The following is a 452,685-nucleotide window of genomic DNA, read 5'->3' as shown; positions in this document are numbered from 1 at the left end:
CGCCCGGCTCGGCTTCGCCGCGCGCGGCCTGGTTTACCTGCTGGTCGGCTGGTTCGCGCTCGACGCCGCCCGCCGCGGCAGCGCGCCGGTCGACAACCAGCAGGCGATGGGCTCGCTCGCCGAAAAGCCGCTCGGCCACGTCCTGCTCGCCCTCATCGCGCTGGGGCTAGCTGGCTATGCGCTGTGGCGCTTCAGCGAAGCAGTGCTCGATCCGGACCGCCGCGGCACCGATGCCAAGGCAGTGATCGAACGCGTCGGCTTCGGCTGGAGCGCGGTGGTCCATCTTGGCCTGGCATATTACGCCGCGCGGCTCGCCCTGGACCTCACCAGCGGCAGCGCCGCGGGCAACAGCGACGCGCGCGCCCGCGACTGGTCCGGGTGGATCATGGACATGCCCGGTGGCCAGTGGCTGCTCGGCGCGGTCGGCCTGCTCCTCGTCGCCGGTGCCGGTGCGCAAGCCTGGAAGGGCTGGAGCAAGCGCTTCGCCAAGGATCTGAGCGGCGACGTGCCGGTTCCGCGCTATGTCTGCCTCGCCGGCCAGATCGGCTACATGGCCCGCGCGCTGGTGTTCCTGCTGGTCGGCTGGTTCCTGCTCGCCGCCGCCTGGCACGCCCGCGTCTCCGAAGCTGGCGGCACCGTCCAGGCGATGCGCACGCTGCGCAGCCAGCCCTACGGCCCGTGGCTGCTCGGCCTGGTCGCCGCGGGGCTGATCCTGTTCGGCGTGTACAGCCTGGTCGAGGCGCGGTTCCGGCGGATACGCGTCGGGAACTGACGCGCCGCCGAAGGCGACTCGGTGCCGGCCCTCAGGCCGGCACCGCCACCTTTCGGCACGGCACGCCCAGCCGCGCACTGGCGCTGACGATCAGTGCGTCCTGAATGCGCAGCACCTGCTCGACGACCGCGTCGGAAAGCGCGCGGGTGAACTCGACGCCGAAACGCCGCCCCTCGACCCAGGCGACTCGGCCCGGACCCAGCGGCAGGCTGCAGCGCAGCTGCACCTCCTCGCCCAGTACCGGAACCGCCTCGCCATAGACCAGCGCACCGCTGGTCGACAGGTTGAGCAAGTGGACGCGCGACTCGTCGCCCCTGCTGCGCATCTCGGCCGGCTGGAAAAGCTTCGATCGCGGCGCCTGGCGGCGCTCTTGGTTACGCGAAGACATGATGTACCCCCTCAAGAAGCAGCCATAATCGCATATCGTCCTGCTCCGGTTCCTGGAAATTGAAGGTTAACTGGACCTTGTCTTCCTTGTTGGTCGATTATTTAGTTGCCAGTCCGTAATGACTTGCCAGCCGATCCAGCGCCAGTCCCAGCACGAGCTTCCCCGCCCGCGCCGGCCAGCCGAGCGATTTCTCCGCCACGGCCAGCCCCTCGCCCGCGCACACCACGCGCCACATCACATCCTCCAGCCCCGGGCCCACCGCCGCCACCGCGGCATCGAACCGCCGCTTGGCCGAGATCTGCGCCAGGCTCGGGTCCAGCGCTTCCGACGCGCCGCGCCTCCCGGGCGCGCGCGGGCTGGTGTCCCACCGCATCGTCACGCGGGCGCCCAGCGACGCGGTCTCGTAATCGGCGCGCAGCCGCTCCCCCGCTTCGAACTGCCGCGCATCGATATGCCCGCGCGCGCGCAGCCACGACAGCGGCGACTCCGCCACATTGACGCGCACGCGCCGCTGGCCCGCCCGCGGCGGCGCCGCCTGCACCCGTCCGTCTTCCCATCCCCGATCGACCAGCTCGCGCATCTTTCTTCTCCGTCCGAGTCGCTTTCTCTTGCCACACAGGCTGGTGTGTAGGAAAACGAAAAACCAGATGGGTTAAAAGGGGCGTTTGATGATCACTGCGATACGCGAAGTCCGCCGCGCCAAGGGTCTGACGCTGGAGGAGGTCGCGGCGCGCTGCGATCCGCCGACCACCGCCCAGACCGTCGGCCGGCTGGAAACCGGAACGCGCACCGTGTCGGTCGGCTGGCTCAACCGCATCGCCGCCGCGCTCGGCGTCGACTCCGCCGATCTCGTCCGCCTGCCCGAGCGTCCCGACATCGCCGTCGCGGCCACGCTCGACGCCAGCGGCGCGCACGCGCCGCGCCGCGCCGCCTCGGTCGTCCCGCCCAAGAGCGCGCCGGGCATGATCGCCGTCACCGTCACCGGCGCGGCCGGTGATTATCGCGCCGGTGACGAGATCTGGTGCCAGCCGCTCGATCCCGCGCATTTCGGCAAGGCGATGAACCGCGACGTGCTGGTGCCCCGGCCCGCCGGCCGCTTCCTGTTCGCCCGGCTGATCGGCCGCGAGGGGGGCAAGCTCCACTTGCTGCCGCTCGGCGCCGGCAGCCGCCAGCAGGTCGTCACCGACCCGGCCTGGATCGCGCCGGCCCAGCGCCTCGTCCGCACGCTGTGACGCCGCGGCCGTCCGGCCCACGCTCGGGGTATGTCGATGGGGAGGATGGTGGGCGCTGACGGGCTCGAACCGCCGACCCTCTCGGTGTAAACGAGATGCTCTACCAACTGAGCTAAGCGCCCTCGCTCCCGCCGATGCCAAAAGACTGCCGCCGGGGCAAGTCCCTCGTCACACCAGCGGCAGTCCCGCGCGCTTCACTGCCCCGGCATAGCTCTTCATCCCCTCGATGCCTTTCGCGCTCAGCCCGATATAGGCCCGCCGCCGATCGCTGGGGTCCGCCTGGCGCTCGAACAGCCCGGCATCGTGCAGCGTGCCGATCCAGCGCAACGCGGTGGTCGGCGGCACCGCCGCGGCGATGCACAGGCTCGATACCGACACCCGCCGCCGCTCCAGTCCCGCCGCGAACAGGTCCAGCAGCATGTCCCAGGCCGGGTCGGCGAACAGCTCGCTCCCGAAGAACTGGCCGCGCATCCGCCGGGCGCGGATTACCGCCCGCACCTGCGGCGCGTCGATGTCGACGGCGGCGGCCTCGTCGCCCGGCCCGCGATAGCCGCTGACCGGCCCCCGCACGCCCGCATGCTGCTGCCGGGCCTCTTCGCGGACCAGCCGTCCCAGCGTGTCGGCCAGCCGCGCGACTTCCTCGTGCAGCCGCTGGAACGGCATCACGTCGGCGTCGCGCGACACGTCATGCACTTCGCCGCGCGCCATCCACTTGGCCGCCGTGACCGCCGCGACCCGCTCGCTGTCGCTTGGCATGCACAGCAACTGGACACGCGGGCCCGACAGCAGCGCCGCAGCCGCGTCGATCTGCTCGGGCAGCACCGCCGCCACGATCCCCAGCGACCGCTCGCGCGCCATCGTGTCGGCGCGCGCCAGCACCACGTCCAGCAGCGGGTCGGGCACCCCAGCAGCCTCGATCAGGATCACGTCGGCAACGCCATGGCCGCCAAAGTCATGCGCCGCTGCGGCAAAGGACAGCGGCGGACGCGTCTCGCACCCCGCCAGCGCAGCGGCATGCAGCGCGGCGCGCGCGCCCTCGGCCGCATCCGCGATCACCAGCGCGCGCGGCGCGCTCACGTCATATCCGCGCGCAATCCCCTCGTTCAGCATCGCCAGCTTCCCCCTTCGCATGGCCGAAGTTCATCATCTGTTCTTAACTTGCAGCAATATCCCGGCGTGGCTGAGTCGGAACGCCTCCACTTCGGACGTTCGGCGCGGCGATCCGGATGCTATGGTTAACGACGCATCCATTACGGAGCGATCACAGCACGTCCCCGGGCTCAACCAGAGGCTCATCCTGCGCGGGAACCCGCCTCGCCAGCAGATCCTTCGCCGCACTCGCCACGCCGCCCGACCACATCGCCAAGATCACGCTGGCGATCACAGTCCCAACCACCAGCATGGCGACGACCTGCACCGGCGTCGGCGACACGCCCGGCAAACCCATCGGCTGGAACATCGTCATCCACCGCCCGCCACGGCCGATCGCCTCGCCGCTCTGCAGCCCCAGCGCGACCAGCGGCACGACCGCCAGCGTCAGCACCAGCATCGTCATCAGCGCGATCAGCACATAGGCGCCAAGCAGCGACCAGAAATGCCCGCGCGTCAGGTCCCACGCCGCGTCCAGGCTGATCCGCCGCCGCACCAGCACCAGCGGATACACCACCGACAGCCGCACCAGCACGAACACGATCAGGCACATCAGCCCGACCCCGGCCGCAAAGGTGAGCGCCGTCGCGACACCCGCGTTCCCGCCCGACAGCAAGCCTGCAAGGCTGCCCAGGAACACGATGCCAAGCCCGCCAATCAGCCCGAACACAAGGCTCAGCACATACAGGATCAGAGTCAGGCCGATCATCCGGACCTCGTCCATGCTCAGCCGGAGCGAGGCGAGGCCGCGATCCTCGGGCCACAGCACCGCGCGAAACGCCGCCGCCGACAGGATGGTCGACAAGGCGAGCGACAGGAAGCCGAAGAGCACGCTGGCGGCGAACCCGCCCGCGCCGAAACCGCCCGCAGCCCATTGCGCGGCCAGCCCCGGCTCGGCAGCACCGATCACGCGCAATTGCGCATAGTTCAACACCGCGCCGCCGACCGCCGACAGCGCGCCCCAGCACAGCACCGCCCCCGGCCTGCGCCGCATCAAGTCGAACCCACCGCCGACGATCGCCCCAATGTTCGCCATGTTTCCCCCTTTTGAAGCCGCTCTCGAGGGCTTGCCCCAGGCCCGTCAGTCGAGCGACTTGACGATCTCTTCCACCATCTTCTTCGCGTCGGCCAGCAGCATCATCGTGTTGTCGCGGTAGAACAGCTCGTTGTCGACGCCGGCATAGCCCACGCCCCCCATCGATCGCTTGATGAACAGCACGGTCTTGGCCTTCTCCACGTCGAGCACCGGCATGCCGTAGATTGGCGACGACTTGTCCGTCTTCGCCGCCGGGTTGGTGACGTCGTTTGCGCCGATCACGAAGGCGACATCGGTCTGCGCGAATTCGGAGTTGATGTCTTCCAGCTCGAACACGTCGTCATAGGGGACGTTGGCTTCGGCCAGCAGCACGTTCATGTGCCCGGGCATCCGCCCCGCCACCGGGTGGATCGCATATTTCACCCGCACGCCATGCGCCTTGAGCTTGTCGCCCATCTCGCGCAGCGCGTGCTGCGCCTGTGCCACCGCCATGCCATATCCGGGCACGATCACGACCTGCTCGGCCTGGCTCATCAGGAACGCCGCATCCTCCGCCGATCCGCGCTTCCACGGCCGGTCGCTCGCCACCGCGCCTGCCGGGCCGCCGCTGTCGCCGCCGAAGCCGCCCGCGATCACGCTGATGAAGCTGCGGTTCATCGCCCGGCACATGATGTAGCTCAGGATCGCGCCCGACGATCCCACCAGCGCGCCGGTGATGATCATCGCGCTATTGTGCAGCGTGAACCCCATCGCCGCCGCCGCCCAGCCCGAATAGCTGTTGAGCATGCTGACCACCACCGGCATGTCCGCCCCGCCGATCGGCACGATCAGCAGGAAGCCGATGACGAAGCTCAGCACGGTGACCGTCCAGAACGCCGTGGGCGACTGCGTCTGGGTGAAGCTGGCGATCAGCGCGACGATTGCCACCAGCAGCCCCAAATTGATCGCGTGGCGCATCGGCAACAGGATCGGCTTGCCGCTCATCGTGCCATTCAATTTGAGGAAGGCGATCACCGATCCCGAAAAGGTGATCGCGCCGATCGCCACGCCCAGCGCCATCTCGACCCGGCTGACCGGGTGGATCGATCCGAACGGTTCGCCGATCATCGGCACCACCATCTCGGCGATCCCGAACGCTAGCGGATTGAGGAACGCCGCCGCCGCAACGAGCACCGCCGCGAGCCCCACTAGGCTGTGGAACGCCGCCACGAGCTGCGGCATCGCGGTCATCGCGATGCGCCGCGCCGTCACCAGCCCGATCGCCGCGCCGATCCCGATCGCGGCCAGGATCTCGCCGATCGAGAGCCAGTTCGGCACCATGGCGCCGACCGCGCCGACCGCGTCGGGCACGCCCGCCATCGGGACGTGCGTCACCAGCGTAGTCACCACGGCGATTGCCATGCCGATCATGCCCAGGCGATTGCCACGCTGGCTGGTCACTGGGCTCGAGAGCCCGCGCAGCGCGAGGATGAAGCACACGCCCGCGACGAGATAGGCCAGCGCTACCCAGGGATTGGCTGAAACGGCATGGTCCATCTCAGCGCACCTTCTTCTTGTACATCGCCAGCATGCGCGCGGTCACCGCAAAGCCCCCGAAGATGTTGATGCTGGCGAACACCACCGCAAGCAGCCCCAGCCACTTGGACACCGTCCCGCCACTCCCCAGCCCCGAAGCCGCCGCCGCGATCAGCGCGCCGACGATGATGACCGAGGAAATGGCATTGGTCACCGCCATCAACGGCGTGTGCAACGCCGGCGTCACCGACCACACCACGTAATAGCCAACGAAGCACGCCAGCACGAAAATCGACAAAATCGCGATGAAGTCCATATTCTACCTTTCGTCGTCGAGCCGCTGCGCGGCTCTTTCGACGATGCCGCGCATCACGGCATCGCAGTCGCGCAGCACCTCGCTGGCCGAGATACGCATTACATCCAGGCCGCGTCGCCGGAACCAGCCGTCCCGGGCGGCATCACGAGCCGGGCGATCTCCACACCCATGCGTGCCGCCATCGACCTCCACGACCAGTCGCGCCGCATGGCAATAGAAGTCGGCGACATAGGGTCCGGAAGGATGCTGCTTACGAAACTTCAGCCCCCCAGGGCGCGACCGCAGCGCCGTCCAGAGCATCACCTCAGGTAGCGACATTTCCCCGCGCAACTGCTTGGCAAGCAGCGTTGCTTGAGCCGTACCCTGCAACATCAAATCCTCCCCTGGAAGGGGAGGTGGCGCGCGCAGCGCGACGGAGGGGTATCTCCATCCGCCAGCAGGGCACGCGCCACAAACGTCGACACCCCTCCGTCAGCCCTGCGGGCTGCCACCTCCCCTTCCAGGGGAGGATTGTTCACGCGAGCAGCCTCGGGTGCACCACTTGGCCGCCCCGCGTCAGTCGTATCGCGTCGCCGATCTCCTCGTCGAGCACCGGCCGCCCGGCCTCCTTGTCCCAGAACGCGTTCAGGAAATTGAACAGGTTGCGCGCGAACAGCGCCGACGCGTCCGCCGCCAGCCGCGACGGCACGTTGCGGTGCCCGACGATCTTCACGCCGTGCCGCGTCACCACCTCGCCCGCGACCGCCCCCTCGACATTGCCGCCCTGCTCGACCGCAAGATCGACGATCACGCTGCCGGGGCGCATGCTTGCCACCTGCGCGTCGCTGATCAGCCGCGGCGCCGGCCGCCCGGGGATCAGCGCGGTGGTGATCACCACGTCCTGCTTGGCCAGGTGGCTGGACACGAGCGCCGCCTGTGCCGCCTTATATTCGTCCGACATCTCGGTGGCATAGCCGCCGCTGCCTTCGCCTTCGATCCCGGCGACATTCTCGACGAAGATCGGCTTGGCGCCCAGCGACTGGATCTGCTCGCGGGTCGCTGCGCGCACGTCGGTGGCCGAGACCTGCGCACCTAGCCGCCGCGCGGTGGCGATCGCCTGCAGCCCGGCGACGCCGACGCCCATCACGAACACCCGCGCCGCGCTGATCGTGCCCGCCGCGGTCATCATCATCGGAAAGGCGCGGCCATATTCGGCGGCGGCGTCCAGCACCGCCTTATATCCGGCCAGGTTCGACTGCGACGACAGGATGTCCATCGACTGTGCGCGGGTGATCCGCGGCATCAATTCCATCGCCAGCACCTCGGCGCCCAGCGCGGCGTAACGGTCCACCCGTGCGCGCTCGCCGAATGGATTCGCCTGCGCAACGATCCAGGCGCCGGGCTTCAGTCCCGTCAGGCTGTCCGGGTCCGGCCCCTGCACGGCGAGCACGATCTCGGCGTCAACAAGAGCGTCTATCCGCCCACCGATCGTTGCGCCCGCATCGGCATAGGCCTGATCGGCGATCGTCGCGCCTTCTCCCGCGCCCGCTTCCACCGCGATCTGCGCGCCGAGCGCGGTCAGCTTCTTCACGGTCTCGGGCGTGGCGGCGACCCGCCGCTCGCCGCCCGCATTTTCCTTCAGGACCGCGATCTTCACCTCAGCTCGCGATCAGAAAGACGACCAGCGCCGCCAGCAGCACCGCCACGGCGGTGCCGCGCATCATCAGGACCGTGAATCCGGAATAGGTCGCCGCGTGCGCTTCGATGTCCGTGACATCACCCGTGTCCGCCATCCATCATCCCCTTGCTCTTCCGTTGGGGCGGAGCTTAGCGCCGCCACCGCCTGCCCTCAAGTCCGCGAGAGCGCTCGCGGTTCCCGCCGGACTTAAGCCGGCATTTACGCATGACGCGTAGACGATGTGACTTGATTTGGGACATTCGGGACACGGGAACGCATGCGATGACGCGGAACGGCCAGCGCCTCCTGATGCTGATCGACGACGAACCGGCCCAACGCCGGCTGGTCGCCGCGATCGCCGCGCGTCGGGGATGGCGAACGATCTGCGTCGGCGACGACGAGACCGCGATCGCCACCTTGGGCACGCCCGACGGCATGGCGCTCGATGCGATTCTGCTCGATTCCGCCGCCTCGGATGCCGACACCGCCGCGCTGCTCGGCGAACTGCGCGCCCGCCGTCCGCAGCTGCCGATCCTGGTGCTGACCGCGAACAGCTCGGTCTCTGCCGCGGTCAGCGCGATGCGCGCCGGTGCCACTGACTTCCTGGTCAAGCCGCTCGCCTCCGAACGCCTGCTCGCCGCGCTCGACGCCGCGGTCGGTGGTCAGGGCGACGGCGAGCTTCGCCCCCTCACCGAGAAGCTTACCGCGAGCCTCGGCTTCGACGAGATCGTCGGCTCAGCGCCGCAGTTCCGCGCCGCGCTCGCCATCGCCGCCAAATCCGCACGCGCCCGCGTGCCGGTGCTGATCGAAGGCGAAAGCGGCGTCGGCAAGGAAGTGGTGGCCGAGGCGATCCACGCCGCCTCTCCCCGCAACAAGAAGCCGATGGTCACGCTCAACTGCCGCGCCATTCCCGCCAACCTCGTCGAATCGGAACTGTTCGGCCACGAGAAGGGCGCGTTCCCCGGCGCGTTCGAGCGCAAGATCGGGCGGTTCGCCGACGCCGATGGCGGCACGCTGTTCCTCGACGAGGTTGGCGAGATGCCGCTCGACGCGCAGGTCAAGCTGCTGCGCGCGCTCCAATCGGGCGAGATCCAGCCGATCGGCGCGCGCCATGCCCGCGAAGCCGACGTTCGTGTCCTGGCCGCCACCAACAAGAGCCTGACCGCCGAGGTCGAGGCAGGGCGCTTCCGCGAGGACCTGTATTACCGGCTGAACGTTGTCCAGGTAACGATCCCGCCGCTCCGCGAGCGGGTCGGCGACATCCCCGCGCTCGCCCGTCACTTGCTTGCGCGCATTGCAGAGCAGCCGGGCCTTCGCGAACTGGGCATCACCGACGACGCGCTCCAGCTGCTCCAATCCTATGAATGGCCGGGCAATGTCCGCCAGCTCCAGAACGCGCTGTTTCGCGCCGCGGTGCTGTGCGACGGCGATGGTCTCACCCGCGCCGACTTCCCCCAGATCGCCCAGCTTGCCGCCGGCCGGCCAGACGTCGCCGGGCCGGCGCAGCTCTCGGGCAATGCCGGCGTCACTCTGTTCCGCGCGGACGGCAATCTGCGCGCGCTCGAGGAGATCGAGGCCGACGTCATCCGCCTCGCCATCGGCCATTATCGCGGCCGCATGACCGAAGTCGCGCGCCGCCTCGGCATCGGCCGCTCGACACTGTACCGTAAGCTCGGCGAACTGGGGATCGATCAGAGCGCCGCGTGATCGCGCTCAGCGTATCGCCGCCAGCCGCGCTTTGGCGATGTGCCAGCGCGTCTGGCTCGCTGGCGCGCCGGTACCTTCGACCACGCGATGCAGCGTGTAGCGTCCCCGAAAATGCTGGCGGCGGCCGTTCTTGAGCACTGCATAGACCTCGACCGGAACATCGACCCAGCGCTGGCTCATGCCCGCGTCCCCATCGACCGGCGTGCCCGTCACGACGCGGCTATGCGCCGTCGTGGCAAAGCCCTGGCGGAACTGGGCGAAGCGCTTGCCGCTCGCCTGTCCCTCGCCATCCCAACTGCGATAGGCCGTCGCGAAGTCGCCGCGCTCGATCGCCGCATAGTAGCGCTCGATCACTCGCCGTGCCGCAGCCGGACTGGTGTCGACCGGCTGCGCGGCCGCAGGCGCGGCGATCAGGGCCAGCAAGGCGAGTACGCGCATCGTCAACTCCTCGGACTAGCGAACAGAAGCGCGCGAGCCCCTGCCGCGTTCCTCAGCGCGCGATCAGCGCCGCGTCCTTGCACCCGCGCCAGACCCGGAGCGCCTGCCCGGTTTCGAACACGTCGTGAACCCGGATCAGCTGCGCGCCCAACTCCGCACCCTTGATCGCCAGCGCGATCGATCCACCCAGCCGCGCATCCGCCGGCGCCTCGTTCGACAGCGCCCCGATCATCCGCTTGCGGCTGGCGCCCAGCACGATGCCGCAGCCGATCCCGTGGAACAGCGCTAGCCCGTTGAGCAGCGCGAGATTGTCCTGCAATCCCTTGCCGAAGCCGATGCCCGGATCGATCAGGATCTTCGCCCGGTCCACCCCCGCCGCCGCCACCGCGGCGACCCGCGCCTCCAGCCAGTCATAGACCTCGACCAGCACGTCGCGGTATCCGCTGCCGCCATGCGGACCGCTGGCGGGGTCCGGCGAGTGCATCAGCACCACCGGGCAGCCGGCCCGCACCACCACCTCGAGCGCGCGTTCGTCGTGGAGCAGCGCCGCCACGTCGTTGACGACATGCGCCCCCGCCGCCAGCGCTGCTTCCATCACCGCCGCCTTGCGGGTGTCGACCGACACCGCCGTGCCGCTGCGCGCCAGCCGCTCGATCGCCGGCACGACGCGGGCGATTTCGTCGCCTTCCCACACGCTTGCCGAGCCCGGCCGCGTCGATTCGCCGCCGATGTCGATGATCGCCGCGCCGGCCACGCTCATGTCGACTCCCACCTGCGCAGCGCCGGCGGGATCGCCGACATGGTGCACCCCGTCGGAGAAGCTGTCCGGCGTGACGTTGAGGATCCCCATCACCTGCGGCTGGTCGAGCCGCAGCACCCTCTCGCCCAGCTCGAGCGGCGCGCGCGGCGCGGTGATGCGCGCCGAGATCGCCGCCAGCCGCTCGTCAGCGGCAACCTGCGCCAGCGACACGTCGCGCTGCGCCACGCGGCGGCCGCCCTCGACCGCAATCAGCTCGTAGCCCGCAAACCAGCTCAGCCCGCCCGCAAGCCGCGCCGCCTCGCCATCGCGCCCCACGGGCGAATCGACGAACCGCGTGGGACGCAGGTAAAGCTTGGCGGAAGCGGGGATGGTCATGCCATGCCTCTACGCAATCTCCGCCGGCACTGGGAGGCGCTAACGCTCAGGGCTGCGTCGCGAGCAAATAGGTCTGGCGGATCGTGTCGATCGGCTTCAGCTTGCCCTCGACCTCGTGGTGCCAATAGGTCCAGCCATTGCACGACGGCGCACCCTGCAGCGCCGCGCCCAGCTTGTGGATCGATCCCGCCTCGTCGCCGCAGCGCAGCGACCCGTCCGCCCCTACGACTGCGACATGCTTGCGCTTGGCATCGGTCAGCACCGCGCCCGGCGCCAGATAGCCATTCTCGACCAGCTGCCCGAACGCCACCCGCGGCGCCGCCTTGGGCGCCTGCATCGTCTTCAATGCCGATTCGTCGAGCGGCAGCGCCGCGGCGATGCGCTCCATCGCCGCATCGACATAATCCAGCTCGCGCTCGATGCCGATCCAGTGCCGCCCCAGCCGCTTGGCAACCGCGCCGGTCGTGCCGGTGCCGAAGAACGGATCGAGCACCACGTCGCCCGGCTTGGTCGACGCCAGCAGGATGCGGTACAGCAGCGCCTCGGGCTTCTGGGTCGGATGCACCTTGTGCCCGTCCTTCTTCAGCCGCTCCTGCCCGCCGCAGATCGGGAATTCCCAGTCGCTGCGCATCTGCAGCTCGTCGTTCAGCGTTTTCATGCTGCGATAGTTGAAGGTGTATTTCGCCTTCTCGCCGGTCGACGCCCAGATCAGCGTCTCATGCGCGTTGGTGAAGCGCGTGCCCTTGAAATTGGGCATCGGATTGGCCTTGCGCCAGATGATGTCGTTGAGGATCCAGAAGCCCAGGTCCTGGATCGCCGATCCCACCTTGAAGATATTGTGATAGCTGCCGATCACCCAGATCGTGCCGTCATCCTTCAGGATCCGGCGCGCCTCGGCCAGCCAGTCGCGGGTGAACTTGTCGTACACCGCCAGGCTGTCGAACTTGTCCCAATGATCGGTCACCGCGTCGACATGGCTGCCGTCGGGGCGATTGAGATCGCCGCCCAGCTGCAGGTTATAGGGCGGATCGGCGAAGATGCAGTCGACCGACTTGGCTGGCAGCGAGCGCATTGCGGCGATGCAGTCGCCCATCAGGATCTGGTCGAGTGGAAGCTCCGCCGGCGCCACCGGGGCGGCCGCGCGACTCCGCGTCCTGACCTTCTCCAACACGCCCATTCCGTCTGCCCCCATTGCCCAGTCGCGCGATGTCGCCGGGGGCGGACTCCGCCGTCAAGCAAACATTGGTTAACCCGAATGCCTGCCAATTCATGCGGATGGCGGAACATTCGGGCACTCGCCCAGATGTTGAGTCAAGAAGTTATCCACAGGCTCAACCGCTGGTGGTGTGACTCAAAAGACTCAGTCTGTCGAGTTATCCACAGGCGCGACAGGTTCGAGCGGGCCATCGGCTCGGCCGCTCGCAGCTACAAACCGCCCACAGCTTTATCCACAGCGTTGTCCACTGAACTGCCCCCAGGCGCTGCGTTCGGAGCGAATCACGCGCGCATCGGTTGAGCTGCCGAACCTGGAGGAAGCCGATGCTCGAACATGTCCCCCACTGGCTGGGCAGCGCGCTCAAGAACCTGCGCGCGGGGCCCGAGAAGCTGGCGATCGCCCATTCCGAGCTCGGCAGCTTCGAATCGCTCGATCTCGCCAGCCCCGCCTTCGCCAACGGCGCCCGCCTTCCGGAACGCTTCACCGCCGATGGCGAGGGCGTGTCGCCGCCGCTCTTCTGGACAGGCGTGCCCGAAGGCACCGAGCGGATGGCGCTGATCGTCGAGGATCCCGACGCGCCGGCACCCCAGCCGCTGGTCCACGCCGTGATCTGGAACCTGCCGCCGCACGACGGCGAGTTGAAGGAAGGTATGATCCGGGCCGATGGCGAGGGCAGCATCCGGGGCAGCGATGTCGGCCGCAACAGCTATCTCGGCGAAGGCTGGCTGCCACCCGATCCGCCCACCGGCCACGGCGAACATCATTACGCCTTCCAGCTGTTCGCGCTGGGGCCGGGCCCCGACCTCGCCACCAATCCGGGCCGCGGCGCCATGCTCGAAGCCATGGCCGGCCGCGTCCTCGCCGCCGGCCTGCTCACCGGCACCTATTCGCGCGGCGAGGAAGCACCCACCGGCCTGGTAGGCGCCGCAGCCCCGGCGTGACGCCCGTTCGCGGCATACGCCTGTTTTCCTCCGTCATCCCGGCCTCGAGCCGGGATCCCGCTCCTTCTGTAGGCGTGAACAAGCGGGACCCCGGCTCAAGGCCGGGGTGACGAAGAAGAAACCAATCCTCCCCTGCAAGGGGAGGTGGCGCGCGCAGCGCGACGGAGGGGTGTCCCGGCTGGTGAGCGCATACGCCATCGCCACGTGGACACCCAGACGTCACCCTGCAGGGGGAGGATCAAGGCCTCAACCGTTCACCACCGTCCCGCCATTGGGATGCAGCACCTGGCCCGACATGTAGCTGGCATCCTCGCATGCCAGGAACAGGAACGCCGGCGCCACTTCGTTGGGTTGGCCGGGACGCCCCATCGGCACGTCCTCGCCAAAGCTTTCCAGCTTGTCCGGGCTCGCGCCCCCCATCGGGTTGAGCGGCGTCCAGATCGGTCCGGGCGCGACCGCATTCACGCGAATGCCCTTTTTGATCAGGTTCATCGACAGGCTGCGGGTAAACGCAGTGATCGCACCCTTGGTCGAGCTGTAGTCGAGCAGTTCGGGCTCCCCCTGGTACATCGTGACCGAGGTGCAGTTCACGATCGCCGCGCCTGCCTTCAGATGCGGCATCGCCGCCTGCACCATGAAGAACTGGCCGAAGATGTTGGTCTGGAAGGTGCGCTTGAGCTGCGCCTCGGTGATGTCGGTGATCTCCTTGTCGGGATGCTGCTCGCCGGCATTGTTCACCAGCACATCGATGCGCCCGAACTTCTCGAACACCTGCGCCACGGCGGCGTTGCAGAAATCCTTGTCGCCGATGTCCCCGGCGATGGTCAGTGCCTCACGTCCTTCGCCCCGCACGATGTCGGCGGTCATCTGCGCATCGTCATGCTCGCACAGATAGAGGATCGCGACATGCGCGCCTTCGCGGGCATAGAGCGCGGCGACCGCGCGGCCAATGCCGCTGTCGGCGCCGGTGACGATCGCCACCTTGTCCTTGAGACGGCCCGAGCCGGGATAGCGCGGCTCCCAGTCAGGCTTGGGTTCGAGGGCGCTCTCGTGTCCGGGCAGCGCATCCTCGTGGATCATGTCGATGGTTTCGGTTTCGCTCATCGGCTTCGCTCCTGAAGGGATCTGCCGAAGAAACCGGTGCGGAATGCCCGAAGTTCCTCGCTTTGGCTTGGGTTAGTGAAGCAGGGTTCAGCCGAACAAGGCCGAACCCTGGGTGCCTGTGACCAGGATGGTCGCGGCGGTCAGGCCGAACGACACCGCCCCGATCAGGATGCTGCGGAACATGGTGATACCTCCCGTGCTTGCCTGCATGATCATGCGATCGGAACGACGGGGGTGGAGAGCACGACCAGCGCAACGGTGAAGAACACTGCGCCGAGAGCGGCGACCGAACGATGAAGCGAGTCGAGACGTGCAGTCATGATGTATACTCCCTGAAGTGCGGCCCCGAACCGTTCGGCTGCCGATATTCGCTACTTTGCAGGGAGTGTGCCAGTTTGCTAAGTGCTTGAAATTGTTACGCCGGTAGAGTTTGCGAACGGAGAGTTAGCAATCTCTGCGCTGACACTTGGCAAAACCTGCCAATGCATGGGGAGCCGTTCAGCCGATCCGCAGCCGATTTCGCCCGGCCGACTTCGCAGCATATAAAAGCCGGTCCGCCCGGTGGAAGGCGGTGCCCAGTCGTTCCGTGTTCTCCGCGCAGGTCAGCCCGGCGGAGAAGGTGATCTCGCCAAGCGGTGCGTCCGTTTCTCGAAGCCGGTATCGCTTGGTGGAAACCGTCGTGCGCGCCGTCTCCATCAGCGCGCGTGCCGCGTCCACCGTCACGCCGGAAAACAGGATCGCGAACTCCTCGCCGCCGTAGCGGGCGACGAGATGGCCTGGGCAGCTCTGGCTCAGCGCCTCGCCGATCGCCTTGAGCACTCGATCACCGACCGCGTGCCCGAAGCGGTCGTTGACCGACTTGAAATGGTCCACGTCGCAGACCGCGATGCACAGCGTCTCGCCTGCCGCCGCCTGGACCGTGAAAGCTTCCTCGAACGCCCGGCGGTTCGGCAATTCGGTCAGCGGATCGCGGCGGGCATTGTCGCGCGCCTCCTCCAGCTTCTCGCGCAACTCGCTTGCCTCGCGCGTCGCCGTCTCCAACTGCGCTTCGGCGGTACGGACGCGGGCGATCATCGTCGCGGTGATCCGGGCTATCTGACTGGCCGCCAGCGCTTCGCCCTTGCCGAGATCGGTCGAGAGCGTCATCGCCGCGGCGCTCGCGGCCAAGTCGCGGCCGAAACCTTCGGTCTCGACGCGCATCGCGGTCACCATGTCGGCGAAACCCTCGACCTGCATCTGGGTCCGCGCGACGAGACCATCGGCTTTCTTCGCCGCATCGGGTCGCTCCTGCGCCTGAACGTCGAGGTTCATCGCATCGACATCGCTTTGGCTGATCCGGACGCCGCTTTCCGTCAAAGCCTCCACGGCACGGGCGACGGGCCCCTTGGGCGAAGCGATCAGGTGATAGGCGAAGGCATAATTGGCGGGCGTGGGATCCAGCCGATGGTCGCGCAGGAACGATCCCACGCGATCAAACAGACTGGCGGTCCCCGCCTCCTCGGTCATGCGCACGGCCCTAGCTGCGGCCATAAGTCTCGAAACCCCTACCGTTTTCCGGCTCTCTTGCGGTCCCGTCCGCATATCTCTGGGATCGGGGATAAGGGCGAAACGCTAAAATCTGGTGAGCGGCTGCAGCCGCAATTCACCGCCGCTTCTGCGCGTAACCTCGGACTGCCTCCAGCGTCAGCCGCACATGGCCTGCAGGGCTCATGTCGCTATGCGCGAACACGACACGGCCGTTCGGCGCGATGACGTAGCTCGTCCTGCTGGTGATCGCGGTGGCGCTGCCATCCGGCTTCTTGAGCAGCACATCGTAGCTGCGAACAACCTGGGGGCTGGCGGCGGCAACCGCGAACTTGCCCGCGCAGTGTTCGGCCGAGAATTTCTGGAGCTGATCGACATTGCCGGCGGTCATGCCGATCACCGTTGCGCCGGCCTTGGTGAAATCAGGCAGCGCCTCGGCAAAGGCGTGCGCCTCTGCATTGCACCCGCCGGTGTAGGCGGCCGGGAAGAAATAAAGCACCACCGGCCCCTTCTTCAGTGCCGCGGCAAGATGGACGCTGACGGGCTTGCCCGCGACCGCACCATTGGCAGTGAAGTCAGGCGCCCTGGCGCCCGGGGCGAGTGCCGCTTCCAGCGGCATGGAGAGAGGAAGCAGCAGGGCGGCGAGCAACAGGCGCTTGCGCATGAGAAAGTCTCCTTGAACGCGCCGGATTACCGGGTCAGCGCGATCCCGATCCTGGCATGGGTATCGCTTCGGCGATAGTCGTCCAGCGTCTCGGCATGGCCGGCATAGGCTTGGCCGAACAGATAGAAGCCGATACCGCCACCGATCGGCGCCAGCGGATAGGATGCGAACAGCTCGGCCGAGCCCTTGCCGGTCTCGACGTTGCCACGGGCGGTCAACGAAAGCTTGAACCCGTCCTTCTGCTGGATTGCGGCGGTCAGCGCGGTGTAGCCATAATAGTCGGGAACATCGTGCGCGGCACCGCTCGAACCCACATAGAACCAGGCCATCGGCGCCACGTCGAGCCGCCAGTCGTTCCCCAGGTCGAACTGCTTCTCGACCCGCGCGAAGATCCTGTTGAGGTCGACCGAGTCGAGATCGCCCCGCCCGTTCGAATCGTGCCGCCAGCCGATCGCGACGCGCGTGGTGTCGTTCAACGCGGAGTCGGTATAGACTTCGGGGCTGTAGATCGTTGAGCGGAACGGGCCCGAAGGCTGGTCGATCGCCCAGAACATCGTCTGGGTATAGGCGAAGCGCAGGTTGCCGAGCTTGGCCGGCGCGTCCTCGGCGAAGGGACGGAAGCTGAAGCTCACCTGGAGCTTGCCGCCGGAGTCGCCAAGCCCGAACGCGCCGTAGGTCGGCTCGTGCGGCTCGAAACGGTCGGTGAAAGCGGCGGACGTGCCGGTCGAGCTTTGCACCACCGTCTCTTCCGCGGGAATTCCCGCGGGCGAATGTTGCCCGGAAGGGGGCACGGTTACGGTGGCGATCCCGACCGGGATGTACCGCGCCTTGGCGAAGCCGCCCGGTGCGATCGTCCGGGTAGGTCCCGGTGCCCGTTCGAGCACCAGCCGGCTGCCGTCCGCGGCGGTGAGTTCGATCTGGCGGGGGCCGGCGTCCGCGACCGGGGCTTCGGTTTCGTTGATCAGAAACACCTCGACCCCGCGCAACGCCGCCTGTTCGGAATCGGGCTGCGTGGGCACTGCCCGGATCTGGGCGGAAGTTGGCGTAGCGGCGATCAGGCCGGCAAGAACGAGCATCGAGCGCATCGCCGCGAGGACTGGCAGCGCTTTGTGACCTTGGCGAGTCTAAATCGGCTGGCTAGGGCAAGGCATGGCCGTAACCGACGCAGACATCGCCCTCGCCCTTCGCCTCGCGGATGCCGCCGGCGCGGCGATCCGCCCGCGCTTTCGCGCCGAGCACGGCCTCGAGGCGAAGGAGGATCAGTCGCCCGTTACGCTCGCCGATCACGAGGCCGAAGCGGCCATGCGCAAACTTATCATCGCCGAACGTCCCATGGATGGCATCATCGGCGAGGAATTCGGCGTCCGCGAAGGCACCAGCCCTCGGCAATGGGTGCTGGATCCCATCGACGGCACCCGCGCCTTCATATCCGGCCGCGCAACTTTCGGCACTTTAATCGCCCTCATAGAAAACGGCTGGCCGCTGTTCGGCATCATCGACCAGCCGATCATCAACGAACGCTGGCTGGGTGTGATGGGGCGTCCGACATTGTTCAACGGCAAGCCGGCAAGCACGCGCCGCTGCCGCGAGCTGAAGCAGGCGATCCTCGGCACGACCTCGCCCGCGTTATTCACCGACGACCAGCTTCACGCATTCGAGCATCTCGATGCGGAGGTGATGAGCACCGTGCTGGGCGGCGATTGCTACGCCTATGGCTGCATCGCCAGTGGCTGGATGGACGTGGTGGTCGAGGCCGGGCTCAAGCTCCACGACTTCGCCGCACTGGTGCCGGTAGTCGAGGGAGCCGGCGGCCGCATGTGCGACTGGCAAGGCGACCCTCTACATGCGGGCAGCAACGGCGAGGTGATCGCAGCGGGCGATCCTGCGCGCGTCGAAGAGATACTCGAAATCTTGGCCTGTCGAGGGCACTGAGCCCGCCTCCACGCGGGCGCGGCGCTTCAGAAGATGCCGAGGAACTTCTTACGCTGCTCCTTGCGCTCGCCCTTGCTGCGCTTGCCATCTTCGGATTTGGCAGTGGTTCCCTTACCAACGTCGTCGCGAGGCCGGCCTTTATCGTCGCGCTGAGCGCGCGCGTTCGCGCCGGCAAGGACTGGGCCGCAGGCCGCATCCTTTGCGTCCCCGACGTCGACGAAAGCCGCCACTGCCGCAACCGGCGATGCGACCAGCGCCAGCCCCAAACCGACGCCAGCGCGGGCCAGCAGTTCGGGAGTTATCACGTTGATCGAAGGCTGAGAGAAATAGCCGCCGATCCCCACCGGAGATTGTCCGGCAAAGAGGCTGAACTTCTTCGAGTCGGCCCGAAAGGCGAGGTCGAGCGTCTCGTTCTTGAAGGAGAAGCCTCCGCGGCCGAGCATCACGTTCTTGCTCGTATCGATCAGGATGGGATCGGCGGCGGCCACGCCGTTCCGAACGGTGAAGCCCAGCAGCCCGCAATTGATCTGCACCGGTTCCTTGAGCTTCTTCTCGAACATCTTCTGAACGAAGGTGCCGACATCGATTTCCGAAAGCTGGATGTTGCGGGTCCAGAAGCTGCCCTTGGGCAAGATGATGGCGATGCGGCCGTTGGAGTTGGCGAGAGAGTCGCGCACGCTGTTGCCGACCCCCGTCATCTTCACCCGGGCCTTGACCGTGCCGCTGGTGCCCGCCTCCTCCACGCCGAACCCGGCGAGCAGGACGCCCATCGGCGTGGGCGAGAGGCGGATGTCGTAATCGGTAAAGACCGGGTTGCGCCGTGCGTTGATGATGATGTCCGAGGTGACTGTGCCACGCGCCAGGCTGAAATTGAGCGGGCTCAGCTTCAGCAGCCTGTTGTTCAAGGTCAGGCCTAGTTTGATGTTCGACATCGGCAGCCGGTTGGCGCGCACGCGGTTGACGTTCCAGTTGACGCGCGCGTCGAAGTTTTTGAGCGCTTCGATACGCAGTGGAGCGTCGGGGAGAATGCGCGGCGCACCGCCGACGCGCTCGATGGTGCCGGCCCCGCCCTGCGCCTCGATCTTGTCGGGATTGTAGCCGATGAAGGGAGCGGCATCGATGATGTCGAGCGTGCGGGTGGCAAGATCCGCGGTGAGCAACAGGCGCGGCTGCTTCATTGCGACGGTGAAACGTCCGCTTAGATCGCTGTCGCCGAACCGCCCTTTGAGGCGAGTAAATCGCCATTCGTCGCCGCGCCTGGTAACCGCGGCGTTCATCCGATAGCTGCGCGTGTCAGGAACCGCGATGCCGAACATCAGGAAGATGTCGGCCAGGTTGCGGCCGCGCATGATCATGCGCAGGTCCGCGCCTTCCAATTGGGTGAATCCAGGCAACGTTCCGGCAAGGTCGACGCTGGTACGCACAGCCTCCGCGTGGAGCTGAAGCTTGTTCTCGCCGCCGGAGACCGTCGCGTTGGGGGACAGCAGCGAGCCCGACATGGTGAAGCGCGTGCCCCGCGCAGTGCCGTTTCCGTCGAAGCGGATGCTGTTCTCGACCCGCGTGTCGCGTGCTTCCACGGTGTGGACGCGGATGGCCGCTTCGATCCGCATCCTGGGATCGAGATAGCGGACCATCGTGCCCTGGACGATGCCTCGCCGGATCGCCGGCAACTCGAACGGGTCGCCGCCTTCGTCGCCGGACTTGAACGTCCAGGTGTTACGCCGCCCCGCCCTGTCCCACTGCAGGTCGACATGGGCGTCCTGCAGGCCCAGCCAGTTGAACCGGTATTTGTGTGTGACGATGCTCCAGGTGGAGATGCGGCTGTCCACCTTGGCGGCCGAGAAGAAGTTGCCGCGGCCGGCCCAGTCCGGGTTGGACACGGTGATGCGCTCGGCCACGAACTTCACGTTGATCGGCGCGAAATAGAGCTGGAAGTCGCCTGCCACTTTGACCTGGCGGCCGCTCTGCGACGAAGCGATCCGCTCGAAGCTGTGCTTGAGGAACCGGCCCTTGGTGACGAACAGGATCGTCCAGGCTAGTACCAACAGCCCAATCACGGTCGCAACCGCCGACAGAGTGGCGGCAAGCGGCGTCCCGAGCGCACGGCGCGGCCGTCCCGCCGCGGACGGAGCCGGTGCAGGGTGCGTTGCGGTGGGGGACGGAACGTCTTCGGCCATGAGGGCGTAAATCCCGTGACGCAGGTGAGTTCCGACTCAGTTGCATTGCGGCAAGGCTTCGGTTATGCGCCCGCCTTTCCGCGATCGAGGGACCGTCCGGCTATCAAGGGCTGCCGCGGCTGTCTGCAATCGTCGAACCATAAGGAGACGAAAATGCCCAAGCTCAAGACGAAGAGCGGCGTTAAGAAGCGCTTCAAGTTCACCGCCACCGGCAAGGTGAAGCATGGAGTCGCCGGCAAGCGCCACCGACTGATTTCGCACAACGCGAAGTATATCCGTACCAATCGCGGCACTTCCGTGCTGGCCGATGCTGACGTCGCGCGCGTTGTCGCGTGGGCGCCGTACGGCCTGAAGTAAGGGAGGCCTAGAACATGGCACGCGTAAAACGGGGTGTTACCACCCGCGCCAAGCACAAGAATATCCTGGAACAGGCGAAGGGCTATCGTGGCCGTCGCAAGAACACCATCCGCATCGCGCGGCAGGCCGTCGAAAAGGCCGGCCAGTACGCGTATCGCGACCGCAAGGTTAAGAAGCGGACGTTCCGGGGTCTCTGGATCCAGCGCATCAACGCCGGCGTCCGCGCCGAAGGTCTGACCTATTCGCAGTTCATGCACGGGCTCAAGCTCGCCGGCATCGAACTCGACCGGAAGGTCCTGGCCGACATCGCAATGCACGAAGGTGAAGCGTTTACCGCCATCATCGCGCAGGCGAAGGCGGCTCTGCCCCAGGCCGCCTGAGCGACCTGTAGCAGTTGAGCGACAAAGGGGCGTCGGTGGCAACACCGGCGCCCTTTTTGTTGCCTCACCCGTCACCCCGGCCTTGTGCCGGGGCCCACCGGGAAGCTGGGCGAGAAGCAAGAGGCGCTTAGCGTCTCGCGTGAGGCACCGTGGATCCCGGCACGAGGCCGGGGTGACAAAGAGGACGGGCAGAAATGGCACTCCACACCTGGTGGCTTTACGTCACCGCCGTGTTCCTGATCGCCGGCACCCCCGGCCCGAACATGCTCCATGTGATGGTGCAGAGCATCCACCACGGCCCGCGCCGGGCGCTGTTCTCGATGGCTGGGCTGATGAGCGCGGTGCTGCTGTGCCTGGTCGCCTCCGCAATGGGGCTGGGCGCGCTATTGAAGGCGTCGCCGCGGGTGTTCGACGTGCTGCGCTATGCCGGCGCCGCTTATCTTCTCTGGCTGGGGATCAAGGCATGGCGCGCGCCGGTGAGCGCCGGCACCGACGCCGATCCGCATACCCGCCCCCGCGCCGGTGCACTCTACGTCGCGGGGCTGGGCACCGGTTTGTCGAACCCCAAGCTCATCATCTTCGCGGCCGCGCTGTTCCCGCAGTTCCTCGACGTGAGCCGCCCCTTCTGGACCCAGTTGGCGATCCTGGTCGTCAGCTTCGCGGTGATCGAGGGCGGCTGGTACGTCACGTACGCGCTTGGTGGCCGCTCGCTGGCCCGCTGGCTGGCACCCGCACACCGCCAGCGACGGTTCAACCGCGCGACGGGGGTGATGTTCATCGGCTTTGGCGGTGCGTTGCTGCTGAGCCGGGTATAGGCTTGACGCGACGCCGCGACTGGGGTTCGGCCCTTCACGACATAACGAACGGAATGCGATGACCACCGATCTGAACCAACTTCGCCACGACCTGGTCGCGTCGATCGACGCGGCGGCGGGGCTCGACGCGCTGGAGGCGATCCGCGTCCACGCCCTCGGCAAGCAGGGTGCGGTCACCGGCCTGCTCAAGACGCTGGGCGGCATGAGCCCCGAGCAGCGCCAGGCAGAAGGTCCGCGCATCCACGGCCTGCGTGAGGCGGTGACCGGCGCCTTGACGGCACGCAAGGAATCGCTGGAGGCGGCGGCGCTGGACGCCCGGCTCGCATCCGAACAGCTCGACATGACCCTTCCGGTCGACGGCGTGCCCGCAGGCAGCATCCACCCGGTCAGCCAGGTCATGGACGAACTCGCCGAGATCTTCGCCGACCTGGGCTTTGCGGTGGCGAGCGGCCCGGAGATCGAGGACGACTGGCACAATTTCACTGCGCTCAACATCCCCGAGACGCACCCCGCGCGGGCGATGCACGACACCTTCTACCTCGCGGGGGAGCATGAGCGGCCGATGGTGCTGCGGACCCATACCTCGCCGGTGCAGATTCGCACGATGATGGCCAACAAGCCGCCGATCCGGATCATCGCGCCAGGCCGCGTCTATCGCAGCGACAGCGACGCCACCCACACGCCGATGTTCCACCAGATCGAAGGGCTGGTGATCGACAAGGGCATTACCCTTGGCCATCTCAAATGGACGCTGGAGACCTTCCTCAAGGCGTTCTTCGAGCGCGACGACATCGTGCTGCGCCTGCGCCCGAGCTATTTCCCGTTCACCGAGCCCAGCGCCGAAGTCGATGTCGGCTTCACCTGGACCAACGGCAAGCGCGTGATCGGCGGCAGCGGCGATGCCGTCGGCGGCGGCTGGATGGAAGTGCTCGGCTCCGGCATGGTCCACCGCAAGGTGATCGAGGCCGCCGGGCTCGACCCCGATGAATGGCAGGGCTTCGCATTCGGGACCGGCGTCGACCGGCTGGCAATGCTCAAATACGGGATGGACGATTTGCGGCCCTTCTTCGACGGCGATCTGCGCTGGCTCAAGCATTATGGCTTCTCGGCGCTCGACGTACCCACGCTGAGCGGGGGAGTGGGCGCATGAAGTTCACGCTGAGCTGGCTCAAGGAGCATCTGGAAACCGAAGCCTCGCTGACACAAGTCGTCGAGGCGCTGACCCGTGTCGGACTCGAAGTCGAAGGTGTCGAGAACCCCGCCGAGAGGCTGACCGGCTTCCGCGTCGCGCGCGTGCTCACCGCCGATCGTCACCCGCAGGCCGACAAGCTCCAGGTGCTGAGCGTCGACACCGGCGACGGCGCACCGCTCCAGGTGGTGTGCGGCGCCCCCAACGCGCGCGCCGGGCTGATCGGCGTGCTCGGGCTTCCCGGCGCAACCGTGCCCGCCAACGGCATGCAGCTAAAGGTCTCGGCGATCCGCGGCGTGGAGTCGAACGGCATGATGTGCTCGACGCGCGAGCTCGAGCTCGGCGAGGATCATGACGGCATCATCGAATTGCCGCAGGATGCGCCGGTCGGGACCGCCTTTGCCGACTATGCCCAGCTTGGCGACCCGGTCATCGACGTGTCGATCACGCCGAACCGCCAGGATTGCATGGGCGTGCGTGGCATCGCCCGCGACCTTGCCGCTGCCGGCCTCGGCACGCTCAAGCCGCTCCAGGTATCGCCGGTGGACGGCGAAGGCGCCGGTCCCGACGTCCGCACCGAGGATGCAGGCTGCCCGGCCTTCTTCGCGCAGAGCGTGTCCGGCGTCACCAATGGCGAGTCCCCCGAATGGATGCGCCGCCGCCTGACCGCGATCGGGCAGAAGCCGATCTCCACGCTGGTCGACATCACCAATTATGTGATGATCGACCTTGGCCGTCCGCTGCACGTCTATGACCGCGCCACGCTCAAGGGCGGTCTGGTTGCGCGCAAAGCCACGGCGGGCGAGCAGGTGCTGGCGCTGAATGGCAAGATCTATACGCTCGACGAGACGGTGACGGTGATCGCCGATACCGAGACCGTGCACGACATTGGCGGGATCATGGGCGGCGAGCATTCGAGCGTGCAGCCGACCACCACCGATGTGCTGATCGAGTGCGCGTACTTCGAACCCGAGACCATCGCCCGCACCGGCCAGAAGCTCGCGCTGACCAGCGACGCCCGCCAGCGCTTCGAACGCGGTGTCGACCCGGCGTTCCTGGAAGACGGCCTCGCCATCGCCACCCGGATGGTGCTCGACCTGTGCGGCGGCATCGCCAGCGGCATCACCCATGCCGGCCAGCCGCCGGTGGCGACGCGGACGATCGCCTATGATCCCGCGCTTGCCGAGACTTTGGGCGGCCTTGCCGTGGATCGGGATCGCCAGCGCGACATCCTCACGCGCCTCGGTTTCACCGTGGGCGACGACTGGCAGGTGGTGATCCCCACCTGGCGCCGCGACGTCGACGGCCCGGCTGACCTGGTCGAGGAAGTGATCCGCATCGAAGGCATCGACAATGTCCCTTCGACCCCCTTGGAGCGCACGCCCGGCGTCGCGCGTCCTACCGCCACGCCGGAGCAAAAGCTCGAGCGCAAGCTGCGCCGTACCGCCGCCGCGCGCGGCCTTAACGAAGCGGTGACCTGGAGCTTCATCTCCGAACGCGACGCCGCGGTGTTCGGTGGCGGCGCGTGGACGCTGGCCAACCCAATCAGCGAGGACATGAAGGTCATGCGGCCTTCGCTGCTGCCCGGGCTGCTCGCAGCGGCCGAGCGCAACCTGAAGCGCGGCGCCACCAGCGTGCGGCTGTTCGAGCTCGGCCGGCGCTATCTTGCGGACAAGGAGCGGCTGACGCTGGGCGTCGTCCTCGCCGGCAGCCGCACCCCACGCGGGTGGCAGAACGGCAAAGCGCAGGGCTTCACCGCCTTCGAGGCCAAGGCCGAGGCACTGGCGCTGCTCGAAGCCGCCGGCGCGCCGGTGGCCAACCTCCAGGTCATGGGCGAGGCGGGCGGCGCCTATCACCCCGGCCAATCGGCCACGCTGCGGCTTGGTCCAAAAACCGTGCTAGCCGCGTTCGGCGCGGTGCACCCCAGCGTCGCCAAGGCGTTCGACCTGGCTGGCGACGTCGTCGCAGTGGAACTGTATCTCGATGCGCTCCCAGCCAAACGCGGGACGGGGTTCATGCGCCCCGCCTTCACGCCGCCGGCGCTGCAGGCGGTGACCCGCGACTTCGCCTTCCTGGTGCCCGAGGCACTGGTCGCCGGGGATCTGGTGCGGACCGTGAAGGGCGCCGACAAGGCGCTCATCACCGATGCGCGGCTGTTCGACGTGTTCGTCGGCCAGGGCGTGCCCGAGGGGCAGAAGTCGCTTGCAGTCGAAATCACGTTGCAGCCGGGAGAGAAGAGCTTCACCGACGCCGACATCAAGGCGGTGACCGACAAGGTCGTGGCGGCGGCGGCCAAGCTCGGCGCGATGTTGCGGGGCTGATGTGATCGAGCGGTTCCTCGACGGACTTGCGGCGAAGATGGAGGAGCCGCTCGACACCCGGTACATGATGATCGTGCTGCCGGAGGATCTCGATCCGATGGAGCGGCATCTGCGGTATAGCGTCTCGCTCGACGCCGAACTGCGGCTGGCCGGGCTGGGATGCAGCGAGGGCGGCGCGGCGATGCTGAGCGAAGCCGACGTGGACGGCGGACGCGAGGTGCTGTTCACCGTGGTGGATGTCGACGCGACCGACATCGACCGGGCTCGCGCATTGCTGCGGCTGCATCTGCCGGAGCTGGGCTGCCCGCGCGGTACGCTGGTGCAATACGACCAGCTGGAGGACCGCTATGATGGCGAACGCTGGCTGCTGGCGCAGCCGCTGAGCGTGATCGAGGAATAGCGACAGGGCGTGCCGCCGCCTGGCCGATCCTAATCTAAGTGACTGAAAGCGTTTGGAACTGTGCCTTTGAGAGCCGCGTTTTCAGGCGGTCTGTTACGGAGGTTTGGCATGGCACAGAAAGGCGCGGGCGGTAACCCGGGAGCGATCACGACCAAGGGCGGCGACGGTGCGCGCGGCAGCCTGGGCACCGGGCGCGGTGGCGGGTCGGACACGGGTGCGAAGAAGACCGCCAACAAGAAGTCGCCCGAGGACGGCGACAATGCCGGGCAGAAAATCAGCGGGGCCTAGGCCCACACGGCTGTCGCGGGTGCGTCACCGGGTGTAGCGGCGGCGCACCAGATGAAAGACCAGCCCCAATACCGCCGCCGCGGCGAGGCCCGGCAGGACAAGATGGGCGGTGTCGCGGATGCGGCCGAAAGCGGCTTCGATGGCCTGGCCGAACCAATAACCGAGCGCGACGAACAGCAGGCCCCAAAGAGCCGCAGCGGCGGCGTTGAGGAGCAGGAAGGTGCGGGTGCGCAGCCGGGTGGTGCCGATCGCGATCGGGCTCACTGTGCGGAGGCCGTACAGAAAGCGGAAGGCGAAGACGAACGCGACGGGGTGCTTGTCGAAGGTGCGCAGCGCACGGGCGAAGGCGGGGCGCTGCTGCATCCGCTGGACGCGCGGGTGATCGCGAAAGCGGCGGCCGAGCAGAAAAAACAGCTGATCGGCGACGAAAGAGCCACAAGCCGCGGCGGCGGCTGCCGGCCAGAAGGGCATCAGGCCTTGATGCACCATCGTGCCGCCTAGGAGGACGATCGTCTCGCCTTCGATGCCGGCTCCCAGGAACAGCCCGACCAGACCATAATTCGTGATGATCTGTTCGAGCGTCATCGGAAAGCCTTGCCGGTTGGCGTCTTGGACGCAGTGCCGGCGCAGGAAGGACTCCTTGCGCCGGCACTGCGGTTACCAGATGCGGACGCGGTCCGCAGGGGCGAGATACTGCTTCTGGCTAGGGTCGATCTTCCAGGCGGCATACCATGCGTCGACGTTGCGCAGCGGGTTCACCGCGCGGATCTGACCCGGCGAGTGCGGATCGCTGACCAGTTGCTGGCGGAGTGCCTCGTTGCGGAACAGCGTACGCCAGACCTGGCCCCAGCCGAGGAAGAAGCGCTGATCGCCGGTGAAGCCGTCGATCACCTTGGCCCGCTTGCCGTTCAGCGAGGTGTGATAGGCGTCGAGCGCGATCAGCACGCCGCCGAGATCGCCGATATTCTCGCCCATCGAGGCGCGGCCGTTGATGTGGACGCCGGGGAGCCCCTCGAAGCTATAGGCCTCGTACTGAGCGCCGAGGCGGACAGCCTGCGCCTCGAACTTGCTGGCATCCTCGGCGGTCCACCAGTCGCGCAGCACGCCGTTGCCGTCGGACTTGCGCCCCTGATCGTCGAAGCCGTGGCTGATCTCGTGCCCGATCACCCCGCCGATCCCGCCATAATTGACAGCGTCGTCCGCCTTGGGATCGAAGAACGGGGGCTGGAGGATCGCGGCGGGGAAGACGATCTCGTTCTTGACCGAGTTGTAATAAGCGTTGACCGTCTGCGGGGTCATTCCCCACTCGGCCTTGTCGACCGGCAGCGCGATGCGGTTGCGGCGGTAATCCCATTCGAAGCGGCTCGCGCGCTCGGCATTGCCGACCAGGTCGCCGGGCTTGACCTCGAGCGCGGCATAATCGCGCCACTTCTCCGGATAACCGACCTTGACGGTGAAGCCCTTGAGCTTCGCTTGAGCCTGAGACTTGGTGGCGGGACTCATCCAGGGAAGATTGTCGATGCGCCCGGCAAGCGCGACGCGCAGATTGGCGACGAGCGTGTCCATCTTCGCCTTGGAGGCCGGCGGGAAGTAGAGCGCGACATAGTCGCGGCCAATGCCCTCGCCGATCGCCCGCTCCGTGAAGGCGACCGCGCGCTTCCAGCGATCGCGCTGTTCGGGCTGGCCGTTCAGGAACTTGGAGCGGAATTCGAACTGCGCGTCGACGAAGCGCTTGGAGAGCAGCGGCGCGATGTCGTCGGCGGTGCGGAACGCCTGCCACGCCTTGAGCGTGTCAAGATCGGTGTCGGCATAGAGCTTGGCGATCGCCGGGAAGGCGGTGTTCTGCGCCACGATGATACGCTCTGCCTTGGCGATGCCCGCAGCGTTGCGGAAGGCGTCCCAGGGGAAGCCAGGCGACTGCGCCTGGAGCTCGGCGAGAGTCATGAGGTTGTAGGTCTTGTCGCGGTCGCGGCTCTGGGCGCGGGTCCAGTGCGCCTGGGCGAGCTTGGTCTCCATGGCGACGACAGCGCCAGCAGCGGCCTCGGCATTGGGCCAGCCAGCCATGGAGAGCATCTGCGCAACATATTGGCGATAGCGCGCGACCTGAGGGGCGAACTTGGCGTCGAGATAGAGTTCGCGGTCACCCAGGCCGAGGCCGGACTGGCGGAGATAAAGGGCGTACGTGTCGGGTTGCTTGGCGTCGTCATTGACGCCGGGCGCGAAGAAGCTGGCGCCGAAGCCGCCGAGCGACGCGCCCATCAGCCGGGCGATGTCCTGTTTGGAGGCGGCGGCCTTGATCGGCTGGAGCCGCTGGGTGAGCGGCTGGGCATCAAGGCGCTCGGCAGCGGCTTCGTCGAGATAGCCGCTGTATAGGATCGCCGCCTTCATCCGGTCGGGATGCGCAGTATCGGCGGCGTCGTAGCCCGAGATGAGGCTGCGCAGCCGCATTTCGGACAAGTCGCGCAGCACCGCGAAGGCGCCGTAGGACGAGCGGTCGCCGGGAATCTGGGTCTTGGCGGCCCAGCTGCCGTTGACGAAGCGGAACCAGTCGTCGCCGGGCTTCACGCTGCGGTCCATGCCGGCGATGTCGAAACCCCAGGCGCCATAGCTGGTGGCGGCGGTGGAGTCTGCGGCGGGAGTGGCGGGCGCAGGTGCCGCCTGCTGGCTGATTGCCGGGGCGGCGAGCGCGGCGGCAGATAGCGCAGTCGCCAGCAGGATGTGCTTCAGGTTCAAGGAATCGTCTCCGGAATCAGGCGCTTATCCGCCTTACCCGGGCAATCTACACAGCCGCGGGAGCTTGGCAATCGGCCCCGCGCGTCACCACAGCACGCCGGCCTTGTCGGGGACCATCGGCTGGGGCGCCTCATCGCCGATCGACTGGAGCAAGTCGATCTCGATCGTGCGGCACATCGCCGCGAGCGGCAGGTCGTGCACCGTGTTGGCAAACGGGTCGACCAGATCGTCGCCGATCGCGAGCACGATCAGGAACATCAGCCCGGCGATCGTCGAGCCGAGCGGGGTGGCGATGCCGAGCGATTCGACCAGCCCGATCGGCAGCAAGATGCAGAACAGGTGCGTGAAGATCGTCGGGAAGAAACGGTACTGATTGGGCAGCGGTGTGTTCTTGAGCCGCTCCATTCCGCCTTGGGCATTAGCGATGTCGACCAGCACGCCTTCCATCGCAGTCTGCTGGATGGTGTCGATCCACCCGTTCTGCCGCGCCAGGTTGATGCGGCGGCTGGTGCCGTCGACGATGCCGTTGGCGACGTTGGTGCGTGCAAGCGCGAAGTCCGCCTCGCCGCGCGACAGGAAGCGGTGCACCTCCTGGTCGACCGGCTGGCGGCGCAATTGGCAGCGAAGCGCGTTCACATAGGCGATCTGGCGCAGCACGATGGTGCGCTTCATGTCGCGCGCCTCGCCATCGGGCAGGAAGTTGCGGGCCTGCCGCGCAAGGTTGCGGCTGGCGTTGATCATCAGCCCCCACAGCCCCCGCCCCTCCCACCAGCGCTGGTACGCCGAGTTGCTGCGAAAGCCGAGAAACAGCGCAAGCGCCGAACCAAACAGCGTCAGCGGCAGCGAAGGCGCGCGGAACGGCAACAGGATATAGGTAACGGTGACGATCACGTCCCACACGAACAGAAGCGCGAGCGGCTTCCATATCTCGCGGACCACTTGTTTGAACGACGGGGCGGCGGTGACGATCATGGCAGGATTATACGCATGTTTGGACGAACGGCTCCCGGCTCAGGACTGTTCGGCCGCGGGCAGAGTGCCGGCGTTCGACATGGCGGCGGCGGTGCCGGAGACCGGGCGCAGCTCGAACCATTCGGGACGGTCGATCGCGACCAGGAAGGCAAGCGTGGCGAGACCGAAGGCGAGCATGATCAGCGATGCGCGGAGCTGTTCGAACAGCGACTTCTTGTCTTTGGACTGCATGGGCGACCTCGTTCTTCGTTGGGACGTTCGATCTAGGGGCGCTGACCTGTCGATGTATGTGCGGGACGTAACGTAGTTTTGCTGCGGTGCAGCGAACTGGGGGCATTCAGTGCGTGGCTGATATGGAGACGGGTTGCGCGAGCTGCGATAGCGGGTAAACAGCGGGCCATTCGCAAGGACCCGGTGTAATTCCGGGTGGCTCTTCTGGCCGCCGATCCGCCAGACAACCGCACAAGTGCTCAGCGATCCACCGCTCTCTCGCAGCCGCGTGGTGCTTGTGCCGAATGCATGGTTCTCCTCATGACCGATACGCTGTCGCCCGCCCGCGCAGAATGGCTTCCGAGCGGCGTTCAGGCGCGCCGCGACATCCTGGCGGGCATCGTCGTCGCGCTAGCGCTGATCCCCGAGGCGATCGGCTTCTCGATCATCTCCGGCGTCGATCCGCGCGTCGGGCTCTACGCCTCGGTGGCAATCGCGATCGTCATCTCCTTCCTAGGCGGGCGACCCGGGATGATCTCGGCAGCAACCGCCGCAGTGGCAGTGGTGGTGACCCCGCTGGTGCGTGACCACGGCGTCGATTATCTGTTCGCCGCGACGATCCTCATGGGGGTGATCCAGATCGCGGCCGGGCTGCTGCGGCTCGACCTGCTGATGCAGTTCGTGTCGCGATCGGTGATCACCGGCTTCGTCAACGCGCTCGCCATTCTGATCTTCCTCGCGCAGGTGCCGCAGCTGATCGGCGTGAGCTGGCACAGCTATGCCATGATCGCGGCGGGGCTGGCGATCATCTACCTGGTGCCGCGGGTGACCAAGGCGGTACCCTCGCCGCTGGTGGCGATCCTGGCGCTGGCGGCGATCAGCATCGGCATGGGCCTGCCGGTGCGGACCGTCGGAGACATGGGACAGCTCCCCCAGGGACTGCCCAGCCTGGCACTGCCGCACGTGCCGCTGACGCTCGAGACGCTGCGGATCATCCTTCCCTTTTCGCTCACGATGGCAGCCGTGGGCCTGCTCGAGTCGCTGCTGACCGCGCAGATCGTCGACGACATGACCGACACCGACAGCGACAAGCGCCGCGAGTGCATGGGCCAGGGCGGCGCCAACATGGTCGCGGCGCTCATTGGCGGAATGGGCGGCTGTGCGATGATCGGCCAGTCGGTGATCAACGTGACTTCGGGCGGGCGGGCGCGGCTCTCGACCTTTACCGCCGGTGCGTTCCTGATGTTCCTGCTGGCGGTGCTCGGCCCCTGGGTCGGGCAGATCCCGATGCCGGCGCTGGTCGCGGTGATGATCATGGTGTCGATCGGCACCTTCAGCTGGAACTCGATCCTCAATCTGCGCCGCCACCCGCCGACATCGTCGGTCGTGATGCTGGTGACAGTAGGAGTGGTGGTCGCGACGCGCGACCTGGCAGAGGGCGTGCTTGCGGGGGTGCTGCTGTCGGGGATCTTCTTTGCCGGCAAGGTGCGGCGGATGTTCGCGGTCGAGCGTGACATCAGCGAGGACGGCGGGACGGTGACGTATCGCGTCACCGGCGAGATCTTCTTCGCCTCGGTCGACCGCTTCACCCGCGCGTTTCAGGGCGAGGCCGGTGCGCGCGTCCTGATCGACGTGTCGGATGCGCATTTCTGGGACATCTCCGGCGTGGGCGCGCTCGACAAGATCATCGCCAGGCTGCGGCGCGACGGCAGCGAGGTCGAAGTGACCGGATATAACCGCGCCAGCCGCGACATCGTCGATCGCTTTGCCCTGCACGACAAAACCGGCGTCGAAATGGGTGTGGTGCCGCACTGAAAAGCGCATGTTGGCGGTTGGCGGCTGCCCGTGCGATCCCCATAGATCGGTGCGCACAATCAGGAGTTCGAGCATGCCGACAGTTTTGGTGACCGGCGCGACCGCGGGAATCGGCGCGGCGACGGTCCGTGCGTTCGTGGCCGCGGGCTGGCATGTGATCGCCACCGGCCGCCGGAAGGACCGGCTCGACTCGCTGACGACGATCATCAGCGAGAACCGCATTCATCCCCTCGCCTTCGACGTGCGCGACGAAGCGGCGCTGGATGAGGCGCTCGCTTCGCTGCCCGAGCCGTTTCGCGACATCGACTTGCTGGTCAACAATGCCGGGCTGGCGCTGGGCACCGAGCCTGCACAGGACGCTAAGCGGTCCAACTGGCAGACGATGATCGACACCAATATCAGTGCGCTGGTGACGGTTACCCACAAGCTCCTGCCGCAGCTGGTGGCGCGCAAGGGCGGGATCATCAACCTGTCGTCGGTGGCGGCGAGCTACCCCTATGGCGGCGGCAATGTGTACGGCGCGACCAAGGCGTTCGTGCGCCAGTTCAGCCTGAACCTGCGGACCGACCTGCTTGGCACCGGCGTCCGCGTGACGTCGATCGAGCCAGGCATGGTCGAGACCGAGTTCACGCTGGTGCGTACCGGCAGCCAGGAAGCGTCGGACAAGCTGTATGGCGGGGTGAACCCAATGACTGCGGAGGACATTGCCAAGACGATCCTGTGGGTGGCCGAGCAGCCTGCGCACCTCAACATCAACACGCTGGAGCTGATGCCGGTGAACCAGGCGTTTGCGGGCTTCGCAGTGCACCGCGATAGCTGATCCTTGTTAGAAGGCTGAACCGCTTTCCCTTCGCTTCGTTGGCCCGGACGAAGGGAGAGCGGCCTTGAAGATCCATCATTTGAATTGCGGGACCGATTGCCCGCTGGGTGGCGCGCTGTTCGACGGACGCAGCGTCGGAGTGACCGGGCGATTGGTATGCCATTGCCTGCTGCTCGAGACCGACGCGCATGGGCTGGTGTTGATCGACACCGGCTATGGCCTGCGCGACGTGGACCATCCCCATCGCGACCCCGCCCGGATCACCCGCGCGATGCGGACCATGCTCAACATCCAGCTGCGCGAGGAAGATACCGCGCTTCGCCAGATCCAGGCGCTGGGGTTCACCGCGCAGGATGTGCGGCATATCGTGCTGACGCATCTCGACTTCGACCATGCCGGCGGGCTGGAGGATTTTCCCTTCGCGACCGTGCATGTGATGGACAAGGAGTTCGCCGCCGCGACCGGGCCGCGCACCGGCTTCGTACCGCGCAACCGCTATCGCCCGGCACAGTTCGACGAGGTGCAGAACTGGCGCCACTATGCGAGCACGGGGGAGCCGTGGTTCGGGTTCGACGCGGTGCGCGGGCTGGAGGGACTGCCGCCCGAAATCCTGATGGTGCCGCTGCCCGGGCATACTTGGGGGCACGCAGGCGTGGCGATCGACCGCGGGCGCGAAGGCTGGCTGCTCCACGCCGGCGACGCCTATTTCTACCGCGGCGAGATGCGGCAGGCCAAGCGGCACTGCACGCCCGGGCTGCGCGGGTATCAGACGCTGATGGAGGTTTCGCGCGAGCACCGCATGGCGAACCAGGCGCGGTTGCGCACGCTCTCGATCGAGCAAGCGGACGCGGTGAAGCTGGTGTGCGCGCATGATCCGGTGGAGTTCGAGCGGGCGGTGGCGGGGAAGTTGATGTAAGTCGCCCTCAACTCCTCCCCATGCCGGGGAGGATTGGGCACCGAACCCGGTCGAGGCGTTTACGCCTCCATGATCGTCTTTCTCGACTTCGAAGCTTCGTCGCTGTCCAAGCACAGCTATCCGATCGAAGTCGGCTGGGTGTTCGAGGATGGTCGCTCCGAGGCGCATCTGATCCGGCCCGCACCCGAATGGACCGAATGGGACCCGGCTTCCGAGGCGATCCACCATATTCCGCGCGCGCAGCTGGAGCGCGACGGCACACCGCATGACCACGTCGCGGCGCGGATGATCGACATGCTGGCCGGGCACGAATTGTTCGCCAGCGCACCTTCGTGGGACGGCAAGTGGCTGAGCACGCTGCTGCGCGCGGCGGGGCTGCCGCGGCATAGCCTGAGGCTGCGCGACAGCGACGATTTGTTGCTGGAGACGGCGCGCGAAGCGCTGCGGCCGCGAGTGATTGCGGCGCGGCTGGAGGAGGAAGCGGCCAATCTGGTGGCGCTTGCGCAAGTGCGTGCGGCGGATGCGCCGCCGGCACACCGGGCGCTGGCCGATGCCGCGGAGGAGCGCGAGCGGTGGCTGGCGGTGCGGGCTGCCGGCCAAGCCGTGGGATAGGCCGGCGGCTTGCTCCGAGGCGTGGCAGGGGGTAGCGACGCGCCATGACAGACTCGGCCATGCCTCTGAACTACGTCGACACGCATATCGACGCCGCGCTCGATCGCCTGTTCGCGCTGATGCGCGTGCCTTCCATCTCGACCGATCCGGCTTTTGCCGAGCATTGCCGGACTGCCGCGCAACTGCTCGCCGACGAGCTGAGCGGGCTGGGCTTCGACGCGCGCGTGGCGCCGACGCCGGGGCATCCGATGGTGGTGGCGCATCATGACGGCCCGGAGAATGAGCGCGCGCCGCACGTGCTGTTTTATGGCCATTATGACGTCCAGCCAGTCGATCCGATCGAGCTTTGGCGGCGCGACCCCTTCGATCCGGCAATCGAGACGCGCGCCGATGGCGCGAAGATGATCGTCGGGCGCGGCGCATCGGACGACAAGGGCCAGCTGCGCACCTTCCTCGAGGCGTGCCGCGCCTGGAAGGAAACCGTTGGCACGCTGCCATGCCGGGTGACCATCCTGTTCGAAGGCGAAGAGGAATCGGGTTCGGAAAGCCTGGAGCCGTTCCTCCACGCCGCGGCGGACGAGCTGAAGGCGGATTTCGCGCTGATCTGCGACACGTCGATGTGGGACACCGAGACGCCCGGGCTGACCATCGGCCTGCGCGGCATGGCCGGGGGCCAGGTGACGGTGCACGGCCCGAGCCGCGACTTGCATTCGGGGCTGTATGGCGGCCCGGCGCGCAATCCGCTCCAATTGCTCGCGACGATCCTGGCCGATCTGAAGGATGCCGAGGGCCGGGTGACGCTGGACGGCTTTTATGACGGCGTTCCCGAGCTGAGCGCCGACGTGCAGGCGAGCTGGGACGCGCTGGGCTTCGATGCCGCGCAGTTCCTGGGCGATGTGGGGCTGAGCGTGCCCGCCGGCGAGACCGGCTATGGCGCGCTCGAGCAGAGCTGGGCGCGGCCGACCGCCGAGATCAACGGGATGTGGGGCGGCTATATCGGCGAAGGCTTCAAGACCGTGATCCCGGCCGAGGCGCATGCCAAGCTGAGCTTCCGGCTGGTCGGCGACCAGGATCCGGACCAGGTCTGGGACGCGTTCCAGGCGCATGTCCGCGCGCGGCTGCCGGCCGACTGCACCGCCACGTTCAAGGCACGCGGCGGATCGCGGGCGATCAGCCTGGCCAGCAACAGCGCGCCGGTGGCCGCCACGCGCGCGGCGCTGGATGCCGAGTGGGGCAAGTCCGCGCTGCTGGCGAGCGGCGGATCGATCCCGGTGGTCAATTCCATCAAGACGGTCCTGGGGATGGACAGCGTCATGGTCGGCTTCGCGCTCAACGACGACCAGATCCATTCGCCCAACGAGAAATACGACCTGAAGAGCTTCCACAAGGGCATCCGATCCTGGGTGCGCATCCTGGAACGGCTGGGCGCGATGCAGGCTGCGGAGACGCAGGAGGCCGTGCCCGCCTGACGCGCGGGATGCTTGACAGCATGGCCCGGCGCGGCGGATAGGCGGGACATGGTTCCCCTTTCGTTCGCCGGTCATGAGTTTCGCGCACTGGCGCAGGGCGCGCTGTATTGGCCGGCGCGCGGCGCGCTGCTGGTCGCCGACCTGCATTTCGAAAAGGGCAGCTGGTTCGCGAGCAAGGGGCAGATGCTGCCGCCTTATGACTCGCTGGCGACGCTGAGCGAACTCACGGCGCTGGTCGAGCGCGTCGCGCCGCGCGAATTGTGGTGCCTGGGCGACAGCTTTCACGATTCGGCGGGATGCGAGCGGCTGCCGGCGCAGGCGCGCACGATGCTGACCGGGCTTACCGGGCGGCTCGACTGGCACTGGATCACCGGCAATCACGACGCGGCGCTGGTCGATCATTGCGGCGGGACGATCCATGACGAAGCCGTGATCGACGGCGTGGTGCTGCGCCACGAGGCCGATCCGCGCGACCCCCGCCCTGAACTTTCGGGGCATTTCCATCCCAAGCTGCGCGTGACGGTGCGTGGGCGGCAGATCGCCCGGCGCTGCTTCGTGGCGACGGGCACCAAGCTGATCCTGCCGGCTTTTGGCGCGCTGACCGGCGGGCTGGACGCGCATCATCCCGAGATCGTCCGGGCCGTGGGCACCGGCGCGCAGGCGCTGGTGGCGCTGGAAGACCGGCTGCTGCGCTTCCCGATCGCCGCCTAGGGCGTGGAAGCGGGCGCGCGGGGCTTGTTGCCCTCGCAGGTGACCGGACCGGGGCCGCTGGTGGTGCAGCGAGGATGGCCCGATACCAGGATCGCGCCGGTGCCCAGCGCGGTGGCGCGCGCGGTATAGCGGACGCCGACGCGGATGCCGCCATCGCCCTGCGCGACGAGATCGGCGTCTTCCGCCGTGAGCGCAGCAGCGTCGAAACTGCCGGTGCCCAGGTTGCGGACGCGCAGGCGCGCCGATGCGCCGGCGAGGGACATGGCGCCTTCCCCGGTCAACGTGGCGCGGACGTCGTCGGCAAGCAGCGACGCGACGTCGAGCGTGCCGAGCGCGTTGACTGCCAGATCGAGGCGGCTGGCGCGAAGCTCGGCGATGCGGACCTTGGCGCCGCCGGTGATCGTCACGGCGCGCAATGCGGGTGCGCCGATCCGGATTTTCGCGAGGCCCGCCGAGCGGGCGCCGCCGGTCACGCCGGTATTGACCACCAAGGTGCCGGCATCGACACGGATCGAGAGCGCGTCGAGCGTGCGGCGGTCCCCGATCGCCGCCGCGCGCGGCGATCCCGCGACGACTTCCACTTCGAACGGCCCCTCGACGCGGAGCCGATCGAAGCTGGTGATCATGTAGCTGCGTTGTTCGGCCGGAGCGGCGGCGGCGAGCGTCAGCAGGGGAGCCAGAGCGAGGATGCGCATGCCGCAACCCTTGCGCGGGGCGGCGGACCGCGCAAGCGCGGATCAGCTGCAGCGCGCCTCGCCGGCGCCGAGCGCGCTGGTCTTGCAGCGCGCGCCGCCAGTCAGCTCGACATCGCCCGAACCGATCAGCGAGACCGAGACATCGCCCTTCACGCGGCCGCGGAGGCTGCCCGAGCCGGCGACCGACACGTCGCCGCTGGTGGCGGTGAGCCCGGTGGAATCGACGTCGCCCGAGCCGGCGATATTGACCACCAGCCGCTGCGTGCCGCCGGCGACCTTCATGTTGCCCGAGCCGGCGATCGAGAGCTCGGCGTCGGTCGCCTGCATCGCGCCGATCACGAGATTGCCCGAACCGGCGATCGACGCATCGACATCGCCTTCGACCCGGTCGACGCTGAGATTGCCCGAACCCGCGATGGTAGTGTCGCTGATCCGCGGGGCGACGACATGGATGCGCACGGCGCCATTGTCCTTGCCGAACCAGGTGCTGCCCTTCTCGCGGCCGATCCGCAGATCGCCATTGACGACCCGGATGTCGAGAGTATCGAGCACGGCCGTATCGCCCTCCGCCGTGACCGAAAAGCGCGGGCCGACCTTCACGTCGACATCGTCGGGGCCGCGCAAGTCGATGCTGTCGAAATTGGCGACGCTGAAGCTGCGCGTGCCGCCGGTTCCCTGCGGCTGGGCGGCATGGCCTTCCTTGCGCTCGGCATTGGAATGGCAGGCTGCCAGCGGCAGCATCGCGGCGATCAGCAACAGGCGCATGGTATCTCCCCGGACGTGTGTTGACAGCGCAATACACCAGGTGCGCGGCAAAGAAAAGGGCGGCCGTTGCGGGCCGCCCCTTCCGATCACGCGGTCCGCGGCTCAGGCCGGGACCTTGTCCTTGTTCCAGATCGCTGCGGACTTGCGCAGGATATCGAGAATCTTGTTGAGCGCGGCCGGCTCGTCGGTCTCTTCCATCGCGGCAAGCTCGCGGGCGAGGCGCGAGGCCGCACCTTCGAAGATCTGACGCTCGGAATAGCTCTGCTCGGGCTGGTCCTCGGCACGGAACAAGTCGCGGACCACTTCGGCGATCGACACCAGATCGCCCGAATTGATCTTCGCTTCATATTCCTGGGCGCGGCGCGACCACATGGTGCGCTTGACCTTGGGCTTGCCCTTCAGCGTCTCGAGCGCTTCACGCAACGTCTTGTCGCTCGACAGCTTGCGCATGCCGACGCTCTCGGCCTTGTTGGTAGGCACACGGAGCGTCATCTTTTCTTTTTCGAAGCGCAGGACGTACAGCTCGAGCTGCATGCCCGCAATTTCCTGCTTCAACAGTTCGACAACACGGCCTACGCCGTGCTTGGGGTAAACGACATAATCGCCGACATCGAAGGACAGCGCCTTGGCAGCCATGTGCGAGGAACCTTTCGTGTAACCGGCCCCGAACTGTTGCGGTGTCGGTCCGCCGCGCTCTTAGGCGGCGGACAGGCGTTTCCGGGGCGACTCGTATTCTTCTCCGGGCGGAGGCGAAACTCGCCTACGTCGTGGCCCATTTAACACGGCCGTAATAAAATTACCAGCCAAAGGTCACCGTTCGCGCAGGAAAATGCGCGGTTCGGCACCCGGCAATGGTCAAGCGCGGCCCGTGGCGGACCGTCAAGCAGCGTCAGGAACCGCTGCCGGGCTCCGCCGAGAAATACTTGTCGAACTTGTCGGTTTCGTTCTTCATCGCGTCGGCATCGGCGGGCGCCTCGCCCTTCACGGTGATGTTGGGCCACTGCTCCGAATAGGTGCGGTTGAGCTCCAGCCACTTTTCCAAACCGTTCTCGGTATCCGGAAGGATCGCCTCGGCCGGGCACTCGGGCTCGCACACGCCGCAATCGATGCATTCGCTGGGATTGATGACGAGCATGTTCTCGCCCTCATAGAAGCAGTCGACCGGACAGACTTCGACGCAGTCCATGTACTTGCACCGGATGCAGGCGTCGGTGACGACATAAGTCATGGGTGTGCGGGCCTCTGCTCGAACGTCTTGAAGGCCGCCCTGCTATGCGCGGGCGGGTGTTCCGTCAATCGGATGCGGCATCCTGCGACACGTTTGCACCCTCGCCCGCACCGCTGACAAGATCCTGATAACAGGCGCGGCCTTCGGCGGGAGGGCCGCGGCGCGCCGGCAGCTGCTCGACTCGGACCACGCGGATCGCGCCATATAGCGGGAAAGCCAGCACCGATCCGACATGCACGGGTGCCGCCGAACGTTCGACCCGACGCCCGTCGATCCGCAAGGTGCCCTTTTCCGCAATCGCCTGCGCGGCGCTGCGAGTCTTCACCAGTCGCGCGAACCATAGGAAACGATCGACACGCATGGTGCCGGACTTATCCATCGCGCAGTCCGGCTAGCGCGGCGAAGGCGTTGTTGCTGGGCGGCGCCTGGGGCTTGGCGACGGGAGTCAGCCCCTGCCAGATCCAGCGTGCAGGCTCGCCTTCCTGCGTCTTGGCGGTGCGAAAGCCGAGTTGTGCCATCAGCCGGGCAAGCGTTTCGGGCTTCACGCCGATCGACGTGGCAAGCGCAGGATCGGGGGTGAAGGGCTTGCGTCCCTGACGGCTGTCATGCGCGGCACGGGCGATACGCTCGACCAGGTCGACGCGCACCGCCTGAGGGCCTAGCGGGCGGAAGCCGTGCGGCAGATCGGCGCCCGGAGCGCTGCGGGGCAGGACGGTGGCGCCGTCGCGCGGCGCCTCGGCCAGGCCCATCAGCTCGCGTCGCCAGCGCCCCGCGGCGGGCTTGAGCAGTGCAGGGGCGAACAGGTCGAGCGTGCCGATGGTGATGCCGATCTTGCGCAGCCGCTTGCGGGCGTCGCCGTCCAGCGCCTCGACCAGATGCGCAGCGGCGCGGCGCGGCATCAGCCCGCCGGCATCGAGCAGGGCATGGGCGAGCGCACGCAAGGGAGCACCGGCCTGCGCATCGCGCAGCGTCGCGTCGAGGTTGGCGAAGACGGGCAGATGCCGAGACAGTTGCTCGGCGAACCAGCGCTCCAGCCGCGCTTGCACTGCAGCACGCAAGGGCGCGTCGAGCACGCCGAGCGCGCGGTCGAGCACGATCTTGGGGCGCGCAATGCTGGCCCCGGTCTTGAGCTCGGCGACGCCAGTGCCGTTCCAGCTGAGGATAGTGCCGACCATCGACAGCGCCTGATCCTCCACCTCGGCCAGCGCCTCGCCGCGGCGGCGAAGCTCGCTCGCCAGGCGCTTTTCAGCGGCGGCCAGCAGCATGCGCTTGTCGGCGGCGCGTGCATCGGGCGCGACGGTGAAGCGGAAGCCGGCGAGCTTGCCGAGCGGATGCTCCTCGACCGTCACTTCGCCTTCGGGCCCGATGGTGACAGGAAGGTCACTGGCATCGGCACCGATCTGACGGAGCAGCACGGTGGTGCGCCGGTCGACGAAGCGCTGGGTCAGGCTGGCATGGAGTGCGTCGGACAACTTCTCCTCGACGCCGCGCGTGCGCTCGGCCCAGTGGAGCGGATCCTGCAGCCAGTCGGGGCGGTGGGCGATATAGGCCCAGCTGCGCGCGGCGGCGATGCGGCCGGCAAGGACCTCGACGTCGCCCGCCATGTTGTCGAGCCGCTGAAGCTCGTCGGCAAACCATTGGTGCGGCACATGGCCATTGCCTTCGGAAAGGTGCCCGAAGACGCGGCCGACGAAGCGCGCGTGCGGATCGGCGCCGAGCTTCCGGAAATCGGGCAGGCCGCACGCTGCCCAGAGCCTGGCGACCATGCGCGGCGAGCGGACGCGATCGCGGACCCAGGTCTCCTCCGCCAGCCGCTTGAGCACCAGCAGGTCGATCGCCTGGGGTGCGGGGCGGAGCACCTCCGCGTCGGGCTTCGCCTCCAGGCTGGCGATCAGCGCGTCGATGCTGGCATGATCGGGCTGACCCTGCCGCCAGAAGAGATGTTCCAGCCGGGCCACTTGATGCCCCTCGATCGCCAGCACTTCCTCCGGCGCGAAGGCGCTTGGGCCTTCCTCACTGAGCGCGCCAAAGGTGCCGTCGCGCTGATGGCGGCCGGCGCGGCCGGCGATCTGTGCCATTTCGGCGACCGTCAGGCGGCGTTGGCGGCGACCGTCGAACTTGTGGAGCGAGGCGAAGGCGACATGGGCGACGTCCATGTTGAGCCCCATGCCGATCGCGTCGGTGGCGACGAGATAGTCGACCTCACCGGCCTGAAACATCGCCACCTGCGCATTGCGGGTGCGTGGGCTGAGCGCGCCCATTACCACCGCTGCGCCGCCACGCAGACGGCGCAGCGCCTCGGCCACGGCATAGACTTCCTCGGCGCTGAACGCGACGATCGCCGAGCGGCGCGGAAGGCGAGAGAGTTTCTTCGCGCCGGCGTAGCTGAGCGTCGAAAAGCGCGGGCGCCCGATCACCTCGGCGTCGGGCACCAGCGCCTTGAGCATGGGCTTGAGGCTCTCGGAACCGAGGATCATCGTTTCCGCGAAACCCCGGGCGCGCAGCAGGCGGTCGGTGAAGACATGGCCGCGCTCTGGATCGGCGCCGAGTTGGGCCTCGTCGAGGCCGACGAACGCGACTTCGCGTTCGAGCGGCATGCTCTCGGCGGTGCACAGGAACCAGCGCGCCTTCGGCGGCAGGATCTTTTCCTCGCCGGTGATCAGACCGACATTTTCGACGCCCTTCATCTTGACCACGCGGTCATAGACTTCGCGCGCGAGCAGCCGCAGCGGGAAGCCGATCATGCCGCTGGCATGGCCGCACATCCGCTCCACCGCGAGATGGGTCTTTCCGGTGTTGGTCGGGCCCAGCACGGCGGTGATGGGAGAACGCGCGAACTGGCTCATGTCCCGCACAAGATCGTTCCGAGTCAGCCCTTAAGCAACACCCCCTGATTGCCGAAAAGCGTTAACCTTCTAACTTTTAGCCAGATTTGTTGTGGCATCTTCCTTTTATCGCAGGCCCGAACCGGCTCGGCGTATGGAAGCTGCATGCTTTGGCTGCTTAATTTGACTTTAAGCCCGTTGCTCCACAGTGATTCGCCTCGAGCCGGGGGTTGCGGCTACAGCGTAACGAGTGGGGGCGTGACGCCTTGTTCCTGCGGAACGACCATGAACTGAATCCAGGTGGCGGCGGCACGGCAGCGTTGGCGCGTGCGCATGTGCCCGCCAGCGTGAGCACTGCTCTGATCGTGCGGCCGCGGATCGGTACGTTCGACCTCGCGCCGGACCTGGGCGCGCAGATCGGTTCGTTGACCTGGTTCCGCGGCGTTGCGACTTGTATCGGCCTGTGCACGCTGACCTGGCTGTTGGCGCCTGGCCTCGAGAACCCGATATATGGCAGCGTTCCCGCGCCCTTGAAGGGCGCCGATTGGGAAGCCGCCCAAGCCCAGGCGATCAAGCCGCTGGGCCAGGGCGCCACCACCGGCTACCGCGTCGCCGCGACGCGGCTGGTAGCGCCGCTGACCGACACGCCAGAACGGCCGATCCTGGAATCCACCGCCAAGCTAGCTTCGGGCGACGCTCTGCTGGGCGTGTTGCAGCGATCCGGAGTGGGCAAGGCCGATGCCGCACGGGTCGGCTCGCTGGTAACCGAAGCCTTGGCGTTGGGCGAGATCCAGCCCGGCACGTTGCTGGACCTGACGCTGGGCCGCCGCGCCGACAAGACGCAGCCGCGGCCACTGGAAAAGCTCGCCTTTCGTGCCAAGTTCGACCTGAAGCTGGAGGTCGCGCGCGGCGGCAGCGGGCTTTCGCTCAAGCAGATCCCGATCGCGATCGACCATACGCCGCTGCGCATTCAGGGCGCGATTGGCGGCAGCCTGTACCGCTCGGCTCGCGCTGCCGGCGCACCGGCCAAGGCAGTCGAGGCCTATATCAAGACGCTGGCGAGCCGCGTCCCGGTTTCGGGTCTCGATTCCGGTTGCAAGTTCGACATCATCGTTGGCCAGGCACGTGCCGAAACCGGCGAAGTGCAGCTGGGCAACCTGATGTATGCTGGGCTGTCGGGCTGTTCGAGGAAAGTGCAGCTTCTGCCGTGGCAAACCGGCGGCAAAACCGAATGGTTCGACGGGCTGGGCCGCGGCAACAGCAGCGGCATGATGGCGATGCCGGCGCCCGGCCGCTTCTCGTCGAGCTTCGGCATGCGCAGGCATCCGATCCTCGGCTATGTCCGCATGCATCGCGGCGTGGACATCGCCGCACCCTGGGGCTCGCCGGTGTTCGCCGCAAGCGACGGAACCGTGCAGGTCGCCGGACGCAGCTCGGGCTATGGCAACTTCATCAAGGTGAACCATGGCAACGGCTTCGGCACCGGCTATGGCCATCTCAGCCGGATCCTGGTGCACAGCGGTGAGCATGTCCGCAAGGGCCAGCAGATCGGCGCGGTCGGCAATACCGGCCTGTCGACCGGTCCGCACCTTCATTACGAGATGTACAAGAACGGCGTCGCGGTGAACCCGCGCTCGGTGTCGTTCAATTCGATGCGCCAGCTAAGCGGCGACGATCTGGGCGCGTTCCGGGCGAAGCTGAGCCATTTGCTGGCCGTGCCGATCGGCCGGGGCGCGCAGAAGGACGAGGACTGAGGCTCGTTAGAGCCGGTCGTTCCGGTTCAGGGGTGTCGTGCCGGCCGATCGCTGATCGACAGTGCGTGGCGCCGAACCCTCACCCCTACCCTCTCCCGCAAGCGGGAGAGGGAGAAGCGGTCCTACTTTCCTTGCGAGCGCCAGCGGCGGATGGTGCGGTCGAGCATCTGGTCCTCGCCGCCGGTCTCCCGCCATAGCTGCGAGAAGAGCGGATCTTCGGATGCCGGGCGCTTGGATTCCTCGAGCGCATCAAACAGCAGGCGCACCGGAGTGGAGACGCCCTCTCCCACCGCGATGCATTCGCGGTTGCGGAGCGCCGGGATCGAGTCGAGGAAGCCGCGCGCGCCCTCAGGCATCGCCGCGCGCACGAATGCCTGGTCGCGCTCGTTGTTGAGGCGCATCGACAGAATGGTGCCGCATTGAGAAAGCACGCCCTCGGCTAGGTCGGACGGGCGCTGCGTGATCAGGCCGAGCGACACGCCGTACTTGCGGCCTTCCTTGGCGATGCGGCTGAGGATGCGGCCAACCGACGATCCGTCGGCATTACGTTCATTGGGCACATAGCGGTGTGCTTCCTCGCACACGAGCAGCACCGGCCGCTTGGACTCACCGCGCGACCAGATCGCGAAGTCGAACACCATGCGTGAGAGAACGGCGACGACCACGGAAGTGATCTCGCTGGGCACGCCCGATACGTCGATGATCGAGATGGGCTTGCCACCCCCCGGGAGGCGGAAGATGCGCGCCAGGAATGCGGCCATCGAATCGGCTACCAACATGCCGGAGAACATGAAGGCGTAGCGCGGGTCCGATTTGATCTCGTCGATCTTGCTGCGCAGGCGCAGATAGGGCGCAGTGTCCGTCGCCTTGTCCATCTTGCCCATTTCCAGCTGGAGGATCTGAGTAAGGTCGGACAGGAGGTACGGGATCGGCGCGTCCACGGTGAGCTTGCCGATCTCGGCGGCAAGGCGGTTCTTGCCCTTGGCGAGCAACAGGCACTTGGCGAGGATGTCGGCATCGACTTGGCGGTCAGCACCGCGCGTGGTCACGAAGACCTCGCAATGCTCCTCGAAGTTCATCAGCCAGTACGGCATCTGCAGGTTGGAGACGTCGAACAGGGCGCCCGTCGTCTTGAACGCGCTGGCATATTCGCCGTGCGGATCGATCATGACGATGTGCCCCTGCGGCGCCAGTTCGCATATGCGGTGCAGGATCAGCGCCGCGGCAGTCGACTTGCCGGTGCCGGTAGAGCCGAGCAGCGCGAAGTGCTTGCCGAGCATCGCGTCGATGTACAGCGCGGCGCGAATATCCTTGGTCGGATAGACGTTGCCGACCTCGATATGGGCACGGTCCTCTGCGGCGTAGATCTGCTTGAGATCCAGCGTCGACACCGGGAAGATCAGCGCGCCCGGCGTCGGGTAGCGGGTGACGCCGCGGCGAAACTTGTAGAGCTTGCCGGTGAGCTTCTCCTCATCGCCTTCGCCGAGGAAATCGATCTGAGCGACGATCCGATCGCCGCTGCCATCGAGCTTCATCGAGCGGACATTGGCGATCAGCCAGGTGCCCCCCACGCGCACCTTGACCTGACTGCCCATCTGTCCGGCATGGGCGACCGCGGCATCGCTGCTGCCCGCGAGTGCGTCCAGTTCGGCAGGGTCGAGCATGATACGGCTGGACGAGCCAGCGACTTCGATGACGGCACCGATCGGCTTCAGCACGCGCGCCGACAACGCCTCCCCTGCAGGGTGTGCGTTCGCCGGATCGAAAACGCGTCCGCCGAAATGACCGTCCATCGGATACTCCCACACGATTCGGCAGAGTTATGACGTCGGGAAGTAAAGATTGGGTTTGGTTAGCGCGCTAGAAGCGGCGCCATAAGGCGCCAGCACCCCAGCCGAGCAGCACCGACAAGAGCACCGCGGTCAGTCCATAGGCCAACGAGTGGCGGTCGGCCGAGCGAGCGACGAAGCGCTCGAACCCGGATTTGCGGATGTCGATCGGCCGCACCGCCGCGGCGAGTACCCTGCCGTCGCGGATAAGAAAGGTCTCGGCGGTGAACTTACCGACGGGAACGCGTGCCGGGATGTGGAGCCGGGCGCGATAAAGTACCCCGTCGGTGATCTCCACCGCCCTGGAGGCTTCGTAATACAGGCCGCGGCGGCTGCGCAGGTCGACCATTCCGGCGTCGAACCGGGACTGGACGTCGGGGGAGGCACCCGAGGCTGGGGAAAGCTGGAGGCTGTCGAGGCCCAGCTCGTAGATTGCGCGGGTACGGTCGTCGACCAGCTCGCGGACCGGTCGCGACGATGCGATGGCATAGAAACTGGGTGCCGACCGATAGCGCATGCGATCTGCGTTCACCCAGATGCCCGCGAACTTCTCCTTTTCGCGGACAAGCACCGATTCGGTCGGTCCCTTCACCACGATGACGATGTCGGCACCCGCACGGTTATGATCGGGTGCGGGGCTGTCGGGATAGAGAATGGCACCGAAGAGCAGCAGCTCGGCGCCGGTGAAGCTGTAGGCTATCTCGATAGCGCGCTGCGACACGTCTGGAACGAGCACCGGCTGCGCCTGCCCCATCAGCAAGGGCGCGGCGGCTACCGCAAGCCACGCCCGCCTCATGACAATTCGACCGAGTAGATTTCATCCGGCCGCCAGACGAGGCCGAGGAACATCCGCAGGGCGACGATCAGCACCATCACGGCGAGGGCAAGGCGGAGATATTCGGGCCGCATCTTCTGGGCGAAGCGTGCGCCGAGCTGGGCGCCGGTGACCGAGCCGAGCAGCAGCAATGCCGCGAGCACGATGTCCACCGCCTTGGTGGTAGTCGCGTGGACCAGAGTCGCCGCGGCAGTGACGAACAGGATCTGGAACAGCGAGGTGCCGACCACCACCTGCGTGCCCATGCCGAGCAGGTACAGCATGGCCGGCACGAGGATGAACCCGCCACCCACGCCCAGCAACACTGTCAGCACGCCGGTGCAGAAGCCCAGGATCAGCGGCGCCAGTGGCGAGATGTACAGCCCCGACCTGTAGAAGCGCCACCGTAGCGGCAGCATCGCCACCAGGGGATGATGGCGCCGCTTCCGCGGCTTGGCAGCGCGAGCACCGCGTGCGACCCGGACGGCGCCGACCGATTCCTGAAACATCAGCCCGCCGATCGACCCGAGCATCAGCACGTAGAGGATGCCGATCACGGTATCGATCTGGCCGCTTGCCTGAAGCATGGTGAACAGCCCAGCGCCGGCGATGCTACCGAGGACGCCGCCGACGACCAGCACCGCGCCCATATGGACGTCGACGCCGCCACGGCGGAAGTGCGCGAACACCCCCGACACGCTGGCCCCGGTTACCTGGCTTGCCGCAGATGCGGCCGCCACCGTGGGCGGGATGCCGTAGAAAATCAGCAGCGGAGTCGTCAAAAATCCGCCGCCGACTCCGAACATGCCGGAGAGCAGCCCGACGCCCAGACCCAGGGCGACGATGACGAGCGCGTTCACCGACAGATTGGCGATAGGGAGGTACAGGTCCATTGCACGCGGAGATACCGTGTTTGGCCCCGCTTGCAAAAGCCGCACGCGATCCGGATGGCCGATCGGCTAGAAGTCGCCCCCGAGGGTGAGCGCCAGGCCCGAACCCGGGCGGGCATCGCCGGCGACACGCTGTCGCCAATCCAGTGCCATTCGCACCGATCGGCCCCTGATGGGCACTCCCACGGTCACGGACGGTCCGACATCCAATCGTGCGGCATCACGTTGCGCCGCACCCCATAGGCCGGCACCGACCGCAAGCCTCAAGGGCCCAACGCGACCGACCCGTCGCGTGAGGCGCGCCGCACCATCGGCATAAGGCTCGATCCGGTCGCGGCGGATCGCGCCTGCCTGCCCGTAGCTCTCCAGGTGAAAGCTGGGGGCGATCTCGCCATCGGTCCCCCCGACGACCCCTGCGCCGAAACCTCCGCGCGTTCCATCCAAACCGACGCGGCGCTCGATCACCAGTCGCAGCGGCGCTCGGCTGGGTTGCCATTCGAGCCCGAGTGCGGCCTCCGCGCCACGGCCGCGCATCGGGGTGGTAGCACGTCCAAAAGCGGCGATGCGCGCAGCTGGCGCGATCAGCCACGCCACGCGGACTCCCGCCTGGCTTCCTCCGAGCTGGCCACCGCCAGGAGCTGCGCCCAGACCCGCACCCGGGCGCACTACGGCCCAGGCGCTTACCGACCACCGGTCCGGCGAAGGTGGCAGGCTGGCGGGTTGCGCAAGGAGCGTCGGCGACGGAGTGGGTATCGAGGCGCCGAGGATGATCCGCGGCAATCCTGGCGCCGTCTTTCCAATGAATGTGATGAGGGCGCGAGATGGCTTTGCGAAGGCGCGGGTGGGCGTGGCAAGTTGGGTGGAGACGAGCGCCTTCGATGATGGCAGCGTCAGCGCCGGCGCCCGTTCGGCTGGGAGTGTCTCCACGGGGCGAGGCATCCGAAGCCGCGGTCGCGCTTCTGCCGATAGCGGCAAGGGAGACAATGCCTTTAGCCCGTCGGGCAGCGAAGCGCCGTCCGGCCAGCGCTCTACCGTGCGGAACCCGATCCACCCGCTCAGGATCAGCGCCAGAAAGCGCAGCGGCCGGCCGCGGCCGGTCACGCTTCGGCAAGCTTCGTGTCGTCCGGAAAGTGATGCGCGGTCTTCTCCCATCGCGGCGCGCCACCCGCCAGGATGCCGAGGTACAGGAACAACGCGCGCCTGGCGGCGAGAAGCGCAATGTAGTTGGCCACCATGGTGCGTGGCACCGACAGGGCGGCTTCGCGCCATCCATAAGCGCGGTACACGAACAGCGCCCGCACCGCCGTCCGCCAGGCAAGCAGCAGCGCGTTGAGACGCAGGACCCAGGCGAGCGCGGGCGGCACGTTCGGACCAGCACCGCCGAAGAGCGCATGCCCGGTCCAGGACAGCCCCCACAGCACCAGGGCGCAATAGGCGACCACCAGCACCGGGATCGCCAGCGTCGTCCGCCGGTCGCGCATCCGCATCCAGTGATCACCAAGGTGCCGGGGCGGTGCCCAGCCCGTCCGGTCCCAGCCGGCAAGCGCGATTCCAGTCATCCACCGCGCCTTTTGTCGGACCGCCGCATGTACCTGGTGCGGGAAATACGCCCGGACGGCGACGAGATCGCCCGTATGGGGATCCGCCACCCGCGCGAGGATCGTTCGCCCGCCCATTGCGCCGATAGATAGCCCAAGCTCATAATCCTCGGTGAGACTGGAGGCGTCGAACGGAATGCCGCCGCGGTCTGAGGCGATCGCATCGATGAAGTCCCGGCGGATAGCGCAACCTACACCCGCGAGCGGAAGTCCCGCGCCGATCGCCTGGCGCACCAGCAGCTGCTTGCCATGGGCTTCCGCGAACTCATCAAGATAATGGCCGGACACGAACAGCGAGCGCGGATGACGCAAGGGTAGCACCGGGATCTGCACGGCGGCGAAGCGATCGAGCAAGCCAGCCACGACCGCGAGCTCGCGCGGATGCACCACATCCTCGGCATCATGGAGCATGACGGCGGCGAAGCGATCGCCGTCGCGCGCTTCATCCGCCCTCATGGCGAACCAGATGGCGTTGAGGCAATCGGCCTTGGTGGTCGGTCCAGGCGTCGGGCCGATGACCATCCGCACCCGGGGATCGGCGGCCATTACGTCGCGTACGACTGCAATCGTCTGCGGATCGTTCGGGTAGCAGCCGACGTAAATCCGATAATCGGCATAGTCGAACCGCGACAATGTTGCCCGCAGCATCTGCCCGATGACAGCGGACTCATCCCAAGCCGCTAGAAATATCGCGATCCTCGCGGGCGCAGGCTGCAACTCGGATAAAGCGGCGACCGGTCCTCGTCGGGTAGAAGTCGGCAGCCGCAGTATCAGCAACCGTATACCAAAGATGATATCGACCAACAAATCATCGATACCACCCAAGATGAACCACACAGCGGCAAACAGCGTTGCCTCACGTGCCGCAGCATCTACGACTGTCATGATCATGGTCCGCCCCTCGACCGTTGATCCGATTCGGAGGCTATTTATCTCGCCAGTCCCGCGTCGTAGCAAGTCGATTCACGCGCCAGGTATTACATCTGTCTATTTCGGACATATTACATGGCTTAACGCGGCGGTCCGTATCTTGATTTCGAGTCGTTTGCGGGGGCGAGAGAAATCACGAAAAGCCGTGGCTGCCGGACCGAATTGCTTAGCAGCGCGTTAGGACCACCGGTCCTTACCCTTTTGGACTGTGTCGAACAGGACACCGGCCGCGCCGCCCGCATCGGCGCGGCCGAATCCCCGGGCGGCGGACACCGCCCGGGTGCACCACTTACCAGTAAAAGCCGGGCAGAACGTTGACGACGACCCCGCGGCGCGTGTCGATCAGCAGCACGTCATTATAGTGACGCACCCAATTCTGGTACCGACCCGCACGCGGCAGGTGATAGCGCCAAGGATCGGCGATCACATACCGTCCGCCATAATATGGCGCACCGATGCGGGCCCCTGGGCGAAAGCGGGTGTAGCGGAACGGGGCATTCCAAGCACCGCGGGCGAACACGGTGCGATTGTTGGAACGGTAGCCGCGCCAATCGTCACGGCCCCAGTTGCGGTTCCGGTCGCGCAAATCCTCGCGATACTCGCGGTGCGCTTCGCGTACGTCGCGCCGCTCCTCGCGGATATCGCTGCGATCGCCGCGGCGGTACGCGTCTCGCAACTCGCGGCGTTCCTCGCGAATGTCCTGGCGGTCGCCACGCAGCTCGCGGCTGGACTGAGCGCTGGCAACGCCCGGCATCGCTGCGGCAGGCAGTGCGACGGCGGTGAGCAATGCCGCCGTGATGAATTTCCTCATGTCATCCTCCTTGCATGACACCGGCGGTTTCGCCGGCACCCCGCGTTCCTGGAGGATCGACGCTGAACGACGCGGGAACGCAACCGTCAGCTATGAGACAGGAAGATTATTGGCCGCCGCCCCCGCCGCCAGCGCCGCCCCCGCCACCCATGCCGGGTGCACCGACGGTGCCGATATTGCCGAACAGGTCCTCGAAGAACCCGCGCTCGCGGCCCAGCGTCGGCGTGGTCTTGCCGTAGGTCCCCACGTTCGCAATCAGCTTTTCGTCCATACGATCGACGCCCAGGACGTTGCCCGTGTCATCGAATCGCACGCGCAGGGCCATCTGCGTGCGCGCCTTGGGATCCTGAAAGCCGAAGTTGCTGCTGTCGCGAGAGACGTAATACCATTCGCCCTTGTTGAACTGGCTGGTCAGGGTCGGCTGGCCCAGCGTCTGCAGCACCGACTGGCGATTGTCGATGCCGGGCTGGATGGCGTCGACCAGCTCCTTGTCCACGACATAACCCTGATGCGTACGGGTCGGCGTGCAGGCAGCAGCGCCCAAGGCAGCGGCGAGCAGCGCGGTACTGGCGGCCAGGCGGACGGGGTTCGGCATCAGAGTCTCCAGACGATCTACGCGACAGCACGCGCGTGCGGATTGCATCGCACGCCATTCGCCTCAATATGCAGCAAAATGCGGCCAAACAAGGCCGCTTCCCGTTCAGGTGGACAAGACACGACGATGCGCATGTTCCAGCGGCTGTTCGGCAAGCCAGACCGCGGCACCGCTCCGCTTCTCTACGATCAGGTCGTGGCGCTTGGCCGCGCGCCTCACTGGTATCGCGAGGGTGCCGTCCCCGACACGATCGACGGGCGCTTCGACATGATCGCGGCGGTGCTGGCGATGGTGTTGCTCCGACTCGAAGCCGAGCCGGAAGGGATCGCATCCAGCACCGTGCTCGCCGAGTGCTTCATCGAAGACATGGATGGGCAGTTGCGCGAGATCGGCATCGGCGATGTCGTCGTCGGCAAGCACATGGGCAAGATGATGGGCATGCTCGGCGGACGTCTGGGCGCGTTCCGCACCGGACTGGCCGAAGGATCCTTCCGCGCCGTGATCGACCGCAACGTGTATCGCGGGCACGTGCCGGACGAGGCAGCGCGCGCGCATGTCGAGGGGCAGTTGCTGGCGCTTCGCGACCGGCTCAACGCCACCTCCCTTTCCACTTTGACCGCTGGCGAGTTGCCCCGATGACCTCCGACGCTGTGAACCCCGAATTGTCGCGCCCTCTCCGCCTCGACCAGATCGGCGCAGGCGAAAGCAAGGTCGATATTCATGCCGAGCCCGAGGAACGCGCTGCGCTCGCCCGGCGGTTCGACATCGTGTCCGTCGAGAGACTGGAAGCGCAGTTCACCTTGCGCCGGGATGCCGCCGGCGTGGTCGCCCGTGGGCATGTCTCCGGCGCGGTTACTCAGGCATGCATCGTCACCGACGAGCCGCTGCCGGTGCGTATCGAGGAAGATTTCGCCATTCGCTTCGTGCCCGAGCCGAGCGATGGCGCGGCGGGCGAAGATGAGTTCGAGTTGAGCGCCGACGAGTGCGACACGGTATTCTACACCGGCGGCACCATCGATCTGGGCGAGGCGGCCGCCGAAACGCTTGCCCTGGGTCTCGATCCCTATCCGCGCAGCCCCAACGCCGCCGCGGCGTTGCGCGAAGCCGGGGTGATCAGTGAGGAGGAGGCCAGGCGCCAGGCGGCGGAAACGGGCCCGTTCGGCGGTCTAGCTGCGTTGAAAGACAAGCTGGGAAAAGCTTGAGCGCCGGCCGCGCGGCCAGACCGCTTAAGTAGAGCTCCGCACGGGAAACGCCCGGGCCGGTACTGTTCCGAGGCGCATTTGTCCCGGATCGCGTCCGCGACGGCCCTCGGCCATATAGCAGGGGTTCCGAGGGCGCAGCTCTTCGGGTCGCACGGGAGCCGGATGGCCGCGAGGCTGTCCGGCTCTTTTCGTGTCAGCGCTCGCGTGTCGCGGCGAAGGTCACCTTTGAATAACGGTCGGCGATATAGCCGACCTCCCAGGCGGACTTCGCAAGGAACACCGGATTGCCGTCGCGATCCTTGGCCATCGCCCCGCGATTCAGCTCGGCGAACTCCTTGAGCGCGGCCGGATCGTCGCTGGAGATCCAGCGCGCGGTCTCGAACGGCGCCATCTCAAGCCCTGCCGCTACCTTGTACTCGGCATCGAGCCGGCTGAGTAGCACGTCCAGCTGGAGCTGTCCGACCACGCCGATGACCCAGTTCGAGCCGATCTCGGGATAGAAGACCTGGGTCACGCCCTCTTCCGCCATGTCGTCCAGCGCCTTGCGCAACTGCTTGGTCTTGGTCGGATCCTTTAGCAGCACGCGGCGCAGGATCTCGGGCGCGAAATTTGGCAGGCCGGTGAAGCGCACATCCGCCTTTTCCGACAGCGTGTCGCCCACGCGCAGCACACCGTGATTGGGAATGCCGATGATGTCGCCGGGATAGGCTTCGTCGGCAAGTTCGCGCTCGCGGGCAAAGAACAGGATCGGCGAATGGATCGCGATCGGCTTGCCGTGCCCCGTGGGCGTCAGCTTCATGCCGCGCTTGAAGGTACCCGACACCAGCCGCATGAAGGCGATGCGATCGCGGTGATTGGGGTCCATGTTCGCCTGAACCTTGAACACAAATCCGGAGACCTGGCCGGCATCCGGCGCGACTGGCGCGGGCTCGGCAGGCAGGGCGTGCGGCGGAGGCGCGAACTCGGCAATCGCCTCGATCAGCGAATCGACTCCAAACTCCTTGAGCGCGGATCCGAAATACACCGGCGTCAGATCGCCGTTACGGTACGCTTCGCCATCGAATTCGGGGTAGCCTGCCTGGGCCAGCTCGACATCGTCGCGCAGCTTGGCGAGGTTTTCAGGACTGACGATTGCGTCGAGCTGTGGATCGTCGAGGCCGCTGGTCTGGATCACCTTGCCCTGGAACTCGCGGCTGTCCCCTTCGGGAAGCAGCAGGCGGTTGGTGGCGAGGTCGAAGATCCCTTCGAACGTGCCGCCCATGCCGACCGGCCAGGTCATCGGCGTAACGTCGAGCTGGAGCAGGTTCGCCACTTCGTCGAGAATGTCGAACACCTCGCGCCCTTCGCGGTCGACCTTGTTGACGAAGGTGATGATGGGGACGTTACGAAGCCGGCAGACCTCAAACAGCTTCCGTGTCTGGCTCTCGATGCCCTTCGCGACGTCGATCACCATCACCGCCGAATCGACGGCGGTGAGAGTGCGATAAGTATCTTCGCTAAAGTCTTCGTGGCCCGGCGTATCGAGCAGATTGAAGGTGATCCCCTGCCGCTCGAACGTCATCACCGAGCTGGTGACCGAGATGCCGCGCTGCTGCTCGATCTTCATCCAGTCCGAGCGGGCGCGACGCGCCTGGCCGCGCGCCTTGACCTCGCCGGCCAAATGAATCGCGCCACCGAACAGCAGCAGCTTTTCGGTGAGCGTGGTCTTGCCCGCGTCAGGATGGGAGATGATCGCGAAGGTACGGCGGTCTTGGGGGGAAGGCATCGCGGCGCTGTAGCGGTTCACGCCGCCAACGTCACCTGCATGCTGAACGTCCGCGCCTCGGCCGGTTCAAAGCGAAGCATGCCAGGCTTGTCCCATATTTCGCCGTCGAAACCTTCGGGGTCAGCGATGCCGTGCCACGGCTCGACGCAGATGAACCGCGCCCCGGGCTTGGTCCAGATGCCGAGCTTCGGCATGCCTTCGAAGCCGATGTCCAGCCCTGGCCCGCTGCCGCCGTCATAGCGCAGCTTGCGGCTTTCGAGTTCGGTCCAGACCAGCGCGTCATGGGCGAACAAGGCATCGTCTAGCGGCAATTCGCGGGCATGCAGCGGCGACGGAAGTCTTTGCGGGCCGATCAAGCCGCCCGGCACGATCGCGGCGAGTCCGGCGGGCTCCGGCTTTTCGAACAGTATCCGGTGGGCCTCGCGCGGAAGGCCGAACGGCAACGGCCAGGCAAAGGCCGGATGGAAGCCGAAGCTGGCCGGCATCGGCCGGTCGTCACGATTGGTGACGGTCACGTCGATCGCCAGCGTCGCGCCGTCGAGCGTGTAGGCCGCGTCGAACGTGAAGGCGAACGGATACACTGCGCGCGTTGCATCATTGTCGGTCAGCCGTAGCACTGCCCGCGACGCACTTTGCGCCGCGACTTCGAACGCCTGTCGCCGGGCGAAGCCATGCTGCGGCAGGGCATATTCCTGACCATCGAGCCGATATCGATCCCCGGAGAGCCGTCCGACGATGGGGAACAACAGCGGCGCCCGCCCGGTCCAGAAAGCGGGGTCGGCATCAGTCATCAGCTCTCGTCCGCTGGCGTCGCGCAGGTGCGACAACTCCGCGCCGAACGGGTTGATGGCGGCGCTAAGCTGGTCCGAAGCAATCTCGATCATCGCGAAGTCGGTCATGGAAGCTCCTTGGCGCTGCAAATGATTTTGGCGGTGCCCGGCCCGCGAGCGCCGCGCGTTTACTATCATAGCTATATGGCCAAAGCCCTTTTCTACCTGCCGGTGGTCACCCCCTGGTGGTTCGACAACAACGTTGCCCCGCTGATCAAGAGCCTTGCCACCGAGGCTGAGGTCCACATCCTCGTACCGCCGTTGTGGCGAAACACCGGCATCGCGCCTGAACAGCTGAAGGGGTTCGATTCAACGCCCGGGCTTCATTGGCATATCGTCGAGGGGGATAGTCACGCGTCGCTCAGGACATACCCGGCGGATCCAGACGGCCTGGTTCAGTTCGTCCATTCCATCGGACCTGATTACGTCCTGTGCAGGAGCGCGGATGTCAGCCTGCGCTTTCCCCGGCAAGGTGGTCCACCTTCTCGAAGCGGGCGCGAACCCGTTCGTTTCTCCGTCCGCGAGCATCATCCTTCAGCAAGATGTTCGGGATTGGCACACCAAAGCCAGCGTTCGGCATGGATGTTTGACCGCAGGATGGGCGGCGGCGTCTCCGACAGGTTCGTACCGAAGATTGTTGCTGGTGCACCCGACAAGATTCGAACTTGTGGCCTCTGCCTTCGGAGGGCAGCGCTCTATCCAGCTGAGCTACGGGTGCGTCCGCCAAGCGCCTAGCAAAGGCTGGCAGGTGGCGCCAGTCGATTTATGGTTGCTCGACAGGCTTCGATGCGCGCGGGGTGCGGGTCGTGGGCGGCGGCGTCTTGGGCTTGTAGGGGCAAAGGTCGACGACGGCGCAGCGCCAGCATTCCGGCGTCCGCGCCTTGCACGTGTAGCGGCCGTGCAGAATCAGCCAATGATGCGCATGCAGCCGGAAAGGCTGCGGCACTGCTTTTTCGAGCTTCAATTCGACCGCAAGCGGGGTCTTGCCGGGAGCGAGGCGGATGCGATTGCAGACGCGGAAGATGTGCGTGTCGACCGCGAAGGTCTCGCGTCCAAAGGCAGAATTCAGCACGACATTCGCCGTCTTGCGGCCGACGCCCGGCAGCGCTTCGAGTTGCTCGCGCTCGGCAGGCACTTCGCCACCATGCTGCTCGATCAGGGCGCGGCTCAGCGCAAGAACGTTTTTGGCTTTGGTGTTGTAGAAATTGATCGTCTTCAGCCGGTCGCGCAGCGTCTCTTCACCCAATGCCGCCATCTTCTCGGGCGTGTCGGCTTCGGCGAAGAGCCGACGCGTCGCCTTGTTGACACCGGCGTCGGTCATCTGGGCCGAGAGCACCACCGCCACCAGCAGCGTGAAGGCGTTTACCGATTCGAGTTCGGTTTTGGGGTGCGGATTGTCTTCGGCGAGGCGTGCGAAGAATTGAACGACCTCCGCCTTCTTCACACGCCGAGAACCTGATCCATCGTGTAGCGGCCGGGAGCACGGCCGGCGAGCCAGAGCGCGGCACGCACCGCGCCCCGGGCGAAGATCGCGCGGTCGTCGGCGCGGTGGATGAGTTCGATCCGCTCGCCGGCGGTGGCGAAGACGACGGTGTGATCGCCAACCACCGATCCGCCGCGAAGCGACGCCATGCCGATCGTGCCGTTAGCGCGCGGGCCGGTCAGCCCGGCGCGCCCTTGCACGCCGGCTTCGCTCAACGTCGTGCCAATGCCCTTGGCTGCGGCCTCCCCAAGCATCAGCGCCGTGCCAGAGGGGGCATCGGCCTTGTTGCGGTGGTGCATCTCGACGATCTCGATATCCCAGTCGGCACCGAGCCGTGCCGCGGCTTCGCGCACGAGGTGCGAGAGCAGGCCGATACCCAGCGAGGTATTGCCGGTCTGGAGTACGGCGATGTCGCGCGCAGCTTCGTCGATCAGGGCGTGGTGCCGGGCGCCAAGCCCGGTGGTGCCGATCATGATCGGGGTGCCGGCGGCTCGCGCAGAGGCCAGATGCGCCTCCAAAGCCGCAGGAGCGGAGAAGTCGACCAGCGTATCGGCCTTGCGGGCAAGTGCGTCGGCGTCCCCACCCATATCGCACCCGCCGGCGACTGGCGCGTTCAGTTCGGGCGCGACCTCCGCAATCGCCTGTCCCATCCGTCCCATGCTGCCAAAGATACCGATGCTAGTCATGGCCGCGCTTTTGCACCAGCGAACGGCCAAGCGACAGGGTTATTCGTCCTGGTCCTTCTTCTTGCCGAACGGCATCTTGAGCGAGAACATCACACCGGGAACGCTAGCGCCGGGAAAGGTCCGCTGCACCGCCTGCACATCGGCCTTGCCAACCCCGCGAAGGTCGAATTCGGCCCGCAGCGGCTTTTCGCGGTAGGGATCGGCCTCGATGGTGCGGACGCGCAAACGGTCGGGATCGGCCTTGCCGCAGACCACCACGTCCTCACCCGCTACCGGCTGGCAGCTGCGTTTGGGCAGGACCGGCGGGATCGTCTCGTCCCCGCCCGGAAATGCCCTGGGTCGGTCCTGCACGGCGGACGAAAGCAGCAACGCGACAATCAGCATGACCCGGCGTCCCCAGCGGTTCAGCGGGGAAGCTGCGGGGCGATTGCGGCAGCGGCGTGGCGACCGGCCCAGCGACCCACTACCTTTGCAGCCATGGGCGACATTCAGAACATCGTGATCCTCACCGGCGCCGGCGTGTCAGCCGAGAGCGGCGTGGCTACCTTTCGCGGTCCGGGCGGGCTGTGGGAAGGGCATCGGGTCGAGGATGTCTGCACGCCCGAGGCGCTGTGGCGGCAGCCCGAGCTGGTGCACCGCTTCTATGATGACCGGCGCGCGAAGCTCGGCACGGTTCAGCCCAACGCCGCGCACGAGGCGCTGGCGCGGCTGGATGCCGAGTGGCCGGGCGGGCTGCTGCTGGTCACGCAGAATGTCGACGATCTGCACGAGCGCGCCGGATCGACGCGCATGATCCACATGCATGGCGAGCTTACTTCAGCGCTGTGCGCTTCGTGCGGGACGCGGGTGCCGTGGCAGGCGCCGCTTCCTCCCGGCACCCCCTGCCCCGCCTGCCAGATGGCGGCACTGCGGCCCGACATCGTGTTCTTCGGCGAGATGCCGTACCATATGGACGCGATCGAAGCGGCGTTGGCACAGGCTGACCTGTTCGTGTCGATCGGAACCTCAGGCGCGGTCTACCCGGCCGCGGGGTTCGTGCGGACCGCCAAGCATCACGGCGCGCAGACGCTTGAGCTTAATCTTGATCCCTCGGAGGGTAGCATCTGGTTCGACGAGAGCCGGATGGGCACAGCCGGCACGCTGGTGCCGGCCTGGGTCGAAGGCGTGCTGAGCAGCTGAGCGGCTATTCGACCCAGTCGAGCCCGATCTCGCGGTAGAGCGAGCGGTCATTCTCCCAGCCCGGCTTCACCTTGACGTGCAGGTAGAGGTGCACCGGAACTCCCATGACCCGCGACAGCTCGGCGCGGGCGCGGGCGCCGATTTCCTTGATGCGCGTGCCGCCCTTGCCGAGCACGATCGCGCGCTGGGTGTCGCGCTCGACGAGTATCTGCTGGTGGATCTCGACCGAGCCGTCCTCGCGCTCACTGTACTTCTCGGTCTCGACTGCCGAGGCATAGGGAAGCTCGGCGTGAAGCTGGAGATAGAGCTGCTCGCGGGTGACTTCGGCGGCGAGCATGCGGTCGGTGGCATCGGAGACCTGATCCTCGGGAAAGTGCCAGGGCGCCTGGGGCATGCGCGCGGCGAGCGCTGCCTTCATCTCCTCGACGCCGTCGCCGGTTTGCGCCGAGACGAAGAAGGTCTCCTCGAACGCGAATGCCTCGTTAAGCTTGGCGGCGTGGCCGAGCAGGCGCGGCTTGTCGGCGACATCGACCTTGTTGAGGATCAGGATCTTGGGCTCGGGACGCGCGGCCAGGCTCTCGATGATCGCCTGGACCTTGCTGCCGACGCCGGCCTTGCCGTCCACCACCAGTGCAATCACATCGGCATCCTTGGCGCCATCCCAGGCAGCGGCGACCATCGCTCGGTCGAGCCGCCGCTCTGGCGTGAAGATGCCGGGAGTGTCGACCAGCAGCAGCTGGGTCTCATCTTGGATCGCCAGGCCCATCAGCCGGGTACGCGTGGTCTGCGCCTTGGGCGAGACGATCGCGACCTTCTGCCCCACCAGAGCATTCACCAGCGTGGACTTGCCGGCATTCGGCGCGCCGACGATCGCGACCAAGCCGCAGCGTTGGGTTTCAATGTTCATACATGCATTCCTAGCGTTCCCTCCCGCTGCCGGGAGGAACGTGTCACTTTTCCAACTGCTTCAACAGCGCTTCCGCCGCTTCGGTTTCGGCTTCCTGCTTGGAGGTGCCTTCCCCCGTCGCCTCGGCGAACTTGCCGATAGCAACCTTCACGGTGAAGCGTGGGCTGTGGTTCGGGCCGGAGCGGTCCACGACCTCATATTCGGGCGCGCGCCGGTTCTGCGCCGCAGCCCATTCCTGAAGTGCCGATTTGGGGTGCTTCGGCGCCTTGGCATGGATGTCGACGCGATCGCTCCATGCCTTGCGTATGAAGTCTCGCGCGGCCTCCAGGCCCTGTTCCAGGTAGAAGGCACCGATCAGCGCCTCCATCACGTCACCCAGCACATTGTCGCTGTCGGCGGCGCCGTCATCGCGCGCCTGCTTGCCCAGGCGGAGATGCGGCACCACACCCATTTCGCGCGCGACTTCGGCACAAACGGGACCGGTCACCAGCGCGTTGAGGCGGCGGGACAATGCGCCTTCAGGCTCCTGGGGAAAGCGCTCGAACAGCCATTCGGCGATGCACAGCCCCAGTACCCGGTCGCCCAGAAACTCCAGCCGCTCGTAATTGTCGGCGGCCTGGCTGCCATGAGTCAGTGCCCGCTCATAGCTGCTCAGAGCAGCGGGCTTGCGGCCGAACGTCTTGGCAAGCCAGTCCGCCAGCGTCGGCGTACTCAGAAGCCTTCTCCGATCCGGTTCCAGCGCGCGGCGGTGAACCAGGTCCACGGGAGCAGCCAACTGGCGCTGCCATCGGTCGACCAGAAGTTGACGATCGCCTTACCCTCGATGTTCTGGAGCGGCACGAATTCGATGCCGCCCTCTTCATGGCTGAAGCGGCTGTCCATCGAATTGTCGCGGTTGTCGCCCATCATGAAGACGTGGCCGGCGGGCACGGTGTAGACGCCGGTATTGTCCTTGGGCAGCATGCCCTGGTCGAGCACGTCATATTGCTTGCCGTTCGGCAGCGTCTCGCGGAAACGCGGGATCGCGCAGACGGCGTTGCCCTGCGCATCGATCTGCTCGAACTGCGGCTGGCAGCGCTGAAAATTGGGCGTGATCGGCAGCACGAAATTGGCGACATGCTGCTTGGGGACCGGCTTCCCGTTCAAGATCAGCTGGCCGTCGACCATCTGCACGGTATCGCCCGGCAAGCCGATGACGCGCTTGATCCAGTCCGTGTCGTTGCCCGGGGGCGCCTTGAACACCACCACGTCGCCGCGGGCGGGCGTGCCGGGGAACACCCGGCCCGGGATCAGCGGAAGGCTCCACGGCAGCGAGTGCTTGGAATAACCGTAGTTCCACTTGGTGATGAACAGATAGTCGCCGATCAGCAGCCGCGGCAGCATCGATTCGCTGGGGATCGAAAAGGGCGAAAAGATGAAGCTGCGCACCACGAACACGATCAGCGCCAGCTTCACCAGGAAGGAAGCGAGATCCTTCCATTCCGACTTGGGCTTCGCCGGAGTCGAGGCCGCGCGTGCGGGCTGGTCGTTGGGCTCGGCAGGAGGCGCGTTTTCCATGAGGCTGCTCTGCTTGGGCTGAAGGGTGGCGTCAAGCCGATGAATACGGGTGGCCGCGACCGTTTCGGGCGCGTAGGGGCGTGCGGCAGATGCTGCCCTACAGGAGATGAACATGGCATTGCCCGACTGGTCGCCCATCCGGAACCTCGAGCGCCGCACGCTGGCGCAGTTGTTCGAGGGCGATGCCAACCGCGTCGCCACGCTGTCGGCAGATGTGGCGGGCATTCATTTCGACTGGTCGAAGACGCATCTCACGCCCGAGGCGGTTCAGGCTTTCGCGGCGCTCGCCGAACAAATGGGGCTGTCGGCCAAGCGCGACGCGCTGTTCGCGGGTGAGGCGATCAACGTGACCGAAGGCCGCGCGGTCGAGCACACCGCGCAGCGCGGCGAAGGATCACCTGAGAGCGTCTCGCTGGCAAAGGGCTTTCACGCCCGCATGCGCGCGCTGATCGACGCGATCGAAGCCGAGGCGCTCGGCCCGGTGCGGCACATCCTGCACATCGGCATCGGCGGCTCGGCACTGGGGCCTGAGCTTCTCGTTGACGCGCTGGGACGTGAGTCCGACCGCTATGACGTGGCGATCGTGTCGAACGTCGACGGCGTGGCGCTGGAAGAAGCGGTCAAGAATTTCGATCCTGCCGCGACCATCGTCGCGGTCGCGTCGAAGACCTTCACCACTACCGAAACGATTTTGAACGCCGAGAGCGCCCTGGCCTGGCTGGCCCAGGGCGGCGTCGAGGATCCCTATGGCAAGGTGATCGCGCTGACCGCCGCGCCGGAAAAGGCAATCGAGTGGGGCGTCGACGAGACCCGCGTGCTGCCTTTCTCCGAGTCAGTCGGCGGGCGCTATTCGCTATGGTCGTCGATCGGCTTCCCGGCCGCGCTGGCGCTGGGATGGACCGCGTTCGAAGAAATGCTGGAAGGCGCCGCCGAGATGGATCGCCACTTCCGCCTGACGCCGCTGGCGCAGAATGCCCCTGCCCTCGCCGCGTTCGCCGACCTCTATTACACGCAGGCGCTGGGCTGCGAGACCCGCGCGATCTTTGCCTATGACGAGCGGCTGCGGCTGCTGCCCTCCTACCTCCAGCAGCTGGAGATGGAGTCGAACGGCAAGCGCGTGACCGCCGAAGGCCAGCCAGTGGATTGGCCGACCGCGCCGATCACCTGGGGCGGCGTCGGCACCGACGCGCAGCATGCGGTGTTCCAGCTGCTCCACCAGGGCACGCGGCTGGTACCGGTGGAGTTCGTCGGCGTGATCGAAGCGGGCGACGTGCTTGCCGAGGATCATCACCGCCAGCTGCTGCTCAACATGTTCGCGCAAGGCGCCGCGCTGATGGCCGGACGCGACGCCGAGGACAAGGCGCGCGCCTATCCCGGCAACCGCCCGTCCTCGACGCTGCTGATCGACGACCTCGATCCGCGCACGCTGGGTGCGCTGCTCGCCTTCTACGAACAGCGCACCTTCGTGAACGCGGTGCTGCTGGGCATCAACGCGTTCGACCAGTTCGGCGTGGAGCTGGGGAAGGAAATGGCCAGGGCCGCCGACCAGGGCGGCACCTTCGACGCGTCGACCACCGATCTGATGCGCCGGGCATTCGGCGCATGAGCGACGAGGACTATGTCTATGACGAGGCGAGCGGGGAATGGGTCCCCGCCGGCCAGGCGGCTGCAGCGGTGGACACCGGGGACGCGGTCGAGGTGCGCGATTCGGTCGGCAACCTTCTGCAGGACGGCGATCAGGTCACGCTGATCAAGGACCTGACCGTCAAGGGTGCGGGCCAGACGCTGAAGCGGGGCACGCTGATCAAGTCGATCCGGCTGACCGGCGATCCGCAGGAAATTGACTGCAAGTATGACGGCATCAAGGGCCTGGTGCTGCGCGCGGAGTTCGTCCGCAAGCGCTGAGCCCGGCTCGCATTTCCCGTCACTTCCACCCATATCCCGTGCTCACGCGAAGCAGGATTCAAGGATCGCCATGGCCGACTATGACTATGACCTATTCGTCATCGGCGCAGGATCCGGCGGCGTTCGTGCCTCGCGCGTATCGGCGGCATATGGCGCCCGGGTGGCGGTTGCGGAGGAGTACCGGGTCGGCGGCACCTGCGTCATCCGCGGCTGCGTGCCCAAGAAGCTGCTGATCTTCGGCGCGCACTTCGCCGAGGATCTGAAGGACGCGCGCCGCTTCGGCTGGGACGTGCCCGACTGCCGCTTCGACTGGGCGACGCTGCGCGACAACGTGCTGGCCGATGTCGACCGGCTGAACGGGCTGTATACCCAGACGCTGCACAACAACCAGGTCGAGGTCTTCAACGAGCGCGCGACGGTCAGCGGGCCGAACGAAGTGACGCTGGCGAGCGGGCGCAAAGTCTCGGCCAAGCACATCCTGATCGCCACCGGCGCGCATCCGCTGGTGCCGGAATTCCCCGGCAGCGAGCTGGGGATCACCTCGAACGAGGTCTTCCATCTCGACAAGCTGCCCAAGCGCGTCCTCATCGCCGGCGGCGGCTATATCGCCAACGAATTCGCCGGCATCTTCAACGAGTTGGGCAGTCACGTCACGCTGGTGAACCGCACCGACGTGATCCTGCGCGGCTACGACCATTCGATCCGCGACCGGTTGCTGCAGATCTCGATCACCAAGGGCATCGATTTCCGGTTCCATTCCGAGTTCCGCAAGATCGAACAGATCGAAGGCGGCGCGTTGCGCGTCGAGCTGAGCAAGTTCGAACCAATCGAAGTCGATTGCGTGCTGTTCGCCACCGGCCGCAAGCCCAACACCGCGGGCCTGGGGCTGGAGGAAGTCGGAGTCGAGATCGACGACATGGGCGCGGTCAAGGTCGACGACGAGAATCGCAGCTCGGTGGAGAGCATCTTCGCAGTGGGCGACGTCACCAACCGCGTGCAGCTGACGCCGGTGGCGATCCGCGAGGGCCAGGCGTTCGCCGACACGATCTTCGGCAACAAGCCGCACAAGGTCGATTACAGCTGCATCCCGAATGCAGTGTTCAGCCACCCGCCCATGGCCGGCGTCGGCATGACCGAGAGCGAGGCCAAGAACAAGCTGGGCTCGATCGCGGTCTACCAGTCCGATTTCCGGGCGATGAAGAACGTGCTCGCCGACCGCAACGAGCGCGCGCTGTACAAGATGGTGTGCGAAGGCACGACCGGGCGCGTGGTGGGGCTCCACATGATCGGTCCCGATGCGCCCGAAATCCTGCAGGCCGCTGCGGTGGCGGTGAAGGCGGGGTTGACCAAGGACGCGTTCGACCAGACGGTGGCGCTGCACCCGACGATGGCCGAGGAGCTGGTGCTGCTGAAATAGCGGCCTGGCTCGACGCGGCGCGTAGAAAGCGTGTTATTCCCCGGCGAAGGCCGGGGCCCAGTATGGATGCGGTTTGTGAGGTGGCTTTGCGCCTCCAACGGGTGGCAGCTGGGCCCGGCCTTTGCCGGGGAAGTGCTTGACCCCTAGGACTCCTGCGCGAGTACCGCGTCCGCATGGTCGCGCGGGACGTCACCGGCGCCACGCGACAGCCAGACGGTCGCCGCCAGGTCCCAGGTGACGTTGCCGACGGTGCGCATGATGTCGGGCAGCGTCTCGACCGCGACCAGCAACCCGAGCGGCGTGATCGGCGCGCCGATCGTCGCCGCGACCGGGGAAATGGCGCTGACATAGCTGACCGTGCCGGGCAGGCTGACCGACCCCAGCGAAGTAAGCGCCGCGACCACTGCGCCGACCATCAGGGTGGCGGGATGCAGCGGTACGCCGAACCATTTGGCGACATAGATCGCCACTGCGAAGTTCATCGCCGGGCCGGTCGCGCGGAAGATCGCCACTGCCAGCGGCAAGGTGACGCCGGACACGGCTACGGGAACGCCGACCGCGGCGGCGCCCTCGATCATCACCGGCAGCGTCGCGAGCGACGATTGGGTGCTGATCGCCACTGCCTGGCTGGGCATCGCGGCGCGGATGTAGCGGCCCAGGCCCACCCTGCCGCCGATCACCGCCACGGGATAGGCGAGGACCGCGATGACCAGGCCGACGCTGGCGACGATCAGGATATAATGGAGCAACGCGCCGAACGCGCCGGTGCCCGCCTTCGCGCCGACGACTAACGCCAGCGCGAATACCCCGACCGGACCGATCCACAATACCCAGTCGATCACCACCAGCATCACGTCGCGGATGGCGACGAAGAAGTTCGTCAGCAGCGTGCGGGCCTCCTGGCCGACCCGCGTGATGGCGAAGGCGAAGACCAGCGAAAAGATGATCAGCGAGATGAACGCGTTCTCCGCCGCCGCCTTGACGATGTTGGCCGGGATGATCGCGGCCAGAAACTCGCCGAGCGGGGGCACCGGGCCGATCTTCTCGGCGTTGGTCAGCGCAGCGCGCAGGCTGGCCGCAGATTCCTGGGGCAGCGGCGCGATCTGGAGGAACAACGGCGTCAGCAGCCCGGCGATGGCCGCCGACAGGAACAGCAGGAGGACGTAGAGCGCGATCGCGCGTCCCGCCAGCCGGCCCGCCCGCGCGGCCTCTGCCGTCGCGGTGACGCCGGTGACCAGCAGCGCAACGACGAGCGGGACGATAGTCATCTGCAGCCCGTTGAGCCATGCCTGCCCGACCGGCTGCGCCCAGCCGGCGACGGTGAGGCCGGTTTGCGGCGAATAGGCCGCGAGCATCGCGCCGATCGCCAAACCGACCAGCAAGGAAAGAAGAATACGCGTCGGTTGCGACATGCTCGCCCTTTGAGGTTTTCGCCGCTATCACGGCGGGCACATAACGCGACAAGGGCGTGAGAACGCACGATATGGCAAGAAAATATTTCGGCACCGACGGGATCCGCGGCGCCACCAACGCATCGAACATGACCGCGGCGATGGCGATGAAGGTCGGCATGGCTGCGGGTTGCCACTTCCTGCGCGGCGACCACCGTCACCGCGTGGTGATCGGCAAGGACACGCGGCTGTCGGGCTATATGCTCGAAAACGCCATGGTCGCCGGCTTCACTAGCGTCGGCATGGACGTGGTGCTGGTGGGGCCGATGCCGACCCCGGCGGTGGCGATGCTCACCCAGGCGATGCGCGCCGACATGGGCGTGATGATCTCGGCCAGCCATAATCCCTATGCCGACAATGGCATCAAGCTGTTCGGCCCCGACGGCTTCAAGCTGTCGGACGCCGACGAGCTGGCGATCGAGGCGCTGATCGATGGCGATGTACAACTCGCGCCGTCGAGCGAGATCGGCCGCGCGCGGCGGGTGGACGATGCCGGCGGGCGCTATATCCATTTCGCCAAGTCGACCTTTCCCGCGGATCTGCGGCTCGACGGCCTCAAGATCGTCATCGATTGCGCCAATGGCGCGGCCTATCAGGTCGCGCCCTCGGCATTGTGGGAACTCGGCGCCGAGATCATCGCGATCGGCGTCACCCCCAACGGCAAGAACATCAATGACGGTGTCGGCTCCACGTCGCCGCAGACGCTGTGCGAGACGGTGGTCGCATCGGGCGCGCATATCGGCATCGCGCTGGACGGCGACGCCGACCGGCTGATCGTAGTCGACGAGACCGGCAAGGTGGTCGACGGCGACCAGCTGATGGCGCTGATCGCCGGCGGCTGGGCGCGCCAAGGCCGCCTGGCCGGCGGCGGGCTGGTCGCGACGGTGATGTCCAACCTCGGGCTGGAGCGGCATTTGTCGGCGCAGGGGCTGGGGCTGATCCGCACCAGCGTCGGCGACCGCTACGTGCTCGAGAAGATGCGGAGTTCGGGCTATAATGTCGGCGGCGAGCAGTCGGGGCACATCATCCTGTCCGACTATGCCACCACCGGTGACGGTCTGGTCGCGGCGTTGCAGGTGCTGGCCGAAATCGTCCGCGCCGGGGCGCCGGCCAGCGAAGTGCTGCACCGGTTCGACCCGCTGCCGCAGCTTTTGAAGAATGTGCGATTCCAGGGCGGCAAGCCGCTCGACGATCCGCGGGTGAAGGACGTGATCGCCGCTGCCGAAGCCGAGCTGAACGGCAATGGCCGGCTGGTGATCCGCGCCTCGGGCACCGAACCGGTGATCCGAGTGATGGCGGAGGGCGACGACCAGGGCCAGGTGGAGACGGTGGTCGACCGCATCTGCAACGCCGTGCGCGAGGCCGCGGCCTGATGCTCGAAATGCGCCCCGATTGCGAACGCTGCGGCGTCGACCTGCCGCCGGACGAGGCGGGCGCGTTCATCTGCTCGTTCGAATGCACCTTCTGCGCGGAATGCGCCGACCGGCTGGACGAGCGCTGCCCGAATTGCGGCGGCGAGCTGCTCGACCGCCCGGCGCGCGTCGACGACGCGCTCGAGCGTCATCCCGCTTCCACCCAGCGCCGGTTCCAGGGCTGATACCATGACGCCACGCGTGCTGATCATCGCGGGATCGGATTCAGGCGGCGGCGCCGGGATCCAGGCCGACATCAAGACCATCACCATGCTGGGCGGCCATGCCATGACCGCGATCACCGCCTTGACGGCGCAGAACACGGTGGGGGTACAGGCCGTGCACGCGGTGCCTACCGACATGGTGCTGGCACAGATCGATTCGGTGGTGCGCGACATCGGCGTCGATGCCGTGAAGATCGGCATGATCGGATCGGCGCGGACTGCGCTGGCAGTCGCCGAGAAGCTGGCCGAGCTGCCCGGCGTGCCGGTGGTGTTCGATCCGGTGATGGTCGCCTCGACCGGCGCGCGGCTGGCCGACGAAGCGACGATCGTGGCGTTCGAGCGGCTGATGGACCGCGCCACGGTGGTCACCCCCAACTTGCCCGAGCTGGAGGCGCTGGGCCGCGATCCGCTGGAACTGGTGCGCGCGCATGGCTGCGCGGTGTTGGTCAAGGGCGGTCACCGCGCCGGGGCCGACGTGACTGATCGGCTGTATTCGGTCGATCCCGAGGATCCGCCCGAGATCGCCTGGACCGAACCGCGGATCGAGACCGATGCGACGCATGGCACCGGCTGCACGCTGTCTTCGGCGATCGCCTGTGGATTGGCGCAGGAATGGGATCTGCCCGAGGCAGTGACGCGCGCGCGCCGGTTCGTGCGGATCGCGATGCGCGAAGCCCCGGGGCTTGGTCGCGGGCATGGCCCGATGGGACAGCAGGCGGTGCGCCTCGACAGCAATATGAGCTTTTTCGAGCCGATGCTGAACCAGGTGACCGTGCCTGCCACCGACCTGGCCGCCAGCGAGCGCTTCTATCGTCTCCTCGGCATGCGCCAGGTGGTGCGCGCCAGCCCACGCTATGCCCGGTTCGAGACCGAGGGCGGCGCGACGTTCTCGGTGGCGACCGACCCGGTCTATACCGCGCCGGTGGTCTATCTCGAGTGCGGCGACCTGGACGTGACCGTCGCCTATCTCCAGCAGCAGGGCGTCAAGTTCGACCAGGAGCCGCGCGACGAGAAATGGGGCTGGCGCGAGGCGCGGCTGACCGATCCCGCCGGCAATGCCATTCGTCTCTATCAGGCTGGCGAGATGCGGCGCTTTCCGCCATGGCGGCTGGACGATGCTTAAGCGTGCCGGGCCTGACCTGAAGTTCGAACGTAGATACAAGCGCTTGCACAAGGGGCTTGTTGCCGGCGTCGATGAGGCCGGGCGCGGTCCGCTGGCCGGGCCGGTGGTCGCCGCCGCTGTCGTGCTCGACCCCAAATGCATCCCCGAGGGAATCGACGATTCCAAGGTGCTGACCGCGGCCAAGCGCGCCGACCTGTGCGCGCAGCTGCTCGCCTGCGCCAAGGTGGGCGTGGGCATGGCCAGCGTCGAAGAGATCGACACGATCAACATCTTCTGGGCGACGATGCTGGCGATGCACCGCGCAGTGGACGCGCTCGGCTTCCGCCCTGCCTTCGTGCTGGTCGACGGCAATCGCTGCCCCGACTGGGACCATCAGAGCCAGGCGGTGGTGAGCGGCGACGCGCTGTGCCTGTCGATCGCCGCGGCATCGATCGTCGCCAAGCATCGCCGCGACGGCATCATGGAAGAACTCGACGCGCTGCACCCGGGCTATGGCTGGAAGTCGAACAAGGGCTATTCGGCCAAGGTCCACCAGGAAGCGTTGCGCGTCCTGGGGCCGACGCCCCACCATCGCCGCAGCTTCGGGCGGGTAGCGCAAGCCGAGCTGGATTTCGGCCCGGCGATCGCGGCGGAATAGGCCGCCCGCTGTTCCCGGCGAAGGGCGGGGAACTGGCTGACCCTCAATCGATCTTGTCGAGCTGCCTGAGCAAGGCATCGAAGCTGTCGTCCGCTTCGGGCTCGCGGAAGCTGGCGTCTAGCGCAGTGGCCATCGCGGTGGCGCCGAAGCCGAGCCGGCGCTTGGTGCTTTCCAGCAGCGCGAAGATCGACACCCGCTTGCCCTGACGCGCGCGGATGAGGTCGCCGCCGGGGAAGGCGACGCCGATGCGCAGCCCGGCCACCGACGAGGCGTTGCGCAGGGTGCGGCGTGCCGAGGTCCAGACATGGCCGACCACTTCGCGCCCCTCGACGGCCCCAGGCTCCTGGATCGCGGTGAGACGGTGGAGCGTGTAGAGGCCCAACAGCGCGGAAAGGAGGAAGAAGAACTCCCAGTGCGTGAACACCAGCCCGAACAGCGCATTGGTGCCGCTGGGGCTCACCCATTCCAGGTTGAGGCGTAGCTGGCGCTTGGCGAAGAAGTCCGCCGCCCAGCCGCCGACGATCGGCGCCGAGCCGGCTGCGACGGCACTGATCAGCGCATTGGCCGCCATGTAGCTGGTGGCGATCCCCTCCGGGCTCAGCTTCATGACGATGTTGCCCGAAGCAAGGCCGACCCCCGCCCCGGCGGCGCCCATGACGATGTGCAGCACGACCAGATAAGCGGAGCGCGCAGTGGTGCTCTCGAACTCGCTGGCGAAGGCCATGCCGGCGATGCACAGCAGGAACAGCGGGGTCGCGACCGACAGCACCGACTTGTTGGCGAAGCGGTCGCTGAGCTGGCCCCAGCCACGCACCACGCTGACGCTCGCCAACTGGCTGACGACAGTGAGGATCAGCACGAAGCTCATCGAAAAGCCGAGTTCGCGGACGAAATAGACCGTAAAGAACGGCGTCGCGAGGTTCACCGCGAACTGCCAGCTGGCGAGATAGCGCAGCATGTTGCGGAAGTTGCGGTCCTTGAGCGGCTGGAGCAGCAGCTTGTATAGCGATGCGGTGGGGCCACCGCGCGGCATCTGCGGTTCGGGCACCATTGCCAGGAAGGCAGTGCTGATCAGCCCGAAGACGAATCCGACCAAATAGAGGGCCGAGTAGATGCGGTCGCCCAGCGCGTGCGAGCCATCGGCCCATTCGAGCGCCACGGCCGCGCCAACCGTCGCGACCGTGCTGACCAAGGTTCCGTACACGCCGCGCCGCGCGAAGAAATGGCCCAGCCGCTCGGGCGGGAGCAGGTCGCGCATCCAGCTGTTCCAGCTGCACGCGCCGACCGCGTTCAACCCATAGTGCAGCAGCGCGGCGGCGAGCAGCACGCCGGCCGCGACATCGCGGTCGGGAATGAACGGGACAGCGGCATAAGTCGGCAGCGCCAGCCGCGCGAAGAACACGCAGGTGACCGAGATCAGCCGGCGGCGGCGCAGCCGCTCGACCAGCTTCACAGTGGGCGCCTGAAGGATCTGCGTGAGCAGCGGAATGGCCGCGAGCAGGCCGATCTCGCTGTTGGTCGCGCCGATATGGATCGCCAGCGCCAGCAGCACCACGCCCGAATTGAGCGCGCCGATCGCGGTTGCGGCCGCGGCGTCGATCAGCAGGTGACGGGCGGCCCTTTCGCGTTCCTCGGGCGTGATCGAGGATTGCGGTGCGAGCATCTCGATGTTCCGTCTCCCCGGTTGAAGGGCCCCAACCGGGGCCTTGCCGAAGCGTTCCCTAGCTGCACGACCGCGACGCCGCCGCCCCGCAAAACCCCGGGTCAGGACGCGCCCGTTACAGGTCGAGCTTCTCGTAATCGGCAGGCGGGGCGATGCCTTCCATCCGCTCGGACAGCAGCGGGCGGAAGCTCGGGCGGCTCTTCATGCCGATATACCAGCGTTTGGCCTGGTCGTGGCTCTTCCAGTCGATGCCGCCCAGATAGTCGGCGATCGAGATCTGCGCGGCGGCGGCGAGGTCGGCGAGGCTCATCGTCGCACCGCCCAACCATGTGCGGTGATCGAGCAGATAGTCGATATAATCGAGATGGCCGACCGCGGCCTTCATCGCCGCGCGCAGCACCTGCCCATCGGGTGACTGCTTGTAGACCAGCCGTTTCAGCATCCGTTCCTGAAGCAGGGGCGCGGTGATCTCGCTGAAGAACTGCGTGTCGAACCAGATGGTCAGCCGGCGTATCTCGGCGCGGTCGACGGCGGTGCCGTTGAGCATCGCCGCCTTGTCGACCGTTTCCTCGAAAAACTCGCAGATCACCGCCGAATCGATCAGCGTGACGCCGCGTTCGGTGTCGACCATCACCGGCACCTGGCCGGCGGGGTTGAGGTCCATGAACTCGTCGCGGCGCATCCACGGGGATTCACGCACCGGCTCATACGCGACGCCCTTTTCGCCCAGCAGCAGGCGAACCTTACGCGAGAAGGGGCATAGGGGGAATTGAAGGAGCTGCCACATGCGGTTCTATTGAGCCGCGGCGCGCGGCGCGTCCAGCGCTTCCGCGCATCAATCGCCCGCGTCGAGCATCGCAGTCAGCGGCGCCAGCGCGGCCTGGAGGCGGGCAGCAGTCCGGCCGAGTTCGTCGCCCATCGCCAAAGCGTCGTTGGCGACAACACCGGCGGTCCGGACCGCGTCGCGGGTGCCGGCGTGCAGTTTGGCCTGGAACTGGGGATCGCGGCGGCGCTGGACATCGCCCAGCGTGTCGTTCGGGCGTACATCGCCTTCGGGGTCGACATACCGGGCGAGCGGACCGACACGGGTGTCGAGGACGATGCCTGCGACCTGATCCACCATCATCGCGACACCTTCCTGGACGAGCGGATTGCTCAGCGCACGCGCGGCAGCTTGCGCCTTGCTATCGGTCTGCGCAGCGGCAGGCGCGGCGATAGCGCAGAGCGCTGCTGCGGCAATGGAAAGGGAACGCATACCATTCTCCCGAGTCGGCAGGATGTGCATGTACATGCATTCCAGCGGCTTAGCACCGGATGAACGAACACGCTCGCGATCTTCTCCGCTGGGGAATGCCGGCCCATCGGCACTCAGATCCAAAGACCGGCGGGTGACGCCCGCCGGCTCCCGTCTGTCGCTTACCCTACCGTCATTCGGCCGGCTTCATCCAGCCGTGCATGGTCATCCAGCTGGCGAAGGCGTTGAACCAGCCGGTGCTGGTCGTCGTCTTTGGATACATGCCAAAGCCGTGCCCGCCCTGTTCGTAGAGGTGGAACTCGACGGGCCTCTTCGCCGCCTTCCAGGAGTCGATCAGGCCGAAGCCGCCGTTCGCGAAAAAGGGATCGTCGGAAGCCAGTGCCACGAAGAGCGGCGGCGCGTCGGCGGGAACGGTGACGCTGGCGAGCGGGCCGTAGATGTTGGCGATGAATGCCGGCTTGGCATCCTGTCCTGCCATCGCGGTAGCCATGGTGAGCATCGCACCGGCAGAAAAGCCGACCATGCCCACGCGGTTCGGGTCGACGCGCCATTCGGTCGCACGGCGTCGGATCAGCGCAAAGGCAGCCCGCGCGTCGGCAATCTGCGGCGCAAGGCCGGCCATCATCTGCTCGGGATTGGGCCGGGGCGGGCGTGCCGCGGTGGTGGAGAACATCTCTGCCATCGATTTCTCAAAGGCAGCCATCTCCCGCGGGGTTTGGTTCAGGCGATATTTGATGACGAAGGCGGCAACACCCTTTGCGGCAAGCGCCCTGGCGACGTCCCAGCCTTCATTTTCCATTGACAGGGTGCGGAAGCCGCCGCCGGGCGCGACGACTACCGCCGTGCCGGTCGCCTTGGCAGGATCGGGGAGGAACGGCGTGAGCGTCGCGACCACCACGTTGCGGGCGAAGACGCTGCCATATTGGCTGTGCCAGGATTCGGGCGTGTTTCCGCCCGGAAGCGGACCGGTGCCAAGCTCGATTGCATTAGGCTGCGCCGGGATCTCGATCGGGCGCATCTTGTCGTCCTGCGCGAAAGCCGGGACGGACAGTGCACAGGCGAGTGCAGCACCGACCAAGGCGGCACGCCGCCGGAGGAAGCTGCGCGGGCTGCCTGATGCTCGCTGGTTGATGCTGTTCGCCACTAGACCTCTCCTGTCGTTCAGCCCCGTTTGCTTGGGCTCTCTATGTGTTTGCGGGTCACCTGCTGCGCTGAGTGAGCTGCGATCCTGCATTGGCGAGCGCGATGTACATGGCGCCTTCGGGCACGACATATTCGTTCTCGCCCCAGAAGAACGGCCAGTCGTCACGGTTCTCCGGATAGTCCGGCTTGAGCAGCAGGACTCCGGGCACCACGCCGCCGGGGATGAAGGAGAAGTCGGCGCGGTTGCTGCCATAGGCCACTTCCTTCGACACCGCGCCCACGCCGGAGACGAAGGAGCGATCCGACGCCGGGTGATGCCCGTGCAGGAAGTCGAGCGCGCGCGTCACCGGCGCGGTGTCGACGATATCCGGAAAGGCCCGATGCAGCGCATAGGCGGTCAGGCCGAAGTTCAGCACCGCGCCGCTGCCGGCCCAGCCGCCGGTGGTGATGGGCACGCCAAAGGGATTCTCTTTCAGCGCCGCCTGCGCCTTGGCGGCCCATTCGCGGGCTGCGGGCTCGAGTGCAGTTCGGTAGCTCGCCGGCATGTACGGGATGGCCTTGGCCATGGTCGTCGCGGTGAAGGCGAAGCTTCGCAGCATCGCTGGCGTCAGCGCCTGCACGCGCTCGGCATAGCGCTTGTCGCCAGTGGAGACGAGCAGCTCCACCGCGGCAGTGAATTCCTCCACCTCCAGCGGGCCGCCGGTGGTGTTTCCATGCTGGAACATGTCGGGCGCGTGGCTGTGCTCGTCGGTCCAGATCTTCTGCGCAAGGTCGAGGCAGCGCTTGGCGAAGGCCGCATCGCGGTCCTTCCAGGCCCGGTAGCTCGCGGCGAGCGCGGCGGCCGAGCCATAGTCGAGCGCCGACGCCTTGCTGGTGAAGGCCCAGCGATCGTCGGGCGTGCCGCTGCGCCCGCCCTGCTTGTCATAGGCCTGCTCGTACGGCTTGAGCTTCGGATCATAGATGAGCCCGTCGGTCTTGCTCGCGGCGTCGCCCAGATGGGTATACTGGCCGACATCGGGCTCGACGATGCCGTGGATCGCATGGCCGACCGCAGCATATTGTGCGAGCAATTGCAGGCTGCCGTGACGGATCTGTTGGAGGATGTCCGGCGTGCCATCGGGCACATGGATCTCCACCCGCCGCGTGGCCCAGTCGACCGATACGGTATCGCGGTCGATCCCGAAGGTCTCCCATGCGTCGACCAATTGGCGGATCACCTGATATTGCGTCTGGGTGCGGATGTCGAAGTCGCCGGCATCGAGCCAGCCGCCGACCGCCAGGCCCGGGATATGCTCGCCGGGCTTGAAGGGCGTGTCGGTGGTCGGGCCCTGGCGGTACAGATCGATGTGCTCGTGATCGAGCGGCGCCTGACGGGCGTCGTCACGATGAGGGTCGCCATGCCAGACGCGGTAGGCCTCGTTCACCGCGACATGATCCATGGCGATCGGAAAATAGACGTCGTTGGTCAGTTTCCAGCTATCGTGCAGCACGCCGGCTTCGATCGGGAAAGGCGCGGTGCGGGTATCGCCATATTCGATCGCGTAGGTACCGGGCGCGGTGACCTTGCTGAAGTCCAGCTGCACATAGCGGTAGCGCAGGTAAGTGCCCCACTCGCGCGCGGCGAGCGAACCCACGGCCGTGAACGTACCGGCGGCATTCAGTTTCAGGAGCCGTGGCTGGAGCTTGCGGCGGTCGTCGCGATCCAGCTCGACGGTCGCGATCTTGGCGCCGCCCGGCGTATAGCCGACCTGCGAGTGGCCGATCACCGGCGGGCGCAGCCAGCCCGGCACGCTGTTGGCGTCCAGCGTCCATTCGATCACGCGACCGGTGCGTCCGCCAGGCAGCAGCTGGCGCGCCACGAACCAGCCATTCTGCGCCTGGTTACGGCCGTCGAAGAGGGAGACGCTGCCCTCGCGCGTGGCGATGCTGACGCGCCGCGACGGATCCTCGGGCGCCAGTACCAGGCTGCGCCCGGTGGCGAAGGGAAGCGGTTCGGCGCCGGGCCCTTCGCTCCGGCCGCTGGCCAGGTTTCGCTCCGAAGTCAGCGTCATCAGGTCCGCAGGATAGCGCGGGAAGAGTGCTGCCTTCCCGTCAGCGGTGTAGCTGTGGCGGAAATACGCCGACGGGACGAACTCGAGGTTGAGCCCGGCCTTGCCCACCTGTTGAGCGGGGAGAGGCTGGTCGAGCAGCACCGACAGGATGATGCTGCCCCCGCGGCGTTCTGCCCGCACGGTGTACTGAAAGTCGGGGTACTTCATGACCGCTTCGATCACGCCGTTGGCCTTGTCGACGCGGCGGCTGACGAATGCGGCGGCCGGATCCCACTGGCCGGGTGTGGCGGCGAGACGGACATCCCCATTGGTGGCGGTGCGAATGCCCTGCTGGATCAGTTCGACGCCACTGATCTTGGCATCGGCGAACAGCCCTTCGTTGACGTTCGAGAAGACGAGCCAGTTTACTCCTGGAGCCTCGAAATAGTCCGACCTGTCCAGCCGCAGGGTTTCTTGCGCAAAGGCCGGCATGGCCGATGAAAGAAGCGCGGCAACAACCACGGCCTTACGACGCAAGCGCATCGGCTATCCCCTCTGATATTCTTCTTATGTGAGCGGTACCATAGCCGGCGGTTTGCGGTTGGCAACGCCCTGCTTCTATTCCGGCAGATCAACTCCAGACCGCGCCGGGCTGTTCGGGGAGGCGGCAGTGGTTCGGACGAGTGGGCGCCGCGCGCTTGTCAGGGAACGGCGATCTCGAAGGTGCCGACCGGCAGGCGAGCCTCGTCCGCCAGGTTGGTGGCGGGAGCGTCCGCCCAGGCATAGCGCACCCGCGCGACCGGCTTGCCATCGCCGCTGACGAGGACATCGCTGCCGCTGGTTCTGGCCGATGCGTAGCGGCAGCTGCCGGGGCCCGTGCCGCAAAGCTCGAAGCCGATCGCCTGGTCCGAACTGGCGGTGCGCAGCGTGCCCTTCACGCCGGTGAAGTGCAGGCGGACATTGGCGCCCTGGCGCTCGGCCGACGCAATGGCAGGACCCGAACGGCCCTCAGGCGCGCCGGCGAGCGCCGCGCGCATCGCCTGGGCGAGCCGCTGCCCGACGAGACGCTTCTCTCCCGGATGAATGTCCGCCGCGTCACCGATGTCCAGCGTCACGGCCATGCCGACATGCGGGTCCGCCACGGCGACCCGGCGCTGCGCGTCGCGTACATCGCCCCAGCCGCTTTCCGAAGGCGCGCTGGCGGGCGTGCCATAATTGGCGAGCTGGGCGATGACGAAGCCGGTCGCCGGGCTGCCGAAGCGCGTGCGCCAGTCCTCGATCAGCGCGCGCAGGCGGCGATCATAGCCCGGGATGCCGGTGTCGGATTCGCCCTGATACCAGGCGACGCCGGCGAGGCGGATCGGCCCGAGCGGGGCGATCATCGCGTTGAACAGGGTGCCCGCGCCGTTGATGTCGTCCCACGGCACGCGCGGCGCGCTGCCCGGCACGCGCTTGGCGATGGCGTAGCGCCACTCGGTTCCAAGCGGCACACTGGTGCCATCGGCAAAGGTCAGCCGCATCGCTTCCACCGGGCCGAGCATGCCGCCGAACGCGTAGACGTCGTCATCGTTGACGGTGATGACGTTGCGGCCGGGCTTGAGCGTGCCGGCGGGGAGGACGTAGACGCGCGGTGCGCCGGCCAGGCTGGTGCCGCCGACACCGACGCCGTTGACCCAGCTGCGGTCGGCATCGTCGATCATCCCGAGCGACAGGGTCGCGGCACCGCGCGCCTGCGCCTGGGTGAGCTCGACCGTGCGCTGATACCAGAGCATGCCGTTATAGTCGGCCAGTTCGGGAACGCCCCAGCTTTCGAAATTGGTGAAGGCGGGAACAGGCCGCCATTCGAGCGCTGCCCCCGGCTGCCAGGGTTCCTTTCCGGCTGCGTCACCGGTACCCGCGCGCCACCAGCCTTCCCAGATGGCCGAGGTCCGGCGCGTCGCCGCGACCGGATCGCGCGCGTAGAGGGCGAGCAGGTCCGCCTGGTCGCCAAGGCCGCCCTTGCGCAGGGCCGCATCGCTCATCCAGGCGCTGATCCGCGAGCCGCCCCAGCTGGAATGGATCGCCCCGACCGGCACGTCGGAATCCCGGCGCAGCGACTGAACCATGTACAGGCAGGCCGCGGAGAAGTTGTACGCGGCTTCGGGGCTGGCGATTTCCCAGGCGGGCACCGTGTCGAACTGGCTGGCGGGCGTGACCGCGGTCTTCTTGGCGACCGTCAGCAGCCGCAGCCGGGTATCGAGCGGCGGATGCGCTTCCGGGAACAGGCTCTGCGCCTCGCGGACCTTCATCTCCATGTTGCTCTGGCCCGAGCACAGGAAGACGTCGCCGATCAGGATGTCGTTGAGGATCGTGGCGCCGCTCGCGGCAGCCAAAGTGAGGGTGTAGGGGCCACCGGCAGGCAGTGCCGGGAGCTGCGCCTTGAACCGCCCGTCGCGGTCGGCGGCGATGCTGACGCTGCGCCCTGCCAGGCTGATCATCACCGTCTCGCCGGGGCTCGCGCTGCCGGCCAGCGTAATGGGCTGGTCACGCTGGAGGATCGCATGGTCGCCAATCGCGCTGTCGAGCCGGGGCTGGGCATAGGCGCCGGAGGCCGTGAGCAGTCCGGCCAGCAAGGCGGCGAGCGCGGTGGGTCGGCTGGGCATCGTTTCGCTCCGCGGTTCAGATTGGCTGGAGGCCATGTTGGACGATCTTGTCGATCAGCACATGGTGGTTTGGCAAGCCATGCAGCGAGCGACAGGCATAGCTTGTTCTAACTCCATAGTCTGCGATTTACCCCAGAGCGCCCCAACCCGAAGGCGAGCCGCCGCCAAGGATCAACTGAGGCTCCGTCACGCGCGATTGCCGCATGTCCGTGCTCAACTCCAAGATGCCGGCAGCCGTCGCCCAGGCAGTCGCGCCTGCTTCCACGAGCCTCGCCGCGTCGGCAAAGATCGTCGCGTCGAAGGCAGATCCATCGTCGCCACTCAGCGACGCCAGACGCAGGTCGCGCCCCGACCAGAATTGCCGCACGTCCACATGGCCTGGCAGACTGCGACGGCCTGAGAAGTCGACGAGCCCGGCCAATTGGGCGGCGCCGTCGGCCTCTGAAGACATCGCCATGACCGTCGATGGCAGCATGGCGGACGGTGCGAAGTCGCCATCCGAAAATCGAAGGAAGTCGATGTTCTGAACCGTGTCGGTGCCGTCACGGCCCGTGATCGTATCGGTTACCTGATAGATCCCGTTGCTCAGGGCGGTGACTTGATACTCCACTGCCGCACCGGCATAGGAGGCGATGTCGGTACCTCCATCGATCCCTTCAGCGACTGTCTCATACAGCCGGACGTTGTCGAGCGACGCACCGGCGTTGTTCTCAGAACCGGTGCCCACAAACCGAAGCGTGTTGCCACCGGCTGCGGCGGTCACGTTGAAGGATTCGCCGACCATCGAACTTCCAGTTTCGCTGCCGTAAGAGGCCAGAAGCGCGCCGTTCCAGTAAACCTGCAAGCCGCCGCTCGCCCCGGCGCGGTTCGCATGATCGAATTGAAGACGAAGCACCTGTCCGTCAGCGAGGCCCTGGAAAGCCTGGCTGACATCCATGTTGCTGCCGGCTCCTCCGCCCGAGTCCATGTCCAGCCAATACACGCCCTCGGTCGGCGCGACGCCGTTCCCGGAATTGGCCTGCTCGAAGGGTTGGCTGTTCGCCTTGGCCCAACCGGGCAGGCTCGAATTCGCCATGCCCCAGCTGCCGCTGCCGCTGACGGTTCCGGACTGCTCGAAGCTGCCGTTGACGACGAGGTTGGAGCCGACAGGAACCAGGCCCCCTGTCGTTGCCGATCCTCCCTGGATCGTGTCGTTGCCGGCACCGCCCTCCAGAACGTCGTCGCCCAGTCCACCGGCCAGGATATCGTCGCCTTGCTGCCCGTGCAGCGAGTCCGCGGCCGAGGAGCCGGTAATCCTGTCGTTCCCCTCCAGCGCCCAGATCTCGCCACCTGCGGCGGGCAGCTGCACGACATCATCGCCGTTCGTGGTCCCCTGCAGCAACGCGTCGACGGCGGCCTCGCTGAGGATCGTTCCGTCCGCGAATTCGAATTGCGAGATGCCCGCGTCGCGCCAGGTCTGGTTCTCGATCAGTATCGACCCGGTTCGATTCTTGAAGGTGAGCCGGAGATGGCTGCCGTCCGACGTTACTCTCGAGGCGATGATGTCGGTGGCCGCGATCCCCGCGCCGAAGACCAGCCTGTTGAAGCTCCCATACCAGCCGACATAATCGTTGATGACGTCGTCGCCGTCCCCGGCAGCATAGACGAACGTGTCGTCCCCTTCATGACCGACAAGGCGGTCATTGCCCAGGCCGCCGATCAGCACATCGTTGCCCTGCCACCCGTTCAGGACGTCGTCGCCTGCGTAGCCGTTGATCGTTTCGCCTTGCCCGCTTCCATCTATGGTCTCGGCGGCGGATGTGCCCTGCGAGGCGAAGAAGGCAGCGTTGAGGTAGGCCGCGTCCCAAGCCGTGCCGTCCGCGAACTGGACCAGGTCGATGCCCCACTCACGACCGCCATAGAATTGATTGTCGAGTGTGATCGAGCCACCGGCCTGACCGAAGCTAAGCACCAGATCACCGTTGTCGCTGGATCGGCCGAAACTGACCTCCAGCGGAGTGACGGTGCCACTGATCTGCACGACGTTCCAGCTGCCGTAATAGTTCGTGTATTCGCTTATGACATCATCGCTGCCGTCGGCGGCGTAGAGGTAGGTGTCGTCCCCGTCGCCGCCCTCCAGCCGATCGTTGCCGCTTCCCCCATTCAGCGTGTCGTTACCGCCATTGCCGCGCAAGATATCGTTGCCCGAGCCGCCCGCCAGAGGATCGGCGAAGCCGCTGCCGTCGATCACGTCGTCGCCGGAGGTCGCCTGGCTCGCAAAGAACATGGTGTTGATCGTAGTGCCGTCCCACTCCGTTCCATCGGCGAAGTGGATGAGATCGATGCCCCATTCCCTGCCGCCGTAGAGCTGGTTGTCGAGCGTGATCGACCCGCCACCCGCGAGGGAAAGGACGATATCGCTGCCATCGAGGGCCGAGCGCGAAAAGACCACGTCGCCGGCTGCGATCCCCGCGCCGATCTGCACCGTGTTCCAGCTGCCATAATAGTTGGTATAGTCGCTGAGGAAGTCGTTGCTTCCATCAACGGCGTAGAGGAACGTGTCGTCCCCGGCGCCACCCTCGAGCCGATCGTCTCCCGAGCCGCCGTCGAGAACGTCGTTGCCGTCATTGCCGCGCAGGATGTCGTTACCCGCTCCGCCGTTCAGGGGATCGGACTGCCCGCCGCCGTCGATGATGTCGTCGCCCGCGGTCGTCAGTGAAGCAAAGAACCGGGTGTTGATCGCAGCCGCGTCCCACTCCGTCCCATCGGCGAAGTGGATGAGATCGATGCCCCACTCCCTGCCGCCGTAGAGCTGATTGTCGAGCGTGATCGACCCGCCGCTTGCGAAGGAAAGGACGATGTCGTTGCCATCAAGGGCCGAGCGCGAAAAGACCACGTCGCCGGCCGCGATCCCCGCGCCGATCTGCACCGTGTTCCAGCTGCCATAATAGTTGGTGTAGTCGCTGAGGAAGTCGTTGCTTCCATCAACGGCGTAGAGGAACGTGTCGTCCCCCGCGCCGCCCTCGAGCCGATCGTCTCCCGAGCCGCCGTCGAGAACGTCGTTGCCGTCATTGCCGCGCAGGATGTCGTTGCCCGCTCCGCCGTTCAGGGGGTCCGACTGGCCGCCGCCGTCGATGATGTCGTCGCCCGCGGTCGTCAGCGAAGCGAAGAACCGGCTGTTGATTGCAGCTGCGTCCCACTGCGTCCCATCGGCGAACCGGAGCAGGTCGACACCCCATTCCCTGCCGCCATAGAGCTGATTGTCCAAGGTGATGGAACCGCCGTCGCTAAAGGAGAGGACGATGTCGTTGCCGTCGTTCGCGGAGCGCGAGAAGCCCAGGTCGCTCACTCCGATCCCGGTTCCAAGCTGGACGACGTTGTAGCTGCCCCAATAGTTCGCATAGTCGCTGATGAAGTCGCTACCGCCTCCGGTGCCGTAGTTGTAGACGTCGTCGCCCTCGCCGCCCTCAAGGCGATCGTTGCCGATGCCGCCGTCGAGGGTATCGTTGCCGCCTTGGCCGCGCAGCGTGTCGTTCCCGGCTCCGCCGAACATCTGATCGGCCAGCGAGGTCCCGTCGATCACGTCGTCTCCGGCCGTCGCTGCGCCGCTCGTCATCAGGTTGGCGAGATCCGCCGCGCTCCATACGGTCCCATCGGCGAACTCGACGAAGTCGAGCGTCCATTCGCGGCCACCGGTGATCTGGTTCGTAAGCGTGACGCTGCTTGAACCCCCTTTGACGCCCAGCACCATGTCATTGGCGTTGGTCGTGGAGCGCCGCACGGTCACGTCCGCAACCGCGATGCCCGCGCCGAAGACGAGGCGGTCGTCGCCGCTTCCCCAGTAATTCACATAATCGGAGATGACATCGTTTCCGTCGCCGATTTCATGGATGTAGGTGTCGGCGCCGCGGCCGCCCTCCAGCACGTCGTTGCCCAATCCACCGTCGAGAAGGTCGTTCGTGTGGAAGCCGATCAGGCGGTCGTTCCCGTCGGTGGAACGGAGCAGTTCTGCCTGGATGTCCAGCTTGGTCTTGGTCGTGCCATCGGCGAAGACGAAGTTCTCGACATCCCACCACGTTGCACCGCTCGTGTCCGTGATCGTCGTCCATTCACCGCCGACGGTTACGCTATCGCTGGTTCCTGCAATCGTGATGGTAAGTGCGTCGCCACTCCGGCTGAACTGCAGATCGCTCCAGCTCACGTCCGGAGTGAACCTCAGGGTATCATCCTCTGAGAGATTGCCGTCCGTCAGCGTCTCGCGGATCTCATCATGGCCATAGCCGCGGCCGAACACGTACGTGTCGCCTCCGTCGCCGCCTTCCAGCACGTCGTTGCCGGCCCCACCGTCTATCGTGTCGCCGGTCATGAACCCGAGGATGTGGTCGTCACCGGCGGTCCGAAGGCCCTCCAGGACCACCTGCTGGATCTCCTGTCGCACCAGCGTGGTGCCGTCCGCGAAAAGGAAACGATCGACGTCCTGCCAGGTGAACCAGCTGCCGTAGTTGAACTGGCCGCTTATCTTGAGGGTGTCCTCCGTGCCGAGCACCGTGATCAGGAGATCGTTGCCCGAGCGGGTGAAACCCAGGTCAGCCAGCGTGATCCCGGGCCCGAAGCGGAGTTCGTCGTCTTCGGACAGGTTCGCGGTCGTCAAGGACTCGCGAATCTCGTCATGGCCGTAGCCGCGACCGAACACGTAGATGTCGGCACCGTCACCGCCTTCGAGAATGTCGTCACCGGCGCCTCCGTCCAGGACGTCGGACCGGAAGGTGCCGACGAGGTGATCGTTTCCGGACGTGCCTCCAAGCATCGCCGCGGCGATCTGGACGTTGGTGAGCGTGGTGCCGTTCTCGAAGACGAACGATTCCACATCCTGCCATGCGAACCATTCGGCGAAGCTGAACTGACCCGCGATTCTCAAGGTGTCACTGGAGTTGGCGATCGTAATGACCAGATCGTCGCCATCGCGTGCGAAAGCGAGATCTTCCGGCAGCACGCCAGGACCGAACACGATGGTATCGCCTTCGCCCACATTGGTGTTGGACACACCCTCGACGATCACATCCCGCCCCGAACCTCTCCCGAACCGATAGGTATCGCTGCCGTTGCCGCCCTCGAGGATATCATCGCCGGCACCGCCATCTAGGATGTCGTCGCTGTCGAAGCCGACCAGATGGTCGTTTCCTGACGTGGCGGTGAGCAAGCGGACCTGAACGTCGTTCTTCGTCCACTCGGTCCCATTTGCGAAGCGGAACAGCTCGACATCGTTCCAAGTGAACCAAGCCGAATAGCTGAACTGTCCCTCTATGGTGAGCGTGTCGCCGCTACCGGCAAGCGTGAGGATCAGGCTATCGCCAGCGCGCGACAGCAGCACGTCCTCTGGCAACACGGTCGCCCCGAAGGCGACTATATCCTCGTCCCCATAGAGCACGTTGGACACGCTTTCGCGTATCGTGTCATGGCCCGACCCCACCCCGAACGCATACGTGTCGCCGCTTTCGCCGCCGATGAGCACGTCGTTACCTGCGCTTGCTTCGAAGCGGTCTGCGAGGGTGAAGCCCTGCGTGACGTCGTCGCCGCTAGTGGTGAAGCTTGCGATAACCCGGCGGTTCAGATCCTCCCACGTCCATATGGTGCCATCGCCGAACCGCACCTCTTCCACCCGGCTGGTCGGTATCGCCCCGAACACGCCGGTCTGGACGTAGTCATCCTGGCCCGCAAGGATCACCCGATCGCCGGAGCTGCCGATCACCAGCGTGACGGTCGTGCCATCGCGCTCGAAGGTGATGTCCGCCGGGGCGATCCCGGTGCCCAGCACGAGTTTGTCCACCGTGCTGTCGACCTGCAGAAAGCCATCGCCGATGAAGGTCTGGTTGTCGTCGCGGATCGTGTCCCTGCCGTCCCCGGCATTGAAGACGTAGGTGTCGCCCCCGGCACCGCCCGAGAGCAGATCATCGCCGCGTCCGCCGACGAGCCGATCTTCGAGGATGTCTCCCCGCAGCCGGTCGTTTCCGTCGCCGCCGGTGGTCACCACGGCCGTCACGTCCTTCCAGGAGAGACGGATGCCGTTCGCAAACTCGAACCACTCGACGCGGTCGAACCATTGCGCCCCAAGCACGCCTGTCTGGAAGCTGTCGAACTGGCCGACCACCGTGATCGTCTCGCCGGTTGCCGAATTGGTGACCGTCAGATCGGTGCTGTCGTAGGAACGGGCGAAGACAAGCGTAGCAGGGTCGATGCTGGCATCGAATTGCAGCGTGTCGGCCCGGACGGTGAGGCTTATACCGCCCAGGCCGACGCTCACGTCGATGTAGCGCGCCCGCTCGTCGATCCTGTCGTTTCCGGCGCCAGCACTCCACACATAGGTGTCGGCTCCGTCCATTCCGACCAGAAGGTCGTCCCCGGCGCTCGCGCCGAACACGTCGTCGTCGCCAAACCCTAGCGTCTGGTCTGCTCCCGCCGTGGTGGCCTGGCCGATGAGGAGCTGCTGAAGGTCCTTGTTCGACCATGCCTCGCCATATTCGCGGAATGCAAAGGCCTCGATCCGGCTGTTGAGCGCGAACTTGTCGTTATATCCAAGGACGGAATAATTGAACTGCCCTTCGATCAGCACCGTCTGTCCGTTCGTGCCGATCGTGACCAGGAGGTCGTCACCCTGCGCGCCGGAGCGGGAGAATAGGAGATCGCCCGGAGCGACGTTGTCGCCGAAGACCAGGACGTCGGCCGCGCGAAGCAGGACAGTCGACTGGATGTCGGAGATCACGTCGTGACCTTCCCCGCCATTCACCACGTAGAGATCGGCGTCGTCCCCCCCTTCAAGACGGTCGTCCCCGAGACCTCCGAGGAGGACGTCGGAATGCATCGTGCCGATCATGTGGTCGTCGCCGTCGGTGCCCGTTCCCACGGCGCTCATGATTTCGGGCGTCTCGAAGACCGTGCCGTCGGCGAACTGGATCTCCTCGACGCCCTTGTTGGTGCTCAGAAGCACGTCCGACGACAAGGGCACGACTGGTGCGAACTGGCCCGTCACGCGGATGGTCTCGCCTGTCGCGTCTACGGTGACCAGCAGGTCGTTGCCGTCGCGGGCAAGCGTCACGTCGCCAGGGTTGAGGAAGGCGAAGCGGATGCGATCGCCCGCCGGCTTCGCCTCCTCGTCGTTGATCGTGACGTGGCCTACGTCTCTGCCGAACAGGTAGACGTCCTGTCCGCCACCTCCAGTGATGCTGTCCGTGCCGCCACCTGAGACATAGATCGCTGCCTCAGCAGCATTGCCGCGGGAAAGGGTGTCGTTGGCTGCACTCCCGATCCTCAGGTCTCCGATGCCCAGTGCTCCTGACAGGGCCGCAAAATCCAGAGGCTGCGCAACACCGTCCATCGCCCGAAGGAGCTGAACGGCGATGAAGTCCGATCGGACCAGGTTGGCATCGGTCCGGCGCATGCCGTCCGCCATCGCCCCGAGCAGAGGAGCCCAGCCCTCCCATTGCTGAAGCGCCTGCTGCGGATCAGCAGGGAGATCGGCCAGCAAACCTGCATACAGGTCTGCGAGCGCGCTCGGAGTTTCTGCCACGAGCAGGTCGAGATCCTCGCGATAGCGAATGCCGGCGAACGCGTCGGCCATCGGGCCCTGCACGATGAGCCGCAGCGTCAGCCGCGTGACCTGATCCGACCAGAGCGCCTCAATTTCCTCGAGATTGTCGGTCTGCACGGTGCCCGCGCCATCGCGCGGCATCAGTGCGTAGCCGCTGTATTTCTCCAGGAAGGCGAGCTTGCGAGCGTCGAACCCGTTCGTGCCGATCGCGTCTGCCGCAACGCTCCCCACCCCGCTCCACGCGTAGAGGATGGCTTCCGCATTCGCCTTCAGGGTGCTCAGGTCATTGGTGGTGAGTGCAACGAAGTTCCCGACGAGCCCGCGGAGGGCCGGATCGCCCGTCATCGCGACTCTCAAATCCTTCAGCTCTCCGAAACCCTTGAGCTGCGGAAGTGCCGCGGCGGCGGCGCTGACCGCGCCATCCCCGAGCCAGCGGCTGGCGGTCTCGTTGATCTGGAACGCGACGTCGGCAACGCCTCGCGTCGTACCGTCCGCCCGCGTGAAGCTTCCGGTGCGAGCGATTGCGTTTCCGCCGACCGCCGTTGGAGACCCGGGTGCTGCGCTCGCAAGCGAAATGGAAACGATTCCGAGTTCGGCCAGCGACTTGAGCTCGCCGGTGTCCGAGACGCCATCCTGGTCCAGGTCCTGCCACACGCGCAGGCTGGCGTAGACAGAATCCGATCCGTCGATCCTGCCATCCGCATTCGCGTCGAACGCCGCGAGTGCAGTGAAACCCGACAGGGTTCGGTTGCCGAACAGCTCGGTGACGTTGTCGATCTTGCCGTTGCCGTCGGCATCGAGGGCGAGCAGGCCATCGTCGCTGCGCACCCATCCGGTCCGCTCGCCAAAGCCATCCGCATCAAACTCGAAATAGGCGTGGCTATTCGCCTCGGTGGTAAGCTCAAATCCGTCACCGTCGAGATCCAGCACCAGCGGATCGAAGCCGCCAAGTCCCACCCCGAAACCGGCCTTCAAGGCCAGATTCACGAACTTCTCGATGCGGCCCAGGGACGCGCCCGAGCCATCCCCTACCCCGGCTTCGAAGACCGTGATCCCCGCCGTTCCGACGCCGCTGTCGAGATCCATGTGGTAGTCATGCACCACACCCGGCGCCGTCTGCCCCCAGAGGTCGATCAGCAGATTGCCGCCAGCGTCCAGCTTGTAGCGGGCGAATTTCATGGTCGCGACGTCGATGAAGAACGCCGCGGTCGTCAGCAGCGAACTCCCGACGACAGGGAACGCCGCCAGCAGGGTCGAGAAAGGCGACCAATATGCCGTGCCCCCTTCCATCCACCACTGCTTCACGCCCCCATAAAGCGAGATGCCGCCATAGCTTGCCACGTCTTGGCTCTCGCCATCCTCAACATGGGTGTTGGACCGAATTTCGAACCGATCCGAGCCCGTGCCGCCGTAGAGGTGCGACTCCCATCCGCCGCCAACGAGCAAGTCGTTGCCGCCTCCTCCGTAGAGTGCGGAATACCCTTCGCCGTCCTCCCGCCTTCCTCCATTCGCGATCAAAGCATCGGAGTAATCCGTGCCGATCGCCGAGTTGGCCCCTTTTATCTGGATGTCGGTCGACTCGAATGCCACGCCTGCGAGCGCTCCGACCCAGCCCAGCAAGCCGCGATCCTTGGTCTGGTCCAACCCGACAGCATTCCCTGTGCCAAGGTTGAAATAGATGCCCGTGGTCAAATCGGAGGCATCCACTTCGTCTTGATGGAACGCGACGGCGGCGCCGCCCATCTCGACTATGGGTCCCGCTCCATCGAAATCGTCCAGGTCACCTTTCAACGTGAGTCGGTCGGATTCCTCGGTGAGTTCGATGCGCTCGATGCTGACGGCGCGGTCGACCTCGCCGCCCGTGGTCAGTTCAAAGGTCGCGCGGTCCTGATCGTTGGTAGGGGCGATCGGAGTCAGCGTGAGTTGCACCCCGCCCGATCCTGCTTGCAAGCCCAGATCCAAAGTGTCGGTTCCCGCCCCTCCCGCATAAAAGTCGGCCCCGGGACCACCCTCGAACACGTCATCACCGTCTCCGCCGGCGAGGATGTCATCGCCCGCACCCCCGATCAGCTTGTCCTTGCCACCCCCGCCGTAGATGAAATCATCGGAGCTCGAGCCCGTGACTTGATCTGCACCTCCTCCGGCTACGAAGAGCGTCAAGCGATCACTGGGAGCGCCAGCGGCCCGCCCGGGGATCGTGCCCACGAACGAAGTATTGGTTAGCTGGAAAGCCACACGGTCGATCAACTGATCAACTGGTTGCCCGGACAGGCCCTGCCGGTCCGCATACCAGCGCAATCCCGACGTCAGGTCCGATCGGATCTGGGCGGCGCCGCCCGAGACGATCTGGCTCAGATCGAGCCGCAGCTCGGACAAGGCCCTCGCGATCAGTGTCTCTCGGCCAACTATGGATGTGTGAGCAGCTCCCTTGCTCCACAGCGCATCTGAAAAGTCGACGGTGAGAACGTCGTCGTTGTTGGTCACGACGCCCTTGGTGGCCGTGGCATCCTGGCCGATAAGGACCTTACCTAGGGAGAGCTTGCCTGCATATTGAACCAGGATGTCTGCAATCGACTGAGCCGATCGAGAGAGCGATGTCGAGACATCTCCGAGTTTCAAGGCCTTGCCTAGATCGGAGCCATCATCGAACATCGCCCTTATGGCGGCATCCCCAAATGGTCGCTCGCCTTCATCTATTGCGGAATAGGCAATGGTGGTCTGCAATTTGGTAGCTGCGGAGGACGCGCCGGGTAGCGCGGAAAAGCCAGTGGCATTCCCGATGCGTTCACTGAACAGGGAAGGTAGAAAGAACTGCGCGGCCGATTGCCAGTCAGCTGATCCGGTCCACTCCTTCTGCCCAAACAGCAACGTCGTCAGCAATGCTTGGCTATGACGATCGATAGCCGCGACCAATCCGGGGAAGTCAGCGCCATAGGTCGACATCATGGATGGGACCTGCGTCGCGAGAAGTGCTCTCAGCGAATAAAGAGCCTCGCCCTCCGTGGCGAAAGCACGAAGTTTTGCGGAACTCGGAAGCCAAGGCTCGAGGTCACGGTATACTTGAGAACGGATGCTTCCTGGACTCCCGGCCGCCTCCAGTTCCGCAATCCCATAAGTTGCAACGGCAGCCGTCTCGAACGGCATATGGTCGAACAGCACGCCTTCCAGCCCGTAAAGGCCTGCCACCAGTCCGGCGAGACCACCGCCGAGCGAATGACCGGTGATCGCGACGTTAGCCGCGCGTGGATCACCCGAAGGATAGATCGCATTGAAAAAGTCTACGGCTAGCTTGCCCTGCACCTCGATGGGAGAACCAGCTCCCACGGTCCATCCGTTTAAGACATCCGCGAAGATGGATTGAAAGCTATTGGTGTTCGTCCCCCTGTAGCTTATCACTTGGGATCCATCGGAGAGCATGTATGCTTTCGCATAAAAGCCACTCCCTTCTGTATCTGCCAATAGGTCCTGACTGTCGCCTATTATGGTGGCGGTCCCGAGGCTACCAACGTCCGACATTACGATCCCAGCGTCAGGATCGCTCCCATTATAGGAGTCGAGAGCGAGGAGCGACATCAGGACGTCTCTGTTCATTTGATTGATCCTTGAATGAAGGAAGCCTCGTTTATCCACGCTGAGAACGGTCGGTTCGATAAAGGAGTTTTAAGGTCTGGCTTTGTTAAAGCCCCGCGTTGCTCCTTCAACCACGGTATTACATTGTATATATTTTGAGTTATGTCGGCATCGACTATCTTAAGTGCAATTTTGTCTATGGAGTATCCCTGTGTGCCGTCTTCAGGATCACCACTATTCACCTGCTGCACGGTCGAAGGTTCTTGCAGATCTCTAAACATCGCGAAATGAGGGTAGATCTTGGCGTCCAAGACAACCTCCGCGCCTATCATTCTTACGAGTTCATCCAAAACCTTAGCATTGACCATGTCTACTGTGCCAAGTTGTTTAGATAATGCATAATGTGGCATGATGCTTGGCCAAGCAGTCCCCCATATTTCGCTACTAAGCAGCGTGAATAATGGCTTCTCTCCGGGAAGATCGACAACTATCGCCTCTCCGTTTATGTTTGCGCCAATTCCAGTGTAGCCCTTCGACCGCACGATTTCGATTACGCCTGATCCTGATCGGGTGTCTGCTCCTCTCACGAGTGAGACCGTGAGACGGTAGCGGTAGCGCCACTGCAGACCCACCAACTCACATCCAGTCGCCAGCAACCCGCCTGCTCCCAGTGCTGCCATCATGGCGGCGCGACGTGACAACCCAGAGTTCACCGCTCCCTCCCTGCTTCCTGCCTGGCAGCGTCGATCGGACTCATCAGATATGAAAGGATGCTTCGCTTGCCGGTGCGCACGTCAGCGGTGGCGGCCATGCCGGGAGCCAGCGAATGGACGTTGCCGGCGCGACCAAGCACCTGCCTGTCGAGCACGATGCGTGCAGAGTAGACGAGGCCCATTTTCTGATCCTCGACAGCGTCCGAGCTGATGCTTTCGATACGGCCGCTCACCGTTCCGTAGCGCGTGAACGGGAAGGCCTCGAGCTTGAGCGTCACGTCCTGCCCTGCGCGCACGAAGCCGACGTCCTTGTTGAGGAGCTTCACCTCGGCGATCAGCTGGACGCCGTTCGGCACCACCACCATGATCGGCTTGGCCGGCTCGACAACGCCTCCCAGCGTGTGCACGCCCAGCTGCGTGATGGTCCCGTCGACCGGGCTGGTCAGCACCTGGAGATTGGACCGCTTGCGCGCCTTGACCAGCTCCTCCTGGCGCAGCCGAGCCTCCGCATCAGCCTTCGCCAGCTCGCCCAACACCTGCGCGCGGGACTCGGCGGAGGACTGCGCGCCCCGGCCTGAACTTCCGGCTATCTGCGCGCGGGCTCTACGCACAGCTTCCAGCGCAGCATCTCGGTCACGCACCGTGGCAAGGCGCTGACGGCGCATCTCTATGACGCGGAGCCGAGAAACATAGCCTTTGGAAAGCAGCTGCTCGTTGGCCGCAATCTGCTCGTCGAGCAGCGGGAGCGTCTCGGTCAGCTTCCTGGCCTGCGCCTCCGCCTCTCCAAGAGCTGCGACCGTTCCCTGACGGTCGGCGAGCTGCGTGGAGCTTCTGGCCAGGAGGTCAGCGAGCTGTGCACGCGCGAGCGCGATCTGAGTCGCAGCGGTCTCCGCCGCCGTGCCCGGGGGGGCCTGGAAGTGGAGCGCACCTCCGTCGAGCGCCGACAGCACCGCGCGCGCGCGCGCCGCGTCGAGGCGGGCAGTCTCCAGCGCGCTTTCTGCCTGAACCGCGTCGGCCGTCGAGACGGTAGGATCGAGCTCCACCAGCGGCTGACCCTTTCGCACCCGCTGCCCATCGCGCACGAGGATGGCTCGGACCGTGCCCGCCTCCGACGGCTGCACGAGCTTCACGTTGTCGGCAGGGATCAACCTGCCCGACGCCGACGCAATGACATCCACTCGACCAAAGGTCAGCCAAGTCAGCGTCAGGACGAGGCCGACCAGGAGGACCCACGTCGTGGCACGCGCAGTGGGCGACACGGGACGTTCGACGATTTCGAGCGCTGCCGGAAGGAAGGTGACTTCCTCGACGGGGCCAAGCCCACGCCCGCGTGCCTTCTCCTGCGCGACCGCCGCCCGGTACACGTCCCAATGGCGCGCGACCGCGTTCATGCCGCGCTGCCCACGGCAGTCCCCATCTGCCGCTGATGCAGGCTGGCGTAGCGACCGTTCTGCCGCAGCAGATCGTCGTGCGTGCCGAACTCGACGATTCTACCTCGCTCCAGCGTGAGTATGCGGTCACACTGTCGAATGGCGGAGAGCCGATGCGCGATGATGATCACGGTTCGACCCCGCGCCATCGCCTTGAGGTTCCGCTGGATGATCTCCTCGCTTTCGGCGTCGAGCGCGGATGTTGCTTCATCGAAGATCAGAAGGCGAGGCTGCGTGATCAATGCACGCGCGATCGCGATCCGCTGGCGCTGCCCGCCTGAAAGGTTCGCGCCGCGCTCCTCGATTTGCGTGTCATAGCCCTGCGGCAGCTCCAGGATGAACTCGTGCGCGCCGGCGAGCTGGGCAGCTGCCATCACCTGCTCTAGCGGCATCGCCGGATTGGCGAGGGCGATGTTCTCGCGCACCGAGCGATTGAACAGCAGGTTCTCCTGCAGAACCACCCCGACCTGCCGCCGCAGCCAAGCCGGATCGATCTGCGAGACGTCGACGCCGTCCAGGAGAACCCGTCCTGCCGCGGGCGTGTAGAGGCGCTGAAGCAGCTTCGTCAGCGTCGACTTGCCGGACCCCGAGGATCCCGCAATGCCAAGCGTCCCGCCTGGCGGTACTTCGAAGGTGATGTCCTCCAGTGTCCACGGCCCATCGAGAGCGTAGCGGAAGCGGACATTCTCGAACCGCACCTGCCCCTTCATCGCTGGAAGCGCAGTGCGCGAGCCGGCGCCCGGTTCGACCGGCGTGTTGAGGACGTCACCCAGACGCGTGATCGAGATGCGGACCTGCTGAAAGTCCTGCCACAGCTGTGCCATCCGGATCACCGGGCCGGATACCCGTTGCGCGAACATGTTGAACGCGATCAGCCCACCGACGGTCAGCGCGCCTGCGATCACCTGCTCCGCGCCGAAGTAGAGGATGGCCGCCAGGCTTAGCTTGGATACGAGCTGCACGGCCTGGCTGCCGGTGTTTCCCAGGTTGATGACCCGCTGGTTCGCGGCACTATAGCCTGCCAGCTGGCGCTCCCAGCGGTCCTGCCACTGCGGCTCGACTGCCGCAGCCTTGACGGTTTGCATGCCTGACACGCTCTCGACGAGCAGGGCGTTGTTCGCCGCGCCTCGCTCGAACTTCTCGTCGAGACGCCGGCGTAGCGGACCGGTCACGACGAGGGAGATGACGACATAGGCCGGGATGGTCGCGGCAACGACCCAGAACAACGTAGGCGAATAGATCCACATCGCCACAAGGAAGACCACCGTGAACGCAGGATCGACCAGCACCGTCAGCGAAGCATTGGTCAGGAACTCGCGGATCTGCTCAAGCTGCCTCACCCGCATCACCGTGTCGCCCACCCGCCGGTGCTCGAAATAGGAGAGCGGCAGGCCCAGCAGGTGCCGGAAGAGCTTGGCGCCTAGCTCGACGTCGATCTTCTGGCTCGTCTCCGAAAAGAGCCGCGTGCGAAGCCAGCCGAACACCACTTCCCACACGGAAACGGCGACGAAACCGACGGCCAGGACCTGCAGGGTGGCCAACGTGTTGTGCACGAGCACCTTGTCGACGACGTTCTGGAAGAAGAGCGGAGCGGCCAGGCCGAGAAGGTTGAGCGCCAGCGTGATCAGCAGCACCTCGCCGATCAGGCGCCGGTAGCGGACGATCTGCGGGATGAACCAGGTAACGTCGAAGCGTCCCGCGGTGCCACCGACGCTCTCGCGCGTAGTGACGAGGATCAGTTCGCCCGACCAAAGCTGCTCCAGCGCTGCCCTGTCGACGCGCTCCACGGCGCCGGCCGATCGTTGCAGGAGGACCTGACCGCCTTCGACTCGGCCGATGATGAACCACCCTTCCGGCCCGTTGGCGAGGGCGGGAAGCGGCAGGCGCGCCAATCGGTCGAAGCCGGCAGTGACAAACTTCGCGCGAACACCATCCATGCCTAGCGCGAGCCGCACCAAGTCCGAGGGCTTCACAGCCTCGGAGTGCCCCAGCGAGTGCCGCAATTGGGCCGGATCGACGGCTATTCGATGGATCGCCAGCAGAGTTGCCAAAACGCGCAAGCCAGCGTCTGGATCACCACTACCATCCCGCCGCGCATCATCACGCACCCGACACCCCCCAACTGAACGCGTCAGTGAGCGAGTATTACTGATTCTTGCGACAGTTCAATGGCGATTCAAGCGCCATCATGGCTTTTTAGATTAAGGCGCGCGAAACTATTATGCCTCTTTTCCAGACCATTCGGATCTGACGCATCATTCAAAGTTCGGCGCGACTCTACGACGCCAAGTCCGAACCTCGACCTGCCTTCCCGTTTCAGCTTGGCTGTTCGTGTGGCGGACGGGTTTCCCGCATCTTGAGAAGAACGGGCAACACACCCAAGGCCACGGCGGCGATCATCACCCCCGGCATGATCGGCCGCCCGCTTGCCTGCGCCAGCAGGTGGGCGAGATAGGGAGCTAACCCGCCGAACAATGCTGTCGCAGCCGTCACGCCCAGAGCCAGGCCAGTCAGCCTGCCCTCGCCCGGAAACTGCTCTGCAGTAGCGACAGCCCCAACGGCGCTGACGCTGCCGCCCACCGCCGCCAGCACCAACGCTCCGCAGAGCGCCCAGCCATACGAACCGCCCGCCATCAGCGAGAACATCGCCACAGGGAGCACGGCGGCACAGCCGCACACGCCGATCAGCACGGGCTTTCGACCGACACGGTCGGACAGCGCTCCCGTGAAAGGCGTCACGAGGATAACCACAAGAGCCGCAGCGGTGGTCAGCCACAGAGCCTCGGCTTCGGACATCTTTGCGGCGCTGGCGAGGAAGGCCGGCACATAGGTGATCCCGACATAATAGGTGATCGAGCCTAGTGCCGAGATGGCGAACCCACGTGCAATGCCCGCCCGGTGGTTCGTCAGGGTGTGACGCAGCGGATTGTCAGGCACGGTGCCACCTGCTGCTTGCCGTTCGAAATCGGGCGACTCCTCCATCACCGATCGAGCGAGCCAGACCGACGCCGCCAGACCCGCGCCGACCAGGAATGGGATACGCCATCCCCAGATATCGAGATCGCCAACACCGATCGCGCCGACCGTGAGAGCAGCGATGCCGGCGGCGAGCAGCCCGCCCACTTCGCTAGCAGCCGCCGCCCAGGACACGACGAGCCCGCGCCGGTTCGTGCTGGCACCTTCCAGAAGATACGCGACCACCCCAGTGTATTCGCCCCCCACCGAGAAGGACATCACGCAGCGAAGCAGCAGCAGGAGCCCCCCCGCAGCGGGGCCGATCTGCGCATAGGTCGGCAACATCGCCGTTGCCAGCATAGCCGCCGTCATCAGCGCCATCGACAGCAGCATCATGCGCCGGCGGCCATATCGGTCGCCCACATGGCCGAACACGGCCGCGCCAAGCGGCCGCATGATATAGGCGATCGCAAATCCACCAAGCGTCATGCCGAGGGACGCGGCGCCGCCTCCGAAGAAGACCCGCGACAGCACCGTGGCCAAGTACAAATAGAGAGTGAAATCATACCATTCCACGACCGTCGAGAAGGCCGCCACTACCATCGAACGACGCGAAATCCCCGAGCGATCGTTCACGCCCATCTGGATCATTGGCGGAGCCATAGCGCCGAAAGCTTCCGTCGAGAGGGTCCTGCTGTCGGACATCAAAGCGACTCCCGCGAGATAGATTTCCGGGGCGGTAAAGCAGATCGAGGATACCCCTGCACCACCGCGCTTCAGAACGTTGCACCGGCCGGCGTCAAGCCGTTGCTCGCAGCCAGAGGCTGATCGAAGCGCTCACCCCGCGTCTGGAACGTCCGAATACCCGGAGCTCGAGGTTGAGGCAGCCGGCGTGGCCGCATGCGGGATCCAGCGCTGAAAAGCTAAATCGATCAGTGCTTTGGGAGGGAAGTACTGGATGCCCCGTGAGGATTCGAACCTCAATTGACGGAGTCAGAGTCCGTAGTCTTACCTTTAGACGACGGGGCATCAAGAGGGGCGCGCATAAGCCGCTGTTTTCGCGCTGTCAACGCCATCCTGCGACCTTGCTTGCCCTGACCCGGTAGCTGCGCTAGCCTTGCGGCCAAGCACCGGCGGTTCCGTTTGGGAGCCGTGACGGAAGAACATAAGTGAGTGAAATCATGGGGGATGGCTCAGCCAGACTGCCCCGCGGCCGGAGAAACGTCTCGCCCCGGCCCGCGCCCAAGCCGACCGAAGAGCGGCAGACCCGCGCGCGGATGCCGGAACTGCGGCATTATGCCGCGCTCGATCTCGGCACCAACAATTGCCGCCTGCTGATTGCGCGCCCTGCGGGGTCGGCGTTCGTCGTGATCGACGCCTTTTCGCGGATCGTCCGGCTGGGAGAAGGACTGGCCGGCAGCGGCAAGCTTTCCGACGCGGCGATCGAGCGGACGCTGGCCGCGCTGCGGATCTGTGCCGAAAAGCTCAAGCGCCGCAACGTCGCGCTGGCCCGCTCGGTGGCGACCGAAGCATGCCGCCAGGCCTCGAACGGCGCCGCCTTCATCGAGCGGGTCTATCAGGAAACCGGCATCGCGCTCGACATCATCACGGCGGAAGAAGAGGCGCGGCTGGCCGTGCTGGGCTGCCATGCCCTGCTCGAGCCCGGCGACGGCCCGGCATTGGTGTTCGACATCGGGGGCGGTTCGACCGAACTGGTGCTGGTCGACTCGCGGGCTCCGGTGCCGCGCATTCTCGACTGGCACAGCGCTCCCTGGGGCGTGGTGTCGCTCACCGAATCGGCTCGCGCGCCCGATACGCCCGAGGGCCGCGCCCAGGCCTATGCCGCGATGCGCGCCCGCGTGGCGGAAAGCTTCGCGCCGTTCGTCGCCCGGCTGCGCCAGCCGCGCGGCACGCGCCGCCTGCTCGGCACCAGCGGCACCGTCACCACCCTGGCCAGCGTCCATCTCGGCCTCGCCAGCTATGACCGGTCGGTGGTCGACGGGCTGATCGTCCCGTCGGCAGCGATGCGCGACGTCAGCGCCCGCATCGCCGGCATGAGCATGGCGGAGCGCAGCCAGGTGCCGTGCATCGGCGGCGAACGCGCCGACCTGGTGGTGGCCGGCTGCGCTATCCTCGAGACGATCCTCGATCTATGGCCGGCCGAGCGGCTAGGCATCGCCGACCGCGGCATTCGCGAGGGCATTTTGCGTCGATTGATGAACGGGGACGGATTGTGAGCCGAGGCGGAGCACGGGGTCATACGCGGGTAAAGACGGCGCGCAGCCGCACCGCGCAGTCGACGCGCTGGCTCGAGCGCCAGTTGAACGACCCATATGTAAAGCGCGCCAAGGCCGAGGGCTATCGCAGCCGCGCGGCGTACAAGCTGACCGAGCTGGACGAGAAGTTCGGCTTCCTGCGCGGATCGAAGCGGATCATCGACTTGGGGCTGGCCCCGGGCGGCTGGACCCAGGTCGTGCGCAAGCGGTTGCCCCAGGCAAGCGTGGTCGGCATCGACCTGCTACCCGTCGACCCGATCGACGGCGCCACCATCCTTGAAATGGACTTCATGGACGATGCCGCGCCCGCGCGCCTGATCGAGGAACTGGGCGGCGCGCCCGACCTGATCCTGTCCGACATGGCCGCGAACACCGTCGGCCATCCCCAGACCGACGCGCTGCGCACGATGGGGCTGGTCGAGGCCGCGCTCGACTTCGCGCTGCGGACGCTCGAACCCGGCGGCACCTTCGTGTCCAAGGTCTTCGCCGGCGGCGCCGATTCGAGCCTGGTGGCCGAGATGAAGCGAAACTTCACCACCGTGAAGCACGCCAAGCCGCCCGCCAGCCGCAAGGGCTCGGTGGAATGGTTCGTCGTCGCGCAAGGCTTCAAGGGCGTCCGCCCGCCGGAGATAGAGCTGGAAGCCTAATCCTCCCCCGGAGGGGAAGGGGAGCCAAGCGCAGCTTGGTGGAGGGGTAGTCGCCACGAGCAACATATCGTGAGGAGATTCCGATCCCGCACCAAGACCGCGCCCCAAAGAAAAGGGCCCCGGATCGCTCCGGAGCCCCTAATCTTTAACGTCCGAAAGCCTCAGCCTTCGTAGTCGGCACCCAGATTCTGGTTGCGCGGCGGCGCGGCGGCGGTGAGGCGCAGCGCTTCGGCCTGGGCCGACAGCGAACCCACTTCGTCCGGCGCTTCCTCGTCGTCGATCTGCACGCGCTGCAGGCTCGACACCACGGCCTCTTCCAGATGATCCGGACGGACGGTCTCTTCGGCGATCTCGCGCAGCGCGACGACCGGGTTCTTGTCGCGGTCGCGATCGATGGTCAGGTCGGCGCCGCCAGAGATCTGCCGGGCACGCTGCGCCGCGAACAACACCAGGTCGAACCGGTTGGAAATCTTGTCGACGCAATCCTCGACGGTTACGCGCGCCATTGAACGCTTCCTTGCCTATGGTGTCCGGAAAGGCGAGGCTCCTATCGGAAGACCGCCGAAATGTCAAGGAAACGCGCTTTGCCGGCGTGGTTGAACCGCATCGCCGCTTGGGGGTAGGATGGTTTCAGTCGCGTATCGGCAACAGGACCATAGCTATGTCTTCCCAGCCGGGCGCGCGCCTAGCCTCTGACGATACCGGCCCGGAGGCGGCCATGCCGCGGCCGCGGCAGCCCGGCTTCACCGTCGAAGGCAACCGGCTGACGCTGCTGCCCGACGGTCCCGAGCGGCTTGCGCTCCTCCTCGGGCTGATCCGCTCGGCCACCCGCACGCTGCGGGTTCTCTATTATATCTATGTCGATGACGATGCCGGCGCCGCCGTGCGCGAGGCGCTGATCGGCGCGGCGCGGCGCGGTGTGAAGGTCCAGCTGATCGTCGACGGCATGGGCAGCGAGCCCGCCGCCAGCCACGACTTCTTCGACCCATTGCGCGCGGCGGGCGTGAGCGTGTGCCGCTTCGTGCCCCGCCTGGGCCGCCGCTATTTGATGCGCAACCATCAGAAGCTCGCGCTGGCGGACGAGGCGCGGGTGATCATCGGCGGCTTCAACATCGAGGACGATTATTTCGAAACGGCGGCGCAGGCCGGCTGGCGCGATCTGGGCCTGCTGGTCGAGGGGCCCGCCGGCGCCCGACTGGCCGGCTATTTCGACGCGCTGGCGGAATGGACGCAGCGGCCACGCGCCTCGATGCGGTCGCTTGCCCGCACGCTGCGGCGCTGGAGCGAACCCCTCGGCGCCACCCGCTGGCTGCTCGGCGGCCCGATGCAGCGGCTCTCGCCCTGGGCGCGCGTGGTCAAGCGCGACATGGAGCGATCGCGCAGCATCGATCTGATCGCCGCCTATTTCGCGCCCAACCCGGCGATGTTGCGTCGGCTCGACAAGGTCGGAAAGCGGGGCCGCGTCCGGCTGGTGCTGCCCTCGAAGCTGGATCACGGCGCCGCGATCTGGGCGGCGCGCTTCACCTATGCCGGCTTGCTCCGCAAGAAGGTCGAGATCTACGAATATCAGCCGACCAAGCTGCATACCAAATTGTTCGTGATCGACGACGTGGTCCATATCGGATCGGCCAATTTCGACATCCGGTCGATGTTCCTGAACCTGGAACTGATGCTGCGGATCTCAGATCCGGCGTTCGCGGCCTATGTCCGCGGCTATGTCGACGGCGAAGTCGCGCAGTCGGAACGCATCACGTCCGAGTTGCACAAATCCCGCACCCGCCCCTGGACGCGGGTGAAGCAGTTCGGCGCGTATTTCGTCATGGCCGTGCTCGACTATAACGTGACGCGCCGGCTGAATTTCGGCCCGAGAAAGTAGGAAGCCTCCAGGAACCGGCGGATCAGGCACGAAAAACCCCGCGAACCGTCTCGGCTCGCGGGGTGTTCAAGCCAGCCGCCGAACTCTCGGCGACCTGCTTACATCTGGTTCGCGGCCTGCTGCTCGACGCGGGCGTCGTCATTGTCGTCGGCCTTGTCGGCCAGGTCGTGACCATTGTCGCGAACGGCATCGGCCTGATCTTCCAGCGCGTCCTCGACCTGCCCGTTCTGGGCATTGTCGGCCTGCGCATCGAGCACGTCGGCGCGGTTGTCCGCTGCCGCTTCGATGTTCTCCGCTGCCTTGTCGTCGGCGTTTCCGCCACATGCGCCCAGTGCCAGCAGGCCCGCGGCAGCCGCCGCCTTGATCACAAACTTCATGGTCACCCCTTCAGGTCGTTGCACCAGCGACATCAAGCGCGGAAACCTAACCTAAGTTCCACACGCCTTACCGCAACAGCGCCGCCGCGCCTTTGAGGTCCTCGACGAACGCCGCAAACTCGTCTTCCACCCGCGCCTTGTCCGGCATCCGCAGCAGGAAGCTGGGATGGATGGTGATCCACCCCTGCCCGCCATCGGGCAGCGCGATCGCCCGGCCGCGCTCGCGACCGATTGTCACTGTCTTCCCCAGCATCTGCCGCGCCGCGGTCGCGCCCAGCGCCACGGTGATCTCCGGCCGCACGAGCAGCCGCTCCTGCTCGTACCACCAGCGGCACGCGCTGATCTCCCCGGCATCGGGCTTGGCATGGATCCGCCGCTTGCCCCGCGGCTCGAACTTGAAATGCTTCACCGCATTGGTGACATAGACGGTGCTGCGGTCGATCCCGGCCTGCGTGACGGCGCGGTCGAACACCTGCCCCGCAGGGCCCACGAACGGCTTACCCGCCAGATCCTCCTGGTCGCCCGGCTGCTCGCCGACAAACATCATCCGCGCGTCGACCGGCCCTTCGCCGAACACCGTCTGGGTAGCGTGCTGGTACAAGTGGCAGCGAGTGCAGCCCATCGCCTCGTCGCGCAGCGCCGCCCACGCGGTCTGGCTGTTGCTGCCCTCGGTGTTCCGCGCCACCGTCTCCACCATCGCCGTCTCCCGAGCCCGTGCGCCTGCGATCAGTTCCTTCACCAGCGCCGTCTCGGGCATGTTCTTCCAGTATTTGCGCGGCATTTCCTTCAGCATTGCGCCGGTCTTCAGCCGGGCGGGATTGAAGATCGACGCGTAATAGGTCTTCCACACGTCCTCGATCGGATCGCCCTCGGGCGCGTCCGCCTTGGTCGCCGGCGGCCCTTCTCGCAGCGTTTCGCCGTCCCAGTGCAACGACAGTTCGGGGGTGAGGATCGACCAGCGCATATTGGTGAAGCGGTCGACGAAGAACCGCGCATTCGCCCGCACGATGTGATGCTCGGGTTCGAACCAGGCGACGAACCGCGCGCCGCCATCCTCCTCGGTCTCGCGAAAGCGGACAAAGGCGCGCATCTTGTGGATGTCGCGGCGCACCGCCTTCGCCATCTCTTCCAGCCGCCGCACCAGCGGATCGGCGCGATCCTCGATCCACCGCGGCTGGTCGATCAGTCCGGTCAGCAGCGTGTAGAGCAAGGCGAAGCGCTGGGGGTCGGCGTGGAGGATGGCGGTCTGCGCCAGATCGACGAATGCGCGGGAGACCTTGAACGGGGCCGGCGAGGCGGGCGCCAGCACCGCCTCGTCCCCGAACAGGTCGGCGGGTGCGTCGCCGACCTGCCAGATCACTTCCGAAGCGGGTATTCGCGCCTGCACCAGCGCCCGCGCCGCGTCGCGCCAGCCGTCGAAATCATCCTCGGCAACCAGGCTTACGACGCGCAACCGGCGTTATTCCCGCTCGTCGCCCGGCTTGTGCTCTTCGGCGCGCTCCAGCTCGGCCGGCTTGCGCTCCTCGAACTTCTCGCCCAGCGCCTCCTCGACGGCGTCGGACAGATGCGCGTCCGCGGTCGGGAACATCTCTTCCTCTTCCTCGTCGATGTGATGCTCGTAGCGGTGGCGCATCTCGGCGAACTTCGCGTCCCACTCGGTCGTGCCGAACTCGAGCTCGAGCAATTCGCCCAGGAAGTCGTCGACTTCCTTGTGCTCCGAAACCGAATGCCGCGCGTCCTCGCGCAGCTCCGGATCGCCGAGCATCGTCGCATAGAGCGATTCCTCCTCGGCGGCGGCATGCGCCTGCAGGTCGAGCCGCAGCGTCTCGAACGCGTCCTTGCGCGGCTGATCGGTGCCGGGATGGTCGCCGACTCGCTTGAGCAGCGCCCGCTGGCGGTCGTGATCGGTCTTCAGCACTTCATAGATATTCGGCATGTCGATTCCCTTCGCGCACCAAACGGCGTGCGGGTCCGCATGTTTCTCCTGCGAATCGTTCGCTTCGGTATCAGGCGGCGAACAGTTCCAGCTGCTCGCGCTTCGGCGCAACGATCGGGCGGAGTTCGGCCTTGTCGGCGAGCGCAATCGGCCGCCAATCCTCGGCAATCAGGAACGGCCGCATCTTGGTCACCGACGCAGTCAGCCGCGCCACATCCGCCAGCCGCAGCCGGCGCCAGCGCCGGGTGGCGAGGATCGCATCCACTGCCTTCACTCCGAGCCCGGGAACGCGCAGCAGCGCCTCGCGCGGCGCGCGGTTCACGTCGACCGGGAAGCGATCGCGGAACTTGAGCGCCCAGGCGAGCTTGGGATCGATGTCGAGCGGCAGCATGCCCGTGGTGACATCGGCCGCCGCCGCGACTTCGCCCGGCTGATAGTCGTAGAAGCGCATCAGCCAATCGGACTGGTACAGCCGGTGCTCGCGCATCAGCGGCGGGCGCTGGAGCGGCAGCACCGCGCTGGCATCGGGAATCGGGCTGAATGCGGAATAATAGACTCGCCGCAGCTTGAACCGGTCGTACAGCCCCGCCGCGCGGCCGATGATGTCGCCATCGGTCGCCGCATCCGCCCCGACGATCATCTGCGTCGACTGCCCCGCCGGCGCGAACTTCGGTGCCGACTTGTAGCGCTTCTTCGCGTCAGAGCCGTCGTCGATCGCAGTGCGCACCTCCTGCATCGCCCCCTCGATGCGCGGCGCCGACTTCTCCGGCGCCAGCCGCGTCAGCCCGGCGACGGTCGGCAGCTCTACGTTGATCGACACGCGGTCGGCATACATCCCGGCCTGATGCACCAGCTCGGGATCGGCATCGGGGATGGTCTTGAGGTGGATATAACCGCGGAAATCATGCTCCTCGCGCAGCAGCTTGGCCACCCGCACGATCTGCTCCATCGTATAGTTCGACGACGCGATGATCCCCGAGGAGAGGAACAGCCCCTCGATATAGTTGCGCCGGTAAAAGCTCAGCGTGAGGTCCACCACCTCTTCGGGCGTGAACCGCGCCCGCCGCACGTTCGAACTCTTGCGGTTGATGCAGTAATGACAGTCGAAGATGCAGCTGTTGGTCAGCAGGATCTTGAGCAGGCTGATGCACCGCCCGTCCGGGGCATAAGCGTGGCAGATGCCCATCCCCTCGGTCGAGCCCAGCCCCTTGCCGCCCTTATCGGACTTGCGCTTGGACGTTCCCGACGACGCGCAGGACGCGTCGTATTTGGCGGCATCCGCCAGGATCGCGAGCTTCGAGCGGACATCCAACTGCGCCATCCGTTCCATCTATGTTCCAGCGCGCGCAAAGTCCAGCGCAAGTGGACGCGCTTCGCCGCAGCCGGTAAGCGGTTCGGCATGCAACAAGGCTCTGCGCGACTGGATTGGCGGTTGGCCGCCTTGTGGATCGCGCTAGCGCTGACCTGCTTCGCCGGCTGGGCGTTCAAGAGCCACTGCATGCCCGGCGGGTGGCAGGATGCCGAGCAGTACAGCACCGGCTGCTACAGCGACGTGGTGCCCTTCTGGCTCGGCCGCGAAGTGGCGCAGGGCAAGCTGCCCTATTTTCAGACGCGCATGGAATATCCGGTGCTCACCGGCGCGCAGATCTGGGCGGAGGGCGCCGTCACGCGCGCGCTGTTCGGCCGCGGCGCCAACGACGTCCGCTTCCTGGCGGTCGTCAGCCTCGCCAACGCGCTGCTCGCCGCGCTCATCCTGCGCATGTTCCTGCGCGCCGGGGTCGATCGCCGCCGCCTCTGGGCCTGGGCCGCGGCGCCGCCGCTGGTGCTGTATCTCGGCCACAATTGGGACCTCGCCGCCGCCGCGCTCGCGGTCGGCGCCCTGCTGCTCGCCCGCTCGGGCCGGCTGGCATCCGCCGCCGCGCTCGCCGCGCTCGGCGCCGCCGCCAAGCTCTTTCCCGCGCTTGCGCTGCCTTTGTTCGGGCTGCAGGCGCTGTTCGGCCGGGGTGGATGGCTGGTCCGCCTGCGCAGCGCGGCGCTGGTCACTGCGGCGGCGGTCGGCGCCTGGGCGCTGGTGAACCTGCCGGTCGCGCTGCTCGCCCCCGACAATTGGAGCGAGTTCTACCGCTTCTCGCAGGAGCGCCAGGGCACCGCCGGCGCCAGCTGGGAAGTGCTCGCCAACACCGGCCTGTGGTTCACTTGGATCGAGCAGCGCAACCTCTACGCCGCCGCGCTGTTCCTCGGCGGCGCCGCGCTGATCGTCGGGATCGGCTGGCGGCAACACCGCGATCACCTCTGGGTGCTGTTCACCCCGGTGCTCGCCTGGTTCATGCTGACCAACAAAGTCTATTCGCCGCAGTTTGACCTGTGGCTCTATCCGGTGCTGCTGCTGACGGCGCCACGGCTGCTGCCGGTGGCGCTGTTCGTGCTGGGCGACGTCGCCGCCTATTTCGCAGAATTCTGGTGGTTCGCCGGCATGGAGGGTGGCTGGCCAGCCACCACGCCGACTCACATCGCCTATGCCGCGGCGTTGCGCGGTGCGGCGATGCTGTGGATCATCGCGGACTGCGTGCTGCGCCGGGCGCCCCACTGGGTACGCCCGCCGCGCTAAGCCTGCTCAAGGCAGCGGCAGGTCAGTCTGCGCCTCGCGCCGGGCCCGGGACTCCGCCTTGGACTGCCGCGCCTGGCGCACGAAGCACCCGGTCGATCCGCCCGCGCCCACGGTGGAGCAGCTGCCGGTGCCGAACTGGCCTTCCTCCAGCGCGCCCTGCGAGCGCACTGCCCAGCTTTCGGTCTGCTGCGGCGGACCGGGCTGCTCGCGCAACGTCTTGGGAATGCGAAACCGCTCGGATTCGTCCAGCCGGCGGCAGATCACGACTTCCTCGCCGTTGCTGTTGGTCGGGCATTTGTCTTCGCCATAGATCACCAGCACGCCGTTCTGCGCCGCATTCTGCGCCTGCGCGGCGTTCGGAGCCACCAGGGTAGCGGCGGCGAGGGCCGCGACGAGGGCAATGCGTTCCAGCATGATCTACTCCTTGAACCCGCCTTTTGACGGGGCAACGCTTAATCTAGCCTGTCATATCCGTTCGCCACCCGAAGTCATATCCGTTTCGACGACGCAATGGCCACGCGGCAGCCCAGCCGGATCAGCGCCGATAGCACCGGATAGCCCAGCGCGTTCTCCGCGCCATGGCCCAGCGCGGTGTCGCGATGCTCCAGCTCTTCGGCCTGGAACTTGAGCACTGCGGTGCGCAGTTCGGGATCGTCATCGTCCCGAGCCAGTTCATCGACCTGCTGCTGGTAATGCTTGTCGATCTCGGTCTCGACCGCGGCGGTACACGCCATCGCCGCCTCCGGCCCCAGCGCCGCCGTCACCGCGCCCAGCGCGAACCCGGCCACGTTCCAGAAGGGCTGCAACGCCGTCGGGCGAATGCCCCGCCGCGCGAGCACGCCGTCGAAGAACGCGCGATGCTCCTCCTCCTGAAGCGCCATGCCGTTGATCATCCGCGCCATCGGCGTGCGGTCGCCCATGATCGCCAGCTGCCCGGCATAGATACGGGTGGCGCCATATTCGCCGGCCTGGTCGACGCGGACCATCATGTCGCGCGCCTCGCGTCTGTCTCCGGGCTTCCAGCTCATCGGCGTGGCCTCCTCGCCGCCAGGATGAAGATCGCCACCGCGCCCCCCAGCGACAGGATCGCGTTGAACCCGGCCAGGCTGATCCCGAACAGCGACCATTGCGGCACGTCGCAGCGGATCAGCGGCTTGCCCAATGCTTCCTTCAGGATGTCCATCGGGTCGCCATGCGCCAGGCTGGTGGTGCAGGCGGTGATCCCCTGCCACCAATGATATTCCACGCCGGCATGGAACACGCCGATGCCGCCGCTCACCGCGATCAGCACGCCGGCGAACAGCACGAACAGCGTCCGAACCACGCGCGGCCGCACCACGAAGCTCAGCGCCGCTACAATCACCGCCGCATAATGTGGCCAGCGCTGCCAATGGCACATTTCGCACGGCACCAGCCCAAACAGCTGCGATCCCCAGGCGCCCGCCAGCAGCGCCGCGGGCAGCAACAGCGCGATCCAGCGCGCGGTGCGAAGTCCGTCCCTGCGCATCGCCTAGCGGGCCTTCGTCGCGACCTGGCCCTTGGGGCCCGTGCGCGAGATGGTCTGCAGCGCGTAATGCAGCTGGAAGTCGTCAATGCCCTGCTTCTTCAGTTCCTCGGGCGTCGCCGAGAAGCGCGGATCGGTGCGGGCGTCATCCTCCAGGACCGAATCATCGACCTTGTCCTGATTGATCAGGTGACGGCGCAGGTCGGCCTCGCGCAGCACCGGCCGGGTCTTGTAGTCGGGGTCGGAGATCTGCGGCACCAGCAGATCGGGCTTGATCCCGCCCTCCTGCACCGAATGGCCCGACGGAGTGTAATAGCGCGCGGTGGTCAAGCGCAGCGCGGCATGCTCGCCCATCGGCAGGATGGTCTGCACCGATCCCTTGCCGAAGCTGCGCGTACCCATCACCAGTGCACGGTGATGATCCTGCAGCGCGCCGGCGACGATCTCGGATGCCGAAGCCGTGCCGGCATCCACCAGCACCACCAGCGGCAGCCCGCGAGTCAAGTCGCCCGGCACCATGCTCTCGGCATAATAACGCTCGACGTCGTTCGTCTCGCGCCCGCGCTGCGAGACGATCTCGCCATGGCTCAGGAACACGTCGGACACCGCGATCGCCTCGCTCAGCAGCCCGCCGCCATTGGCGCGCAGATCGATGACATAGCCGCTCGGCTTGTGCCCCAGCTGCTTCTCGATCCCCTGGATCGCCTTGACCGTGTCCGCGCCGGTCTGGGCCGTGAAGGTGTTGATGTTGATATAGCCGACGCCGTTCTTCACTTCCCACTTCACCGGCTTCTGCACGATGATCTCGCGGGTCAGGGTGAACTGCAGCGGCTTGTCGGCGCCCGGGCGGATGATCGTCATCGCGATCTTGCTGCCCGGCGCGCCGCGCATCTGCTGCACCGCTTCGTCCAGGCTGCCGCCGACGATGAACTTGCCGTCGATATGCGTGATATAGTCGCCGGACTTGATCCCGGCGCGCGCCGCCGGCGTATCTTCGGTCGGGGCGATCACCTTGACCGCGCCGTCCTCCTCGGTGACGGTCAGGCCCAGCCCGCCATAATTGCCCTGGGTCTGGATCTGGAGATTGTCGTATTCCAGGCCGTCGGCATAGCTGCTGTGCGGATCCAGCGAGGCGAGCATGCCCTGGATCGCGCCTTCCATCAGCTTCTTGTCGTCGACCTTGTCGACATAGTTCGCCTTGACCTGGTTCAGCACCGCCAGGAACGTGTCGAGCTCACGATAGCTGCTGGTATCCACGCCGGCCATCGCGCCGGAGGCGATGGGAACCAGCGCCAGCGCGCCCACGGCGGCGGTGACCTGAAGAAACGAACGCAACATCGACACGAACTTTCAGTTCTGGGGAATTGTCCCGAATATGGGGGAAGATAGCGGCGTTTTCACGGCCTGTCAGTCGAGCAATTGTACAAGGTCGACGGGGGTTCCGCGCCGCCGAAGCTCCACCGTCACCCGCGGCTCGTCACTCTTGCCCGCGCGGCCGATCGGCGCGGCCTGCGCGACCCTCTGCCCCAATCGGACGGACACGGACCCCAGGCCGGCGACCAGCGAGGTCCAGCCATTGCCATGGTCGATGATGACGACCCCGCCATAGCCGCGGAACGGCCCGGCATAGGCGATGCGTCCGCCCGCCGGCGCGCGGACCGGCGCATCGGCGGCGCAGGCCAGCGTCAGCCCGCGGGCGCGCACCCCAGTGGGCGACAATTCGCCGAACCCGGTCGCCAGCCGTCCCCATACCGGCAGCAGATAGGGACGGTCGCCGTCCACCTGCAGCGCCTGCGGCCGGCCCTCCGCGGGGCGCGGCAGCGGTCCCTCCAGCCCGGCCAGCGCATCGCGGACCTGGGCGACGGTTCCGGCATTCTCCATCTGGTCGGCGATCTCGCGGGCGCGCTCGCCCATGGCGATGGCGCGATCGCTTTCCACCAGTGCGGTGCGGCCCAGTTCCTCCGAACGCAGCCGGTGCTCGGCCTCCAGCTGCACCAGCGCCAGCCGCTCGTCCTCCAGCCGCGCGCGGCTCTGCTGCAGCCGGGCCGCTGCGCTGCCGGCGGTTGCGCGCAGCGCGCCGGCGCGATCCAGCTCCGCGCGCACGGCTGCGGTACGCACCTCCACCAGCGGCAGCGCGGCACCGAGTGCGGCCCGGACATGCACCATGTCGGCGGTCGATCCCGGCTGGATCAGCCCCAGGATCGGCGGCCGGCGCGCCATGGACTGCAGCGCCGCGAGCAGCTTCAGGATCGGGCTTTGCTGCGCTCCCAGCCGCGCACGCTGCGCGGCGAGCAGCCGATCGACGATCGCGATCCGCGCGTTCGCCGCGGCGATATCGGCTTCCGCCGCCTTGATCCGCTCGGCCGCCGCGGCTTCCTCGCCCTGCGCCTGTGCCGCCCGGTCGCGCTCGGCCGCCGCCGCGCGCTCCAGTGCATCTGCCCGCGCACGCGCCGCCCGCGCCTGCGACGACGCCGATTTCAGCCGCACCTGCTGGTCGCCCAGCGTCGGCGCCTGCGCTCCGGCCAGGCTGCCGGTCACCAGGATCGCGGCGAGCGCCAGGGGGACGGCCAGGATGCGCGCGCCCATCACCCTTCCCGGTGATACGGATGGTTGGCCAGGATCGACGAAGCCCGCCACAATTGCTCGGCCAGCATCGCGCGGGCCATCATGTGCGGCCACGTCGCCTTGCCGAACGACAACAGCATGTGCGCGTCGCCGCGCTGGGCATCGTCGAAGCCATCGGCGGCGCCGATCAGGAAGCGGGTTTCGCGGATCCCGTCGTCGCGCCAGCGGCCCAGCCGCTCGGCCAATGTCCTTGAGGGAAGGTTCTCGCCCGTCTCATCCAGCATGACGATGCGGGTAGCGGGCTCGACCGCCGGCATTTTGCCGCCGATATCGGGAAGTTCGGTGACGCGGGTGGGCCAGCCGACTCGCTTCAGATAGCGCTCGACCAGCTCGGCTTCGGGTGACCGGCCGATGCGCCCCCGCGCCACGATGTGGAGCAGCACCGGTCGTTACGCTCAGGCCTGAGCGGCCGGCGCAGTGTCTCCGAACGCCCACATCCGCTCCAGATTGTAGAAGGTGCGGACTTCGGGGCGGAACAGGTGGACGATCACGTCACCGGCATCGATCAGCACCCAGTCGGCGGTGGCCAGGCCTTCGATGCGCGGATTGCGGCCGAACTCGGCCTTGATCTTCTCGCCCAATTTGGCGGCCATCGACGCGACCTGCCGCGTGGACCGGCCGCTCGCGACGACCATGTAATCGGCGATGCTCGACTTGCCGGCGAGCGGGATCGAGACGGTCTCGACCGCCTGATCGTCCTCCAGCGAAGTGAGGATCAGCTTGTGCAGCGCATCGGCGTCGTCGGCGATCGCCTGCACATGGGGGGTAGTTGCCAAGATAGCTCCTTAAGGTTCCAACACGCCTGTGCTCGGACGTGGGTTCGGCACGGGCACGGTCGATATGGGGTGTCGAGTCGCATCCGAAAAGTGCCGTTGCCAGGCGGGGTCCGCAGCCCGAAGGCGCGTGGCGGAGGTCGGATCGGGGCGAAAGCGCAGCAACACGAGGGCCGGCAAGCTCCAACACGTCCAATGCTTTGCCTGGCCTGCGGGCCGCACAGCGCGCCGCAGCCAACTCATCGCAGGACTTGCGTGAGCCCGTGCACTATAGCCCGGACGCGCAACAACCGCAATCGGAACGGTGCGCGCGATCTTCCGCCAATCGCGCCACTGGTGGAATTGGGCGAGATTGTCTCCGCCCATCAGCCAGACGAAGCGATGCTGCGGGTAACGCCGCACCAGCTTTTCGAGCGTGTCGGCGGTATAGCGCGTCCCCAATTCGGCCTCGATCGCGCTCGCCCGAATCGGCGCATGCCGCGCCGCGTGCCGCGCCGAGGATAGCCGCACCGCCAGCGGCGCCATGCCGTCCTCCGGCTTGAGCGGATTGCCCGGCGAGACCAGCCACCACACTTCGTCGAGCCCCAGCGCGCGCAGGGCGTTGAGCGACAGCCGCCGATGCCCGAGATGCGCCGGATTGAACGACCCGCCGAGAAGACCGATGCGGCTCACAGCGTGCCAGACCGTTCCTGCGCGCCGTGCAGCACCCGCAGGATGCGGACATGGTCGCGCTCGATCCGATAAAAGAGGATGTAGCTGGTGCGGGCGACGCGCCATTTGCGCCGGGCGCCATGTTCGGTCGCCGGTCCGGCTTGGGGCAAGTCCCCCAGGATCCGCGTCGCGCCGACGATCCGTTGTAGGATCTCGGCGGCCAGCTCTGGATCGATCGCCTGGTGGTAACGCGCGATCCGCTCGGCGTCCGCTTGCGCCATCAGCGCCCAGCGTATGTCCGCCACTCAGGCGGCCGCGCTGCGCTGCAGTCCGGCCACCCAGGCCTCCATGTCCGCCTGGGTCTTGTATTCGCCGCGGTCGATCTGGCGGTCGGCCTCGTCGAGCGAATCCATCAACTCGCTCTCGGACAAGACGAACTGCTCCACCGCCCGTGCGACGATCCAGGCACGCGATCGATCCATCCGCTCCGCGAGAAGATCAAGCTTGGCCGAAGTCTCCTCCGCCACGCGTCCGCTGATGACCGCCGATTTGCGCATGCAACGAATGTATACAATGGGAACGCCTGCTTCAAGGCCGCGCCTGGCCGGTCCCGCGCACCACCCATTTATACGTGGTGAGCCCTTCCAGCGCCACCGGCCCGCGGGCATGCAGTCGCCCGGTGGAGATCCCGATCTCCGCCCCCAGCCCGAACTCGCCGCCATCGGCGAATTGAGTCGAGGCGTTCCACATCACGATCGCGCTGTCGACCGCCGCCAGGAAGCGCTCGGCCACGCCCGCGTCCTGCGTCACGATCGCATCGGTATGCCCCGAGCCATGCCGGGCGATATGCGCCATCGCCTCGTCGGGCCCCTCGACCAGTTTCACCGAAAGCACCGCGTCGAGATATTCGGTATCCCAATCCTCCGCCTGCGCCGCCACCACCCGCGGCTCGATCGCCTGCACTTGTGCATCACCGCGCAGCTCGCACCCTGCGTCCGCCAGCGCCGCAAGCACCGCACCCGTCCCGCCAAAGCCGCGATCGACCAGCAAGGTCTCGGTCGCTCCGCAAATCCCGGTCCGCCGCATCTTGGCGTTCAGCGCCAGGTCGCGCGCCATCGCCGGGTCGGCGGCGGCGTGAAGATAAGTGTGGTTGAGCCCGTCGAGATGCGCCAGCACCGGCACCCGCGCCTCGGCCTGCACCCGCGCCACCAGCCCCTTGCCGCCGCGCGGCACCACCATGTCGATCATGCCCGCAGCGGTCAGCATCGCCCCCACCGCCGCGCGGTCGGTCACCGGCACCAGCTGCACCGCGTCGGCCGGCATGCCCCCCGCCGCCAGCCCCCGCGCCAGCGCCGCATGGATCGCCCGGTTGCTGCGGATCGCCTCGGATCCGCCGCGCAGGATCGCGGCATTGCCCGCCATCGCGCACAAGGCACCGGCATCGGCGGTGACATTGGGCCGGCTCTCATAGATGATCCCGATCACGCCGATCGGCACGCGGACCCGGCTCAGCGCCAAGCCGTTGGGCCGCTCGGCCCGGTCGAACACCGCCCCCACCGGATCCGCCAGCCCGGCCACTGCGGCGACGCCGTCCGCCATCGCCGCGATCCGCCCGGCATCGAGCCGCAGCCGGTCGAGCATCGCCCCCGACAGGCCCGCCGCCTGCGCCGCGGCCATGTCCTCGCGGTTCGCCGCCTCGATCGTCCCTGCGGCGTCGCGCAGCGCCTGTGCGCCCGCCAGCAGCGCCTGCCGCTTGGCGTCGCTCGGCATGCCCGCCAGCACGCGCGCTGCATCCCGCGCCCGCGCGCCCATCCCGGCGATCAGATTTAAGGTCTCGGCATCGGCCATGCGCCTCTGCTAGCATGCCCGCGGGGAAACGGTACAGGGCGGGACGAATGGGGGGAATGGAGGCAGCAGGCGAGCTGGTGACTGGCGCGCTGCTCGGGCGGGCGATCGACCGCCCGGACGCGGCGCATGCGCACGGCGCGCATATGTGCCTGAACTGCGGCACCGCGCTGATCGGCGAGCATTGCCACCATTGCGGCCAGCCCGGCCACGTCCACCGCTCGCTCCACGCCGTCGGGCACGAGATCGTCCACGGCGTCTTCCATTTCGAAGGTAAGTTCTGGCGCACGCTGCCGCTGCTCGCCTGGCGCCCGGGCGATCTCACCCGCCGCTACGTTGCGGGCGAGCGCACCCGCTTCGTGTCGCCGATGGCGATCTTCCTGTTCTCGATCTTCGCAATGTTTGCGGTCTTCTCCTGGGCCGGCGTCACGCCGTCGACCAACTTCAAGACCGGCGGCGGCGCCAGGCCGCTCGCCGCGATCGAGGAGGACCGCCAGTCGGTGCTGAAGGATCGGCAGGACGCGATCGCCGACCGCGACAAGCTCGCCGCGGGCGATCCCGACCGGATCGACGAGCAGGAGCGCATCGACAAGGACAATATCAAGCTCAAGGCGCTCGACATCGCCGCCGCGCCGCTACGCCAGGTGGGCGAGCGCCCGGAGGCCGAGATAAACTACACCGGCATCGCCTTCATCGATCACGGCATCGAGAAGTGGCACAAGAATCCCTCGCTGATGGTCTACAAGCTCCAGTCGTCGAGCTACAAATTCTCGTGGCTGCTGATCCCGCTGTCGCTGCCGTTCCTGTGGCTGCTGTTCTTCTGGAAGCGCCAGTACAAGCTCTACGACCACGCGATCTTCATCATCTATTCGATCGCCTTCATGTCGCTGCTGTACATCGTGCTGTCGCTGGCAAGAGCGGTGGGCGTCTCGTCCGGGCTGCTCCAGGTGCTGGGGCTGGTCGTGCCGTTCGTCCACATCACCCGCCAGCTGCAACAGGCCTATAGCCTCGGCTGGTTCTCGGCGATCGTCCGCTCGGTGCTGCTCGCGCACTTCATCGGCATCGTCCTGGCGCTGTTCCTGGTGATCCTGTTGGCGATGGGGGCAACCGGCTAGGGCCAGCCGATCGGCGGGTCCGGATCGGCAATGCACGGCCGCGGGCGCCGGGTATCAATCGCCGGGAAAAGCGTTAAGCCACAGGGGTCTAACGGAGGCGCCTCTTGAAACTTTCCCCTGCGATTTTCCGCGTTGCCTTGCTGCCCGCCGTCGCAGCATTCCTTTCTGGCGCCGGCAACCCCGTCCCCGCCATCCGGCTGAACCAGGTCGGCTTCCTGCCCGACACGGCGAAGCGCGCAGTGGTGGCCACTGCGTCAACCAAGCCGCTCCGCTGGCGGGTCGTCGACGCCGGCGGCAGGATCGCGGCCCAGGGATGGTCGAGCGTGATCGGCGCCGATGCGGCTTCGGGCGACCATGTCCATCTCGTCCGCTTCGACCAGGTTACGGCGCCCGGCATCTATCGGATCGAGATTGGCGGCCAGACCAGCCGCGCCTTCGTGGTGCGCGCGGGGCTCTACGCCCCGCTGGCATCGGCGGCGCTCAACTATTTCTACCAGACCCGCGCCGGCATCCCGATCGAGGCGCGCTATGCCGGCGGCGCCCTATGGGCGCGGCCCGCCGGGCACCCCAAGGAAATCGCGCCGTGCTTCAAGGGCGCGGATGAGCGCGGCACCGTCTGGCCGGGGTGCGGCTACACGCTCGACGTGACCGGCGGCTGGTACGATGCGGGCGACCAGGGCAAATATGTCGTCAATGGCGGCATCGCGCTGTGGACGCTGCAGAACCTGTACGAACGCCAGGCCGCCACCGGGCGTTTCGCCTTCGCCGATGGCCGCGCCCGGCTTCCCGAGGCGGGCAACGGCATCGACGACCTCCTTGACGAGGCGCGTTGGGAGATGCGGTTCCTGTTGTCGATGCAGGTGCCCGATGGCACCCGCGCGCAGGTGCCGGTGGGGCCGCTCCAGCGCGGCGCGCCGCTGACGTTCCACGCCATCGACGCAGGCGGAATGGCGCACCAGAAGGTGGCCGACCGCAACTGGACCCCGCTTCCGACCCGGCCGCACGAGGACAAGGAAGACCGCCTGCTCTATCCGCCGACGACCGGCGCGACGCTCAACCTGGCCGCCACCGCGGCGCAATGCGCGCGGATCTGGCGAGGAATCGATCCGGCATTCGCGGCAACCTGCCTGAGCGCCGCCAAGCGCGCCTACCAAGCGGCGCTGCGCAATCCGCAGGTATATGCGACCAACAGCTTCACCGGCAGCGGCGGCTATGGCGACAACGATCTGTCGGACGAGCTTTATTGGGCGACCGCGGAATTGTGGGCGACGACGGGCGAGGCCGGCTATGGCGAAGCGCTGCGCGGCATGCCGGCCCATGACGCGGCGGTGCGCGAGCCCAATTGGGGCAATGTCGCCGCGCTCGGCACGATCACCCTCGCCAGCGCTCCAGGCATTCCACAGGCCAAGGCCGCACGCGCCAAGGCGGCGCTGGTCGCCGCCGCCGACGGATTCCTCGCCGAGGAGGCGCGCTCGGGGTACCGCATACCCTATGCGACGCTCGCTTATCCTTGGGGCTCGAACTCGTCGATCCTCAACCGGGCGATGATCCTCGGCCTCGCGCACCGCTTCACCCGCGACGCACGCTATCGCGACGGCGCGGTCGACGCGATGGATTATGTGCTCGGGCGCAACCCGCTCGACCAGAGCTATGTGTCGGGCTTCGGCGCGCGGCCGCTGATGAACCCGCATCACCGCTTCTGGGCACGCCAACTCGACGCATCGCTCCCCGGGCCGCCGCCGGGCGTCGTATCCGGAGGCCCCAATTCGACGGGGATGACCGATCCGGTCGCACTGGCCATGAAGGGCAAGTGCGCGCCCCAACGCTGCTGGAAGGACGAGATCACCGCCTATGCGCTGAACGAAGTCGCGATCAACTGGAACGCGCCCTTGCTGTGGGTGGCATCCTATCTCGACGGCAATGCCTGAGGCTCAGTGCCGGGCCCACGCGGTATTGCACTTCCACGCACAGGGCAGGAAGTGGCGAAGATCTCCGTTTTCTCGTAACACACCGAAACTAGCGTCGCGTTGAACTCCCAATCGAATTGCAGAGGGTCGGCATGCGAATCACTACAGTTCCCGCGCTTGGATCCTTGCTGCTGATGTGTGCGCCTGCTCAAGCCGCACCACGGAAAGCGGAAGCAGAAACCTACTCGATCAGGATGCAAATCTATGATGGCGACGAACTAATCGGCCGACCTCAGCTCACCGCGAAGGAGGGACAACCGTTCACTGTCGAAGCGGTTCTGCCGACGGGGAAAGGCTACACCGTTGCAGCGGCGCTGACGCGGACGACAAGCAACACTGTCGCCATCAAGGCTCGGATAGAGGTTCTATCCCCCGGTGTGCGCCGATCGATGTCGCCGGAAATGTCGGTCACGCTGGGAAGTGCCGCATCCTTCACCAAAAGCACTGAGGGGGCGCCGCCGATCCGGGTCATTTTCGAAGTCGGCACGGACCAGACCGCAAGCAAGTCGTTGGGGAAGCCGGAGTGATCCGGCTGACCTAATCGCGTTCTTTGCTCTTGGTGCTTGCACCACAGGCGGTCACCGCCGCCCTGCCGTAGACCAAGCGGCTCTCTGGGAAGATCAAGCTGACGCGGTGGCAGAGCCTCCCAAAAGTGCGCCGCTCCTTCTGACTTGTAAGTGATCGAAGGGCGGCATGGCAGAAAGGCCGCCGACTACCGCTGCCGCCCCATCAGGCCGCCGGATTTGTAAAATACAAAGTCGCCAAAAGAAAAGCCCTTCTCCGGCATCCCGGAGAAGGGCTTTTTCTTACCGCCGGTCCCGATCCGGTCAGGCGCCCTGCGGCGCCGGGTTCCCGAAGGGCCCCTTGGGCTTGCGGATCTTGGGGATCGAGGTTCCCGCGGTCGCCACCACGGTCGCCTTCGCGCCCGGGTCGGCGCGGTCGATCTGGTCGCCAGCCAGGATCCGCTTGATCTCATCGCCCGTGAGCGTCTCATATTCCAGCAGCGCCTGAGCCAGGCCGTGCAGCTGGTCGATATGGTCGGTCAACACCTGCTTGGCGCGGTTGAGGCCGCCCTCGACCAGCTTCTTGATCTCGGCGTCGATCAGCAAAGCAGTCTCGTTCGACATGCTTGCCGCGCGGCTGCCGCCATAGCCGAGATAGCCCTGCTCCTCTTCGGCATATTCCAGCGGACCGACCGCTTCGGACATGCCCCATTTGGTCACCATCGAGCGCGCGAGCCGCGTCGCCGACTGGATGTCCGAAGACGCGCCCGAGGACACCCGGTCGTATCCGAAGATCAGTTCCTCGGCGACCCGGCCGCCCATCGCGATCGACAGATGCGCATACATCTGGTCGCGGTGCATCGAATTCTGGTCGCGCTCGGGCAGGCGCATCACCATGCCCAGCGCGCGGCCGCGCGGGATGATCGTCGCCTTGTGGATCGGATCGGATGCCGGCTCGTGCAGCGCGACCACGGCGTGGCCGGCCTCGTGATAGGCCGTCATCCTTTTCTCGTCCTCGGTCATCAGCATCGATCGGCGCTCGGCGCCCATCATCACCTTGTCCTTGGCGTCCTCGAACTCGCTCATCGCCACCAGCCGCTTGCCGCGCCGCGCCGCGAGCAGCGCCGCCTCGTTGACCAGATTGGCCAGGTCGGCGCCCGAGAAACCGGGGGTGCCGCGCGCGATCGTCCGGCTGTCCACGTCGGGCGCCAGCGGCACCTTCTTCATATGGACTTCCAGGATCTTCACGCGGCCTTCGATGTCCGGACGCGGCACCACGACCTGGCGGTCGAAGCGGCCCGGACGCAGCAGCGCGGGATCGAGCACGTCGGGGCGGTTGGTCGCCGCGACGATGATGATGCCTTCGTTCGCGTCGAAGCCGTCCATCTCGACCAGCAGCTGGTTCAGCGTCTGCTCGCGCTCGTCATTCTGGTTGCCCAGGCCGGCGCCGCGCGAACGGCCGACCGCGTCGATTTCGTCGATGAAGATGATGCACGGTGCCGACTTCTTGGCCTGCTCGAACATGTCGCGCACCCGGCTCGCGCCGACGCCGACGAACATCTCGACGAAGTCGGAGCCCGAGATCGAGAAGAACGGCACGCCTGCCTCGCCGGCGATCGCGCGGGCGAGCAGCGTCTTGCCGGTGCCCGGCGAGCCGACCAGCAGCGCGCCCTTGGGGATCTTGCCGCCCAGCCGGGCGAACTTGGTCGGGTCCTTGAGGAACTCGACGATCTCCTGGAGCTCCTCGCGCGCCTCGTCGATGCCGGCGACGTCGTCGAAGGTGACCTTGCCTTCCTTCTGCGTCAGCAGCTTGGCGCGGCTCTTGCCGAAGCCCATCGCCCCGCCCGCGCCCGAATTCTTCTGCATCTGGCGCACCACGAAGAACGCTATCCCTAAGAACAGCAGGAACGGCAGCGACTGATAGAGGATGTAGAACCACACCGACGGCTGCTCTTCGGGCCGCGCGTTGATCGTGACGTTCTTCTCGCGCAGCGTCTGGATCAGCTGCGGGTCATAAGGGGCGTTGGTGCGGAACTTGGCGTCGCTCGACAGCGTGCCGGTCACCGTGCTGGTGCCACCAGTGCCGCCGGTGACGTTGACCGACTTCACTTCGCCCGCCTGCACCTTGTCCAGGAAGCTCGAATAGGCGATCGAATCGCCCGCCGCGGCCGTGCTGCGGCCGTCGAACATGGTGACGAACAGGGCCAGCGCCGCAAGGATGCCCACCCAGATCAGCAGGCTCTTCATCCACGGGTTGCCGCCGTTTTCCGGACCCTGCTGCTTGTCGTTGTCGTTCATGTGGTGCTCGGTACCTTTCCGACGCTCAAGATAGGAGCGTCCAGGTTAATCGCAATGGAACAACGTCTATCAGTGTGATCGCCGCGGCGGAGCCACGCTGAACTCCCATGTCGCACCTTTGGCGACCGCCTTCACCCCCGCAATCGTACCGGAGCCGCCAGCATCGAGTTTGCGCACCAAAGCGTCAAGGCTGCGCAATTCGGGGTTTTTGGAAAGGCTTGAAACTTCAATGACTTGCAGGATCGCTCGCCGCGCAAGCCGGCGGCGCATCTCGTAAGGCATTGAAATCATTGAAACCGAAATGCGGTAGGCGTCAATCAGAGGATCATCCTGCGCCCGCACGCTCCATTCACGCTCGGCAAAAAACGCCAGCGCCTCCTCGGCATGCCGCAAATTGCCCGCCGCCAGTGCCAGTCGCGCCGCCTCGAACTCCCCACTCTCCGCGAGCAACTGCCGAACCCGCGCCCGGTCGAAGCGCGGGTGCCGATTGGATGGATCCTCCACCGCCTTCAAGCCCGCGCCCTCCACCAGCGCCGCCAACTCCTTGCGCGGCCACCCGAGCAACGGCCGCACCAGCGTCAGCCCGGCGCGCAAGGGCCGCTGCGCCGCCATCGCCGCTAGGCCACCCACGCCAGCCCCCCGCCTGGCGCGCATCAGGAAAGTCTCGGCCACGTCGTCCTGCTGGTGCGCGGTCCCCAGCCACGCCGCCTGGCCCGCCCAGCGTGCCAGCAGCCGGTACCGCAGCCGCCGCGCCGCCTCCTGCAGATTGCCGGTCATGCTGTGATCGGCGCCCGGACGAAGCACAGCATGCGGCACGCCCAGCCGGTCGCAGACCCACCCGACGAACGCCGCCTCCGCCGCCGCCTCCGGGCGCAGGCCGTGGTCCACCGTTGCCGCAACCACCGCGCCAGGATACGCCGCCGCGCCAAGCAGAAGCAGCGCCAGGCTGTCACCCCCGCCCGACACCGCCAGCGCCAGCCGGCGCTCCGGCATCGGCGCCGCGCCGGTCAGCGCTTCCAGGGCATGCCGAAACCGCCCGACGATTTCGGCGGGCGGAGTCAGCTCACTTGCACTTGTTGGTGGCACGGCCCTCTGCAACTCCGGCCTTCATCTCGGCCGAGAGGCGGTCGCCGTACAACTGGGTCAGCTCGTTATAGACCTTGCAGACCTCGTTCGACGGCTTCTTCAGCTTGGTCAGCGCGTCGGCCAGGTAATAGAGGCTGTCCGGCGCCCGCTCGCCATTGGGGTTCTTCTTGTAATTCTCGTAAAACGCCACCGCCGCCAGACTGGGCGCGCCCGCATCGAGATAAGCGCGGCCGAGCAGGTTCTGCGAATAGCTGGCGCGGCGGTGCTGGGGGTATTTGTTGACCACCGTCTCGAACTGGGCCCGAGCCTCCGGGTACAGCTTGGCCTGCCACAGGCGATAGCCATAGGTATAGGCATCCTCGGCCGGATCGTTGCTGCTTGGCTTGGCGACCGCGGCAACCTGCTGCGCCCGCGCACCCGTAGGCTTCGCCGCAGGCTTCTCGGTAGCCGGCGCGGGTCGACCGGCAGACGCTGGTGCGGGCTCGTCAAGCGTCGCGGTATCGCCAGCGACGGCCGCGCCAGGAACCGACGGCCGGCTGCTCGTCTCGACGCCCTTCAGTCGGGCGTCGGTCGCGCTCTTATAGGCGTTGAACGCCTCCTCCAGCTGACGCAGGCGGTACTGGCTCTGCTCTACCTGCCCGGTCAAGGTCGTCAGCTGCCCCTCGAGCGCAGACACGCGCTGGGTGAGATCGGCCACGGGGCTGCTCGCCGGCACGCCGGGTATCACCGTGTTCGTCTCCGGCGTGATCTGCGGCTCCACGGTCTGGCCGGCCCCGCCCGGAAATACCTTGCGCTGCACCGCGCGCATTTCGCGCTCCAGACGGTCGACCCGGCCTTCGACATTGCCGCTCTGGGCATGCGCCGCGCCGCCGGTTCCAAGCGCCGCAGCGGCGATCGCCACAGTCATCAACATACGCATCAGGTCACACCCCCCGGTGGATTCGCTGAAAGGACTTACAGTTAACCGCCATAGAATATCGGCGAACGCTTGTCGCCCCGTTCACTGGGCGGTGGGGGCAGCGACGTTGCCGCCGTCCGCCGCAGCGCTGCTCCGCGCCTGAAGCGCCTCGGCGCTCACGCCCACGTCCACCGTCTCCACGCCGGTGCCGAGCGGCGCTACCTGCGATCCATTGATCAGTACCTGGACGCGGTCGGGTCGGCCGGTCCGCGCCACCGGATCCTGCGCATCGCGGGGAACGTCAAATCGCTCGCCAGGCGCCATTTCCTTCTCGAACAGCCGCTTGCCAGTCCTGTCACGCACGCGCAGCCAGACCGTTTCCGACGCCACCAAGGTTACCTGGCCACCCGCGGCCGGCGCGGCAGCAGGCACCGCGGCTACGCTCGCGTTCGATGCGCTATCAGCCGACGCCGTGCCGGTGGATGCCAGTACATCCTCAGCTGGCGTGGTGCCCCGGAACAAGTCGGTGCCATACCAGAGCCCGACGCCCACCAGCACAAGCAGCGCGACCACCAACGCGACCCACGCAAACCCTCGCGAGGGCATGCGCCCGGATTCTTCAAGCGGGTAGTATTGCGGCGGCGCCGATCGCTCGGGCAGCGTGCCCAGCTCACCACGGATGTCGTGCGCCACGGCGACTTCGTCGGCACCCACCGCCCGCGCATAGGCCTTGGCGAAACCAATGGCGTAGGTGGACGAGGGCAGTCCCGAATAGTCCGCGTTCTCGATCGCTTCCAGATGGCGTTGGGGAATGCGCGTGCGCACCGCGATCTCCGCCAGGTCCAGCCCCTGGGCCTCACGCGCTGCGCGCAGCCTAGCTCCCGCACCCGCGGGGGAAGCATTGGCGTTCGAGGCAGTATCGCCTTCCATCCTGGTCTCCGGGCAAGGCGTCGGCACCGCTGCCGCGCCTTCTTGCCGGGGATGTCCTCTACGCTGCCCTCGGTGTCAACGCCGCGCCGCGGTAAATCGGCGGATAATCAGGCGAGTTCGACGGATCGTTCCTCGGCCCAGGCGATGAGCGCCGCGCGCAAGGGGGTGCGGGGTTCCGCCAGCAGCGTGGTCATCGCGGCGATCACAGCCTTCCGATCGAGCGAGCGCACCATCGCCTTGATCGGCCCTACCGCAGCAGGTGTGATCGACAGGCGCCGGATGCCGAGCCCGATCAGCGCCATTGCCTCCAAGGGCCGGCCGCCCATTTCGCCGCACACTGTCACCGGCACGCCTGCGGCATCGGCCTGCTCCACCACCCGACGAATGAAGCGCAGGATCGAAGGGCTGAGCCAGTCATAGCGCAGCGCCAGCTTGGGGTGCGCGCGGTCGGCGGCGAACAGGAACTGGGTGAGATCGTTGGTGCCGATGGACAGGAAATCGACCTCGGGCAGCAGGACGTCGAGCACCTCGGCCAGAGCCGGAACCTCGAGCATCGCGCCATAACGGATTTCGAGCGGCAGCTTCTTGCCCCTGGCGGCGAGCCAACCGCGCTGCGCCTCGAACAGCGCCTTGGCTTGGTCGAACTCCCAAGGCTCCGACACCATCGGAAACATCACGCTAAGCGTACGCCCTCCCGCAGCTTCGATGAGTGCGCGCGCCTGCGCCTTCATCAAGCCATCGCGGTCAAGGGCGAGCCGGAGCGCGCGCCAGCCCATCGCGGGGTTTTCTTCGTCGCCCTCTTCATCGTGATTGAGATACGGCAACGCCTTGTCGCCGCCGATATCGACAGTGCGGAACACCACCGGACGGTCGCCCGCGGCTTCGAGAACGTCCTTGTAGAGTCGCCGCTGCGCCTCGCGCTGGGGCAGGGTCGCCGACACCAGGAACTGGAACTCGGTGCGAAACAGCCCGATGCCATCGGCGCCGGTAAGGTCGAGCGCCGCCAGATCATCGCGCAGCCCGGCATTTACCATCACGGCCAGGCGCTCGCCGTCACGGGTGATCGGTACCTCACCCTTTAGCTGGGCGAAGGCGGCCCTGCGCTTCTGGCTGAGCTCCAGCTTGGCCTCGAACGCTTCTTGCATCGCTTGGCTTGGGCGGATGAACAGGCTCTCTTCGGCGGTATCCAGCAGCAACAGGTCGCCTTCCGCGATCAACCGACGCACGTCACGCACCCTACCCAGCACCGGCACGCCCATGGCCCGCGCGACGATGGTAACGTGCGCGGTCAGGGAGCCCTCTTCCAGAACCACGCCCTTCAATCGCCGCCGGTCATATTCGAGCAACTCGGCTGGTCCGAGATTACGGGCGATAAGGATTGCATCCTGACGAAGGCCCATATGCGCCGCGGTGCCGAGTTGACCGGATACGGTGCGAAGCAGCCGGTTGGATAGGTCCTCCAGGTCGTGCATGCGGTCCCGCAAGAGCGGATCGTCGATCTCACGCATACGCTGGCGAGTCCGCTGCTGGACCCGCTCGATCGCGGCCTCCGCGGTCAGGCCGGAATCGATCGCCTCGTTGATCCGCCGGCTCCAGCCTTCATCATAGGCGAACATCTTGTAGGTCTCGAGCACCTCGTCGTGCTCGCCGCCGCCGCCGAACTCGGCCTGGCTCGCCATGCGCTCGATCTGATCACGCATCTTGTCGAACGCCGCATAGACGCGGTGGCGCTCGGCCTCGGTATCCTCAGCGACGGTGTGCTCGATGAAGATGCGCGGTTGATGGAAGACCGCGACGCCGACGCCCATTCCGTCGACCAGCTTGAAACCGTGAGCATGACTGGCAGCAGTCGATTGCGGCCGAGTGGACGGCGCACCAGCCGTGTCGATCAGGTCGGCATTGGCGATCAATTCCGACAGCACCATCGCCACCGTTTGCAGCGCTTCGATTTCTATGTCGGCATAGCGCCGCGGCTCGGCATGCTGCACCGCGAGCACCCCCACCGACCGCTCGCGCCGTATGATCGGCACGCCAGCGAAGCTGTGAAAGCGATCCTCTCCGGTTTCCGGACGATAGGCGAAGTCTGGATGCGTCGCGGCCTCATCGAGGTTCAGCGTCTCGACATTGGCGGCGATCGTGCCGACCAGCCCCTCGCCGAGCGCGAGTGTCGTGACGTGCACTGCTTCCTGTGCAAGGCCGCGCGTGGCGAACAGCTCTAGCACCCCTTCGCGCAGCAGGTAGATCGAGCAAACCTCGCTGTTCAGCGTGGAACCGATGACTTCCACCACGGCGTTCAGCTTCGCTTGTGCGGGCAGCCGCTTTGCCATGACATCGTGGAGGCGCGTGAGTATCTCGCGGGCGGAAGCAGCTGCGGTCATGGCCGAGCGCTAACAGATTGCGCCAGCGGGCGCCACGGCTTGGCGTGTCAGGCTACGTACGCCGCGCGATCAACGCGCCTCGGTTAGAAGGGCCGCGGCATCGGGGCCGGCCCAATCCTTCTCACCGGACGCCCGCCAGACTTCCTTGCCCGCTGAATCGAAGAGGATCGTAGTCGGCAGGTTGGCGCCGAGCCCGAGGCTGAAGGCCGCATCGGCATCGATATAGGGCTGGAGATGCTTGAAGCCGTTCTTCTGGAAGAAGGGGACGACCACCTCCTTGCCCTTGAAGTCCTGGCTTACCGCGAGGACGTGGAGCGCCGCCCCCTGGCTGCCGGCGAGCGCGTCCAGCGTCGGCATTTCCTTGATGCAGGGGATGCACCAGGTCGCCCAAAGGTTGAGCAGCACCGGCTTGCCCTTGAAGCTTGCCAGCGTCACGGTCTTGCCCGCGGCATCCTGGAAGGCGATCGAGGGTGCGGCCTCGCCCTTGTGGCTGCGATCCACCGTACCCGCCCCGGGTGCGGCAGCGGTGCTGTTGTTCTGGGTCGCTTGCTGCGGAGGCTGCGAAGGCCTATCGCAGCCGCCGATTGCCACCAAGCCTGTGAGGAGAAGCGCGATAGCTGGGCGCAAGGACAGCTCCAATGCGATGTGGGGTGGGCGGTTCGCCGAAGGACCGTCGGCCGTGATGCGTGAGATAAACGCGTCGATCCCCTTCGACAAGCGGATGTGGCGGCAGGATATCCGCGGCAGCCAGGCGCATGTCGCGATGCTGGGCAAACAGGGCATCGTCGCGGCCGAAGATGCCGCGCGGATCGCGCAAGGGCTGGAAGAGGTCGCTGCGGCGTTCGAGGCGGACGGTGTTCCGGAGGACCTGGCGCTCGAGGACATCCACATGCTGACCGAAGCGCGGCTGTCGGATCGAATCGGCGCGGTCGCGGGGCGGCTGCACACTGCGCGGTCGCGCAACGACCAGGTGGCGACCGATTTCCGGCTGTGGGTGCGCGATTCGATTGATCAGGTGGACGCGGCGCTTGACGTTCTGCTTGACGCGCTGATCGTGCGTGCCGAGGAGCATGCGGCGACGGTGATGCCGGGGTTCACGCACCTCCAGACCGCCCAGCCGGTGACGCTCGGCCATCATTTAATGGCCTATTACGAGATGGTTAGCCGGGACCGCTCGCGCTTTGCCGACGCCCGGGCGCGGATGAACCTGTGCCCGCTGGGATCCGCCGCTTTGGCCGGGACGGGGTTCCCGCTCGACCGCGACGCCACCGCAAGGGCGCTGGAATTCGACGGACCGACGCGAAATTCGCTCGATTCCGTGTCAGATCGCGACTTCGCGCTCGAATATCTGACCTGTGCGTCGCAATGCGCGCTGCATCTGTCGCGTTTGGCGGAAGAGTTCGTGATCTGGGCGAGCCAGCCGTTCGGCTTCGTCAGCTTGAGCGATCAATGGTCGACCGGCAGCTCGATCATGCCGCAGAAGCGCAACCCCGACGCGGCCGAACTGGTGCGCGGCCATTCGGGCCGCATCACCGGCGCGCTGGTCAGCCTGATGATGACGATGAAGGGCCTGCCGCTCGCTTATTCCAAGGACATGCAGGACGACAAGCCGCCGGTGTTCGAGGCGCACGACCTGCTGGGCCTGTCGATCGCGGCGATGACCGGGATGATCGAAAGCGCGACCTTCCGCACCGAGCGGATGCGCGCGGCGGCGGAAGCGGGCTTTTCCACCGCAACCGACCTGGCCGACTGGCTGGTGCGCGAGGCCGGAGTGCCGTTCCGCGAGGCGCACCACATCACCGGACGGGCAGTGGCCAAGGCGGAAGCCGACGGCGTGCGGCTGGACCAGCTGCCGCTCGACGCGCTCAAGGAGATCGACGCGCGGATCGACCAGCGCGTATATGACGTGCTGAGCGTCGACGCATCGGTGTCGAGCCGCACCAGCTTTGGCGGCACGTCGCCGGTGCGGGTGCGCGAGGCGATCGCGGCGGCGCGGCGGGCGCGCGAGGAGAACGGGCGATGAAACGACTCTTGCTGATCGCAGGCTTGGCGGCGCTGGGCGGCTGCGGCGCGCGCGGCGACCTGAAGGTCGCCGAGGGCCAGGCGCTGCCGCCCGCGCCTTATGGCGCCACCGCGACGCCGACGCCGGGCGACCTGTTGCAGCCCGCGCCGCAGACGCGCCCGGCGCGCAGCGACGACCTGATCCAGAGCTCGGAGCGCCGCCGCAGCGACGAGTTCGACCTGCCTCCCCCCAACTGACCGGAACCGATGGACCATTTCACGCTGATCGACGGCGAACTCCACGCCGAGAACGTCCCGCTTGCGCGCATCGCCGCCGAGGTCGGGACGCCGGTCTACGTCTATTCCACCGCCACCTTCCAGCGCCACGCGCGCGCTTTCCGCGACGGACTGGCAACGGTGCCGCGCGCGCGCGTCGCGTTCGCGATCAAGGCGAACCCGAACCTGGCGGTGCTGCGGCTGCTGGCCAATGAAGGCTTTGGCGCCGACGTGGTGTCGGGCGGCGAGCTGGCACGCGCGCTGGCCGCGGGAATGCCGCCCGAGAGCATCGTGTTTTCAGGCGTGGGCAAGAGCCGCGCCGAGCTGGACCAGGGACTGAGCGCCGGGATCGGCCAGTTCAACCTGGAACTGGAAGAGGAAGGCGTGGTGCTGTCCGAACTCGCGGCGGCGCGGGGGCTGCGCGCGCCGGCGACGTTGCGAGTCAATCCCGACGTCGATGCCGGCACGCATGAGAAGATCTCGACCGGACGCGCGGAGAACAAGTTCGGCGTGCCGATCAGCGAGGCGCGGGCGATCTTCGACAGGCTGGCGCCGCTGCCCGGGCTGAACCTGCGCGGCGTGGCGGTGCATATCGGCAGCCAGTTGCAGAGCCTGGAGCCGCTGGAGCGCGCTTATGCCCGCGTCGGCGAGCTGGTCGCCGAACTGCGCGCGGCGGGTCACCCGATCACCCATGTCGACCTGGGCGGGGGGCTGGGGGTGCCGTACCGCACCACCGACACGCCGCCTTCGCCTGCCGAATTCGGTGAGATGGTGGCGCGCGTGACGCGCGACTGGGACGTCGAGCTGATGTTCGAGCCCGGGCGGGTGATCGCCGCCAATGCCGGCGTGCTGCTGACGCAAGTGCTGTGGGTGAAGCCCGGCGTCGTCCACCCCTGGGTGATCGTCGATGCGGCGATGAACGACCTGGCGCGGGTGGCGCTGTACGACGCGTATCACGACTTCGTCGCCGTGAAGCCGAGCGGCGCGACGATGACCGCCAATGTGGCCGGGCCGGTTTGCGAATCGAGCGACGTGTTCGCCAAGGGGCGGGAGATCGACGTGGTCGAGGCCGGCGACCTGGCGGTGCTGCGCAGCGCCGGCGCGTACGGCGCGACGATGGCGAGCACCTATAACAGCCGGCCGCTGGTGCCCGAGGTGCTGGTGTCGGGCGACACCTACGCGGTGGTGGCAGGCCGCATATCGGCCGAGACGATCATGGCCGAGGAGCATGTGCCGGACTGGCTGAAATGAGCCTGCCCGCCCTGCCCCTGTTCGTGAAACTGGCGGGGCGGCCGGTGATCCTGGCCGGCGAGGGCGAGATGGCCGACGCCAAGAGGCGGCTGCTGGAGCGTGCCGGCGCGCGCATCGTCGGCGTGGAGGACCAAGCGAGCCTGGCGATCGTCGCGCTGGACGAACCCGAAGCGGTGACGGCGGCGCTGCGCGCGCGCGGGGTGCTGGTGAACACCGTTGACCGCCCCGATCTGTGCGACTTCACGCTGCCGGCGATCGTCGACCGCTCGCCGGTGCTGGTGGCGATCGGCACCGCCGGGGTCTCCGCGGGACTTGCCGCGGCGTTGCGGCAGAAGCTGGAGGTACTGCTGCCCGCAGGGCTCGGGCGGCTTGCCGAGGCGCTGGGTGGCGCGCGCGCGGCGATGCGCCTGCGTTGGCCCGATGGCGGGCAAAGGCGGCGCGCGCTGGGCGAGGCGCTGAACGGCGCGCTCGACCCGTTGATGCCGCACGACGCGGACGCCGTCGCCGCCTGGCTGGAGGGCGCCCAGGGGGATGCCGCGCCAGCGATGCTGCGGTTCACATTGCACTCCGCCGATCCCGACGACCTTACGCTGCGCCAGGCGCGCGCGCTGGCGCAGGCGGACCGGGTGTTCCACCGCGCGGACGTGCCGGCGGACCTCCTCGACCGGGCGCGGGCCGACGCGGTGCGGATTGCCTGCGCCGCGCCGCCGGTGCATCCCGGCACCGGCGTGTCGGTGGACCTGGAGATGGCGAGTTGAGCGGCTTCGCGTATGTCGTGCATCAGGGTCAGGCGCGAAAGGTCACCCTGCGGGATGCGTTGCGCGAAGAGGCCGACCTCAGCTGGACGCATCTCACGACCAACGACGCCCGGGCCAAGGCGTGGCTGGAGGGCGAGGCGAAGCTGGGGCCGTTCGTGCTGGAATCGCTGATCGCCGCCGAAACCCGGCCACGCTGCGACGCGGTCGGCGACGGCGCGGTGATCAACCTGCGCGGGCTTTCGTCGGAGGCGCTCGCCACTTCCGATCCGCTCGCGTCGATCCGGATGTACGCGCATGGCGGGAGGGTGTTCTCGGTCACGCGAAAGCCGCTCAACGCAGTCGATCCGGTGCGCAAGCAAGTCGAGGCCGGAGAGATCCTCGATCCCGGCGACCTGATCGCCGCGATCGCCCAGGCGATCACCGAGGAACTCGATCCGGTCGTCGCCGACCTGGGAGACTCGCTCGACGATTGCGAAGAGCAGATCGCGTCGCGGCAGATCTTCGACCTGCGCCGCGGCGTCAATCAGGCGCGGGTGCAGGCGATCGGCTATCGCCGCTTCCTGAATCCCCAGCGCGCTGCCTTGGAGCGGCTGGCGGCGCTGCCCGGCGAATGGCTGCGCGACGACGATCGCCTGCATCTCAACGCCGCCGCCGACCGGGCCGCGCGCATGGCCGAGGAACTGGAAAGCATCCGCGAGCGCGCCGGGCTGATGCACGAGACCCTGACCGACCTGCGCGCCGAGCAGATCGACCAGCGATCGCTGGTGATCGCAGTGGTGGCGATGGTGTTCCTGCCGCTGACCTTCCTCACCGGGCTGCTGGGCATGAACGTCGAGGGCATTCCCTACGCGCATGCGGCCTGGGCGTTCTGGGGCGTCGTGGCGGTGTGCGTGGTGATCGCCGCCGCGATCAGCTTCTTCTTCGTGCGGCGCCACTGGTTCGAGGGTTGAGTGCCTGGGTTCACCCAGAAGCAGCAACAACCCGTTGAACTACTGTCATCCCGGCCTTGAGCCGGGATCCCGCTTCTTCTGTCGATTTCAAGCCAGCGGGACCCCGGCTCAAGGCCGGGGTGACGAAGCAGGAATACGCGTTCTCAAATCAGCGCCCGAGGAACGTGAAGATCTGGTCGACCATGGTATCGATCGGGCCGCTTGCGCGCGTAACCGCGTCGCCGGGCTCGGCGGTGTTGATCACCAGCCCCAGCGGCGTGGGCCAGCCGCGCAGCGAATGGGTGATGGTCCGCAATGCCGTCAGCGTCGAAACGGCGGCCTGCCACCCCGCCGCCGTGGCGATCAGGCCGACCGGCAGCCCGTCGAAATAGACGCGATCGTCGCCGCGCAGTTCCTCGACATAGTCGAGCGCGGTCTTGACCAGTCCCGAGAGCGTACCGTGATAGCCGGGCGAGCCGACGATCACTGCGTCGGCAGTACGAAGCGCATCGAGATAATGGCCGATCGCCGGGTTACCTTCGCACGCCCCAGGCTCGTAATGCGGAAAAGCGATGGCCTCCCCGGTCAGCAGCGTGGTGCGCGCGCCGCGCGCCTCCGCCTTGGCAAGCGCCGCGGCGAGCAAGCGGCCAGTCGTCGATTCGGTGCGAAGCGTGCCGCCGAGCGCGACGATGTGGGGCTGACTCATAGCCCTGGCGCTAGCCCAAACCCCCGCGATACACCAGCACCGCGGGGGATCCGGCGATCAGAAGAACAGCTTGCGCACCGTAAGGCGCACGGTGCGCCCGGTGGGATCGAGCAGGTTGGGCTGATAGGCCAGCGGCACCGCGCCCGCCTCGTCGGTCACGCGCCGGCGCGCGTCGAGCAGATTGTCCACCCGCAGGCTGACGCGCGTGCCGCGTAGCCAGGGATGCTTGAGCAGCAGGTCGGTCTGCTGGCCGAGATCGGCCTGCGCCACCAGGTTGAAGCGCGCGAGGCTGCCGAAGCTCAATTGGTCGCCGCTGCCCAGCGTGCCGGTCGCGACCTGGGTGCCGCTCTGCCAGCTGCCGTCCAGCCGCAGGCGGAAGCCGTCGCGCTGGATGCCGCTCTGGAACTCGATGCTGTGCGCGGGGGTGCCCCCGCTTGTGCTGTTTGCCGCGGCGCCGTTCAGATAGTCGAGGACCGGAAGGCCCTCGCGGATCAGCCGGCGATCCTCGAACACCCAGGTGTGGTAGAGGCTGAACTGCAGCATGTTGCCGCCGCGCCCGCCACCACGGCCGCCCCCGCCGCCGCCAAAGCCGCCACGGCCGCCGAAGCCGCCACCCGGGCGACCTGCACCCGGCGCACCGCCCGCACCCGGCCCCTCACCGGGAGGTGGCGGCGGAGGCGCATTGCCCGGTGCTGGCGCCTGGCCCTCTGGCGGAGGCGCGGCTTCCGCCTGACCGCGTGCGCCAGCGGCGCGTTCCGGGCCCCCTCGCGAACCGCGCTGATTGCTTCCGAACAGGCTTTCCTGCTGACCTAGGCGGCGGAACTGCTCCATCTGCGCCGACATCTCGGGCGGCAGCGGCTGGCCGGTGCGCCGCGATTCCTGCATCGCCGCGCGGAATTGCGTCATGCGTTCCTGCTGGCGCTTCTGCGCGGGCGAGGAGATGGGGAGGAACAGGTTGAACCCCCAGCGCAGTTCCTTGTGCTCGTAGCGGGCGAAGTTGATCGGTCGGAAGTCGACGCTGGTGAGGACGCCACTCGCGTCCCGCACGAAGCGGTCGGGGAACGCCGCCTCGACCTCGGCGGTGGCGCCGGGGAGGCTGCCGGTCGTGTTGCGATACCGCTGGTTGGTGTAGTTCGCGATCAGGTTGAGGTTGGTCTCCTTGAGCGGGCGGACGTTCAGCCCGAGCTTGAAGACCCGCCGGCTGTCCGCCTGAAGCAGCGGGTTGCCGCCGGTGATCGAGGTCACGTCGACGCTCTCCCCGCGCACATAATCGAACACGCGGACATTGGGCGTGACCAGCAGCGGATCGCCGAGGTTGCCCGGGCTCGGCGCGTTGCTGTCCTGCGTCCAGCTGACGATCGCGCGCACCGGCTCGATCGGCGACCAGTTGAAGCCATAGCCGGTGCTGGTCAGCCGGCCGAAGTCGGAGAGCTGCTCGGCTTCGAAATTGGCGTTGAGCGAGAAGTCGCCGATCGCCCCCAGCACTTCGCGGCGGCGGCTGGTGATCGGCAGGTCGAGATTGCCGCGCACACTGCCGGCATCGCGGGCGATGTCCGCGGTGCGGCCGATGCCGTTGCGGAAGGACTCGCTCGACAGGTCCTGGAAGCGGCCGCGGACGCGGATGCTGGCGTTGACGTCGCCGGCGGGCAGCTTGAACAGCGCGCCGTTGGTGAGCAGGTCGACGCGGCCGTCGCCGTTGCGCGAGTGGCTGGTGTCATCGGGCCGGAAGCCGAGCACGCCGGGCACGACCGGGCCGAACGGATTGAACCCCGGATTGCCGGCGTCGAGCAGTGCCTGCATCGCCAGGGGGTCGATGCCGCGATCGGTGGTCGAATCGCTGGTCGACAGGTCGTAGCTGGCGTTGAGCGACCAGCGCCAGCTGTTCGCCCAGGGCGTGCTATCGCCGTTCACGGTCACTTCGCCATGATAAGCGCGCGAACTGTTGGCGCGCGTGAGCGGCGTCCCGCCGTCATAATAACGCAGCAACTGCACGTCGCCCGCGAACGGCGAATAGGGGCTGCCGGCGGGCAGGCGCAGCGTGTAGCTGGGCAGGCCGAGCAGCGCGCTGCTTTCGGTGCCCTCGACGCGGAAATTGGCGCTTGCCCGGATCTTGTCGGACAGCGGGCGGCTGTAGACGCCGCCGATCGCCAGGTTCTTTTGCGGGTTCACCAACGTCCGGAAGCCGGTGATGTCGGTGACGTTGGGCTGGCCGGCGGAGGCCACGAAGGCGCCGAGCGCCTGCGGGCCGGACGCCGCGGCGGCGGGCACGCCGGCGACGGTCACGGTGCTGCCCGCGAGCGCGCTGAGCGCCGGATCGATCTGCGCGCCGCCGATCCCGGTGATGTTACCGGTCAGGTCGTAAAGCGTCGCCGCGGCGCGCGAGACGCCCCGCTCGCTTTCGAGGATGCCCGAGGACTGGTCGTACTGAAGCGTGACGTTGAAGCGCTCGTCGCGGCGGATCACGTCGACCTTGGCTTCGCCGCGGCCGCCGGCGTTGCCGCCCGCGGTGGGCGCGCGCCCTTCGAGCTCGGTGGAGAGCGCGGCGAAGCGCGGGCGCAGGACGAAGTTGATGACCTTCTGGGTGGCGGTGTAGCCATATTTGAGCGCGACTTCCTCCGGCAGGATGTCGACGCGCTCGAGCGCTTCGGGCGGGATGTCGCGCACTTCGCTGAAGCTGGAGCGGCGGCCGCTGAGCAGCACCACCGGCTGCTCGCCGCCGCGGCCCTGGCCGGTGCCGAGCTGGGCCGAGAGCTGGCTGATCAGCTCCGACACGCTGGAGGCGCCATAAGCGCGGATTTCCGCGGGCCCGAGCTGTTCTTCGGGCTTGATGTCGCCCGGCACCGCACCCTTGAGCGTGCCGGTGACGACGATCTCCTCGCCCATGTCCTCGGGCGCGGCGGCTTCCTCGGGCGCGGCGTCCTGCGCGGGCGCGGCCGGCGTGGCGGGCGCCTGCTCCTGGGCCAGCGCCGCCATCGGCCAGGCGCCGACCATCAGGCCCGCCACCGCGCATCCCAATTTACGCATCACCAACTCCCAATAAAATCGCACGCGGCCAGTGGAGGCCCTGCCTGTTGCTGCGGGCTACAAGCGAGTTGTCGCAGAATTGTGCCATGGCCGAAAAAAGAACGGCGCCCCGCAGGGCGCCGTTTTTGGTTTCTGGTGCGGTCGAGAAGACTCGAACTTCCACGGCCTTTCGGCCACAACGACCTCAACGTTGCGCGTCTACCAGTTCCGCCACGACCGCACGTGAAACTCCGTCGGAGGCCCCGACGGCTGGTAAGGCAGCGGCCCCTAGCAAAGGGTCCAGGGCATGGCAAGCGGGCAAGCACGCTTTCCTGAATCATTTCGAGCCCCTAAGCCCGCCTGCCATGCAGCTGCCCCCCACCCTTCGCGCCGAGATGCGCCGCATCCTGGCGCTGGCCTGGCCGGTGATACTGACCAGCCTCAACTGGACGATCCTGCACGTCACCGACGTGGCGATGGTCGGGCTGACCGGCGAGCGCGAGGCCGCCGCGCTGGGCGCAAGCCGGGCGATCACCTTTCCGGGCATCGTCATGGGACTGGGCGCGCTGACCGGGATCCTGGTGCATGTCGCCCGTGCCGACGGGGCGGGCGAACTGCGCGAGACCGGGCGGCTACTCCATCAAGGCACCGTGCTGGCGGTACTGCTGGGGCTGGCGAGCGCGGGCATCCTGTTCGCCTTCCCCGAGCCGATGCTGTTGGGGATCGGCGTGGCGCCCGCGACCGCGCCCGCCGCCGCCGCGGTGGTGCGGGTGATGGCGCTCGCCTACCCGTTCCAGCTGGTCATCCTGGCAGGCAGCTTCTTCCTCGAGGGCGTGAGCCGGCCCCGCCGCGTGACGGTGGTCAATCTGGCGGTGCTGCCGATCAACGCGCTGCTCGCCTGGGCGATGTCGGGCGGTCACCTGGGGCTTCCGGCGCTGGGCGCGGTCGGTGCGGCGGGGGCGACGGCGATCGCTTCCGCACTGGGCGCCGCCGGCATGGTCGCCGCCGCCTGGACGCTTCCCCGGGCGCACGCACGCGGCGTGCGCGACCTGTCCGGCTTCGCCACCGCGGAAACCTTGCGGGGCGCACTCGGCCTGCTGCGCTTCGGCATCGTGCCGGCGATCGCCTCGGGCCTGGAACTGGTCGGCTTCGCGATCCTCATCGCCTTGTCGACCCGCCTCGGCGACGTGCAGGCGCATGCCTTTCAGATCGTGTTCTCGATCCACAACGTCACCTTCGCCGTCGCATTGGGGCTGGGATCGGCGGCAGGCGTGCGGGTCGGCAATGCCGTGGGCGAAAGGGTGCCCCAGGCGGCAGCCGGCCGCACCGCGATCGCGGCCGGACTGGCGGCGCTCGCCACCGGGTTCCTCGCGCTCCTGCTCGTGCTGGTGCCGACGCCCCTCATCCAGATCTTCCCGGCGAGCCAGGAGACGCACATGCTCGCCATGTCGATGCTGGCGGTCTGGGCGCCGTTCATCCTGTTCGACGGAGTGCAGGTGGTGTTCGTCTACGCGCTGCGCTCGCTCGGCGATCAGGTCGCCGCCGGGATCAACGGCACCCTCGCCTTCTTCGTCATCACCGGCGGCGCGGGGCTGTGGCTGGTATCCATCGGCATGGGGCCGACCGGCCTGGTGCTCGCCTCCGGAATCGGGATGGTCACCGCCGCGCTGCTGAACGGCGGCCGCTTCGTGTGGATCAGCCGCCGATCTCGCTGGCAAAGCTGAGCTGCACGACCTTGGCATTGGCGGGCACGTCGACCTTGGCGCCGGTGAAGTCGAGCAGGCCGCCCGGGGCAAGCTGCCGGTTCTCGGGAGTGATCCGCCAGCTATAGACCAGATCGTCCGACGCGTTGCGGAGCTCCACCCGCACGTCGGGCACATGCTGCTGACTGCCGCTGGGGTTGCGGATCTTGCCCGAGACGACCAGCGCCTCGCTGCCATTGGGCATGGTCTTCAACTCGACGCTCTTGTCGGTGAACAACAGCGGCGTGTCGACCGCCCCGCCGATACCCAGGCCTAGTTGGCCGGCGATGCCCGGCGCACCCCAATACAGGATGGCGGCGAGCCCGAGCAGCATGGAAACGCCGGCGACGATCGCCGCGGCGGTCCACCGCCGTGCGGGATTCCTGCGCGGGCGAAAGGGCGGACGCGGCGCGAACGGATCATAATCGGGGCCCGCATCGGCAAGCGGATCTTCATACAGCCGGGGGGCGGGCTGGGTGGCCGCGGGTTCGGGCCGTGCCCGGCGTACCACCGGTTCCGGATCGGGACGGGCCGGCTCGGCCTGAGGCCCAGCTTGAGGCTCAGCTCGAGATTGGGCCTGGGGCTGAGGCTTGGGCTCGGGCCGTGTCGGCTCGGAAGCGGTGCGCGGTGCCTCGGGCGGCGCGGGGCGGGGTGCCAGATCGGCGATCGCAGGCGCCTGGAACCAGCTATGCTTGCAGTTCGCGCAGCGCACCGTGCGGCCTTCGGCACCGACGGCGCTGTCAGGAACGAGGTACCGCGTCCGGCACTGGCTGCATTCGAGGATCATCAAGCGTCTCAAGCGCCGGCTTGCCCACTGGCCGGTTGCCGGGAGCCTAACCCGTTCGAATCGGGCTAACAAGAGTCCCGGCCCGGCATGGCTGGCCTAAACCCGGCCGGAACGCCGCCGAACCGGGCCCGTCGCTTGAGCGGGCGGGTGGGACGTGCAATGGCTGGAGACGAGCGCAGCAGGGAGCCCGCGGCCGATCCTATGGCCAATATCGTCCAATTCGAGAATGTCGGGCTGCGCTATGGCAGCGGCCCCGAGACGCTATCGGACGTCAGCTTCACGCTGAAGAGCGGCGCTTTTTATTTTCTCACCGGCGCGTCGGGCGCGGGCAAGACCTCGCTGCTCAAGCTGCTATACCTTGCCCAGCGCCCCTCGCGCGGCGTGGTCAGGCTGTTCGGCGAGGATGCCGGGGTGCTGCCGCGTGCTCGCCTGCCCGGTTTTCGCCGGCGCATCGGCGTGGTGTTCCAGGACTTCCGGCTGGTTCCCCATTTGTCCGCCTATGACAATATCGCGCTGCCGCTGCGCGTGGCGGGCGTTCCCGAGAACGATGTCGAAGCCCCGGTGCGCGAGATGCTAGCGTGGGTCGGGCTGAACGAACGCAGCCGCGCCAAGCCGGCGACGCTGTCGGGCGGTGAGCAGCAGCGGATCGCGATCGCCCGTGCGGTGATCGGGCGTCCGGAGATACTGGTGGCCGACGAGCCGACCGGCAACGTCGATCCGGCGATGGCCGAGCGGCTGCTGCACCTGTTCGAATCGCTCAATCGCCTGGGTACGACGGTGGTGGTGGCGACCCACGACTTCCACCTCATCAACCGCATTCCCGCCGCGCACATGATGCGGATCGAGAAGGGGCAGCTGAACGACCCGACCGGCGTGTTGCGCAACCCGCCCCCGGCGCACGCCTGATGGTCGATTATGGCCCCGGCGCCCGCGACCGCCGCCTGCTCGACCAGGGCAAGGCGACGCGCGTCATGACCTGGATCATGGCGATCATGCTGTTCCTGACCGTGCTCGCCGGCGCGCTCGGGCTCGGCATGTTCGCGGCGACCGCGCAGATGGACCGGCAGCTGACCGGGCGGCTGACCGTGCAGATCGTCGAGGCCGACGCCGGGCTGCGCGACCGGCAGACGGCGGCGCTGGTCGCCGGGCTGGCGCGTACGCCGGGCGTCGCCAGCGCCCGGGAAGTCGACCGCGCGCACCTTGCCGAGCTGTTGCGGCCATGGCTGGGCGATGCCGGCCTGGACTCCGACCTGCCGATGCCGGCGATGATCGATGTCGAGACGAGCGGCGATGGCGCCGCGCTGATCGAGCGGACGGTGCGCCAGATCGCGCCGGGCGCGCGGGTGGACCGGCACGCGCAATGGCTGTCGCCGGTGCGCAGCTTCATGGTGACGATGAGCTGGCTGGCGGTCGGGCTGATGCTGCTGATCGCCACCGCCACCGCGGCGGTGGTGCTGCTTGCCACGCGTTCGGGGCTGGACACGCACCGGGACACGATCGATGTGCTGCACATGCTCGGCTCCACCGATGTCCAGATCGCCCGCTTGTTCCAGCGCCGGATCGCGTTCGATACGCTGATGGGCGGATTGGCGGGCGCGCTGCTTGCGCTCGGCGTGGTCTGGTTCCTGCAGCGCCGGACTGCGGCGCTGGGGTCGGAAGTGCTTTCGGGGGTCTCCCTGAGCGTGCGCGACTGGGCGCTGCTGTTGCTGCTGCCGCTGCTGTTCGCGTTGCTGGCCACGGTGTCGGCACGGGTGGCGGTGCTGCGTACGCTGGGCAAGACGCTGTGATCTGGCGGACGATCCTGCTCGTGCTGGTCGCCTGGGCGGTCGGGTTCGGCATGTTCATGCTGTCGCTGGGCCGGCCGCTCGACGACCGCAAGACCGACGGGATCGTCGTCGTCACCGGGGCGCCCGGCCGGATCGATCGCGGCCTAAAGGTCCTGCGGCACGGCGACGCCGAGCGGATGCTGGTGAGTGGCGTCGACGTCGACGTGCGGCCAGTGGAGTTCGCCGTCGAGTATAAGATCGACCGCAAGCTGTTTTCCTGCTGCATCGACCTTGGCTGGCAGGCGGTCGACACCCGCTCCAACGCGGAGGAGACCGCCGCCTGGGTCAAGCGCCACGACTTCAAGTCGGTCCGGCTGGTGACCACCGACTGGCATATGCCGCGCGCGCGGATGGAGTTGGTGCACACGCTGGGAAGCGGCGTCGAAGTGGTCGGCGACGGGGTTCGCAGCACCACCGGCTGGCGCGTGCTGCTGCGCGAGTACAACAAATATCTGGTGCGGCGGATCGCGCTGTGGCTCGGGGCGAGCTGATGGGCCGGCTGCGCGAGCGCGTCTTCAAGGCCGTCTTCTATGGCGGATCGGTGCCGATCGTGCTGCTGGCGCCGGTAATGGCGTTGTTCGGGCAGCGGATATTTCGCGGCTGGGTGGTAGGCTGGACCCGCTACCATGGCTGGTGCGCGCGCAATCTGATGGGCATCCGCAATCGGATCGAGGGCCGGCAGCTGGACGGGCCGGCGCTATATGCCGCCAAGCACCAATCCTTTTACGAGACGTTCGAGCTGGTTCGCCTGCTCGACGCCCCGGCGGTGGTGATGCGCCAGGAATATGCGCGCATCCCGGTATGGGGATGGGCGGCGCGACGCTACGGGGTGATCGTGATCGACCGCAGCGGATCGGCATCGGCGCTGCGCCAGATGATGCGCGAGGCCAAGGCGGCGGGCGCCGCGGGGCGGCCGGTGGTGATCTTTCCCGAAGGCACCCGCGGCCGCATCGGCGAGGCGCCGCCGCTTCAGGCCGGGTTGGCGGGATTGTACCGCGCCGTGGGGCTGCCGCTGGTGCCGATCGCGCTCGATTCAGCCAGGGTGTGGCCCAAGCATGGCGCGATGCATTCAGGGATCGTCACCTTGCGCTTCGGAGAGCCGATCCCGGCGGGTCTGCCGCGAGCCGAGATCGAGGCGCGGGTGCTGCGCGAGATCAATGTACTCAACGATCCTCCCCTGCAAGGGGGAGATGGCGGCCCGCAGGGCTGACGGCGCGGTGTCGCCGGCTTGAAGGGTGCGCTCCGGTCGAGCCGGTGAAACCCCTCCGACGCGCTTCGCGCGCCACCTCCCCTTGCAGGGGAGGATTTGAACCTACTCGTGTGAGCGGCCGAAGTCGGGCCGGGCGTCGTCCTGGCCCTGGTCGATGATCGAGCGGCGGACGGCGCGGGTGCGGCTGAACAGTTCGAACAGCTCGTCGCCCTTGCCCCAGCGGATCGCGCGCTGGAGGCTGGTCAGATCCTCGGTGAAGCGCTGGAGCATGTCGAGCACCGCCTCTCGGTTGCCGAGGAACACGTCGCGCCACATCGTCGGATCGGACGCGGCGATGCGGGTGAAGTCGCGGAAGCCGCCCGCGGAATATTTGATGACTTCCGACGCCGTGACTTCCTCGAGATCCGAGGCGGTGCCGACGATGGTGTAGGCGATGAGGTGCGGCAGGTGGCTGGTGACCGCGAGCACGCGATCGTGATGCGCAGGCTCCATCGTCTCGACCATCGCGCCCAGCCGGCGCCAGAACTCGCAGACGCGCTCGGTGGCGAGGGCATCGGTGCCCTCGGGCGGGGTCACGATGCACCAGCGGTGCTGGAACAGCGAGGCGAAGCCGGCCTCCGGGCCGCTATTCTCGGTCCCCGCAACCGGGTGCGCGGGCACGAAGACGGCGGACGGCGCCGCGGCGCGGACGGCGGCGATGACGCTTTCCTTGGACGACCCGACATCGCTGAGCACGGCGTCGGCGGGCAGGTCGGGTGCGATCTCCCCGGCGACGTCGCCCATCGCGCCGACCGGCACGCAGAGGATGACGAGATCGGCGTCGATCACCGCCGCGCCCGGCGTGTCGGCGACGTCGTCGCAGAGCTGGAGGCGGAGGGCGGTCTCGCGAACCTGAGGATCGCGGTCATGGCCGGTGATCCGCACGTTGGGCATGTGCTGGCGCACCGCGCGCGCGATCGACGAGCCGATCAGGCCGAGCCCGATCACGCTCACGCGCGCGAAGGGCAGCATCAGGCGCCGACCAGCCGGCGCAACGCTTCGACCACGCCGCGCATCTCGTCCTCGGTTCCGATGGTGATGCGCAGGCCGTGGGCAAGGCCCTGGCCGGGCAGCCAGCGGACGATGTAGCCGGCGTCCATCAGCGCCTTATACGCCCGTTCGCCGGTAACGTCGCCTTCGAACAGGACGAGCTGGAAGTTGGCTTTGGACGGGACGGCGCGCAGGCCCTTGTCGCCCATCGCGTCGATCTGCTGCGCGAACCAGGCGCGCATCGCCTTGTTGTGGCTGCGGCTGCGCTCGATGAATGGCGCGTCGCTCAGCGCGGCGATCGCGGCGCGGCCGGCGCCGATGCCGAAAGCGAAAGGCGCGCGGATGCGGTGCATCGCCGCGATCAGGTCGGGATGGCCATAGCCCCAGCCGACCCGCTCGGAAGCCAGGCCGAAGATCTTGGAGAAGGTGCGGGTGACCAGGACATTGGTCTGGGTGCGGGCGAGCTCGAGGCCGCCATCGTCGTCTTGGGGGTCGAGATACTCGGTATAGGCCTGGTCGAGGACGAGCAGCACATGGCTGGGCAGGCCGGCATGCAGCCGGGCGATTTCCGCGCGAGGCGTATAGGTGCCGGTCGGGTTGTTGGGGTTGGCGACGAAGACGACGCGGGTCTTGTCGGTCACCGCCGCCAGGATCGCGTCGACGTCGGTGGCATAGTCCTCGTCCGCAGCGACGACAGGAGTGGCGCCGATCCGCCGCGCGGCGATGTCGTACACCGCGAAGCCGTAGCGGACATAAATGATCTCGTCGCCCACGCCCGCGAAGGCGCCGGCGGCGAGGTGCAGCACTTCGTCCGATCCGGTGCCGTAGACGATCCGGTCCGCCTCGATCCCGTAATGCGCGGCGATCGCGGCGCGCAGGTCGGCAGCACTCGCGTCGGGATAGCGCTCGAGCTCGGCGGCGGACATCGCATAAGCGCGCCGCGCGGCTTCGGGGGTGCCGAACGGGTTCTCGTTGGAGGAAAGCTTGGCGACCTTGCGGCCGTCGTCGGTGGTGGCGCGCCCTGGCACATACGGCGCGATGTCCATGATCCAGGGCTTGGCGACGGGAGCGTTCATGGCCGCGCGGATTGGCCCAATGGCCGGGGCTTGGCAAGGGCGGCGCTTGAACCCGAGCCCGCGCGCCCGTAACGCGGGCCCATGCAGGAGGATGCGCGTTTCGGCCTGAGCCGCACTGTGACCTTGCCGGGGCCGCTCCGGCTGGATGGCGGAGTCCTGCTGTCGCCGGTCGACATCGCCTATGAAACCTATGGCACGCTGGCGGCGGACGGGCGCAACGCGGTCCTGGTCTGCCATGCGCTGACCGGGGATCATCACCTCGCCTCCACCCACCCACGCACCGGCAAGCCCGGCTGGTGGGCGCGGATGGTGGGCCCGGGCAAGCCGATCGACACCGACAGATATCTGGTGATCTGCGCCAACGTGCTGGGCAGCTGCCTGGGCTCCTCGGGGCCGGCGAGCGTCAACCCGGCGACCGGCAAGCCCTGGGCGATGACGTTTCCGGTCATCACCATCCGCGACATGGTGCGCGCGCAGGCGATGCTGCTCGACCACCTGGGCATCGCCCGGCTGTTCGCAGTGGTGGGGGGGTCGATGGGCGGCATGCAGGCGCTGAGCTGGGCGGCGACCTTCCCCGAGCGCGTGTCCGCGGCAGTGGTGATCGCCAGCGCGGCGCGGCATTCGGCGCAGAACATCGCCTTTCACGAAGTCGGGCGGCAGGCGATCATGGCCGATCATCGCTGGCGCGGCGGCGACTATTACGCCGACAACGATCCCCCTGCCTCGGGCCTGGCGGTGGCGCGGATGGCGGCGCACATCACCTATCTGTCCGAAGCCGGGCTGACCGCCAAGTTCGGCCGGCGGCTGCAGGCGCGCCCGGAAAAACCCGACGGGGCCAAGACCTTCGGCTTCGACGCGGACTTCCAGGTGGAAAGCTACCTACGCCACCAGGGGCTGAGCTTCGTCGACCGCTTCGACGCCAATTCGTACCTCTACATCACCCGCGCGCTCGATTATTTCGACCTGGCCGAGGAGCATGGCGGCACGCTGGCCAACGCGTTCCGTGGCGCCACCCGCTTCTGCCTGGTGAGCTTCGACACCGACTGGCTCTATCCCACCGGTGAGTCGCGGACGATCGTCCACGCGCTGAACGCCGCGGGCGCGCCGACGAGCTTCGTCGAGCTGTCCTCACCATTCGGGCATGACGCGTTCCTGCTCGAAAGCCCGGAGCTCGACCGAGTGATCTCCGGCTTCCTGGGTGCTGAAAGATGATGGTCACGCGAAGGCGCGAAGGCGCGAAAAGAAGAAGTCTGGAGGTTCGCACGGAGGCGCGGAGGCGCGGAGATTTCGCTGCTCGGCGTCGGGCGGGAGACCCACAAGGCACGCAGTCGGCGCATGCCTGGGGTAGAATCCCTGCCGCTGCTTCGGCGACTGCCCTTCTCCGCGCCTCCGCGCCTCCGCGTGCACCAACGAAAGCCAGCCGATGAGCCTTCGTCCCGACCTGTCTATCATCGCCGCCAATGTGGAGCCGCGCAGCCGTGTGCTCGACGTGGGCTGCGGCGACGGGGCGTTGATGGCGGCGCTGCGTGACCGGCACGGATGCGACGCGCGCGGGCTGGAGCTGGACGCGGGCGACGTCGCCGCGGCGATGGGGCGCGGGCTTTCGGTGATACAGGGCGATGCCGATGTGGATCTCGCCGACTACCCGAACGACAGCTTCGACTATGCGATCCTGAGCCAGACCTTGCAGACGACGCGGCGGCCCGACCAGGTGCTGGAAGAGCTGCTGCGGATCGGCCGGCGGGCGTTCGTGTCGTTCCCTAACTTCGCACATTGGCGCGTCCGCACGTCCTTGCTGTTCGGGGGGCGGATGCCCGTCACCCGGCTGCTGCCGATCGAATGGTATGCCACGCCCAACATCCACCACGTGACGATCGACGATTTCCGCGCTTTCCTCAAAGGCCGGGGGATCGTGGTCGAGGGTTGCTGGTTCCTGAGCGGAGACCAGCGCACCGGATCGGCGATGGCGAACCTGTTCGCCGAACATGCGGTGTTCCTGCTGCGGAGAGCGATATGACCGAGCGCACCATCTCCAGGCTGCACCAGGCGCGGCGCGACGATATCGGCGACCTCGTCACCCGGCGGCCGGTGCCGGGGCCGAGCGTGGAGCATGTCGGCGCGTTCCTGTTCCTCAACCATCATGGGCCGCAGGTCTATCCGTCCAACAACCGCGGGCTGCCGTTCGGGCCGCATCCGCATCGCGGGTTCGAGACCGTCACCTTCATCCTGGAAGGCGAACTGGCGCACACCGACTCGGCGGGCAATGAGAGCGTCATTCGCGAAGGCGGTGTACAGTGGATGACGGCCGGGCGCGGGCTGGTGCATGCCGAGATTTCCCCCGACAGCTTCAAGCGCGCCGGCGGCCCGATGGAGATACTGCAGCTCTGGGTGAACCTGCCTGCCCGGCTGAAAATGTGCCCCCCGCGCTATGTCGGGGTTCAGGCGGACGCGATCCCGGCGGTGCGTAGCGCTGGCGCGACGGTGCACCTCGTCTCCGGAGACTGGGGTGGCGAACAGGGCGCGATCGAGTCGCTGACCGGTGTGTTCATGACCTGGGTCGAGCTGGCGGAGGGCGGCAGCGTGACGTTTGACGGGCTGCGCGGACGCGACGTGTTCCTCTATGGCGCCCGCGGCGCGTTCGAGGTGGCAGGTATCCGCGTGCCGCAGTTCACGCTGGCCGAGCTTGGCGAAGGCGACGCGGTGACGCTGACCGCGTCGGAGCCGGCGCTGCTGCTTTTCAGCCATGCCGAGCCAATCCCGGAGCCGATCGTCTCCCACGGCCCGTTCGTGATGAACAGCGTGGAGGAAATCCGCCAGGCGTTCGCCGACTATCAGGCGGGCATGTTCGGCACCGCCGAGATCGTGAAGGGCTAACGCCCGATCCTTACCGAACCGGACCGCTCCAGTTCACCGTCACCCGCGTGGCGCCGTTATACGCCTCCGACACGATCATCAGCTTGCGGCCTTCGGACACGCCCGTGGTGAGCTTGTCGCCCTGCACCGCGGCGTCGATGAAGCCGGCAGCCTTGGCCTGATCCAGCGACCAGGCGCGTATGTCGTTGGGGCTGGTGTGCGTGGTGTAGACAATCGAGCCGCTTACATGGCGCGGCTCGCCGTCTGGGCCGGAAATGCAGCTGGTGACCTGCGCCTCGCGATAGATGGGCACGAAGTCAGGCTTGTTGCTGCAATCGGTGGCTGCGGCGACTGCGGCGGGGGTGCCATTGGCAGCGGCCTCCGCGACGTTCTGAGCAGTGGGATCGTTGGTCGTTGCGACCGTCGCGTTGCCGGTGCCATCCCCTTCGCCGCTGCACGCGGCCAGCAGCAGCGACAATCCTATCAACCCGTTGCGCATCGTCGATCCTCCCGTTCGAAGAGGATCAACGAGCGCGGGGCAGGCGGGTTGCTTAGAACGGAACGTCGTCGTCCAGATCGTCGGGGAAGCCGCCGCCCTGGCCGCCGCCCGCGCCGCGCTGGCCGCCGCTGTTGAAGTTGCCGCCGCCGGCACCGCCGCGAGCCGGCGCACCGCCGCCGAAATCGTCATTGCCACCCCAATCGTCGCTGGGGCCGCTGCTTCGGCCACCACCGCCAGCGCCGCCGCCGCCCTGGCGGTCGCCGGGACCGTCGAGCATGGTCAGCACGCTGTTGAAGCCCTGGAGCACCACTTCGGTCGAGTAGCGGTCGTTGCCCTGCGGGTCCTGCCACTTACGCGTGGTCAGCGCACCTTCGATATACACCTTGGAGCCCTTGCGCAGGAAGCGCTCGGCGACGTTGGCCAGGCCTTCGTTGAAGACCTTGACCGTGTGCCACTCGGTCTTTTCCTTGCGCTCGCCCGAATTGCGGTCCTTCCAGCTTTCGGAGGTGGCGATGCGGAGCTCGACCACCTTGCCGCCGTTCTGGAAGCTGCGGCTTTCGGGATCGCGCCCGAGATTGCCGACCAGGATAACCTTGTTGACGCTGCCGGCCATGGAAACTCCAGTTTAATCGATTGGGCGCCGGGCGTGCCGGCGCTAAAAGAACGTATGGCCGAGATCATTAACCTGAACAGGGCTCGTAAGGCGAGAGCCAAAGCGACGGCGGACGTCAAGGCTGAAGCCAATCGCGTGAAGTTCGGTCGGAGCAAGGCCGAAAAGCAGGCCGAGGCGGCGGAACGGTCCCGGGCGGAGCGGGAACTCGACGGGGCGAAGCGGGACTAAAGATCCTCCCCCGGAGGGGATGGGGGCCGCGCGACGCAGTCGCGTGGTGGAGGGGTGTCCCGCTATCTAAAGGGATACCCCTCCGTCAGCGCTTCGCGCTGCCACCTCCCCTTCCAGGGGAGGATTGAAGGGTCAGAGCCCCAGGGCCACGGCCGTCCAATAGGTGATTCCGGCGGAAATGTACGCAATTCCGAACAGGTATCCGAGCATGAAGAGCGGCCATTTCCAGCCGTTCGTCTCGCGCCGCGTGACTGCGATCGTCGAAATGCACTGGGGCGCGAACACGAACCACATCAGGAAGGCAAGCGCGCTCGGCAGGCTCCAATGCGCCTGGAGATTGTCGCGGATCGACGCCTCGCCCGCTGCGTCATCGGGATTGTCGACCGCGTAGACCGTGCCGATCGCCGCCACCGCGACTTCGCGCGCGGCCATGGCCGGGATCAGCGCCAGCGCCATGTCGCGGTTGAAGCCGATCGGCGCGACGATCGTCTGAAGGCCGTTGCCGATGCGCCCGGCAACCGAATAATCGACCGGCGACACGGCCGACCCTTCGGGCGGCTTGGGGAAGCTGAGCAGCGCCCACAAGACGATGGTGGTCACCAGGATGATCGTGCCGGCGCGCTTGAGGAAAATCTCGGCGCGCTGCCACAGCCCCAGGCCGATGTCGCGCAGGCGGGGCATCTGGTATTTCGGCATTTCCATCATGAAGCCGCTGGTCGCGCCCTTGGTCACGGTGCGGCGCAGGACCATCGCGGCGATGAAGGCGCCGGCAATGCCCAGGATGTACAGCGCGAAGAGGATGAGGCCTTGAAGCCCGATGCCCGGACCGACCGTCCGGTCCGGGATCAGCGCGCCGATGATGATGGTGTAGACCGGCAGCCGCGCCGAACAGGTCATCATCGGCGCGATCAGGATGGTGGTGAGCCGGTCCTTATCGTCCGAAATGGTGCGCGTGGCCATGATGCCGGGCACCGCGCAGGCGAAGGAGGACAGCAGCGGAATGAAGGCGCGCCCCGACAGTCCGACCCCGGCCATCAGCCGATCCATCAGGAAGGCGGCGCGGACCATGTAGCCGGTCGCTTCCAGCACCAGGATGAAGCCGAACAGGATCAGGATCTGCGGCAGGAACACGATCACCGCGCCGACGCCGGCGATCACCCCGTCGACGAGCATCGAGCGCAGCAGTCCCTGGGGAAGCGCGTCGCCGACCGCGCCGCCGAGCCAGGCCATGCCCGCCTCGATCCAGCCGATCGGCGCTTCGGACCAGGCGAACACCGCCTGGAACATGACGAACAGCAGGGCGAGCAGCAGGATCGGGCCGGAAACCGGGTGCAGCGCGACTGCGTCGAGCCGGTGCGTCCAGCGGCGCGCGGCGGTTTCCGAAACCGTCACCGCCGTGGCGATCTGGCGCGCGCGGCGCTGAAGCAGGGTGATGTCGTGCGGCACGTCGCTGCGCGGCGGCGCCTTGGCGGTACGGGTGACTTCGGCGAGGCGGTCCTTGAGCTGGTCGAGGCCGCGCCGGCGCACCGCGACCGTGGGGACCACAGGCACGCCGAGCTCGCGCTCGAGCTTCTCGGGATCCAGCGTGAGTCCGTCGCGCTCGGCCAGGTCGACCATGTTGAGCGCGACCACGATCGGCAGGCCGAGCGCGATCAGCTGGAGCGTGAAGCGAAGATGGTTGTCGAGGTTGGACGCGTCGACGACGGTCACGATCGCGTCGGGCAGCCGCTCGCCTGCCTGGCGGCCGAACAGCACGTCACGCGTAACCTGCTCGTCGGGGCTCGACGGATCGAGGCTGTAGGTGCCGGGCAAGTCGATCAGCTCGACCGGGCGGCCATCGGGCAGCGCCATGCGGCCCGAATGCCGCTCGACGGTGACACCGGGGTAATTGCCGACCTTCTGGCGCGCGCCGGTGAGCGCATTGAACAGCGCGCTCTTGCCGGCATTGGGATTGCCGACCAGCGCCACCAGTGGTGCGGGGTTCATGGAGTCAGCCAGCGCTCGGGGCGACGTGGATCGCGGCGGCGACGTGACGGCGCAGCGCCACGGTCATGCGGCCGATCCGGCAGGCGATGGGTCCGCCGAACAGGCCGGCGCGGTGGAGCAACTCGACCTCGACGCCTTCGTCCAGCCCGAGCTCGCGCAGGCGGCGTGCCTCCGGCTCGGAGAGATGGCTCCAATCGACGTCAGCCACGGTGCCGGGCTTCATTCGCGGAAGCTGGGCGAGGCGCACTGGCACGGGAATCACTGCGGCCATGTTCATGATGCGACTGATTATCAATAAGTGCGGAACAAGGCCAGAGTTTATTGAAGACCCAGGCACATGCGTAGCCGGTCGGCGCGACGCTTGACCCGGCACCCGCCGCTGCGGATGGTGCAGCATGGCCGCGCTGTCCCTCTTCCTCGAGATCCGCGGCCTCGAGCAGCTCTGGGCGCAGTACAGCCTGCGCGCGCGCCATGCCCCACGCCAGGACCAGCGCGACCGGATGCTGTTTGATCTGCTCGGGATCGGGCTCGAACAGGGCATGCGCCACCTCGCGAGCGAACGTCCGAGCTTGGCGGCGTTCGCCGACTGGGTGGTCGCGGCTGCGGGGCCACCCGATCCGGTTGCGGTCGCGCGCTATCATGCCTGGCTGGATCGGGCGCCGCCACCGCCCCCTGTACAGACGCGGATCGCCGCGATCGAAGCGATGCCGCCGGTGCTCGACTCGAGCGATCTCGCGCAGTGGGACGCGCAAGGTTGGGTGATCCTGCGCCACGCGGTGCCGCCCGAGACGGCAGCGGCGGCGGCGCGCTTGCTGTGGACGCGCGTCGGCGGCGATCCCGAAGACCCCGCCAGCTGGTACGGCGAGGGGCGCCAGGGGATCATGGTCCAGCAGTTCCAGCATCCGGCGCAGGCGGCGGCACGCGACGCGGTCCGGATCCACAAGGCATTCGCCCAATTATGGGGCAGCGCCGACCTGTGGGTCGCCGTCGATCGGATGAGCTTCAATCCCCCGGAGACCGCCACCGCGCCGTTCCAGGGGACGCCGCTGCACTGGGACGTCAGCCTGGCCTGGCCGATCCCGTTCGCGACGCAGGGCATCCTGTACCTGACCGACACCGCGCCGGACCAGGGCGCGCTGCGCCTGGTGCCGGGGTTTCACCGCCGCATCGAAGCCTGGCTGAACGATCTGGGGGATCGCGATCCGCGTGCGGTCGACCTCACCGGCGAGACGGTCGCGATCGGCGCGGGCGTGGGCGACCTGGTGATCTGGCGCCAGGACCTCCCGCACGGAGCGAGTCCCAACCGCAGCGATCGGCCACGGCTGGCGCAATATGTGAACCTGTATTCGCCCGATCTGGTCCACCATCCCGAGTGGCGCTGACCAGCAGTCGCGCCGCTCAGGACAACCAGCGGTCGCGCATCCAGCGGTCGGCGACATGGCGGGTACGCTCGGCATAATCAGGGGTTTGGGGACCTAGCAGCGGCAGCCCGAAGCCGGCGACGGTCCGGGCGATGCCGGCTTCGTCCAGCGCCCGCCCGTCGCGAACGGCGTGGCGGGCGATCTCCATCTCCTGCCCCCAGAAATAGATCGAGCGGGCCCGCACATTGGCCTGCATCCGCGCCACTTCGCCGACCCGGTCGCCGCCCACCAGCGGCAGCCAGATGTCGGGCATGAGCAAGTCGACGGCAGCCTCGGGGACATAGCGCAGCGCATCGCCCTGGACGACGCGCAGCTTCGCGTGCGCCTGGTCGGGGAGCTGCGCGAGCGTGCCGAGCGCCTGGTGCAGCGCGATCACGTCGGCGTCCCGCTCCACTACCGTCACCTGCGTCACCGCGGGCAGCATCGCCGTCGCCGCCGCCGACCAGCCCATCCCCATGCCGAAGATCAGGACATGACCATGCGCCAGGCGGATGCCGATCTCCTGGCTCTCCATCTCCATCGGCGTCATCGACATCCAGGTGGACCATTGGCCGGTGGAAGACCGCCGCTTGAGCACCGCGACATCCTGCACCAGCCGCGCGGGGCTCCAATAGCCCGGCGCGACCAGCATCGGCACCAGCTCCAGCGCCCAGTCCCCCCGCGACATCGGCGCGTATAGCGGCTGGAACAGCGCCCCGGTGTACGGGTCCGGCGTCGCTGGTCCCTGCGCTGCCGGAACGCTCACGCCGCGCCTCCCGCCCGCGCCGTCATCGTCAGAACTCCTTGGTGACCTGTGCCCGCACCGACCCCGAGCGCTGGCCCGAGGCGCCGCGGAACACCGTTTCGAAGTCGAACGACCAGAGGCTGGGAAGCAGGAAGCGGGTGCCGAGGCTCAGCTGGAACTGCTCGCGCGACCAGCCCTGGGTCTCGATCCCGTACAGCGCGCTGCCCGGAATGTCGGCATAGTCGAGCCGCTGGGCGTCGGCGTCGGCGAACTCGTGGTTCCACTCCGCCCGGACCCGCGGCATCACCGTGCCGAACACATAGTTCTGCTTCAGCTCGAACCGCGCGCCCAGCGTACCGGTGACCGAGGTCAGCTTGCGCTCGTCGAAGCGCAGGTCGAACCGGTCGGCCCCGCTCTCCACATAGGCTCCCAGCGTGGCGTCGAGCACCTCGCCGCGGCCGTAGAGCGACCAGTTGAACCCCTCGCCCTGACGGTCGATGCCGACCGCCAGCGCCCCGACGCGGAAGTCGCCGTCGCGGCTGCCGACCGCCGTCGCGTTGGTGTCCGGCACCACGCGGCGGGTGCGGAAGCGCAGGTCGCCCAGCCCGATCATGCCGTCGATAAAGGCATGCTCCACCGGCACCAGGCTGGCATAGGCCGCGACCATCGTGCTGTCGGAGCGGACGCGCGCGGCGCCGCCATCGATCCGGCTGAGGTCGTTGCCATAGCCACCCCCGAGTCCGACCGTCACGCCCTCAGCGAGCTTGAGGTCGGCGCCGGCGCTCAGCCCCGCAGACGTCGCGGTGATCTTCGACCGATCGGTGGTCTCGTCCTGCGTGCCGATGTCGATCGCGCCCCCGCTCCAGATGCCGATCGAGCCGATCCGGCGCACGCCGTCGCCGCCCTGTTCGTCATCCTGCGCCAGCGGCTGGACCGCACCCGCGACGCCCGACGCCTTGCGCGCTGCGTTGCGCTCGGCGGCGGTCATCTCGGTGATCGCCATCGTCGAGCCGAGCTGATCGGCACGGTTCCAGCGCAGCCCCTCGCGGCTGCCGAGCACCCGGCCGAGCGCGGGATCCTCTGCCGAAGGCCGCATCCGCTCGGTGATATCCAGCGCCGAGGCGTCGAATGCCGGCGTCGCCTGGACGATGCCGCCGCCGTCGCGCGAGTTGAGCGTGACGTTCGACTGCGCGCCGCCGGTCCCGCTGCCGCTGCCATGAAGCTGCTCGGTGCGGCGCATGAAGTTGCCGACCTGCGCACGCGCGAAGCGGCGGGTGGCTTCCGCCTGGGCGTCGCTGATCGCGCGAACATTGGGATCGTTCGTGGGATCGGGCCGCGCGGTGACCGTCACCGTCACGGTGGCGGGCGCCGAGGTGCCGTAGGCGTTGCTCAGCGTGTAGGTGACCACCACCGTGCCGCCGAACCGCGCCGCTGCCTTCACGTCGAGGCGATAGGCCTGCGTCGCGCCCGAACCGCTCGCGACGATCGTCGCACTCGCCTGGTCGGCGGGGGTTACGCTCACGATCGTCGCCGCGGTGAACGGCCCTTCGCGCGCGCCATCGGTGAGCATCACCGACACCGTCTGTCCGTCGCCGATTCGCGCCGTCTTGGGCAGCGCCACCGGCAGCTGGCCGACCACCGTGACGCTGACCGTGCCAGGTGCCGAGCTACCGCCCGGGCCGACCGCCACGAAGGTGAAGCTGTCGGTGCCGACGAAGCCGACCGCCGCGGTGTAGGTGGCGATGACCCGCGGGCCGGTTGCCGCCTGGGCCGCGAGTGCCGCCCGCGCCGCCGGATTGCCGCGCAGCGTCACTGTGCCATGTGCCGGCTGGGTGCGGATCTCGATCCGGTCATAGGTGCCGGTCACCAGCGCCGAGAGATCGACGTCGACGCTCTGGGCTCCCGTGGTCGCGGTGGATCCGGCGACGCTGCCCGCGCCGTTGCCGGCCTGGGGCGGCGGTGGCGGTGCCACCACCAACCGCACCGTCGCTGGCGCCGAGGTCCCGCCAGGGCCGGTCGCGGTGTAGGTGAAGCTGTCCGCGCCGTAATAGTCGGTGGCCGGGATGTACGTGGCCACGGAGCCGGCGACCGTCACCGTGCCGTGTGCCGGGGCCGCTGCGACGGCGATGCCGGTATAGACGCCGCCGATGTCGCTCGCCAGATCGATCGCCGTGCCCGCGCTGTTGTACGGGATCGCGACGTTGCCGCGGTCGGTGACCGTCGGCACCGGCGGCACCGCCACCTGGAGCGTGACGGTCGCCGGGGTCGACGTGCCGCCAGGCCCGGTCGCGGTGTAGGTGAAGCTGTCGGTTCCGTAATAGCCGGCCGTGGGGATGTACGTCACCACGTCGCCCGACACCGTCACCGTGCCATGCCCGGGTGGCGTGGCGATTGCGGTGCTGGTGTGAATGCCGGTGATCGCGCTGGTCAGGTCGATCGCCGTGCCGGTGCTGCCATAAGGCACCGCCACGTTGGGAACGTTTGCCGCACTGGGCGCCGGCGGCACCGCGACCTGGAGCGTCACCGTCGCCGGGGCCGACGTGCCGCCCGGGCCCGTCGCGGTGTAGGTGAAGCTGTCGGTCCCGTAATAGCCGGTCGTCGGGATGTAGGTGACCACATCGCCGGCCACCGTCACGGTGCCGTGCCCCGGGTTGGTGGCGATGGCGGTGCTGGTGTGGACGCCCGAGATCGCGCTGGTCAGGTCGATCGCGGTACCGGTGCTGTCATAGGGCACCGCCACGTTGGAGACGTTCGCCGCCGTGGGTGCCGGGGGCACCGCGACATTGACGCTCACGATCGCAGGTGCGGAGGTCCCGCCAGGGCCGGTCGCCGTGTAGGTGAAGCTGTCCGTGCCGTAATAGCCAGGAGCCGGCGTGTAGGTCACCACGTCGCCACTGACGCTGGTCGTACCGTGCGCCGGACCGCCGGTTACGGCGACGCTGCTATGCACGCCCCCGATCGAGGTCGACAGATCGATCGCCACGCTGCCCTGATACGGCACGGCCACGCCCGAGCGGTCGTTCGCGGTCGGCGCCGGCGGCACGGCCACGTTGACGCTCACCGTCGCCGGCGCGGAAGTCCCGCCAGGGCCGGTCGCAGTGTAGGTGAAGCTGTCGGCGCCGTAATAGCCAGCCGCCGGCGTGTAGGTCACCACGTCGCCGCTGACACTGGCCGTGCCGTGCGCCGGGGCGCTCGCCACCGCGACGCTGCTATGCACGCCGCTGATCGAAGACGACAGGTCGATCGCCGCGCTGCCCTGATAAGGCACCGCCACGCCCGAGCGGTCGCTGGCAGTCGGCGCCGGCGGCACTGCGACATCGACACTCACCGTGGCAGGCGCAGAGGTCCCGCCAGGGCCGGTCGCCGTGTAGGTGAAGCTGTCGGGCCCGTAATAGCCAGCCGCCGGGGTGTAGGTCACCACGTCGCCGCTGATGCTGGTCGTGCCATGCGCCGGGCCGCCGGTGACGGCGACGCTGCTATGCACGCCGCCGATCGAACTCGACAGGTCGATCGGCGTGCTGCCCTGATAGGGAACGGCAATGCCCGAGCGGTCGCCCGCGGTAGGTGCCGGCGGCACCGCCACATTGACGCTCACCGTCGCCGGCGCAGAGGTCCCGCCGGGACCGGTCGCCGTGTAGGTGAAGCTGTCTGGCCCATAATAGCCAGCCGCCGGGGTGTAGGTCACCACGTCGCCGCTGATGCTGGTCGTGCCGTGCGCCGGAGCACTCGCCACCGCAACGCTGCTATGCACGCCGCCGATCGAACTCGACAGGTCGATCGCCACGCTGCCCTGATAGGGCACGGCAATGCCTGAGCGGTCGCTCGCCGTGGGGGCCGGCGGCACTGCCACGTTGACGCTTACGGTGGCAGGTGCGGAGGTCCCGCCAGGGCCGGTCGCCGTGTAGGTGAAGCTGTCCGTGCCGTAATAGCCAGGAGCCGGCGTGTAGGTCACCACGTCGCCACTGACGCTGGTCGTACCGTGCGCCGGACCGCCGGTTACGGCGACGCTGCTATGCACGCCCCCGATCGAGGTCGACAGATCGATCGCCACGCTGCCCTGATACGGCACGGCCACACCCGAGCGGTCGTTCGCGGTCGGCGCCGGCGGCACGGCCACGTTGACGCTCACCGTCGCCGGCGCGGAAGTCCCGCCAGGGCCGGTCGCAGTGTAGGTGAAGCTGTCGGCGCCGTAATAGCCAGCCGCCGGCGTGTAGGTCACCACGTCGCCGCTGACACTGGCCGTGCCGTGCGCCGGGGCGCTCGCCACCGCGACGCTGCTATGCACGCCGCTGATCGAAGACGATAGGTCGATCGCCGCGCTACCCTGATAAGGCACCGCCACGCCCGAGCGGTCGCTGGCAGTCGGCGCCGGGGGCACTGCGACATCGACACTCACCGTGGCAGGCGCAGAGGTCCCGCCAGGGCCGGTCGCCGTGTAGGTGAAGCTGTCGGGCCCGTAATAGCCAGCCGCCGGGGTGTAGGTCACCACGTCGCCGCTGATGCTGGTCGTGCCATGCGCCGGGCCGCCGGTGACGGCGACGCTGCTATGCACGCCGCCGATCGAACTCGACAGGTCGATCGGCGTGCTGCCCTGATAGGGAACGGCAATGCCCGAGCGGTCGCCCGCGGTCGGGGCCGGCGGCACCGCCACATTGACGCTCACCGTCGCCGGCGCAGAGGTCCCGCCGGGACCGGTCGCCGTGTAGGTGAAGCTGTCCGGGCCATAATAGCCAGCCGCCGGGGTGTAGGTCACCACGTCGCCGCTGATGCTGGTCGTGCCGTGCGCCGGAGCACTCGCCACCGCAACGCTGCTATGCACGCCGCCGATCGAAGACGACAGGTCGATCGCCACGCCGCTGCTGCCAAAGGGCACCGCTACGTTCGATACGTCCGTCGTGGTCGGGGCCGATGGCGTCGCGACGGTGACGCTTACCGTTGCCGGGGCCGAGGTGCCTCCGGGACCGGTCGCGGTATAGGTGAAGCTGTCCGCGCCGTAATAGCCGGTCGCGGGCGTGTAGGTGATGACGCTGCCGCTGACGCTGGTGGTGCCGTGCGCCGGGCCGCTTGCCACCGCGATGCTGCCATAGACGCCGGTCACCGAGGCGGAGACGTCGATCGCGGTTCCTGTGCCATTATAGGGAATCCCGACCCCGGACACGTTGGCCGCGCTCGGCGCCGCAGGCGTCGCGACAGTCAGGCTCACCGTGGCCGGCGCTGACGTGCCGCCGGGACCGGTCGCGGTGTAGGTGAAGCTGTCCGCGCCATAATAGCCGGCCGCCGGGACGTAGGTCACCACATCGCCCGTTACCGATGTCGTGCCGTGGGCCGGCGCCGTCGCCACGGCAATGCTCGAATGCACCCCGCTGACCGATGCGGAAAGATCGATCGCCGTTCCCGTGCTGCCATAGGCCACCGTCACGCCAGTGCGATCGCTCGCTACCGGAGCCGCAGGCGTGGCGACGTTCAGCGACACCGTCGCCGGTGCCGACGTGCCGCCAGGGCCGGTCGCGGTGTAGGTGAAGCTGTCCGCGCCGTAATAGCCGGCCACCGGGACGTAGGTTACCACATCGCCTGAAACCGATGTCGTGCCGTGGGCCGGCGCCGTCGCCACGGCAATGCTCGAATGCACGCCGCTGACCGATGCGGAAAGATCGATCGCCGTGCCCGTGCTACCATAGGCCACCGTCACGCCGGTGCGGTCGCTCGTTATGGGAGCCGCGGGCGTGGCGACGTTCAGCGACACCGTCGCCGGGGCCGAGGTCCCGCCCGGACCCGTGGCGGTGTAGGTGAAGCTGTCGGCGCCGTAATAGCCCGCCGCCGGAACGTAGGTCACCACATCCCCTGAAACCGACGTCGTGCCGTGTGCCGGCGCCGTCGCCACGGCGATGCTCGAATGCACCCCGCTGACCGAGGCCGATAGATCGATCGGGGTTCCGGCGCTGTTATAGGCGATCGTGACGCCGGTGCGGTCGGCAGCGACGGGCGCGGCCGGGGTGGCGACGGTGAGGTTGACGGTCGCGATGTTTGACGTGCCGCCGGGTCCGGTGGCGGTGTAGGTGAAGCTGTCCGCTCCGAAATAGCCGGTGGCCGGGGTGTAGGTCACCACGTCGCCCGCCACGCTGACCGCGCCGTGCGCCGGTGCGCTCACCACGGTGAGGCTGGAATGCACCCCCGAGATCGAGCCCGAAAGGTCGATCGCGGCAGCGGTGTTGTACGCGACGGCGACGTTGCGGTCGGCGGCGACGGGCGCGGCCGGGGTGGCGACCGTGAGGCTGGCGGTCGCGGTGTTCGACGTGCCGCCAGGACCGTTCGCGGTGTAGGCGAAGCTGTCGGCGCCGTAATAGCCCGCGGCCGGCGTGTAGGTGACCACGTCGCCTGCCACGCTGGTGGTGCCGTGCGCAGGCGCGGTCGTCACGGTGACGCCGGAATGCACCCCGGTGATCGCGGAAGAAAGGTCGATGGCGGTGCCCGAGCTGCCATAGGGCACCGCGATACCGCTGACATTGGCGGCTGTCGGGGCAGGGGGCGGACTGACGGTGATGCTCGCGGTCGCCGGGGACGAGGTGCCGCCCGGACCGGTAGCGGTGTAGGTGAAGCTGTCGGCGCCGATATAGCCCGGGGTCGGCGTATAGGCGATCGTCGTGCCGCTCGCAGTGGCAGTGCCGTGCGCCGGCGCAGACGCGATCGCCACGCTGCTGGTCGCTCCGCCCGAGAGCGTGGGCGTGATCGGATTGTTCGTCGAGTTGTACGCGACCGTCGCGCTCACCGCGCCGGCTACCGGCGCCTGAGGGGCGATGGTCAGCGAGTAGCTGTTGCTGACCGAATAGGGCCCGCCGCTTCCCGCCGAGGAGGAGTCGGTTGCGGTGACCGTGAAGTTGAACGTCCCGGCTGTGGTCGGATTGCCCGACAGCACCCCGCCGGCCGAAAGGCTCAGGCCGGTAGGAAGCGTGCCGGCGCTGGTGAAGCTGAAAGGCGGCGTACCACCGCTGGCGGTGAACGTCTGCGAATAGGCCGTGGCGACGGTCCCGCCGGGCAGCGCGCCTGCCGCAGGCGAAAGCGTCAGCGCCGGAGCGGACACGACGAGCGTCAGCGTACCCGTTGCCTGCGTGAACGCCGGGGTCGAGCTGTCGGTGACGTTTGCCGTGAACGAGAAACTGCCGCTGGCCGCGGGGGTGCCGGTGATCGAGCAGTCGGCCTGGAGGCTGGTGCCTGCGGGCAGCGCGCCCGATGCAAGCGTGGTCCCGCAGCTATAAGGCTGCCGGCCGCCCGCCGGGATGATCCGCACGTTCGACAATGGAGCGCCACGCGTGCCGCTACCCGACAGCGTGCCCGACAATGCCGGATTGGCGACCGACACGGTTACCGTCGCAACGTTGGACGTCCCGCCGGCGTTGCTCGCCGTGTAGGTGAAGCTGTCGCTGCCCCGGAAGCCGATCGCCGCGATGTAGGTGACCACGCCGCTGTTGTTGACCGACACCGTCCCGCCATTGGCCGACGTCGCGGAACCCACGGCATAGCTGGTCGGGTTGTTCGACACCTGTCCCGCGATCGAGAAAGCGGTCGCTGTGTTGGCACCCGCATTATAAGTGATCGCCACAGGCAGGGTATAGTTGCTGGCGACCGGCGCCGGCGTGACCGTGAACGTGTTCGTTCCCGACGTGGCGCTGCTCTGGCTCTGCGCATTGGTCGCGAAGGCGGCCACGGTGTGCGAGCCAGCGGCGAGCGCGACCGGCTGAGCCTTGGTCCAGGTACCGCTTCCCGTCGCGGTGGTCGTGCCGATCGACGCGCCATCGATCAGGACGGTGATCGTCACGCTTGCGTCCGACACGCCCTGGTAGGCCGGCGTGGTCGACCCGGTGACCGCGCCGTTGGCAGGCACCGTCACTACCGGCGTGGACGGCGGATCGCTGTAGACGAACTGGTTGCCCGCCGCGGTGGGACTGGCGCCCGCCGTGGTGGTGACGACGACATAGACCGCGCCGCTGCCCGAGGGCGAGGTGGCGGTGATCTGCGACGCGGAGTTGCGGGTGTAGGCGGCCGCGGCGTTGCCGCCGAAGCTGACGCCGGTGACGTTGTAGAAATTGGTACCGGTGATGACGACCGAGGTGCCGCCGGCGGTGCCGCCAAGCGCGGGCGCGAGGCCCGTGACCGTCGGCGCGCTCTGGGTGATGACGAAGTTCGTCACCGCGACATTGGCCTGCGTAAACGGCGACGCGGTCCCACCATTGGCGCCGGTGACCGAACTGTCGGTGATGTCGACGTTGAAGCTGTAGGTGCCGGGCGTCGTCGGGGTGCCGGTGAGCGTGCAATTCGAATTAAGGGTGACCCCGCCTGGAAGCACTGCCGATCCTGCATTCAGCACGCAGCTATAGGGTGCATTGCCGCCGGTGGGTGTGACCGCATAGCCCGACAAGCCCGAGCCGACCGTGGCACCTGAACCGGTGAGGCTGGCGGTGATCGTGGGATTGCCGACGGCGAGCGTGACTGTGGCCGGGGAGGAGGTGCCTCCGCCGTTGGTGGCGCGCGCGAAGAACGTGTCGGTGCCGCGATAGCCGATGCGCGGCGTATAGCTCGCCTGCCCGGCGCTGTTGATTGACACCGTCCCGCCGCCGCTGGTCGCCGCGCTGCCGGCGAAGGTGCCCCCCGGCGCGTTCGAGACGCTGTAGCTGGTCGGTGAATTGGTGGGGCTGCCCCCGGTCGCGACGTCGATGTTGGTCGCGGCGGCGCCGCCGGGATTGTAGCCGACGATGCTGCCATAGGTGAAGCTGCTCAGCGTCGGCGCGCTTTGCGCCGGCGTGCAGGTCATGCTGGCGACGATCGTGCCGCTGGCGCCGGAGGCGCGGCCCGTCGTCAGGCCCACCGCGGTGGTGCCGGCCGGCAGGGTATATTCAGCGGTCGAGAAGCTCCCCGACGCGCTGGTCAGGATGGACGCCTCTGTGATGTTGCTCGCTGCGGAAGTACCGGAACCCAGGCGCAGGCGCAGGCGCAGTTCGGTGCCGGAGGTGGCGGTGAAGTTGCCGCTGACGATGACCCTGTCGCCTTGGTCGAAGGCGTAGAAGGTCGTGTTGTTCGGGACATAGTTCATCGCCGGATCGAACGGATCGGTCCAGGCGGCTGAAGACCGCGCCGTGTTGTAGGTCGCGGTGGAATAGCTTGCAGCGGCCGTCGTGCCGGCGCTGGGGGCGCCCGACGCGTAGACGACCTGGTGATTCAGCAGGCCCGAATTGATCGCGGTACAGCCAGTCGAAGCCTGGGCGGCGATGCTTCCGAACGAGGTGAGCGCAAGCGCCGCGGCGATTGCCACCTGCGCGCGGCCGAGCCGCGTGGTGGTCTTCGCCTGCGATGCGCGAGGCTCACCCGATTCGGGCATACTCGCCCAACAAGTGCGCAGCTCACGCACGAGACGAATCGCGCCTGCCATGCGAACGATCACCGAAATTCCCCCAAAGCCCCGACTGCAGTAATATTCAGAAATCGTGAACAAACAACCCGGTTTTTAGGACGATCCAGTAGAATCGGCGCGGTTTCGTCCGATGATCCAGCTAACTAACCATTGTAAAACTACGTAGATTTTCTGCTTGCCGTCGCGCGTGGCTGATCGTGTTGGCATCTCTGTGCCAGTTATCTCGCAAGTGCGGCATCTTTGGCCCTGACCCTAGTCAGCGGCCTGACTCGATCTGCCCCTAGGCCAAGTCGATCCTGACGCTTTACATGTCATCTCCTGAAATAAGGTGACGCAGGCAGAACGATGACTTACGCTATTGCAATCGCAATGGTGGGGAGATGATTGTGGAAGCATTTATGGGCCAGATCATGCAGGTGGCCTTCAGCTACGCGCCGCGCGGCTGGATGACCTGCCAGGGCCAGATCATGAGCATCGCTCAGCAGTCGGCGCTCTTCTCGCTGATGGGCACTACGTTCGGCGGCAACGGTCAGTCCACCTTCGGGCTTCCCGACGCGCGCGGCCGCACTTTCGTCGGGACCGGTCAGGGCCCCGGCCTGCAACCCTATAGCATGGGCCAGATCGGCGGCACCGAGAACACGACGCTACTGATACCCAACATGCCTGCGCACAATCACGCGGCGGTGTTCACGCCGTCTGGGGGCTCGTTTTCCGGCCAGGTACAGGCGAAGAGCGGGATCGCTCAGGCGCAATTGTCCGACACGCCGACCGATGGCTGCTTCCTCGCCAACACGGCGGATCCCGAAGTCAGCGGCACGCCGCTGATCTATGCGCCGGCAGGCTCGGCAGGCACGCCGGTCAACATCGGCGGAGTCAGCGTGACCGGCAGCACCGGCGGCAGCGTCACGGTCGGAATCAACGGTGGATCACAGCCGTTCAGCACCCTCTCACCCTATCTCGCCCTTACCACGATCATTGCGGTCGAAGGCATCTTCCCGTCACGTAACTGACCGCCCTTTTCGACGCCGGCCGTTCGCAGACGCGCGCGGCCGGTGTCGCAACTCGCTTGCGGGTCAGTTGAACACCGCCTGATAGTGACGCAGGGTTGCGGAAGGCACCAGTTGGGTGATGTGGATCGCGTGCGGTCCGCCCTTGCCGCAGTCGAACTCATAGGTGGCGTCGAGCAGATACACTCCAGCCGGCGCGTCAAAGAACAACGAGAAGGGCTCACGGAAGTCGAGACCCGGGGCCAATGCCGGGCGGCGCTCGATGCGTTCGAGTGTGACCTCGACTGCCTGAGGCACCGTGCTCACGCGAACCCGTCGCCCGACCCAGGGTTCGAAATCCTCCGGTGTCAGCAATGGCATCTCAGTAGCCCCTCCTTGTACTTTCTACGATACTGCCGCGGTTGGCGGTGATTGGAAAGCACGCGAACCCATGTTTCAACGTGATCTCAGACCGGTGGACTGCGCCGCCCTTCCCGCCTTCCCGCCTGGCACCGCCTTGCCCCAAAGCGCGCCGCTGAGAGCCGCCGGCCTGCGGCTTCGCCCGGCAACCGCCGACGACCTAGATTTCCTGCGCCAACTTCATGCCGCGTGGCGCATGCCCGAGCTGCTGTTCCTGCCCTGGACTGCCGCCCAAAAGCAGGCGTTCGCCGACGATCAGTTCCAGCTGCAGCACTGCCATGTGGTGCGGCATTTCCCGGACGCCGACTTCTGGATCGTCACCGATCGAGATGCGCGTCCCATCGGGCGGCTATATCTGGACAGGGCGCATGCCGAGTGGCGGCTGGTCGACATCCTGCTGGCAAGCAGCGCGCAAGGACAGGGGCTGGGCACCCGCCTGATCGAATGGATCCAGCACGAGGCAGGGGGCACGCCGGTAAGGCTGCACGTCGCGCTCAACAATCCGCGTGCCCATGCGCTGTATCGGCGGCTGGGCTTCGCCGACGTTCCGGGTGCGGACGGCATGCACCGGCCGATGCTCTGGCGCTCCGAGCCGGAAGACTGCTCCTTAAGGTCAGGCTGACGCCAGCGCCCGCAGCGCCGCGTGCGGGGCCGCCAGGTGCACCGCCGCCGCGCGCCGGATCGCAGCGCTGGCCTGCTGCCGTTTGTCCCGATCATCGGCGGTAAAGCGCACCCCCGGGGCCTTGGCGTCGCGCGCGGCACGATCCGCAACCGCGCGGCGCTCCGCGTCCGAAAGGCGCAGGCCGAAATGCGGAACGATGCGTGCCTCGAATGCCGCGGGCAGCGCGGCATAGTCGACCGCCAGCCCGCCTTCGCCTTGCAACGCCTGGATCGCGGCCGCGTGATATTGCGCGAAGATGCGCGCGCACAGCATCTCGGGACCCGACGTCTCGGCATCGCCCAGATCGTAGATCCCCTTGGGCATCAATGCCGGGACCGTCTGGTAGCCGCGCATCCGCATCTGCGACACCAGCACTTCGACGGGATCGCGGAACAGGTAGATCCAGGGAGTCCTGGGAAAGGCCTCGCGAAACAGCGGCAGCGCCAAGATGTGCCAGCTGTCGAGCTTGAGGAAACAGCGCCCGCCCGTTCCTCCCCGCGCCAGCGCACCGGCCATGCCGCGCAGCAACGCAATGCGGCGCGCACGGGGAATATCGCTGCGCCCAAGCGCGAGGCGCAGCGCCGAATCGAACGGTTCGGGCTCGGACAGGGCAGTCGTCGCCTCCAGCGCGCCGAGCATCTGCGCCACCAGAGTCGATCCACACCGCGACATATGGAAGACCAGGCCCGCAGGCGGCGTGATCGGCTGCGCCGCCGCCGCATCGATAAAGGCGTCGAGCGCGGTCTGGTGCCGGAACACCCGGTTGAACGGGCGACACAGGGCTTCCCGTACCGAGTCGGTGAAGAAGCTTCGGGTGAGCGGGACGGCGCCGAACCGTGCCCAGTCGATCACGGCCCCGCCTTCGCTTTCGGTCACGCCGGCTGGAAGCCAGGTGGGCGGCGCCCAGTCTGCGGATGGGGGAACCCGCCCGATGCGGGCACGGGGGCGAAGCGCATCGGCATCGAGGTTCAGTCCGACCGCCTCGGCTGCTCGCGCCGCGCGCCCGGCGAAATCGTCGGGGTGGATCGTGGTGTCGAGTTCGGCTTGCAGCGCCTGGTCGGCCAGGACGATCCGCTGGAAGCTATCGAAGTCGCTTGTCACGCCGCCTCCCTGATGCATGATCGCCGAGAGCCGAGGCTAGCATGACGCGGCGCGCGGGAGGAAACACAGTGAGCGAGGCGGCGCGCTATCCTGACCGAGTGCGGCTTCCGATCGCGTTCGATCCGCTGCGCCTCGTCGCCGACCTGACAGCGCTCGAAGATACGCAGTGGACGCCGCATTTCGTGCCGCGCAACTATGTGGGGGATTGGAGCGCGATGCCCCTGCGCGCACCCAAGGGCGCCGAGCACCCGATCCTGATGATCGTGTCGCAGCCCGATGGCGAGTGCGTCGATGCGCCGGCGCTGCGCCGGACCCCCTATTTCCGCGCGGTGCTGGGCGCGCTCGACTGTCCGTTGCGCAACGTCCGGCTGATGCAGCTCGCGCCGGGCTCCTCGATCCTGGAGCATCGCGATCCCGGGCTGTGCGCCGAGGAAGGCAGCGTGCGGCTGCACATTCCGGTTCTGACCAATCCCGGCGTGCGGTTCTACGTCAACGGCACCAGCGTGGCGATGGCACCTGGCGAGACCTGGTATCTGCGGCTCTCCGACCCGCACCGGGTGGATAATTTCGGCGACGGTCCCCGCGTTCACCTGGTGATCGATGCCGACCTCAGTCCCTGGCTGATCCGCCAGTTGGACGATGGCGCAGGGCTCAGGGCCGCCGAGGCATCATCGCGCAGGATTGACGAGTGATCGCGTGCCCGTTTTCGGCTAAGGCGCTGGAGTGACCATATTTCTAGCCATCGCCTTGTCCGCGCTTGCCATGACGGTGATCGTCGGCGTGCGCTATCTGCTGACCAGCGGCGCCTTCGCGCTGGCGACGCGGTGGAAGCATCCCGGGCTCTATGCCGGGCTTGACCGGCAGATGCTCAAGGAAGTGCGCTGGAGCCTGGCATCCGCCGCGATCTATGGCGTGCCTGCCGGGGTGGTCGCCTGGGGCTGGCAGAATCTCGGCTGGACTCGGATCTACACCGATGCCGCGGCCTATCCCCTCTGGTACCTGCCAGTGTCGGTGCTGCTGTTCCTGGTCGCGCACGACAGCTGGTTCTACTGGACGCACCGCTGGATGCACCGCCCGAAATGGTTTCGCATCGCCCATGCCGTCCACCACGCCAGCCGTCCGCCCACCGCTTGGGCCGCGATGAGCTTCCACCCCGTCGAGGCGCTGACCGGCGCGGTGGTGATCCCGGCCTTGGTGTTCCTGATCCCGATTCACATCGCCGCGCTGGGCACGGTGCTGGCGATCATGACTATAATGGGTGTAACGAACCACATGGGGTGGGAGATCTTCCCCAGGTTCATGTCCCGGGGGCCGTTGGGGGCGTGGCTGATCACCGCGAGCCATCACCAGCGGCACCACGAACTATATGGATGCAATTTTGGGCTTTATTTCCGCTTCTGGGATCGCCTGTGCGGCACGGACAAGGGGCTCGGCGATTTCGCGCGCCGCGCTGGGCGCGGCATGCCTCGCGCTGCTGCCGGGGGCAGCTCCGGTCGGCCAGCTTGACGTCGCGTTCACCGGGCTGCGCTCGAACAAGGGCATGCTGCGCATCTGCGTGACGCGCCGGCCCGCCTCCTTCCCCAGCTGCCGCGACGATCCCCAGGCGATCAAGCGCAACGTCCCCGCCACCGCCACTTCGACTCGCTTCGACGCGCTGCCCACCGGCGACTATGCCGTCGCGGTGATCCACGACGCGAACGGCAATGCCAAGCTCGACACGATGCTCGGCATCCCCAAGGAAGGCTTCGGCTTCTCGCGCAATCCGGCGATCGGCTTCGGCCCGCCGGCCTTTTCCAGCGCGCAGTTCCCGGTGACCACTGGTGCGGAAATACAACAGATCCGGATTCGCTACCTCCTCTAGGAACCGCAAACAGGCGATGGCGTTTCGCAGGTGCAACATTCCTAGGAACGCAGATATGTTTCTCCGCACGCTGGCGCTGCCGCTGCTCGTACTCGCCGCCACCCCTGCCCTGGCCCAGGTGCAGGAGCCGTCCCCGCCCGCCGACACCGGCGGCGACTTCGCCATCGTCGGCGCGGGCGCCGGCATCCTCCCCGACTATGAAGGGTCGGACGATTATCGCTGGTCGCCGGTTCCCGCCGCGATCGGCCGCGTCTCGGGCTTCAACTTCCAGCTGATCGGCAACCGGCTGAGCGTCGACCTGATCCCCGATGGCGGCGGCACCGGGCTCGACTTCCAGGCCGGCCCGATCGGCGTGGTCAATTTCAACCGCTCCAGCACCAAGAGCATCGACGATCCGCGCGTCAAGGCGCTGGGCGAGCTCGACACCTCGATCGAGCTCGGCGGCTATGTCGGCGTCGGCAAGACCGGCGTGATCACCAGCGATTACGACCGCCTCTCGGTCAGCCTGAGCTACCGCACCGACGTGAGCGGCGTGTCCGACGCCGGCATCCTCACCCCCTCGGTCAGCTACATGACTCCGCTCAGCCGCAAGGCGCTGGTGACGCTGTTCGCCTCCGCCGAGCGTGCCGAGAACGGCCAGATGGACGCCTATTTCGGCGTCACCCCCGGCCAGTCGCTGGCGAGCGGCCTGGCCGCGTACAACCCCGATGGCGGCTGGAAGAGCTGGACGCTCGGCCTGGGCACCGCGGTGTCGCTCACCGGCGACCTAACCCACGGGCTCCAGCTCGTCGGCGGCGCCACTTATCGCAAGCTGACCGGCGACGCGGCGGATTCGCCGATCGTCCGCGACGCGGGCGACAGCAACCAGTGGATGGGCGTGGTCGGGCTCGCCTTCTCCTTCTGATCCACATCAGCAAGGGCGGGGGTTACGCACCCCGCCCAACCTGCTAAGACTCACGCCATCCCCGGGGGAGCGCTTCGTCGCGCTTGAGAGGGAGGCCGCAGCCTCCGACCCGCTGAACCTGATCCGGTTGACACCGGCGTAGGGAGGGAGGCGGCCAGTCCAAATCCGCCCTCTCCATGCGACACTGGAGAGAACGCATGGCTGATATCCCCGCAAAGACCGAAATCGGCGTCACCACCGGCCCGATCCGCGGCTCGCGAAAGATCCATGTCGGTCCGCTCGGCGTCGCGATGCGCGAGATCCAACTCGAGCCAGGCTCGGGCGAGGCCCCGGTCCGCGTCTACGACACCTCCGGCCCTTACACCGACCCCAACGCGCGCATCGACATCATGGGCGGGCTCCCCAGGCTGCGCCACGACTGGATCATCGCCCGCGGCGATGTCGAGGCCTATGACGCGCGTGAGATCCGCCCCGAGGACAATGGCCAGCTCGGCCCCGACCGCTCGGGCGGCGTCCCCCAATTCCCCAACGTCGTGAAGCGCCCGCTGCGCGCCAGGGCCGGCGCGAACGTCAGCCAGATGCATTACGCCCGACAGGGCATCATCACCGCCGAGATGGAATATGTCGCGGTCCGCGAGAATCTGGGCCGCGAACGCCTTGCCGAGTACATCCGCGACGGCGAGGCCTTCGGCGCCGAGATCCCCGATTACGTCACCCCCGAATTCGTCCGCGACGAAGTCGCCCGCGGCCGCGCGATCATCCCCAACAACATCAACCACCCCGAATCCGAGCCGATGGCGATCGGGCGCAATTTCCTGGTCAAGATCAACGCCAATATCGGCAACTCCGCCGTCGCCTCCAACGTCGCCGCCGAAGTCGACAAGATGGTCTGGTCGATCCGCTGGGGCGCGGACACGGTGATGGACCTCTCGACGGGGCGCAACATCCACGACACCCGCGAATGGATCCTGCGCAACTCCCCCGTGCCGATCGGCACCGTCCCCATCTACCAGGCGCTGGAAAAGGTCGGCGGCATCGCCGAGGAGCTGACCTGGGAGATCTTCCGCGACACGCTGATCGAACAGGCCGAGCAGGGCGTCGACTATTTCACCATCCATGCCGGCGTCCGCCTGCCCTATATCCCGATGACCGCCAAGCGCGTCACCGGCATCGTCAGCCGCGGCGGCAGCATCATGGCGAAATGGTGCCTCGCCCACCACAAGGAGAGCTTCCTCTACGAGCGCTTCGACGAGATCACCGAGATCATGAAGGCGTATGACATCGCCTACAGCCTCGGCGACGGCCTGCGCCCCGGCAGCATCGCCGACGCGAACGACGAAGCCCAGTTCGCCGAGCTCTACACGCTGGGCGAACTCACCCACCGCGCCTGGAAGGAAGACGTCCAGGTGATGATCGAGGGCCCGGGCCATGTGCCGATGCACAAGATCAAGCAGAACATGGAAAAGCAGCTCGAGGCGTGCGGCGAAGCGCCCTTCTACACGCTCGGGCCGCTCACCACCGACATCGCCCCGGGCTATGACCACATCACCAGCGGCATCGGCGCCGCGATGATCGGCTGGTACGGCACGGCGATGCTCTGCTACGTCACCCCCAAGGAGCATCTCGGCCTGCCCGACCGCGACGACGTCAAGGTCGGCGTCGTCACCTACAAGCTCGCCGCCCACGCCGCCGATCTCGCCAAGGGCCATCCCGCCGCCCAGGTCCGCGACGACGCGCTGAGCCGCGCCCGCTTCGACTTCCGCTGGCGCGACCAGTTCAACCTGTCGCTCGATCCCGACACCGCCGAGCAATATCACGACCAGACCCTGCCGGCCGAAGGCGCCAAGAGCGCGCATTTCTGCTCGATGTGCGGCCCCAAATTCTGCTCGATGAAGATCACCCAGGAAGTCCGCGACTTCGCCGCCAAGCAGAACCAGCCCGCCAACGCCTTCCTGGCCGCCACCCCTCTAAATACCTCCCCGAGCGCGCTCGGGGAGGGGGACCGTTCGGCGCAGCCGAATGGTGGAGGGGCCGCACCGCTAGGTGCGGAAACCCCGCTCGGCCCACAAGACGCCGAAGCCGGCATGGCCGCGATGAGCAAGGTGTTCAAGGAAACCGGCAGCGAACTGTATATGGGCGCTGGCGGGCGGGAGCATGACTGATCAAGTTGCTACAGGTTTGTCTAGCAACATCCTGCAAATTTTTTGAAACTTCGCATAAGATGCTGCGACTAATATGATGTAGATGGTTCGGCGCCCAGCAAGAGGACGCGACCGTGCCGACCATCTTACGCCTCGACGGATACCGCTTCTACTTCTTCAGCCATGAGCCGAACGAGCCACCGCACGTCCATGTCGATCGCGACAGCGCGACGATGAAAGTTTGGCTCGACCGGGTTGAACTCGCGCGCAACCGCGGGTTTCGCCCGCGGGAGATCAATGCCATATTGGGGCTGGTCGAAGCGCATCGCACTGCGCTGTTGGAGGCATGGCATGAATATTTCAGCTAGGATCGCCGACGAGCGCGTTGCCGATGTGCGCTGCGACGATGCCAGCCTCTCAGTCGATCTGATGGACGGCCGCACGATCTCGGTACCCCTCGCCTGGTATCCCCGCCTCCTCCACGCAACCCCCGAGCAGCGTGCCGTCTGGGAGCCATGCGGCGGCGGCTATGGCATCCACTGGCCGCAACTGGACGAAGACCTGAGCACCGAAGGATTGCTGCGCGGGGCACCGGCACCGAAGGCTGCTTGACGCGACGGTCATCATGTTTTGGACGCCGAAGCGGGGATGGCCGTGATGAGCAAGGTGTTCAAGGAAACCGGGAGCGTAACTCTACATGAGAGCTGGTGGGCGGGAGTATGATTGAACGCTTCGCTGGGCATGTTAGTCTGCCGCTAGCCGGCTGCAGGAGAGTACATGGCTTGTGAGTGCGCAATATGTTCGCTGAAACTGAGCTTTGAACTAGATCCACATTTGTTGGACGAGATCGAAGCGGGACGATGTGTCGTCTTTGCTGGCGCGGGGGTCAGTACAGAGACGAGGGGAGCTCACGCGTTTTCTTTTTACGAGCAAATCGCGCAACTGTCTCCCGCTACGGGGAATGAGACCTTTCCGGCGCTAATGGACTTGTTTGAAAACCGTCCTAACGGACGCCAAAAATTGATTGAGCAGATCAAGGCTCGATTCGACTATATTAACGGATTTCGTGATCTCAGACAAAATGCTACAAGATTTCATCGGAGCTTATCGATTGCGCCGTATTTTCGCGTTATCATTACGACTAATTGGGACAGGTATTTTGAAGACGTACTTCATGCCACACCATTCGTCTATGATGAAGACTTGGCGCTGTGGGAGGGGTCTAAAAGACCGTTAATTAAAATCCATGGATCGATTGACAATCTCTCTACCATTGTAGCGTCAACGCCTGATTATCTCGAGTGCGAAGAAAGACTGAAAAGTGGTAGGCTCGGCGACATACTGCGCCACATTTTTGCAACGAAGACGGTAGTATTCTTTGGTTATTCCGCGACGGACAGCGACTTTCTTAGCGTGTATGGCGCCGTACGGGAAAGCATGGGAAGATTTGCCCGGGCCCACTACCTTGTATCACCATTTATAACTGACATCGATTTGGATAAGTTAGCCAACCTAGCGATAAAGCCCATCGCTACCGATGGTTCTCACTTCGTAGAAGTCGTAGCCGAACACATGCGTGCGAAGTTTTGCTATGCTTATGAGCAATCTTATGACATAATTTCTGAGAAATTAGCGAATGTAACTCAGGTTCATCGAGAATTTGTCGATAGCTATGCCGTGGCAGATGAACCTCATCTGATTTTTGCGACGGCTTATCAAGATGGCTTGATACACTGCTTGCAGCGCATAGTAGACAGGCGGTTTGCTGGGGATTTCGCTGATCTACATCACGTCCGACGCCAGATTTCATTGTATCAAGATAAGATAGAACAATATCAGAGGCGAAGAGATTACTGGAACTCATCGTATTTTGTCGGTTACCAGACCGGCCTGCTGTTTTTCGATTTCGTCAACGCGGGCCTTGATCCCGCTCAAGATATCAATCCTGAACTCTTGGATCTTCCACTTTTCTATCATCCCAAGCTCGACCGAATGGATAAGGAGACCTATGGAACTGAGGTTCGTGGGCACCCAGAAGTTCATAAGGCGTCTCTTAAGCAAGCTGCGCGGTTCGCAAAGAAATTCGAGGATTCTGACGGTATCGTTGCTCAGCACACCCCTTTTGGATAACGGTGCCCCAGCTCGCCCACATCACCCTGATCGTCCGCGACTATGACGAAGCGCTCGCCTTCTACGTCGGCAAGCTCGGCTTCACCCCCATCGAGGACACACTGGTGCCCGAGCAGGGCAAGCGCTGGGTCACCATCCGCCCGCCGCACGCGCCGGAGAACGCCACCACCCTCCTCCTTGCCCGCGCCGCCACGCCCGAACAGCACGCCGCCATCGGCAACCAGGCCGCCGGCCGCGTTTTCCTGTTTCTCGACACCGATGACTTTGATCGCGACTTCGCCGCCTATACGCAAGCCGGCGTCCGCTTCGTGCGACCGCCCGCCGTTCAACCCTATGGCAAGGTCGCGGTGTTCGAGGATCTGTACGGCAATCGCTGGGACCTGATCGGGCATAGCGCCTAGCGCGCATGCATGCGCCCTCCCCCTCGATCCGCACCGCGTAAATCACGCTTTCAAAATAGGATTTCGCCTGATCTACTCTGGCGCATGGGCAGACACTCGCATTCCCGCACCTTCGCACGCGCATGTCGCAACGCGCCGCTCAACCAACCTTTTGGTTGGCTGACGCTTTCCGATTCTGGCCGGGCAGGCGCTCGCATGCGGCTATTTCCCAACGCGACCAAGGAGATAAGCGCAGACCCGTGAAGTTGAGCGCCAGGCGTTTGGACCGCAACTTCCTCAACTTCACGACACACATTTACAAGCGGCTTTCCCCTTGCGCGCATCGCCAAGCTAGGTCAGCCTCCGCCACACAAGGACTTGAAGTCAAAGGAAGAACGCGTGGTCAAGCATAGCCGATTCGGAGCGCTTCTCTCGGCCGTGGCGCTGTTGTCCGCGTGCGGCGGCGGTGGCGGCAGCGGCAATGTCGCGGTGGGCGGCGGCACCGGCGGGGGCGGCACCACCGGCGGCAGCCCCACCCCGACGCCGACCGCGGGCTGCACACTGCGCGACCGCCAGAACTGGGCGTTCTCGGTGCTCAAGGAATGGTATCTGTTCCCCGAAACGCTGCCCGCGAGCCTCGACCCTTCAGGCTATGCGACGCTCGAATCCTATGTCGACGCGCTCACCGCCACCGCGCGCGGGCAGAACAAGGACCGCTACTTCACTTACGTGACCTCGATCGCGCAGGAGAATGCCTATTACAGCACCGGGTCGAGCGCGGGCTTCGGCTTCCGCTTGTCCTATGACACCAATGGCGGGCGCGTGTTCGTGGCGGAAAGCTTCGAGGGCGCACCGGCGCTCGCCGCGGGGATCGATCGCGGCGCCGAGATCCTGGCGGTCTCCGGCCAGCCGGTGTCGACGCTGCTCGCCAATGGCGGGCCACAGGCAGTGGTCAACGCGTTCGGCCCCGACACCGCCGGCACGTCGCGCGTGCTGCGTATCCAGGACAGCGCCGGCGCCCGCGACATAACCGTCGCCAAGGCCGACTACACACTGACGCCGGTATCGAGCCGCTATGGCGTGAAGATCCTCGACAATGGCGGCCAGCGGGTCGGCTATGTCAATCTGCGCACCTTCATCGACACCGCCGACCCCGCGTTGCGCGCGGCCTTTGCCCAGTTCCGTGCGCAGGGCATCACCAATGTGATCGTCGATCTGCGCTACAATGGCGGCGGGCTGGTCTCGATCGCCGAGCTGATGGGCGATCTGCTGGGCGCCAATCGCACCAGCTCGGACGTGTTCAGCTTCACGACCTTCCGCCCCGAGAAATCGAGCTTCAACGACGTCGATTATTTCGCGCCGCAGCCGCAATCGATCGCGCCGACCCGCGTCGCGTTCATCGGCACCGGCGGCACCGCCTCGGCCAGCGAGCTGACGATCAACGGCATGCTGCCCTATCTGCGCGCGAACGAGGCGCTGGTCGGCGGCAACACCTATGGCAAGCCGGTCGGCCAGATCGCAGTCGACAAGACCGCCTGTGACGATCGGGTGCGGGTGATCGCCTTCGCCACCGAAAACCGCGACCACCAGGGCGCTTATTATGACGGGCTCGCCAGCAAGATGGACGTCACCTGCCGCGCCGCCGACGACCTGAGCCGGCCGATGGGCGACCCCGCCGAGGCCTCGACCAGAGTCGCGCTCGACTTCCTCGCCGGGCGCAGCTGCACCCCGATTCTGGGCGCCGCCGCCCAGCTGCGTTCGCTCAGCGCGAGCAGCGCGGCGCGCGAGCCGCTGATGCCTGATCGGCCGAGCACCGTGCAGCGCGAGGTACCGGGCGCGTTCTGATCGCCGCCGGGCCTCCGCGACGAGCCGTTGCGGGGAAAGGGCGGGCGAACGGGCTTTTTGTTGGATCGTACCAACCGCTTGGGCTAGGCGCGGCCCATGTCGGCAAGGATCAGTTGTGACGTCGCGGTGGTTGGCGGCGGCCTTGCGGGAGGGCTGATCGCGCTGGCGCTCCGCCGCAGGCGACCGGATTGCGACGTGCGGGTGATCGAGAGCTCGGCGCGGCTGGGGGGCAACCATCTCTGGTCGTTCTTCGCCTCCGACATCGATCCCGCGCACAGCTGGCTGGTCGCGCCGCTGATCGGGCATGGCTGGGCCGGCTATGACGTCGCGTTTCCGGGGCATTCGCGGTCGCTGCGGGCGCGCTATTACTCGATCGAGTCGCGCCATTTCGACCGGGTGCTGCGCCGCACCCTGCCGCGCGAGGCACTGCTGCTGGGCCGTGAAGTGACGACGGTGACGCCGACCAGCGTCCAGCTTGCCGGCGGAGGGCTGGTGGAAGCGCGCGGCGTGATCGATTGCCGCGGCGCCGCGGATCTGTCGACGCTCGAGCTCGGCTGGCAGAAGTTCCTCGGCTGCGAATTGGAGCTGACGGAGCCGCACGCGGTGGCGCATCCGGTGGTGATGGATGCGACGGTGCCGCAGCTCGACGGCTACCGCTTCGTCTACACGCTTCCGTTCACGCCGACCCGACTGTTCGTGGAGGATACCTATTACAGCGACACCGCCGATATCGACACTCCCGCGCTGCGCGAGCGCATCGCCCTGCACGCCGCGCGCCAGGGTTGGCAGGTCGAGCGGGTGGTGCGCGAGGAAGCCGGCGCGCTGCCGGTGGTGATGGGCGGCGATTTCGATGCCTATTGGCGCAGCGGCGGCGAGGGTGTGGCCAAGGCTGGCGTCCGCGCCGGGCTGTTCCATCCGCTCACCAGCTATTCGCTGCCCGACGCGGTGCGCACCGCCGCGCTGATCGCCGACACGGCCTCGCTGGAGGGCGCGGCGCTGCACGAGCTCCTGCATGGCTACGCCCGGCGAACGTGGCGCGCGCGCGGTTTCTACCGCATGCTCAGCCGGATGCTGTTCAAGGCCGCCGATCCCGAAGCGCGATACAAGGTGCTCGAACGCTTCTATCGGCTGGACGCAGGCCTCATAGCCCGCTTCTATGCCGGACAGTCGACTGTGTGGGACCGGGTGCGGGTCCTGAGCGGAAAGCCGCCGGTACCGATCGGACGCGCGGTCCAAGCCTTGCGGGGAAGAACATGAAGCGGGTTGCAATCATTGGCGCAGGGTTTGGCGGGCTTGCGCTCGCGATCCGGCTGCAGTCGGCCGGCGTCGATACCGTCATCCTGGAGGCCCGCGACAAGCCGGGCGGCCGCGCTTATTATTGGGAACGCGACGGCTTCACTTTCGACGGTGGTCCCACCGTGATCACCGCGCCCGATGCGCTGGCCGAGCTGTGGCGCCTGTCCGGGCACGACATCGCCGAAGACGTGACGCTGCTGCCGATTTCCCCCTTCTATCGCCTCTCCTGGCCCGACGGTACGATGTTCGACTATTCGAACGACGATGCGCAGCTGGCGGCGGAGATCGCCCGGCTCAACCCGGACGATGTGGCGGGATACCGCAAGTTCCTGCGCTACTCGGAGGAGGTGTACCGCGAGGGCTATGTAAAGCTGGGCCATGTCGCGTTCCTCGACTTCAGCGCGATGGTGAAGGCGGCGCCGGCACTGATGAAGGCGCAGGCCTGGCGCTCGGTCTATTCGATGGTCTCCAGCTACGTGAAGAACGAGAAGCTGCGCGAGGCGCTGTCGTTCCACACGCTGCTGGTCGGCGGAAATCCGATGGCGACCAGCGCGATCTACGCGCTGATCCACAAGCTGGAGCGTGACGGCGGCGTCTGGTTCGCCAAGGGCGGCACCAACCAGCTCGTCGCGGGCATGGTGCGGCACTTCGAGCGGCTGGGCGGCGTGCTCCGCTTGAACGATCCTGTCGCGGCGATCGACACGCTGGGCGACCGAGTCACCGGCGTACGCACCGAAGGCGGGTTCGAGCTGCCGGTCGATGCGGTAGCCAGCAACGCCGAGGTGGTGCACAGCTACCGGCACCTGCTCAAGGACTCGCGCAGTGCCCAGCGCACCGCGGCGCGGCTGGAGCGCAAGCGCTTCTCGCCATCGCTGTTTGTGGTCCATTTCGGGGTGCGTGGCGCTTGCCCCGAGGTGCCGCATCACTCGATCCTGTTCGGCCCGCGTTACAAGGGGCTGCTCGACGACATCTACAAGCACGGGGTGCTGAGCGAGGATTTCTCGCTGTATCTCCATCACCCGACCGCCACCGATTCCAGCATGGCGCCGGAGGGTCACTCGACCTTCTACGCGCTGGCGCCCGTGCCGCATCTGGGCAAGTTCCCGGCTAACTGGGACGAGGTCGGACCGGTGCTGGAGGAGCGTATTCTCGCCGAAATCGAGCGCCGGCTGATCCCCGGTCTGCGCGATCGCATCGTCACCAAATTCTCTTACGCCCCGCCCGATTTCGAGCGCGACCTGCGCTCCCATCTCGGCTCCGGTTTCAGCCTCGAGCCGGTGCTGACCCAGAGCGCCTGGTTCCGCGTCCACAATCGCGACGAGGCGATCTCGAACCTGTATTTCGTCGGCGCCGGCACGCACCCGGGAGCCGGCATCCCCGGCGTGGTCGGCAGCGCCAAGGCTACGGCGGCACTGATGCTGGAAGGAAATCGATGAAGCGCGTCGCGGTTTATTGCGGATCGGCCACCCCGGCCGATCCGGTCTACATCGAGTCCGCACGCATGGTTGGCCGCAGCCTGGCGGAGCGCGGCATCGGCGTCGTGTATGGCGGCGGCAAGCTGGGATTAATGGGCGCCGTGGCCGACAGCGCACTGGAAGCCGGGGGCAAAGTCATCGGGGTGATCCCGACAGCATTGGTCAATGCCGAAGTCGCGCATCGCAACCTGAGCGAGCTCCATGTCGTCGACACGATGCACGAACGGAAGGCGCGCTTTACCGAGCTTTCAGACGGGTTCCTCACCATCCCGGGCGGCACCGGGACGATGGACGAATTGTGGGAGGCAATGAGCTGGGCGCAGCTTGGCTATCATGCCAAGCCGGTCGCGCTGCTCAATGTCGCCGGCTTCTACGACGGTTTGTTGGAATTCGTGGCGAAGATGGGCAGCGTCGGCTTCCTGCGCCCGCAGCACCAGGGCATCCTGCTCGCCGACGATGATCTCGATCGGCTGCTCGAAAAAATGCGCGGCTTCGAACCTACCACGCCGATCATCCACATGAAGCGCGACGACCTGTGACCCCGGGCCGCGACGCGATCGTCGCGACCGCGGGGGAGTCGATCGGACGCGGCTCGAAGAGCTTCGCGGCGGCCAGCCGGCTATTCGACCGCGCGACGCGTGAGCGTGCCTGGCTGCTCTATGCGTGGTGCCGGGCGTGCGACGATCTGGCCGACGGGCAGGATCATGGCCATGGCATGAGCGCGGTGGCCGATCCTGCCGAGCGGCTGGCGGCGATCCGCATCCGCACCGAAGCAGCCCTGGCAGGGCAGTGGGTAGGCGACGCGGCGTTCGATGCGTTGCGGATCGTCGTCGCCGAGACGAACATGCCGCACCGCTTCGTCCACGATCTTGTCGACGGGTTCGCACTCGATGCGGAGGACTGGCGACCGCGCAGCGAAGACGACCTCTACCGCTATTGCTATCACGTCGCCGGCGCGGTCGGGTGCATGATGGCGGTAATAATGGGCGTTTCACCTGACGACGACGCGGTACTCGACCGCGCCTGCGACCTGGGCATGGCGTTCCAGCTCTCGAACATCGCCCGCGACATCGAAGAGGACGACCAGGTCGGCCGGTGCTACCTGCCGGTCGAGTGGCTGGTAGAGATGGACATTCCGTCGGGGCAGCACATGAAGCCGCCCTTCCGTTCGCGGCTGACGGTGCTCGCTCAAAGGCTGGCCGAGCGCGCGCAGGCGTTCGAGCAAAGCGCGCGGGGCGGGACTCCCGCCCTCTCCTTCCGGTCGGCCTGGGCCGTGCTCGCCGCCGCCGGTATCTATGGCGACATCGCTCGCAAGGTCGCCGTACGCGGCGAGCATGCCTGGGATCACCGGGTCACGACGTCGTCGGCCGAGAAGCTGGGTTGGATCGTCCGTGCCTATGGACAGGCGCGTGCACGTACGAGCCTCTATGGAAACGTCGCTCGCCCTGACGATCTCTGGACGCGCCCGCGTTGAGGCTCAGCCGCCATTCTGGCGGCGATTGCTTTCGTTGCGGGCATATTGCGGCCCATCGCGGCGACAAGTCGCGCTGATTACCGGAAAGGAAAGATCGGCGTTGCGCTGAAGTGCGACCGGCATCGCCTCCTGGCATGCCGCTACCGAAGTGTAGCGCACCGGCTCCACGCGCGCCTGCTGACAAAGCCCCGCATCGTCGCCGCAGCCCATGATCGCCAAGACGTAGAAGATCTGGTCCATTGCACGTTCCTTCCGATCATTAGAACGAAGCGAAGTCCGGCCCGTTCCGACGAAACGTTGCGCGACGGCGCTCGAGCCCCCAAATCCAGGGTTAATGCCTCCCCTGAATCAAACCTCCGCGCCCGAGCGGCCCTTGCTCGGCACCATGAAGCGTTTCTTGCCCTATCTGTGGCCGCGCAACGCCACCGAATTGCGCGTGCGGATCGTCGTCGCGCTGGTGCTCGTGCTGATCTCCAAACTGGTGCAGGTCTATGGCGCGCCGTTCGCACTTCAGGGCGCGATCGACCATATGGCCGATGGATCGCGTGACGCGCTCTGGCTCGTGATCGCGCTGGTCGCCGGCTATGCCGCGGCGCGGCTGGGCGCAGTCATCTTCGACAATCTTCGCAATGCGGTGTTCGAAAAGGTCGGTCAGGACGCGTCGCGCCGTTTGGCGTCGGACGTGTTCCGCCACCTCCACCAATTGTCTTTGCGCTTCCACCTGGAGCGGCGCACCGGAGCGATCACCAAGGTGGTCGAGCGCGGCACCAAGAGCATCGATACGATGCTGTATTTCCTGCTGTTCAACATCGCCCCGACGATCCTGGAACTTGGGCTGGTGCTAGGCATCTTCGGCACGCGGTTCGGCATGTGGCTGGTTATCGGCACCTCAGTGATGGTGGTCGTCTATATCGCCTTCACCCGCTGGGTGACCGACTGGCGTTCGAAGCTGCGCGAACAGATGAACGACCTGGATACCGGCGCGGTCGCGCACGCGGTCGACTCGCTGCTCAACTTCGAGACGGTGAAATACTTCAACGCCGAAGCGCGCGAGGCGCAGCGCTACGACCGGGCGATGGCGGCGTACATGAACGCGGCGGTGACGTCGGAGAACTCGCTGGCCTGGCTGAACATCGGCCAGGCCGTGATAACCAACCTGATGTTGGGAGGCGGCATGGCGCTGATCGTGTTCGGCTGGAGCTCGGGCCGATTCAGCGCCGGCGACGTCGTGCTGGTATCGACGCTGCTTAGCCAGTTGTTCCGTCCGCTCGACATGCTGGGCTGGGTGTATCGCACGATACGCCAGGGTGTGATCGACATGGGCGCTATGTTCGACCTGATCGATACGCCAGCCGAAGTGACCGATGCTGTGGACGCGCAGCCCCTGCGCGTGGCGCGAGGCCACATTCGCTTCGAAGATGTCGCTTTCGGCTATGATCCCGACCGCCAGATCCTGAAGGGCATCGACCTCGATATCCCGGCGGGTGCGACCGTCGCAGTGGTCGGGCCTTCGGGCGCAGGCAAGTCCACGCTCGCCCGGCTGATGTACCGCTTCTACGATGTCACCGGCGGGCGGATCACGATCGACGGTCAGGATGTGCGCGAGGTGACCCAGCAGTCGCTTCGCTCGGCGATCGGCATCGTTCCGCAGGATACCGTGCTGTTCAACGACACGATCGGCTACAACATCGCCTATGGTCGCGAGGACGCGACATCGGAGGACATCGCCGATGCCGCACGCGGCGCAGCCATTGCAGGGTTCATCCAGGCGCTGCCGGAAGGATTCGACACTCGGGTCGGCGAGCGCGGGCTGAAGCTTTCGGGCGGCGAGAAGCAGCGCGTCGCGATCGCACGCACTTTAGTGAAAAATCCGCCGATCCTGATCCTGGACGAGGCAACCAGTGCGCTCGACAGCCGTACCGAGGCGGATATCCAGGCGACGCTGGAAGCGATCGAGCGCGGACGCACGACCATTGTGATCGCGCACCGGCTTTCCACGGTCGTTCATGCCGACCGGATCGTCGTGCTCGAAAGCGGCCGGATCGTCGAGCAGGGCACCCACGCCGAGCTGATGCGGCGCGGCGGCCTGTATGCCGAAATGTGGACTCGCCAGGCGCGGGAGCGCGAAGAAGGTGAAAACCTGGCCGCCGAATAAGCGGTCAGGCGCGCAGATCGCCCCATTGGGGATGCTGGGCGATATAGCCGGCGACGAAGGTGCAGAGCGGCCGCACCCTGCCCCCGGCGGCCCGGACCTGGCTCAGCGCGCCTTCGACCAAGCGTGAGCCGACGCCCTGCCCCCGCAATTCCGTGGGCGCGACCGTATGGGTAAACACCACGATGTCGCCATCCTTGTCGTACGCGGCGAAGGCGGTGTGCCCATCGACTTCGAGTTCGAAACGCTGTTCTTCTTTATTGTCGATCACGTTCGTCATCGGGCACCTTTGCTTGCTGGCGCGTTGCTGCTGAAGAACCCCTAGTGCTTCCAGGCGCGTGGCGGAAGGTTGATGCGAACGATGCTGTTACCTCTTGGGATCGCGGCGGTGGCGGGCACCGGGCTCGCCAGCTGGTCGGCTTATGCCGGGCGCAAGGCCGAGGAACTGGTGCCGCCCGACGGCCAGTTCATCGACGTGCCCGGCGCGCGGCTGCATTATGTCGATCTGGGACCAAAGGACGCGCCTGTGCTGGTGATGGTGCACGGGCTGATGGGGCAGTTGCGCAACTTCTCGCACTCGCTGACCGAGCGCCTCACGACCGACTACAGAGTCATCTTGGTGGACCGTCCCGGGTGGGGTCACTCCGCACTGGATGGGCCACGGCCCGGCATCACGGCCCAGGCCAAGATGCTGGCGGCGCTGATCGAGCAGCTCTCGCTTCATAAGCCTCTGGTCGTGGGCCATTCACTTGGGGGCGCCGTCGCCCTGGCGCTTGGGCTCGACCAGCCTGATCTGGTGCGCGGGCTGGCGCTGATCGCTCCGCTAAGCCAGCGCGTCGAGCGCGTTCCCAGGCCCTTTCTGGGGCTGCTCGCGCCGCCGCCGGTTCGTGGCGCCATCGCCTGGCTGCTCGCAGTTCCCGCCGGTACCCTCAGCAGCGCCAAGACCGCCCAGGCTGTATTCGCGCCCGATCCAGTGCCCGCTGATTTCGCCACACGCGGCGGTGGCGCACTGGCGCTGCGGCCGAAAAGCTATCTGGCCGGGTCGTTCGAGCTGCTGCAGGCGTCACCGGAAATGTCGAAGCTGCAGGCCCGCTACGCCGATCTGCAGCTACCGGTGGCGATCCTGTTCGGGCGCCAAGACCAGGTGCTCGATCCCAAGCTGAACGGTGAGAAGACCACCCGCGAGATCCGCGGCGCTTCGCTGACGCTGATCGATGGCGGGCACATGCTGCCAGTGACGCATGCGGCCGCCACCGAAGCTTGGCTGCGCAATCTGCCGGTCTCACCGGAACGCTTCAGTTCGATTCGGAAGGCTGCGTCGTCCAGCCAAGCCGAGGGATCGTGATCGATCGTTTTCCGGCTAGATCGATCCGCGTGACGAACAATTCGCGGCTTTCGATATATTGCAGCAGCCGGCGGACCCGACCGAGCGAGCTGGTCCCATAGGTCGCGGCGATTTGAGTGTCGCTGGGGCACGGCTCCCCCTCGCGCGCAGCACGGGCGACCAGCAGGAAGGGACCCAGCATATCGTCGGGAAGAGCCTTTGCCGCCTCAAGCGCTTGCGCCCAGTCCGCGTCGGGATCGCCGTGGATGCCCGCCCGGGCGGCGGACAGGCGGCGCGTAAAGGCTGAAATATCCAGTGGCGGGCGGGCGAGCCCGACCATCCGGCAGCGGACCAGGAAGTCCTGGTAGAGCACCGAAGGCGAGCGGAACGCGGATTCGGCGTCCGATACGATCGCCCGCAGCACGTCGGTCACATGACCTTCGGCTTCTTCCGGCTCCATGTCCGGGGTAGTCTCGGCGACAGAGGGCACCGACCGCGCCAGCGCCTGGAGCAGGGTTTCGGAGCGCGCCTGGGCGGGCACCGCTGGTGCGGATGGCTCGGGCGGAGACCAGCTGGGCTCGGCGGGGGCGAGCAACAGCTCCTTCATGTCCTCGCTCGCCGGCTGGGGCAGCGGGGTAAGCTTGGGACTGGAGCTGCGCGCGGAGGTTTCCACCGTGCCGATGCGGATCGCTACGGGGCGGCGCGCGACGGCAGGGCCCAGCGCAAGGAAGGTGCCGCGCTGCAGGTCGCGGATCGCCTCGGCCTGGCGGCGTTCCATGCCGAGCAAATCGGCGGCGCGGGCCATGTCGATGTCGAGAAAGGTACGGCCCATCAGGAAATTGGACGCCTCGGCAGCGACGTTCTTGGCAAGCTTGGCGAGGCGCTGGGTGGCGATGACGCCGGCGAGGCCGCGCTTGCGGCCGCGGCACATCAGGTTAGTCATCGCCGACAACGAGGCACGACGGACATCCTCGGCGACTTCGCCGCCGCCGGCGGGTGCGAACAACTGCGCTTCGTCGACGACGACCAGAGCCGGGTACCAATGCTCGCGCGGCGCATCGAACATGCCGTTGAGAAAGGCTGCGGCGCATTTCATCTGGCCTTCCGCCTCCAGCCCTTCGAGGCTTAAGACGACGGAGGCGCGGTGTTCGCGGATACGCGCGGCGAAGCGGGCGACGTCTCGTTCGCTATGTTCGGCGGCTTCGATGGAGAGGTGGCCGTAGCGGTCGCTCAGCGTGACGAAATCACCTTCGGGGTCGATGATGACCTGCTGAACGTGTCCGGCACTCTTTTCGAGCAGGCGGCGCAGGAGATGCGACTTGCCGGATCCCGAATTGCCTTGAACCAGAAGACGGGTGGCGAGGAGTTCCTCAAGGTCCATGCCAACGGACGCCCCGCCCTGGTCTACCCCCATGTCCACGCTTACCGTCATTATCCGCTGCTTTGGCGGGCGCGGCGCGCAGCGGCAAGGGCACTGCGGCGAAAAGCTGTGAGTGCCCGCTGCCGACACCCAAGCGGCGCCTCGACAGCATCGCTGCGCAGCCCTAGTTCATGCCCGATGGCCGATCCGCTCGATATTCTACGTTCCACCTTCGGCTTTCCAGGGTTCCGCGGGGTCCAGGAGCAGGTGGTCGGGCGTGTCATGCGGGGTGCCAACACGCTGGCGGTAATGCCCACCGGGGCGGGCAAGTCGCTCTGCTATCAGGTGCCGTCGCTGGCGCTCGAGGGAACGTGCGTCGTCGTCTCGCCCTTGATCGCGCTGATGCACGACCAGCTGCGCGCGGCGGAAGCGGTCGGTATCCGCGCCGCCACGCTGACCAGCGTCGACGAAAATCGCGAGGAGACGATCCAGCGCTTTCGCGCGGGCGCCCTCGACCTCCTCTATGTCGCACCCGAGCGTGCCTCGAGCGAGTATTTCCGCAATCTGTTGGGGCAGGCGCGCCTGTCGCTGTTCGCGATCGACGAGGCGCATTGCGTTTCCGAATGGGGGCATGATTTCCGCCCCGACTATCGCCTGCTGCGGCCGCTGCTCGACCGGTTCGAAGGTGTGCCACGGCTGGCGCTGACCGCGACCGCCGACGCCCACACCCGCGCCGACATCTGCGAGCAGCTCGGCATCCCGCACGAGGGCATGATCGTCGCCGGGTTCGACCGCCCCAACATCCGCTACACGATCGCGCCGCGCGAGAACACGACGCGCCAGGTCATGGACGTGATGGCCGACAATCCCGGCCCTGGCATCGTCTACGCCCAGACCCGCGCCGGCGTGGAGAAGCTGGCAGAGAAGCTGGCGGAAACCGGACGCTCCGTTCTCGCTTATCATGCCGGGCTCGACGCGCAGGTAAGGCGACGCAACCAAGCCGCGTTCGTGGCTTCCGAGGACATGGTCATGGTCGCCACCGTCGCGTTCGGCATGGGGATCGACAAACCCGACGTGCGCTTCGTCGCGCATGCCGGGCTGCCCAAGTCGATCGAGGGTTACTACCAGGAGACCGGCCGGGCCGGGCGCGACGGCGATCCCGCGGTCGCTCACCTGTTCTGGGGCGCCGACGATTTCGCCCGGGCGCGCCAGCGGATCGGCGAAGTGGAGCCTGGGCGGCAGCCGGGCGAGCGCGCGCGCCTGACGGCGCTGGGCGCCTTGGTCGAGACCGCCGAGTGCCGGCGCCGGATCCTGCTGCGACACTTCGGCGAAGAGAACACGCCGGAGCAGTGCGGCAATTGCGACAATTGCCTGTTGCCGCCCGCAGCCGTGGACGCGGGCGTGGTCGCGCAGAAGTTCTTGTCGGCCGTGTTCCGCACCGGGATGATGTTCGGCACCGGCTATATCGAAAGCATCCTGCTGGGCCAGTCGAGCGAACGGAGCCTGATGAACGGACACGAGAAACTCTCCGTGTTCGGCATCGTCGATGGCGAGGAGGCGGCCCTGCTCAAACCGGTATCGCGCGCGCTGCTGCTGCGCGACGCGCTGCGCACGAACGCGCATGGTGGGCTGGAGTTCGGGCCGGCCGCCAAACCCATCCTGAAGGGCGAGGCCGGGCTGAAGCTGGTGGTGCCGCCCAAGCGCGAGCGCCGGTCGAAGCGCGGAGCGGCCGGTGGCGGGGCCAATCCGGTCGGCCATCCGCTGTTCGAGGCGCTGCGGGCCAAGCGGCGCGAGATCGCGCAGGAGACCGGGCTGCCGCCCTATGTGATCTTCCATGATTCAGTGTTGCGCGACATGGCGATGAGCCAGCCGGGAAGCCTGGCGGAGCTGGGCCGCATCTCCGGCGTTGGCGCGCGCAAGCTCGAAGCCTATGGTTCGGCCTTTCTGCAAGTGATCCGGGAGGCGGCATGATCCGCAAGATCGACGACGAGATTTCGGTGGCGCCCCAGATTTCGCCGGAGGAGGTGCCTGCCCTCGCGCAGGCCGGGTTCACGGCGATCATCAACAATCGCCCCGACGGCGAGGAGTTGAGCCAGCCTGCGGGCGATGCGATCCGCCAGGCAGCGGAAGCGGCGGGGCTTGCCTATTCGGAAATCCCGGTGACGCATGCCGGCTTTTCGGCGGCGCAGGTCGAGGCGATGGCCGAAGCGCTGGAGCAGGCGAAGGGGCCGGTGCTGGCCTATTGCCGGTCGGGGACACGGTCGTGCAACCTCTGGGCGCTGGCGCAGGCGAGCCGCGGGGGCGATCCCGACGCGCTGACTGCCAAGGCGGCGGGCGCAGGCTACGACATCGAGGGTATCCGGCCGCTGCTGGACGTCTTGGCGGGCAGCGCGACTATCTAGTTGACGCCAAACGCAGTCTTCAAATCCAACAAAAAAAGGGCCGGTGGCGTAAACCACCGGCCCAGTATGTCCGCAGGAGGAACCTCAGGTGGGACGCCGCGCGGCAGGAGATGCGCGGCGCCCCGAACTCGTCAGTAGTTGTAGGCGCGCTCGCCATGCTCGCCGAGATCAAGGCCTTCGACCTCGACCTGGGGCGCGACACGGCCGCCGGTGACTGCCTTGGCTACGAAATAGGCGATGGCGGTGCCGACTCCGGCCCAGACGATGGTGGTGACCACCGCTTCGATCTGAACCAGCAGCTTGGCACCCATGTCGTAATCGGCCGCGCCGGGGCCACCCAGCGAGGGGGCGTAGACCACCGCCGTGCCGATCGCGCCGACCATGCCGCCGATGCCGTGGATGCCGAACGCGTCGAGCGAGTCGTCATAGCCAAGCTTGGGCTTCACCACCGTCACGAACACGAAGCAGACGATCGACGCGATGGCGCCGAGCACGATCGCGCCGAACGGACCCGAATTGCCCGCCGCCGGAGTGACCGCGACCAGCCCGGCGATGATACCCGAGCAGAAGCCGAGCGCCGAACCCTTGTGACCCGAGAAACGCTCGGCGAGCATCCAGAAGAGGCCTGCCGACGCGGTTGCGACGAAGGTGTTGATCATCGCCAGCGCGGCCGAGCCGTTGGCTTCGAGCGCAGAGCCCGCGTTGAACCCGAACCAGCCCACCCAGAGCAGCCCGGTGCCGACCATGGTGAGCGTCAGGCTGTGCGGCGCCATGCGCTCGGTCGGATAGCCGAGCCGCTTGCCCAGGAGCAGCGCCAGCACCAGCGCCGACACGCCGGCATTGATGTGCACCACCGTGCCGCCGGCGAAATCAAGCGCGCCCATCTTGAAGAACAGGCCGCTGGCGGCCCAGACCATGTGCGCGATCGGGAAATAGACGATCGTCAGCCACACCAGCGCGAAGACCATCACCGCGGAGAACTTGATGCGCTCGACCACCGAGCCCAGCACCAGTGCGATCGTGATCGCGGCGAAGGTCATCTGGAAGCTGATGAACACATATTCCGGGATTTCGACGCCGGCGGTGAAGGTCGCCGCCTGCGACGCCGGTGTCACGCCCTTGAGGAAGAGCTTGTCGAAGTTGGAAATGACGTTGCTGAGGCCGGAGGTGTAGTCGGGACCAAAGGCCATCGTGTAGCCCCACATGACCCACACCAGCATGGCGAGCGCGGCGACGGCGCCGATCTGGGTCATCACCGACAGCATGTTCTTGGTGCGGGCAAGGCCGCCATAGAACAGCGCCAGGCCCGGCAGGATCATCATCAGGACCAGGATGGTCGAGGTCATCATCCAGGCGGTGTCGCCCTTGTCGACGGTCGCGGCCGGCGCGGCGTCCTGCGCCCAGGCCGGCAGCGCCGCGAACAGGGCGAGCCCCGCCCCGGCGGCCAATTTGGTCGATAGCTTCATGGTGCCCCCCTTCCTCACAACGCGGTCTCGTTCATCTCACCGGTGCGGATCCGCACCGCCTGCCCCAGATCGAGCACGAAGATCTTGCCGTCGCCGATCGCGCCGGTGCTGGCCGCCGCCTGGATCGCCTCGACAGCCCGGTCGGAAAGGTCCGCCGCGACAGCGACTTCGATCTTGATCTTGGGCACCATGTTGGTGCTGTACTCGGCACCCCGATAGATCTCGGTCTGGCCCTTTTGCCGGCCGAAGCCCTTGACCTCGGTGACGGTCATGCCGGTGACGCCAACCCCCGTTAGCGCCTCCCGCACCTCGTCCAGCTTGAACGGTTTTATGATGGCGATGATGAGCTTCACTTCGCCCCCCTTGCTTTTGTCCCGGCGAACACGTCGCAAGGAGTGTGCCAGTTCGGGCGGGAGGTGCGTCAGGCGGCGAGCGCCGCATGCAGTGGGATATCGACGCGTCAATTTCGCGCAGATGCGAAGGGTTGCCTAAAAATGTGGCAGGTCAGCGATCTGTGCGAGCCATAAAGAAAGGGCGCCTCTTTCGAGACGCCCTCCCCCTTTTCGTGCGGCCGAACCTCAGAGCTTCTCGGTCAGCTCTGGGATGATCTTGAAGAGATCGCCGACCAGGCCGATGTCGGCGACCTGGAAGATCGGCGCATCCTCGTCCTTGTTGATGGCGATGATGGTCTTGGAGTCCTTCATGCCGGCAAGGTGCTGGATCGCGCCGGAGATGCCGACCGCGACATAGACTTCCGGAGCGACGATCTTGCCGGTCTGGCCGACCTGATAGTCGTTGGGGACATACCCCGCATCGACCGCGGCGCGCGAGGCGCCCACCGCCGCACCGAGCTTGTCGGCCAGCGGCTCGATCAGCGCGTGGAAGTTCTCCGAATTGCCGAGCGCACGGCCGCCCGAGACGATGATCTTGGCGCTGGTCAGCTCGGGGCGGGCATTCTCGGCGATTTCCGACCCGACGAAGCTCGACAAGGCCTTGTCGCCTTCGCCCGACACGGTTTCGACGCTGGCGGAACCGCCCTCGCCTGCCGCCTTCTCGAACGCGGTGCCGCGCACGGTGATCACCAGCTTCTTGTCGCTGGTCTGGACGGTGGCGATGGCGTTGCCGGCATAGATCGGCCGGGTGAAGGTGTCCGCGCCCTCGACCGAGAGGATGTCGGAGATCTGCATCACGTCGAGCAAAGCGGCAACGCGCGGGGCGACGTTCTTGCCGGTGGTGGTCGACGGGAACAGCACCGCGTCATAACCCTGCATCAGCGTGGCGACGAGCGGCGCGACGTTTTCGGCGAGGGCATGCTCATAGGCTGCGTCGTCGGCGAGCAGCACCTTGCCGGCGCCAGCGATCTTGGCGGCGGCATCGGCGACGCCCTGCGCGCCGCTGCCGGCGACGAGCAGATCGACATCGCCCAGCTTCGATGCGGCGGTTACGGTGGCGAGCGTCGCGTCCTTGACGCTCTTATTGTCGTGTTCGACCCAGACGAGCGTCTTCACTTGGCGACTCCCATACCCTTGAGGCGTTCCACCAGCTCGTCGACCGAGCCGACCTTGACGCCGGCCTGGCGCTTGCCGGGTTCGGCGACCTTGAGCGTCTTGAGGCGCGGCGTGACGTCCACGCCGTAATCGGCAACGGTCTTCTTCGCGACCGGCTTCGACTTGGCCTTCATGATGTTGGGCAACGTGGCGTAGCGCGGCTCGTTGAGGCGCAGATCGGTGGTGACGATCGCCGGGATCTTGAGGTCCACGGTCTCCAACCCGCCATCGACTTCGCGCGTGACATGGACACGCTCGCCATTCACTTCGACCTTGGACGCGAACGTCCCTTGCGGCCAGCCTAGAAGCGCCGCCAGCATCTGGCCGGTCTGATTGGCATCGTCGTCGATCGCCTGCTTGCCGAGGATCACCAGACCAGGCTGCTCTTCCTCAACGACCTTGGCGAGCAGTTTGGCCACGCCGAGCGGCTCAACTTCGTCCTCGGCGGCGATCAGGATCGCACGGTCTGCGCCCATCGCGCGTGCCGTGAGCAGCACGTCGGTTTCGGCCTTGGGAACCCCGATGGTGACCACGACGACTTCGGTGACGGTGCCCTTCTCCTTCAGCCGGACCGCCTCTTCGATGGCGATCTCGTCGAACGGATTGAGGCTCATCTTCAGATTGGCGAGGTCGATCCCCGACCCGTCCGCTTTCACGCGGGGCTTTACGTTATAGTCAAGCACGCGCTTGACCGGCACGAGTACCTTCATCAGCTCATCTCCTCGGCGGCAATGTCGTTACCGCTTACGTTAACGTCAAGCGGCAAAACGCAAGACCAACGTGTGAGCCGCCCGCTATATCGTCGAAAAAGAAAAGGGGCGCGGAAGCCTTTCGGTTCCCGCGCCCCCTTTCGGATCGAATCAGGCCGCCTTCTGGACTTCGGCGACGATCTTCTTGGCGGCGTCGCCCAGGTCGTTCGCGGGAACGATGGCGAGGCCGGAATTGGCGAGGATTTCCTTGCCCTGCGCGACGTTGGTGCCTTCGAGGCGGACCACCAGGGGAACCTGCAGGTTCACTTCCTTGGCGGCCGCGACGATGCCCTCCGCGATGATGTCGCAGCGCATGATGCCGCCGAAGATGTTGACCAGGATGCCCTTAACGTTCGGATCCTTGAGGATGATCTTGAACGCAGCGGTGACCTTTTCCTTGCTGGCGCCGCCGCCGACGTCGAGGAAGTTGGCCGGGAACATGCCGTTGAGCTTGATGATGTCCATCGTCGCCATCGCCAGGCCCGCGCCGTTGACCATGCAGCCGATGTCGCCGTCGAGCTTGATGTACGCCAGGTCGTACTTCGATGCTTCGAGCTCGGCGGGATCTTCCTCGGTCTCGTCGCGCAGCTCGGCGATGTCCTTGTGGCGGAACATCGCATTGCCGTCGAACGCCACCTTGGCGTCGAGGACCAGCAAATTGCCCTGCTCGGTCAGCGCCAGCGGATTGACTTCGATCTGCTCGGCGTCGGTTTCCAGGAACGCGTTGTAGAGCGACTGCGCGACCTTGGTCGCCTGCTTGGCGAGGTCGCCGGTCAGGCCGAGCGCGCCGGCGACGGCGCGGCCATGGTGCGGCTGGAAGCCGGTCGCGGGATCGACCGCGAAGGTGTGGATCTTCTCAGGCGTCGAGTGGGCGACTTCCTCGATGTCCATGCCGCCCTCGGTCGAGACGACGAAGGCGATACGGCCGGTGGCGCGATCGACCAGGAGCGCGAGGTAGAACTCCTTGGCGATGTCGGCGCCGTCGGTGATGTACAGGCGGTTGACCTGCTTGCCGGCGTCGCCGGTCTGGATCGTCACCAGCGTGTTGCCGAGCATGTCGGTGGCGTGGGCGCGCACCTCATCCAGGGTGAAGGCGAGGCGGACGCCGCCCTTGGCCTCGGGCGACAGCTCCTTGAACTTGCCCTTGCCGCGGCCGCCGGCATGGATCTGCGACTTCACGACGTAGAGCGGCCCGGGGAGCTGCTTGGCGGCCTCGACGGCCTCTTCGACCGTGAACGCGGCGTGGCCGGCGGCGATCGGCGCGCCGAACTTGGCCAGGAGTTCCTTGGCCTGATATTCGTGGATGTTCATGGGAGCACGCCCCTTCATCATTGACGGATCGGGAAAAACTGCCTTTGCCCAAAGCACAGTGAGGCGGAGGAATCCACCCCTATTCGGCTTAAGCGCGGGTGCGAATTAGTTGCAATAAGCGCTGATGGCCTCTCAGTTCTCGTCGCTCGGCTATTCTGTTCGCTGGGGCATGACGGAAGGGGAGGCCGCGCCTATATTCAGGCGATGACCCCGCTTGCCGGAATCCTGCTGTTCGTCGCCACCGTCGCCGGGATGGAGGCGTTCGCCTATGGCGCGCACCGCTGGATCATGCACGGGCCGGGCTGGTTTCTGCACAAGAGCCACCATGAGCCGCGCTCGGGCAATTTCGAGCTGAACGATCTCTACGCCGCCATCTTCGCGGTTCCGTCCTTCGTCCTGCTGCTCGGTGGCGTGCAGCTCGGCTGGTGGCCGGGATACGCCTGGATCGGCGCCGGGATCGCCGCTTATGGCGCGATCTATTTCGGGTTTCACGACATCATCGTGCACAAGCGGCTGACGCACCGCTACATCCCGCGCTCGCGCTACATGAAGCGGATCGTCCAGGCGCACCGGCTGCATCACGCGATCCACGGCAAGCATGGCACGGTCAGCTTCGGATTCCTGTGGGCGCCGCAGCCGGCCAGGCTGAAGCAGCAGCTCAAGTTGATGCGGATCAAGGCGAAGGCGGATTGACGCGCGGGCACCCGCACCACACATGATCACCCCTATGGAACAGCTGAACCTGTCCGAGTCCGAGTGGCGCAAGCGCCTGACTCCGGAACAATATCATGTCCTTCGCGAAGCCGGCACCGAGCGGCCGTTCGCGGGCCGCTACAACGACAACAAGGCCGACGGGATCTACCGCTGCGCGGCGTGCCAGCTCGACTTGTTCGACAGCGTCGACAAGTACGATTCCGGCTCGGGCTGGCCGAGCTTCACGCAGCCGATCGCCGAGGACCATGTCGTCGAGCATGCCGACAACAGCCACGGCATGCGCCGGGTCGAGGCACGCTGCGCGCGCTGTGACGGGCATCTCGGTCACGTCTTCCCCGACGGCCCGCCGCCGACCGGTCTGCGCTATTGCATGAATTCGGTGTCGCTCGACTTCCGTTCACGTGGCGGCAACGCAAATGGCGTTAATGCGGAGCCTCCCAGCGCCTGATCCTTGTGGGCCGGCGGAATAGAGCTTAATCCACCCCGCCAATGGCCTCCAAATCTCCTGCAAAGCCGCGTCCGTCCTGGTGGCGCCGCGCATCCTTCTGGAAGCGGTTCGTCCTGTGGAGCCTGGGAGGCGCGGTCGCGCTCGGGTTGCTGGCGGTCGTCGCGTTGCTGATCGCGGTCTACACGACTCGGTCTTCGCTGCCGAGCTATGACGAGCTGAAGTCTTCGCCGAACGGCCAGATGATCCGGGTCCACGCCGCCGACGGCACCGTGCTGGTGTCGCTCGGGCCGAGCTATGGCGAGTGGATCCCCTACGACCAGATCCCGGCGGTGATGAAGGACGCCATTGTCGCGGTGGAGGATCGCCGTTTCGAAAGCCATTGGGGCGTCGACCCGCTCGGCCTCGCCCGCGCGGTGCGCGTCGCCTATCTCAACCGCGGCTCGGGCCGGCGGCTGCAGGGCGCGTCGACGATCACCCAGCAGGTGGCGCGCACGATCTTCCTGTCGAACAAATATGATTTCGGCCGCAAGATGCGCGAAGCGGTGATCGCGCTGGCGATGGAGCGCAAGTTCAGCAAGGACCAGATCCTCGAGCTGTACCTCAACAAGGTCTATTTCGGCGGCGGCGCCTACGGCATCGACGCGGCGAGCCGCAAGTTCTTCGGCCACTCCGCGAACGATCTGAGCCTGGCGGAGGCCGCCGTGGTCGCGGGCCTGGTCAAGGCGCCGTCGCATTACTCGCCCACCGCAGATGCCGAAGCCGCCGTCGAGCGCGCCAGCGTCGTGCTCGACGTGATGGCCGAGACCGGCAAGATCAGCGCGGCGGAAGCCCGCAGCGTCGACCCGCGCTCGGTCAAGCTCGCGCCCGAGCCCAAGCAGAACAGCGTCCGCTATTTCACCGACTGGGCGCTGCCCCAGCTCGAAGTGCTAATCGACGAGAGCGAAGCACCGCTGGAGGTTTGGACGACGCTCGACCTGGGCATGCAGCGCGCCGCCGACGAGGCGATCCGCCGCAACGCCCCCGAAGGCGCGCAAGGCGCGCTGGTCAGCCTGGACCGCGACGGCGCGGTGCGGGCGATGGTGGGCGGCAAAGACTATGTCTCGTCGATCTACAACCGCGCGACGCAGGCGACCCGCCAGCCGGGATCGGCGTGGAAACTGTTCGTCTATCTCGCCGCGCTGGAAGCCGGGCACAAGGTCGACGATGTCGTCGTCGACGAGCCGGTGACGATTGGCGGCTGGAGCCCGCGCAACAGTTCGGGCCGCAACAGCGGGCAGATCTCGCTGCGCACGGCGTTCGCCTATTCAATCAACACGATCGCGGCGAAGCTTGGCCAGGAAGTCGGCTTCGGTACCGTCGCCGACATGGCACGCCGCTTCGGCATTACCACGCCGATCAACACCCAGCCGGCGATGGTGCTCGGCACCTCCAACGTCCGCCTGCTCGACCTGACCCGCGCCTATGCCTCGGTCGCGCAGAAAGGGATTGCAGTGACGCCTTACGGCATCACCCGCGTGACTGCGAACGGGCAAGTGATCTACCAGCACCAGGTGGATACCAGCCATGTGCTGGTCGCCCCCTATGTCGCAGCGCAGATGACCGACCTGCTCCAGACCGCGGTGGCCACCGGCACCGGACGGGCGGCGCAGATCGGGCGGCCGGTCGCGGGCAAGACCGGCACCACCACGTCGAACAAGGACGGCTGGTTCATGGGCTTCTCCAGCGGGCTGACCACCGGCGTGTGGATGGGCCGCGACGATGCCCGGCCGATTGGCGGGCTTCAGGGCGGCACCGCCCCGGCTCGCGCCTTTGCCAGCTTCATGACCAAGGCCGTCGCCAACCGTCCGGTGGAGCAGTTCGAGACCAAGGTGACCCTGCCCGAATGGCAGCTCGAGCCCGAGGACAACGCTTATTATGCCGAGCCCGACAACGGCGTGTTCGTCGATGCGGACGGCAACCCGGTGGAGCCACAGGAGCAGGGAACGACGCCGGCCCAGCCGGTCGAAGAGGAACAGGGCGACCGCATCGACGAGGATTGGATCGACCGGATGACGGGCCGCCCGGCGACTCCGCAGCCGGTGCCGCAGCGTGGCCCGATCCGCACGCCAGCGCCGGATGCGCCGCAGCGTTCGGGCGTGGTGCCGCGCGAGCGTCCCGCCCCGGCCGACGAGGAATACTGAGCTCCGCGCTATCCTCCCCCGCATGGCGGTGGAGGCAGCGGGTCAGCGCCCTACCCAGTGGAGACCAACGCCGTGGCGGCGGAGCCATAAGCGCGCCGCGTCGGGATCGCCTTCATATAGTTCGGAAACAAGGCGGTGGAACGCCGGTCCGTGGTTCATGTGGATGCGGTGGGCGACTTCGTGCGCCACGGTGTGGCGGCGAACCTCCGGCGGCGCCAGGATCAGCCGCCAGCTATAGCGGATCGACCCGGACGACGCACAACTGCCCCAGCGTCCCTTGGCGTCCCCGACCGCGACGCTGCTCACCGCGACATTGGCGCGGGCGGCATATTCCGCGGTTTCCTCGCTGAGCACCGCCAAAGCCCGCGCACGCAACCAGCGTTCGACCCGGCCGGACAGGTTCTCGATCGGCCCTCCACAAAGCAGCCGCGCACCGTCGAGCCGAGGCGTTCGGGGGTGGCCAGGCGCCCAGACGATTTCCAGCTCCGCACCGGCGAACGGGATGCGCGCGCCGGGCACGAACGGCATGCCCTGCGGCAATTTGGCTTGCTGCGCGTCGATCCAGGCGCGCTGCTGCTCGGCCCAGGCCAATGCCTTTTGAAGCGAGGCCCGGCGGGGCAATGTAAGGCGCACGCGGCCATCGCGCGGGTCGACCGCCAGCCGCATCACCTTTGCACGAGGATTGCGAACAACCTCGATCGCATCGCTCAAAGCGTGCGGTCCACCAGATGGTGCTCGAAGTCGCCGGCATCGTCTTCGGAAATGGTCCAGCCGCGGGTGGATTCGCCGGCGGTGTGCACCGCCTCGCGGTCACCGCAGACCAGGTAATGCCAGCCGGGCAGCTGCTCGCCGGCCGCGCGGAGGCGGTATGCGCAGGTGGAGGGCAGCCATTCGATCCCGGCGACATTGGTGGTCGTCAGGCGCACGCACTCGCTGACATAAGCGTGGCGGTGCTTATAGTCGCTGCACATGCCCATGCGGCGGTCGAGCAGCCGGCAGGCGACGTTGGTCGTCAGCAGCTCGCCGGTTTCCTCGTCCTCCAGCTTGTGCACGCAGCATTTGCCGCAGCCGTCGCACAGCGCTTCCCACTGCGCGCGGTCGAGCTTCGCCAGCGGCACGTCTTCCCAGAACCGTCCACTCACCGGACCCAGTGCCTCACTTCTTGCGCGATCGCCGCGCCGTCTTTCTCGAGCGGCAGCGATGCCAGGGGTTCCCCGTTCGGACCCATTAGATAGGCAAGCGCGAGGTGATCCACCATATAGCCGCCGCCCGGAGCCGGGGGCTGCTTCTTGTAATAGACCGCATAGCTTTTCGCGACGGCGGCGATCTGTTCGGGCTTTCCGGTCAGGCCCACCGTGCGCGGATAGAAGTTCGCGACGAACTGCTTCACCGCCGCGGGCGTATCGCGTTCGGGATCGACGCTGATGAAGATCGGCACGACCTTTTGCGAAACGCGCGGCGCTTCCTTGTCGAGGATACGCATCGCCTGGGCGATCTTCTGCATGTCGGTCGGGCAGACATCGGGGCAATAGGTGTAGCCGAAATAGACGATCCGGTAGCGCCCGGTGAAATCGGTATCGCGCACCGTGCGGCCATTCTGATCGATCAGCGCGAATGGTCCGCCGATACGCGCCCCTGCAAGCGGCGGCTGTTCGGGCGTTCCGCCACCGCAGCCGGCGAGCGGCGCGAGGCAGAGAAGGGCGAGCGGGATCAGCGACCTGGTCATGGTACAGCGAGCCATGATCTGTTAGGCACCAGCTTGCAAGAACAGGGTCCATGCAAAGGGTTGTTCCGCCTCATGAAGTTTCGTGCTTTCCGCCTCGCGGCCTTTACCGCGCTCGTGCTCGCCGCGGCCCCTGCGGCAGCCCAGCAAATGTCCGACAGCCACGAATTTCTCGAGGCGGTGCGCAAGGCCGACGGCACCAAGGTGAACCAGTATCTGAGCAACACCTCGCTGCGGCTGATCAACACCAAGGACCGTGGCACGGGCGAAGGCGCGATCCACATCATCGCCAAGCGGCGAGACCAATTGTACCTGCGCGTCGTGCTGCAACAGGACGATGTGAACAAGAACCTGCAGGATCGCGACGGCAACACCGCGCTGCTGATCGCCGCCGATCAGGGCTGGAGCGAGGGTGTGGCGATCCTGCTGAAGTACGGCGCCAATGTGAACACGCCGAACAATGCCGGGCAAACCCCGCTGATCCGCGCGGTGCTGTCGCATCAGGAAGAGGTCGTACGGCAGTTGGTCAAGGCCAATGCCGATCCGGACCGTGCCGACTATCAGACCGGGATGAGCGCGCGGGACTATGCCAAGCGCGAGTCGCGCTATCCGACAATCGCCAAGCTGATCGCCGATGCGCCCAAGGCCGGTGCCGGCGGCGCCGCGGGACCCAAGCTTTAAAGGGCTGACTGCCGTTTCCCTCTGGCATTTCGTCACCCCGGCCTTGAGCCGGGGTCCCGCTGCCTTGCCCCGCAGAAGAAGAAGCGGGATCCCGGCTCAAGGCCGGGATGACAGGGGGGTGAAACGGCGTCCCGCCTCGCAACGACATAGCAACCGGCCTCGGCCTTTGCCGGGGAGCACGTGTTGCTATCGCCGGGGCTCAGGAGATCTGCTCGGCATCCGGATCGAGCATGTGGATGACCCGGCGCGCGGCGCGGCGTGCGAACGCCAGGGTACACTTGCTCCGCGTCGCGGTTGCCAGCGGCACCGTCGCGGCCTCGCGCAGCACCGCGGCGTCGTAGCGGTCGGCGACGAGCAGGCCGGCACGGTCCGGCAGGAACGCCTCTCCCTCAAACGGCCGCAGGTCGAACCCTTCCGGGACCGCCCAGAAAAAGCGGTCGCAATGCGCGAGATAGTCGGTCCATTTGGCGTCGCCGAGGAGATCGCTGCGCGACACCTTGATCTCGACGATGACGAGGTTGCCGCGCGCGTCGATCGCCATCAGGTCGGCACGCCGGCCACCATCGAGCGGCACTTCGGCGATGGCGACGCAATCATGGCGCAACAGCATGCGCGTGACGCCGCGCACCACATCGGCGGCGACCATCGGTGCCGCATCTGCCAGAACGGAAACAGCCGGGGACGAACCTGCGCTCATCCCCGGCTGTTAGAACATTTCACGAACGGACGAAACCCCGTTCGGCGCTGATCTCAGCGATAGAAGATGTGATTGCCGATCGAGGCGACGCGCGGACGCGACCAGCTCGCCTTGGAATAGCGGGCGTGGAAGTAGAGCGCCTCATCGGCCGGACCGTCCCACAGATTTTTCTGCGCCACCTGAGCCACGGCAAGCGCCTGGCGCCACTGGGCATTGGAGGGCGGAGTCGGCACCTTGCCGCCGCGAATGAACGAGAACTGGCCACGCTGAGTCAGCACCGAGCAGACCGACTTGGGAAAGCGGCCCGACTGCGTGCGATTGATCAGCACCTGGGCGACGGCGAGCTGGCCGGCGAGGGGCTCACCCTTGGATTCGTAATAGATGCCGACCGCGAGGCATTCGAGCTCATCATTAGGGTCAAGCTGCGCGTCCTGCGCGGCGACCGCTGCCGAGAGCGATGCAAAATCCTCGTCTTCCTGAACAGCATCCTGCGGGATCGGCTGAACGATCTCACCGCTTTGCTGAAGCACCAGCGCCGTTGCGGGCTCGGGTGTGGGAACCGTCTGGGGTTCCGGAGTGTTTTGTTGATACTGAACCGGCACGGCCTGCGCGGCGGTGGTCAGATCAAGCGTGGCGGCGTTTGTAATTGCGCCAGCACATAAAGTCACAGCCGCGATCATCGCGGCCAGTGGCGTAAACTTCATTCGTCATCTGCATTATGCGGTTGGCGCGCGGCCTGGCCCCCCAAAACGGGCCGCCGGACAATCCCCCCGACTGCGTAACCGATCGATCTCTGACATCGGGCGGCACAACGCTATGGAACGTGGAAACTTCCTTTCCCGTTTGTTGCTGGGGAGTCAATCAAGCCCCAACGTTTCAGCGGCGAACCGTTCGGCCCCTGCGATATCCAGTTCCACGACCCATAAATCGGGGTCGCGCGCGCGGCGGCGCTGCCAATATTCGAGCACCGCAAGCGGATCGGCGAGCTCGGCCGGGCCGGAACGCACCAGCGCCGGCGTACCGCTCGGACCGATTCCCCGTTCGAAAAAACACGGATTTCCGCCTTTTTCGAGCGTGAGAATCAGGATGCCGCCCGCCGTAGCGTCGCCGCGCGCCAGCTGCATCGCCGAGCCACCGGCATCGTGGACGCGCCGCACCAGCGCGCTCACCAGGGTGGCGCTGGTGAGCCGCGCCATTACTCGGCCCGATAGCCGGGAAGCGAGGCGAGCGGGATGCGCGAGCGCATGAAGGTGCCGGTGCCACGCGCCGCTTCCTCGCCCTGGGCGTCGATCAGGCGTGCTTCGGCGACGAACACCCTGCGCTGACCGCTCACCCAGCGCCCCTCCGCGACGACCGGCCCGTCGGACAAGGGCTTGGTGAGCAGCAGGTTGAACTGCGTCGTCAGCAGGAAACGGTCGGTGATCAGGCTGTTCGCCGCATAGAAAGCGGCATCGTCGAGCATCTTGAAATAGCTCGTGCCATGGGCTGCGCCGGCTGCGTGAAAGAAGCGCGAATCGATCTGGAACCGGATCCGCGCGAGACCGGGCTCGGGGATTTCCAGCACCGACTCGAACAGCTGGTTGATCGGCGCGGCGGCGTAGAGTGCTTCAAGCGCGCGGAAATGCGCGTCGGCACCCGTCGGCGTGGCCGGCTCAGGCAGCGTCACGCGCTTCAACGCCGGTGAGCAGCGCGTAGAGCGCGTCGGGCGAGCCCGCGCCGCGCAGCTTGGCGGCGAACGTGCGGTCGCGCAGCCTGCGCGACACGGACGCCAGCGCCTTGAGATGCTCGGCCCCGGCCCCGGCCGGCGACAGCAGCATGAACACCAGGTCGACCGGAAGCTCGTCGACGGCTCCGAAATCCACCGGCTGCTGGAGGCGGGCGAAGATCCCGGAAACGCGCGGCAGGCCCGCGAGGCGGGCGTGCGGAATGGCGATCCCGCCGCCAAACCCGGTCGAGCCGAGCTTTTCGCGGTCGAGCAGCCGCTCGGTCACGTCGCGCGGATCCAGCCCATAAGCGCGCGCCGCAGCCGAGCCCAGGTGCTGGAACAGCGTCTTCTTGTTCGCGGTGCCGACGCCGGCGAGCACAGCCTCCGGCGTCAGCAGATCGCTGAGTTCAGTCATCGGTCTTCCAGTCAGACCCCCCGGCCTGGGGGCGACTGTTAGGCCTGTGTGCGGTTCGGCTCAACCCAGCCGATCGTCCCGTCACCGCGGCGATAGACCATGTTGTGGATCCCCGTGGCGGTGTTGCGGAAGAGAAGCGCATTGGTGTGCCGCAGATCGAGCATCATCACTGCGTCCGACACGGTCGATTCGGGCACGTCGACTCGCGTTTCGGCGATGATCAGCGGCGCATCGGCAACCTCTTCCTCCTCGGCATGCTCCTGGAACAGCGTATAGCCGGCATTGTCATAGGCGTTTTCCTCGGCGATCGCGTTCGCCTCGCCCGCATGCCGGTCCTTCAGCCGGCGCGTATAGCGGCGCAGCTGCTTGTCGATCCGGCTGGCCGCACCGTCGAACGCGCCATTCGCTTCCTGGCCGCTATTGGTCGCCTTCAGCACCAGGCCCTGCATCACGTGCATGACGATGTCGCAGGTGAAGCTGTCGTGTGGACCCTTGCCGAAGGTGACCTGGGACGAGATCGCGCGCGAGAAATACTTGTCGGCGACGCCCTGAAGCCGATCGGTGACCAGCGTCTGCAGTGCGTCGCCCGTGTCGACCTGATGCCCAGAAACCCGGATTTCCATTGATAACCTCCGCTTACTTCAAAACGGGGAGCCTAAACCCGGGCAGGGCGGTTCAGTGCGCTACCTGGGTCCAGAGCGGCTCCTCCAGACTCTGAACAAAGGCTGCGTGGCGTTCAAGTTCCGCCACCGGTACCGCGAAATGCCGCGCCGGCCGCACATGCACCCGCGTCGGCGCCTCCGCCGGGGTCTCGCGCATGACCGGCGTATCGACCGCAAGGCCCAAGGTAATCTGCCGCCCGCCGGTCAGTTCGACATAGACCTGGGCGAGCAGCTGCGCGTCGAGCAACGCGCCGTGCAGCTGGCGCGCGCTCAGGTCGATGCCATAGCGCGAGCATAATGCGTCCAGGGTGTGCTTGGCGCCCGGATGGCGGATGCGGGCGATCCCGAGCGTGTCGACCATCCGCGTGGTGCACAGCAGCGGGCGGCCGCACCGGTCCAGCTCGCCGTTGAGGAAGCCGAAGTCGAAGGTGGCATTGTGCGCGACAAGCGGGCAATCGCCGAGAAAGTCGACCAGCTCCTCGACCACGTCGCCGAACAGCGGCTTGTCCGACAGAAAGCGCGCGCTCAGGCCATGGACCCGCTCGGCCTCGGCCGGCATGTCGCGCTCGGGATTGATGTAGCGGTGGAAATGATTGCCCGTCGGCACTCGGTTCACCAGCTCGACGCAGCCGATCTCGACCAGCCGGTCGCCGCTGGGGAAACTCAGGCCAGTGGTTTCTGTGTCGAACACGATCTCACGCATGCCGCTTTATCCTCCCGCGGGATCGTAGAGGCAAGCGATCAGCGCGCGCACCGCGGCGCGGGTCTCCTCCAGCGTGCCGCCGGTGGGCAGGACGAAATCGGCGCGCGCACGCTTCTCCGCGTCGGGCAATTGGCGCGCGAGGATCGCCTCGAACCGGCCGGGCGTCATGCCAGGACGCGCGAGCACGCGGCTGCGCTGTACGTCGGGCGGGGCGGAGACGACGGCGATCTTGTCGACATCGCGCCAGCCGCCAGCCTCGAACAGCAACGGCACGTCCAGGACGACGAGCGGCGCGTCGTAATGGGTGGCCAGGAAGCTTTCGCGTTCGTCGGCCACTGCGGGGTGGACGATCGCCTCGAGCCGGGCGAGCGCGTCCGGGTCGCCGAGCACGGCTTCCCCCAGCGCCGTGCGGTTCACACCTTGCGCACCGGTCGTATCGGGGAAAGCCGTCTCGATCGCCGCGACCAGCGCGCCGCCGGCACCTTGCAGCTGGTGCACGGCAGCGTCGGCGTCGAACACCGGCACGCCCTCCTCGACGAACATGGCGGCGACGGTCGACTTGCCCATGCCGATCGATCCGGTGAGGCCGAGGACGATCATGCCGTCAGCAATGCCCGCAGCTCCTCATCGCGGTCGCGCGGCGGCTCGGCACCGAAGAACATTTCGAAGGCGAGCGCAGCCTGGCCGACCAGCATCTCCAACCCGTCGACAATGTCGAGGTCGCGTTCACGCGCCTGGGCGAGCAGTTCGGTTTCCAGCGGAGCGTACACCGCGTCATACACCACCGCATCCTCGGGCAGCGGCGACAAGTCGATCGAGAGCGGCGGCTGTCCCACCATGCCGAGCGCGCTGGCGTTGACCAGCAAGTCGACCGGGGGCAGCGGACTTCCCACCGGCACCGCGTCGCCCTTGATCCCGAAGCGCGACAGCAGCGCCGCGGCCTTGAGCACATTGCGGTTGAGGATCGTCACGCGGCCTACGCCGACCCGCGAAAGGGCGAACAGGATCGCCCGCGCGGCGCCACCGGCGCCGATCACCGCCACATGCGCGCCGTCGAGCTCCAGTCCGGCGATGGGGGCATAAAAGCCGCCGGCATCGGTGTTGGTGCCGATCAGCACGCCGTCCTCGGCACGGATCACGGTGTTGATCGCGCCGATCGACTCGCGCACGCCGCCGCGGTCCTCGACATGGTCGAGCGCGTCGATCTTGTGGGGCAGGGTGATGTTGCAGCCGCGCCAGGCGGGGTCGGCGCTCCGCTCGGCAAAATAGGCGGCAAGCCCATCCGACGCGACGTGTGTCGCACGGTATTCGCCGTCGATACCCAATGCCTTCAGCCAGAAGCCGTGGATCAGCGGCGACTTGGACTGGACGATCGGATCGCCGATCACTTCGGCAAAGGGCGTCATGACGTCAGCACTCCGCGGGTACGCAGATAGTCGAGGAGCGGCAGCATCGGCATACCGAGGATAGTGAAGTGGCTACCCTCCACGCGCGCGACCAATTGCACGCCTGGTCCTTCCATGCGGTAGCAGCCGACACAGCCGGCGATCGCCGGCCATTCGGCGTCGAGATAGCGCTGGATGAAGGCCTCGCTGAGGGTGCGGACGTGCATCCGCGCGCGATCGACGTGCCGCCACACCGCCCGGATGTCCTCGGCGATCACCGCCGCGCTGTACAGATCATGATGCCGGCCGGACATGCGACGGAGATGCTCGGCGGCATCCTCGCGGCTCACCGGCTTGTCGAGCAGGGTACCGTCGTCCAACGCGACGACCGAGTCGCCGCCAAGCACCAGCGCCTGCGGCACCAGCCGCGACACCTTGAGCGCCTTCAGTTCGGCGAGCGCATCGGCCAGGTCGCGCGGACTGGTGCCCGCGGCGACCAGCGACTCCTTCGCGGTGGCCTCGTCCACCTGCGCAGCGACTGCCTCGTGCGGCACCCCGGCGGCGTCGAGCATCGCCCGGCGCGACGCGCTTTGCGAGGCGAGCACCAACGTCGTCATGCCTCACGCTCCTGGAGCGCGCGCTGGTTGCATAGCTGGATGATCGCCGCCGCGGTCTCCTCGATCGAACGCCGAGTGACGTCGATCACCGGCCAGCCATTGTCGGCGAACATCCGCCGGGCAAAGGCGATCTCGCGCTGCACCGAATCCTGATCGACATAGTCGGTCTCCGGGCTCTGGTTGAGCGACAGCAACCGGTTGCGGCGGATCTGCACCAGCCGATCGGCGCTGGTGGTGAGCCCGACGACGAGCGGATGCTTGAGGCCGAACAGCTCGCGCGGAGGCGGCGATTCCACCACGATCGGGATGTTTGCGGTCTTGTACCCGCGATTGGCCAGGTAGATCGAGGTCGGCGTCTTGGACGAGCGCGACACCCCGGCGAGGACGATGTCGCATTCCTCCCAATCCTCTGCGCCGATGCCGTCATCATGCGCCATGGTGAACTGGATCGCATCGACGCGCGCGAAATAGGCGGCGTCCAGGCTGTGCTGGCGGCCCGGCCGCGCCTTCGCTTCCTGGCCGAGCAGGCTCGACAGCGCATGGCTGACCGGATCGAGCGGGGCGATCGCCGGCAGACCCAATGCGCGGCAGCGGGTTTCGAGCGTGCGGCGTACGCCGCTGTTCACCAAGGTGAAGATCACCAGCCCGGGGTTCTGCGCGATCTCCTGGAGGATGCGCTCGAGATGCGCTTCGGAGCGCACCATCGGCCAGAAATGCCGCAGCGTCTCGACATCGTCGAACTGGGCGAGCGCCGCCTTCGCGATGTTTTCCAGCGTCTCGCCGGTGGAATCCGACAGCAAATGGAGGTGCAGCCGCATCTAGGTGGATCGATCTGTGGATAACATGGCGGACAAACGCTAGCGCAACCTCAGGCAGCGGCCAAGCACGCGGATCCGAGGACTCGGCAGGTGATTCTTCCACAACCGCGTCCCCAGCCCACCGTTCCCGTCCACAGCCTGTGGAAAGCGGGGAGCGTTGCACCGAATCCCGCCGGAATCGCACTCCGGCGAGAGTCAAACTGTGGGAAAGCCATGGGCGGAATCGCAATCACCGGCATCCACGCGCCTACTAACTCCAACAACCCTAGATTCTCTTCTTTATAGATATTGGTTCTTCGCCCGGAGCCTCACGCCAGGTAGCGGAATCGCGCCGGCAGATTGCCCTTTGACGCACCGGCCGGACGGTGCAGAGGGGATCGCATGTACGCTTCTCCCAAGCCGCTTCTCGCCACCCTCTACGGCCAGCGCCAATCGGTCCCGCCGATCTGGCTGATGCGCCAGGCGGGGCGCTACCTTCCCGAATATCGCGCGCTCAGGGCGGAAAAAGGCGGATTTCTGGCACTCGCCATGGACAGCGATGCCGCGGCGGAGATCACGTTGCAGCCGATCCGCCGCTTCGGCATGGATGGGGCGATCCTGTTCTCCGACATCCTGATCGTGCCGATGGCGCTGGGCCAGGATCTGTGGTTCGAAACCGGCGAGGGCCCACGGCTGGCACCCAAGGTGCAGGCGCGCGACGTGCTCGACGGGCTAACAGCCCGGCCGGAGGCACTGGAGCCGGTCTACGGCACCGTTCGGCGCGTGGCGGCACTCCTGCCACCCGAGACGGCGTTTCTGGGCTTTGCGGGCAGTCCCTGGACGGTCGCGACCTACATGATCAACGGGCAGGGTAGCCGCGAACAGGCCGAGGCACGCCGGCTGGCTTATGGCGATCCGGGGCTGATGCAGGCGCTGGTCGACCGCATCGCCGATTGCACGATCGAGTATCTGCTCGGCCAGATCGACGCGGGCGTCGAGGCCGTGCAGCTGTTCGACAGCTGGTCGGGCAGCCTGAGCCCCGCGCAGTTCGAACGCTGGGTGATCGCCCCGACCGCGCGGATCATCACTGCGCTCCACGAACGCGCGCCCGGCGTGCCGGTGATCGGCTTTCCGAAGGGCGCAGGCGGCAAGCTGCCGGCTTATGCCCGCGAAGTCGGTGCGGATGCGATCGGCGTAGACGAGACCGTGGACCCGGTCTGGGCCGATGCCGCGCTGCCCGAAGGGCTGCCGGTGCAAGGTAATCTCGATCCGTTGGCGCTGATTGCCGGCGGCGCGACGCTGGATGCGGCGGTCGATCGCATTCTCGCCGCGTTCGCGAACCGGCCGCACATCTTCAATCTGGGTCACGGCATCCTGCCGGACACGCCGATCGCCCATGTCGAACGGTTATTGGCGCGGGTACGGGGGACAGTGGCATGACCGGGTTCCTGGGCAACGCCTATCTGTGGGTGAAGGCGTTCCACATCATCTTCGTGATCTTCTGGATGGCCGGGCTGTTCCTGCTGCCGCGCTATCTGGTGCACCACCAGGAGGCGCTGGGCACGCCCCAGGCGGCCGACTGGGTGAAGCGGGAGGCGATGCTGCGGCGGATGATCCTCACGCCCTCCATGATCATCGTCTGGCTTCTCGGGCTGACGCTTGCCGCCAATGTCGGGCTGTTCGACGGCCAGCCGGGGATCGGCTGGCTGCATGCCAAGCTGCTCCTCGTCGTGCTGCTCAGCGGCTATCATGGCTGGGCGGTCGGCTATGCGAAGAAGCTGGCGGCAGGGCAGGGGACGCTTCCCACCCGCCGGTTGCGGCTGCTCAACGAAGTGCCGGCGCTTGCCGCGGTGCTGATCGTCGTGCTCGCGGTGGTGAAGCCGTTCTAACGAAGTTGCGTGGGGCGGGGGTCGAAAGCTGCTTTTCTTGCCGTGATCGCGGTTGACTTGGAGGAGGGCGCCACCTAATTCGGCGGAGTGTCCCGGTGTTCCGCCGGACATCCTTCCTCCAAGCATCGATACTCGCGCGCATCTCGCCGAACGACGCTCTCCCCAAGCTTCCCAGCACCCGGACTCCGCATGCACCTCAAGGACCTCAAGAAAACTCCCCCCGCCGAACTGGTCAGCATGGCCGAGGAACTCGGCGTCGAGAGCGCGTCCACGCTGCGCAAGCAGGACCTGCTCTTCGCCATCCTCAAGGCCCAGGCCGAAAATGGCGAGCAGATCATGGGCGAGGGCACGATCGAAGTGCTGCCCGACGGCTTCGGCTTCCTGCGCAGCCCGCAGGCGAATTACCTTGCCGGGCCTGACGATATCTATGTCAGCCCCAACCAGGTTCGTAAGTTCGGCCTGCGCACCGGCGACACGGTGGAAGGCGAAATCCGCGGGCCCAAGGACGGCGAACGCTACTTCGCATTGGTCCGGCTCGTGTCGGTCAATTTCGACGATCCCGACGCAGTCCGCCACCGCGTCAATTTCGACAATCTGACTCCGCTGTACCCCGAGCAGAAGCTGACGCTCGACTTGCTCGACCCGACGATCAAGGACAAGTCGGCGCGGGTGATCGACATCGTCGCGCCGCAGGGCAAGGGCCAGCGCGCGCTGATCGTCGCGCCGCCGCGCGTCGGTAAGACGGTTCTGCTCCAGAACATCGCCAAGGCGATCACCGACAACCATCCCGAAGTGTTCCTGATCGTGCTGCTGATCGACGAGCGCCCGGAAGAAGTCACCGACATGCAGCGCAGCGTGAAGGGTGAGGTCATTTCCTCGACCTTTGACGAGCCCGCGCAGCGTCACGTGCAAGTGTCTGAAATGGTGATCGAAAAGGCCAAGCGCCTGGTCGAGCACAAGAAGGACGTGGTGATCCTGCTCGACTCGATCACGCGTCTAGGTCGGGCCTACAACACCGTCGTCCCGAGCTCGGGCAAGGTGCTGACCGGCGGTGTCGACGCCAACGCCCTGCAGCGCCCGAAGCGCTTCTTCGGCGCCGCGCGCAACATCGAGGAAGGCGGTTCGCTCTCGATCATCGCCACCGCGCTGATCGACACCGGCAGCCGCATGGACGAAGTCATCTTCGAAGAGTTCAAGGGCACCGGTAACTCCGAAATCGTCCTCGACCGCAAGGTGGCGGACAAGCGCATCTTCCCGGCGCTCGACGTCGGCAAGTCGGGCACCCGCAAGGAAGAGCTGCTGGTCGACAAGGCCAAGCTCACCAAGATGTGGGTGCTGCGCCGCATCCTCATGCAGATGGGCACCATCGACGCGATGGAATTCCTGCTCGACAAGATGAAGGATTCGAAGACCAACGAGGACTTCTTCGACAGCATGAACCAGTAAGGAGAGGCCGGGCATCCCCGGCCTTTTTCTTTGCGGTGCGGGCGAAGACCGGGCAGCCGAGAATATAAACAAGCCGCCAAATAACCGTCATCCCGGCCTTGAGCCGGGATCCCGCTTCTTCTGGTGGCTGCAGGCAGCGGGACCCCGGCTCAAGGCCGGGGTGACGAAGTACATTGAGGGTTCCCGTGCTGGTTCCGCGCGTTTCCAAGCGCAGCGTGTGTTCCGACTTGGCTTCGGAACCCCAACGCCGCTCCCTGCGTACCCCTTGCCTGCGCTGTCACGCACGCTAGGGCTATAGCATGATCGATCTCATCCTCTCCGCCGCCGCGTCCGCCGCAGGCGGCATCGGGTCTCCCCTGGAGATCTGGCACCATATCGTCGCCGACTTCTCGAACATCGGCGAGCCGGCGGCATTGGCCGCCTTCGGCTCGGTGCTGATGATCGACCTGGTGCTCGCCGGCGACAATGCGATCGTCGTCGGGGCGCTGGCGGCCGGGCTTCCCGCGGCCGAGCGCAAGAAGGTCATCCTGATCGGCATCGGCGCCGCACTGGTGCTGCGCATCGCCTTTGCCCTGGTCGTCAGCTGGCTGATGGGGATCGTCGGTCTCATCTTCGCCGGCGGCCTGTTGCTGCTCTGGGTCAGCTGGAAATTCTGGCGCGAAATCCGCCACACCGGCGAGAGCCATGGCTCCGAGGAGATCGCGGGTGACGAGCGCTCGGGCGTCCGGTCGGCGCGCAGCTTCGCCGGTGCGGCGTGGGCGGTTGCTGTCGCCGACGTGTCGATGAGCCTGGACAACGTCCTCGCCGTGGCCGGCGCCGCGCGCGAGCACCCGGGCATTCTGGTCGTCGGCCTGTTGCTGTCGGTGGCGCTGATGGGCCTGGCCGCCAACTTCATCGCCAAGCTGATCGACCGCCATCGCTGGATCGCCTATATCGGCCTTGCAGTGATCGTGCTGGTCGCGGGCAAGATGATCTACGAAGGGTGGGTGGGCACGCCCGAGACCGTCGGGATCACCAGCTTCTTCAGCTGATCCGAACCCAGGTAAAGGAAGGGGCGGGGCTCATCGAGCCGCCGCCCCTTTTTCGTGTCAGCCCAGATGCTCGGCGAAGAAGTCGGCGGTGCGCGTGTCTGCCAGTTCCGCCGCGGCTTCCGAACGGCGCTTGCCCATCTCTGCGGCAAAGCCATGATCCTCGCCGGGATAGTCGAAGATCGTCACCTTGGGATGGTCGTCGAGCCCTTCGTGCATCTTCGCCTGGATGTCCGGAGTGACGAAATGGTCCGCGCCCGCGACGTGGAGCAGCACCGGCTTGGCGATGGCGTGCTTCTCACCCAGCAGGTTGTCGATGCCGACGGCGTAATAGCCGACGCTTGCATCGCTGTCGGTACGCGTCGCCGCCATGAAGGCCAGACGGCCCCCAAGGCAAAAGCCAACCACGCCGACCTTGCCGCCGCCGAGCTGCGCCCGCGCAGCCTTGATCGTCGCTTCGATGTCTTCGATGCCCTTGCCCTGGTCGAACTGCCCCATCAGCTGGAGCGCCTGCTGAAACTCGGGTTCGACATCGGGATCGAGCACTACGCCAGGCTGAACCCGCCAGAACAGATCGGGCGCGATCGCCAGATAGCCCTGCGCCGCCCAATCGTCGCACTTCTGGCGAATGCCCGGGTTCACGCCGAAGATCTCCTGAATGACGACGATCGCGGCGCGCGGCGTGCCCTCGGGTTCGGCGACATAGGCCTGGAAGCTGCCGCTTCCGTCGGACGCCTGGATGCTGGTCTCGCTCATAATAGGGTCTTTCTCGCTATGCGCCGCTCATGCTCGAGCAGCCAGGATTTGGTCGCCGGGCCATCGCCGGCCGAATAGGCGCCAAGCACGCCGCCGCTTCCCAGTACGCGGTGACACGGCACGAACAGGGGGAGCGGATTGCGCGCGCACAGCTGGCCGATCGCGCGGGCGCTCGATCCCAGCCGCTGCGCCAGCGCGCCATAGCTCAGCGTCTCGCCATAGCCGATGGCGATCAACCCGTCGCGCAGCGTCTGTCCTCGGGATGTGGCGGCGGGCGCGAGCGGGACTGCCAAGTCCTGCCGCTCGCCGGCGAACCATGCGCCGATCTGCTCGGCGGCGGTCCGCACGGCATCAGCGCGACCCGGCGCGGGTGCGCCCTCGGCGCCGATGTGCAGCGCGGTCACGACCGCATCGTCCCCCTCGATGCGGACCAGGCCGATGGGCGTTGCGATCAGGGCGTGGTCGCGCGCATACATGGCCATGACCTAGCAGCCGCCATCGGGCGTGCTCAAGCGGAGAGACGAAAGCCCATGAAGATCCATGTCGAGGTAGATTGCACCCCCGAGGAGGCGCGGCGCGCAATGGGCCTGCCCGATCTCACGCCGGTGCACGACCGCTATGTCCAACTGATGGTGCAGGCGATCGAGACCCAGGGCACGCCCGAGGCATTCGAGACGCTGGTACGCAGCTGGACGCCGATGGGCGAAGCGGGGATGAACTTCTGGCGGACGATGTTCGAAGGCGGAAACAAGGCCGGCTGATGGACACGATCTTCGCGCTGTCCAGCGGCGCACCGCCCGCCGGGATCGCCGTCGTTCGCGTGAGCGGGGAGGGTGCCTTCGCTGCGGTGCAACGCCTGGCAGGGACCCTGCCGCCGGCGCGCCGCGCAAGCGTGAGGGCGTTGCGCAATCCCGCCGACGGAGGCTTGCTGGATCGCGCACTGGTGCTCTGTTTCCCCGGCCCGGCGAGTGCCACCGGCGAGGATCTCGCGGAACTGCATCTCCATGGCGGACGCGCAGTAGTCCGCGCAATTGAAGCCGCACTCGGCGGCATGCCGGGGTTGCGCATGGCGGAGGCTGGCGAATTCACCCGCCGCGCATTGCACAATGGCCGGCTCGACTTGAGCGAGGCCGAAGGACTGGGCGACTTGCTGGCCGCCGAGACCGAGACCCAGCGCCGCGTCGCGCTGCGTTCCGCCGAGGGTGCGGTACGGAGCGAAGTCGATGGCTGGACGGACCGGCTTCTGCGGATCGCTGCCCAAGTGGAAGCGATGCTCGATCATGTCGATGAAGACGATGTGGCGGCAGAGGCGGAGTCGCTGGCCTCGCTCCAGGCACTTGCGGGAGCTTTGGGCGGCGATGTCGGCATGGTTGCCACACGACCTCCGGTTGAGCGTCTTCGCGACGGGTTACGCGTCGTTCTTGCGGGGCCACCCAATGCCGGCAAGTCGACGCTGCTGAACGCACTCGTTGGGCGCGAGGCTGCCATCACTTCGTCGATCGCCGGGACGACGCGCGACCGTGTTGAAGCACCGGTAACGCGCAACGGCCTCGCTTATGTGCTGACCGACACCGCAGGGCTTAATCAGACTCCGGGAGATGCGATCGAGCAGATCGGGATCGCGCGCGCCGAGGAGGCCATCCGTTCCGCCGACATCCTGCTGTGGTTGGGGGACGACGCGCCTCCCGAACATCCTGCCCGGCTGTGGCTTCATCCCCGCGCCGACCAAGCGGAGCGCGGCGACCCGGGAGGGAAGGACCTAGCGTTGTCGGCCGTGACAGGCGAGGGTATGTCGGTTCTTTGGGACCGCATCGAGGCGCTCGCGGCGAGCTTGGTCCCGGCACCCGACATGGTCGCCCTGAATCGTCGTCAGCGCGACCTGTGCATTGATGCGGCAGCGGCGCTAACTCGTGCTGCCGTGCAACATGATCCTTTGCTGTTCGCGGAGGAAGTACGGGCAGCCCAGCGGGCATTCGACGCAGTCACTGGCCGTGCCGGTGTGGAAGCGATGCTGGATGCGTTGTTCTCTCGCTTTTGCATCGGAAAGTAGGTCTGTTCCACGTGGAACGGTTTTGACGATTCCCGCCGATTGGCGTAGTGGGCACCAATGCAATTCGACGTGATCGTGATCGGCGGGGGCCATGCCGGCACCGAGGCCGCTGCCGCGTCTGCGCGACGCGGCGCGCACACGGCGTTGCTCAGCTTCGATCTTACCAAGGTCGGCGCGATGTCGTGCAACCCGGCAATTGGTGGGCTCGGCAAGGGGCATCTGGTGCGCGAAGTCGATGCGCTGGACGGGCTGATTGCCCGCGCTGCCGATGCGGCGGGAATCCACTATCGCATGCTGAACCGGAGCAAGGGCACCGCCGTCCAGGGTCCGCGGGTGCAGGCCGATCGGACCCGTTATGCCGCCGCCATCCAGGGCATGCTCGCCCGTCAGCCTGGCGTGAAGTTGATACAAGGCGAGGCTTCGGCCTTGCACTTCGACGGTGAGCGCCTCGCCGGCGTGGTGCTGGCGGACGGGAGCATCCTGGCCGCACCCGCGGTGGTATTGGCAACGGGCACATTTCTTGGCGGCCGGATCTTCCGCGGAGAAGAGCGGCTGGCCGGCGGGCGCATCGACGAAGCGGCTGCCACTCGGCTCGCGGAACAGCTACGCGCGCTCGACCTCCCGATGGGAAGGCTGAAGACCGGCACCCCACCGCGCCTAGACGGTCGGACGATCGACTGGGCTCGCACCGCTACCCAGCCGTCCGAGCGGGAAGGGTGGACCATGTCGCCATTGGGCCGGCGCGTGTTGCCTCAGCTGCATTGCGGCGTCACCCGCACGAACGCCGAGACCCACGCGGTCATCCGCGGCGGCCTCGACCGGTCGCCGCTGTTCAGCGGTGCGATCGATGGGCAGGGGCCGCGTTATTGTCCCTCGATCGAAGACAAGATCCACCGCTTCGGCGACAGGGATGGCCACCAGATTTTCCTGGAGCCGGAGGGGCTGGATACCTCGCTCATTTACCCCAACGGGATGTCGACATCCTTGCCGGTCGACGTGCAAGTCGCGATGGTGCGTTCGATTGCGGGCCTCGAGCGCGCGACCATCGTCACGCCCGGCTACGCTGTCGAATATGATTATATCGACCCTCGCGCCCTTGGCGCCGGGCTTGGGCTGTCTGCGATCCCCGGATTGTTCTTTGCCGGTCAGATCAATGGAACCACCGGCTATGAAGAAGCAGCGGGACAGGGGCTTGTCGCTGGCAGCAACGCCGCCGCCCATGCGTGCAGTGAAGCCCCGCTGTTGCTGGATCGCGCTACCAGCTATCTCGGCGTGATGATCGACGACCTGGTGTTGCAAGGTGTCACGGAACCCTATCGGATGCTCACCGCCCGCGCCGAGTTCCGACTGCGGCTTCGTACGGACAATGCCGAGACCCGGCTGAACCCTGTCGGAGCCACGTTGGGGTTGCTGGGTGCCGAACGCCGCCGACGGTATGATCATCGTACTCTCCAGCGCACTGCGCTAGAGGATCAGTTTGCGGAAACGCTCAGCGCCACACAGCTGCGCTTGCGTGGCGCCGACGTGTCGCAGGACGGCGTTAAGCGCTCGGCAAAGGAGTGGCTGCGTTTCCCCACGGTGATGTTGAACCACGTCGCGTCGGAGCTGGGCAGTTCCGCCGATCGCGATCTGCTCGATGAGTTCGTGGAAGACGCTCGCTATGCTCCTTATCTCGAACGCCAGGAAGCAGAGGTGGCGCATGTACGTTCGAACGACGCGATACGCCTCCCGAGCTCTTTGGCTTACGCGGGTATACCGGGCCTCTCCAACGAGATGATCGAACGCCTCAGTGCGGCCAGACCTGAGACGCTCGGCGCTGCCGCTCGCATTCGCGGCGTCACACCCGCCGCATTGTCCGCCATCCTCCTGTACAGCCGGAAGCACGCGGCATGACCGAGGAAGAAGCTCGAGCCTGGATCTCGGATACGTTTGGCGTTCCACGTGGAACGATTGTCTCTCGTTACGCTGAAATCCTTCGCCGCGAGTCGTCCAAGCAGAACCTGATATCCGCGTCGACCATTCCCGAAATTTGGACGCGGCACCTGCTGGACTCCGCGCAGTTGATCCCATTGACTGAAGATGCCCCCCCGGGAGTGTGGCTCGACGTCGGCAGCGGCGCCGGGCTTCCGGGTATTGTCGCTGCGGCTTTGCTCGATCGTCCGGTAGTGCTCGTCGAACCTCGCGCCAAGCGCGTCGAATTCCTGCGTGACACTGCTGCCGAGTTGGAGTTGCGCAATGTGGTCGTAGTGCAGGGCAAGGTTGAAAGTTACCACGCCTCCGACCCCGTGGCGGTCGTCTCCGCGCGTGCGGTTGCAGAACTCTCCTCCCTCCTCGGCGCTGCCTACCATTGTGCGAACTCGTCGACGATCTGGGTACTACCCAAGGGGCGCAACGCGCAATCAGAGGTGGCAGCAGCCCGCCGAACATGGCAAGGTTCGTTCCACGTGGAACCGAGCATGACCCAGCCGGAGTCCGGCATCGTGGTTGCCAATGGGGTACGCCCGAAATGATCTGCATCGCAATCGCCAATCAAAAAGGTGGCGTCGGCAAGACGACTACCGCGATCAACGTGGGGACGGCGCTCGCGGCGACGGGCCAGCGCGTCCTGCTCATCGATCTGGATCCGCAGGGTAACGCGTCGACGGGACTTGGCATCGGTCGCAATGAGCGCGAGCATTCGACCTACGACTTGCTTCTGACCGAGACGAACCTGGAAGACGTCGCGATGCCCACCAAGGTTCCTCGTCTCGATATCGTGCCGGCGACTCAGGACCTCTCGGGGGCCGAGATCGAACTGATCGAATTCGACGCCCGCACGCATCGCCTGGATGCCGCCATCAGCCGGCATGTGGCTGGCCGATGGGACGTGGTGCTGATCGACTGCCCCCCTTCACTCGGCCTGCTCACGATCAACGCCATGGTCGCGGCGCATGCCTTGCTCGTGCCGCTGCAATGCGAGTTTTTCGCGCTGGAAGGGCTTAGCCAACTGCTCACCACCGTCGAGCGCATCCGCAGCCGGTTCAACCCTGGCTTGTCCATTCTCGGCGTCGCACTGACGATGTACGACCGGCGCAACCGCCTCACTGATCAGGTCTCCGACGATGTCCGCGCGGTGCTCGGCCGCGTGGTGTTCGACACCGTGATCCCGCGCAACGTCCGGCTTTCCGAAGCGCCGAGCCACGGCGTGCCCGCGCTGATCTACGATTATCGCTGCGCTGGTTCCGAAGCCTATATCGCGCTTGCCCGCGAAGTGATCGACCGCCTGCCCAAGCTCAAGAAAGCTGCATGACCGATACCAGCCCCGCCGCCCGCAAGGCTCGCCCCGGCCTCGGCCGTGGACTGAGCGCCCTTCTCGGTGACAGCCTTCCCGAAGCGCCGGTCAGCGCAGATGGGGAGGCCGTCACTCCCAGCGGCGTACGCCAGCTGCCGGTCAGCGCGATGGCGCCGCACCCGGGCCAGCCGCGCCGTTATTTCGACGAGGATGCGCTCGATGATCTCGCCCAGTCGATCAAGGCGCGCGGGCTGATCCAGCCGATTGTCGTCCGGCCGCATGGCCATAGCTACCAGATCGTTGCGGGGGAGCGCCGCTGGCGCGCGGCGCAGCGTGCGCGGCTGCACGAAGTTCCGGTCATCGTGCGCGAGCTCAGCGACGCCGACACGATGGAAATCGCGCTTGTCGAGAATATCCAGCGTCAGGACCTCAACGCGATCGAAGAAGCCGAGGCCTATGCGCGGCTGATCCGCGAATTCGGCCACACGCAGGAGGCTCTCGCCAAGCTCGTCCACAAGTCGCGCAGCCACATCTCCAACCTCATGCGCCTGCTCGACCTGCCCGACTCGGTCCGGCAGATGGTGCTGGTGGGGACGATCGAAATGGGCCATGCGCGCGCGCTGATCGGCGCGCCGGACCCCGCGAAGCTCGCCCGCCAGGTCGCCGACAAGAACCTTTCGGTCCGCGATACCGAGAAGCTGGCGCGTGAGGCCAAACCCGCCGCCGCCCGCCGCAAGGGGGCCGCGGGGCAGGGGGGCAATCGTGACGCCGATCTCGCAGCGCTGGAGGGCCAGCTGGGGGATGTTCTTGGGCTGAAGGTCCAGATCGCGCACGGCGAGAAGGGCGGCACGCTTACGGTCAGCTACGGGACGCTCGACCAGCTCGACATGGTCTGCCAGCGGCTGAGCGGCGAGAAGATCTAAGGCGGGGGCGGGCTCAGCCCCGCGCGCGCGCCGCCTGGCGTGCAATCGCAGTGCACTCGGCCTCGGCCAGCACATCGCCGGCGCTGCCGCTGTGCATCACACCGCGCTCGGCCGCCCGAACGCGTTCGATCGCCCGGACCAGCTGCGGCGCACTCCATCGGCGCAGGGCACGCGCCGTCGAAGCCTTTTCCTTGAAGAATACCCTATACTTCTCAAGCACTTCGTCGACGGCCAGACCGCGATCCATGTCGGCGCGCAATTCGGCCAACGCCATCAGTCGACGCGCCAGCTGACGCAGCAGCGGGATCATCGATCCGCCGCCCTGCACCAGCCGGCCGATCTCGCCGCCCAGTTCGGCGACGCGCCCGTCCAGCACGGCGTCGATCGCGTGGAACATCTCGACCTCACCCAAATCGGCGCCGATCGCGTCCAGTGCCTCGCCGCCAGCTTCGCGCGGGTGCTCGGGCTCGGCGTCGAGATACAGCGCCAGCTTTTCGATCTCCCGGGCCAGTATCGCGCGGTCGCCGCCGCTCGCCGCCGCCAGCCGTTGCGGCACATCGCCCGTCAGCCGCAATCCGTGGGTCCTTGCCAGCTCGGCCGCAATCCGCGCCGCATCCATGCCCTCGGGCACATAGCAGGCATGCGCCAGGGCGTTCTGGGCCGCGACCACCAGCTTCACGAGCTTGCCGCTGGCCTTGAGCCCCGGGCCGATCGCCACCACCGGATTGCCGGCCTGTTCGGCCTTGAGCAGCAAGGTGACGGCCTCCGCGCCGGCCTCTTCCAACCCCGACACCCGCACATAGCGCGCGCCGCCGAACAGCGACAGCGACGCGGCCTCGTCGGCCAGCCGCCCGGGCTGTTCGCGCAGCGCCTTCATGTCCAGGTCGAACCGCTCGGCCTCGGGCCCCAGAGCCTTGCCGACGCGTCCGGCAAGCTCCGCCGCGCCCGCTTCATCGGGACCGTGGAACAGATACAGGCGCGTTTCGGGCTTTAGCTTGTCGACCGCGGCGCGGATCTGCGCCGCATTGGCCTTCATTGCGCTGCGGGAGCGGCGTGCGCGTAGCGGGCGACGCGGGCGACGATCTGGTCGGCGACGATCCCCGACAGCCGCTCCAGCGCAGTCCGCTCGGCGGCGATTGTGGCATATTCCGAACCGACCACGTCGATGCCGGCGTCCGAACCCGCAGTCGCGTCGAGCACCACCGTCCCGTTGCTGAGATCCACCAGCTGGTAGCGTGCGCGCAGCGTCAGCCGCTCACGCGCGACGCTGTCGTCGCTGCGCACGCCCAATCCGGCGATCTGATCGTCCAGGCGGACTTCCAGCCGATAGCGCGCGGTACCTTCCTGGCCGACGTTCAGCCGGTCGCGCAGCGCGTTGCTCACCAGCCAGCCCGACTGGCCCTCGATCGGCGCGACCTGCACCGATGCGAGCACCGTCTGCACCGGCCCCGAAGCGCCGCCGCCATATAGCGGCCGCAGCCCGCAGCCACTGAGCGCAAGCGCGGCGCCGAGAAGCAGCAAGCCCCTCATGCGACGATGTTCACCAGACGGTCGGGCACGACGATCACCTTTCTTGGAGGCTTGCCTTCCAACGCGCGGACGATCTTTTCGGCTGCCAAAGCCGCGGCTTCGACCTGGTCCTTGGGCGCGCCCTTGGCCATCACCAGCGTGTCGCGCAGCTTGCCGTTGACCTGCACCGCGATCGTCACCTCATCGTCCACCAGCAGGGCAGGGTCGACCTCGGGCCAGGGCGCGTCGGCGATCAGCCCGTCGCCGCCCATCTCCGCCCAGGCCTGCTCGGCCAGATGCGGCGCCATCGGTGCCACCACGCGCGCCAGCGTGCGGATCGCCGTGTTCCGCGACGCGGAGGGCTGCGCCTTCTCGATGGCGTTGGTGAGCTCGTAGAGCTTCGCCACCGCCTTGTTGAAGGTCAGCGCGTCGATGTCCTCGGCGACGCCGGCAATCGTGCGGTGGAGCCTGCGATCGAGGTCCTTGTCGGCGCCTTCAGCCTCTTCCAACCCGTCGAACAGCCGCCACAGCCGCTGGACGAAGCGCCACGCGCCTTCGATGCCGTTCTCGCTCCATTCCAGGTCGCGCTCGGGCGGCGAGTCCGACAGCATGAACCAGCGTACCGCGTCGGCGCCATATTGGTCGACGATCGGTTCGGGATCGACCGTGTTCTTCTTGGACTTGGACATCTTCTCGATGCGGCCAAGCGTCACGACGTCACCGCTGGCGATCTCGACCGCGCCGGCGCTGTCCTTGCGGATCTCCTCGGGCGACAGCCAGCGCCCATCCAGCGACTTGTAGGTCTCGTGCGTCACCATGCCCTGGGTGAACAGTCCGGCGAACGGCTCCGCCACGCCGATCTTGCCGATATGCTGGAGCGCGCGGGTGAAGAAGCGCGCGTAGAGCAGGTGCAGGATCGCATGTTCGACGCCGCCGATATACTGTCCGACCGGCAGCCACTGCTCGGCCACTGCCTTGTCGAACGGCTTGTCCGATGGCTGGCTGGCGAAGCGGATGAAATACCAGGACGAATCGACGAACGTGTCGAGCGTATCGGTCTCGCGCCGCGCCGCGCTGCCGCACTTGGGGCAATCGACCTGCTTCCAGGTCGGATGCCGGTCGAGCGGATTGCTGGGAACGTCGAAGCTGACATCTTCGGGCAGCACCACCGGCAATTGCTCGCGCGGCACGCCTACCGGGCCGCAGCCATCGCAATGGATGATCGGGATCGGCGTGCCCCAGTAACGCTGACGCGAAACCCCCCAGTCGCGCAGGCGCCAGACGGTGGTGCCGGTGCCCCAGCCGCCTTCCTCGGCGCGGCGGATGACCGCGCGCTTGGCATCGGCGATGTCGAGCCCGTCGAGAAAGTGCGAATTCACGATCGTACCGGGGCCCGTATAAGCCTCGGTCCCGTGGAAGTCGGGCGCGGTCTGGTCGCCTTCGGAGACCACCCGCCGGATCGGCAGGGCATATTTGGTGGCGAATTCGAAATCGCGCTGGTCGTGCGCGGGCACGCCGAACACCGCACCGGTGCCGTAATCCATCAGCACGAAATTGGCGATGTAGACCGGCAGTTCCCAGCTGGGATCAAGCGGATGCCGGGCACGCAGCCCGGTGTCCCAACCCAATTTCTCCTGCGTCTCTAGTTCGGCCGCGGTGGTGCCGCCCTGCTTGCACCGCTCGATGAACGCCTGCACCTCGGGATCGTTCGCGGCCAGCGCCTGCGCGATGGGATGATCGGCGGCGACCGCGACGAAGCTCGACCCGAACATCGTGTCGGGCCGGGTGGTGAAGACTTCGACCTCTTCGATTCCCCTTCCGCTTGCGGGAGGGGCCAGGGGAGGGGAGGCTCCTTCATCGTCCTTCGCTTCAGGCCCTCCGGCCCCTCCCGCAAGCGGAAGGGGAGAAGAAAGCGCGAACCGGAACTGCAGCCCCTCGGACTTGCCGATCCAGTTCTCCTGCATCAGCTTGACCTTGTCCGGCCAATGCTCGAGCCCGCGCACGCCCTCGAGCAATTCGTCGGCGAACTGGGTGATCTTGAGGAACCATTGGCTGAGCTTCTTGCGCTCCACCAACGCGCCCGAGCGCCAGCCGCGCCCGTCAATCACCTGCTCGTTGGCCAGCACGGTCATGTCGACCGGGTCCCAATTGACGGCGCTTTCCTTGCGATAGACCAGGCCGGCGTCGAGCAGATCGAGGAACAGCGCCTGCTCGTGCCCGTAATAATCGGGCTCGCAGGTGGCGATCTCGCGCGTCCAGTCCAGCGCGAAGCCCAGCCGCTTCAACTGCGCCCGCATCGTCGCGATGTTCGCGCGCGTCCAGCTGCCGGGATGGACCTTGCGCTCCATCGCGGCATTTTCGGCCGGCATGCCGAACGCGTCCCACCCCATCGGGTGAAGCACTTCATGCCCGGTCATCCGGCGATAGCGCGCCAGCACGTCGCCCATCGTGTAGTTGCGGACATGGCCCATATGGATGCGTCCCGACGGATACGGGAACATCTCGAGCACGAAGCTCTTGGGCTTGGGCGAATCGTCGCGCGCGGCGAAGGTGCGGCGGTCGTCCCACGCCTTCTGCCACGCCGCGTCCGCCTTGAGCGGGTTGAAGCGTGACGCCATGATCCGCTTAGTTGGTCAGCGCGGCGCGGCGCAGGTCGCGCGCACGAGTCAGGATGATGTCTTCCAGCTTCTGGACGGTCGCCGCCTGGACGGGCGCCGCGACCCACTGGCCGTTGCGGTTTACTTCGCGCAGCGCCGCGACGCGCACGGCATCGGCGCGCAGATCCTGATCGAGCACGGTGACGGTCACCTTCATCCGCTCGGTCTGCACGTTCGGGTTCACATACCAGTCGGTGACGATCACGCCGCCATTGGAATCGGTCTGGAGCAGCGGCATGAAGCTCAGCGTATCGAGCGTGGCGCGCCACAGATACGAGTTCACGCCGATCGTGGTAACCCGCGACGCGGCCAGATCGGTGCTCGGACGGTCGCGGCCACCACCGCACGCAGTGATCGAAAGAGCGAGCGACCCAAGGATCGCAGTGCGCAACAGGCGGTTCATCGACACATTCCTACAGGCAGATAGAAGGCAAGCTGCATCTATAGTGGCGCTTGTGGCGGTAGCAAGGCGCCTGGAACGCTCCCGGTCGCGGTGATACGCCCAACGGGAATGACCCGGCACGACCGGGCGTCAGTGCCGGTCTGTGGGTCGCAGATCCAGTGTGGACAATCGGGCGATCACCGAATGCGGCGGCCGATATGCGAAGGCCACGCCCGCTTCCGACCTGGTGCTCCAGGCCACCCAGGCTTCCAGATCGGGCAGGCCGTCGACCACCAGTGTGACGAAGCTGCCGATACTCAACCCTTCGGCCTTGCTGAAGCGGCAGCCGAGCGAGCCGATGTCCATCACGCAGACCTGCATCAGCGCATGATGGTTGCGGACCAGCATGGCTGGAACGCGAATAGTCTGTCGGCGCACTAGACGCTGTTCTGCTGTCTCTGCCGAGTCCATCATCAGACGATATCACTAATTTATATTTTTAATTTAATTGCGATCAACGTGTGCACCTTTCTGCAGGATCGCGCAGAACCAAGGATCCAGATTATCCGCTTCGGACGAGTCCGGAGGCGAGTCTGTGGGCATCGGGCAACACTGGCGCGAAAATTGCGCGTTAGCGCTCGCATCGGTGGAACCTCGGCCCCAGATCATGGTAGGGCGACTCAACAAAGGGGTTTTCATGCGACGGCCAGGGTGGAAAGCGACGATCGGGATGGGCGTGCTCTGCGCGCTTTGTGCCGCCGTTTCGCCCGCCTTGCAGGCGCAGGACCGCAACGGCGTCGACCGCCGCGTTGCGCCGCGTCAGGCATTCACGCCGCGCGGCGGCCTCGGCACCTTCACGCCGGCTGCGGCCGATCCCAAGCTCGCTGCAATCCTCGCACGCAGCGGCATGCCCGAAGCCGGCTTCCGCTTTACGCCCTCCGAAGTCCGCGCCGGCACCCGCCGTGGTGTGACCGTGGCGGTGCGTGCCCGCACTACCGGTACGGTGCGCCTGGAGCGTGAGGAATTCGCCGCGGCTGCGCCGGCTGCCGTCAGCTTGGCACCGATCGGCTATAATCTGGGTGCGTCGGTCGGCTGGAAGCGCTTCGCCGTGTCGGGCGACGTCACCAAGGTCGAACTGGTCCATCAGCCCGGTAGCCGTGAGCGTGCCAATCTTGGGTTCAGCTACAGCGGCAAGCGCGTCACGGGACGGGTCCAGGCGACCGCCGACCGTCCGATCGAAGGTGCCGCGCCGGTGCTGATCGGCGACAAGCCGAGCTATTCGATGGACCTGGGCGGCTCCTATTCGCTGACCCGCAACCTCGATGTGACCGCAGGCGTGCGCTACAAGAGCGAGCGTGACCGCCTGCCCAAGCTCGAAGACGATCGCCGCGACAGCCAGGCGGTCTATGTGGGCACTGCTTTCCGCTTCTAACCGGCGCTTCAAGTTCAATGCAGGTTCGTCCATCCTCCCCCGCCAGGGGGAGGATAGGCCGCATCACCCCGTCCACGCATCGATCCCAGCCCAGCCATATACGCCTACCCCCCGCAGCCGTCGTGCCGACCGCGCGTTCATCCCCCCCAGCGCGATCACCGGCACCCCGACCCCGCGCACCAGCATCCCCAGCCGCACCGGCCCCAGCGCCGGCGCGCCGGGATGCGATCGCGTGGCAAATACCGGCGACACGAACAACAGATCCGCACCCGCCCGCGCCCCCGCCACGACCTCCTCGGGCGAATGCGCAGATCGGCTATACCAACCTCGCACCCGCCGCCGCGTGCCGTGCGTCCCGTCCTCCCCGCGCCCGAGCCGCGTCTCGCCGGCGCGCAACAGCACCAGCCCACGCCGCCGCGCCACTGCCGCGACCCGCGCGAACAGCGCCCGCCGCTCCGCCAGCGGCAGCCGATAATGCCGAAAAATCACCCCACTGCCGCGCGGCATCCGTTCCAAAGCCGCCCACAGCCGCTCGCACATTCGCTCGTCGGTCATCAGCCATAGCTTGGGCGGGGAGGGGTGGCGGGCGCGCATCCACCTGCCTATAGCGCGGCGCATGCCAACAGACGACGCCAGCCAGCGCCTCGAACAGGTGCGCGACGAAATCGCCCGCGCCGCCCACATCGCCGATCGCAAGGCCGACGCGGTCACGCTGATCGCAGTCTCCAAGACACACGATGCCGACGCCATCCGTCCGCTGATCGCCGCGGGCCAGCGCGTCTTTGGCGAGAACCGCGTGCAGGAAGCGGAGGTGAAATGGCCGGCGCTCCGCGCGGAAACCTCCGGGATCGAGCTGCACCTGGTGGGGCAGCTTCAATCGAACAAGGCCGAGGAAGCCGTCGCCTTGTTCGACGCGATCCACTCGGTCGACCGCGATTCGCTGGTCACCGCGCTCGCCAGGGCGATGGACAAGCAGCACCGGCGTCCCGCCTGCTTCCTCCAGGTCAATATCGGCGACGAGCCGCAAAAGGGGGGCTGCCTGGTCGCCGATCTGCCCAAGCTGATCGAACAGGCGCGCGCGGCCGACCTGCCCGTGGCCGGGCTTATGTGCGTGCCGCCGCTGGCGACCGAACCCGCACCCTATTTCGCGTTGCTCGCCAAGATGGCGCGCGACCATGGGGTGCCTGGCCTCAGCATGGGCATGTCCAGCGACTTCGCCACCGCGGTGACGATCGGCGCCACCCATGTCCGCATCGGATCGGCCCTGTTCGGAGCGCGCGCGTGAAGTTCGACGCCATTATCTTCGACTTTGACGGCGTGCTGCTGGAAAGCGAGGCCGCCGGCAATCGCCAGATCGCCGACTATCTGAGCAGCATCGGCCACCCGACCACGCCCGAACAGTCGATGGCCAATTTCATGGGCCTGTCGGGTACCGCGTTCCTGGGCGCGGTCGAGCAGTGGATCGGCCGCCCCCTTCCCGACAGCTTCCACGAAGCCCGCCGCGCCGAGGATCGCCGCGTGCTGGACGAGGGGCTGCCCGAGGTCGCCGGCGCGATCCGCTTCCTGCTCGATCTGCCCGCCGACCTGCCGCGCGCCATCGCGTCGTCGAGCAGCACCACCTGGATCACCCGCCATCTCGATCACCTCGGGGTGCGCCCCATATTCGGCGACAAGATCTTCAGCGGCCACGAGCATGTCGAGCGCGGCAAGCCGGCGCCCGACATCTACCTCCACGCCGCCAGGGCGCTCGGCGCGGACATCACGCGCTGCGTGATCCTTGAGGATTCGCAGGTCGGCGTCACCGGCGCGGTCGCATCGGGCGCACACGTCATCGGCATGTGCGTCGCCAGCCACTGTGCCCCCGACCATGCCGGCCGCCTGCGCGCGCTCGGCGTCCACGACATCGCCGCCAGCTTCGACGACGTCCGGAAGCTGATCTTCTAGTTCAGATCATAACTGGTGCCCGGTGCGGTCACGCTTCGTCGCGAGATACCGTTCATTGTGCGGATTGGGCGGCAGCTTGTGCGCCACCCGCTCGCTAACGATGATGCCCGAGGCTTTGAGCGCCGCCACCTTGTCCGGATTGTTGGTCAGCAGCCGCACCGTCGTCTGTCCCATCAGCGCCAGCATCCGTCCGGCGATCGCGAAGTTGCGCGCATCTACCGCGAACCCCAGTCGGGTATTGGCGTCAACGGTATCGAACCCCTGGTCCTGCAGCGCATAGGCGCGCAGCTTGTTGATCAGCCCGATCCCGCGCCCTTCTTGGCGCAGATACAGCAGGATCCCCCAGCCGCTCGCTTCGATCGCGGCGATCGCGGCGCGCAGCTGCGGCCCGCAATCGCATTTCAGGCTGCCGAGCACGTCCCCGGTCAGGCATTCGCTATGCAGCCGCACCAGCGGCGGCGTGCCGTCCGGCTGCCCGATCACCAGCGCGACATGCTCGCCCGGCATCTCGTCGGTGCGGAAGGCGACGATCTCGCTATCCTCGGCGCCTTCCACCGGCAGCCGCGCCCGCCCGACGATGCGCAGCCGGTCGGCATCCTCATGCGCGTCGATGTCGGCAGGCGTGATCGCGTCGGCATCGTCTTCCTCCAGCACGAAGAAGGCAGGCAACAGCCCCGCGACCCGCGCCAGCCGCAGCGCCGCCACAGCCGCATCGCCCGCTTCGATCGGGATCGCGCGGAACGGCCCCTTGAGCGGAGTCGCCAGATCGAGCTGCGGGTCGGCGAGCGCGGTCCCGGTGTCGAAGTCCAGCCACGGCACCCGCTCGACCAGCACCGGCCCTTCGGGCGTCGCCGCGTCGCGTTGGTTGGCGAGCTTCAGCGTTGCCGCACGCCCCGCCGACAGCAGCACCGGCGCGCGCTCCTCGGGATCGAACGCCTTCAACCGCTCGGCATCGGCGGTTTCGATCGCCAGCAGCCGCAGCGTGCCGTCGCCTCCACGGATTGCGATCGGCCAGCCGCGCCGCAGCGCGTCCACGGCCTGGGCAGCCGCGCGCGCGCTCAAAAGGCGAACTCGGTGATGAGCGGTACGTGGTCGGATGGCTTGAGCCAGTCGCGGCACGGCTCGCACACCTTGTGCGCCACCGCCTGGTCCGCAATGCCGGGGCTCGCCCACATATGATCCAGCCGCCGCCCGCGGTCGTTCGCGTTGCGGTCCTTGGAACGGTAGCTCCACCAGGTGAAGCAGCGCTCGGGCGCGGGGATGAAGCGTCGGCCCAGATCGACCCAGTCATGCGTCGCCTGCAGCCGCCCCAGCGCCTCAACTTCGATCGGCGTGTGGCTGACGACATCGAGCAGCTGCTTGTGGCTCCACACGTCGCATTCCAGCGGCGCAATATTGAAGTCGCCGACCAGGATCGTCGGGGTGTCGAGGCTCGCCGACCACTCTGTCATGCGCTGGATGAAATCGAGCTTCTGGCCGAACTTGGGGTTCACCTCGCGGTTCGGAATGTCACCGCCGGCGGGGACGTAGACATTCTCCAGCCGCACGCCGTTCGGCAGCGCGACGCCGACATGCCGCGCTTCCTGGTTCGCCTGCCAGTCGAGCCGGTCGTCCTCGACCATCGGCACCCGCGCGATGATCGCCACGCCGTGGTGCATGCGCTGGCCGTGTTTGATGATGTGGTCATAGCCGAGCGCGCGGAATGCTTCCTCGGGAAAGTCGCCGTCGATCACCTTGGTTTCCTGCAGGCACAGGACGTCCGGCGACTCGTCGCGCAGGAATTGTTCGACGATGCCGATCCGGAAGCGGACCGAGTTGATGTTCCAGGAAGCGATCTTCACGCAGGCGATGTAGCGCTTTTGGCGGGTGGTTCCAGCCCACCGCCAAGCGCAGCGCTCCAAAAAGGAAAGGCCCCCGCTCCGGGGGCAATGGAGCGAGGGCCGACCTAGCGTTCGTCACGCAGGCGGGAAATGGTTCGACCTCGAGCAACAGGGGGAAAATCCCGAGTACCGTCCCACATCCGCCCGATGCTTCTAGGCCCGCGAACCTGTCGCCAGCATGAACAATGTTCAGGAATCAGCGATTTCGTTGCCGCGGGTCGTTCCAGCGGAACGTCCCGTCCGACACCGGCACGTTGAAGCGCACGTTGGACAGACGGATCGTCGTCCGGTTGCCCTGCGAATCCAATGCCACCCAGCCCTGCAGCATCAACCCCGAAGGGCCCGATGCGTTCTTCTGGAAGATCAACGTGATGCGGCCATATTCGGGATGCGCGCGGTCCTGCACCTCAACCGACACGACGCGCGGATCGCCTGTCGGCAGCACCTTGGCGAACTTCGACATATCCTTTTTCGGGTTGAGCAGCACGCCCAGCGGCGAGCTGCCGATCGGCCAGCGGTCGACCTGGCGTACCTGATAGTCGATGAAATACAGGCTGCGCCCGTCCGCGACGATCAGCTGCGGCACGCCCTTTTCATATTGGAAGCGGATCTTGCCCGGCTGCTTCAGCGTCAGCGTACCGCCCACCGTCCGCCCGGTGCGGTCGGTCTGCGCAAAGGTCGCGGTCATGCTGCTCAGCCCCTGCAGATGCTGCTGCACCTGGGCAAGTTCGCCCACAGGCGCGGCCGCGATCAGCGCCGGGGCAGCGAGCAGAGTGAAGGCAAGGGGCCGTGCAAACACGATTGAAATCTCCAAAGCTGGATGACACCCCTACAGGGCGCGGCTTGAATGTCCCCTGAACCCGTTTGGCCGCCAAACGATCCGGTTCAGTTCAGCGGTCGCCCGTCGGTGTCCATCAGCACTTCGCGGCGGCCGACATGGTCCGGGCGCGACACCAGCCCGTCCTTTTCCATCCGTTCGATCAACCGTGCGGCCGAGTTGTAGCCCACGCGCAGCTGGCGCTGGAGCCATGAGGTCGATGCCTTCTGGCTCTCCGCCACCAGCTGGCAGGCGCGGCGGTACAGCTGCTCCTCGGGCGTATCGTCGCCTTGCGGCCCGCCCTCCAGCGCAAAGCCGCCATCCTCCGGCTCCTCGGTGACCGCGGAAATATAATCCGGCGTCCCCTGCGAGCGCCAGAAGTCCGAAACCGCCTGCACTTCGTCATCGCTGACGAACGGCCCGTGGACGCGCAGGATCTGCTTGCCGCCGGCCATGTACAGCATGTCGCCGCGGCCCAGCAGCTGCTCGGCGCCCTGCTCGCCCAGGATCGTGCGCGAATCGATCTTCGACGTGACGTGGAAGCTGATCCGCGTCGGCAAATTGGCCTTGATCACGCCGGTGATGACGTCGACCGAGGGGCGCTGCGTCGCCATGATCAAGTGGATGCCCGCCGCGCGCGCCTTCTGCGCCAGCCGCTGGATCAGGAATTCGACTTCCTTGCCCGCCGTCATCATCAGGTCGGCCAGCTCGTCGACGATCACCACGATCAGCGGCAGCGGCTGCAGGTCGAGCGTCTCTTCCTCATAGATCGGCCGTCCGGTGTCGGGATCATAGCCGGTCTGGACCTTGCGCCCGAGCTGCTGACCCTTGGCCTTGGCCAGCCGCACCTTGTCGTTGAAGCTGGCCAGGCTGCGGACATTGACGCTCGCCATCATCCGATAGCGATCCTCCATCTGCTCGACTGCCCATTTCAGCGCACGCACCGCCTTGGGCGGGTCGGTGACGACGTCGGCCAGCAGATGCGGGATGTCCTTGTACATGCTGAGTTCCAGCATCTTGGGATCGATCATGATCATCCGGCACTGGTCGGGCGTCAGCCGGTACAGCAGCGACAGGATCATGCAGTTGAGGCCCACCGACTTGCCCGAACCGGTGGTACCCGCGACCAGCAGATGCGGCATCGGCGCCAGGTCGGCGATCACCGGCTCGCCGGCGATGTTCTTGCCCAGCACCAGCGGCAGGTTGGCGCCCTGATCCTCGAAACTCTGGCTGCCGATCAGCTCGTGGAGGTTCACTCCCTCGCGCTTTACGTTCGGCAGCTCGATGCCGATCACGGTGCGGCCCGGGATGGTGGCGACGCGCGCGGAGATCGCGCTCATGTTGCGGGCGATATCGTCGGCCAGCTGGATGACTCGGCTCGCCTTGATCCCGCTGACCGGCTCGAACTCGTACATCGTCACGACCGGGCCGGGGCGAACCTCGACCACCTGGCCCTTTACGTTGAAATCGTCGAGCACGCTTTCCAGCAGCCGGGCATTGCGCTCCAGCGCCGCCTTGTCGATCGTCGCGTGCTGGTTGGCGGGCCCCGGCTTCAACAGGTCGAGCGCGGGCAGCGTATAGCTGTCCTTGAAGTCCAGGCTGGTCTGCTCGGGCGCCATCCGCGCCTTGGCCGGGGCAGGGGAGGTGCCGCGCTCGGCGATCACCGGCGCCGGACGGTTATCCGGCACCACCACCTTGCGCGGCGCGCTCGGCTCGCCGGCCTCGAACAGCGCATTGGCCGAAGGCAGCTCGGCGACGTCCTCGCTGCCCAGCCGCGGCTCGGGACCGCGCAACAGCCGCTGCTTGGCCGGCCCGGTCAGGCTCGGGAAGCGCATCACCCGATCGGGCAACGTGAAGTCCAGCGTCCGCCACCAGAAGAACAGCCCGAACAGCGTCGCAGCCGCGCCGAGGACCCGCCCGGCCCAGAACGACACGGCCGGGTTGCCGCCCAGCCCGATCAGCCAATCGACCAGGCCGGCCACCGCCAGCCCTACGATGCCGCCCATGCCCCCGGGCAGCCGCCAATCGATCGCCAGCGACCAGTCGATGTGGAGCAAGGTCAATCCCGCCGCGACCAGGCACGCGCTCAGCGCCGCCCCGCGCAGCATCTGCGTCCAGGCGCCTACCGGGCGATCGAGCCACAGCCGATTGGTGACGATGAAGCCGACCGGGATCACCAGCAGCACCGGCAATCCCAGCAAGGCATATAGCAGGTCGGAGATCCAGGCACCGCTGCCGCCCATCAGGTTGCGCGCCGGGCCGCCGGAGGCGGTGTTCATCGACGGATCCTGCGCATGATAGCTCAGCATCGCGACCAGCAACGCCACCGTTGCCAGGAACAGGATCGTGCCGCCGATCAGCGCGGTGCTGCGCAGTGCGCCAGCCTTCATCGTGTCGCGCAACAGCGACGGTTGTGCCCGGGTCGCCATCGCCCAGCCTCCAGATTGTCAGGTGTGCCGGGATGATCGCTCAAAGGGAGTCGCTCGTCAACTATGGCCCTGTTTTGTACCGCTGGCCTGCACCGGCGAACAGGGGTAGGGGCAGGGCATGGACAGCGCGGACATTCTCATCCTCGGCGGCGGCTTGGTGGGGAGCGCGCTTGCCGTCGCGCTCGACGCCCATGGCATCTCCTCGATCGTCGTCGATCCGGCCGACCCCGAACTCATCCTCCAGGCGGCTTTCGACGGCCGCGCCTCGGCGATCGCCAGCGCGCCGATGCGCATGTTCGAAGCGATCGGCGTGGCTGACCGGCTGGCCGGCAAGGGTTGTCCGATCCAGGGGATCCGCGTCAGCGACGGACTGGAGCCCGGCAAGCTCGACTTCGCGCCCGGCGATGGCGAAGGCGCGGTCGGCACCATGTTCGAGAACCGCATCCTGCGCACTGCCCTGTTCGAAGCCGCCCAGGCCGCATCGCTCGCCGATCTGCGGATGAAGACGCGGACCGTGTCGGTGGAGCGGGGCGAGTTCGGCGTCACCGCCTTGCTCGATTCGGGCGCCACCGTGCGTGCCCAGCTGCTGATCGCCGCCGAAGGCCGCAACTCGCCGACGCGCGAGGCCGCCGGGCTCAAGACCGCGCGCTGGACCTATGACCATGCCGCGATGATCGCGACGATGAACCATGCGCGCAGCCACGAAAACATCGCCTTCGAGATCTTCTATCCCGACGGCCCCTTCGCCATCCTGCCGCTTCCCGACAATGCCGATGGGCACCGCTCGGCGGTGGTGTGGACGGTAAAGGCCGACGAAGCCGCCGGGCTGATGAAGATCAGCCAGCGCGGCTACCTCGCCGAGCTCGAGAAGCGCATGGGAGGGTTCCTGGGGCCGCTCAGCAATTTGTCGGCACGCTCGAGCTACCCGCTTGGCTTCCACCACGCCGCCTGGATCACCGCTGATCGTCTTGCGCTGGTGGGTGACGCCGCGCACGGCATCCATCCGATCGCCGGCCAGGGAGTCAATGTCGGCTTCCGTGACGTCGCCACGCTGGTCGAGGTGCTGGTCGACGGCAAGCGGCTCGGCATGGACCTGGGCGACCCCCAGCTGCTGGCCCGCTACCAGCGCTGGCGCGGCCTCGACACCTTCATGGTCGCCGCCGCCACCGATGGCCTCACGCGCCTGTTCGGTATCCCCGGCAAGACCGCGGCCAGCGTCCGCCGCTTCGGCCTGTCTGCCGTCGACAAGCTGCCGATGCTCAAGAACTGGTTCATGGCCGAAGCCCGCGGCGAAAGCGGCGACGTGCCCAAATTGCTTCAGGGACTGAGCGCTTAAAACCCTCCCCGGACCGGGGAGGGGGACCGCAGGAGGTGATGGAGGGGAGTGCCCCAAGCGTGTCGTTATCGATCGCGCACTACCCTCAATCGATTCGCCGCGCAGCCTCTACCAGCAACACCGGCACGCCATCGCGCACCGGATACGCGACACCGGCCTCATCCGACACCAGCTCCTGCGCCGCCTCGTCATAGCGCAGCTTCGTTCGCGTCGCCGGGCACACCAGCCGCTCCACCAGCCACGGGTCCAGGCTCATTGCAGCGTCGCTCCGTCCTCGCCGTGCCGCCCGAAGAACTGCATCAGCTGCACCGCCAGCTCGGCGCGCTCGCCCAGCGAATCGGCCTGCAGCAGCGCCTGCTTCGACGCCGCGTCGAACGGTGCGATCTGGGCGATGCCGTTCACCAGCGATTCGTCGTCCAGGCGGGTCACCGCTTCCCAATCGACTGCGTAGCCCAGGCCATCGGCGAAGCGCCGCGCCTCCATCTCGATCGACGCACGCTCGCCCAGCGACAGAGTCTCGCTCTCGCCAAGCGGCTCCAGCTCGGCCTCGATCTGGCGGAACGGCGTGCTCACATCGAGCTCGCGCACCAGCGTGAAGCGCGCCAGGCCTTCCAGCACGATGTCGAAACGGCCATCGGGCAGCGCCTCCACCTCGGCGATGCGCCCGACACAGCCCATCGCGAACAGCGGCGGCTTGTCGCCCCCGCCGCGCGGCTGGATCATGCCGATACGGCGGTCCCGCGCCAGCGCGTCGGACACCATCGCCCGGTAGCGCGGCTCGAACACGTGGAGGGGAAGATGCGCCCGCGGGAACAGCAGCGCGCCTGCCAGCGGGAACACCGATAGGCGCGTCACCGTCATCCGAACAGGATCGCCGACAGCTTGCGCCGCTGGGCCGAGACCCAGGGATCCTCCAGCCCGACCGCCTCGAACAGCGTCAGCAGCCGCTGGCGCGCGGCGCCTTCGTTCCACGCCTTGTCGTCGCGGATCATGTCCAGCAGCGTCTCGGCGGCGCCTTCGCGGTCGTTCGCCATCAGTGCGCCGGCGAGTTCGTACCGCGCATCCATGTCGCCGGTAGCCGCACGCGCGCGCACCTCACCCAGATCGTCGACCGGCGTCGCTTCCAGCGCCAGGCTCAGCGCCGCCCGGGCTCCGGCCAGCTCAGGCGCCTTGGCCGTCTCTTCGGGCAGCGCGTCGAGTGCCGCCTGCGCTTCCTCGGCCCGCCCCAGCGCGATCAGCGCCCGCACGCGGCCGGCGGCGACCACCGGGTGACCCGGCGCCATCGCCTCGATCTGCTCGAACACCGACAGCGCGCGCTCAGGGTCGCCATCGGCCAGCACCTGCTCGCCCATCGCGATCAGCGGCTCCAGCTCGGCCTCCGCCTGCGCTTCCTCGCTCGCCACCGGCAGCTGGCGCAGGATCTGGTCCAGCATCGTGCGCAGCTGCGATTCGGTGCGCGCGCTGGTCAGGTCGGCAACGAGCTGGCCCTGGAACATCGCGTACACGGTCGGGATCGAGCGCACCTGGAATTGCGCGGCGATGAACTGGTTCTTGTCGACATCGACCTTGGCCAGCTTCACGCCCTTGGCCGCATAGTCCGCGGTCACCTTTTCCAGCACCGGCGTCAGCGCCTTGCACGGGCCGCACCATTCCGCCCAGAAATCGATGACGACCAGGCTGGTCATCGACGGTTCGACGATGTCGCGGCGGAAGGCGTCGACAGCTTCCTTCTCGGCGGGGCTCATACCAAGCGTGGCCAATGGTCACTCCTACAGGGCAAATCTCGTTGCGCCGCTATGTGGGCGTTCGCGGCGCGTGCGCCAAGCTTTTTCCGAAACTGGCGAAAAGGGGGTTGCGCACCCCGAAACCCGCCGCTAGTGGACGCGCCTCACCCAGCCCAAGCGCTTCGGCGCCGGGCAGAACGCCAGAGCGGGCGTAGCTCAGGGGTAGAGCACGACCTTGCCAAGGTCGGGGTCGAGGGTTCGAATCCCTTCGCCCGCTCCAGCGGTTCTTCCGCACATCAGGGGGTTGATCCCCCGCCTTGCGCAAGCCAAGCAGGCGTCATGATCGCCCTGCTCCCCTTCTTCCTGTCGCTCGTCTCGCCGCTCCAGGCCGAGCCCGTCGCGCTCGCCGGCACCATCTGGCGCAACCCGCGCGACAGCGTCCATGTCCGTTTCGAATCCTGCGGCGTGCAATTGTGCGGAACGGTGGTCTGGGCGAGCGACAAGGCGATCGCCGATGCCGCGCGGGGATCCAGCACGCCGCTGGTCGGCACTCGGATCTTTCGCGATTTCCATGCCGATGGCGCGAATGTGTGGCGCGGCAAGGTCCATGTCCCCGACCTCGGCCAGGATTTCAGCGGGCGGATCACGCTCGAGGGCGACCGGATGACCGGGCGCGGCTGCCTCATCGCCGGCCTCGTCTGCAAGTCGCAGACCTGGTCGCGCGTACGCTGATCGCGCGCTATGCTGCCAGCATGACGAACGGCAGCATCAGAATAGGCATCGGCGGCTGGACCTTCGAGCCGTGGCGCGGGACCTTCTATCCCGAAGGGCTCACCCATAAGCGCGAACTGGAATATGCCAGCCGACAGCTGACCGCGATCGAAATCAACGGGACTTATTATTCCAGCTTCAAGCCCGCGACCTTCGCCGGCTGGGCCGCCACCGCTCCCGAGGGCTTCGTCTACGCGGTAAAGGGCTCGCGCTTCGTCACCAACCGCAAGCTGCTGGCCGAGGCCGGCGAATCGGTCCAGCGCTTCGTCGGGCAGGGGCTGACCGAGCTCGGCGACAAGCTCGGCCCGATCCTGTGGCAGTTCATGGCCACCAAGAAGTTCGACGCCGACGATTTCCGCGCCTTCCTGGCGCTGCTGCCCCGCACTCAGGACGGCATGCACCTTCGCCACGCGGTGCAGGTCCGCCACGACAGCTTCCACGTTCCCGAATTCGTCGCGATGTGCCGTGAGGCCGGCGTCGCCATCGTCTATGCCGACTCGCCGCAATATCCCGCGCTCGCCGATATCACCGGCGACTTCGTCTATGCGCGGCTGGAGGCGGGCGAGGACGACAATCCGCTCTGCTATCCCGAAAGCGACTTTCCACGCTGGCTCGAAGCCGCGCGTGTCTGGGCCGCGGGCGGCCGCCCCGACGGGCTGCCCTATGTTACCGAGGACGCGCCCAAGGCGGAGCCCCGCGAGACGTTCATCTTCTTCATCCACGGCGGCAAAGTCCGCGCCCCCGCCGCCGCCCAGGAACTGATCCGCCGCTTGGGCTAAGCACCCCCGTCATCCCGGCCTCGAGCCGGGATCCCGCTTCTTCTCCTGCAGGGAACGCGAGCCCGAGGTGGCGAGAGAGACGACTAGCCTCTGCCCAGCGCCGCCCGGCACCGCGCAGCAGACAGGGCGCGGACCACTCCCGCAACCGCAGCCCCGCCAAGATAAAACGGCAACAACCCCATAGGCAGCCGCTCGCCGGTCAGCCCGGTCCCGAACCCGCGCGACCACTCCGCCGGGATCAGCAGCAGCGTGAGCAGCATCGCCGTCAGCCCGGCGATCGCGCCAAGCACGCCCGCCATCCTCTCGCCGGGCCCCAGCCGGTCGGCAAGCAGGAACAAGGCCAGCAGCAACCCGCCCAGCATCAGCTTGGCCCCGGGCGCCATCGCGTCGGCGACATGCCAGCTATCCGCCGCCAGCCGCCGCAGCGCGAACCCGCCGGCGGGAAGCCGGTCCCACGCGATCAGCCCGCTCGGCAGGAACACCGCCACTGCCCAGCCCGCCACCCAGGCGATGCCGAAGCACCGGGCATCACTCCCCCGCTTCATGCCCAATCCCCCGTCCCGGGCTGGCGAGATCCGCCACCATCCGTTCGCCGTCGATCACGATCGGGCTCGCCACGCCCGGCAGCCCGTCCCGCTCGATCCGCATCCCCCGCGCGGCGACCTGCGCATCGGCAAACACGTCATCCATCCGGTTGATCGGGCCGGCGGGCACGCCCACGCGCTCCAGCGCCTCGTACAATGCCGCCTTGTTCCACGCGCCGATCGCCGCCTCCAGCACGGGAATTAGCGCCGCGCGGTGCGTCACGCGCCCCGGATTGGTCGCGAACCGCGCATCCTGCGCTAAATCGAGCCCGAGCACCGCGCACAGCCGCGCGAACTGCGCGTCATTGCCCACCGCCACGATCAACGCCCCGTCCTTCGTCTCGAATGCCTGGTACGGCACCAGATTGGGGTGGCCGTTGCCCATCCGGTGCGGCACGGCGCCACTCGCCATCCAGTTGAGCGCCTGGTTGGCTAGCACTCCCACCTGGGTGTCGAGCAGCGCCATGTCGATGTGCGCGCCTTCACCGGTGACGTCACGCCGCCGAAGCGCCGCCAGGATCGCCACCGCCGAATATACTCCGGTAAAGATGTCGGCATACGCCACCCCCGCCTTTTGCGGAGCCCCATCGGGCTCGCCGGTCAGCGACATGAACCCGCCCATCCCCTGGATGATGAAATCATATCCCGCGCGGTCGGCATAGGGGCCGGTCTGGCCGAACCCGGTGATCGAACACACCACCAGCCGCGGATCGGCCGCGCGCAGCGTCGCGGGATCGAGCCCGTACTTCACCAGCCCGCCGACCTTGTAATTCTCGATCACGACATCGGTACCGGCGATCAGCGCGCGCACCTTCGCCTGCCCCTCGGGCGTGGCGATGTCGAGGAAGCGGCTGGTCTTGCCGCGGTTGGCCGCATGGAAATACGCGGCATCGCGGTTCTCGCCATCGGCGCCGCGCAGAAAGGGCGGCCCCCAATGCCGCGTGTCGTCGCCCATGCCGGGACGCTCCACCTTCACTACCTCGGCGCCCAGGTCGGCCAGCAATTGCCCGCACCACGGCCCCGCCAGGATGCGGGCAAGCTCGACGACGCGAAGACCTTCCAGCGGCTTCACGCGGCACCCCGACGGATCGCATACACCACATGATCCGGGAACACGTCGCCATTGCCACGGTGGTGCCGCCCCTCGATCAGCGTGCCGCCAATCTTCTCCATTGCCCGACGGGATCGAAAATTCTGCGCGCCGACCAGGAAGACGGCGGTGCCGACGAACCGGTGGATATGCGCCAGCATCAACCGCTTCACCTCGCGATTATAGGTGCCGCCCCAGAAAGCGCGCGCCAGAAACGTCCAGCCGATTTCGACCTCGTCATTCGCGGGATCGTGGGCGTCGTAACGGCTTGACCCGATCAGCCTGCCGCTCGCCCGTTCGATAATCGCCAGCCCGCCCCCGCACGCCAGCGCTTCTTCGAAGAAGCGCCGGAAATTCGCAGGCTGCCAGCGCTCTGGTACCGGATGCAATTCCCAGATTAGCGGGTCCGATCCTGCCGCTTGGAACGCGTCCCAATCCTCTGGACGAAGCGGCCGGATGGTGACCAGTTCGCCGTCCAGGACCGGCTGCCGATCCATCAGAACGCCGCGATTCCCGTGATCGCCCGACCGAGGATCAACCCGTGCACGTCGTGCGTGCCTTCATAGGTGTTGACCGTCTCCAGGTTGATCGCGTGGCGCATCACATGGAACTCGGCCGAGATGCCATTGCCGCCATGCATGTCGCGCGCGACGCGGGCGATCGCCAGCGCCTTGCCGCAATTGTTGCGCTTGATGATGCTGATCGCCTCGGGCGCCAGATTGCCGTCGTCGAACATCCGCCCGGCGCGCAGTGCCGCCTGCAGCCCCAGCGCGATCTCGGTCTCCATGTCGGCCAGCTTCAGCTGGACCAGCTGCGTGGCCGCCAGCGGCCGGCCGAACTGGTGGCGGTCGAGCGTATATTGCCGTGCGGCATGCATGCACGCCTCGGCAGCGCCCATCGTCCCCCAGGCGATGCCATAGCGGGCGCGGTTGAGGCAGCCGAACGGCCCCTTCAGTCCCTGGACATTGGGCAGCAGCGCGTCCTCGCCGACCTCCACCCCGTCCATGACGATCTCCCCGGTCACCGACGCGCGCAGGCTCAATTTGCCTTCGATCTTGGGCGTCGACAGCCCGGCGGCCCCGCGCTCGAGCACGAAGCCCTTGATCGCTCCGTCATGCGCGTCGGACTTGGCCCACACCACCATGACGTCGGCGATCGGCGAATTGGTGATCCACATCTTGGCGCCGGTTAGCCGGTATCCGCCGTCGATCTTCTCGGCCCGGGTGCGCATCCCGCCCGGATCGGAACCCGCATCGGGCTCGGTAAGCCCGAAGCATCCGACCCACTCGCCGCTGGCGAGTTTCGGCAGATATTTCCGCTTCTGCTCCTCGGTGCCATAAGCGTGGATCGGATACATCACGAGCGAGCTTTGCACGCTCATCGCCGATCGATAGCCGGAATCGACCCGCTCGACTTCGCGCGCCACCAGGCCATAGGCGACATAGCCGAGCCCGGCGCCGCCATAGCTTTCAGGAATCGTCGCGCCGAGCAGCCCCAGCTGGCCCATTTCCGACATGATCTCGCGGTCGAAATTCTCGTCCAGAAAGGCGCGGGTCACGCGGGGCAGCAACTCGCCTTGCGCATAGTCGCGCGCGGCGGCCTGCACCATCCGCTCCTCGTCGGTCAGCTGCGCCTCCAGCGCGAACGGATCCTGCCAGTCGAACCGGCCCATTTCTGCCATTCTCAGTTCCTCAGATCGCGTCGGGCGGCACCGCCTGGGATGCCGCGACCGGCGGCGGGGTGGCGGGAAGCTGCACGGCCGCCCGCTCGATTTCGTCCAGACCGTGCCGCGCCTCGACATAGCGGCGCGCCGCGGACACCCAGCTCTCGGCATTGGCGACGCCGGGCAGGTGCGCGACTTCCGCCAGCGCCGCTTCGACGCGTCCGGCATCCAGGTCGCGCTTGGCGCGGCGCAGCCGGTCGGGGCTGCGCGGGCTGGGCGATCCTACCGGGCGCAGCACCACCATGTCGCCCAGGATACGGCGGGCGCGGACCCACACGCTGTCGTCCGGGCCGGCCAGCAGCTTGGGGGCGATCGTGTCCATCGCCAGCCGCAGATCCTCGATCGTCACCGGCTGCGCGGCCGCACGCGTGATCGACGCGACGGCATCGCCATGGCCCTCGCCGAAGCGCTGGCGCAATTGCTGCTCCAGCCCGCCCAGCGGCGTGCCGCGCTCGATCGCGCGGCGTACCGAGAACGCGATCATCAACCGTTCGGCCTGGGTTGCATAAGTGGATGCGGTGCGCGCGCTGGCGCCGGCATCGCTCAGCCGGTTTTCCAGCTGATCCAGTCGCCCCGCCAGCGCCTGCTCGCGCGCGCTCAGGGTGGCCAGGTCAGTGCCCGCTGGTATTGCGGGCATTTTTACCGCAACTGGCTGGGCCGGCAGCGCCATTGTCGGGGTGGGTTGCGGGAACGGGCTGCGCTCGATCCCGGTGAAGTGCAGGATGCCGGCGGTCGCGGCGATGCCGCTCAGAAAGGAAAGGCCGCCGATCAGCAGGCTCTTCCGCCCTGGGGAGGTGGTGCGTGCCGCTTCCGGCGCGAAAGGCTCGTCGCTCATGGGCGCCCTTATTCGCGCCCGAGACAGCGCGGTCAATCGGCCAGGGCGATGGCGACGTCGAGCAGCGCCTCGGGACTGGGCTCGCGCGCGGTGTGCACGACCTTCCATCCGGTGCCCGCAGACCGCGCGCACGCCTCGCTCATCGCAACCAGGGCGATCGTGGCGCGATCGATCGCGTGCGCATCGACGATGTCGGCCAGCCGTTCGCCCGCGCGCGCCGACTGCACCAGCGCGATCGATCCCGACAGCCGCGCGGCGGCCTCCGCCGACACCGGCAATTCCTCGCTGGCGTAGACCGTGCGGATGTCCGCGACGATGCCGCTGGGCTCCAGCGTACGCTCGCGTCCGGCCAGGTGCAGCGCCCGGCGGATGCCAGCCGCTTCGGCCGCGCGCACCAGCTCCGCCGCGCCGGACCGTCCGATCTGTGCGATTCGGAAGCCGGCACGTTCGGCGGATTCGGCGGTGGACGCGCCTACGGCATATACCGGCAGGCCGCGCAGCCCGTCCAACCCGCGTCCGGCCTGGCGCACTGCGTTCGCGCTGGTCAGGATCAGGGCATCGAACGCGTCGGGCGCCGGCGCGTCCCATGCAACCGGCGCGATCTGGAACAGCGGAAGCCGGATGGCCCGCCGCCCGCGTGCCTCCACCGCCGCGGCCATGATCCGATTGCCGGGCTCGGGCCGCAGCACCGCGAAAGGGCGGTTCATGCCTGGAACAGCCGCCGGATCTCGGGGGGCGCGCGCTCCAGCAGGTCGTGAGCGACGGCGCGCGGCAGCTCGGGATCGAGCGGCGCGCCTTCGATCTGGGAATATAGATGATGCGCGCCGTCCTCCGACAGCAGCTCCGCCCGCAGCGTCAAAATGCCGCCCTCCAGCGTCGCCAGCGCGGCCACCGGCGAATGGCAGTCGGCCTTGAGCGCCGCGAGCAGCGCACGCTCGGCATTGGCGCAGGCATGGGTCTGGGGATCATCAATCGCCTGCAGCACCGCGTTGGTATGCGAATCGTCGGCGCGGCATTCGATGCCGATGATCCCTTGCGCCGGCGCGGGCAGCATCACGTTGATCGGGATCGCGGTGCCGACATCGTGCCGCCCCAGCCGCTCCAGTCCGGCGGCGGCCAGCAGAGTCGCGTCGACCTCGCCCGCGGCCAGCTTGGCGAGCCGGGTTTCGACATTGCCGCGGAACAGCACGATCTCCAGATCGGGGCGCATCTTGCGCAATTGCGCGGCGCGGCGCGGAGAACTGGTGCCGATCACGGCGTTTTGACGCAGATTTTCCACTGATTCGGCGCCGACCAGGCGGTCGCGGACGTCCGCGCGCCGCAAAGTCGCGGCGATCTTGATCATGTCGGGCCGGATCGTCTCGACATCCTTCATCGAATGCACTGCGCAGTCGATGTCGCCGGCCAGCAGCGCGCGGTCCAACTCCTTGGTCCACAACGCCTTTCCGCCGATCTCCGCCAGCGCCCGGTCCTGCACCCGATCCCCCGTCGTGCGGATCTCAACGATCTCCAAGTCGTCTCGCGCGACTTCCTGAGCGTCAACAAGATAGTCAGCAACCATCTTCGCCTGAGTGCGTGCCAGCGGTGAACCGCGGGTGCCGATACGGAACTTGGCCATGGCTTGTGCTAATGCCCCGGCAGCTTAGATGGATGCAATGGCGCTGATCCTGGGACTGGAATCGAGCTGCGACGAGACGGCCGCGGCATTGGTGGAGAGCGACGGCACGATCCGCGCGCATAAACTCGCGCGCCAGGACGCCGCGCATCGCCCCTATGGCGGCGTGGTGCCCGAGATCGCCGCACGCGCGCATGTCGAAGTGCTGGGCCCGCTGGTCGAGGCTGCGCTGGAAGAGGCCGGCGTGACGCTCGACCAAGTCGACGCGATTGCCGCGACTGCGGGGCCCGGGCTGATCGGCGGCGTAATGGTCGGCCTTGTCACCGGCAAGGCGCTGGCGCTGGCCAGTGGCAAGCCGCTCATCGCCGTGAACCATCTCGAAGGGCACGCTTTGTCGCCGCGGCTCACCGACCACGATCTTCAGTTTCCGTACCTGCTGCTGCTGGTGTCGGGCGGGCATTGCCAGCTGCTGCTGGTAGAGGGTGCCGGCGCCTATCGCCGGCTCGCCACCACCATCGATGACGCCGCAGGGGAAGCCTTCGACAAGACCGCCAAGATCCTGGGACTCGGCTTCCCGGGAGGCCCCGCCGTCGAGGCGGCGGCGGTGCGCGGCGATCCCAAGGCCGTGCCGCTGCCCCGCCCATTGGTCGGTTCGGGCGAGCCGCATTTCTCCTTCGCCGGATTGAAGAGCGCCGTGGCGCGAGTCGTCGGTCAATATTCGGCGGAGGACATCTCCGCATCGTTCCAGCAGGCAGTCGTCGATTGCCTGATCGACCGCACTCGCATCGCGCTGGGCAAGGTTCGCCCCTCAGCGCTCGTCGTTGCAGGGGGGGTCGCCGCCAATACCGCGGTTCGCACAGCGCTGGAGTCGCTGGCCGAGGAACATCATCTGCCCTTCGTCGCGCCGCCTTTTTGGCTGTGTACGGACAATGCCGCGATGATCGCCTGGGCCGGCGCCGAGCGCCTCGCTGCCGGGTTGACCGATCCGCTCGACGTTCCCGCCCGACCGCGCTGGCCGCTCGATCCGGGAGCCGAAAAGGTGCGCGGCGCAGGAGTGAAGGCATGAGGATCGCAGTTATCGGCGGCGGCGCCTGGGGTACCGCCTTGGCGCAGGTAGCCGCCCGCAACGATCAGCCCGTGCTGTTATGGGCACGCGAGCCGGAGGTGGTCGAAAGCATCAACACCCGGCACGAGAACAGTCATTTCCTGGCGAACGTACCGCTGGCGCCGTCGATCCGCGCCACCGGCGACCTTGCCGATCTGGCGGATGCGGACGCGATTCTCGTCGTTGCTCCTGCGCAGCATGTCGGCGCGGTGCTCGCGCAGGCACCCATCGGCACGACCCCGCTGGTGCTCTGCGCCAAGGGGATCGAGGCCGGCACCCGCCGGCTAATCGGCGACGTTGCCCAGGCGGCGGCGCCCGATGCGCCGATCGCGGTGCTGTCCGGCCCGACCTTCGCGTACGAAGTCGCTGCCGGACAGCCCACTGCCGTTACGCTCGCCTGCCTGGACGACGCGCTTCGCACGCGCCTTGCCGACCGGCTCGCGGCGCCGGCCTTCCGCATCTACGGCTCGACCGACGTCGCGGGGGCAGAGATCGGCGGCGCAGTGAAGAACGTCCTCGCCATCGCCTGTGGCGTGGTGGAGGGTGCCGGCCTTGGCCAGAACGCCCGTGCCGCCCTGATCGCGCGCGGCTTCGCCGAAATGACGCGCTTCGGCCTGGCGCGTGGCGCGCGAGCCGAGACGCTGACCGGGCTGTCGGGGCTGGGCGACCTGGTCCTTACCTGTTCGTCGACCAGCTCGCGCAATTTCTCGTTGGGGGTGGGGCTAGGGCAGGGCCGCAGTGCCGCCGAGCTGCTGGCGGATCGGCGCACCGTGGCGGAAGGCGCCTTCACCGCCCCCGTGCTGCGCGAGGCAGCGGCGGAAGCCGGCGTCGATATGCCCGTTACCCAGGCCGTGAACGCCCTCCTGGAGGGCGCCGAAGTGGCTCAGGTCATCGAAGCATTGCTGTCTCGGCCCCTCAAGGCCGAGCGCTGAGAGCGTCCGTCAAAAGTCGACTGCGATACCCTTGAGTTCCCAGTCGCCATAGCGAGTCGGGTCCTGCCCGAGCGGGTCGCTATCCGGCAAGGCTACTGGCTCCGGCGCAGGCACCGGCGGGTTTTCGGTCAGATATTCGGGCGGCTTAACATGGGCAGGGCGCTGGGCCATGACGGATCTCCGGTCGTTCGCCTTCTCTATAGGGCTTTCCCTCGCCGCAGGGGAGGGGCTAGGGCTCGGCGATGTCCCGCGCTCCCCAAGATCGAACATCCCGCACCGACGCCCCGGGCGTTCCAGCACGTCGGGCGGCGTTGCGCCTGCTCGACGCGGTGCTGCGTCGCGGGCTCGCGCTCGAACAGGCGCTGGCGGGTTCCACTCAGGGGCTGGCGCCCAATGACCGCGGCTTGGCCCATGCCATCGCCGCCGAGACGCTGCGCCGGCTTGCCGATCTCGATGCATTGATCGACTCCGCCACCCAGCGCCCGCTGCCGCACGATGCCAAGGCGCGGTTCGCATTGCGCATCGCTCTGGCGCAGGCGGTCGGCCTCGGCACGCCAGGCCATGCGGCGATCGCCACTGTATTGCCGCTCGTTGATGGCGGCCCGCGAAAGCTCGTCCACGGTGTGTTCGGCACGCTTATGCGCCGCGGCGTGCACTTCCCAGAAGTACCCGCGCTACCGGACGCGGTCGCCGAACGCTGGCACCGCAATTGGGGCGAGGCCGTGGTGGAAGCTGCATCGCGGGCAATCGCCGCTCCGCCGCCGCTGGACCTCACGCTTCAGCGCCCGACGCAAATTGCCCAAGCGGTGTCGCTCGCGCCCGGCCACCTTCGCCTCCCCAGCGGCAGCTCGGTTCCCGAACTGCCGGGCTATGCCGAGGGCGATTGGTGGGTGCAGGACATCGCTGCCTCGATCCCCGCGCGGTTGATCGGCGCGGGCGCAGGCTCCGCGCTCGACCTGTGTGCCGCACCCGGCGGCAAGTCGCTGCAGCTGGCAGCTGCCGGTTGGGACGTCGCGTCGCTCGATATTTCCGAAAGTCGTCTGGCGCGACTTCGGGAAAACAGTGATCGGACTGGCCTCGATCTCCGGGTGATTGCCGCCGATATCCTGCAATGGCAGCCAGAAACGCCTGCGCAGGCAGTGCTGCTCGACGTCCCGTGCAGCGCCACCGGCATCTTCCGGCGGCATCCCGATGTGCTGCACCGTGTCCGCCCCGCGTTGATCAGGGAAATGGCGGAGCTTCAGGCGCGCCTCCTCGATCGCGCCGCGGAGTGGGTGCAGCCGGGCGGAGTGCTGGTCTTCTCGACCTGCTCGCTCGAACCCGAAGAAGGCGAGGCGCAGCTAACGCGCTTCCTCTCTGAACATCCCGACTACGCCATTGACCCTGCACGCGCGGACGAGCTTCCCGTCGGAATTGTTCCACGTGGAGACGGAGCCCTCCGGCTTCTCCCAGGAACCCTTGCGGAGGCAGGCGGCTGCGACGGCTTCTTCATCGTCAGGCTTCGGCGTCAGGGTTGAGACGCTGCCTCTGTCCGAGGTGCTCCGCAGAAAACGATGCCTGCGTGTGCGCGCAGCCATAGCATTGGTTGCGCGCGACTCGCCGCATGCTAAGGACTGGCATCATGTCCGCCGTCCGTATCGCTCCTTCCATTCTTTCCGCCGACTTCGCCCGTTTGGGGGAGGAGATCCGCGCGATCGACGAAGCGGGTGCCGACTGGATCCATGTCGATGTCATGGACGGCCATTTCGTGCCCAACATCACTATCGGTCCGGCGGTCATAAAGGCGCTTCGGCACCACACTGCCAAGCCGTTCGATGTCCACCTGATGATCACGCCGGTGGATCCGTTGCTGGCGGCGTTTGCCGATGCCGGTGCCGACACGATCTCGGTGCATCCCGAAGCGGGTCCGCACCTCCACCGCACGCTGCAGACCATCAAGGGTCTGGGCAAGCGGGCGGGCGTGGTGCTGAATCCCGCAACGCCGATCGACGTCCTCGATCACATCATGGACATGGTCGATCTGATCCTGGTGATGAGCGTGAATCCCGGTTTCGGCGGGCAGAAGTTCATCGAGAGCCAGCTTGCGAAGATCACCCAGCTTCGCCGGCGCATCGATGCGAGCGGCCGCGCGATCGATTTGGAGGTGGACGGCGGCGTCGATCGTGACACCGCCCCGCGCGCTATCGCCGCTGGTGCGGACGCCTTGGTCGCCGGGACCGCGACCTTCGCCGGAGGTGCCTCTCAGTACGCGGCGAACATCGCCGCGCTCCGGGGCAGTTGAGCGAAGAAGTCCCCGGCTCCGCCGCCGACGGAGTCGAGGAGGGCAAGCGGCTGATCCGCATGGGCGGCGACCGCGGTTTGTCGCTGGCCGACCGTATTGCCGAACGTCTTTCGCGCCTGACCTGGGGAACACCGCTTCACGCCATGCGGCTGAAGGGCCGCTACCCCCTCAAGCTGATCGCCGTCCCGGACGATCCCTTTTTCGGCGATAGCGAGCGCGGCAACGCGCTGCTCGACGGCCGGGTGTCGTTTCGCGGCGAGCAGGCGGCAATCCTCTCGATCGACTTTGCGAGGCCGAGCGGATCCGCGGCGTTCGAGGACTATCTGCAAAGCTTCGCGTGGCTCCGCGACCTGTCCAGCGTCACGACCCGCGCGCAAGGTGCGCCGATTGCCGAAGAGATCATGCGGCGCTGGCTGGCTGCTCATGCCGAGAAGGTCTCGGACGCCGCCTGGCGCGGCGACCTGTGGGGCCGTCGCATTCTCGCCTGGACGGCTCATGCGCCGTTGATCCTGTCGAGCAAGGACCTCGTCTACCGTTCCACCTTGCTCCACGCGCTGGCCCGTGGCGCCCGCCACCTCGACCGCTGCGCGGATCGGGTTCAGATCGGGCCGCCGCGGATCGCTGCCTGGTGCGGTGTGCTGGTCGCCGGACTGGTGATGCCGGGGGGAGACCCGCGCCGCGGCTTTGGCGAGGCCGGGCTAAAGCGCGCGCTCGACCAATCGGTGTTCGAGGACGGTGGCGTAGTAACCCGCTCGCCTGCGGCACAGCTCGACGCGATCCAGCTGCTGACTATATTGATCGAGGCCTATGCGGCACGTCGGCAGGACCCGCCCGAGTTCCTGCAGCAAACGCAGGCCAAGATGGTGACGGCACTGCTTGGCGTTTGCCATGGCGACAAGGGGCTCGCCAGCTTCCAGGGCACCGCACCGGTTTCAGGAGATCGCATCCAGCAGGTGGTCGAAGCTACCGGCGTGCGAACCCGCCCGCTCAAGCAGGCGCGCGAATGGGGCTATCAGCGACTTTCGGCGGGAACCAGCATCGTCGTCATCGACGCCGCGCCGCCGCCGCTCGCCCGACTGGTCGAGGGGGGGTGTGCTTCGACCCTGGCCTTTGAATTGTCGGACGGTGCCAGCCGAATCGTCGTCAACTGCGGCGGCGCGCGCGCCGCGCTGCATCAATTGCCTGCCGAGCTCACCGAAGGCTTGCGTACCACCGCTGCGCATTCGACGCTGGTTCTGTCCGACAGCAACTCGACTGCCATCCACGCCGATGGCTCGCTCGGGCGCGGCGTGGTGGAGGTCGAGCTTGCCCGGCATGAGACCGATCATGGCAGCCGGATAGAGGCCAGCCATGACGGCTATTGCCGCCGCTTCGGCTTTCTTCATCGCCGCGTCCTCGGCCTTTCTCCCGACGGTCGCGACGTGCGCGGCGAGGACATGCTGATCCCGGCCAAGGGCCGCCGGACAAAGGGCACGACTGCCTTCGTCGTCCGGTTCCACCTTCATCCTCAGATCGAAGTCGCTCCCACGCAGGACGGCCAGGCTGCGATCCTGCGGACCGCTGACGGCGCGCTGTGGCAGTTCCGCTGCAAGGGCGGCACGCTGAACGTCGAAGAGAGCGTATGGATTGACGGCCGCGGCCGGCCGGTCGCCACGCGCCAGCTCGTCATTGCCGGCGAGACACCGCCAGGCGGCACCAACCTCAGCTGGGTCTTCCACCGCGCCAAGTAAGCGCGCCGGGGGTTGCCCTGACCGTCTCGCCCTCTAAAGGGGCGGGCCATGGACCAGGTCACCATCAAGCGCGCACTCCTCTCGGTCTCGGACAAGACCGGGATCCTCGAACTCGGCCAGGCACTCGCCGCCAAGGGTGTGGAGCTCGTCTCCACCGGCGGCACGGCCAAGGCGCTGCGCGAAGCAGGGCTTGTGGTGCGCGATATCTCAGACCTGACCGGCTTCCCCGAGATGATGGACGGCCGGGTCAAGACCTTGCACCCCAAGGTGCATGGCGGCCTCCTGGCGGTGCGCGACAATGCCGAGCATGTCGCCGCGATGGAAGAACATGCGATCGGCGCGATCGACCTGGTTGTGGTCAACCTCTACCCCTTCGCCCAGACGGTCGCCCGCGGCGCCGAGCGCGACGAGATCATCGAAAATATCGACATCGGCGGCCCGTCGATGGTGCGCTCCGCCGCCAAGAACCACGATGCCGTCGCGATCCTGACCGACCCCGCCGACTACCCGCTGGTCGCCGAGGGCACGACGACGCTCGCCGATCGCCGCCGCTTCGCCGCCAAGGCCTATGCCGCCACCGCCGCTTATGACGCGGCGATCGCCAGCTGGTTCGCCTTCGCGGATCAGGGCGAGAGCTTGCCTGTCACCCTGCCGGTCGCACTGACCAAGGGGCAGGAGCTGCGCTATGGCGAGAACCCGCACCAGTCCGCAGCGCTCTATCTGCCGCAAACCGGGACGCCCGGCATCGCTCAGGCCCAGCAGCTTCAGGGCAAGGCGCTCAGCTACAACAACTTCAACGACGCCGACGCCGCGCTCGAGCTGGTCAGCGAGTTCAAGGACGGCCCGCCCACCGTGGTGATCGTCAAGCACGCCAATCCGTGCGGCGTCGCCACCGCGGACACGCTGAAGCAAGCCTATCTTGACGCACTCGCCTGCGACAGCGTCTCGGCGTTCGGCGGGATCATCGCCGTCAACCGCCCGCTCGACCGCGAAACCGCTGAGGCGATGGCCGGCATCTTCACCGAAGTGGTGGTGGCGCCCGACGCCGATGCCGATGCGCGCGCGGTGTTCGCGGCCAAGAAGAACCTCCGCCTGCTGCTCACCGGCGAACTGCCTGATCCGACACGCCCCGGGCTGATGCTCAAGTCGATCGCCGGCGGCATGCTGGTCCAGTCGCGCGACAATGGTCGACTGGGCGATCTGAAGGTCGTGACGCAGCGCCAGCCGACGGAGCAGGAACTCGCCGATTGCCGCTTCGCGTGGACGGTCGCCAAGCACGTCAAGTCCAACGCCATCGTCTATGCCAAGGACGGCGCGACCGCGGGCATCGGTGCCGGGCAGATGAACCGGCTCGAATCCGCCCGCATCGCCGCCTGGAAGGCCAAGGATGCAGCGGAGAAGGCCGGCTGGGCAACCCCGCGCACGATCGGCGCGGCAGTGGCATCGGACGCGTTCTTCCCCTTTGCAGATGGTCTGTTGGCTGCGGTGGAAGCCGGTGCAACGGCGGTCATTCAGCCGGGCGGCTCAATCCGCGACGAGGAAGTGATCGCCGCCGCCGACGAAGCCGGCCTTGCCATGGTCTTCACCGGCATGCGCCACTTCCGCCACTAAGGGCTGGGTCCCCGGCGAAAGCCGGGGAGCAGTGGACGTAGGTGCCTAGATCCGCTCCTGCGCTGGCAGGGTAGGCATGGACTCCGCTTTCGGCACCTTCTGGAACAGCGCGCGGTCCTCTTCCTTGAACGCCCACTTCCACAGCACCAGCGCATAGCTGGCCGCGATCGCCGGTACGCCGATCACAAGCTCGGCCCACTCATAGCGCTGGGGCAGCGCCGTGAAGACCGATCCCACCAGTGCCCCGACGGCCGCAGCCGCCACCACCGGCCACCGCCACCCCGAAACATGCGCCCCGAGCAGCCTGCGGAGCAGCTGCGACTTCAGGATCGAGCTCAGCGTCACCGACAGCATCAGTGCCACGGCGACGCCGGCAGCCTGGTACGCGATCGGCCAGCCCACTTCCCGCATCGCCAGGATCAGTCCGAAGCTGAGGCCGATCTGCACCGTCAGCGCGAAGATCGAGATCGCCAGGTTGCGATGCCGGGCGATGTAGACCAGCGCTGATTCGCACACCGCGCCCTGCGACGCGAGCACCTCGGCGGTCAACAGGAAGGCGAGCGCCGCGGTGCCCGACACGAATTGCGGTCCCACCACACCCATCACCGCCTCGCCCGGCACCGAGCCCATCAGCGCCAGCATGCCCTGCGCGGCCATGATCCAGAACGCGACCTGCCGCACCTGCCGGGCGATGGCGAGCCGGTCGTTCACTTGCAGGCTGTGCGTGATCACCGGACCAAGCACGGGATCGAAGCTCGTCTTGAGCTTCTGCGGCAGCGAGGCGACCTGTTGCGCCATGTAATAGACGCCGACGATCGCCGGCGCGAACATCAGCCCCAGGATGAACCGGTCGACGTTGCGCGTTCCCCATTCGATCGCATCGGCCCCGGCCAGCGGCGCGTTCGTGCGTGCCAGCCGCCACATCGTCGGCAGCTGCGGCCGCCAGTCGCGGGGCAAGCCATAGCTGCGCACGAACGGGATCAACGACGCGACCAGCGCCGCCGCCATCGACAGCATGTATGACAGGATCAGCCCGTCCTGCCGCGATACGAACGAGAACCCCCATGCCGCGATGCTGATCGTCCAGGGCTCGACCACCGCGCGCGCGGTGACGCTGGCCTGGACGTTCAGCCGATAGGCGCACGCCGCAAGGCTCACGTCCGACCAGGCTACCGCGAAGACGATGCAGGGCAGCACCCGATCGATCGCCGTTACCTGGCTGTTCGGGAACATCACCTGCGGAAAGACCATCAACAGCGCGGTACCGGCCAGCGACGCGACCAGCGCCACGGCCATCGCATCCCACACCACCCAGCTTTGGGGCCGCTCCTCCTTGGTCAGCGCCTGCGCCAGCCCACGCTTCAGGCCCAGCGTCGCAAGCAGAGCGGCCAATTCCACCACGACCACGGCAAGCGCGAAGCGTCCGACGATCTCAGGTCCGTAGATGCGCCCGGCGATGAACAGGAACGGCAGGCGCGCAAGCAGACGCAGCAGGAAGCCCAGCGCGTTGGTCCGCCCGCCCTTTGCAAGCGCGCTGATGTCTTCGGAAGCCGACATTGGGGAAGCAGGGGCAGGGATCAATGTGCGGCGCCCCAGCTTGGACCCACGCCTATATCCACGCCCAGCGGCACGGTGAGCTTCACCGCCGGCTCTGCCGCTGTCGCCATGACATGCTCGATCACGCCGCGCGCACGCTCGACATCGCCTTCGGGCAGTTCGAACACCAGTTCGTCGTGCACCTGCATCAGCATGCGCACCTGCGGGAGCCCTGCCTCGATCAGCGCCGGCCCCATCCGGATCATCGCCCGCTTGATGATGTCGGCGCTGGTCCCCTGGATAGGCGCATTGATCGCCGCGCGTTCGGACCCGGCGCGCTCGTTCGGATTGGCCGCCTTGAGCCGTGGGAAGTGCGTCTTCCGGCCGAACAGCGTGGTGGTGTAGCCGCGCGCCTTGGCCTCGCTCAGCGTGTCGGCAATGTAGCGATTGATGCCCGGGAACCGCTCGAAATAGCGGTTGATCATCCCCTGTGCCTCGTCGACGCTCACGTCGAGCCGACCAGCCAGTCCCCAGCGCGAGATACCGTAGAGGATCGCGAAGTTGATCGTCTTGGCCCGCCCGCGCGTATCGCGGTTCACTTCGCCGAACAGCTCCATGGCGGTCATGTTGTGGATGTCGGTCCCGTCCTCGAACGCCTGGCGCAGCGCGGGCACGTCGGCGATGTGCGCGGCCAGCCGCAGCTCGATCTGCGAATAGTCGGCCGCCAGGATGACGTTGCCCGGTTCGGCCACGAAGGCGTCGCGGATCTGCCGGCCGGTTTCGGTACGGATCGGGATGTTCTGGAGGTTCGGGTCGGTCGACGACAGCCGCCCGGTCTGCGCGCCGGTCAGCGAATAGCTCGTGTGGACGCGCCCCGTCTCGGGATCGATCTGCGCCTGGAGCGCATCGGTATAGGTGTTCTTGAGCTTGGTGAGCTGGCGCCAGTCGAGCACCTTGACCACCATCTCGCGCCCGGGCGAATCCTTGTCGGCGGCGATCCGCTCCAACTCGTTGACGTCGGTCGAATACACGCCCGACTTGCCCTTGCGACCGCCCTTGATCCCCATCTTGTCGAACAGCACGTCGCCCAATTGCTTGGGGCTGCCGATGGTGAACGGGAAGCCGGCGATGGCGTGGATCTCGGTCTCCAGCGCGGCGATCTGCTTGGAAAATTCGTCGGACAACCGCGACAGCACGCCTGCATCGACCTTGACGCCCTCGCGCTCCATGCCGGCGATCACGCCGACCAGCGGGCGGTCGACCATCTCATAGACCCGCGTCACGCTTTCGGACGATAGCCGCGGCTTCAGACGCTGCCACAGCCGCAGCGTCACATCGGCGTCCTCGGCGGCATAGCGCGTGGCATTCTTCAGATCGACTTCGCGGAAGCTCAGCTGCTTCTTGCCGGTACCGACCACGTCCTTGAACGCGATGCAGCTGTGCGAGAGGTGCGTCGCCGCCAGCTCGTCCATGCCATGCCCGTGCAGGCCCGCGTCCAGGTCGAAGCTCATCACGATCGTGTCGTCATAGGGCGCGATGGCGATGCCGCGCCGCGCCAGCACGATCATGTCGTATTTCAGATTATGCCCGATCTTGAGCACGGCCGGGTCTTCCAGCAGCACTTTCAGCTTCGCCAGCGCCACCGGCTTGTCGAGCTGCTCCGGCTTCTCGGCGAACATGTCGCTGCCGCCATGGGTCAGCGGGATATAGCACGCCTTGTTGGGCGCCAGCGCCAGGCTCACCCCGCACAGTCCCGCGCGCATCGCGTCGAGCTCGCTGGTCTCGGTATCCACCGCCACCCAGCCCTGGTGCGTCGCCTCCGCGATCCAGCGGTCGAGCGCTTCTTCGGTAACCACCGTCTCATACGCGTCGTGATCGCAGGGCGGATCCTCGGGTAGGTCCACCGGCTCGGGACTCTCCACCGGCGCATCGGCCACCGCCGACAGCCGCAGGATCAGCGACTTGAAGCCGTGATGCTCCAGGAACGCGCGCAGCGGCGCGTCGGGTATCCCCTGCAACTCGAGCGCGTCGAGCGGGTCGGGCAGCGGCACGTCACAGGCGAGCGTCACCAACTGGCGCGACAGCCTTGCCATGTCGGCATGCTCGATCAGATTGTCGCGCAGCTTGCTCTTCTTCATGTCCGGCGCGGCGGCGAGCACCGCCTCCACCGTGCCATGCTCCTGGATCAGCTTGGCGGCGGTCTTCGGCCCGATTCCGGGGACCCCGGGCACATTGTCGACGCTATCGCCCATCAGCGCCAGCACTTCGCCCAGCTGCTTGGGCGGCACGCCGAACTTCTCGATCACCGCATCGTCGCTCAGGCGGCGGTTGTTCATCGTGTCGTACAGGTCGAGCCCAGGCTCGATCAGTTGCATCAGGTCCTTGTCGGAACTGACGATGGTCACTTCCCAACCCTGCGCCAGCGCCGCCTTGGCATAGCTGGCGATCAAGTCGTCAGCCTCCCAGCCTTCCTCTTCGATGCACGGCAGCGAAAAGGCGCGAGTCGCGTCGCGGATCATCGGGAACTGCGGCACCAGATCCTCGGGCGGCGGTGGCCGGTTCGCCTTGTACGCGTCGTACATCGCGTTGCGGAAGGTGCTGCTCGATTTGTCGAGGATCACCGCCATATGGGTGGGACCATCGGCCTTGTGGAGCTCGTCGGCGAGCTTCCACAACATGGTGGTATAGCCATAGACGGCGCCCACCGGCTCGCCATGCTTGTTGGTGAGCGGCGGCAGCCGGTGATAGGCTCGGAATATGTAGCCGGAGCCGTCTACGAGATAGAGATGAGGCATCGCTGCTCAGATAGCAGCGACGACCGCCGATCCCAACCCTGCCGCGCGCTCAACTGTTGCCGAGCGGCAACAGTTTACAGCTCGTGATGCGCCACCACTGCGGCACCGACTGCCTGCATCAGCAGCTGACGGTCGCGCGGCGGGCGTGATGTATCGCCAATCATCACGGCGATCGCATAGGACTGGCCATCGGGTGCCGTCAGGATACCGACATCGTTGAAGCCCGCGGTGCGACGGCCGAGATCCTGGCCGGTGCCGGTCTTGTGGCCATAGCTCCAGCCGGCAGGCACCGACGCGCGGACGCGCGCGTGCCCGGTGCGGGCCGCGCCCATCGTCGCCAGCAACCACTGGGTGGAGGCAGGCGACAACAACTCGCCGCGCTTCAGCCGGGCAAGCGCGCCGGCGATCGCCGACGGGGCGGCGCCGTCCGGGGGATCCTTCACATAGGCTTCGTATGCGGCCTGCCGCACGGCCGGCGACAACCGTGAGCGCGCAACCGCAAAGGCGTTGCCATAGGCGTATTCGGGCTTCCACTCGAGACCGGCGGTGCCGGCTTGAAGCAATCGCTCGCCTGGACCGAAACCGATCCTGCCGAGCTGATATTTGGTGATGAAGTCGCGCACTGCCTGCGGGCCGCCGACCAGCCGGAGCAGCTTGTCGTTGCAGGTATTGTCGCTCATCTGCATCGCCCGGCGCGCGATTTCCCCGACGGTCGAGGTATAGCCCTGATCGCCCTTCACCAGCGCGGCGACCGGCTGATGGAACAGCGTGAAGTCGGCTCTGGTGATGGTCAGCGGATCGTCGAGCCCGATCTTCCCCTGATCGACCAGGTCGAGCAGGGTCATCGTGACCCAAAGCTTGCTGACGCTTTGTTGCGGCATTGGCCGGTTCGGTGCGCCCGCCGTAGCGATCCAGTTGCCGTCGATGCTCTCCACCGCAACACCGACCAGTCCATCGAAATTGCGGGTGATCCCATCCAGCGCATTCACCAGCGGCAGGGGCGCCTGCACATAAGCGCGCCGCGGCTTCACGGCTGCGGGGAAGGGCATCAACACGCTGTAGCTCGGCGCCGGAAGATAAGCGGCAAGCATCGAATCGTCGTGCACGGCGCACCCGACCAACATCGCCGGGCCAAGCCCCGCGATCGTCAACGCTCGTTCAATTGCCGAGAATCCAACCGTTTTCTTCACGCGTACGCCCTAACACTCTGCGTGGAACATGCGGCGTGCCGATCTCCCGGCAAAGTCCGGCCATGTCCGTATGCGATGAATACCCTCATCATCGCGACGAATGGTGAAGGAAGGTGCAACGCTTTGCTCCTCGCTTAAGGCACCAGCACCGTATCCGTCGCGATATCAAGCGTCTCGGGATAATCCAGCGTATAGTGCAGCCCACGACTTTCCTTGCGGTGCAAGGCCGAGCGCACGATCAAGTCCGCACTCTCCAGCAGGTTGCGCAGCTCGATCAGATCGGGCGTCACGCGGAAGTGACCATAATAATCGTTCACTTCCTCGCGCAGCATGGCGATGCGGTGCGCGGCGCGCTCGAGCCGCTTGGTGGTACGGACGATGCCGACATAGTTCCACATAAAGCGCCGGATCTCGGTCCAGTTCTGCTTGATGACGACTTCCTCGTCCGAATGCGTCACGCGGCTCTCGTCCCAAGGGCGGATCGGCGGCGGCGGGGCGAGGTCGCCCCAATTCGCCGCGATGTGCCGCGCCACCGCCTCGCCGAACACGAAGCATTCGAGCAGCGAGTTCGACGCCAGGCGATTGGCGCCGTGCAGCCCGGATTGGCTGACTTCGCCGGCGGCATAGAGGTTGGGCAGATCGGTGCGCCCGTCACGGTCGATCACGACGCCGCCGCACGTATAATGCTGCGCCGGCACCACCGGGATCGGCTCGCGGGTCATGTCGATGTCGAGATCGAGCAGCCGCGCGTGGATCGTCGGGAAATGCTGCTTCACGAAGTCGGCGCCCATATGGCTGATGTCCAGGTGAACATAGTCCAGGCCGTGGCGCTTGATCTCGGCGTCGATCGCGCGGGCCACCACGTCGCGCGGCGCCAGCTCGGCGCGCGGGTCCAGATCGGGCATGAAGCGGTGTCCGGTCACCGGGTTGCGCAGATGCCCGCCTTCGCCGCGCACGGCTTCGGTGATCAGGAAATTCTTGACCTCGAGATTGTACAGGCAGGTCGGGTGGAACTGCATGAATTCCATGTTGGAGACCCGTGCCCCCGCGCGCCACGCCATGGCGATGCCGTCCCCGGTCGCGCCACTCGGCGCGGTGGAAAACAGATAGGTCCGCCCCGCGCCCCCCGTCGCCAGCACCGTCGCGCGGCCGGTGAACAGCTCCACCCGCTTGGTCGCGCGGTTGAAGGCATAGACGCCCCAGACATTACCCGCGCCCGAATAGCGCAGCTCGTGCCGGCTGGTGGCCAGGTCGATCACCACCATGTCGGGCACCAGCGTGATGTTGGGATGCGCCTGCGCCGCGCGCAGCAGAGCAGTCTGCACCGCAAGTCCCGTCGCGTCGTCGACATGGACGATGCGGCGGTGGCTGTGCCCGCCTTCGCGGGTCAGGTGCAGCGCCTCGCCGTTCATGTTGAAGGGCACGCCCAGCTTCACCAGCGTCTCGATCGCGGCCGGCGCATTCTCCACCACCATTTCGACAGTCGCGCGGTCGTTCAGGCCCGCGCCGGCGACCATCGTGTCCTCGATATGGTTGTCGAAGGTGTCGCCGGGCTCGAGCACCGCGGCGATCCCGCCCTGCGCCCAGGCAGTGGAGCCTTCGTCCAGCCGGCCCTTGGCCAGCACCGTCACCTTGAACCGGCTCGCCAGGTTGAGCGCGGCAGTCAATCCGGCTGCGCCCGATCCGATGACCAGGATGTCGTTATTATGAGGATCCCCGGCCATACACTCTTCCGCTGCTTCGATGCTCCGCCTAGGCGCTAGGGCAGGGCAGTTGCAACGAAAGACACTTATGCGGGGGCTGAAGCTGGTTTGTGCGGCGTTGCTGTTCGCCGGCATTGGAGCACCGTCTGCCTTCGCGGCGCAGTGTCTCGGCGTGGCGCCGGGGACCAGCCAGCGCGTGGTGATCGGCGATACGGGGCGCAGCCTGCTGCTCCATGTGCCCAGCGGCTATACGAAGCGCGCGCCCTTGGTATTCCTCCTTCACGGCAGCACCGGCACGGGTGCGCAGATGCTGGCGGAGTCAAAGCTTGCTGAGACCGCCGATCGCCACGGCTTCCTGGTTGCCGCTCCCGACGCCGGCATTGCAGAGGGCAAGGGCTTCGTCTGGAACATCCCCGGCGTGCCCACCGTCACCGGCAAGGTGCCCGGTCCGAACGATCCGGACGATGTGGCCTTCCTCACCGAAGCGGCGCAATGGCTCGGCACCCTAGGCTGCGCAGACGCCAGCCGCGTCTATGTCACCGGCCTTTCGGGCGGCGGCCGGATGACGTCATGGCTCGGCTGCGTGGCCGCCGACCGCTTCGCCGCGATCGCGCCGGTCGTCGGCCTGCGCGCCGGCAACCCCTCCCCGGTCGATCCGCGCTTTCCCGATCCCAAGACCTGCCAGCCCTCACGCCCGATGCCGGTGATCGCCTTCGCCGGGGGCAGGGACACGACCAACCCGGTCGAGGGCGGCGGCGCGCCTTATTGGCAATATCCGATGCGCACGGCCGAGGCGCGCTGGGCAGACCTCAACGGCTGCCGCCGCCCGCGCCCTACGGTCAGCGCCGGCGGGATCGAGGAACATGGCTATACGGAATGCCGGTCGGGCGCCGAGGTAGTCGCCCGGATCGATTCACAAGCCGGGCATAGCTGGGTCGCCGACAACGAAGCGATGTGGGCCTTCTTCGCGCGCCGCCGCCGCTGAGCATCTCCAAGACCCCCGTCATCCCGGCCTTGAGCCGGGATCCCGCTTCTTCTCCGGTCGCAGGCAGCGGGACCCCGGCTCAAGGCCGGGGTGACAAGAAAAGAGTAGAAGTCGAGCACAGAAAGCCGCGCACCCGCCACGTCCCCCGGTATTCACCGGAGAACGAGGCCGCTCACCCCACCGAGCGAGTCAAATTGAGGAACACGTCCTCCAGATCCGCCTCGCGCGTCGAAACGTCGACGATCCCCAGCCCGGCACCCTGCACCGCGCCCAGTACCTCGCCGGCATTCGCCTGGTCCTTGCGATAGGTGATCACCAGCGTCCGCTGGCCCTTGATCTCGATCTTCTGGAAGCAAGCATTGGCGGGCGGAGTGACGACGTCGCGGTCGACGGTCACTTCCACGACCTTTTCCTGCGCCATCCCCACCAATTCGCGCGTAGGCTTGTTGGCGATCAGCTGGCCGTGGTTGATGATCGCGATCCGGTCGCACAGCTGCTCGGCCTCTTCCAGATAATGCGTGGTCAGCACCACCGTCACCCCGCGTGCGTTGAGCGACTTCACATACGCCCAGAGCTGCTGGCGAAGCTCGACGTCGACGCCCGCGGTCGGCTCGTCGAGCACGATGATCGGCGGCGAATGCACCATCGCCTTGGCGACCATCAGCCGCCGCTTCATGCCCCCAGACAGCGTCCGCGAATAGGCTTCGGCCTTGTCCTCCAGATGCACCGCGCGCAGCAGCGCCATCGCATCGAAGTCGCGCTTGGCGATGCCGTACAGCCCCGCCTGGATCTCCAGCGTCTCCTTGGGCGTGAAGAACGGATCGAACACGATCTCCTGGTTCACGATTCCAATCGACGCCTTGGCGTTGCGCGGATGCTGGTCGGTGTCGAACCCCCAGATCGTCGTGCGCCCGCCGGTCTTGTTGACCAGCCCCGCCAGGATGTTGATCAGCGTCGACTTGCCCGCGCCGTTCGGCCCCAGCAGGCCGAAGATCGTCCCGCGCGGCACGTCGAAGCTGACGCCGTCCAAAGCGCGCTTGCCCCCCGCATAGGTCTTGCAGAGCTGGTCGATCTCGATCGCGGCCTGAGTCATGGCAACCGCATAAGACGCTAAGCATGCGATTGCGAGCCCCAGCGCGCTTTGCTAGGCGAGTCGGCATGATCGCGCCGTCCGAGACCATCCGTACTTCCCATGCCCGCGTGTCTTGCGACGGCTCCGGTCCCGGCGTGCCGGCATCGCTCGGCCATCCGCGCGTGTTCCTGCAGATCGACGAGCATGGCTATATCGATTGCGGCTATTGCGACCGGCGCTTCATCCTGATCGGCGGCCCCGCCGACGAGCCGGGCAATGAGAACGAGCCTGACATCGCGTCTGGCGCCAGCCTGTAAGCCTCCTATATCGGTGGGATGAGCCTTCCCTCCGATCCGCGCGCGTTCATTTACCGCGCCCAACTCGATCCCGACACCGCCGCCCAGCTCACCGCAGAGGCGCTGGCCGATGCCGAGGATGGCGAGCTCTACCTCCAATATCGCCGGACCGAAGCGTTCGGCTTCGACGATGGCCGGCTGAAGACCGCGTCGTACGACACGCAGTCGGGCTTCGGGCTGCGCGCGGTCTCTGGCGAGACCACGGCCTTTGCCCACGCCAACGAGATCACGCCCCAGGCGATCCGCCGCGCGGCGGAGACCATGGCGCTGATCGATCCGGCCAGGGGCGCGAAGGCGCCGCCGCCCCAGGGCAATAACCGCCATCTCTATACCGATGCCGATCCGCTCGATCTGGTGCCGTTCGCCGACAAGGTGAACCTCTGCCAGACGATCGACGCCGCCGCGCGCGCCCGCGATCCACGCATCGTTCAGGTCTCGGTCGGGCTCACCGGCTCCTGGTCGGTGGTTGAGATCGTCCGGCCCGACGGCTTCATCGCCACCGACATCCGCCCGCTCGTCCGCCTCAACGTTTCGGTCGTGGTCGAGGCGAATGGCCGGCGTGAGACCGGCAGCTTCGGCACCGGCGGCCGCACGCTCTATGATCGCCTCTTCCAGCCCGAAACCTGGAACCGCGCGATCGACGAGGCGCTGGCCCAGGCTCTGGTCAACCTCGACGCGGTCGACGCCCCGGCGGGCGACATGACCGTGCTCTGCGGCCCCGGCTGGCCCGGCGTCCTGCTCCACGAAGCGATCGGTCACGGCCTCGAAGGCGATTTCAACCGCAAGGGCACCAGCGCCTTTTCGGGGCGCATCGGCGAGCGCGTCGCCGGGCCCGGCGTGACGGTGGTCGACGACGGCTCGCTCCACGATCGCCGCGGCTCACTGTCGATCGACGACGAAGGCACGCCCACGCGCGAGACCGTGCTGATCGAGGATGGCATCCTCAGGGGCTATATGCAGGACCGCCTGAACGCCCGGCTGATGGGCGTCGAGCCCACCGGCAATGGCCGCCGCGAATCGTTCCAGCACGCGCCGATGCCACGGATGACCAACACCTTCATGAAGGGGGGCAAGGACGATCCCGCCGAACTGCTCAGCCGCGTCAAGAAGGGCATCTTCGCCAAGAGCTTCGGCGGCGGCCAGGTCGATATCGTCTCGGGCAAGTTCGTCTTCTCGTGCACCGAGGCGTATTTGATCGAGAACGGCAAGCTCGGCCGCCCGATCAAGGGCGCGACGCTGATCGGCGACGGCCCGACCGTGCTCAACAAGGTCACCGGCATCGGCAATGATTTCGCGCTCGACGAAGGCATCGGCATGTGCGGCAAGGGCGGCCAGTCGGTCCCCGCCGGCGTCGGCCAGCCGACTCTGCTGGTCGACGGCCTCACGGTAGGCGGCACCGCCGCCTGACGCCGAGTGGAATCCGAAAAGCTCGGCTAAACCCTCTGTCATCCCGGCCTTGAGCCGGGATCCCGCTTCTTCTTATGCAGGTGCAAGGCAGCGGGACCCCGGCTCAAGGCCGGGGTGACGGTGGGAGAACAAACGCCTCTATCTCAGCCCTGAGAATCACCCCGCCGCCCCAACGCCCGCACCGCCAGCACGCGCCGCGCCGGCGCAAACCGCAGCACCGCATATCCCGCCACCGCCGACAGCACCGACCCGGCCAGCACGCCGATCTTCACGTCGTCGATCAGCGCACCCTCCCCGGCAAAGGCGAGCCCGCCGATGAACAAACTCATCGTGAAGCCGATGCCTGCGAGCAGCGACACGCCATAGATTTGCGGCCAGCTCGCCCAGCCCGGACGCTTGGCGAGCCCAAATCTGTCCGCCAACACCACACTGCCGAAGATGCCGAGCTGCTTGCCCAGGAACAGCCCGAGCAGCACCGCCAGCGGCAAGGGCTCGACCAGAACCGCCGGGCTGCTGCCCGCCAGCGACACCCCGGCATTGGCAAAACCGAACAGCGGGACGATCAGGAAGGCCGACCAGGGATGCAGCGCATGCTCCAGCCGGTGCAGCGGCGACTCCGCATCGTCAGGCGCGGCCGGCGATTTGGTGATCGGGATGGTGAGCGCCGCCAGCACCCCGGCAATGGTCGCGTGGATGCCCGAGCGGAACACGAACACCCACAGCACCGCGGCCAGCAGCAGATACACCGGCAGCCGCTTCACCCCCGCGCGGTTGAGCCCGACCATTGCCACGACGATCGCTGCGGCGATGGTCAGCGAAAGCAGGTCCAGCTGGGCCGTATAGAACAACGCGATGATCACCACCGCGCCAAGATCGTCGACGATCGCCACCGTGGTCAGGAACAGCTTGAGCGAGGTCGGCGCGCGCTTGCCCAGGATCGCCAGCAATCCGATCGCAAAGGCAATGTCGGTCGCCGCCGGAATGGCCCAGCCATGCACCAGCGCGGGATCGCCGCCCGCGACCGCCAAATAGAACAGGGCAGGGCAGGCCATCCCCGCGGCCGCGGCGATCACCGGCAGCCGCCGCCGCTCCCAGGTCGCCAGCCGCCCGTCAACGAACTCGCGTTTGATCTCCAGCCCCACCAGCAGGAAGAACAGCGCCATCAGGCCATCGTTGATCCACAGATGCACCGTCATCGGCCCGTGGTGCGGGCTGATTACCGGTCCCGTCTCGACGTGCAGCACGTGAAAGTAGCGCTCGGCCACCCCAGGCCAATTCGCCGCGAGCATCGCCAGCACTGCCGCCGCAATCAGGACGATCCCGCCCGCCGCCTCGCTGTGGAGGAACTCGCGGGTGACCGATCGGGCGCGGCGAAGGGGCTGTGCTCGCATCGTCCCACCCGTACCGGATCGCCGCGGCCGGTCAAAGGGCGCAGGCGCCGGCACCGCAAACGGCATCTACAACTTGACCCCGGCCTCCGCCGAAGAACCGCATTGCATCCCCACACGACGTCACCCGGCCTTGAGCCGGGGTCCCGCTACCTTGCACCGGCAGAAGAAGCGGGATCCAGGATCAAGTCCGGGATGACGGAGAAGCCTAAGCCGCCAGCGCCTCGCCAATCAGCTTCCGGCTATTCTCGATCCCATACAACGCAATGAAGCTGCCCATGCGCGGCCCCTGCTCGGACCCCAGCAGCGTCTCGTACAATGCCTTGAACCAATCGCGCAGATTCTCAAATCCGCCGCTTTTGCCGATCTCGTAGACGTGGTTCTGGATGTCCTCGGCAGAGGCGTTTTCGGGCAACTCCGCCAACACCGCGTCCAACCGCCGCAATGCCTCGGCTTCCACCGCGGTCGGCGCCCGGCGCTGCAGCGTGCTCGCCACCACGTCGCGATAATAGGCCAGTACCAGCGGCACCAGCTTGGCCAGATCCGGGTTGCTCTCGCGCGTCAACCCCTCGCCATAGCGCTCGAGCAGCTTCCACACTGCGTCCTCGTTAGCCTGCGCGCCCAGCACGCCGATCAGGTTGAGCAACAGGCTGTAGGTGACCGGAAGCGCCTCGCTCGGCACGTCGCCATTGTGGATATGGTGCACCGGGTTGCCCAGCTTCTGCTCGGCGGGCTGCCCGGCATAATTGCCGCGGAACTGCCAATATTCGTCGACCGCGCGCGGGATGACGCCATAATGCAGCGCCTTGGCCTTTTTCGGCTCGCGATAGGCATAAAAGGCCAGGCTCTCGTCGTGGCCATAGCTCAACCACTGCTCCAGGCTCAGGCCATTGCCCTTGGACTTGGAGATCTTCTCGCCCTTCTCGTCGAGGAACATCTCGTAATTGAAGCCCTCGGGCGGCTTGCCGCCTAGCACGCGCGCGATCTTGCCCGACTGGATCACCGAATCGATCAGGTCCTTGCCCGCCATCTCGTAATCGACGTCGAGCGCGACCCAGCGCATCGCCCAATCGACTTTCCATTGCAGCTTGGCCTTGCCGCCCAGCACGCTCTGCTCGATCCGCTCGCCTTCATCCTCGAACGCGATCAGCCCGGCCTCGGCGTCGATCACTTCGATCGGCACCTGCAGGACGATTCCCGACTTCGGGCTGACCGGCAGCACCGGCGAATAAGTCGCCTGACGCTCGGCGCGCAGCGTCGGCAGCATCACGTCCATGATGCCCTGGTAGCGGCGCAGCACTTGCTTGAGCGCTTCGTCGAAGCGGCCGCTCGCATAATATTCGGTCGAGGAGACGAACTCGTACTCGAAGCCGAAGCGGTCGAGGAATTCACGCAGCCGCGCATTGTTGTGATGCGCGAAGCTCTCATGCGTGCCGAACGGATCGGGGATCTGCGTCAGCGGCTTGCCCAGATGGCTGCGCAGCAGCTCCTGGTTCGGCACATTGTCGGGCACTTTGCGCAGCCCGTCCATGTCGTCGCTGAACGCGATCAGCCGGGTGGGCACGTCCGACAGCGTCTCGAACGCGTGGCGCACCATGGTGGTGCGCAGCACTTCGTTGAACGTGCCGATATGCGGCAGGCCCGACGGGCCATAGCCGGTCTCGAACAGCACATGCCCCTTGGCAGGCGCGCCTGTCGAATAGCGTTTCAGCAGCTTCCGGGCCTCTTCATACGGCCAGGCCTTTGAAGTGAGTGCGGCGTCGCGGAAGGCGGATGTGTCAGTCATCCTCGCGCCTCTAGCGAAGCAGGCGCCCCGGTTCCAGCAACAACCAAATCCTCCCCGGAACGGGGAGGGGGACCAGCGAAGCTGGTGGAGGGGGCTCGCCACAAGCAAATCACTCGTTGTGCCGCTCTCCCGGCAAGCGGAGGTGCCGCGCCCAGCAAGACGCAGGGTGGCGAGTGACACCCGGACCCTCCCTTCGTCACCCCGGCCTTGAGCCGGGGTCCCGCTACCTCAATCGGCAGAAGAGCGGGATCCCGGCTCAAGGCCGGGATGACGAGCGAAAGGACGGCTACGCCTGGGCCTACGACCTCACGCGATCGTCAGACCCACATCGACATTGTTGCGCGTGGCGTTCGAATAGGGGCAAATCTGATGCGCCGCCTCGACCAGCTTCTCGGCGTCGGCGCGTTCCAGCCCGGGCAGGCTGACTTCCAGGTCGGCGGTGATGCCGAACCCGCCTTCGCTGCGCGGCCCGATGCCCACGGTCGCGGTGACGGTCGTCTCGCCAGGGACCTTCAACTTCAGCTGCGCGCCGGCCGCCTTCAACGCGCCGATGAAGCATGCCGAATAGCCCGCTGCGAACAGCTGCTCGGGATTGGTACCGTCGCCGCCGGCGCCACCCAGTTCCTTCGGCGTCGACAGCTTGGCGGTGAAGCGGCCGTCCTCGGACCGAGCCTCGCCATCACGGCCGCCGGTGGAGGTGGCGCGGGTGGTGTATTTCACATCGACGGACATGGCTGAACTCCTTCAAGGCTGCGATAATCGGTATCGCGATATATAAATAACTAAGCCGCACGAGGTTTCTTGTCCAGCATTTATTTATCACGATATGGATTTGCGTGATATCAGGACTGCTCAGGAGGATCTCATGCCCGCCGCTTTGCCGCTCGACGACCAGCTCTGCTTTTCGCTTTACGCTACCAGCATGGCGATCACCCGCGCCTACAAGCCGATGCTCGACCGTCTCGGCATCACCTATCCCCAATATCTCGTGCTCCACGCCTTGTGGGAGGAGGATGGCCGCACGGTGGGCGCGGTCGCCGATCGGCTGGCGCTCGAATCGAGCACGATCACGCCGCTGGTGAAGCGCCTCGAAGCGGCGGGCTTCGTCACCCGCGAGCGCAACCCGGCCGACGAGCGCCAGGTCCGCGTACGCCTGACCGGTCGCGGCGCCGCGATGCGCGAGGAATGCGGCTGCCTGGCGGAGGCGCTGCTCGACCGCGCCGGGATGACGGGCGAGCAGCTCGGCACCCTCAACCGACAGGTCCAAGACCTCTGGCAAGCACTCCGGGCGTCAACCACAAGCTCAAGCGCGTGATTTCCTGGGCCGCGCCTCTGTTCGCGGCGGAACGAAGCACGTACATGGGGGCACGATCATGACCGCGTCCTTCCCCTATCCCGCGCTGCACGCGAGCCATGGCGGCATCTGGATCGCGACGGGCGAGGAAACGCGCGCGGTCAGCCGGGGGGAGGCGATCCGCATCGCTGCCGACACCCCGACCATCCTCCTCAACGCACCGCTGATCGGCCAGCGGCTCGGCCATCCCGAACTCTCGGGGCTCGACGTGCTCGAGCTGTTCGCCTTCCTCCACCCGGCACGCTTCATGGTGCCGACGCCCAAGGGCCTCGCGCGCGTCACCGACCTGTCCGCACCCAGCGAGGATGCCGATGTCGCCGCGTTCCTGCGCGAAGCCGCCGCGGCACTGCTCGCGGTGCCCACTCGGCAGTGGCAGGAGCGGGAAGGGGGTTGGCATGCGCTCCAGTCCTTGTACCGCCTGCGCTGGCCCTGGGCGCCTGCGCTCAGCGACAAGGTCGCCAAGCCCGAACGTGCCGAACGCTGGCTGTTCTCCAAGCTCCCCGAATGGGAGGAGCAGCCACCGCGCACGGCACCGCGCACCATTTCGCTCGACCCGCAGCAGATCGCCGAACGGCTCGCCGCGCTCACCGGCAGCGGCGCCGAACGCCGTCAGGGACAGCGCGATTATGCCGGCGCCGCCGCCAGCGCGTTCTCGCCCCGCGCGGTACGCGACTCGCCCAATCTCGTCCTTGCCGAAGCCGGCACCGGCATCGGCAAGACGCTGGGCTATCTCGCCCCTGCTTCGCTGTGGGCAGAGCAAGCTGGGGGCGCGGTCTGGGTCTCGACCTTCACCAAGGCCCTCCAGCGCCAGCTCGCCGCCGAGGGCGAGCGGCTGTTCCCCGACGCCGAGCAGCGCCATCAGCGCATCGTCACGCGCAAGGGGCGCGAGAACTATGTCTGCCTGTTGAACCTGGAGGATGCGCTGCAAGGCGGCTTTGCTGGGCGCGCCGCGATCCTCGCGCAGTTGGTCGCGCGCTGGGCGGCGTTCAGCGCCGACGGCGACATGATCGGCGGCGACTTGCCCGGCTGGCTGCCCACGCTGTTCCGCCGCAACGGATCGACCGCGCTCACTGACCGGCGCGGAGAGTGCATCTATGCCGGCTGCCCGCATTACCGGAAATGCTTCATCGAGCGCGCCGCCCGCGCCAGCGCCGAGGCCGACATCGTCATCGCCAACCATGCGCTGGTGATGGTCAACGCCGCCCGCGGCCGCGAATCGATGACGCGCCCGTCGCGCTATGTGTTCGACGAGGGCCATCACCTGTTCGACGCCGCCGACGCGATGTTCTCGGCTGCCCTTACCGGCCAGGAGGCGATCGAGATCCGCCGCTGGGTCACTGGTCCCGAATCGGGCTCGCGCGGCAGGCGGCGCGGCCTGGCCGCACGCCTGTCGGACGTCGCGAGCTATGACGAAGCCGGTGGCGTAGCCATCGCCGAAGCCGTCGACGCCGCCCGCGCGCTGCCAAGCGATGGCTGGCTGCAGCGCGTGGCGGAGGGCGAGCCGTTCGGCCCGGTCGAGGCGCTGCTCGGCGCGGTGCGCGGGCTGGTCTATGCCCGCGACGTCAACGGCTCGGCTGATGCCGGCTATGGTCTGGAAACCGAACTCGCCGAACCCGATGCCGCGCTGGTCGAGGCCGCCGGCCCCGCCGCCGCGGCGCTGGACGCACTGATCCGCCCGATGGTGGCGCTTGGCCGGCGTTTGGAAGCGGTGCTCGCCGACTCGCCCGACTGGATGGACGGCCCTGCCCGTGCGCGCATCGAAGGGGCGATCGCCTCGCTCGGCTGGCGCACCGAGACGGTCGGCGCGTGGCTGGCGCTGATCGCCCGCATCGGCGGCCCGGCCGACCCCGAATATGTCGACTGGCTGGCGATCGACCGAGTCGAAGGCCGCGAATACGACATCGGCCTGCACCGCCACTGGCTCGACCCGTCCAAGCCGTTTGCCGAAACCGTGCTCAAGCCGGCGCACGGCGCGCTCATCACCTCCGCGACGTTGCGCGCCGGCGGCGACTGGGACATTGCCGAGGCGCGCACCGGCGCCACGCACCTCCTCCGCCCCGCCGTACGGTTCGAGGCGCACAGCCCGTTCGATTATGCCGCACAGGCCGAGGTGCTGATCGTGACGGACATCAAGCGCGGCGACTTGCCCGCGCTCGCCAACGCCTATGCCCGGCTGATCGTCGCGGCGGAGGGCGGCACGCTCGGCCTGTTCACCGCCATCCGCCGCCTGCGCGCGGTCCATGCCCGCATCGCCGACCGGCTGGCGCGCGAAGGGCTGCCGCTGCTCGCCCAGCATGTCGATCCGATCGACACCGGCACGCTGGTCGACATCTTCCGCGACGATCCGCGTGCGTCGCTGCTCGGCACCGATGCCCTAAGGGACGGCGTCGACGTACCCGGCGAGTCGCTGCGGCTGGTGGTCATGGAAGGCGTGCCCTGGCCCAAGCCGACCGTGCTCCACGCCGCGCGCCGCCTGGCCGGGGGCGGCAGCGCCTATGACGACCGCATCATCCGCGCCAAGCTTGCCCAGGCGTTCGGCCGGCTGATCCGCCGTGCCGACGATCGCGGCAGCTTCGTGCTGTTGTCGGCAGCGATGCCGTCGCGGCTGCTCACCGCGTTTCCGGCCGGCACGCCGGTAGCGCGCGTGACTCTCGATGAGGCGATCGAGCGCGTCCGGCTTTCCTTGTCCGCGCGCATGCGGCATGAGGCGCCCGCAACCGCCTGACGATCCGGGGACGCATGAAGACGCTCACGCTGCTGCGCCACGCAAAGTCCGGGTGGGACGATCTCGTCTCGCGCGATTTCGATCGGCCGCTCAACCCCAAGGGGCAGCGTGCCGCCGCGATGATGGGCCGTCATCTGCGCAAGCTCCAGCTTTCCTTCGATCATATCGTCGCCTCGCCAGCGCAGCGCGTGGTGGAGACGCTCGACCATGTCGCCCGCGGCTATGGCAGCATGCCGCCACCGGCTTGGGATCAGCGGCTTTATCTGGCTTCGACGGCAAGCCTGCTCGACGTGATCCACGATCTGCCCGCCGACCGGGAGCAGATACTGCTCGCCGGACACAATCCGGGGCTCGAAGAACTCATCCTGTCGCTCGTGCCCACGGGCAGCGCGTTGCGCGACGAAGTCGAGATCAAGTTCCCCACTGCGAGCCTCGCCCAGCTTCAGTTCGCCGGCGATTGGCAGGCGATACGCCCGGGCGACGCGGAACTCGCCTTCTTCGTACGTCCCCGTGATCTGGATCCCAGCCTCGGCCCCGATACGCCCTAGCCGGCGTCATCCTCCAGCGCCCGCGCCAGCGCATCCCGCACGGTCCGCAGGTCCGCGGCAGGCGTGATCGCGATCTTCGCGCCACCCTTTTCCTCGACCAGCAGCTTCTGCACGCCGCGGATGGTGTATCCCTCGTTCGCCAGCAGGTGATGGATGCGGCGAACCAAGGCGACATCCTCGGTCCGGTAATAGCGGCGATTACCCGCGCGCGTCAGCGGCCGCAGCTGCGGAAAGCGGGTTTCCCAATAGCGCAGGATATGTTGCGGGCGCCCGATTTCCTGGGCGAGCTCGCCGATCGTCCGCAGCGCGCCGGCTGCCTTTTCCGGCGCGGTCATCGGCTACTCAGTCGCCCGCCACGATGCGGTCGCGCATCATCTGGCTGGCGCGGAAGGTGAGGACGCGACGTGGCGCGATCGGAACTTCGACGCCGGTCTTCGGATTGCGGCCGACGCGTTCGCCCTTGTCGCGCAGAATGAAGCTGCCGAACCCGGAAATCTTGACGTTCTCGCCCTTTGAAAGGGATTCGCACATGTGCCCCAGGATCTGTTCGACGAGGCGGGCGGCGTCGGCACGCGACAGGCCAACTTCACGATGCAGCGATTCAGCCAGGTCAGCCCTGGTGAGAGTGCCCGCGTCCGGCTTGTCCACAACGATTCCCCGCAATTAACCTGTGTTGCATCAACTTAACAGAACGCGAAGCGTTCGCAAACCAGCAACATCCCTAACACCGGGCTTGCTAAGATCCCGAGTCGATCAGAAGCGAACCACTGCCGCCCCCCAGGTAAAACCACCACCCATCGCCTCGAGCACCAGCAGGTCGCCCCGCTTGATCCGGCCATCGCGAACCGCGGCGTCGAGCGCGAGCGGCACCGAGGCTGCGGACGTGTTGGCGTGCTGGTCGACCGTGACGACCACCTTTTCGCGCGCAAGGCCGAGCTTACGGGCAGTGGCGTCGAGTATCCGGGCATTTGCCTGGTGCGGCACTACCCAGTCGACATCGGCGGACGACATGCCCACGGCGCCCAGCGATTCTTCCATCACCGCGGCCAGGTTGGTCACGGCATGGCGAAACACCTCGCGGCCCTTCATGCGCAGCTTGCCGACGGTGCCGGTGGTGGAGGGCCCGCCATCGACGTAGAGCAGGTCATTGTGCCGCCCATCGGCATGGAGCCGCGTCGCCAGGATGCCGGCGCCGGTCGTTTCGTCGCTTTCCTGCGCATCCAGCACGACCGCGCCCGCGCCGTCGCCGAACAGCACGCAGGTCGCCCGGTCTTCCCAGTCGAGGATGCGGCTGAACGTCTCAGCGCCGATCACCAGCGCGCGTTGGTGCGCGCCGGCCCGGATCATCGAGTCGGCGACTTGCAAGGCGTAGAGGAAGCCCGAGCACACCGCCGCGACGTCGAACGCCACGCAATCGCCGATGCCGAGCGCAGTCTGGACCCGAGTCGCGCTTGCCGGGAAGGTCTGGTCGGGGGTGGCGGTCGCCAACACGATCAGATCGATCGAGGACGCTTCGATCCCGGCCGCCTCTATCGCGGCCTTGGCGGCACCCGTGGCGAGCGTGCTGGTGGTCTCACCCTCGGCGGCAATATGACGAAAGCGGATTCCGGTGCGCTCGACGATCCACTCGTCGGTGGTGTCCACGGTCTCGGCCAATTCGGCATTGGAGACGCGCCGCGCCGGCAAGAGAGAGCCGGTACCCAGGATGACCGAACGCCGTGTCACGCTGCCTTCGCCTTGAAGTTTCCGAGGTCCTCCGCGATCCGCCGATTAAGGTCGTCGCGCAGCATCTTCGCGGCAAAGCCGATCGCGGTCTCGATGCCCACTGCATTGGCGCTGCCATGGCTCTTCACGACGATGCCGTTGAGCCCGAGGAAGATCGCCCCGTTGTGATTGTTGGGGTCGAGATGATGGCGCAGCAGCTCGGTGGCGGGCTTGGAGATCAGGAAGCCGATCTTCGAACGCGTCGAGCTGGAAAAGGCGCGCTTCAGCAAGTCGCCGACGAAGCGGGCGGTGCCTTCGATCGTCTTCAGCGCGATGTTGCCGGAAAACCCGTCGCACACGATCACGTCGACTTCGCCGCGCGACAGCTTGTTGCCTTCGATGAAGCCGTGAAAGTCGAGACCCAGATGGTTGGCGTCCCGCAGCTCGGCCGCGGCATCGCGGATGCTTTCAGTGCCCTTCATCTCTTCGGTGCCGATGTTGAGCAACGCGACTCGGGGGCGCTCCAGGTCGAGCGCGATGCGGGCATAGGCTGCGCCCATCACTGCGAACTGAACCAGGTTGCGCGCATCCACTTCGGTGTTGGCGCCCAGGTCGAGCATCACCGAGTCGTTCTCGCCCAGCGTCGGCATCAGCGCCGCGAGCGCGGGCCGGTCGATCCCGGGCATGGTGCGCAGCGCGAGCTTGGACATCGCCATCAGCGCGCCGGTGTTGCCGGAAGAAACCGCGGCGCCGGCGCGACCCTGCTTCACCATGTCGATGGCGATCCCCATCGACGTGGTCTTGGCGCGGCGGATCGCCTGGCTCGGCTTGGCGTCGGACGCGACGACGTCGGCCGCGTGGATGATCTCCGACGCAGCCGTCAGGTTGGGATGGGCCTTGAGCCCCTCCCGGATCTTCGCTTCGTCGCCGACGAGGATGAATTCCATCCCCTCGTACCGGCGACGCGCACGCGCGGTTCCGGCCAGCATGACGGCTATTCCCTCATCGCCGCCCATTGCATCGACGGCGATTCGCAAGCTGGTCATGCCGGCAGGCCTCTTGTCCGCGTGTTGGCTCAGGCCTCTGCGGAGGTGACTTCGCGGCCGTTATAATGGCCGCAACCCGTGCACAGATGGTGCGGGCGCTTCAGTTCGCCGCAGTTCGAGCATTCCTGGAATGCCGAAACGGTGAGCGCATCGTGCGCCCGGCGCATGCCACGCCGCGACGGCGAGGTTTTTCTCTTAGGAACGGCCATCGAGGCACCTTCTTACAATACAAGCACTTGAATATAGGTCGCGATACGCCCGCGTTGAAGTTCAGGCAAGCGACGGCTGCTGCCGGCGCTCGCCGGACCAGCGGACAGGTCACGAAGCGAGGCAGCGCCTATAGCGATTCTTGCCCATGTTGCAAGTGTGTGTAGAGGTGCCGCCCCTTACCAAGGGGGATACATGCTGCTTCCAGTCGCGCTAACTACCACGGGCGCCGCCGCGCTAATCAACTTCTGGCTCGGCGTGCGAATCGGCCAGCTGCGAATCGGGAAAGGCATCTCGGTCGGCGATGGCGGCAACCCCCGCTTGCTCGCCCGCATGCGCGCGCATGCGAACTTTGCCGAATATGTGCCGATCGTGCTGATCCTCATCGCGCTGATCGAATTTGCGGTCGGCTCGCAGCTCTGGCTGTGGATCGTTGCGGCAGTGTTCGTGCTGGGGCGAATCCTGCACGGCTTCGGCATGGACGGCGCCATGCGGCTGCGCCAGATCGGGATCGCCACCACCATGCTCATCATGGTCGGCCTGGCGCTGTTCGCCGCCTGGACCGGGCTGCAGAGCCGGGGCGCTCCAGAGCCGGGCACGACGGTCTTTCGGATCGAGCAGACCCGCTAGTTCGCGCTCAGCGCTGCATCTCCCACGAACGGGTTGGTGCGCCGCTCATGCCCGAAGTTGCTGGCGGGGCCATGGCCCGGGATGAACACCGTGTCGTCCCCCAGCGGCCAAAGCTTGGTGACCACCGATTGGACCAGCGCTGCCGGGTCGCTCAACGGGAAGTCGGTTCGTCCCACCGATCCGCGGAACAGCACGTCGCCCACCAGCGCCAGCTTCGATTCGGGCTGATGGAACACGACATGCCCCGGCGTGTGTCCGGGGCAGTGGTAGACGTCGAACGCCAGCGCACCCACGGTGACTTGGTCGCCCTCTTCCAGCCAGCGATCGGGCTCGAACGGCACGCCGCGGATGCCGTATTTGCGGCCATCCTCTTCCAGCCGCGCGATCCAGAAGCGGTCGGCCTGTTCCGGTCCCTCGATGGGTATCCTCAGTTCCTGCGCCAGCACCGCGGCTTCGCCGCAATGGTCGATATGGCCATGGGTCAGCAGGATCTTCTCGACGGTCACGCCCTGTTCGGCCGCTACCGCGCGCAGCTTGGGGAGGTCGCCGCCGGGATCGACGAAGGCGCCGCGCATGGTCTGCGTGCACCACAACAGCGTGCAGTTCTGCTGAAGCGGGGTGACGGGGATGAGGACGGCGCGAAGCGGGGGCTGGGACATCCTTGGCTGATAGGGCAGGCGAGGATGGCGCGGCAACGGGGTTGCTCCCGCCGGCCGGTATCGGCATGCGGGCGGCCATGCGGCTACCCGCGCCTCCCTTCGTCCTGCTCGACGACGCCCGCATCGGCGGCGCCCCCGCGCGGCTGTACCGCGACCCCGTCGACATCGTCGAGGCGAATGGCAAAGAGCGGGTAGAAGCCGCGCTGGACCAGATCCGCCTGGCCACCGCGCAGGGACTCCACGCCGCCGGCTCCCTGGATTACGAAGGCTCGAGCCTGTGGTTCGGCCTGTTCCGCGGCTTCGAGACGCTGGACTCCGATCAGGTCGATGCACTGCTTCCCGACCCTGCCGGCGCCTGGGCAGGAGTCCCCGAACCGCAGATCGGCTGGCCCGCCTACCGCGACGCTTGTGATCGGGTGCTCGACTATATCTGCGCCGGCGACATCTATCAGGCCAACCTCACCTTCCGCGCGACGCTGCGCTATGCCGGAAGCGAACCCGCGCTGTTCGCGCTGCTCCGTAAGCGCGCCCGCGCCGGCTATGGCGCGCTGGTCGCGACCGGCAGCCGCTGGCTGCTCAGCTTTTCCCCCGAGCTGTTCTTTGCGCTGGAGGGCGACCGGCTCACCGCGCGGCCGATGAAGGGCACCGCCGCGCGCACCGGCGACGCGGTCGAGGACGCCGCGCGCGCCCAGGCGCTGGCCGCCGACGCCAAGCAGCGCGCCGAGAACCTGATGATCGTCGACTTGATGCGCAACGACCTCGCCACCGTGGCGCAGGCGGGCAGCGTCGCGGTGCCGCATCTCTTCCGGGTCGAGAGCTATCCCACCGTCCACCAGATGATCTCCACCGTCACCGCACGGCTGCGGCCCGGGCTTGACGCCGTGGATGCGTTGCGCGCTCTATTTCCCTGCGGCTCGGTCACCGGCGCGCCCAAGATCCGCGCGATGCAGATAATCGGCGAAGTCGAGCAGGGCGCACGCGGCATATACACCGGGGCGATCGGCAGGCTGGATGCGAATGGCGATGCGATGTTCAACGTGGCGATCCGCACCCTTGTCTGCGATGGGCAGGGCAGGGCAGTGCTCGGGCTCGGTTCGGGCGTGGTTGCCGATTCGCGGGCCCGGGCCGAGTGGGAGGAATGCCTTGCCAAGGGAGCGTTCGTGACGGCTGGTGAGACGCCTTTCGACTTGATCGAAACGATGCGCTTCGATCCGCTCGACGGGATCGCCTTCCTCGAACGGCATCTGTCGCGGATGAAGGCCAGCGCCCGTGCGCTCGGCTTTCCCTTCGATCGCCACAACGTTCGCAACGAGCTCCAGGCCGCCACCTTCCGCTTGCGCCATCCCACCAGGATCCGGCTGCTGCTCGGACCTTCCGGTTCGATCGCGATCGGCGCGCGCCCGCTCCCTCCCGAGCCGGCGGCGCCGGTGCGTGTCGCAGTCCGCCCCCTGCCGGTCGCGACCGCGGACTTCCGTCTGCGGCACAAGACCAGCCGCCGCGCCTTTTACGACCAGGCGCGCGAAGGCGCCGGCGCCTGGGAAGTCCTGTTCACCGATCCCGATGGGTATCTGACCGAGGGAAGCTTCACCTCGCTGTTCGTCGAGCGGGACGGCGGCATGCTCGTTACGCCGCCGCTCGCCCGCGGGCTCCTGCCGGGCGTGCTCCGGGCCGAGCTGCTCGACAGCGGCCGTGCGGTGGAGGGCGACCTGACCCCCGCCGACCTCGCGCGCGGCTTCTTCCTTGGCAACGCCGTGCGCGGATTGGTTGCAGCCGTTACAGTTGCGGAAGCCGTGAACCCGGACGTATAGCCCGCCGCGTTCCTCTCCCGGAAAGGCCGCCCTTCATGCAGACCTCCGCCGCGCTTCAGCGCATCCAGCCCTCTGCCACGCTCGCGATGACGAGCCGCGTGTTCGAGCTGAAGCGGCAGGGGATCGACGTGATCGGCCTGGGCGCCGGCGAGCCCGATTTCGACACGCCCGACTTCGTCAAGGAAGCCGCGATTGAGGCGATCCGCGCGGGCAAGACCAAATACACCAATGTCGACGGCACGCCCGAGCTCAAGGCGGCGATCGTCGCCAAGTTCGCGCGCGACAACGGCCTGACCTATGCCGAGAACCAGATCAGCGTGAATTCGGGCGGCAAGCATACGCTGTTCAATGCCTTTTGCGCCACGATCGACGCCGGCGACGAAGTGATCGTCCCGGCGCCCTATTGGGTCAGCTATCCCGACGTGGTCGAATTCGCGGGCGGCAAGCCCGTCTTCATCGCCGCCGGGGCCGATCAGAACTACAAGATCAAGCCCGAGCAGCTCGACCGCGCGATCACCGCCAAGACCAAGTGGGTGGTGCTCAACTCGCCCTCCAATCCCACCGGCGCCGCCTACAGCGCTGCCGAGCTCAAGGCACTCGGCGAGGTGCTGCTGCGCCACCCGCACGTGCTGATCTACGCCGACGATATGTACGAGCATATCCTCTATGACGGCTTCGAATTCGCGACGATCGCCCAGGTCGTGCCGCAGCTCTACGATCGCACGCTGACCGCCAACGGCGTGTCCAAGGCCTATGCGATGACCGGCTGGCGCATCGGCTACGCCGGCGGCCCGGCCTGGCTGGTCAAGGCGATCGGCAAGCTTCAGTCGCAGTCGACCTCGAACCCGTGCAGCATCAGCCAGGCCGCCTCGGTCGCGGCGCTGAACGGCGACCAGAGCTTCCTCAAGGAGCGCACCGCCGCGTTCCAAAGCCGCCGCGACTTGGTCGTCGGCATGCTCAACCAGATAGTCGGCATGACCTGCCCCACACCCGAAGGCGCCTTCTACGTCTATCCCGAATTTTCCGGGCTGATCGGCAAGACCACGCCCAAGGGCCTCAAGATCAACACCGACGAAGAGATGATCGGCTATCTGCTCGACGAAGCCAAGGTCGCGGCGGTGCACGGTGCCGCCTTCGGGCTCTCGCCGGCGATGCGGATCAGCTATGCGACCTCGGAAGCCTTGCTGACCGAGGCGTGCACGCGCATCCAGCACGCCTGCGCCGCCTTGCGCTGAACCGTTCGCCGCACAATCTATCGTCCATGCTCAAATGGACGATCCCCGCCGCGGCGGTAGCGGCAATCCTGTTCCTCGCGCCGGCTTCGGTCGGCGCCGAACGCGCGGTAGCGATCCCGGCGGCGCAGCAGGACGTCACCGGTGCCCGCGGGCCTCAGGTAGCGGTGTTCGCCGGAGGCTGCTTCTGGGGGATGGAAGCGGTGTTCCAATCGGTAAAGGGTGTCCAGTCCGTCACCAACGGCTATGCCGGCGGCACCAAGGGTACCGCACGCTATGCCCAGGTCTCGACCGAACGCACCGGTCATGCCGAGGCGGTCCGCATCGTCTACGATCCCCGCAAGGTGAGCTACGCCACGCTGCTCCGGATCTATTTCTCGGTCGCGCACGATCCGACTCAACTCAATCGCCAGGGTCCCGACACCGGCCCCAGCTACCGCTCGGCCATCTTCCCGCAAAACGCGCAGCAACGTGGCGTAGCGGCGGCGTACATTGCCCAGCTCGGCCGTACCCGGGCTTTTCCCCGTCCGATCGTCACCAAGCTCGAAAGCGGCGCCTTCTACCCGGCGGAGGCGGAGCACCAAGACTTTTTCTGGCGAAACCCCAACCACCCCTACATCACCCGCTGGGACAAGCCCAAGGTAACCGCCTTCCGCAACGCCTACCCCCAGCTGGCGAATTAACGCCCTCTCCCGCCTGCGGGAGAGGGTTGGGTGAGGGTTCGGCGCCATGCAGCCGCTGAGGTTCAGAGCAGCCCCAGCCCCGCCAGCTCCCCGACCAGATGCGGCGGCAGCTCGTCCATTCCTCCGCCGGCCTCGCCTAGATCGACCGGCGCATCCGCGCCCTCCAGGTAGCGCCACCCCTGGTGCGCCCGCTTGGGCCGCGCCTGCACCAGCACCAATCTCGGTTCCAGGTGAATCGCGACGCGCCCGCCCTCGGCCTCGCCGAAGCGCAGGATCGGCGACCGCCCGATCAACTGGTGCTTGATGATCCAGAACAGCGATCCGCCCGCGACGCCCTCGCCGGCGATCTCTTCATGCCGCTTGGGCAGATAGCGCGTTGTCAGGAAGCTGGGACCATGCGCGGCGCGCATCGCCAGGCGGTCCTGCAGAAACTCGATGCTGTCGCAGCCAAAGGCGACCTTGGTAAGATGAAGCGGCACGCCGCATAGCTGGGCTCTGGGCCGACCTCGTTCAAGCGAGCAGTGCCGGTCCAACCAGCGTTGCGAGCCCCAGCACCGCGAGGAACCCCATCGAATCGGTCGTCATCGTCACGAACACCGACGATGAAACCGCGGGATCCGCCCCGAACCGTTCCAATGTGAGCGGCACCACCACGCCGGCCAGGCCAGCCACGACGATGTTGACCAGCATCGCGACTGCGATCACCCCTCCCAGTGCGGCGTGGCCGAACCACAGCGCCACGCCGATGCCCACCAGCGTCGCCACCGACAGGCCGTTGAGCATCGCCACCTGCATTTCGCGGCGGATCGCTCGGATGGTGTTGGACTGAGTGAGCTGGTTGGTCGCCAGCGCCCGCACCGTCACCGCCATGGTCTGGGTGCCGGCATTGCCGCCCACGCCCGACACGATCGGGCCGAGCGCCGCAAGGGCCACCAGCCGCTCGATCGTGCCGCCGAACAGGCTGATGATCGTCGCGGCGGACAGCGCGGTGACCAGGTTCGCGATCAGCCAGCGCACGCGCCCCTTATAGCTGTCGAACACCGGCTCGTTGATGTCGCCTTCGCCGGCACCCGACAGCCGCAGAATGTCCTCGCCGGCTTCCTCGGAGATGATGTGGACCACGTCGTCCACCGTGATCATTCCGACCAGCCGCCCGGTGCCGTCCACCACCGCCGCGGAGATAAGCGCGTACTTCTGGAAGCGCAGCGCCACCTCCTCCTGGTCCATGTCGACCGGGATCAGCGTCTGCTCGCGCGCCATGACGTCGCGCACCGACACCGAGCGGGGGGTGCGCAGGATCCAGGACAGTGCGCAGGTACCGACCGGCTTGTGTCCCGGGTCGACGACGAAGATTTCCCAGAAATCGGTCGCCAGTTCCTCGTGGCTGCGTAGATAATCGAGCACGCCGCCCACCGTCCAATGCTCGGGCACCGCGATCAGCTCACGCTGCATCAGCCGCCCGGCGGACTCCTCGGGATAGGACAGCGCTTCCTCGATCGCCGCGCGATCGTCGGGATCCAGCGCGCGCAGCACTTCGCGCTGGTCGGCAGGCTCCATGTCCTCGATGATCGCGACCGCGTCGTCGGTATCGAGTTCCGACGCGATGTCGGCGACCTGAGTGGCGGTGAGGGCGTCGACCAGCGTCTCGCGGACCCAGTCGTTCATCTCGGAGAGCACGTCGCCGTCGATCAGGTCGCCGATCGCCGCCACCAGAGCGGGGCGCAATTCGGCCGGAGTCAGCTCGACCAGATCGGCGATGTCGGCGGGGTGGAGCGGCGCGACCCTGAGATGCGCCGACTCGGAATCGCCTGCCTCGACTGCTTCCAGCACGGCGGCGACGAATTCGGGTTTCAGCCGGTCGTCCTCGTCCAGCTCGCTTTCGGCTGGCTGCGTGTCGGGATGAAGTTCGGTCTCGCTCATCGTTCGACCTCCTTCGCTGCGCCCGGTCGCCCGTGCTCCTAACGTGGTGCCTGCCTCCTGCCAATGCACCCCGACGGTTGCAACTGGTCCCCGCCGCCCTTAGGTCCCGGGCGATTGTTCTTCAGGAGTATCCCATGGCCGAACCCTCCACGCTGGTGATGACGCTCGAAACCGGCGACGTCCGCATCAAGCTGCGTCCCGATCTCGCCCCCCAGCACGTCGCCCGCATCGTCAAGCTTGCCGATGAAGGCTTCTATGATGGCGTGGTGTTCCACCGCGTGATCGACGGTTTCATGGCCCAGGGCGGCGATCCCTCGGGAACCGGCATGGGCGGCTCGAAGGAGCCGAACCTTCCCGCCGAATTTTCGGCCGAGCGCCACGCCCGCGGCGTCTGCTCGATGGCGCGCACCAACGATCCCAACAGCGCGAACTCGCAATTCTTCATCTGTCTCGACGACGCGAGCTTCCTCGACCGCCAGTACACCGTCTGGGGCGAAGTCGTCGAAGGCATGGATCATGTCGACGCGCTTCCGAAGGGCGAGCCGCCCCGCAGCCCCGGCAAGATCGTCAAGGTCCGCTCGGAAGCGTAAGCCCGGCGGGAACAAGCCTCTAGAATTCCTCTGTCATCCCGGCCTCGAGCCGGGATCCCGCTTCTTCTTCTGTCTGGACAAGGCAGCGGGACCCCGGCCCAAGGCCGGGGTGACGAGGGAGGAATGAACCTGTTTGCGATGTCTGCGTCAGGCGGCCTGCGGCTCGCGCCCTTCACAAAGGGAAGCAAGGCCCTTCACTCCGCCGCGAACGCTTCCACCAGCCAGTCGTGGAATATCTTCACCGGGCGCTGCGTGAGCGCTCGCGGCCGGCATACGAACCAATAGCTGTACTGGCTCTCCACCGTCAGGTCGAACAGCCGCACCAGCCGATCGTCGCGCGCCGCTTCGAAGTGCGATTCCAGCATGAAGGCGACGCCCAGCCCCTGCGCCGCGGCCTCCAGCATCAGGTTGCCCGCGTCGAAATGGTCGATCGCCAGCGGGTCCAGGTCGGGGATCCCCGCCGCCGCCTTCCACGCGGTGAAGGTCTCGGGCATGTCGCGGTGCACCAGCGCGGTCAGCCGCGCCAGATGCTCGGGCTTTGTCACCGGATTGGGGCCCTCCAGCAGCGATCGGTGGCCGATCACATGCACCCGGTTGCGGTCCAGCCGCCGCGAGTACAACGCCGGGTCGATATCGCGGGCGATGACGATTGCGGCATCCAGACTGTCGCCCAGCCGGGCGATCGCGTGGCCGGCGGTGTCGACATCCAGGTGCAGTTCGGGATGGCGCCGCCGCAGCTCGGGCATCTTCGGCATCAGCTGCTGCGTCGCATATAGCGGAAAGACGCTCAGGCGAAGCCGCAGCAATTCACTGCCGCTCATCATGCCCTCGACCGCGTCGGTCATCCCGTCGAGTGCCGGGGCGATCAGCCCCAGCAGCCGCTCGCCATCGTCGTTCAACCGCAGCGCTTGATGGCGTCGCTCGAACAGCGGCTTGCCGATGAACCGCTCCAGCGACTGGACGCGCCGGCTAAGCGCAGGAGAAGACAGTGCCAGTTCTTCGGCGGCGGCTTTGATCGAGCCGAGCCGCGCGACCTGTACGAACGCTTCGATGGCGGTCAAAGGAGGAAGCCTGCGCATAGTCTCTCATTGTGCACTGCGTCAGAAGCACTGACCAGCCAGCATTGCTGGGCTCGCGGAGTGTCCACCTCAGCGGAATGATTATCGGTGTGGCCCGGTACGATTGCAAGTGTTGCACGTCACTCCCGTATTTTTCGCACTTGCACAAAAATGCACCGCACCGCACATAGAACAGGCCTTTCAGGCATCCTCTCCTAAACCTTTCAAAGGCGGACCTCCGGGTCCGCCATTTTTTTTGCCCCTCTCGCGGCACCCGTGCCCCGTTCCTATGTTCCGCCTTCACGCATCTGGAAGGATCCCATGGCGGACGATGAAACAAGAGGGCGCAAGCTCCAGGTAGCCAATGCCCGGCCCGAGGACAGCGGCCGCGGCCTCGCCCACATCCCTCGTTCGCTGATGGCCACCCTCGGCATCACCGAGGGCGACGTGATCGAGATCGTCGGCAAGCGGGCGACGCCCGCACGCGCGGTGCTGCCCTATACCGAGGACGAAGGGCTCGAGCTGCTCCGCATCGATGGCCTGCAGCGCGCCAATGCCGGCGTCGGCTCGGGTGACTTTGTCGAGGTGCGCAAGGCCGAATCGAAGCCCGCGACTCGCGTGGTGTTCGCGCCGGCCCAGGCCAATCTCCGTCTTCAGGGGTCGAGCAACGCGCTCAAGCGCACCTTCTTCGCGCGCCCGCTCACCGCTGGCGACACCATCGCGACGGTCGGTCACCAGCGCGCCGACGTGCCGCCCAATGTCGCCCAGTATCTCCGCGCGCCGGCCTATGCGCTGCAGGAGATTCGCCTGGCGGTCATTTCCACGGTGCCGCGCGGCGTCGTCCATATTGACGAGAATACCGAGGTCGAGCTTCGCGCCGAATATGAGGAAGCGAAGGAAAGCCGCCGCGCCGACGTCACCTATGACGATATCGGCGGCATGGCCGCGACGATCGATCAGCTGCGCGAGATGGTCGAGCTCCCGCTGCGGTACCCCGAGCTGTTCCAGCGCCTGGGCGTCGATCCGCCCAAGGGCGTCCTGCTCCATGGGCCGCCCGGCACCGGCAAGACCCGCCTGGCGCGCGCGGTCGCCAACGAAAGCGACGCGACCTTCCACCTGATCAACGGGCCGGAGATCATGGGTTCTGCCTATGGCGAGTCCGAGTCGCGCCTGCGCCAGGTGTTCGAGGAAGCGGCCAAGTCTGCCCCGTCGATCGTCTTCATCGACGAGATCGATTCGATCGCGCCCAAGCGCGGCCAGGTCTCGGGCGAGGCCGAGAAGCGTCTGGTCGCCCAGCTGCTGACGCTGATGGACGGGCTGGAGGCCCGCGCCAACATCGTCGTCATCGCCGCCACCAACCGGCCTGAGGCGATCGACGAGGCACTGCGCCGTCCCGGCCGCTTCGACCGTGAAATCGTGGTCGGCGTCCCGGACGATCGTGGCCGTCGCGAGATTCTCGGCATCCACACCCGCGGCATGCCGCTGGCCGAGGGCGTCGACTTGAACGAGCTCGCCCGCACGACCTTCGGCTTCGTCGGCGCCGATCTGGCGGCGCTCAGCCGCGAAGCGGCGATCGAAGCCGTGCGCCGGATCATGCCCCGGCTCAACCTGTCCGAAGGCACGATCCCCCCCGAGGTGCTCGACACGCTCGAGGTCACCCGCGACGACTTCCTGGAGGCATTGAAGCGCGTCCAGCCCTCGGCGATGCGCGAAGTCATGGTCCAGGCGCCACAGGTGCGCTGGGATGATGTCGGCGGCCTCGACGATGCGCAGATGCGCCTCAAGGAAGGCGTCGAGCTGCCCTTGAAGGAGCCCGACGCGTTCCGCCGCCTGGGCATTCGCCCCGCCAAGGGCTTCCTGCTCTACGGCCCGCCCGGCACCGGCAAGACGCTGCTCGCCAAGGCAGTCGCGCGCGAGGCGGAGGCGAACTTCATCGCCACCAAGTCCAGCGACCTGCTGTCGAAATGGTATGGCGAATCCGAGCAGCAGATCGCCCGCTTGTTCGCCCGCGCGCGTCAGGTCGCGCCCTGCGTCATCTTCATCGACGAGCTCGACTCGCTGGTGCCGGCGCGCGGCGGCGGTCTTGGTGAGCCCCAGGCGACCGAGCGGGTGGTGAACACCATCCTTGCCGAGATGGACGGGCTCGAGGAGCTGCAATCGGTGGTGGTGATCGGGGCGACCAATCGCCCCAACCTCATCGATCCGGCGCTGCTCCGGCCCGGCCGCTTCGACGAGCTCATCTATGTCGGGGTCCCCGACAAGGCGGGCCGCGAGCGCATCCTGCGCATCCAGACCGAGAAGATGCCGCTGGCTAGCGACGTCGACCTTGGCGAGGTCGCAGGCCGTACCGAGCGCTACACCGGCGCCGATCTGGAGGACGTGGTTCGCCGCGCCGGCCTGATCGCGCTGCGCCAGTCGCTCGACTCGCGCGAAGTGACGATGGCGCATTTCGAGGAAGCGCTCGGCGACAGCCGCGCGACGGTCACGCCCGAGATGGAGGAAGAATATCGCGCAATGCAGGGCCGGCTCAAGCAGCAAGCCAGCGCGATCCAGCCGCTCGGCTTCATCGCCCCCGGCATGCTCCAGGGCAAGGGCCCGAAGGGCGCCGACTGACCTGTCCCCGCCGCAGCCGGGCAACCGGCTGCGGCTTCAGGACCGGTCCCACCCGTAACTGCGCCCCACTTCGGCGACGTGGAGCCGGTACCAGCGATACCATCGCCCCCGTCCGGCTTCGCGGATCGCTGCATGGTCGGGATGCCGGCGCCACGCCACGGCGCTGGCCTCGTCGGCCCAATAGCTAACCGTGATTCCCACGCCGTCCGCGCCGCGCACCGAATCCACGCCGCGATATCCAGGCTGCGCCGCCGCCAGCAGACCCATTGCCGCCGCGGCCTCGGCATAGCCGGCATCGTCCTCCGCCGTCCGCTCGGCGATGAAGATCACGGCGGTCTGTCCGGTCCGATCCTGCGTCATGCCTGCTTTCATAAGAAGGTTCGCGTCCGCCGGCAAAGCCGCTAGCGGCGTGGCATGATCACCGATTGGCACTTCTACGCGCTCGCGATCCCCGCCGTCATCCTGCTCGGCCTCGCCAAGGGCGGGTTTGCCGGGATGGGCGCGTTGTCGCTGCCACTGCTGGCTTTCGCCGTCGACCCGGTCCGCGCCGCCGCGATCACGCTGCCCTTGCTGATCGCCCAGGATGTGGTCGGCGTATGGGCGTTTCGGCGCACAGTGGACTGGAAGCTGCTCGGTTGGATGCTGCCCGGCGCGGTGCTCGGCATCTGGCTCGGTTATGTCTTTGCCGCCAGCGTCTCACCCAGCGCGGTCATGGCCGCGGTCGGCGCGATTTCGATGCTGTTCGGCACCTATCGCCTGTGGGCCGCGCGTCACGCACCGCCTCGCGCGGCGAACCGCTGGCCCGAATGGGTAGGATCGCTGTTCGGGGTGGCGTCCGGCTTTACCAGCCAGATCGCCCATGCCGGCCAGCCGCCCTTTCAGCTTTGGGTCCTGCCCCGCAACCTGCCGCGCGAATTGCTGGTCGGCACCACCGCGATCTTCTTTGCCGTCATCAACTGGATCAAAGTGCCGGCCTATGCCGCGCTCGGGCAGTTCACGTCCGCCAACCTGCTGACCGCCGCCGCGCTGCTTCCGCTCGCGCTCGTCTCCACAGTGGCGGGCGTCGCGCTGGTCCGCCGCGTCCCTGCGGAGCGCTTCTTCACGGCAATCTATGTGCTGATGATCGCGGTCGGCGCCGCGCTGCTCTGGGAAGCGCTGGCTTAGTCGAACAGGCTGGAAACCGACGCCTCGTCGGCGATCCGCCGGACTGCCTCGGCCAGCAGCGGCGCGATCGTCAGGTGGCGGATCTTGCTGCTCTCGGCGATCACCGCATGGTTGCCGATCGAATCAGTGATGACCAGCTCGCCGAGCGCCGATCCGTCGACTCGCGCCACCGCGCCGCCCGACAGCACGCCGTGCGTGCAATAGGCGACCACATCCTCGGCCCCCGCCGCCTTCAGCGCCGCCGCCGCGTTGCACAGCGTGCCGGCCGAATCGACGATGTCGTCGATCAGGATGCAGAAGCGGCCCTGGACATGGCCGATGATGTTCATCACTTCGGATTCGCCCGGGCGCTCGCGGCGCTTGTCGACGATCGCCAGCGGCGCGTTGTCCAGCCGCTTGGCCAGCGCGCGGGCCCGCACCACGCCGCCGACGTCGGGCGACACCACCATCCACTGCTTGCCCGGGAAGCGCGTCTGGATGTCGGCCGACATGACGGGTGCGCCGAACAGATTGTCGGTCGGGATGTCGAAGAAACCCTGGATCTGCCCGGCATGCAGGTCGACCGATAGCACGCGGTCGGCACCCGCCTTGGTGATCAAATTGGCCACCAGCTTGGCGGAGATCGGCGTCCGCGGCCCCGGCTTGCGGTCCTGGCGGGCATAGCCGAAATAGGGGACGACTGCGGTGATCCGCTTGGCCGACGCGCGCTTCAGCGCGTCGATCATGATCAGCAGCTCCATCAGATTGTCGTTCGCGGGATAGCTGGTCGACTGCAGTACGAAGACGTCCTCGCCGCGGACATTCTCCAGGATCTCGACGAAGATCTCGTCGTCGGCGAAGCGCCGGACATTCGCCTTGGTCAGCGGGATCTCGAGATAGTCGGCGATCGCCGTCGCGAGCGGCATGTTCGAATTGCCGGCCATCAATTTCATGTGCGCGAGGTCCCGTCGGCTAATGAAGCTATGTGCGCACTCCCTTAGGCCCGCATCCGCGATAGGCAATGCCCCATTGCCGCTTAACCACGCGCGCCCTAGGTCGCACTCCATGACGGTGACCACCCGCTTTGCTCCCAGCCCGACCGGTACGCTGCACGTCGGCAATCTCCGCACCGCGCTTCACAACTGGCTGTTCGCCAGGCGCCATGGCGGCACCTTCCTGCTGCGCATCGACGACACCGACGCCGAGCGCTCGCAGGAGCGCTTCGTCGATGCGATCCGCGCCGACCTTGCCTGGATGGGGCTTCAGCCCGACGCCGAGGAGCGCCAGTCCGCCCGCTTCGAGCGCTACGAGGCGCGCTTTGCCGAGCTGGCCGCAGCGGGCCGCGTCTACCCGGCCTATGAGACCGCACAGGAACTCGATCTCAAGCGCAAGATACGGCTCGGTCGCGGCCTCCCCCCCGTCTACGACCGCGCAGCGCTTGCGTTGAGCGAGGCGGACCGCGCCACCCTGGAGGCCGAGGGGCGCACCCCGCATTGGCGCTTCCGGCTCGATCACGATCAGCCGATCGAATGGGACGATCGCGTCCGCGGCCCTCAGCGCTTCGATCCCGCCACGATGAGCGATCCCGTCATTCGCCGCGCCGATGGGTCGTGGCTCTATCTGCTCCCCTCTGTGATTGACGATGTCGACATGGCCGTCACCCATGTCGTGCGCGGTGAGGACCATGTCTCCAACACCGCGACCCAGCTCCAGATGTTCGAGGCGCTTGGCAGCGCCCCGCCGCACTTCGCCCATGAAGCCCTGCTGACCGGCAGCGAGGGCAAGCTGTCCAAGCGGCTCGGCTCACTGGGCATCGATCACTTCCGCGAGATCGGGATCGAGCCCCAGGCGATCGCCTCGCTGCTCGGCCGGCTCGGCACCAGCGATCCGGTGGAGCCGTTTGCCGATCTCGCCCCGCTCGTCGCCGGCTTCGACTTCGCCCGGTTCGGCCGCGCGCCGGCGCGGTTCGACGAGGCCGAACTCGCCCAGGTGAATGCCCGCATCGTCCACCAGCTGCCGTTCGATCAGGTCGCCGCCCGTTTGCCCCAGGGCATGGACGCGCAAGCCTGGGACGCGATCCGCCCGAACCTCGAAACCGTCGCGCAGGCTGCTGACTGGTGGCAAGTGGTGCAGGGCCCCGTCGAAGCGCCCGCGCCGAGCGAAGACGACCGGGCCTTCCTCGCCCGCGCCGCCGAGATCGCCGAGTCGCTCGACTGGAGCTCGGATCCATGGCGCGCGCTCACCGGCGCGCTCAAGGAAGAAACCGGCCGCAAGGGCAAGGGCCTGTTCCTCCCCCTCCGCCTCGCACTCACCGGCCGCGAACACGGCCCTGACATGGGAGCGCTACTCCCGCTGATCGGCAGAGCGCGGGCATTGGAAAGGCTCCGCCCCTAAAATCCTCCCCGGGACGGGGAGGGGGACCATGCGCAGCATGGTGGAGGGGGATCTCAGCGCGCGACTCCGTTCGGAATGGCCCCTTCACCACGCACTTGCGTGCGCGGCTCCCCGCACCGTGCGCGGGAGGATTGCGCTTTACAGGCAAATGCAACGTTGTATCATATCTCAACCCGGCAGCAGTCCGGGTACAGGAGAAGGAGTGCAACGCATGCAAGCCGACCGCTACACACCTCCCCAATCCCGCACCGTCAGTTTCGGTGCGGCATTCGTCATCAACGGCGTGATCATCGGCGGGCTGATGTTCTCGGCCCCGCAGTTCCTCAGGCCCGAGCCGCCGACGACGCTCCGGACCGAGAATATCCCGCTCACCCCGCCGCCCGAGCCGCCAAAGCCGCGCGAACTGCCGAAGACCGACGATCCGGTTCTGGCTCGAACGCCGAAGATCTTCGTGCCCGACGCGCGGATTCCGCTTCCGTCCCAAAATCCCCAATTCGACTCGACCACCCTGCCGCCGCTGGAACTGCCGCCGCCCGGCCTTTCGGAAAGCGTCGGCCCGACAGCCGGCCCCGCGCTGGAAGTCGCGAAGCCGACGCCGCTGCCGCTGATCGCCGCTACCCAGGACCCGCGCTATGCCCGCGACTTCCAGCCGGAATACCCCTCCAACGAGTTGCGCGCGCAGCGTGACGGCGTGGCGGTCGTCCGCGTGCTGATCGGCACCGATGGCCGGGTAAAGGAAGTGCAGCAGGTCAACGCCACCAGCCCGGCCTTTTTCGAGGCGACTCGGCGCCAGGCACTGGCCAAATGGCGCTTCAAGCCCGCAACCCGCGGCGACGTGCCCCAGGAAAGCTGGAAACAGATCACTGCCCGCTTCCTGATCGAGAACCTGTAGGCAAGCAGGGGGCCGCACTCGCACCGCACCCCCCCAACCGTCACCCCGGCCTTGAGCCGGGGTCCCGCTTCTCTTGAACAAGCAGAAGAAGAAGCGGGATCCCGGCTCGACCTCGGGACGACGGATCCGGTCGGAAACGCATCGTTCTTCCCCCACGGATGCGAGAGGGTTTGCGGCCAGCCCTCCGCATCCTTATCTTGGCGCCTGCATGACCTTCCTTCGCTCCATTTCGCCCCTCCGCGCGATCCGCGACCTGCGCCGCTATCTGGCGGGGCGCCCTGCGTACGAGATCTGGTTCCTGATGCTCGCCATGGCGCTGACTCTGGTGGTCATCTGGGCATTCGTGAAGGACTCGAACATCGCGGTCCCGTACAAGCGCAACATCATCTATGTGGAATCCTGGCCGCTGAGCCGCACCGACGCGGAGATCCGCGCGCAGCAGAAGATCGATCAGGCCAAGAAGGAAGCCCAGCTCGCCGAACTCGAGAAGAAGCGCAAGCAGCGCCAGGAAGAGTTCAAGCGAGTGGATGAGAGCCTGAAGAAGTGGGGCATCTGACCGACGGCCGCTGGATGGCGGCCGCGCTGATGCTTTCCGAACGCACGCGCGGGCGCACCGCGCCCAATCCCAATGTCGGCTGTGTGATCGTCCGCGACGGCGTCGTGGTCGGCCGCGGCTGGACGCGGCCCGGCGGTCGTCCCCATGCTGAGGCGATCGCGCTGGCCGAGGCCGGCGAGCATGCTCGCGGTGCCACTGCCTATGTCACGCTCGAACCCTGTGCGCATGTCTCACCCCGCGGCCCTGCCTGCTCCACGCTGTTGATCGACGCGGGCGTGGACCGCGTGGTGATTGGGCTTGGCGATCCCGACCCGCGCACCAACGGGGCAGGGGCCGAGCGCCTCCGCGCCGCCGGCATCGACGTCGTCGAAGGCGTGCTCGCACCCGAGGCGCGTCGGGCCATGGCCGGCTTCCTCACGCGCCAGGCCACGGGCCGCCCCTATGTCACTCTGAAGCTGGCGACGTCGCTCGACGGCCGCATCGCGCTTTGCTCGGGCGAAAGCCGCTGGATCACCGGCGCTCGGGCCCGTGCCCACGCCCATCTCGAACGCGCCCGCCACGAAGCGATCCTGGTGGGGCGGGGCACGTGGGAAGCGGACCACCCCAAATTGGACGTCCGCCTCCCCGGCCTGGAAGATCGCGCACCCCGACGGCTTGTCCTGACGTCTTCCGGCTCCAGCCTCGGGGCGGACGTGCTAGAGATCGAGTGCCCCGGCGACATCGCCGCGCTCCCCGACACCGACCATCTGCTTGTCGAAGGAGGCGCCGAGACCGCCGCCGCTTTCCTACGCGCCGGGCTGGTCGACCGCCTTCTCCTCTACCGCGCGCCCATCCTGCTTGGCACGGGCAAACCTGCGCTCGGCGATATCGGCCTTCCCGATCTTGCCGCGGCGCATGGCCGCTGGTCCCTTCTCGACGCACGGCAGCTTGGCAGCGACCGTCTCGAAGTCTACGCGAGCACCTGAAATGTTCACTGGAATCGTCACCGACATCGGTACCATCACCCAGGCGCACCAGCAGGGCGACCTGCGCGTTCGCGTCTCCACTGCCTATGACACGGACGGCATCGATCTCGGCGCGTCGGTCTCCTGTTCGGGCGTGTGCCTGACCGTTGTCGACAAGGCGCCGGGCGAACTCGCCTTCGACGTCTCGAACGAGACGATTTCGCGCACTGCCACCGATCAGTGGACGCAGGGCCGCCGCTTGAACCTGGAACGCGCGCTCAAGCTCGGCGACGAACTGGGTGGGCACATCGTCACCGGCCATGTCGACGGCATCGGTAAGGTATTGGAGATAAAGGAAGAAGGTGGATCGCACCGCGTCGTCATCGCCGCGGGCAAAGACCTGGCGCCCTATGTCGCGGCCAAGGGATCGATCACCGTCGACGGCGTCTCGCTCACCGTCAACGACATCGCCGACACCGATCTGGGCGTCAATCTGATGCTCAACATCATCCCCCACACGGCCGAAGTCACCACCTTCGCCGATCTGAAGCCGGGCCAGACCGTCAACCTCGAGATCGACGTGCTCGCCCGTTATCTCCAGCGCATGGAGGCGCTCCGTGCCAAAGCCTGAACTCGCCACGCTCAAGCACGGCTTCCTCTCCAGCCCGGAGGAGCTGATCGACGAGGCCCGCAATGGCCGCATGTTCATCCTGGTCGATGACGAGGACCGCGAGAATGAAGGCGACCTCGTCATCCCCGCGCAAATGGCGACGCCGGACGCGATCAACTTCATGGCCAGGTTCGGGCGCGGGCTGATCTGCCTGGCGATGACCAAGTCGCGCGTCGACCAGCTGGGCCTCGAGCTGATGAGCCGCGCCAACGGAACCCGGCACGAAACCGCGTTCACCGTATCGATCGAAGCGAGGGAAGGCGTCACCACCGGCATCTCCGCCGCCGACCGCGCCCGCACCGTCTCGGTCGCGATCGACGCGGCCAAGGACAAGGCCGACATCGTCACCCCGGGCCACGTCTTCCCGCTGGTCGCGCGCGATGGCGGCGTGCTGGTCCGCGCCGGCCACACCGAGGCCGCGGTCGATGTCGCGCGGCTGGCAGGCCTCAATCCGTCGGGCGTGATCTGCGAGATCATGAAGGACGATGGGACGATGGCGCGTCTCGACGACCTCGTCTCCTTCGCCCAGTTCCACAATCTCAAGATCGGGACGATCCGCGATCTGATCGCCTATCGCCGCCGTCACGACCATCTCGTTGAGAAGCGCGCCGAAACCCGCTTCACCAGCGACTGGGGCGGCGAGTGGACCGCGATGACCTTCTGGAACAAGGCGACGAGCTCCGAACAGGTCGCGCTGGTCAAAGGGCATATCGATCCCGCCACGCCCACGCTGGTCCGCATGCACGCGCTTTCGCCCTTCTCCGACATCTTCGGCGAAGGCGGTGACCGTGGCGGGCTGCTCCGCCGGTCGATGGAGATCATCGGCCGCGAAGGCGCCGGCATCGTCGTCGTCATCAACCGCCCGCGTCCCGACCAGTTCTCCGTCGCGCTGGCGGCCAAGGCCGGCATGCTTGCCGAAAAGGACATGGAGGAACTGCGCGATTACGGCGTCGGCGCCACGATCCTCACCGAACTCGGGGTGCAGGACATGGTCCTGCTCACCAACACCCACCACACCCTTGTCGGGCTCGACGGCTATGGCCTCTCGATCGTCGGCGAGCGTGCAATCGATATGGAACACTGATGGCCCGCGTCCTGATCGTCGAAGCCCGCTTCTACGCCGAGTTGAACGACCTGCTGCTCGATGGCGCCCGTACCGCGCTGCAGGAAGCCGGGCACGATTATGAAGTGATCACCGTCCCCGGGGCGCTTGAAGTGCCCGGTGCGATCTCGCTGGCTGCAGATACCGGCCAGTATGACGCCTATGTCGCGCTCGGCGTGGTGATCCGCGGCGAGACCTATCATTTCGAGATCGTCTCCAACGAAAGCGCGCGCGGCATAATGGCGCTGGCGCTCGACGGAATGGCGATCGGCAACGGCATCCTCACGGTCGAGAATGACGAGCAGGCGCTGGTCCGCGCCGACCCTGCCCAGAAGGACAAGGGTGGCGAAGCGGCCAAGGCGGCGCTGGCGATGCTTGCGCTCAAGCAGAAGTTCTCCTGATCCGATGACCACCCAGCCGCCCCCCTCCCGCTACAAGGTGGTGGAGCGCGGGCGGCGGCTGGAGGTGATCGACACGCGTACCGGCGTGCCGGTGCGCTCGCCCGGCGGGGCTGCGCCGCCTATCGTGGAAAAGCTCGGTCGGCCGGGATGGAACTTCGCCCCCCGTACGCCGCCGCTCGGGGTTGGGCGCGGTAGAGGTGGTGCCGGGATCGACGCGGACACCTTCGTCACCAAGCCCTTCTATGACGAGAAGGCGCCGCGCACGATCCGGATCAACTATGTGACTCGCAAGCGGCTGGATGGCGTGCGCTTCGGCGGGGCGATCGCGATCGCGCTGCTGGTCGCCTTTGCCTTCCTGTTCTGGCCATTGGCGCTCGGCATGGTCGGTTTCCTGCTGAGCGACAAGGTGCGGCAGCGCCTGCGCGCCGCCAGCACCCGCTTCGTCGATAGTCTCGATCAGGCCGCCTGAGCGGCACTGTAGTCGGGATAATCGGTATAGCCTTCGGCTCCGCCGATATAGAACAGCTCCTCGCGCTGCTCGTTAAGCGGCAGGTCTTCCTTCAGCCGGCGCGGCAGATCGGGATTGGCGAGGAAATCGCGCCCGAACGCGATCGCATCGGCCTCGCCGGCGTCGAGTGCCGCCTGTGCGTTGGCCGCATCATAGTCCGAATTGAGCGCCAGTACGCCCGTATAGACCTTGCGCATCGCCGGATGGACCGGCGGCTGGTCGGGTTCGCCGCGGGTGCCGCCGGGACGTGGCTCGCGCATCTCCAGGAACGCCACGCCGAGCTCTTCGAGCGTTGCCGCCGCCGCCTCGAACAGCGGCACCGGGTTGCTGTCGTTGACGCCTTGCACTTCGCCGTTGGGCGACAGCCGTACGCCGGTGCGCCCTGCGCCGACGGTGTTCACCACCCGCTCGGTCACTTCCCTGAGCAGCCGGACACGGTTGGGGATCGACCCGCCATAGCCGTCTTCGCGGAAGTTCGCATTGTCGCGCAGGAACTGGTCGATCAGATAGCCATTGGCGGCGTGGATCTGCACCCCGTCGAAGCCAGCGCGGATCGCGTTGTTTGCCGCACGCTCATAATCGTCGAGGATGCCAGGAATCTCGTCGGTCCGCAGTGGGCGTGCCTGGCTGTAGGGACGCTTGATCTCGCCCGATTCTTCGGCCGGATAGGTGCGCACCGATCCCGGCGCGGTGGTCGCCGATGCGGACACCGGCGGTTCGCCGCCCAGGAAATCCGAATGCACCAGCCGGCCCATGTGCCAGAGTTGGCAGACGATCCGCCCACCTGCTTCGTGCACCGCCGCGACGATCGGCTTCCACGCCTCGACCTGTTCCGCGCTCCAGATCCCCGGCGCATAAGCCCAGCCGAGCCCCTGCTGGCTGATCCCGGTGGCTTCGCTGATGATGAGTCCCGCGCTCGCCCGCTGGCGGTAATAGTCCGCCATGATCGGGGTCGGCACATGCCCGCGCGTCGAGCGCCCGCGAGTCAGCGGCGCCATCAGCACGCGGTTGGCGGCGGGGATAGCGCCTATCTGGATGGGATCGAACAGGTTCGGCATTCGGGGATGACCCTTCTTGTTGTGACGAGGCTGAGATAGGGCGTTAGAGGATGGCATGCAGGATTCGGTGCCCCCAAGAAAAACTGTCGCCGCGACAAGCCATGCCGTGACTGCGGTGCTGGCGGTGGTGGTCGCCAATGTCGCGCTCGCGTTTGGGCCGTTGTTCGTGCGCTATGCCGATGTCGGCCCAGTCGCGGCAGGGTTCTGGCGGCTGGCGCTGGCGACGCCGGTGCTGCTGGTCGCCGCCTTCGCGATGGGCACGCGGCCGATCTCTGCGTCGAGGGGGCTGTGGGGCGTGCTGGCGATCGCCGGGGTGGCGTTCGCCGCCGATCTCGCCAGCTGGCATATCGGCATCGTCCGCACCACGCTCGCCAATTCGACGCTGTTCGGCAATTCGGCCACATTGATCTTCCCGATCTATGGCTTCATCGCCGCGCGGATGTGGCCGTCGTGCATGCAGGCGCTGGCGCTGCTGCTCGCGGCGGTCGGCGGCGGGCTGCTGCTCGGGCGCTCGGCCAGCCTGTCCTCGACGCATCTGGTGGGCGACTTGTTCTGCCTGCTCGCCGGTGTGCTCTATGCCGTCTATTTCATCTTCATGTCGCGGGCCCGTGCGCGGCTGGCGCCGGTGCCGGCCCTGGCGTTGTCGTCGCTCGCCACCATCCCGCCGCTGCTGATCCTGTCGCTGGCGCTCGGCGAGCAGGTGATGCCCGGTAATTGGTGGCCGCTGCTCGCGCTGGCGGTGGTCAGCCAGCTGATCGGGCAGGGCTGCATGATCTATGCGCTAGGGCATCTCAGCCCGCTTGTCGTGGGCATCGCCTTGCTGATCCAGCCTGCCGTGGCCGCCGCGCTCGGCTGGGTGATCTTCGGCGAACAGCTTGCCCCTGCCGATGCGCTGGGTGCTGTGCTGGTCGCAGTGGCGCTGGTGCTGGTGCGCCAGAGCAGTGCCGAGCGCCGCGGCAGCTTGGCACCCGGGCGCCAAGCGCCTAAATCGGCGTGATGGCCCAGGATCTCGCAGATGCAACCTTGGACGAGCTGCGCGATGCGCTCGCCCCCGTGATCGCCGCCAATGCGGCATTCGACGGCTGGAACGGCGCGGCGCTCGACGCGGCGGCCGACAGCCTCCAGGTCGACCGCGATGTGGCGCGGCTGGCCTTCTCCGGCGGCGCCGTGGCGATGATCGACGCGTGGTTCGCGAGCATCGACCGCGCACTGGCCGAGCGCTTCACGCCCGAGGCGCTTGCCGCGATGAAGATCCGCCAGCGCATTACTACGCTCGTCGAAGCGCGGCTGGATATCGCCGCGCCGAGCCGCGAAGCGCTGCGCCGTGCGCTTGCGATCCTGGCGATGCCGCAAAATGCCCCGCGCGGCGCCAAGCTGGGCTGGCGCTCGGCGGATGTGATGTGGCGCCTCGCTGGGGACGTTGCGACCGACTACAACCATTATACCAAGCGGGCGATACTCGCTGGGATCTATGCTGCGACGGTAGCGGTGTTCCTCCAGGACGACAGCGACGGCCATGTCGAAACGCGCGCGTTCCTAGCGCGGCGCATCGAGAACATCATGCAGTTCGAAAAGGCGAAGGCTCAATTCCTTGGCCGCACCACCCATCGCCCAAGCCTGTCGCGCTTCATCGGCCGCCTCCGCTATCCGGCGATCTGAAGTCGGCGGATAGGACGCCCTGGTTCGAACACCGACTTTCGCTGCGTCGCCTTCGCGCCTTCGATGTGAACGCAAGGGACTTCACTGCCGATGTAGTGCGCCCGTCTTGGCGCTTGCCGGTGCCGTCTCCTGTCGGTTGAGGATGCCGATAAGCGCCCCGCACCATTACCGCGCCGCGCCGTTGGCATGGGATCCAAGTCACACAGCGCGTCGTCGTCAACCTTCCTGCAGGACATGCTCGACCCGGAACGGAAGTCGCGTCAGTCGTTTGCCGGTCGCGTGATGAATGGCGTTGGCGATCGCAGGCGCAACCCCCACCATCGCGACTTCGCCTAGACCCTTCACGCCAAGCGCGTTGATCTTCAGATAGATGGGTCGCGCGAACGGCTCGGCACGAAAGCGTTCCGGCCAAGTACGAAACCTGCGCGAACGCATCCGTACCGTCATGGCCTTCATTGAGAATTTCAGTCCAGTTCGAGCGAGTGGGAAGGACAGGAACAGGAAATGACGACGTTCCACGCTCGTCAGCGGTAGCAGACCCCTTAGGCGTGGCTCATTTCGCCTCTGACCCGCCGAGCTTCGATGGATACGCCGCGTTGGGTTTGGATGGTTCTTGCCATCCCAGAACCCGCGCACCGCAGCGTCAACATCGCACTCCAGAACTTTACGGTGGTCGTGATCGGCGCAAACCGCCGTTTATAAAGCTCATGCATTTACGGCAACGCCATACTCGCTCAGATTACCAATTCGTCCGTGACAACGGGACGCCGTCAGGCATTCAGCATAGCCCAGATGGCGTCACCCGTCTCATCAAAGTTAGCGTAAACCGCGTTGTTGTCATCGCGATCGTGGATCACCGAATATAGTTCGTCTTGCGCGTAAACGATTTCGATTACTTCATCCTTGTAGTTTATTACTTCTATAAACCCGTCAGATGTGCCCATCAAATTACCAACTTCGGACATAAGTTGTTGAAAGGTGACGAAGACATAATCGTCACCTGTCCCGCTGCCGGAAGGCGCATTGTCGAACCGAAGACGAATTTTAGGATGCACAGTGCGATCCCAGCGGTTTGCCGGCACCACCTCTCGGCGCAGCGTAGTGAACTCCTCAACCGTCTCCGTTCCGGAAAACTCGGGCTCGAAGATCGGCACGACCAGAACCGTAGAAGCGCGCTCGGCATCCAAGCGGCCCTTCAATTCGGAGTGATAAGCTGGCGCAACGAGAATTAGGTGGGAGAAACCGTAGCTATTTTCGTGAAACGCAATCTTCTCCAATCCTTTGGGCCGGTGGCCTCTGGCCGCTTCGAGTAGCTGTCGCGCGAAGGGGTCATCAACGATATCATCGGAGACCACAAAGGGCACAGCGTCTGTTTCGCCATCAGGCAAGAGGAAGTGGCTATATATCGTCTTCTCCGCGAGCTCGTCGGCGGCGCGAACCAGCGCTCCCGCGGCGACTACGGGGAAAAAATTCTCTCGGAGCCTCTGGAGGTCGATCATTAACTTCCTACTTTGAATAATTGGGTCCGAGATCTTGGCGATAACGAACGCCGGCAGCGGACATCCGACCGCCGTCGGCGTTGTTGGGGCTACCCAGTCGTAGACCCATGTTGCTCTTGTCGTTGTAGAAGTCGTTCCGCACTTGTCGGGTGGAATTGTATCCCTTCTCATTGCAGTGCTCAACAACAGGCTTCTGATGCTCGATGGTTAGCCGTGGATCGGTCGGCTCAACGATGTCGCCGTCCATGGTACGCACCTTGCCCGCGTTGGGCCCGCTCTTGATGGTGTTCTGCTTGATGACGTCGTCAACCACGCCTGCACGATAGCCGCTGGGATACTCCGTTTTGCGATTGTAGCGGGGCGGCTGCTTGCCCGTGGACGCGAAGCGGCCATCCTTCCCCCGCGGTCGGCTCGGCGGCTTTGTGGTCGGCCTAGGCGGCGTAGGTTTAGGCGCTGCGGGCTTGGGAGCGGCAGGTCTCGGAGGTGCGGGCCTGGGAGTTGCTGGCTTCGGAGGCACAGGCTTTGCGACCGGCCGCCCAGCTATACTTGGGCGAGCAGGGTTCGGGCGAGCCACCGTGGAGGGACGAGCGCCGCCAGCAAGGAAACGCCCAACCGCGCCCCCCGCCATGCCGAGGCCAGTCGCAAAACCTGCGTCGCTCCAACTCCACGGGCGCGGGCTGCCCGTTGCGTTGTCATAGGCCCAGTCGCCACCGCCACGCCCGCGACGGCGACTGCCGCGGCGATCGACAGCGCAGCCTTCCACCACAGCCCCTTCGGGCCGGCGCGATTGATAGGGTCGTTACTAACATAGGCGTAGAGGTTGAGACCGCCAGCAATGCCGATCGGATCTCGGGTCAGATACCGCCCAGCGCCGGATCGTAATAGCGGAAACGGTTGTAGTGCAGCCCGGTTTCTGCATCGCAATATTGCCCCGGCAGCCGCAACGGCACTGCCCTCGCGGTGGCCCTGGAGATTGGTGGCGAGCTTCGCCTGCACTTGGTCCCATGTGGTTCGGTCTATGATCGCCCGCGTGCAGGCCCCGCTAAGTCTCGTCCTTGTGCTCGATCAGCCCGATGTAAGAAGGCGCTGAGGCGACACGGCTCACCGGCGCTGTCAGCCCAAACGCACCGGCTGGCAGTCAGGGCGTGTAGCACGTGACATGGGCTCGTCAGAGCAAATGCACGGGGCGGTAAGGAGCGAGTGCTAGGCGGGTCTGATGCCCAGTGCTCGGAAGCCCGCCGGCCCTTTTCCGCTACTTCAACTCATGCCTGAGGTGATCCGGCTGGTGGTGGTGACGTACGTCCGCCTTCGCTGAAGAACGTCGAAGACCTGCTGTTCGAGCGAGGCATCGGCAATTCACTTTTCGATGGACGTTCAACGTGCACTCGACGGGGAATAGCATGTCGTTCTGATCCATGGCATTCATGCAATGTGGGCGGCACTCCTAGTTCGAATGAACTAGCCTATTCGTGCGGCTGTTGCCCAAGACAGCGTCTGTCACACTCCTAGGCGAAGGGACTCGGGCGCTGTCGTCCGGGCGCGAAGGAGACGGGCGATGCTCGACCGCACCACCAGCTATGGCGATATGGAAGACGAGGACTTCGACCGCGATCTGGCGCTCGGATTCATGAGCTCGGAAAGCGGCGGATATTCCTCCGAAGACGAGGATCATTTCGACAACTTCGCCAATGGCTATGACGGCGAGTATGAGGATGAGGATCATTTCTCATACGAGTTCGAAGCCGAAGGCTCGGAGGAAGTCGGCAGCTTCTCCGGCTATGGCGAGGCCTATGACGGTGAAAGCTTCGATGGAGAAGGGGACGAGTTCTTCGGCTCGATCTGGAAAGCCGCCAAAAAGGCGGCATCGGCAGTCGCGCCGATCGCCAAGAAATTCGCGCCGCAGATCGGCTCGGTGATCGGCGGCGCGCTCGGTGGGCCGGCCGGCGCCGCAATCGGCGGCAAGCTCGGCGGCTTCGTCCAGCAGATGGAGGCCGAAGACGAAGGCGAGAGCGAGGACGAGATGAACGCCGTCGCCGATGTGCCGACAACTGAGGACCAGCTCGCCGAATCGGTCGCTCATGCCGCCTCGCGCGGACGGGCTGCCGATGCCCAGTCGCTGGGTTCGCAGATCACCATCTTCATCGGCAGCCGCGCGCCGCTGCCGGTCAAGACCGTGCTGCCGGTGCTGAGCCAGGCGAGCGGCAATGTCGCCCGCGCGCTGGTGCAAAGCCGAGACCCGCGCGCGCGCGCGCTGATCCGCACGCTGCCGACGATCCAGCGCCGGACCGTCGCAACGCTCACGCAAAAGGCGCGCGCCGGCAAGCCGGTGACGCCGCGCATCGCGGTGCGCGTGATGGCCAAGCACGCCAACCGCACGCTGTCGAACCAGCAGGCGATCGGCAAGGCGCTGGCCAGCAACGCCGCCAAGAAGCGCTCGCTCGACCGCAGAGCGATCAAGAGTGCCGAACGGTTCTCCTGAACAGATTGTTGGATAGGGGAGTGGGCGATGATAAATCCATTTAAAATACCGGCATCGCTGGATCAGCCTCCTCCGTCGAGCAAACGGCGACCTCGCAAATTAGTACCACCCTCGAAACAACCGCTTGATGAGGGGTGGTTCGATCTGAATAGACAACTGCTGATCAATTCCGCCAAGGAACACTTCCGGCGGATCAGGTCTAACTATCCTAACAATTCTTGGAGTCAAAGCGTCACAGACGCACTTGGCAACGCAGTTCACGATATCGCCACAAGTCAGAAATATAGCTTACCTGACATCAACCGCGCGCTTGTGAAGTTGACCCGCCTGCTGCGAGGAGCCGTGACGTTCGGCCCGGGAACCTCACTTAGCGAGGCGCTCAACGAACTAGACGGGGACGCATCCTTTCGTCGCCAAGCGCCATTCAAAACTTTCCGCATCATAAACGGTGAACGCGACAGCGCAGACTCGATGGCCGGCGATCCGCGGCGGCGGGGCCGGCCTTCCAAGACGCAGATCGGTGCGGTGGTGCGCGACGCTGGCAAGGTACGCGAGCGCGCGGATCGAAGCCGACGCGAAGGCGAAGCGCGTTTCAAGTACAGCGCGTCCGCCTTCGCCGCGGTGCAGGGGGCGATCGTCCCCAACATCATCATCCCGGGACAGTTCGGGATAGACGCGGCAATTTCGCACAAGATCGTGCAATATGCGTCGGCGGCACTCGGACAAGTGATCATCCGCGCCGTCGAAAAAGGCAGCGACCCGCGCAAGGCAATTGCTGCGCATGTGGTCGCCAATGCCCTAACCAGGCTCAACGCGGAAGTTGGCGGCAAGATTCCGACGGCCGCGATTCCGGTGATTGCGGCCGCGACCGCCGAGCTGATTAGCCGCAACGACGTGATCAGCACGATCATCGCGCTGGGTGCGGTCGCCAATCTCGCACGCGAAGTCGAGGGCAAGCGCCGGGCGTTGCCGCTCGCTAAGGAGGCCGACGGCGAAACCGGGTGGGAGGTCGCCGCGCGGCGGCTCGCTGGATCGGCTGCGCCGTCGCGAGCGCCATCGGCAGTGTCCCCGTCCCCAGCCGCCCGCGGCGTTGCGTCGAGCGGCGCGACGCAGCTGGCGGCACAAGCCAAAGCGGCACGGGCGAAAATCCGCCCTGCGGTCGCGCCAGCCTTTGCCAAGGCGCTCGATACGGCGGTCAATCCCGACCTGATCCTCGGCTATGTTCGCAAGCGTGGCGGAGCGGCGGATCTGCCGGGACTCCGCCACGCCTGGGTCGCCACCGCTGCCGGGGATTTCGCCGCCGAGTTCGTCCGCACGATCGGCTCAGCGCCCAAGGGAACATCGGAGAATCTCGCGCTGGGCGCGATCATCGCGTCGGCGCTGGCGCAGACCGGGCAGCGCTTCCCGCTGGTCCCGCCCGGGGCAGTGCCGGCGGTGTCGGTGCTGATCCACAAGACGCTGCAGCCGCGCCTGCCGGCGCTCGCGCGGATGGCCGCGACGATCGCCGTCGCGCCGGCGTCGCGCCCCGCCGCGGCGGCATCGCGCGAGATGGCCTGGTGAACGCGCTGATCGCTCTGGATCGCGCTGTTGCGCAGGCGGGGCCGCGAGCCGCGCCGACGCAGAAGCGCCCTCGGCAGGCCGCGCCGCCGGTGACGCGGGCGCCGGGCGGCACCAGCTCCTTGCCCTACTTCGCCTATCGCACCGCCGTAAACGCCGCGCGTTACATCAGCGGACTGCGTCCGTTCCAACAAGACGATTTCGGCAAGGGCCCCAACACGCCGAGCCGCGCGCACTTGGCGGCAGTGAATGGACTGATCGCCGGCTCACTGGCGCGGCAAGGCAGCGAGGAACGCCAACTGGCGGTACGAGCGCGTGACCTGACCACCGCCGATGACGCAGGCCGTGCTGCGCTGCTGAAGCTCAAGGAGCTTGGCGAAACGCGCGCGCGCGATACCGAACAGCTTTGGGAATTCTATCTCAACCTGTTCGGCCAGCGGAACGGGCCGTTCGCCAGCTGGCTTGGCGCGCTCGATCGAATTGCGCTCGATTGCTATCAGGCGGTCTATCTCGGGCTCGGCAAAGCGCGCTCGATCCCTTCGCCGGCACCCTTCGCCTATATGGAAGCGGGGTTCGGCCCGGCAACGTTCCGTCGCGGCGTGAAGCTGGGCAAGATCGGCCAGCTCGCCAATCCCTTCCCCTTGGTCAAGGTGCCCTATCTGCGCCTGCTCAATCCCTGGTCGCTGGGGGCGGTGCCGCACGAGGTCTCGCACAATCTCCAGAACGATCTGGGTCTTTGGAACGTGATCCCCGGCCGGATCGCCGCCGCCTTTCGCCGCCGCAATCTGCCCTCGGCAAACGCCGCGGTATGGGAGCGCTGGCACAAGGAAACCTATGCCGACCTGTCCGGGCTGCTGCTGATCGGCCCGGCATATGTCGGCGCGCTAATGGACGTGGTGGGTCGATCGCGAGAGTCGACCGCTGCCTGGAACGACGAAGCCGTGCACCCGACGCCGATCATCCGCGTGCCGCTGAACGCACGCCTGCTCGAACGGATCGGCTTTCACGAGGACGCTGCAGCCTATCGCCGCGCCTGGGACGCCCTGTACCCCGCCTCCGCCTGGGCGCGCGTTCCGGGCTGGGTGCGGGCACGGTTGCCCGAACAGATCGACGCCGTGCTCGATGCCATCTGCTTCGCACCGTGCGTCGAATATGGTGGGCGCGCGCTGATCGACGTTATCCGCTTCGAGCCCAAGCATGCGGAGCTCGTCCGGGAAGCGGCGGACCGGCTGCAGACCGGCACCGACACCGGCGTGCTGCCCGAACGCTTCCTCATCGCCGCCGCGCGTCAGGCGCTCTCCCGCGCCAAGACGCCGCCGCAGGTGATCGCACGCAATTTCTACGAAGCGCTGGGGAGGTGCTGACATGACCGACGACCCTCAGGCGTTTCTCGACAGCCTCTTCACGCAGGCCGAAGCGAATGTCGCCCAGTTGAGCAAGCATCTGCGCCAGCTGCAGCGCAAAAAGAGCGAGGTTGCCGAACGCAAATGGGTGACTGCACTCACGATGGGCGTGGAGCGGGTGCGTACTCAATTGGCTGCGCGGAAAGGCACCTCGGATGTCGTCGCCGCGCTCGAACTCTCCCAGGCGCTGGGCGATCTCTATATCCGTGCGGTCGTCGACGAGATCGAGGCCGAGCTGAACGAAACGCCCGTCGAGAGCACCGCGCTGCACGAGGTGCTGCGCAAGATCGAGCGCCTGAGCGAGGAGGGGCAGCTTCTCGGCGACACGCTGTTCCGAACCTCGCTCGACGTTACCCTATCCCGCCAGGAGACCGAAGATATGCGTTCGACCGAGCAGCCCGTCACTGAGATTGACGCTACCTTCGTCCAGACGGTCGTGGAGACGCTCCCCAGCCGGGAGTTCCTCGCGGACCTGATGGCGTCGATCAATTCGTCCAACGCGGCCCTGGTCGCGCCTACCCAACGCCCGACCGGCGTGGGCGCGCAGTTTTCGCGGACGCTCGATGCCCTCGATCTTCCCCATACCGGCTCGGGGCTAGGGTTCGATACGCGCAAGGAAGAAGCAAGGCGGCTGCTGATCGACGCCCTCAAGCGCGGCTTTGCGTTCCGCGATCACGACGGCGTGCGCACCTATCACCGCGTTGATCGACTGCCGGTTTCGACCCGCCCGTCTTCCGCAGCCGTAGCGGGTCCGTCACTGCGCGGCGTGGGCCTATTCCAGGCTGAGATGCTTCGCTCGCAAGCGACGCTGCTGCTGCAGCTGATCGACGAACTGCCGTCGATGCTGAACTACACCCCGCTGCTTGCCAGCTACAATACCGAGCAGCTGCGCGATCGCATTCGCGTCAATCTCGACGACATTGTCGCGATCGCGTCCGCGCCGCTCGGCCCGACGCCGGGACAAGGCGAAGGGCGGTTCCGCCGACTGGTTCTGTCGGTCGCCGACTGGCTAGAACGGGGCGGCATCGCCCGGTGTGAGCGGTTGCGAGCCGCTGCAGCCCTCCCTCGGATCGAGGAGCTGCTCAAGTCGCTCGACCAGTCTGAACGATGCATCGTCACCGGCGCCGCGATCCCGACGGTGGAAGTCGATCTGCGGATCAAGGCCCTGCACGAGGCGCTCAAGGCGATCGGCACGGCCATCATCGCCGATCGCACCACCGATGCGGGTCGCGCGGGCGCCGAGGTGGAGCAGACATTGACCCTGCTGGGTGTGAGCGCAGCCGCTCTGCGGGCAGAGCTAGACCGGCTTGGCAACTCGCCGGAGGAGCAGGAGGTGATGTATTTCGGGGGGCATCGGCATCCCGAAGTCTCCATCGCGCAGTTCGCCGGATGGGTGGAGGATATCTCCGCGCCATTCGCCGCCGGCGATGACAAGGCGCCGACGCTGCGCCGCGAGGAACTCGCAGTCCTGGCGATCGACCTCGCCGAGCTGCTCCGCCTGTCAGCGGCGCTCCAGCGGCATTCGGCCACCTACACCGCCGAATTGCGCCTGATTGGCGCGCGCAGGCAGATCAAGGAAATCGGATACCTGCTGCAGCGAGCTAGCGATGCCGTCGCGACAATGCTGCAACCCGCCGCCTGACCCTGTTCGAGGAATACCGCCATGCCCGATCCCAAGACCTTCGCCGAACTTAACGACCTCATCGCGCGGCTGCAGGAAGCACGCTCGACGATGGTGATCGAAGCGCGTGACGAGCTCGCCAAGAACCCGCAGCAGGCGGAGATCATCAACCGCTATATCGATGAGGCCGAAGACTTGCTGCTCTCCGCGGCCGCACGGAGGCCCGGCGATCCCGCGGACGACCGCGGCATGGGCGCGCTGCTCGGCATGGGATCGCAGGTGGCGACGACGCTCGGCGAAGTGGCCCAGCAGCCGCTGGTGCCTACCTACGACAACCAGATCAATCGCGAGCGGCTCATCGCCGTCGGCGACCTCTATTACATCTACCAGCACGAGCGCGCCGGCGTATTCCGCGCGGTGCTCAAGCTGCAGCAGCTCTTCCAGTCAGGCGAGATCCGCCTGTCGGACGGGCCAGGCGCGCTGGCGCTCTACCAGTTCGATCGCAAGCGCGTGTTGCGCTACACTCAGCGCGAACGGCGTGCGATCTATCGCAAGGTGTTCGGCTACACCGAAGTCGCCCCGCCGGTCGGTGCCGAACCGAATACCGCCTTTCACGCGCTGCTCAGCAACTTCTGTCAGCATGTCTCGCGCTTCTTCGAGGACAAGCGTGTGTCGGAGGTGCTGCGACCGGATGGCGGTCGCGAGACGTTCGGCAGCATGGCGGTCGTGCGACGCTCGGGCCTCGACCTTCGTCACAATCTCAAGCAGGTTTCTTACGGCAACGTCGCCGTGTTGCGCGCCGAAGTAATGGTGCTGCTGCAGGAGGCGTTCGACATCCTGGGGTCGAACGACGTGATCAACTTGTTCGGCGCGGACAATGGCTGGGACGTGCTTGAGGAAATCACCAAGCGCTACATGCACGAAATTCCGCTGAGTTCTCAACGCAGCCGAATGGCGGTAGCGGGCCGATCCATCCTAAGATGGTTGGCGGAAGATTATCTGCTGACGCAGGTTAGAATTGACTTCGAGGCATTGCTTGAAGCGATTGTCGATGCGTGCGAGGATTGGCTCACCAGTGCCGAATCCATTGGGTTGCGCAGAGTGCCGGGAAGTAAAGGCGATAATGTCGTCGCCTTCAAGCCGGCGACTCGAGTAGGTTGACGCACAGGGGATCGGGAGAAACCCATGTTTCAGACGCCTGCTCGCCGCTGGTCGGCTGACCATGCTTCTTGCATGAACGTAAAACCGGAGGAGGTCGCGCAGCGTGCCGCCTCGCCTTTCGCGGCAGTGCCGCGGTCCGACATTTTGTCGCTGTTGGAGCTTCTATCCTCGCGCGAGCATGAGATCGCAGTGCTGGTGGCTCGCGGCCTTTCGAACAAGGAGGTAGCTCTCAATCTTCGAATCAGCCCGTGGACGGTTTCTGCGCATTTGCGCCGCATTTTTACGAAGCTCGACATCAGGCGGAGGATCGAGCTTTGCATCTTGTTGGCGCAATTTCGATAGGGCCGAGCGTCATCAAAGATGAAGGGCCAAACATGCGGCTGTGCCCCGTAGAACGTCGCTTCTTGGAGCTTCGACCGCGGCCGCCACGTGGTCGGGGCTCCCTCGCTGCGCCAGAGACCTTGTGGCAAAAGGTCGATTGAAGAGTAAACGAATAGCAGGTTTCAGGACCAGCTCGGCGTGCATTGAATGACCAAGATCGGGCGCTTAGCGGAAGTATCAGGCTGAAATGAATGTACGTCCGCTTCTGCGAAGCCGGAAGGGGCTCGGAAAGGTGGGTTACGGGTCCTTGCAGCCGCTAAGCTGCCGGTCGGTTTCCGCCCAAAGTCGGTCGTTCAGGTCACTGCTCACGTCGCCCGAAAGCGGACGTACATGTGCCTGGTATTTTGTGAAGAGTGAAGAAGGCTGCCATCTAAGATGACAGACGTTGCTGATATACAGCCGTGGGGAGGTTACATGAGCAAGGCAATATCTTGCATGATGCTGGCCGGTTCTTTTGCTTTATTGTCAGCTTGCGATCGCAAATCTCAGCCGACGACGGAGGCACGCACTGTGAAAAGTGGTGAGACTGCCAGCCCGGACTCGGAAATGGCAAAGAAGCTCGCCGAGGCAAAAGCGGCTTACGCAAAATTAACGCCGGCCGAAAAGGCGAGGATCGCTGCACAGATGAAGAAGGTGCAGGACACGCTGCCAATGTCTCTCGCCGAAGCGCGATCGATGAAGGTTCGCCCAGTGGGCAAGCCGGAGATCACGCTTGCGGCGACAGCGCCCACAGGTACACCCACGGTCATTGCAGCCTGGGCGAGCTGGTGCATTCCGTGCAAGAAGGAAGCGGGCGAGCTGGCGCGACTCCGCCAACAATATGCGCGCGACAAGCTCAACATCGTCTACCTCAACATCGGCACCCCGGAGGTGGAGCGCGTCAAAGGACCCGCTTTTCTGCGCGAGGCCGGCGCGGAACAGCTTGGTTTGACTATGCTACACGCGGCCGACTTTCTGAAACTGACTCGGGTGGATCAGCTAAGCGTTCCGCGCATCCTGGTCTTCGATCGCAGCGGCAGGCCCACTAAGGTTATCTCCGGCGCCGCCGTTGCTGGCGGGCGAGATCCGCGCTTGGACGACGCCGTCAAGAAGGTAGTTGGCTAACCCCATGTGCAAGCCGCGAAGGTCGGATTGCCGGACGTAAGCTAGCCTTAGCCTTCGCGGCCGCGATTGACGTCCGGAAAACTGACCGGATTAGGGTGCGAGAACCTGCTCATGTGGTCCGGATCTGGGGCGCGGGTGATCCTTCGCTGCGGTCGGCGTGTGACGGCGGCTATTGCCGCTTCGCCCCTAAAGCTGCCAGTACGCTTCACACCCACTTGAAGAAGTTCGAACCACTGGTGCGGCTCCGAGAAGTAGGCCGTTGGTCTGATTTGAACGAATGTCGGAAGTTAGGAAGCGGGAAGGGCGGTCCGAACGTCCACAACTGAGTCATCGGGTAAGGCTGTTCTGCGTACGAGTGCAGACACGCCTTGATTGCGGCACTCGCTGATTGCTGGGTTAATCGGCGTTGCGATTAATGAGCCACGGCGCTAGGTGAGCCGCGTCGGAAAAGGCAGACTTGGTCTGGTGAGCCCAAGTCCTCTCGGCAACGAGAGCTCTGGTCTTTGGCCTCGTGCCCGAGATCCCCGCGACGAACATCGGGCGCCGCTTTGCGCCCTGATCGTTCGTCCGTGTGGGTCTCGAACTGAGGAACGCTCCGGTCGAACATCGACCAAGGAGCTATCATGCACGCCGCCCGCAACGAATTTCATGATGTCGTAATCGCCGGCTCCGGCCCGGTGGGCCTATTCCTCGCCTGTGAGTTGCGGCTCGCGGGTTGTTCGGTGCTCATTCTCGAGCAAGCGCAAGAACCGCGTTCGCCACTAAAGGAGCTTCCGTTCGGACTGCGCGGCCTTTCCGTGCCGACCATCGAGAGCTTCGAGCGCCGCGATCTGCTGACAGCCCTTCGGGATCGCGCGGCCAGCCGTGGCACGGCAGCCGCGCACTGGACGCAACAACAGCGCCGCCCTGGCGGTCACTTCGCCGGCATCCAGTTCTTCCATGACCAGGTCGACAGCGCGCGATGGCCCTATCGTCGCCCCGGCTCGGTCAGCAACATCGCGGCGGACATGGCGAGCATCGAGGCTGTGCTGGCGGCTCGCGCGGACGCGTTGGGCGTGGAGATCCGGCGCGGCCGCGGCATCGAGGGGCTCGAGCAATCGGATGAAGGCGTGATTGTCAGCGCCTGCCGCGAGACGTTCCGCGGACGCTGGCTTGTCGGCTGCGATGGTGGGCGCAGCTTCGTGCGCAAGGCGGCGGCCATCGGCTTCACCGGCACCAATCCCGAGTTCACCGGCTATTCGGCAAAGGTCGTGCTCGCCGATCCAGACATGCTCAAGACCGGCCGGCACTACACGACGGCGGGCATGTACACCTATGCAGCGCCGGGCATGATCGCGATGGTCGATTTCGACGGGGGCGCCTTCCATCGGAACGGCCCCATCACGCGCGACCACATCGAGGTGGTGTTGCGAAAAATCTCCGGCGTCGACGTCGCCGTGACGGCGCTCGAACTGGCTACCACCTGGACCGATCGTGCCTACCAGGCGAGCGAGTATCGGAAGGGTCGCGTGCTGCTGGCTGGCGATGCCGCGCACATCCATTCTCCGCTGGGCGGCCAGGGCCTCAATCTCGGGCTCGGTGATGCGATGAACCTTGGCTGGAAGCTCGCCGCTACGGTGCGTGGCGATGCGCCGGCCGATCTGCTCGACAGCTATGCACGCGAACGGCAACCCGTGGCTGCGCAGATTCTCGATTGGTCGCGCGCGCAGGTCACCCTGATGCGGCCGAGCCCGAGTTCGCGCGCGCTTGAAACGATCATCCGCGATCTCATCGAGACGCGAGACGGCGCGACCTATTTCGCCGAGCGCGTTTGGGGTGTCGGCCTTCGCTACGATCTCGGCGCCAGCCATCCGCTGCTGGGTCGTAGCGCGCCCGATTTCGAACTTGTCGACGGCATGACGCTGAACGAACACCTTCGGGATGGGCGCGGCCTGTTGCTCGACTTCGAAGCCCGCGCAACGCTGCAAGCACTCGCAGCCCGCTGGGGCAATCGGATCCGTTATGTTGCAAGCGACGCAACGGATCGGTCAAACTTGAGCGCGTTGCTGGTGCGTCCCGATGGGATCGTCGCCTGGGCCGGCGCTGATGCCGCTCCGGACGAAGATGCTGTCCGCGCAGCGTACCAATGGTTCGGCAACCCTGATGATGCGATGCGCTGGCCGGATTCCAACTAAGCCAAGCGTCTGCAGTCTATCGTGGCGAGCGTTCCCAACGCGTACCGTCGGCGGATTCAGTCAGATGGGCGACAGTGTAGCTCGCCTGAATGAACGTCGGGTTCCGGGAAGCTGCGAGTTGCCCGCGAATGTCTAACTAATCAGTTGCCGCGCTGAACGGCTCCATGCACCCACATCTGAGAGACACCCACGCACGGGAGAGCGGGACGATATTCCGGCCCGCTCTCGGCGCCATGAGGTCAGGCCCGCGGATCGACGTCGACGATCCAGATGACACCGAACCGGTCGGTCAGCATGCCGTAAAGCGGCGACCAGGCGGACGGACCGATCGGTTGTTGGATCGTGGCTCCCTCGGCTAGCGCTGCCCAGCGCTGCTGGACCTCGTCGACCGACGATCCGCGCAACGATACATAGAAGGCGTTGGTGCCGGCATCATGCTCTTGTCCCGCACGCACGTCGAAGGCCATGATTCGGAAGCCATCATCGGTGACGACTTGTCCCCAGATGATCTGGTCGGGCGAAGCGCCGAGTTCGGGCTGCCCGATCGCCCCATAGGTCATCAGCGTCTGCTCACCCCCGAAGACCTGTTTGTAGAAGCCAAGGGCGGCGCGGGCCTGGCCGCGGAAATTGAGATGGGGCGTTACGGTAAAGGTCATGCTTCAGCTCCAGGATGTCGGCGACTCTCGCTTTTGCCGCCTGACACCCACATAGCGGCCACCAACTGCCATTTTCCGTCAGTAGGTTCATGTCGCGCTCCTCCCGTTTGCTCCGACTGCTTCACGCGATGCGCACGCTGGCCGGACCGATCACTGCGGCGCGCCTTGCAGAGGAGACGGGCGTTTCGCCGCGATCGGTCTATCGAGACATCGACGCGCTCCGCGCTGCAGGTGCGCAGATCGAAGGCGAGCGAGGCTATGGCTACCGTCTGCTGGAAGACCCTGCGCTGCCGCCACAGATGCTCGATGAGGACGAGATCGAAGTCCTCGCGCTCGGTCTGGCCGAAGTCCGGGCCTGGGGCGATCCTGCACTGGCGCAGGCTGCGGATTCGGTGCTCGCCAAAATCGCCGCGACCTTGCCCGACGATCGGGAGCGGCAGCTGCTTCACGCGATCGCTCAGGTCTTTCGCCCGGAGCCGCGCTACATCCTGGATTTCGACCTTGCGCCCTTGCGGGCTGCATGCTGGCGGGAACAAGCGATCGATATATGCTATGTCGACGGCGATGGCGCCAGGAGCCAAAGGACAATCCTGCCGCTTTCGCTGTTCTACACCGAAGAGTGCGTAACGGTTCTTAGCTGGTGCTGCCTTCGTGAAGACTTTCGAATGTTCCGAACCGATCGCATAGCTGAAGTACGCCCGAACGGCGCGAGTTTTCGCCCGCGTCGTGTACCGCTCCTACGTGACTATTTGGCCCGGTTGCGAGAGCGACGCGGGTCGGCCGCAATGGCGGCTCAGCGAACATCGCACGCTGCGACCGACCGCGCGTGATCGCCGAATGCCCGCTCCTGGAGCGCGACGATTTCATTGTGAGCGCCGGTTCTGGGTCTCCGTCACCTCTCAACCAGCGAGCCACGGTCCGTGTCAAACGGACCGCCTGCATCCGGATCCTAGGCCAACCGGATCGTGAGTTCGACTTCGTCGGTAAACGCCATCGAGAAATACCTGTTGTCGGGGTTGGTGACATGTTCGAGATACTCCGGGCAATGATCGGCATTGTCGGCGATGATCACCGCCCCCGGCCGCAGCCTGCTTTGGACGAGCCGGAGCACGTCCATGTAGAGCGACTTCGCGCTATCAAGCAGGAGCAGGTCGATCGTGTCGGGCAGGTCCGACGCCAGCGTGTCGAGCGCGTCGCCCTCCCGTATCTCGACTAGGTCGGCAAGCCCCCCGGCCGCCAGGTTCTCGCGCGCCCTCGCGGCCTTCGACGGCTCCAATTCAGTGGTGATCAGCCGGCCGCCGCCATTGTCGCGCAGCGCGGCGGCAAGATGCAGCGTCGACAGGCCGAACGACGTGCCGAACTCGGCGATCGAGCGCGCGCCGGTCGAACGCGCCAGCATGTAGAGCAGCCGGCCGGTGTCGCGCGACACGGGCAGCCCGTAATCCTTCAGTTCCGCGTAGAAGCGGCGATAGTCTGTCTTGCTGCGCATGAGCCGCAGCCGTTCCTCGCTGGAGATCGCCGCAAAGGCCGGATCGGCCATCGGGTGGGCGGCATCGGTTTCGGTGAACAGGCGGTCGAGCAAGGGTGCGACGGGTGCAGTGATAAGCGTGGTCATCGGTTTCTCCTGGGCGTTTGCCTGCCACAAGGAATACGATTAGTTCGTCAGGTTTGACTATTCGCATTGGCCGGAGCGCGATCGAAGATGCCGCGGAACCACGATGTTTCCTCGCGCAAGGTGCCGCAACAGCTGCGCTCCAACGCGCTCGTCGCGGCGGTGCTCGATGCGGCTGTTCAGGTTCTGGAGCGCGAAGGCGCGCAGCGTTTCACCATGGCGCGAGTCGCCGAACGCGCCGGCGTTAGTGTGGGGTCGCTGTACCAATATTTCCCGAACAAGGCGGCGATCCTGTTTCGCTTGCAGAGCGACGAGTGGCGCCGGACCTCTCACATGCTCCGCGAAATTCTCGAAGACCGCCTGATGCCACCGAATGCGCGGGTCCGCGCGCTCGTCCACGCCTTCCTCCGCTCGGAATGCGAGGAGGCGACGATCCGGATCGCGCTGAACGACGCGGCACCTTTTTATCGCGACGCGCCCGAAGCGGCCGAAGCCCATGCGGAGAGCGCCGATATCGTCCACGCCTTCCTTCTGGAAAGCGCGCCGCGCGCCAGCGATGCCAAGCGTGCGCTCGCAGGCGATCTGATCAAGACGACGCTGAGTGCGGTCGGCAGCAGCTTCTCGGCGGCCCCACGAACGCTGGAGGAGATCCATGACTATGCCGAGGCATTGGCTGACATGCTGTGCGCGTATCTAGAGCGGTTGTCGGATGCACATGCTGGGCCCGAAGCCGCACCTCGCGGCGCATGCGGCTCTTGCGACGAGCCTAGTCGCAAGCGATGGATCGGTGTAGCGGGAAGTAAGGGTTCTTAGGCCGAGCGTTTTGCTCAGGCTCCACCTCGATTTCGGGAGCGACCGACATAGCACGCAAACCAAATTACGACTTCGAGCGCCGCGAGCGCGAACGGACCAAAGCGGCCGATTCCGCGAAGAAGGCACAAGCCAAGGCGGACAAGCGGGCGGCGGCTGAACAGGGAAGGCCGGATGCCGACCAATCAGGCGGATCGTAACTCGGCAGCAGCAACGATCGGACCGCTAGGTCCCACTCTCGCGGAGCTTGGCTGGAGGCCTTTCTTCAGCGAGCAGGTCTCCGCCGAGCAGAGCTACAATTGCCAGCCTGTCCGCGTGATCTCGGTGCATCGCGGAAGGGTGAGTGTCTCGGGTGAGGGGTTCGAGGGCTCGATCTCGTCCAGTTTCCCCGGGCAAGCGGGAGCGGAGGACCGTCCCACCGTTGGCGACTGGCTGCTGATCGACCGGGAAACTCGAAATCTCGTGCGCATCCTGGATCGGTCGAGCCTGTTCAAAAGGCCCGCCCCGGGCGATAGTCGGCGGGTCCAGCTCATCGCCGCGAACGTCGACACGCTCTTCGTGGTGACGGCCTGCGACCACGACTTCAACGTTGCGCGTATCGAGCGCTATCTCGTGCTCGCGCGCGAGGTGGGGGTCCGTCCTGTCGTCGTGCTCACCAAGGCCGACCTGTCGCCTGCGCCTGAGCGCTTGGCCGACGCAACACGCGCGCTCCAGTCGGGGTTGCGGGTGGATCTGGTCGACGGGCGCGATCCGGCGAGTGCCGCCCACCTTGCAGGCTATTGCGGCCTCGGACAGACAGTCGCGCTGGTGGGATCGTCCGGCGTCGGCAAGTCCACGCTGGTAAACACGCTCAAGGGATCGGACAGCATCGCGACCCAGGCTGTCCGCGAGGACGATGGCAAAGGCCGTCACACGACGACCGTGCGCGAGATGCACCGCCTCGCGGGCGGCGCGGACGGAGGCGGCTGGCTCGTGGACACACCCGGAATGCGCGAGCTCCAGATGTCCGAAGTGGCCTCAGGCGTGACCGAGGTCTTCGACGACGTCACGGCCGTGGCGCTCGAGTGCCGGTTTGCGAACTGCACCCATGCCGACGAGCCGGGATGCGCGATCCGGGCCGCGATGGGGAAAGGAGATCTTGATCCCGCTCGCGTTGACCGGTGGCGTAAGCTTGCCCAGGAGGATGCGGCGAACAGCGGCGCGGCGGCGGTTCGCCGCTCACGCGCTGGAAGAGCCGGAAACAGGAGATGACATGAGCCAAAGCTAAAGGCACGGCTCTTAGAGCCGTTGATGGAAGCCTGTTCAGCGTTGCGGTGACGATGACGTGATCATTGTTCGTGGCGTTTCCGCCCTTTCTGACGAGCTGCGCAGCGTCCGGCTTGTTCGCGCCGAGGTTCTCGGCCCCGCCACCTTCTCCGCCGCGGCCTCGCCCCCGCCACCATGTCCGCCAAAGCCGCCCACGTCCCGCTGCGCATCTGATTTCGTCGACTGGGAGATTTTCGTGACCCTCGGGTTAAGGGTGAGCGCCCCTTGAGACCCAAAGAGGAGCGCTTGGCGGAAGTCCTGCCGTCGAGTGCTTCCATGGTGCCGGGCGCCGATCATGTTTATGAGCGCGTGGAGGCGCTCGCTTAGGCGCGACTAGGACGGTGCGATTCCTTGGATCGAAATCGGCGACGCCCTGCCGCCGAGCGAGGCGCGCAAGGGAGAGCCGGCATGTTGCCGACAATCGATCCGTCCCCAGTCTCTCGCTTTGAACACCTGGGCCCGCTCGGCGTCCGGCTCCCGCACCAGATTGCAGTCTCTTTCATCGTGTACGTAGCGCCTGACGGGATTTGCGCCTTTGCCGGGGCAGTTCAGGTCTTGGGGACCAGTCGGCCGAAAGTCGTATAGGTCACATTGTTCGAGCTGGCGGATACCATGACCTCGTCGGCGAGCATCAGGGCATGTACGTCCGAATCCACCGGAAAGTCGCCCTGCACAGGCAGTTGCTGCTCGCTTGTCCACCGACGTCGATGAATGACGACATGCGCACGCGGCTGTCATTGCCGCGCCAGAACAATCCCGGCATCCCGCCCATGTCACACAAGGCGGGCGCACTGAACGAGAACTTCCCGGGCGGGGGCATGCGCTCCCAGCCGGCTTTATCAGGTCCGTTGTCGCGTGCGAGATAGATTTCACCGTCTCCGCTGCCGATCCAGGCGACCCACAGGCGATCGCCTACTATCGCCAGCGAAGGAGACCGCCGCGTATCCGTGTTGGGTACCAGGATCGGCTGTCCCTCCAGCGCGCCTGAGGTGTCGAGTTGCTGGATCCTTATCCCGGAGCTACCCAGCAACTTCTCACCGGTATCGGACCAGGCTAGGGCGATCTTGGTACGAAACGGCGCCATGATCGGGGCGGTATGGTCTTCGAGCCGAGCGTCGTTGATCGTTGACTGATCCCAGCTTCGAAACTGCTTCACATCGGCGTGGGCGCTTGCCGCCATCCGGAGTTCACGGCCCCGATATACGCGCCGCGTCCCAGGACGCCAGGACATCCGCTGCCTCGGTGTGGCGCACGCCTATCTTCTCGAACCACTCTACTTTGTGGAGCGCATCGAACGTAGCGGTTGTCTGCGACCTCATCTCGGCTCCCACATGCTCAACAACATGCGGTTGCGCACGCCGAGCCCGGCGCGCACCGCCTTGCAGGCCATGACGAAACAGCTCTCGCGGCTCTTACGAATTGTTGTCGAATATCTTACGAAAGAACTTGCCGGTGCGACGGTCCAACGAAGCGGTAACCAGTGTCAGGGGCGCGAGCTGGCCAGTTTGCGTCCGCATTCCCTTGATCTGGGGTATGCCGAAGAAGACATTTTTCTCATCGTCGAAACGGATGAACCATTTGCCGCCGGCGTTCTTTCGAAAGGTTTCGCCGAGATATCGCGCTGCGCCGTCAAGCACCTTTGCCTCGGAGGGCGCTCGTGCGCTCGCGACATCAGGATAGCGATCGAGCAGCCATCCTTCGAGGACAGGAAGTGAATCTGCCTCGAAGTTCAAGCTCTTCGCCACATCCTGCGGCACAAGCTGCGAAAACCGGGCAATAGCATCGTCCATATCCATCAGCCAGTATTCGAACTTATCCTCGTCAGATACTTCATCCATGCGCGTTATTTTCCAAGTTTATAGGGTATGCCCGCATCATCCAACGCGTCCAGCAAAGGCTGTGACGGCTTGTCTCTAAACACCCACTCGATGTCCCAGCCTTCCTTGTCAATAAGCGCCTTGTCACGGGCGACCTCCCAAAGATTATCCTGATTTGCGGTTTGGTATCCCGTCTTATACTCGACGCCGCGAAGGGTTTCCTTGTCGGCAATGTCAAGTCGGCGAACATGATCGACACCGTCGACGTTGGCATCGATTGAAACCTCTCGCTGGCCCCAACCTAACTTGGAATGGTAGTCGTCCACCGCTTGGTTAGCCAAACGGGCCTGCTGCATGTTGCGATCATAGGTCTTTGCCCATCGATCATAATCCCATTCGCCGCCACGGTCTTGATAATCCTGCCACCGCTCAGCTTTGTGTCCGGCTGAGCCGGGGCCGGTAGCAGGCCGTTCGGGAACATCTGGCGTGGTATTGTGAGGCGCGCCAAGCCCATCGTCCGCATGAGATGCGACCGGCGAAGCGCCGTCTGGGGCAGCAGCCCCTGCAGCCCCGGAGGCGGGACGCCCGCCATAACGTATGCCCAAATAGCGCCCAGCACCCGCCGTAACCGCGCCGATGCCAGTGGCCGCCGCGGCATCCGGCCAGCTCCAGGGCCGGGGGTTGCCGGTCAGGTTGTCCCAGGCCAATTCGCCGGCATAGCCGACAAAGCCGCTCGCGGCTCCGCCAAGAGCGTAAAGCCCGACCCCAGCCGCCAGCGGCACGAACGCCGCGGGAATTGCTGCAACCGCACCGACCACTGCTCCCTTCAGCATCGCCAAGAGGATGCAAGAGCCGCAAAATGTCTCTTGGTTCAGCGCTTCGTTGAGCCCGAAGAACGCCGCGCCCGCTGCGGCACCTGCCGCAACGATAAGCAATGGCGCGGCAAGGGGCGCGAGCGCTACCACGGCCACCGCCGCGACCACTGCGCCGGCAATCGCCGCGGCCATCTTCCACCACAGCCCTGTCGGGTCGGCCCGATTGATCGGGTCATTGCCGACATACGCGTACAGGTTAAGCCCGCCAGCAATGCCGATCGGGTCTCGGGTCAGGTACCGGCCAAGCGCAGGATCGTAATAGCGGAAACGATTATAGTGCAGCCCCGTTTCGGCGTCGCAATATTGCCCCGGCATGCGCAGCGGCTGGTCAATAACGCTTAGCAGCACCCTCAACCCACCGAAGCCAGCGCGCTCGGCTTCCCACACCACGCGCCCTGCCGGGTCGGTCAACCGCATCGGCGTGCCGGCGGGGTCGTTGTGATAGTTGAAGACCGCGCCGTCCTGGCGCAGGAACAGCGGCGTATATTGCTGCGGCCAATAGCCATAGTCGCGGGTGCGGGCTGCGGCGCCGGCCGTCCACTCCGCTCCGGTGCCGCCATGCACCTGCTCGACGTCGCGGATCAGCTGCTCGCCGGCCCAGACATAGCGGGTGATGCGCTGCTCGCCGCCTCGCAGCACTTCCTTCCAGATCCGCCGCCCCAGCGGGTCATAGCCGAAGCGCAGTACCAGCCCGGCGCCGTCCTCGGCACGCACCATCCGGTCGAAGCCGTCATAGGCATAGCGCCAGGCGCGGACGCCGCCGCTGCGTTCGACCAGGTTTCCGCGTGCGTCATAGGCGAAGCGCTCGGCGCCCTGCTCGACCATGCGGTTAAGCGCGTCGAACTGCGCAGGTCCGGCAGGTCCAGCTATGCGATTGCCCGCGCCGTCATAGCCGAACGCCTCGTCGGCGCCGGCTGACCGCTCGACACGGAGCAGCTGCCCCTCGGCATCATAGCCGTAGCGGGTCGCGCCCACCCGCGTATCGCGCTGCTCGCACAGCCGATCGTCGTCGTCATAGCCGAAGCCCTGCTCGAACACCGGTGCGCCCGCTGCCTCGACTCGCACTGCGGTGGTCAGCCCCACCGGGTTCTGCCACGCGGTGGTCGATACCCCCTCCGGCGCGGTCATCCGCCAGCCGGCATCCTCGGGCGCATAGTCGATGACATGGCGGCGGCCCGCCCAGTCCGTGATGCTGGACAGCCGCATGTCGGCATCGCGGGTGTAGCGGATCGTGTCCCCGCTGGGATAGGTAATGCCCGTCAGCGTGCCCGCATCGTCATAGAGATACGCGACTAGGTGATCGCCCTGGCGCTCCTCGACCAGCCGGCCCGCCGCGTCATAGCGCCAAGCGAGCGCGGCATCGCCGTTGCGGGCAGCTACCAGCCGTCCGGCATCGTCATAGGCAAAGGTGGCGACCTCGCCATCGGGGGTTGCCAGGCGCGTGACCTGCCCGGCACCGTTCTGCGCCACGTCCAGGACGTGGCCGTCGGTACGTGTGATCTGTTGAACGCGGCCGGCGGGATCGAAGACATATTGCTCGCGGCTGCCGTCGGCGTGCACCTGCGCCTCGGGCCGATCGCCGGCGCCATAACGGAATCGCGTGGCGTTGCCGTTGCCGTCCACTACCGCGGCCAGCGTGTCACCGTCATATTCGAAGCGCTCGACTCGGCCCACCCGGTCCCGCTCCGCAGTGATAAATCGGCCCCTTGTGTCGCGCGCGGCGTCGATGCCGGTGTCGCGATACTGCGTGCCGGCCCAGCTGCCGTCGGGGAAATCGACTCGCGTTAGCCGGTGCTGGACATCGTGCTGCGTCCGGAAGCGCTCGCGCCCGCCGCGCGACACGCTGGCGAGATCGTCCGTCCCGTCATAGGCGAGCCCAAGCTCCAGCCCGGAGGGCAGCCGCATGCCCACCGGCTTGCCGCGCTCGGTCGCGCGCAGGTGCCACTGTCGGCCCAGCGGGCTGATGACCCGATCGAGCTGGCCGTCGCCGCCAAATCCCAGCCGCATCGTGCCACCGTCGGGATTGGTGACCAGCAAGTCATCCGACTTCGGGTCGCGGTGCGCGCGCTGCGGCGTGCCATTGAAGGTGGCGGCGAGCCGGTCGCCCATAGCTCGGCGGCGAAATGCGGCGACATTGGCGGTGCTGATGCGGTGCCGTGCGCCGACTGCCGGGCGCGGCGCCGCGCGCACTATCTCCGGTGCCCGGTAGGCGATGACGCCGTCGCCGCCCTTATCGACCGTCAGGAAGGCCTGGACCGGTCCCATGAAGGCGTTGAGCTCGTCCGGGGTCGAACTGCGCAGAAAGGCGGGGAGCAGCCGGGGATCGTAGAAGCGGAACAGCCACCCATCCCCCTCGGGCGAGCGGACCCTCAGGAAGCGGCGGAGATGGCGGCGGGTGCCGTCGAACCCGGCGCCAGAGATCAGGAACACGCCCCAGGGCTGTCCGTCGAACCGCATCGCCAGCGCTTGCGCCTGCGCCGCGTTGATGCGGAAGAGATACGGCGCCTTCTCGCGGTAGTTGATCGCAGCGCGACCGAGATACAGGCAGGCAGCGCGCTCGGGGGCTGACACCTCCGCCATGGCCGGGATGTCGGGCGAGACACAGCCGTCGACCAGGGCATAGAGTTGCCCCGCCGCCGCCCAGCCCGCGACATCGACCGCGGCGACGTCGGCGAACAGGATCGCAGGCGGCGGCCCGCTCGTCATCGGCGCTCGTCCGGCGGAGGCAAGAAAGCGGTCATTCCGTTACGAACGGTGCGGCGTTGCGGTGGGCGGCGTCAAGCGTCGTCCGGCGTGCGCTGGCGCCGTCGCCGATCAGCACGGTGGGCGCCCCGGTCGCGATCTTGCCCCCATGGCACGTTGTGTCTCCGATACGCGCAGCTTCGTTGTTGCCGATCTTCACGGTGGGACATCCCGATTCGATCTGACTGGGGCTGCCGCAATCCAGCGTGTCGCCCTTGCGCGCGGCGGGCAGCCCCATGATCAGGACGGTCTTCTCGCCCGTAACGATGGTGCCTTTGTTCTTGACGGGGCAAGCTTCGGTGTCGGTGGTGCGTGCAGCAGGCGGCATGAACTATTCCCGGTTTCGTGGCGCTTGGGCGGAAGAACGCTCAACGGCCATCGGCGGACCAATGCGGCGGATTGGTTGCCAGCTTGTGAAGGCCGTAGGTCGCGCCCACGTCGTGGAGATCGGTGTTGTCGTTGCCCGAGCGCGGCTGGTCGATACGTTGGGCGCGGCCCGCCGCGTCCAGTACCTGGATCGGCTGGTCCCAGGTGATCGTCATGTCGATGGCGGTGCCCGCGATATGATTGGAGGTGATCGACGGCTTGAAGCGGATGCCGAACAGCTCGACCATCGCCTGCGCCGCGCGGCGTGACGCCCTGGCGTCGCCGTGATCCCACAGGATGTCGACTTCGGGGTTAGGCGGCACCGCAGCAGGCTCTACCTCGCCGCTGGCGATCCGCCAGGCATAATGCATGATCCACGCTCGGTTGCGGTTGCGCAGCGTCGAGCTGACGCGGACCACAGCCCCCGCCTGGCGCAACGCCGCCAGGAACTGGCCGGTCTGGGTCGCGAAGCCGGGGGCAAGATCGGCCACCCGGTTGCTGTTGGGAAAGCGCGCCTCGTTCGCAGCGAACCACTCCGCGCCGCTCAGCCGGATGCCCGCCGCCTGCGCGCGCAGGCGATCGCGCAGCACCCCTATGGGGGAGGTGTCAGACAGCGCTGCGTCGGTGCGCCCCGCCGGGGCCACACGCCCATCCGCGCGCGTTCCGAGCACCAGCGACTGGTAGCGTCCGATCGCGATTATCGTGGCTGCGTCAATCGCGCCGGTGATCGGCAGCGGCTGCAATCCCAGTTCGGCGATGCGCAGGTTCAGGCGCTCCTGCACGGCGGTGACATCCGCCGGTACATTGGCGCCGCCCCGCCCCACCGATCCCGAGAGCGCCACCGCGCGTTACTCGATTTTCGCGTAGCGCGCGAGCACGCGCAGCACGGCGGGCTTGCGGGCATGGGTGCGCTTCAACCGGGCGAGTTCGGCGTCGCTGCCGGTGCACAGCCGGTCCAGCTGAGCTGCGATCTCAGCGGCGCCCGCAGGATACTCCAATTCCTCGCCGCGGAAATGGTCGCAGCGGTCGCGCTTCTGGAGGAAGGCGCGCACGCCAGTGGGCAGCTCGGCGCGCTCCGCCCGGCCCTGCGCATCGGCGGGCAGCGCGCAGGCGGCGATGGGAAGCGCCAGCAGCGTCATCATCTTCATGTTGCGATCAGCCCCTCGGTCACCAACGTGCGCAGTCCCCTGTCGAGCGCTTCGTCGCCGTTTAGCCCAAACTCGCCCGCGACCACAGCGAGCGCGGCACGATCGCGGGTGCCGTCGAGATGCGCCAGCAGATGGCGGGGCGCGTGTTCGGTTATGGTCATCAACCGGTGATCCAATGTGCAGATGTTTTCCAATCCCTCGGCCAGCATGGCGCGGATCAGCCCGCTGGCGGCGGGGCGTTCGCTCACCTCCACGGCATAGGGTTCCGCGTCGGTGCACAGGTCGATCAGCCCGGCGTCGAACATCTCGAACAAGGCGATGCGGCGTGCCGGGGTGTCGACGAGGTCGCGCACCTTCAGCCGCGCCGGGCGGGCGTCGACCAGCCGCCCCAGCGCTTCCGCCAGCGGCGCGTCCTGCACTTCGAAGACGTTGGCGTTCATGCGGAACATGCCTTCCCCGTCGCGGCGGCAGCGAGTGACGGCGAACAGCTCGTCCAGAGCGTTCAGATCGATCCGCCGCTGAGGGGTAACGGAATCGCGCACCAGCAGCGTCTGCCGGAAGAAGCGGAAATCATGATAGTCGCGCGCCTGCAGCAAACGGACTAGCTGCCCGGTCGCGTCGCTTTCGGGAACTTGGTTTTCCGGCAGGAAGGCATCGCCCATCTGCTCTCGATCCGCGTCCCCGAGGAACTGCAGCCCGTTTTCCGCCGCCGCAGCGGCGACGTCCATCACCGATTGCGGGTGGAAGTGCGCGCCGAGATCGTCGTGGCACAGCACCGACCAAGGCTTGTCCAGCGTGTGCTTGGCAGCATCGCGCAACGCCGCCTGGGCCGGGTTCTCGCGTCCTTCGGGCTCGGCGGCGAGCGCACTCAGATACTCCCGCGCCGCGCGCCAGCGCTCGGCCCCATGCAGATCGCCGACCTGCAGCAGCAGCGCATCACGCAGCACCTGCCGCAGATGCCCGCCCGGCATCGCATTGTAGCTGAGGAAAGCGACCCCGTCCGGCGCCAGCAGCGCGCCGATCAACGCCATGGTCGCGGTGCGAACCTCCGGCGGCACCCACGCATAGATACCGTGCGCGATGATATAGTCGAACGGCCCTTCCAGCTGCGTGCCCGCGTCCAGGATGTCGAGGACGCGCAGCTCGATATTGTCCAGCCCGGCCAGTGCCCGCCAGCGTTCGCCGCGCGCGATTGCAGTCGGTGCAAGGTCGAACCCCGTGAACCGCGCCTGCGGGAAGGCCGCGGCGAGCGCGAGCAGGTTCATGCCGTCGCCCGTGCCGATCTCCAGCACGCGGGCATTGGCAACAGGTGGCGGAGACAGCCCTGCGAGCCGCGCGATCGTCGCCATTCGATCGGGTGCTGTCTGGCTGAAGATCGCCGTGGGATAAGCGACTTCGTCATAGGCCGTCGGCGCAGTCTGCCCGCCGGCGTCTGTGGCTTCGGACGGCTGGAGGCTGGGGGTCATTCGATCCGCATTTCCGGGGTCTGGATGACCATATGGTAGTCCCGCGACGCTAGTGCACGACCCCGGCCCGGGCCGGGGACAGAGGGGCGGAACCCTGCCGGCGTGGCCGGCTTCATTCGATCTGCATCTCGAGCCGCTCGGCGGTCTCGGCATAATAGCGCGCGGAGCCAGCGTTGTTCTGCGCCTTGAACCGTGCGCTTACGCTTCGCGCCGCCTTGGCCGCTGTGCGGAAGGAATCGATCGCTACCTGGGGCTCGAGGCTGTCCTGGACCAGATCACCGCCGACGAACTTGCCGACGACATAGCCGTCGTCGTCGATGGCACCGATCACCGGCACGCCGGCACGCAGCTCGCCATAGAAGACCGTGCCCGCCTGCCCGCCGTCACGCCGCCGGAGCATCCCCAGGCCGTCGGCCTTGCCCCCGGGGCAGTCGCCGGTCCAGAACGTGGGGCCGGTCCCCAGCGAGCGCGGCGCGACGAAGCCGCATTTGCTCGTCGGGTCCTGCGACCAGGTCAGCCCTGCCTGCGCAGCCGGTGCATCCGCCACTGCTGCAGCGCCAGGTGCCGGGGCAGCGGCGGGCGTCGGCGCCGTGACGGGTTCGGACGCGGCAATTGCACTGGTGGCCGGCGCGTCGGAGTTCGAAGCGACGACCGAGTTGCAGCCGAGCAGCGCGGCCGCGGCGAACCCTGCGAGGAGAAGACGCGCGCTCATGCCGACGGGAAGCTCGCGATCAGCGAGGTGCTGCATTCGAAATGCATGGCATCCTCGGTGCTGAACCCCGCCCCCCAATACCAGCCGCGGGCGTTGAAGAACGGTGCGAGGAGGACGAGCCCGTGATAGACCTTGTTGTCGCCGCGGCCATCCAGCTTGCCGTTCAGCGTCAGGTCGATCGCCGTACCCCAGCTATGGTTGGAGATCTTAGTCGTCGAGTTGCGCTGATACCGAACGCACTTCATGCCCGCCGTGCCCAGCGCGTTGTACAGTGTCGGCATCTGCGCCTGAACATCCGCGAACACCTGACGAAGACTGGCCACCGCGGGCGCCATGCCGGTTACCTTGAACGGACCGACATGCTCGGTCGTCATCATCCGCTTCAGCTTCTCGTTGGTGATCGGCTGGTCGTTCTGCGAGTAGTTCTGCCGGGGCGCACCGTATTTACCCAGCAACAGAGTATTCCCCGGCGAATGCAGCCCCTTGTTGAGCGAGGTGCGCGGGGGCCGGGGTAGCTTGGTGAGGAAGCTGCTCGAACTGTTCGGCGCCGGCGTCGGTGCGGCAGCCTGGGCAGGCACTCGGGGCGCGGCCACGGCCGCGGCCGCAGCCTGTGCCAAGCCGACCCGGGTAGGGGTACGGACCGGCGTCACTCTGCGGATGGGTGTGGGCGCGGCGCTCGCACTCGCGCCGCCCCCCCCGGTCAAGTGGCGCCACGTCGTGGCATCGGGCTCAACCAGTCCGTCCGGGGTGCGCAGGAACCCGCGCTGATAATGGATGATGGCCGAGATCGTCTTGGGACCGCAGCGCCCATCGATCAGCCCCAGCTGCATGCCTGCGCGCGTCAGCAGCGTCTGTACCGCGATCGTGTCGCTGCGCGCATTGCCACCGTCCAGCCCGACGGAACCCTGTATTCCCGCTGACATAGCCTGCTCCTTTGCCACTGCCCGCACGTGTGGGCCCTGAATATGTACCTTTGCCGACGGCGCCTGGAAATCTCCGGACGTGCCGAGCGGGCGTTTAACTATGCTCCTGCACCTCCGCCACGCGCTCCGCGCGCTCGGGGGTGCCTGGCGCAGCGACCGCGGCATGCTCCCCCTTGGTGCCGAAGCTGTAGCGGAAGCCGTCGGGCGCGGTGTCAACCTGGATCGAATCCACAGCCTCGCCGCCCATCTGCCGCTCCAGCAGAGCGATCGACATTTCAGGCAGCATCGTGTTGGTCAGGATCGCGTCGATGACGCGCCCGCCCGATGCCACTTCGTTGCAGCGCGACACGATCAGGTCGACGACCGAATCGGCGAACGTCAGCACGATCTTGTGATTGTCCGCGATCCGCCGGGCGATGCGCTTTAGCTGCAAGCGGACGATGCCGGCCAGCATGTCGGGGCTGAGCGGATAATAAGGCAACACTAGCAGGCGGCCGAGCAGCGCCGGCGGGAACACCTTGAGCAGTTCGGGGCGCAGCGCCGATGCCAGCGCCTCGGGCTCGGGCTTCATCTCCTCATCCTCCGCCAGGCTCATCACCAGGTCGGTGCCGGCGTTGGAGGTTAACAGGATGATCGTGTTCTTGAAGTCGATGAACCGGCCTTCGCTGTCGTTCATGAACCCCTTGTCGAACACCTGGAAAAACATCTCGTGGACGTCCGGGTGCGCTTTCTCGACTTCATCGAGCAGTACCACCGAATAGGGGCGCCGCCGCACCGCCTCGGTCAGCACGCCGCCCTGACCATACCCGACATAGCCCGCGGGCGCGCCCTTGAGCGTCGAGACGGTGTGCGCTTCTTGGAACTCGCTCATGTTGATGACGATCAGCGAATCGTCGCCGGAGAACAGCAACTCGGCCAGCGCGTGCGCCGTCTCGGTCTTGCCGACGCCCGAGGGGCCGCACAGCATGAACACGCCCACCGGCTTGTTCGGGTTGTCGAGCTTGGCGCGGCTGGTCTGGATGCGCTTGGCGATGGCATCCATCGCATGGTCTTGGCCGACGACGCGGGCCTTGAGCTGATCGGCGATGGTCAGGACGCTCTGGATCTCGTCCTTGACCATGCGCCCCACCGGGATGCCGGTCCAATCGCCCACCACTGCGGCGACGGCGTCCTGGTCGACCACGCCGAAGACCATCGGCGTGTCCTCCTGCGCCTCGCGCATGGTGGCGATCGCGACGTCGAGCGCGTCGCGCAATCCGGCTTCGTTCGGCACGTCGTCGCCGTCGACCTCGCCGCGGGCATCGCGCAGCGTCGTGCGCGCCTGGGTGACCGTTTCCAGCGCTTCCTTCTCGCGCTCCCACTTGGCGGTCACTGCGTCCAGTGCGGCGCGGGCTTCGTCCAGTTCCTCGTCGATCCGCTCCAGCCGATCGTCCGCGCGGTACTGGCCGCCCTTCTCGCGGGCGACCACCTCGCGCTCCACCTTGAGCAGTTCGACCTTGCGGCGGCGGTCCTCCACCGCGGCGGGTGTCGCGTGCTGCGATACCGCGACACGCGCGCAGGCGGTGTCGAGCAGGCTGACCGCCTTGTCCGGCAGCTGCCGCGCGGGGACGTAGCGCTGCGAGAGCGTCACCGCCGCGGCTACCGCTTCGTCCAGTACCACCACGTTGTGATGGCTCTCCATCATCGGTGCGACCGAACGGATCATGTCGATTGCCTTGTCGGTCTCGGGCTCGCCGACATCCACCGTCTGGAAGCGCCGGGTGAGCGCCGGATCCTTCTCGAAATACTGCCGGTACTCGGCATAGGTCGTCGCCGCGATGGTGCGTAGTCGCCCGCGTGCGAGCGCCGGCTTGAGCAAATTGGCGGCGTCGCCGGTGCCGGCCTGGCCGCCTGCGCCGATCAGCGTATGCGCTTCGTCGATGAACAGGATGATCGGGGTCGGCGAGCTTTCGACCTCGTCGATGACCTGGCGCAGCCTTTTCTCGAACTCACCCTTCATGCTGGCACCAGCCTGCATCAGCCCGATGTCGAGCGTACGTAGCGTGACCCCCTGAAGCGATGGGGGCACGTCGCCGTCGGCGATTCGGCGCGCGAAACCCTCGACCACCGCCGTCTTGCCGACACCGGCCTCGCCGACGAGGATCGGGTTGTTCTGGCGGCGGCGCAGCAGGATATCGACGACCTGGCGAATTTCGGCATCGCGGCCCACGATCTTGTCGATTTCTCCCGACTTCGCCTTGGCGGTCAGATCGATGGAAAATTTGACCAGTGCCTCACCCGCGGCCACAAGGCGGGTATCGGCAGGTGCCTCGCCTTCGCCGCTCGCCGCGGGAGCTGGCGTATCGCGTTGCGTGGTTTCGGCGGACTGCGCCACGATCGTCTCGAAGTCGCTACCCAGCTTTTCGGCCTGCACCTTGCGCCACTCGCCGCTGAGCGCGAACAGCGCGTTGCGCAGCGTAGGCGTCTTCAGCATGCCATATAGCAAGTGGCCAGTGCGCACGCGCCCGGCGCTGAACTGCAGCGAGGCGTAGAGCCAGCCCTTCTCGATCGCCTCCTCGATCTGCGGCGAGAAGTCGGAAATGGCGGTGGCGCCGCGCGGCAGCGCATCGAGCGCGGCGACGGTGCCCTCCACCAGCTTGGCGTCGTTCAGCCCGAATGCGGTCCGGATCGCCGCGAGATCTCCGCGAGGGTCTTGGAGGAGGACGTGCACCCAATGCGCCAGCTCGACATAGGGATTGCCGCGCATCTTGCAGAAGGTGGTGGCGGTTTCCACCGCCTTGAGTGCGGTGGCGTTGAGGCGACCGAACAGGGCCGTCCGACTGATTTCCGTCATTGCAATCCCCCCATGGCGGCGTGTGCGGGCCTGAGCCGCCGCAAGTGCGCGTCTGACCGGACGCGGTCGCATTGTTTAGGACTCATCCAGCCCGACCAGCCCAGCCGGGTACGTCCGTCCAGCCGCGCGGCTGGAACGTCCCGCTCGGCGATTTCGATCCGTATATCCCATTCCAGATGGCTGGGCGCGAAGGCGTCGAGCGCTTCGGATGCGATGCCAAAGCGCGGACCAGAGGGCAGCAGCTTCTCGAACTCGGCAAAGGAGCGCGCGCCGATCACCACGCTGAATGCGTCCGACGCCATGCGGATGCGGCTGCCCAGTACCAAATCCTGCCCCAGCCCGGCGAAGCTGCGGCCCAGACGGCTGCGATCCTCCTCGGGAATGTCGCGCCAGCGCGGGCGATATTCGATGACCTTAACGGGCTGGCCGAGCACATGGCTGAGCGCGTCCTCGATCCCGATCGCGCTGCGCCGCGAGGCGAACAGCGCGGCATAGTGCACGCGTGCCTGCGCGGGGAACAGCGCGCGCGGAGACACGCCTTCCGTGGCGCCGGACAACGCCGCTAGGTACCCGGCGAAGCGGTCGTCCTCTGGCCGGTCCGCGTGCGAAACCGGCTGCGAATCCGCCCATGCCCGGAAAAACAACTGCAGCATCCGATTGGCTAGCACGTCCAGCCACCGTCCGAACGGCCGCTGCTTGGCATAGCGGTGCTCGAAGGTGGCGAATTCCGTCAGGTGCATCGGCAGCGGGCCATTGGGGCCGGTCAGCCCCAGCCAATAGCCGTTCAGCTGGATGCGCTCGCCGCGTAGCTCGGCCGAGTGGAGCGTCGGCGCGGGGAAGTGCATCGCCGGCACCTGCGCCAAGTCGACAACGCTCTGGCTAGGCCGACGCGCACGCCCTACGCGCGGCAGATGCGGCGCGCGCGCCTCCGCGCCGCGAACCGCGGGGAACATCCCGAACTTCCTCGCCTGCTCGCCGACCCGGCGCAGGAAGGTCAGATGCTGTGCTGGCGCCCCATCCTCGGCGGCCATTGCGCGACTTCCCCTTCGTTCGGGCTGAAAAAACTGCACTCGGTAAATGCGTTGATGCTGGCGAACTCGGCCAGAAAACGCTCGAGCACGGCGGTGAACAGGAACATGCCTCCCTTGTCGAAGGCGGCGTCATCCAGTTTGATGCGGATCTTGTGCCCGCGGGCCAGCGCCATGCGATCGAGCCCCGGAACGCGGCGCATCACCTTGCTGGAGCGGATGCCAAGCACCCCGTCGATCTGGCGGCGCAGCACGGCATCGTCCTGCCGGCCATATAGCGCGAGGTGATCGCGCAGTGCCGCAGGGTCGTCGTGATCCTCGGGCGCCAGCGTGACGTAATTGGGCGTCAGGTGCGCGATGACTCGCCATGCGGCGTCGCCCAGTCCTAGGGGAGGACGCGGCCGCGTAGGCGCACGCAGCACCGACACTGCCCGCGCGGGCACCCCGGAAACGGTGAAATGCTGGTCGCCGCGGAACGTCAGCAGCTCGGGCAGCTCGCGGTTCGTCACTAGCGCGCGCACCGCCAGTTCGTGGACGTCGTCCAGCCGTGACGCGTCCCCCGGTGAAGTCAGGCTGATCCACGTCTCGGTGCCGACATATTCGCCGCGCCGACGCAGCCTTTGCTCGCGGGTGGAGAGGCGGCGGGGACGCAGCTGGGTCGAATAGAACAGCGCCTCGCGCCAATCGTAGAGCAGCGCTCCGAACGCATAAAGCGGCGCCACCGTGCGCGCATCGACATTGTCGCGGGCGTACGCCTTGACCTCCGTGAGGCGAAACACTTCGAAATCGTACCGCTTGGTGCGATCGGGCACGACGTGGAGCTCGTGATCGTGCGCACGCACCTGCACTCGGTCGAGCTGCTTTTCGAACAGATTGATCGCGGGTGTCGCGAACAGTTTGAAGTTGCTCGCTTCCACCGCACGCGCCAGCACGGGCGAAGAGCGCGCGAACAGCAGTACCACGTCGCATGCCTGGGGCGATGCCTTGAACGCGCGGTCCAGCCCCTTAAGCTTGGCAAAGAGGAAACGTTCGGGGCAGGCGAAATATTCCGAAAGCAGCCGGTACCCGCGGAACGCACGCTGGTCCGCGGGCAGCAGCGCCTCTTCATCCTCGAAGCCCACCTGCTCCGGCTTGGGCAGCGCCATCCAGGGCACGTTCGGTGGCGCATCGGCCGAACGAGCCAGCACCGACAGCGTTTCGCCGATCAACTGGCGATACAGTTCGTTGGGTACCGCCTCGGTGCCGTGCAGGTACAGCGGCAGTTCCTTCGCCATCACCTTGGGCAGCTCGGCGCCGGGCATCGCCACGAATCGCAGCCGCAGCCCGGCCTCCGCGCGGACGTTCCCCGCGGCCGCATAGGAGGCGACCGCGGCGCGGGTGGAGAGGTATTCCGCCTCGACCAGCTTCACCGGCCACAATGTCAGATCGTGCCCCGTGCGAAACAGGACGGGCGCATTGTCCTGGTCCGCCGCCGTGGCCGTCAGCGTCGTGCCGCGCGGGACCTTGTGTCCCTTTAGCAGCATCTGGTCGCCTTCCTTCGGCTCGAAGCCGGCGACGCAGATCGATGGCATCGGCGCCAAATAGTGCGGCTGGATCGCGTGCAGCAGGTGCGAGGTGAACTCGGGATACTGGTCCGCCAGCTTCAGCTGGACGCGCGCGCCGAGGAACGCCACGCCTTCCAGCAGCCGCTCGACATAAGGGTCAGGGTCAGTCGGCGTCTTGAGGCCAAGCCGCCCCGCCACTGCCTCGTGCTCGTCGCCGAACTCGCGCGCCGCTTCGCGCAGATACGCGAGCTCGTCATTGTAATAGCGCAGCAGCCGCGGATCCATTGGACTACTCCCGTACGTCCACGGCGACGGTCTCGGGATCGAGCTCAGTGCGGAACTTCACCGGCATCGCATGCGCCGCCGCGGTGATGTCGCCCCGGATCATGAACGTGATGGAGTTGGGTCGCTCAGGATCCTCGGTGGGCTCGACCGTCAATGACTTCTCGGCCAGGCGTGGCTCGAACCGGCGGATCGCCTTGCGAATTTCACGGGCGCGTTGCAGCACTGCCCGTCGGGTCAGCGTCTTGCCGGCCAGATCGGTCAAGCCGAAGTTGAGAACCGAATCCTGAACACGCGGATAAGGCTCAAGGTCGTACACCGCCTCGATATTGGTCGTGTTTAGCAGCCAGGCCAATTCACGCCGGATCGTGGCGCGCAGCGCTGCTTCGTTGAAGCGGTCAAGCTTGGGCACCGCATAATGGCGGAACTTTTCGCGCGAGACCTCGGGAGTTTCGGAATTGATGTCGCGCAATCCCGATATCTCGATATCGGCGACCAGCTTGTCGAACAATGTCGGGGTGAGACGCTGGCGTACGGCCATGGCTCAGGTGAAACGAAGCGTGCGCAGCGAAAGTAGCGCCTGGTCCTCGCCATCGGACAATGTCCAGAGCCGCTGCCCGAAGCCCGCCTGTCCCCAGGACGCATCGATCCAGGCGGTGGTGCCGCCCAGCCGCTGCGCACCCTCGGCGGCGCCCTCGGTTCCAGGATATCGTGCCGGCAGGAACGCCGCCACCGACTGGCCGGAGCGGAAGGCGATCTGCACCGGATACCAGATCAGGTCGCGCAGATCCTGCGGTCCCTCGCTGGTGATGCTAGCTACTTCCTGAAACGCCTGCAGGCCGTAACGCCCGCCAATGATCGCTTCGAAGCAAGGCCCGAAGCGCGAATCCGCGTCGGCGATCCAATCAAACGCCACATCGTTGAACTGCCCGGGCACATCGGGCGCGGCATCGAACGCGGCGCCGCGCGCGGCATCGCCTTCGTCGACCCGTCCCGAGGCGAAATGCTCGAGGGCATCGATAACGCCCTCAAGCCATTCGACGGCGACGTGCTGGCGTGCGCGTTGGCGGCCGGTGAAAACTTCAGCGCGCACGCGCTCGGCATCGATCGCCTGGCCATAGGCGGTGGCGAGCATCTGCGCCTCACCCGACAGCTGTGCCAGGGTTTGAAGCTGGCGACGCGCCTTGTCCCATTCGCCCGACGCCGCGAGCAATTGGAACAGGAACATGCGTGCCTGCTGGTTCGCGGGCTCCGCCCGGACGGTCTCGACGAGCACGGAACGCGCACCGTCGAGATCGCCGGAACGAAGCAGCGTGTCGGCATCCGACATGCGCCGATCCGTCGCTTAGCCCGCGACGTTCTGCCGGATGTCGTAGCTGGCCGTGACCACGCCGCCCTCCTTGGCGCCCGACTTGCCCTGCGGCTGATAGTCGAAGGTCACCTTGGCGGTGTTGAACACGATCGATTCCATGATCGAGTCACCATGGCTCGCGCCCTGGTTGTCGACCGAGGAGACGATTACGTCCTCGAGCTTGATCTTGTAGTAGGTCAGCGGCTGCTGGTTATCGCCGGCCTTCTGCGAATAGATCACGATTTCCTTGATGTGCTTGCCCGACGCGCACGCGCTGAACAGCTTCGGCGAGGACTTATCGACTTCCTTCACGATGGAGATATCGCGAATTTCGGCTTTTCCCGAACCGCCGCCGGCACCGCCGGTGTGGAACGAGCCGTGCTGCGCCGCACCGAAGTTGAAGGAGATGATGTCGATCTCCTTCTCGTGGCCCTTCTTCTGGCTCTCGCCTTCAATTCCATCGATCTTTAGGAACAAGTCAACTGCCATCATTGCCTCCATTGATACGCGGACTTACGCGCTGACGAAGATACCCTGCGCTATGACAATATGGGGACAGCTCAACCAAGTAGAGCCGAACCGAGCCATAGTTCAGGCAGTCCGAGGAAGTCTCGACACCATGCTGAGCGCGATGTCCATACCTTCCAGCTGGTAATGCGGAACGAACATGAACTTACCCTTGTAGTAACCAGGATTTTCTTCATCCGGCACCACTTCGATCTTGGCGTCCTTGAGCGGCAGACGCGCCTTGGTTTCCTCGCTGGACGAGGAGGGTGCACCGTCGACATATTGCAGGACCCAATTGTGCAGGTCGCGCTGCAGCTGATCGGCCTCCCGATTGCCGCCCACCCAGTCGCGCACCATGCACTTGAGATAATGCGCGAAGCGGCAGCTGGCGAAGATGTAGGGCAGCCGCGCCGACAGGTTGGCGTTCGCGGTGGCATCGACATTCTCATAGTTCTTCGGGCGGTGCAGCGTCTGCGCGCCGATGAACGTCGCCTGGTCGGTGTTCTTGCGGTGGATGAGCGCCAGCATGCCCGCGGCAGACAGCTCGGCCTCGCGCCGGTCCGAGATCGCGATCTCGGTGGGGCATTTCTGGTCAATCCCGCCCTCGTCGGTCGGGAAGGTTGCGGTCGGCAGGTCCTCGACCGTGCCACCCGATTCCACGCCGCGGATGCGGGTGCACCAGCCATAGGTGTTGAACGCGTCGGTGATCCGTGACCCCATTGCATAAGCAGCGTTCAGCCACAGATGCCGGTCATGCGCGCCGTCGGTCTCTTCTTCGAAATCGAACTCGTCCACCGGCTCGGTCTTCGCGCCATAGACCTGGCGGCCCAGGAAGCGCGGCATGGTCAGCGCGAGATAGCGACTGTCCTCCGATGCGCGAAACGAGCGCCACGCCATGTACTCCTGCGCGTCGAACAGCTTGCCCAGGTCGCGCGGGTTGGCGAGCTCGGTCCAGCTCTCCATGCCGAACAGAGGCGGTGCCGCCGCGGCGATGAAAGGCGCGTGCGACGCCGCGCCGATCTTGGCGAGGCCCTTCATCACTTCCAGGTTCGGGGCGGTGTGGTCGAAATAGTAATCGCACACAAACGCGCCATAAGGCTGGCCCCCCAGCTGGCCGAATTCGGACTCGTACACCTTCTTGAACAGCGGGCTCTGATCCCACGCGGCATCGCGGTACTGGCGGAACATCTTGCGACATTCCTCCTTCGACATGTTCATCACGCGAATCTTCATGTCTTTGCCGGTAGAGGTGTTCATCACCATGTAGTGGAGCCCGCGCCACGCGCTCTCCAGCGCTTGGAACTCCTCGTTGTGGATGATCTGGTTGACCTGCTCGGTCAGCTTACGGTCGAGCTCGGCGCGCATCGCATCGACGGTGGAATAGACGTCGTCGCCGATCGTCGCCGCATCGGCCAGCGCACGCTGCGCCAGCGTCTGCACGGCTTCCTCGATCCGGTTTTTGCGGATGTCGTCGGCGGGGCGGAACTCCTTCTGGAGCAGCGCCGAGAAATCGTCGACCTGCGCAGCCTCGGCCTGCTGGGGCTGCGTCTGCTGAAGTGCCTCTTGCGCCATACCGCGTCCCTTCCCTTAAGCCTGCTCGGCCGGAGCGGTGTCCGCTGCCGGCGCGTCTTCGTCGTTCGCCTTGGCCGAGGACAGCGCCGCCAGCAGCGCCGGGTCCTTGAGCACCTTCTCCAGCAGCTCCTGCGCACCTTCCTTGCCGTCCATGTAGATCAGCAGGTCCTGCAATTGCTGGCGCGCCTCCAGCAACTGGGCGAGCGCCGGCACGTTCTTGACGATCTCGCCCGGCGTGAAGTCGTTGATCGTTTTGAACGTCAGATCGACGCCCAGCTTGCCTTCGCCGCTCAGCGTGTTCTGCACGGTGAAGGCGGCGCGCGGCGCTATTGCCTCCATGCGCTCGTCGAAATTGTCCATGTCGATCTCGACGAAGTCGCGCTTCGACAGGTCCTTTTTCTCGACATGGCTCTTGCCCGACAGATCCGACAGCACGCCCATCACGAAGGGCAGCTCGATCTTCTGGCGTGACCCATAGGTTTCGACTTCATATTCAATGTGGACGCGCGGCGCCCTGTTTTCCTTGATGAAGCGCTGTCCGCTCTTTGCAACCATGGGATCCGCCCTTTCGATCGCCCCAACCGGGCTACGTGCCTGAAAACCAGAGAGTGTATGGATCTAGATCAGTATTCCGAACTTTCCTCTTCGGGGCGCGCAAGCAGAACTGCCCCGGCCTCGACCATGCCACCTGGGGCAATGTCGCGGAGGATCGCAAGAAAATCCATGTTAATCCACCCCCGCACTCGACGTAGCGCAACGGGGATCGGGCTGGCCGGTTCCCTGCGCGCATAATATTCGGCAATGGCGTCGATCGCGCGGGCAACATCCTCCCGCGATTCGATCCGGCCGGAGCCACGCTGCACGTCGTGGGATGGGGCTGCCGTAGCGTCATCCCCCTCCGGCGCCGCCTCGGCTTCGGCGCTCCCGGCATAGGGGGCGAGCCAGCGGATCATGTTGTCGATCGCCTGGTAGGTCGGCTTGAAATCGGTGCCGGTGTCGTCCTCGGCCCGCGCCATTAGCACCGCGTCGGCGCGGCCGATCGCCCCGCGCATTGCGCGCAGCGAGGCCATCGCCTCCTCAAGCGCCTCCCCCGGCGTCTCGCCCACTGCGTGGCGGAACATGCCGAAGCCATCGGCGGTGTCGCCCTCCGCCTCGAAACGCTCCAGATCCTCGGCTGCATAGGAGCCCAGGCGCGGATGCTCGACCAGCACGATGCGCTTCAGCGGTCCCAGAAATGTGCCGATCCGCGTCAGCGACTCGCACGGCCCTTTGCGCCCTTGGAATCCATATTCCTCCAGCGAAGGATGGAGCACGTCCCAATAGGTCTCGAGCAGCCCGGCCAGCATCTCGCAACCCATCACGACCACGTCGAGCCGCCCCATCCGCGCGCCGGCGCGGGCGAGATAGATGGCTAGCCAGACGTCCTTGGTGCGCTGGCTCTGCGCCTCGATCATGCCGACGACTTCGCGCCAGTCGACCGAGGATGGGTCCTCCTCAAATGCCTGTTCGATCGTCTGCCGCTCGGGATCGTCATACAGGTCCTGGCCGCCCGGAGCTTCGTCGGACACTGGAGCCAGCAATTCACCGATCGGCATCAACACCTTTAAGCTCCCGAACCATTCATGCCGTTCTCTCCATGCACCGGGGCCACACCGGATCAGGAGATCAGCTTGGCCTCCACTCGCCGGTTGCTCGGGTCGCTCTTAAGACGGCCGGGCAGGGGATCGCTGGGGCCGAAGCCGCGTACCTCGACACGCGAACGATCGACGCCCTGCTGCGCGAGATAATCGGCGACCGCAGCCGCGCGCCGGCGCGACAGTTCCAAATTGAACGGCACGCCGCCCAGCGAGTCGGTATGCCCCTCGATCAGGAAGCGCTTGGCACGCAGTTCCGGCATCAGCAGCGACTGCGCGAAGACCCGCGCCTTCGCCATACCGTCGGGCGTGATCCGCGCGGAATTGAGATCGAAGCCGATCATCAGGTCCGCGCGTGCCTCGCTGCTGCGCAGCGCAGACGCCACGGCGCTGCGCGAACGCCCGGCAGACGCGGGAGCGCTCGGGCGCGAGGGACGAGCGGCATACCCAGCAGCGCCACGCGTGGAATGAGCGGCGGACGCGCGCCCGGGCCGGCGCGCCTCTTCCGCAGGCGCCCGGCCGCGGTTGACCGCAATTCGGAAGCCTTTAGTTGGAGGTGCCTCACGGGTCGGCTGCTCGGCCTCCGGCGTGTCGCCGCACTTGCCGGCGAAGGTGCAAAGATACCCCTCGACCGTGGGCTCACTTTGGCTTTGCGCCGCCGCTGGCGCCGTCCAGAGCACGACCACCATTCCGGCGATCGTCGAAAGAGATACGATACGCATCAAGTCCTCGCTGGCGTTATAATCCCGCAGAACGCCCATCATCATAAAAGGGGTTCACCCGCATAACAAGGCAGAAAGGCCGGAATGTCGAAAACGCCCGCTTGAACCTGGCGGCACTATAAGCGAAAGAGCATGCGCAACAGAGTAGGGTCGGAGGCCGCGTTGTCGGGCACGTCGAGACTTTCCGAAATGTCGATCGATTTGGGCGACGAGCAGGTCGAACTCGAAAGAATCGATTGCATGGAGTCGCTTAGTACTCCGTTTACCATCACGGTTGACGTATTTTCGCCACTGGAAATCGACATGCAGCCGCATTTGGGAAAGCCGTGCGGGCTGAAGGTGTCGGAGGACGGCGAACTGCGCCGCCACTTTCACGGTCTGGTGGTCTCAGGCGAGTATATCGACGAATCGCCTACTGGTCACCGATATCGACTGGTACTGAAGCCGTGGAGCTTCTTTCTTGCCCAGAACCGCTCGATGGCGATCTTCCAGGACGTCACTGCGCAAGACATCATCAAACAGGTGTTCCAGGCAGCGGGGATCTCCGACTTCGAGTTCAAGCTGTCCGTCAGCCCGCGTCCGCGCAGTTACTGCGTGCAGTACCAGGAAAGCGACTTCGCCTTCGCCGCGCGACTGATGGAGGAGGAGGGCTGGTACTATTTCTTCCGCCACGGTGCCGACAACCATGTCATGGTGATCTGCAACGCGCCCTCGTCGCACGGCACCGGCACCCCGCCAACGCTGACCTATGCCCCCAATTCGGTCTCGGTCTTCTCCGCGGATTCGGTAGAGCGCGCCAGCCAGGGCAAGTTCCACCTGCAAAGCTGGCACGAGCGCGTGAGCACCCAGGCCGGATCGAAAGTGACGATGCGCGACTGGGACTTTCGCGCGCCCAGCCGCTTCGTGGAGGCCAAGTTCGAGAGCGAGGGCCAGCACGAGCGTGACGACCGCGAAGTGTATGTCTATCCTGGCCGTTTCTACCATGAGTCGATCGATCCTGGCCAGGTTGAGACGCACGGCGCCGAGCGCAGCGAGACGATGCTCGCGTCCATGCGCGCACAGCGGCGCGTCTTCACCGGCGCCTCCCAGGCGGCGGGGTTGTCCTGCGGGTTCAAGGTCGGGGTCGCCGACCATCATGTTGGCCGGATGAACGGCGACTATTTGATTGTCTCGGCCTATCACAGCATCGTCGCGGAGAGCTATCGCAGCGGCCAGAGCGCGCGCGAAAACGCGTTCAACGTGCGGTTCGAGGCGATTCCCGGCGATACCCGCTTCCACCCCATCCACTCAACGCCTCGCCCGATGGTGCAGGGGCTGGAGACCGCCGTGGTGTCGGGGCCTGCCGGCGAGGAAATCTACACCGACAAATACGGCCGGGTGAAGGTGCGCTTCCATTGGGACCGCGGGCCGACGCCCGGCGAATCGGCGACATGCTGGGTCCGCGTGTCGCAGACCGGCGGCTTGGGCAATGTCATCCTACCACGCGTGGGACACGAGGTACTGGTCGATTTCCTGGGCGGCGATCCTGATCGCCCGGTGGTGGTAGGCCGCGTGTTCAACGCCGACCACATGCCGGTCTACCCCCTGCCCGAGAACAAGACGCGGGCGCTGTGGCGCACCAAGCGCTATGGCGAGACCGGCGCCTATCCCAACGCGCAGGCGCTCGACAGCGGGGCGCCCGGCGCCAACGAAATACGTTTCGAGGACAAGGGGGGCGCCGAAGAGCTCTACATTCATGCCGAGCGCGACATGAACACGCGCGTGCGCCTGGCCGAGACGCACCATGTCGGGCAGGACCAGACGATCCAGATCGGGCACGATCGCAACGAAACGGTGGTCAACGACGAAGGTGTCACCATCGGCCGTAACCAGACGCTGACGGTCGTCGAGCAACGGCATAGCAAGATCGGCCATGACGACATCCTGGACGTCCACCAATCCTTCAAGCTGACCGCGAATGACAGCATCGTGCTCCAGGTCGGTGAATCCAAGATCGAGATGACGCCCAGCGCGATCTCGATCCAGTCGCCCAAGGTGACGGTGGATGGCACGGCTTCGATCGCGATGAACGCGCCGGAGACGTCGGCGAATGGCGGAGGAACGCTCACGCTGACCGGCGGCCTGGTGAAGATAAATTAGGAGTCGGGAATGAACCCGTGGGGCAGCGTGCATGTCACCCGCGCCCGCCAAGTCGGCGAGCTTATGGAATTGCGCAATGCCGAGCTTGCCGCGCCGGAGGTGCCGGTGCATGCGCATTACGAGCAGCTGCGCGCGTCCGATTCCCGCCAGGCGCTCGGCTTCATCGGCCATGCGCTGCCCCGTGCCGCGGCGATCCACTGGGCCGCGGCGCTGGTCGCGGCGCAGCCGAGCGGCGCCCAAGAAGACCGTGCCGCACTGGATCAGGTCCTCGCCTGGTGCGATCAGCCCAGCGACGACCGCCGGCGGCACGCTTATGCGCTTGCGCAAATGGCTGACCTACACGCGCCGGAACGCACGCTGGCGACTGCGCTGTTCTACAGCGGCGGATCGATTGCCCCGGCCAACCTCAACCCCGTGCATCCGGCCCCGGCGCTCGCCAATCGCTTGGCAGTAGTCGCCATCGTGGAAGCCGCCTATCGTGGCGGTGACCCCCAGGCGTTCTTCGCGGAGGCGCTCCGGCGCGCCGAGGCGATCGCCGAGCATGGAATCGCCGCACGCACATGACCCTGAGGCTCCGTATCGCCAATGTGGGACGCCCCACGCTAGATAATGGCGTGCCCGCCGAACTGGTGCTTCAGGACCGCGGCGCGCTTATCGGCCGCTCGCCCAATTGCGACTGGAGCCTGCCTGACCCGCGCAACCACATCTCGTCGCGGCATTGCGAAATCCGCTTCCAGAACGGCGATTATTACCTCACCGATCTCAGCATGAACGGCACGTTCGTGAACGGCCGGCCCGAGCGGCTGACGCAGCCGCACCGGCTGGTCGACGGCGACTTGCTCACCATCGGCACCTATGAGGTGCGAGTGACGTTGTCGGCTAGTGCCGTCGGCGCATCGACTCAGGCGCCGGTGGCGGCGTCGCAATGGGACGGCTGGAATACGCCCGAGCCAAGTGCACTCGAGGGCGGCAGCGGGCTGGGCGCGTCCCCTGCGTCGACGCCGTCTTCCGCCGGCGGTAGATGGGACGCGCCGCCCTCTTCCCCGGGGTGGGGAACGCCGCCGGTTCCGACGAACGCCGGCGGCAACGATGCCTGGGGGCCGAGCGGCGCCAGCCGATCCGAGGCACCGGCATCGCAGGGCTGGGCGCCGGCGCCTACCGCATCCGAAGCCCCGGTCACATCGGCGTGGAACACCCCGGCGCCCGCGAGTCAGGCACCCTCCGGCTGGTCCAGCGCCGCGCCCGACCGCCCGCCCCCCCCTTCGCCCGACGACATCTGGGGCCGTTTGGCCGAGGGGAACGTGGTGGACTGGGCACGCGGCGGTTTCGGCCAGCCGATCCAGGAAAACCCCGACCCCCTCGGCATCCGGCCGGTCGGGACGGAGCAGGCGCTGGGCGTCGCGCCCGCTCGCCTCTTCGGCGACGCCAACGTGCCCGCGCCCACGCCAATCGGCGCGCCGGTCGCCGACCAGCATTTCGCCATGCCGCCGGTGGTCTCCGCGACACCAGCACCCGCCTCGGCACCACTCGCCGCTCCCGCACCAGCCCCGGTGTCCGATCTTGCGCTGATCGACGCGTTCCTGCGCGCTGCGGGGGTGGAGGACAGCGTCGCGCAGCGCAGCCCGGCTTTGCTAGATCGGGCCGGGCAGCTGTTCCACCGGCTCGTCGCCGGGCTGGTCGTGATGGTCGAGGCGCGCGCCCGCGCCAAGTCGCAGATGGGGGCCGAATCCACGGCCTTCCAAATCGACGGCAACAATCCCATCAAGTTCGCACGCACCCCTGAGGAGGCGATTGCCGCACTGCTTAATCCGCCCGCGCGCGGGTTCATGGAGGCAGGGCAGGCGATCGAAAGCGCCTATTTCGACCTGCAATCGCACCAGATCGCAACGCTGCGGGCCATGCAAGGCGCGTTGCGCGCCACGCTCGAACGCTTTTCGCCGGGCGCGATCCGCCAGCGTGCCGAAAGCAAGGGCCTACTCGCACGGATCCTGCCGCGCGCGCGCGACGCGGCGCTGTGGCAAGCCTATGAAAGGGAATTCGGTGGCGTCGCCCAAGGCTCGGACGAAGCGTTCATGGACGTGTTCGCCAAGGAATTCCGCCGCGCCTATGAAGAGCAGTCGCACCCCCAGCCGCCCCGGCGCTGATTCCCGATCCTTCTGATCGGGAAGGCCAGCTTAAGCCTAGGCGCAGCCCGGCCCCAGCCTATTCCCGCAGGTCGTCGACCACCTTGAACCACACCATCTGCGTCTGCCAGCCCTTGGCCGCTGCTTCGGACACGAAGCGGTTCGTCCATTCCGGCCCGCGCCCGCCCAGCGGCGGTGCGATCAGCGTCTTGTCGAACGGCCCCTTGCCGGTGATCAGCAGCACGCCCGACCACCCTGGATGGTTCACGTCCAGCTGCATCTGGTAATTGTCATTGCCGCGATCTGTGACCATCCGCGTCTGCTTGGCGAGCGTCTTGAGCCCTTCGCGCCCGAGCACGCCGGTACCAGGCCCCGAGAATTCGGGATCGATGACGCCGGAGGGCTCGAGACCGATAACAGCAAAATCGTTCTGGGGATCGGCGATGGCGATCTGCAGCACCACGTTTGCGGCATTCTCGCCTGGATAGCCGCTCATCGCGGGATCGTTCGGCTGCATGCGCATCTCGAACTTGCGCTGCGGCACGCTAAGTTGGCGCAGATCGGGCGCGCGCACCTGCCGGTAGGTATCGAGCGCGGCGCAGCCGGACTGCGTGATTTGAGCGACCTCGCTGAAGTCAATGCTCGCACCCTGGATATGGCGCTGCGCCAGCACCTGCGAAACTTCGTTCTGGGCGGCCGAAGGGTTGCCGGCAACGCCCGTCAGCTTCACAAGCAGCCCCGGCTTACCTGGAGTCACCTCGACGATCCGCAGCCAGGTGCAGCCGACCGAGGGGAGTGCCGCATCGATCGCACTTCGCGCCTGCTGCACCGGATCGCCGCCCGGCGCGCCTGCCACGGGGTCCGTCTTGGTCACCGTCTCCGATGCACGCGGCACCAAGAACACTCCCGCGGCCGCCAGCGCCGCGGCCGCGGCAACGCCACCGCCGATCAGCCACCGTCGCTTCGCCGCGCCCAGCCCACCGTTGGCCTGCGCAACCGGTGCCTCGGCGGCGGCGAGTTCAGCCAGCACTGCCTCCATGGATTGCAGCCGCTCGGCGGGGTCCGGGCGCAGCATGCCCGTCAGGAGGCCGCGCAGTGGTTCCTCCACGGTGCCCAGATCGGGGCCGGCGCGGCGCTTGTCCACCGCATCAACCAGCGATCCGCCCATGTTCACGTCACGGCCTTGCGCCAGCGCCAGGATCACCAGCGCCAGGCTGTACACGTCGGTCCACGGGCCGATCGCCCGTCCGAAGTCGCCGAGCTGTTCGGGCGCGACATAGCCCAGCTTGCCCGCGAACCCGTCGCCCACGATCGTCGCCGATCCCGGGTCCATCTCCTTGGCGATGCCGAAGTCGATGATCTTGGCCCGCGCCAGCGCGCCGTCTTCGAGCAGGATGTTGTCGGGCGCGATGTCGCGGTGGATCGCTCCCAGCTTGTGCGCGGTATCGAGTCCCGCTGCCAGTCGCCGGAGCAGCGCCAGCAATTCGCCCTGGCTGGGCTGAACCTTGCCGAGCTGTGTCGAAAGGCCCAGCCCGTCGATAAATTCGGTGACGATGTAGAGCACGCCCAGTTGCGGCTCCTGGGCGAGCACCCGGTAATGCACCAGCGCGTCGTGGCGCAGTCGAGTGAGCGTACGGGCTTCCTTGCGGAACATCGAGATGACGTTCTCGTCCGCGGCAAGCGCCGGCAGCATCACCTTGATCGCCACGCGCTCGTCGGTGTTTACGTTCACCCCTTCGAACACTTCGCCCATCCCGCCGCGAGCGATGAAGCGCTTCACTTCGAAGATGTGGTTCAGGACGTCGCCGACCTGGATGGTCGTGCCTTGGCGCGGCGCGAAGCCGGTTAGGCCGGTGGTAGCGCCCGCAGCGGCGCCAATCGCGGTACCGCCACCGGGCTGGAACTCGGTCTCGGGTTCCGCACCGGGCGCGAACACCGTCTTCGGCTCCTCGGGGGGTTTGTTGTCGTCGCTCATGGCTGCATCGCCCCGGCCGGCGCCAGCGAAAGCTGCGTAGTCTCGTGCACGCCCACGATGATGGCCGTGACATTGTCGGGCGCGCCGCGCTCCAGCGTCAGGCAGATCAGCCGGTCCAGCGCTTCCTGATGGGCATATCCCTCTAGCATCGTCGCGATCTCGGCATTGGAGACGCGGTTGGTGAGCCCGTCGCTGCACAGGAGGAAGACATCGCCCGGCTGCGCTTCGTCGACGATCGCATCGACTTCGATCACCGGCTGAACGCCCACCGCGCGCGCCAGCACGTGCGACATCGGATGCCCGACCGCCTCCTCGGGCCGGATCAAGCCACGGTCCACCATGGCCTGCACCTGGCTGTGATCGCGGGTGAGTTGGTGAAGTGCTCCGGCGCGCAGCACATAGGCGCGGCTGTCGCCCACCCAAAACAGCCCGAACTTGGCGCCGCTCAGGTGGAGGCCGACGATAGTGCTGCCCATTTGAATGCCGCGCTGCTCGGCCTCGCGGTGGATGCGCGCGTTGCTGGCGTGGATCATGTCGGCAATCGCGGTGCACGCCGCCTCGAACGTGCCTGGCAGCCGCAGCGCCTCGGCCGCCTGCACGATCGCGCTCGAGGCCCATTCGCCTTTCTCGTGTCCCCCCATGCCGTCGGCGACCAGCCACAGGCAGCGTTCGGGAGACAGGCAATAGCTGTCCTCGTTGTTGGTTCGCACCCGGCCGACATGAGTCGCGCCCACGCTGTCGAGACGTAGCCCGGCCTTCATGCGCCTTCCTCCGACATGAGCATCTTGGCGAGCAGGTCCGCCGGCCGCGCGCCTGGGCACGTAGCCGGCGCAAATCCCTCGCCGCCAATCGTCCACCACGCTGGTTCGGCCATCGCTTCCTCGCCAGCGGCAGGCAGTTCCGCCGCTGCCTCCGCAAGCCGGTCGGCATCCCACCTCTGGGCGAACGCAGCGTAGATCAGTTCTTCGCAGCGCTCCGCGGTGCCCGCCACGCCTTCAGCCAGCGCCAGGTAGATGGGATACCGCCGACCCGCCGCATCCACCGACGGCGCCAGCACGCCGGCCATATCGGAGCCCGCAAAGCGCCAAGGCGGCGCGCGATCCCAGCGCTCCTCGAATTTCGCGCCCAACCGCGCGCGTGCCTGTGTCATGCCGTCAGACAACCACCGATCGAGCGTATCGCGCTCCTCCGCCGCCAACCCGCGCGCGACGAAGTCGCCATGCGCCGGCAGCTTGCCGAACAGCCTCACCCGCATCACAGCGCCGCCGGACATCGAAACGACCACAGGTCGCCGCGGCTGAACGGGTCGCGCTGCGAGGGCAGGCGGATCGCCAGCGTCGCGCTGGCTGCGCCTTCGCCAAAGGTGGCGCGGATCGTTTGCGCGCCGGCATTCTCCTTTTGCGCCTTCCCCATCAGCCGGAACAGCGCCCAAGGCCCTTCCGCCTCGAATCTGCGCAATTCCTTGCCATCGGCTTGGTACAGCACCACCGCCGCCTGCGGGAGCCCTCCAGACACCGACCAGAGCAGCGGCCTGGGCTGGTTGTTCGCGGGATCGAACTTGTAGGTCGATCCGCCGCTGGAGACCTCCACTGCGGTCACCCCGCTGCCAAGGCTCGCCACCGACACCTTGATCGGCAGGCCGCCGGCAAGCAGGTCGCGGATCTGCGCGGCCTTGGCGAACTGTTCGGGGCTGCCGGGGTCGAGCGTCTGGGCGATCGGATCGTCCGACTTCCAGCGCCACACCGGGCCGCCGGTGTCGATCAGCGGCATCAGCCGCTGCTGGACGAAGCCGTCAAGCGTCCCGCCCATCCCGAACACGCGCAGCATATCCACTGCCGGGGCATCCGCCTCGGCCGCTCCGAAAAAAGGGAAGCGCTCCTTGGCAACCCCCTGGCACGCCGGCAGCACCACCTGGGCATAGGCCTCGGACACCGCACCCTTCGCAGCGCTGATCTGTGCCGCCGATCCGCCGCCCGCCGCCGAGTTGACGAAGCCCTGCAATTGCGGCGGCGCGCCGGCCGCCGCCGCCTTTACCGACGCCATGGCGGTCGCCATCTGCGCTTGGGTCGTATCCGACCCGCCGCCGCCGCCCACCGAGCGTGCGGCGATCACCGCCTGCCCCGCTTCCTTAAGCGCAGCGACGAACTCGTCGATCGGTGCGGGAGTCTTGCCGTCGCCGACATAGTCGTGGATCGACTGGAAGGCGTTGCTAATTTCGCTGCCCGCATCGAGCCCCGACGCCCGCCCGGAGGTGGCATCCCCGGCATAGCGACCCAGACGCGAGCGGGTGATCCGGTCGCGGATCATGCGATCGCCCACCGCGCGAGCGCCGCCTGCGAAGATCGTATTCTTGCGCAGCTCCATCAGCACCCGCTTGATCGGCGACGGGCTCTTGGTCACCGCGCCGAACGCGGCAGGATCGCGGAAATAATCGCCCGGCTTCATCGCCGCGATCACGCCCTCCCAGGCGGCGATATAGTCCTTAGCGTAGAGCCCGGCGACGCCCGGGCGGATGTTGCTCATTTCCTCGCGCACGCCGCCGGTTTGCGCGTCGCCGCCAAGCACCCACAGGTCGCGTTTCAGGTCTTCCTGCGCCGTGGCGAGGCCGAGGGTGTAGCTCTTCTCGAAGCCTTCGCGGGTAAAGAAATACGGCACCCGCACCGACAGCACCTGATCGCGGTTGGCGAAGGCCACCGCGTCGCCCTGCGACAGGATGTTGGCCGCCTCCCAATCGGCGCCGGCCGTGGCCGCCTTCTGCTTCATGACCGCATAAGCTCGGTCGGCGAGCGAGAGCGTCCCGATCGCGGCGCGTGCGCTCGTGACCAGCTGCCCATCCAGCGGCGGCTTGCGGCTGGCCCACACACCCGCAAGGTTCTTGTCCTCCAGCAGCGCGCCCAGATGCTGCGCCAACTGGCCGCGCTCGGCGCCGCTGTCGGAGCCGGGAAACACCTCGGTCGCCCAGTCCGCGGTGATCCAGCGGTGCACCGCCTTGGCATCCATCGGCCCCTGCTGCCCCAGCATCAGATAGACCTTGAGTGGCTCGTACAGCGCCATCGCGTCGCCGCCGTGCCCGCGCATATATTGCTCCAGCCGCAGCAGCAGCCGCGGCAGCATCACGCGGCGCAGTGCTTCGCGATAGCTTTCCTCGGCCCGTTGGCTCAATCCGCCCTGGTACAAGCCAAAGGTCGACATCAGGCCCGGCCCGCCCTGCTTGCGCTGAGCATAGCCGCGCGGCAGCGCGCGCAGCGTGTTGAGCCCCGGCAGCGCCGCGCGCAGGTCGCCGTCGCTTTCGCGGACCTGCTTCAGATCGATGCCGCCCTCGCGGAACTGGCTGCGCGCCTGTTCAGTCCGTGCGAGCAGGTCGCTCTGGAACGCGCGGTTGTTGGCATAACTGATACCCCATAGCGTGAAGGTGAGCAGTACCGCCGCCGCGATCGCCGCCAGCCCCGCCACCAGCCGAGCGCGCTGACGCACCCGTGCCTTCGGGTCCATCGTTACCAGCCCGGATTCGCTGAACATCACGTCGCTGAGCAGGCGATTGAGGAAATAGGCCCGACCCGACGCTGCACCGCCCGGTGCCGCCTGGGGCGCCCGGTCGTAAATGTCGGCCATGCCCGCCAGGATACGGTCCAGCGGGGCACCCTGCTGGACGCCGCTGGTGAAATAGAAGCCGCGCAGGCTCCCCGTCGGCTCGTCGCCGCTGGTGAACGCGCCTTCCAGGAAGCGCGCTACGCGGGACCGCAGCGACTGGAGCTGCGAGGGGAAGCCGAGCAGCAGCGCCCGGCGCAGAGGATCGACTTCGTCGAACAGCCGCTTCGCCTGGCGGTCGCTCACCGCCTGCGCGACGGTGTCGAACGCTCCCGCAACGTCGTCCGCGCGCGCGCGGCCGTTCGCATGCGCGAAAGTATGGCCGAGCACCGCGCGGCGCCCCTCGACGTCCAGATCGTCGAAATATTCGGTGAAGCCCGCGAGCAAATCGGCCTTGCTGAGCAGCACATAGATGGGCGCCGCAACTTCCAGCGTCTTGCGCACCTCGACCAGCCGCCGGCGCACCGCCGCTGCGTGCGCGTCGATCTTGGCGCAATCGGCTGCCAACAGTTCGTCCACACCGATGGCCACGATGATGCCGTTCACCGGCTGGAGCGGGCGATGCTTCTTCAGCAGCGACAGGAACGAGGTCCAGCCGCGGCTATCGACCTGATAATCCGAGTCCTGCGTGGTGTAGCGCCCGGCGGTATCGACCATCACCGCTTCGTCGGCGAACCAGAAGTCGAGGTTGCGAGTGCCGCCCACTCCCTTCATCGCGGTGTCGCCGAACGGGAAGCGCAGCCCTGAGTTGAGCAGTGCGGTGGTCTTGCCCGCGCCCGGCGGGCCGATGATGACGTACCAGGGCCGCGTGTAGAGATAGTTGCGCTGCTTGCCCGACGCGGACTTCAGTTGCGTCACGGCTTCGCGCATGCGCTGGCCCAGCGCCTTGCTCTCCTCGCCCGCCGGATCGGGCGCGGCAAACTCGGCGGCGATCGCGTCCGCAGCCTTCTTGGCCTTGCGCCAGCGCAGGAAAATGAACAGCCCCCATATCGCCGCGACCACAGCGACGAACAGGATGCGAATCCACAAGGGCCGCATCCAGGCGACGAACAGCGGCAGCCCCAATGCGAGCAGCAGCGCTACCAGCAGCGCACAGGTGATCGTGACGAACCACCAGTTCTTCAGCAAACGCATGCCCCGCCTTCCGCTCAATACCGCCGCGGCACGATGATTTCGACCCGCCGGTTCTTGGATTTGCCTGCCGCAGTGTCGTTCGACGCCAGCGGCACCGTTTCGCCCATGCCCTTGGTGGTCACGCGGCTCGCATCGCTCAGCGTCGCGCGGATGATCTTGCCCACCGTCTCCGCGCGCGCTTCGGAAAGCGCCATGTTGTCGGGGAAGGTCAGCGAGGCCACGCGATCACTGTCGGCATGTCCCTCGATCAGTACGCTGCCCTGTTCTTCCTCGATCGCTGCCCCGATCCGCCGGAACAGCGGCTCGCGGCCTTCCTCCAGCGCGTCGGAGCCAGACTGGAACAGCTGGCCCACAGTGGTGCGCACGCGCACGGTCTGCGCATCCTCCTCCACGGTCACCAGCCCTTCGCGAATCTCAGGTTCCAGGAACTTCTTGAGCTTGGACGCCTGAGCGCTGTCCCCCGCGGGCAGCGCTGCGGCGGGGCGCGACAGGGTCAGCGGCTCGCCCGGCGCGATCCCAGCCAGCGCGGTCGCAGGCGGCTCGGCGCTGGTCATCAGCAGCAGCCGCAGAACGATATAGACGAGGAGCAACAACGCCGCCGCCCCGGCCGCGGCCAGCGCGAGCAGGTTCCACAGTCCCATCCGCCGGAGCGGCGCGGCCTCACCCTTCCACTGACGCGAAAGTTCCGTGGGAGAAAGCGCGCGGACATGGTCCAGCGCGCCCTGCAGTCGGGCCATGATCTCGTGCAGCCGGCGCTTGCCGTCGGGCATCACGCGGAAACGGCCCTCGAACCCGGCGGCCAGGCAGGCATGGTACAGCTCGATGATGTCGAGATTGTCCGACGGCGCCCGCAGCATGTCGTCGGTCAGCTGCCAGAAACGGTCGCCGCCGATATTTTCCTGGAAGAACTGCACCACCATCGAGCGGCGGGCCCATTCGGCGCCGTCGGTACCGATATTGGGCAGGTTCTGGGCGATGTCGTCGATCGTCGCACACACCGCGTATTTGGCGCGCTGGCGCACTTCCTCGCGGTAGTGCGGCGCGATGGCGCGGTCGAAGGACGCGATCAACTGCGTCGCCTCGCGGTGGAACTGCGGCAATGGCGCGCGCACCCGCCCCGACCGGATCCCGGCGGCCAGCGCCAGCACCGGTGCCGCCTCGGTGAGCATGACATTGCGCACCTCGCGCTGCTTGGCCGGACGCGGCACGTCATCCTCGGCCAGCCGGGAGGGATCTAACCGTACGGCCTGCTGCCCCTGCCCGGTCCGAGATAGCGGCGGAGGCGCATCATATCCGCCGCTACTGCCTCCGGCGCTGGCGAAAGGATCGGCTGGCGGCGGACTGCCGAAGCCAGCGGGTGAAGGTGGCGCCGCCCAATCGGCATTGCCGCCGGGCTGCGGCTGCTGGCCGCCACGCAGCCCCTGCAGGGGCGACGGGCGGAAGACCGTGCGGTTGCCGTCGTTGCCGCCGTCGCCGTTGCTCATCGACCCGCCCTCTTCACGCACCACAGTTCAAGCTTGAGCTGCGGCCAATCGCCCGCGACATGTAGCCCCAGCGCTGGGGCCGAGGCGAAGTCGCGCCAGTCGGCGGCGCCGCGGTCGAGCTCGAAATAGACGAAGCCGGGCAGCACGCGGATCTGCGGCGGCGGCGTGGGGGTGTGCCGCAGCGGCACGCCGGGCAGCGCGCTATCGACGATCTGCCGCATCTTCTGGATCGCGCCGATCTTGGCGACCGACGGGAACAGCCCCCGGATTTCCTCCACCGGCGAGGCGGCAGCAACCGCGAGGTAGAAATAGCCGTTCTGGAAAAGATTGTGGTCGGTGATTTTCGACACGTACGCACCCGGCCCGGCATTCTCGAGCGGGAGCTGGATGGCCGAGCGATCGAACACCGCCGCCAGCATCGACTGGAGCAGGTCGAGCACCGGATCGAAGCAGGTCTGCGGATGCTCGTGGTCGTAGCGCGGCAACGGCGGCGCCTTGCGCTCGGGTCGGATCATCGTCGCGATCTCGCCCGCCATCGCCACCAGCGTCTCGTACAGCCGCTCGGGGTGCATCATCGGCAGCCGCTCGGCATGCTGGAGCACCGGCACCCAGCGATTTAGCGCCTGGAGCAGCAGGAAACTGCCGAAGGTCTCGGCACCGCCCTCGGTAGCTTCCACCGCCCGCACCGCCAGTTCCTCGGCGCGCTGCTCGGCACGCCCCAGAATGTCGGTCACTGCGCCGCGCAGGCGTGTGGCCGCATTCTTGTCCAACGTCGGCGGGATGAAGCGGTCGTCGAACATCACCCGCTTGTTGTGCACCTCGCGGACTCGCGCGATCCCCAGCGTGATGCGCCCATAGATTTGATCGCGCAGGATGCCGTACCGCAGATTCGGCCGGCCGAAGTCGATGCCCTCCGTCGTCCGGTCGTCGGAAAAGGCGTCGGCGGTCTCGTGCTCGTCGACCAGGAAGCGAGCATCGAGCGCGTTGCTCTCGGCGTCGCGGAACTCGGTGACACCGCCTTGGTGCGCCGGGAGCGTCAGGTACACCACGACGTCACGCGCCTCGGCCGGCACGTCCAGTGGCTCGGGCGGCGGCATGTCGTCGGGGATCGCGAAGGGCGTGCCGTCGGGCAACACGCCGGTCGCGCGTACCAGCCCGAACTTGCCCAGGCTGGCCAGGTCCTCGTCCACCACAAGCTCGGTGAACCCCCAAGGCCAGGGGCTCACGCTGTTCACCCGCGCGCGCACCAGCGCGTCGATATACCGATCCTGCGCCTGAAAATGCTGCGGCCGCAAGAACATGCCCTCGCGCCACGCGACGCGATTATTACCGGCCATTACCCACTCTCCCGACCACGCGGCGATCTTTAAGCACAGCTTCCGATTTCCATAAAGCAAGGTTATTGCAGGCGTGCTTGGGCACCCCTGCCCGGGCGCGGTTTTGGGGGCCGCGTGTATGCAGGATCGTGACCCGCCATCGTTCGACCCGCGCACCTGGGGAGGCGGCAACCCGGCCCGCAGCCGCGAACCCGACTCCGGCGAGCCTTCGTTCGACATTCGCGCCTGGGGCAAGGGTGCAACACCGCCGCCAGCCGCTCCCGCACGGTCCAAGCCGCAGCCACCCGCCCGGCAACCGCTCGCTCCGGAGACCCGCACCCGCATGCTGGCGTTCGGCACCGCCGCCGCGGTGGCGTTCGCTGGCGCGGTCGCAGCTTATGCCAGCCGCGACGCCCAGCCGGTGGTGACCGAGCGCCGGAGCGAGGCGGCTCTGGCGGCAGAGCCGGCCCCTACGTCCAGCCGCCGTACGCTGGTGCTCGCGGGCATCGACGAGCTGGAAGACACGTTCCGCTCCGGCGGCATCGCCGCGGGCGAGGCCGCCGCCGCCGCTGCTCGCGCACATGCCGAGTTGGGCGATGGCGCGGGGGAGATACGGTTGATCTTCGACCTGCACGGCACCCCCGGCACCGCGTCGCTGGATTCGCTGGAGGTGACGCGCAGTGACGGTGCGGGCCTGGTCCTGCGCCGCAAGGGGGATGGCGGCTTCGACGCGAAGCGGCTGTCGGCAGCGCTCAAGACCCGGCTGACCGTGGTGCGCGGCGAAATTGATGCTAACAGCTTCTACAGCTCGGCCGTCTCTGCGGGGGTGACCGACAGCCTGATCGGTGACTTCGCCAATGCCTTCAGCTATGATTTCGACATGCAGCGCGAAGTCTCCCCCGGCGACATCTTCGAGGCTGCGTTCGAACAGGCCCATAATCCCTCGGGTGAGGCAGTGGGCGTGCCGCGCCTCGTCTATGTCTCGCTGCGCACCGCCGCCAAGTCGCGCGCCTTGTATCGCTTTACCCCGCCCGGGGAGCGCGAGGCGGGGTGGTTCGACGGCAACGGCTTCAGCACCGTGCGCGCGCTGATGCGCACGCCTGTGGATTCCGCACGGATCAGCTCGCAATTTGGCTACCGGACGCATCCGATCCTTGGCTATCAGAAGCTGCATCGCGGTACCGATTTCGCCGCGCCTACCGGTACGCCGATCTTCGCCGCCGGCAGCGCCACCGTCGAGTTTTCGGGTGCCAAGGGCCCCAACGGCAACTTCGTCCGGCTGCGCCACGACAATGGCTGGCAGACGCTCTACCTCCACATGAACCGCATCCTGCCCGAGATCGTGGTCGGCGCGCACGTCGCGCAGGGGCAGCAGATCGGCGAGATCGGCACGACCGGGCGTTCGACCGGGCCGCACCTCCACTACGAAGTCCATATCGAGGGCCAGGCGGTCGATCCGCTCACCATCGAGACGGGTACCGGCCAGTCGCTGACCGGAAAGGGCCTCGCCGTCTTCCGCAAGGAACGGGACAGAGTGGATCGACAACGCGCCGCTACCGCGGACTAAGCGCGGTCCCTGGCGCCATGCGCCAGGATCGCCAGGGGCACCACCAGCACCAGCAGCGCCACAGTCATCGCCACGCTGGCATTAAGGCCCTCGCCTGACCCTCCCCAGGCTGCGGCTCCGGCGAGATCAAGGTCGAACAACGCGCCGAAACTGCCCACGCCGGGATTAGGATCGAGCCCCAGCACCAGCTGCTCAGTGGAATTCCAGGCGAAATGCGCGGCGAGCGCACCCGCGATGCCGCCGGCCCGCGCTGCCAGTGTCCCGAACAGCAATCCACCGAGCAGTAGGTTGACGAAGGACAACGGCGCGAACGCCGCGCCCAGCATGTGCAGCGCCGCAAAGGCAAGCGCAGTAACGGCGATCCCCGGCACCACGCCCCAGGCGCGGACCAGCACCGGCTGCAGCCATCCGCGGAAATACAGCTCCTCGGCCGCTGCCTGGAACAGCACAAGCGCCATGCCGGCGAGCAGCCGCGCGCCCCCGTTGCCCCCCGCACCCAGCTGCGCCACGCCGGCGATCGCCGCATAACCGGCTGCCAGGCCGATGCCGAGCAGCCCGAGCGCGAAGCCGATCGCGGCATTGCGCGCCGGCAGCGCACCTAGTGTCGTGACCTTGCGCCGCAGGACCAGCCCGCCGGCCAACGCGACCACAATCATCGCGCCGAAAAGCGGCAGCACGAACGCCGCCTCCTGCACCGCTTCCGACGCGTCCGTCGGCACCAGTGCCGTTACGAGCCCAGGGCCCGCCAGCAGGATCGCGGCCATCGCGCCCGATGCCGCCGCCAGCGACACTCCGGCTGCGGCCTGCTCCTTCATGCGCGTATCGCGGCAATAGGCATCAGCGCTGCGCGACCGTGGCCGGACCCGGCGGGTTCGACAGCATCGTTTTGGTGCTGTCGCCTACCAGGAAATATGGCGCCCAGTAGAAGGGGTGCGAGAATTTCGGCTGTTCCATCAGCGTGCGCTGCGCGGTTTGCAACGCACGCCCGATCGTCTGGGTGCGCGCGGCGCCATAGAATGCGCGGATCAGGTTTTGCGATTCCGCCTCCGCCGAAACCTGCCAATAGGTCGCCAGCACCGAGCGCGCGTTCGCCGCCAGAAATGCGCGAACCAATCCCTCCAGCGTGGCCCCCGATTCCTCCTGGCCCGATGCCCGCGCCAGCGCCTGGTTGCGCACCCCGGCGATCGTGTCGCAGGCCGACAGCACCACCAGATTGGCGTTCAGCCGCAGTTGCGCGATCTCGGAGAAGCTGAGCAAGCCGTCCGATTGCGCACCGCCAAACGACGTGACCAACGCCGGGGGCGATTTGGCGCAGCCCCATTGCCCCTCTTGCAGGCCGTGCGTGGCGAAGTGGATGACCTGATATTCGTCCAGATCGCTGCGCTGCTCGATGGCGGTGTCAGTAAAACCCGCGGCGGTGATCAGCGGCGCCTGCGGATCGCCTAGCGCCTCCGCCGCTATATCGAGCTCGCGCCGGTCGATCGGCGCGAACGCCCGCGAGATTGCGGCCAGCTCGCGGTATGGCACAGTGCAGGCGAAGCCGACGTCCACCATGCGATCGGCGAGCGCATCCCCCACCGGCGGTAGGTGCGCACCGAAGCCGAGCAGCGCGTGCGGCGCCTTTGAGCCGGCCAGCGCGCGCGAGACCAGGAATGAGCGCGGCGACAGCGCCGTCGATACGGTCGTCCGCGCAGCCAGAAACGAGACCTGCGAGAAATCGAACGGGTCCTCGCCTACAGCCTTGGGGGCGTATTCGGTCACCAACGCGCCGATCGGCACCAGCGTCAGCGGCCCGGCCGGATCGACTACCAGCGACGCGGTCTTCAGCATCTCCTCGCGCGCGGGTCCGGCGATCAGACGGAACAGCACGTGTGCACCGCCGGCGTCATAGGGAACGAGCTGGCCCTCGCCCAACCGCCCGTCCACCGAGCGCCGCACCGAGTTGGCGAGCCCGTCCAACTCGGCGAGCTGCTTGGCGCTGCTCACCACCGGATAGATGAACGTGCGGTTCCGCGTGACATAGATGCCGTATGCGCGGTTGCTCAGCTGATAGAGCTTCAGATAGCCTTCGTCGGGGCCCAGCGCCGCGCGCACCGCCGCCAGCGTGGCAGGGCTGTCGTCGACGGATCGGAAGCGCTGGTTCCGCGCCAACTGGTCATTGACCGCGATCAGCTGCTCCTCGGCGCGGCGGCGCTGCCCTTCCAGATCGCCGATCGACTCGCCGGGAGTTTCCGCCTTGTCGGCAATAGCATAGCGCAGCCGCGTGACTTCGCGCTCCAGCGTGGCCCGGCTGCGCACGAGATTGGCGAGCTCGGGGTCGGCGGAGACGATGTTCTGTAGCTGGTTCAGCTGGCGCGCGACGCCCGGCTGGCCGCCGGCCTGCACCGCGCGGAAGAACAGTTCATAGGTGTCCGCCTGCGCCTTGCCGCGCGATTCCGCTACGAGCAGGTCGAGATAATTCTCCAAGCCCGTCGGCAGGATCGATCCAGTGCCGTTGGACGCGACCAGAGCATCGACTGCGGCCGCATATTCGTGGCGGATCTGCGCCGCCGGCGCACCGCTGCGCGCGAGCACTCCGGCTCGCTCCAGCTGTGCCTCGGCGATCGCCGGCTCGCTGCCGGTGCCCAGCGAGCCCACGGCGCTGCGCTGGAGATATTGGAGCGCGCGGTCGAACGCGTTCAATGCCGTCGACCAGTCGCCCCGCTGCGCCGCCAGCCGCCCGCGCTGACGTTCGATACGCGCACCCAGCCACAGCGATTGAGTAGGATCGATGGGCTCGCCCAGCAACGCGCGATAGGCGCGCGATGACGCATCCAGCGCCGCATTGGCCCGCGCTTCCTGGCCGAGCGCCAGCAGCGCCACGCTGCGCGCCCAATTCGCTTGGGCGTCGATCACCAGCTGCGACAGCTGGCGCGTGTCGGGAACCGCGACGGCGTTGTTCAGGCGCTCCGGCCGCGTTTGGTTGAGCTGGCGGATCGTCGAGACGTCCATTAGCGGCTGATCGGCCTTGGCCTCAGCCGAAACCAGCCGGTCCAGCGCCTGCAGCGCTGCGGCGAACTCGCGCCGATTGAGCAGGTCGAGCGAGACATAGGCGTCGCGCTTGCGCTGCAGGAACGCTGCGCGCTGCACGCCTGCTTGGCCGATCAGCGCGTCAGCCTGGGCGAAGCGCTGCTGGGCGCTGTCGCTAAACGAGATGTTGGAATCCGCCAGCCCGGCCTCGAGCAGCAGCTCGGCGCGTGCGTCGGCGGCAAAGTTGGCGGGTAGTCGGCTGATAGCGTCGTTCAGCAGGCGCGACGCCTCGGCATGCCGGCCATTATGGTTGAGCTGGGTGCCTTGGCGCAGCGCCAGCGCGGGATCGAACGCCGCGCCGGCGTTCTCGTCCACCGCCACCACCGTTGTTCCACTCGGCCCGGCGGGGAGTGCGGTCAAGTCGATCGTCGCGCGGAGTTCGCGGCGGGGATCGGCATCTGCCTTGCGGCGCCCGGCGAGCACCGCCGCGGCTTCCTCCAGCTGCGCGAGCAGCGCCGGCGTCGCATTGGCGATCACGCGCTTGTCTCCGGCCGCCATGTCGATCCGGACGGTGTCGAGCTGCAGCGTCTTGTCGGTGCAGCGACGAACGCGTGCCGGCGCGCCAGCCACGGTAACGGTGCTCTCGGTCCCGCAAGCGAATAGCGCCTCCACTGGCGCGATCGCCTCCGGCGTCTCCGCCACCACGCGCACCGCGCCCAGTGGACGGCTGGCAGTTACGTTGCGGCAGGTGATCAGGTAGGCGCTGTCGAACATGTCGCGCACGCCGGCATCGCGCCACGTGCGGCTGGCGACGCACGCCTCGTCTGCAGCATTGCGGCCCAGGCTTACCGTGTCGAGCTGGGCGCGCGGCCGGGTGCCGCTGGAGCAGCCGGCAAGCGCCGCGGCCATCGCAGTCGCCGCGATCAGGGGCCGCATGCGGCCATCGGAACTGCGCATCTTCACTCCTGGTTCTGGGGGGCTGCGCCGCATTCATCCGGTCCAGGCGGGCAGGGCGGTGCGGGTTCCGCCACCGCGCCCATGCCGGCGAACAGCGCCTCGTTGTTGCTGCCGATCAACGGGTCGAAGGGCAGGGTGAAGTCCGCCTCCGCGCGGAACACCACCAGCCGCCCGGGATCGAACACGTTCAGCGTCGGCTGCGAGATCGTGGTGGTCAGGCACCCCGCGCCTGTCCCCAGCACGCAGCCATTAACGCGCGCCGCCGTGAAATCGATGCCTGTGGTGGTGATGGCGGTCTGGCCGAGCACCGAGGTCGAGGTGCCGCTGACGCCGTTGATCGTGCCGAAGATCGCGAACGCGGTAGGCCGCCCCTCACCGGGGCCGATCAGGTTTAGCGTCGGCCCGCCCGCCGGGCTGCCGGACAGCACCGCGCCGGTGTTGAACCCGCGGGTACCGGTGTTCTGGAATAGCGCGAAATCGTCGAAGCGCAGTGTCAGCCGGCCCGCGCTCAGAGTGGTTTCGTTGCCCGGCACATAGGCGGATCCGCCTGCGAGTGCGCTGTAGAGCGGCGAATTGGCATTGCCGATATAGAGCCCGGCTTGCTCTGCCGAGTTCCCGCCGCCGGCGAACAGCGCATCCGTCAGGCCGTTCAGGCCCAATCCGATGCGCGCGCCGCGCAATTCGACATCCGCATCGCCGAACAGCAGCCGTCCACCGGCATCCTCCGTCGCCACGATGCGGATCGTCGAGGCAAGATCGCTGTCTGCGGCGCCGGTGCCGCCGATCCGGAATACCCGCGCTGCCCCGCCGCCGCTCATCACGCCGTTCACCAGCACGTCGCCGCTGGTCAGCACGTCGACGCGAGAGCGCCCCGTGCCCGCCCCAAAAGCGAGCGTGCCAATCGTCACCGTGCCGGCGCCGCCGTCCAAGACAACCCGGTCGGTGTCGATGCGGCCGATCTCGCCCTCGCTCAGGCCCACGCCGCTACCTTGCACATTGGCCGCGGCGCCCAGCCGCAACCCTGCGTCCGCCGTGCGGCTGCCGATCGTCACGGTCGATGCGCGCAGCTGCCCGTCCAGCGCCACGTCGCCGGCGCGCACCGTCGCGGTGCCGGTCGTGGTGACGGTGCCGAGTGTCGCCAGCCCGCCGGCCCGCAACGACAGCTCGCCGCCACTTAACCGGGTCAAGTTCGCAGTGCCGGTGGTGTCGATCGAAGTCGCGCCGGCCACCAGGCCGTCGGTTAGGCTCGCCGACCCGCCGGTGACCGTCAGCGTGGCCGCGTTCAGCGTGCCCAGCCGCACGGAGTCGGCCTTGAGCACTGCGGCGCCGGTCTTCAGCCGGTCGATGGCAAGCGCACCGCCCGCAGTGGCGCGAGTCTCGCTGGCGGTCAGCGTTCCGACCGTTAGCGCTCTGGTACCGTTCAGGTTTGCCGCGCCGGTCACTGTCGCGTCTGTGATGCCGATGCTGCCGCCGGTCGCCGCCAGCGTGGCACTGGCCCCGGTGCCGAGCGTCACGTCGCCCGTTGCCGTGATCGACAAGGCGCCCGTGGTCCAGCCATCCACCGCGGCGTTGCCCGCCGCATCGATGGTCACGCCACCACCAGTCAGCTGGCCTAGATCGACAGCACCCGCGGTGCTGGTCAGCGTCGCCGTGCCGGTGGCGGTCAATGCCTCCGCAGCGACGCTGCCCCCGCGCAACGTCACGTCGCTCCCATTCAGCTTGGCCGCTTCCACCACCCCGGTCACGTCCACTGATACCGCGCCTGCCGCAGCGACGTCGGCCAGCGTCGCCGAACCGCCGGTGATCCGTAGCGTGTTCACGTCGGCCGTGCCGAGCCGAGTCGATCCCCCCTGCAGCACTGCGGCGCCGGTCTTTAGCCGGTTGATAGCGAGCGCACCGCCCGCAGTGGCGCGGGTCTCGCTGCTGGTCAGCGTTCCTGCCGTCAGGGCTCCGGTGGCGTTCAGGTTTGCGCCCCCGCTCACCGTCGCGTCGGTGATGCCGATGCTGCCGCCGGTTGCGGCAAGGGTGGCACTGGTCCCGGTGCCGAGCGTCACGTCGGCCTTTGCCTCGATCGATAATGCGCTCGTGGTCCAGCCATCGACTGCGGCGTTGCCCGCCGCATTGATGGTCACGCCACCACCAGTCAGCTGGCCTAGATCGACGGCACCCTCGGTGCTGGTCAGCGTCGCCGTGCTCGTCGCGGTCAGGGCCTCAGCAGCGATGCTCGACCCCCGCAGCGTGACGTCACCCCCGCGCAGCCGGCTTAGCGTCACCGTGCCGTTCACGTCGATCGAAGCGGCACCCTTCACGTTTGTGTCTATCAGCGTTGCCGATCCGCCGGTGATCCGCAGGGTGTCGGCGGTGGTGGTGCCGAGCTGCGTTGCCCCGCCGCGCAACACCGCCGCCTCTGCCTCCAGCAGCCCGACCGTCAGTGCGCCATCGGTCGCCAGCGTGGCGTCGCCGCCGCGCAGCGCGCCGACATAGACGGTGCCCGTTGCATCGAGCGTGGTTGCCCCCGCCACCGTCGCGTCTGCAATGGAGATGCTGCCTGCATCGAGCGTCAGCGTGCCCGCGGTGCCGGTGCCGAACTCGGCATGGCCGGCTGCAGTGACCGTCAGCCCTGCAGCCACCCGCCATGCATCGAGCGCCACGTCGGTGTCCGCGCCGATGGTAGCCGCGCCGTCACTATCGAGCAGGTCGACCGCGACCGCTCCGCTGGTGCCAATCAGTCGCGTCGTGCCGCCGACGGTGAGCACGCCGGCATCGATGCTCCCCGCTTCGGCATCGAGCCCGGCGACCGTCGCGCTGTCCAGCGTGGCCCGCCTACCCGCGCGCGCCGTCGCCGTGCCCGGCGCCGTCATGTCACGCACGCGCAGATCGCGACCAGCCACCAGCGACACGCCCGCGCCGCTGGCCAGGGTTCCCACGCTCACGTCCTGAGTCGCGCTAAAGGCGAGGGCGCCGCCCGCGCTCGCGGACCCCACCAGCAAGTCGCCGTTCGACGCATTCAGGCTGAGCGCGCGGCCTGCGCTGGCGCGCCCGACCGTGATCGAGGCAGCCGTGATGCTGAGACCGCCGGGCGAGGTGATGGTGCCGGTGGTGATGTTGCGGCCTACCGTAAGCGCCACGTCGCGGCCGGACAGGTCGGGGCTGGCGGTGCTGCGGCCGGTGATGTCGCCGCTCGCGCTCAGCCTCAGCGTGGCGCCGGCAGTGGCGCTGTCGTTCAGGATGTCGCCGCTCCGGGCGATCAGCGACACATTGCCGCCGGCGTTCGCGTCGCCGACCGAGACGTTGCCCGTCCCTGTCGTGGTGAGCGTCAGGTCCACCGCGGCATGCGCGCGGTCGATCGACAGCGTGCCGGCACCGGCAGTTGCGGTCGCCGAGCCGGCGGTGCTGTCGAGGGTGCCCAGCGCGACCGTGGCGCCGTTCAGCGCGATGTCTCCGGCAGCGCGATAGGTGTCCCCAAGGATGCCCCCGCCGGTGACGGTCAGCCAGCCGGCGTCGATGGTGCGGACGTCAACGGTGCCGTTGCCGGTGTCGATCGCCACGGTGCCTGCGCCGTTCAGCGCCAAGCCGGTCAGCGCGCCACCGCCAGTCAGCCGAATATCGATTGCGTTCGCCGCATCGAGCGTGCCGAAGCGCAGCGCGCCGGCGTGCGTCAGCACCGTGCCCACTGCGTCGTGCGCGGCAGTGACCGAGCCGATGGTGCCCACCTTGACGCTGTTGCCTAAGTCGATCGTCTGACCGTCGCCGGCGCGCAAGCCCAGCACGCCTGCGCCGTTAGCCCCAAGCTGGAGCACGCCCGCGCGCAGGTCGATGCCGCCCGCGCCGTCGAGGATCAGCGCGCCGGTGCCGCTTTGCAGCGTCAGGCCGGCGCCACCGGTGATAGCGCCGCTGGTCGCGCTGATATCGACTGCCCTCACCGCTGATTGCAGCTCCGCATTCGCATCGTCGCCCAGCGTCGCCGATCCGCCACGAACCCGGTAGTCGCGGCCGGCAGTGACTGCATCGGCGACCGAGGCTGCGCCGAGAGCCTCGACCGCCACATCCAGAGCGGCGCTCGCCGACCCCAGGGCGACGCTGCTGCCCGTCGAGGCCAGCCGCACGCCGCCGGTCGAGGCGGCCGCGCGACGGACATCCACCGCGCCCTCCATCGCCACGTCAATCTCGGCGCCGCCCAGCGTAGTCACCGTTGCGCCGCCCGCACCGCGCAACGTCACGGCACCGTTCAGGCTGGTGAGCTCGCCACCGCCGATGCCGCCGGCGACCTGCAGCGTGATCGGGCCGGTCGTGACCACCTTGCCGAAGGTGAGGTTGCCGCCCAGAGCGGCGCCCCCGGCGATCACGAGGCTACTCGCATCGACATTGCCCAACCGGACGGGGACGTTGGCGGGCGCATCGAGCACCACCTGCGACTGGCGGTCGGGCCCGCCGCGCAGGAGGCTGTCGACCGCCAGTTCGGTGCTTCCGTGCAGCGTAAGCGCCTCTGCGCCTACTCCGTCGGAATTGGCGGTGAGCACACTGCCGGGATCGCTGCCGATGCTGCCCGAACGCGCGGTCACGTCCACGGCCCCAGTCGCCCCCTGTGCGCCGGCCAGCGACACGCCGCCGCCGGCGACGCTATAGTTGCCCACCACCGTCACCGGGCCGATCACCCCGGCCGTACCGGTTGCGGACACCGCTGCGTTGCCCATGGTCGTGGTGAGCCCGCGCACGGTCAGGTCGCCGGCGGTGGCCGAAACTTCGATGCCCGCGTCACCGCGCAGCGCCAAGCTGTCGAGCGTGCCGGCGCGCAGGGCGAGCGTGTTGCCCGACACCGCGCCCAGCCGGGCGTTGCCACCGGCCGTGAGCACCAGGTCGGTTGCAGCGGTGAGCGCCAGACGCCCGCTGGTGCCGAGTCCCGCGACACTGCGAGTCGCAGTGACGGTGAGCCCGCCGGCGGTGCTTGCGAGCGGTCCGGCCGTGATGTCCCGCGATCCGCTGACCAACGCCGCGCCGGCGGCGTCGAGCGCCGCGATGGTGATGTCGCTGGCAGCCCCGGTCGTGGTGATCGTCGCGTCCCCGCCGATCCGAAGCGTGCCGAGATCCACCGCGCCTGCGGAGGAGACCGAAAGGGCGCCGCCCGCCGTGACGCCATCGAGATCGATCACGCCGCCGCTGCCGGTCACCGTGGCGGCACCCGCCGTGGTGATCGTGCCGCCCTGAATGAAGCGCGTGCCCGTCAGGCCGGTGGTCGCCACGTCGGCGCTGGCTGCGTTGATCGTGTTGAATTCGACGGTGCGCCCGCTCAGCGTAGCGCTGGTGGCCGCCGTGACCCCGCCGATATCGATTGTCGCGGCGCGCGCGCTGACCAGCCCGGCGGTCGATTGCAAGCCGACCGCGTCGATTGCCCCCGCCGATTGCAGCGACAGGTCACCGGTGGTCGTCACTGTGCCCAGGCGTATGTCGCCAAGCAGCGGCACGCCGCCGGCGATCGTCAGCGTCGCCGCGTTCACGTTGCCGAGCGTGACGCCATTGGTCAGCAAGGTGTCGATCACCACCCCCGATTCGCGCGCCGGGCCGCCGTTCAAGGTGCTGTCCGCCGACAGGTTCACTCGGCCGCGCAGTGTCAGGGCCTCGGCGCCCACCGCATCGCTGTTCGCGGTCAGGACAAGCGAATTCGTGCTGCCGACCGCCCCCGTTCGCGCAGCGACGGTCACCGCCCCCGTCGCCGACTGGATGCCGCTCAATTGCACGACATTCCCGGTGACGCTGTAGTCCCCGCCGATCGAGACGGGGCCGCGCACGGAGGCGTCGCCCGCAGCGGTGAGGCTGGCGGAGCCGGCGACCACCGTCGCCTCCGCAAGCGTGGCATTGCCGGACCGTGCCTGCAGCGTGGCGCCCGTTTGCGCGGTGACGTTGCTCGCGTCGAAGCTGCCGGCCGTCAGCGCAACGGCGCCACCCGACGAGACCGTGCCGAGCAGCGCGCTGTTATCGACGTCGATCGACACCGCGCCCGCAGCGCTCACGTCCGTACGCGCCGTCGTTGTCAGACCGTGCAGCGACGTGGCGGTCAGCGTTGCGGTGCCGCCGGTGGAGGTCACGCTGCCCACCCGCATGGCGTCGGCGGTCAGCGCCACATCGCCGGCGGCGGTGAGCGAACCGAGCGTCAGCGTCGACGCGTCGATCACCGCGGTGCCGCCGAGCTGGACGGTGCGGGCCCGCACCTCGCCACCATTGCCACCGCTCGCCGCGCGGTCCAGGCGTCCCTCCAGCGCCGCGCTGCCGCTGCTCAGTCCACCATCTAGCGTCAGCGCGCGCACGTCGCCCAGCAGGACGTTACCGTTGCGGCTGCTCGAAAAGATGTTGACTGCCGAGGCCAGCCCCGTGCCGCCGCTTTCGAGCAGCGTTGCCTGGCCAAAATCCACATTTCGGTCGGCCTCGAGCCGCAGCGCCTGACCGCCGCTGCCGTCGAAATCGGCAGCGAGCTGGAGGGTTCCAAGTCCGCGCAGGTCGCCACCGGTGGCAGCGATCGACACCGCGCCATCCGCCTGCTGGCGGACGGCGGTGTTCGTCGCGCCCAGAGTCACGCTGTCGCCGCGCACGGTATAGTCGCCGCCGCTGGTGATCGCCCCGCCGACGGTGACAGTATCGCTGGCGCCGATCCGGACGCCCCCGCCGGTGCCGGTATATCTCAAGGCGCCCTTGACGCTGACCGCGTCGTCATTGCCGGTGGTGAGGCCGGTGGCGCGGATATCCGGATCGATCGCTGCCTTGCCGGCGAGGATGACGATGCCTTTGGTGCCGTTCACGGCCGTGACGTTGCCGTCGACCTGCAGCAGCGCGTTCGTCACCGAGCCTCGGGTCGCCATCGCGAAATAGACGTTGCGGCCCTGGATCGAACCCCCGACGATCTGCAGGGCGTTCGGGTCGAGGGTCGTGCCTCGGGTGATCTCGATGCCGAGTGGGCTTCCTGCGGTATAGCTGAGCGTCACATTCTCCGCCGCGACGAGCGCCACGTCCTGGTTGACGCCGGCCTGCAGGCTTCCCGCGCTGGTCACCTGCCGCCCGAGCAGGATCAGGCCCAAGCCCGTTCCATTGGTCTGGATGCTGGCGTCTGGCCCGACAGTTACTGCCTTGGCGTCGGAATTGTCGCTGAGCGCGGACCTGCCATTGAAGACATAATTGCCCGCGGTGAAGTCGCTGTCCCGGATATCGAGCGTGCTGCCGACGAACGATCCCGTCGACACGCTGCCCCTGCCGGTGATCATGATCCCATTGGGATTGACCAGGAACACGTTGACATTGGCGTCGGAGGTGAGAGCGCCCCGAATGTTGGTCGCCCCCCCGCCGGTCACCCGGTTGAGCACCGCGACGGGGCCGGTCAAGCCCGTTCCGAAATCGACCCTGCTGCCCTGGGCGATGTTGAACCGGTCCCAGTTGATGATCGTGCTTTGCGCACGCAGGTCCACGTCCAGGTTCGCCTGGTTGCCGGTGAGCGTTCCCGTACTTCCATTGAAGGTCGGCGCGCTGCCGCCCGTCACCGGCCCCACCGTCTGCCCGCCCGGCGTGGTGTTCTGCGCGCATGCGATCGACGGCAGTGCCAGACTGCCCGCCAGCGCGCTGGACAGCGCCAGCTTGCGCAGGAGCGCGGCGTGCGAAGCCCGGGTCGGCAGGTGGTTCGTCAGCATGATACGCTCCTCAATCGCCGCATTAAATTACCGCGCGGAGTCGCTGAACCGCAGCGACAAGGAAACCAGAACTCGGTCCGAAGGACGGCGCTCGTCGATGATCAGCGCCTTGTCCTTGGGATGGGCGTACGTCACTTCCAGCAGCGCCAGCCCCGGCAGCCCCAGCCGCACACCGCCGCCGAAGCTGGAGAGCCTGCGATTGCGCTCGGTCGCACCGCGGTCGAGATTATCGAGATAGACGAAATCGTAGAAGCCGAACACCTGCGGCGTCACGTGTGCCACTGGCGGCAGGTCGAGTTCGGCCCCGCCGCTGAGCCCCACCGCTCGATCGCCGCTGTTCGCGCCCGGATCGTATCCGCGCCCTATGGTCAGGTTGCCGAGTGAGAATTCCTCGTAATTGAGCAGCGACACGTTGGTCCACTGCGCCTGGCCTCGCCCGATCAACCGGAAGCCCGGCGTGATCCCGGCCACTGCCTCCACGCTGCCGCGCAGCAGGAAGGCGTCGGCATGCCCGTCGACGCGCGACTGGATCTCGCCGCCGCGCACGCCCTGCTGCGACGCGTCGAGGATGTCGAAACCCTTACGCAACTCCAGCGCGGTGCGCAGCGACCAGACCAGGCTGCCGTCGCCGCGCACGTTGCGGGTGTCGCCGGAGAGGCTGGCATAAGCGATGCGCATCCGGTCGCGCGTTAGCGGGAGCTTCGTGTCGCCGGAATAGATGTCGGTGATCTGGTTGATGTAATCGAAGCCGAGCCCGACGGTCACGTTGGTGTTGAGCGAGCGCACCAGCGGGCGGGCATAGTCGAACCCGGCGATCAGCGTGTCGGTGCGATAGTCGAGCACGCCCAAATCGGGGCGCGACCAAGCGTAGCTGAGCCGCCCGCCAAAGGTCGATCCCTTGCCGTCCAGCCCGAAGATGTGGCCGCCCTGGACGATCTTCTGCTCCTGGAAGTCGGCGGTGCTGGAAAGTCCGACATAGGTAACGTCGCTGAGACCCGTTAGCCCGTAATATTCGGCGCGGACATAGCCGGTCTCGCGCCCCAGCACCCGCGAATTGTAGTTCTGCGCATTGGCGAGCACGGTGAAGCGGCGATAGTTGATCGTAACTTCGCCGATCACCTCGCCCTGCTCGCGGCCCGCCGGGCGCAGCGCGAGCTGGATGTCGAGCCCGGGCACGTCCCCGGCCAGCAGCAGCAGCCGTTCCACCGTGCGCTCGTTCAGCGGATCATAGGATTGGAGCTGGGCCAGCCGTTCGCGCAACAGCTTCTCATAGGGCCCCGGATTGCCGCGTACCCGCGTTTCGACCATGCGCGCGGTCACGATCTGCAACCGCAGCGTGCCGTCGTTGATCTCCTGCGCGGGGATCTGGACCGATGCGATCCAGCCAGCGCGGCGCAGGGCCTCGTTCACCTCGTCCCGGAGGTCGCACACCACCCGGATCGATTGGTCGCCGGCGGGCAGTTTCAGGCGCGCCACCACTGCCTGGATCTCGGGCTGGAGCGGCGAACCGTCGGCGCGGGTGAACTCAACGCGGCGAAGGTCGAGCCGCAGTGCCGAATCATCGAACGGGCAGCGCTCTGCCTGGAAAGCCGAACGCGAATCCACATCGACACGCGACGGTCCGCGAAGCTCCGGAGTCGGCGGGGTGACCTGTTCGGGCGAAGGAAGGCTCTGCGGCACGTTCTGCGCATCGGCGCCGCCGCTCCACAGCAATCCCGCCAGTAGTCCAGCCACGCTACCACTACGATAGAACCGCGTCAATTGATGCACGTTGCGCTTCCCCTTTGAACGCCTTGAACGCTATGAATACGACGTCATCATTGCACCCGTCGCGTTGCTTGTCGCGCCGTGCTGGACATTTCGGTACGGTTCGAAGTTACCACGCGCTTTACCGGAACTGTCGGCGGTGAAGTGGTGAGGCACGTGGCCGGATCGGGTAGCACCATGGGGCTTGCAGTGCGCCCACCGCCGCCAGGTGCCCGCGAAATGCCTGTCCAGGTGCCGGCGGAATTCCGCCGCGCCCCTAGGATCAAGGCACGCCCATACTGCTTCAATTCGAGCCTCCCTGTACGGCCCGCCCCGTCCATTCCACTGCGCGAAGATACTGCGTTTAGCAAGGGGCGTTCATCCAAGCCGTCCTTCCCCGTCCAACCAGTGCCACACGCTCGGCGCGCGAATGGATCGCAAAGCTGGAACGATCGTTTGACCGCACCGGCGGGGCCGTTAAAATGGATCATGAAGCCACGTACAGGAGCGCGAGCGAATGAATGGCATGATGCTTCGTAAGAACCGGGATCGGCAGTCCTGATGCCCGCCGATCGCACCTATGTCGTCCGGCCAGGCGACACCTTGTCGGCGATCGCCCGACGTTCCGGCGTCGGCATGCGCGCGCTTGCTCACAGCAACGGCATCCAGAACGTCAACGTGATCCATGTCGGGCAGCGGCTAATCCTTCCCGGGGTTTCCCCGAGCGCCGGTGCCAGCGGTGGCGCGACGCGGCTGGCGGGCGGAAAGCTGACGCTTACCGCCACCGATGTGCTCAACATCAAGAAGACGCTACAGACCGAATGGGTGCAGAGCTCGGGCGTGGACCAGGCGCACGGCATCATCGACACGATCCTGAACCGCGTCGCGTCGGGCGTGTGGGGCAGCACCGTGTCAGGCGTAGTCAATGCCAAGAGCCAGTTCTCGGACATAAACGGCCCGATCGCCTGGCGCGACAAGCGCGACTCGGTCGAGGATCTGGCGGTCAGCACCGTCAGCCGCCGTGTCAACCAGGTGGTGGATGCCTACCTCGCCGAGCGCGCAGGCGGTCGAGCTTCGTCGGTGGGCACCCATCTGAATTACGCCAATCCCAATTATTCCGACAAGAAGAACCTGGCCTGGATCAACGCGCTGGATGGACCGGTATTCGGCCATGGCAAGTCGATCCATCGCCATGGCACCACCGCTGGCCTTCAGCGCCGCCGCCCCGCCCCGTTCACGCTCGTGCTGCCCACCGCAGCCGCCGCGCAGCAGGCGCCCGCCCCCGTCTCACCGACGCGAGCGCCGGGCCTGCCGCCTGCCGGATTGCGCGTCAACGGCAACACCGTGGCAGCGGCCAGCGGCGTGCAGGTGAAGGCCGCAAGCGTGAAGATCGGCCATCTCGCTCCCGAGATGGACGCAGTGATCCGCGCGGTTGCCAGTGCGGCGCGCCAGCTTCAGCTTCCCACGCCCGTCATTACGTCGGGTAACGACAGCCGGCACGGCAGGCAGTCGCTCCATTATTCGGATAGGGCGCTCGATTTCCGCGGCAACAACATCTCGATCGCGGAGGGCCGCGCACTGCGCGATGCCGTGCGCCAATCGCTGGGAAACCGCTATGACGTCATCTTCGAGACCTTCAACAATGCCAGCAACAACCACCTCCATGTCGAATATGACCCGCACTGAGCGCCGCTCCGGCCGTCAAACCGGGCTGACGCTCGCTGCGTTGGCGCTGGCGACCGCGGCCTGTTCCGGGTCCGCGACAGTTCCGGAGCGCAACGACACCACTGCTGCCACCCAGACTGACGTCGCTTCGACGCCGGCGGGCAACACGGCTGTGGAGGCGGCACAGGACGTTCATCCCACCGGCGCACCGGCTCCCGCTCCCAAGAGCTCGGACAAGTTCGCCGTGTCCAAGGTGATGGGCAAGAAGGACCAGAAAATGGTCAGCGGCAAGATCGCCTGCTATATCGACTTCGTCTATGCGGGCGAGGAGCCCCAGCAGACGGTGTGGGACGAGCCCTGCGCCAAGGTGACCGCAGGCATGATCGGGCGCGCCAAGATGGAAGAGCTGGGCTGGTGGGAAAAGCTCGACGAGTTTCAACGCGGCTATGTTGAGAAGACGCCGGGCGGCCAGACGCTGTTCGTCGAGGGTGAATTCTCCGCAGCGATCTATCCCGAGGACGAGACCGGGACTGCCGCCGAAATCGAAGTGGCCGACTGAGCGTTGCCAGGAGAATGGGCATGATCGATCTTCCATATTATCTTCGGATGCAGAACCGGTTTGGCGCGCGCCTGCTGCTCGCTGCGCTGTCGCTGACCGCTGCTTCCTGCTCCGACGCGGCACCCGCTGGTGGGGGAAACGGCACCGCGCCTGCCGCTCCGAGTACTAAAGCTGCGGATCTGCCACCGGCAGCCGCTCCCACTTCAGCCGCGCACAATCCGGCGCAATCGTCCGTTTCGAAGGTGCTGGCGAAGCAGGACACCGCCATGGCCAATGGCGGAACGTCGTGCCTGATCACCTTCGCTTATGCCGGGACCAAGCAGCAGCAGTTCCTGTGGGAGCGCGAATCCTGCGCCAAGGTCGATGCGGCGATGATCGGACGCGCCAAGCTGGAGGAGCTAGGCGCCTGGACCAAGCTCGACTCCTACGGTCGATCGTTCGTGGGCAGCGTGCGCGACGGCAAGCTCCTGTATGTCTCCGGCGAATCCTCTGCGTCACTAATTCCAATCGACGAAACTGGCGAACCCTATGAAGTAGAGGTAGCGGACTGATGGGGCGAAAGGCTGAATAGCCGTCCTCCAGCCGCGCAGCCGCTCTGCCAGCACGTCGAGCTCGCCGTATCATAGCCGCCCGATCTCGCATTACGGCAAGACCAGTGAGCGGATTGGCTCGATTGGAGCGTACCGGCCGCCAATCTGCTTGCACTGCTCCCCAAAGGCAGCCTCTTGGTGACGCAGGTATCGCCGCCGCCCGCGGGGGCGGTCCGGCCGACGCTTGCGGGTGAATAACCGATGGTCGCGCGGAGCTGCCACTGGCGCCGACGACGGTCTTCATGATCCTTGCCGTGGACGCTACCGCTCGTTGCTGGCTGCACGAGATGAAGCATGACGGATAGCGCACGCTGGCTGCGGTAGGAGGCGGTACGGCGCTAGGCTATACACGATCCGGATTCGAATGCTCGGATCGCTTCGCGTCAATCCTCGGGAACGTCGCGAAGCTCAAGGTCGAGTCGGCGCTAATCGATGAAGAAGCGATGGTGCTCAACGCCGACCGCCAGTCGAGCTTCCAGGCGCCGCTAAACGGCGCGACGGACGATCAATGTCGCCCTTCGTTTCCCGGACTGGCCGGAGATGATGCGGCAGCGAACGGCTGCGGCATACCTCGACCTGCGTGAGTCCGCGTTCATCCGCGAAGTGTATCGAGGGACGCTGCCCAACCCCGTCGTGCTGGGTGGGCGACAAAGCTGGAGCCGGCAAAAGCTCGACGGAGCGATAGCGCGCTTGCTGACTCGTTGAGCGCGGCCCTCTGTCGGCCGCTGCTAGAGCATCTCGAGGGGCTGCGGTTCGCGCGGTCGGGGGAATAGCACGTCGAGCTTGGCCAGTATCTTCGCGTCCAGCACGAGATCAGCCGCCGCGCAGTTCTCGCGGACATGCTCGACGCTTGCGGCCTTCGGGATCGCGATCACGCCTGGCCGACGCAAAACCCAGGCGAGTGCGAGCTGCGATGGTGTCGCGTCGATTTCAGACGCGATCGCCGCAAGCTTGGGATTGCCGAGAAGTCGCCCCTGCTCAACCGGGCTATAGGCCATCGCCGACACGCCGCGATCGGCAAGCCATGGCAGGAGGCCATGCTCCGGCCCGCGACGGGAAAGATTGTAGAGGATCTGGTCGGTCGCGCAGGTGCCGCCACCGGCGGCCACGAGTTCCTCCATGTCGTCTGTATCCAGGTTGCTTACACCCCAATGGCGGATTTTGCCCTCGCGCTGGAGCCTCCCCATTGCCTCGACGGTCTCGGCCAAGGGCACGTTGCCACGCCAATGGAGAAGATAGAGATCGAGGCGATCAGTGCCGAGCCGCTTCAGGCTCGCCTCGCACGACCCGGCCAAGCGTTCGCGCGCGGCATTTTGCGGATAGGCCTTGCTGACCAGGAAGAGTTGATCGCGTATGCCTGTGATCGCCTCGCCAATCAGTGTCTCGCTGGCTCCCTCGCCGTACATTTCGGCGGTGTCGATCAGCGTCATGCCGAGCTCGATACCAACGCGAAGCGCCGCGATTTCCTCGGCACGACGCTCCCGGCGATCACCCATCATCCAAGTGCCCTGCCCTAGACAAGGCACCCGTTCGCCACCGGGGAGATCTATGATGCGCATATCATCCTGGTCCTTGCTTTCGAGACGCAACGAACGATAGGTCCGGGCAGCTCCGACGTGATCCTTCGAATTCATCCTCCCACCTCAAGGGCGCCTGACGAGAGGTCCCCAAGTTGTTCTGAAAGCTCGCAAGGACTCCGATCACAATCTGAGGCCGTAGCGGTCTAGTGCCGATCAGCGCCGCTGCTGCCGCCGCCAGCCTCTTCCGTCCTCGGCTTCACCATCGGTCCGCAGCAAGCTCCCGAGCGGACGGCCGTTCAGCGTGCAATCGTCCATGACGCGGTCATAGCTCTGCCGGCCGCCCGGCAGGCGAGCGTGGCACCTCGATCCACTGATCGGGGCGGTCCTGAGCGCTGACGCAGAGGCTGTCGCCGTCGCCGACATACCGCACGACGCGAGTGCCCTGGGTCGGCAACCCGCCTTCGCAAGGATCGGCGCTCGCCCCCGGCGCCCAGGCGAGTCCAATGGCGAGCGCGCTCCCGGCAAGGGCACGCCGCATCAACCTGGGATCCCCGTCACTAGGGCAGTTCCTCGATGAACAGGATCGTCACCCGGAAGCCAGCGGGTTCGAAGCCGATGCCGCTCGACAGACTGCCGAGAGGGAAATTCGCCGTGGCAGCGAGCAGAGCAGAGCAGAGCAGAGGATCGATATCGCCTGTAGTGCTGGATGGCGTAGTGCGTTGGGAAAACATCCTCGGCCTCGCGTCAGAATGCCAATGCGGTCTGTACCGGCTTCGCGTCGATCTCCTCGACTACGAATGTGCGCGCTGGTGGAGTCATCAACAGGTCGGTTTCGGGGACCTCATGACCTAACCACTGCTTCACCTGGCGCCGATGAATGATCGCGCCGTGCCGCTCCTGATGAAGGGCGACTTCGGGGTTCGCCTCAACCGTGACGATCCGGTAATAGAGCGGCCAATCGCCCATCGCCGGCTCCCACACGCCGGCGAGGTAGAAGAAGTTGCCGCCGTCGAGCGTCACACGGTACCGGCGCTTGCCGACCGCCAGCTGAAATTCCGATGCCGGGATCAGGCAACGACGGCTCGGGAAGGTCTTTCCTTCAGAGCGGACGAATCGAAAGGCGACGCCGTCGCTGAACCGCGGATTGGAACCCCAGACCGCCTCGATCATCTCCATCTCTTGTGGATTGTCTGGGTTGCACCGGATGATGGCGCGGCGTGCTCCCAGCGGTGCTTCGGAGTCGAAGGGGGTTGGAGTCGCGGCCATGACCGAGAACATATTGGGAACGCGCTTGAGTCGCAAGTCGCGACAAAACGGAGGCTGACATGTGCAATGACTATCGCCTCGAGGTCGACGTCGCTTCGATCCTGAAGGACTTTGACGACCTCAAGATCAAGATCACCACGCCCGAGGGAACGCCGAACGTAGCCGCCCGCTCGGACGTCCAGATTACCGATATCGGACCGATCGTCCGCGAGATCGAGGACCAGCGCGGCGCGGGCGAGCTGGTGAATCGCCGATGGAGCTGGCCAGGGCCCAAAGGGGCTCCGGTGTTCAACTTCCGGTCCGAAGGACGCGAGTTCACCTCGAAGCGATGCCTGATCCTCGCCGATGGCTATTACGAGTTCACCAAGCCCGAAGACCCGAAGCAGAAGCGCCAGGACAAGTGGCTGTTCACGCTCAACGATCACCGCTGGCTCTGCATCGCAGGGATCTGGCGCAGCCATCCCGATATCGGCGAAGCCTTCACGATGCTGACCACCGATGCCGGCGAGGACACAGCGCCGTATCATAGCCGCCAGATCATCGCGTTGCGGCGCGACCATTGGGCGGATTGGCTCGATCCGAGCGTACCGGCCGCCAATCTGCTTGCACCGCTCCCGAAAGGCAGCCTCTCGGTGGCGCAGGTGTCGCCGCCGCCTGCAGTGGCGGCCCAGCCGACGCTTGCGCTTGAATAATCGATGGTCGCGCGTGGGCTGCTGGCGCTGGGCTGGTCCTTCGTGGCGCTCAGCCTGGTGAGCGCGCTGCTGTCGCTGATGCCGACGCCAATCTTCCTGATTCTGCCGCAAGCTGTTTCGCACGCTCCTCGAAGCGTGGCGGCGAGCTCTGCCGCAGCCGCTGGGTCAGTCGAGAAGTCGAAGTGTCTCGGCCACTTGTCGTGGTCCGCGTGGTACCTGTCGTCCGCCGGCGCGATCACGTTGGGCTGATAGGCGAGCACCTCAGCCTGCACTTCCGAATACCGTTCGTATGCCCGCGTCCAGTTGATCAGCGGCCCACGCATGTATGGATTGCGCAGCGGACAGTTCTGTATGAGTACGGTCGCATGAAGCTTCTGCGAGTTAAAGGGACCGCCTTACGCTGCCCTCGCCACCAACGCAGCATCACCCGCTCAGGGCGAAGTCCGAAGGCTGCCGAAAAAAGCTTCGATCCCTGCTCGGTCACAGGCGTTTATTTCAGCTTTTCAACGAAGTTGCTGTGGACGTAGCCGACGTCCCCTGTGTCCAGGCGAGCGTCGAACCACTCTCCTGCCTTCTCTCCAATCCAGAATATTCGGCCACTGCGGACGATCGCCCTACCGATCTATAGATCGATAGGGCGTCGCGAGCGCTCGACCCTTCCCCCCGAAAGGGAAGAGGCTTCAAGCTACGGATTAACCGAGGTTCGGCGAGGCAGGTTCCAATTTCTCTGTCAGATGCCACAGTGCATCAGTGGCACCCTGCTTGAGCAGCCTTCCTAGGTCATAATGCACGAGCAAGAGATGCAGCGAAGTCCCGAAAGTTACTTGGGTTTAGGTTAATGATTAAAGTCGCGGCTTAGCTCATTCGATGTCGTAGCTGCTCGAAGTGATGACCAATCGCCTCGTTCATGGCAGACTGAAGCTTTACCGAGCCGACTGATCGCTCAATCGAGATCAGCATGAAGACTCGAATGCGGTTGAGTTGCTCGTCATCTAGCAGCCCTCCAGCTGCGAGCTCATTGCAGAGCGCTGCTACCCCAGCGACAGCCACAGTGCCTACCGCCATGCTGTCCATCCGGGCGGTTGCCAGCTCAGTTGAACGTTCAACGTCCATTTCTTCCTCCCTGCCGAAAGTCAGCACTCTGACCCATGAACGAGGCGAAGCCAATCCTGACGGAGACGTAAGCTCTCAACTCGCGTCGAGCGTTCGCGCGAGTCTCCCACAGGGTCCACACCAGCAAGCCCGTACCCAAGCGCTAAGCAACAAAGTCCACAAAGCAAAGTCGGCAGGATCGCGGGCGGCGTCGCAGCCTTTCATTGGGCGCAACTGCCAACGCTGCAGCAGGTGGATCTGCTCGCGCACCGCTTGGTCTCAAATGGGGCGGTCACCCCTTTCGGTTCGTGCCTGCTTCCTTGTTCGACCGAGATGTCCCGCAGGCCATAGCAAAGCCGCCATCCCAATACCGCTGAGCGCATGTTTCCTTGATGGCCTCGGTTCTTGGGGAACCCAGGACAGATCACGCACACCCTTCCACGTAACCGAGCACCGGCATGGTGCCGACGTGCATTAGGCTCACCTTGCCGTCACGCCCAATTTCGAAGCGCAAGGCGGGGTCGCCACTCGCGGCGTTGGGTGCAGTCAGGTATTTGGCAGGGCCGTCTTCGTACTTATGCGGCTCCTCGCGGAAGCCGCCAAACCACTTCTTAACGTCCTTCTCGCTCGAACCCACGCCCAGGCCCTCGGCGAGCTTCACGTCGGAGCGCTGGCCGACTGTGATACGCCGCACCTTGCCCTCGGAGACAATGGCGTAGACGCCGGGATGATCGGGCGAGCTTACTGTTCGGCACGCGCCGCCTGTCTGCGCGCCGCGCTCGGCCCATGCGCCGCTTTTCGGCACCGGCCGGCCGATCCGCAAATCGCCGAGCCCTTCGAGGCGGAGCACCGTTGCCGAGACAGGTGTCGGCGACGCCGCTGCTTCGCGCGGTGCATCTTCGGTCATCCGAGAGGAAACAGAAGGGCGGGGGGCCGCGCTCTCCGCCACCACATCAGCTGTAGGCGCAGTGACGTTTGTGTCGTCCGACCGGGAGGAACAGGCAGCGAGGGCAAAGATCAAGGCAACAGCGGGCGCAGCATAAGCAGGAAGGTGTTTCATGACGGAGGAACGTCAGCGGCGAGCAGAGGGTTTCGTCGTGCTGCCGTGTTCGGGCCAGGATAGGTCGGCCGGCGCGAAGCCGAGGGTGATGGCATCGCCCGATCTACGGGTGGCGAGCACAGCGACGAGGAACTTGATGATGCGGTTGATCGGATGGACATTGGGCGCAGCGCTGGCGCTCGGTGGATGCACCACCACCACCGGGGAGGTCCCCCGGCCGCAAGCGGCGGCCACACCGCAGCCGCAAATCCGAAGCATGACCTACGCCACGACCGTCTGCCACGGATTTTGCCCGGTCTATACCGTAGCCGTAAGCGCCGATGGCGCGAGCCTGTTCACCGGCACCAGCAACACCGCGGTGATCGGCGAGCGCCGCTTCAGGGCGGCGCCGGCCCAAGCCGCCAAGTTCTTCAATCGTCTGCAACCCTATCTGCCCACGGGCGAGCTGCTGCTGACCGGCCCGGATTCTTGCAGGACATATGCGACCGATCTTCCTTCCGTCGATGTAAGGTGGACCGGTGGGGCCGGGTCAGGGCACCTGCTGTACGATTATGGCTGCGATCGCGACGAGCATCGTGCGCTGGCAGAGGCGCTGCGCGACGCGCCGCTTGCGCTGCCGCTCGGCGGGTTGATCGGCAAGCGCCGATTTCAGGGCGCTGACTCTGCGGCGCACCATAGGCCGCTGACGCTCGATCATCAGCCGAATGGCTGAGCAGCCCCAAGCCAAAGTGAACCAGCCCCCCACAAAGGCGGAGCTCGTCCTTATTCCGCTCGGGAGCAATTACCAGCGGCGGCCGCGATGATCGCGATCGTGCTTCTGGATGCGGATGCTGCGCTCGAGTGAGTCGAACCGACGGTCCAGATCGCGGCGCTTGGCCAAAGTCAGGCCGGGGCGTGCTAGTCGATAGCGAGCCTCGAGACGCTCGATGGCGCGGAACTGCGTGCGCAGACGGACTGCTTCGCGGCGAGTGAGCGCGCCAGAGCGGATGCCCTGGTTGATGCGGACTTCGTTTCGATTCTGGCGGGCATTGATGTTCTGGCAGACTCCGCCCTGCGGGTTAACTATTCCCGGCGCGGAGGTGGTGGCGATTGCGCTGGCTGGAAGCGCAGCGGCGAGCATGCCGAGACCGGAGAGCGACGGTAATCTTTTTCATCTCAAATCTCCTCGTACATCGACCGCAATCTGCAGTCCTAGGCAGGCAAGGAGCGCGGTTGGCCACGATGCGAGCGGTACGCGCTGTATCGCCTTGCGCCTGTCCAAATCCTGAGCATTCTGTTCAAAAAAATACAGGTCGCCGACGCGCGGCGTCGTGTGCGTAGCGGTAAAACTCGGGAGTGTGCGGCGCCCGGCGCGTGTCTTTCCCCCGGTGAGAAGCTGGGCTTTCGCGGCCAAACCCCTCTTCGTTCCGCATCTGGCGGGAAGCGCGGATGCGCCCGCATCGCGAGAACGTGTGAACGGTATCGTTCGGGCCCGTCGAACAGTGCGTCACCTTCGATCACCGTGACCGGCCTGGATCCCGCGGCCGGCGCGCGACTTACGAACGCTTCATCGGAAGTCCCGAGGCTTGATCTTGATGCCTTCGGTCGGCTGCCCGGGGACAATGCCCGAGCCAAGCCTGAGATCGGGAATGTAGATGTCGCGCGGCACCTTGCCCAGCGACCGCTCGGCCGGGACACGTGGATCGGGGCCCATGCCGTGCTTGACGATATCGGCGCGGGCGACGCGGTAGACATCGGCGACATCCTGGCGCGAACCGACGCTCGCGAGCAGCGGCGAGAGATCGTCGAGCCGCTCGACGACGACGTGGATGACTTCACCCTCGCGCTGCACCTTGCCTCGCACGCCGAGCATGGACGCACCGAGCACAACGCGCCGGTGCTTCTCGAAGACGTTGGTCCACACCACCAGGTTGGCAATGTCGGTCTCATCCTCGATGGTGATGAACATCACGCCCTTGGCCGAGCCGGGCTTCTGGCGAACCAGCACGAGACCGGCCAGGTTGATCCAGCGCCCGTCCTTCATCGTGCGCGTCTCCGAGCATGGCCGGATCTTGCGGGCGGACAACTCGTCGCGGAGGAAGGCGAGCGGATGCGCCCGCAGCGACAAGGAGGTTGCGCGATAGTCCTCGACCACTTCCTGGCCTTCACCCATCGGCACGAGCGTGACCTCAGGCTCGTCCGCTTCGTCGCGCCACGCTTGGTCGCGCCGGTCGGCCGCGGCGAACAGCGGCAAGGGCGTGTCCGCCAGCCCCTTGACCTGCCAAAGCCCCGTGCGGCGGGTCTGCTCCAGCGACCCGAACCCGTCGGCCTCGCCAATACGGTTGAGCGCGCCGGCTCCGATCTCGGCACGCCGCTGGATCTCCTCGACGCTACGGTAGGGCTGGTCCGCGCGCGCACCGACGATTGCGGCGGCATCGGCATTGGACAGGTCGCGCACCATCCGAAGGCCCAGACGCACCGCCTTGTAGCGGCCGGTCGTGTCTTCGAGCGTACAGTCCCAGCGGCTCGCGTTGACGTCGACGGGACGGACCTCGACGCCGTGCTCGCGCGCGTCGCGGACGATCTGCGCGGGCGCATAGAAGCCCATGGGCTGGGCGTTGAGCAATGCGGCGCAGAACGCATCGGGATGATGGCATTTCATCCAGCTCGACGCATAGGCGATCAGCGCGAAGCTGGCGGCATGGCTCTCGGGAAAGCCATAGCTTCCGAAGCCCTCGATCTGCTTGAAGGTCTTCTCGGCAAAGGCATGCGCGTAGCCGCGCGCGACCATGCCGCCGATCAGCTTGTCGCGGAAATGGCTGACCCCGCCGGTGAGCTTGAAGGTCGCCATGGCGCGGCGAAGCAGGTCGGCCTCGGACGCGGTGAACCCGGCGCACTCGATCGCAACGCGCATTGCCTGCTCCTGGAAGAGCGGCACGCCGAGCGTCTTCTCGAGCACCCGGCGCAACTCCTCCTTGGGATAGGTGACCGCCTCCCTGCCTTCGCGGCGCCGTAGATAGGGATGGACCATGTCGCCCTGGATCGGGCCGGGCCGCACGATCGCGACCTGGATCACCAGGTCGTAGAAGGTCCGAGGGTTGATCCTCGGCAGCATCGCCATCTGGGCCCGGCTCTCGATCTGAAAGACGCCGAGCGTGTCGGCCTTGCGGATCATCGCATAGGTGGCGGGATCCTCGGCCGGGATCGTGGCCAGGTCGACTTTCACGCCCTTGTCGGCGGCGAGGAACTCGAAGCCACGCCGCATGCAGCTGAGCATCCCCAGCCCCAGCACATCCACCTTCATGAAGCCCAAAGCGTCGATATCGTCCTTGTCCCATTCGATAACCTGCCGGTCGTCCATCGCCGCCGGCTCGACTGGCACGAGCTCGTCGAGCCGGTCGCGGGTAAGGACGAAGCCGCCGGGATGCTGGGAGAGGTGCCGCGGCGTGTTGATCAGCAGGCGCGCGAGCTCGAGCGTCAGCGCGAGCCGGCGATCACCCATGTCGAGGTTGAGCTCCTCCGCATGGCGTTCCTCGACGCCCTCCCGGCTCCAGCCCCAGACCTGGCTGGAGAGGCCCGCGGTCATGTCTTCGCTGACGCCCAATGCCTTGCCTACCTCGCGGACCGCGCCGCGCGCGCGGTAGCGGGTCACGACTGCGGTCAGCGCGGAGCGGGTCCGGCCATAGGTTTCGTAGATCCACTGGATCACCTCCTCGCGCCGCTCATGCTCGAAATCGACGTCGATGTCGGGGGGCTCGCGCCGCTCCGCCGAGACGAAGCGCTCGAACAATAGCTCCGAGCGCACCGGGTCGATCGAGGTGACGCCTAGGCAGAAGCAGACCGCCGAGTTGGCGGCCGAGCCGCGGCCCTGACAGAGGATGTCCTTGGAGCGGGCGAAGTTCACGATTGAATAGACCGTCAGGAAGTAGGGGGCGTAGTCGAGTTGACTGATAAGCCGGAGCTCGTGCTCGATCTGGGCGCGGACCTTGGCCGTGACCCCATCCGGATAACGCTCGGGCGCTCTTTCCCAGGTCAGTCGCTCAAGCTCCTGTTGCGGCGTGCGGGCGGCATCCCGGATCTCGTCGGGATATTGATATTTGAGCTGCTCGAGATCGAAGCTGCAGCGCTGCGCGATCTCGAGGCTGCGCGCGACCGGCCGGGTGTCGCCGAGATTGCGCCGGAACAGCCGCTCCATCTCCGCAGCCGACTTCAGGTGCCGGTCCGCGACCTGCTCGCGGCGTTCGCCGAGTTCGTCGATCGTGCATTTCTGGCGGATGCAGGTGACCACGTCCTGCAGCAGCCTTCGGTCGGGAGCATGGTAGAGCACGTCCCCGGTCGCGACCGTTGCGACCCGCGCTGCGGCGGCCATCGCGGCCAGGTCGCGCAGCCGGACGGCATCGCGCGGACGGCGGCGCAGCGACAGCGCGAGATAGGAGCGGTCGCCGAAGATACGGCCGGTGCGAGCAAGCGCCGATTGCACGACGGCATCGGCCCGGTCGGGTACCAATATGCCGATCAGCCCGTCATTCCATTCCTCGACATCGTTCCAGTCGAGATGGCAGGCGCCCTTGCCGGCGCGGGCCTTGCCCACCGACAGCAGCCGGCAAAGCCGGCCATAAGCCGCGCGGTCGGTCGGATAGACGAGCAGGGCGGTTCCGTCGACGAGGTCGAGACGCGAGCCGGTGATCGCCCGCACGCCGGTGGCCTTTTGCGCGTCCCAGGCGCGTACGATGCCGGCGACCGAGTTGCGATCGACGACCCCTAGCGCGGGGAGCCCGAGCAGTGCGGCGGCGGCGAACAGCTCCTCGGGCGAGGAAGCGCCGCGCAGAAAGCTGAAATGCGTCGTGACCTGCAGCTCGGCATAAGTCGCGTTATGCTCAACCATGGAATGTGGCCAGTTGCGCCAGCCCATTTGTCTGCCCCGGAGAGCCGTCCATCAACCGACGATATCGATGGTGACGCGGGCTCGGGATCAGACGATCGCGCTGAAATTTCCGAGTTCCGGATGAAACAGCGGCAGGTTGCGGGTCGACTTCTGCGCGACCGCGCTGGCGTTGCAATTGGTCGCGAGCGTAAGCCACTCGATACCCCATTGCACGGTGAGAGTCTCGCCGTCGGCACCGGGCTCGATCGTCGCGGCGCCCTCGATGATCACTTCCCAATTGGGATCGTCATGGCGCACGGCCTTGATCAGCGAGCCATCGGACAAGGCGATATAATAAGCATGCATGTAGCTCTCACCGCCGAACTCGAACGACGGATCAGCGGGGATGGTCAGCTTGGCCTCGATGTCCCCGCTTACACGCAGGCTGGCGGCGTCCGCCGAAGGGGTGAGCGTGATGGACATTTCCAGTTCTCCGAGTCGCAAAAGAAGAACATAAAGGGAACCATGTGAGACGCCTAGCCCCGCTCGTCCTCACTCGGTGGACCGGCCGGCACCCGAATTACCACGCTATCTCGCGACGGCTCGATCTCGATCTGGTCCAGTTGCGCGAGGAGGTGCTCGAAGCTGTGCCCGTCGGAGACGGGGTAGCAATGCTGGAGCGTTCCCGCCAACCGATCGGCTTCGCGCTGCGTGAGCAGGGCGATCGAGACGATCCGGTCTGCCGGCATGGCGCTTCGTTCGCGGCGCGAGCGTAAAGTTTCTCGGTCGCTGTAGCCGTTCGTTCGGTGATCAGCGATGCGGTCAGGCGTATATCCAGAAGGTTACGTTCCACGCTTTGTAGCCTGCCTGCCATAAACCGCTGATCAACCTTGCGCCCAGAGTAAGATGCGGGGCGCATTCCGGCCGACCGGCGGCGCCACGCCGATCGAGATAATCGGCGGCGATGCTCCTCTCACGCAAATGCGCCATGTATGAACCAGCGCATCGGGCCAGTCGCCATGCGCTCGCCGTCGCCGAGGCGGAACAGCCAGTATCGGCCGCCGCCCTCGACCTCGACCTGGAAATAGTCGCGCACCGCATAGGGCGTGCGCGCCTCGTGTCCCGCCTCGCGCCACCATTCGCCGTGAAGGCGCTCGGGGCCATCGGCCTGGGTTACGCGGTAGCGCTTGCGTCGCCACACGAACATCGCCGGCGGATGGTCGGGCAGCATCGCGGTGACCTGGATTTCCTGGGGTGGGTCGAGGAGCCGGGCCGGGCGGGGCAGGTCGTCGGGCCAGCGCCTGCCCACCGCGTGCGTGAGCGGCGGCACCACCGCCACGGAACGTTCAGGCATACCGGGCTGGGGTGCGGCGCGATGCAGGCTGGCCTGTCCGAACCGATTGGCGAGCGCGTCGATAAGCCCGCCGAGATCGGCTTCGGATCTGGCGGCCCGGGCGAGATCGCTCTGGCTGGATCCGAGCGCCTCGGTCAGTGGCGCGACCAGCGTCATCGCCTCGACGCCGAGGCCCGGTTCGACCTGTTCGATCCTGGCGGCCAGCAGCTTGGCCAGGTGCGCGACGTCGCGGCTCGGGGCCGCGGTGCCGATGCGGATTGCCTGCGCGTGCCCGTCGACGCGGTGGAAATAGCAATCGAGCCGACGGGCGCCATGGCCCATCCGGACGAGCTGGGCACCGAGATCCGCAACAAGGTCGCCGATCACCCGGGCGAAAGCTTCGGGGGTGGCGATCGGCTCGACCAGCCCTAGCCGGGAGTGCGGCACGTGCTGCGGAAAGACCGGCTCGATCGCCTCGGGAGCGAAGCCCAGCGCCTGGTCGAGCCGTTGATGGAGGATGCGGCCGAACCGGCGCGCCAGCGGGCCGCGCGGCGTCTCGATCAGCTGTTCGATCCTGTCGAACCCGAGCTTGCGCAGGCTCTCGACGATGCTCGGTTCGAGCCGGAGCGCGGCGATCGGCAGCAGCGTCATCGCCTTGCGCTGGTCGCCCGGATTGATCGTCACCGGCCGGCCCGCGGGGACATGACGCGCGACCGCATGCGCGCAGCCAGGCGTGTCGGCGGCGGCGATCTGGAGGGCATAGCCCGCGGCGGCGACGCGGCGGTGCAGATCCTTGAGCAGTGCCCGCTCGCTGCCGAACAATCGCGCGCAGCCGGTCACGTCGATCCAGATGCCGTTGGGCGGATCGGGGGCGGCGAAGGGCGAGTAGCGCCCGCACCACAGCGCCAGGCGCCGGAGCGCGGCGAGGTCGGCCTCGGGATCGGCATCGATCACGGTCAGCCCGGGCGCGAGGCTCCGCGCTTTGGTGACGGTCATGCCGGGATGCAGCCCGAGCGCGCGCGCCGGCGCATCCACCGCGGCGAGGATCCTGCGGCCATGGTCCGGCAGTGCGGTGACGAGCGGCTCGTCGGGAGCTGGGAGGTCCTCAGCTCGCGAGGCGCCGCTCTTCCGCCGCAGCCGGTCGGTCGACCAATTGGGCAGGTAGAGCGAGACGACCCTGCGCATCGCAGGCCTCCACGATCCAGGATTTCGGCTCGCCACCGCGGACGCGCTCGAGCTGCACTTCCCAGCGCGGCCGGCCGAGGCTGGGAATGCCCAGGGGAATGCTGGGCGCGGCGAGGACCCGCCAGCGCGTGACGGCGGCGGTGCCCTCGCCCTGCCCATCGATAGGCGCTGCGCGGCGGAACACGAAGGCGGTGCTCCCCGAGCTTTCGGCCGCGAGCTGGAGCCGCTTGGAGGCGGTGGTCGAAAGCCTGGCGACCTCGCCGACGACCCCGGCAAGGCCGGGATGGCGCAGGCACTCCTCCATCGCCAGCAATACGTTGGTGTCGCTGCCTGCCTCGACATGGATAACCCGGTCGGGGTGCAGTCCGGCCAGGTCCAGCGCCGGCGCGAACAGGTCGCGCCATCTCAGGCACCAGAAGACCGGCCCCTCGACCCGGGCGAGGATGCCGGCGAGGAAGATCGTTGCTGCCGCGTCGTCGCAAAGCTCGGGGCTGCCGGTGACTTCGTGAAGCGCGCCCGCCACGAGGCCGCCTCCGGGCAAGTGCCGGTCGATCGCCGGGACGCCGAAGGGCGCGGCTTCGCGAGTCCGTCCGACGCCTTCGATGGCGGCGATGCGGGAACGCAGGTCGGCAATGACAGCGGGCTGCCTCATGGGGTTTCAAGACTCGGAGTGACGTGATTCGTTCCTTGTTTGTTCCGAGTTACTTGTGGTCGTCAAGCAGGCGGCCGGCTGGCGGCGGGTGAGTCGAGGAAGTCCAGGCCGTTGCAGCATCTCCCGTGGGAGCGGGATCGCCGTGGGCGGCCTGCTGGCGGTGCCTTCGAAAAATATTTTCGCGTGCGGCCCCGTAGTCCGCGATGTGCCGCGTCAACCCCTCAACGCCCGAGCAACGGGCGATGGGAGGGAAAGAATGACGATCTCGAGAAAGGCACTTTGTGCAGCGCTGCTGGCTGCGACTGCATCCGCTGCAGGCATGGTCGTCTCGCCCGCCCACGCGCAGGAAGCCACCGTGACCTTCGATCTGCCTGCGCAGGGGCTTGCGACGACGCTGCGCGAGATCGCCCGCGCGGGTCGCCGCGAGATCCTGTTCGCGGACGAGGATGTGCGCGGCAGGCGGTCGCCCGCCGTCCGGGGCAGCTTTACGGTCGAGCAGGCAGTACGCCTCGCTATCGGTGACAGCGGCCTGGTCGTCGAGGAGCAGGCTGGGGCTCTGTTCATACGGGTGCGCCCCCGAACACCGCAGGACAGCGCCGAGGAAGCGGCGATCACCGTAACCGGCACGCGCATTCGCGGTGCCGCCAGCCCCTCGCCGGTCATCGTGATGACGCGGCGGGGGCTGGAGGAGCAAGGCGTTCCGGACCTTGCAAGCGTTTCGCGGATCATCCCGCAGAATTACACCGGAGGGCAAAACCCCGGGGTCGCGGGGGGCGGTGACCAGGGCGGATACAATAACATCAATAACTCGACGACGCTCAACCTCAGGGGGTTGGGCTCGGACGCAACGTTGACGCTCATCAATGGTCACCGCCTTCCTTACGACGCCGTCAATCAGGGCGTCGACATCTCCACCATCCCCTTGGCAGCCCTGGAGCGCATCGAGGTGATCACCGACGGAGCATCCGCGCTTTACGGCTCGGACGCCGTCGGCGGCGTCGCCAACGTCATCCTTCGCCGCGACTATGACGGCCTCCAGACCGGCGCCCGCGTCGGCGCCTCCACTGAAGGCGGCAACGTCCAGCAGCAATATTCAGGGGTCGGGGGCGCGCGCTGGGCCGGCGGCGGCTTCATGGCCGCGCTCGACTACAGCAAGGCGACGCCCATATACGCCGACGAGCGGTCCTATTCGCGCAGCCTCCACCCTACGCAGATGATCGCCACCGGGAGCCGGCAGGTGAGCGGTGTGCTCGCCGGCCATCAGGACCTCGCCAGCTGGGCCTCGTTGGAGCTGGACGCGCAGCTTGCCGACCGCCGCTCGCGCAAGGCTAACGCCTTCTCGGTGACCGCGCCCGTCACCTACTTCGGACAGCTGAGCCTGCCCGTGGTGCGCTCCTACGCTGTCACGCCCTCGCTTCATCTGCGCCCCGGCAGCGGCTGGGAGGCGACAGTCGAGGCCACTCATGGAGAGAGCTCCACCGTCAGCACCGCCAAGCGCTACACGAACGGAGCGGTGATGATCGGTCGCTCGGCCTATGACGATTACCTCACCAACTTCGAGGCAAGCGCCGAAGGCCCGCTCCTCCGCCTGCCCGGCGGCGATGCGCGCCTTGCCTTAGGCGGCGGCTACCGGCGCTTCCGGCTTGCCTTCAATGTCCGCTCGACGAGCGGCGGTGTCACGCGGGTCACTCGCGACGCGGTGGAGCGGCGGGAAAGCGTGTTCGGTTATGGTGAGCTGTCGGTGCCCCTGGTCGGCGCTCCCAATCGCATGCCGCTGGTCGAGGTGCTGCGCTTGAGCGCCGCCGTCCGCTACGAGAGCTATGCCGGAATCGACGCGGTCGCGACGCCCAAGCTTGGCTTGGTCTATGCGCCGCATCCCGACATCATCCTCAAGTATAGCTGGGGCCGATCGTTCAAGATCCCGACGCTGCAACAGGTCAACCAGACCCGGGAAGCCGTCCTGCTCAGCGCCGACCTGTTCGAGCCGCAACCCGCTCCACCCCTTCCTGCAGGATCGACCGTGCTGCTGGTCGGCGGCGGCAATCCCGACCTTCGCTCCGAGCGTGCGACCAGCTCGACTCTTTCGATCGAGTACAAGCCCAGCTTCGTCGACGGGCTCCGCATCGAGGCGAGCTATTTCGACATCGACTATCGCGGCCGGATCGCCTCGCCGATCAGCGACATACTTTCCGCGCTGACCAACCCCGTGGCCTCAGACTTCGTGCTGCATTCTCCCAGCGCGAGCCAGCTGGAGGCGATGATTGCGACGGCGGCGCTCGGTCTGGATAACCAAAGTGGACAACCGTACGACCCGGCGCAGGTCGCGGCCATTGTCGATTCCAGCCTGCGCAACACGGCGCGCGAACATATCCGCGGCGTCGACCTCGGCATCGACTATAGCGCAGACCTCGGAGCGGATAGCCGCCTCCAGCTTTCCGGGTCGGCCAGCTATCTCGACGCCGCGCGACAGCCGGCCGCCGACCTCCCCTACGAACGCAGGTCCGGCCTGATTTTCACGCCGCCCAAGTTTCGCGCCCGCGGCTCGGCGAGCTGGGCGACCTCGGCGGTGCAACTCTCGGCAGCGCTCAATTATGCCGAGGGCACGCTCGACAACCGCCTTCCCACGACGGCCCGGATCGGTGGCTTCACGACGCTGGATCTGAGCGGGGCTTTCCGCCCGACTGGCGGGCACGGCATGCTGAGCAACCTCGAGCTTCGGCTGAACCTGCAGAACCTGCTAAACGAGGAGCCCGACCCGATCCGGAATTCGGACCCCTCGTCCATTCCCTTTGACTCGACCAACCAATCGCCGATCGGCCGGTTCGTCAGCTTCTCGGTGACCAAGCAATGGTGATCCGGATCGCAATCGCCGCCACGCTGCTTATCGTGCCTGCGGCGGCCTGGGCAGCTCCCGACTGCGCCGCCCTCTTGCCCGCAACCACTGCGGCGCCCCAAGCCCGTCGCCCCCTGACCCCGACGGACCTGGTGCAGCTGCGCGACATTGGGCCAGCGGACCCCACCCAGCAGTATGCCGGGCTATTTTCGGTGTCGCCGGATGGCACGCATGCAGCCTTCCAACTGCGGCGCGGCGATCCCGCCGCCAATGGCTATTGCCTCGCGATGGTGGTGGTTGTCCTTCGACCGGGCGGTGAGGCGGTCGTGGTCGACCGAGGCGGCGACTTCATCCGGCCGACCCTGGATTTCCGCGGCATGGCCAATTTCCCGGCCGGTGTTGCCGATCCGATCACGCCGCGATGGTCTCCCGATGGCAGCTTCATCGTCTATCGCCGCCGCGACCGGGGAGCCGTCCAGCTCTGGCGGGCCCAGGCGGACGGCAGCGCGAGCAAGGCCATCACCAGCAGCGACGACGACATCGACGATTTCCGGATCAGCGCCGATGGGCGGCGCATCATTTACGCAACCAGGCCCGGGCTGCGCACCGCGCTTGCCGACATCGACCAGGAAGGGCTCTCGGGGTTCCGATACGACGGCCGCTTCTCCCCGGCCTCGAGCAACCGGCCGTTCCCGCCCGGACCCATCGACTGGGCAACCTGGGCCCTCGACCTGGCAAGCATGACGACGCGCGCAGCCACGCCCGACGAGGCCGCGCTGCTCGACAAATCGTCTATGCGGGAGGGCAGCTGGACCGAGGCGGCAACGACTTCGGGAGCAAGGGCTTGGGTGCAGCCGCCAGCCAGGACGCTCTATGCATCACGAGGACGGCTTGGCGTCACGGCGGGCGGCCGAACGGAGCTTTGCAATGCGCCGGAATGCGCGGATGCGAGCTACCCCTGGTGGGCGGGCGGCAAGGTTCGTTTCATGCGACGGGAAGGGTGGGGAAACAGCGCTACCGCCATCTACGAGTGGAAGCCCGGTGCACGCAGCCCATCGCGCCTCTACGTTACCGACGACCTGTTCCTCGGGTGCGTGCCGACCGGAGAGGCGCTTACCTGCCTTCGCGAGGGGGCGCTTCAGCCGCGCCGGCTCGAACGCCTCGATCCTGCGAGCGGCCGCCGGGAAATAATGTTCGATCCGAATCCGGAGTTTGCAAATCTCCGGCTCGGTCGCGTCGAGCGTCTGCGATCCCGCAACAGCTTCGGTCTCGAGTCCTTTGCTGACCTCGTCCTGCCTGTGGGGTACGAACCCGGTAAGCGGTATCCACTGGTGGTCGTGCAATATACTTCGCGCGGCTTTCTGCGGGGCGGGACTGGGGACGACTATCCAATCCAGGCATTCGCCAACCGCAGCTTCGCCGTGCTGAGCTTCGACAGGCCCGACTCGGTGGGGCTTCGTTCCACGACAGACTTCCTCGAGGCCGACAGGATCAACCTCAAGGACTTCGCCGATCGCCGCAGCGTGCTCGAGTCATTGGAGGCGGCCGTGCGCATCGCGATCGAACGCGGCATCGCGGATCCAGCCCGCATCGGCATCACCGGCCTGAGCGATGGTGCCTCCACTGCGGGCTTCGCGCTGCTCCACAGCAAATTGTTTTCCGCATTCGCAATGAGCAGCTGCTGCTGGGACACCGGCCTGCCGGTGCGGGTCGGTCCCGGTGCGGCGCAGCATTTCTATTTCATGGGCTATCCCAAGACTATCGACGACAGCGAGTCAGCGAGGGCACTCTGGCGCCAGATCGCCATTTCGCCAAATGCCAGGGATATCCATGCGCCGATCCTGGCGCAGGTGGCGGACGATGAGCATTGGAGCTCCCTCCAGAGCTTTACGGCGCTTCGTGAGCTGGGCCGCCCGATCGACCTCTATGTTTTTCCAGGCGAGCATCACGTGAAGTGGCAGCCTGCGCATCGCCTCGCGGTATATGCCCGCTCGATCGATTGGTTCGACTATTGGCTAAACGGCATGAAGGCGGCCGATCGCCCCGGCGAAGTCGGGCGATGGGAGGCGATGCGCCAAGCGCTATCTGTCACTCTAAAAGCTTCTGCTCCAGCGCCCGCCGCGCCTTGAGCGCCTCAGACCGCAAACCGCATCAGTCGCCACTGCGCCCAGGTCCAGGCATTCTGCCGCTTTCATTTTCTGCAATGCCGACAGCGGATCCGCGCGTGCTGGTGCTGATCGTCCCGAGCTCGGTCACCTTACCGTCTTTGCAACGCATCGATCTTCTCCGGTCTTGACGGGGCGTGCGGTGGCGCGCCGTTCGCAACCCGACGTATGGCGAGCGGGTGCCTTGGCACCCGCTCGCGTCGTTTCAGTCGTCGCGCAGGCCGGATCGCAGCATCTTGCCCGATTCGCCGTCGGCGATACCCATCACGCTGCCGCGCGTCGCAACGCTTGCCGTTCCAAGCTCGATCACAGTCATGTCTTCGGTACGCATTTCGGTTCTCCTCTTGAGCATCATTCGGTTGCGCCCGAGCCTGCGGCGGACTCGCCGCCACGCCACGGCGATGACCAGGCGGTGCACCAGGCCTCGACATTGACCAGCTCGAGCAGGCGCACATTCTCCTCGCCGGTCGTCACACGCCCGGGTCGAAGAGCCTCCTCGATCGCGCCCGGATCGAGAATTCGGTGGTGGGTGAGTCGTCCATCCAGCAGGCGTTCGCGCAGCTCCTGCCGCTTGCGCCGGACGATCTCCCCGCAAAACGGATCCGGGGTTCCCTTGACCTTGCGGTCGACGATCGCCTTCGGGAGCCTGTCGGCGAACGCGGTCCGCACCGCGGCGCGATCGCGCCCGCCCGCTCGCCATCGCCAGCTTGGAATCGACAGGCAGGTCTCGATGATCGGCTGGGAAAGCAACGGATTGATCAGCGGCGCAATGCGGCTGCGGTCGGACTCAAGCGTGAGATGGGCGCGCAGCAGCCCGGCGATATGCGCTGCCTTGCCGGGGAGCGACCATGGCGGTGCCTCGAGCCATGCATGTGCCAATACCAGGTCGCGCATCGAGGCTATCAGGTCGGGATGGAGGAACGTCGGGCTCGGACCCCAGCGATAGCCGGGCGGCTGGCGCGCGATGCGCACGGCGGCGCGCGTTACGCGCAACGGCCCGGCGCCGGTCTGGCGACAAATGTCTCTTAGCGTTTCAAAGGCACCCGCGCCCGGTCCCTCGTGCAACGCCCGGTCCGCGAGCGCCGCAGCGGATTGGGAATAGCCAAAGACGTTGTCGCCGCCGTTTCCCGTGAAGAATGCGTCGGCGCCGACCTGCGCCGCGATCGTGCGGTGCGCGGCCTCAAAGGGTTGCGCCTCGGCGCGGGCAGCGGGGCGTGGAAGGCGCACCCCGAGCGCGCGCGCGAGATCGACTGCGCCGAGTTCGTATCGATACTCCGAAAGCGGCAGGCCGAGCGCTTCGCAAAGCAGCCGCGCGAAGCACCGCTCGTCCCCCGCCGGATCCTCGGTGTACATCGTGACGCACGACGCTTTTCTGCCGGCCAGCGCCAGCGAGGCCGCGACGACGGACGAATCCAGCCCGCCAGATACGCTGAGAACCGGGCGCTGGTACAGCGACGACCACGCGGCAGTGCAATGCTCGATGACGCGCCGCAAACGCTCCCCCTCCGCGTCGGCCTCTTCGTCCTCGCGCGGCGCGACGAAATCCCAGGGGGACCAGGCCGACACCATGCGCTCGAATCCACCTTCAAGAATGACAGCCGTTCCGGCGAGCAGCGTGCCTATGCCGGCAAGTGCGGTTTCGGTAGTGGGAAGGCCATTGGAATAGAGCGCGCGACCCAGCGCATCCCATGCAATCTCCGCAGGCTCCCCATCCCCGGCCCACAGGAGTTCGGCGTCCGAAGCGAACTTCGCGATGCCACCGGCCGCGGCCCGGTAGCAGGGTAGCGCAGCCGAGGGATCGCGCAGGATCTCGACCGCGTCACCGCGCAACCGGACGCTCACATAGCCGCCCCAATAAGATGCGAGGAGCGCGCCGCTTCCTTCGCGTGCCAATGCGCTGCGTTCGGTGGCACCAAACGTGATGATTGCACGCGGAGGCCCGTGCCGATGGAACAGCGTGCCTATCACCAGGCCGTCTGCATCGATATCGAGGCAGCCGCAGGTCTCGTTCACCAGCACGGCGACGGGCGGCATGCAGCGTGCGATCCGCAACTCGGTCGCGCGGGCAATGTGCTCCGCACGGGCAGCGAGGTTCGGCTCGTGCCCTACAAGAATGAGGTAGCGCGGTCTCATCGGACCACCAGGATCGGGGTGTAGAGTCGAACCTGCTCGAGGTCTCCCACCACCACGGCGTCTCCCGCCTGCACCCAGCTATGCGCGGCAAACGGGTCGAGACGCACACCGAAGATCAACGCTGCATCCTGTCCTTGGCGGCGACACAGACGCTGCGCCGCGATTGCTCGCGGCAGGCATTGATCGGCGGCCCGCACCACCATCGCGCTCGCGACGAAAGCGCCGGCGATCTTGCGAAGACAAGTCTCGTCCCGTGCGCCGACTTCGACGCCGGGAGTTTGCGCGAGACGCGCTACGACCGTGGAGAGAGGTAGGCGCCTAAGCCAGCGCCGCGCACCTAGTTGCCCGATGATCGCGGCCGTCACCTCAGGCACGGATCTGCGGCTGCCGTTGGAAACGGCATGGTCTCGGGTCGCGGGAACATGCTCGGCAGGAGCTGGCGGATCACCTTCCCCCATCTCCGCCACTCCATTCGCGACGAGCATAGCTTGTTCGGGCGGGGCGAGCGCTTCGCCCGCGGCCCAGCGCCGGAATAGCGCGTCGGGCGTCTCCGAAAGGCAAAAGTAGCGATCGCGTGTCAGGTCGAGGAACACCGTTTGGCCGGCAGGGGTGCACCAGGAGAGTCCGGAACGAAGGACGATCGACATCGATGGATCTCCGCACGAGAAAAGGCGCGCGCCCGTTTGGGACGCGCGCCAGGTCTCATCAGTCGTCGCTGAGGCCGCTCTTGATCTGACGGCCGAAGTCGAGGTCGGCAGTCCCGGGCGTGACGCCCTTGGTGTCGGTGCTGACGACGCCTAGTTCGATGGTATCCTGATATTCGCGTTTCATGGCATTCCTCCATTGAGAGAACGTCATGGCCATGACCAGCCTAATGTAGCGGGCTTCACGCTTATGAGTAGGTTATAATCGGGTTATAATCCGATTGTTTTCAGAGCAGTATTGCTGCGCATCGAAGCCGGGCGGGAAAAGCATGCTTGGACATGCGCCACCACCTTTAGCGTGACGCCTGGACATAGTGATGGCCACCCGGCCTGGACTGATCGATGAGACATCTCTGGTGCCGGCGGCTATATTGTAAATATCCTGCGGCGTTTCAACCGGCGCGGCGATATCAACTATGTCTTACTCGGTGCTCGCTGGGCGCTTGCCGGTTACCTTCCGCCTTCAGGTTCAGGGTGACGACCGCCCCCCTGGCCGAAAGCCGGCGCCTGGCCGCCTGTAGACATCAGCACGATCTCGCGGGGATCGCTGGTATCCATGTGCGCTCCGAACAGCGCTCGGAGCCGGCGGGCAAGCAGCTCGGTGTCGTCGAGCCGGAACAAGCCGGACACGCGCCGCGCTCCGAGCGATGGGTCGGCCAGCCGGATGGGACGCGCGGCCCCGCGGTTCGCCAGCTTGACCAGCTCGGCGACCGGTGTCGCCTCGAACTCACGCGGGGCGGCGGGCGGCGCAGCTTTCACGCCGGTGGATCCAGCAGGCGTTGTCGAGCCGTCAGCCTGCACCACGAAAGCGACACGTTGCCCTGCTACCAGCTTGCGCATCGGCGGCTGCGGCGAAGCGGGCTTGGGAGGCAGCGCCACGTCGACCGCCCCTTGGAGCAGCCGCACGTCGACCAAGCCCGAGCGCGTCATCGCGACCTCGAAGATCGTGCCGCGGGCCGTGACGCTGCCGCCGCCGGCGAATACGATGAAGGGACGCTGCTCGTGCGCGACCTCGAACCGTGCCTGCCCACGAAGCAGACTCAGGCGGCGTCGGCGGCTGCCGATATCGACATCGAGGACGCTCCCACCGCCTAGACGCACGGTCGAGCCGTCGGCGAGGCGCAACACGCGCGCTTCGCCAGCCTTGGTCGAGATGGTGCGATGGTTGGTAGTTACGGCTAGGACTTGGCGCGGGTCCGGGGCAGGTGGCGAAGGATGCGACGCGACCCAACCGCCGATGCCAACTGCGCAGGCAGCCAAGGTCACCAGCGAGACCGCGAACACTCTGTGTCGCCGTGCCGGTGCGGGCACGGGAACGGACGGCTTCGGCTCCGCGAGCAGCTTTCCCATTGCGAAAATCTCGGAAGCGCGGTTGTAGGCCGCCCGGTGCTCGGGGCCTCGCGCCAGCCATGCTTCGAACGCCGCGCGGCTGGCGTCGGCGTCGGGCCCGCGCATGCGCGCGAACCAATGCGCGGCCTCGCGCGCGAGCGCCTCGCCCCCTTCCTCCGTATGCCGGTCGGCGATGTTCATTGCCCCAGGTCCTTGCCGATCCTCAGCAGCGCTTCGCCGACATGCCATTCGACGGTGCGGATGCCGATGCCGAGCTGAGTCGCGATCTCCTTGTAGCCGATACCCGCCACTCGGTGCAGCAGGAACACCTCGCGCGTCCGCGGCGGCAGCGCGTAGACCGCCGCCCGGTAGCGCCCGCGCATCTGCTCAAGCTCGATGTCGTCCGCCTGGGTGGCGCGAGCCGAGGGCTCGTTCAATGGGTCGATCGGCACATGCGATATGCGGTTCGAGACGCGGCGTGATCGGTCGATGAGCAGGTTGCGCACGATCCGGTTGAGGAACGCCTCGGGCTGGCGCAGGCCGTCGCGAGCGCCCGAGCCGAGCAGCCGCGCAAAGGCATCCTGCACCAGGTCGTTGGCTTCCTCCCTGGATCGTACGCGCGCGTCGAGCCAGCGCCGCAGGCGGGGTGCCTGCTCGCGGTAGAGCACGTCGAAGCGTGCCTGGTCGCTGCCGCCCCCTCCGGGCGACTGGCCAGGTTCGTCATCCGGCCGCCGCATCCGCCTTACCGCGTGCAGCTGCCGCCGCGCAGCGCGCGGGCAGGGAAAAGCAATCGCACGAGAACCTGTCTCGTGCCGGCGGTGCCTCGGAGATTTACCGCCGACCGAAATGGCCGGAAGCGTTTGATGCCTGGCGGTCTGTCCGCAGCGGGCTGCCGGCTCGAAACCGCGCTGCGACCCGAGTCTGCGTCACTTCACTGGCATGCGCAACACCTGCATTGCCCGGCTCACCCGCTCCCAGCCGGCCAGGACCTGAGCTCCGCTTGTCGGGCGCGCCGCGGTGCCCCGCAACCCGGCAAGGCCGGGTGCTCCGCTGCGCTTCGCCCTTCGGTGCGGGTCCCCGCTCGTGGCGCGCCCGCTGGGCGTAGCCAACGGTCCCCTAGGCCGCCTGAAAGGAGCGATGATATGACCGAAGTTGATGCCAGGCTGGTTGCACGCATGGCAGCCGCAGTCGCCGCGCTGCCCGAGGCCGAGCAGCAGGTGTTCGTGCTCCATGCCATTGACGGGCAGGACTATGCCGCGGTGGCCGTGCGGCTCGGCATCGACCTGAACGAGGTCGAGCGGCTGCTCGCCAGTGCGCTCGTCCTGCTTGCCCGCCACCTTTCCGATGACGGCGCTGATGCTGGACCGCTCGGAAATGGCGCTTGATCCGCCTTCCGGCGGTTGCATCGCCGTCCCGGCGCTCTAGGATTCTCCGATGCGTACCGATCTCGATCATCTGCCAGCGGCCAAGCAGCGCGAGCTCGAGCGCGTGGTGCAGATCCTGTTCGAGGAATTCCGCGACGCGACCGCGACCGCCACGGTCGACTGGAAGCGGCAGGCGCGCATCCTCAAGGTCATCCTCTATGGCAGTTATGCGCGTGGCGGCTGGGTCGACGAGCCACATACCGCAAAGGGCTATCAGTCCGACTTCGACCTGCTCGTCATCGTCAATCACGAGAAGCTCACCGACCGCGCGGCCTTCTGGTCCACGGCCGAGGATCGGCTGAACCGCGAGCTGTCAGTCATCAGGACACTGCGCACGCCGGTCAACTTCATTGTCCACACCCTGCACGAGGTGAACGATGGTCTCGCGCACGGCCGCTACTTCTTCATGGATGTCGTTCGCGACGGCATCGCGCTCTACGAGAGCGACAATACCGAGCTGCATGAGCCCATGCCAAAGACGCCGCAGCAGGCGCTGGCGATGGCACAGGAGTATTTCGCCGAGTGGTTCCCCGCGGCGATGAAGCGCTTTGAAATCGCTCGCTTTGACATCTCTAAGGGCTTCAGGAAGGATGCTGCCTTCGATCTCCATCAGACAGTCGAGCGCCTCTACCACTGTGTGCTGCTGGTCTGCACGTTCTACACGCCGCACGTACACAATCTCGGCTTTCTCCGGACGCAGGCGGAGCGCATCGACCTACGCCTGATCGACGCATGGCCGCGCGATACACGCGCTGACCGCGGACGCTTCGAGAAGCTCAAGGAGGCCTATGTGAAGGCGCGTTACTCGAAGCACTATCGTATCAGCGAAGAGGAGCTGACTTGGCTCAGCGGGCGGGTAGAAGAGCTTGGGCGCACCGTCCAGGTCATCTGCGAGGAGCACATCGCCGCGCTTGCGCGGAGCGCGGCCGCTTGAGAACAACTACCGAAATGGTGCCAGCGACTTTGCGCCCAAAGTCGGTCGTTCAGCTCGCCGCTCGCTGATCTCAAAGGCCGCCGTTCGTTCGGCAGACGTTGATTGGCGTGATTTGGGTGGATAGCCGCCGGTCCGCTTTCGGGCGGTCAGATGAAGTAAGCGGACGCTTGTTCATGATTGTCGAAACGGCAGCTACGCGCCCCAATTGAAGACGTTCAACTCGCCGAACAACGAACCTGAAATCCGCCGTTCGTTCGCGCTCGCCGCGCCCCCAAGAACGGCCGCAGGTGGGGCAGTCCCGACTTTTCTAACGGACAGCTTTGGGCCTCGTGGCGAACGTCGCCATCGAATGTCATGATGCGGAAGATGCGCATTTGCCTCCGATCATCCGCCCGGGCCGGCGTCTTGCACGGGCTCCATCGTCGCGTAGCGGAATAGCGGAGATCACCGTTCCATCCGCGGTATCCGCGGGAACAAGGCGCGGCTCGTGCCGAGGCTAGGAACACATTGTTCTCATTCCTTACAATACTTGAGACTCCGGCACGAAGATGTGCTAACTTTGTATCATTGTGCGGCTTTGGTCATGTACGCGTTGCGTCCCCCCGATGAATAGATGTCAGGTCAGGTGTGCGCGCAGGATATATTCTTCTATGGAGTAGTGCAGCGCTGCTGGCGCCTGAAAGCCCCCGCGCCGAAGTCGTGACCGTGGAGTTCAGCGGCAACAACGCGCCCGAGCTCGCCGCGCAGGCGCTCACGCGGCTGGTCAGGGAACATCCTGACCTTATTCTCGACCCCACCAATACCACCGACAATATCGAGCAGGTGCGCGCGGTTTGCGGACCGCAATCCGAACTCAAGATCGTGCTTCGCGGATGCTATTTCTGGGACAAGATCGTCGCCAGCGGCGGCTGGCCCGCGAATACGCCGCAGATCGAACGAATCCCCGCATTGCTGCGTGCGCCGGGCAAAGACCGCCATTATCTGCCCAAGGTGCGCTGGGACGTGTTCGACACGGTCGGCGAAGTCAGCGTGCCGTCGAACGCCGCGCACGATGCGGCACTCGCTCCCGAGCAGGTCGAGAGCGTGTGCCACGGCCTGCGCTGGAACAATCGCGAAAGCGGCAGCTGCGTCATCGACATGATCGCGCCCGAGGATAGCGGCGGCGAAGCAAGCGGCACACGCCGGCTGGTGGTGCGCCGACGCACCATCCAATTGTCGCTCGACGTGCCCGAGGTGCGGGCTCCGGCGGTGCGCGGCACGCTTGCGCGCGCGACGGTGGTGCCGGTCCGGGGCGCGATCGGCACGCTTGTTGCGCCGCCGGTGGCGCTGCGCTCGCTGTTCGGCGCCGCGCAGGAGACCCCGGCGGGATGTCCAGCAGCGCGAATCGCATCGGCGGCCGCGGCGGTCCGTACGGCCATTGCCTGGCCAGCGGGCGCCACGCGGATTGCGCTCCCGCGCAACATGCTCGCGGTGCTCGACGGCGAGGCAGGCAACACCATCGCCAATTGGGTATCGACCTCGCGCATGCGCCAGAATGACTGGGAGGGCGAGGGACATGCGCTCGCCTTGCATCCGATGCTCGCCGACGCGCCCGGCTGGCAATTGGCCTGCGCCGACTGGCGCGAGCCGGCGCCTGGCGGACCGTTCAGCCATAGCTTCGCGGTCGCCAGCGTTATCACCGGCCAGGCGACCCGCGTCGACACCGGCGCCAGCGCCGTCGAGATCGCACCGCTGTTCGAGTTCGGGCCTGTTAATATCGGCGCCGTGCGGATGCTGCAGCCGCCCAATATCAATTTTCCCGGCGGGACGCCGGTATTCGTCGCGTCCTATCAGCAAGAGCCGCCTCCGGCGCAGCCGGGCAGCACGCCTGGCAAGCCGATCGTCGGCGCCTATGCCGCCAAGATCAACACGACCATGCAGGCTGGCGCGGTGATCGTCGCGGCCGCGCCCGAACAAAACGACCATGGCGCGACCGCAGACACGATCGACACCACCGACAATTTCACCTGCTATTATTGGCCGAGTTGCCTCGGATCGCTCGGCTGGGTGCTCACCGTCGCGGCGGTCGACAATGCCGGGGCGCTGATAGAGGCTAGCCCGTCGAGCGGCCGCAAATATGATCTGACGCCGCGCACGATCATGCTCGCCGCCGCGGGCGAGGACGTGCCCGTCCTCGCCCGCGGCGAGCGCCCCGGCCTCGCCTTTGCCAGCGGCACTTCGGTCGCGGCGCCGGCGGTCGCGGCACTCGCGCTGCGGATGCGCGGCAGCTGGACCGATCCGCGCAACGCCTATGATATCGTGACGACCATCCAGGCCAGCGCCGACCTCACGCGCAACTTCGGCGGCAGGATCCGCTTCGGACAGGTCAATGCGAGCCGCGCGCTGGCGGTCAATGCGCTGAAGCAGGGCGAGGCGCTTGCCTATGGCGCCACCGGCGACGAGCGCACCGACGCGGCGAGCCCGTCGGCGCCGCTCAGGATCCGCGGCCGTGCCAAGTCAAGCCAATGCGACGTCTCCGAGCAGGATGCGAGCCAGGGCGTGCTCTATTATTATCTCGAAGGAGACGAAGTGCCCGAAGCCGATGGCGAGGGCGTAACGCGCTGCGTCGCGGTCAAGAAGCTGCTGCGCCTGCGCTGGAGCGGCAATGATGGCGGCCATAATCGCTATATCCTGGTCTATCAGGCCGACAAGCTCGCTTCGAAGCGGCCCTTCGCGACGATCGAACGCGACGTCCTGCTCGACCTAGACGGCGTGCCGGGCCGGTGCCGCCCGGCGCTCGGTACTGCCAACCTCGAGAGCATGGCTGGAGCGTGTCTCGCCGAACTCGGCAGCGACGACACGCCGCGACCGATCGACCTGATCGGCCGCGATCTCGTCTTCAACCCGCTGAACCGCCAGGAACATTGATGCTACGCGTAACCGCCCTTGCCGTGGGCGCGCTACTTCTGGCGACGCCACTCTCATTGGCCGGGCAGCAGGCCGGCGAAGTCAAGGTCAAGATGATCGCCATCGACAGCGGGTTCGAGGCGCCCTTCATCGGCACGGCGCGGTTGCGCCTGCCGCCTTTGCCTGCCGAGGACTGGCGGCTCGAGATCATCGCCGAGGGCGCTACGACCGTCGTCACCCCTGCCAATATCGAGACCTACCGCGTCTACGACCACACGATCGAAGTCTCGGTGCCGCGCGCCGGGCCGGTGACGCTGCGCCGTGAAGGCATCATAGAGCCGATCGTCTGGGAATCGATGGTGTCCGACGATGGCGTCCAGGATCTGTATTCGCAAGGCGGCAAGCTCGAGCTTTTCGACGCGGCATTCCGCGCCGATCCCGCCAATGCCGCGATCATCGCGAGGGCCGGCGCGGTGGTGCTGGTGCAATGGTCGCACGCCGCGAGCGAGAGCCTGTCGTGCAGCGGAGTGCGGATCGCCGCGACCCGCGTGCTCACTAACCGCCACTGCCTGCCAGCCGGCTTCAATCCCAAAGCGGCCTATGGCGAAGTCCGGGTCCATTTCGGCGAATTCCGCGGCAACCTCGCTGATGTCGTCGAGACTATCCGGGCACGAGTCGTTCATGTCGCCTCCGGCGTGCCGGTCAGCGGCATCTATCCGCGCGATCTCGCCGTCCTCGAACTCGCCCGTGCGCCATCGGCGGCTGCCTATGCGCAAGCGATTCTGCCGCTCGCTGCCGGGCCGAGCATCGGCCATCCGGTGCAGCTGATCACGGTCTGGCAATATAGCAAGCCTAACCAGAAGGCGATCTCGCGCGATCCGCAGAAATGCAAGCTCGCGAACGTCGACCAGTCCTTTGGCTGCCGTCCCGGCAACCAGCTTCACCGCTGTGAAGCCGAAAGCGGCTCAAGTGGATCGCCGATCCTCGATGCCGCGAGCCAGCATGTGGTCGCGCTGCACTTCCAGGGCATCGGCGTGTCGGCCGGAAACTGCGCGCTCGGCGCCGGCACGATCCAGCAGGAACTCGCGCAGATCATACCATAGCAACACGAGGAACTCACGCATGCGACCGTCCATCCGCTTTCTCGTTCTTGCGCTGCTCGGCACCACCGCCTGCGCGCCGCGGATCTCCTATGTAAAGCCGATCGATGCCTTCGGTGCCCAGACCGCCAAGCTCGGTACTGTCGTCAACGACGAAGTGACGCGGTATCCGACCGACCGGCGCGGCGCCTATCTACGCCACGCCGTCGCCAGCCGCATCCTGTTTGCCGCGCAGGGCGAGCAAGGCCGCTTCGAGCTCCAGCCGCTCAAGGATTTCACCTGCAAGCCGCGCGTCGCGATCGAAGGTCAGAGCCAGCAGTCACGGTACCTCGCCGCGGTCGCGGAGGCGCTCAAGAACACTGCGGCGGCCCCGTCCGAAAAGGTCGGCGAGTTGCTCGTAGCGCTCGGCAAGTCCTATGCGATCACGGTCGCGCTCGAAACCGAAGCCAAGGAAGAAGCGCGCTGCGCCGCGGAATTCGCACCGGCCGGCGTCGCCGCTTACCGCGCCGCTGCCTACCCGATCGGCGCACCCGAGGCGTTCACCGTTGCTGGCGTGATCGCCGGCGTCAAGGCGCTGAAGGGCGTGTTCGAGGGGCTCGCGACGATCATCCTCAAGCCGGTCGACGATGCCAGACGCGCCGCGGCGCTGCGTGAATTCCTCGGCAATCCCGAGAATATCAAGCGATTAAAGGATGCGGTCAACGACAATAGTGCCTTTCTCGCCGGGGCAATGGCCGAGCGGCGGATGCTCGCAGCCAACGCGCTCGATGCCGGCCATGAGGGCTTTGGCGACAAGTTGCGTGGTGCCGACTTGAGTACGCTCTCGGCGTGCAAAGGGCTGAAGCTCGACGCGTCTCTTGACGCATTCGACCAGCCTGGCTTTCGCGCTTGCCATGCGCAACTATGGCAAGCGGTCTCGGCCGACGCCGCGAAGCTGCTGACCACCGCCGCCGCCTATGACACCGAAGCCAACAAACATCCTGACGAAGCCGGAAAGAAGCTCAAGGAAGCGATCGACAAATTATCGAAGCTTGGTGCCGGCGAGCTCACCGCCGAGGAGCTGGCCCAGCTCATCTCGACCTACGCCGATGCCGCGGCCGCGCTCGAGACGTTGATCGACCAGGCCGGCAGCGACGAGACGCGTAAGAAGATCGACGACGCGATCAAGCAGATCATCGGCGAAAAGGAAGGCTGACGCGGCCGTCCTGCGGCAATAGCACGCTGGCAGGTTCGCCGCCTGCCAATGGTCAACCAGCGAGATTGACCTCGATCCCGCGAATGATCGTTGGGAGCTGCCCTAGAGTCTGCTTCGTCATTGGGATAAGATTTCGAATGAACGGCTACGTAGCGCCCTGATCTTCGTCATTCAGCGTCGCCGCGGGCCTGCCCTAAAGCGGACAATAGATCATCGTTGGGGGGGATGGGCAGCTTACCACCAATTTTGATCTTTCAGTATTAGGCTTGGGGCGCTGATTTTTACGTCGTGATCTGGACGACGATCCTTTTAGCAGCGAGAATGTCCCGGGGCTAAGGGGACATCATGGCCGACGATACCGGCGCACCGCGCGATATTCATCTGTTGACGACCGAAGCCTTGCTCGCCGACCTTGTTGGCGGCCGAGCCGTGGCGCTTGGCGGTGGTGAGCAACTGACATTGGCGTCGGATGACGCCCGTGCAGTGCTCGACTGGTATCGCCGCAATCGGGGTAAATGGCAGGGCAATCTGTCAGCGGGGGATACCGAGGCGGTCATTGACACGATTGGCACGCCACCTCCCGTCACTGCGGCCGCCGCCCATGTTGCAACTGCCTCGGCAGCTCGGCTGCTGCGGCTGGTTCGCGTTGAAGCGCACCGTTTTGCCGGACTGCATGCCTATGGCCGCGCAACCGAGCCACCCGCCTCGTTCGTGTTCGAGCCCGGCAAGCCGATCACGTTGTTCGAGGGCGTCAATGGGTCCGGCAAGACCTCGATCGCCAACGCGCTGGTCTGGTGTCTCACTGGCCATCTGATCCGCTCGCAGCGAGCGCCCGAGGAGGGGCCTCTGGATTTCGCGTGCGAGATCATGCGCGACGATGGCAGTGTCAGCACCCATCCGATGTCGGCCATTTCGCCGATGCCCCTGAGGTCGAGTGATTTGCCCGCCGACGGGCAATCCATCCCGGCGGACAGCTGGGTTGAGGTGACCTTCGCCGATGCCGACGGCACGCCGCTGCCCCCGCTCCGGCGCCGCCAGAACCGGTCAGCGCGCGGCAAGCTCAACGAGACACCACCCGACCTCGACGCTGTCGGCGTCGACCCGATCGCCTGGCGAATAGCCACGACGATGCCCGCGCTATTGCCATTCCTGGCAGTTGGTTCGGCATCGCAACTTGGTGAAGCCGTCGCGCGCCTGACCGGACTTGCAGACCTCGTCGATCTCGCGAAGCACGCCGAAAAAATGGCGGTGCGGATCATGAAGACAGCGACGCCGGAGCTCGAATCCCAGCGCGACGGAATCGCCGTCCAGTATCAGCAGGCCGTCGACGATCTCGCCGCCGTCATCGCCGAGACAGCGGCGATCGCATTCGAGGGCGATGCGCCTGCGGTGACCGATGCGCAAGCCAGAGAGCAGATTGCCGCGATCGGCACGCATTTCGTCGATCTAAAGGCGGCGGCGCTCAAGGATGCGCAGGATGTGCTGGGCGACGGATTCGATCCCGAGAACAAGCAGTCGCGCGATGACCTTGAAGCAAGCATCGTGCCTGCAATCGAACGGCTGAAGACTGCGGGCGAGCTGTCGTCGATCGTTCGACTGTCAACGCTCTCGGCGAATACTGATGATGTCGCCGCAGTCATAGCCCTGCTGGCGCGGGTGGAGGCTGAGGCTGCCACCATCGCTCAGCTGGCGAGCGATCCCGATCGCGCCCGCCGTGCCCAGCTCTATGCCAAGGTCTCCGCGTGGATGCATGACCATGCGCACATCGACGATGGCACCTGTCCTCTCTGTATCCACCAGCTTCACGGCGCGTGCGATCCGGTATCCGGCAACCCCGTTTCAGATCACCTCGCCGATGCCGCACGCGACCGCGAAGTGATCGCGCGCACGATCGCGGAATGGTCGGCACACTGGTGCGGGCATCTGATCCAGGAACTGCCGCCTGCGATCGGCAAAGAGGCACGCGGCGATCTGCCGGCTAGGCCAGCCGTATTGCTGCGTGCAGGTCTGGCGGACGAACTGTTCTCGACCGAACCCTTCCGCGGCGTTCTCGTTGCTCTGCAGCCGGACGCAGTCAAGCTTATCGACGAGCGGATCGCGGACCTTCCCGCCTTCAACGAACCCGCCGCCCGCCCTCTGCCTGCCGCGCTGGCGACCGGTGCCACGCGGCTCCAGCAGATGATCGACCGCACCGTGCGCGCGCTTGCTTTCGCGGAATGGCGCGCGGCGAATGGTGGGGCGATCAACAGCTTCGTTCAAGCCGTCAGACGCGGCGAGGACGGAGCCGCCAATGCTGAGCGAGCAATTGGCGCCCGCCTTTCGACGCTGCGCGGGATCGTGGATGGTGCGGCACCGCTGAATGCCGCGATCGAACAGACCCGGCGCATGGAGACGGCACGGGGCAACCACGTCGCGAAAGCAACGCGGATCGCCGCCTGCGGGCGAGCCGCAACGGCGCTCGATCTGCTCGTTCCGCTAGGCAACCTTGCACAGACACAGGTCGATGCATTGCGTCGGACGCTTCATGATCGATCGGAGCATTGGCGTACGTCAATCTACCGGAACGCGACGGTGTTTGCGCCGGACCTAACCGGCACCGGCATGAACGCGCGTGGCGTCCTGGAGTTGACCGTCGGCCGCGATGGCGTCACTGCGCCGGCCCAGCACATTTCCAATGCCTCGGCGCTTCGCGGCGCGCTGTTCGGCTTCTTCCTCGCCTTTCGCGAGCATGTGCTGGCAACGCGCGGCGGGCTTGCATTATTGGTGCTAGACGACCCGCAGGAACTGCTCGATCACGACAACCGACAGCGGCTCGCACATGGCTTGGCAGGCGTCGCGACAGCCGGCGCGCAGTTGCTGGTTACCACACACGACCGACGGTTCGCCCGGTCGCTCGTCGCCGAGTGTCGTTCCGGCGACCGCGTCGAGCATTTTTCGGTGCATCCGGTGAACACCGTGCGGCCGACGCTCGGCCTGTCGCCCGCGATCGAGGAAGTCGATCGACGACGGCAGGATTTTCTGGCGGCGGAAGACGGCGCATCAGAGGCGCAGACTTACGCATCCGACGTGCGCGTGTTCCTCGAAGCACGGCTCGGCGACCTGTTCGACGATCTGGTGGAGCCCGCCCACGCCACGGCGACGCGGGCGCTGACACTGTTCCCATTGGTCGATCGACTGCGGGGGCTGATTACAAACGGCAGCGGCGAGCTATTTACTAATCCTGTTCTTAAACGGTTCGTGGACGATCCAGCGCTCGCCGAAGGTGCAGCGCCGCGCCGAGTGCTCAACACCTCGCATCACGACAAGGCCTCGCTCACCTACATCGACGTGAAGCATGTCGACACCGATTTCGTCCGACTGCGTGGGTCGATTGAGAAGGTTCATGAGCAGTTCCGCCTGCACCGTTGGCGCGAGCCGCTCGCGCCCGCGGATACCGCCAACGACAACGTCGTGACATTGCGCCCAATAGATAGGCCAGTGCTCGCCGTACCAATCTGTCCTGACATCGCAGCATTCGTCGGCACGGCGCCCACGGGCGGCTCGCAGGACGTTGCCACCGAGCAGATCGCCGGCGACTGGTTCGACGGTAAGGCGCTCTACTACATTCGCGGCGAAAGCCTGGGCTTCGCCATCCCGGCTGGCGCAGTCGCTATCGTTGAGGCCGAGCCCTATCCCGGTCGCGACCAGAACTTGGTGATCGCGCTGTATCGCGAACAGGTTCTGGCCCGCCGCATGGCCAAATCGCCCGGTGCGCTCGGTGTCTCGCTGTCGGCTCAGATGCCTGATCCGCGCCACCGGCGGCCGACAATGACCTTTGACGAGAGCAAGGTTCGGCTGCATCGCATCGTCGGTGCGATCTTCACCGCGGTGCCGCCGCCGGTCGGCGGCGGGGAAGCGACGGCGGTCGAAACGGTGCCCGAGCTCGCCCGAATCGATATCGCCTATCGTGTCCGCGAGGAAAGTGCGGTTCCCCTGGTACTACCCGGCCAGACGATCCTGGGTGGTGCCGAGCTGACGGCGACGGACCTCGACGGCTATGAAGGTCAGCTGGTTGCGGTCACGCTCGATGACGGCACCAGTCTGTTCAAACGCGTCGGCGCACGCCTCCCCGGAAAACTCGCCCACCTCCGTCAGTTCGAGACGATCGGCGGTCTCGGCGCATCGATCGTGATCGCGACAGAAGCGGTCGAAGGCGAACAAGGCGCCCCGCTAATGATTTCCGCGCGTCAGGTGCTGGGGGTGCTCTACGATTGAGGATAGATTTCGTAGGATCGTCGATGACGACTGGGGGGAAGGTGTGGCAAGGAAAAGTGGCGTATCCAGGGCGATCTACACGCGCCACATCCGGCTTTACCGCTATCTTAACGATGCATGGATATTTACGGCGCTGCTCCGGCCGGAGTTGAAGACGCGCGCGGACGAGCTCCGGTCTTCAAAGAGCAAGGCTAAAAGGCCCTATCCGGTACCCAAGCGCAAAGGCACGGTTATAAGCCGGCGCAGGGACGAGGATATCGGCCTGATTTTCTACGCCCAGCACGAGCGGGGCGTCTTTGAGACCAACATCGTCTCGATGGTGTCGCGGGTCGAAGCCTTTATCCAGGAATGTATCGCGATCGCCGCGAGTGCCTTTCCAGCCAAGCTATCGGTGCTGGCGGATAAGAGCGGTATTCTCCTCGACCTGTTCCTTGAGCATGAAGATCGTGACGACGTGATCCGCCGTTTCGTAGCGCTGAAGTGTGAAGGGCTGATGTTCGGCAAACCGTCCGAATATCTCGACAAGGCAGCGAAGGTGCTGTCGATAGAGCTTGAGCCGGATACAGTGCGCGCGTTCATTGAGATCAAGGCGTCACGGGATATAATCATCCACAACAGCGGGCTCATCAACAAGCTCTACGTCGAGAAGGCGGGCGACAAGCGTCGGGGCGAGGCCGGGGAAGAGCTGGTCATTAATGATACCTATTTTCGGCACGTCATCGTGACGCTGAAGGCGCTGGCCGGGGCCATTCAGTCGCAGACAGAAGCGGTATACAAGTAGCCTCGCCGCTTCTGCGGCACCGTTAGATTCGGCAGCGAGTGCCTCAGGATGAATGGGTGTCGTGAAACTGAGCGTGTTTGACCGACGCGTTGTGGGCCTTGGCCGCTTGGCGCTTGTCCGCTTGTAACGTTCGTCACTCTTAAAGCTGCTATTCCGCTACCGGCCCAGTTCCGGCCATCGGACATCACCTGAAGCAGCGACCGCATTCGGGATGCGGATCAATGCTCGTGAGCGTCCATAACTGGGTCTTTCCCGGAGCTGCCCGCCTGCTAGTGGCGCCCCTCAGCCATTCGAGCCGCTTGTTCACTTTTTGAGATCGGGAGTTCATGCAGCCAAGCGCCGCTCACGAGGTTACCCCCCGCACTCTGGTCGCGCACTTGTTCGCTAGGACCGAGTCCGCGCCAATATTTACGAATGTATCCTCGTCGAGCCAGCGCGACATTTGCATCGGCTTCCTCGCCAAAAAGCTCACCGAAACAGGATGTCGTGGTGGGGAGCCTTGGCCGTCCGCAGTGTTGGCGTGGAGATCTCCCTCCGTGCGGCGAGCATGGCATACTCGTTAGGGTGCGGGTGGCCATAGCTGTTCCCTGCCCCATAGGAGAATACGACATCGCAAGCGCCGCCTGGCGTCACCGGCCAGAAGCGGAGCATCGACCTTGTGGCGTCCGTCCAGTGATATTTTGACCCGTGATGGAAAGCGACAAGCCCGGTGAGCGTCATCCCGGCGAGATAAAGGTGCTGAAAGAGCGGTACCTCGTGGAAGGGCGCGTCCCCAGGGAGCAGGATCACCTGGCCCCGCGCGCCCGAGCGCCGCAGCAGCGCGACCGCCACGCCTGTCTTGTTGCAGTTCTCATGGATAGAGGGCGACGGCGAAGACGGTGCGATTTTCTGCCAGAGAATGGCGTCCCCGTTCCGCGCGGTGAACTCTACGATGCTTCCGACCATCGTCTCGGGAATGCAGCGTACCTTCTTGAGGTCCGCGGCGAAGCGGACCGCGCGTGGGGAGGTCACCTGCCGCGGCACCAGCCAATCGACGGCTTTAGCGGCAGCTCCCTTCGGACCGGTCGACCAGTGATCCTCGTCCCAGTGCGTCACCATGACTAGCGCATCGCTGGTCACGGGCAGCATTCGATCGACTTCGCCGCTACTCTTGCCCTCGAACGGATTGCCTTGCCTGCCGCCATAGTCGAGCTGCAGGATCGTCCGGTCGGCGTCGTCGATGATCGCGATCGCATCACCCTGTCCAACGTCGTAGATGCGAGCGCCGCTGATAGCGTTCGCGCGCGAGACGCCGACAGGCGCCTTAATGCTCGTGACATCGGCCCCGCCAATCCGCGCGCGCTTGAGCTTCTCCGTCACCGGCCGATCGTCACATATTGCTGGTCGTCGCTGTCTGTGGAGCCGCGGCCAGAATAGGCCGGACGAACTCGCTCGCGCACCGGTTCGGCAAGCTGTTCCGCCTCCTCCGAGATGGTCGCAACGCCGCTGGCATCAGGGCCGTCGTCATCGTCGGGCGGCGGCGCACCCGTGGGACCTTCCGGACCCTCGTCAAAATCAGCGTCGGGGACATGCGCCAGGGAGAAGATATCGCGAAGAGGTTCTTCCTCGCGCGCCGACAAGGCCCTCAAACCGAGAAGCTGGCCGGCCTCAAACTCAGGTTCGGCCGGACGGCCGGCGTCCGGCTCGCCCATGAACACTGGCTCGCGCGCACCTTCGGCCGCTCCCGGCAACAACTCGAGCTGGAACCAATGGTGGAGGCGCATCGTCCGCTCACGCCGGCTGCGTGCGGCGGCATCGTCACCTGACCAGAACAGGTCGATGACCGGAATGGGGAAGCGTTGGAAGGCCTCCTGGAGCGCGGTACGCCGTTGCTGACGCTGGTAGGCCGACAGTACCCCGTCACGCGCGAGGCCTACAGCGTCCTTCATTTCGTCGAACAGGGACGCCCGGATACCGCTGAAGCGCGCTCGTACGAACTTGCCTCCTAAGATGAACGGGCGCGGCCGCAGCGCGCCCAACCCGGGCGCCTCGACCGCCGTGTCCGGATACATCGTGGCCATCTCTTCAAGATAGGCGAGATAGGTGATGGTCTTTTGAGATGCGGGGTCTGGCATAGAGGGCGTGATATCAAGGTCGGGTAGCCACGCGCCAGCGTCGCTACGCGGCGTTCCGCGTTTGGACAAATATCATGCTGCGGATCGCATCACCGAGACGGCTTAGCTTCCGCATGAACGAGTGACCGCTTGTGAGAGCGCGACTGGACGGCCTGAACGTCGGCTTGTGCGTCGGCGTGGACGCAGACTTTCCTGAAGGTCCGCCAGCCTAAGCTGTGAGCCCATCCACCCCCGAACCTGTGCCTTGGCCGCGCTGGCATGCTAGAGCCGCTCAAATGTCAAAGTCTCAAAGCAACGGCGGCACCGTCGATGTCGATGGCGCCACATATGATTGGCACCTCCAGCGTGAACCGCATCAGTCGGATGACGAAGGTTGGAAGGGAATGACGATTTCCCTTCTTCAGCGCGATGCCAAGCGCGAAGCATGGGTGGAATTCCCGCCGCCCAAGCGGCTTTTAAAGGGCTTGCCGCGAGGTCGTCTTCAACTCGATGGCGCAACGATTTCGCGGTGCGTGCGCGCCGCTATGTCGGCCGGTTGGGAGCCGATGTCGCGGGGCAAGCCGGTGGTGTTCACGGTCGATGCCGAAGGCAATTGAAGCGGTCTACGCGGATGAGAGCCGCAACCCACTTGTGCACAGGCACGCCAGACGCGAAAGCTGAACGTATGGCCGAAACTGAGAGGCGGCTTAGAACCTCCGAGCGTCTGGAATTGGGTCGGACCGGTCACTGCAACATGGCCTTGGTGCTTGGTCTGCAGCGGCTAGAGGTTTAGCGGTCCCAGTGGGTTACCAACCAAGCCGCTGACCATCGCCGCCTGGATCTTCGTGGCGGGCCACAGCTTCGACAGCGGGCCGACTAGCCGGTCACGGACGATAGGCAACAAGCGGCTGTCGGATTGATAGACGGGCGTGAACAATGCAGTCAGCCCTTTATAGAGCGTTACGTGTCGCCGTCGCATGGCGACTGCGTGCGCGAGCGCTGACGGCACATCACGCGCCACGCGGAGCGCCAGCGCGAGCGCATAGGCGTCAAGAAGAGCCATATTGGCGCCTTGGCCGAGTTGCGGGCTTGCCGAGTGCCAAGCGTCTCCGATGTGGAGCATGCCTGCCTCAGCAGGACTTCTCAGAGTTCGGTGCGCGTAGCGCGCGAAGGTAAGCTGGTCCGGCGAGACGATTTGGGCAAGTAGCGGCCACGTTGCCGGCCATAGTTCCAAGACATCAGCCTTCCAGGCATCCAACCCGGCTGAACGCCAGCTGTCGAAACGATCGGCGCGAAGCGACCAGAAGAATGCGGCCTGTTTGCGCGTGCTGCTGGGCAAGCGTCCGATAGGTAGCACACCAACCATTACGCTAGCGCGGCGATAGCGTTGCTCAAGCGCCGTTTGATCGAGCTCGCCTCCTGCCGGCCAGTCCAAGGCACTCCACAAAGCGCCATACGCCAACTCGCGACCGCAGCGCGGCGCGAGTGGCGTGCGCGTGCCCAGTGCGTCGACGATGAGGTCGAACGGACCGATGCGGCGACCGTTCTCAAGCAGAAGTCGGCGGCGGCCGCCCGATGAAGGCTCGCTTCCTGTCACAGGGCATCCGGTCTCGACATTGATCGTTTCGGCGATCGCGGCGTCGTGCAGCAGTCCGAACAGCGTGGCCCGGTGAATACCGATACCGAAACCAGCGCTTCTGCCGAGTGTCCTGTAGCGCACGTCGAGAACGACGCGCCGGCTGCTTCCCGCCTCTCCGTGCAGTCGATCCACGCGCGCTCCGCGATCCAACAGCGCGTCCGCGAGCCCGAGTTGCTTCAGAACGGCGAAGCCCGTCGGCTGGATCATAAGGCCCGATCCTACGGGTCGAGGTGCGTCGAAGCGTTCGAACAGCGTGACCCGATGGCCATCTCGGTGAAGCAGCAGCGCAGTCGCGAGACCGGCGGGTCCACAGCCCGCAATGGCGATATCGAGACGCTGCATCGGGAACGCTTAGCCGCGGCAGTTTGCGAAGCCATCGTTGATCTTGGATTTGGGAAGTGGTCATTCGTTTAAATGAACGGGCGTCTGCTTCTGGCGAACGCTTCGACGGGTGTGAACGGCCGATTCTGGGTCTTCAGACTTCGGTCCGTTCTGCTAGTTCCAAGGCATCTTCTACGTCGACGCCAAGATAGCGGACGGTGCTGTCGATCTTGGCATGACCCAGGAGGATCTGAACGGCTCGCAGGTTACCGGTTGCCTTGTAGATGATGGACGCCTTTGTTCGCTTGAGCGAGTGGGTGCCGTACTCCTGGGGGGCGAGGCCGATGCCGACGACCCATTCGCGCACCAGGCGAGCATATTGTCGCGTGCTCATGTGAGCCATGTAGTCGTTCCGGCTTGGAAAGACGAAGTCGTTGAGTGTGCCGCCGCGACGCTCGAGCCATGTCCGCAGCGTCTTGCGGGCCGTTTCCATCAACTCAAATTGCACTGGCCGCCTGGTCTTCTGCTGCACAATGACGGCGCGATCACGGACACGGCCGCCTGACACCAGGTCGCCTATGCGCACTTTGACCACATCGCAGCCGCGAAGCTTGCTATCGATAGCCAAGTCAAAGAGCGCGCGATCTCGCAAGCGCCTATGCTGATCGAGCCAAAAGCGGATCGCCCATACCTGTTGCTGCTTCAGCGCCCTCTTTGCGCCGATTAGGCGGCCCTCGTTCCAAGGCCGGAGTTCGTGAAAGGCGGGATCCACCGACGAGTGCCCCATCACCGATCTCCTCTGTGCCGAGTCGAAGACGCGAGCATATCGAACTGCGGTAAACCGGGAGTTCGAGAATGTGGTTCATGGTTGCGAGGGAGAGGGTCACGGACAGCTTCGGCTGCGGTGAAGGTGACACTGGAGCAAGGCATCGTCGCTTCGTCTGGCCAAACAGCGAATAGTCTGCTTACGCCCACAAGCGGACCGGCACCACCTTCCGCGCACTTCCTGATTGCGGGCATTGGCTCGACGGTGCAGCGTGCCCGGATGCAACACGGATCGATTGTCGCAATTATTGGGCATACTCTCTCCAGAAGCGTTGGCCAAAGAGATCGGGGCTGAAGTCGCCGCCCACAGAGCAGCGCTCAGGCTGCGCGACAACGCAGCTGCCCGAGCGGCGTCTGCTTGATGCAGCGCATATTGTGGCGGGCGCTGATGAACTTCTCGGGCAGCCGATCGTCGCCAATGGTCCTCCGCTTTCGAAGGTCCATAACGCAGCGTTCGACGCCAACCTCATTGGCATCGATGCCGGCTACTGCATTCATGTGTCCGAGCAACTGCTCGCCCTGAACGGTGGGCCGGTGCTCAAACAGGGCATCAAGGCGATGCGCGGTAGGACCCTCCTCATTCCGAATCGTATGATCGATCGGCCAGACAGTGACCGATTGACTGCCCGCTTGGAATTTTACACGGCAGCGAATTAAGGGTTCGCGCGACCGCTCACGCCTTCGGCGTGAACTGCGGCAAGGAGATGGGGCACAGCCGATGATCTGCGCCGGCGATAGCGATCGAGCATGCTGGCGAGTGGAGCGCGGTCGCCTCGTCGGTAGTGCAGAAGCAGAGAATGGTGTTCTTCGGTGACGTCTTGCAGCACCTGCCTTTCGACCCGCCGAAACGGCGCCAGGCGATCATTGAGCTGCTGGATTGCGCGAACATGTTCTCGGCTGCCGGTCGCGCCGACGATCTCGACGAAGAGGCTGGCTGTCGCTGCAACGAGGTCAGCATCCCGTGTGATATCGGACACTTTTGATCCCGCCGGAGAGGGACCGACGCGGCGAGCGGCAAGACCCAGAAGTTGCGCGTTCCAGTCATATAGATCGCGGAGAGCCGCCTCGGTCGGTAGCGGCACGCGGAAGCCATTGTGGTTTGGCGCCTCGACTAGCCGCTCGCCTGTGAGCCGGTGCAGCGCGTCTCGAACGGGCGTGATGCTGGCTGCGATCTGCTTGCCGATCAGCGCGGGCTCGATCGGGGTGCCGGGCGGAAGTTCGCCTTCGGCCAGCATGCGCTTAAGCTCGTTGTAGACGCGCTCGAAGGTGGCGCCGGGGCTCATGGGCTCATCCTCGATCGCGCTGCTCGGCGACGTGCGCCTCCATCAGCGCCTGCTGGTCCGGGCGCAACGCGTCGACCGCACCGAGGGGGTGGGTTGGTTTGTCGCGGAGCAGAACCGACGGACACTGTCCCTCGTAATTGCCGAGGTTTGGGCGGTGCTGGCGGTAGCCGACCAATGCTGCAAGCTCGGGCTGGAAGTGTCGCGCGGTCTCGGGCGGATAGGCGAGCCACTGGTTCTCATAGGGCTTGAGCCATCCGAGGCAGTAGCTGACGATCGCGCCGCGGCGGATGGTGAAGCTGCGGTTGCCGCCGGCGCCGTGCAGCGTCGAGCCGAGGAAGACCAGCGCGTTGCCGGGGTCGAGCTCAACGGCGATCGGAGTGCTGTCGGGATTTGGCTCCAGAGCTTTAGCACCGTGACTGTGGGGCCAGATCAGCGTGGTGCCGTTCAGCTCGCGATAGGGCGTGAACGGCCACATCACGTTGACCAGATATTCGGTCTCGCCGATTGCTCCGCGCCACATGTCCTGGTCCCGGTGCGGGAGCTGCGGCAGCGCCCCGGGGTGGAGTGAGATCGCCTGGGTCAGGTTGAGCTGGATGCAGTCGCACCAGGGGGCAAGGACCTGGTCGGCGATGGCGAGAATCTTCGGGTGCATGACCAGCTCGGCAGCATTGGCCGAGCGGGCGAGCAACCGGCCGAACCGCCTGGTGCGCTCGCCATAGAAGCCTCCCCGGCAGAAAGGAGTGTCGGCGAAGTCCTGCGCGAGGTCAGCGTCGAGCGCCTTGATCGTCTCGGCCGGCAGGGCGTTGGGGACGATGCAATAGCCCTGCTCGAGGAGCTGCTGCATCGGATCGGACGCTGTCTGCGCCATAAGCGCGGCGGTTTGGAGCCGGGTTGCCATTACGCTGCCTCCCGCTCGAGCTCGGCCGGGGCGTGGATGCCGTTTTGCGCCAGCAACGCCGGCGTCTCTGCGCTGATCTCGATCCTGAGCGCGCCGATCGTCATGTCGTTGATCCTGCGCGGGCGGCCGAGCAGCTCGGCGTGCCAGCCGAACTGGAGCACCTGGTCGAGCCACCCGTGCTCGGCGACGCCGGTGTAGGTCGTGATGCCGTGCTCGAGCGCATAATGCGCGAGGGCGACGACCAGCGCGTCGCGCCAGTGCCGGCGCTCGGGCGCGCGGAGGCTCCGATCGAGACAGAAGCGGGTGATCTCGTACGTGTCCGGGCCGGTGGGTGGGGCTTCGTCGCAAAGCCCGGCGAACAGATCGCCGAGGATGTGCGGTCGGGTCGTCGGCAGCAGTCGCGCCGAGGCCAGATGGCTTTGGTCGGTGTCGGCGAGGATCAAATAGCGCGCATGCACGTCGTCGAACTGGTCGATCTCGTACCGGCCGGCGAGGACTGGGAGGTCCCAGCCGAGCAGGTCGACGAAGACGCGCTTCCGGGCTTCGAACATCGCGCGCATCACCCCGTCGCTGGCGGCGCTTTCATCGTCCTGTGTGAACAGCATGGCCGGGCTCCCTTGGTCGTGGAGCCCCAATGCTGTCCGTGGGCGCAGACGGTTACCATTCCCCAGAAATGGGGAGTTTCAACGTCTCAGCGCATCGGTGAAGGTCAGCGCCCCGTCATAAAGGGCGTGGATCGCGAGCTGGGTCCGGTTGCCGACCCCGTAACGGCCACGCGCTTCCTTCATGTACTGGATCGCCGTGTCATGCCCGATACCGAGGATCTGCGAAATCTCCCAGTCCGACTTGCCGCGCGCCGCCCAGTAGATGCAGTCGCGCTGGCGATCGCTGAGGCGCGGCCGGTCGAGGTCGACCCGGCGGATGCCCGACAAGCGCCGCGCACCTTCAAACGCGGCGGTGCCGACGAACTGCGCGAGCGGCAGCCACTCCGTGCGGTAAGCCCGGCCCCATGCGGTTGCGAACGAGCACGAGCCTTCCGATTCGCCCGGAATGTGCGTCGGAACGGTGTAGCCGTCCGCGAGTCCGGCGCGCTGCGAGCGCGCCATGATCTCCCGGTCGCGCCGGGTCAGCTCGATCAACTCGTGCAGCATCGTCCAGGGGAAGCCGAGGTTGCGCAGATGGCTGGCACGATGGACAGGGTCCGAGCGGCCCAAATCCTCGGCGTCGAAGAACGCCTCCCATTCGGCCGGATAATTGTGGATGCGAATCGCCGGCTGTGGCGTCCGCGCGATATCGACATGGTGCGCGAGCGCGTAATAGCGAAATCCCATCTCGCGCGTGATCGCGTCGATCAGCGCGCCGAGTTCGCCGATGCTTGCGGCGGCCTCCACCGCCTGGGCAAATTGTTGTGCTGTCGCGAGTACCATGAGCAATGCCACGCCGATGCGGGACGCGCTCCAAGCCGCAGCGTCCGGTTCCCAGCTATGCCCTGCCCACATTGGCCGCTTTTCCGTCGGCGCCGCGGTCGGATCGATGGGCATTCGATATTCGCTTCGCAGCCGGAGAGCAAATCCGCGTGGCAGCAATCGTGGTTAAGCGGCTCCCGAGCCTGCGCATTGTCTGGCCTGGCCGGCGATGGGGCCGGGGCCTGAGGGCCGTCCCGACTGGCGGAACAGCGCGCCCTACCGCGCGCTGGCGGGGATCGACCGCGCCGGCCTGGCCTGGGAATGGCTGCGGCGAGATCCGGCCTATGCGGCGCTGAGCGCACGGCTGCGGCGCGGCGGCGTCGGTCTCCAACCCCATCTAGAGATGGAGGCGGACGCCCGGGCTTTCGGGCTGTGCTTTCGCCGAGGATGCCGCTCGCCCGGCGCCTGAGGCCCGCTTGTTGTGGCACGCGGATCTTGATCCCTTCGTGCTTCAGGTTCGCGCCTCGCCCGCCGAAGGTGCGGACCCTGAGGCGATCGACCTGGCGCGTCTCGCCCGCTGGGCAACGATCGTGCGCGGCGGAGACCGCGAGCATGTTGCTTTGTCCGACGGCTGGCACCGCATCCGCATCGACGTAGTGGAAGGCACCTTGGTCGAGGAAGGACCCGCCCGGCTCGACTATCTCCTTTCGGGCCTAACCCGGGTGGATGCCCATGTCCTGACCCTGCGCCGCATGCTCGGGCTTTGGCGCACCGGGCGGTTCACGCGGATGCTGTTCCCCACCGAACCAAGCCTGCCCCGGCGGCTCGAGACGTTGCGCGTCGGCGACGCGATCGCGGCAGGCGCATCCTATCGCGACATGGCGGCGGCGCTTTATGGCGAGGCCATTGTGCGCTCCGAATGGAAAGGTCGGTCCGACTTCCTGATGTCGCGCATGCGCCGCCGTGCGGCCGAGGCCCGGGCGATGGCGGCGGGGGGCTGGCGGACATTGTTGGGAAGGTGAAGCGGTCCAGGATTGGTCGCAGGCGTGCCTTTCGGGCACGCCCCGAGCCCATCGTTCCGCAACGCACCAATTACCGCCCTGCAGGATGTGCTGAACCCAGACATCCGATTTCGACGGCCTGGGAAGCAGATCATCGGTCAGACAGGAGGAACGTGTTCCGGTCGGGGTCTCGAAAGCAGGCGAACGTTCCAAAGCGCTGCTTCTCTAGGGCGGCGATGTCGACCCCTAGTTCCGTCAGCTGGCGATAGGTGTGGTCGACGCCGTCACACTGAAAGGACCCGTTGAAGAACGTTCCGCTCCGGTCTTCTTACCTTCGGGCGTGAATCAGACCCTGGCGACGTTAGCCTCCGCATCCTATCCTATCATCTGGCAGCAATTGAGCGCCGCAAAGCTGTCGTTGATAGCGGCGGGACCAAGCGCACCCTCAACGCGGGCGCGCTCTTCGTTTCGGAAGATGGACATTGCTGGTTGCTCCGGGCGTGCCGCTATTCCTCGACATCGTCCCCGTCGATCGGTGCGTGATATCGTTCCAGGCGCAACTTCCGTCGGGCTTCAAGCCTGTTCTCACGGGCGTCTGCATTCTCTTCTTCCTGCAGAAGTGCGTTCTGATCCATCACGATGAGAGTCGCCATCACCCTGTCGTCCTCGTCCATGAGCTGGCGGTCGATTTCGAGCCTCTCGGCAAATGCGATCGCTTCGCCTTCCTTGTAAATCGCGCCCAGGGAACGGAAACACATCTCCGCACTTTCGAGGTCGTTGGGCGCGTAACGCCGCAGATGGGCGATGCGGGAGGGGTGCGGAATCCGGGTTAGACGAATGTCGGCGCCGGCAAGGCGAGGTGACGAACGCACATGCGAGGCTCCGTCGCCGGGAACGGCCTCGATTTTCGCCCATGTCGCAAAGACACCCGCAACTTCATCGCCGAGCAGCACGACCAGCCGGTCGTGCAGGCGGCCCTGTCTGGCCCAGTCGTCGAGTCTCTCGTGCGCGACCTTCGCGTCCACGAACATCTTCTTGTCCGCGCTCTCCGGGATCGCCGGGTTGAGATTGTCGAGTTCCAGGCCGTCCTCGAGGTAGCACGTCATTTCCGCGTCCCCGACAGCGAATTCGGCCAGAATTCTGGTCGATTCCGCTTCCGGGTGCCACGACGTCTCGGGAAAGCGGGGGCTCGGATTCATACCGATCAAGAGCGGGCAGGGCATCGTCACCTCATTTCAGAATGCGACGAGGGTTACGCCGCAAATCTGAACAGTCCCTTCTCCATCATTGCGGCCTCCGAGACGAGCGCATTGGCCTCACTCAACATACTCTCTTCAGGCGCCCCGACTCGTCTACGGCAGCGTCCAGCGTCAGAATCCGCAGCACCGACACGCGCTTCGTGCCAGTGAACTTGGACGGTAGCCAAAGAACGAGGCCGACCATTGACGCTCAGCCTCGCGTCTTCATCAGTTTGCCGGCGTCGCCGAAACGACCGGGGGTGCGGGTCCAGCGCTCGCGAAGCTCAACGGCAGATACTCTTCCACGTGAGCGGTAACGATTCGCCGGCCGCAATGCGCGCGGAGCGCTTAACGTAATCGCTAGAAGGATTTGCGAACGCCGACATTTATAAACCTGCCGATCGGATCGAGATAAGCCGCCTGATAGCTTAGCGGCGTCAAGCCACTCCGGTCTTGAACCAGGGGGCGTGCGTTAAACAGATTGTTGATGCCTAACACAATTCGTGATCCTTTGAGCCATCCAGAAGGCTTAGAGCCAAAGCGTTCACCAATATTTGCAAAGAGATTTACGTTCACAGTGGCGATTCCCGAGAAGGTCAGATTCCCTGAATCCTCACCTACATTGCGCACGGTGCTTCCGCTTTGCCAACTAGTCGTAAGCCGTCCCCCTAGGCCTTTTTTGAAGAACCCTGCCTGTACTTCGACCCGATGGCGCCGTGTACCACCGAAAATGTCAGTTACTGAACCGTCCAATAGATCAAGTGCGGGAAGATTATCACGAACAACGATTTTGTCCCGCAACTGCAACGTGTGATAGAAGTTGAGGTACAGCCGGCTTGATAAGTTTTCGAACCGCCGAGCCATTGCGCTGCCGGGCTGGATCATTGCCACCATTGTGCCCACCGGAGCGGCTGCTCGCGCTTCGGCCTCATTTGAGTAGGTGCGCACCGGCGCGGTTCGCATCCACGGTTCAACCGCCCCCAACGCGCTGACAAAGCTGACACCCCATCGTATCTGCTCTTGTTCGGACCGCTCAAAGTTTAGCGGTGTACTGTCGATCCGTAGCAGCCGGCCATCCACACCACGCGTGAACCGGTCGGGATATGCCGCTTCGATTTCCGGTGTGGCGATCGGAAAAGGAGCGATCGGATCGTCCGTGTGCGTCTCGAGGTAGTCGATGCTGAGCGTGAAATCGGCATTCGCGAAGGGTCTGGCATTTACTCCAAGCCGGACGACGTGGCGATCATCGGAGCGGAGGTTCGGGTTCCCTCCGAAAATTCGCACGGTGTCGGCGACCTCGCGCCGTAGGAAATCGAAGGTGCGAACGTTCGGCGTCACGATGAGTGGGGCTCCGAGTTGCTCCACCGTTGGCGCGCTCTCTTGATTCGTGGCGGACGCGATGATGTTGATCTCTTTAGTTGGAGACCAGTTGAAACCGTACCCGAACGTACGCAACGTTCTGAAATCGGAGAGTTGTTCGAACGCGAGGTTCACGTTTGCCGAAAGGTCGCCCAGCCAAGTCAGCTCCTTCTCGCGCCTGCTGGCAATAGGCACGTCAAAGCTCGCCTGCATCGCTCCTCTTTTGCGGGAAAAATCGGCTTGTTGCTCCAATTCACCTTGCAATGATCTGCTGCTGAAGTCGCGCATATCGCTGCCGACTCGTAAGCTCGTCGCTACCGGACCGGCCGGCAGTTTCAGAACTGAACCAGTCAGCACCAGATCGGCATTGGCTAGCGAGTTTATCGATCGCGCTTCGTTCCGAGATCCCAGGCCGTCGTTGGTGTCCGTCACAGTATCTGTGATGGTCCGCTCGTAATTTCCGGTGAAGGACCACATCCATTGTCCTATTCGACCACCGAGCGTGGTCCCCACGTGCACGGTGTGTGTGTCAGTGTCACGCACCAGCGGTCCGTTGGATCCCAGTCCTAAAAGGCTGTTGCTGTCATTTGCTTCGATCCGAGCGCCCAGCGTGGAGGAGATATCATTCAACAGATTGCCGCTGATAATGCCATTTAATGTCAGCTGCTCTATTCCGGGCAACAACGTTCGGAACTTGCCTGCACCCGTTATATCACCAAGTTGCGCTAAATCTCGATTACTCTCCAGCAGCGATGCGGCTCTATTATATTGTGCACTGACATCGACCCGAGTGTCGCCCCGTATTGAAAAATAATTGCTTTGGACACGTTCAGCGTTGTATCCACCCTCAGTCGACAAGGCCGAGGAAATTTGGCCTATCTGGGTGCTGAACCTCTCAAAAGTTACGATATTCACGACTTTTTGGTTTGCTAGATATCCGTATTTTAGCGCTAGTTCCTCAGGGAATACTTCTATGCGCTCGATCGCCTCAGCGGGGATCTCAGCTATCTCAGCAAAGCTCGACACGCGCCGGCCATTTAGCAGCGTCACAGGGTTGCCATCTCCCCCCCGACTGCTGCTTACCTGTGGCCCCAGCGACTGTATAAGCTCCGCAATATTGCCAGCTCCATAGGCATTGATATCGAGCGAGCTGAATGTGCGCTCCGGCGGTATATCGCCGATCACCGAACCCCGCGGCTGGCGCGCCGTAATCGTCACATCGCCATTGCTCGAGGGCGAGGTCGTGGTTGGCGACGGCATCCGGGGCGCGGCGTCAGGCTCCTTGACCGGAGGTAGACCCTCTTTGAATTGCTCTCTCAAGTCTCGTTGAAGGTCGGGCGGCAGGGGCTTGCCATCGGCATCCAGAAACTGAGTCTGTGGAGGGGAGGGCTCGGCAGGTTTAGTGCGGGGCTCATTGGCCGCTGGCGACGATTGGCTTGGGACATCGACTTGGCAAGCAAGGGAGGCCTCCATTGCGACCCCGGTCATCGACGCCGCGACAATCCCAAGAGTTGCTTTGGCAGCTATCATTGATCAGAGCCGCGGCCATAGCGCGCATCTGACGCTATCCAGGATAAGAAGTCGGTGTTTAGCGCCTCGAGGTCGCTCGCACTCCCTCCATGTCCTGTCCTCGTAAGTAGCCACTGCTCAAGAGACTTACCGCGTCGGACGACGGCCGCTGCTTCAGCGATAATGGCAGGGCTTTGTGACCGAACGACAAGAAAGTCGTAAAACGCCGACGCAGTTACATAAAATTGGGGTGTTTCAGAAGAGGTCGGTTCGAACGCGGTTGTCCTCTTATCTACAGCAAGGGGAAGAGTACCTTCTAGCATCTCGGGGTGTGTCATCGTCAGAAACTTCGATAACGGGATGAGTTGCTTATTTTTGGCATATTGCACCGCGAGCCGGCGCCGATTTGCTCTCAAGCTTTCCCCCTCGAATGCCACTGCGGCCATCTCATCCAACCAGTCGGGAGCATCACCGCCATATTGACCGGTCTTCGTGCTGGGCACCAGATATCGGATGAAGAGATCGTGGCCAATTTCGTGGCGTAGCAGATAGGCGGGAGGTGCTTGCGACCTCTGGTGAGGATCCTTGCTAACATCACTCCTAAATCGCCAAACGTATACAGGCGTACCGCTTACTGACAGGTCGCCCCATTTACGGTTCGTACAACTCGCATCAATGATTTCGAAGCGTACATTGGATATAGCTAGAATGTCTCGCGCGGCTCGAGAAGCTGCATCGCCTTCTTCCTTGGCAACGCGCGCGTACTCACTATCGACCTGTATATATCCAAAATCGGTCTTTGTCCTAACTACGCCGGTCGAGTTCGATGGCGCAGCGGATGTGCTCAGCACCAGTGTGGCGATAGCGGCCGCAAAGGACCAAGTCTGCATGCCTTACTATTTCCGTGTTGCAGTGAATGGTACTGTTCCAAATCCTTCCGTATTAACGGTTCCAACAAGTTTAGGCTCCGATGCGTCCAATCTAACGGCAAAGCTCACCTTCGGCTTTGACACTATACTGAATGAGATGCTCGTATCCGAGATCACCAAATCCTGAATAGGAAACCATTTGCCGCTGTTATCAATAGAGTACCTTCCTGACCAGTTGCCGCTTTCTTTGCGAAACTCAAACGACCAATCTTTCTGTAAGAAGCTTCCCGTCCATCTTCCTGAGGCAATTTGGTTAGCGAAATTATCTGCACTATAGACGGTATTAGCAGAGTGAAAGGCCGGAGCAGATTGCGCTGGGAATGCCGCCAGAATCGAAAGGACGTATAGTGAGATCATAACTACTACCTCAGCCTGTCTAAAAGTTATGTATTTATGCGCAAATGGACATTGATGCTAGACGGCAATAGAGGAGGCGTCTGATTGGACGCCTCCTCCAAACTAAAGCTCGCGGAGGTAGTTAGAGCCGTTCGCCTTCCCTATAACAGAACATTCCGCTGATCGTTCCGCTCTCAGTGGTGATCTCAGCGGGAATGCAGATAGCCTGCTTTGCAGGAGCGGAAACTGGAGTGGAATGTCCAGCCACCGGCGCAACCGTGGAGAGCAACGCAGCTACGGAAAACAGATATTTCATGTCATTCCCCTGTATATTCGATCAAGGCTCAGGTTGCAAAGCGCTGCCTGACCATTGATGAGTTTCTCACAACTTGTGGATGAGTCAATACCTTGTCTGACTATAGCCTCATTCGGCGCGGTGCTGGTGACATTAGTAACCGCATCGAGTGTAGGCGGTCGTTCTATGTAGGTCATAATGCGCGATCGTGACGCGGCCGCTCATGTACGCGTTCCGAGGACTTACCGGTCTGGGACAGCGGGCCCAGCGTGCCCGTTTCCGACATCACAACATGCCCCCGCGACCTGGTCCTCAAGTCGCCACCCGCCACTCCGATTGTCTGTGGTCGATGGGAGCTATCGCGTTCTGTCGCGCCAAAGCGGACGGTCAGAAACAACCAGTCGTGGCCCGAGCAGGCTCATCCAATGGTCTAGAAAAGTCGCTCCCGCGCGGCCGCTTAAATGCTTTGTCGACCGACACCTTTCGGCGACATATCCCCCAACGGATCGGCTGCCCGACATGATCGCGTTCGAACGGCGCAAATCGCCCCACTAGCTGACGTCTAAGCCTCTGACCGCGGAGCCCGAAAGCAGTCACCGCTCGCTTCCTCGAGCTTGGAGTTCAGGACGTCTCTTTGGGAGCTACAACATCAATGATCCGTGGCTTGTAACGGCCGGGTGGAAGCATCAGCGCAACATCTTCGCCGAGGCGGATAGCGACCCGCTCCATCGGGACAAACACGATGGGCTCGCTGACCGGACGCGCCTCGATAACGCGCCAGCCAGCTGCAGGGCGCAGAACCTTTAGGATGCTCACGGCTTGGTCGCCCGACCACGCTCGCCACTTCGGCCGGTGCTGCTCGAAGCGAGGTTCCGGATGATCGACGATCAGGTCGAACATTCCCGCTGGCTCACCCGCAGACGGCACTGACAGGCGAAGCTTGTCGCTGCCACCCCGACAGGTCGTCTGGGAAATGGTCAGCGGGTCGATCCGCCGCTCCGCGCCGCGCATTTGCCGCAGGGCAGGCGCCGAAGCACGGCAACGATCAACAGCCTCACTCCGAATTTCATCGGCGTGCATGTCACACCCTGCTGCGGCGTCTCGTCTTCCCCGCAGCAACACAGTGTTTGGGGACACGACATGAAGATCGTCGTCACAGGGGTACGGCCTGATAGGGCGGCTGCTCGTCGCCATTCTCGCCGGCCAGGGGCACGATGCGATGGCCGCCGCACCGAGCACCCCGGTTGATACGCTAAGCGGTGCGGGCCTCGCCGATGCGGTGGCAGGGGCGGGCACGGTAATGCACGTCAGCAATGCGCCATCGTTGGAGGATGCGGCAGTGCTCGATTTCATTGAGCGCTCGGCCAGCAACTTGACGACGGCGGCGCCGGCCGCCGGTGTTCGGCGGATCGTGGCGCTGTCGGTGGCCATCCACTCGGCAGTAGGTCGACCCCATCCTCGCACCGGCAGTCGTGGTTCGACTAAGCTTTAGTCATTGCTCCATTAGAAGCAGTTTAGCTTCAATGCTGCCTAGTCTTGACGCCGTAATACGACGCATCTAGCCGAACGCCGTCGCGAGTGACCGCTCCTATGTCATCGGCCTTCGCGAACGGTTCGCCAAGCATCTGGGCACACGGGTACGAGAAGTGCCGGCCCACTCGTAAGAGTGCACCAAAGGGGAAGATATGAAGAAGATTGTTTTAGGCTTTGCCGCTCTTGTGGCAGCGCAACCGGCGTTCGCGCAGGATCAGGCTGCAGCGGTTTCGTTCTCTGGCGCGCGCATTGAAGCTCGGGTTGGACTCGATCACCCGACCATTTCGCTTGAGGCCACCGATGGCGTCGATAGCATCGACGAAAGCGTGGGGAAGAGCGGGATCGCTTATGGCGGCGAGATTGGTTTCGATGCAATGATGAGCATCAACTCATTTGCGGGAGTCTATGCCGGGGTGGAGGGTGCCTCCACAAAGGAGTGCACCGAAGTGTACGGCGGAGACGAGGCTTGCCTGAAGGCGGGTCGTAACTTCACCGCTGGCGTCCGCGGGGGCTTCGTGCTCGGCACGTCCACCGCGCTGTATGCCAAGGGCGGTTACTCCAACGGCCGCGTGCGCATCACTTATGAAGACCCGGCGTTTCCGGAGGACAACTTCGACTTAGGCGACAACCTCGACGGCTTCCACGTTGGAGCCGGCGTCGAGTTCAGCCGCGGTCGTTTTTATGGGAAGCTCGAGTACGCTTACACGAATTACGGCGACTACGAGTATGAGGACGAAGATCTCGGCGCGGCTCTCGATCTGGATCGTCATCAGGTCGTGGCTGGCGTTGGACTGCGCTTCTGAGTTCTGGCGGTGCTCAGCTTCGCTGAGCACCGCTTCCAGACGGCTCTTGATCGCTCGAGACCCTTGAAGCCGCCACCGAGTTCGCGCTATTCCTTCATTGTTCACGATTGACTATCCGGGCGCGGCTAACGGCAGCAAATGCCCGTTGTCGCCCTTGAGCGCCGAAGCCGCTGATCCTGGAACCAGTCGGTCGTTGGCTCTTCCGTGCAAATTGGGTGATCGCCCTTTGGGGACGTCTGCAATCACGGTTATGGTTTGGGGATGAAATCGCTGATCGCTCCCGGTGTCGGGTTAGTGCTGGCTATTGCGGCATCGAGCCATGCAATGACGTCACGTCCCGGCAATGACGAAGAACGGAGGGTCTCCTGTACAGCAGAAGGAGGCAATCCCCACTCTTACGGACAGAACCGCTCTCGGTGGTTTTGCGATAAACCGTTCGCAGATGCTGGCAAGGTCTGTTCAGGCCAGTCTGATTGTATCGGGTCGTGCATGTTACCAGAGGGCTACGTGCCGGTCAGTGATCAGAAGTGGCTAACGAGAGGCACCTGCCAAACCCGCACTCAAGTTGGCTGCATGAGAATTTTGGATAAAGGGCTGCCTACGCGAGTTTGCATCGATTGAGCAGCCGAACTGACGCCCATGACAGCTAGCGCCCAAACCCGGACGTTCAGGCCCGCTTTTCGCGTTATCAACTCCGGCCGTTCATTCATGCCAATGGGATGGGCCCGTTCGGCGCGATAGCTGAACATCGATGACTGGCAGCAACGGCACGCATCTTCGCCAAACGGCAAGGCAGACAACAGGCTGCTGAATGTTGTGGCAAATCCCGATACGCGAGGTGATCCGCTCCAATATAGGTCGGTTAGCAGTAAGGTTCGGCGGCGCCCGTCATCATGTCGAGAAACGCGGATGGCGCATGGTCGCCGAGGCAGCAGTCGAGCATTTCATGCGCCTCCAGCGCCTCCGCTGCGGCACGTGAAAACATCGGCTCCTCAAAAGCCCCGAGTGCCGTCTCGACATCGCCGGGATGCCGGACGAGGGCAGCGGCGAGTTCGGCACCTTCCAACATTGCGAGGTTCGCTCCTTCGCCAGATGGCGGCATGAGGTGCGCGGCATCTCCGATAAGGGTCACCCCGGGCACCCGGTCCCAGCGATGCCCGCTCGGAAGCGTGTGGATCGGCCGCGGCATCAGCTTCGTGTCACCGTCGGTGATGAGCGCGGTGAGCGCCGGTGCCCAATCATCAAACTCGGCCGCGATAATGTCCTTTGCCGACGGATCGTTGAAGTCGATCGCCCCGAACCATTCCGCAGGTCGCCTCAGCTCAATATAGCTGTGAAGGACATCGCCCGCTTCCCGATGCGCGAAGATCGCCTGGCCAGGTGCTGGCGCATACATTGCACCGGGGCCGACGATTACGGCGGAGGCCGGGTGGCGGCGATCGACGTCGTGCAGGTAGGTCTCGATAAAGGTCGCGCCGACGTAAATAGGCCACGCATCGGACAAGAGCGGTCGCACCCGAGACCATGCGCCATCCGCACCGACGAGAAGGTCTGTCTGCGCGACGGACCCGTCGGCAAATTCGATCTCGTGCCGCCCGCCGCCAAGGCCAGAGACCCTCTCAAGTTTCTTGCCCCAGCGGACCGTCCCTTCCGGCAAGGAGTTGAGGAGCAGGTTGCGCAGATCGCCGCGAAGCACTTCGGGACGTCGGCGCTGGCCATCGTCAGGTTCTTCGAGCAGCACGGCGCCGGACTTGTCCAGCACACGGGTTGCTTCCGCGCCCTCGTGGATGATCGACCTGAACCCGTCGGTCAGGCCGGCGGCGTTCAGGGCGACCTGGCCATTATAGTCGTGGATATCGAGCTGCCCGCCCTGAACTCGGCTATTTGCGCTCGGCTCCCCCTCGTAGACGATCGAAGTGATGCCGTGGACGTGCAGAACGCGAGCAAGCGTCAGCCCACCTAGTCCCGCCCCAATGATTCCAATGACCTGCTTCATTACTTCTCCGCTCTGGAACATCGTTCCACACAAGAGCCATTGGAACGTTGTTCCAAGTGTGTCAAGGAGGCGCATGCGTTCGGACACCAGCCATTCCCAGCGGCGTAAGACCTCGCTTTCCACAGAGAGGGTCGTTGCCGCTGCTATCGACATTCTCGATTCAGCGGGGGAGAGCGCGATGACGTTCCGAGCGCTGGCGAACCAGCTATCGACCGGGAGCGGCGCTATTTACTGGCACGTCGCCGACAAGGACGCTTTACTCTCGTTGGCGACGGAGCATGTTCTTTCCAGGGCGATCGCCAGGGTCGTCAGCGCACCATGCCCGGCAGACGCTCTCCGCGCGATCGCGCTGGGCGTCTTTGACGCGATTGAGGCCCATCCCTGGGTCGGAACCCAGCTCGCGCGAGAGCCCTGGCAGCCAGCCATGGTGGAGATCTTCGAGAAGAGCAGCGCGCAGTTCAATGCCTTGGGGGTTTCGAGTGAAGCGATATTCCACTGCGTGTCCGCGCTTGCCCAATACCTCCTTGGCACTGCTGCGCAGACCGCCGCGGCGGCGCGTCACAAGTTTTGTGCGTCCGACCGATCGACTGTCCTCACCACTATCGTCGGAGAATGGACGAAGCGCGACCCGGCAGAGTATCCGTTTGTTCACTTGCTCGCGGATCAGGTGCGGTCGCATGATGAGCGCGCAGCCTTCTTGGCAGGTCTCAATCTCATTATCGCCGGCAGCGAAGCCCTCACAGCCACAAAAAGGAGCCACCGAACTCTTCCGGCCGAACCTAGGTGAGATTGCCCTTCCGTATGGCAGAGGACCCAGTTCCGGTCGCTCAAGACCCTTTAGGCAGTTGCGACAAGCGGACATCCGTTCATCGGCGCCTGGCGGCTAAGATCCGCCCTCACAGCACCAATGTGGCGGGATTAGCGCTCCCATTTTTGGATCTGGCTGCTGCCGAAGATCTGCGCCCAGGGAAGTTGGAAGATAAAGTAGGGATTTAGCGTAGGTGGCGCGCCCGCCGCATCGAGCCGCGCCTGGTGCTCCGGCGCAAGGACGATGTCCAGTGACGCCGCGTTCTCGGTTACTTGCTCCGGTTGACTCGCGCCCATCAGCACCGAGGAAACACCCGGCCGCGACGCGACCCAAGCCAAAGCGACTTGCGCCATAGGCCGACCCAGTTCGTCACCCACCGTACGCAGTTCGTCGACAATGCTAAAGTTCGCCTCCGTAAAAAGCATGCCACCATACGGGTTGTCACCATTCAGGCGTCCGTCGCTCCCGCCGGCAGCCGTGTTGCCGCCCTTGTTCGGCACGCCGCCAGCGGGGCCGAAGTCAGCGAGCTTCTCGCGGCCGTACTTGCCGGTCAACATGCCGAAGCCAAGCGGGCTCCACGCCACCAGCCCCATGCCGAGCGCCTGCCCCGCAGGCACGATGTCCAATTCCACGCCGCGGTCGATGAGCGAATAGCTGTACTGAAGGCCGACCGGCTCCGGTAGCCCGTGAGCGCGCGCCATCGTCGCGATCTGCGCCGTGTACCAGGCCGGCGCATTCGAGAAGCCGTAATAGAGGATGTCGCCGCGCCGAACCGCGTCCGTCAACGCGCGGAGCACTTCCTCCGGCGGGGTGGTGCGATCCCAAACATGGGCCCAGTACAGGTCGATATAGTCAGTGCCGAGCCGCCTCAGCGATCCGTCCAGACCGTCGCGGATGTTGCGCGCCGAGTTGCCTCCGGCCAGCGGATTGCCCTCCGTGCGCGGAAAGCCGGCCTTGGTCGCGACCACCATTCGGTCGCGCTTGCCGCTGTCGCGCAGGAAGCGGCCAAGCATCGCCTCGCTCTCACCACCCGAGTAAACGTCGGCCGTGTCGAGGAAATTGCCACCCGCATCCATATAAGCGTCGAAGATGCTGCGCGAGGTCGCCTCGTCCGCGCCCCAGCGGCCTGCGCCGAAGGTCATCGTCCCAAGCGCCAACGGGCTCACGACCAAACCGGATCGGCCGAGCGTGCGATAGTGGGTCAGGTCCATAGTTCGCGTCTCCTTGTTCGCCACTCAATTAGGCGCGAAGCTGCCCGCCGATTAGCCGTTGCTGACCGTAAGGACTTGTGAGCATCATGCAGCAATGCGGCGTGGCGACCTCGATGATCTGGCGGCGTTCGCAACCGTTGCGCGCGCGCGCGCAGCTTCACCCGGGCAGCGGCGGAGCTCGGGCTGTCACCCTCGGCGCTGAGCCACGCGATGAAGGCTTTGGAGACGCGGCTAGGCGTGCGCCTGCTGGCGAGGACGACGCGCTCCGTGGCGCCCACAGCCGCCGGCGAACTGCTACTGCGCGCGATCGAACCAGGGTTGGCGCAGGTGGCCACCGGACTGGCCGCTCTCGCGGACTGGCGGGACGCGCCGTCGGGCACGGTGCGGATCACGACCTTCGGCTACGCCGCGCGGACCATTCTGGCGCCCCGACTGCCGCATTTCCTGCGTGATCATCCGAATATTGCGGTCGAGGTCATCGTCGAAGATCGCCTCATCGACCTCATCGCCGGCGGCTTCGACGCAGGCATTAGGTTGGGCGAGACCGTGCAGCGCGACATGGTCGCCATCCCGGTCGGCCCACCACTCCGCACGGTGGTGGTGGGAACGCCGGACTATTTTGCGCACCGGAATTTTCCACGAACGCCGGACGACCTCAAGGATCATGTCTGCGTCAACTATCGCCTGCTCGGTGGAGGTGGCCTGCTGCCGTGGGAGTTCAGCGTGAATCAGCGCGACATCCGCATGAGGGTGCCGGGTCAGCTGATCGTCAACGACGAGGTGTTAGCGGCAGCTGCTACCCGAGCCGGCGCGGGTCTCGGCTACATGATGGAACATGACGTCGCCGACGAAATCGCGGACGGTCGGCTGGTGCAGGTACTCACGAAGTTCTGCACCCCCTATCCCGGATGCCACCTCTACTATCCCGATCGTCGCGTCAGCCCCGCCCTCCGCATCTTGATCGATACGCTTCGTTGGCCAGACGCTTAGACCCACAAGTGGACGTTCAGACCGCCCTTCCCGCTCCCCAGAAGCCGACGTTCATTCATCTCGGCCCCACCGGGCCGCTAAGCGCCCCAATTTCGGTCGTTCCCGTGCCGATAGCGAGGACCTATAAGTGGACGGTCCGCATTCGAGGCGACGTCTCGTGATTGAATGGCGGTTAACGGGTAGGAGCTGCCACTAGCTACTTTGCCAAGCTGGCTTGGGCTTCGGCTACAATCTCTTGCTCAACGTCCTCGATGTTTGTGTCCGTATACGCTTCCATCCGCCAACGACCGTCAAGGTAATGTTGTCCGACCGGGCTTTCCAAGAACTCCACGATCTTAGCCAACTCCTCCTCAGTGAACTCCCAGTTCACATGGTGCTCGTAGGCCTGCTGATAGGTCGAACGGTGCTTTTCATAGGCTTTCTTGAGCGCTGACATCCGTCGTTCAAACCCACCCAGCAAGTCTTCGGCTGGCAGGGGACCTGCCTTCATGGGCCACATCACTCCGCCCGGTATGGCGTAACGCTCAAGAAAGCTCCCGCTATCAAGTTGGTGTTGGCGACCTATGGCCCTCAGGAAGCGCTTCATCAGGGCGAGTTTGGTCGCGCTTGGGGGAGCTTCGATCTGTGCGGCAGGGGCCATTTGCAAAGGAGCCGACTGCGGTTCCGGTTCCTCGGTCGCTGCTATGCTCATTAGGGATGCCAAGCCGAATACGAGTGCGCTCATTCCGGTATTGTGAAGGGAACTGGAAACGCCTGCAATTGGGTCGGAAGCCGACGGGCGGCCTTGGGGCGGCGAAGACCCAAACTCGGCCACTCGGGAGGTTCGCCGCTTTACCCAAAAACCGGCCGTTCGTTCATCGAGCACGGAAGGCCCGCAAAGCTAAAAGCGCAGATGTGATGGCTTCGGCGCTAGAAAGCAGTTCATGTGCCAGTCGAGGGCCGCTGATCATGTAAGCGCGTGGCAGAAGTACCCCTTGCGCCGCTCTCTCCGCACCGCCCTTCGGCGCTCAAACGGGCCCTTGAGGTGACCTGTCATCTCGATGCGAACGGCTCGATGGTCTGTCAGGCGGTGCTCGCCCTACCTCTCGCGAGCGTCTGGACCTGCAGCCCGGAACAGTTCGATCAACCCTTGTTGTCGATCCGCCTCGGCTGAGGTGCGCATAGCCTCGTTCACCGATTTCAGCGTCTCAAGCGCGGAGTTCGCGCCCGTATCAGTTGAGGACGAGCCGGGCATGGTCTTGGCGACTGCTCCGGGTGGGCTGGCGTCCTCCTCAGCCCGCGACTGGACCAACGGACTCATGACCATGCCGGTCCATCCGTTCTCGGCCCAAATCCGGCCGATTTTTATCCGATCGTCCGGGTCCTGATCATTTAAGGCGTAGCCGTTTCCGGCGCTCGCCCGGTAAAGTAAGTCATCGGGCATTCGAAAGCCCCGCTCGATGGGCCGACGTCCCCTGCTCATGTCGAGTACCGCCTGGCTCTCCGCACGCGAAATAGCGTCTCCTTGGCTTTCGCGGAGACCCTCGCGCCCGGCGAGCGCCGATCTCGCTAGATTGTCGATCATTGTCTGGTTGAACTTCGCCCCGGAGAAATCAACGGCGCTGAGGTCGCCTTCCTTATAGAAAGATGCATGATCGAAATCGGCGCCGGAGAAATTTGTCCCCTTGTACGAGGCGCCGGCGGTCGGGACCCGCTGCGTAACGCCCCCTCCCGCAGGCGAATCATTGAAGTGAGCTCCGAAGAAATCGAAGCCGCTGAAATCGAGCCCCGACATATTCGTCAGACCGAAGCCCGAGAATTGTGCCTCAGGGATCACTCCTGAGAGATCCGCGGTCCTCAGATCCGTCAACGTGAAGCCGGTGTGATTAAAAGAGGATCCGGCGAAGCGGGCGCCTTCCAGGATCGTGTTCGAGTATCCCTTGCTTCCCACAACCATGTTGGTCATCGCCGAGCCACTAACGTCACTGTTCTCGAAGCTTACCGACGAGCCGCCGAGATGATCGAAATTGGCGTCGCGGAGTGACGCATTAGATAGATACACCGAATCCATTTTCGCACCGCCGAAGTCGGCACGGTCAGCCGACGCATCGAGGATCCCTAATCTCCTCAGATGAGCGTTCTGGAAGTTGGATCCGTTAAAGTTGGCGTTCTTCACCGACATCCAAGCGGCCCCAACGAGGCTATCTTCCTTACCGACCGCACCGAGATATGCGCCGCTGAAGTTGCTATCTGAGAAGTCCCCGCCGCTCATTGCAGCGTTAATCAGCGCCGCACCTCGAATATCTGCGCGTTGTGCCAAGACATTGGTGAGGATCGCACCATTCAGAATCGCACCCGAGAGCTTCGCGTCTGACAGGTTTGCACCCGACAGATCGAGACCACTCAAATTCATGCCCGACAGGTCGGCACCGCGTAGATCGGCCCCTTTTAGGTCCAGCGCTGTGAGATCCGCGCCGCGAAGATCTTGGCCGCTCAAGTCTATGCGCGCTGCAGATACCTGCTTTTGTGCCGCTTGCTCCGCCAGAAGGGCTGCGGTGGTCTCCGGTGCTAGGGACGCCGGTCGTGGGTCAGCAATAGGCGCCGACACCGCTTCCGGAGCGCCCGCCTGATTGTCAGCTCCGGAGTCATCTACAGCCGGGAACAACAGCAGAGGTGAAGCGGCCGAAACGGAGCTGATCGCGGACATGATGTATCCCACTGCAGATGTGCAACGCTGATGCTCTATTATAGCCGCCCACTGACTTCGTGCATGACCCGGTGCATCCGATATTGTGTTATCCGCTTGCACGGTTAAGCACCTATGAAGACGAGGTCCGTTCCGTTCTTCGTCCGCTCTCGCTGCTCACTTCTTAAAAGCGGCCTGGCAGCTAACCACCCACTTGTGGTCGTTCAGCCGGCGCGAACGAAGTGCCGAAAGCAGGTGCCTGGCTGACCTGAATGAATGTCCGAAGCTGGGGAGCGGGAAGGGCGGTCTGAATGGCCGGATGTGGGTCAAAGTTACCGCATCGGACCGCTTCGGTGTGGTCAATCCTCATGCACGTCCAGCAGCGCACGCAGCCGTTCGGCGTCTTCGGGCGAAGCCGGATTGTAGATGATCATCCCAAGCTCCGGCCGTCCTTCCATGGCGAACGAGGAAAACTCCATCGCAAGCAACCCCGCGTCGGGATGGTGAATGCGCTTCACCCCTTCGCCGTGCGCGACCACGTCGTTGTCCTGCCACAGCGCTTCGAACTCGGGACTGATCCCGCAGAGCTCCGCCACCAGCTTCGTGACCTCCGCGCTGGTACTTGCACCTGCCCGCGCGACGTCCGCGCGAAATGCGCCCACGACGAAGCGGGCGATGCTTTCCCAATCTTCGTTGCGGCTGCGGACATGGTCGCTGCCGAACATCAGCCGGAGAATGTTGCGCCCCTCGCGCGGCAGCTTTGCATAGTCGGTCAGCAGCACCGCCGCCGCGCGGTTCCAGCCCACGACGTCCCACATCGCGGTCTTGACGATCGCCGGACTCAGCACCATCCCGTCGAGCACGCGTTGCAGCCGGGGCGTGATGCCGTCGACCGGCTGATAGCGCGCCTCGGGCGGCCGGCCCAGGCCGAGCATGTACAGGTGCTCGCGCTCCGGTTCGGTCAGCATCAGGCCCTTGGCGATGCGGTCGAGCACGTCGGCGGATGGCGCACCGCCACGCCCTTGCTCCAGCCAAGTGTACCAAGTTGGACTGATGTTGGCGCGGCTCGCCACTTCCTCGCGGCGCAGTCCGGGCGTGCGCCGCCGACCGCCAAACCCGAACGACGCCGGGTCGAGACGGGTGCGGCGATCGCGCAGATAGGTGCCGAGTTGGCTTGGCGCGTCGCTGGCCATCATTGATCCTGTTGCAGCTTATACCACGATAAGGTCACTACTTTAACAGGGTAGAGCAGGGAGCGATACGCCACTCGGAAAAGAAGGAGATACATCATGCGCGTGTTCCTGACCGGTGCGACCGGGTTCATCGGCTCGCACATAATTCCCAAATTACTTGAGCGTGGCCATCAGGTGCTCGGTCTGACGCGTTCCGACGCGGGTGCCCGCCAGCTTGAAGCGGCCCAGGTCGACGTCCATCGCGGGAATCTCGACGTGCCCGAGACGCTTGCGAGTGGCGTGGCGGCCGCCGATGCGGTGATCCACTGCGCATTCGACCACGATTTCGAGAACTTCTTTGAGAATACCAGAAAGGACGAGCGCAACATCGCGGCCATGGGTCAGGTGCTGGAGGGAACGAAGAAGCCGATCCTGATCACCTCGGGCGTTGGCATTGGCACGCCACTGAATGGCGGCCCGGCGACCGAAGACGTGCTCAACCCGCTCCACGCCAACCCGCGCATAGCTACCGAGCTTGCTGGCGCGGCGCTGATTGCGCGCCGCATCGACGTTCGGACCATCCGGCTGCCCCAGGTGCACGACACCACCAAAGCTGGGCTGATCACGCCGCTGATCGCGGAAGCGTATCGGGCCGGGGCGGTGGCGTATCTGGGGGAGGGGCAGGCGCGCTGGTCGGCGGCGCATGTCAGCGATGTGGCGGAGCTCTACGTCCTGGCGCTCGAGAAGGGCCAGCCGGGCGCGCGCTACCATGCGTCGGTAGAGGAAGGCGTTACCGCACGCGCGATTGCCGAGGCGATCGGCAAGGGGACCGGGCTGCCGGTCCGCTCGATTGGGGCAGACGACGTCGAGCACTATTTCGGCTGGATGACTCCGTTCGCGGGCCTCGACATGACCGCATCGAACGCCTGGACTTGCACGCGGCTGGGGTGGGAGCCTACCGGTCCCGATCTGCTTACCGACCTTGCCGCCATGGATTACTCAGCGCTCACGGCCGCTTGATCGACGGACTTTGCTCGCTGGCTGATCGGCTCGTTGAGCCAGCGAGTAGCTGCACCAGGCGGACGATAAGCGGGGCACCGACTCCTTTCTCATGGGATCCCCGGCCGAATGGCCGAAACTGCGAAGAGGCCCTGAGACGTCGCTTTCTTGGTCTTTGCGGTAGCACAGCGGACCGTCGGCTTCCGCCCCAATCCGGGCGGGTAGGCTCGCTCGCGTCTTTCTCAAAGGCGGACTGTCGGCTTCTGCCCCTCGTCTCGCCATCAGCTATCCGCTGTGAGCTGCCCTACGTCGCGAGGATGCATGCCTGCCGGAAGGCATGCGACCGTCGGCGGAGCCGTATCGCTATCTCAAGAGTTCGAGGATGGACCCTGTTCACATGGGCCGATCAAAGGAACTTCATGAAGATCCCCAAAAATGCCCTCATTGCCGTGGTCGACGGCGAGAAGCTCAATCTTTACCACAACAGTGGCGATGAGCACGCGCCGAACCTGACGGCTCTGCCCGATGCAGATGTTTCGACGGAGAACATGGGATCTGGTGGGCGCCACCAGAGCAGTTCCGCAAATCCCAGCGACAGTCAGCAAAATGAAGACAGCTTCGCCGCTGGGGTTTCCGAAGTTCTGAACAAGCGTGCCACGTCAGGGAATATCGACCATCTCATAGTGATCGCTGCACCGCGCACACTCGGTGAGCTGCGCAAGCACTACCACAAAGCGCTGGAAGCCAAACTGGTGGGTGAGATATCCAAGGATCTCACAGGTCACACAGTCCGCCACATCGAAGAAGTTGTAGCCGCCGCATAATGCTTGCTGCCCGCCCGCAATGCGGCCGGGCAGCAAGCCTAACAGGCCAGACCTGTCATCTCGGGGTTGCCGCACCGAAAAGATAGATGACCCAATCATATACGACTTTGCTGACCGGTCGCTTGAAACCATTCTGCTTCCGTAATTCCGGCAGCGAAGCTGACGTTTTAGATGATGGTATCATCCGGCACTTACCGCTGACCCGGTCCTACATCAGCATTGGTGGCGTCGGCCGCGGTGGCGCTGTCTCACGCCGCTCGTGGCACCCGTCACCACGATTACTTGCTCACTGATCGGCTTCAGCTTCGCGCCCAAACGGCTAGGATTAGCTTGTGCTCCTGTGGTGAATGGCAGCATACGCCGTCAGAAGCTCACCACATCGCGACAAAGCCGCACGCGTGGGGAAGGTCAGCGCGTTGCGGCGAGGATCGTGGCGACGGTCTCCTCAGGCATGTCCCACATCGGAAAGTGGCCGCTGGATGCAAACCAATGGAGACTGGCCGATGGGAAGGCAGCCTTCGCGCGCGCCGCCTGCCTCGGCAGACAGAGGCGGTCGTGCCTGCCCCATCCAATCACGATCCGGCCGGTGTTGTCGGCAGCCGGCCCGGTTTGCTCAGGACCGCTCGCCAGGCTGTGGACCAGCGCGTCGAAGGTCGGTGTGGTACTGAGACTTGCCAATTCGGTCGCAACGACGTGCGGATCCAGCGTCCAAGGACGTGCGGACAATTGAGCGAGCAACGCAGTACGTGACGCCGCATTGCGGCTTAGCATCGGCAGGCTGGGCCGGATCGCGCGCAGCAAGTGACCCGAGACCCCGATCGTGGCCTTGAAGAAGAGTCGCTCCCACCCACGCCAGAAGCCACCTGGGTCGAGCGCGACAACATTGCCGACAGCGCCGCGTCGAGCGAGCTCAAGCACAAGCCTTGCTCCCATTGAGCTGCCGACGACGTCGATCCCAGCTAATCCGTTTTCAGCGATGTAGCGTTCAATGCTGCCAACCAGCCCGTCGAAGGTGCCGCTGTCGTGTTCCGCCGGTGTGGCGCCATGTCCTGGAAGGTCGATCGCGATTACCATCCGGTGGGCGCTGAGCGCATCCAGGATTGTGCTCCACGAGCGCCAGCTTCCGCCGAGACCATGGACGAGCAGCAACTTGCGACCGGTACCGCGTTGGATCTGGTTCATCTCATGCTGCTCTTGTTGCCTTGGAAAGGCTCAACGATCCCACCCCGTCGGCGGGGCCGACGAACCTGGCTGCAAATGCAAAGCCGGCCGGTCGACTCGCGGATCGATAGCGGGCGCTGCTTGGTTGGACAATCAATCACCGGAGAATGAACATGGCGACGCTTCCACCAGACCCCTATGCACCAGATCCGATCCGCGAGCCCGACGGGACGCCAGCGCCTAACGATCAGCCAGAGTCGCTGCCCGGCTCAGACAATCCTGAGGCACCGATGATCGAGCCAGAGACCCCCGACAATGCGCCGAGCGACACCCCCACACAAACCCAGGCGTGAGTTCCAATATTGCCTGCCGCTTCAAGCGGTGGGCCCCCTTCGCTCCGCGCGCTACACCAACCTCGGGACACTTTGGTCGCCCGAACCGATGTTTGAAGCGGATGGTGAGCAGCGCGCGAAAGTTAGTACCTCAGCCGACTGCAGTCGGTTTCCCAAGTCGGCAAGGTGCCGGACTCGCGTTATCATATCGGGAGTAGATGCGTCCGCAGGACACGTCACAGCTAGCGTCCACTCGGCGCGTTGGGCGCGAAGGGGGGCCGGCAGCGCTACTCTCTCGGTATTTGAGCCGACGCTTTCTCATAGAGGGGTGCTTGTCACTCCGCGCTGAGTTTCTAGATGAGCTTGATGAGCATCGACCAACCCCTCTGCCGTCTCGTTTATGTAAGTCGGTCAGTTGGCTCGGTTGCCGGCGATGATCGTGCAGCGATACTCACTACTTCCCGTCGGAATAACGGCATGGACGGAGTTACCGGCATTCTCTGGGCCGAAGGAGATCGCTATCTCCAGTACCTAGAAGGTCCTCAGGAGAGCGTAGAAAGCACTTTTGAGCGTATCGCGCGCGACCCGCGCCATGAGCAAGTTACCGTGATCGATAGCGGAGAACAGGAAGCGCGGATTTTCGGGGATTGGGCGATGGCCGGACTGCCCGGAGACGTGCCCAGAGACGCCAGATCACGGTTGAATTCGATGCTCGGTAACTCCCCGGAGGCGATCCTCGCTCTCTTTCCTTAGCCTGGCTCAGCTAAAGCGGAGGCGCCGCGCGTTCGAGAAAGGCCGTGTCAGGCAACTTCTTCGAAAGCCGCTTGAACTGCGCGAAGCGACACAGGCTTCATCAAAACGGCGCTGCTTTTGTACGGGCTGCACTCGAGAGGCGTTCCCGTAATGAAGATCACCGGTATCTCGCCGTGCTCTGCGCGGATCTGCTCCACCGCTCGGGGGCCTGTTCCCTCCACCAGCCTAACGTCCGACGTAATAACCGACGGCCGGTTTTGCGCTGCTAGCTCAATCGCTTCCGCCTCGGTGACCGCTATGTCGAACGTGCTTGCGCCTGCACGCTCCAGGGCTTCCTCTATGAGCATGGCCACCATCGGCTCGTCTTCGATAATCAAGACGTGACACACGTTGCCGACCTTCTCCAGCTAAGTCCGAGACTAACCGCCAACGCTCGCAAATGATCCCCTTACCTGGTTCAGAGGGTGCCAGATCTCAACGCCCAGAACGCGCGGAGCGGACGCCTGGGTCGAACCGCGGCTGTTGCCCCAAAAGTCGGCCCCGGCGTATTACTACCATGCGGCCTGCCACCACTTCAGTTTTAGTCATTAGGTTCGAGCTGGCCTTCCGGCTTCCGCCGTTCGGCGGCTCCGACCGGCCGGTTGAATGCGACAGGTGAAATTGGAGAGGCGGGCAGGCAGCTTTTGAAGAGATAGGGTGGCGATAACAGCCGTCTCACAAAGATGGTATTTCGGCGAGCCTCAGGTCCGTGGACAAGGTCCGAACATCATCGCTAGGATCCACACGATTAGGCAGCAGGGAGCCGGCGATGAGTTTGAAGATGATAGTGGCAGCGTCCGTTCTGGTTCTGGCTGGCACCTCAGTGCGTGCCCAGATCGCTCCTGCGGGTGTATCCGACCGATATACAGCCTGCCAGGCGCGGGCGGGAGGTAACACGGTACAACAGGGCATATGCGCGCAGTCTGAAATGGGATCTCAGGATGCGCGACTGAATAAGGCGTATCAGGAGGTGATGCGTCAGCTTGCAAAGACTCCCGAAAAGCGCCTTGCTCTTCGCGCCGAGCAGCGATCATGGCTGAAGACCCGCGACTACGAGTGCAAAGTTGATCAAGAGACGATCAACAGCAGCTGCTTGGTCATGAAGACGGCGAGCCGCGCGAACGAGCTGGAGCGCATGATCCGCTTCTAGGTTCGGTGATCAGCGGCGTCGGAGGAAGGTAGCTGCGCAGGTTGCCGCGAGGCGTCGACGGCTGCGCGCCCACTGCCCGCCGTTCAAAGGCTCCGAAGCGCTTTCAAAAGGGCTCATATGCGAGCGAAGCCCAGCAGCGCTGGCGGCGACTGGAAGTGGGTGGTTAGCTGCTAGTCGCCTAGTGGAGCGGGAGGAATTTACGCTAATTACACGACACGCCGTCAGCGCAGTTGCTGCCATGCCGTTGGTACGTAGCCGCTAGTTGAACGGTTCGGATCAAGCATTTCGTTTGGAAGCGCCAGTGCCGATGGGGTCGATATCGCTTCGATCGCAGGAGCAGCGTCTTCTAGCACTGTGCCACGCCAAATCGCTGCCACGTGGCTGCCGTCACCACCTGCTCGCAAAACTTTGCAGACGAGTCCTCCAATGGCCTCAAGTGAAGTTTTCGCCGCCGGACTCAATGTCCCCGTTCCGTCAAATACCTCAATGCTTCGCCGAACCACGTAGACCTTCATTGCGGCACTATGCTTGCTGCTGCGAACGTCCGCAATCAGGCAGCTGCTCACTCGCTCTGAATGTCCAAGATGGGTCCGCTGGTTACTACGCGATGCGGCCATCGCTGTCGGGACGGCAAATTTCACGGTGCTTGGGATGGGTGAGAAGCGTTGTTGATCTTTGCCCGCACGAAAGCACCTACAATGAACGCCACGCTGACCCACCCATCGCCAAAACCACCTGGTCTAAGTTCTGTGCTTGCCCGGAATATGCAGCGCATGCAGGACAGGCGCGCTCAGGTACAAGCTGAGGCCACTCTCGCGGAGCGCGTCTCGGACGCGATCACCAAATTTGCCGGCAGCATGACGTTCGTGATCATCCATGCGCTGGCTTATAGTGCTTGGATCGGGATCAACCTGAAGGTTGTGCCGGGCATACAGCCGTTCGACTCGAGCTTCGTCGTGCTCGCTATGGAGGCGAGCGTGGAAGCCATCTTCCTCTCAACCTTCGTTCTCATCAGTCAGAACAGGATGATGGCGGCGGCGGCCAAGCAGTCGGACCTCGACCTCCAGATCAACCTGCTGGCTGAGCATGAGTTGACTCGTTTGATATCGTTGGTCGATGCCATGGCAAGGAAGATGGGTGTCGAAGCCATCCCGGCAGGGGAACTCGCCGAGATTAAGGAGGATGTGTCACCCGAGGCTGTGCTCGACGGCTTGGATGAGGCGCAAGCTCGGGCGCCCGCCGGCGGGAATAGGTAATTGACAGATCATCTGTTCCGGCGCTCAGGCCTCTGCCGGCAAGAAGCAGATACTTAAACATTCTGCCTGCCGAGAGCTGCCGCTCATCGCACGGGAAAGAGAGGCCGCAAACGCTTTGCAGGCCATCGAGACCGTTTCTAGGCGCGCTTCGAAGCACGCGTATGTCGCAGATGGCCGCATGTCAGCTTACGGCAGCCGAGCAACGGTCAAGGATATCCGGCTTTGGGTGCTTGCGACCGCTAAGCTGCCGGTCGGCATACGCCCATTTACAGCCGTTCAGAGGATCTCAGCCGAAGCTTAAAAGCTGCCTTTTCGTTCAGCTTGAGCGCTGCGGCGCCGTCGCAATGCTCGACAGGTCGGTTGTTGCGTCGATCGGCACACCGGCGTCTTTCCGTTCGGAATATCGGTCAACCAGCTGGGCAGCGTGGGGTCGCAACAGGACTGTGAAGCGGACCAACTCCTCCATCACGTCGACGATCCGGTCATAGTAGCTGGACGGCTTCATCCGGCCGGCCTCATCGAACTCCTCGAACGCCTTCGCGACACTCGACTGGTTCGGGATCGTCACCATCCGCATCCAGCGGCCAAGGACACGCAAAGTGTTCACGCTGTTGAACGACTGCGAGCCGGCAGAAACCTGCATGACGGCGAGCGTCCGTCCCTGCGTCGGCCGCATTCCACCCATTGAAAGCGGCAGGTGGTCGATCTGCAGCTTCATAATGCCAGTGATCTGACCGTGACGTTCGGGGCTGCACCACACCTGGCCTTCCGACCACATCGACAATTCGCGCAGCTCGTGAACGGCCGGATGATCGTCGCCTGCCACCTGGTCGGGCAGCGGCAGGGTCGAAGGGTCGAAGATGCGCGCATCGGCGCCAAAGAACCGTAGCAGGCGGGCCGCCTCCTCGATGCACAGCCGAGAATACGACCGCTCGCGGAGCGAACCGTAGAGCAACAGAATCCTCGGCGGCGGGTCCCCTGCGCCCAGTCCAACCCCGGGGCGCTCCAACACGAAGCGTCGATCTAATGCGGGCAGGTGATCAGGGTCGGGGAGCGTGCGCAGGGGCATCAGCGGTGTCCTGTTGGAAAGTGTCGAGACGTCACGCGGCGCTCAGCCGCAGCGCCAGCGCGGTGAGTGTCATCAGCAGCACCGGGACGGTCAGTGTCGCGCCGATCCTGAAATAGTAGCCCCAGCCGATGCGGAGGCCCTTCTGCCCAAGGACATGCAGCCACAGCAGCGTCGCGAGCGAGCCGATCGGCGTGATTTTGGGACCAAGGTCGCAGCCGATCACGTTGGCGTAGATCATCGCGTCCTTAACTGCGCCCGTGGCGTGGGTTGCGTCGATCGACAGCGCGCCGAGCAAGACCGTCGGCATGTTGTTCATCACCGACGAAAGAAGTGCGGCGATGATGCCGGTGCCGAACGCCGCGCCCCAGACGCCGCCTTGCGCAGTGCGGTCGAGAAGACCCGCGAGGTGATCGGTCAGACCGGCGTTCCGCAGGCCATAGACGACCAGATACATGCCGAGCGAGAAGATCACGACCTGCCACGGCGCGCCGCGCAGTATCGCGCGGGTCTCGATGACATGGCCGCGCGCAGCGATGACGAGCAGCAGGACTGCGCCCAGAGCAGCGACTGCGCTGACCGGTACGCCGATGGGCTCGAGCAGGAAGAAGCCGGCGAGCAGGGCGGCGAGGACGACCCAGCCGGCCCGGAACGTCGCCCGATCGCGGATCGCGTCGGCCGGCACCCGGAGCTGCGCGACATCGTAGCTGGTCGGCACGTCGCGGTGGAAGAACAGCAGCAGCACGGTCAGCGTCGCGGCGATCGACGTGAGGTCGACCGGCACCATCACCGACGCGTAGTCGGCGAAGCCGATGCGGAAGAAGTCAGCCGACACGATGTTGACCAGGTTCGAGACGATCAGGGGCAGGCTGGCTGTGTCGGCCACGAAGCCCGCCGCCATGACGAACGCCAGGGTTGCCTTGTCGCGGTAGCCGAGCGCCCGTAGCATCGCGATGACGATCGGCGTCAGGATCAGCGCTGCGCCGTCGTTCGCGAACAGCGCCGACACCGCTGCGCCGAGGAGGACGATCAGGACGAACAGCCGTCCACCGTGTCCGCCGCCCCAGCGCGCGACGTGCAGCGCCGCCCATTCAAAGAATCCGGCCTCGTCCAGCAGCAGGCTTACGATGATGATCGCGACGAACGTCGCGGTCGCATTCCAGACTATGCCCCACACCGCGGGCACGTCGGAGAGCGAGACCGCCCCTACCAGCAGCGCCACGGCTGCGCCGCCCAGCGCGCTCCACCCGATGCCGAGGCCGCGGGGCTGCCAGATGACGAGCGCGATCGTGACGGCGAAGATGGCGAGGGCGACGAGCATCAGGTGATGCGCTGCCCGAAGGCGTCCACGACCTGTTCGCCGTCCTCCTTGGCGAACGCGCCCCGCTGCGGCTCGGGAAGCAGATCGAGGACGGCTTCGGACGGGCGGCAGAGCCTCACGCCGAGCGGCGAGACGACCAGCGGGCGGTTGATGAGGACCGGGTGCGCGATCATGGCGTCGAGCAGCGCGTCATCGGTCAGTGAGGCGTCGCTGAGGCCGAGCTCGGCGTAGGGCGTACCCTTCTCGCGCAGCAACTGGCGGGGCGTGATGCCGGCCCGCTCGACAAGCTTGACCAGCAGGGCGCGTGACGGCGGGGTCTTCAGATACTCGACGACGTGCGGCTCGATGCCGGCGTTGCGGATCATCGCCAGCGTGTTGCGTGACGTGCCGCAGGCAGTGTTGTGGTAGATCACGATGTCGACGGTCATGGCGCGTCCTTTCAGCAGCAGGGAGCGAGTTCGGCGAGGAGCGGTGCACACAGCTCGGGCACTCCGGCGCAGCAGTCCTTGACCAGGAACAGCGTCAGCGCCCGCAGTCCGTCTAGGTCGGCGCGGTAGATGATGGACCGGCTGCGGCGCTCGGAGCGCACGATGCCGGCGCGGGCGAGGATGCCGAGATGCGCGGACATGGTGTTCTGCGGCACGTCGAGCTGGCGGGCGATCTCGCCTGCCGCCATGCCGTCTGGCTCCTGCCGGACCAGCAGGCGGAACACGTCGAGGCGGGTGCCTTGCGCGAGCGCGCCTAAGGCGGCAATGGCGGAATCGTTATCCATGAATCCAGCATAGCGGATATATAGTTTGCTGCTAGTCCAACGTCTTCAATGGCAACTATGCAATTCTACATGCCTTCAAGCGGACCGGCAGCTAACCACCAAAAGCGGAATGGCCGCTTACACGTGCGCTAAAGCGTAAGCGGCCATTCTTCAGGTTCGGCGAACCTGGGTTCATGTGTTAGCGTTCATCGGCCTCGGGCGCAGGCATTACGAGTGGCTTTCCTTTTTCCACTATATAGGTTGCGAGCTCGGCGCCATTGGTGGTGCCGGGGTTATGCGCCTTGTGTGCCACGCCTGCCGGAACAAAGAGAACTTCGCCAGCCTTGTAGGTGGCCGGGACCCGGCCTTCGAACTGATACTCTAATGTGCCTTCGATCACGTAGATGACCTCCTCTCCCGGGTGGCGGTGCCAGGGCGCAGTGGCGCCCGGTGCGATGTCGATGCGCGCTTGCACGGTCTCCCTGCCTTCGATCGACAGATCATGCCGCTGCAGGTCCGTGCGCTTGACGCCTCCCTGAGCCTGCATGGTTGCAGCCAGGGTGCTGGATGCGATGAGTGCCGCTGCAATGGCGCTTCCAAACTTCATACACATAGCTGATCCCCTTTTGATTGGCCTGTTGGTGACGTAAAACTCTTGCTTGAGACGGGGTCCAGAGCGTCGGGTCATCGACGACTTCACCGGCCGCTGAACGCTATGAGACACAGCCATGCGGTCATGGCCGGTAAGACGAAGAGAAACAATTTCCGCTTCGCGTCGGGAAGCGCTGGCCCGGCAATGGCATGCAGCGCCAGCACGCCGCCCAAAACCACGCCGACGGCAAGCGGGAGCGCCGACATCTGCAGCGAACTGCCGATGATCCAGGCGGACGCAGGGATATGAACTCCCATGCGAAGGGCCCAGACCTCCCGCTCGCCCATGGCGTTGATCGACGCGACATCGATCAACGCATCACAGAATATCCAGACATATCCCGCGATGCGCACGAACTCGGGTGCAGGCAATGCTTGAACGACCGGTGCCAACGCTAAGTGATACAGTAACCCGAAACAGTTTCCGAGCCAGAGATGGCCGCTCTTCTTGGCGGCAAACATCGCGATCCATCCAGAACAGGAAAGAAGCGCGAACAAGCCGGTATAGCTATCGTGTAGGTCCATCGAAAAAGCCCTCTTCGCCGTTGCCTACGACGGGAGGAAGAGGTGCACCAACCCGCCGTCAAAATGACGACGGACAGAAGACGTACCTCGACCTCTCGTCGTGGTCCGCGGCCCGAAGGCTGGATTACGGCATCCGTGGATACGGAAGCTGACCGGGGCTCACCAAAACCGGTCCACCATTTTCGACAAGGGCAAGCTGGCACGAGCGACGTCGATGCACAAGCCTCGACGGCGTAAGTCCATTTCCGCGCCTTAGCTGCCGGTCCGCCTTCAGGCTTCGGTCCGCCGAACGCGAACGGCAAAGAATGGGGCGTTAGCGGTCGTAGCGCCGATACCCTGCTAACGCGCAAAGGGCGGAAGCGCGTTGTGCATTACCGTAACTCCGCTTCCGCCTGATCTCCGCCTGAAAAGCGGACGGCAACTAGCGCCCCAATCTACGACGATTAGAGACGCATCTCGAGTCACCGAAAGCGGCGCTTCATTCGGCGAGTTCGTTCACATTATTCGTCTCCCGCCAGCGATTTCGGGAAAGAGCAATCCGGGAACAGGTTTGGAGAAATGGACCGGGACAAGTCGCTTGGGCGGTAGGCAAGCTCGCTTTCCTGGTTCGGGTTCCCAATTGGAAAGGGTTGCCGTCTATCGAGACGCTTCTGGGAAGGTGGCAAGCTTTGGCACATCGGCTGGATCGTGTTGAACGATGATCGTGGCGCCGAGGTTCGACGCGAGCTTCTGCAAGCGATCCATAGACGCTAAGCTATCAGCGCGTTCCGTGTTCCAGGTCGGCACGGCCGACAGTGCCCATTGCGTTTCCAGATGCGCAACGTCGCCGCTCATGATGATGGGCCCAGTTTCAGGCAGTCGCACCAACAGTGCGGCAGAGCCGGGAGTATGCCCCGGCATCGCAAGGATGACCACCGAGCCGTCGCCAAAGACATCTCTGTCGCCTTCGATTGGATCGACCTTGCCTTTCCCATTCAGCCAGGGCGCAAGGAGCGCCGGGTCCGCACCGAAGGGCATCTTTTTGGAATGCAGCGCCGCCCAGTCCGCAGCTCCGATCATCAAGGTAGCACCTGAGAACGTCGCTGCTTGGCCGGAATGGTCGAAATGATAGTGGCTCAACCCCAGCCGGGTAATATCTTCCGGTCGGATGCCTAACCGAGCAAGCTGGGCTGGAAGATCGACGGATAAGGCTGGGCTGATCGGCTGACGATCGATCGGCTTACCTAGCAGCGAGATTGGCAGGCCGGCATCCCACAGCATCAGCTCCTTGCCATGACGGATTAGGTAGCAGCCGACGCTCAAGCGGCGGGTTTGACCGTTGTAGATGCCGGTATCGGACAATGGCGAAGCGTCATTCATTGCGATCTGACCACAATCGAGGCGCCAGATCATCACCTGTGCTTTGGGGGCGGAGGCCTGAACTCCCGCGCTAACGGCAAGAGATAGGCACCCCGCTACAATGCGGGACCACAGCGAAACAGGCATGGCGTTCTCCTTGGACACGGTGTGAAGATGCCCGCACTGCAAAGAGCGCATGCGCCTGCTCTGCTCGTGTTTGCGCCCGAAACGCTCGCGGCGTTCTTGTGAAGTACGAGCGGTCGCGCGATTGTCGCGCCATGCCTATCACTGCCCTCGATCAGAACGAGTTGCGCGCCTCACTGTTGAGCCGTTTGAGTGGCCTTCGTGCGCCGGCTGGCGTGCATGGCACTGTGTCCCACGGCACAGACAGCGGCGTTCGCGTTTTCGGCTATTGCGTTCAAGAGCGCGAACGCATTGCCCGCAGCCGGATGGAGCATCCAGCAGTCGTCGTGGTGTTGAGCGGCACCAAGGAAATCTGGCACGGCGACGTTGCACAGGCATTCCCAGCAGGTGTCCCGTTCGTCATCCCAGCTGGAATGAACTTCGATATGGTGAACATCCCCGATCCCGCATCCGGCCGGTATGAGTCGATTTGCATCACGGTCGATGACGTTCTTCGCCAAGCGCTGCGCAGCAACCTGCGCCATCTGCCGGTCACGGGCCGGATACCCGACCGGCTCGACGTCGAGCTGTCACCCGCGCTTGTTGAGGCATATGGCCATGCCGCCAGTGCTTTGAGCGGGATAGGTGTTGTTGCGGTAGCCGAGACCCTGGCGCGCTATCGCGTCCTCGAAGTTCTGCTGCTGGTGGCGGTGACGCCTGTGGCCGGGGTTCTGATGGCGGTCGGCCGAAGGGAACAAGTTGAAGCGATCATCTACGCCGATCCAAGCCACCCATGGCAGGTCGGTGAGGTCGCAGCCGAACTCGGCATCGGCGCTTCCACGCTCCGCCGGCAGTTGGCCGGCGCAGGAGCATCGTTCCGAGAGGTGTTGCTGTCCGTCCGCATGAGGGCGGCAGGCGCGCTCCTTGGATCGTCCGGCTATTCCGTGATGCAGGCGGCTCAAGCCGCCGGCTATGCTTCACGATCACATTTTTCGCGTCGCGTGCAAGCCGTTCACGGTAAGACTCCCCGACAGTTGAAAGCGGCGGTTTAGGGCCAGTGCCGATTCCCGACATACCATCGTTTTCCGGGACGGCAGCTATCGAGGACTTGCGATTATGCTGCTGGCGGATCGTAGGAGCGCAGTTCCTCGAGGATCGAACGCCGCGATGGACGCCAACCAAGTTCACGTTCGGCGCGCTCGCCCGAGACCACCTGATCGCACGCAATCGCGTCCGCGAAGCCTCCGAGCGCCTGCCGTGCTTCCTCCAGCGGCCATTCCGCCACGCGGCCCTCGGTGCCAGCGCCCTCGCTGGCGGCGCGTGCAATCTCGATCAGCGGGATAGCGCCGCCGTGAGCGCCGTTAAAGATTGAGGCTGCCGGGGCCTTTTCGAGCGCGAGCAGATAGAGGTCGGCGAGATCATCGACATGCACGCACGTCCAACGGTTCTGCCCATTGCCGACGTAACGCGCAGCGCCATGCTCCTGCGCCGATCCGTACATCATCATCGTGGTCCAGGCGTAGCTGCCGTAGACCCAGGCGGGACGGATGATGATGCCGTGAACGCCATCGGCTGCAGCGCCAAGGATCTCCGCTTCTAGCGCTTGGCGAAAGCGCACCAGCTCGAGCGGATCCAGCGGGCTATCTTCGGTCGCGGGCGTATCGCCGGTGGCGCCGTACAGGAAGCAGCCGCTCGTGTAGAGAAAGCGCTTCGCCGTGCCGCGCAACGCATCAATGATCGCGCGGGTCGCCGCTTCGTCATAAGCCGCGCTGTTCTGGTCATTCGGCGATGCGGCGTGAACGATCGCATCGACGCCGCGGACCGCGCTGGCGATGCTTGGCGCATCCTCCAGGTCGCCGCGGACCGCTTGAAAGCCCATGTCGGTCAGCTTGACCGCGCTGGCCTGCGAACGCGCAAGCCCCACCACGTCATGCCCCGCCGCCGCCAATCGACGTGCCACCGCGCCGCCGATCAATCCCGTAGCACCCGTTACCATTACACGCATGTCAGCACCTCATTGTCTGTGCTGCGACGTAGAGCGGAACGGCGGCGCGGCGTGAAATCGCGAGAAATGATAGGCCGTCATCGGCTCAGCCGATGGGTCAGGCTGACGCGGCGATCCCGGCGATGCAGTCGCGCAGCCAGACCGTGGCGGGATGATCATCCACCCGGCGATGCCACATCATCGCCAGCGGCCAGTCGGGCAGCGCGATCGGCGGCTCGTGCACGACGATGCCCAGATTGGCCGCAGCGAACCGCCGCGCTACGCGCGATGCAAGCGTCGCGATCAGATCGGTATCGGCGACGACGAACGGCGCGACCAGGAACTGCGGCAGGCTCAACACGACCCGGCGAGCCAACCCGAGCGCCGCAAGTTTGCGGTCGACCAGCCCCGCGCGATCTCCCTCAGGCGACACTAGGAGATGGGAAGCCGCCGCGAACGCCTCGATGTTGGCATCCTTTACGAAGGCTGGATGCCCGGGCCGCGCGATGCATGCGAAACCTTCCCGGAGCAGCGGGCGTGTGAGGATGCGTGCCGAGGCGTCGACGGGAACGCTGAGTGCAAGGCTTACCTCGCCACTGTCGAGGAGGTCGACGACTTCGTCTTTGCTGAAGATGCCGCGTACCCGCACATCGAGACGAGGAGCTTCAACCGCAAGCCGCGCCAGCAGCGGGGGCAGCAAAACGAATGCAGCGTAGTCGGTCATTGCGATCGCCACGATGTGATCTGCATTCGCTGGGTCGAAGCCATCGGCCTGCAGGACGGATTGCATGAGGCGGAGTGAAGCCGCAATGGGGCCGGCAAGATCCTCGGCGCGCGGCGTTGGCTGCATCCCCGTTGACGACCGTACGAACAGTTCGTCGTTGAATACTTCGCGCAGACGAGTGAGCGCACCGCTCATCGCCGACTGGCTCAAACCGATGCGCTGACCCGCCCGGGTCACGTTGCGCTCCGCATAAACGGCATCGAATGCCTTCAACAAGTTCAGGTCAAAGCCAGCTACATCCATAGGTTGGCCATAGAGGGATGAGGTCAGCCCGAAAAGCAGGCGGGGTTCTTTAAACTCGGTCCTTTTCGAAAAACGCCCGACTTGGGGCGGAGGTCTGCCACCCGCCGCCACCTCTGCCGCCCGACATGAACGCATGGTTTAAATGGGGAGCCGGAAACTACTAAGAGACGCCCACATTTGCCTCTGTTGCAGTCGCCAAGCGGCTGGGCAGCTTGCGCTGCAACTGCCGACGCTCGGGCTTCCGCGCGGCTTAGAACCGGTCGTCATGCCGCTTGGCTCACGAACTCGCGTCGCGCGTGAAGGTTGAGACCCGGTCCGCGTTGCGCAACCCCGAGCGAGTGCGGAGTTCCGCAGCCCCACTCGATACGCAAGTAGATCGACCTGCATCAACGCCAGGGGAGTTGCGGCAAACACCGCGGCCACATACGACTTAAGCCTCAATCTGCGTGAGATCGCCCCGATAGGAATGATCATGGTTCGATTAGCTGTGTGCTTTCTCGTGGCGCTGGCCGGCATACCGTCACCGCCCGTCGCGGCGCAGAGCATCACGCAAACCGACCACGCAGCCATTCAAAGTAGAATTAGCGCATTTGACAAGATGATGCGGGAGGGGCGGACGGACGACAGCCTCGACTTCGTTCCTCCTCGCCTGCTCGGCGTGATCGCAAAGAAATTCGGCTTGTCGCCAGCTGATGTGAAGCCGTCATTCAGGCAACAAGTCGCCGAGGCGATGAAGCACGTGAAAATCGTCTCATTCCGAATGACCTTAAGTAGCGCGACGGCGGGGGTCACGCCGAACAAGCGCAGGAACTACATGTTGATTCCAACCGAAACCGTCGTTGAGGTGCCTGGAGCCGGGCGGATCCTGAGCAAGTCGTCGACTCTTGCTTTGCAGGAAAACGGCAGTTGGTACCTCGTCCGCATAGACGAGGCTGAGCAAGTGCTCGTCCTGCGCGAAACATATCCCGAGTTTGCGGGCGTGGAATTTCCGCGCGGATCAACGAAACCGAACAACTAATCCGAGCTTTCGGTGGTCACACAATGCCCTCCAAGCCGTCCCTATGCGGACAGCACAAGCCGGCTACACCGGCTGAAGCACATTTTGCATCTTCCGGTCGGCTTTTTTGTGGTGCCGATTTTTGGGCTAGCGAATGCGGCCGTCCCAGTGCTGGGCCTGCCGCCAGGAGCGTTAGGCTCCGGTGACGTCGGGCGTTGCTCTCGGCCTTCTGGCCGGCAAAGTGGCAAGCGTTTTCGGCTTTGCTACCCTTGCGGTTCGGCTCGGTCTCGCGGACGCAGCCGCTAACGCGGGGTGGCTTCAAATCCTGGGCGTTGCAATGCCGTGCGGGATCTTCATCACCCTGCTTGCCTTCCCTGAGAACCTATCGCTTCAGTCGGAGGCGAAGATCGGGGTGCTGGCTGGATCGCTGCTATCCGGAGCGCTTGGTTACGCCGTGTTCAGGGTAGCGAAGCGCGACAAGCTAACCGGTGTCGGGATCACGTCGCCGGTGAACCAGCATTTAGCGTGACTGCCGGGCCGAGTCTGTCCTGCTTGGCCCAACGAGACACCGGCCCCGCCACCTCCTTCGCCGCTCGTCGAACCGGCAGGAGTCGCCCCAATGTTGGCAACTCCGCTCTGTTCGAGTGGAACCCGGCGGCGGACCTCCGTTTATCTGGCGGGGAAGGACGGCAATCGTGCAGCCTCATCAGGATCTTCTTTGAAGGAAGCCCTTGAGACCGGGGTCGGCCTTTGCAGGCCCCGAGGCGCCACCTACAGGACCTTCATGGAAAGGGTGCACTATCTGGAGGCGTTGGAACGAACGGAGATTTTGGCGAAGCTGTCCGCGTTCAGTCCTCATGTTGTCGGCACACCGCCACTCGCCTTGGATCTTCCGACGAGCGATATAGATGTTATCTGCTTCGCACCCGATGCGGACGCCTTCACGTGCGCAGTCTGGAACGCCTTTGGCCTGCGCCCGGAGTTTCGCATGTGGCAGTGGATCGGGGGTGCACGGCCGGTCGTTGCCAAATTTGCCCATGCTGGTTGGGTCATCGAGATTTTCGGTCAGGCGTCCCCAATATCTGAGCAATTTGGATGGCGGCATTTTCTCGTCGAGCAAAGGCTGCTCGCCTGTGGTGGTGATACCTTTCGTAATTCAGTGATGACGCGGCGTAAGGATGGCATGAAGACCGAGCCGGCATTTGCCACAGTGCTTGGCCTCGATGGTGACCCATATGTTGCGTTGTTGAGCCTTGAGTCCTGCTCTGACATCGAGCTGGCCGCTCTGCTGGCGGATCAAGGCTTCATCTAAGGGATTTGCCAGATAAGCATGCCTAGCCGGAGGGCGCGGGCAGTCCCGATCGCATCGCAATCGGGGAAGTCCTGGTTCAGCTAGCTCTCGACGCTGTCGTGGCGATCATTGAAGGTCTGGACGAGTGCGGCGAGGCTAACCGATTCCAAGCGCGTGACGAGCAGCCGCTCTGCCTCCTGTAGCGCGTCGCCCAAGGCTTCGTTGACAATGCTGGCGACCTGGCAGCCGGGCTCGGGATGCTCGATTCCGATTGCGAAAAGACGGGGGCCGCCAACGGCACGATGCACGTCCAACAGCGTCACCGCATTCAGATCGCTCGAGATAGACCAACCGCCGCCGTGCCCCTTTTCCGATCTGACGTAGCCCGCATCCCGCAGCCCCGACATCGTGCGCCGGATCAGGACAGGATTTGTGCCGAGCATCCGAGCGATCGTCTCGGAGGTCATCGGATCGTCGTGCCGCGCCATATGGATCAGCACGTGCAACATACGAGAGAGGCGACCGTCGTTCCGCATGATGCCACCTTCGTTGCTTACATCGACTTGGCAAGCTCTCGGTATCTCGATACTCGATAGGTTGCATGAGTCATGGGACACAAGGAATGCGCGAATTCGACAAGGCCGACCATTGGAACAGCGCGGCGGAGCGATACGAAAAGGCGGCGCATCCCTACACTGCACGCTATGTCGAGGCTGCGCTGGCCCTTGTGCCGCTGACGCCCGAGTGCCGCGTGCTCGACATTGCAGCCGGAACCGGCGCGCTCGCCCTGGCCGCTGCACGGACGGGAGCGCGGGTTCTCGCAACCGACTTCTCGCCAGGCATGGTCGCGCGTATCGCGTCCAAGGCGGTGCCGAACGTCGAGGCGCGGGTCATGGATGGCCAGGCCCTCGACCTGCCCGATGCCGGCTTCGACGCCGTGTTCTCGATCTTCGGCGTGTTCATGTTCCCGAACTGGCGCAAGGGACTGGCTGAGATGGCGCGGGTCACACGACCCGGCGGATACGGCGTCGTCGCGGTCTGGCAGGATCGCGGCGCTGGCGCCTTCATGCTGCTCGGCCAACTCATCCGGAAATTGTTCACAGAGCGCGATCTGTCCCCGATGCCGGAGGCGATGACGATTCTCAGCTCGGTGAACGGCTTTGCCTGCGAGTTGGTCAAAGCGGGCTATCGTGATCCGCACATCGAGCGAGTGACCCGCGACTTTGACCTGAACATGGAGATGTTGGACCACCCTGACGGGCTTTTTGGCCCATCACCCGATTGGACGAGCTTGGACGCCACGCAGAAAGACATGATCGTCTCTGAAGTGCGTCGAATGGCCGGCGGGCGGCCGCAGCTTCCGATCCCTTCCACCGCGTTGATCGGCGTGGCGCGACGGGGATAGGCCGCGTGATCGCGGCTTTGCCGCTGCGGCTACGAGCTGCCGCCATTCTCGAAACCAAGCTTTTTGGGGAAGCACGACGGAAGACCGCCACAAACCGCGGCCGCCTTTCCTGAAGCCGCCGGCCGGCAAACCACCTATCTAAGCCGTTCAGGTGGTCCGACCCGGCTTTCCGAAAAGCGCGGCCGCGTTGATGAACGAGTGTCCGCAGCAGGGTTCCGAGCCTAGGCGTTCGCTTTCCGGGGCAGACGCGCTGGACACTTCTCCGCAGGACGCTCCGCGCAGAACCGGCTTTCAGGCTTGCGTGTAAGGCCTCCGCCGCTCCTCGAGGTGCAATCGGGAGCAAGCCGGGAACAGGGCCGGGCGCATGAATTGTCCCTTGCTGTCAGAAGCGATTGGACGATCACCGGTTTCAGGCGAGCGTCGTGGCCGCGCCGGCGGATGAAGCGAATCCGGCCGGTGGTCGCTTCAGCGCAGGTGAACGAGCATAGCTAAATGGGGAACTGCGAAGCGGTCCTGGATGGCGGCTCGTGGGCCTTGCAACCACCTGGTGTCGTGGCGCCCGGCTCGCGGTCGATGGATCACGCTGCTTCAGCTCGCTCCTCCAGCGCGTTTGGATCGCTGATCGTGATCGAGCGCCCGCCGGGAAGACCAATCACCCCCGCGGTCTTCAACTTCGTCATCTGCCGGCTCACCGTCTCGATCGTGAGGCCGAGCACATCGGCAATCTGGCCTCGGGTCAGAGGCAAGTCGAAGGTGACCGGACCCGTCTCGGTCGCCCGGCATCCGTTCGACCCCGCACGCGCAGCCATGTCGAGCAGCAAGCCCGCGACCTTTTCTTCGGCCGACTTGCGGGCGAGCGAAAGCATCCGTCCGCGCGCATCGCTCAGTGCCTGGAGGGTACGCTGGAGCAGCAAGCGCTCCATTTGTGCATGATCTTCAAGCACCCGCTCAAACGACGCCCGAGGAAAGACGCAGAGTTCCGCATCGCTCAGCGCCGTGACGGTGAAATCCGCCTGGCCCGCATAGGGCTGGCCTACGAAATCGGCTGGATAGAGCAAGCCGACGATCTGCTCGCGTCCGTCGGCGGTAGAGGCGACCAGCTTGAGCACGCCCGACAGGAGATTGGCGCAGATCACGCTCTCCTCGCCCGCCCAGACGACGCTCTCGCCGCGATGGATGTGCCGGCGCTGGCCCAGCGTGTTCAGCGCACGCAACTCCTTGTCATCGAGGCTGCCGCACAGCGCCTGGTCGCGGACCGCGCAATCGGAACAGAGGTCGATGAAGGCCATGCGCCTGATATAGGCTGGTCGCTCGGATTTGTCGCCCCTGCGCGGAGTGCAGAGAGCCGGCACCTGCATGGCGCCGGCCCCTGCGTCCATGGCGCGTCAGCGTTTCGCGGGCGCGGTCCCGTCATCTTCGATCGGCAGATGGAATTCGTGCCAGATGCCGTTGAGGATGCCGAAGACGACCGCCAGGCCGACGCCGAGGACCCAGGTGAAATACCACATGGTGTTGCTCCGTCAGTAGAAGTCGGGGTTGGTGCGGACATCCTCGGCGGTCACCCGCCCGAACATCACCTTGTAGGCCCAGGCGGTGTACGCGAGCACGATCGGCAGGAAGACGGCGGTGACGAACAGCATGATGCCAAGCGTCTTGTGCGTCGAGGACGCGTTCCACACCGTGAGGCTGGAATGCGCATCGATGCTGGAGGGCAGGATGAAGGGGAACATCGAGCAGCCGACCGTCGCGATGATGCCGAGCGCCGAGGCCGACGAGCCCGCAAAGGCGAGCGGCTCGGTGCCGCGGCGAATACCGGCCCAGGCGAGCACCGCCCCGGCAAAGCCGAGCAGGGGTGCCAGGATCATCCATGGGTAGAGCGCGTAATTCGCCAGCCAGCCGCCGCGCACCGCTTCGGTGGTGGTGCGGAGCGGGTTGGACGGGCCGCCAGGGTCCGCCGCGCCGACGATGCGATAGCCGATGTCGCCATAGGCCACGAACACGAAGCCGAGCGCGAAGAGCAGCAGCGACGCCACCGCTGCGATGCTGCCGAAGCGGCGCGCGCGATCGTGCACGGCGCCGCGTTCGACCTTGATCGCGATCCAGGCCGCGCCGTGGAGCACCAGCATCGCCACCGACAGCAGGCCGCAGAGCAACGTAAACGGCGTGAACAGCCCGAGGAAGCTGCCCTCATAGAAGCTGCGCAAGTCGCTATCGAGCCGGAAGGGCGCACCCTGGAGCACGTTGCCGACCGCGACCCCGAACACCAGCGCGGGGACGAAGCCGCCGACGAACAGCGCCCAATCCCAGCGGCTCCGCCAGGCAGGGTCTTCCCGCTTGGATCGGTATTTGAAGCCGACCGGCCGCAGGATCAGCGCGGCCAGCACCACGAACATCGCAAGGTAGAAGCCCGAGAAGCTGACGGCGTAGACGAAGGGCCAGGCGGCGAAGATCGCGCCGCCGCCCAGGATGAACCACACTTGGTTGCCTTCCCAGGTGGGCCCGACGGTGTTGATCACCTGGCGCCGTTCGGCATCGCTGCGCGCCACGAAGGGGAGCAGTGCGGCGGTGCCGAGATCGAAGCCATCGGTGAGGGCGAAGCCGATGAGCAGGATGCCCAACAGCGCCCACCAGATGACGCGAAGCGTCTCATAGTCGAACATGGTCCGGTTTCCTTCGAACTGGAGGTCAGGCGGTCATCGGCGTGGCAGGCAGCGGACCCCAGCCGGGCTGGTCGTGCTCGCGTGCCTCCGGCCCGTGCTGGATCGCGGCCAGGATCAGCCGCACCTCGATCACGGCCAGCGCACCGTACAGCGCAGTGAAGCCGGCAATGGTGGTCCACAATGCGCCGCGGCTGAGCGAGCTTGCCGCCAGGAAGGTCGGCAGCACGCCTTCGATCGCCCAGGGCTGGCGGCCGAGTTCGGCCACGACCCAGCCGAGTTCCGTTGCGATCCACGGGAGCGGGATCGCCAGCACCGCCAGCCTCAGGAACCAGCGCGTCTGCATGTGCATGCGCAGCGAGCAGAGCACGAAGGCGACGGCGAACAACGCAATCATCGCGAAGCCGATCGCCGCCATGATGCGGAAGCTCCAGAACATCAGCGGCACGTTGGGCACCGTGTCCCATGCCGCGGCGCTGATCTGCTGCGGGGTCGCCGCCCGCGGATCCGGCATCTGCCGCTTGAGGAGCAGGGCATAGCCGAGGTCGCGCTTGTGCGCTTCGAACTGGGCACGGGCATCAGGGTCCTGCGGACTGACCTTCAGCTTCTCGACCGCGTCATAGGCGACTATGCCCGACGTGATCCGCTCCTGTGCCTTGAGCACCAGATCGGACATGCCGGCCACGGTGCCGTCCAGGCTCCGCGTGGCGATCAGGCCGAGCAGCCAGGGGACCTGCACTTCGTAGCGGGTGGTGCGCGCGACGGTGTCGGGCATGCCGAAGATGGTGAGGCCGGCGGGTCCGCGTTCGGTGTGCCAGGCTGCCTCGATCGCGGCGAGCTTCATCTTCTGGTTGTCGGTCAGCGCGTAGCCGCTTTCGTCGCCCAGGACGACCACGGACAGCGACGAAGCGAGGCCGAACGCCGCAGCAACGGTCATCGAGCGGCGGGCGATCGGGATGAAGCGTCCCTTGAGCAGCCAGAAGGCAGAGACGCCGAGCACCAGCACCGAGGCGATGACATAGCCCGCGCTCACCGTGTGGACGAACTTTGCCTGCGCGATCGGGTTGAACAGCACTGCGCCGAAATCGGTGACTTCCATGCGCATCGTGTCGGGGTTGAAGGTGGCGCCGACGGGGTTCTGCATCCAGCCATTGGCAATCAGGATCCATAGCGCCGACAAATTTGTGCCGAGCGCCACCAGGAAGGTGACGATCAGGTGGCCGAGCTTCGACAGCCTTTCCCACCCGAAGAACATGATCCCGACCATCGTCGCTTCGAGGAAGAAGGCCATCAGCCCCTCGATCGCCAGCGGGGCGCCGAAGATGTCGCCGACATAATGCGAGAAATAGGACCAGTTGGTGCCGAACTGGAATTCCATGGTCAGCCCGGTCGCCACTCCGAGCACGAAGTTGATCCCGAAGATCTTGCCCCAGAAGCGCGTGGCCACCCGCCAGACCGGGCGATTGGTCATCACATAGACCGACTCCATGATGACGAGCATGAAGGACAGGCCGAGCGTGAGCGGCACGAACAGGAAATGATAAAGCGCGGTCAGCGCGAATTGCAGCCGCGACAGGTCGATGACCCCGAGGTCCATTGGCGTTACTCCCCCGCGAGCCGGCGTTCCGGCTCCACGATGGCGGGTGACTAGGCCGCGCACGCGCCGCCAACATTGACCGCGGTCAAAGAAGTTCGGCGGCGGCCGCGCGAGAGCATGCTTATGACCGCCATCTCTCATGACAAAGCATCCGGGCGCGCACGGGCCGTGTGGCTGCGCGAGAGGGTGGGGCGCACCACCGGCGCCTCGACTCGTCTCCTGTTGCTCGACACGCTCGCGGCGATCGGCTTTGCCGGCGGCCTGGCGGGAGCGATCCCGGCGATCCCGGCGGGAACCGGGGCAGTGTTGCCGTGGGTCGCGCTGGTTGCGGCAGCGGCGGTCGCGCGGGGCGGGGCGGCGATGCTTTCCCTGCGCGCCGGGGCCGCGGGCGCCGAGCAGGCCAAGGTGGCGCTTCGCCGCCGCGTCGTCGCGGCGTCGCTGCGCCGGATGCCCGGGGCCGCGGTTCCGCCGGGCATTTGGGTCAGCGCGGCGGTGGACGAAGTGGACGCAGTCGACGGCTATGTCGCGCGCTTCCTGCCGGCCCGCAAAGCGGGTGCGATCGCACCGCTCATCGTGCTGGCGGCGACGGCCCTAGCGAGCCCGGTCGCCGCGGCGATCCTGGCGGCGACGCTGTTGCCCTTCATCGTCGCCATGGCGCTGGCGGGCGGCGCGGCGGCCGACGAATCGCGGCGGCAGTTCGAGGCGTTGGCGCGGCTTTCGGGCCGGTTTTCCGATCGGGTGCGGGCGCTGCCCGTCGTGCTGGCCTTCCGCGCGGAAGAACGGGAAGCGGATGCGATCGGGCGCGCTGCGGCGGAGGTCGCGCACCGGACGATGCGCGTGCTGCGCGTCGCCTTCCTGTCCTCCGGCGGGCTCGAATTCTTCGCGGCTTTGTCGGTCGCGCTGGTGGCGGTCTATTGCGGGTTCGCCCTGCTCGGGCTCTTGCCCTTTACAGCGCCCGAGCGGCTCAGCCTGGGTGAGGCATTCTTCGTGCTGGCGCTGGCGCCGGAATTCTATGCGCCAATGCGCCGCCTGGCCGCCGCCTATCACGACAAGCAAGCGGCCGAGACCGCGGCGGATCGCTTGATGACGTTGCCGGAGCCAGCTGCGGCTGGCTCCGCAATGCCACTCCCGGAACGCACAGCGATCGTGTTCCGCGATGTCACAGTCCGCTATCCCGGCAGCGATCTTGCGGTGGTTCACGGGCTCACGCTGGCGGTTGCGCCCGGGGAAACAGTGGCGCTGCTTGGACCTTCGGGAAGCGGCAAGACGAGCCTGCTGCACCTGCTGCTGGGGTTGGCGCCGCTTTCGGGAGGGAGCGTGGAGCTGGGCGGACGCCCGCTGGAGGAGTTCGGCAATGTCGCGGCGCTCGCCGCCTGGGCAGGGCAGCATCCGCTGCTGGTCACAGGGACGATCCGCGAGAACCTCCTGCTCGGCAACCCGGATGCTTCGCTCGAGGCGCTCGACCAGGCGGTGGCTGCGGCCGGGCTGGCGCCGATGCTCGCGCGTCGCCCGCAGGGGCTGGAGACGATGCTCGACGCGCGCGGCAGCGGGCTTTCGGGCGGCGAGCGCCGGCGACTGGCCTTGGCGCGGGCGCTGCTCAAACCGGCGCCGTTGCTCCTGCTGGACGAACCCACCGCGCATCTGGATCGCGATGCCGAAGCGGCGCTGATCGCCACGATCGCCGCGGCCTGTCGCGGTCGCACCACGCTCATCGCCACCCATAGTGCGGCGCTCGCCGCGATCGCGGATCGGGTCGTCCATTTGGGAGACGATGCATGACATTGGCGGAACTGATCGCCGTCGAGCGCCGCGCCGAGCTCCGCCGGCTGGCCCTCGCGGCGCTGTTCGCGGCGCTAGTGGCGGCGGCCTCGATCGTGCTGCTCGGGCTGTCGGGCTGGTTCATCACTGCCGCGGCGCTGGCGGGTGCGGCGGGGCCCGCGGTCGCCCAGTCGTTCAATTACATGCTGCCTTCCGCGGGCATCAGGCTGCTGGCGATCGTGCGCACCGGCGCGCGCTATGGCGAGCGGCTGGCGAGCCATGGCGCAGCATTCGGCGCGCTCGCCCGGATCCGGCCCGCGCTGTTCCGCGCCGTCGCCGCGACACCGGTTGCGCAGGCGCTGGCGCTGGGGCGCGGTGACGCTACCGCGCGGCTGATCGGCGATGTCGATGCCGTGGAAACCCGCTTCGTTCGGCTTTCGTCGCCCTGGGGACTCGCCGCGGGCCTGGGGTCCGGGCTCGCCTTGACCTGGCTCGGCGGGCTGGGCGCTGCCTGCAGCACTCTCGCTTGCCTGTCGCTGTTGCTGGTCGCGGGCGACTGGCTGGCGCGGCGAATGGAGGCTTCGGGACGCGCGGTGCAGCAGGCGGCGGGTGCGCTCCGCGAGGAAGTCGCGATGCTCAGCGACTCCGCGCCCGAACTGCGCTGCTTCGCCCTGGAGGATTGGGCGGCGGCTCGGATCGATGCGCGGAGCCGGGCGCTTGCCGCTGCCCAGCGCAATCAGGCGAGGGTCGGCGGATGGTTCGAATTGCTCCACGCCGCCGCGCTCGGGATTGCGGCGGCGCTCGCCCTGCTATTCTCGATCGGGAGCGGGCCGGCACTGGCGGCGCTCGCGGCTTTGGCCGCTGCAATGACGCTGGATGCGGCGGCGCCGGTGCTGCGCGCGATGGTCGAGCGCGGTCGGCTTCACGAGGCGGAGGCCCGGCTCGATGCGCTGCTGGGCGCCGCCCGACTTAGCCATGGGATTGCGGTGGCAAACATTCCGGATCTGCGGATCGGCGAGTGCTCGGTTTCGGTGGGCGAGCGGCTGGCGCTGGTCGGTCCTTCCGGCGCCGGCAAGACGAGCTTGGTCGAGGCGCTGCTCGGACTGCGTAGCGCTCGGCCCGGGCAGATTGCCATAAGCGGAGTCGATGTCGCGCAGGTCTCGCCCGATGCGCTGCGGCGCTGTTTCGCCTGGTTGCCGCAGGACGCGATGCTGCTGTCCGGCACGGTTCGGGACAACCTGTTGCTCGCCGCGCCCCAGGCCGAAGAGGCAGCGCTTCGGGAGGCGCTTCAGGATGCCGCGCTGGACCTAGGGCTGGACGATTGGATCGGCGACAATGGCGAGCGCTTGTCGGGCGGCGAGCGGCGGCGGCTGGCGCTGGCGCGGGCCTATGTCGCCCAGGCGCCGTGGCTGTTGCTGGACGAGCCGAGCGAAGGGCTGGATGCCGAGACCGAGGCGCGGATCGCGGCACGGCTGGAGGCGCGGCTGGCGCGGACGGGGCAGGGGCTGATCCTGGTGAGTCACCGGCCAAGAATGATCAACCTTTGCGGACGTCAGTCCACCGCCTCGTCGACGCTGACGGGGGTCGCGGGCCAATCCTGTCGCGTCTGAAAGCAAGTTGCCTGGGTCAGAGGCCGGCGAGCGTCCGCAAGCGCATGCGGTCGCGCAACTCGACCGTGCGGCCGCCCGGCAGCGCGATCGCGCCGGCCCGGCGCAGCGCGGTCATCTGGCGGCTGACCGTTTCGATCGTAAGGCCAAGTGCCTCGCCGACCGCGGCCCGGCCCATCGGCAGCTCGAAGGTCTCGGTACCCGCATGATGCTCCGCCATGTCGAGCAGGAAACCGGCGACTTTTTCCTGCGCATCCCTGCGTCCAAGCGTCAGGATCCAGCGCCTGGCGCGCGTGAGCGACGCCAATGCGGTGTGCAGCAGCACTCTTGCCGCCGGCGGATGCGTCTGCAGCAGCCATCGCAACTGCGCGCGGGGATAGACGCAGAGATCCGCGTCGGCGAGCGCGATCAATGATTCCGCGGCATGCTCGGCAAAGGGCTCGCCGACGAAGTCGCCGGGGAAGAGCAGCCCGACGATCTGCTGGCGGCCATCGGCTTCGTGGCGGACGATCTTGAGCGCGCCCGAGACCAATGTCGCGCAGAACGTGATCGGGTCGCCGGCCCAGATCAGAACCTGGCCCGCAGGCGCGCGCCGCCGCCGACCGATCGTGTGGAGCGATGCGATCCCGTCCCCGCCAAAAGCGCCGCACAGGCCCTGATCGCGCGCGCCACAGCTGGCGCATCGCACGGGCTCACACGGCATTGCTGAACCGGCCGGGGCCATGCTGGCGATAGTCGTCGAGCGTCGCGGCGATCGCGCGCGCATAAGGCAGCGCCCCGTCGCCGAGCTGGAGCCGCGTGCCCTGCCACCCCACCAGCCCCGCGGCTTCGAACGGCTCCAGCCGCAGTCGCACGGCATCGAGCCCGGCGACGGCGCCGAGTTCGGCATGCCCGGCGGTGAGGATGCCGACGATCGCATGCCCCCGCCTCCGGTCCTCGGCGGTGCGGTGGACGCCGCGCGCGGTGGCAAAACCCTGGTGCTCGATTGCGAGCCCATAGCGGCCGGTGTTCTTCTCGTTCTGGAGCAGCCGGTCTGGGAATTCGCTGATCGCGCTTGCGCCGAGGCCGAGCAGGATCGAGGCCTGATCCTCGGTGAAGCCCTGGAAGTTGCGGCGCAGGGTCCCGGCTTCGGCGGCAAGCGCAAGCGCGTCGCCGGGCACGGCGAAATGATCAAACCCCACGGCGCGATAGCCGGTGCCGGTCAACGTCTCGTAAGCAAGCGCCGCCTGCTCGAAGCGCTCCGCGGGGCCGGGGAGTGCCGTCGCATCGATCCGGCGCTGGCGCGCGATCAACTGGGGAACATGGGCATAGCCGAACACGGCGAGCCGCTCGGGCGCGAGCGCCCGAGCCTCGGCGAGCGTCTGCTCCAGCATCGCCGCGCTCTGGCCGGGCAGGCCGTACATCAAGTCGAAGTTGATCGAGGAGACGCCCGCCCGGCGCAGCAGCTCGGTGGTGCGCAGGATCTGCTCGGCGGGCTGTATCCGGCCGATTGCGGCCTGAAGCGCGGGATCGAAGGTCTGGACGCCCAGGCTGGCGCGCGTCACGCCGGTATCGGCCAGTGCCGTCGCCCAATCGGCATCGAAGCCGCGCGGATCGATCTCGACCGAGAGCACGGCGTCCTGGCAGCGGAAGCGCTGGACCAGTTGATCGACGAGCCCCACGAAGGCCACCGGCGCTATCGCATTGGGGCTGCCGCCTCCGAAGGCTATCCGCCCGATCCGCCCACGCGCGCCCAGCCGGCGGGCGACCAGGTCGATCTCCTCGCGCAATCGCTCGAGATAGGCAGTCAACCGCCCGCTGCGATTGGCGGCACCGGTATTGCACCCGCAATACCAGCATATCTCGCGGCAATAAGGGATGTGGACGTAAAGCGAGACGGTGTCGTCGAGGTCGATCAGATCGAGTGCGGCGCCAAGATCCTCTGGGCCCACCTGCTCATGAAACTCCGCCGCGGTCGGGTAACTGGTATAGCGCGGCACCGGCCGGGCAAGCAGATCGGAGTGATAGGTCCACATGCATGCTGGATGCGCCCGCCGCCCCCTGGCCTCTTTGATCCCCGTCAATCCTGCGCTTGGCCGCGGTCAATGTTTGTCGGCCGGCCGCCGCCTAGGCCGCCCCCAGACCCGAACAAAGGAGCAAGGGGAATGAACATCTTCCGAATCGGCGCCGGCCTGATCGGCGCGGTAGCGGTCATGGCGGCGATGCCCGCCTGCGCGCAGAGCGAAGCGCGCACCGGCATCCAGGCCGGCGACGTGCTGCTGCGCGCCCGTGCCATCCTGGTCGCGCCGAACGAGCGCTCGGGCGACATCCTGCCGGCCTTCCCCGGCGAGAAAGCGAGTGTGGACAACAGCGCCATGCCCGAACTCGACCTGACCTATATGGCAACCGACCATATCGGCTTCGAACTCATCGCCTCGACCACCAAGCACAGCGCCAGCGGACGGTCGGGAACGACCGGATCGATCGGCAAGCTCGCCTCCACCTGGGTACTGCCGCCGACGCTGACCGCGCAATACCACTTCAATCCGCAAGGCGCGGTTCGGCCATATGTCGGCGCGGGCATCAACTACACGGTCTTCTGGGACGAGAAGGCGTCGGGCGGGCTCGAAGCCGCAGTCGGCAAGACGCGCGTCCATATGGACGATAGCGTCGGTTGGGCGGGGCAGATCGGAGTCGACCTGGACTTGACGCCCAGGCTGTTCCTCAACCTCGACGTCAAATATATCGATATTGACACCGCTGCCCGGCTGCGCACCACGGCGGCAGGAACCCAGTCGGTGATGCTGCATCTCGATCCGCTGGTGTTCGGGGTCGGGTTGGGCTTGCGGCTTTGAAAGAAGCGGCGACGGTTCCGGGTCAATACCAGCGCGCAGCGATCCCTATTGCCGGGCCGATGTCTAACGCTGGCTTGCATTTTGTCGTGCCGGGCGCCGCTTCCGATGCAGGATGATTGTCAGGTGCACGGCGAACGAGGCTCCGGGTCAACTTGCTGCCAATGCGACCGGACAGGCGGGCATCAACGCGGAGGCGATCCTGTCCCTGTCCGGCGCACCAGCATTGCTCACTGCGCGCGCGGTATTTTTCGGCAGCCTGGATCGCAAAAAACCGATGATTGGATGAACTTGGGTGATCGCCCCACGCGAGGAAAGATGACGGCGGAGCGCAAGCTCCGCCGTTTCGCCTCCATCAGCCATTTACGCCGCAGCGTGCCAGCTTCGCCGCATAGCCGGGCTGCTTGAGCATGGCGGAGATCGCTTCGAACGGCCGATTGGACGCGATCAGCCTTGGACCTTTCGCCGCCAGGGCCTGATAGGCACCCGCGTCCGCGGACGTTCTGTATACCGCGTCGGGGGACTGCGGCCCGCCATAGGATCCGGCCAGCGCCGTCGCGCCGAGCGCCTCGAGCTCGGGAATCATCCCAGCGTCGGCGCGATCGGGGCGGACCATCGCGAGCAGCTTGTCGCCGACCAACCCCGCGGTCTTCGCCGCTTCGAGCCCGGCGCGATCGAACACCGGCAGCGCGACCACGGCATCGGGCAGCAGCTTGCGTAAGCCCAGCGCCTGCTTGATCGTATAGGCCAGGTACATCACGCGGCCCTCTGCGCCCGCCGCGCGCACCGCCTGGACAAGCAGTTCGGGATCGGTAGCGGGCTTGACGTCGAGCAGCAGCAGCGCTCGGCCATCGGCCCATTTCAGCGCGTCGGCGAGCAGCGGCGCGGTGTAGCCGGTGGGCTGGCCGGTTTGGTCGCGCAGCTTGAGCGGGGCGATCTGCGCCCAGCGCATGTCGCGGATCGTCCCATAGCCGACCATGTTCCGCTCGAGCACCGGATCGTGGTTGAGGAACAGCTGGTCGTCGAAGCTCTGCTGGACGTCGATCTCGAGGAACACGGGGATAAGCCCCGCAGTGCGCTCGAACGTGGCGAGCGCGTTCTCGGGAAACTCCGGGATCGGCCCGCCGCGATGCGCGCCGATCAGCGGCACGCGCTCGTTGCGCAGGCAGGCGAGCAGCTTGGGAATGCCGGCCTGCGCCGCCCGGGCGATCCCCGCCGCCGTCGGGGCCTTTGCCGGACCGGAAAGCGCCGGACCGCTCAGGATCGTGGAACCGGCGGCGAGCGCCAGAAACAAGGATTTCATGATCATATCTCCTGGGTTTCGGATCAGAACTTCAGGCTGACGCCCGCGAAGAAGCGGCGGCCGACCACGTCGTAGAGGTTGGAATCAGTGGCGGCCTCGCCGGTCCACACCGGGGGCTGCTTGTCGGTCAGGTTGAGGATGCCGAGGCGAAAGCCCATCGTCGGGCTGATCGTGAACCGCGCGTTGGCGTCGAAATAGCTCACCGCTGCCACGCCGGGCGCGGTCGCGCCGGAGATGCCGACATTGGCCGCGTTCGACATCTTGTCGATCCAGCGCCAGCGCAGGCTGAGGCCGAAGGTGCCGCCGTCGTAGGAGAGGTTCGTCACCGTCCGCCAGCGCGGATGCGAGATCGAGCCCGAGCTGATCTGGCCGTTGCCGATCGTGCCTGCATATTCGGTGAACTTCGCGCCCTGCAGCGACTGAATTGCATATTTGTCGACATAGCTGGCGAGCAGGTTGACGCCGATCCGGCTGCTATCGGCGATGCGTGCCGACCAATCGAGCTGAACGTCGACGCCAGCGGTCTGATAGCCGGCAAGGTTGAGCAGCGGGGTGTCGATGATCGCCAGACCGCCCGACGGGCCGCGCTGGATCAGCTTGCAGTAGAAGTTGCCGGGATCGTAGTTCGGGTTCGAATCCCCCGCGCCGTTGAAGCAGCGCTGGCTGATGACGTCGCCGGTGATGAGCCCGACGGCATCCTTGATCTTGATGTTGAAGTAGTCGACCGACAGCGAGACGTTCGACAGCAAGGACGACTGCCATTGCGGGCGAAACACCAGGCCGACCGTGTAGGTGTCTGACGTCTCTTCCTTGAGGTTGCGGTTGCCGCCGACGTTCGACTGGACCGACGTGCCCGAGAAGCGATGGAGGTCGACCACCGATTCCGGAATGCCGGTGGCGATGCACAGCGCGCGGACCTTGGCGGCGTTCGGGCCGGTGCGATAGGTGCCGCTGATGTCGCACGGATCCCCGAGCCCGGCCGAGATCCGGCCCACCGTGGTGCCGCTCTGCTCGACCGGCTGGAACAACTCGCCGACCGAAGGCGCGCGGATCGCGCGTTGATAGCCCCCGCGCAGGCTGAGCGAGCGGGTGAACTGCCAGTCGCCGCTCAGCTTGTAGGTGTGGACGCCGCCGACGGTGTCGTAGTCGGCATAGCGATAGGCGGCATTCAGATCGAGCTTATGGATGAACGGCAGGTCCGCGAGTACCGGTACGAGCAGCTCTGCATAGGCTTCCTTGCTCTCGGTGCTGCCTTCGGTGGGGTTGCTCACTGCCGCGGCGAGCACGGTGGCGTTGATCCGCTGCGCATCGGGCGAATAGCTGTAGCTGTTCTTGCGATAGGCGAGGCCCGCGGCGAAGCGCAGGTCGCCCGCGGGCAGCTTGAACATGCGCCCCTGGAGGTTGGCTTCGACGTTGGTCTGCTTGAGCGTGCTCGTCTCGTGCAATTCGCGCAGCATGTAGTCCAGGCAGTCCTGTGACGGACGGTCGAGCACCAGCGGGTTGAGCCCGCCCTGGCAGATGCTGACGCCGCCGTCCCGCGCCTCGATAAGCGACAGATAGGCGGCGCGATCGACATAGCCGGCAAGCTTCGAATCGAGCTTGGACCGGCCGGCCGACGCCGAAATGTCCCAGGTTCCGTCGATCGCGGCGACCGTGCCGCGGACGCCGCCAAGCACCTGCGACACGTCATAGGTCTGTTCGGCAATATCCGGCGAGAAGCGGCCAGTGTTGAAGTAGAGCAGCAGCGGCGCGGTCGGGTTGGGACGCGAGGCCGCGATCGTGCGGAGCGCCTGCGGGATGAATGGGTTGGTCACTGGCAGATACACGTCGCGCGTGATCGCTTGGTTCTTGCCATAACCCGTCTGGTTGTTCTGGTAATGCGCGTAGTTGAACTGCGCATAGGCTTCGATATCGTCGGTCAGCTTGTAGTTGATACGCCCGAACACCGTCTCGCGCTCAAGCGGCTGCTGGAGGGGCGCGGCCTCGCCGAGCGGCACTGCGACCTGGCCGTTCGACGTGATGACATAGGGCCCGTTCTGCGGGAATTTAAAGTTGTAGACCGGAGTCAGCGTGAACAGCGTGCCATCGGGGTTTACGCTGTACGCCGAGGCGCGCGACAGCGTGGTGGTGACGCCATATCCCTGGAACACCTGGTTGACCGCCGCCTGAGTGGGCAGATTGGTGGCGACCGCATAGATCAGGCCGCTCGGCAGCACCGACGTGATGCCTCCATCCTCGAAGAACTCGCGGCTGCCGCGATCGACACGCTTGCGATCCATGTAAGTGGCGGAGATCACCGCATTGCCGCGGCCATCGCCGAAATTCCCGCCGATCGTCCCGGCGAGATTGAGGTTCTGCCCGTCGCCGCGCTCGCTGACGCCGTAATCGGCGTCAAGCGCTACGCCCTGGAAATTGCGCTTGAGCCGGAAGTTCACCACCCCGGCGATCGCGTCCGAGCCATAAGCGGCCGAGGCGCCGCCGGTGATCACTTCGACATTCTCGATCAGCGCACTCGGCACCGAATTGAGATCGACTGCGCCGAGCGGATCCCCGGGCTGGAGCCGGCGGCCGTCGAGCAGCACCAGCGTACGCGACGGGCCGAGCCCGCGCAGGTTGAGCGTCGCGCGGCCCTGTGCGGCCTGCCCGCCAGAGGTCGAGCCGGAATCGGGGGTGAGCTGGGGCAGCAGGTTGAGCGTCGCTTCGAGCGTCGCCGGGCCGTTCGAGCGGATCAGCTCCTCGCCGACGGTAACGATCGGGCTGTCGGCCGAATAGTCCTTTCGCGCGATGCGCGATCCGGTGACGGTGATTTCCTCGGCTGCGTCGCCGCTATCGGCAGGCGTTTCCGGCACGTCCTGCGCAAAAGCGCTGGCGGACCACAATAGCGCGATCGCCGTTCCGGCGAAAAGCGCGACCCTCTTGTCGTTCTTCATGATTCACTCCCGTGTTGTTGAAGTCGATGGAATGCGGACGCAAGCAGCCACCCGGGAAAGCGCGTGCGATCCCGGCTGCAGAGATTGGGGTGGGCAGGTCAGCCCCGGCGGATGGGCTGGACGCCGCCTCCCTCGCCGGGGAGGATGTGGAAGCTGGCGATCGTCCGGACGCTGTGCTCGCGGCGCAGCACCGTGGACACCGCGACGAGATCGACCTGCGCCGCCTCGCGGCCCAGCGTCACCAGGGCGAAGCCCTTGGCGATCTGGTTGCAATAGAGCACTTCGTCGCTCGCCTCGGCCATGGCCGGGCCGATATCGAACCCGCCGAGCAGATCGCCCAGGCTCGAGCTACTGATCGCCGTGGTGCCGATCTCGGCGGCGATCCGCTTGCCCGGCGCGCCGCTCAGTTCGTTGACCCAGAAGGCGTGGCTGTCGCCCGAGAGCACCAGCGGGGTGGCGCCGGGCTGGGCGAGCATCGCATCCATCCGTTCGCGCGCCGCGGGATAGCCGTTCCAGCTGTCGAGCCCCGAAGGCAGCGCGTTGCCGGCCTTGACCACCGCCTCGACCGCGCTGCGAATCCCCGTGGGAAGCTCGGCGCGCGCCGCTTGCCAGCGTTGCTCGCCCATCGCGGCGATTACGTCGGGGAGCGCGGTGCGCGCCATCACGACCTGGTTGCCGATCACTTGCCAGCGCTTGCCGGCGCGGACCGAGCCGGCGATCTTGTCGCGCAGCCAGCCTTCCTGCTCGGCGCCGAGCAGCTGGCGGGCTGGGTCGGCGAGCTTGCGCTTGAGCGCGGCGACATCGGGACGCACGGCGTAAGGTGCCGGCGCCTTGCCGCCTTTCGCCTCGGCGAGCACGCGCGCGACGATCGCGGCGTCGATCACTTGCTTCGGCGCGGCGGGATCGCTCATGTCGAAGACGATGCGCGGCGCGTCCTCGGGGTTGCC

419 protein-coding genes, 5 tRNA genes, 1 pseudogene, 1 riboswitch and 1 other annotated feature (2 of these 427 cut by a window edge) are annotated in these 452,685 nt (G+C 66.2%); of the genes and pseudogenes, 173 read left to right on the top strand and 252 right to left on the bottom strand.

The features are described 5' to 3' along the window. A protein-coding gene (locus LZ586_RS12505; RefSeq protein ID WP_235076617.1) for a DUF1206 domain-containing protein crosses the window boundary here: on the top strand, positions 1–772 show its 3' portion. 35 nt of this gene lie to the left of the window's left edge; 772 of the gene's 807 nt are visible here — the last part of the coding sequence; its start codon lies off the left edge, out of view; it ends in the stop codon at positions 770–772. A gap of 31 nt (positions 773–803) precedes the next feature. Here LZ586_RS12505 and LZ586_RS12500 read toward each other — a convergent pair whose 3' ends face one another. Next, a complete protein-coding gene (locus LZ586_RS12500; protein WP_235076616.1) occupies positions 804–1,160 on the bottom strand; it encodes a PilZ domain-containing protein in 357 nt (118 codons plus the stop codon). A 97-nt stretch (positions 1,161–1,257) separates the two neighbouring features. Beyond that, positions 1,258–1,740, bottom strand: coding sequence for a DUF6456 domain-containing protein (locus tag LZ586_RS12495; RefSeq protein ID WP_235076615.1), 483 nt, complete (start codon positions 1,738–1,740; stop codon positions 1,258–1,260). 88 nt (positions 1,741–1,828) lie between these two features. On the opposite strand from LZ586_RS12495, the gene LZ586_RS12490 reads away from it, so the two are divergent. Then, a complete protein-coding gene (locus LZ586_RS12490; RefSeq protein ID WP_235076614.1) occupies positions 1,829–2,392 on the top strand; it encodes a helix-turn-helix domain-containing protein in 564 nt (187 codons plus the stop codon). A gap of 46 nt (positions 2,393–2,438) precedes the next feature. Here the strand turns inward: LZ586_RS12490 and LZ586_RS12485 are convergent. The 8 genes from LZ586_RS12485 to LZ586_RS12450 all read right to left on the bottom strand — a co-directional run bounded on the left by LZ586_RS12485 (position 2,439) and on the right by LZ586_RS12450 (position 8,180). Continuing rightward, a tRNA-Val gene (locus tag LZ586_RS12485) sits at positions 2,439–2,514 on the bottom strand. 46 nt (positions 2,515–2,560) lie between these two features. Continuing rightward, entirely contained in the window at positions 2,561–3,523 is a 963-nt protein-coding gene (locus tag LZ586_RS12480) for a winged helix DNA-binding protein (RefSeq protein ID WP_235076613.1), read from the bottom strand. Between the two features lie 130 nt (positions 3,524–3,653). Further along, a complete protein-coding gene (locus LZ586_RS12475; protein WP_235076612.1) occupies positions 3,654–4,577 on the bottom strand; it encodes a hypothetical protein in 924 nt (307 codons plus the stop codon). Positions 4,578–4,622: 45 nt separating this feature from the next. After that, positions 4,623–6,113, bottom strand: a complete 1,491-nt coding sequence (locus LZ586_RS12470; protein WP_235076611.1) for an NAD(P)(+) transhydrogenase (Re/Si-specific) subunit beta — start codon at positions 6,111–6,113, stop codon at positions 4,623–4,625. A 1-nt stretch (position 6,114) separates the two neighbouring features. Then, on the bottom strand, positions 6,115–6,408 hold the full coding sequence (locus LZ586_RS12465; protein ID WP_235076610.1) for a proton-translocating transhydrogenase family protein: 294 nt from the start codon (positions 6,406–6,408) through the stop codon (positions 6,115–6,117). Positions 6,409–6,411: 3 nt separating this feature from the next. Beyond that, a complete protein-coding gene (locus LZ586_RS12460; RefSeq protein ID WP_235076609.1) occupies positions 6,412–6,780 on the bottom strand; it encodes an endonuclease domain-containing protein in 369 nt (122 codons plus the stop codon). A 142-nt stretch (positions 6,781–6,922) separates the two neighbouring features. Beyond that, the gene (locus LZ586_RS12455) at positions 6,923–8,044 is read right to left on the bottom strand and encodes a Re/Si-specific NAD(P)(+) transhydrogenase subunit alpha (RefSeq protein ID WP_235076608.1); all 1,122 of its coding nucleotides are present in this window, start codon (positions 8,042–8,044) and stop codon (positions 6,923–6,925) included. A 1-nt stretch (position 8,045) separates the two neighbouring features. Continuing rightward, positions 8,046–8,180, bottom strand: coding sequence for an aa3-type cytochrome c oxidase subunit IV (locus LZ586_RS12450; RefSeq protein ID WP_235076607.1), 135 nt, complete (start codon positions 8,178–8,180; stop codon positions 8,046–8,048). A gap of 167 nt (positions 8,181–8,347) precedes the next feature. On the opposite strand from LZ586_RS12450, the gene LZ586_RS12445 reads away from it, so the two are divergent. Continuing rightward, entirely contained in the window at positions 8,348–9,772 is a 1,425-nt protein-coding gene (locus LZ586_RS12445; RefSeq protein ID WP_235076606.1) for a sigma-54-dependent transcriptional regulator, read from the top strand. 6 nt (positions 9,773–9,778) lie between these two features. On the opposite strand, the gene LZ586_RS12440 is transcribed toward LZ586_RS12445, so the two are convergent. The 3 genes from LZ586_RS12440 to LZ586_RS12430 are packed head-to-tail and all read right to left on the bottom strand — an operon-like array spanning position 9,779 to position 12,522. Continuing rightward, positions 9,779–10,210 carry a hypothetical protein gene (locus LZ586_RS12440; protein WP_235076605.1) on the bottom strand — a complete coding sequence of 144 codons (432 nt, stop codon included), beginning with the start codon at positions 10,208–10,210 and terminating at the stop codon, positions 9,779–9,781. Positions 10,211–10,262: 52 nt separating this feature from the next. Beyond that, positions 10,263–11,345, bottom strand: a complete 1,083-nt coding sequence (gene folP, locus LZ586_RS12435; RefSeq protein WP_235076604.1) for a dihydropteroate synthase — start codon at positions 11,343–11,345, stop codon at positions 10,263–10,265. Positions 11,346–11,391: 46 nt separating this feature from the next. After that, positions 11,392–12,522 (bottom strand): site-specific DNA-methyltransferase, encoded by a 1,131-nt coding sequence (locus LZ586_RS12430; RefSeq protein WP_319938060.1) that lies wholly within the window; start codon positions 12,520–12,522, stop codon positions 11,392–11,394. A gap of 362 nt (positions 12,523–12,884) precedes the next feature. Between LZ586_RS12430 and LZ586_RS12425 the strand changes: the two genes are divergently transcribed. Next, entirely contained in the window at positions 12,885–13,502 is a 618-nt protein-coding gene (locus LZ586_RS12425; RefSeq protein ID WP_235076603.1) for a YbhB/YbcL family Raf kinase inhibitor-like protein, read from the top strand. A 246-nt stretch (positions 13,503–13,748) separates the two neighbouring features. Here LZ586_RS12425 and LZ586_RS12420 read toward each other — a convergent pair whose 3' ends face one another. The 4 genes from LZ586_RS12420 to LZ586_RS12405 form a co-directional block, all read right to left on the bottom strand. Next, positions 13,749–14,606, bottom strand: a complete 858-nt coding sequence (locus LZ586_RS12420) for a glucose 1-dehydrogenase (RefSeq protein ID WP_235076602.1) — start codon at positions 14,604–14,606, stop codon at positions 13,749–13,751. 498 nt (positions 14,607–15,104) lie between these two features. Then, positions 15,105–16,136, bottom strand: coding sequence for a GGDEF domain-containing protein (locus LZ586_RS12415; protein WP_235076601.1), 1,032 nt, complete (start codon positions 16,134–16,136; stop codon positions 15,105–15,107). Between the two features lie 112 nt (positions 16,137–16,248). Continuing rightward, complete coding sequence (locus tag LZ586_RS12410) at positions 16,249–16,794, bottom strand: peroxiredoxin (protein WP_235076600.1); 546 nt, start codon at positions 16,792–16,794, stop codon at positions 16,249–16,251. A gap of 26 nt (positions 16,795–16,820) precedes the next feature. Further along, complete coding sequence (locus LZ586_RS12405; RefSeq protein ID WP_235076599.1) at positions 16,821–17,870, bottom strand: phospholipase A; 1,050 nt, start codon at positions 17,868–17,870, stop codon at positions 16,821–16,823. 73 nt (positions 17,871–17,943) lie between these two features. On the opposite strand from LZ586_RS12405, the gene hisN reads away from it, so the two are divergent. After that, positions 17,944–18,726 carry a histidinol-phosphatase gene (hisN, locus tag LZ586_RS12400; RefSeq protein WP_235076598.1) on the top strand — a complete coding sequence of 261 codons (783 nt, stop codon included), beginning with the start codon at positions 17,944–17,946 and terminating at the stop codon, positions 18,724–18,726. 26 nt (positions 18,727–18,752) lie between these two features. Here the strand turns inward: hisN and LZ586_RS12395 are convergent, their stop codons facing one another. Next, positions 18,753–20,903: an AsmA family protein gene (locus tag LZ586_RS12395; protein WP_235076597.1), complete on the bottom strand. Its 2,151-nt coding sequence runs from the start codon at positions 20,901–20,903 to the stop codon at positions 18,753–18,755. 153 nt (positions 20,904–21,056) lie between these two features. Between LZ586_RS12395 and rpmI the strand changes: the two genes are divergently transcribed. The 7 genes from rpmI to LZ586_RS12360 all read left to right on the top strand — a co-directional run bounded on the left by rpmI (position 21,057) and on the right by LZ586_RS12360 (position 26,653). Then, positions 21,057–21,260, top strand: coding sequence for a 50S ribosomal protein L35 (rpmI, locus tag LZ586_RS12390; protein ID WP_184089783.1), 204 nt, complete (start codon positions 21,057–21,059; stop codon positions 21,258–21,260). A gap of 14 nt (positions 21,261–21,274) precedes the next feature. Then, on the top strand, positions 21,275–21,640 hold the full coding sequence (gene rplT / locus LZ586_RS12385) for a 50S ribosomal protein L20 (RefSeq protein WP_146569222.1): 366 nt from the start codon (positions 21,275–21,277) through the stop codon (positions 21,638–21,640). Positions 21,641–21,834: 194 nt separating this feature from the next. Continuing rightward, on the top strand, positions 21,835–22,455 hold the full coding sequence (locus LZ586_RS12380) for a LysE family translocator (RefSeq protein ID WP_235076596.1): 621 nt from the start codon (positions 21,835–21,837) through the stop codon (positions 22,453–22,455). 58 nt (positions 22,456–22,513) lie between these two features. Next, positions 22,514–23,605, top strand: coding sequence for a phenylalanine--tRNA ligase subunit alpha (gene pheS, locus LZ586_RS12375; RefSeq protein ID WP_235076595.1), 1,092 nt, complete (start codon positions 22,514–22,516; stop codon positions 23,603–23,605). Continuing rightward, complete coding sequence (gene pheT / locus LZ586_RS12370; RefSeq protein WP_235076594.1) at positions 23,602–25,965, top strand: phenylalanine--tRNA ligase subunit beta; 2,364 nt, start codon at positions 23,602–23,604, stop codon at positions 25,963–25,965. The genes pheS and pheT overlap by 4 nt, the downstream gene beginning before the upstream one ends. 1 nt (position 25,966) lies before the next feature. After that, positions 25,967–26,365, top strand: coding sequence for a hypothetical protein (locus LZ586_RS12365; RefSeq protein WP_235076593.1), 399 nt, complete (start codon positions 25,967–25,969; stop codon positions 26,363–26,365). A gap of 108 nt (positions 26,366–26,473) precedes the next feature. Continuing rightward, a complete protein-coding gene (locus LZ586_RS12360) occupies positions 26,474–26,653 on the top strand; it encodes a hypothetical protein (protein ID WP_235076592.1) in 180 nt (59 codons plus the stop codon). A gap of 24 nt (positions 26,654–26,677) precedes the next feature. On the opposite strand, the gene LZ586_RS12355 is transcribed toward LZ586_RS12360, so the two are convergent. The 4 genes from LZ586_RS12355 to LZ586_RS12340 all read right to left on the bottom strand — a co-directional run bounded on the left by LZ586_RS12355 (position 26,678) and on the right by LZ586_RS12340 (position 30,589). After that, complete coding sequence (locus LZ586_RS12355; RefSeq protein WP_235076591.1) at positions 26,678–27,238, bottom strand: DedA family protein; 561 nt, start codon at positions 27,236–27,238, stop codon at positions 26,678–26,680. A 72-nt stretch (positions 27,239–27,310) separates the two neighbouring features. Continuing rightward, positions 27,311–29,386, bottom strand: a complete 2,076-nt coding sequence (locus LZ586_RS12350; RefSeq protein ID WP_235076590.1) for a M13 family metallopeptidase — start codon at positions 29,384–29,386, stop codon at positions 27,311–27,313. 84 nt (positions 29,387–29,470) lie between these two features. Then, on the bottom strand, positions 29,471–30,358 hold the full coding sequence (locus LZ586_RS12345) for a bestrophin family protein (RefSeq protein ID WP_235076589.1): 888 nt from the start codon (positions 30,356–30,358) through the stop codon (positions 29,471–29,473). Between the two features lie 39 nt (positions 30,359–30,397). Further along, on the bottom strand, positions 30,398–30,589 hold the full coding sequence (locus LZ586_RS12340; protein ID WP_235076588.1) for a hypothetical protein: 192 nt from the start codon (positions 30,587–30,589) through the stop codon (positions 30,398–30,400). Positions 30,590–30,762: 173 nt separating this feature from the next. Beyond that, positions 30,763–30,818, top strand: a sequence feature (sul1 is cis-regulatory element that is thought to sense ions involved in sulfur or methionine metabolism; They are found in Alphaproteobacteria). 71 nt (positions 30,819–30,889) lie between these two features. Between LZ586_RS12340 and LZ586_RS12335 the strand changes: the two genes are divergently transcribed. The 6 genes from LZ586_RS12335 to pdeM all read left to right on the top strand — a co-directional run bounded on the left by LZ586_RS12335 (position 30,890) and on the right by pdeM (position 36,911). Continuing rightward, positions 30,890–32,383, top strand: a complete 1,494-nt coding sequence (locus LZ586_RS12335) for a SulP family inorganic anion transporter (protein ID WP_235076587.1) — start codon at positions 30,890–30,892, stop codon at positions 32,381–32,383. 73 nt (positions 32,384–32,456) lie between these two features. Beyond that, entirely contained in the window at positions 32,457–33,203 is a 747-nt protein-coding gene (locus tag LZ586_RS12330; RefSeq protein ID WP_235076586.1) for an SDR family NAD(P)-dependent oxidoreductase, read from the top strand. Between the two features lie 64 nt (positions 33,204–33,267). Next, positions 33,268–34,119, top strand: coding sequence for an MBL fold metallo-hydrolase (locus LZ586_RS12325; protein WP_235076585.1), 852 nt, complete (start codon positions 33,268–33,270; stop codon positions 34,117–34,119). Positions 34,120–34,188: 69 nt separating this feature from the next. Continuing rightward, positions 34,189–34,731, top strand: a complete 543-nt coding sequence (locus LZ586_RS12320; RefSeq protein WP_235076584.1) for a transcriptional regulator — start codon at positions 34,189–34,191, stop codon at positions 34,729–34,731. Between the two features lie 44 nt (positions 34,732–34,775). Beyond that, positions 34,776–36,200, top strand: a complete 1,425-nt coding sequence (locus tag LZ586_RS12315; RefSeq protein WP_235076583.1) for a M20/M25/M40 family metallo-hydrolase — start codon at positions 34,776–34,778, stop codon at positions 36,198–36,200. A 48-nt stretch (positions 36,201–36,248) separates the two neighbouring features. Further along, entirely contained in the window at positions 36,249–36,911 is a 663-nt protein-coding gene (pdeM, locus tag LZ586_RS12310; RefSeq protein ID WP_235076582.1) for a ligase-associated DNA damage response endonuclease PdeM, read from the top strand. Here pdeM and LZ586_RS12305 read toward each other — a convergent pair. From LZ586_RS12305 to LZ586_RS12280, 6 genes are all read right to left on the bottom strand, one after another. Beyond that, complete coding sequence (locus LZ586_RS12305; RefSeq protein ID WP_235076581.1) at positions 36,908–37,606, bottom strand: GIN domain-containing protein; 699 nt, start codon at positions 37,604–37,606, stop codon at positions 36,908–36,910. The two genes, pdeM and LZ586_RS12305, sit on opposite strands and share 4 nt — an antisense overlap. Before the next feature lie 42 nt (positions 37,607–37,648). Beyond that, on the bottom strand, positions 37,649–38,371 hold the full coding sequence (locus tag LZ586_RS12300) for a head GIN domain-containing protein (RefSeq protein WP_235076580.1): 723 nt from the start codon (positions 38,369–38,371) through the stop codon (positions 37,649–37,651). Positions 38,372–38,473: 102 nt separating this feature from the next. After that, on the bottom strand, positions 38,474–39,007 hold the full coding sequence (locus LZ586_RS12295; RefSeq protein WP_235076579.1) for a CarD family transcriptional regulator: 534 nt from the start codon (positions 39,005–39,007) through the stop codon (positions 38,474–38,476). 253 nt (positions 39,008–39,260) lie between these two features. Further along, on the bottom strand, positions 39,261–39,599 hold the full coding sequence (gene fdxA / locus LZ586_RS12290) for a ferredoxin FdxA (protein ID WP_235076578.1): 339 nt from the start codon (positions 39,597–39,599) through the stop codon (positions 39,261–39,263). 64 nt (positions 39,600–39,663) lie between these two features. After that, the gene (locus tag LZ586_RS12285) at positions 39,664–39,978 is read right to left on the bottom strand and encodes an RNA-binding S4 domain-containing protein (RefSeq protein ID WP_235076577.1); all 315 of its coding nucleotides are present in this window, start codon (positions 39,976–39,978) and stop codon (positions 39,664–39,666) included. Further along, entirely contained in the window at positions 39,971–42,445 is a 2,475-nt protein-coding gene (locus LZ586_RS12280) for a helicase-related protein (RefSeq protein ID WP_235076576.1), read from the bottom strand. The genes LZ586_RS12285 and LZ586_RS12280 overlap by 8 nt, the downstream gene beginning before the upstream one ends. A gap of 245 nt (positions 42,446–42,690) precedes the next feature. Between LZ586_RS12280 and LZ586_RS12275 the strand changes: the two genes are divergently transcribed. Beyond that, complete coding sequence (locus tag LZ586_RS12275; RefSeq protein ID WP_235076575.1) at positions 42,691–44,178, top strand: M23 family metallopeptidase; 1,488 nt, start codon at positions 42,691–42,693, stop codon at positions 44,176–44,178. Between the two features lie 122 nt (positions 44,179–44,300). Here the strand turns inward: LZ586_RS12275 and LZ586_RS12270 are convergent, their stop codons facing one another. The 7 genes from LZ586_RS12270 to LZ586_RS12240 form a co-directional block, all read right to left on the bottom strand. Then, on the bottom strand, positions 44,301–45,971 hold the full coding sequence (locus LZ586_RS12270) for an ATP-binding protein (protein ID WP_235076574.1): 1,671 nt from the start codon (positions 45,969–45,971) through the stop codon (positions 44,301–44,303). A 67-nt stretch (positions 45,972–46,038) separates the two neighbouring features. Further along, entirely contained in the window at positions 46,039–46,803 is a 765-nt protein-coding gene (locus tag LZ586_RS12265; RefSeq protein WP_235076573.1) for a TIGR02186 family protein, read from the bottom strand. Next, positions 46,800–47,714, bottom strand: coding sequence for a sulfite exporter TauE/SafE family protein (locus LZ586_RS12260; RefSeq protein WP_235076572.1), 915 nt, complete (start codon positions 47,712–47,714; stop codon positions 46,800–46,802). The genes LZ586_RS12265 and LZ586_RS12260 overlap by 4 nt, the downstream gene beginning before the upstream one ends. Positions 47,715–47,780: 66 nt before the next feature. Continuing rightward, a complete protein-coding gene (locus LZ586_RS12255) occupies positions 47,781–48,812 on the bottom strand; it encodes a hypothetical protein (RefSeq protein ID WP_235076571.1) in 1,032 nt (343 codons plus the stop codon). Beyond that, positions 48,809–50,194 carry a glycosyl transferase family protein gene (locus tag LZ586_RS12250; protein ID WP_319938059.1) on the bottom strand — a complete coding sequence of 462 codons (1,386 nt, stop codon included), beginning with the start codon at positions 50,192–50,194 and terminating at the stop codon, positions 48,809–48,811. The genes LZ586_RS12255 and LZ586_RS12250 overlap by 4 nt, the downstream gene beginning before the upstream one ends. A gap of 334 nt (positions 50,195–50,528) precedes the next feature. After that, on the bottom strand, positions 50,529–51,050 hold the full coding sequence (locus LZ586_RS12245; RefSeq protein WP_235076569.1) for an RcnB family protein: 522 nt from the start codon (positions 51,048–51,050) through the stop codon (positions 50,529–50,531). Positions 51,051–51,156: 106 nt separating this feature from the next. Continuing rightward, the gene (locus LZ586_RS12240) at positions 51,157–51,645 is read right to left on the bottom strand and encodes an outer membrane protein assembly factor BamE (protein ID WP_235076568.1); all 489 of its coding nucleotides are present in this window, start codon (positions 51,643–51,645) and stop codon (positions 51,157–51,159) included. A 126-nt stretch (positions 51,646–51,771) separates the two neighbouring features. Here LZ586_RS12240 and LZ586_RS12235 point away from each other — a divergent pair, with 126 nt between their 5' ends. Next, on the top strand, positions 51,772–52,284 hold the full coding sequence (locus LZ586_RS12235; protein WP_235076567.1) for a ubiquinol-cytochrome C chaperone family protein: 513 nt from the start codon (positions 51,772–51,774) through the stop codon (positions 52,282–52,284). Continuing rightward, the gene (locus tag LZ586_RS12230) at positions 52,281–52,847 is read left to right on the top strand and encodes a YceD family protein (RefSeq protein WP_235076566.1); all 567 of its coding nucleotides are present in this window, start codon (positions 52,281–52,283) and stop codon (positions 52,845–52,847) included. The genes LZ586_RS12235 and LZ586_RS12230 overlap by 4 nt, the downstream gene beginning before the upstream one ends. Before the next feature lie 193 nt (positions 52,848–53,040). On the opposite strand, the gene LZ586_RS12225 is transcribed toward LZ586_RS12230, so the two are convergent. The 6 genes from LZ586_RS12225 to LZ586_RS12200 form a co-directional block, all read right to left on the bottom strand. Beyond that, positions 53,041–54,612, bottom strand: a complete 1,572-nt coding sequence (locus LZ586_RS12225) for a peptide chain release factor 3 (protein ID WP_235079800.1) — start codon at positions 54,610–54,612, stop codon at positions 53,041–53,043. A gap of 17 nt (positions 54,613–54,629) precedes the next feature. Next, the gene (locus LZ586_RS12220; RefSeq protein WP_235076565.1) at positions 54,630–55,511 is read right to left on the bottom strand and encodes an aldose 1-epimerase family protein; all 882 of its coding nucleotides are present in this window, start codon (positions 55,509–55,511) and stop codon (positions 54,630–54,632) included. Between the two features lie 572 nt (positions 55,512–56,083). Continuing rightward, positions 56,084–56,160, bottom strand: a tRNA-Arg gene (locus tag LZ586_RS12215). Between the two features lie 45 nt (positions 56,161–56,205). Then, the gene (nth, locus tag LZ586_RS12210; protein ID WP_235076564.1) at positions 56,206–56,886 is read right to left on the bottom strand and encodes an endonuclease III; all 681 of its coding nucleotides are present in this window, start codon (positions 56,884–56,886) and stop codon (positions 56,206–56,208) included. Next, positions 56,883–57,611 (bottom strand): 4-hydroxy-tetrahydrodipicolinate reductase, encoded by a 729-nt coding sequence (gene dapB, locus LZ586_RS12205; protein ID WP_235076563.1) that lies wholly within the window; start codon positions 57,609–57,611, stop codon positions 56,883–56,885. Before dapB ends, nth begins: the two co-directional genes overlap by 4 nt. 39 nt (positions 57,612–57,650) lie before the next feature. Continuing rightward, positions 57,651–57,995, bottom strand: a complete 345-nt coding sequence (locus LZ586_RS12200; RefSeq protein ID WP_235076562.1) for a fructose-bisphosphate aldolase — start codon at positions 57,993–57,995, stop codon at positions 57,651–57,653. 93 nt (positions 57,996–58,088) lie between these two features. Here LZ586_RS12200 and LZ586_RS12195 point away from each other — a divergent pair, with 93 nt between their 5' ends. Beyond that, on the top strand, positions 58,089–58,790 hold the full coding sequence (locus tag LZ586_RS12195; RefSeq protein ID WP_235076561.1) for an NAD-dependent deacylase: 702 nt from the start codon (positions 58,089–58,091) through the stop codon (positions 58,788–58,790). Between the two features lie 4 nt (positions 58,791–58,794). Here LZ586_RS12195 and era read toward each other — a convergent pair whose 3' ends face one another. The 3 genes from era to lepB are packed head-to-tail and all read right to left on the bottom strand — an operon-like array spanning position 58,795 to position 61,254. After that, positions 58,795–59,697 carry a GTPase Era gene (gene era, locus LZ586_RS12190; protein ID WP_235076560.1) on the bottom strand — a complete coding sequence of 301 codons (903 nt, stop codon included), beginning with the start codon at positions 59,695–59,697 and terminating at the stop codon, positions 58,795–58,797. A gap of 43 nt (positions 59,698–59,740) precedes the next feature. Then, a complete protein-coding gene (gene rnc / locus LZ586_RS12185) occupies positions 59,741–60,454 on the bottom strand; it encodes a ribonuclease III (RefSeq protein ID WP_413777341.1) in 714 nt (237 codons plus the stop codon). Beyond that, positions 60,409–61,254 (bottom strand): signal peptidase I, encoded by an 846-nt coding sequence (lepB, locus tag LZ586_RS12180; protein WP_235076559.1) that lies wholly within the window; start codon positions 61,252–61,254, stop codon positions 60,409–60,411. Before lepB ends, rnc begins: the two co-directional genes overlap by 46 nt. Before the next feature lie 112 nt (positions 61,255–61,366). Here lepB and pgi point away from each other — a divergent pair, with 112 nt between their 5' ends. From pgi to gorA, 3 genes are all read left to right on the top strand, one after another. Next, complete coding sequence (pgi, locus tag LZ586_RS12175) at positions 61,367–62,860, top strand: glucose-6-phosphate isomerase (protein WP_235076558.1); 1,494 nt, start codon at positions 61,367–61,369, stop codon at positions 62,858–62,860. Next, positions 62,857–63,159, top strand: coding sequence for an alkylphosphonate utilization protein (locus tag LZ586_RS12170; protein ID WP_235076557.1), 303 nt, complete (start codon positions 62,857–62,859; stop codon positions 63,157–63,159). Before pgi ends, LZ586_RS12170 begins: the two co-directional genes overlap by 4 nt. A 70-nt stretch (positions 63,160–63,229) precedes the next feature. Then, positions 63,230–64,576: a glutathione-disulfide reductase gene (gene gorA, locus LZ586_RS12165; protein ID WP_235076556.1), complete on the top strand. Its 1,347-nt coding sequence runs from the start codon at positions 63,230–63,232 to the stop codon at positions 64,574–64,576. A 143-nt stretch (positions 64,577–64,719) separates the two neighbouring features. On the opposite strand, the gene LZ586_RS12160 is transcribed toward gorA, so the two are convergent. Continuing rightward, positions 64,720–65,988, bottom strand: coding sequence for a dicarboxylate/amino acid:cation symporter (locus LZ586_RS12160; RefSeq protein ID WP_235076555.1), 1,269 nt, complete (start codon positions 65,986–65,988; stop codon positions 64,720–64,722). Positions 65,989–66,059: 71 nt separating this feature from the next. On the opposite strand from LZ586_RS12160, the gene glmM reads away from it, so the two are divergent. From glmM to LZ586_RS12140, 4 genes are read left to right on the top strand one after another with little or no spacing between them, the layout of a single operon-like run. Next, positions 66,060–67,400: a phosphoglucosamine mutase gene (glmM, locus tag LZ586_RS12155; RefSeq protein ID WP_235076554.1), complete on the top strand. Its 1,341-nt coding sequence runs from the start codon at positions 66,060–66,062 to the stop codon at positions 67,398–67,400. Continuing rightward, a complete protein-coding gene (locus LZ586_RS12150) occupies positions 67,400–67,624 on the top strand; it encodes a DUF1272 domain-containing protein (RefSeq protein ID WP_235076553.1) in 225 nt (74 codons plus the stop codon). Before glmM ends, LZ586_RS12150 begins: the two co-directional genes overlap by 1 nt. 4 nt (positions 67,625–67,628) lie before the next feature. Beyond that, on the top strand, positions 67,629–68,786 hold the full coding sequence (gene thiD / locus LZ586_RS12145; protein WP_235076552.1) for a bifunctional hydroxymethylpyrimidine kinase/phosphomethylpyrimidine kinase: 1,158 nt from the start codon (positions 67,629–67,631) through the stop codon (positions 68,784–68,786). After that, entirely contained in the window at positions 68,779–69,423 is a 645-nt protein-coding gene (locus tag LZ586_RS12140) for a ribonuclease HII (protein ID WP_235076551.1), read from the top strand. The genes thiD and LZ586_RS12140 overlap by 8 nt, the downstream gene beginning before the upstream one ends. Positions 69,424–69,466: 43 nt before the next feature. Here the strand turns inward: LZ586_RS12140 and LZ586_RS12135 are convergent, their stop codons facing one another. The 12 genes from LZ586_RS12135 to LZ586_RS12080 form a co-directional block, all read right to left on the bottom strand. Beyond that, positions 69,467–71,086 carry an MFS transporter gene (locus tag LZ586_RS12135; protein ID WP_235076550.1) on the bottom strand — a complete coding sequence of 540 codons (1,620 nt, stop codon included), beginning with the start codon at positions 71,084–71,086 and terminating at the stop codon, positions 69,467–69,469. A gap of 115 nt (positions 71,087–71,201) precedes the next feature. Beyond that, positions 71,202–71,873 carry a glutathione S-transferase family protein gene (locus LZ586_RS12130; protein WP_235076549.1) on the bottom strand — a complete coding sequence of 224 codons (672 nt, stop codon included), beginning with the start codon at positions 71,871–71,873 and terminating at the stop codon, positions 71,202–71,204. 48 nt (positions 71,874–71,921) lie between these two features. Continuing rightward, positions 71,922–72,341: a hypothetical protein gene (locus tag LZ586_RS12125; RefSeq protein WP_235076548.1), complete on the bottom strand. Its 420-nt coding sequence runs from the start codon at positions 72,339–72,341 to the stop codon at positions 71,922–71,924. Positions 72,342–72,513: 172 nt separating this feature from the next. Next, positions 72,514–73,485 carry an alpha/beta hydrolase gene (locus tag LZ586_RS12120; protein WP_235076547.1) on the bottom strand — a complete coding sequence of 324 codons (972 nt, stop codon included), beginning with the start codon at positions 73,483–73,485 and terminating at the stop codon, positions 72,514–72,516. 55 nt (positions 73,486–73,540) lie between these two features. After that, positions 73,541–76,006 carry a glycoside hydrolase family 9 protein gene (locus tag LZ586_RS12115; protein ID WP_235076546.1) on the bottom strand — a complete coding sequence of 822 codons (2,466 nt, stop codon included), beginning with the start codon at positions 76,004–76,006 and terminating at the stop codon, positions 73,541–73,543. A 209-nt stretch (positions 76,007–76,215) separates the two neighbouring features. Continuing rightward, positions 76,216–78,156, bottom strand: coding sequence for a sialate O-acetylesterase (locus tag LZ586_RS12110; protein WP_235076545.1), 1,941 nt, complete (start codon positions 78,154–78,156; stop codon positions 76,216–76,218). Between the two features lie 127 nt (positions 78,157–78,283). Continuing rightward, positions 78,284–88,666, bottom strand: a complete 10,383-nt coding sequence (locus tag LZ586_RS18250; RefSeq protein WP_235076544.1) for a calcium-binding protein — start codon at positions 88,664–88,666, stop codon at positions 78,284–78,286. Between the two features lie 641 nt (positions 88,667–89,307). After that, complete coding sequence (locus LZ586_RS12100; protein ID WP_235076543.1) at positions 89,308–89,973, bottom strand: hypothetical protein; 666 nt, start codon at positions 89,971–89,973, stop codon at positions 89,308–89,310. A gap of 26 nt (positions 89,974–89,999) precedes the next feature. Further along, on the bottom strand, positions 90,000–91,394 hold the full coding sequence (locus LZ586_RS12095; protein WP_235076542.1) for an HlyD family type I secretion periplasmic adaptor subunit: 1,395 nt from the start codon (positions 91,392–91,394) through the stop codon (positions 90,000–90,002). Beyond that, complete coding sequence (locus tag LZ586_RS12090; RefSeq protein WP_235076541.1) at positions 91,391–93,541, bottom strand: type I secretion system permease/ATPase; 2,151 nt, start codon at positions 93,539–93,541, stop codon at positions 91,391–91,393. Before LZ586_RS12090 ends, LZ586_RS12095 begins: the two co-directional genes overlap by 4 nt. A gap of 208 nt (positions 93,542–93,749) precedes the next feature. After that, positions 93,750–95,030, bottom strand: a complete 1,281-nt coding sequence (locus tag LZ586_RS12085; protein WP_235079798.1) for an MFS transporter — start codon at positions 95,028–95,030, stop codon at positions 93,750–93,752. Between the two features lie 313 nt (positions 95,031–95,343). Next, a tRNA-Gln gene (locus LZ586_RS12080) sits at positions 95,344–95,417 on the bottom strand. A 152-nt stretch (positions 95,418–95,569) separates the two neighbouring features. On the opposite strand from LZ586_RS12080, the gene LZ586_RS12075 reads away from it, so the two are divergent. Next, the gene (locus tag LZ586_RS12075; RefSeq protein WP_413777284.1) at positions 95,570–96,625 is read left to right on the top strand and encodes a Ppx/GppA phosphatase family protein; all 1,056 of its coding nucleotides are present in this window, start codon (positions 95,570–95,572) and stop codon (positions 96,623–96,625) included. After that, positions 96,622–97,311 (top strand): RlmE family RNA methyltransferase, encoded by a 690-nt coding sequence (locus tag LZ586_RS12070; RefSeq protein WP_235076540.1) that lies wholly within the window; start codon positions 96,622–96,624, stop codon positions 97,309–97,311. Before LZ586_RS12075 ends, LZ586_RS12070 begins: the two co-directional genes overlap by 4 nt. Before the next feature lie 161 nt (positions 97,312–97,472). Here LZ586_RS12070 and rpoZ read toward each other — a convergent pair whose 3' ends face one another. Further along, positions 97,473–97,817 carry a DNA-directed RNA polymerase subunit omega gene (gene rpoZ, locus LZ586_RS12065; protein WP_235076539.1) on the bottom strand — a complete coding sequence of 115 codons (345 nt, stop codon included), beginning with the start codon at positions 97,815–97,817 and terminating at the stop codon, positions 97,473–97,475. A gap of 212 nt (positions 97,818–98,029) precedes the next feature. On the opposite strand from rpoZ, the gene LZ586_RS12060 reads away from it, so the two are divergent. After that, positions 98,030–99,187: a phospholipase D-like domain-containing protein gene (locus LZ586_RS12060; RefSeq protein ID WP_235076538.1), complete on the top strand. Its 1,158-nt coding sequence runs from the start codon at positions 98,030–98,032 to the stop codon at positions 99,185–99,187. Between the two features lie 98 nt (positions 99,188–99,285). Here LZ586_RS12060 and LZ586_RS12055 read toward each other — a convergent pair whose 3' ends face one another. From LZ586_RS12055 to LZ586_RS12040, 4 genes are all read right to left on the bottom strand, one after another. Beyond that, positions 99,286–99,564: a hypothetical protein gene (locus tag LZ586_RS12055; protein ID WP_235076537.1), complete on the bottom strand. Its 279-nt coding sequence runs from the start codon at positions 99,562–99,564 to the stop codon at positions 99,286–99,288. A gap of 67 nt (positions 99,565–99,631) precedes the next feature. Next, on the bottom strand, positions 99,632–101,017 hold the full coding sequence (locus LZ586_RS12050) for a UdgX family uracil-DNA binding protein (protein WP_235076536.1): 1,386 nt from the start codon (positions 101,015–101,017) through the stop codon (positions 99,632–99,634). A 6-nt stretch (positions 101,018–101,023) separates the two neighbouring features. Then, positions 101,024–101,500, bottom strand: a complete 477-nt coding sequence (locus tag LZ586_RS12045) for a hemerythrin domain-containing protein (protein WP_235076535.1) — start codon at positions 101,498–101,500, stop codon at positions 101,024–101,026. 70 nt (positions 101,501–101,570) lie between these two features. Beyond that, positions 101,571–102,821, bottom strand: coding sequence for a putative DNA modification/repair radical SAM protein (locus tag LZ586_RS12040; RefSeq protein WP_235079796.1), 1,251 nt, complete (start codon positions 102,819–102,821; stop codon positions 101,571–101,573). A 78-nt stretch (positions 102,822–102,899) separates the two neighbouring features. Between LZ586_RS12040 and LZ586_RS12035 the strand changes: the two genes are divergently transcribed. Beyond that, positions 102,900–104,108 carry a glycosyltransferase 87 family protein gene (locus LZ586_RS12035; protein ID WP_235076534.1) on the top strand — a complete coding sequence of 403 codons (1,209 nt, stop codon included), beginning with the start codon at positions 102,900–102,902 and terminating at the stop codon, positions 104,106–104,108. Between the two features lie 6 nt (positions 104,109–104,114). On the opposite strand, the gene LZ586_RS12030 is transcribed toward LZ586_RS12035, so the two are convergent. From LZ586_RS12030 to LZ586_RS11980, 11 genes are all read right to left on the bottom strand, one after another. Then, positions 104,115–104,522, bottom strand: a complete 408-nt coding sequence (locus LZ586_RS12030; RefSeq protein WP_235076533.1) for a hypothetical protein — start codon at positions 104,520–104,522, stop codon at positions 104,115–104,117. Between the two features lie 74 nt (positions 104,523–104,596). Further along, positions 104,597–105,136, bottom strand: a complete 540-nt coding sequence (locus tag LZ586_RS12025; protein WP_235076532.1) for a demethoxyubiquinone hydroxylase family protein — start codon at positions 105,134–105,136, stop codon at positions 104,597–104,599. After that, the gene (locus tag LZ586_RS12020) at positions 105,133–105,615 is read right to left on the bottom strand and encodes a disulfide bond formation protein B (RefSeq protein ID WP_235076531.1); all 483 of its coding nucleotides are present in this window, start codon (positions 105,613–105,615) and stop codon (positions 105,133–105,135) included. Before LZ586_RS12020 ends, LZ586_RS12025 begins: the two co-directional genes overlap by 4 nt. Before the next feature lie 3 nt (positions 105,616–105,618). Next, a complete protein-coding gene (locus tag LZ586_RS12015; RefSeq protein WP_235076530.1) occupies positions 105,619–106,950 on the bottom strand; it encodes a S41 family peptidase in 1,332 nt (443 codons plus the stop codon). 69 nt (positions 106,951–107,019) lie between these two features. Next, complete coding sequence (locus tag LZ586_RS12010) at positions 107,020–108,198, bottom strand: murein hydrolase activator EnvC family protein (RefSeq protein ID WP_235076529.1); 1,179 nt, start codon at positions 108,196–108,198, stop codon at positions 107,020–107,022. Further along, positions 108,198–108,620, bottom strand: coding sequence for a 23S rRNA (pseudouridine(1915)-N(3))-methyltransferase RlmH (locus LZ586_RS12005; protein ID WP_235076528.1), 423 nt, complete (start codon positions 108,618–108,620; stop codon positions 108,198–108,200). The genes LZ586_RS12010 and LZ586_RS12005 overlap by 1 nt, the downstream gene beginning before the upstream one ends. A gap of 12 nt (positions 108,621–108,632) precedes the next feature. Next, positions 108,633–109,013 (bottom strand): ribosome silencing factor, encoded by a 381-nt coding sequence (rsfS, locus tag LZ586_RS12000; protein ID WP_235076527.1) that lies wholly within the window; start codon positions 109,011–109,013, stop codon positions 108,633–108,635. 9 nt (positions 109,014–109,022) lie between these two features. After that, positions 109,023–109,682 carry a nicotinate-nucleotide adenylyltransferase gene (locus tag LZ586_RS11995; protein ID WP_235076526.1) on the bottom strand — a complete coding sequence of 220 codons (660 nt, stop codon included), beginning with the start codon at positions 109,680–109,682 and terminating at the stop codon, positions 109,023–109,025. Then, on the bottom strand, positions 109,679–109,942 hold the full coding sequence (locus LZ586_RS11990; RefSeq protein ID WP_235076525.1) for a type II toxin-antitoxin system RelE/ParE family toxin: 264 nt from the start codon (positions 109,940–109,942) through the stop codon (positions 109,679–109,681). The genes LZ586_RS11995 and LZ586_RS11990 overlap by 4 nt, the downstream gene beginning before the upstream one ends. 24 nt (positions 109,943–109,966) lie before the next feature. Then, complete coding sequence (locus tag LZ586_RS11985) at positions 109,967–110,218, bottom strand: CopG family ribbon-helix-helix protein (RefSeq protein WP_235076524.1); 252 nt, start codon at positions 110,216–110,218, stop codon at positions 109,967–109,969. 31 nt (positions 110,219–110,249) lie between these two features. Continuing rightward, complete coding sequence (locus LZ586_RS11980; RefSeq protein WP_235076523.1) at positions 110,250–111,509, bottom strand: glutamate-5-semialdehyde dehydrogenase; 1,260 nt, start codon at positions 111,507–111,509, stop codon at positions 110,250–110,252. A 47-nt stretch (positions 111,510–111,556) separates the two neighbouring features. On the opposite strand from LZ586_RS11980, the gene LZ586_RS11975 reads away from it, so the two are divergent. From LZ586_RS11975 to LZ586_RS11965, 3 genes are all read left to right on the top strand, one after another. Continuing rightward, entirely contained in the window at positions 111,557–112,621 is a 1,065-nt protein-coding gene (locus LZ586_RS11975) for a DUF3667 domain-containing protein (RefSeq protein ID WP_235076522.1), read from the top strand. A 104-nt stretch (positions 112,622–112,725) separates the two neighbouring features. Then, complete coding sequence (locus LZ586_RS11970; protein ID WP_235076521.1) at positions 112,726–114,549, top strand: glycoside hydrolase family 9 protein; 1,824 nt, start codon at positions 112,726–112,728, stop codon at positions 114,547–114,549. Between the two features lie 131 nt (positions 114,550–114,680). Next, complete coding sequence (locus LZ586_RS11965; RefSeq protein WP_235076520.1) at positions 114,681–115,115, top strand: hypothetical protein; 435 nt, start codon at positions 114,681–114,683, stop codon at positions 115,113–115,115. A gap of 300 nt (positions 115,116–115,415) precedes the next feature. Here the strand turns inward: LZ586_RS11965 and ftsH are convergent, their stop codons facing one another. The 6 genes from ftsH to LZ586_RS11935 all read right to left on the bottom strand — a co-directional run bounded on the left by ftsH (position 115,416) and on the right by LZ586_RS11935 (position 123,182). Beyond that, positions 115,416–117,389, bottom strand: a complete 1,974-nt coding sequence (ftsH, locus tag LZ586_RS11960; protein WP_235076519.1) for an ATP-dependent zinc metalloprotease FtsH — start codon at positions 117,387–117,389, stop codon at positions 115,416–115,418. Between the two features lie 69 nt (positions 117,390–117,458). After that, positions 117,459–118,475 carry a tRNA lysidine(34) synthetase TilS gene (gene tilS, locus LZ586_RS18155; RefSeq protein ID WP_261346003.1) on the bottom strand — a complete coding sequence of 339 codons (1,017 nt, stop codon included), beginning with the start codon at positions 118,473–118,475 and terminating at the stop codon, positions 117,459–117,461. Next, positions 118,453–119,394 carry an outer membrane protein assembly factor BamD gene (locus tag LZ586_RS11950; protein ID WP_235076518.1) on the bottom strand — a complete coding sequence of 314 codons (942 nt, stop codon included), beginning with the start codon at positions 119,392–119,394 and terminating at the stop codon, positions 118,453–118,455. The genes tilS and LZ586_RS11950 overlap by 23 nt, the downstream gene beginning before the upstream one ends. 81 nt (positions 119,395–119,475) lie before the next feature. Continuing rightward, positions 119,476–120,303 (bottom strand): helix-turn-helix domain-containing protein, encoded by an 828-nt coding sequence (locus LZ586_RS11945; protein WP_235076517.1) that lies wholly within the window; start codon positions 120,301–120,303, stop codon positions 119,476–119,478. Between the two features lie 107 nt (positions 120,304–120,410). Continuing rightward, positions 120,411–122,681 (bottom strand): phosphoenolpyruvate--protein phosphotransferase, encoded by a 2,271-nt coding sequence (gene ptsP / locus LZ586_RS11940; RefSeq protein WP_235076516.1) that lies wholly within the window; start codon positions 122,679–122,681, stop codon positions 120,411–120,413. A 69-nt stretch (positions 122,682–122,750) separates the two neighbouring features. Further along, entirely contained in the window at positions 122,751–123,182 is a 432-nt protein-coding gene (locus LZ586_RS11935) for a TlpA disulfide reductase family protein (protein ID WP_319937984.1), read from the bottom strand. 142 nt (positions 123,183–123,324) lie between these two features. Between LZ586_RS11935 and argH the strand changes: the two genes are divergently transcribed. The 5 genes from argH to LZ586_RS11910 are packed head-to-tail and all read left to right on the top strand — an operon-like array spanning position 123,325 to position 127,917. Beyond that, entirely contained in the window at positions 123,325–124,704 is a 1,380-nt protein-coding gene (gene argH, locus LZ586_RS11930) for an argininosuccinate lyase (RefSeq protein WP_235076515.1), read from the top strand. Continuing rightward, the gene (locus tag LZ586_RS11925; RefSeq protein WP_235076514.1) at positions 124,701–124,940 is read left to right on the top strand and encodes a hypothetical protein; all 240 of its coding nucleotides are present in this window, start codon (positions 124,701–124,703) and stop codon (positions 124,938–124,940) included. Before argH ends, LZ586_RS11925 begins: the two co-directional genes overlap by 4 nt. Positions 124,941–124,949: 9 nt before the next feature. Beyond that, positions 124,950–126,209, top strand: a complete 1,260-nt coding sequence (gene lysA, locus LZ586_RS11920) for a diaminopimelate decarboxylase (RefSeq protein WP_235076513.1) — start codon at positions 124,950–124,952, stop codon at positions 126,207–126,209. Next, entirely contained in the window at positions 126,206–126,967 is a 762-nt protein-coding gene (locus tag LZ586_RS11915) for a bifunctional precorrin-2 dehydrogenase/sirohydrochlorin ferrochelatase (RefSeq protein WP_235076512.1), read from the top strand. The genes lysA and LZ586_RS11915 overlap by 4 nt, the downstream gene beginning before the upstream one ends. Continuing rightward, positions 126,964–127,917 (top strand): CorA family divalent cation transporter, encoded by a 954-nt coding sequence (locus LZ586_RS11910; protein WP_235076511.1) that lies wholly within the window; start codon positions 126,964–126,966, stop codon positions 127,915–127,917. The genes LZ586_RS11915 and LZ586_RS11910 overlap by 4 nt, the downstream gene beginning before the upstream one ends. A gap of 148 nt (positions 127,918–128,065) precedes the next feature. Here the strand turns inward: LZ586_RS11910 and LZ586_RS11905 are convergent, their stop codons facing one another. The 3 genes from LZ586_RS11905 to LZ586_RS11895 form a co-directional block, all read right to left on the bottom strand. Continuing rightward, positions 128,066–128,602, bottom strand: coding sequence for an NADPH-dependent FMN reductase (locus tag LZ586_RS11905; RefSeq protein ID WP_235076510.1), 537 nt, complete (start codon positions 128,600–128,602; stop codon positions 128,066–128,068). 57 nt (positions 128,603–128,659) lie between these two features. Next, a complete protein-coding gene (locus LZ586_RS11900) occupies positions 128,660–131,626 on the bottom strand; it encodes a TonB-dependent receptor (RefSeq protein WP_235076509.1) in 2,967 nt (988 codons plus the stop codon). Between the two features lie 133 nt (positions 131,627–131,759). Beyond that, positions 131,760–131,846, bottom strand: a tRNA-Leu gene (locus tag LZ586_RS11895). Positions 131,847–131,970: 124 nt separating this feature from the next. Between LZ586_RS11895 and LZ586_RS11890 the strand changes: the two genes are divergently transcribed. After that, entirely contained in the window at positions 131,971–133,329 is a 1,359-nt protein-coding gene (locus LZ586_RS11890; protein ID WP_235076508.1) for an MATE family efflux transporter, read from the top strand. On the opposite strand, the gene LZ586_RS11885 is transcribed toward LZ586_RS11890, so the two are convergent. Beyond that, on the bottom strand, positions 133,301–134,134 hold the full coding sequence (locus LZ586_RS11885; protein ID WP_235076507.1) for a zinc-ribbon domain-containing protein: 834 nt from the start codon (positions 134,132–134,134) through the stop codon (positions 133,301–133,303). The genes LZ586_RS11890 and LZ586_RS11885 overlap by 29 nt on opposite strands. A gap of 201 nt (positions 134,135–134,335) precedes the next feature. Here LZ586_RS11885 and ftsE point away from each other — a divergent pair, with 201 nt between their 5' ends. Genes ftsE through LZ586_RS11865 form a run of 4 tightly spaced genes read left to right on the top strand, consistent with a single transcriptional unit; the run spans position 134,336 to position 137,170 of the window. Further along, positions 134,336–135,040 carry a cell division ATP-binding protein FtsE gene (gene ftsE / locus LZ586_RS11880; protein ID WP_235079794.1) on the top strand — a complete coding sequence of 235 codons (705 nt, stop codon included), beginning with the start codon at positions 134,336–134,338 and terminating at the stop codon, positions 135,038–135,040. Then, the gene (locus LZ586_RS11875; protein WP_235076506.1) at positions 135,040–135,921 is read left to right on the top strand and encodes a cell division protein FtsX; all 882 of its coding nucleotides are present in this window, start codon (positions 135,040–135,042) and stop codon (positions 135,919–135,921) included. The genes ftsE and LZ586_RS11875 overlap by 1 nt, the downstream gene beginning before the upstream one ends. Then, entirely contained in the window at positions 135,918–136,451 is a 534-nt protein-coding gene (locus LZ586_RS11870) for a YdcF family protein (protein ID WP_235076505.1), read from the top strand. The genes LZ586_RS11875 and LZ586_RS11870 overlap by 4 nt, the downstream gene beginning before the upstream one ends. Further along, on the top strand, positions 136,433–137,170 hold the full coding sequence (locus LZ586_RS11865; RefSeq protein ID WP_319937983.1) for a lysophospholipid acyltransferase family protein: 738 nt from the start codon (positions 136,433–136,435) through the stop codon (positions 137,168–137,170). The genes LZ586_RS11870 and LZ586_RS11865 overlap by 19 nt, the downstream gene beginning before the upstream one ends. 102 nt (positions 137,171–137,272) lie before the next feature. Here the strand turns inward: LZ586_RS11865 and LZ586_RS11860 are convergent, their stop codons facing one another. Then, a complete protein-coding gene (locus tag LZ586_RS11860; protein WP_235076504.1) occupies positions 137,273–138,181 on the bottom strand; it encodes a prephenate/arogenate dehydrogenase family protein in 909 nt (302 codons plus the stop codon). Further along, positions 138,181–139,275: a histidinol-phosphate transaminase gene (gene hisC, locus LZ586_RS11855; protein ID WP_235076503.1), complete on the bottom strand. Its 1,095-nt coding sequence runs from the start codon at positions 139,273–139,275 to the stop codon at positions 138,181–138,183. Before hisC ends, LZ586_RS11860 begins: the two co-directional genes overlap by 1 nt. A gap of 81 nt (positions 139,276–139,356) precedes the next feature. Here hisC and metX point away from each other — a divergent pair, with 81 nt between their 5' ends. The 3 genes from metX (at position 139,357) to LZ586_RS11840 (ending at position 142,149) form a co-directional block, all read left to right on the top strand. After that, entirely contained in the window at positions 139,357–140,487 is a 1,131-nt protein-coding gene (gene metX / locus LZ586_RS11850; protein ID WP_235076502.1) for a homoserine O-acetyltransferase MetX, read from the top strand. A 211-nt stretch (positions 140,488–140,698) separates the two neighbouring features. Then, positions 140,699–141,292 (top strand): methionine biosynthesis protein MetW, encoded by a 594-nt coding sequence (metW, locus tag LZ586_RS11845; protein WP_235076501.1) that lies wholly within the window; start codon positions 140,699–140,701, stop codon positions 141,290–141,292. Then, complete coding sequence (locus tag LZ586_RS11840; RefSeq protein ID WP_235076500.1) at positions 141,289–142,149, top strand: pirin family protein; 861 nt, start codon at positions 141,289–141,291, stop codon at positions 142,147–142,149. Before metW ends, LZ586_RS11840 begins: the two co-directional genes overlap by 4 nt. A gap of 10 nt (positions 142,150–142,159) precedes the next feature. Here the strand turns inward: LZ586_RS11840 and LZ586_RS11835 are convergent, their stop codons facing one another. Together LZ586_RS11835 and ssb are read right to left on the bottom strand one after the other, a co-directional pair. After that, positions 142,160–142,627 carry a hypothetical protein gene (locus LZ586_RS11835; RefSeq protein WP_235076499.1) on the bottom strand — a complete coding sequence of 156 codons (468 nt, stop codon included), beginning with the start codon at positions 142,625–142,627 and terminating at the stop codon, positions 142,160–142,162. 52 nt (positions 142,628–142,679) lie between these two features. Beyond that, positions 142,680–143,240 (bottom strand): single-stranded DNA-binding protein, encoded by a 561-nt coding sequence (gene ssb, locus LZ586_RS11830; RefSeq protein WP_235076498.1) that lies wholly within the window; start codon positions 143,238–143,240, stop codon positions 142,680–142,682. A 54-nt stretch (positions 143,241–143,294) separates the two neighbouring features. Between ssb and LZ586_RS11825 the strand changes: the two genes are divergently transcribed. Then, complete coding sequence (locus LZ586_RS11825) at positions 143,295–143,468, top strand: DUF4169 family protein (RefSeq protein ID WP_235076497.1); 174 nt, start codon at positions 143,295–143,297, stop codon at positions 143,466–143,468. Positions 143,469–143,600: 132 nt separating this feature from the next. On the opposite strand, the gene feoB is transcribed toward LZ586_RS11825, so the two are convergent. Beyond that, positions 143,601–145,454: a ferrous iron transporter B gene (gene feoB, locus LZ586_RS11820; protein WP_235076496.1), complete on the bottom strand. Its 1,854-nt coding sequence runs from the start codon at positions 145,452–145,454 to the stop codon at positions 143,601–143,603. Positions 145,455–145,458: 4 nt separating this feature from the next. Then, entirely contained in the window at positions 145,459–145,731 is a 273-nt protein-coding gene (locus LZ586_RS11815; RefSeq protein WP_235076495.1) for a FeoA family protein, read from the bottom strand. Positions 145,732–145,849: 118 nt separating this feature from the next. On the opposite strand from LZ586_RS11815, the gene LZ586_RS11810 reads away from it, so the two are divergent. Beyond that, positions 145,850–146,836: a phytanoyl-CoA dioxygenase family protein gene (locus LZ586_RS11810; protein WP_235076494.1), complete on the top strand. Its 987-nt coding sequence runs from the start codon at positions 145,850–145,852 to the stop codon at positions 146,834–146,836. Positions 146,837–146,852: 16 nt separating this feature from the next. Here the strand turns inward: LZ586_RS11810 and LZ586_RS11805 are convergent, their stop codons facing one another. Both LZ586_RS11805 and LZ586_RS11800 read right to left on the bottom strand, forming a co-directional pair. Then, on the bottom strand, positions 146,853–147,620 hold the full coding sequence (locus LZ586_RS11805) for a hypothetical protein (protein WP_235076493.1): 768 nt from the start codon (positions 147,618–147,620) through the stop codon (positions 146,853–146,855). Positions 147,621–147,648: 28 nt separating this feature from the next. Continuing rightward, positions 147,649–156,969: an Ig-like domain-containing protein gene (locus LZ586_RS11800; protein WP_235076492.1), complete on the bottom strand. Its 9,321-nt coding sequence runs from the start codon at positions 156,967–156,969 to the stop codon at positions 147,649–147,651. Positions 156,970–157,388: 419 nt separating this feature from the next. Between LZ586_RS11800 and LZ586_RS11795 the strand changes: the two genes are divergently transcribed. Then, positions 157,389–158,012: a phage tail protein gene (locus tag LZ586_RS11795; RefSeq protein ID WP_235076491.1), complete on the top strand. Its 624-nt coding sequence runs from the start codon at positions 157,389–157,391 to the stop codon at positions 158,010–158,012. 63 nt (positions 158,013–158,075) lie between these two features. Here the strand turns inward: LZ586_RS11795 and LZ586_RS11790 are convergent, their stop codons facing one another. Beyond that, positions 158,076–158,369 carry a DUF6916 family protein gene (locus LZ586_RS11790; protein WP_235076490.1) on the bottom strand — a complete coding sequence of 98 codons (294 nt, stop codon included), beginning with the start codon at positions 158,367–158,369 and terminating at the stop codon, positions 158,076–158,078. A 70-nt stretch (positions 158,370–158,439) separates the two neighbouring features. Between LZ586_RS11790 and LZ586_RS11785 the strand changes: the two genes are divergently transcribed. Further along, positions 158,440–159,030 (top strand): GNAT family N-acetyltransferase, encoded by a 591-nt coding sequence (locus LZ586_RS11785; protein ID WP_235076489.1) that lies wholly within the window; start codon positions 158,440–158,442, stop codon positions 159,028–159,030. Here the strand turns inward: LZ586_RS11785 and LZ586_RS11780 are convergent. Beyond that, on the bottom strand, positions 159,022–160,170 hold the full coding sequence (locus LZ586_RS11780) for a hypothetical protein (protein ID WP_235076488.1): 1,149 nt from the start codon (positions 160,168–160,170) through the stop codon (positions 159,022–159,024). The genes LZ586_RS11785 and LZ586_RS11780 overlap by 9 nt on opposite strands. Before the next feature lie 68 nt (positions 160,171–160,238). Here LZ586_RS11780 and LZ586_RS11775 point away from each other — a divergent pair, with 68 nt between their 5' ends. The 14 genes from LZ586_RS11775 (at position 160,239) to LZ586_RS11710 (ending at position 173,676) form a co-directional block, all read left to right on the top strand. Further along, positions 160,239–160,862, top strand: a complete 624-nt coding sequence (locus LZ586_RS11775; protein WP_235076487.1) for an aspartyl/asparaginyl beta-hydroxylase domain-containing protein — start codon at positions 160,239–160,241, stop codon at positions 160,860–160,862. Between the two features lie 37 nt (positions 160,863–160,899). Beyond that, a complete protein-coding gene (locus LZ586_RS11770; protein WP_235079792.1) occupies positions 160,900–161,676 on the top strand; it encodes a sterol desaturase family protein in 777 nt (258 codons plus the stop codon). Continuing rightward, entirely contained in the window at positions 161,606–162,031 is a 426-nt protein-coding gene (locus LZ586_RS11765; protein WP_319938058.1) for a DUF2141 domain-containing protein, read from the top strand. The genes LZ586_RS11770 and LZ586_RS11765 overlap by 71 nt, the downstream gene beginning before the upstream one ends. A 55-nt stretch (positions 162,032–162,086) precedes the next feature. After that, the gene (locus LZ586_RS11760; RefSeq protein ID WP_235076486.1) at positions 162,087–162,935 is read left to right on the top strand and encodes a MipA/OmpV family protein; all 849 of its coding nucleotides are present in this window, start codon (positions 162,087–162,089) and stop codon (positions 162,933–162,935) included. A gap of 52 nt (positions 162,936–162,987) precedes the next feature. Continuing rightward, positions 162,988–163,097, top strand: a riboswitch (TPP riboswitch). A gap of 35 nt (positions 163,098–163,132) precedes the next feature. Beyond that, positions 163,133–165,097 (top strand): phosphomethylpyrimidine synthase ThiC, encoded by a 1,965-nt coding sequence (gene thiC, locus LZ586_RS11755; protein WP_235076485.1) that lies wholly within the window; start codon positions 163,133–163,135, stop codon positions 165,095–165,097. Between the two features lie 113 nt (positions 165,098–165,210). Further along, positions 165,211–165,444 carry a DUF4160 domain-containing protein gene (locus tag LZ586_RS11750; protein ID WP_235076484.1) on the top strand — a complete coding sequence of 78 codons (234 nt, stop codon included), beginning with the start codon at positions 165,211–165,213 and terminating at the stop codon, positions 165,442–165,444. After that, positions 165,428–165,688: a DUF2442 domain-containing protein gene (locus tag LZ586_RS11745; RefSeq protein WP_235076483.1), complete on the top strand. Its 261-nt coding sequence runs from the start codon at positions 165,428–165,430 to the stop codon at positions 165,686–165,688. Before LZ586_RS11750 ends, LZ586_RS11745 begins: the two co-directional genes overlap by 17 nt. A 225-nt stretch (positions 165,689–165,913) precedes the next feature. After that, the gene (locus LZ586_RS11740; protein ID WP_235076482.1) at positions 165,914–167,206 is read left to right on the top strand and encodes an SIR2 family protein; all 1,293 of its coding nucleotides are present in this window, start codon (positions 165,914–165,916) and stop codon (positions 167,204–167,206) included. Positions 167,207–167,208: 2 nt separating this feature from the next. Further along, complete coding sequence (locus LZ586_RS11735; RefSeq protein ID WP_235076481.1) at positions 167,209–167,607, top strand: VOC family protein; 399 nt, start codon at positions 167,209–167,211, stop codon at positions 167,605–167,607. A 357-nt stretch (positions 167,608–167,964) separates the two neighbouring features. Continuing rightward, complete coding sequence (locus LZ586_RS11730; RefSeq protein WP_235076480.1) at positions 167,965–169,431, top strand: S41 family peptidase; 1,467 nt, start codon at positions 167,965–167,967, stop codon at positions 169,429–169,431. 96 nt (positions 169,432–169,527) lie between these two features. Continuing rightward, positions 169,528–170,688 (top strand): lycopene beta-cyclase CrtY, encoded by a 1,161-nt coding sequence (crtY, locus tag LZ586_RS11725; RefSeq protein ID WP_235076479.1) that lies wholly within the window; start codon positions 169,528–169,530, stop codon positions 170,686–170,688. After that, entirely contained in the window at positions 170,685–172,163 is a 1,479-nt protein-coding gene (locus LZ586_RS11720; RefSeq protein WP_235076478.1) for a phytoene desaturase, read from the top strand. The genes crtY and LZ586_RS11720 overlap by 4 nt, the downstream gene beginning before the upstream one ends. Beyond that, positions 172,160–172,741: a TIGR00730 family Rossman fold protein gene (locus LZ586_RS11715; RefSeq protein ID WP_235076477.1), complete on the top strand. Its 582-nt coding sequence runs from the start codon at positions 172,160–172,162 to the stop codon at positions 172,739–172,741. The genes LZ586_RS11720 and LZ586_RS11715 overlap by 4 nt, the downstream gene beginning before the upstream one ends. Then, positions 172,738–173,676, top strand: a complete 939-nt coding sequence (locus LZ586_RS11710; RefSeq protein ID WP_235076476.1) for a phytoene/squalene synthase family protein — start codon at positions 172,738–172,740, stop codon at positions 173,674–173,676. Before LZ586_RS11715 ends, LZ586_RS11710 begins: the two co-directional genes overlap by 4 nt. 3 nt (positions 173,677–173,679) lie before the next feature. Here the strand turns inward: LZ586_RS11710 and LZ586_RS11705 are convergent, their stop codons facing one another. Then, entirely contained in the window at positions 173,680–173,916 is a 237-nt protein-coding gene (locus LZ586_RS11705) for a hypothetical protein (protein WP_235076475.1), read from the bottom strand. Positions 173,917–174,010: 94 nt separating this feature from the next. Between LZ586_RS11705 and LZ586_RS11700 the strand changes: the two genes are divergently transcribed. Beyond that, positions 174,011–175,831, top strand: a complete 1,821-nt coding sequence (locus LZ586_RS11700) for an ABCB family ABC transporter ATP-binding protein/permease (protein ID WP_235076474.1) — start codon at positions 174,011–174,013, stop codon at positions 175,829–175,831. Between the two features lie 4 nt (positions 175,832–175,835). Here the strand turns inward: LZ586_RS11700 and LZ586_RS11695 are convergent, their stop codons facing one another. Next, entirely contained in the window at positions 175,836–176,108 is a 273-nt protein-coding gene (locus tag LZ586_RS11695; RefSeq protein WP_235076473.1) for a GNAT family N-acetyltransferase, read from the bottom strand. 81 nt (positions 176,109–176,189) lie between these two features. Between LZ586_RS11695 and LZ586_RS11690 the strand changes: the two genes are divergently transcribed. Beyond that, positions 176,190–177,173: an alpha/beta fold hydrolase gene (locus LZ586_RS11690; protein WP_235076472.1), complete on the top strand. Its 984-nt coding sequence runs from the start codon at positions 176,190–176,192 to the stop codon at positions 177,171–177,173. Here the strand turns inward: LZ586_RS11690 and LZ586_RS11685 are convergent. Then, positions 177,124–178,584 carry an ATP-binding protein gene (locus LZ586_RS11685; RefSeq protein WP_235076471.1) on the bottom strand — a complete coding sequence of 487 codons (1,461 nt, stop codon included), beginning with the start codon at positions 178,582–178,584 and terminating at the stop codon, positions 177,124–177,126. The two genes, LZ586_RS11690 and LZ586_RS11685, sit on opposite strands and share 50 nt — an antisense overlap. A 126-nt stretch (positions 178,585–178,710) precedes the next feature. Between LZ586_RS11685 and recQ the strand changes: the two genes are divergently transcribed. Both recQ and LZ586_RS11675 read left to right on the top strand, forming a co-directional pair. Beyond that, complete coding sequence (gene recQ, locus LZ586_RS11680; RefSeq protein ID WP_235076470.1) at positions 178,711–180,483, top strand: DNA helicase RecQ; 1,773 nt, start codon at positions 178,711–178,713, stop codon at positions 180,481–180,483. Beyond that, complete coding sequence (locus tag LZ586_RS11675; protein ID WP_235076469.1) at positions 180,480–180,914, top strand: TIGR01244 family sulfur transferase; 435 nt, start codon at positions 180,480–180,482, stop codon at positions 180,912–180,914. The genes recQ and LZ586_RS11675 overlap by 4 nt, the downstream gene beginning before the upstream one ends. A 131-nt stretch (positions 180,915–181,045) precedes the next feature. Here LZ586_RS11675 and LZ586_RS11670 read toward each other — a convergent pair whose 3' ends face one another. The 5 genes from LZ586_RS11670 to sucC form a co-directional block, all read right to left on the bottom strand. Continuing rightward, positions 181,046–182,380, bottom strand: coding sequence for an ammonium transporter (locus LZ586_RS11670; RefSeq protein WP_235076468.1), 1,335 nt, complete (start codon positions 182,378–182,380; stop codon positions 181,046–181,048). 14 nt (positions 182,381–182,394) lie between these two features. Beyond that, positions 182,395–182,733: a P-II family nitrogen regulator gene (locus LZ586_RS11665; RefSeq protein ID WP_235076467.1), complete on the bottom strand. Its 339-nt coding sequence runs from the start codon at positions 182,731–182,733 to the stop codon at positions 182,395–182,397. A 225-nt stretch (positions 182,734–182,958) separates the two neighbouring features. Further along, positions 182,959–183,888: an electron transfer flavoprotein subunit alpha/FixB family protein gene (locus tag LZ586_RS11660; RefSeq protein ID WP_235076466.1), complete on the bottom strand. Its 930-nt coding sequence runs from the start codon at positions 183,886–183,888 to the stop codon at positions 182,959–182,961. After that, on the bottom strand, positions 183,885–184,637 hold the full coding sequence (locus LZ586_RS11655) for an electron transfer flavoprotein subunit beta/FixA family protein (protein ID WP_235076465.1): 753 nt from the start codon (positions 184,635–184,637) through the stop codon (positions 183,885–183,887). Before LZ586_RS11655 ends, LZ586_RS11660 begins: the two co-directional genes overlap by 4 nt. A gap of 150 nt (positions 184,638–184,787) precedes the next feature. After that, positions 184,788–185,987 (bottom strand): ADP-forming succinate--CoA ligase subunit beta, encoded by a 1,200-nt coding sequence (sucC, locus tag LZ586_RS11650; protein WP_235076464.1) that lies wholly within the window; start codon positions 185,985–185,987, stop codon positions 184,788–184,790. Between the two features lie 204 nt (positions 185,988–186,191). On the opposite strand from sucC, the gene LZ586_RS11645 reads away from it, so the two are divergent. From LZ586_RS11645 to LZ586_RS11635, 3 genes are read left to right on the top strand one after another with little or no spacing between them, the layout of a single operon-like run. Continuing rightward, a complete protein-coding gene (locus LZ586_RS11645; RefSeq protein ID WP_235076463.1) occupies positions 186,192–186,680 on the top strand; it encodes a sterol desaturase family protein in 489 nt (162 codons plus the stop codon). 34 nt (positions 186,681–186,714) lie between these two features. Continuing rightward, positions 186,715–187,149 carry a peptide-methionine (R)-S-oxide reductase MsrB gene (gene msrB / locus LZ586_RS11640; RefSeq protein WP_235076462.1) on the top strand — a complete coding sequence of 145 codons (435 nt, stop codon included), beginning with the start codon at positions 186,715–186,717 and terminating at the stop codon, positions 187,147–187,149. A gap of 41 nt (positions 187,150–187,190) precedes the next feature. Continuing rightward, positions 187,191–189,329, top strand: a complete 2,139-nt coding sequence (locus LZ586_RS11635) for a transglycosylase domain-containing protein (RefSeq protein WP_235076461.1) — start codon at positions 187,191–187,193, stop codon at positions 189,327–189,329. Between the two features lie 42 nt (positions 189,330–189,371). Here LZ586_RS11635 and LZ586_RS11630 read toward each other — a convergent pair whose 3' ends face one another. The 3 genes from LZ586_RS11630 to LZ586_RS11620 are packed head-to-tail and all read right to left on the bottom strand — an operon-like array spanning position 189,372 to position 191,055. Beyond that, positions 189,372–189,995: a M48 family metallopeptidase gene (locus LZ586_RS11630; RefSeq protein WP_235079790.1), complete on the bottom strand. Its 624-nt coding sequence runs from the start codon at positions 189,993–189,995 to the stop codon at positions 189,372–189,374. A gap of 41 nt (positions 189,996–190,036) precedes the next feature. Continuing rightward, positions 190,037–190,471, bottom strand: a complete 435-nt coding sequence (locus LZ586_RS11625; protein ID WP_413777283.1) for a YcgN family cysteine cluster protein — start codon at positions 190,469–190,471, stop codon at positions 190,037–190,039. Further along, on the bottom strand, positions 190,468–191,055 hold the full coding sequence (locus tag LZ586_RS11620) for an SCO family protein (protein WP_235076460.1): 588 nt from the start codon (positions 191,053–191,055) through the stop codon (positions 190,468–190,470). Before LZ586_RS11620 ends, LZ586_RS11625 begins: the two co-directional genes overlap by 4 nt. Positions 191,056–191,127: 72 nt before the next feature. Between LZ586_RS11620 and LZ586_RS11615 the strand changes: the two genes are divergently transcribed. Beyond that, a complete protein-coding gene (locus LZ586_RS11615) occupies positions 191,128–191,733 on the top strand; it encodes an ankyrin repeat domain-containing protein (RefSeq protein ID WP_235076459.1) in 606 nt (201 codons plus the stop codon). Between the two features lie 199 nt (positions 191,734–191,932). Here the strand turns inward: LZ586_RS11615 and LZ586_RS11610 are convergent, their stop codons facing one another. The 11 genes from LZ586_RS11610 to LZ586_RS11560 form a co-directional block, all read right to left on the bottom strand. After that, positions 191,933–192,379, bottom strand: coding sequence for an MmcB family DNA repair protein (locus tag LZ586_RS11610; protein ID WP_235076458.1), 447 nt, complete (start codon positions 192,377–192,379; stop codon positions 191,933–191,935). Positions 192,380–192,483: 104 nt separating this feature from the next. After that, complete coding sequence (locus LZ586_RS11605; RefSeq protein ID WP_235076457.1) at positions 192,484–193,134, bottom strand: cell wall hydrolase; 651 nt, start codon at positions 193,132–193,134, stop codon at positions 192,484–192,486. A 153-nt stretch (positions 193,135–193,287) separates the two neighbouring features. Further along, positions 193,288–193,626: a DUF1491 family protein gene (locus tag LZ586_RS11600; RefSeq protein WP_235076456.1), complete on the bottom strand. Its 339-nt coding sequence runs from the start codon at positions 193,624–193,626 to the stop codon at positions 193,288–193,290. Continuing rightward, positions 193,626–194,096, bottom strand: a complete 471-nt coding sequence (locus tag LZ586_RS11595; protein WP_235079788.1) for a PaaI family thioesterase — start codon at positions 194,094–194,096, stop codon at positions 193,626–193,628. The genes LZ586_RS11600 and LZ586_RS11595 overlap by 1 nt, the downstream gene beginning before the upstream one ends. Then, positions 194,083–194,550 (bottom strand): PTS IIA-like nitrogen regulatory protein PtsN, encoded by a 468-nt coding sequence (gene ptsN / locus LZ586_RS11590; protein WP_235076455.1) that lies wholly within the window; start codon positions 194,548–194,550, stop codon positions 194,083–194,085. The genes LZ586_RS11595 and ptsN overlap by 14 nt, the downstream gene beginning before the upstream one ends. 38 nt (positions 194,551–194,588) lie before the next feature. Then, entirely contained in the window at positions 194,589–195,173 is a 585-nt protein-coding gene (gene hpf, locus LZ586_RS11585) for a ribosome hibernation-promoting factor, HPF/YfiA family (RefSeq protein ID WP_235076454.1), read from the bottom strand. A 52-nt stretch (positions 195,174–195,225) separates the two neighbouring features. Then, positions 195,226–195,915 carry a DNA polymerase III subunit epsilon gene (dnaQ, locus tag LZ586_RS11580; RefSeq protein ID WP_235076453.1) on the bottom strand — a complete coding sequence of 230 codons (690 nt, stop codon included), beginning with the start codon at positions 195,913–195,915 and terminating at the stop codon, positions 195,226–195,228. A gap of 6 nt (positions 195,916–195,921) precedes the next feature. Beyond that, a complete protein-coding gene (gene coaE, locus LZ586_RS11575; RefSeq protein ID WP_235076452.1) occupies positions 195,922–196,515 on the bottom strand; it encodes a dephospho-CoA kinase in 594 nt (197 codons plus the stop codon). Beyond that, positions 196,512–197,321: a shikimate dehydrogenase gene (aroE, locus tag LZ586_RS11570; RefSeq protein WP_235076451.1), complete on the bottom strand. Its 810-nt coding sequence runs from the start codon at positions 197,319–197,321 to the stop codon at positions 196,512–196,514. The genes coaE and aroE overlap by 4 nt, the downstream gene beginning before the upstream one ends. Continuing rightward, positions 197,318–197,917 carry a Maf family protein gene (locus tag LZ586_RS11565; RefSeq protein WP_235076450.1) on the bottom strand — a complete coding sequence of 200 codons (600 nt, stop codon included), beginning with the start codon at positions 197,915–197,917 and terminating at the stop codon, positions 197,318–197,320. Before LZ586_RS11565 ends, aroE begins: the two co-directional genes overlap by 4 nt. After that, positions 197,914–198,735 (bottom strand): pyruvate, water dikinase regulatory protein, encoded by an 822-nt coding sequence (locus LZ586_RS11560; protein WP_235076449.1) that lies wholly within the window; start codon positions 198,733–198,735, stop codon positions 197,914–197,916. Before LZ586_RS11560 ends, LZ586_RS11565 begins: the two co-directional genes overlap by 4 nt. A gap of 381 nt (positions 198,736–199,116) precedes the next feature. Between LZ586_RS11560 and hemE the strand changes: the two genes are divergently transcribed. The 4 genes from hemE (at position 199,117) to LZ586_RS11540 (ending at position 203,080) form a co-directional block, all read left to right on the top strand. Further along, the gene (gene hemE, locus LZ586_RS11555) at positions 199,117–200,154 is read left to right on the top strand and encodes a uroporphyrinogen decarboxylase (RefSeq protein WP_235076448.1); all 1,038 of its coding nucleotides are present in this window, start codon (positions 199,117–199,119) and stop codon (positions 200,152–200,154) included. Continuing rightward, entirely contained in the window at positions 200,151–200,603 is a 453-nt protein-coding gene (locus tag LZ586_RS11550; protein WP_235076447.1) for a CopD family protein, read from the top strand. The genes hemE and LZ586_RS11550 overlap by 4 nt, the downstream gene beginning before the upstream one ends. Positions 200,604–200,792: 189 nt before the next feature. Then, positions 200,793–202,049 carry a transcription termination factor Rho gene (gene rho, locus LZ586_RS11545; RefSeq protein WP_235076446.1) on the top strand — a complete coding sequence of 419 codons (1,257 nt, stop codon included), beginning with the start codon at positions 200,793–200,795 and terminating at the stop codon, positions 202,047–202,049. A gap of 299 nt (positions 202,050–202,348) precedes the next feature. Then, positions 202,349–203,080 carry a YjbE family putative metal transport protein gene (locus tag LZ586_RS11540; protein WP_235076445.1) on the top strand — a complete coding sequence of 244 codons (732 nt, stop codon included), beginning with the start codon at positions 202,349–202,351 and terminating at the stop codon, positions 203,078–203,080. A 57-nt stretch (positions 203,081–203,137) separates the two neighbouring features. On the opposite strand, the gene LZ586_RS11535 is transcribed toward LZ586_RS11540, so the two are convergent. Further along, on the bottom strand, positions 203,138–203,833 hold the full coding sequence (locus tag LZ586_RS11535) for a dienelactone hydrolase family protein (protein WP_235076444.1): 696 nt from the start codon (positions 203,831–203,833) through the stop codon (positions 203,138–203,140). After that, positions 203,830–204,309: a methylated-DNA--[protein]-cysteine S-methyltransferase gene (locus tag LZ586_RS11530; protein WP_235079787.1), complete on the bottom strand. Its 480-nt coding sequence runs from the start codon at positions 204,307–204,309 to the stop codon at positions 203,830–203,832. Before LZ586_RS11530 ends, LZ586_RS11535 begins: the two co-directional genes overlap by 4 nt. A 54-nt stretch (positions 204,310–204,363) precedes the next feature. Between LZ586_RS11530 and LZ586_RS11525 the strand changes: the two genes are divergently transcribed. The 6 genes from LZ586_RS11525 to LZ586_RS11500 are packed head-to-tail and all read left to right on the top strand — an operon-like array spanning position 204,364 to position 210,077. Further along, positions 204,364–204,594, top strand: a complete 231-nt coding sequence (locus LZ586_RS11525) for a DUF6489 family protein (protein ID WP_235076443.1) — start codon at positions 204,364–204,366, stop codon at positions 204,592–204,594. Next, positions 204,594–205,883, top strand: a complete 1,290-nt coding sequence (mnmE, locus tag LZ586_RS11520; protein ID WP_235076442.1) for a tRNA uridine-5-carboxymethylaminomethyl(34) synthesis GTPase MnmE — start codon at positions 204,594–204,596, stop codon at positions 205,881–205,883. The genes LZ586_RS11525 and mnmE overlap by 1 nt, the downstream gene beginning before the upstream one ends. Positions 205,884–205,940: 57 nt before the next feature. After that, positions 205,941–207,776 carry a tRNA uridine-5-carboxymethylaminomethyl(34) synthesis enzyme MnmG gene (mnmG, locus tag LZ586_RS11515; RefSeq protein ID WP_235076441.1) on the top strand — a complete coding sequence of 612 codons (1,836 nt, stop codon included), beginning with the start codon at positions 205,941–205,943 and terminating at the stop codon, positions 207,774–207,776. After that, positions 207,773–208,393, top strand: coding sequence for a 16S rRNA (guanine(527)-N(7))-methyltransferase RsmG (rsmG, locus tag LZ586_RS11510; RefSeq protein ID WP_235076440.1), 621 nt, complete (start codon positions 207,773–207,775; stop codon positions 208,391–208,393). The genes mnmG and rsmG overlap by 4 nt, the downstream gene beginning before the upstream one ends. Next, positions 208,390–209,172, top strand: coding sequence for a ParA family protein (locus tag LZ586_RS11505; RefSeq protein ID WP_235076439.1), 783 nt, complete (start codon positions 208,390–208,392; stop codon positions 209,170–209,172). The genes rsmG and LZ586_RS11505 overlap by 4 nt, the downstream gene beginning before the upstream one ends. Then, positions 209,169–210,077, top strand: coding sequence for a ParB/RepB/Spo0J family partition protein (locus LZ586_RS11500; protein WP_235076438.1), 909 nt, complete (start codon positions 209,169–209,171; stop codon positions 210,075–210,077). Before LZ586_RS11505 ends, LZ586_RS11500 begins: the two co-directional genes overlap by 4 nt. A 13-nt stretch (positions 210,078–210,090) precedes the next feature. Here the strand turns inward: LZ586_RS11500 and holA are convergent, their stop codons facing one another. From holA to LZ586_RS11475, 5 genes are all read right to left on the bottom strand, one after another. After that, positions 210,091–211,113, bottom strand: coding sequence for a DNA polymerase III subunit delta (gene holA, locus LZ586_RS11495; RefSeq protein ID WP_235076437.1), 1,023 nt, complete (start codon positions 211,111–211,113; stop codon positions 210,091–210,093). Next, positions 211,110–211,607 (bottom strand): LPS assembly lipoprotein LptE, encoded by a 498-nt coding sequence (gene lptE, locus LZ586_RS11490; protein WP_235076436.1) that lies wholly within the window; start codon positions 211,605–211,607, stop codon positions 211,110–211,112. Before lptE ends, holA begins: the two co-directional genes overlap by 4 nt. After that, entirely contained in the window at positions 211,604–214,204 is a 2,601-nt protein-coding gene (gene leuS, locus LZ586_RS11485) for a leucine--tRNA ligase (RefSeq protein WP_235076435.1), read from the bottom strand. Before leuS ends, lptE begins: the two co-directional genes overlap by 4 nt. A 7-nt stretch (positions 214,205–214,211) precedes the next feature. After that, the gene (locus LZ586_RS11480) at positions 214,212–214,646 is read right to left on the bottom strand and encodes a DUF3576 domain-containing protein (RefSeq protein ID WP_235076434.1); all 435 of its coding nucleotides are present in this window, start codon (positions 214,644–214,646) and stop codon (positions 214,212–214,214) included. A gap of 129 nt (positions 214,647–214,775) precedes the next feature. Further along, positions 214,776–215,033, bottom strand: coding sequence for a hypothetical protein (locus LZ586_RS11475; RefSeq protein ID WP_235076433.1), 258 nt, complete (start codon positions 215,031–215,033; stop codon positions 214,776–214,778). A gap of 289 nt (positions 215,034–215,322) precedes the next feature. On the opposite strand from LZ586_RS11475, the gene LZ586_RS11470 reads away from it, so the two are divergent. Next, on the top strand, positions 215,323–216,057 hold the full coding sequence (locus LZ586_RS11470; protein WP_235076432.1) for a hypothetical protein: 735 nt from the start codon (positions 215,323–215,325) through the stop codon (positions 216,055–216,057). Between the two features lie 63 nt (positions 216,058–216,120). Here LZ586_RS11470 and LZ586_RS11465 read toward each other — a convergent pair whose 3' ends face one another. Beyond that, the gene (locus LZ586_RS11465) at positions 216,121–216,612 is read right to left on the bottom strand and encodes a thiamine phosphate synthase (RefSeq protein ID WP_235076431.1); all 492 of its coding nucleotides are present in this window, start codon (positions 216,610–216,612) and stop codon (positions 216,121–216,123) included. Between the two features lie 61 nt (positions 216,613–216,673). Between LZ586_RS11465 and LZ586_RS11460 the strand changes: the two genes are divergently transcribed. Next, entirely contained in the window at positions 216,674–217,342 is a 669-nt protein-coding gene (locus tag LZ586_RS11460) for a YggS family pyridoxal phosphate-dependent enzyme (protein ID WP_235076430.1), read from the top strand. Further along, positions 217,339–218,001, top strand: a complete 663-nt coding sequence (locus LZ586_RS11455; protein ID WP_235076429.1) for an HAD family hydrolase — start codon at positions 217,339–217,341, stop codon at positions 217,999–218,001. The genes LZ586_RS11460 and LZ586_RS11455 overlap by 4 nt, the downstream gene beginning before the upstream one ends. 6 nt (positions 218,002–218,007) lie before the next feature. On the opposite strand, the gene ribA is transcribed toward LZ586_RS11455, so the two are convergent. The 4 genes from ribA to LZ586_RS11435 all read right to left on the bottom strand — a co-directional run bounded on the left by ribA (position 218,008) and on the right by LZ586_RS11435 (position 223,127). Next, positions 218,008–219,063 (bottom strand): GTP cyclohydrolase II, encoded by a 1,056-nt coding sequence (ribA, locus tag LZ586_RS11450; protein ID WP_235076428.1) that lies wholly within the window; start codon positions 219,061–219,063, stop codon positions 218,008–218,010. Further along, positions 219,060–219,842 (bottom strand): exodeoxyribonuclease III, encoded by a 783-nt coding sequence (locus LZ586_RS11445; protein WP_235076427.1) that lies wholly within the window; start codon positions 219,840–219,842, stop codon positions 219,060–219,062. The genes ribA and LZ586_RS11445 overlap by 4 nt, the downstream gene beginning before the upstream one ends. 235 nt (positions 219,843–220,077) lie before the next feature. Beyond that, entirely contained in the window at positions 220,078–220,680 is a 603-nt protein-coding gene (locus tag LZ586_RS11440) for a LolA family protein (protein ID WP_235076426.1), read from the bottom strand. Between the two features lie 86 nt (positions 220,681–220,766). Beyond that, positions 220,767–223,127 carry a DNA translocase FtsK gene (locus LZ586_RS11435; RefSeq protein ID WP_235076425.1) on the bottom strand — a complete coding sequence of 787 codons (2,361 nt, stop codon included), beginning with the start codon at positions 223,125–223,127 and terminating at the stop codon, positions 220,767–220,769. 118 nt (positions 223,128–223,245) lie between these two features. Here LZ586_RS11435 and LZ586_RS11430 point away from each other — a divergent pair, with 118 nt between their 5' ends. After that, positions 223,246–224,463: a UbiH/UbiF/VisC/COQ6 family ubiquinone biosynthesis hydroxylase gene (locus LZ586_RS11430; RefSeq protein WP_235076424.1), complete on the top strand. Its 1,218-nt coding sequence runs from the start codon at positions 223,246–223,248 to the stop codon at positions 224,461–224,463. Positions 224,464–224,548: 85 nt separating this feature from the next. On the opposite strand, the gene LZ586_RS11425 is transcribed toward LZ586_RS11430, so the two are convergent. The 3 genes from LZ586_RS11425 to LZ586_RS11415 are packed head-to-tail and all read right to left on the bottom strand — an operon-like array spanning position 224,549 to position 226,208. Next, entirely contained in the window at positions 224,549–224,719 is a 171-nt protein-coding gene (locus LZ586_RS11425; RefSeq protein WP_235076423.1) for a Trm112 family protein, read from the bottom strand. Further along, a complete protein-coding gene (locus LZ586_RS11420; RefSeq protein WP_235076422.1) occupies positions 224,716–225,324 on the bottom strand; it encodes an LON peptidase substrate-binding domain-containing protein in 609 nt (202 codons plus the stop codon). The genes LZ586_RS11425 and LZ586_RS11420 overlap by 4 nt, the downstream gene beginning before the upstream one ends. After that, positions 225,321–226,208, bottom strand: a complete 888-nt coding sequence (locus tag LZ586_RS11415) for a tetratricopeptide repeat protein (protein WP_235079786.1) — start codon at positions 226,206–226,208, stop codon at positions 225,321–225,323. Before LZ586_RS11415 ends, LZ586_RS11420 begins: the two co-directional genes overlap by 4 nt. Positions 226,209–226,392: 184 nt before the next feature. On the opposite strand from LZ586_RS11415, the gene LZ586_RS11410 reads away from it, so the two are divergent. From LZ586_RS11410 to LZ586_RS11400, 3 genes are all read left to right on the top strand, one after another. Further along, positions 226,393–226,467, top strand: a tRNA-Gly gene (locus tag LZ586_RS11410). Between the two features lie 59 nt (positions 226,468–226,526). Next, positions 226,527–226,919: a DUF2147 domain-containing protein gene (locus tag LZ586_RS11405; RefSeq protein WP_235076421.1), complete on the top strand. Its 393-nt coding sequence runs from the start codon at positions 226,527–226,529 to the stop codon at positions 226,917–226,919. A gap of 20 nt (positions 226,920–226,939) precedes the next feature. Further along, positions 226,940–227,737: a DUF72 domain-containing protein gene (locus tag LZ586_RS11400; protein WP_235076420.1), complete on the top strand. Its 798-nt coding sequence runs from the start codon at positions 226,940–226,942 to the stop codon at positions 227,735–227,737. Between the two features lie 83 nt (positions 227,738–227,820). On the opposite strand, the gene LZ586_RS11395 is transcribed toward LZ586_RS11400, so the two are convergent. From LZ586_RS11395 to hemC, 7 genes are read right to left on the bottom strand one after another with little or no spacing between them, the layout of a single operon-like run. Further along, positions 227,821–228,282 carry a hypothetical protein gene (locus tag LZ586_RS11395; RefSeq protein WP_235076419.1) on the bottom strand — a complete coding sequence of 154 codons (462 nt, stop codon included), beginning with the start codon at positions 228,280–228,282 and terminating at the stop codon, positions 227,821–227,823. Beyond that, a complete protein-coding gene (locus LZ586_RS11390; protein WP_235076418.1) occupies positions 228,266–229,393 on the bottom strand; it encodes a CaiB/BaiF CoA transferase family protein in 1,128 nt (375 codons plus the stop codon). Before LZ586_RS11390 ends, LZ586_RS11395 begins: the two co-directional genes overlap by 17 nt. Further along, positions 229,390–229,908 carry a GNAT family N-acetyltransferase gene (locus tag LZ586_RS11385; protein WP_235076417.1) on the bottom strand — a complete coding sequence of 173 codons (519 nt, stop codon included), beginning with the start codon at positions 229,906–229,908 and terminating at the stop codon, positions 229,390–229,392. Before LZ586_RS11385 ends, LZ586_RS11390 begins: the two co-directional genes overlap by 4 nt. Further along, positions 229,908–231,092, bottom strand: coding sequence for an acyl-CoA dehydrogenase (locus tag LZ586_RS11380; RefSeq protein WP_235076416.1), 1,185 nt, complete (start codon positions 231,090–231,092; stop codon positions 229,908–229,910). The genes LZ586_RS11385 and LZ586_RS11380 overlap by 1 nt, the downstream gene beginning before the upstream one ends. 10 nt (positions 231,093–231,102) lie before the next feature. Then, the gene (locus LZ586_RS11375) at positions 231,103–231,969 is read right to left on the bottom strand and encodes a COG4223 family protein (protein ID WP_235076415.1); all 867 of its coding nucleotides are present in this window, start codon (positions 231,967–231,969) and stop codon (positions 231,103–231,105) included. Positions 231,970–232,001: 32 nt separating this feature from the next. Continuing rightward, positions 232,002–232,676 (bottom strand): uroporphyrinogen-III synthase, encoded by a 675-nt coding sequence (locus LZ586_RS11370; RefSeq protein ID WP_235076414.1) that lies wholly within the window; start codon positions 232,674–232,676, stop codon positions 232,002–232,004. Continuing rightward, positions 232,673–233,587, bottom strand: a complete 915-nt coding sequence (hemC, locus tag LZ586_RS11365) for a hydroxymethylbilane synthase (RefSeq protein ID WP_235076413.1) — start codon at positions 233,585–233,587, stop codon at positions 232,673–232,675. The genes LZ586_RS11370 and hemC overlap by 4 nt, the downstream gene beginning before the upstream one ends. Before the next feature lie 37 nt (positions 233,588–233,624). Between hemC and tsaD the strand changes: the two genes are divergently transcribed. Together tsaD and LZ586_RS11355 are read left to right on the top strand one after the other, a co-directional pair. Next, the gene (gene tsaD, locus LZ586_RS11360; protein WP_235079785.1) at positions 233,625–234,650 is read left to right on the top strand and encodes a tRNA (adenosine(37)-N6)-threonylcarbamoyltransferase complex transferase subunit TsaD; all 1,026 of its coding nucleotides are present in this window, start codon (positions 233,625–233,627) and stop codon (positions 234,648–234,650) included. Next, the gene (locus LZ586_RS11355) at positions 234,647–235,621 is read left to right on the top strand and encodes an NAD(P)H-dependent glycerol-3-phosphate dehydrogenase (RefSeq protein WP_235076412.1); all 975 of its coding nucleotides are present in this window, start codon (positions 234,647–234,649) and stop codon (positions 235,619–235,621) included. Before tsaD ends, LZ586_RS11355 begins: the two co-directional genes overlap by 4 nt. A gap of 9 nt (positions 235,622–235,630) precedes the next feature. On the opposite strand, the gene LZ586_RS11350 is transcribed toward LZ586_RS11355, so the two are convergent. Then, on the bottom strand, positions 235,631–235,792 hold the full coding sequence (locus tag LZ586_RS11350) for a DUF1674 domain-containing protein (RefSeq protein WP_235076411.1): 162 nt from the start codon (positions 235,790–235,792) through the stop codon (positions 235,631–235,633). 71 nt (positions 235,793–235,863) lie between these two features. Between LZ586_RS11350 and LZ586_RS11345 the strand changes: the two genes are divergently transcribed. The 4 genes from LZ586_RS11345 to purH all read left to right on the top strand — a co-directional run bounded on the left by LZ586_RS11345 (position 235,864) and on the right by purH (position 241,243). Further along, positions 235,864–237,138, top strand: a complete 1,275-nt coding sequence (locus tag LZ586_RS11345; protein WP_235076410.1) for an RsmB/NOP family class I SAM-dependent RNA methyltransferase — start codon at positions 235,864–235,866, stop codon at positions 237,136–237,138. Between the two features lie 104 nt (positions 237,139–237,242). Then, positions 237,243–237,902, top strand: a complete 660-nt coding sequence (gene rpe / locus LZ586_RS11340) for a ribulose-phosphate 3-epimerase (RefSeq protein WP_235076409.1) — start codon at positions 237,243–237,245, stop codon at positions 237,900–237,902. A 59-nt stretch (positions 237,903–237,961) separates the two neighbouring features. Then, on the top strand, positions 237,962–239,632 hold the full coding sequence (locus LZ586_RS11335) for a heparinase II/III family protein (protein ID WP_235079784.1): 1,671 nt from the start codon (positions 237,962–237,964) through the stop codon (positions 239,630–239,632). A gap of 48 nt (positions 239,633–239,680) precedes the next feature. Next, the gene (purH, locus tag LZ586_RS11330) at positions 239,681–241,243 is read left to right on the top strand and encodes a bifunctional phosphoribosylaminoimidazolecarboxamide formyltransferase/IMP cyclohydrolase (RefSeq protein WP_235076408.1); all 1,563 of its coding nucleotides are present in this window, start codon (positions 239,681–239,683) and stop codon (positions 241,241–241,243) included. Positions 241,244–241,288: 45 nt separating this feature from the next. On the opposite strand, the gene LZ586_RS11325 is transcribed toward purH, so the two are convergent. The 4 genes from LZ586_RS11325 to nadB form a co-directional block, all read right to left on the bottom strand. Further along, the gene (locus tag LZ586_RS11325) at positions 241,289–242,800 is read right to left on the bottom strand and encodes a lipopolysaccharide biosynthesis protein (RefSeq protein ID WP_235076407.1); all 1,512 of its coding nucleotides are present in this window, start codon (positions 242,798–242,800) and stop codon (positions 241,289–241,291) included. 20 nt (positions 242,801–242,820) lie between these two features. Further along, complete coding sequence (gene polA / locus LZ586_RS11320; protein WP_235076406.1) at positions 242,821–245,574, bottom strand: DNA polymerase I; 2,754 nt, start codon at positions 245,572–245,574, stop codon at positions 242,821–242,823. A 74-nt stretch (positions 245,575–245,648) separates the two neighbouring features. Then, complete coding sequence (locus LZ586_RS11315; RefSeq protein ID WP_235076405.1) at positions 245,649–246,725, bottom strand: serine hydrolase; 1,077 nt, start codon at positions 246,723–246,725, stop codon at positions 245,649–245,651. Positions 246,726–246,898: 173 nt separating this feature from the next. After that, positions 246,899–248,488 carry an L-aspartate oxidase gene (nadB, locus tag LZ586_RS11310; protein WP_235076404.1) on the bottom strand — a complete coding sequence of 530 codons (1,590 nt, stop codon included), beginning with the start codon at positions 248,486–248,488 and terminating at the stop codon, positions 246,899–246,901. 67 nt (positions 248,489–248,555) lie between these two features. On the opposite strand from nadB, the gene LZ586_RS11305 reads away from it, so the two are divergent. Beyond that, entirely contained in the window at positions 248,556–249,452 is an 897-nt protein-coding gene (locus LZ586_RS11305) for an alpha/beta hydrolase family esterase (protein ID WP_235076403.1), read from the top strand. Positions 249,453–249,624: 172 nt separating this feature from the next. On the opposite strand, the gene LZ586_RS11300 is transcribed toward LZ586_RS11305, so the two are convergent. After that, the gene (locus LZ586_RS11300) at positions 249,625–250,545 is read right to left on the bottom strand and encodes an ABC transporter ATP-binding protein (protein ID WP_235076402.1); all 921 of its coding nucleotides are present in this window, start codon (positions 250,543–250,545) and stop codon (positions 249,625–249,627) included. Between the two features lie 65 nt (positions 250,546–250,610). On the opposite strand from LZ586_RS11300, the gene LZ586_RS11295 reads away from it, so the two are divergent. Together LZ586_RS11295 and tldD are read left to right on the top strand one after the other, a co-directional pair. Further along, positions 250,611–250,841: a zinc-finger domain-containing protein gene (locus LZ586_RS11295; RefSeq protein ID WP_235076401.1), complete on the top strand. Its 231-nt coding sequence runs from the start codon at positions 250,611–250,613 to the stop codon at positions 250,839–250,841. Positions 250,842–250,859: 18 nt separating this feature from the next. Then, complete coding sequence (gene tldD / locus LZ586_RS11290; protein ID WP_235076400.1) at positions 250,860–252,287, top strand: metalloprotease TldD; 1,428 nt, start codon at positions 250,860–250,862, stop codon at positions 252,285–252,287. 143 nt (positions 252,288–252,430) lie between these two features. Here tldD and nhaA read toward each other — a convergent pair whose 3' ends face one another. The 3 genes from nhaA to LZ586_RS11275 all read right to left on the bottom strand — a co-directional run bounded on the left by nhaA (position 252,431) and on the right by LZ586_RS11275 (position 256,193). Continuing rightward, a complete protein-coding gene (nhaA, locus tag LZ586_RS11285; RefSeq protein ID WP_235076399.1) occupies positions 252,431–253,678 on the bottom strand; it encodes a Na+/H+ antiporter NhaA in 1,248 nt (415 codons plus the stop codon). Positions 253,679–253,883: 205 nt separating this feature from the next. Then, positions 253,884–255,461: a lysine--tRNA ligase gene (locus tag LZ586_RS11280; RefSeq protein WP_235076398.1), complete on the bottom strand. Its 1,578-nt coding sequence runs from the start codon at positions 255,459–255,461 to the stop codon at positions 253,884–253,886. Positions 255,462–255,767: 306 nt separating this feature from the next. Beyond that, positions 255,768–256,193 carry an organic hydroperoxide resistance protein gene (locus tag LZ586_RS11275; protein WP_235076397.1) on the bottom strand — a complete coding sequence of 142 codons (426 nt, stop codon included), beginning with the start codon at positions 256,191–256,193 and terminating at the stop codon, positions 255,768–255,770. A gap of 133 nt (positions 256,194–256,326) precedes the next feature. On the opposite strand from LZ586_RS11275, the gene LZ586_RS11270 reads away from it, so the two are divergent. Genes LZ586_RS11270 through LZ586_RS11260 form a run of 3 tightly spaced genes read left to right on the top strand, consistent with a single transcriptional unit; the run spans position 256,327 to position 260,088 of the window. Next, entirely contained in the window at positions 256,327–256,776 is a 450-nt protein-coding gene (locus LZ586_RS11270; protein ID WP_235076396.1) for a MarR family winged helix-turn-helix transcriptional regulator, read from the top strand. Positions 256,777–256,834: 58 nt separating this feature from the next. Then, complete coding sequence (locus LZ586_RS11265; RefSeq protein WP_235076395.1) at positions 256,835–259,540, top strand: ATP-dependent DNA helicase; 2,706 nt, start codon at positions 256,835–256,837, stop codon at positions 259,538–259,540. A 14-nt stretch (positions 259,541–259,554) separates the two neighbouring features. After that, complete coding sequence (locus LZ586_RS11260; protein ID WP_235076394.1) at positions 259,555–260,088, top strand: SixA phosphatase family protein; 534 nt, start codon at positions 259,555–259,557, stop codon at positions 260,086–260,088. Here LZ586_RS11260 and LZ586_RS11255 read toward each other — a convergent pair. The 5 genes from LZ586_RS11255 to rpmF form a co-directional block, all read right to left on the bottom strand. After that, the gene (locus LZ586_RS11255) at positions 260,085–260,423 is read right to left on the bottom strand and encodes a MerR family transcriptional regulator (protein WP_235076393.1); all 339 of its coding nucleotides are present in this window, start codon (positions 260,421–260,423) and stop codon (positions 260,085–260,087) included. The genes LZ586_RS11260 and LZ586_RS11255 overlap by 4 nt on opposite strands. A 7-nt stretch (positions 260,424–260,430) precedes the next feature. Further along, the gene (locus LZ586_RS11250) at positions 260,431–260,736 is read right to left on the bottom strand and encodes an integration host factor subunit alpha (protein WP_235076392.1); all 306 of its coding nucleotides are present in this window, start codon (positions 260,734–260,736) and stop codon (positions 260,431–260,433) included. A 105-nt stretch (positions 260,737–260,841) separates the two neighbouring features. Beyond that, complete coding sequence (locus LZ586_RS11245) at positions 260,842–261,813, bottom strand: beta-ketoacyl-ACP synthase III (RefSeq protein ID WP_235076391.1); 972 nt, start codon at positions 261,811–261,813, stop codon at positions 260,842–260,844. Then, positions 261,810–262,838, bottom strand: a complete 1,029-nt coding sequence (plsX, locus tag LZ586_RS11240) for a phosphate acyltransferase PlsX (RefSeq protein ID WP_235076390.1) — start codon at positions 262,836–262,838, stop codon at positions 261,810–261,812. The genes LZ586_RS11245 and plsX overlap by 4 nt, the downstream gene beginning before the upstream one ends. 29 nt (positions 262,839–262,867) lie before the next feature. Further along, positions 262,868–263,047 (bottom strand): 50S ribosomal protein L32, encoded by a 180-nt coding sequence (rpmF, locus tag LZ586_RS11235; protein ID WP_235076389.1) that lies wholly within the window; start codon positions 263,045–263,047, stop codon positions 262,868–262,870. 193 nt (positions 263,048–263,240) lie between these two features. Between rpmF and LZ586_RS11230 the strand changes: the two genes are divergently transcribed. Then, entirely contained in the window at positions 263,241–263,675 is a 435-nt protein-coding gene (locus LZ586_RS11230) for an MAPEG family protein (RefSeq protein ID WP_235076388.1), read from the top strand. Here LZ586_RS11230 and LZ586_RS11225 read toward each other — a convergent pair. Then, on the bottom strand, positions 263,672–264,334 hold the full coding sequence (locus tag LZ586_RS11225) for an MBL fold metallo-hydrolase (RefSeq protein ID WP_235076387.1): 663 nt from the start codon (positions 264,332–264,334) through the stop codon (positions 263,672–263,674). The genes LZ586_RS11230 and LZ586_RS11225 overlap by 4 nt on opposite strands. Before the next feature lie 77 nt (positions 264,335–264,411). Between LZ586_RS11225 and pabB the strand changes: the two genes are divergently transcribed. The 3 genes from pabB to msrA are packed head-to-tail and all read left to right on the top strand — an operon-like array spanning position 264,412 to position 268,057. Beyond that, complete coding sequence (gene pabB, locus LZ586_RS11220; protein ID WP_235079783.1) at positions 264,412–266,142, top strand: aminodeoxychorismate synthase component I; 1,731 nt, start codon at positions 264,412–264,414, stop codon at positions 266,140–266,142. 35 nt (positions 266,143–266,177) lie between these two features. Beyond that, positions 266,178–267,377: a pyridoxal phosphate-dependent aminotransferase gene (locus LZ586_RS11215; RefSeq protein WP_235076386.1), complete on the top strand. Its 1,200-nt coding sequence runs from the start codon at positions 266,178–266,180 to the stop codon at positions 267,375–267,377. 26 nt (positions 267,378–267,403) lie between these two features. Beyond that, on the top strand, positions 267,404–268,057 hold the full coding sequence (msrA, locus tag LZ586_RS11210; RefSeq protein ID WP_235076385.1) for a peptide-methionine (S)-S-oxide reductase MsrA: 654 nt from the start codon (positions 267,404–267,406) through the stop codon (positions 268,055–268,057). A gap of 62 nt (positions 268,058–268,119) precedes the next feature. On the opposite strand, the gene LZ586_RS11205 is transcribed toward msrA, so the two are convergent. Then, positions 268,120–268,536, bottom strand: coding sequence for a DUF1489 family protein (locus LZ586_RS11205; protein WP_235076384.1), 417 nt, complete (start codon positions 268,534–268,536; stop codon positions 268,120–268,122). A gap of 31 nt (positions 268,537–268,567) precedes the next feature. Further along, positions 268,568–269,977, bottom strand: coding sequence for a magnesium transporter (mgtE, locus tag LZ586_RS11200; protein WP_235076383.1), 1,410 nt, complete (start codon positions 269,975–269,977; stop codon positions 268,568–268,570). A gap of 134 nt (positions 269,978–270,111) precedes the next feature. Here mgtE and LZ586_RS11195 point away from each other — a divergent pair, with 134 nt between their 5' ends. Continuing rightward, on the top strand, positions 270,112–270,567 hold the full coding sequence (locus tag LZ586_RS11195; RefSeq protein WP_235076382.1) for a peptidylprolyl isomerase: 456 nt from the start codon (positions 270,112–270,114) through the stop codon (positions 270,565–270,567). Positions 270,568–270,761: 194 nt separating this feature from the next. Here LZ586_RS11195 and LZ586_RS11190 read toward each other — a convergent pair whose 3' ends face one another. Then, positions 270,762–271,646, bottom strand: coding sequence for a LysR substrate-binding domain-containing protein (locus LZ586_RS11190; protein ID WP_235076381.1), 885 nt, complete (start codon positions 271,644–271,646; stop codon positions 270,762–270,764). A gap of 300 nt (positions 271,647–271,946) precedes the next feature. Here LZ586_RS11190 and LZ586_RS11185 point away from each other — a divergent pair, with 300 nt between their 5' ends. Beyond that, complete coding sequence (locus LZ586_RS11185) at positions 271,947–274,238, top strand: CDC48 family AAA ATPase (protein ID WP_235076380.1); 2,292 nt, start codon at positions 271,947–271,949, stop codon at positions 274,236–274,238. Positions 274,239–274,274: 36 nt separating this feature from the next. Here the strand turns inward: LZ586_RS11185 and LZ586_RS11180 are convergent, their stop codons facing one another. Then, positions 274,275–274,598: an antibiotic biosynthesis monooxygenase family protein gene (locus LZ586_RS11180; RefSeq protein ID WP_235076379.1), complete on the bottom strand. Its 324-nt coding sequence runs from the start codon at positions 274,596–274,598 to the stop codon at positions 274,275–274,277. A 54-nt stretch (positions 274,599–274,652) separates the two neighbouring features. Here LZ586_RS11180 and LZ586_RS11175 point away from each other — a divergent pair, with 54 nt between their 5' ends. Next, complete coding sequence (locus LZ586_RS11175; protein ID WP_235076378.1) at positions 274,653–275,402, top strand: sulfite exporter TauE/SafE family protein; 750 nt, start codon at positions 274,653–274,655, stop codon at positions 275,400–275,402. On the opposite strand, the gene LZ586_RS11170 is transcribed toward LZ586_RS11175, so the two are convergent. Then, complete coding sequence (locus LZ586_RS11170; protein ID WP_235076377.1) at positions 275,399–276,334, bottom strand: ribose-phosphate pyrophosphokinase; 936 nt, start codon at positions 276,332–276,334, stop codon at positions 275,399–275,401. The two genes, LZ586_RS11175 and LZ586_RS11170, sit on opposite strands and share 4 nt — an antisense overlap. A 112-nt stretch (positions 276,335–276,446) precedes the next feature. On the opposite strand from LZ586_RS11170, the gene gltX reads away from it, so the two are divergent. The 8 genes from gltX to LZ586_RS11130 all read left to right on the top strand — a co-directional run bounded on the left by gltX (position 276,447) and on the right by LZ586_RS11130 (position 282,809). Further along, positions 276,447–277,775, top strand: coding sequence for a glutamate--tRNA ligase (gene gltX / locus LZ586_RS11165; protein ID WP_235076376.1), 1,329 nt, complete (start codon positions 276,447–276,449; stop codon positions 277,773–277,775). A 211-nt stretch (positions 277,776–277,986) separates the two neighbouring features. Continuing rightward, on the top strand, positions 277,987–278,667 hold the full coding sequence (locus LZ586_RS11160; RefSeq protein WP_235076375.1) for an energy transducer TonB: 681 nt from the start codon (positions 277,987–277,989) through the stop codon (positions 278,665–278,667). A gap of 208 nt (positions 278,668–278,875) precedes the next feature. Then, positions 278,876–279,223, top strand: a complete 348-nt coding sequence (locus tag LZ586_RS11155) for a V-type proton ATPase subunit G (RefSeq protein ID WP_235076374.1) — start codon at positions 278,876–278,878, stop codon at positions 279,221–279,223. Between the two features lie 14 nt (positions 279,224–279,237). Further along, the gene (ribD, locus tag LZ586_RS11150; protein ID WP_235079782.1) at positions 279,238–280,188 is read left to right on the top strand and encodes a bifunctional diaminohydroxyphosphoribosylaminopyrimidine deaminase/5-amino-6-(5-phosphoribosylamino)uracil reductase RibD; all 951 of its coding nucleotides are present in this window, start codon (positions 279,238–279,240) and stop codon (positions 280,186–280,188) included. Position 280,189: 1 nt separating this feature from the next. Beyond that, complete coding sequence (locus LZ586_RS11145; RefSeq protein WP_235076373.1) at positions 280,190–280,798, top strand: riboflavin synthase; 609 nt, start codon at positions 280,190–280,192, stop codon at positions 280,796–280,798. Then, positions 280,785–281,921 carry a 3,4-dihydroxy-2-butanone-4-phosphate synthase gene (gene ribB, locus LZ586_RS11140; RefSeq protein WP_235076372.1) on the top strand — a complete coding sequence of 379 codons (1,137 nt, stop codon included), beginning with the start codon at positions 280,785–280,787 and terminating at the stop codon, positions 281,919–281,921. The genes LZ586_RS11145 and ribB overlap by 14 nt, the downstream gene beginning before the upstream one ends. Further along, positions 281,921–282,340 carry a 6,7-dimethyl-8-ribityllumazine synthase gene (locus LZ586_RS11135; protein WP_235076371.1) on the top strand — a complete coding sequence of 140 codons (420 nt, stop codon included), beginning with the start codon at positions 281,921–281,923 and terminating at the stop codon, positions 282,338–282,340. Before ribB ends, LZ586_RS11135 begins: the two co-directional genes overlap by 1 nt. Positions 282,341–282,344: 4 nt before the next feature. Further along, entirely contained in the window at positions 282,345–282,809 is a 465-nt protein-coding gene (locus LZ586_RS11130) for a hypothetical protein (protein WP_235076370.1), read from the top strand. On the opposite strand, the gene LZ586_RS11125 is transcribed toward LZ586_RS11130, so the two are convergent. Further along, the gene (locus LZ586_RS11125) at positions 282,797–283,906 is read right to left on the bottom strand and encodes an alkene reductase (protein WP_235076369.1); all 1,110 of its coding nucleotides are present in this window, start codon (positions 283,904–283,906) and stop codon (positions 282,797–282,799) included. The genes LZ586_RS11130 and LZ586_RS11125 overlap by 13 nt on opposite strands. 55 nt (positions 283,907–283,961) lie before the next feature. Between LZ586_RS11125 and LZ586_RS11120 the strand changes: the two genes are divergently transcribed. Next, positions 283,962–284,903 (top strand): DMT family transporter, encoded by a 942-nt coding sequence (locus LZ586_RS11120; RefSeq protein WP_235076368.1) that lies wholly within the window; start codon positions 283,962–283,964, stop codon positions 284,901–284,903. Beyond that, on the top strand, positions 284,903–285,565 hold the full coding sequence (locus LZ586_RS11115; protein ID WP_235076367.1) for a COQ9 family protein: 663 nt from the start codon (positions 284,903–284,905) through the stop codon (positions 285,563–285,565). The genes LZ586_RS11120 and LZ586_RS11115 overlap by 1 nt, the downstream gene beginning before the upstream one ends. Positions 285,566–285,781: 216 nt before the next feature. Here the strand turns inward: LZ586_RS11115 and LZ586_RS11110 are convergent, their stop codons facing one another. The 4 genes and pseudogenes from LZ586_RS11110 to LZ586_RS18305 all read right to left on the bottom strand — a co-directional run bounded on the left by LZ586_RS11110 (position 285,782) and on the right by LZ586_RS18305 (position 288,014). Next, positions 285,782–286,084: a hypothetical protein gene (locus LZ586_RS11110; RefSeq protein ID WP_235076366.1), complete on the bottom strand. Its 303-nt coding sequence runs from the start codon at positions 286,082–286,084 to the stop codon at positions 285,782–285,784. Between the two features lie 251 nt (positions 286,085–286,335). Next, entirely contained in the window at positions 286,336–287,064 is a 729-nt protein-coding gene (locus tag LZ586_RS11105) for a hypothetical protein (protein WP_235076365.1), read from the bottom strand. 7 nt (positions 287,065–287,071) lie between these two features. Continuing rightward, a complete protein-coding gene (locus LZ586_RS11100; RefSeq protein ID WP_235076364.1) occupies positions 287,072–287,377 on the bottom strand; it encodes a hypothetical protein in 306 nt (101 codons plus the stop codon). A gap of 227 nt (positions 287,378–287,604) precedes the next feature. Continuing rightward, a pseudogene (locus tag LZ586_RS18305) lies at positions 287,605–288,014 on the bottom strand (RHS repeat-associated core domain-containing protein). Between the two features lie 605 nt (positions 288,015–288,619). Here LZ586_RS18305 and LZ586_RS11090 point away from each other — a divergent pair. The 8 genes from LZ586_RS11090 (at position 288,620) to LZ586_RS11055 (ending at position 298,944) form a co-directional block, all read left to right on the top strand. Then, a complete protein-coding gene (locus tag LZ586_RS11090; protein ID WP_235076363.1) occupies positions 288,620–289,543 on the top strand; it encodes a DUF1320 domain-containing protein in 924 nt (307 codons plus the stop codon). Positions 289,544–290,014: 471 nt separating this feature from the next. Next, positions 290,015–291,103: a hypothetical protein gene (locus LZ586_RS11085; protein ID WP_235076362.1), complete on the top strand. Its 1,089-nt coding sequence runs from the start codon at positions 290,015–290,017 to the stop codon at positions 291,101–291,103. Then, on the top strand, positions 291,100–292,464 hold the full coding sequence (locus LZ586_RS11080; protein WP_235076361.1) for a hypothetical protein: 1,365 nt from the start codon (positions 291,100–291,102) through the stop codon (positions 292,462–292,464). The genes LZ586_RS11085 and LZ586_RS11080 overlap by 4 nt, the downstream gene beginning before the upstream one ends. A gap of 1 nt (position 292,465) precedes the next feature. Beyond that, positions 292,466–294,145, top strand: coding sequence for a hypothetical protein (locus LZ586_RS11075; protein WP_235076360.1), 1,680 nt, complete (start codon positions 292,466–292,468; stop codon positions 294,143–294,145). A gap of 21 nt (positions 294,146–294,166) precedes the next feature. Next, positions 294,167–295,285 (top strand): hypothetical protein, encoded by a 1,119-nt coding sequence (locus LZ586_RS11070; RefSeq protein WP_235076359.1) that lies wholly within the window; start codon positions 294,167–294,169, stop codon positions 295,283–295,285. A gap of 24 nt (positions 295,286–295,309) precedes the next feature. Beyond that, positions 295,310–295,627, top strand: coding sequence for a helix-turn-helix domain-containing protein (locus LZ586_RS11065; RefSeq protein WP_235076358.1), 318 nt, complete (start codon positions 295,310–295,312; stop codon positions 295,625–295,627). 414 nt (positions 295,628–296,041) lie between these two features. Next, positions 296,042–296,770: a TlpA disulfide reductase family protein gene (locus tag LZ586_RS11060; RefSeq protein WP_235076357.1), complete on the top strand. Its 729-nt coding sequence runs from the start codon at positions 296,042–296,044 to the stop codon at positions 296,768–296,770. A gap of 623 nt (positions 296,771–297,393) precedes the next feature. Further along, positions 297,394–298,944 (top strand): FAD-dependent monooxygenase, encoded by a 1,551-nt coding sequence (locus LZ586_RS11055; RefSeq protein ID WP_235076356.1) that lies wholly within the window; start codon positions 297,394–297,396, stop codon positions 298,942–298,944. A gap of 239 nt (positions 298,945–299,183) precedes the next feature. Here the strand turns inward: LZ586_RS11055 and LZ586_RS11050 are convergent, their stop codons facing one another. Beyond that, positions 299,184–299,600, bottom strand: coding sequence for a VOC family protein (locus LZ586_RS11050; protein ID WP_235076355.1), 417 nt, complete (start codon positions 299,598–299,600; stop codon positions 299,184–299,186). 89 nt (positions 299,601–299,689) lie between these two features. On the opposite strand from LZ586_RS11050, the gene LZ586_RS11045 reads away from it, so the two are divergent. After that, positions 299,690–300,430 (top strand): helix-turn-helix transcriptional regulator, encoded by a 741-nt coding sequence (locus tag LZ586_RS11045; RefSeq protein WP_261346002.1) that lies wholly within the window; start codon positions 299,690–299,692, stop codon positions 300,428–300,430. Between the two features lie 119 nt (positions 300,431–300,549). Here LZ586_RS11045 and LZ586_RS11040 read toward each other — a convergent pair whose 3' ends face one another. Continuing rightward, positions 300,550–301,215 (bottom strand): O-methyltransferase, encoded by a 666-nt coding sequence (locus LZ586_RS11040; protein ID WP_235076353.1) that lies wholly within the window; start codon positions 301,213–301,215, stop codon positions 300,550–300,552. Positions 301,216–301,302: 87 nt separating this feature from the next. Here LZ586_RS11040 and LZ586_RS11035 point away from each other — a divergent pair, with 87 nt between their 5' ends. Beyond that, on the top strand, positions 301,303–302,025 hold the full coding sequence (locus tag LZ586_RS11035) for a TetR family transcriptional regulator (protein ID WP_235076352.1): 723 nt from the start codon (positions 301,303–301,305) through the stop codon (positions 302,023–302,025). 312 nt (positions 302,026–302,337) lie between these two features. After that, a complete protein-coding gene (gene rsgA, locus LZ586_RS11030; RefSeq protein ID WP_319937976.1) occupies positions 302,338–303,273 on the top strand; it encodes a ribosome small subunit-dependent GTPase A in 936 nt (311 codons plus the stop codon). A gap of 685 nt (positions 303,274–303,958) precedes the next feature. Here rsgA and LZ586_RS11025 read toward each other — a convergent pair. From LZ586_RS11025 to LZ586_RS10935, 19 genes are all read right to left on the bottom strand, one after another. After that, positions 303,959–304,507 (bottom strand): hypothetical protein, encoded by a 549-nt coding sequence (locus tag LZ586_RS11025; protein ID WP_235076350.1) that lies wholly within the window; start codon positions 304,505–304,507, stop codon positions 303,959–303,961. 232 nt (positions 304,508–304,739) lie between these two features. After that, positions 304,740–305,165, bottom strand: coding sequence for a hypothetical protein (locus LZ586_RS11020; protein ID WP_235076349.1), 426 nt, complete (start codon positions 305,163–305,165; stop codon positions 304,740–304,742). A gap of 5 nt (positions 305,166–305,170) precedes the next feature. Then, positions 305,171–308,725, bottom strand: a complete 3,555-nt coding sequence (locus LZ586_RS11015; RefSeq protein ID WP_235076348.1) for an RHS repeat-associated core domain-containing protein — start codon at positions 308,723–308,725, stop codon at positions 305,171–305,173. 31 nt (positions 308,726–308,756) lie between these two features. Continuing rightward, positions 308,757–309,089, bottom strand: coding sequence for a PAAR domain-containing protein (locus tag LZ586_RS11010; protein WP_235076347.1), 333 nt, complete (start codon positions 309,087–309,089; stop codon positions 308,757–308,759). Between the two features lie 40 nt (positions 309,090–309,129). After that, on the bottom strand, positions 309,130–309,969 hold the full coding sequence (locus tag LZ586_RS11005; protein ID WP_235076346.1) for a hypothetical protein: 840 nt from the start codon (positions 309,967–309,969) through the stop codon (positions 309,130–309,132). Between the two features lie 6 nt (positions 309,970–309,975). After that, the gene (locus tag LZ586_RS11000; protein WP_235076345.1) at positions 309,976–310,275 is read right to left on the bottom strand and encodes a hypothetical protein; all 300 of its coding nucleotides are present in this window, start codon (positions 310,273–310,275) and stop codon (positions 309,976–309,978) included. Continuing rightward, positions 310,272–311,741, bottom strand: coding sequence for a class I SAM-dependent methyltransferase (locus LZ586_RS10995; protein WP_235076344.1), 1,470 nt, complete (start codon positions 311,739–311,741; stop codon positions 310,272–310,274). The genes LZ586_RS11000 and LZ586_RS10995 overlap by 4 nt, the downstream gene beginning before the upstream one ends. Before the next feature lie 112 nt (positions 311,742–311,853). Next, complete coding sequence (locus LZ586_RS10990) at positions 311,854–312,453, bottom strand: hypothetical protein (RefSeq protein WP_235076343.1); 600 nt, start codon at positions 312,451–312,453, stop codon at positions 311,854–311,856. Then, on the bottom strand, positions 312,450–313,376 hold the full coding sequence (locus LZ586_RS10985) for a M15 family metallopeptidase (RefSeq protein ID WP_235076342.1): 927 nt from the start codon (positions 313,374–313,376) through the stop codon (positions 312,450–312,452). The genes LZ586_RS10990 and LZ586_RS10985 overlap by 4 nt, the downstream gene beginning before the upstream one ends. A gap of 94 nt (positions 313,377–313,470) precedes the next feature. Beyond that, entirely contained in the window at positions 313,471–316,209 is a 2,739-nt protein-coding gene (gene tssH, locus LZ586_RS10980; RefSeq protein WP_235076341.1) for a type VI secretion system ATPase TssH, read from the bottom strand. Beyond that, positions 316,206–317,240: a type VI secretion system baseplate subunit TssG gene (gene tssG / locus LZ586_RS10975; protein ID WP_235076340.1), complete on the bottom strand. Its 1,035-nt coding sequence runs from the start codon at positions 317,238–317,240 to the stop codon at positions 316,206–316,208. Before tssG ends, tssH begins: the two co-directional genes overlap by 4 nt. Then, positions 317,204–319,066 carry a type VI secretion system baseplate subunit TssF gene (gene tssF / locus LZ586_RS10970; protein ID WP_235076339.1) on the bottom strand — a complete coding sequence of 621 codons (1,863 nt, stop codon included), beginning with the start codon at positions 319,064–319,066 and terminating at the stop codon, positions 317,204–317,206. Before tssF ends, tssG begins: the two co-directional genes overlap by 37 nt. A gap of 4 nt (positions 319,067–319,070) precedes the next feature. After that, positions 319,071–319,574: a type VI secretion system baseplate subunit TssE gene (gene tssE / locus LZ586_RS10965; RefSeq protein WP_235076338.1), complete on the bottom strand. Its 504-nt coding sequence runs from the start codon at positions 319,572–319,574 to the stop codon at positions 319,071–319,073. A gap of 33 nt (positions 319,575–319,607) precedes the next feature. After that, a complete protein-coding gene (locus LZ586_RS10960; protein WP_235076337.1) occupies positions 319,608–320,393 on the bottom strand; it encodes a type VI secretion system accessory protein TagJ in 786 nt (261 codons plus the stop codon). Positions 320,394–320,408: 15 nt separating this feature from the next. Next, the gene (locus LZ586_RS10955; RefSeq protein ID WP_235076336.1) at positions 320,409–320,906 is read right to left on the bottom strand and encodes an Hcp family type VI secretion system effector; all 498 of its coding nucleotides are present in this window, start codon (positions 320,904–320,906) and stop codon (positions 320,409–320,411) included. A gap of 99 nt (positions 320,907–321,005) precedes the next feature. Continuing rightward, positions 321,006–322,493 carry a type VI secretion system contractile sheath large subunit gene (gene tssC, locus LZ586_RS10950; RefSeq protein WP_235076335.1) on the bottom strand — a complete coding sequence of 496 codons (1,488 nt, stop codon included), beginning with the start codon at positions 322,491–322,493 and terminating at the stop codon, positions 321,006–321,008. Between the two features lie 15 nt (positions 322,494–322,508). Further along, positions 322,509–323,048, bottom strand: a complete 540-nt coding sequence (tssB, locus tag LZ586_RS10945; RefSeq protein ID WP_235076334.1) for a type VI secretion system contractile sheath small subunit — start codon at positions 323,046–323,048, stop codon at positions 322,509–322,511. Between the two features lie 68 nt (positions 323,049–323,116). Next, a complete protein-coding gene (locus tag LZ586_RS10940) occupies positions 323,117–324,088 on the bottom strand; it encodes an ImpA family type VI secretion system protein (protein WP_235079781.1) in 972 nt (323 codons plus the stop codon). A gap of 62 nt (positions 324,089–324,150) precedes the next feature. Continuing rightward, a complete protein-coding gene (locus LZ586_RS10935; protein ID WP_235076333.1) occupies positions 324,151–324,849 on the bottom strand; it encodes an OmpA family protein in 699 nt (232 codons plus the stop codon). Positions 324,850–324,981: 132 nt separating this feature from the next. Between LZ586_RS10935 and LZ586_RS10930 the strand changes: the two genes are divergently transcribed. From LZ586_RS10930 to tagH, 3 genes are read left to right on the top strand one after another with little or no spacing between them, the layout of a single operon-like run. Next, positions 324,982–326,988, top strand: coding sequence for a type VI secretion system Vgr family protein (locus tag LZ586_RS10930; protein ID WP_235076332.1), 2,007 nt, complete (start codon positions 324,982–324,984; stop codon positions 326,986–326,988). Between the two features lie 9 nt (positions 326,989–326,997). After that, positions 326,998–327,552 carry a DUF6931 family protein gene (locus LZ586_RS10925; protein ID WP_235076331.1) on the top strand — a complete coding sequence of 185 codons (555 nt, stop codon included), beginning with the start codon at positions 326,998–327,000 and terminating at the stop codon, positions 327,550–327,552. Further along, a complete protein-coding gene (gene tagH, locus LZ586_RS10920) occupies positions 327,549–329,132 on the top strand; it encodes a type VI secretion system-associated FHA domain protein TagH (protein ID WP_235076330.1) in 1,584 nt (527 codons plus the stop codon). Before LZ586_RS10925 ends, tagH begins: the two co-directional genes overlap by 4 nt. A gap of 58 nt (positions 329,133–329,190) precedes the next feature. On the opposite strand, the gene LZ586_RS10915 is transcribed toward tagH, so the two are convergent. The 6 genes from LZ586_RS10915 to tssK are packed head-to-tail and all read right to left on the bottom strand — an operon-like array spanning position 329,191 to position 338,629. Continuing rightward, a complete protein-coding gene (locus LZ586_RS10915; RefSeq protein WP_235076329.1) occupies positions 329,191–331,086 on the bottom strand; it encodes a serine/threonine-protein kinase in 1,896 nt (631 codons plus the stop codon). Next, the gene (locus LZ586_RS10910) at positions 331,083–331,847 is read right to left on the bottom strand and encodes a PP2C family protein-serine/threonine phosphatase (RefSeq protein ID WP_235076328.1); all 765 of its coding nucleotides are present in this window, start codon (positions 331,845–331,847) and stop codon (positions 331,083–331,085) included. The genes LZ586_RS10915 and LZ586_RS10910 overlap by 4 nt, the downstream gene beginning before the upstream one ends. Beyond that, complete coding sequence (tagF, locus tag LZ586_RS10905; RefSeq protein ID WP_235076327.1) at positions 331,844–332,359, bottom strand: type VI secretion system-associated protein TagF; 516 nt, start codon at positions 332,357–332,359, stop codon at positions 331,844–331,846. The genes LZ586_RS10910 and tagF overlap by 4 nt, the downstream gene beginning before the upstream one ends. Further along, positions 332,341–335,808: a type VI secretion system membrane subunit TssM gene (gene tssM, locus LZ586_RS10900; RefSeq protein ID WP_235076326.1), complete on the bottom strand. Its 3,468-nt coding sequence runs from the start codon at positions 335,806–335,808 to the stop codon at positions 332,341–332,343. The genes tagF and tssM overlap by 19 nt, the downstream gene beginning before the upstream one ends. Before the next feature lie 14 nt (positions 335,809–335,822). Further along, positions 335,823–337,292 (bottom strand): type VI secretion system protein TssL, long form, encoded by a 1,470-nt coding sequence (gene tssL / locus LZ586_RS10895; protein WP_235076325.1) that lies wholly within the window; start codon positions 337,290–337,292, stop codon positions 335,823–335,825. Next, the gene (tssK, locus tag LZ586_RS10890; RefSeq protein WP_235076324.1) at positions 337,289–338,629 is read right to left on the bottom strand and encodes a type VI secretion system baseplate subunit TssK; all 1,341 of its coding nucleotides are present in this window, start codon (positions 338,627–338,629) and stop codon (positions 337,289–337,291) included. The genes tssL and tssK overlap by 4 nt, the downstream gene beginning before the upstream one ends. A gap of 118 nt (positions 338,630–338,747) precedes the next feature. Between tssK and LZ586_RS10885 the strand changes: the two genes are divergently transcribed. Next, positions 338,748–340,175 (top strand): M23 family metallopeptidase, encoded by a 1,428-nt coding sequence (locus tag LZ586_RS10885; protein WP_235076323.1) that lies wholly within the window; start codon positions 338,748–338,750, stop codon positions 340,173–340,175. On the opposite strand, the gene LZ586_RS10880 is transcribed toward LZ586_RS10885, so the two are convergent. From LZ586_RS10880 to LZ586_RS10865, 4 genes are read right to left on the bottom strand one after another with little or no spacing between them, the layout of a single operon-like run. Continuing rightward, positions 340,172–340,990, bottom strand: a complete 819-nt coding sequence (locus LZ586_RS10880) for a CPBP family intramembrane glutamic endopeptidase (protein ID WP_235076322.1) — start codon at positions 340,988–340,990, stop codon at positions 340,172–340,174. The two genes, LZ586_RS10885 and LZ586_RS10880, sit on opposite strands and share 4 nt — an antisense overlap. Positions 340,991–341,012: 22 nt before the next feature. Then, a complete protein-coding gene (locus LZ586_RS10875; RefSeq protein WP_235076321.1) occupies positions 341,013–344,141 on the bottom strand; it encodes a CHAT domain-containing protein in 3,129 nt (1,042 codons plus the stop codon). Positions 344,142–344,143: 2 nt separating this feature from the next. Then, positions 344,144–351,811, bottom strand: a complete 7,668-nt coding sequence (locus LZ586_RS10870; RefSeq protein ID WP_235076320.1) for a filamentous hemagglutinin N-terminal domain-containing protein — start codon at positions 351,809–351,811, stop codon at positions 344,144–344,146. A gap of 27 nt (positions 351,812–351,838) precedes the next feature. After that, entirely contained in the window at positions 351,839–353,545 is a 1,707-nt protein-coding gene (locus LZ586_RS10865; RefSeq protein WP_235076319.1) for a ShlB/FhaC/HecB family hemolysin secretion/activation protein, read from the bottom strand. Positions 353,546–354,118: 573 nt separating this feature from the next. On the opposite strand from LZ586_RS10865, the gene LZ586_RS10860 reads away from it, so the two are divergent. Genes LZ586_RS10860 through LZ586_RS10850 form a run of 3 tightly spaced genes read left to right on the top strand, consistent with a single transcriptional unit; the run spans position 354,119 to position 356,332 of the window. Continuing rightward, on the top strand, positions 354,119–355,243 hold the full coding sequence (locus LZ586_RS10860) for a LysM peptidoglycan-binding domain-containing protein (protein WP_235076318.1): 1,125 nt from the start codon (positions 354,119–354,121) through the stop codon (positions 355,241–355,243). Then, positions 355,230–355,781, top strand: coding sequence for a hypothetical protein (locus LZ586_RS10855; protein WP_235076317.1), 552 nt, complete (start codon positions 355,230–355,232; stop codon positions 355,779–355,781). The genes LZ586_RS10860 and LZ586_RS10855 overlap by 14 nt, the downstream gene beginning before the upstream one ends. 20 nt (positions 355,782–355,801) lie before the next feature. Further along, positions 355,802–356,332 (top strand): hypothetical protein, encoded by a 531-nt coding sequence (locus tag LZ586_RS10850; protein WP_235076316.1) that lies wholly within the window; start codon positions 355,802–355,804, stop codon positions 356,330–356,332. Positions 356,333–357,099: 767 nt separating this feature from the next. Here LZ586_RS10850 and LZ586_RS10845 read toward each other — a convergent pair. From LZ586_RS10845 to LZ586_RS10830, 4 genes are all read right to left on the bottom strand, one after another. Next, positions 357,100–357,930 (bottom strand): aldo/keto reductase, encoded by an 831-nt coding sequence (locus tag LZ586_RS10845; RefSeq protein ID WP_235076315.1) that lies wholly within the window; start codon positions 357,928–357,930, stop codon positions 357,100–357,102. Positions 357,931–358,213: 283 nt separating this feature from the next. After that, entirely contained in the window at positions 358,214–358,429 is a 216-nt protein-coding gene (locus LZ586_RS10840) for a hypothetical protein (RefSeq protein WP_235076314.1), read from the bottom strand. 19 nt (positions 358,430–358,448) lie between these two features. After that, positions 358,449–358,622 (bottom strand): hypothetical protein, encoded by a 174-nt coding sequence (locus LZ586_RS10835; RefSeq protein ID WP_235076313.1) that lies wholly within the window; start codon positions 358,620–358,622, stop codon positions 358,449–358,451. A gap of 13 nt (positions 358,623–358,635) precedes the next feature. Beyond that, entirely contained in the window at positions 358,636–359,157 is a 522-nt protein-coding gene (locus LZ586_RS10830) for an SOS response-associated peptidase family protein (RefSeq protein WP_235076312.1), read from the bottom strand. 59 nt (positions 359,158–359,216) lie between these two features. On the opposite strand from LZ586_RS10830, the gene LZ586_RS10825 reads away from it, so the two are divergent. Both LZ586_RS10825 and LZ586_RS10820 read left to right on the top strand, forming a co-directional pair. Then, complete coding sequence (locus LZ586_RS10825; protein ID WP_235076311.1) at positions 359,217–359,849, top strand: SOS response-associated peptidase; 633 nt, start codon at positions 359,217–359,219, stop codon at positions 359,847–359,849. 3 nt (positions 359,850–359,852) lie between these two features. Then, complete coding sequence (locus LZ586_RS10820; protein WP_235076310.1) at positions 359,853–360,098, top strand: hypothetical protein; 246 nt, start codon at positions 359,853–359,855, stop codon at positions 360,096–360,098. Positions 360,099–360,704: 606 nt separating this feature from the next. Here LZ586_RS10820 and LZ586_RS10815 read toward each other — a convergent pair. The 3 genes from LZ586_RS10815 to LZ586_RS10805 all read right to left on the bottom strand — a co-directional run bounded on the left by LZ586_RS10815 (position 360,705) and on the right by LZ586_RS10805 (position 362,259). Further along, positions 360,705–360,962, bottom strand: a complete 258-nt coding sequence (locus LZ586_RS10815; RefSeq protein WP_235076309.1) for a hypothetical protein — start codon at positions 360,960–360,962, stop codon at positions 360,705–360,707. A gap of 403 nt (positions 360,963–361,365) precedes the next feature. Further along, positions 361,366–361,848 (bottom strand): hypothetical protein, encoded by a 483-nt coding sequence (locus tag LZ586_RS10810; RefSeq protein WP_235076308.1) that lies wholly within the window; start codon positions 361,846–361,848, stop codon positions 361,366–361,368. Positions 361,849–362,013: 165 nt separating this feature from the next. Continuing rightward, on the bottom strand, positions 362,014–362,259 hold the full coding sequence (locus LZ586_RS10805; protein WP_235076307.1) for a hypothetical protein: 246 nt from the start codon (positions 362,257–362,259) through the stop codon (positions 362,014–362,016). On the opposite strand from LZ586_RS10805, the gene LZ586_RS10800 reads away from it, so the two are divergent. Continuing rightward, on the top strand, positions 362,258–362,713 hold the full coding sequence (locus LZ586_RS10800; RefSeq protein WP_235076306.1) for a DUF6438 domain-containing protein: 456 nt from the start codon (positions 362,258–362,260) through the stop codon (positions 362,711–362,713). The genes LZ586_RS10805 and LZ586_RS10800 overlap by 2 nt on opposite strands. Before the next feature lie 69 nt (positions 362,714–362,782). Here LZ586_RS10800 and LZ586_RS10795 read toward each other — a convergent pair whose 3' ends face one another. From LZ586_RS10795 to LZ586_RS10770, 6 genes are all read right to left on the bottom strand, one after another. Next, complete coding sequence (locus LZ586_RS10795; protein ID WP_235076305.1) at positions 362,783–363,121, bottom strand: hypothetical protein; 339 nt, start codon at positions 363,119–363,121, stop codon at positions 362,783–362,785. Between the two features lie 426 nt (positions 363,122–363,547). Further along, positions 363,548–366,865, bottom strand: a complete 3,318-nt coding sequence (locus LZ586_RS10790; RefSeq protein ID WP_235076304.1) for an error-prone DNA polymerase — start codon at positions 366,863–366,865, stop codon at positions 363,548–363,550. 87 nt (positions 366,866–366,952) lie between these two features. Further along, positions 366,953–367,327, bottom strand: coding sequence for a hypothetical protein (locus LZ586_RS10785; protein WP_235076303.1), 375 nt, complete (start codon positions 367,325–367,327; stop codon positions 366,953–366,955). Positions 367,328–367,380: 53 nt separating this feature from the next. Continuing rightward, the gene (locus LZ586_RS10780) at positions 367,381–367,593 is read right to left on the bottom strand and encodes a hypothetical protein (RefSeq protein ID WP_235076302.1); all 213 of its coding nucleotides are present in this window, start codon (positions 367,591–367,593) and stop codon (positions 367,381–367,383) included. Between the two features lie 224 nt (positions 367,594–367,817). Continuing rightward, positions 367,818–369,362 (bottom strand): Y-family DNA polymerase, encoded by a 1,545-nt coding sequence (locus LZ586_RS10775; protein ID WP_235076301.1) that lies wholly within the window; start codon positions 369,360–369,362, stop codon positions 367,818–367,820. After that, entirely contained in the window at positions 369,283–370,014 is a 732-nt protein-coding gene (locus tag LZ586_RS10770) for an ImuA family protein (protein WP_235076300.1), read from the bottom strand. The genes LZ586_RS10775 and LZ586_RS10770 overlap by 80 nt, the downstream gene beginning before the upstream one ends. 256 nt (positions 370,015–370,270) lie before the next feature. On the opposite strand from LZ586_RS10770, the gene LZ586_RS10765 reads away from it, so the two are divergent. Both LZ586_RS10765 and LZ586_RS10760 read left to right on the top strand, forming a co-directional pair. Then, positions 370,271–372,868, top strand: a complete 2,598-nt coding sequence (locus LZ586_RS10765) for a TonB-dependent receptor (protein WP_235076299.1) — start codon at positions 370,271–370,273, stop codon at positions 372,866–372,868. Then, a complete protein-coding gene (locus LZ586_RS10760) occupies positions 372,862–374,976 on the top strand; it encodes an Atxe2 family lasso peptide isopeptidase (RefSeq protein WP_235076298.1) in 2,115 nt (704 codons plus the stop codon). The genes LZ586_RS10765 and LZ586_RS10760 overlap by 7 nt, the downstream gene beginning before the upstream one ends. A gap of 241 nt (positions 374,977–375,217) precedes the next feature. On the opposite strand, the gene LZ586_RS18150 is transcribed toward LZ586_RS10760, so the two are convergent. The 6 genes from LZ586_RS18150 to LZ586_RS10740 all read right to left on the bottom strand — a co-directional run bounded on the left by LZ586_RS18150 (position 375,218) and on the right by LZ586_RS10740 (position 379,915). Further along, positions 375,218–375,343: a hypothetical protein gene (locus LZ586_RS18150; protein WP_261346001.1), complete on the bottom strand. Its 126-nt coding sequence runs from the start codon at positions 375,341–375,343 to the stop codon at positions 375,218–375,220. A 20-nt stretch (positions 375,344–375,363) separates the two neighbouring features. Continuing rightward, positions 375,364–377,046: an asparagine synthase-related protein gene (locus LZ586_RS10755; protein ID WP_235076297.1), complete on the bottom strand. Its 1,683-nt coding sequence runs from the start codon at positions 377,044–377,046 to the stop codon at positions 375,364–375,366. Between the two features lie 95 nt (positions 377,047–377,141). Then, positions 377,142–377,792 carry a lasso peptide biosynthesis B2 protein gene (locus LZ586_RS10750; RefSeq protein WP_235076296.1) on the bottom strand — a complete coding sequence of 217 codons (651 nt, stop codon included), beginning with the start codon at positions 377,790–377,792 and terminating at the stop codon, positions 377,142–377,144. Between the two features lie 58 nt (positions 377,793–377,850). Then, positions 377,851–377,976, bottom strand: a complete 126-nt coding sequence (locus tag LZ586_RS18145) for a hypothetical protein (RefSeq protein ID WP_261346000.1) — start codon at positions 377,974–377,976, stop codon at positions 377,851–377,853. A gap of 323 nt (positions 377,977–378,299) precedes the next feature. Next, a complete protein-coding gene (locus LZ586_RS10745; RefSeq protein WP_235076295.1) occupies positions 378,300–379,379 on the bottom strand; it encodes a FecR family protein in 1,080 nt (359 codons plus the stop codon). After that, positions 379,376–379,915 (bottom strand): RNA polymerase sigma factor, encoded by a 540-nt coding sequence (locus LZ586_RS10740; protein WP_235076294.1) that lies wholly within the window; start codon positions 379,913–379,915, stop codon positions 379,376–379,378. Before LZ586_RS10740 ends, LZ586_RS10745 begins: the two co-directional genes overlap by 4 nt. Before the next feature lie 405 nt (positions 379,916–380,320). Here LZ586_RS10740 and LZ586_RS10735 point away from each other — a divergent pair, with 405 nt between their 5' ends. The 7 genes from LZ586_RS10735 to LZ586_RS10705 all read left to right on the top strand — a co-directional run bounded on the left by LZ586_RS10735 (position 380,321) and on the right by LZ586_RS10705 (position 391,752). Next, positions 380,321–380,563 (top strand): sigma factor-like helix-turn-helix DNA-binding protein, encoded by a 243-nt coding sequence (locus LZ586_RS10735; protein WP_235076293.1) that lies wholly within the window; start codon positions 380,321–380,323, stop codon positions 380,561–380,563. A gap of 49 nt (positions 380,564–380,612) precedes the next feature. Further along, the gene (locus LZ586_RS10730) at positions 380,613–381,536 is read left to right on the top strand and encodes a HEPN domain-containing protein (protein WP_235076292.1); all 924 of its coding nucleotides are present in this window, start codon (positions 380,613–380,615) and stop codon (positions 381,534–381,536) included. Between the two features lie 627 nt (positions 381,537–382,163). Then, positions 382,164–384,443, top strand: coding sequence for a S8 family serine peptidase (locus LZ586_RS10725; protein ID WP_235076291.1), 2,280 nt, complete (start codon positions 382,164–382,166; stop codon positions 384,441–384,443). Continuing rightward, entirely contained in the window at positions 384,443–385,525 is a 1,083-nt protein-coding gene (locus LZ586_RS10720; RefSeq protein WP_235076290.1) for a trypsin-like serine peptidase, read from the top strand. Before LZ586_RS10725 ends, LZ586_RS10720 begins: the two co-directional genes overlap by 1 nt. A gap of 19 nt (positions 385,526–385,544) precedes the next feature. Then, positions 385,545–386,717 (top strand): hypothetical protein, encoded by a 1,173-nt coding sequence (locus LZ586_RS10715; RefSeq protein ID WP_235076289.1) that lies wholly within the window; start codon positions 385,545–385,547, stop codon positions 386,715–386,717. A 345-nt stretch (positions 386,718–387,062) separates the two neighbouring features. After that, positions 387,063–390,971, top strand: coding sequence for an ATP-binding protein (locus LZ586_RS10710; protein ID WP_235076288.1), 3,909 nt, complete (start codon positions 387,063–387,065; stop codon positions 390,969–390,971). Positions 390,972–391,014: 43 nt separating this feature from the next. Further along, on the top strand, positions 391,015–391,752 hold the full coding sequence (locus LZ586_RS10705) for a hypothetical protein (protein ID WP_235076287.1): 738 nt from the start codon (positions 391,015–391,017) through the stop codon (positions 391,750–391,752). A 468-nt stretch (positions 391,753–392,220) separates the two neighbouring features. Here LZ586_RS10705 and LZ586_RS10700 read toward each other — a convergent pair whose 3' ends face one another. Together LZ586_RS10700 and LZ586_RS10695 are read right to left on the bottom strand one after the other, a co-directional pair. Next, positions 392,221–393,111, bottom strand: a complete 891-nt coding sequence (locus LZ586_RS10700; protein WP_235076286.1) for a hypothetical protein — start codon at positions 393,109–393,111, stop codon at positions 392,221–392,223. Continuing rightward, on the bottom strand, positions 393,108–393,866 hold the full coding sequence (locus LZ586_RS10695) for a hypothetical protein (protein WP_235076285.1): 759 nt from the start codon (positions 393,864–393,866) through the stop codon (positions 393,108–393,110). The genes LZ586_RS10700 and LZ586_RS10695 overlap by 4 nt, the downstream gene beginning before the upstream one ends. Before the next feature lie 275 nt (positions 393,867–394,141). Between LZ586_RS10695 and LZ586_RS10690 the strand changes: the two genes are divergently transcribed. Then, entirely contained in the window at positions 394,142–394,462 is a 321-nt protein-coding gene (locus LZ586_RS10690) for a hypothetical protein (protein ID WP_235076284.1), read from the top strand. A 164-nt stretch (positions 394,463–394,626) separates the two neighbouring features. On the opposite strand, the gene LZ586_RS10685 is transcribed toward LZ586_RS10690, so the two are convergent. Next, the gene (locus LZ586_RS10685; protein WP_235076283.1) at positions 394,627–395,826 is read right to left on the bottom strand and encodes an FAD-dependent oxidoreductase; all 1,200 of its coding nucleotides are present in this window, start codon (positions 395,824–395,826) and stop codon (positions 394,627–394,629) included. A gap of 133 nt (positions 395,827–395,959) precedes the next feature. Beyond that, positions 395,960–396,592: a tyrosine-type recombinase/integrase gene (locus LZ586_RS10680; protein WP_235076282.1), complete on the bottom strand. Its 633-nt coding sequence runs from the start codon at positions 396,590–396,592 to the stop codon at positions 395,960–395,962. A 269-nt stretch (positions 396,593–396,861) separates the two neighbouring features. Here LZ586_RS10680 and LZ586_RS10675 point away from each other — a divergent pair, with 269 nt between their 5' ends. After that, complete coding sequence (locus tag LZ586_RS10675) at positions 396,862–397,287, top strand: HNH endonuclease signature motif containing protein (RefSeq protein ID WP_413777340.1); 426 nt, start codon at positions 396,862–396,864, stop codon at positions 397,285–397,287. Here LZ586_RS10675 and LZ586_RS10670 read toward each other — a convergent pair. The 4 genes from LZ586_RS10670 to LZ586_RS10655 form a co-directional block, all read right to left on the bottom strand. Continuing rightward, a complete protein-coding gene (locus LZ586_RS10670; RefSeq protein ID WP_235076280.1) occupies positions 397,284–397,913 on the bottom strand; it encodes a GntR family transcriptional regulator in 630 nt (209 codons plus the stop codon). The two genes, LZ586_RS10675 and LZ586_RS10670, sit on opposite strands and share 4 nt — an antisense overlap. 4 nt (positions 397,914–397,917) lie before the next feature. Next, entirely contained in the window at positions 397,918–398,811 is an 894-nt protein-coding gene (locus LZ586_RS10665) for a phytanoyl-CoA dioxygenase family protein (protein ID WP_235076279.1), read from the bottom strand. Next, positions 398,811–399,416 carry an acyl-homoserine-lactone synthase gene (locus LZ586_RS10660; protein WP_235076278.1) on the bottom strand — a complete coding sequence of 202 codons (606 nt, stop codon included), beginning with the start codon at positions 399,414–399,416 and terminating at the stop codon, positions 398,811–398,813. The genes LZ586_RS10665 and LZ586_RS10660 overlap by 1 nt, the downstream gene beginning before the upstream one ends. Positions 399,417–399,494: 78 nt before the next feature. Continuing rightward, positions 399,495–400,352 carry a LuxR family transcriptional regulator gene (locus tag LZ586_RS10655; RefSeq protein WP_235076277.1) on the bottom strand — a complete coding sequence of 286 codons (858 nt, stop codon included), beginning with the start codon at positions 400,350–400,352 and terminating at the stop codon, positions 399,495–399,497. A 94-nt stretch (positions 400,353–400,446) separates the two neighbouring features. Between LZ586_RS10655 and LZ586_RS10650 the strand changes: the two genes are divergently transcribed. Continuing rightward, positions 400,447–400,686 carry a transcriptional regulator domain-containing protein gene (locus LZ586_RS10650; RefSeq protein WP_235076276.1) on the top strand — a complete coding sequence of 80 codons (240 nt, stop codon included), beginning with the start codon at positions 400,447–400,449 and terminating at the stop codon, positions 400,684–400,686. A gap of 37 nt (positions 400,687–400,723) precedes the next feature. Further along, positions 400,724–401,239: a DNA -binding domain-containing protein gene (locus tag LZ586_RS10645; RefSeq protein ID WP_235076275.1), complete on the top strand. Its 516-nt coding sequence runs from the start codon at positions 400,724–400,726 to the stop codon at positions 401,237–401,239. Between the two features lie 485 nt (positions 401,240–401,724). Here LZ586_RS10645 and LZ586_RS10640 read toward each other — a convergent pair whose 3' ends face one another. The 5 genes from LZ586_RS10640 to LZ586_RS10620 form a co-directional block, all read right to left on the bottom strand. Continuing rightward, positions 401,725–402,441 (bottom strand): hypothetical protein, encoded by a 717-nt coding sequence (locus LZ586_RS10640; RefSeq protein ID WP_235076274.1) that lies wholly within the window; start codon positions 402,439–402,441, stop codon positions 401,725–401,727. A gap of 375 nt (positions 402,442–402,816) precedes the next feature. Then, positions 402,817–405,303, bottom strand: a complete 2,487-nt coding sequence (locus tag LZ586_RS10635) for a TonB-dependent receptor (RefSeq protein WP_235076273.1) — start codon at positions 405,301–405,303, stop codon at positions 402,817–402,819. 38 nt (positions 405,304–405,341) lie between these two features. Then, the gene (locus tag LZ586_RS10630; protein WP_235076272.1) at positions 405,342–406,214 is read right to left on the bottom strand and encodes a hypothetical protein; all 873 of its coding nucleotides are present in this window, start codon (positions 406,212–406,214) and stop codon (positions 405,342–405,344) included. A gap of 517 nt (positions 406,215–406,731) precedes the next feature. Beyond that, positions 406,732–406,905 (bottom strand): hypothetical protein, encoded by a 174-nt coding sequence (locus tag LZ586_RS10625; protein ID WP_235076271.1) that lies wholly within the window; start codon positions 406,903–406,905, stop codon positions 406,732–406,734. A gap of 600 nt (positions 406,906–407,505) precedes the next feature. After that, entirely contained in the window at positions 407,506–407,964 is a 459-nt protein-coding gene (locus tag LZ586_RS10620; protein WP_235076270.1) for a hypothetical protein, read from the bottom strand. 605 nt (positions 407,965–408,569) lie between these two features. Here LZ586_RS10620 and LZ586_RS10615 point away from each other — a divergent pair. Continuing rightward, positions 408,570–409,220, top strand: a complete 651-nt coding sequence (locus LZ586_RS10615) for an outer membrane protein (RefSeq protein WP_235076269.1) — start codon at positions 408,570–408,572, stop codon at positions 409,218–409,220. A gap of 862 nt (positions 409,221–410,082) precedes the next feature. Here LZ586_RS10615 and LZ586_RS10610 read toward each other — a convergent pair. After that, positions 410,083–411,216: an FAD-dependent oxidoreductase gene (locus tag LZ586_RS10610; protein ID WP_235076268.1), complete on the bottom strand. Its 1,134-nt coding sequence runs from the start codon at positions 411,214–411,216 to the stop codon at positions 410,083–410,085. 73 nt (positions 411,217–411,289) lie between these two features. On the opposite strand from LZ586_RS10610, the gene LZ586_RS10605 reads away from it, so the two are divergent. Continuing rightward, on the top strand, positions 411,290–412,003 hold the full coding sequence (locus LZ586_RS10605) for a TetR/AcrR family transcriptional regulator (protein WP_235076267.1): 714 nt from the start codon (positions 411,290–411,292) through the stop codon (positions 412,001–412,003). Positions 412,004–412,134: 131 nt separating this feature from the next. On the opposite strand, the gene LZ586_RS10600 is transcribed toward LZ586_RS10605, so the two are convergent. Next, entirely contained in the window at positions 412,135–413,235 is a 1,101-nt protein-coding gene (locus LZ586_RS10600; RefSeq protein ID WP_235076266.1) for an aldo/keto reductase, read from the bottom strand. Between the two features lie 183 nt (positions 413,236–413,418). Here LZ586_RS10600 and LZ586_RS10595 point away from each other — a divergent pair, with 183 nt between their 5' ends. Beyond that, positions 413,419–414,225, top strand: a complete 807-nt coding sequence (locus tag LZ586_RS10595) for a LysR family transcriptional regulator (RefSeq protein ID WP_319938057.1) — start codon at positions 413,419–413,421, stop codon at positions 414,223–414,225. A gap of 196 nt (positions 414,226–414,421) precedes the next feature. Here the strand turns inward: LZ586_RS10595 and LZ586_RS10590 are convergent, their stop codons facing one another. From LZ586_RS10590 to LZ586_RS10580, 3 genes are all read right to left on the bottom strand, one after another. Next, positions 414,422–414,949, bottom strand: a complete 528-nt coding sequence (locus tag LZ586_RS10590; RefSeq protein WP_235076265.1) for a DUF2059 domain-containing protein — start codon at positions 414,947–414,949, stop codon at positions 414,422–414,424. A 354-nt stretch (positions 414,950–415,303) separates the two neighbouring features. Beyond that, positions 415,304–416,911, bottom strand: a complete 1,608-nt coding sequence (locus tag LZ586_RS10585) for a pentapeptide repeat-containing protein (protein WP_235076264.1) — start codon at positions 416,909–416,911, stop codon at positions 415,304–415,306. 338 nt (positions 416,912–417,249) lie between these two features. Beyond that, positions 417,250–418,083, bottom strand: a complete 834-nt coding sequence (locus tag LZ586_RS10580; RefSeq protein WP_235079779.1) for a helix-turn-helix transcriptional regulator — start codon at positions 418,081–418,083, stop codon at positions 417,250–417,252. Between the two features lie 96 nt (positions 418,084–418,179). Between LZ586_RS10580 and LZ586_RS10575 the strand changes: the two genes are divergently transcribed. Together LZ586_RS10575 and LZ586_RS10570 are read left to right on the top strand one after the other, a co-directional pair. After that, on the top strand, positions 418,180–419,082 hold the full coding sequence (locus tag LZ586_RS10575) for an SDR family oxidoreductase (protein WP_235076263.1): 903 nt from the start codon (positions 418,180–418,182) through the stop codon (positions 419,080–419,082). 398 nt (positions 419,083–419,480) lie between these two features. Then, a complete protein-coding gene (locus LZ586_RS10570) occupies positions 419,481–419,885 on the top strand; it encodes a host attachment family protein (RefSeq protein ID WP_235076262.1) in 405 nt (134 codons plus the stop codon). A 408-nt stretch (positions 419,886–420,293) separates the two neighbouring features. Here the strand turns inward: LZ586_RS10570 and LZ586_RS10565 are convergent, their stop codons facing one another. Further along, positions 420,294–421,067 carry an alpha/beta fold hydrolase gene (locus tag LZ586_RS10565; protein ID WP_235076261.1) on the bottom strand — a complete coding sequence of 258 codons (774 nt, stop codon included), beginning with the start codon at positions 421,065–421,067 and terminating at the stop codon, positions 420,294–420,296. A 152-nt stretch (positions 421,068–421,219) separates the two neighbouring features. Between LZ586_RS10565 and LZ586_RS10560 the strand changes: the two genes are divergently transcribed. Beyond that, positions 421,220–421,399: a hypothetical protein gene (locus LZ586_RS10560; RefSeq protein WP_235076260.1), complete on the top strand. Its 180-nt coding sequence runs from the start codon at positions 421,220–421,222 to the stop codon at positions 421,397–421,399. 345 nt (positions 421,400–421,744) lie between these two features. Then, positions 421,745–422,131, top strand: a complete 387-nt coding sequence (locus LZ586_RS10555; protein WP_235076259.1) for a BLUF domain-containing protein — start codon at positions 421,745–421,747, stop codon at positions 422,129–422,131. A 47-nt stretch (positions 422,132–422,178) separates the two neighbouring features. On the opposite strand, the gene LZ586_RS10550 is transcribed toward LZ586_RS10555, so the two are convergent. After that, positions 422,179–422,508 carry a response regulator gene (locus LZ586_RS10550; RefSeq protein WP_235076258.1) on the bottom strand — a complete coding sequence of 110 codons (330 nt, stop codon included), beginning with the start codon at positions 422,506–422,508 and terminating at the stop codon, positions 422,179–422,181. 431 nt (positions 422,509–422,939) lie between these two features. Here LZ586_RS10550 and LZ586_RS10545 point away from each other — a divergent pair, with 431 nt between their 5' ends. Further along, positions 422,940–423,320, top strand: coding sequence for a lysozyme inhibitor LprI family protein (locus tag LZ586_RS10545; protein ID WP_235076257.1), 381 nt, complete (start codon positions 422,940–422,942; stop codon positions 423,318–423,320). A 221-nt stretch (positions 423,321–423,541) separates the two neighbouring features. Here LZ586_RS10545 and LZ586_RS10540 read toward each other — a convergent pair whose 3' ends face one another. After that, positions 423,542–423,835: a hypothetical protein gene (locus LZ586_RS10540; RefSeq protein ID WP_235076256.1), complete on the bottom strand. Its 294-nt coding sequence runs from the start codon at positions 423,833–423,835 to the stop codon at positions 423,542–423,544. 183 nt (positions 423,836–424,018) lie between these two features. Between LZ586_RS10540 and LZ586_RS10535 the strand changes: the two genes are divergently transcribed. Then, positions 424,019–424,576, top strand: a complete 558-nt coding sequence (locus LZ586_RS10535) for a DUF1003 domain-containing protein (protein ID WP_235076255.1) — start codon at positions 424,019–424,021, stop codon at positions 424,574–424,576. Between the two features lie 316 nt (positions 424,577–424,892). Here the strand turns inward: LZ586_RS10535 and arsH are convergent, their stop codons facing one another. From arsH to LZ586_RS10500, 7 genes are all read right to left on the bottom strand, one after another. Continuing rightward, the gene (arsH, locus tag LZ586_RS10530) at positions 424,893–425,645 is read right to left on the bottom strand and encodes an arsenical resistance protein ArsH (protein ID WP_235076254.1); all 753 of its coding nucleotides are present in this window, start codon (positions 425,643–425,645) and stop codon (positions 424,893–424,895) included. 31 nt (positions 425,646–425,676) lie between these two features. Beyond that, complete coding sequence (locus LZ586_RS10525) at positions 425,677–426,963, bottom strand: arsenic transporter (protein WP_235076253.1); 1,287 nt, start codon at positions 426,961–426,963, stop codon at positions 425,677–425,679. After that, entirely contained in the window at positions 426,963–427,391 is a 429-nt protein-coding gene (gene arsC, locus LZ586_RS10520) for an arsenate reductase (glutaredoxin) (RefSeq protein ID WP_235076252.1), read from the bottom strand. The genes LZ586_RS10525 and arsC overlap by 1 nt, the downstream gene beginning before the upstream one ends. Positions 427,392–427,402: 11 nt before the next feature. Next, positions 427,403–427,735 (bottom strand): ArsR/SmtB family transcription factor, encoded by a 333-nt coding sequence (locus LZ586_RS10515; RefSeq protein ID WP_235076251.1) that lies wholly within the window; start codon positions 427,733–427,735, stop codon positions 427,403–427,405. Between the two features lie 178 nt (positions 427,736–427,913). After that, the gene (locus LZ586_RS10510) at positions 427,914–428,321 is read right to left on the bottom strand and encodes a cupin domain-containing protein (protein WP_235076250.1); all 408 of its coding nucleotides are present in this window, start codon (positions 428,319–428,321) and stop codon (positions 427,914–427,916) included. Positions 428,322–428,410: 89 nt separating this feature from the next. After that, positions 428,411–428,863, bottom strand: a complete 453-nt coding sequence (locus tag LZ586_RS10505; RefSeq protein WP_235076249.1) for a hypothetical protein — start codon at positions 428,861–428,863, stop codon at positions 428,411–428,413. Positions 428,864–429,526: 663 nt separating this feature from the next. Then, positions 429,527–430,375, bottom strand: a complete 849-nt coding sequence (locus LZ586_RS10500) for an N-acyl homoserine lactonase family protein (protein ID WP_235076248.1) — start codon at positions 430,373–430,375, stop codon at positions 429,527–429,529. A 131-nt stretch (positions 430,376–430,506) separates the two neighbouring features. Here LZ586_RS10500 and LZ586_RS10495 point away from each other — a divergent pair, with 131 nt between their 5' ends. Continuing rightward, the gene (locus LZ586_RS10495) at positions 430,507–431,403 is read left to right on the top strand and encodes an AraC family transcriptional regulator (RefSeq protein WP_235076247.1); all 897 of its coding nucleotides are present in this window, start codon (positions 430,507–430,509) and stop codon (positions 431,401–431,403) included. Between the two features lie 62 nt (positions 431,404–431,465). On the opposite strand, the gene LZ586_RS10490 is transcribed toward LZ586_RS10495, so the two are convergent. Then, entirely contained in the window at positions 431,466–432,356 is an 891-nt protein-coding gene (locus LZ586_RS10490) for an NAD-dependent epimerase/dehydratase family protein (RefSeq protein ID WP_235076246.1), read from the bottom strand. 97 nt (positions 432,357–432,453) lie between these two features. Next, positions 432,454–433,362 carry a LysR family transcriptional regulator gene (locus tag LZ586_RS10485; protein WP_235076245.1) on the bottom strand — a complete coding sequence of 303 codons (909 nt, stop codon included), beginning with the start codon at positions 433,360–433,362 and terminating at the stop codon, positions 432,454–432,456. 466 nt (positions 433,363–433,828) lie between these two features. On the opposite strand from LZ586_RS10485, the gene LZ586_RS10480 reads away from it, so the two are divergent. The 4 genes from LZ586_RS10480 to LZ586_RS10470 all read left to right on the top strand — a co-directional run bounded on the left by LZ586_RS10480 (position 433,829) and on the right by LZ586_RS10470 (position 435,671). Continuing rightward, complete coding sequence (locus tag LZ586_RS10480; protein WP_235076244.1) at positions 433,829–434,380, top strand: hypothetical protein; 552 nt, start codon at positions 433,829–433,831, stop codon at positions 434,378–434,380. A gap of 12 nt (positions 434,381–434,392) precedes the next feature. Then, the gene (locus LZ586_RS18140; protein ID WP_261345999.1) at positions 434,393–434,665 is read left to right on the top strand and encodes a Na+/H+ antiporter NhaA; all 273 of its coding nucleotides are present in this window, start codon (positions 434,393–434,395) and stop codon (positions 434,663–434,665) included. Next, complete coding sequence (locus LZ586_RS10475) at positions 434,562–434,888, top strand: Na+/H+ antiporter NhaA (protein ID WP_261345998.1); 327 nt, start codon at positions 434,562–434,564, stop codon at positions 434,886–434,888. The genes LZ586_RS18140 and LZ586_RS10475 overlap by 104 nt, the downstream gene beginning before the upstream one ends. Before the next feature lie 255 nt (positions 434,889–435,143). Further along, the gene (locus tag LZ586_RS10470) at positions 435,144–435,671 is read left to right on the top strand and encodes a DUF4269 domain-containing protein (protein WP_235076243.1); all 528 of its coding nucleotides are present in this window, start codon (positions 435,144–435,146) and stop codon (positions 435,669–435,671) included. Positions 435,672–435,751: 80 nt separating this feature from the next. Here LZ586_RS10470 and LZ586_RS10465 read toward each other — a convergent pair whose 3' ends face one another. Continuing rightward, positions 435,752–436,186, bottom strand: coding sequence for an Rrf2 family transcriptional regulator (locus LZ586_RS10465; RefSeq protein ID WP_235076242.1), 435 nt, complete (start codon positions 436,184–436,186; stop codon positions 435,752–435,754). 86 nt (positions 436,187–436,272) lie between these two features. Between LZ586_RS10465 and LZ586_RS10460 the strand changes: the two genes are divergently transcribed. After that, the gene (locus tag LZ586_RS10460) at positions 436,273–437,055 is read left to right on the top strand and encodes a class I SAM-dependent methyltransferase (protein ID WP_235076241.1); all 783 of its coding nucleotides are present in this window, start codon (positions 436,273–436,275) and stop codon (positions 437,053–437,055) included. 578 nt (positions 437,056–437,633) lie between these two features. Here the strand turns inward: LZ586_RS10460 and LZ586_RS10455 are convergent. From LZ586_RS10455 to LZ586_RS10440, 4 genes are all read right to left on the bottom strand, one after another. Continuing rightward, entirely contained in the window at positions 437,634–438,344 is a 711-nt protein-coding gene (locus LZ586_RS10455) for a Crp/Fnr family transcriptional regulator (protein ID WP_235076240.1), read from the bottom strand. Between the two features lie 96 nt (positions 438,345–438,440). After that, the gene (cydX, locus tag LZ586_RS10450; protein ID WP_235076239.1) at positions 438,441–438,563 is read right to left on the bottom strand and encodes a cytochrome bd-I oxidase subunit CydX; all 123 of its coding nucleotides are present in this window, start codon (positions 438,561–438,563) and stop codon (positions 438,441–438,443) included. A gap of 12 nt (positions 438,564–438,575) precedes the next feature. Beyond that, on the bottom strand, positions 438,576–439,715 hold the full coding sequence (gene cydB, locus LZ586_RS10445; RefSeq protein ID WP_235076238.1) for a cytochrome d ubiquinol oxidase subunit II: 1,140 nt from the start codon (positions 439,713–439,715) through the stop codon (positions 438,576–438,578). Positions 439,716–439,740: 25 nt separating this feature from the next. Next, positions 439,741–441,309, bottom strand: coding sequence for a cytochrome ubiquinol oxidase subunit I (locus LZ586_RS10440; protein ID WP_235076237.1), 1,569 nt, complete (start codon positions 441,307–441,309; stop codon positions 439,741–439,743). Positions 441,310–441,432: 123 nt separating this feature from the next. Between LZ586_RS10440 and cydD the strand changes: the two genes are divergently transcribed. Next, a complete protein-coding gene (gene cydD, locus LZ586_RS10435) occupies positions 441,433–443,088 on the top strand; it encodes a thiol reductant ABC exporter subunit CydD (protein ID WP_235076236.1) in 1,656 nt (551 codons plus the stop codon). Beyond that, positions 443,085–444,677 carry an amino acid ABC transporter ATP-binding/permease protein gene (locus LZ586_RS10430; protein ID WP_235076235.1) on the top strand — a complete coding sequence of 531 codons (1,593 nt, stop codon included), beginning with the start codon at positions 443,085–443,087 and terminating at the stop codon, positions 444,675–444,677. Before cydD ends, LZ586_RS10430 begins: the two co-directional genes overlap by 4 nt. 16 nt (positions 444,678–444,693) lie before the next feature. On the opposite strand, the gene LZ586_RS10425 is transcribed toward LZ586_RS10430, so the two are convergent. Together LZ586_RS10425 and hemN are read right to left on the bottom strand one after the other, a co-directional pair. Next, positions 444,694–445,362, bottom strand: a complete 669-nt coding sequence (locus LZ586_RS10425; RefSeq protein ID WP_235076234.1) for a Crp/Fnr family transcriptional regulator — start codon at positions 445,360–445,362, stop codon at positions 444,694–444,696. A gap of 4 nt (positions 445,363–445,366) precedes the next feature. Then, positions 445,367–446,689, bottom strand: coding sequence for an oxygen-independent coproporphyrinogen III oxidase (gene hemN / locus LZ586_RS10420; protein WP_235076233.1), 1,323 nt, complete (start codon positions 446,687–446,689; stop codon positions 445,367–445,369). Positions 446,690–446,818: 129 nt separating this feature from the next. Here hemN and LZ586_RS10415 point away from each other — a divergent pair, with 129 nt between their 5' ends. Continuing rightward, the gene (locus tag LZ586_RS10415) at positions 446,819–447,508 is read left to right on the top strand and encodes an OmpW/AlkL family protein (protein ID WP_413777282.1); all 690 of its coding nucleotides are present in this window, start codon (positions 446,819–446,821) and stop codon (positions 447,506–447,508) included. Positions 447,509–447,860: 352 nt separating this feature from the next. On the opposite strand, the gene LZ586_RS10410 is transcribed toward LZ586_RS10415, so the two are convergent. The 3 genes from LZ586_RS10410 to LZ586_RS10400 form a co-directional block, all read right to left on the bottom strand. Continuing rightward, a complete protein-coding gene (locus LZ586_RS10410; protein ID WP_235076232.1) occupies positions 447,861–448,808 on the bottom strand; it encodes a glycerophosphodiester phosphodiesterase family protein in 948 nt (315 codons plus the stop codon). A gap of 23 nt (positions 448,809–448,831) precedes the next feature. Beyond that, positions 448,832–451,738: a TonB-dependent receptor domain-containing protein gene (locus LZ586_RS10405; protein ID WP_235076231.1), complete on the bottom strand. Its 2,907-nt coding sequence runs from the start codon at positions 451,736–451,738 to the stop codon at positions 448,832–448,834. A 98-nt stretch (positions 451,739–451,836) separates the two neighbouring features. Next, positions 451,837–452,685 carry the final stretch of an alkaline phosphatase D family protein gene (locus tag LZ586_RS10400; protein WP_235076230.1) on the bottom strand. It continues 963 nt past the right edge of the window, so only the last 849 of its 1,812 coding nucleotides appear in the window; its start codon lies beyond the right edge, outside the window — the gene reads right to left on this strand; the stop codon is at positions 451,837–451,839.

Source organism: Sphingomonas sp. S2-65 (assembly GCF_021513175.1).
Taxonomy (GTDB): domain Bacteria; phylum Pseudomonadota; class Alphaproteobacteria; order Sphingomonadales; family Sphingomonadaceae; genus Sphingomonas.
The sequence above is the reverse complement of the archived record's forward strand: the minus strand, read 5'-3'. Positions and strand labels throughout refer to the sequence as shown.

Excerpts from the sequence above, each read along its gene's own strand:
- LZ586_RS11800 (WP_235076492.1), bottom strand. The coding sequence starts at position 156,969 with ATGCCCGAATCGGGTGAGCCTCGCGCATCGCAGGCGAAGACCACCACG.
- LZ586_RS10660 (WP_235076278.1), bottom strand. The coding sequence starts at position 399,416 with ATGCTGTTCACACAGGACGATGAAAGCGCCGCCAGCGACGGGGTGATG.
- LZ586_RS11500 (WP_235076438.1), top strand. The coding sequence starts at position 209,169 with ATGACCGATACCAGCCCCGCCGCCCGCAAGGCTCGCCCCGGCCTCGGC.
- hemC (WP_235076413.1), bottom strand. The coding sequence starts at position 233,587 with ATGGCCAAGTTCCGTATCGGCACCCGCGGTTCACCGCTGGCACGCACT.
- LZ586_RS11380 (WP_235076416.1), bottom strand. The coding sequence starts at position 231,092 with ATGGCAGAAATGGGCCGGTTCGACTGGCAGGATCCGTTCGCGCTGGAG.
- LZ586_RS11535 (WP_235076444.1), bottom strand. The coding sequence starts at position 203,833 with ATGAGCGAGACCAGCATCCAGGCGTCCGACGGAAGCGGCAGCTTCCAG.
- LZ586_RS12420 (WP_235076602.1), bottom strand. The coding sequence starts at position 14,606 with ATGAGCGAAACCGAAACCATCGACATGATCCACGAGGATGCGCTGCCC.
- LZ586_RS12030 (WP_235076533.1), bottom strand. The coding sequence starts at position 104,522 with ATGCTGGAACGCATTGCCCTCGTCGCGGCCCTCGCCGCCGCTACCCTG.
- LZ586_RS11375 (WP_235076415.1), bottom strand. The coding sequence starts at position 231,969 with ATGAGCGACGAGCCTTTCGCGCCGGAAGCGGCACGCACCACCTCCCCA.
- LZ586_RS12265 (WP_235076573.1), bottom strand. The coding sequence starts at position 46,803 with ATGAGGCGGGCGTGGCTTGCGGTAGCCGCCGCGCCCTTGCTGATGGGG.
- LZ586_RS11425 (WP_235076423.1), bottom strand. The coding sequence starts at position 224,719 with ATGAGCCTGGACCCGTGGCTGGTGGAGCGGCTGGTGTGCCCGGCGACG.
- LZ586_RS11265 (WP_235076395.1), top strand. The coding sequence starts at position 256,835 with ATGACCGCGTCCTTCCCCTATCCCGCGCTGCACGCGAGCCATGGCGGC.
- LZ586_RS12430 (WP_319938060.1), bottom strand. The coding sequence starts at position 12,522 with ATGGGCGTGTTGGAGAAGGTCAGGACGCGGAGTCGCGCGGCCGCCCCG.
- LZ586_RS11885 (WP_235076507.1), bottom strand. The coding sequence starts at position 134,134 with ATGATCCTCGAATGCAGCCAGTGCCGGACGCGGTACCTCGTTCCTGAC.
- era (WP_235076560.1), bottom strand. The coding sequence starts at position 59,697 with ATGAACATTGAAACCCAACGCTGCGGCTTGGTCGCGATCGTCGGCGCG.
- LZ586_RS11115 (WP_235076367.1), top strand. The coding sequence starts at position 284,903 with ATGGCCCAGGATCTCGCAGATGCAACCTTGGACGAGCTGCGCGATGCG.
- tssH (WP_235076341.1), bottom strand. The coding sequence starts at position 316,209 with ATGACGGAAATCAGTCGGACGGCCCTGTTCGGTCGCCTCAACGCCACC.
- LZ586_RS11050 (WP_235076355.1), bottom strand. The coding sequence starts at position 299,600 with ATGACCTTTACCGTAACGCCCCATCTCAATTTCCGCGGCCAGGCCCGC.
- LZ586_RS10925 (WP_235076331.1), top strand. The coding sequence starts at position 326,998 with ATGAACCCGTGGGGCAGCGTGCATGTCACCCGCGCCCGCCAAGTCGGC.
- pabB (WP_235079783.1), top strand. The coding sequence starts at position 264,412 with ATGCGGCTACCCGCGCCTCCCTTCGTCCTGCTCGACGACGCCCGCATC.
- LZ586_RS12295 (WP_235076579.1), bottom strand. The coding sequence starts at position 39,007 with ATGGCTGCCAAGGCGCTGTCCTTCGATGTCGGCGATTATGTCGTTTAC.
- LZ586_RS11135 (WP_235076371.1), top strand. The coding sequence starts at position 281,921 with ATGGCCCGCGTCCTGATCGTCGAAGCCCGCTTCTACGCCGAGTTGAAC.
- LZ586_RS10730 (WP_235076292.1), top strand. The coding sequence starts at position 380,613 with ATGCGTACCGATCTCGATCATCTGCCAGCGGCCAAGCAGCGCGAGCTC.
- LZ586_RS12195 (WP_235076561.1), top strand. The coding sequence starts at position 58,089 with ATGGGCGACATTCAGAACATCGTGATCCTCACCGGCGCCGGCGTGTCA.
- LZ586_RS10930 (WP_235076332.1), top strand. The coding sequence starts at position 324,982 with ATGCGCAACAGAGTAGGGTCGGAGGCCGCGTTGTCGGGCACGTCGAGA.
- LZ586_RS11620 (WP_235076460.1), bottom strand. The coding sequence starts at position 191,055 with ATGACCAGGTCGCTGATCCCGCTCGCCCTTCTCTGCCTCGCGCCGCTC.
- LZ586_RS11700 (WP_235076474.1), top strand. The coding sequence starts at position 174,011 with ATGCCTCCCCTGAATCAAACCTCCGCGCCCGAGCGGCCCTTGCTCGGC.
- LZ586_RS11670 (WP_235076468.1), bottom strand. The coding sequence starts at position 182,380 with ATGAAGCTATCGACCAAATTGGCCGCCGGGGCGGGGCTCGCCCTGTTC.
- LZ586_RS11055 (WP_235076356.1), top strand. The coding sequence starts at position 297,394 with ATGCACGCCGCCCGCAACGAATTTCATGATGTCGTAATCGCCGGCTCC.
- LZ586_RS12020 (WP_235076531.1), bottom strand. The coding sequence starts at position 105,615 with ATGCGCAGGGACGGACTTCGCACCGCGCGCTGGATCGCGCTGTTGCTG.
- LZ586_RS12025 (WP_235076532.1), bottom strand. The coding sequence starts at position 105,136 with ATGAGCTGGAAGCCCGGAGACAGACGCGAGGCGCGCGACATGATGGTC.
- hisN (WP_235076598.1), top strand. The coding sequence starts at position 17,944 with ATGGCCGTAACCGACGCAGACATCGCCCTCGCCCTTCGCCTCGCGGAT.
- LZ586_RS12425 (WP_235076603.1), top strand. The coding sequence starts at position 12,885 with ATGCTCGAACATGTCCCCCACTGGCTGGGCAGCGCGCTCAAGAACCTG.
- LZ586_RS10810 (WP_235076308.1), bottom strand. The coding sequence starts at position 361,848 with ATGACCGAAGATGCACCGCGCGAAGCAGCGGCGTCGCCGACACCTGTC.
- LZ586_RS10695 (WP_235076285.1), bottom strand. The coding sequence starts at position 393,866 with ATGCCAGACCCCGCATCTCAAAAGACCATCACCTATCTCGCCTATCTT.
- LZ586_RS18150 (WP_261346001.1), bottom strand. The coding sequence starts at position 375,343 with ATGCGTACCGAAGACATGACTGTGATCGAGCTTGGAACGGCAAGCGTT.
- LZ586_RS10635 (WP_235076273.1), bottom strand. The coding sequence starts at position 405,303 with ATGACCGGGGTCGCAATGGAGGCCTCCCTTGCTTGCCAAGTCGATGTC.
- LZ586_RS12240 (WP_235076568.1), bottom strand. The coding sequence starts at position 51,645 with ATGCCGAACCCCGTCCGCCTGGCCGCCAGTACCGCGCTGCTCGCCGCT.
- LZ586_RS11105 (WP_235076365.1), bottom strand. The coding sequence starts at position 287,064 with ATGATCGACCTCCAGAGGCTCCGAGAGAATTTTTTCCCCGTAGTCGCC.
- LZ586_RS12115 (WP_235076546.1), bottom strand. The coding sequence starts at position 76,006 with ATGCCGGCCTTTGCGCAAGAAACCCTGCGGCTGGACAGGTCGGACTAT.
- mnmE (WP_235076442.1), top strand. The coding sequence starts at position 204,594 with ATGGACACGATCTTCGCGCTGTCCAGCGGCGCACCGCCCGCCGGGATC.
- LZ586_RS12235 (WP_235076567.1), top strand. The coding sequence starts at position 51,772 with ATGCGCATGTTCCAGCGGCTGTTCGGCAAGCCAGACCGCGGCACCGCT.
- tssC (WP_235076335.1), bottom strand. The coding sequence starts at position 322,493 with ATGGCGCAAGAGGCACTTCAGCAGACGCAGCCCCAGCAGGCCGAGGCT.
- LZ586_RS10605 (WP_235076267.1), top strand. The coding sequence starts at position 411,290 with ATGCGTTCGGACACCAGCCATTCCCAGCGGCGTAAGACCTCGCTTTCC.
- pdeM (WP_235076582.1), top strand. The coding sequence starts at position 36,249 with ATGGTTCCCCTTTCGTTCGCCGGTCATGAGTTTCGCGCACTGGCGCAG.
- LZ586_RS12230 (WP_235076566.1), top strand. The coding sequence starts at position 52,281 with ATGACCTCCGACGCTGTGAACCCCGAATTGTCGCGCCCTCTCCGCCTC.
- LZ586_RS11560 (WP_235076449.1), bottom strand. The coding sequence starts at position 198,735 with ATGCGGCTGCACCTCCATTTGCTGTCGGATTCCACCGGCGAGACGCTG.
- LZ586_RS11085 (WP_235076362.1), top strand. The coding sequence starts at position 290,015 with ATGGCCGGCGATCCGCGGCGGCGGGGCCGGCCTTCCAAGACGCAGATC.
- LZ586_RS11430 (WP_235076424.1), top strand. The coding sequence starts at position 223,246 with ATGGACAGCGCGGACATTCTCATCCTCGGCGGCGGCTTGGTGGGGAGC.
- LZ586_RS10565 (WP_235076261.1), bottom strand. The coding sequence starts at position 421,067 with ATGAACCAGATCCAACGCGGTACCGGTCGCAAGTTGCTGCTCGTCCAT.
- LZ586_RS11305 (WP_235076403.1), top strand. The coding sequence starts at position 248,556 with ATGCGGGGGCTGAAGCTGGTTTGTGCGGCGTTGCTGTTCGCCGGCATT.
- LZ586_RS11990 (WP_235076525.1), bottom strand. The coding sequence starts at position 109,942 with ATGGCGCAAGCGGACGCCGAGCGGATCGCGCGTTACCACCAGGCGATC.
- LZ586_RS11145 (WP_235076373.1), top strand. The coding sequence starts at position 280,190 with ATGTTCACTGGAATCGTCACCGACATCGGTACCATCACCCAGGCGCAC.
- metW (WP_235076501.1), top strand. The coding sequence starts at position 140,699 with ATGAGCCTTCGTCCCGACCTGTCTATCATCGCCGCCAATGTGGAGCCG.
- LZ586_RS10715 (WP_235076289.1), top strand. The coding sequence starts at position 385,545 with ATGCGACCGTCCATCCGCTTTCTCGTTCTTGCGCTGCTCGGCACCACC.
- LZ586_RS12360 (WP_235076592.1), top strand. The coding sequence starts at position 26,474 with ATGGCACAGAAAGGCGCGGGCGGTAACCCGGGAGCGATCACGACCAAG.
- mgtE (WP_235076383.1), bottom strand. The coding sequence starts at position 269,977 with ATGAGCGAGACCGAACTTCATCCCGACACGCAGCCAGCCGAAAGCGAG.
- LZ586_RS11345 (WP_235076410.1), top strand. The coding sequence starts at position 235,864 with ATGTCCCGCGCTCCCCAAGATCGAACATCCCGCACCGACGCCCCGGGC.
- LZ586_RS11025 (WP_235076350.1), bottom strand. The coding sequence starts at position 304,507 with ATGGCGGCAAGCGCCCACGCCGATGTGAAGCAGTTTCGAAGCTGGGAT.
- rpmF (WP_235076389.1), bottom strand. The coding sequence starts at position 263,047 with ATGGCCGTTCCTAAGAGAAAAACCTCGCCGTCGCGGCGTGGCATGCGC.
- LZ586_RS12460 (WP_235076609.1), bottom strand. The coding sequence starts at position 6,780 with ATGTTGCAGGGTACGGCTCAAGCAACGCTGCTTGCCAAGCAGTTGCGC.
- LZ586_RS10990 (WP_235076343.1), bottom strand. The coding sequence starts at position 312,453 with ATGAGCGCGCGTCTTCTCCTCGCAGGGTTCGCCGCGGCCGCGCTGCTC.
- LZ586_RS10820 (WP_235076310.1), top strand. The coding sequence starts at position 359,853 with ATGGTCGCGCGTGGGCTGCTGGCGCTGGGCTGGTCCTTCGTGGCGCTC.
- folP (WP_235076604.1), bottom strand. The coding sequence starts at position 11,345 with ATGACCATCCCCGCTTCCGCCAAGCTTTACCTGCGTCCCACGCGGTTC.
- LZ586_RS11195 (WP_235076382.1), top strand. The coding sequence starts at position 270,112 with ATGGCCGAACCCTCCACGCTGGTGATGACGCTCGAAACCGGCGACGTC.
- LZ586_RS12260 (WP_235076572.1), bottom strand. The coding sequence starts at position 47,714 with ATGGACCTGTACCTCCCTATCGCCAATCTGTCGGTGAACGCGCTCGTC.
- LZ586_RS11790 (WP_235076490.1), bottom strand. The coding sequence starts at position 158,369 with ATGCCATTGCTGACACCGGAGGATTTCGAACCCTGGGTCGGGCGACGG.
- msrA (WP_235076385.1), top strand. The coding sequence starts at position 267,404 with ATGCTCAAATGGACGATCCCCGCCGCGGCGGTAGCGGCAATCCTGTTC.
- tssB (WP_235076334.1), bottom strand. The coding sequence starts at position 323,048 with ATGGTTGCAAAGAGCGGACAGCGCTTCATCAAGGAAAACAGGGCGCCG.
- LZ586_RS11090 (WP_235076363.1), top strand. The coding sequence starts at position 288,620 with ATGCTCGACCGCACCACCAGCTATGGCGATATGGAAGACGAGGACTTC.
- LZ586_RS10545 (WP_235076257.1), top strand. The coding sequence starts at position 422,940 with ATGAGTTTGAAGATGATAGTGGCAGCGTCCGTTCTGGTTCTGGCTGGC.
- LZ586_RS10665 (WP_235076279.1), bottom strand. The coding sequence starts at position 398,811 with ATGGCAACCCGGCTCCAAACCGCCGCGCTTATGGCGCAGACAGCGTCC.
- LZ586_RS12355 (WP_235076591.1), bottom strand. The coding sequence starts at position 27,238 with ATGACGCTCGAACAGATCATCACGAATTATGGTCTGGTCGGGCTGTTC.
- LZ586_RS12245 (WP_235076569.1), bottom strand. The coding sequence starts at position 51,050 with ATGAGGAAATTCATCACGGCGGCATTGCTCACCGCCGTCGCACTGCCT.
- LZ586_RS12340 (WP_235076588.1), bottom strand. The coding sequence starts at position 30,589 with ATGCAGTCCAAAGACAAGAAGTCGCTGTTCGAACAGCTCCGCGCATCG.
- fdxA (WP_235076578.1), bottom strand. The coding sequence starts at position 39,599 with ATGACTTATGTCGTCACCGACGCCTGCATCCGGTGCAAGTACATGGAC.
- LZ586_RS10870 (WP_235076320.1), bottom strand. The coding sequence starts at position 351,811 with ATGCTGACGAACCACCTGCCGACCCGGGCTTCGCACGCCGCGCTCCTG.
- LZ586_RS11915 (WP_235076512.1), top strand. The coding sequence starts at position 126,206 with ATGAGCCTGCCCGCCCTGCCCCTGTTCGTGAAACTGGCGGGGCGGCCG.
- LZ586_RS11180 (WP_235076379.1), bottom strand. The coding sequence starts at position 274,598 with ATGACGCAGGATCGGACCGGACAGACCGCCGTGATCTTCATCGCCGAG.
- tssK (WP_235076324.1), bottom strand. The coding sequence starts at position 338,629 with ATGGCCGGTAATAATCGCGTCGCGTGGCGCGAGGGCATGTTCTTGCGG.
- LZ586_RS11000 (WP_235076345.1), bottom strand. The coding sequence starts at position 310,275 with ATGAAGATGATGACGCTGCTGGCGCTTCCCATCGCCGCCTGCGCGCTG.
- purH (WP_235076408.1), top strand. The coding sequence starts at position 239,681 with ATGGACCAGGTCACCATCAAGCGCGCACTCCTCTCGGTCTCGGACAAG.
- LZ586_RS12320 (WP_235076584.1), top strand. The coding sequence starts at position 34,189 with ATGATCGTCTTTCTCGACTTCGAAGCTTCGTCGCTGTCCAAGCACAGC.
- LZ586_RS10760 (WP_235076298.1), top strand. The coding sequence starts at position 372,862 with ATGGTGATCCGGATCGCAATCGCCGCCACGCTGCTTATCGTGCCTGCG.
- LZ586_RS10555 (WP_235076259.1), top strand. The coding sequence starts at position 421,745 with ATGAGCATCGACCAACCCCTCTGCCGTCTCGTTTATGTAAGTCGGTCA.
- LZ586_RS10615 (WP_235076269.1), top strand. The coding sequence starts at position 408,570 with ATGAAGAAGATTGTTTTAGGCTTTGCCGCTCTTGTGGCAGCGCAACCG.
- LZ586_RS10510 (WP_235076250.1), bottom strand. The coding sequence starts at position 428,321 with ATGAAGTTTGGAAGCGCCATTGCAGCGGCACTCATCGCATCCAGCACC.
- LZ586_RS10480 (WP_235076244.1), top strand. The coding sequence starts at position 433,829 with ATGATCATGGTTCGATTAGCTGTGTGCTTTCTCGTGGCGCTGGCCGGC.
- hemN (WP_235076233.1), bottom strand. The coding sequence starts at position 446,689 with ATGTGGACCTATCACTCCGATCTGCTTGCCCGGCCGGTGCCGCGCTAT.
- rho (WP_235076446.1), top strand. The coding sequence starts at position 200,793 with ATGCACCTCAAGGACCTCAAGAAAACTCCCCCCGCCGAACTGGTCAGC.
- tsaD (WP_235079785.1), top strand. The coding sequence starts at position 233,625 with ATGGCGCTGATCCTGGGACTGGAATCGAGCTGCGACGAGACGGCCGCG.
- LZ586_RS12225 (WP_235079800.1), bottom strand. The coding sequence starts at position 54,612 with ATGCCTTCCCCCCAAGACCGCCGTACCTTCGCGATCATCTCCCATCCT.
- LZ586_RS12415 (WP_235076601.1), bottom strand. The coding sequence starts at position 16,136 with ATGGCCGCAGCTAGGGCCGTGCGCATGACCGAGGAGGCGGGGACCGCC.
- LZ586_RS11480 (WP_235076434.1), bottom strand. The coding sequence starts at position 214,646 with ATGAACCGCCTGTTGCGCACTGCGATCCTTGGGTCGCTCGCTCTTTCG.
- LZ586_RS11280 (WP_235076398.1), bottom strand. The coding sequence starts at position 255,461 with ATGACTGACACATCCGCCTTCCGCGACGCCGCACTCACTTCAAAGGCC.
- LZ586_RS11615 (WP_235076459.1), top strand. The coding sequence starts at position 191,128 with ATGAAGTTTCGTGCTTTCCGCCTCGCGGCCTTTACCGCGCTCGTGCTC.
- LZ586_RS12470 (WP_235076611.1), bottom strand. The coding sequence starts at position 6,113 with ATGGACCATGCCGTTTCAGCCAATCCCTGGGTAGCGCTGGCCTATCTC.
- ptsP (WP_235076516.1), bottom strand. The coding sequence starts at position 122,681 with ATGACCGCAGCTGCTTCCGCCCGCGAGATACTCACGCGCCTCCACGAT.
- pgi (WP_235076558.1), top strand. The coding sequence starts at position 61,367 with ATGGCATTGCCCGACTGGTCGCCCATCCGGAACCTCGAGCGCCGCACG.
- LZ586_RS11525 (WP_235076443.1), top strand. The coding sequence starts at position 204,364 with ATGAAGATCCATGTCGAGGTAGATTGCACCCCCGAGGAGGCGCGGCGC.
- thiD (WP_235076552.1), top strand. The coding sequence starts at position 67,629 with ATGACGCCACGCGTGCTGATCATCGCGGGATCGGATTCAGGCGGCGGC.
- LZ586_RS10460 (WP_235076241.1), top strand. The coding sequence starts at position 436,273 with ATGCGCGAATTCGACAAGGCCGACCATTGGAACAGCGCGGCGGAGCGA.
- LZ586_RS10770 (WP_235076300.1), bottom strand. The coding sequence starts at position 370,014 with ATGAGGCAGCCCGCTGTCATTGCCGACCTGCGTTCCCGCATCGCCGCC.
- LZ586_RS10800 (WP_235076306.1), top strand. The coding sequence starts at position 362,258 with ATGACCTACGCCACGACCGTCTGCCACGGATTTTGCCCGGTCTATACC.
- LZ586_RS10525 (WP_235076253.1), bottom strand. The coding sequence starts at position 426,963 with ATGCTCGTCGCCCTCGCCATCTTCGCCGTCACGATCGCGCTCGTCATC.
- LZ586_RS10580 (WP_235079779.1), bottom strand. The coding sequence starts at position 418,083 with ATGGCCAGCGACGCGCCAAGCCAACTCGGCACCTATCTGCGCGATCGC.
- LZ586_RS11890 (WP_235076508.1), top strand. The coding sequence starts at position 131,971 with ATGCAGCTGCCCCCCACCCTTCGCGCCGAGATGCGCCGCATCCTGGCG.
- LZ586_RS11905 (WP_235076510.1), bottom strand. The coding sequence starts at position 128,602 with ATGAGTCAGCCCCACATCGTCGCGCTCGGCGGCACGCTTCGCACCGAA.
- LZ586_RS10685 (WP_235076283.1), bottom strand. The coding sequence starts at position 395,826 with ATGCAGCGTCTCGATATCGCCATTGCGGGCTGTGGACCCGCCGGTCTC.
- LZ586_RS10815 (WP_235076309.1), bottom strand. The coding sequence starts at position 360,962 with ATGGACGTTGAACGTTCAACTGAGCTGGCAACCGCCCGGATGGACAGC.
- LZ586_RS11300 (WP_235076402.1), bottom strand. The coding sequence starts at position 250,545 with ATGACTCAGGCCGCGATCGAGATCGACCAGCTCTGCAAGACCTATGCG.
- tssF (WP_235076339.1), bottom strand. The coding sequence starts at position 319,066 with ATGGATCCGCGGCTGCTGCGCTATTACAATGACGAGCTCGCGTATCTG.
- LZ586_RS11530 (WP_235079787.1), bottom strand. The coding sequence starts at position 204,309 with ATGTATGCGCGCGACCACGCCCTGATCGCAACGCCCATCGGCCTGGTC.
- LZ586_RS10410 (WP_235076232.1), bottom strand. The coding sequence starts at position 448,808 with ATGAAATCCTTGTTTCTGGCGCTCGCCGCCGGTTCCACGATCCTGAGC.
- LZ586_RS11060 (WP_235076357.1), top strand. The coding sequence starts at position 296,042 with ATGACAGACGTTGCTGATATACAGCCGTGGGGAGGTTACATGAGCAAG.
- LZ586_RS11185 (WP_235076380.1), top strand. The coding sequence starts at position 271,947 with ATGGCGGACGATGAAACAAGAGGGCGCAAGCTCCAGGTAGCCAATGCC.
- ptsN (WP_235076455.1), bottom strand. The coding sequence starts at position 194,550 with ATGACTGAACTCAGCGATCTGCTGACGCCGGAGGCTGTGCTCGCCGGC.
- LZ586_RS12465 (WP_235076610.1), bottom strand. The coding sequence starts at position 6,408 with ATGGACTTCATCGCGATTTTGTCGATTTTCGTGCTGGCGTGCTTCGTT.
- LZ586_RS10750 (WP_235076296.1), bottom strand. The coding sequence starts at position 377,792 with ATGTCGATCGTCCTTCGTTCCGGACTCTCCTGGTGCACCCCTGCCGGC.
- LZ586_RS11125 (WP_235076369.1), bottom strand. The coding sequence starts at position 283,906 with ATGCCGAACCTGTTCGATCCCATCCAGATAGGCGCTATCCCCGCCGCC.
- LZ586_RS11565 (WP_235076450.1), bottom strand. The coding sequence starts at position 197,917 with ATGACGACGTTGGTGCTCGCCTCGCAAAGCGCGTCGCGCCGGGCGATG.
- LZ586_RS11985 (WP_235076524.1), bottom strand. The coding sequence starts at position 110,218 with ATGCGCAAATCGGCGGTCATCAGCGGACGCGTGGCGGAGGAGACTTCG.
- tagH (WP_235076330.1), top strand. The coding sequence starts at position 327,549 with ATGACCCTGAGGCTCCGTATCGCCAATGTGGGACGCCCCACGCTAGAT.
- LZ586_RS10805 (WP_235076307.1), bottom strand. The coding sequence starts at position 362,259 with ATGCTTCGGATTTGCGGCTGCGGTGTGGCCGCCGCTTGCGGCCGGGGG.
- LZ586_RS10860 (WP_235076318.1), top strand. The coding sequence starts at position 354,119 with ATGCCCGCCGATCGCACCTATGTCGTCCGGCCAGGCGACACCTTGTCG.
- LZ586_RS11385 (WP_235076417.1), bottom strand. The coding sequence starts at position 229,908 with ATGGATCGGCAGCCGGTCCTGGACGGCGAACTGGTCACCATCCGGCCG.
- LZ586_RS11190 (WP_235076381.1), bottom strand. The coding sequence starts at position 271,646 with ATGCGCAGGCTTCCTCCTTTGACCGCCATCGAAGCGTTCGTACAGGTC.
- LZ586_RS10485 (WP_235076245.1), bottom strand. The coding sequence starts at position 433,362 with ATGGATGTAGCTGGCTTTGACCTGAACTTGTTGAAGGCATTCGATGCC.
- LZ586_RS11370 (WP_235076414.1), bottom strand. The coding sequence starts at position 232,676 with ATGAACCGCCCTTTCGCGGTGCTGCGGCCCGAGCCCGGCAATCGGATC.
- LZ586_RS11325 (WP_235076407.1), bottom strand. The coding sequence starts at position 242,800 with ATGTCGGCTTCCGAAGACATCAGCGCGCTTGCAAAGGGCGGGCGGACC.
- LZ586_RS10910 (WP_235076328.1), bottom strand. The coding sequence starts at position 331,847 with ATGAAGGCCGGGCTACGTCTCGACAGCGTGGGCGCGACTCATGTCGGC.
- metX (WP_235076502.1), top strand. The coding sequence starts at position 139,357 with ATGCAGGAGGATGCGCGTTTCGGCCTGAGCCGCACTGTGACCTTGCCG.
- polA (WP_235076406.1), bottom strand. The coding sequence starts at position 245,574 with ATGCCTCATCTCTATCTCGTAGACGGCTCCGGCTACATATTCCGAGCC.
- LZ586_RS12140 (WP_235076551.1), top strand. The coding sequence starts at position 68,779 with ATGCTTAAGCGTGCCGGGCCTGACCTGAAGTTCGAACGTAGATACAAG.
- nhaA (WP_235076399.1), bottom strand. The coding sequence starts at position 253,678 with ATGCGAGCACAGCCCCTTCGCCGCGCCCGATCGGTCACCCGCGAGTTC.
- LZ586_RS11785 (WP_235076489.1), top strand. The coding sequence starts at position 158,440 with ATGTTTCAACGTGATCTCAGACCGGTGGACTGCGCCGCCCTTCCCGCC.
- LZ586_RS11420 (WP_235076422.1), bottom strand. The coding sequence starts at position 225,324 with ATGACGGTGACGCGCCTATCGGTGTTCCCGCTGGCAGGCGCGCTGCTG.
- gorA (WP_235076556.1), top strand. The coding sequence starts at position 63,230 with ATGGCCGACTATGACTATGACCTATTCGTCATCGGCGCAGGATCCGGC.
- LZ586_RS11900 (WP_235076509.1), bottom strand. The coding sequence starts at position 131,626 with ATGCGTAAATTGGGATGCGCGGTGGCGGGCCTGATGGTCGGCGCCTGG.
- LZ586_RS12075 (WP_413777284.1), top strand. The coding sequence starts at position 95,570 with ATGGGGGATGGCTCAGCCAGACTGCCCCGCGGCCGGAGAAACGTCTCG.
- LZ586_RS10495 (WP_235076247.1), top strand. The coding sequence starts at position 430,507 with ATGCCTATCACTGCCCTCGATCAGAACGAGTTGCGCGCCTCACTGTTG.
- LZ586_RS12285 (WP_235076577.1), bottom strand. The coding sequence starts at position 39,978 with ATGGATAAGTCCGGCACCATGCGTGTCGATCGTTTCCTATGGTTCGCG.
- LZ586_RS11175 (WP_235076378.1), top strand. The coding sequence starts at position 274,653 with ATGATCACCGATTGGCACTTCTACGCGCTCGCGATCCCCGCCGTCATC.
- LZ586_RS11465 (WP_235076431.1), bottom strand. The coding sequence starts at position 216,612 with ATGACCGACGAGCGAATGTGCGAGCGGCTGTGGGCGGCTTTGGAACGG.
- LZ586_RS10680 (WP_235076282.1), bottom strand. The coding sequence starts at position 396,592 with ATGGGGCACTCGTCGGTGGATCCCGCCTTTCACGAACTCCGGCCTTGG.
- glmM (WP_235076554.1), top strand. The coding sequence starts at position 66,060 with ATGGCAAGAAAATATTTCGGCACCGACGGGATCCGCGGCGCCACCAAC.
- aroE (WP_235076451.1), bottom strand. The coding sequence starts at position 197,321 with ATGACGCCCTTTGCCGAAGTGATCGGCGATCCGATCGTCCAGTCCAAG.
- LZ586_RS10650 (WP_235076276.1), top strand. The coding sequence starts at position 400,447 with ATGGGGCCGGGGCCTGAGGGCCGTCCCGACTGGCGGAACAGCGCGCCC.
- LZ586_RS11695 (WP_235076473.1), bottom strand. The coding sequence starts at position 176,108 with ATGACGAACGTGATCGACAATAAAGAAGAACAGCGTTTCGAACTCGAA.
- LZ586_RS12475 (WP_235076612.1), bottom strand. The coding sequence starts at position 4,577 with ATGGCGAACATTGGGGCGATCGTCGGCGGTGGGTTCGACTTGATGCGG.
- LZ586_RS11550 (WP_235076447.1), top strand. The coding sequence starts at position 200,151 with ATGACCGGGTTCCTGGGCAACGCCTATCTGTGGGTGAAGGCGTTCCAC.
- LZ586_RS10745 (WP_235076295.1), bottom strand. The coding sequence starts at position 379,379 with ATGAACATCGCCGACCGGCATACGGAGGAAGGGGGCGAGGCGCTCGCG.
- tssM (WP_235076326.1), bottom strand. The coding sequence starts at position 335,808 with ATGCGTTTGCTGAAGAACTGGTGGTTCGTCACGATCACCTGTGCGCTG.
- LZ586_RS11065 (WP_235076358.1), top strand. The coding sequence starts at position 295,310 with ATGTTTCAGACGCCTGCTCGCCGCTGGTCGGCTGACCATGCTTCTTGC.
- LZ586_RS10755 (WP_235076297.1), bottom strand. The coding sequence starts at position 377,046 with ATGCCGCCCGTCGCCGTGCTGGTGAACGAGACCTGCGGCTGCCTCGAT.
- LZ586_RS11170 (WP_235076377.1), bottom strand. The coding sequence starts at position 276,334 with ATGAAATTGATGGCCGGCAATTCGAACATGCCGCTCGCGACGGCGATC.
- LZ586_RS11160 (WP_235076375.1), top strand. The coding sequence starts at position 277,987 with ATGCAAGCCGACCGCTACACACCTCCCCAATCCCGCACCGTCAGTTTC.
- LZ586_RS10850 (WP_235076316.1), top strand. The coding sequence starts at position 355,802 with ATGATCGATCTTCCATATTATCTTCGGATGCAGAACCGGTTTGGCGCG.
- LZ586_RS10955 (WP_235076336.1), bottom strand. The coding sequence starts at position 320,906 with ATGATGGCAGTTGACTTGTTCCTAAAGATCGATGGAATTGAAGGCGAG.
- LZ586_RS11950 (WP_235076518.1), bottom strand. The coding sequence starts at position 119,394 with ATGCGTATGTTGATGACTGTGGCGATCGCCGCTGCGGCGCTTGGAACC.
- LZ586_RS12410 (WP_235076600.1), bottom strand. The coding sequence starts at position 16,794 with ATGCGCAAGCGCCTGTTGCTCGCCGCCCTGCTGCTTCCTCTCTCCATG.
- LZ586_RS12130 (WP_235076549.1), bottom strand. The coding sequence starts at position 71,873 with ATGTGGCAGCTCCTTCAATTCCCCCTATGCCCCTTCTCGCGTAAGGTT.
- LZ586_RS12040 (WP_235079796.1), bottom strand. The coding sequence starts at position 102,821 with ATGGCGCAGTTGGATGTCCGCTCGAAGCTCGCGATCCTGGCGGATGCC.
- LZ586_RS12100 (WP_235076543.1), bottom strand. The coding sequence starts at position 89,973 with ATGATGGCAGCACTGGGAGCAGGCGGGTTGCTGGCGACTGGATGTGAG.
- LZ586_RS12395 (WP_235076597.1), bottom strand. The coding sequence starts at position 20,903 with ATGGCCGAAGACGTTCCGTCCCCCACCGCAACGCACCCTGCACCGGCT.
- LZ586_RS10960 (WP_235076337.1), bottom strand. The coding sequence starts at position 320,393 with ATGTCGGATGCCGACACGCTGCTTCGTTCCGGCGATCTCGACGGTGCG.
- nadB (WP_235076404.1), bottom strand. The coding sequence starts at position 248,488 with ATGGCCGGGGATCCTCATAATAACGACATCCTGGTCATCGGATCGGGC.
- leuS (WP_235076435.1), bottom strand. The coding sequence starts at position 214,204 with ATGGCGTCACGCTTCAACCCGCTCAAGGCGGACGCGGCGTGGCAGAAG.
- LZ586_RS11075 (WP_235076360.1), top strand. The coding sequence starts at position 292,466 with ATGACCGACGACCCTCAGGCGTTTCTCGACAGCCTCTTCACGCAGGCC.
- LZ586_RS10630 (WP_235076272.1), bottom strand. The coding sequence starts at position 406,214 with ATGCAGACTTGGTCCTTTGCGGCCGCTATCGCCACACTGGTGCTGAGC.
- LZ586_RS11225 (WP_235076387.1), bottom strand. The coding sequence starts at position 264,334 with ATGTCCCAGCCCCCGCTTCGCGCCGTCCTCATCCCCGTCACCCCGCTT.
- LZ586_RS11630 (WP_235079790.1), bottom strand. The coding sequence starts at position 189,995 with ATGCGGCTGGCGGTCGACCCGCGCGATGGCCGCGTGCGCCTTACATTG.
- LZ586_RS10655 (WP_235076277.1), bottom strand. The coding sequence starts at position 400,352 with ATGCCCATCGATCCGACCGCGGCGCCGACGGAAAAGCGGCCAATGTGG.
- LZ586_RS11825 (WP_235076497.1), top strand. The coding sequence starts at position 143,295 with ATGGCCGAGATCATTAACCTGAACAGGGCTCGTAAGGCGAGAGCCAAA.
- LZ586_RS11260 (WP_235076394.1), top strand. The coding sequence starts at position 259,555 with ATGAAGACGCTCACGCTGCTGCGCCACGCAAAGTCCGGGTGGGACGAT.
- LZ586_RS11540 (WP_235076445.1), top strand. The coding sequence starts at position 202,349 with ATGATCGATCTCATCCTCTCCGCCGCCGCGTCCGCCGCAGGCGGCATC.
- arsH (WP_235076254.1), bottom strand. The coding sequence starts at position 425,645 with ATGCCCCTGCGCACGCTCCCCGACCCTGATCACCTGCCCGCATTAGAT.
- LZ586_RS11475 (WP_235076433.1), bottom strand. The coding sequence starts at position 215,033 with ATGCTGGTCCGCAACCATCATGCGCTGATGCAGGTCTGCGTGATGGAC.
- LZ586_RS10855 (WP_235076317.1), top strand. The coding sequence starts at position 355,230 with ATGACCCGCACTGAGCGCCGCTCCGGCCGTCAAACCGGGCTGACGCTC.
- LZ586_RS18250 (WP_235076544.1), bottom strand. The coding sequence starts at position 88,666 with ATGATGTCGACCTATGGCGCTGACTTCCCCGGATTGGTCGCGGCTATC.
- ribD (WP_235079782.1), top strand. The coding sequence starts at position 279,238 with ATGGCGGCCGCGCTGATGCTTTCCGAACGCACGCGCGGGCGCACCGCG.
- pheS (WP_235076595.1), top strand. The coding sequence starts at position 22,514 with ATGACCACCGATCTGAACCAACTTCGCCACGACCTGGTCGCGTCGATC.
- arsC (WP_235076252.1), bottom strand. The coding sequence starts at position 427,391 with ATGACCGTCGACATCGTGATCTACCACAACACTGCCTGCGGCACGTCA.
- hpf (WP_235076454.1), bottom strand. The coding sequence starts at position 195,173 with ATGGAAATCCGGGTTTCTGGGCATCAGGTCGACACGGGCGACGCACTG.
- LZ586_RS10840 (WP_235076314.1), bottom strand. The coding sequence starts at position 358,429 with ATGCGGCGTGCCCTTGCCGGGAGCGCGCTCGCCATTGGACTCGCCTGG.
- LZ586_RS11270 (WP_235076396.1), top strand. The coding sequence starts at position 256,327 with ATGCCCGCCGCTTTGCCGCTCGACGACCAGCTCTGCTTTTCGCTTTAC.
- LZ586_RS11355 (WP_235076412.1), top strand. The coding sequence starts at position 234,647 with ATGAGGATCGCAGTTATCGGCGGCGGCGCCTGGGGTACCGCCTTGGCG.
- LZ586_RS12500 (WP_235076616.1), bottom strand. The coding sequence starts at position 1,160 with ATGTCTTCGCGTAACCAAGAGCGCCGCCAGGCGCCGCGATCGAAGCTT.
- LZ586_RS10455 (WP_235076240.1), bottom strand. The coding sequence starts at position 438,344 with ATGGCCTTCATCGACCTCTGTTCCGATTGCGCGGTCCGCGACCAGGCG.
- LZ586_RS10560 (WP_235076260.1), top strand. The coding sequence starts at position 421,220 with ATGGCGACGCTTCCACCAGACCCCTATGCACCAGATCCGATCCGCGAG.
- LZ586_RS11035 (WP_235076352.1), top strand. The coding sequence starts at position 301,303 with ATGCCGCGGAACCACGATGTTTCCTCGCGCAAGGTGCCGCAACAGCTG.
- LZ586_RS11980 (WP_235076523.1), bottom strand. The coding sequence starts at position 111,509 with ATGGCCGATGCCGAGACCTTAAATCTGATCGCCGGGATGGGCGCGCGG.
- LZ586_RS10470 (WP_235076243.1), top strand. The coding sequence starts at position 435,144 with ATGGAAAGGGTGCACTATCTGGAGGCGTTGGAACGAACGGAGATTTTG.
- LZ586_RS10785 (WP_235076303.1), bottom strand. The coding sequence starts at position 367,327 with ATGTCCATCACGCTCACCCCTTCGGCGGACGCCGCCAGCCTGCGTGTA.
- LZ586_RS12380 (WP_235076596.1), top strand. The coding sequence starts at position 21,835 with ATGGCACTCCACACCTGGTGGCTTTACGTCACCGCCGTGTTCCTGATC.
- rsmG (WP_235076440.1), top strand. The coding sequence starts at position 207,773 with ATGACCGAGGAAGAAGCTCGAGCCTGGATCTCGGATACGTTTGGCGTT.
- LZ586_RS12110 (WP_235076545.1), bottom strand. The coding sequence starts at position 78,156 with ATGCCCAGCCGACCCACCGCGCTCGCCGCCTTGCTGGCCGGACTGCTC.
- LZ586_RS10885 (WP_235076323.1), top strand. The coding sequence starts at position 338,748 with ATGCAGGATCGTGACCCGCCATCGTTCGACCCGCGCACCTGGGGAGGC.
- LZ586_RS12440 (WP_235076605.1), bottom strand. The coding sequence starts at position 10,210 with ATGCGCGTACTCGCCTTGCTGGCCCTGATCGCCGCGCCTGCGGCCGCG.
- LZ586_RS10570 (WP_235076262.1), top strand. The coding sequence starts at position 419,481 with ATGAAGATCCCCAAAAATGCCCTCATTGCCGTGGTCGACGGCGAGAAG.
- lptE (WP_235076436.1), bottom strand. The coding sequence starts at position 211,607 with ATGAGGGGCTTGCTGCTTCTCGGCGCCGCGCTTGCGCTCAGTGGCTGC.
- sucC (WP_235076464.1), bottom strand. The coding sequence starts at position 185,987 with ATGAACATCCACGAATATCAGGCCAAGGAACTCCTGGCCAAGTTCGGC.
- LZ586_RS10415 (WP_413777282.1), top strand. The coding sequence starts at position 446,819 with ATGAACATCTTCCGAATCGGCGCCGGCCTGATCGGCGCGGTAGCGGTC.
- LZ586_RS11600 (WP_235076456.1), bottom strand. The coding sequence starts at position 193,626 with ATGGCGCGGCTCACCAGCGCCACCCTGGTGAGCGCGCTGGTGCGGCGC.
- LZ586_RS10935 (WP_235076333.1), bottom strand. The coding sequence starts at position 324,849 with ATGCGTATCGTATCTCTTTCGACGATCGCCGGAATGGTGGTCGTGCTC.
- LZ586_RS10720 (WP_235076290.1), top strand. The coding sequence starts at position 384,443 with ATGCTACGCGTAACCGCCCTTGCCGTGGGCGCGCTACTTCTGGCGACG.
- cydX (WP_235076239.1), bottom strand. The coding sequence starts at position 438,563 with ATGTGGTATTTCACCTGGGTCCTCGGCGTCGGCCTGGCGGTCGTCTTC.
- LZ586_RS10640 (WP_235076274.1), bottom strand. The coding sequence starts at position 402,441 with ATGCCCTGCCCGCTCTTGATCGGTATGAATCCGAGCCCCCGCTTTCCC.
- LZ586_RS11840 (WP_235076500.1), top strand. The coding sequence starts at position 141,289 with ATGACCGAGCGCACCATCTCCAGGCTGCACCAGGCGCGGCGCGACGAT.
- LZ586_RS18145 (WP_261346000.1), bottom strand. The coding sequence starts at position 377,976 with ATGAAACGCGAATATCAGGATACCATCGAACTAGGCGTCGTCAGCACC.
- LZ586_RS11685 (WP_235076471.1), bottom strand. The coding sequence starts at position 178,584 with ATGACGGTAAGCGTGGACATGGGGGTAGACCAGGGCGGGGCGTCCGTT.
- argH (WP_235076515.1), top strand. The coding sequence starts at position 123,325 with ATGTGGGGTGGGCGGTTCGCCGAAGGACCGTCGGCCGTGATGCGTGAG.
- plsX (WP_235076390.1), bottom strand. The coding sequence starts at position 262,838 with ATGACCAGCTTGCGAATCGCCGTCGATGCAATGGGCGGCGATGAGGGA.
- LZ586_RS10710 (WP_235076288.1), top strand. The coding sequence starts at position 387,063 with ATGGCCGACGATACCGGCGCACCGCGCGATATTCATCTGTTGACGACC.
- LZ586_RS10440 (WP_235076237.1), bottom strand. The coding sequence starts at position 441,309 with ATGGACCTCGGGGTCATCGACCTGTCGCGGCTGCAATTCGCGCTGACC.
- hisC (WP_235076503.1), bottom strand. The coding sequence starts at position 139,275 with ATGAACGCTCCCGTCGCCAAGCCCTGGATCATGGACATCGCGCCGTAT.
- LZ586_RS12330 (WP_235076586.1), top strand. The coding sequence starts at position 32,457 with ATGCCGACAGTTTTGGTGACCGGCGCGACCGCGGGAATCGGCGCGGCG.
- LZ586_RS11925 (WP_235076514.1), top strand. The coding sequence starts at position 124,701 with ATGAAACGACTCTTGCTGATCGCAGGCTTGGCGGCGCTGGGCGGCTGC.
- LZ586_RS11230 (WP_235076388.1), top strand. The coding sequence starts at position 263,241 with ATGCTGCTTCCAGTCGCGCTAACTACCACGGGCGCCGCCGCGCTAATC.
- LZ586_RS10610 (WP_235076268.1), bottom strand. The coding sequence starts at position 411,216 with ATGAAGCAGGTCATTGGAATCATTGGGGCGGGACTAGGTGGGCTGACG.
- rpmI (WP_184089783.1), top strand. The coding sequence starts at position 21,057 with ATGCCCAAGCTCAAGACGAAGAGCGGCGTTAAGAAGCGCTTCAAGTTC.
- LZ586_RS11715 (WP_235076477.1), top strand. The coding sequence starts at position 172,160 with ATGAAGCGCGTCGCGGTTTATTGCGGATCGGCCACCCCGGCCGATCCG.
- LZ586_RS11965 (WP_235076520.1), top strand. The coding sequence starts at position 114,681 with ATGCGAATCACTACAGTTCCCGCGCTTGGATCCTTGCTGCTGATGTGT.
- LZ586_RS12445 (WP_235076606.1), top strand. The coding sequence starts at position 8,348 with ATGACGCGGAACGGCCAGCGCCTCCTGATGCTGATCGACGACGAACCG.
- rpe (WP_235076409.1), top strand. The coding sequence starts at position 237,243 with ATGTCCGCCGTCCGTATCGCTCCTTCCATTCTTTCCGCCGACTTCGCC.
- LZ586_RS12060 (WP_235076538.1), top strand. The coding sequence starts at position 98,030 with ATGCCGCGGCCGCGGCAGCCCGGCTTCACCGTCGAAGGCAACCGGCTG.
- LZ586_RS11395 (WP_235076419.1), bottom strand. The coding sequence starts at position 228,282 with ATGAAGCGGGGGAGTGATGCCCGGTGCTTCGGCATCGCCTGGGTGGCG.
- LZ586_RS11435 (WP_235076425.1), bottom strand. The coding sequence starts at position 223,127 with ATGGCGACCCGGGCACAACCGTCGCTGTTGCGCGACACGATGAAGGCT.
- LZ586_RS11810 (WP_235076494.1), top strand. The coding sequence starts at position 145,850 with ATGGCCGCGCTGTCCCTCTTCCTCGAGATCCGCGGCCTCGAGCAGCTC.
- ftsH (WP_235076519.1), bottom strand. The coding sequence starts at position 117,389 with ATGAACGACAACGACAAGCAGCAGGGTCCGGAAAACGGCGGCAACCCG.
- LZ586_RS11335 (WP_235079784.1), top strand. The coding sequence starts at position 237,962 with ATGGGCGGCGACCGCGGTTTGTCGCTGGCCGACCGTATTGCCGAACGT.
- LZ586_RS11255 (WP_235076393.1), bottom strand. The coding sequence starts at position 260,423 with ATGACCGCGCCGGAAAAGGCAGCCGGCGCGCTGCGGACGATCGGCGAG.
- LZ586_RS12305 (WP_235076581.1), bottom strand. The coding sequence starts at position 37,606 with ATGCGCATCCTCGCTCTGGCTCCCCTGCTGACGCTCGCCGCCGCCGCT.
- LZ586_RS11605 (WP_235076457.1), bottom strand. The coding sequence starts at position 193,134 with ATGAAGTTTACGCCACTGGCCGCGATGATCGCGGCTGTGACTTTATGT.
- LZ586_RS11120 (WP_235076368.1), top strand. The coding sequence starts at position 283,962 with ATGCAGGATTCGGTGCCCCCAAGAAAAACTGTCGCCGCGACAAGCCAT.
- LZ586_RS11505 (WP_235076439.1), top strand. The coding sequence starts at position 208,390 with ATGATCTGCATCGCAATCGCCAATCAAAAAGGTGGCGTCGGCAAGACG.
- cydD (WP_235076236.1), top strand. The coding sequence starts at position 441,433 with ATGACCGCCATCTCTCATGACAAAGCATCCGGGCGCGCACGGGCCGTG.
- LZ586_RS11705 (WP_235076475.1), bottom strand. The coding sequence starts at position 173,916 with ATGGACCAGATCTTCTACGTCTTGGCGATCATGGGCTGCGGCGACGAT.
- LZ586_RS10830 (WP_235076312.1), bottom strand. The coding sequence starts at position 359,157 with ATGGCCGCGACTCCAACCCCCTTCGACTCCGAAGCACCGCTGGGAGCA.
- LZ586_RS11945 (WP_235076517.1), bottom strand. The coding sequence starts at position 120,303 with ATGGAAGGCGATACTGCCTCGAACGCCAATGCTTCCCCCGCGGGTGCG.
- mnmG (WP_235076441.1), top strand. The coding sequence starts at position 205,941 with ATGCAATTCGACGTGATCGTGATCGGCGGGGGCCATGCCGGCACCGAG.
- LZ586_RS11460 (WP_235076430.1), top strand. The coding sequence starts at position 216,674 with ATGCCAACAGACGACGCCAGCCAGCGCCTCGAACAGGTGCGCGACGAA.
- LZ586_RS11155 (WP_235076374.1), top strand. The coding sequence starts at position 278,876 with ATGACCTTCCTTCGCTCCATTTCGCCCCTCCGCGCGATCCGCGACCTG.
- LZ586_RS10490 (WP_235076246.1), bottom strand. The coding sequence starts at position 432,356 with ATGCGTGTAATGGTAACGGGTGCTACGGGATTGATCGGCGGCGCGGTG.
- LZ586_RS10835 (WP_235076313.1), bottom strand. The coding sequence starts at position 358,622 with ATGTTTTCCCAACGCACTACGCCATCCAGCACTACAGGCGATATCGAT.
- LZ586_RS12300 (WP_235076580.1), bottom strand. The coding sequence starts at position 38,371 with ATGCGCCTGTTGCTGATCGCCGCGATGCTGCCGCTGGCAGCCTGCCAT.
- LZ586_RS12220 (WP_235076565.1), bottom strand. The coding sequence starts at position 55,511 with ATGACCGACTTCGCGATGATCGAGATTGCTTCGGACCAGCTTAGCGCC.
- LZ586_RS11720 (WP_235076478.1), top strand. The coding sequence starts at position 170,685 with ATGAAGCGGGTTGCAATCATTGGCGCAGGGTTTGGCGGGCTTGCGCTC.
- rplT (WP_146569222.1), top strand. The coding sequence starts at position 21,275 with ATGGCACGCGTAAAACGGGGTGTTACCACCCGCGCCAAGCACAAGAAT.
- LZ586_RS12010 (WP_235076529.1), bottom strand. The coding sequence starts at position 108,198 with ATGGGCGCGCGCATCCTGGCCGTCCCCCTGGCGCTCGCCGCGATCCTG.
- tssL (WP_235076325.1), bottom strand. The coding sequence starts at position 337,292 with ATGAGCAACGGCGACGGCGGCAACGACGGCAACCGCACGGTCTTCCGC.
- LZ586_RS11760 (WP_235076486.1), top strand. The coding sequence starts at position 162,087 with ATGTTTCTCCGCACGCTGGCGCTGCCGCTGCTCGTACTCGCCGCCACC.
- LZ586_RS12315 (WP_235076583.1), top strand. The coding sequence starts at position 34,776 with ATGACAGACTCGGCCATGCCTCTGAACTACGTCGACACGCATATCGAC.
- LZ586_RS10405 (WP_235076231.1), bottom strand. The coding sequence starts at position 451,738 with ATGAAGAACGACAAGAGGGTCGCGCTTTTCGCCGGAACGGCGATCGCG.
- LZ586_RS10845 (WP_235076315.1), bottom strand. The coding sequence starts at position 357,930 with ATGCGCATCATAGATCTCCCCGGTGGCGAACGGGTGCCTTGTCTAGGG.
- LZ586_RS12125 (WP_235076548.1), bottom strand. The coding sequence starts at position 72,341 with ATGCGTTCCCTTTCCATTGCCGCAGCAGCGCTCTGCGCTATCGCCGCG.
- LZ586_RS11010 (WP_235076347.1), bottom strand. The coding sequence starts at position 309,089 with ATGCCGCCTGCTGCACGCACCACCGACACCGAAGCTTGCCCCGTCAAG.
- LZ586_RS11655 (WP_235076465.1), bottom strand. The coding sequence starts at position 184,637 with ATGAAGGTACTCGTGCCGGTCAAGCGCGTGCTTGACTATAACGTAAAG.
- recQ (WP_235076470.1), top strand. The coding sequence starts at position 178,711 with ATGGCCGATCCGCTCGATATTCTACGTTCCACCTTCGGCTTTCCAGGG.
- LZ586_RS12480 (WP_235076613.1), bottom strand. The coding sequence starts at position 3,523 with ATGCGAAGGGGGAAGCTGGCGATGCTGAACGAGGGGATTGCGCGCGGA.
- pheT (WP_235076594.1), top strand. The coding sequence starts at position 23,602 with ATGAAGTTCACGCTGAGCTGGCTCAAGGAGCATCTGGAAACCGAAGCC.
- cydB (WP_235076238.1), bottom strand. The coding sequence starts at position 439,715 with ATGTTCGACTATGAGACGCTTCGCGTCATCTGGTGGGCGCTGTTGGGC.
- LZ586_RS12095 (WP_235076542.1), bottom strand. The coding sequence starts at position 91,394 with ATGAACGCGGTCGCGCGCCATTGGGACGTGTACCGGGCGGCGGTCGCG.
- LZ586_RS11040 (WP_235076353.1), bottom strand. The coding sequence starts at position 301,215 with ATGACCACGCTTATCACTGCACCCGTCGCACCCTTGCTCGACCGCCTG.
- holA (WP_235076437.1), bottom strand. The coding sequence starts at position 211,113 with ATGAAGGCCAATGCGGCGCAGATCCGCGCCGCGGTCGACAAGCTAAAG.
- LZ586_RS11415 (WP_235079786.1), bottom strand. The coding sequence starts at position 226,208 with ATGAGCCCCGCCGAGAAGGAAGCTGTCGACGCCTTCCGCCGCGACATC.
- thiC (WP_235076485.1), top strand. The coding sequence starts at position 163,133 with ATGGCTGATATCCCCGCAAAGACCGAAATCGGCGTCACCACCGGCCCG.
- LZ586_RS10590 (WP_235076265.1), bottom strand. The coding sequence starts at position 414,949 with ATGAGCGCACTCGTATTCGGCTTGGCATCCCTAATGAGCATAGCAGCG.
- LZ586_RS12345 (WP_235076589.1), bottom strand. The coding sequence starts at position 30,358 with ATGATCGTCACCGCCGCCCCGTCGTTCAAACAAGTGGTCCGCGAGATA.
- LZ586_RS12045 (WP_235076535.1), bottom strand. The coding sequence starts at position 101,500 with ATGCCGAATATCTATGAAGTGCTGAAGACCGATCACGACCGCCAGCGG.
- LZ586_RS11690 (WP_235076472.1), top strand. The coding sequence starts at position 176,190 with ATGCTGTTACCTCTTGGGATCGCGGCGGTGGCGGGCACCGGGCTCGCC.
- coaE (WP_235076452.1), bottom strand. The coding sequence starts at position 196,515 with ATGATCGTCCTCGGCCTCACCGGATCGATCGGCATGGGCAAGTCGACC.
- LZ586_RS12405 (WP_235076599.1), bottom strand. The coding sequence starts at position 17,870 with ATGCTCGTTCTTGCCGGCCTGATCGCCGCTACGCCAACTTCCGCCCAG.
- LZ586_RS11275 (WP_235076397.1), bottom strand. The coding sequence starts at position 256,193 with ATGTCCGTCGATGTGAAATACACCACCCGCGCCACCTCCACCGGCGGC.
- LZ586_RS10515 (WP_235076251.1), bottom strand. The coding sequence starts at position 427,735 with ATGGATAACGATTCCGCCATTGCCGCCTTAGGCGCGCTCGCGCAAGGC.
- LZ586_RS12280 (WP_235076576.1), bottom strand. The coding sequence starts at position 42,445 with ATGAGCCAGTTCGCGCGTTCTCCCATCACCGCCGTGCTGGGCCCGACC.
- LZ586_RS12170 (WP_235076557.1), top strand. The coding sequence starts at position 62,857 with ATGAGCGACGAGGACTATGTCTATGACGAGGCGAGCGGGGAATGGGTC.
- LZ586_RS10600 (WP_235076266.1), bottom strand. The coding sequence starts at position 413,235 with ATGGACCTGACCCACTATCGCACGCTCGGCCGATCCGGTTTGGTCGTG.
- LZ586_RS10875 (WP_235076321.1), bottom strand. The coding sequence starts at position 344,141 with ATGCGCAGTTCCGATGGCCGCATGCGGCCCCTGATCGCGGCGACTGCG.
- LZ586_RS12035 (WP_235076534.1), top strand. The coding sequence starts at position 102,900 with ATGCAACAAGGCTCTGCGCGACTGGATTGGCGGTTGGCCGCCTTGTGG.
- ssb (WP_235076498.1), bottom strand. The coding sequence starts at position 143,240 with ATGGCCGGCAGCGTCAACAAGGTTATCCTGGTCGGCAATCTCGGGCGC.
- LZ586_RS10880 (WP_235076322.1), bottom strand. The coding sequence starts at position 340,990 with ATGAAGGAGCAGGCCGCAGCCGGAGTGTCGCTGGCGGCGGCATCGGGC.
- LZ586_RS11635 (WP_235076461.1), top strand. The coding sequence starts at position 187,191 with ATGGCCTCCAAATCTCCTGCAAAGCCGCGTCCGTCCTGGTGGCGCCGC.
- LZ586_RS12160 (WP_235076555.1), bottom strand. The coding sequence starts at position 65,988 with ATGTCGCAACCGACGCGTATTCTTCTTTCCTTGCTGGTCGGTTTGGCG.
- LZ586_RS11020 (WP_235076349.1), bottom strand. The coding sequence starts at position 305,165 with ATGGATGAAGTATCTGACGAGGATAAGTTCGAATACTGGCTGATGGAT.
- LZ586_RS11610 (WP_235076458.1), bottom strand. The coding sequence starts at position 192,379 with ATGGTCGCCGCCGATGTGGTGCGCGGCGTCACGCGCATGCTGTTGCGC.
- LZ586_RS10575 (WP_235076263.1), top strand. The coding sequence starts at position 418,180 with ATGCGCGTGTTCCTGACCGGTGCGACCGGGTTCATCGGCTCGCACATA.
- LZ586_RS11470 (WP_235076432.1), top strand. The coding sequence starts at position 215,323 with ATGCGACGGCCAGGGTGGAAAGCGACGATCGGGATGGGCGTGCTCTGC.
- lepB (WP_235076559.1), bottom strand. The coding sequence starts at position 61,254 with ATGGAAAACGCGCCTCCTGCCGAGCCCAACGACCAGCCCGCACGCGCG.
- LZ586_RS10780 (WP_235076302.1), bottom strand. The coding sequence starts at position 367,593 with ATGCCGGCAGACCGGATCGTCTCGATCGCCCTGCTCACGCAGCGCGAA.
- feoB (WP_235076496.1), bottom strand. The coding sequence starts at position 145,454 with ATGAACCCCGCACCACTGGTGGCGCTGGTCGGCAATCCCAATGCCGGC.
- ftsE (WP_235079794.1), top strand. The coding sequence starts at position 134,336 with ATGGCCAATATCGTCCAATTCGAGAATGTCGGGCTGCGCTATGGCAGC.
- LZ586_RS10430 (WP_235076235.1), top strand. The coding sequence starts at position 443,085 with ATGACATTGGCGGAACTGATCGCCGTCGAGCGCCGCGCCGAGCTCCGC.
- LZ586_RS11130 (WP_235076370.1), top strand. The coding sequence starts at position 282,345 with ATGACCACCCAGCCGCCCCCCTCCCGCTACAAGGTGGTGGAGCGCGGG.
- tldD (WP_235076400.1), top strand. The coding sequence starts at position 250,860 with ATGAGCCTTCCCTCCGATCCGCGCGCGTTCATTTACCGCGCCCAACTC.
- LZ586_RS11645 (WP_235076463.1), top strand. The coding sequence starts at position 186,192 with ATGACCCCGCTTGCCGGAATCCTGCTGTTCGTCGCCACCGTCGCCGGG.
- dapB (WP_235076563.1), bottom strand. The coding sequence starts at position 57,611 with ATGACTAGCATCGGTATCTTTGGCAGCATGGGACGGATGGGACAGGCG.
- tssG (WP_235076340.1), bottom strand. The coding sequence starts at position 317,240 with ATGGCCGCCGAGGATGGGGCGCCAGCACAGCATCTGACCTTCCTGCGC.
- LZ586_RS10825 (WP_235076311.1), top strand. The coding sequence starts at position 359,217 with ATGTGCAATGACTATCGCCTCGAGGTCGACGTCGCTTCGATCCTGAAG.
- LZ586_RS12135 (WP_235076550.1), bottom strand. The coding sequence starts at position 71,086 with ATGCTCGCACCGCAATCCTCGATCACGCCCGAGGAACGCGAAAGGGCC.
- LZ586_RS10795 (WP_235076305.1), bottom strand. The coding sequence starts at position 363,121 with ATGCTCGCCGCTGCGCTTCCAGCCAGCGCAATCGCCACCACCTCCGCG.
- LZ586_RS11070 (WP_235076359.1), top strand. The coding sequence starts at position 294,167 with ATGCCCGATCCCAAGACCTTCGCCGAACTTAACGACCTCATCGCGCGG.
- LZ586_RS12495 (WP_235076615.1), bottom strand. The coding sequence starts at position 1,740 with ATGCGCGAGCTGGTCGATCGGGGATGGGAAGACGGACGGGTGCAGGCG.
- LZ586_RS10670 (WP_235076280.1), bottom strand. The coding sequence starts at position 397,913 with ATGAGCCCCGGCGCCACCTTCGAGCGCGTCTACAACGAGCTTAAGCGC.
- LZ586_RS10625 (WP_235076271.1), bottom strand. The coding sequence starts at position 406,905 with ATGAAATATCTGTTTTCCGTAGCTGCGTTGCTCTCCACGGTTGCGCCG.
- LZ586_RS10995 (WP_235076344.1), bottom strand. The coding sequence starts at position 311,741 with ATGACCCCCAGCCTCCAGCCGTCCGAAGCCACAGACGCCGGCGGGCAG.
- LZ586_RS11675 (WP_235076469.1), top strand. The coding sequence starts at position 180,480 with ATGATCCGCAAGATCGACGACGAGATTTCGGTGGCGCCCCAGATTTCG.
- LZ586_RS10535 (WP_235076255.1), top strand. The coding sequence starts at position 424,019 with ATGAACGCCACGCTGACCCACCCATCGCCAAAACCACCTGGTCTAAGT.
- LZ586_RS10540 (WP_235076256.1), bottom strand. The coding sequence starts at position 423,835 with ATGAAGGTCTACGTGGTTCGGCGAAGCATTGAGGTATTTGACGGAACG.
- LZ586_RS10765 (WP_235076299.1), top strand. The coding sequence starts at position 370,271 with ATGACGATCTCGAGAAAGGCACTTTGTGCAGCGCTGCTGGCTGCGACT.
- LZ586_RS11860 (WP_235076504.1), bottom strand. The coding sequence starts at position 138,181 with ATGCTGCCCTTCGCGCGCGTGAGCGTGATCGGGCTCGGCCTGATCGGC.
- LZ586_RS11405 (WP_235076421.1), top strand. The coding sequence starts at position 226,527 with ATGATCGCCCTGCTCCCCTTCTTCCTGTCGCTCGTCTCGCCGCTCCAG.
- LZ586_RS11215 (WP_235076386.1), top strand. The coding sequence starts at position 266,178 with ATGCAGACCTCCGCCGCGCTTCAGCGCATCCAGCCCTCTGCCACGCTC.
- lysA (WP_235076513.1), top strand. The coding sequence starts at position 124,950 with ATGGACCATTTCACGCTGATCGACGGCGAACTCCACGCCGAGAACGTC.
- hemE (WP_235076448.1), top strand. The coding sequence starts at position 199,117 with ATGTACGCTTCTCCCAAGCCGCTTCTCGCCACCCTCTACGGCCAGCGC.
- LZ586_RS11295 (WP_235076401.1), top strand. The coding sequence starts at position 250,611 with ATGATCGCGCCGTCCGAGACCATCCGTACTTCCCATGCCCGCGTGTCT.
- LZ586_RS12450 (WP_235076607.1), bottom strand. The coding sequence starts at position 8,180 with ATGGCGGACACGGGTGATGTCACGGACATCGAAGCGCACGCGGCGACC.
- LZ586_RS10790 (WP_235076304.1), bottom strand. The coding sequence starts at position 366,865 with ATGGTTGAGCATAACGCGACTTATGCCGAGCTGCAGGTCACGACGCAT.
- LZ586_RS10915 (WP_235076329.1), bottom strand. The coding sequence starts at position 331,086 with ATGAGCGACGACAACAAACCCCCCGAGGAGCCGAAGACGGTGTTCGCG.
- LZ586_RS10735 (WP_235076293.1), top strand. The coding sequence starts at position 380,321 with ATGACCGAAGTTGATGCCAGGCTGGTTGCACGCATGGCAGCCGCAGTC.
- LZ586_RS11835 (WP_235076499.1), bottom strand. The coding sequence starts at position 142,627 with ATGCGCAACGGGTTGATAGGATTGTCGCTGCTGCTGGCCGCGTGCAGC.
- LZ586_RS12270 (WP_235076574.1), bottom strand. The coding sequence starts at position 45,971 with ATGGACGGTCATTTCGGCGGACGCGTTTTCGATCCGGCGAACGCACAC.
- LZ586_RS12055 (WP_235076537.1), bottom strand. The coding sequence starts at position 99,564 with ATGAAGTTTGTGATCAAGGCGGCGGCTGCCGCGGGCCTGCTGGCACTG.
- LZ586_RS10585 (WP_235076264.1), bottom strand. The coding sequence starts at position 416,911 with ATGTCCGCGATCAGCTCCGTTTCGGCCGCTTCACCTCTGCTGTTGTTC.
- LZ586_RS10740 (WP_235076294.1), bottom strand. The coding sequence starts at position 379,915 with ATGCGGCGGCCGGATGACGAACCTGGCCAGTCGCCCGGAGGGGGCGGC.
- LZ586_RS12200 (WP_235076562.1), bottom strand. The coding sequence starts at position 57,995 with ATGCTGATTGTCGCGTTGCTGCTTTCGTCCGCCGTGCAGGACCGACCC.
- crtY (WP_235076479.1), top strand. The coding sequence starts at position 169,528 with ATGTCGGCAAGGATCAGTTGTGACGTCGCGGTGGTTGGCGGCGGCCTT.
- LZ586_RS12015 (WP_235076530.1), bottom strand. The coding sequence starts at position 106,950 with ATGTTGCGTTCGTTTCTTCAGGTCACCGCCGCCGTGGGCGCGCTGGCG.
- LZ586_RS10985 (WP_235076342.1), bottom strand. The coding sequence starts at position 313,376 with ATGTCAGCGGGAATACAGGGTTCCGTCGGGCTGGACGGTGGCAATGCG.
- msrB (WP_235076462.1), top strand. The coding sequence starts at position 186,715 with ATGGAACAGCTGAACCTGTCCGAGTCCGAGTGGCGCAAGCGCCTGACT.
- LZ586_RS10620 (WP_235076270.1), bottom strand. The coding sequence starts at position 407,964 with ATGCACGCCGATGAAATTCGGAGTGAGGCTGTTGATCGTTGCCGTGCT.
- rpoZ (WP_235076539.1), bottom strand. The coding sequence starts at position 97,817 with ATGGCGCGCGTAACCGTCGAGGATTGCGTCGACAAGATTTCCAACCGG.
- dnaQ (WP_235076453.1), bottom strand. The coding sequence starts at position 195,915 with ATGCGTGAGATCGTGTTCGACACAGAAACCACTGGCCTGAGTTTCCCC.
- LZ586_RS10775 (WP_235076301.1), bottom strand. The coding sequence starts at position 369,362 with ATGCGCAGGGTCGTCTCGCTCTACCTGCCCAATTGGTCGACCGACCGG.
- LZ586_RS12490 (WP_235076614.1), top strand. The coding sequence starts at position 1,829 with ATGATCACTGCGATACGCGAAGTCCGCCGCGCCAAGGGTCTGACGCTG.
- LZ586_RS11975 (WP_235076522.1), top strand. The coding sequence starts at position 111,557 with ATGGGGGGAATGGAGGCAGCAGGCGAGCTGGTGACTGGCGCGCTGCTC.
- LZ586_RS10690 (WP_235076284.1), top strand. The coding sequence starts at position 394,142 with ATGTCAAAGTCTCAAAGCAACGGCGGCACCGTCGATGTCGATGGCGCC.
- LZ586_RS12335 (WP_235076587.1), top strand. The coding sequence starts at position 30,890 with ATGACCGATACGCTGTCGCCCGCCCGCGCAGAATGGCTTCCGAGCGGC.
- LZ586_RS10940 (WP_235079781.1), bottom strand. The coding sequence starts at position 324,088 with ATGCCGATCGGTGAATTGCTGGCTCCAGTGTCCGACGAAGCTCCGGGC.
- LZ586_RS11745 (WP_235076483.1), top strand. The coding sequence starts at position 165,428 with ATGAATATTTCAGCTAGGATCGCCGACGAGCGCGTTGCCGATGTGCGC.
- tagF (WP_235076327.1), bottom strand. The coding sequence starts at position 332,359 with ATGTCCGGCGGCGCTGTGATGCGGGTGAGGCTGTTCGGCAAGCTGCCG.
- LZ586_RS11815 (WP_235076495.1), bottom strand. The coding sequence starts at position 145,731 with ATGAACATGGCCGCAGTGATTCCCGTGCCAGTGCGCCTCGCCCAGCTT.
- LZ586_RS12250 (WP_319938059.1), bottom strand. The coding sequence starts at position 50,194 with ATGACAGTCGTAGATGCTGCGGCACGTGAGGCAACGCTGTTTGCCGCT.
- LZ586_RS11045 (WP_261346002.1), top strand. The coding sequence starts at position 299,690 with ATGTCGCGCTCCTCCCGTTTGCTCCGACTGCTTCACGCGATGCGCACG.
- LZ586_RS12085 (WP_235079798.1), bottom strand. The coding sequence starts at position 95,030 with ATGGGCGTGAACGATCGCTCGGGGATTTCGCGTCGTTCGATGGTAGTG.
- LZ586_RS12150 (WP_235076553.1), top strand. The coding sequence starts at position 67,400 with ATGCTCGAAATGCGCCCCGATTGCGAACGCTGCGGCGTCGACCTGCCG.
- gltX (WP_235076376.1), top strand. The coding sequence starts at position 276,447 with ATGACGGTGACCACCCGCTTTGCTCCCAGCCCGACCGGTACGCTGCAC.
- LZ586_RS11350 (WP_235076411.1), bottom strand. The coding sequence starts at position 235,792 with ATGGCCCAGCGCCCTGCCCATGTTAAGCCGCCCGAATATCTGACCGAA.
- LZ586_RS11015 (WP_235076348.1), bottom strand. The coding sequence starts at position 308,725 with ATGACGAGCGGGCCGCCGCCTGCGATCCTGTTCGCCGACGTCGCCGCG.
- LZ586_RS11875 (WP_235076506.1), top strand. The coding sequence starts at position 135,040 with ATGGTCGATTATGGCCCCGGCGCCCGCGACCGCCGCCTGCTCGACCAG.
- LZ586_RS10500 (WP_235076248.1), bottom strand. The coding sequence starts at position 430,375 with ATGCCTGTTTCGCTGTGGTCCCGCATTGTAGCGGGGTGCCTATCTCTT.
- LZ586_RS10465 (WP_235076242.1), bottom strand. The coding sequence starts at position 436,186 with ATGCGGAACGACGGTCGCCTCTCTCGTATGTTGCACGTGCTGATCCAT.
- LZ586_RS11400 (WP_235076420.1), top strand. The coding sequence starts at position 226,940 with ATGACGAACGGCAGCATCAGAATAGGCATCGGCGGCTGGACCTTCGAG.